The following is a 455,546-nucleotide window of genomic DNA, read 5'->3' as shown; positions in this document are numbered from 1 at the left end:
ACTGACCCTGCTGGGCCCGGCCGGCGTCCTCGCCGAGGGCGATCCGGACGCCGTCGCCCACGGCCGCTGGCAGGACGCCTACCTCTACGCCCGCGCCTACACCATCGCCGGCGGCAGCTCCGAGATCATGCGCAACATCATCGCCGAACGAGGCCTCGGCCTGCCCCGCTGAGCCCGCCCGCACGCCGCTGACCCCGCCCACACCACCGCCCCGGCCGACACGGGAGACCACCACCATGCAGCTGAGCACCACACTGCGCTACGCCGGGGACGTGCACAGCACCGTCGACCAGGCCGTCGCCCTGGAACGCGCCGGACTGGACACCGCCTGGGTCGCCGAGGCGTACGGATATGACGCCGTGTCGATCCTCGGCTACCTCGCCGCCAGGACCACCACCCTGGGCATCGGCGCCGGGATCCTCAACGTCTACTCCCGGACCCCCGCCACCATCGCGCAGACCATCGCCGGCCTGGACGCCGTCTCCGGCGGCCGGGCCCTGCTGGGCCTGGGCGCGTCGGGCCCCCAGGTCATCGAGGGCTGGCACGGCCTGCCCTACGCCAGACCGCTGGCCCGCACCCGCGACGTGGTCGAGTTCACCCGCCGGGCGCTGCGCCGCGAGGTCGTCTCCTACCAGGGCGCCACCGTGCAGGTCCCGCTGGACCCGGCGCTGGGCACCGGCCTGGGCAAGCCGCTGAAGCTGCTCACCCGACCGGTACGCCCCCGCGTACCGGTCTACCTGGCCGCCTTGGGCGACAAGAACGTCGAACTGGCCGCGGAGATCGCCGAGGGCTGGATACCGCTGTTCTTCCTGCCCGAACGCGCCGCCGAGACCTGGGACGGGGCGCTGGCGGCCGGCCGGGCCAAGCGTCCGGCCGAGCTCGGCGAACTCCAGATCGTGGCCGGCGGCGTGCTGGCCGTCGGCGAGGACCGCGCTGCCCTGCGCGACCTGGCCCGGCCCACCCTGGCCCTCTACATCGGCGGCATGGGGGCCCGCGGCAGGAACTTCTACAACGACCTGGTGCGCCGCTACGGCTACGAGAAGGAGGCCGAACTCATCCAGGACCTCTATCTCGCCGGCCGGAAGACCGAGGCCGAGGCGGCTGTGCCGGACGAGCTGATCGACCTGACCAACCTGGTCGGCCCGGAAGGCTTCGTGCGCGAGCGGCTGGCCGCCTACCGCGAGGCCGGTGTCACCATGCTCAACGTCGACCCGGCCGGCCCCGACGCCGCGGCGACGGTCGAGAAGGTCAGGAACTGGCTGTAGCCGGGCCGGTGCGGGACGGCTGCGATTTCCGCGTGCACCTGGCGTCGAAGAGACCCGCGCCACCAGTAGAATGAGTTCTATGAGTTCCACGAGTGCGGGGATGCAGGTCGGCCAGCCCGTCCGCGCGCCCAAGACCGGTGAGTTGATCGCGACCGAGCTGCGCCGTCAGATGGTGCACGGCATCCTCAAGCCGGGTGACTCGCTGCCCTCGGAGCTCCAGCTGATGGAGCAGTTCGGCGTGTCCCGGCCCACGCTGCGCGAGGCGTTCCGCATCCTGGAGGCGGAGACCCTGATCAGCGTGCGGCGCGGCGCCCGCGGCGGTGCCCAGGTCACCGCGCCCGACCCGGCCGTGGCCGCGCGCTACGTCGGCCTGCTGCTGCAGATCCAGGGCACCACCCTGGACGACGTCTACGAGGCCCGGATGATCGCCGAGCCCGCCTGCGCCCGGCTGCTGGCCAAGCGGCGCACCAAAAAGGACCTCCAGGACCTCAACGAGGTCATCGAGAAGCTGGAGGCGGCGGTCGCCGTCCGCGACGACTCGCTGCCCGACCCGGCCCAGTGGTCGGGGCTGACCTACCAGTTCCACGAGCTGGTCATGCAGCGCTCCGGCAACCGGACGCTGGCCGTGCAGGGAGCCGTGCTCCAGGACATCGTGGCCACGCACCTGATGATGCGGGTCTCCCGGCACTTCGACTCCACCGAGTCCCCGGAGCGCTTCAAGCGGGCCATCAAGGCGTACCGGAAGCTGGTCGCGCTGGTGGAGGCCAAGGACGCGGACGGGGCGGAGCGCCACTGGCGCAACCACATGGAGGCGGCGGCGAAGTACCTGCTGCGCGGCGAGCTCCACAACAAGCCCGTGGTCGACCTCTTCGACTAGGCTGCCCGCCGCCTGCGGCGGCCGCACTGTTCCTCTCGGGCCGGCATCGTGGTATTAAATAGTGAACTGATTTACCTCATGAATGCTGATTGAGGAGGTTCCGATGCCGGCGCAGCCACCCCTCGCCGACCTGCGGGTGATCGAGTTCCTCGGACTGGGCCCCGGGCCCTTCGCCGGGATGCTGCTCGCCGACCTGGGCGCCGACATCCTCAGCGTGGCCCGCCCGGGCACCACGATGCCGGCGATGGCCGAGAACCGGCCGGTCGTCGAGGCGGACCTGAAGAGCCCGGAGGGCCGCGAGCTGGTGCTCGGGCTGATCGACCGGGCCGACGTCCTCATCGAGGGGTTCCGACCGGGGGTCATGGAGCGGCTGGGGCTCGGCCCCGACGACACCGCGCCCAGGAACCCTGGACTGGTCTACGCCCGGATGACCGGATGGGGGCAGCACGGACCGCTCGCCGCGGAGGCCGGCCACGACCTCAACTACATCGGCCTGACCGGCGCGCTGCACCACGCGGCCCGGGCCGGAGCCGTACCGACCCCGACGGCCAACCTGCTCGGGGACTTCGGCGGCGGCGGGATGTACCTGGTGCTGTCCGTCCTGGCGGCCCTGCACCAGCGCCGGAGCACCGGCCTGGGCCAGGTTCTGGACGTGGCCATCGTGGACGGCACCGCCTACCTGACCGCGATGCTGCACGAGTACCGCTCCAGCGGCATGTGGTCGGACACCGCCGGCGCCAACCGCCTCGACACCGGAGCCCCGTTCTACGACGTCTACCGCTGCGCCGACGGCCGCCATGTCGCGATAGGCGCCCTGGAGCCGCAGTTCTTCGCCGCCCTGGTCGAACTGCTGGGCCTGGACCCGCAGTGGAGCCGGTGGAGGAACGACCAGTCCCGCTGGCCCGAACTGCGCCGGGCGATCGAGCAGGCGGTGGCGGGACGCACCCGCGACGCCTGGGCCGCGGCGGCCGCCGGGACCGACGCCTGCCTGACAGCGGTCCTCGACCTCGCCGAGGCCGCCGACCATCCGCACCTGCGGGCGCGCGAGGTGCTGGTACCGGCCCCCGCCGGACAGAGCGGCTGGCGGCCCGCGATCCCGGCCGGTCACCGCAAGGACGCGGGCAGCGCCCAGGAGGTCATGGACCGCTGGGCCGCCGACGCTCCCGCCCAGCAAGACCCCGCCCGTGCTGCTTCCCAGAAAGGCGAACGGATATGACGCAACGTCGAGCTGTGATCGTGGACGCGGTGCGCACCCCCATCGGCAAGCGGGACGGCTCGCTGAGCCAGGTGCACCCGGTGGACCTGTCCGCGGTGGTGCTGCGGGCGCTGGTGCAGCGCAACGGGGTGCCGCCGGAGGCCGTCGAGGACGTGATGTGGGGATGCGTCACCCAGCTGGGGGACCAGTCCAGCAACATCGCCCGGTTCGCCGCGCTCGCCGCGGGCTGGCCGGTGAGCGTGCCCGGGGTGACCTTCAACCGTGCCTGCGGCTCCAGCCAGCAGGCCGTCGAGTCGGCCGTGCACGCGGTGGTCGCGGGCGCCTACGACTGCGTGGTCGCCGGTGGCGTGGAGTCCATGTCCCGGGTCCCGCTGGGGGCCACTCGGCAGACCGGCGTCCCCTACGGGGCCACCGTGCTGGAACGCTTCCACACCGACCGGCTGGAGCAGGGGCCGGGCGCCGAGATGATCGCCGCCCGCTGGAACCTGAGCCGGACCGATCTCGACGAGTACGCCTCGCGCTCGCACCGGCTGGCGGCCGAGGCGATCGACGCCGGATGGTTCGACGACCACCTGGTGACGGTCGATCAGGCCCCCGGGCTGCGCCAGGACGAGGGGCTGCGCAGCGGCACCACCCCGCAGACCCTGGCCCGGCTCAAGCCCTCGTTCCGGGAGGACGGGGTGATCCACGCCGGCAACGCCTCGCAGATATCCGACGGCGCCGCCGCGCTGCTGATCACCACCGACGAGTTCGCCCGGCACCACGGACTGCGTCCGCTGGCCTCGATCCGGGCGGGCGCCGTGGTCGGCGACGACCCGGTGATGATGCTGACCGCCCCGATCCCGGCCACCCGGAAGGTGCTGGGGCGCACCGGGCTGGACATCGGCGACATCGGCGCCTTCGAGGTCAACGAGGCGTTCGCGTCGGTGCCGCTGGCCTGGCAGGCGGAGCTGAAGGCGGACCCGGACCGGGTCAACCCGCTCGGCGGCGCCATCGCCGTCGGCCACCCGCTGGGCGCCTCCGGCGCGGTGCTCGCGGCCAGGCTGCTGCACCACATGCGGCGCAACGGGATCGCCCTGGGCCTGCAGACCATGTGCGAGGGCGGCGGGACCGCCAACGCCACCGTCTTCGAACTGGCCGACTGAGGCCCCCAGTGTCCGATCACCCGTCGAGCATGGTGGAGCGGGTCGTCCTCATCCTGGGGATCCTCGAACGGTCCTCGGAGCCGCTGACGCTCGGGCAGATCAGCGCCCGCAGCGGACTGCCGCGCTCGTCCGCGCACCGCATCCTGCAGCAGCTGGTCAGCGCCCGCTGGCTCAGCCGCGACGACAACGAGTACGGGCTGGGCCTGCGGATGTTCGAGATCGGCAGCGTGGTCGTGCACCGCACCCGGATCCTCGGCGCGGCCGGGCCGATGCTGCGCGAGCTGAACGCGGCCACCGGCCAGGTGGTGCACTTCGCCGTCCTGGACCAGCAGGACGTGGTCTACCTGGAACGCATCGGCGGTCCCTTCGCGGACGCGCTGCCCTCGCGGGTCGGCGGGCGGTTCCCCGCGCACTGCACGGCGGTCGGCAAGGTCCTGCTGGCCAACGCCCCGCGACTGGTCGTCGAGGAGTACCTCAGGGCCGGGCTGCGCGCCCGCACCGGGCGCAGCATCGCCGATCCCGGGGCGCTGCGGGAGGCGCTCGCCCGGACCCTGGACGCCGGAGTCGCCGCCGAGTGCGGCGAGGCCGTGCCCGGTGCGGCCTGCATCGCCGCGCCGGTGTTCCAGGCCGGCACGGCGGTGGCGGCGGTGTCGCTTTGCGGCCCGCAGCGGCAGATCCTGGGCGGGGGCCTCAAGGTCCAGGTGCAGTGGGCCGCCGCGGAGATCTCGCGGCGGCTGTCGACTCCGGTGCTCAGCGCCCGTGCCAGACCGGTGGCCGTTTCTCGGTGAACGCGGCGGCGCCCTCCTTGGCGTCCGCGGAGGCGAACACCGGGTCGGTGATCTCGGCCTGCCGGGACCAACGGTCCGTCAGGGACCAGTCCGCGGCCGAGCGGACGACCTGCTTGGAGGCCGCGACGGCCAGCGGTCCGTTGGCCGCGATCAGCTCGGCCAGCTCCAGGGCCGCGGCCAGCGCGCCACCCTCCTCGGTGAGCCGGTTCACCAGCCCGACCAGGGCCGCGCGCTCGGCGCTGATCGGCTCGCCGGTCAGCAGCATCTCCAGGGCGACCGCCTGCGGGACGCGCTCGGCCAGTTGCAGTGCGCCGCCGCCCCTGGCCACCAGCGACCGCTTGACCTCGGGCAGTCCGAGCCTGGCGGTGCGGGCGGCCACGACCAGGTCGCAGGCCAGCAGCAGTTCGAAGCCGCCGCCCAGGGCCCAGCCCTCCACCGCGGCGATCAACGGCTTGCGCGGCGGCGTCACCGCGATGCCGCACAGTCCGCGCCCCTCGATCGAGGGCGACTCGCCGCGCTGGAAGGCCTTGAGGTCCATGCCCGCGGAGAACACGCCGCCCGCACCGGTGAGCACCCCCACCCGCAGCTCGGGCGAGGAGTCCAGCTCGTCCGCCGCGGCCGCGACCGCCGCCGCCACCTCGGCGTCCAGGGCGTTTCGTGCGGCGGGCCGGTTGACGGTGATCACCTGCACCGCGCCGTGCCGCTCGATCAGGACCTTCTCGCTCATGCCTGCCTCCTGGATCTTCCCGCGCTATGGACTAAATTAGTATACTCATTAAGAAGGGTTTGGAAGGGGAGGGCTGATGCGCAGGACTCTGTTCGACGAGGTCCATGAGGACTTCCGGCAGCTGGTACGGGACTTCATCGCCGGTGAGGTGCTGTCCCACTACGAGCAGTGGCGCGCGGCCGGCCTGGTGCCGCGCGAACTGTTCACGCAGCTGGGCAAGGTGGGGATCATCGGCACCGCCGTCCCGGAGCAGTACGGGGGAGGCGGGCAGGACGACTACCGGTTCAATGTGGTGATCCAGGAGGAGTGCGCCCGGGCCTGCGTCACCCTCGGCGGGCTGCGCACCCACCTGGACGTGGTGGTCCCCTACTTCCTCGCCTTCGCCGACGACGAGCAGCGGGCGCGCTGGTTCCCCGGACTGGCCAGCGGCGAGCTGTACACCGCGATCGCGATGAGCGAGCCCGGGGTCGGCTCGGACCTGGCCGGGATCACCACCAGGGCGGTGGCCGACGGCGACGACTACGTCCTCAACGGCGCCAAGACCTTCATCACCGGCGGCTACCACGCGGACCTGGTCGTGGTCGTCGCCCGCACCTCGGCCGAGCCGGACGACCGGCGGGGCGGGCTCTCACTGCTGGTGGTCGAGAAGGGGATGCCGGGGTACTCGGTCGGACGCCGGCTGGAGAAGATCGGCCTCACCACCCAGGACACCGTTGAGCTGTCCTTCGATGACGTACGGGTCCCGGCGGCCAATGTGCTGGGGGCGCCAGGGGAGGCCTTCTCCCTGTTGGGCCGGAACCTGGCCCAGGAGCGGCTGGCCATCGCGGTGGGAGCCGTCGCCCAGGCACGCACCGCACTGGACCTGACCGTCGGTTATGTGCGCGACCGGACCGTCTTCGGCCAGTCGCTGGCCCGCTTCCAGAACACCAAGTTCGAGCTCGCCGCGGTGTCGGCGGAACTGCAGGCGGCGCAGGCCCTGCTCGACGCGGCCGTGGCGGCCAGGGTCGCCGGCGAGCTGACCGGCGCGGACGCGGCGGCCACCAAGCTGTTCTGCACCGAGGTGCAGGGCCGGTCGATCGACCGGTGCCTGCAGCTGCACGGCGGCTACGGCTACATCCTGGAGTCGCCCATCGCCCGCCTGTACGCCGACGCCCGGGTCACCCGTATCTACGGTGGCACCAGCGAAGTCATGAAGACCATCATCAGCAAGTCCCTGGGACTGTGAGGAGCCGGAATGCAGATCGACGGAAGCAGTGCGTTCGTCACCGGAGGGGCCTCGGGCCTCGGGCTCGCCACCGCGCGCCGCATCGTCGGGCGCGGGGGCCACGTGGTCATCGCGGACATCTCCGAGGAGCAGGGCGCCGCGGCTGTCCGGGAGCTGGGTGAGGCGGCGCGGTTCGTCCGGGCCGACATCACCGACGAGGCCGAGGTGGCCAAGGCGCTGGACGCGGCGCAGGAGCAGGGGACGCTGCGTTTCGTGGTGCACTGCGCGGGCCGCGGCGGGGACCGGACCCGGATCCTGGACCGCGAGGGGAACCCGGGTGACCTGGGTACCTTCGCGGAGGTGGTGCGGGTCAACCTGGTCGGCACCTACAACGTGCTGCGGCTGGCCGCCGCCCGGATGGCGGCCAACGACGTGGTGGACGGGGACCGCGGGGCGGTGGTGCTCACCGCCTCGGTCGCGGCCTTCGACGGGCAGATCGGGCAGACCTCCTACACCGCCGCCAAGGCCGGGGTGCACGGGCTGACCCTGGTCGCCGCACGCGACCTGGCCGGCCGTCAGATCCGGGTCAACACCATCGCCCCGGGCATCATGGACACCCCGATGCTGGGACGGCTGCGCGCCGACATCCGCGAGGGCCTGGCGGCCACCGTCCCGCACCCCAAGCGGCTGGGGGACCCCGACGACTACGCCCGGCTGGCCGTCGAGATGCTGGAGAACCCCTACCTCAACGGCCAGACCATCCGGCTGGACGGCGGGATCCGGATGGCTCCGCGCTGAGGGACGTCGCCGACGGACGCCGAGGCCCTCACCCCCGCAGCGGGGTGAGGGCCTCGGTGCTCGCGCGGCGGCTCCGGTCAGGCCGCCGGCGCGGGCGGTGCGGGCGGCGGCGTGAACCGGTGCCCCCAGAATGCGCCCTCGGTGATCTCGTAGACCGGCACCGGCTCGGGGACCTGCAGTCCGTTCCAGCCGAACTCGACCGCGTAGTTCTCCGGCGACCAGACGTAGAAGGACACCATGTGGTCGTTGGTGTGCTTGCCCAGGGAGTGCATCATCGGCACCTCCAGGGCGTGGGCGCGGTCCAGCGCGAGTCCGACGTCGTCGATGGTGGCGGCCTCCACCATGACGTGCAGCAGCCGGCCGGGGCCGGGGTGCGGAGTGACGCCGAGGGTGTGGTGGCGCGGGTTGCAGCCCATGAAGTAGGTGGTGCCGCCCGGGGACCTCATGGTGTTGCGCTCGATGAAGCCGAGCACCCCCAGGTAGAAGTCGACCGTCTCCTTGGGGTTCTCCGCGGAGACGATGGCGTGCCCCAGGCCCATGCCGTCGGTGACGAACTTGGAGACCAGCGGGGTGCGGACCGGGACGTGGTCGAGCACGGTGCCGTAGAACAGCTCCACCGGGTTGCCGCCCGGGTCGCTGAACCGGACGAAGCCGGTGACCCGGCGCGCCGCGCTCTCGGCCTCCGTTCCCACCGTGACCTTGATGCCCGCCTGTTCGACCTTGGCGGCCAGCCTGTCCAGTTCGCGTTCGTCGAGGACCTCCAGCCCCAGGGCGGTCATGCCCGGCTGGGAGCCGGGGGCGACGGCTATGCGGGTGGGGAAGTCGTCCATGCGGAAGTACAGCGACTCCGGGTCGGCGCCCTGGACCGGCATGAGGCCGAGGAAGTCGGCCCCGAACCGCCTCCAGCCCTCGATGTCGGGCGTCTCCAACCGCAGATAGCCGAGTGAACGAACACTCATGGTCTCTCCAATCAGACGGTCAAGGCAGTGAACTAATTGAGATGAGTATACTGATTAAGCTCGTGTCACGCACCCAGACGGGTCAGCAGCGCATCGAGCCACCGCGCCGACTGCGCCGCGGCCTCGGCGTGGCCGATCGCGTCGATGTCGGGTCCGTTGAGCTCGCAGTCGAAGGTGCCCTGGTAGCCGGCCTCCAGCAGCTGCTCCACCAGCGCGGCGAGCGGGACGATGCCCTGCCCGGGCACGGTCCGGCACGGCAGCGCCCGCGCGCCGGGCGTCATGTCGCTCAGCTGCACGTGGGTGATGAGGTCGACGTTCTCCGCGATCTCCTCGCGCAGCCCGCCCTCGGTCCACACATGGAACAGGTCCAGGCACACCCCCAGGCCGGAGCGCCGGGCCACGGCGATCGCGTCGTGGAAGGAGTGCACGAAACCGAGGTCCGCGTAGAGCCAGTTGACCGGCTCCACGGCCAGGGTGACGCCCCGTCGGGCCGCGTGCGCGACCAGGGGAGCGGCCGCGTCGGCGAAGGCCTCGACGCGGTCCTTCCACTCCGCCGCACCGCGCGGTCCCGGGAGTCCGTAGACGGACCGGGCGCCGACCGCGGCGGCCAGGTCGACGTCCTCCCGGGCCCGGCTCAGCGAGGCGTCCAGGGCCGCCGCCGAGGAGGGGTCGAGCGCCAGGGAGCCGGTGGCGGTGGTGACCGCCACCGCGTGCCGCCGGCAGGCCGCCGCCACCGCGTCGGGGCCGGCCTCGCGCAGGACGCGGCCGGTGAGGGACATGGCGCCGACACCGAGCCGGCCGACCGCCTCGACCGCCTGGACGGCGCCGAGACCGGGGAAGCACAGGCTGCTGACCGAGACCCGTGGATGCACGGGTCAGTGTCCGAGGTAGTGCATGGCCTGGTCCAGCAGTACCGGCAGTCCCGGCCGCATCCGCGCCATCGCGCCGGTCAGCTGCCGGCCGCTCTTGTCGGCGCGCTTGATCAGCAGGCCGGTCAGGCCGGACTCCTTGTAGCGGGTCAGGGCGTGGAACCAGTCGAGGTCGGGCAGCGTGCGCCCGATCTCCGCCTGGTAGGCGCGCACCACGTCGGCGCCGGTCGGCGTCCCCGCCGCGGGCCCCGGATCGGCGGCGGGGTGACCGGCGTCGTCGGTGAAGAAGGCGAGCCAGGACACGTCCACCCGGGGATCGCCCACCGACCAGATCTCCCAGTCGATCACGGCGTTGATCCGGCCGTCCGCGCAGAAGGCGTTGCCGAGCCGGAAGTCGCCGTGGTTGATCACCGGGGTGAGCGCGGCCGGGACGGTGGCGTGCAGCGCCGCGGCGACGCGCCGGTAGTCGCCGCTCAGTTCGGCGGGCAGGGTGTCGAAGGCCCGGGTCCAGCGGTCGATCTCCTCGTCCAGCCCCACCACGGGCTCCGCGCCGAGTCCGACCGCCTCCGGTACCACCCGGTGCAGCGCGGCCAACAGCCGTGCGGCATCCAGGAACCGTGCGTGCACCTGCCCGGGCTCGGGGCGCTCGCCCTGCGGTTGCAGGACGGGCTCGACGCACTCGCCGGTCACCAGGTTCATCGCCATGAACGGCGGTACCTCCGGCGGTATGCCCGGATCGGAGAAGAAGACGTTCGGGGCCAGGGTGCGTTCGGCCGCCTGCAACGCCTTCTGCAACCGCGCCTGGCGCAGCACGTCGCGGTTGCGCACCGGCGGCAGGCCGGGCGGGGCGACCTTGAGCACCATCGGCGTCTCCGCGCGCGGGACGCCCTCCAGCTCGACGGTGAACGTCAGGCTGGAGGTGCCGCCGGTCAGCGGGCGCAGGTCGCGCACCCGCGACCCCCGGTGCCTCGCGGCCGTGTGCGCGTCGACCTGCTCACGCAGCGCTGCCAGCAGGTCGTCGTCGACCTGACGTACCGTCATCTTCGTCACCTCATGTCACAGCACTGCTTGTCGGGGTTAACATCTATCTTGTATTATTTAGTAAGACGATTCAAGTATGGCTGACGACGGGAGCTGCGGATGTGGGACTTCGCGACCGAGCCCGAGTTCCAGCGCAAGCTGGACTGGATGGCGGCATTCGTCCGTGACGAGTGCGAGCCGCTGGACCTGCTCTTCCCCCACGGTGGAGACCCCTACGACGTCACCAACAAGGCGTCCCGGGCCGTGCTCAGGCCGCTCCAGGAGAGGGTGCGGGAGCAGGGCCTGTGGGCCTGCCACCTCAGCCCCGACCTGGGCGGCCAGGGGTACGGCCAGTTGAAGCTGGCGCTGATGAACGAGATCCTGGGCCGCTCCTACTGGGCGCCGACGGTCTTCGGCACTGCCGCCCCGGACACCGGCAACGCCGAGATCCTGGCGATGTACGGCACCGAGGAGCAGCGGACCCGCTATCTGCAGCCGCTGCTGGACGGCGAGATCGTCTCCTGCTTCTCCATGACGGAGCCTCAGGGCGGCGCCGACCCCAAGGAGTTCGCCTGCCGGGCCACCCGCGACGGCGACACCTGGGTCATCGAGGGCGAGAAGTGGTTCTCCTCCAACGCCCGCTACGCGTCCTTCCTGATCGCCCTCGTGGTGACCGACCCGGACGCCGCGCCGCACCAGCGGATGTCGATGTTCATCATCCCGTCGGAGACCCCCGGCATCGAGATCATCCGCAATGTCGCCACCGTGAACGAGCGCGACGAGCTGGACGAGGGCATCCACGCCTACATCCGCTACAACCAGGTCCGGGTCCCGGCCGATGCCATGCTCGGGGCGCCGGGGGAGGGGTTCAAGGTCGCCCAGTCCCGGCTCGGCGGGGGCAGGGTGCACCACGCCATGCGGGTGGTCGGCAAGTGCCAGCGGGCCTTCGACATGATGTGCGAGCGTGCCCTGTCGCGGCGCACCCAGGGCAGGGTGCTCGCCGAGCACCAGTTCGTCCAGGGGTTCATCGCCGACTCCGCCATCCAGCTGCAGCAGTTCCGGCTGCTGGTGCTGCAGACGGCCTGGATCATCGACAACCAGCCGCACGGGGCGGCCCGCACCCACATCGCGATGTGCAAGGTCGCGCTCGCCCAGGTGCTGCACGACATCGTCCAGCGCTCCCTGCACCTGCACGGCTCCCTCGGCATCACCCATGAGACGCCGCTGGCCGAGTGGTGGGCGGCGCTGCCGCAGCTGGCCCTGGCCGACGGGCCGACCGAGGTGCACAAGGCCACCGTCGCCAAGCGGGTACTCCGCGGCTACCAGCCGGCCCCCGGCCTGTTCCCCACCGAGCACATCCCCGCGCGCCGGGCGGCGGCCCGGGAGCGGTACGCGTCGATCCTGGAAGAGTTCGGCGTGTGAGCGGCAGCGACCGAACTGACGGTACGTCCGGGCTCTTCGACCTGACCGGCAAGGTAGCCCTGGTCACCGGCGGCAGCCGCGGGCTGGGCCGGCAGATGGTGCTGGCGTTCGCCCGGGCCGGCGCGGACGTGGTCATCGCCAGCCGCAAGCTGGACAGCTGCAAGGCCGCCGCCGAGGAGGCGGAGGCCCTCGGCCGGCGGGCGCTGGCCGTCTCCTGCCACGTCGGGCACTGGGACGAGTGCGAGCAGCTGACGGACGCGGCGTACGGACACTTCGGACGGGTCGACGTGCTGGTCAACAACGCGGGGATGTCGCCGCTGGCGCCGTCCTCGGCGGAGACCTCCGAGGAGCTGTTCGACAAGGTGGTGGGGGTCAACTTCAAGGGCCCCTTCCGGCTCGGATCGCTGGTCGCCCGGCGCATGTGCGAGGGCGAGGGCGGCTCCGTCATCAATGTCTCCTCCAGCGGTGCGCTGTTCCCCAGCCCGCGGTTCGGCCCCTACGCCGGGGCGAAGGCCGCGCTCAACGCCCTCACCACGGTGCTCGCCCTGGAGTACGCCCCGAAGGTGCGGGTGAACACCCTGTCCGCCGGCCCGTTCCTGACCGACATCGCCAAGCACTGGCCCGACGAGGGCGAGCGGACCTGGAGGAACGCGGCCGGGCGGGCCGGCTCGCCCGAGGAGATCGTGACCGCCGCGCTCTACCTGGCCTCCCCGGCCTCCAGCTACACCACCGGCTCGCTGCTGCGGGTGGACGGCGGGCTGCACTGAAGGCTGCCGCCCCTCAGGGCGTGTTCGCGGCCCGGCCCCTGGCGGGGGCCGGGCCGCACGTACGGGGCCGACCGTGCTACTGCCGGTCCCAGACGACAGGCACGGTGTCCGGCCCCGAGCTGCGGCCGGTCTCCCGGGTGACCGCCCCCTCGGCCAGTCGGTACTCGGGGATGCGCCGGTGCCACTCGGTGAGCGCGATCTGCAGCTCGTGCCGGGCTAGGTGGGCGCCCAGGCACCGGTGCGGACCCGCGCCGAAGGCGATGTGGTTGTTGGGCGTGCGGTCGATCCGCACCTGCCCGGCGTCCTCGAAAGCGGCGGCGTCCCTGGTCGCCATCGTCAGCGGGAGCTGCACCATCGAGCCCGCCGGGATCGGGCACCCGGCCACCTCGACGTCGCGCTTCACCTTGCGGGCCGGGATGACGAAGGAGTAGGCCCGCAGGAACTCCTCGACCGCGACCGGGAGCAGCTCCGGCTCGTCGACGATCCTGCTCCGGTCCTCCGGGTGGGTGGCCAGGTGGTGCAGGATGTAGCCCAGCTGCGCGGCCACCGTGTCCAGTCCGGCCATGAACATGAAGACGCAGTAGGAGCGCAGCTCCTCGTCGGTGGCCGTCCGGCCCTCGAACCGGAACTGCAGGGCCTGGCTGACCAGGTCCTCGCCGGGGTCGGCGCGCCGCTCCCGGATCACCGAGGAGACGTAGTCGCCGACCGCGGTCAGGGCGGCGGTGCGCTGGCGCGCGATGGTGGCCGGATCCGGGCCGCGGGAGTGCAGGATGTCGGCCTCCCAGTCCATGAACCGCTCCAGCTCCCCGCTGGGCAGCCCCATCAGCTCCAGGAAGATGGAGGTGGGGAACCTGAAGGCGAAGTCGGTCATCACATCGCAGGAGCCGCGGTCGGCGAAGCTGTCGATCAGCTCGCCGGCCCGCTGCCGCACCCGGTCGTCCAAGCCGCTGACGGCGCGCGGGGAGAAGGCCGGGCCCAGGTTGCGGCGCCACTGGCGGTGCTCCTCGCCGCCGAGCATGTGCGGGATCCAGCGGTGCGCCGGGTCAGGGTCCATGACCGTGACCGCTTCGCTGGAGTAGGTGTCCGGGTCCTGGTAGGCGGCGAGGATGTCCTCGTAGCGGGTGAGCACGAAGTAGCCGCCCGCGAAGGTGTTGCGGACGACCGGTGCCTCCTCGCGCAACCGGTCGAAGAAGGCGTTCCACTCCCCGAGCGGCCGCGGCTCATGGGGGGAGTAGGTGTGGACGGGACACTGTTCGACGGCTTCCTGCTGCACGGTCTCCTCCTCAGTCCGTCAGGGTGATCGCGCGCTCCGGGCAGGAGGCGGCGGCCAGACGCGCCGCCTGCTCCGCGCCGCTGGGGACGTCGAACTCGGCGCGCAGCGCGTAGCCGACGTCGTCGAGCTGGAAGACCTCCTCGTCCGCCGCGGCGCACCGCGCGTGCCCGGAGCACCTGTTGAGGTCGATGTGTGCCTGCATCTCACTCACTGCCTTTCGTCGGGGGGCGAATGGAACTGACCGGCGCTCAGCGAGCGCTCCAGATGACGCTCTTGGAGTGCAGGAACTCCTCCAGGCCGTACTCGCCGCGCTCCAGGCCCAGCCCGCTCTGCTTGTAGCCGCCGAAGGCGGTGTGCGGGCTGGAGCCGGCGCCGCCGCCGTTGATGTAGACCATCCCGGCGCGGATCCGGGTGGCGATCCGGTACGCGTGGACCGGGTCGGCCGCCCAGACGCCGCCGCCGAGCCCGAACTCGCTCTCGTTGGCCAGCTGCACCGCGTGGTCCTCGTCCTTGTAGCCGATGACGACGCCGACCGGGCCGAAGAACTCCTTCTGAGCGATCGTCATGGAGTTGTCCACGTCCACGAAGAGCGTCGGCTCGACGAAGAACCCCCGGTCCAGCCCGGCCGGTCGGCCGCCGCCGTGCACGATCCGCGCGCCCTCCTGCTCGCCGACGCCGATCAGCGCCTCGACCTTGCCGCGCTGGGCCGCGCTGATCAGCGGGCCCATCGTGGTCGCCGGGTCGGCCGGGTCGCCGACCCGGACCTGTCCGAGCGCCTTGGTCACCCGCTCGACCAGTTCGTCCAGGCGCGACTCGTGGACCAGGGTCCGGGTCAGCAGGGAGCAGCCCTGGCCGGCGTGCGCGGTCATCCCGTTGACCACGTTGGGGACGACCCGGTCGAGGTCGGCGTCCGGGCAGATGATGTTGGCGGACTTGCCGCCCAGTTCCAGGACCACCTTCTTCAGCGTCGGTGCGGCCTGGGCGTAGATCAGCCGGCCGACGGCGTCCGAGCCGGTGAAGCTGACGATGTCGACGCCCGGGTGGGTGGTGAGCGCCTGTCCGGCGGCGATGTCCCCGGTCACGATGTTGAGCACCCCGGGCGGCAGCCCTGCCTCGTCGGCCGCCTCTCCCAGTACCAGTGCCGCCAGCGGAGTGGTCGGTGCCGGCTTGAGGACGGTGGTGCATCCGGCGGCCAGCGCGGGCGCCAGCTTCAGGATGTTCAGGTACAGCGGGAAGTTGTAGGCCGAGACCAGGGCGGCCACCCCGTAGGGCTCCCGGCGGACGACCCCCTGTGCGAGGGTGGGGCCGAGGGTGGGGTGCATCGGCTGTTCGAAGGGGAACTGGCCCAGAACCCGCTCGGCCATGTCGCGGAAGTGCTGCAGCGGGACGGTGACCTGCAGGGTGTCCGCCAGCGCCCGGGTCGAGCCGGCCTCGCGGACGGCCAGTTCCTTCAGTTCGTCCGAGCGCCGCTCCAGGGCGTCGGCCATCCGGAGCATCAGCCCGGAGCGCTCCCGGACGCTCATGGTCGGCCAGGGGCCCTCGTCGAAGGCCCGGCGGGCGGCGGCCACCGCCCGGTCGACGTCGCCGGCGGTCGCGTCGGGGACGGTGGCGATGGTCTCCTCGGTCGCGGGGTTCAGGACCGTGAGCACGCCGTCGGCCGCACTGTCCTGCCACTGCCCGTCGATGTAGAGCTTGCGGTGCGCCTGAGCGGCCACGTGCGGTACCACCTTCGTTGTAATTGGATTACTGATTAAGCGATTTCCATGGTGCCCTACGCTGACGCCTCGGTCGAGTGGCCGGGGAAGAGCGAGAGTGCGGGATCCAGGGCGACCGCGGCGTTGTTCACCGCGGTCGCCACCTCGCCGAAGCCCACCGACATCAACTTGACCTTGCCCGGGTACGCGGTGACGTCCCCGGCGGCGTAGACCCGGTCCACCGTGGTGCGCATCCGGGTGTCGACGACGATGGTGCGCCGGTCCAGTTCGACGCCCCACTCGGCGAGCGGGCCGAGGTTGCTGAGGAAGCCGAGTGCGGCCACCACCGCGTCCGCCTTCAGCACCCGGACCTGGTCCTCGCCGTCGACCCGCACCTGCGCCTCGCGCAGCCGGGAGTCGCCGGTCAGTGCCGTCACCTGGGCGTCGGTGATGATGGTGGCGCCGCACTCGTAGGCCTCGCGGATGCTCGCCGCGTGCGCGCGGAACCCGCTGCGGCGATGGACGAGCGTCACCGACCGGGCGATCGGATGCAGCGCCAGCAGCCAGTCCAGCGCGCTGTCGCCGCCGCCGACGATCACCACGTCGAGGTCGGTGTACTCCTCGGGGGCCGGCACGAAGTAGCTCAGCCCGCGGCCGAGGAACTCCTCGCCGGCCGGAAGGGTGCGCGGGCTGAAGGTGCCGATCCCGGCGGTCACCACCACCGCCCCGGTGTCGACCACCGCACCGTCGGCGAGCGTCACCCGCACCCGTCCGGCCGGGGTGTGCGCGAGCCCGACGGCCTGACGGCCCAGCAGGTAGGTCGGGCCGAAGGCGTCGGCCTGGTCCTTGAGTGCGGCCACCACGTCGCGGCCGCGCGCGGTGGGGACGGCGGCGATGTCGCGGATCTGCTTCTCCGGGTAGAGCGCGGTGATCTGGCCGCCGCACTCGGGCAGCGCGTCCACCAGCACGGTCCGCAGGCCGCGGAAGCCCGCGCAGTACGCGCCGTAGAGTCCGACCGGACCGGCGCCGACGATCAGGATGTCGGTGCTGATGCCGGCGCGGATGTCAGGTGCCACGGTCTCGGTCACGGACCGACCTCCAGGAAGTGGTGGGGCGGGGGGCTGGGTGGAAGCGTCGGCGAGTGTATGAGCCGCCGTGGCCCGCCCGTCACCCGTGATTCCGCTCGGTGGGACACGCGATGGACGCTCGCCGGCGCCGCGGGGAGAGTCGTCGCCGAGGCCGCCGCCGGGACGGCGAACGGCGCAGGCCGGGCGCCTCCCGCAGCGCTCCGCAGACCACGAGGGTAGGAGCCCATGAGCGATGACGTACGCGTGTGGATCGACCAGAAGCTGTGCACCGGTGACGGTCTGTGCATCCAGTACGCGCCGGAGGTGTTTGAGTTCGGCGGCGACGGGCTGGCCTACGTCAAGGAGCACGCCGACGGCGAGCGCCTGAGCGAGGCGGGCGCGCGGGCCGACGTGCCCGAGGCGCTGCGCCTCGAAGTGATCGACGCGGCCGACGGCTGCCCCGGCAACTGCATCCATGTGGTGCGCCGCGAGGACGGGGCCGAGATCGCCGGCCCCGATGCGAACTGACATCCGTTGGCAGAGACAGGACTTGGTGGAGGAGAGGTTCCGGTGTCCGTTTCGATTGAGTCCCAGCCCCGGCTGACCGGGCAGACCCCGTGGTTCGAGGGTGACGTCCCCGCCGAGGCGGTGCCGGAGAAGTACCGGCTGGACCGCGCGTACGTGCCCAAGGGGCGCTATCTCGACCCCGAGTTCCTCAAGCTCGAACTCGAGAAGGTGTTCACCCGGACCTGGCTGGTGGCCTGCCGGGAGGAGGAACTGCCCGGGGTCGGCAACTACGTCGAGTACGAGATCGGCTCGCACTCGGTCATCGTGGTGCGCGAGTCCAGGACCGCGATCAGCGCGTACTACAACGCCTGCCGGCACCGCGGGACCCGGCTGGCCAAGGGGCGCGGCAGGGTCGGTTCGCTGATCTGCCCGTTCCACGGCTGGCGCTGGAACCTCGACGGCTCGATCCGGCTGGTGCTGGACCGCGAGGAGTTCGTGCCGCGCACCGACGAGGACCTGGGCCTGGTCCGGGTGCGCGCGGAGACCTGGGGCGGGTTCGTGTTCATCACCATGGACCCGAACGCCATGCCGCTGCTGGAGTACCTGGACCCGATCCCCAGGATCTTCGAGCCGTTCCAGTACCAGAACATGCGCATCCGCTGGCAGAAGGGCGTCATCCTGCCCTGCAACTGGAAGACCGCGCTGGACGGGTTCCTGGAGGCCTACCACGTGGCCGGGACCCATCCGCAGCTGTTCCGGTTCGACAAGTCCAACACCAACATCGCCTCGCTGGCCGAGCTGGAGAACCGGGTCTGGTCGCCGACCACCACGTACGAGCGGCACGCGCACTACTCCAGCATCGGGCAGAAGAAGAACACCAGCGCCGACGCGGGCAAGGACCCGACCGCCCGCGGCACCAACGACGTGGTCGACCCGCGGCTGAGCGTCGCGCTGAGCGTCCAGTACATCGCCGACGACATGCGCGGGCTGGAGAACGACCGCAGCTGGCGCGCCGCCGAGGCGCTGAAGACCGCCGAGGTGCCCGAGGGCATGAACGCGGGCGAGTACATGCTGCAGCTCTACCGGGAGCTGTCGGTCGCCGAGGGCTACGACTGGCCGGAGATCCCGGCCGAGAAGTGGGCCGACGCCGGCACCGCGTGGAACGTCTTCCCGAACACCATCCTGCTGCCCAACCAGGGCTCCTCGTTCATGTACCGGGCCCGGCCCAACGGCGACGACCCGGACAGCTGCGTGTTCGAGATCTTCAGCCTGGACCAGGTCCCGGTCGCCGACTACGGCAGGAAGCGGGACCACCAGCCGGAGTTCTTCGAGGACTTCCGCGACGCGGACCTCGGCGAGGTCTTCACCCAGGACCTGATGAACGCCAAGGAGGTCACCGTCGGCATGCACTCCCCGAGCTTCGACGGCCACCGGCTGAGCGAGGACCAGGAGATGACCATCTACAACCACCACCGGGTGGCCGACCGCTACCTCTGGAGCGAGTGAACCGGACCCCCGACAGGACCCCGGCGGCAGCGCTCCAGCCTTGGAGCGCCGCCGCCGGGGTCCTGTGTGTCTGCTGGGCCTGCAAGGTTCTTGACAGCCCATCCGGTGGGGATGATCCTACTAACAGGATACTCATTTAGCTCATTGACCCGCGCGGACCGGCCCAGGGACAGGGCGGAATCGGTCGGCGGCGGGAGGCGCCGCAGCCGGACTCACTCCTGCGGTCTGAGGGCAAAGGTGCCCTGAATAGGAGGAAGCCATGTCTTTGAGCATGTCGACGAGAACACTCACCCAGCCGGCGGACACCCGGCACGAGGACGACGAGGACGGCGGCCTGCACGGCTCGGACCGCACCGTGCTGGGGCGGATCGCGGTCATCATGGCGGCCTTCAGCGACGGCCGGCAGGTGCTCAGCCTCGGTGACCTGCGTGAGCGGACCCGGCTGCCGAAGTCGACGCTGCACCGGCTGGCCGACCAGCTGTGCGGGGTCGGCTGGATCGAACGCGACCCGGGTGGTTACCGGGTGGGCCTGCGGATGTTCGAACTGGGCAGCCTGGCGGTGGCCGGGACCAGGCTGCAGGAGGCCGCGCTGCCGCACCTGCAGGCGCTGGCGGCGCGCACCGGGATGGCCGCCCAGCTCGGCGTCCTGGACCAGGCCGAGGTGGTCTACCTGGAACGCGTCACCTCGGGCCCGCTGCGGCTGCCTACCCGCCGCGGCGGCCGCAAGCCGGCCCACTGCACCGCACTGGGCAAGGCCCTGGCCGCCTTCGACGACGAGTCCGTGCAGGACGTGGTCAGCGCGCGGATGCCCAGGAGGACGGCGAACACCATCACCGAACCGCTCGCGCTGCACGCGGAGCTGATGCGGGTGCGCGAGGCCGGCGTGGCCTTCGACCGCGGTGAGGTGTACGAGGGGCTGGCCTGCGTCGCCGCGCCGATCCGCGGTGGGGACCGGGTGATCGCGGCGGTGTCGGTGACCGGGCCGGTGGGCAGGATGCGCTGGGCCGCGCTGGCCGAGGCGGTGTCCGGCACCGCCGAGGCGATCCGCAATGCGAACCTGAGCGCCGGAGGGGTCGCTGCCCGGCAGTGACCCCTCCGTGGCTCCGAGCGGGACCGGCGCCGGGTCAGCGCCGGACCCAGCCCTCGTCGTGCCAGTAGGTCAGCAGCTCGGCCATCGGCTCGGGCCAGGTCTCGGTGTAGGAGACCCCTTCGGGGCCCGCCGTCATCAGGTAGGGGGTGCCCGCCCGGCTGATCCAGAACTCGCCGGGGCCGACGGTGCGGCTGCCCTCCTCCCCGTCCCTGCCCCAGGTGACGTGGAACTGGCCGGCGAAGACGATGATCATCTCGTCGAGGTTGTGGTGGTGCCGGGGCACCGCGAAATCGGGGGAGCAGCGCAGGCCGTTGATGTTGAACTCCCGGTCCACTTGTGTGGAGACCCACATGTTGCCGCCGAAGGTCTTCTCGAAGTTCACCGGGGCATCGGCAAGTTGGCCGCCCTCGGCCCACAGGTAGCTGGGCAGGACATCGAGGGGCATGTCCATCCAGCCCTCGTCGTTCACCAGACTGAAGTTCTCGATTGGCATGCGGCGAGTGTGTCGAACCGGGCGGCGGGCGGCATTCCCCGGTCCCGATGGGCGGAACGCCGGCGCATCCCGTCAGGTGGAACCGCTCGGTGACACCGTGTCCGGGCCGCTCCTACGGTTGCCGGGTGACTATCACTTTCGGCAATCTCCTAGAGGATTCGGACTGGGTTCCGATGTCCCTCGACCAGCAGAACCACCCGAACTACTTCTGGAACGACGGTGGTTCGCTGGGCGATGCCCCGGTGGACTTCGCGGCGACCTTCGACGGTGCGATGTGGGTGACCACGAAGCCGATCGACGTCCCGCGCTTCAACCGCAATCCGCTGCGCGTGCGAGCGGACTTCACCGTGCCGCGCCATCACCACGACCTCGACGAGATGCTGTTCGTACTCGCCGGCGAGTACGTCATCGAGTACGAGGAGGGTGGGGCGAAGCAGGTCGTCCGGGTCGGGCCGGGCGAGGTGTTCCTCAGCCGGGCCGGCACCCCGTACACCATGACCGCCGGGCCCGAGGGCGTCACCTACATCGAGACCTGGCCCAGGCCGGTGGCCGAGCTGAAGACCTACTGGCACGACTTCGGCTGGGTGCGGGGAGGCCGGGGATGAGCGAACTGACGCACGACGCCACCAGCAGGACGGTCGACACGCCCCGGGGCCCCCTGCACTACCACGAGGCCGGTGACGGCCCCCCGCTGCTGCTGCTCCACGGCTCCGGCCCGGGGGTGAGCGGCTGGGCCAACTTCGGCGCCAACCTGCCGGTCTTCGCCGCCCACTTCCGCACGCTGGTGCTGGACTTCCCGGGGTTCGGCAAGAGCTACCCGAGCGAGGGCAACCCGATGTTCGCGGCGCTGCCCGCCGCGCTCGACTTCCTGGACGCACTCTCCCTCGACGCCGTTCCGGTCGTGGGCAACTCCATGGGCGGCAACGTCGCCGCACGGCTGGCCGCAGGCCAACCGGACCGGGTCAGCCGGCTGGTCACCATCGGCGGCGTGGGGCTGCCGCTGTTCAGCGCAGCCCCGCCCGAGGGCATCAAACTCCTGGTCCAGTTCGTCCAGGAGCCCACCCGCGAGCGGTTGCAGGCCTGGATGGAGTCCATGGTCTACGACACCGCCATCCTGACCGACGAGTTCGTCGAGATGCGCTGGAAGGCGGCGTCGGCCCCGGACGCGCTCGCCGACCTCGGCAGACTGTTCAACGCCGGGTCGCTGGCGGCCATGCGCGACGTCCGCACCGGCGCAGCCGACCAGGCCCGGATGCTCACCTCGATCCAGGCGCCGACGCTGCTCACCATCGGACGCGACGACCGGGTCACGCCGCTGGACAACGCACTGCTGCCGATGCGGCTGATCCCCAGGTGCGAGCTGCACGTCTTCCACGACTGCGGGCACTGGGCGATGATGGAGCGCAAGAACGAGTTTGAAGACGTGGTGCTGTCGTACCTGCTGCGCGACCGGAAGGCGTCGGGCGGCCGGTGAACCGGGGGAGACCGAGATCTGCGCTGCTGTGACCGCCACCGTTGCCGACGCCGGGACTCCTCGCAGCGCGCCGTCGTCCGACAGACGCGCGGTCCAGGTGGCGCGACGGATCGAGGACGAGATCCTCGCCCGCGGCTGGCCCGTGGGCGAGGTGCTCGGATCCGAGGCCGAGCTGCGCGAGCGGTTCGGGGTCAGCCGGTCGGTGCTGCGCGAGGCGGTGCGGCTGCTGGAGCACCACCAGGTGGCCCGGATGCGCCGGGGGCCCAACGGCGGACTGTTCGTGGCCGCGCCCGACATCGGGCCGGTGACCCGCGCGCTGGTGGTCTACCTCGAGTTCGTCGGCACCAGCGTCGACGACCTGATGCGGGCCAGGCTGCTGCTGGAACCGCTCAGCGTGCGGCTGGCGGCAGGCGCCGTCACCGAGGAGCTCCGCAGCCGGCTGCGGGAGGTCCTGGCGATCGAACGGGAGCGCTGGGACGAGTGGGACCTGCGCACCGACGACGACCTGCACGTGATCCTCAGCCGCTCCTCGGGGAACGCGGCGCTGCGCCTGCTGATCGAGGTCCTGGTGCGGCTGACCGCGCGCTACGCGCGGGCCTCGCAGAGCATCCCGGGGGAGGACCCGGACGCGGAGAAGGCCGGGGCGCACCAGCGCAACATCCGTATCGTCGAGGCCGTCAGCGCGGGCGACGCCAAGGCTGCCGAGGCCGTGATGGCCGAGCAGCTGGAGTGGTCGGCGCAGTGGATGAAGGACCATCAGGCGCGCCGCCCCGCCGGGCAGCTGCTGCTCGGCCCGTCGGACGCCCGGCGGAGCAACGGCCGCAAACTGGCCGAGCTGGTCGCCGACCGGATCCACGACGACATCGCCGCCGACGGCTGGCGCGTCGGCAGCGTCTTCGGCTCCGAGGCCGACCTGCTGGGCTGCTACGGGGTGTCGCGGTCGGTGCTGCGCGAGGCGGTGCGGCTGCTGGAGCACCACAGTGTGGCGCGGATGCGCCGCGGGGCCGGTGGCGGACTGGTGGTGCAGGCTCCGGATCCCACGGCGAGCATCCACACCACCGCCCTGTACCTCGACCGCGAGGGGATCGGCCCGGCTGACCTGTGCGAGGTGCGCGAGGCGATCGAGCTGGCCTGTGTGCAGGCCCTGGCGGGCGGGGCCGTCCCGCCCGGGGCCGCGGACCGGCTGCGCGCGGCCGTCGGACACGGCGACGCCTTCCACCGCGAGCTGGCCTCGGCGGCCGGGAACCCGGTGCTGGCGGTGTTCCTGCGCATCGTCACCGAGCTGTGGACCCGTCAGGGTGCCGGCGACCCGCCGTCCGCCTGTCTGGGTGACGAGGAGGACCGGCAGGCCCACGGCAGCATCCTGGAGGCGGTCGGCGCCGGGGACTGCGGACTCGCCCAGCAGCTGATGCGACGTCATCTGCAGGCGCTGGCCGATGAGGCCGGCCGGGCTCCCGCCCGGCCGGCCGTCGATCAGCCCTGCTCCGCCAGGTCGAGCGCGGCGATGTAGGAGAAGGCCATCGAGGAGCCCACCGGCACGCCGGCGCCGGCGTAGATCCGGCCCGACATCGGGGCCATGGTGTTGCCCGAGGCGTACAGCCCGGTGATCGCCGAGCCGTCGGTCCGCAGCACCCGGGCGTGCTCGTCGGTGCGCAGGCCGCCCTTGGTCCCGAGGTCGGAGAGGACGATGGTGGCCGCGTAGAACGGCCCCTTGTCGATCACGCCCAGGACCGGGTTGGGGCCGTCGGTGTGGGCTCCGGCCAGGTGGGTGACCATCAGGTCCCAGGGCGACTCGCCGCGGCCGAACTGCTCGTCCTTGCCCGCCCGCGCGTAGCCGTTGAACTGGTCGACGCTCTTGATCAGGGCCGCGGCGGGCACCCCGATCAGCTCGGCGAGCTCCTCCAGGGTGTCCGCCCGCCTGAGGACTCCGGCCTCGACGAACTTCTCCACGTCGAACCAGCCCGGCACCTCCGGTGCCACCGGCAGGGTGGCGAAGGCCCGCTCGTTGTCGAGCTGGCGCTGGTCGAACACCCAATGGGTGGAGAGCTGGCCCAGGCGCAGCATCTCGTGGCCGGCCCGATCGTAGGGCAGGCGCTCGTTCATGAAGCGCTCGCCCTCGCCGTTGACCCAGATGCCGCTCCACACCGAGGTGTAGAACACCGGCCGGGTGTCCGGCACCACCAGTCCGGGGGCGTACCAGGCCTCCTCCAGCAGGTCGGTGGCCGCGCCGACGGCGATTCCCGCGGTGAGCGCGTCGCCGGTGTTGCCCTCGCAGCCCTGGGTCCACTCGTCGCCCACCGCCGGCTGGAAGCTGCGGCGCAGTTCGCCGTTGCGCTCGTACCCGCCGGCCGCCAGGATCACGCCGCGGCGGGCGCGGAAGGTCACCTGCTCGCCGTCCTGCAGGGCCACCACGCCGGTGACCCGTCCGTCCTCCACCAGCAGGCTCTGCAGCGCGGTGTTCACCCGCAGCGAGCCGTTGCCGGTCTCCATGTAGGCCAGCAGCGCCCGGCCGATCAATGCCTGACCGCCGATCAACTGCAGGCCGGGGTGCACGCCCCAGCGCTCGGTCCACAGCGGCCGGCGCAGCAGCGGCTCCAGGCTGCCGAGCTCGGCGCGCGGGAAGTCGGGCGGGAAGACGGTGCGGCCCTGCGCCAGGCTTCCGGGGCGGCCCTCGAAGTAGTCCGGCACGCCCTTCCACTCGAACCACTGGAACAGCGGGTTCTGCTCCAGCTCATCGATCATGCGCGGGCCCGCCTGCAGGAACGCCTCGCGCAGCGCGACCGGTGCGTCGTCGCCGATGATCGCGTCCAGGTAGGGGCGGGCGGCCTCAGGGCTGTCCTCGACGCCGGCCCGCTGCTCGGCGGCGTTGCCGGGCAGCCAGATGCCCGCGCCCGAGTAGGAGGTCGTGCCGCCGACGTACGGGGTCTTCTCGATGACCAGCGTCCGCAGCCCGCGGGAGGCCGCGGTGTAGGCGCCGATCAGTCCGCCTCCCGAGCCGACGACGATGACGTCGTACTCGTCCCCGGTCGCACCTTGCTCGCTCATGCCCGTTCCCTTCGCCATGGTGGATGAAGAAGTCACTGCTTGACCGTGTCCGTGACCGCGTTCGACGCCGCTTCGAGCTGGGCGAAGCCCTCGGCGCTCTGCGGCCCGAGCTCCATCACCTCCACGAAGTGGCCCAGCTCGGCCGTCATGTCGAGGTATCCGAAGCGGATGTCGCCGCTGACGCCGAACTGCGCCCATTCCTTGCCGGCGGCCGCGACGACCGCGGATGCCTCGTCGAAGTCGTCGATCCGGAAGCCGAGGTGGTGCAGGGTGGCCGGCCGCCCGGGTCGTACCGCGCCGCGGTAGAGGTCGACCGCGCCGCTGACCGGGCGGATGATCTCCAGATTGGTGGCGCCCGCGTTGACCAGGGCGACGTCGATGACCCACTCCTCGGCCGGAACGCCGTCGACCACCACGAAGGAGGAGCCCGGTTCGCCGCCGAGGGCCGGGGGGCGTCCGCCGCCCAGCGAGGACTTGTAGTGCTTGACGCAGTCCACGGTCCCCAACGTGGACTCGAAGTACGCCGTCGCGGCGTCGATGTCGTCCGTCACGTATCCGAGCTGCATGACGTTGCGGAAGAGGTCACTCAAAGAGCGCACCGGACCCCCTGGTCCAAGGAAGGAAGTTGTCGGCCGACTTTCCAACGGGGGAGCGGGACGGGTCCATCGAGCATCCCGGCAGGTGGAACCGGGGCGTGCCGCGCGGCCTCCGGGCGGTGAGGATGGCCGGGTGACCCCACCCCTGAACGTGCCCGCGATCGAGCGCAGCCTGATGACCATGCGCACCTCGGTCGGCCAGCTGGAGGCCATCGGCCCGGTGGACGCCGCCCGGCTGGCGGGTGACCCCGCGGTCGGGGTGGTGGTGGAACGGGTCCTGGCGCTGCTCGCGGACCTCTCCGGTGTGATCAACCGTCAGATCTCGTCGGTGGTCCTGGATGAGGCGCCGGGGCCGTCGGCGGGCTCGTTCGCCTCGGTGGCCCGGGCCGGGGTGATCGACGGACGGCTGGCGACCGCGCTCACCCCGCCGGAGGGGCCGCACCACGTGCTGGTGCAACTGCTGATGGACGCCGAACCCGGGGCGGTCGCTCCGGTCGTGGCCGCCGCGCTGTGCGGCTACCGCGACTACGCAGACCTGGTCGCCGACTGGACCATGCGTCAAAAATAGGCATATGATTTAGCTGATAAGGAGTGATCATGGGACGCTTGGACGGCAAGGTCGTCTTCATCACCGGCGCCGCCCGCGGCCAGGGCCGCGCGCACGCGGTACGCGCCGCGGCGGAGGGGGCGGACATCATCGGCGTGGACATCTGCGCCGACATCGACTCCAACCAGTACCCGCTGGCCCGGCGCGAGGACCTGGAGGAGACGGAGCGTCAGGTTGCCAAGCAGGGCCGGCGGATGGTCGCCAGGGTCGCCGACGTGCGCGACCGGGGCGCCCTGGCCGGGGCCCTCGCCGACGGCGTGGCCGAGTTCGGCAGGCTCGACGGTGTCGTCGCCCAGGCGGCCATCTGCCCGCTGGGCACCACCGACGGAGACGCGTTCGTCGACGCCGTGGCTGTCGACTTCTGCGGAGTCTTCAACACCATCGAGGCCGCTCTGCCGCACCTGGGCGCGGGCGCCTCCATCGTCGCCACCGGCAGCCTCGCGGCGCTGGTCCCCGGCAGCCTCGACAACGTCGCCAAGGGCTCCGGTGGGCTCGGCTACTCCTGGGCCAAGCGCGCGGTCGCCTCGCTGGTGCACGACCTCGCAGCCGCCCTCGCCTCCCGGAACATCCGCGCCAACGCGGTACACCCCACCAACGTCAACACCGACATGCTCAACAGCGACGTCATGTACCAGGTGTTCCGTCCCGACCTGGCCGAACCCGGCCGCGCCGACGCCCTGGAGTCGTTCACCTCCCAGACGGCGATGGGGATCCCCTACGTCGAACCGGAGGACATCGCGGACGCCGTGCTGTTCCTGCTGTCCGACGAATCCCGCTACATCACTGGCCTGCAGATGAGGGTCGACGCGGGCGGCTACGTCAAGCTGCGCCCGCAGGCCCCGGCATTCTGACGGAGGAGTACACACACATGGACATCAAGGGTGCGGTAGCGCTGGTCGCCGGCGGCGGCGGTGGCTTCGGGGCCGCCTCGGCCCGCCGGCTGCACGCGGCCGGGGCCAGGGTCGTGGTCTGCGACCTGGACGAGGCCAAGGGCAAGGCGGTCGCCGAGGACCTGGGCGACGGCGCCGTGTTCGTCCGTACGGATGTCACCGACGAGGACAGCGTCCAGGCGGCGCTGGACCAGGCGGCGGAGCTGGGGCAGCTGCGCATCGTGGTCGTCGCGCACGGCGGCCGCGGCGGCTCGCGGACCCTTGACCGGGACAACCGGCCGGCCCCGCTGGAGTCGTTCACCCGGGTGGTCGAGGTCTTCCTCAACGCGACCTTCAACATCGGCCGCCTGGCCGCGGCGGCGATCGCGCGCAGCGAACCACTGGAGCACGGGGAGCGCGGCGTCATCATCAACACCGCGTCCATCGCCGCCTACGACGGAACGATCGGCCAGGCCGCCTACAGTGCGGCCAAGGGCGGCATCGTGGCGATGACCCTGCCGCTGGCCCGCGACCTCGCGCCGCTGGGCATCCGGGTGGTCACCGTCGCCCCGGGCACCTTCCTGACCCCGGCCTTCGGGGACGCCGACCCGGCACAGCTGGACGCCTACTGGGGCGCCGCGGTCCCGTTCCCCAAGCGGATGGGTCGCCCCGAGGAGTACGCCCAACTGATCCAGCAGATCGCCGAGAACGTCTACCTCAACGGCGAGACCATCCGCCTGGACGGAGCCCTGCGGTTCACCCCGAAGGGCGCCAAGTAGGCATTCGCCTCTTGACGTCCTCACCACGTTGCCACCGGAAGAGGGACCATGTCATCCGACGCCGCCACGGTCCGCAGCGAGCGGCGAGGCCGGGTCCTGGTGATCCGTATCGACCGCGAGGCCAAGCGCAACGCGATTGACCGGGTGACCACCGCAGGCATCGACGAGGCGCTCAACCTGCTCGACGACGACGGTGAGTTGTGGGCCGGCGTGATCACCGGAACGGCGTCGGTGTTCTGCGCCGGCTCCGACCTGAAGAACGGAACGGGCGGCGGCACCGAACGGGGCGGCGAGTACGGAGTCATCAGACGCCGCCGGACCAAGCCGCTGATCGCAGCCGTCGAGGGCCCGGCCTACGGGGGCGGGTTCGAGATCGCGCTCGCCTGCGACCTGGTGGTCGCCTCGGACACCGCGCGGTTCGCGCTCCCGGAGAGTCGCAGGGGAGTGGTGGCCTCCTCGGGCGCCCTCTTCCGCGCGATGCGCGCCCTGCCGCTCAATGTCGCCAAGGAACTGCTGATCACCGGCGCCGTCCTGGACGCCGAACGCGGCCACCAACTCGGCTTCGTCAACCGCCGGTGCGGCGCAGGCGAAGCCCTCGCGACCGCACTGACCCTGGCCGAGGACGTCTGCCTCTCCTCACCCGTCTCGGTCGCAGCGAGCCTGGCCGCCCTCGCCACACTTCACGAGGACGAGGATGCGGCGGGCTGGGAAGCCGGCGCCCAGGCCGTCGAGCGGGTCAAGGCCGGCGAGGACATCAAGGAAGGCGTCGCCGCCTTCTTCGAGAAGCGCCGCCCCCGGTGGCGAGGCCGCTGAGCGGCTTCGCCACCGGGGACGGGCGCTTCAGTCGGCGAGCTTGAGGGAGACCCGGATCGCGTCGCGGTCCGGCTGTTCGCGGGCGAGGAGGGACAGGCCCTCGCCGACGGTGTCGAGGGTGACGACCTCGCCGAGCAGGTCGGCGGTCGGGACCTTGCCCTGCCTGATCAGCTCGACCGAGGTCTTGACGTGGTCGCCGGGGAAGCCGGCGTGCAGGTGGAGTTGGCGCATGGGGATCAGGTCGCTGATGAAGCCCTCCACCGGCTTGCGGTCCTTGAGGCCGCCGATCACCACCGTGCCGCCGCGCTGGGCCATCTGCATGCCCTGCGTCACTGTCGCGGTCGAGGCCGAGGCGGCGTCGATGACCACGCTGACGCCGTCGCCGGTGAGCTCGCGGATCCGGTCCACGGGATCGGTGGTGCTGATGTCGATGGCCTCCTCGACGCCCAGCTTGCGTGCCGCGTCCAGCCGCAGGGAGTCCGAGGCGGTACCGGTGATGAAGATCCTCTCGGCACCCGCGGCGCGGGCCGCGACGATCGAGGCCAGCCCCAGGTGACCCGGCCCCAGGATGGCGACCGAGTCGCCGGGCCGTACGGCTGTCGCCCACCGGACCGCGATGGCCAGTGGCTCCCAGAGCGTCAGCTCCTCGGCCGGGATGTCGTCGGGGAGCGGTTCCAGCAGTGTCTCCGGCAGCAGTTCCATGTAGTCCGCGTAGCCGCCGGACAGGCCCGACCGCTCGTCGACGCCGAAGTCGTGGCCGTAGACCCGGATGCCGCCCGGCAGCGGGACGGACTCGCGCACGGCGACGCGCCGGCCTTCCTCAACGCCCCATCGGGCGCGGGCCTCGTCGGTGAGCGCGTGGATGCGTCCGACGATCTCGTGGCCGGGGATCGAGGGGTAGGCCCCGCCCCACGGGGTGTGCACGATGCCGTGCAGGTGGTCGATGTCGCTGTGGCACATGCCCACGGCCTCCACCCGCAGGACGGCACCGCCAGGAGGCGGGGAGGGCACCGGGAACTCCCGCAGCTCCCAGGTGCCGTCACCGGGCATCACTACGGCTCTACTGATCTGCGGCATGAATACGTCTCCCAGTCGTCACGGGTCGTCACGGGTCGTCAGGTGTCAGTCGGTCGGGCTGCCGGTGTGCAGCCGGGCCAGGCGCAGCCCCTCGCTCTGGCTGGGCGCCTGGATCCGCCACTCGCCGCAGGAGCACCAGCACAGGTAGTGGTCCCCGTCGGGGACGACCGCCTGTCCGTCGCACTGCCCGGCGGAGTTCGCGATGCCGGCGAGGAACTCGGACGGTGCGTCGTCGAGCGCGCTCTCGTGGTCGGCCACGGTCACTCCCCTCCCAGGGGCGGGTCAGCGATGTGGAAGACCGGCAGCAGCCAGCCGTCCGAGATGGGGTGGAAGTCGACGGTCAGTTCGGTGCCGATGCGGATGTCGGCGGGGGCGGCACCGACGACGTTGGTGACCAGCCGGGCCCCCGGGGCGTCCGGCAGGTCCACGACCACCGGGACCAGCGTGATGTCCGCCAGGCCTGGGAAGCCCTGGACCACCGTGTAGGTGTACACCGTCGCCCTTCCCGACAGCTCGACCCACTCCACCGAGGCGGACTGGCAGTGCGGGCAGAAGGGTGTGGGCGGCAGCCGGAAGGCGGCGCAGTCGGCGCACCGGGGTGCGACCAGCCGGCGCTCCCTGGCGGCCTGCCAGAACGGCTCGGTGCTCGGGTCAGTGGTGATCCGCACGAGTTCGGCGGGCAGGGCTGTGGCCTTCCCGGTTTCGCTCATCGGTCACGTCCCAGGATCAGGCCGCTGACCGGGAGGGCGGCCGGGCCGCCGGTCACCAGGGCCAGTTCGGCGTCGGTGACCTGGTTGATCGCGGTGCCGCGCATCTGCTCGACTCCCTCGACGATGTGGGTGGCCCCGATGATGTAGGCCTCGGAGAGCTGCCCGCCGTGCGGGTTGACCGAGACGCGGCCCGGCTTGCGTTCGGGGGAGTGCCTGATGGCACCGCTGAGCACGTACGCTCCGCCCTCGCCCTTGCCGCAGAAGCCGTAGTCCTCCAACTGCATCAGCACCATGGGGGTGAAGTGGTCGTAGATCAGCGCCACGTCGATGTCCTCCGCGGTGACCCCGGCGCGCTGGTAGAGCCGTTGGGCGATCGACTTGTGCCCGGAGGAGGCGAAGGTCTCGTCGTCGGGCATGCCGAACCAGGAGAACGCTCGGCCCCATTCGCGGGTGCCGCCGTGGGCGACCGAGACGACCGGCACCGGCTTCTGCCGCAGGTCGCGCGCCCGCTCGATCGAGGTGGTGACCACCGCGACCGCGCCCTCGCTCTCCATGCAGAAGTCGTACAGGCACAGCGGATCGGCCAGCATCCGGGCGCCGAAGTACTGATCGTGCGTCAGCGGCTCTCGGTAGCGGGCCTTGGGCCGGTTGAGGGCGTTGGCCCTGGTCGACATCGCGATCTCGGCGAAGGCGTCCCGGGTGGTGCCGTACTGGTGCATATGACGCCGGGTCAGCAGCGACATCAGGTGTCCGGGCCCGGCGAGTCCGGACGGCTGGACGAACGACGCGAGCGGCGTGGACGCCTTGGCGGCGAACACGGTCCCCAGCCGGGTACGCTGCTGGAGGGCCATTACGGTCACCACGATCGAGGCGTCGCCCGCGACGATCGCCGCCCGGGCCAGGCCGATGGCACCGGCCGAGCCGCCGCCGCCACCGGTCAGCGCGGCGGAGAACCTGAGCTCGCGGATGCCGAGGGTCTCCACGAACTCGCCGGCTTCCATCTGGTCGGCGTACCCGGCGCGGGCGAGGGAGTAGAAGGCCAGCCCGTCGACGTCCCTGACCGAGAGGCCGGCGTCCGCGCAGGCAGCCAGGATGGCCTCCCCGGCGAGCTGGTTGATGCTCTTGTCGGCGCTCTCGCCGCGCTTGTAGTAGGGGGTCGCGCCGACGCCGACGATGGCGGTGTCGCGGAGCCCTGAGTGCCTCAGCCTGACGTTCTTTGACATCGGGTCAGACCGTCTCGTCGACGGGAACCGGCGGCACGTGCGGGAAGAGCTCCAGGAACGCCCCCTGGGTGATCCGCAGCCGGGTCTCCTCGCTGACGCCGTCGAACAGCTGCTTGAGGGTGTCCTGGGTGTGGCCGTAGGTGCCCTCCATGTGCGGGTAGTCCGACCCGAACATGACGTTGCGGTAGCCCATCGCGTCGAAGGCCGCTACGGCGCTCTCGTCATGCTGGAAGGACGCGTAGACCTGGGTCATCAGGATGTCCTTGGGGTCCCGCTTCAGCTCCGGGCGCACCGCCATCCGGTGCTGCCGGTAGCCCTCGCGCATCCGGTCGCCCAGGAACGGGATCCAGGTGGCCCCGCCCTCGGAGATCAGCACCTTCAGGTCCGGGTGCCGGTCCAGCGCGCCGGAGGCCACCAGCTTCATGGCGGCGCGCTGGCCGGAGAAGGTGGTCTCGGTGTAGTTCATCACCGCGCCGCCGGGCCCGCGGTAGGCGACGCCGACGCGCTCGGAGGTGAAGTCGACCGGGTCGGTGCCGATGTGGATGGCGAGCACCATGTTGGCCCGCTCGGCTGCGGCCCAGAACGGCTCCCATTCGTTCCGGTGCCAGTCGGGGGCGCTGGGGTGCGGCCGGGTCGGCAGGAACACCGCCTTGAAGCCCTGCTCGGCCGCCCACTCCAGTTCGGACACGGCGTCCTCGACCGTGAGCGTGGAGACCTGGGCGGTGACCACGTAGCGGTCGGACACCGATGCGACCTCCTCCAGGGCCCACTCGTTGCTGGCCCGCATGCAGGCCTTCAGCAGTTCGGGGGTGCGGAAGGTGGAGGCCCACATGCCCAGCGAGGGGAAGATCACCTCGGCCCAGACCCCCTCCTGGTCCAGGTCGCCCAGCCGGAGCCTGGCGTCACGGATGCCGGCCGCCTTGCGGCTCTCCTCCAGGAAGGTCACCGCCGCCGAGGTGGGCAGCTTGCGGCGGAAGCTCTGACCGTCCACGTGCACGGTCTCGTACTCGCCGTCAGGATCCTTGGCGGCCTTCGGGGTCAAGGCCGCGAGCCGTCGGGGCAGTCGCGACTCCCACAGGTCCTCCGGTTCGAGGAAGTGCGAATCGCCGGAGTTCGTCCAGAGTTTGGGCATGCAGGGCCCTCCGCAGCGCAGGCGGCGCGAGGCCGCTCAGGTGTGTCGGTCGCATCGAGCATTCCACTCAATTATTTAACTGTCTACCTTTTCTAAGAGCAGTCCCTTATCTTTTGGTCATGTCCGACCACGATCACGACCACGACCGGGACGTGCGGCGCAGGCGCCGCCACTCCGCCGGAGACGCCACCCGCGAGCTGCTCATGGTGACCGCCGAGCGCCTCTTCGCCCTGAACGGCATCGAGGCCGTCACCCTGCAGCAGATCCGGTCCGAGGCGGGGCAGTCGAACTCGTCCGTGATCGCCTATCACTTCGGTTCGCAGGCCGGCCTGGTGCGCGCCCTGATCGCGTTCCGCTACGTGCGGATCAACGCCCGGCGGGCCGAACTGCTCAGCGAGGTCCGCGCCCAGGGGGTACCCGGCGACCCCTGGGCGGCGGTGTGGCTGATCGTGCGGCCGCTGGTCGAGAGCATCGAGGCGGGGGAGATGTTCGTTCCGTTCCTGGCCCGGGTGAGCGCCAACCCGCGGACCTTCGCGCAGTACCTTCCCGAGGGCGCCGACGACTCGTCCTTCGGCCTGCTCGGAGACCTGGTCCCCGACCTGATGGCCGCGCTGCCCGAGCGGGCCCGGCGGGGCCGCCAGGTGCAGCTGTACAACAGCGTGCTCAACCTCCTGGCCGAACTGGCACGCGGCCGGCACCACATCAGCGAGGCCCAGCTGAGCAACTACGTCGACGGCTGGGTGGGCATGCTCACGGCTCCGCTGTCGGCTGCGACAGCGGAGCTCATGGGGCAGGAGCCGGGTACCCCGGAGGGCCGCGGCTGAGCTGTGCCTGCCGGCGTCAGGCGGCGGGATCCGTCAGCCGCGCGGAGAGTGACGGAACGTCGGCGAGGGCACGCAGCATGTCGTTCAGGTGGGTGCAGCCCAGCGGGCCGGCCAGGCGCTTCAGCACGGCCTGGCGCAGCCCGCCGAGCGGCTGCCCGACCAGTGCCCCGACGTTGAGGACGGCCAGCGGGCACTCGTCGTAGGGCAGCACCCGGGCGACGGGGGCGACCGCGCGCAGGGTCTGCGAGTCCAGATCGGCCTGCGCCGTCAGGCTGTACTCGTGGATCGACTGGCGGCCGCCCTCGGGGAGGGTCGAGGAGTCCTGGAAGAAGGCGTCGACATGGACGGTGGAGCCGTCGATCCAGACGTCGATCCGGCGCGCGCGGCGCATGGCCACCCCGGTGTGGACCGGGTACTCGTGCCAGGCGAGGTCGTCGTCCACGGCACCGATGTCCACGGCTAGTGCCCGATTCTGACGCCAGATCAGGGTGCCGTCCTGGCGCAGGGCGCTGGAGCCGCGCTGGTATCCGGTGCAGACGTCGGTCATCACCCGCCGGCTCACGTCGGCCTTGAGCTCGCGGTACAGCTCGGGGTCGTACCAGCGCTGGAACGCGGAGCCGGAGACCAGGGTGGCGCCGGGGACGTCGTCGAGCAGCAGGTGCAGCGGGGTGCCGGCAGCGGCCTCGGCCGCCGCCGGCACGGACATCCGGGCCCGGAAGCCCGACATGGCCGACTCGCCCACCAGGTCCCGCAACAGCGGCAGCGGGGGCGTCGAGGTGATCGTCCGGACCACCCGTCGCGGATCGCTGACCATGCCGAGCCGGGCCTCGGCGACAGCTCCGGCCGAGCCATCGCTCAGGGTCAGCAGGTCGCGGGCACGGCCGTCCAGGACGGTGTCGCCGCCCAGGCCGTCCGGCCAGGTGAAGTCCATGGTGGAGGTGCGGCGGACGGATCCGGGCCGCCGCAGCGGTGCCGACAGAACGGATCCGGTCGGCCTCAGCTCTTCGGGTACGGGGAGGCTCATCGCACCACGTCCCTGCTGCGAAGGTCCGCTATGGACTCGGCACTGCGGCCCAGCTCGCGCAGCAGTGCGTCGGTGTGCTGGCCCAGGGTGCAGCCGGCGTCCGCCTTGACCGCCGAGCGCGAGAAGCGGCTGAGCGGAGCCAGCCGCCGGTGCTCGTCGAAGATGGGGCTCACCGCATCCACGGCGTAGCCGGCCCGGTAGAACTCGTCGGACTGCATCCGCCATTCGGCGTTCTCCTGGCAGACGGCGACGCAGCCGACGTCGCGGGCGGTCAGGTCCGCCTCCCAGGCGTCCTTGGTCCGGGTGGCGAAGATGCGGCTGAGCACGTCGGTGAGTGCGTCGCCGTTGGCCTCGCGTGCGTCAGCGGTGGAGAAGCGCTCGTCGCCAAGGTCGCTGTGGCTGCTCAGGGCGGTGGCCAGTGCGGACCAGTCCCGTTCGGCGGAGGCCGCGAGGAAGACCCAGCCGTCCGAAGCGCGGTAGAGGCGGTGCAGCGGACCGGTGCCCTGGAAGCCGTCGTCGACCCTGGTCAGCGGGGGCCGGTCGGCATAGCTGGTGTTGCGGCCGATGAGTGCCTGGGTGCAGCTGCCGAGCATGGTGGTCACCATGCCGGTCAGGGCGATGCCCCGCTGTCTGGCGTACAGGCCCAGCAGCAGGGCGGAACCCACGCTCAGCGCGGCGATCCCGTCGGCCTGGACGGCAGGTACGGCGCCGCCGGCCCACCGTTCGCGTGCCCCGCGCAGCAACTCCTCCTGGTTGGCCGGGCTGGCCCCGGCCGTGGCCGCGTCCGTCAGTGCGATTCCCGAGGCGGCGCCGATGGAGGGCGCGTAGGCCGGCTTGTGACCGTAGGGTCCGTCGATGCCGTAGCCGGGGGAGTTGAGGTAGACCAGGTCGGGGTTGACGGCCTTGAGCGAGGCCTCGTCGATGCCGAGGCGCTCGGTGACGCCGGCGCGGTAGCACTGCAGCACCAGGTCGCTGCGCCGGGCCAGGTCGAGGACGACGGCCAGGCCCTCGGGCGTGCGGAGGTCGAGCGCGATGCTCTCCTTGCCCTGGAGCACCTTGGCGCCGCCGGCCTCGGGGAAGGCCATGACCGAGCGGATGGTGTCGCCCTCCAGCGGCTCGACCTTGATGACGCGTGCGCCGAGATCCGTCAGCAGGGTCGCGCCGTAGGGTGCGGCGAACATCCCGCCCAGCTCCAGGATCGTGACCCCGGCCAGCGGAAGGCCGCCGGTTCCCGCAGCAGGGCCCTGTGCTGACGGTGTCTCAAGCTCGGGGACAGCCTGGGCGGCCAGCCGGCGCAGCTCCTCGCTGTGCTCGCCCGGTCTCGGTGCGCGGCGGATCTCGGTGAGCGGGCGCCCGGCCGCGTGCACCAGCGTCGAGGGCTGGCGCACGGGGCCCAGGTCGGGGTCGTCCACGGTGACCGCCCGGCCCTCGTGCAGGATCTGCGGATGGTCGAGGGCCTGGTCGGGTGTGCGGAACTGCTCACCGAAGACGTTGGAGTTGCGTGCGAAGGTCGCCTCCCACTCCGGCAGGGTCCGGGCGCCGACCTCGGCCAGCATCCTGGTCCACCACTCGAAGCGCAGCTCGGGGGTGGGCAGGTCGGGGAAGTCCGTCCACTTCGGATCCTTCAGCTCGTCCGCCAGGCCCAGCTCCTCCAGCCAGGCCTGCATCAGCCGCGGCGCGGTGTGGGCGAACTGCAGCCAGGTGCCGTCCTTGGTCGCGGCGACCAGCAGGGCGTACATCAGCCGTGTCTGCGGCCGTCCCTGCGCGTCGAAGGCCGCGATCTGCGGGGTGAAGGCATCGGGGTAGCGGTGCAGGATCATCTCGTAGAACCAGTTGTACGGGTCCAGCGCGCCCACGCTCGACACCAGGTCGGATTCGACCACCTGGCCGAGGCCGCTGCTCTCGCGCTCGAACAGCGCGGCGAGGATGCCCTGGACCGCCGTCTGCGCGGCGGCGTAGCAGGCGTACGGCGTGGAGACGTAGGCCGGATCGGGGCCCGGTGACAGCTGCCGCTTCGAGTGCATGACCCCGGTCTTGGCCATGACCAGGCTCTCGTAGCCCTTGTAGTCGGCCCACGGGCCGTGCGACCCCCAGCCGGTGATCTTCGCGGCCACCAGGCGGGGATAGGCCTCGGCGAGGCGCTGCGCGGTGAAACCGTGCCGCTCGGCTGCGGCCGGCCGCATCGTGGTGACCAGCACGTCGGCCTGGAGCAGCAGGCCGTCCAGGACGGGGCGGTCCTCGGAGTCCAGGCCGATGTCCAGGGTGATGCTGCGCTTGCCGCGCAGCAGCCCGGGCCAGCCGGGGTCGGCGCGCAGTGGGCTGCCGCCCGGCGGCTCGACCAGGACGACGTCCGCGCCCGCGTCGGCCAGGAACTGCGTGGCCTGTGCGCCCGGCAGGGTGGTCGAGAGGTCGACGACGAGCAGCCCGGCGAGGGGAGCGCTGGTGGCAGGCCGGGTCCCGGCGGTCACTCTGACGCTCCGTGAGCTCCGTGGACGCGGGACGTCGGATCGGGGCGGGTCGCCGCGACCAGGCCGCCGTCGACCAGCAGGTCGATGCCGGTGATGTAGGAGGCGCGGTCGGAGGCCAGGAACTCGATCGCGTCGGCTGTCTCCACCATGGTCCCCTCGCGGGCGATGGGCAGTCGCCGCATCAGCGCCAGCTTGACCTCCCTGTTGGGCCCGTCGAGTTCCCGGGCGCCCATCGGGGTGGCGATCGGTCCGGGGGAGACCGAGACGATCCGTGCGCCTTTGGCGCCCCAGGCCGACACCTGGCGGCGGCACATCCGGTTGAGGGCGAACTTGGAGAGCCGGTAGGCCTGCAGCGGCGTCTGCTCCTCCGGGGTGAAGAGCCGGTCGAGACGGCTGAAGAAGTCCGGCGCCAGCGGATCGTCCAGCACCTCGGTGACCTCCTGGGCCGGAGGGTCGGCGAGGTGGCCGGCGGAGGAGGAGACGAACACCGCCGCGCTGCCCGGGGCCGCCAGGCCCAGGCAGGCGCTCTCCATCAGCGCGGTGCCGATCAGGTTCACGCTGAAGATGCCGTGCCAGTCGTCCATCGACGGGGAGAGCCCGGCGACATGGGCCAGGGTGCGCAGCGGGCCGCGCTCGGCCACGAACTCCGCGAGCCCCGCGACCGAGGCCGGATCCGTCACGTCGCACTCGACGGCGACGGCGTCCACGCCGTCCTCGCGCAGTGCGGCCTCCCGCTCCTCGTTCGCCTTCGCGGACCGGCTGGCCAGCACGATCCGGTGGGACTGTCCCAGGCGGCGGGCGGTCGACATGCCCATCCCGCCGCCGCCGATGACCAGCGCGGTCGGCTGCCCCGGCCGTGCGTTGGGGTTCGTCGTCATGGTTGCTGTGCTCCCTGTGGTTGCAGTGCGAACTCCGCCGTTCCGTCCACGACCACCGATCCGTCGCCGGCCTTGCGGAGCCGGATCGCCAGTTCCACCCGTTGCTCGCGGTCGACCTCGAAGACCCGGACGACCTTCGCCGACGCCGTCAGCGTGTCGCCGCGGTGGACCACCTCGCGGAACCTGGTGCGGTAGCGGCGCACACCGGTCTCCCCCAGGTGCTCGGTGCAGTAGGCGGCGAGCCAGCCGGCGCTGAGCATCCCGGCGCTGAACGCGGCGGGGTAGCCGGCCGCGCGGGCGAAGTCGTCGTCGTGGTGGATCGGGTTCATGTCGCCGCTGGCGCCCTGGTAGCGGACGATGTCGGTCGCGGTGACCGGGCCGAAGCTGCGTTCCGGCAGGGTGGCGCCGGGTACCGGGTCGATCATGGGTGCTCCCGCTGGAGGTAGGCCGAGGTGTACCGGCACTCGGCGCGCAGTTCGCCCTGCCCGTCCTGGAGGACCGGCTCGTCGTGGAAGGAGACAGTGAACCGGACCACGACCATGGCCCGCCCGCTCCTGGTCTGCTTGACGCGCACGTCGCGCAGCTGCTCCGAGGCGTGCAGCCGGTCGCCGGCCCGGGGCAGTGCACCGTGGTAGACGTACTCCTGCTCCAGCGAGAGCAGGGAGTGCCTACCTGCCTCCACTCCGGCTTCCGCGCAGGCCTTCAGCACCTGCGGGGAGCGCAGGCTCTCGCCGATGGGCGTCCAGAACACCACCGTCGCCAGGAAGGTCGGCGGGACCGGGGCGTGCGGGTCGTCCAGGTACTCCGGCCGCGCCGCCCCCGTCGCCTGCGCGTACTCGCGTACCTTGCCCCATTCGATGGGCATCACTGCCATCATCTGCTCCTTGGTGATCAGTCAGGCGGCTCAGGTGACCGCGCCGGCGATCTTCAGCTCGATCAGCTGTTCGTCCGTCAGGCCGAGGTCGCGCAGGATCTCGTCGGTGTGCTCGGCGAACTGGGGTCCCCGGCGCAGCCGGGCCGGCGTCTCGTCGAACTGGACCGGGTTGGCCACCAGTTCGCGGTCGACGCCGTCGCTGTCCCGGACGGTGGCGATCATGCCGTTCTCGCGCAGCGACGTGTCGTTGGCGACTCCCCAGGCGTCCTGGACGATCGCCCACTGGCCCTCGATACCGTCGAACAGGGAGACCCACTCGTCGAAGGTCCGGCCGCTGATGATCTCCGCGATGATCTCGGCCGCCTGCGGGGCGTCAGCCATGAGCTTCTCGACGGTGTCGAAGCGCGGGTCGGTGATCAGGTCCGGACGGTCCACCACGGTGCAGAACTCGCCCCAGTAGCGGCCCGGTTGCAGCATGGAGAACAGCAGCCAGCGTCCGTCCGAGGTGCGGTAGCTGCCGACCAGCGGGTTCCTGGCCGAGCCGTGCCGGGGCACCGGGGGACGCGGCGGGGGGCCGCCGGCCATCAGGGCCAGGTTCACGGTGAACTGGGTGGCCCAGGCGCCGACCCCGAGCAGGGAGACGTCGACCACGGAGGTCTCGCCGGTGGTGGCGCGGGCGTAGAGGGCGGCGGCGATGCCGCCGGCGATGGTCATCCCGCCGAGGTTGTCGCCGTAGCCGCCGGCCGGCATCGGCGCCAGCCGAGCGGCCTCCTGCGGGGTGGCTCCGGCGCCGCTGCCGGACCTGGCCCAGAAGGCGGTCATGTCGTAGCCGCCCTTGGTCGCCTCCGCCCCGCGGGCCCCGAAGCCGGAGCCGCGGACGTAGATGATGTCCGGGTTGACCCTGCGGACGTCCTCCAGGTCGATGTGCAGCTTGGCGCGGGCGTCCGGGAGGAAGTTGGTCAGGAAGACGTCGCTCTGCTCGATCAGCCGGTCCAGGATCGCGCGGGCCTCGGGCTTCTCCAGTGCCAGGCCGATGCTGCGCTTGCCCCGGTTGGGGCCCTCGAAGATCGGGGAGAAGCTGCTGCCGTCGACGATCGCGTCCACGCCCAGGACGTTGACCAGGCCGCGTTGTCCGTCCCCGCGTTCGGCGTGCTCCACCTTGACCACCTCCGCCCCCCAGTCGGCGAGGACCGCGGCGGCCGCGGGGACGAAGGTGAACTGGGCCACTTCGAGGACCCGTATGCCCTGCATGGGTTGGTGCATGGTCGTTGCTCTCCTCGTTTGATCGTGCCGTCGCCGGGTGGCGCGACGGCTCAGGCGCGGCGCAGCAGCAGGGCGCTGCCCGGGGCTCCGCCGCCGGTGGTGACCACTGCGACGTCGGGGGAGGCGACCTGGCGGCCGTCGGCCTCGCCGCGCAGTTGCAGCATCGCCTCCCGCAGGAAGCCGAAGCCGTGCAGGCGTCCCGCTGAGAGCTGGCCGCCGTGGGGGTTGAGCGGGAGCCGTCCGTCCAGGGCGATGCCGCGGCCCTGGTCGATGAAGTCCTGGGCGCCGCCCGGTTCGCAGAAGCCCAGGGCCTCCAGCCAGGACACGGCGTTGAAGGTGAAGCCGTCGTAGAGCAGGGCGACGTCGATGTCGTCGGGGCGCAGCGAGGTGCGGCTCCACAGGTGGCGGGCGGGGCCCAGCACCAGCGGTTCGTGGGTGAGGGTGCCCTGGTCCCAGCTCGGGCGTTCCAGGATCTGGGTGCCGACCGCCTCGACCAGGACCGGGGGCTTGGGGCGGTCGGCCGCGGTCTCGACCGCGGACACCACGACCGCCACCGCCCCGTCCACCGGCAGGTCGCAGTCGTAGAGGCCGAAGGGCGTGGACACCATCCGGGCCGCGTAGTAGTCGTCCAGGGTCAGCGGTGTGCGCAGCACGGCCTCGGGGTTGCGGCCGGCGCCCTGGCGCTGGGTGACCGAGATCCAGCCCAGGGCCGAGCGGTCGCCGCCGTAGCGGTGGAAGTAGTGGGAGGCCTGCATGGCGATCCAGTTGGCGGCGGACATGGCGCCGAAGGGCGCCCGGTCCTCCAGCATTCCGGTGGCGCGGCCGCCCGGGGCGTCCCAGCGTCCGTCGCGCACCATCGCCGCGTGCGAGGACTCCCACACGGTCCGGTAGCAGAGCACATGGCGGCACAGCCCGGAGGCCACCGCCAGCATGCCGGCGATGACCGCACCGGCCTGGCCCGGCGTGTCCCCGGCGCCGTTGAACCAGGTCGGGCGCAGTTGCAGAGCCTCGACCAGCGGCGGGATGCCGCCCTCCGACATGCCGGGGGGACCGGACCTGCCCGGGTAGGTGGAGAGCCCGTCGATCTGGTCCAGCGTCAGCCCGGCGTCCTCGACGGCCTGCAGGCAGGCGTCGACGGTCAGGGACAGTGGGTCGACCATGAGCCTGCGCCCCACCCGCGACTGGCCCACGCCGGTCAGCGCGACCCGGTCCTCGAACTTGGCGGGCGAGGCCATCGGGCGCAGGTGGACCGAGAGGTCCTCCGGCTCGGGCAGCGGAGGCGTGGTCCCCTGCCGTTCCGGGTCGGGCTCGAACAGCGCCAGGGCGATGTCGTCGACCGTCTCGAACACGACCCGGACCGGCAGGCCCACGTGCACCTCGTCCGGGTCGCAGTTGACCAGGTTGGTGGTGAGGCGGACCCCGTCGTCCTCCTCCAGGGCGACGATCGCGACGACGTACGGCGGCGGGAACGCGGGCAGCCACTGCTGGTGGTTGACGGTGAATCCGACCACCACGGCGCGCCCCGACACCGGCGAGAGCTTCAGGGCGGCGCCGCGGCAGATCCGGCAGCGCGGCAGCGGCGGATGCGTGTAGCCGCCGCAGTGCGCGCAGCGCAGGACGTGCAGGGTCCCGTCGCTGCCCGCGGCCCAGAACTCCGAGCTGGCCAGGGTCGGTTGGGGCAGTGGACGGGTGTACTGCGGCCCGGGCCGACCGGCTGGCTCAGACACGCGGGAAGTTGAAGACGTCACGGGCGTTCAGCTCGACGATCCGGTGCGCCTCGTCGTCCGGCACCTGGAGCAGCGACTCGGCGATGATCTTGCGGCTGTTCGGCCACATCGAGTCGGAGTGCGGATAGTCGACCTCGACGCAGATGCGGTCGACGCCGATCTCGTGACGGTTCTTCAGGCCGAACTCGTCGCTGATGTAGCAGCCCCAGAAGTGCTTCCTGATCAGGTCGCTGGGGCGGGTGTCGAAGTCGATCGCCTGGTAGTGACGGTGCTGCTGCCAGACGTTGTCCACCCGCTCGCTGATGTAGGGGAGCCAGCCGATGCCGCCCTCGGCGAGCATGAACTTCAGCCCGGGGTGCTTCTGCAGCTGCCCGGACAGGGCCAGGTCGACCGTGGTCCACATCAGGTTGGTGGCGTAGACCGCGAAGGAGGCGGCGGTGGGTGCCTCGTCCTTGGGGCCCTTGGCCGCGGGATCGTAGCGTGCCGACACCGACTGGTACTCCTTGCCGGAGGCGTTCGGCGCGAGGGCGGCGGCCGAGGCGGAGAAGCCGGGGACGAAGCTGCCGGAGCCGAAGTGCAGGCTGACCGGGATACCGGTCTCCTCGAAGGCGTCCCACAGCGGACCCCAGTGGTCGCTGTGGAAGGACGGCAGGCCCAGCGGGACGGGGCTGTCGGGGAAGGAGACGGTACGGGAGCCCTTGGCCGCCACCCGCCGCAGCTCCGCCGCGGCCAGGTCCACGTCCCACAGCGGGAGTATCGACAGCGGTACGTAGCGGTCGGGCGCCGTCGCGCACCACTCGTCGATGTTGAAGTCGTTCCAGGCCTTGATGCAGGCGAGCCCCAGGTCCTTGTCGTTGGCGCGCAGGAAGACCCGGCCGCCGAACCCGGGGAAGGAGGGGAAGCAGCAGGCCGCCTGGACGCCGTCCAGGTCCATGTCCTTCACCCGGGCGGCGGGGTCGTAGCAGCCGGGGATCATGTCCTCGAAGCGCAGCGGCTCCAGCCCGAACTGCTCGGGGGACTTGCCGGCGACGGCGTTGAGCCCGATGTAGGGGAAGACCTTGTCCTCCATGTGCCAGACGTGGCAGCCCTGTTCGTCCTCGACGATCCTCGGGCCCTCCTGGAGGAACTTCTTGGGCAGGCGGTCGCTGAACACCCGCGGGTGCTCGATGAGGTGGTCGTCGACCGAGATGATCTGCATGTGGTCCTGAAGCGGCATCGCGCATCCTTGTCTCTCAGCTAGCTATATTATGTAACCTATTCAACTGTCTCGTAAAGGCTGGACCACCCAGGAGGACCACAGTGCTGGACGCCGGAGCCCGGGATGACGAGGACCACGACCTGTTGACCTTCAACGAGTCGGGCGCACGACTGCGGACCGAGATCGAGCAGGTGGAGGCGGACCTGCTGGCCGCCTCGCCGGGCGAGGAGGCCGTGCAGATCCAGGCCCGGCTGCGCGAACTGCGCAGGGCGCTTGAGCGCAACACGGGGTTCGCCTCGGCCAACCCCGGTGAGGCGGGATTCCTCAACTACCGCCCCGCACCGGCCCGGCAGCGCCGGGGCCGGGCGATCGCGATGACCCCGGCGGAGGTGGACGAGTTCCTGGGCGGCGAGCGCACCTGCCGGGTGGCGACCTGCGGCGCCGACGGCAGGCCCCATGTAGCCCCGCTGTGGTTCGTCTGGGACGGAACCTCGCTGTGGCTGAACTCCCTGGTGCGCAGCCAGCGTTGGACCGACCTCGCCCGGGACCCCCGGGTCGCCGTGGTGGTCGACGCGGGGGTCGGCTTCGCCGAGCTGCGCGGGGTGGAGCTGTCCGGCAGCGTCGAATCGGTCGGCGAGATCCCGCGACAGGCCGAGCCGCACCGTGAACTCGCCGCCGAACTGGCCGAGCCGGAACTGCTGTTCGCCCGCAAGTACACCGGCGGCGACACCTTCCACGCCGACGGACGGCACGGATGGCTGCGGCTGACCCCGGAGAAGCTGACCAGCTGGGACTTCCGCAAGATGCCACGCTGACCCGTGCCGCCAGGGCAACCGGCGCGCTTCACAGCGAGAGCGCGAAGCCGCCGGTCACCCGGACGGTCTCGCCGGTCACGAACGACGCCCGCGACGAGAGCAGATGCAGGACCGCCTCGACGACGTCCTCCTCCCGCCCCTCACGCTGCAGTATCTGCTGGCCCAGCACCCGCTGCGCCTCGGCGGCAGGCAGCTCCTTCCGGATGGTGTCGGTGAAGATCAGCCCGGGCGCGACCGCGTTGACCCGGATGCCGTCGGAGGCGAACTCGCGAGCCAGGGACGCGGTCAGGCCGCGCACGGCGAGCTTGGAGACCCCGTAGGCGGTCCGGTTGGCGTAGGCGGCGGAGGAGGAGATGTTGACGATCGCGCCGCCGGGCCGTCCGCGCATCGCCGCCTTCGCCGCGAGGGAGCAGATGAGCACGCCCATCACATTGACGTCGAACAGCCGGCGGATCCCGGCGACGCCGATCTCCTCGGACGGCTTGTTGAACGCGGCCGAGTGCAGGCCGGCGTTGTTGACGAGCAGGTCCAGGCCGCCGTGCGAGGCGGTGATCTGCCGGACCATCAAGTTCACCTGGTCCTCGTCGGCCACATCGCAGGCGAGTCCCTCGACGCTCGCGCCGTCGGCACGCAGTTCGGCCGCGGTCGCCGCTGCGGCGTCTGCGTCGATGTCGGCCAGGACCACCCGGGCGCCGCGCACGGCCAGCGCCGCACCGAAGGCCCGGCCGAAGCCGCGGGCGCCTCCGGTCACCAGGGCGACCTTGCCCCGGTGCTCCAATTCTTCGGACTTCCCGGTGCTCATCAACCGTCTCTCCTGTCCGGATCTTCCGGTCTCGCCATGGGGCAGGCTAATGTCTATAGTGCAATCATTCAACTGAACGACCTTACAGCCGAAGGGGGCCGCATGACTCAGGCCGTAGCAGAGGAACTGCCGCGCCCGCCCGACGGGGACTGGCTCGGCTCCCCGCACCTGCGCCTGGACCGCCACGGCCCGTTCGCCCACCTGGTCGTGGACCGCCCCGAGGCGCGCAACGCCCTCTCCCCGGCGATGTACTTCGGGGTGCGCTACGCGGTCCGCCGTGTCGACGCCGACCCCGGCATCGCCGGACTGCTGATCACCGGCACCGGCGACGTCTTCATCCCCGGCGGCGACCTGGGCAAGAACGCCGGCGACAACTGGCTGCAACTGGGCGGCGTCCCCGGCGCGATCGACGTGGTGCCCTTCGACGTGCTGCGACAGAGCGTCAAACCGGTGGTCTGCGCGGTGAACGGGATCTGCCAGGGCGGCGGTCTGATGATCGCGCTGTGCTCCGATGTCGCGGTGGTCAGCGAGCGCGCGACCTTCCGGGTGCCGGAACTGCTGCGCGGCATCTCGGACACCTACTTCGCGCAGGTACTGGCGCGCCTGGTCGGCCCGGTACGGACCCGCGACCTGATGATGACCGGCCGGACCCTGACCGCCCAGGAAGCCCTCGACTGGGGACTGGTCAGCCGGGTCGTCCCGCACACCGACCTCATGGACGCGGCCACCGAGGTGCTCGCCGAATGCTGCCGCACCGCGCCGCTGGCCCGACGCGACGTCAAGCGCGTCCTCGACCAGTACGTCGGACTGCACGACCGGATCGCCATGTTCGACAGCCTGCAGCGCCCCGAGTCCAGGGAGGGCTTCAGCGCCTTCATCGAGAGGCGCTCCCCGGAATGGGTCCCCGACGACCTGCGCCGCGGCGGCCGGGCATGAGCAAGGAGACAGGCATGAACGAGGCAGTCATCCTCAGCGCCGTACGCACGCCGATCGCCACGTCCTTCAAAGGCACCCTGCGCGACACCCCCGCGGAGGAACTCGCCACCGTGGTGCTGCGGGCCGCGCTGGAGCGCTCGGGGCTGTCCGCCCAGGACATCGACGACGTCATCCTGGCCGAGGAGTTGGCCGGAGGCGGCGACATCGCACGCTACGCCGCGGTCGCCGCGGGCCTCGCCCACGTCCCCGGGCAGGCGGTGAACCGGCACTGCGCCGCGAGCCTGGCCGCGGTCGGCAACGCGGCGGCGTCGGTCAGGGCCGGGATGGACCGCGCCGTCATCGCCGGCGGCACCCACTCCGCGTCTATGAACCCCGCCCTGTCCTGGCGCGTCCCCGGCAGCGACGAGCGGCGCACCGGATTCGCCCCGACCTTTCCGTACTACCAGGACGCCAACGACGACGTGGCCGTGGCCGTCGGCTGGAACACCGCCCAGGAGGCCGGCATCACCCGCGCCGAGATGGACGCCTGGGCCAAGCGGTCGCACGACCGGGCCGTGGCCGCCATCGACGCCGGGCTCTTCGCCGACGAGACCGTTCCGGTCGACGTGGTGCTCGACGGCAGCCCGGTACGGTTCTCGACCGACGAGCACCCACGCCGCGGGTCGACCCTGGACAAGCTGGCCGGCCTGAAGCCGCTGCGGCCCGGGATCGACGGGTTCAGCATCACCGCGGGCAACGCCAGCGGCGTCAACGACGCGGCCGCCGCCCTGGTCGTGGCCGGCTCGGACCTCGCCGCCGAACGTGGACTGCGGCCGCTGGCCCGGGTCAGGGCCTGGGCGGCCGTCGGCGTCGCCCCGCACCGGACCGGGATGGCCGCCGGCGAGGTGATCCCCAAGGTGCTGGACCGGGCCGGCTACCGCGTCGCCGACGTCGACCTGTGGGAGATCAACGAGGCCTTCGCCTCGGTCCCCATCGCTGCCTGCCGAAAGCTGGGGATCGACGAGGAGCGGGTCAACATCCACGGCAGCGGCTGCAGCCTGGGACACCCGGTCGCCGCGTCCGGGGCGCGGATGCTCACCACCCTCGTCCACGAACTGCGCCGCCGCGGCGGGGGAGTGGCGGTCGCGGCCATGTGCGCGGCGGGCGGGCAGGGCGGCGCGGTGGTGATCGAGGTGTGACACCCCGTCCGGGGCCCCGGCCCGTCAGGAGATCTGCAGTTCCCACCCTGGAGTCCCACCTTGGAGGATCCATGAGAGCCGCTCGCTGTGAGGTGTACGGCGGCCCCGCCGACATCGTCGTGCGGGACATCGAGGCACCGCGGGCCGGACCGGGCACGGTCCTGGTCGACGTTGCGGCCGCCGCCGTGAACTTTCCCGACCTGCTCTTCATCGCCGACCAGTACCAGGTCTCGGTGCCGCTCCCGTTCACCCCCGGAAGCGAGTTCGCCGGCCGGGTCGCGGCGCTGGGGGAGGGGGTCGACGGCTTCGAGATCGGTGACCTGGTCCACGGCTCCGTGGCCACCGGGGCGATGGCCGAGCAGGTGGTCGCACCGGTCGGATCGGTCTCCAAGATCCCCGAGGGACTGTCGATGGCCGAGGCGGCCTCCTTCCGGGTGGCCTATCTGACGGCCTATCACGGGCTGGTGACCGCCGGCGGGGTGCAGCCCGGACAGTGGGTGGTGGTGCTCGGGGCAGCCGGCGGCGTCGGCACGGCCTGCGTGGACCTCGCGGTACGGCTGGGGGCCCGGGTGATCGCGGCGGCCTCCTCCCCGGAACGCCTGGAGGTCTGCCGCAGGCTGGGCGCCGAGGCCGGCATCGACTACGCCGCCGAGGACCTCAAGAAGCGCATCAAGGAGATCACCGGTGAGGGCGCCGACCTGGTCCTGGACCCGGTCGGCGACCGCTGGACCGAGCCCGCGCTGCGCGCGATCCGCTGGGGCGGACGCCTGGTGACGATCGGTTTCGCCGGGGGTATCCCGAGCATCCCGCTCAACCTGGTGCTGTTGAAGAACGTCACCGTCCGCGGCCTGGAGCTGCGGACCTGGACCCAGCGGCTGCCCGAGGAGACCGCGCGGGCCCGCGAGCACCTGGCCGAGCTGGTCGCCCAGGGCATGCGGCCGCTGGTGTCCGAGGTCCACCCGCTGGAGAAGGTCGGCGACGCGCTCCAGCGGGTCGCCGACCGGGTGAACACCGGCAAGATCGTGATCCGGATCTCCGAGGAGGGCGAACGATGACGGACCCGGACCTGACCCCGGTACTGGTCGAACGGCGCGAGGGCATCCAGATCATCACCATCAACCGCCCCGGCTCCCGGAACGCCGTCGACGGCGCCACGGCCCGCGCCATCGCCGCGGCCGTCGACGAACTGGACGCGGACGAGGAGCTGCGGGTCGGCGTGCTGACCGGAGCGGGCGGGACCTTCTGCGCCGGTATGGACCTGAAGGCCTGGCTCAACGACGACAAGCCCTTCATCCCGGGCCGCGGCTTCGCCGGGGTGACCATGGCCCCGCCGCGCAAGCCGCTGATCGCCGCAGTCGAGGGATGGGCGCTGGCGGGCGGCTTCGAACTGATGCTGGCCTGCGACCTCGCCGTGGCCGGCGAGTCCAGCCGGTTCGGCGTCCCCGAGGTCAAGCGCGGACTGGTGGCCGGCGGCGGCGCGGCGATGCTGCTGCCGAGGCGCATCCCGCACGCGGTGGCCCTGGAACTGCTGCTGACGGGTGATCTGGTCACCGCCGACCGGGCGGCCGCCCTCGGCCTGGTCAACCGGGTCACCCCGGACGGCGAGGCACTCAAGGGCGCGCTGGAACTCGCCGCCGCGATCGCCGCGAACGGCCCGCTGGCGGTGGCCGTGACCAAGCAGATCGCCCAGCAGCAGGCCGACTGGAGCGTCGACGAGGGATGGTCCAAGCAGGAACAGCTCTACCGGCCGGTCTTCGACTCCGAGGACGCCCGCGAAGGGGCCGCGGCCTTCGCGCAGAAGCGGCGGCCGGTGTGGCGCGGGCGCTGAGCAGACAGGCCGACCGACCCACCCGTCCAGAGTTCACTTGAGGAGCGAACACCATGATTCTTCGGCCCGGTCTGATGCTGGTCAGCGCCACCGACACGACCGCAGTGGTCGTGATCCGGGCGCCCGACGGCGACACGGCGCTGAGCTGCGGCGGCGTCGAGATGGTGGCCTCGGGCGCGGCGGTGACCGCCGTGCCGGCCGATCCGGCCCTGCAGGGCGGAACGGTGCTGGGCAAGCGGTACGCCGACGAGGGCGGCAGGATCCAGGTCCTCTGCACCAAGCAGGGCAAGGGCACGCTGGCCCTGGACGGGATCCCGCTGCAGACCCAGCAGGCCAAGCCGCTGCCGGCCTCGGACTGAGGGGGCGTCCGATGCGCTTGTCGACACTGCTGGACATGGCCGCCGACGGGTTCGGTGACCGGGTCCTGATCGGGGGCAGGAAGGCCGGCATCACCGGCGCCGAGCTGGCCCGGCGGTCACACGCAGGAGCCCACGCGCTGCGCGAGCGCGGGGCCGACTCGCTGGTCTACCTGGGGGTGAACGGCCCGGCCTTCCCGGTCGCGCTGTTCGCGGCGGCCAGGGCCGGGGTCCCGCTGGTGCCGCTGAACTTCCGGCTGGGGGAGCAGCAGCTCGCAGCACTGCTGACGAAGCATCCGAACGCCCTGGGTGTGGCCGACCCCGGCGCCCGCATCCACCTGGAGCGCGCCGGGATCCCGTCGATCACCCCGCAGGAGTGGCTGGAGACGGCTGCGTCCGGCAGCGGTCGGGTCGAGGAGCCGGGCGACGACGGGGACGGGGACGGGGTCGCCGCGGTGATCTACACCAGCGGTACCACCTCGGAACCCAAGGGCGTGCTGCTGCGCCACAGCAACCTGGTCTCCTACGTCCTGGGCACAGTGGAGTTCGCCGCAGCCGGCGAGGAGGAGGCCGCACTCGTCAGCGTCCCGCCGTACCACATCGCCGCCGTGGCCAATGTGATCACCAATCTGTTCGCCGGCCGGCGCACCGTGGTGATCGAGGGCTTCACCCCCACCGAGTGGCTGCGCACGGTGCGCGAGGAGGCGGTCACCAACGCCATGGTGGTCCCCACCATGCTGGCCCGCCTCGTCGAGTCGGACCAGGACGTCTCGCTGCCCTCGCTGCGGTCGCTGTCCTACGGCGGCGCGCCGATGCCCGGCCCGGTGATCGAGAAGGCGCTGGCGACCTGGCCCGAGGTCGGCTTCGTGAACGCCTACGGGCTGACCGAGACCAGCTCCACCATCGCCCTGCTGGGTCCGGAGGACCATCGCCGCGCCCAGGCGGCGACCGACCCCGCCGGGCGGGCCCGGCTGCGCTCGGCCGGCAGGGCGCTGCCCGGCGTGGAGATCGAGATCCGGGACCCGGAGGGAAACCCGCTCGGCCCGCTGGAGCCCGGCCGCGTCTTCGTGCGCGGCGGCCAGATCTCCGCCGAGTACGCGGGCATCGGACAGGCTCTGGACGAGCAGGGGTTCTTCGACACCCGGGACGAGGGGTACCTGGACGCCGAGGGCTATCTCTTCCTCGGCGGCCGCACGGACGACACCATCATCCGGGGGGCGGAGAACGTGGCGCCCGCCGAGATCGAGGAGGTCCTGCTGCGCCATCCGCAGGTGCAGGACGCGGCGGTGTTCGGTGTCGCCGACCGGGAGTGGGGCCAGCGGATCGAGGCGGCCGTGGTGTCGCGTCCCGGGTCCCCGGTGGACGCGGGGGAGCTGCGGGACTTCACTAGGCTGACGCTGCGTTCGAGCAGGACGCCGGACCGCTTCTGGTTCGTCGAGGAACTGCCGCGCACCGAGACCGGCAAGCTGATCCGCCGCAGGGTGGCCGATGCGGTGGCGCGGGCGAACGGGGCCGACGGTGTCCCGGTCTGAGGAGGTCCGACTGATGGCGCGGGACGACGAGCGCGACTACACGACGGTGCTGTTCGAGGTCCAGGACCACATCGCGACGGTCACCCTGGACCGCGCGGACCGGCTGAACGCCTTCAACCAGGCCATGGTGGAGGAGTTCCGCGAGATCTGGGCGCGGGTGCGCACCGACGACGCGATCCACGTGGTGGTGCTGCGGGCGGCCGGTGACCGGGCCTTCAGCAGCGGAGTGGACGTCACCGACGGCATCGTCAAGGCCGAGAACGTGTGGAGCCAGGAGGACCCGGGCCGCGGGCTGGGCCCCAAGCAGAACAAGGTGTGGAAGCCGGTGGTCACCGCCGTGCACGGCATGGTGGCCGGCGGGGCCTTCTACTGGATCAACGAGTCGGACATCGTGATCAGCTCCGACGACGCCACCTTCTTCGACCCGCATGTCTCCTACGGGATGACCTCGGCCCTGGAACCGATCGGCCTGGCCCGCCGGATCCCGCTGGGGGAGGTGCTGCGCTGGGCGCTGATCGGGCTGGACGAGCGGATGTCGGCGGCCAGGGCGCGCGAGATCGGCCTGGTCTCCGAGCTGGTGCCGCAGGGCGAACTCTGGGCGCGCGCCGACGCCCTGGCCCGGATCATCGCCGCCAAGCCGCCGGCCGCCGTGCAGGGAACGGTGAAGGCGATCTGGGAGACGCTGGACCTGGACCGGGAGACCGCGCAGGCGGTCGGCTGGAACTACACCACGATCGGGAACCCGATCGGCATGCCCGCGGTGTCCCGCGAGGGATTCGTCAAGCCGGACTGGAAGCTCCGCTGAAGATCAAGAATGCTGTCGCGAGCCTTGCCCGGGGCAGGCAGCTCCATTAGTTTGAGGTCTCGATTGTTTGGACCGGTCGGTACACAGTCGAGACCCACGGCGTTGTGGAGCTGGAGCGTTCATGCACGGATGGACCGATTCAGGTGCGGCCGATGTCCTGGTGATCGGCGCGAGCGAGGTCGCCCTGTCCCAGGTGGTCCGGATGCGTTCCCGCGGCTTCCGCGCCTCGCTGCTCGACGAGGAGGTGCTCTCGGCGGTCTTCGACGAGCCGACCGGGAACTGGGACGTCGTCGCCGCCTGCGGCACCCGGTTCCGGGCCCGCTTCGTGGTGGCCGCCTGCGAGCCGGTCAGCCTGGGCGTGCACGGACGCCGGGGGCGGACGCTGGCCGACCACTGGTCCGACGGTCCGCGCAGCTATCTGGGGGTGATGGCGGCCGGATTCCCCAACTTCTTCTTCCCCGGCGGACACCGGCCCGGTCCGGCCTGCGACGCCGAGCAGCAGGTCGAGCTGGTCGCCGACGCCCTGGAGCAGGCCCGCGCCCGGGACCGCGAGGTGGTGGACGTGGACCCGGCGGCCGAGAGCACCTGGTCCGCGCTGGTCCGCTACGACGACTCGCTGGCGCTGCTGGCCGGCGGCGGCTGTCCTGACGTCGAGTCGGTTCCCGGCCCGATCGTCGGGCGGGCCGCGGATCTGATCCGGATGGTCGCCGCGACCGTGACCGACCCCTTCGCCGCCTTCACCTTCTCCAAGGCCGGCTGCGCCGCCTGACGCACCCTCGCTCTTCCCGCAGGCCCATGACGTCGTCATGGGCCTGTTCCGCATGCGCCGCCGCGGCCCTCGCAGCACCCTCTTGAATCGCTGAATCAGTTTACTAATTTACTTTGTTCTTTGCTACTATTCCGAGCACGGAGGGGCTGCTACTCGGATAGAGGCCATATGACGAACCTGGAACATCCACCGCCGGGGCCCGACCTGCCGGCGCTGTCGGCCCGGCTCCGCCGGGTGCTGACCGTCGACCCCGACGCGACCGCGCTGACCTTCGAGGACACCGACCACCCCTGGTCGTACTTCGAGGCCGCGGCCCGCGACCTGGACGCGATGCTGGCGGCGCATCCCGGCGCGCGACGGGTGGGCGTGGTGCTGCGCAACCGGCCCGGCCCGCTGGCCGCGCTGCTGGGCACGCTGGCCACCGGCCGACAGGTCGTCACCCTGAGCCCGCACAGTGGCGACACCGGCCTGGCCGACGAGGTCACCGCGCTGCGCCCGGACGTGGTCGTCGCCGCACCGCAGGACTGGGGACGGCCGGCCCTGCGCAGCGCCGCCGAACAGGTCCGCGCGGTGCCGGTGGTGTGCCGCGACGACGCTCCGCTGCTGCTGCTCCCCGACGCCTGGCGGCCCGCCCCCGCCACGCTGCCCGCCGAGGACACCGCCGTGCTGATGACCACCAGCGGCACCACCGGTCGGCCCAAGCGGGTGGCGCTCAGCTACCCCCAGGTGACCTCCTCGCTCACCGCCGCCGGGACCGTGCTCGCGGACGAGCCGCGGCTGCGGACCGGCCGGGTCATCCTGTGGTCCTCGCTCGCCCACATCAGCGGCCTGTACTTCGCCCTGGCGCACGCCGTCGAGGGCCGCGCCGTCGTGCTGATGGAGCGGTTCGAGGTCGAGCCGTGGGCCGAACTGGTCCGCCGCCACCGCCCCCGGCAGCTGCGGCTGCCGCCCACCGCCATCCGCATGGTGCTGAGCACCGGCATCCCGCCCGAGGTCTTCGAGGGCGTGCGCGCCATCGGCTCCGGCACCGCCCCGCTGCCGCCCGAGCTGTCCGAGGAGTTCGAGGCGCGCTACGGCGTTCCGCTGCTGACCACCTACGGTGCCACCGAGTTCGCCGGCGCCATCGCCGGCTGGTCGCTCGCCGACCACCGCGACTGGGCCCGCAGCAAGCGCGGCAGCGTGGGTCGCGCCCACCGCGGCATCGAACTGCGGATCGTGGACCCGGACTCGGGCGCGGTGCTGCCCTGCGACACGGTCGGCCTGCTCGAAGCGCGCGGTGCGCAGCTGCCCAGCGGCCCGGACTGGCTGCGCACCACCGACCTGGCCTCCCTGGACGCGGACCGCTTCCTCTTCATCCACGGCCGCGCGGACGACGCCATCAACCGGGGCGGCTTCAAGATCCCGCCCAGCGTCATCGAGGACGCGCTGCGCACCCATCCGGCGGTCAGCGACGCCGCAGCGGTCGGACTGCCCGAGGAACGACTCGGCGAGGTCCCCGCCGTCGCGGTGACGGTCAGCGGCCCCGCCACCGAGCAGGAACTGCTGGACCACCTGACCCGACGTCTGACGCGCTACCAGATGCCGGTGGCCCTGCGGATCGTCGAACAACTGCCGCGCACCGCGTCGCTGAAGGTCAGCCGTCCCGAGGTGCGCGACCTGTTCGCCACCGCACCCGGACTCGAATCCGCGAGGAGCACGCCATGAGCGCCGTGACCGACCACACCGGGGCCGGGCAGCTGACCGACGAGGCGGTGGCGCGGGCCCGGCGCCGCACCGGCCTGCCCAAGAAGCAGCTGGCCCCGCACAACCTGGAGGTCACCGCCGACGGGATCCGCCACTTCGCCCACGGCTACGGCGACGACAACCCGCTGTGGTGCGACCCGGGCCACGGCCCGGCCACCCGCTGGGGCAGCACCATCGCCCCGCCCAACTTCTTCTACACCATGGGCGAGAACGCCATCGAACAGGACGCCGAGGTCAAGGCGCAGCTGCGCGGCGACCCGCTGGCGGGCCTGGGCGCCTACCAGGCCGCGATGGAGTTCGAGTACTACCGCCCGCTGCGGCTGGGCGACCGCTGCACCAGCGTCCGCGCCCAGGTCGGCGTCCAGGTCAAGGAGAGCTCCTTCGGCGGCCGGGCCGCCCACGTCACCGACGGCCTGCTGTTCGCCGACGGCGACGGCGCGGTGGTGACCGTGCAGCGCGGCACCTGGATCCACGCCGAACGGGGCCGCTCCAAGGAGCGGTCGCAGAGCCGGCCACCCGTCACCTTCCCGCCGTACTCGGACGACGAGCTGGCCGCGATCGACGCAGCCTACGACAGCGAGACCCGCCGCGGTGCCGAACCCCGCTACTTCGAGGACGTGCGGATCGGCGAGGAGATCCAGCCCCGGGTCAAGGGGCCGCTGACGGTCACCGACGTGGTGGTGTGGCACCTGGGCTGGGGCATGCAGCTCACCCCGCCGGGCGCCTTCGCGCTGGCCCGCCAGGTGCGCCGGAAGGCTCCGGGGCTGTACCCGCGCAACGCCCGCAACATCCCGGACACCGTCCAGCGCCTGCACTGGGAGCCGGAGCGGGCACGGGAGCTGGGCATCCCGATGAGCTACGACTACGGCGGGATGCGGGAGACCTGGCTGACCCACGCGCTCACCGACTGGATGGGCGACGACGGCTGGCTGTTCCGGCTGCGCTGCGAGCACCGCCGCTTCAACTACATCGGCGACACCACCTGGGTGCACGGCACCGTGGTCGACAAGGTCCAGGCGCACGGCCGCAACGAGGTCCACCTGGAGCTGGACTGCCGCAACCAGCGCGGAGAGGTCACCACACCCGGCACCGCCGTGGTGCTGCTGCCCACCCGCGACGCCGCGGTGCAGCTCCCGCAGCCCCCGGCCGACAACCTGCTCGACCTGCTGCAGAGCGAGATCGCCCGGTTCGCGGACTGAACCGGAAGCGCCCCGTGGTCCCGCACCCTCAGGGCGTGGGACCACGGGGCGTTCGGCTGACCCGCAGTCACTCGAACAGGTCGACCACCGGCTTGTTGTGCAGTTCGCCGCGGAGCAGGTAGTCCGCCGCCGCCTTCATATGGCTGCGCCAGTGCCGCTCGGCCCCGTCCGCGTCCTTGGCGTCGAGCAGGGCCACCAGCTTCTTGTAGGCCCTGATGGCGCGTTGGAACCGCTCCGGCGACTCGGCCGCGTCGAAGTTGCGGGCCACCCGCACCGTGGTGTGCATCCCCACCACGTCCTGCAGTACCGCGCCCTGGATGGCCAGGGTCCTGTTGCCGGAGCGCTCCATCACCAGTTCGTGGAACCGGTAGGTCAGCCGCGACCACTCCGCCAGGTCCGGCACCGCGTCGTCACGGGACTCCACGGCGGCCTCCAACTGCCCCACCACCGCGCTGAGGTCCGCGAGGTCCGCACCGGTGCGCCGCTTCGCCAGCATCCGCGCGCAGGCCGGCTCGGCGATCATCCTGGCCTCGTAGACGTCGTCGAGGGTGGTGCCCTGGATCTGCAGCAGCAGGCCGACGTAGCGCGCGGCCACCGACAGGTCCGGGGCGGTGACCTGCGCGCCGCCCCGGCTGCCCCGACGGATGTTGATCAGCGCCTCCGCCTCCAGGATGCGGAACGCCTCGCGCAGGGTGGGCCGGGACACCCCGAACTGCTCCATCAGCTGGATCTCGGAGGGCAGGGTGTCGCCGGGCCGCAGGTCGCCCCGGACGATCTGCCGGCGCAGTCGGGCCGCGATCAGCTCGGCGGTCTTCGGCGCCCGCACCGGCCGACCTACCTGCAGGCCTGCATTCATAGCACTCATAGTATTCAATGTACTAGTTATGCGCAGGTGCGGTGTCCATGACCAGCTTTCCCGCCCTCCGCGGCCCCAGCACGGTCAGCGCCAGCACCGCGCCGACCACGGCCAGGCCGACCATCAGCAGCAGACTGCCCCGGATCCCGGGCTCGGCGTACAGCACGCCCGCCGGAGAGACGATCGCCGAGCGGGCCAGGATGGTGAACATCACCACCGGGATGATGCTGGAGAAACCGCTCATGCAGACCTGGATGCTGCCCGCGATCGACGCCTGCTCCTCGGGCGGTGTCTCCGCGATCACCATGTTCGGCACCGCGCCGTAGACCAGGCCCGCCCCCAGCCCGTCGACGACCGCCCCGACCAGGATGGTGTCCAGGTGGGCGTGGAAGGAGCGCAGGAAGAGCCCGGCCGCGGCGATCAGCACCAGGCCCGCGATGGCGAACCAGCGCGGTGAGATCCGCCGCGCCCCCCGGCCCACCGAGAACCCGCCGATCACCTGGGCCACCGCCTGGGGCGAGGCGATGGCCGCGTAGGCGAACGCCGTCATGCCCAGGCCGTAGGTGCGCCCCGCGGAGGCCGGGGTGAGCGCCAGCACCGGCAGGATGGTGGCCGGGACGATGGTGGCCCCGTAGGAGGACGCGCCCACCACCGCCGCCAGCAGGATCGGCCGGCGGGTGAACTGACGCACGTTCAGCACCGGCTCGGTGATCCGGCGGCTGCGCAGGGTGAACCCGGCCAGCAGCACCAGGCCGAGCGCGATCAGACCCAGGGTGCTCACCGAGGTCCAGCCCCAGCTGTCGCCCTGGCTGACCGCGACCAGCACCAGCGCTATCCCGCCGCCGAGCAGCAGCGCGCCGGGGAAGTCGGTGCGGGCAGGATGCCGCAGCGGGGTCTCCGGGGTGGACAGCAGGATCAGCGTGCCCAGGACCGCGATCACGATCGCGTCGAAGGCGTACATCCCGCGGAAGCCGAAGGTGTCCAGCAGCCAGCCGACCAGGAACGGCACCCCGACGCCGAACAGCCCGATGCCGGTGACCGACAGGCTGGCCGCCAGCGGCAGGGTGCGCGGCGGGTAGACGTCGCGCATCAGCGAGTAGGTCAGGAACATCCCGGAGATGGCGAAGCCCTCCAGGCAGCGCCCGGCCAGCAGCACCCCGTACGTCGGCGCCAGCGCGGTGAGCACCGCCCCGGCCGCGGACACGGTCAGGGCGCCGAGCAGGACCTTGCGCTTGCCGTGCAGATCCGCCAGCTTGCCCAGCAGCGGGCTGACCACCGCGCCGGTGAGCAGGTAGCAGGTGAGCAGCCAGCCGCCCTGGTCGGTGCGGAAGTGCCGGGTGATCGACGGCATGGCCGTGGAGGTCACCGTGTAGCTGAGCGCGACCAGCTCCACGATCAGCACCAGCGAGACCAGCGACAGCACCAGCCGCGGCGTCCAGCCCGACCGGTCGTCCGCCGCGACGTCCTGGACCGGGGTCTGCAGTTCGGTCATCGCCCTGCCCCCCGTCTACCGCCGTCGACCAGGCCCGGGAGCATCGCGCCGGCGGGGGTGGCCGCCTGTGATTCCGTGGTCATCACGGTCTCCTTCCATGGGTGGGGGGGGAAGCGTAACCACGGGAAAACGGAGCGCGACCGGGCTCTCCCGATGAGCGGAACACAAAATGGAACCGCCCCCGACGGTGCGGGCCCGTCCCATTCACCGGGCCGCGCGGTGGGCGCGCCGCGCGGACGCTTGGTAGACGTGGTCGCGCAGACCGCGACGGCGGCCCGACCGGGGCCACTCCGGACTGTTCGTCAGCCCGTCCCGGAAGGAAGGCCCGTGGCAGAACCCCGCGACCCCGCCCCGCCACCGGCGGCCGCCAAGGCCGCCGACGCACTGCTGCACGCCGAGCGGAGCGGGCAGCCCTGCCCCCCGGTGCGCGACTGGTTCGCCCCCGGCGACCTGGCGGCCGCCTACGCCGTGCAGCGCATCAACACCGAGCGCTCGCTGGCCCGGGGCCGGCGCATCGTCGGCCGCAAGACCGGCGCCACCTCGGCCGCCGTGCAACGGCAGCTCGGCGTCGACCAGCCCGACTTCGGCACCCTGTTCGCCGACATGGCCGTGCCGGACGCCGGCGAGATCCCGGCCGGACGGCTGCTGCAGCCCAAGGTCGAGGCGGAGGTCGCGCTGGTCCTGAACGCCGACCTGCCGCACCCGGACTGCACCGTGGTCGACCTGCTGCGGGCCGTCGACTTCGCGCTGCCAGCGCTGGAGATCGTCGACAGCCGCATCGCCGGCTGGGACATCGGCATCGTCGACACCATCGCCGACAACGCCTCCAGCGGCCTGTTCGTGCTCGGCGCCGCCCCGGTGCCGCTCAGCGCGATCGACCTACGCCAGGTACGCATGTCGCTGACCTGCAACGGCGAGCTGCGGTCCGAGGGACGCGGCTCGGACTGCCTGGAGGGCCCGGTCAACGCGGCGGTGTGGCTCGCCGCCACGCTCGCCGCCGCCGGCGCCCCGCTGCGGGCCGGCGACGTCGTGCTCACCGGAGCACTCGGACCCATGGTCGAAGCCGCCCCTGGCGACCTGTTCGAGACACGGATCAGCGGACTGGGCTCGGCCCGGGTCCGCTTCGGGACCGCGCCCGACCCCGATACGGAGGAGAAAGCATGACCGTTCCCAAGACCAGGGTCGCCGTGATCGGCTCGGGCAACATCGGCACCGACCTGATGATCAAGGTACTGCGGCTGTCCGACCGGCTGGAGATGGCCGCGCTGGTCGGCATCGACCCCGAGTCCGACGGCCTGGCCCGGGCCCGCCGCCTCGGCGTCGCCACCACCAGCGGCGGCGTGGACGCCCTGGTCGCCATGGACGAGTTCCAGGACGTCGGGATCGTCCTGGACGCCACCTCCGCCGGCGCCCACCGCCACAACGACCGGGTGCTGCGCGCCCTCGGACGCACCGTCATCGACCTGACCCCGGCCGCGATCGGCCCCTATGTCGTCCCCTCGGTCAACCTCGACGAGCACCTGGACGCGACCAACCTCAACATGGTCACCTGCGGCGGCCAGGCCACCATCCCGATCGTGGCGGCCGTGGCGCAGGCCACCCCGGTGCACTACGCCGAGATCGTCGCCTCCATCGCGTCCAAGTCCGCCGGCCCCGGCACCCGGGCCAACATCGACGAGTTCACCGAGACCACCTCGGCCGCGATCGAAAAAGTCGGCGGCGCCGCCCAGGGCAAGGCCATCATCGTGCTCAACCCGGCCGAACCCCCGCTGATCATGCGCGACACCGTCTACTGCATCACCGGTGACGCCGACGAGGCGGCCGTGGCCGCCAGCGTGGAGCGGATGATCGGCGAGGTCCAGGCCTACGTCCCGGGCTACCGGCTCAAGCAGAAGGTGCAGTTCGACGCGGTCGCCGCCGACGATCCGCTGCGCAGCCTGGCCCCCGGCGCCGAACACCCGGTCAAGGTGTCGGTCTTCCTGGAGGTCGAGGGCGCGGCCCACTACCTGCCGGCCTACGCCGGAAACCTGGACATCATGACCTCCGCCGCACTGCGCACGGCGGAACGGATCGCTACGCTGCGCGCCGAGGGCACCGCCGGCGCGCTGAAGGGCGGACAGCAGTGAAGCTCTACGTGCAGGACGTGACCCTGCGGGACGGCATGCACGCCATCCGCCACCGCTACACCGTCGAACAGGCCGGCGCCATCGCCGCCGCGCTGGACGCCGCCGGGGTGGGCGCCATCGAGATCGCCCACGGCGACGGACTGTCCGGTTCCAGCGTCAACTACGGCGTCGGCGCCCACACCGACTGGGAGTGGATCGAGGCCGTCGCCGCCAACTGCACCAGCGCGATCCCCACCACGCTGCTGCTGCCCGGCATCGGCACCCTGCACGACCTCAAACAGGCCGCCGCACTGGGCATCCGCTCGGTGCGCATCGCCACCCACTGCACCGAGGCCGACATCTCCGCCCAGCACATCGGCTTCGCCCGCGAACTCGGCCTGGACGTGGCGGGCTTCCTGATGATGTCGCACATGGCACCGCCGGAGGAACTGGCCCGCCAGGCCAAGCTGATGGAGTCCTACGGCGTCCAGTGCGTCTACGTCACCGACTCCGGCGGCCGACTGACCATGGACGACGTGCGCGAACGCTTCCTGGCCTACCGGCGGGTGCTGGAACCCGAGACCCAGATGGGCATCCACGCCCACCACAACCTGGCCCTCGGGGTGGCCAACACCGTCGTCGCCGTGGAGAGCGGCGCGCTGCGGGTGGACGCCTCGCTGGCCGGCCAGGGCGCCGGCGCGGGCAACTGCCCGCTGGAGGCCTTCGTCGCGGTGGCCGACCTGATGGGCTGGGACCACGGCTGCGACCTGTTCCCGCTGATGGACGCCGCCGAGGACCTGGTCCGACCGCTGCAGGACCGGCCGGTACGGGTGGACCGGGAGACCCTCACCCTCGGCTACGCGGGCGTGTACTCGTCCTTCCTGCGCCACGCCGAGGTCGCCGCCGCCCGCTACGGCCTGGACACCCGCTCCATCCTGGTCGAGGCCGGACGCCGCGGCATGGTCGGCGGCCAGGAGGACATGATCACCGACATCGCCCTGGACCTGACGGCCCAGCAGGACTGATCTCTTTCCCCGTCCGCGGTGCCTGTCCGTCCGGCACCGCGGACGGGTCAGTCCGTCAGTCCGTGATGTCGATGACCCGGGTCGCCGCCTGACCCGCCAGCACGATCTCGTCGGCCGCCGCCAGGTGCTTGCGCCAGAACGTCTCGGCCGCCTCGCCCCGCCCGGAGCGCACCAGCCGGATCAGCTTCTCGTAGGACTTCAGCGCCTGCTCGTCCATGCCCGGGCGGCCACTGCTGCGCACCGCGTTGCGGGTCTGCCGCAGGATGATCTCGTGCAGCATCCCGGCCATCAGCGCCAGGGTCTGATTGCCCGCCAGCTGCACCATCCGCAGGTGGAACCTGGCCGAGCCGACCGCGAAACCGGCCGGGGAGCCGAGATTGGCCCGCTCGCCCTCCAGCGCCGCCTCCAGGGCGGCATAGCGCTCCTCGTCCCCGGTCAGGGCCAGCAGCCGCGCGGCGGTCGGCTCGATCGCGCTGCGCGCGGTGTAGACGTCGGCGAGCGTGGCGCCACCGATCTGCAGTTGCAGCGCGGCCGGCAGCGCCACCGCCTCCGGCCCCGGGATGCGCACCCGCGCCCCGGTGCGCGAGCCGCGCCGCAGCTCGACCAGCCCCTCCGACTCCAGCACCCGCACCGCCTCGCGCAGGGTGGGCCGGGACACCCCGAAGTGCTCCAGCAGTTGCGCCTCGTGTGGGAGGAAGTCGCCGTTCTTCAGCTCACCGTCGGCGATCATGCGGCGCAGACGTCGGGCCACGAGCTCTCCGGTCTTCGGAGCCCGGACACTGGCGGCCAACGCGCTGTCGAGCGGTCCTTCGTCGAGCCGTCGGGCGTCGGCCTGCACCATGGGACCCGCCTTCCCTGAAAGTTGACTAGGGTCACCAGGATACCGAACACCGTCCCGCTCAGTGGGAACCGCACGGGGGTTGCCGGAGCCACGCCCCGACAATGGGCGAAGCGGAGAACGCCTGGAGAGCGGAGTGGCGATGAGTACGACCCTCGAACCCGACGGTACCCATGACGGTCTGCCCGCCTTCTACTTCGACAACCGGCTCGACGGCCCGGTCCTCAGCCATCTGCAGCGCTGGGACGAGCTGGCCGGCACCCACACCGGGTTCCGCAGCACGGTCGCCGGCGGCTACTGGGTGGCCACCGACGGCCCGGCCGTGCAGCGGGCGCTGCAGGACTGGCAGACCTTCTCCAACACCTCGGTGACGGCGCTCGAACCGGACCCGAAGTTCCTGTGGATCCCCGAGATGCTGGACCCGCCCGAGCACACCGCGTGGCGTCGCCTGCTCGGCCGTTACTTCTCCCCGGCCGCCGTCGCCGCCCGGGAACCGGAGATCCGCCGCACCGCGACGGAGCTGATCGACGCCCTCGCCGACCGGGGCGGTGCCGACGTGCTCGACGACTTCGCGCGCCGCTTCCCGACCCTGATCTTCATGCGTCTGATGGGCCTGCCCGAGGAGGACCTGCCCACCTTCCTCGCCTGGATCCACGACCTGCTGCACCTCTCCCACGCCGAGGACCCGCAGGGCAGCCGGCAGTTGAGCGCCATGCAGGCCGTCTCGGCCTACTTCGACGAACAGATCGCCCTGCGCCGCAGGGCCCCGCGCGACGACCTGCTGTCCCACGCCATGGCCTGGACGATCGACGACCAGCCGATCAGCGACCGGGACATGCACGCCTTCTGCATCCTGATGTTCCAGGCCGGCTTCGACACGGTCCCGATCTCGATCGGCTGGGCGCTGTACCACTTCGCCACGCATCCGGAACAGCGTGCCGAGATCGTCGCCGACCCCGCACTCATCGCCGGCGGGGTGGAGGAGATCCTGCGCGTCTACTCGTTCGTCGTCCCGGCGCGCAAGGCGACCAGGGACGTCGAGATCGCCGGCTGTCCGGTCAGGGCGGGCGAGATGGTGATGCTCCCGCTCGCGGTCACCAACCGCGACCCGCACCGCTACGAGAACCCGCTGGAGGTGGACCTGCACCGCAGCAGCACCAACCACATCGCGTTCGGCTCGGGCCCGCACCGCTGCCTGGGCTCGCACCTGGCCCGCCTCGAACTCACCACAGCGGTCAGGGAGTGGCACCGGCGCATCCCCGACTACCGCGTCGCACCCGGTCAGGAACTGCGGCAGCACGGCAACATGTACGGCCTCCAGTCGCTCCGGCTGGAGTGGTGAGGCTCTGACGATGAGTCACGACATGACGATCGGGTTCGTCGGCGCGGGCAGCATCGGCGAACCCATGCTGGAGCGCCTGCTGACGGCCGGTCACCGGGTGCGTGCCTACGCGCGACGGCCCGAGGTCCGGGCCCGGCTCGCCGCTGCCGGCGCTGAGCTCGTCGACAGGCCGCCCGACATCGCCGACTCCGACGCCGTGGTCAGCTGCCTGTTCAGCGACGCCCAGGTGCTCGACGTGCTGCCCGGGGTCGTCGCGGCCATGGACGCCCACGCGGTGCTGGTGTCGCACACCACCGGCCTGCCGGCGACGCTGCGCCGTCTGGACGAGGCGTCGCCCACCGGCAGGGCGGCGATCGTGGACGCCGCCTTCAGCGGAACGGCGCAGGCGGTCCGCGACGGGCGGCTGACCGTCTACCTCGGCGGCGAGCCCGAGCACGTAGCGACGGCGCGTCACATCGTCAGCGCCTACGCCGACCCCGTCCTCGCGACCGGGGCCCGGGGCTCGGCGCTGCAGGTGAAGCTGCTCAACAACCTGCTCTTCGCCGGGGTCACCCAGCTGACCCTGCGCGGGCTACAGGCGGGCCGCGCCATGGGCGTCGACGAGGACAGCCTGCTGGCGGCCCTCGCGGTCAGCAGCGGCGGGAGCACCGCAGCCCGCTACATCGCGGCCCGCGGCGGGCCGGAACGCTATGTCGCCGCGGTCGCTCCGTACCTGCGCAAGGACCTGGCGGCCTGTGCGGAGGCCGCGGCCGAGGCGGGCCTGGAGATGGCGGAGCTGCTGACGGCGGCCCGCGAAGGACCCATGGATCTCGGTGGCGGCGCCACCGGTTGAGGGGGAGCCCCACGGCGCACGGCCGTGGGGCTCCCCGGCGCCTACGCGACCCGCTCCGCCAGCGACGCGCCGGCGACCACCCGGTCGGCGATCAGCGCCGCGACCTCCGACTCCGGCAGTCCGAGCTCGTCGACCAGGATGCGGACGGTGTCCTCGCCCAGGGTCGGCGGGTAGCTGGGTTCGACCTCGGCGGTGTTGACGAAGCGGATCGGGGTGGCGACGTTCTCGAAGGCGGTCCCGTCCTTCTGCACCACCACCAGGCTCCCGTCCCCGGCGGCACGGGCGTCGGCCAGCGCCTCCAGGACGTTCCTGACCGGGGCGACCGGCACCGAGGCGGCGGCGAGCAGTTCGACCCACTCGGCCGCGGGCCGCTCGGCGAACCGGGCCTCCAGGATCGCCCAGAGCGCCTCCTTGTTGCGCAGCCGGCTGGCCGCGTCGACGAAGCGCTGGTCGCCGACCAGCTCGTCGACCCCGAGGACCCGGCACAGGCCCTCCCACATCCGCGGGGTGTTCGCGGTGACCACCAGCTCGCGGCCGTCGCCGCCCTTGAACGAGCGGTAGGTGGCGATGGAGTCGTGGCCTGCGCCCTGCGGCCCCGGGGCCACGCCCCTGAGGTAGGTGTAGAGGGCCTGGTAGGAGAGCATCGCCAGCTGGCCGCGGAGCATGGAGACGTCGACGATGCGGCCGCGGCCGGTCTCGTGGCGGGCCTGCACCGCGGACAGCACGCCGATCACCGCGTACAGTCCCGCCACCACGTCGCCGGCCGGGATGCCGAGCCGTGCGGCCGGGGCGCCCGGGTGGCCGTTCAGGCTCATCACTCCGCCCAGGGCCTGGACCACCATGTCGTAGGCCGGACGGTCCCGCAATGGTCCCTCCTGTCCGAACCCGCTGATGGAGGCCCAGATCAGTGCGGGGTGCTTCGCGGTGACCGTCTCTGGGTCCAGTCCCAGCCGGGCGGTGACGCCGGGCCGGAAGTTCTCGATCACGATGTCGGCGCCGGCGATCAGCCGCATCAGCACATCGAGCCCGCGCGGCGTCTTCAGGTCCACCGCGATGCCGCGCTTGTTTCGGTTGTTGGCCAGGAAGTAGGCGCTCTCGCCCTCGACCGTGGGCCCGACGATGGCGCGGCTGGAGTCGCCGTCGAGCGACTCGACCTTGATGATGTCCGCGCCCAGGTCCCCGAGCAGCTGGGTCGCCGAGGGCCCCGAGAGGAAGGTGGTCAGGTCGATGACCCGCAGCCCTTCCAGGGGCGGGCGCTCGTCGGTCGTCATGCGGCCTCGAAGATGTGAATGGTGCAGGCACCGTGGTCCAGGCCGGCGGTGCCGCCGCCGGTGACATGGGTCAGCGCCCAGCGGGCGTCCTCGATCTGGCGTGCGCCGGCCTGGTCGGTGAGCTGCCAGAAGGCCTCGGCGATCTGGGCGACGCCGCTGGCGCCGACCGGGTGGCCCTTGGCGAGCAGTCCGCCGCTGGGGTTGACCACTACGTCGCCGCCGAAGGTGGTCCGGCCGTCGCGCAGCAGCGCGACCGCGCTGTGCTTCTCGGTCAGGCCGAAGGCCTCGTAGTAGACCAATTCGGCGATCGAGAACGCGTCGTGGAGCTCGATCATGTCGAGGTCCTCGGGTCCGATGCCGGCCTGGGCGTAGGCGTCGCGGGCGGACTGGTAGCTGATCTCGGGCTTGGTCATGTCGCGGAACCCCTCCTCGACCTGGCCCGAGTGCAGCACCGAGGCGGCCACCCGCATCCCGTTGGGGGCGCCGAGGCGGGCCCGGGCCCGCTCCGAGGCGAGGACCACCACGGCCGCGCCGTCGCCGGTCGGGCAGCACATCAGCAGGGTGAGCGGGTCGGCGACCGGCCGGGCCGCGAGCACCTCCTCGACCGTCACCTCCTTGCGGAACTGCGCGAAGGGGTTGAGCGCGCCGTGCCTGCGGGCCTTGACGCTGACGCGGGCCAGGTCCTCGACGGTGGCCTCGCTCTCGTAGAGGTAGCGGGTGGCCCGCATGGCGTAGACGGCGGGCATGATCAGGCCCTGCTTGACCTCGCGGTCCTCGGGGGAGAGCGGAAGGGCGCCGCCGCCGAACTGGGTCAGCTTCTCCACGCCGATGACCACGGCGACGTCGATCAGGCCCTGGTTGATCGCGGTCCAGGCCTCGTGCATCGCGGTGGCGCCGCTGGAGCAGGCGTTGTCGACGTTGACGGTCGGCACGGTGCCCAGGCCGATCTCCTTGGTGATCCGCTGACCGGTCATCATGCCGCCGTAGGAGTGGCCCACGTAGACGGCGTCGACGTCGGACTTCTGGATGCCGGCGCCCTGCAGGGCGTCGATCAGCGGGGACACGGCGAGGCCGACGTAGGACGAGCTCCGGTGCTTGCCGAAGGGGATCATCGCCGCCGATATCACGAACACGTTCTCAGTCATGGGGTTGTCTCCTTCTCACTCGCCGGCGACCGGCGCGAAGAACCACTGGTCGCCCTCGACGCCGAGGGCGACCGGGATGCCCGGTTGCAGCGGCGTGTCGCCCTCGCGGAGGTCGGCGAGGGTGCGGACGTCGTCGTCGAGGTCGATGTAGCCGATGGGCCGGACGCCCTCGACGCCGACGTGCAGCCGGGTGAAGGAGTAGAGGACGCCGGTGCTGGGGAGCGCGACCCGGGAGACCTCGCGGCTGACGCAGGAGCTGCAGACCACCCGGGTGCCGATCATGGTCCGGCCGCACTGGCCGCACTCGGTGCCGACCAGGCGCGGGCCCTCGGGGAAGGTCCCCAGCAGGCTGTCGGTCTCCAGGTCCGCGATCGGTGCGGAGACCGGGACCTCGGTGCTGGGCGTCATGCCTGTCCTCCGTTGGCGCCGCTGCGGGCGATGGACCGGGTGGGGCAGACGTCGATCGCCATCTTGATCTCGTCCTCGCCGTCGCCGTGCTGGTCGATGACGACCGCGATGCTCAGGTCGTCGAGGTCGAAGGTGTTGGGTGCGTAGAAGGTGCACTGCCCGGACCCCATGCAGCGGTCGCGGTCCACGGTGAGCTCACCGGCCATCACTGGGCCTCCCGCTCGGTGTAGTCGAGGTACAGGTGGTTGTGGCCGCGGAACTTGTAGCTGGCCATCAGGTCCCAGCGGCGGTCCTCCGCCGGGCCGTGGTGCTGCTCCGAGATGGAGATCCGCTCGGTGCGTTCGAGCAGGCGCTGGATGGAGAAGACCGCCTCGGCGCGGGCCAGCGGGGCACCGGGGCAGGTGTGGATGCCGCGGCCGAAGGCGAGGTGCTGGCGGGCGTTGGCCCGCTTGACGTCGAACTCGGCCGGGTTGTCGAAGATCCGCGGGTCGCGGCCGGCCGCACCGTGCAGCAGCAGCACGACGGTTCCCGGCTCCAGGTCCAGGCCGCCGATGCTGGTGGCCACCTTGGTGAGCCGGAAGGAGCCCTTGATCGGCGCCTCGATCCGCAGCGCCTCCTCGATGAACTTGGGGACCAGCGCCGGCTCGCGGCGCAGCAGGTCCTGCAGCTCCTGGTCCCCTGCGATCCGGGCCAGGGCGACGCCGAGGAGCTGGACGGTGGTCTCGTTGCCGGCGGCGAAGAGGTTGGAGGCGATCCGGGCGACGTCGATCGGCTCGGGGAGGGTGCCGTCCGGGAAGGTGGCCAGGGACATCCCGGTGAGGATGTCGCCGGTCGGGTTCTCCCGGCGCTCTTCGATCTTCTCGATGAAGTAGTCGTAGAGCCGTTCGAGGCTGTTGTGGTGGGCCACCTGGAGGTTGAGGTTGCCCAGGATCGGGCCCTGCCGGGTGGCGAGGAGTTCGATCAGCATCGGGTGGTCCGACTCGGGGACCCCGAGCAGGTCGGCGACGGCCAGCACCGCGTAGCGCTTGCTGTAGTCCCAGATGAACTCGCAGTGCCCCTGGGGCAGCAGCTCGTCCAGGAAGCGGTCGGCGGTGCGCTTGAGGAACTCCTCGTTCTCCTTCAGCCGCTTGGGGGTGATCAGTCCCATCAGCAGGGCGCGGTGGTCGGTGTGCATCGGCGGGTCGAAGGTGACCATCTGGTCGTTCTGCGGGAAGTGCGCGCGGTGCTGTTCGAGGAGGTCGGTGAGGTCCTCGCCGACCAGTTCGAAGGGGAGGTCCAGGACGGGCCCGCCGGTCCGGTTGATCGAGGAGTAGACCTCGGGGTGGTGGTAGACCTGGAGGGCCTCCTCGTACCCGGTGACGATGACGACTCCGTACTTCTCCTCGCGCCAGACCGGGTGGTCGGCGAGCATGTGGTCGAAGTAAGGCACTGAGTCAGCCGCCACTGCGGCGTCGGTGAAGTAGTCGATCTCCGTCGGGTCGATCTTCACGGTGCTCATCCGTACCCCTTTCCTTGCGGCGTGCCTGCGGCTCCGCGTCTTCCGAGCCGATGCGCTGTGTTTCGCTGTACGGAACGCACGTACTGTTATGCGATGGCCATAGGATGGTCCGACCACGGATCCCATGTCAAGGAGCGACGTCGGATTTCACCGCTTCAGCGCGGAGCCCCGAACCATTGACAGCCGCTCGAATCCGGGGGCAGAATCCCGACCGTGTTCCGTTGTAGCGTATCGATGTTCTGTTCTACGTAATACACGACATGGAGTAACAGATGACTGACGACCTCGGTCCCGATCCGCTGGCCCCCTGGGAGCGCGCGATCGCCGACGCGCACGCCGCCGCCCGCCACACCGACGGCGAGCAGTGCCGCGGCTCGGTGGCGCTTATCGACGAGGCCGCCCGGCTGCGCGGCGTCGCCCAGGTGAAGCTCGGCAGGGCCGTCTCGCTCGAACGCGAGGTCGAGACCCGCCCGCACCGCCTGGCCGCCGGCCGCGCGCTGGCCGAGGCCGAGAAGCGCGACTGGCAGCGCCTGGGCGCGGCCGGACTGCCCGACGGCCACGGCGGCGTCGAACTCAATGTGCACGTCGGCATCCACGGCCGCAGCGCCCACGGCGGAGAGGTCATCAGCTACGACCCGCACGGCGTGCACAACACCCACCTCGACGGGCTCTCGCACATCGGCGCGGACGCCGGCTGGCACGGCCCCATCGCCGCCGACGCCTCGCAGACCGACGAGGACACCATGGTCAACTGGGCCCAGCACGGCATCGCCACCCGCGGCGTGCTGCTGGACGTCGCGGCGGCCCGCGGCGTGGACTGGATCGTCGCCGAGCAGCCGGTCACCGCCGCCGAACTGGACAAGGCCCTCGCGGCCACCGGCGTCACCCTGGAGCCCGGCGACGCGCTCATCGTCTACCAGGGCCGCGACCGCTACGAGGCCGCCGGGAACGTCTACCCCAGCGGCGCCGCCGCCGTGCGCCGCCCCGGCATCGGCGAGGACGGCGCCAAGTGGATCGCCGCCCAGGACCCCGGCCTGGTGGCCTGGGACTTCCACGACGCGCGCAACAACCCCGGCGGAAAGCTGGAGGTCCACGGCCTGATCTACTCGATCGGACTCTGCCTGGTCGACAACTGCCTGCTGGGTCCGGCCGTCGCCGCGCTGAAGGAGGCCGGCGCCTCGACCGGCCTGCTCGTCGCCGCACCCACCGCGATCCACCGGTCGACCGGTGTGATCATCAACCCGCTGCTGCTCTACTGATCCGCTACTGTTCGCGCCGAAGGAGGTCTGGCACCGGACCGGGACACCGGGCCGGCGCCAGACCTTTGCCATGTCCCCATCTGCGCACAGTGCTCCATGTCCAGAAGGAGTCCTTCCATGCTCATAGGAGTGACCCGCGAGCCGGCCGGTGAGACCCGCGTGGCCGCGACCCCCGCGACCGTCAGGCAGCTCATCGCCCTCGGCTACGACCTGGTGGTCGAGGCCGGAGCCGGTGAGCTCTCCGCCTTCACCGACACCAGCTACAAGGAGGCCGGGGCCACCGTCGGCACCGCCGACGACGCCTGGGGCGCCGACGTCGTGCTGCGCGTCAACGGCCCCACGACCGAGGACGTCGCCCGTCCCAAGGACGGCGCCTACCTGGTCTCCACGCTGGCCCCGGCGCTCAACCCCGAGCTGGTGGACGCCCTCGCCGAACGCGACATCACCGTGCTGGCCATGGACGCCGTCCCGCGCATCAGCCGGGCCCAGTCCCTGGACGTGCTCTCCAGCATGGCCAACATCGCCGGCTACCGCGCCGTGGTCGAGGCCGCCCACGAGTTCGGCCGCTTCTTCACCGGCCAGGTGACCGCCGCGGGCAAGGTGCCCCCGGCCAAGGTGCTGGTCGCCGGGACCGGCGTGGCCGGCCTGGCCGCCATCGGCGCCGCCTCCAGCCTGGGCGCGATCGTGCGCGCCACCGACCCGCGCCCCGAGGTCGCCGACCAGGTGAAGTCGCTGGGCGGGCAGTACCTGCCGGTCGTCGTCGAGGAGCAGGCCCAGCAGTCCGGCGACGGCTACGCCAAGGCCACCTCGGAGCGCTACAACGAGGCCGCCGCCAAGCTCTACTCCGACCAGGCCGCCGACGTCGACATCATCATCACCACCGCGCTGATCCCCGGCCGCCCTGCCCCCAGGCTGATCACCGCGGCCGACGTGGCCTCGATGAAGGCCGGCTCGGTGATCGTCGACATGGCCGCCGCCCAGGGCGGCAACGTCGAGGACAGCGTGGCCGGCCAGAAGGTGGTCACCGACAACGGCGTGACCGTCCTCGGCTACACCGACCTGGCCGGCCGACTGCCCACCCAGGCCAGCCAGTTGTACGGCACCAACCTGGTCAACCTGCTCAAGCTGCTCACCCCGGGCAAGGACGGCCAGGTCGTGCTGGACCTCGACGACGCCGTGCAGCGCGGCATCACCGTGGTGCGCGCCACCGGGACCGGCCGCGGCGAGAAGCTCTGGCCGCCACCGCCGGTCCAGGTCAGCGCGGCCCCCGCCGCGGCGCCGGCCGAGCAGGCACAGGCACCGGCGAAGCCGCAGCGCAAGCCGCTGTCGGCCGCCGGGCGGGTCGCCCTGGTGCTGACCGCGATCGCCCTGCTGTGGCTGGTGATCGCGCTCGCCCCGGCGCCGATCCCGCAGGACTTCACCGTGCTCACGCTGGCCGTGGTGATCGGCTACTACGTCATCGGCAAGGTCCACCACGCGCTGCACACGCCCCTGATGAGCGTCACCAACGCCATCTCCGGGGTCATCGTGGTCGGCGCGCTGGTCCAGATCGGACCGGGCGAGCACGTGATCCAGGTACTGGCCGGGATCGCCACGCTGCTCGCGTCCATCAACGTCTTCGGTGGCTTCGCGGTGACCCGCCGGATGCTCGCCATGTTCAGCAAGGAGAACTGACGTGTCCGCAGCCTCCATCGCCACGGCGGCCTACCTGGTCGCCGCACTGCTCTTCGTCCTGTCCCTGGCCGGCCTGAGCAAGCACGAGACGGCCCGTCAGGGCTGGACCTACGGCGTGGTCGGCATGGTCGTCGCGCTGGCCGCCACCGTCGGCCTGACCGTCCACGACAGCCCGGTGCGGACGACCACGGTGCTGATCGTGGTCGCCGCGATCGGGATCGGCGCCGTGGTCGGCCTGTGGCGCGCCCGCATCGTGCAGATGACCGGCATGCCCGAACTGATCGCGCTGCTGCACTCGTTCGTGGGTCTGGCCGCGGTACTGGTCGGCTGGGCCTCCTACATCGAGGTGGAACGCAACGGCCTGGGCGGCTTCACCGGCTCGCTGCTGCGCATCCACCACGCCGAGGTCTTCATCGGCATCTTCATCGGCGCGGTGACCTTCACCGGCTCGGTGGTCGCCAACCTGAAGCTCAGCGCGAGGATCAAGTCCGCCCCGCTGGTGCTGCCGGGCAAGAACCTGCTCAACCTGCTGGCGCTGCTCGCCTTCGCGGTGCTGACCGCGCTGTTCGTGATCCACCCCTCCTCCTGGGCGATCATCGCGGTGACCGCGATCGCGCTGCTGTTCGGCTGGCACCTGGTCGCCTCCATCGGCGGCGGCGACATGCCGGTGGTGGTCTCCATGCTGAACAGCTACTCCGGCTGGGCGGCCGCGGCCAGCGGCTTCCTGCTCAACAACGACCTGCTGATCGTCACCGGCGCGCTGGTCGGCTCCTCCGGCGCCTACCTGTCCTTCATCATGTGCAAGGCGATGAACCGCTCCTTCCTCTCCGTCATCGCCGGCGGCTTCGGCATCGAGGCGCCCAGCGGCGCGGACGACGGCGAGCAGGGCGAGCACCGGGAGACCTCCGCAGAGGAGACCGCCGACCTGCTGGCCAACGCCTCCCGGGTGGTCATCACCCCCGGCTACGGCATGGCCGTGGCCCAGGCCCAGCACCCGGTCGCCGAGCTGACCCGGCTGCTGCGGGACCGCGGCGTCGACGTGCGCTTCGCCATCCACCCGGTCGCCGGCCGGCTGCCTGGCCACATGAACGTGCTGCTGGCCGAGGCGAAGGTGCCCTACGACATCGTGCTGGAGATGGACGAGATCAACGACGAACTCGCCGACACCGACGTGGTCCTGGTGATCGGCGCCAACGACACCGTCAACCCGGCCGCCGCCGAGGACCCGACCAGCCCGATCGCCGGCATGCCGGTGCTGCGGGTGTGGGAGGCCGCGAACGTGGTCGTCTTCAAGCGCTCCATGGCCAGCGGCTACGCCGGGGTGCAGAACCCGCTGTTCTTCCGCGAGAACACGGCGATGCTCTTCGGCGACGCCAAGACCAGGGTCGACGAGATCGTCGGCGTCCTGGCCGCGGCCCGCGCGGTTCCCGCCCTCGTCTGACGGCTCTGCCCAGAGCAGCGACCGCCAGAGCAACGATCGCCAGGGCAACGACCGGTCGGCGCCGCACTCGGACCAACGGGTGCGGCGCCGACCGGTTCTGTCGTTCCCCGCAGACGGGGAACGGGACGAACAGGCAGTGGCCGCCGCGCGCCTGTGCGCACGGCGGCCACCGCCGACCTGGGGTTCTCGGGTGCGGCTACTACGCGGGCGCACCGGAGTTGGAGATGGGGAGCAGCTGGCCCCCGTCGAGCTTGAGCTGCTGCCCGGTGACCCAGCGGGACTCGTCCGAGGCGAAGTACAGGACGGCCGCCGAGATCTCCCGCGGCGTCAGCCAGGGGACGCCCATCGGGGACTTGGTGGCCAGCGAGGGGATCATGTCCTCGCGGGTCGGGTTCTCCAGGTCCGGCCGGAAGGCGTGGTACATGAAGTCGTTGTCCATCATGGCCGTGTCCACGTTGGTCGGGTGGATCACGTTGACCCGGATCTGCTGGTCGGCGTAGATGCGCGCCAGGTCGTGCCCCAGCCGGGCCACGTGCCGCTTGGCGTGGGCGTAGCCCAGGCCGCCGGCGCCGGTGATGTCGACGGAGCCGACCAGCAGGGCCGCGGTGGAGCCGGTGAGGATCACCGACGCGCCGGACTCCAGGTACTGCGCGGCGGCGGTGACCGTGTTGACCACGCCGACCAGGTTGACCTGCACGACGTCGAAGAAGGCCTGCGGGGTGTCGGTGCCCATGGTCAGGATGCCCGCCTGGGCGACCACCACGTCCAGCTTGCCCAGCTCGGCGACGCCCTGGTCCACGGCGGCCTGCAGCTGCGAGAGCACCCGCACGTCGGCCTGCCGGGCGACGATGCGCCGGCCCAGGGCCTGGACCTGACGGACCGTCTCGTCCAGGTCCTCCTTGGTGGCCATCGCGTAGGGCGCGGTGTCGATGTCCTCGAGGATGTCCACGGCGATGATGTCCGCGCCCTCCTCGGCCAGCCGAACGGCGTGGCTGCGGCCCTGTCCGCGGGCGGCACCCGTGATGAGGGCGACCTTGCCCTCGACGCGTCCCGACATGAGTCTCTCCTGGTGTGATCGGTGGAAGGTGGGTCTGCGGGTGGAGCGGGGAGCGGGGGGCGTCAGTCGAGCGGGTCGTACCCGGTCGGCAGGCCGTCCAGGATCAGGGTCTTGGACTCCAGGTAGGGGAGCAGGCCGTCGCGACCGCCCTCGCGCCCGATGCCGGACTGCTTGAAGCCGCCGAAGCCCATCGCGGGGTCGGTCCGGTAGCCGTTGTGGCCCACCGTGCCCGCGCGGAGCCGGCGGGCGACCCGGAGGGCGCGGTCGGCGTCGTCGGTGAAGACGCTGGCGTTGAGGCCGTAGGGGGTCTCGTTGGCCAGCTGGATCGCGTGCTCCTCGTCGTCGGCGGGGATGACGCTGAGGACCGGGCCGAAGATCTCCTCCTGGGCGATGGTCGACCCGTTGTCGACGCCGGCGAAGACGGTCGGCTGCAGGTAGTAGCCGCGCTCGAACCCCTCCGGGCGGCCGCCGCCGGTGACCAGGCGTGCGCCCTCGGCCAGGCCCTTGGCGACGAAGCCCTCCACGCGGTCGCGCTGGCGCTCCATGGCCAGCGGGCCGAGCTGCGCGTCGGGGTCGAACGGGTCGCCGATGCGCACCGCGCCGAAGAAGCTCCCGAGGGCCTCGGCGAAGGCGTCGTGGCGGTGCCGGCTGACGATGATGCGCGTCAGCGAGGAGCACACCTGGCCGTTGAGGGTGCACTCGGCGGCGGCCAGCGACCTGGCCGCGGTCTCCAGGTCGTAGTCGTCCAGGACGATGGCCGGGGACTTGCCGCCCAGCTCCAGGGTGAAGCGGGCCATCCGGTCGCCGCAGATGGCGGCGATCCGGCGGCCGGCGGCGCTGGAGCCGGTGAAGGCGATCTTGTCCACCCGCGGGTCGCGGACCAGCAGCTCGGACACCTCGCGGTCGGCGGTGAGCACGTTCAGGACGCCGGCCGGCAGGCCGATCTCCTCGGCCACCTCGGCCAGCACGTAGGCCTCGCCGGGTGCCTCCGGGGGCGCCTTGAGGACGACGGTGCAGCCGGCCAGCAGGGCGGGGCCGACCTTGTGGGCCGCCAGCGACATCGGGGTGTTCCAGGCGACGATGGCGCCGACGACGCCGATCGGCTCGCGGACCACGGCCCCGAAGGGGCCCTGGTTGGGCCGGTGCCGGACCTCGAAGGGGAAGTCGGCGGCCAGGTCGGCGTAGTAGTCGTAGCTGGCCCCGATCCGCTCGATGGAGCCCTTCGACATGGAGTGCAGCACGCCGACCTGACGCGTCCACAGCTGGCTGGCGTCGGCGGCCCGGCGGCGCAGGCCGTCGGCGATCCGGTGCAGCCACTGCGCCCGTTCCGCGAGTGCCAGCTGCGGCCATCCTGAGCTGTCGAAGGCGCGGCGCGCGGCGGCGACGGCCAGGGACATGTCCTCGGCGCCGGCCTCGGCGGCCCGGTAGTAGAGCTCCTCGGTCGCCGGATCGATGATCGCGAAGGTCGACGCCGTGGTCGGCGCCACCCATCGGCCGTCGATGAAGAGGCGGTCGGGGTGTCGCAGCGGTACCGGCTGTTCGCGCGCGGAGGGCGCCGCACCTGCAGATCCGTCAACGCTGACTTGGGTGGACATCAGAGCCTCCGTATCCGGGCCCCACTGTTCATGAGCCGGGGGCCGGGCGTTCGTTTAACCGAACGATCGTTGCTTTATACAGCTGAGTCAGCTTCGCCCACGTTCCCCTGCGTGTCAAGGACCAGATCAGGGCCGCTCCGGCGGCCGATTGCGAGTCGGACGGGTGGCGGTGACGGGGCCATGCCGAGCCCGGAACTACCGCGTGCAGACCCCTTGACTCGCCATGTCGGCGGGATCACACTCAGGGACGCTGTAGCGATCAGCTGTCCCGTTGAACGGAACACCGGGGAGGCACGGAAGCCTCACCCAGGTATGTGCATCGTGCAGCCAAAGACTAACGCCAAGATCCCCGGATGAAAGAGGCAACGATGCCCCCCATCACCGCAGAAGCAGAGCCCAGGCCTGCGCGCCCCACCCCGTTCATCATCGGGATCCTGATCCTCGCTGCCATCGTCAGCTCCTTCGAAGCCACGATGATGTACACGGCGCTGCCGGAGGTCATCCAGCACTTCAAGACCACCCCCGGCAACGCCGGCTGGGTGCTCACCGGATTCCTCCTGGTGGGGGCGGCGTCCGCGGCCATCAGCGGCCGCCTGGGCGACGCCTTCGGCCGCCGCAACGTGCTGGTCGTGGTGCTGGTGGCCTCGATCGTCGGATCCGTGGTCAGCCTGGCCAGCAACAGCCTCGCCGGGCTCATCATCGGCCGCTCGATCCAGGGTCTGGCCGGCGGTCTGGTCCCGCTCTGCATCGGGGTGCTGCGCGAGAACCTGCCGAAGAAGAAGCTGCCCGTGGGCGTGGCGGTGGTCGCGGGGGCGGCCATGTGGGGCGGGGCCGCGGGCAACGTCATCTCGGGCAACATCGTCGACTCCTGGGGCTGGCACTACATCTTCGTGGTCGCCGCGGTCCTGGCAGCGGTCACCGCGGTCGGCGCGTGCTTCCTACCGCGGCCGGTCGTGAAGTCGGGGCTGGACCGGATCGACTGGCTCGGCGGACTGCTCTTCGCCCCCGGCGTCGCCCTCGCCCTGTACGGCGTCAACGAGAGCAGCACCTGGGGCTGGTCCAGCGGCAAGACCATCGGCTTCATTCTGGGCGGCATCGTGGTCCTGGTGCTGTGGACCGTGTGGGAGCTGAACGTCGACAAGCCGCTCATCAACATCCGGTTCTTCTTCGACCGCAAGCTCGGCCTGACCCTGGTCGCCACCGCGCTGGTCTCCTTCGGCACGCTGGGCATCTCCGGCTTCGTCGGCCAGATCGTGATGCAGACCCCGAAGATGGCCCCGGTCGGTCTGGGCCTCAGCGCCGGAACCGCCGGCGACGTCTCCTTCGCCATCGGCCTCATCGGATTCGTGGCCGCGTCGCTCAGCGGGCGCATCTCCCGGGGCGGACGGGCCCGCAACTCCTTCATCATCGGAGCAGCCTTCGCTGTCGCGGCGGCCATCCTTTCGGCCCTGCTGCTGCACTCGCTCGCGGGCTGGATCTTCTCGCAGATCGTGCTGACCATCGCGACCGGCTTCCTGCTCAGCTCCCTGCCCAACCTGATCGTCGAGGGGGTGCCCGGCTCCAACACCAGCGAGGCGCAGGGCGTCTACATGGTCACCCAGACCGCCTTCTCGGGTGTCGGCACCTCCATCGGCACCGTGCTGATGTCCCACTACCTGGTGACCGGCACGCCGTTCACCACCCGCACCGGCTACAACGTGCTCTTCACCATGGTGGCCGTCGTCGCCGCCGTCGCGGTCGTGGTGGCCCTGTTCATCCGCCTGAACCCGCTGAAGGCCGGCGACAGCGACGAGCTCGCGGAGGCGCGGGCCGAGGGCCTGGCCGACGCGGTCGCCATCACCCCGGAAGCCATCTGAACCGGTCCGTCCGGCCGAAGTCGGCCGCCCGGCTCTGTCCGCGGCCCCCTCGGGGACCGCGGACAGAGCCACGGCACCCCGGCCCGACCAGCACCACCAGCACCGACGCAAGGAGATCGACAGTGAACGACGGTACCGACCGCCCCTACCGCGTGCGGATGCTGTACCACCCGAGGATCCACGTCCCGAGCCTGGACCAGGCGGAGGACTTCTTCGCCCGGGTCTTCGGCCGGCCGAGCACCAACTTCTCCGTCGTCATGCCCGAGCCGCCGGCGCCCGGACACTCCGTCGGGTACTCGACCTTCACCTCGGTCAGCGACGTGCTCATCGACAGCCTGGAACCGAAGCGCTACCTCACCGGCGGCACCCAGCGCTACCCGGACGTCGAGGTCCCGCACCTGGAGACGACCGGCTGGTACGTCGACGGAGTCAAGGCGCTGTACCGCGAACTCCGCGCTGGGGGCCTGCGGCTCGTCGACTCGCACGACTCCGTCCTCGACGGCGAGGAGTGGCCCGGCGGCCCGTCACCGTTCCACACCCTGCCGGACGACGCCGGGCTGCGGTACGCCTTCTTCGAGATGTTCCCCTTCCCGCTCGACCCCCGGGTGCGCGAGGGCTGGACGGTTCCGGAGGTCAGCGAGGACGACCCGCTCGGCATCCAACACGCCTCTCACCACACCGTCCTGACGTCCCGTCCGGAACGCGCACTGCGGCTCACCGTGAACGTCCTCGGCGGCGAGGTGGTGCGCACCGGCCGCGACGAACTGCGCGGCGTCGCGGGTCCGTTCGTCCGGCTCGCCGACACGGTGTTCCACTTCGCCGCACCGGACCCCGGCAGCCCGGCCGCCGCCGATGCGGCGGCCCACGCGCCGCTGGACACCTACCACGCGATCACCTGGAAGGTGGTCGACCTGGAGCGCACCGCCAAGCACCTCGATGCCGAGGGCGTGCGCATCGCACACCGCTCACGGACCGCCCTGGTGACCGACCCGGCCACCAGCCTCGGCGTCCCGTGGGGCTTCACCACCGATTCCATTTGAGGAGACATCTGATGACCGACAGTTCCCAGCCCGCGCACGAGATCCTGCTGGCGCTCACCAACCCGGTCGAGGGCCGGGAGGAGGAGTTCCGCACCTGGTACTGGGAGACCCACATCCCCGAGGTGCTCGCCCTCCCCGGCATCGTCTCGGCGCGCCGTTACCTGGCCCCCGAGTCCGCCACCGGCGTCTCGCACCGCTATGTGACGCTCTACGAGGTGGAGGGCTCCGCCGAGGCCGCCCGCGACAAGCTCTTCACCTCCGGCCTGAGCACGAGCGACGCCCTCGACGTCACCACGGTCGCCATGCTGCCGCTGCTGGCGAAGGACTAGCCGACCTGCGGTCCGGCAACCGCTGAGGCCCCGCCCGGAACGTTCCGGGCGGGGCCTCGATGCTGGGACAAGGGCCGCCGGCCTACGGCTTCTCGGCGCCGGTGAATCTGCGGGTGAGCACCTGTGCGGCCTGCTTGACCAGTTCGGTGAAGTCCGCGGTGGTCGTCGCGTTGAAGCGGGTCTCCGGGATGGTGATGCCGACGTCGCCGATGACGGCGTCCGCCGGGCCCATCACCGGCGCGGCGATGGCGATGGCCCCGTCGATCCGCTCGCCGTGCGATATGGCGTAGCCGTCCCGCCGGATCTGGGCCAGTCGCTCGGCGAGCTTGTCGGGATCGACCAGGGTCCGGTTGGTCAGCACGTCGAGGCTGCCGTGCACGATCGCGTCCTGCACCTCGGTGGGCAGGAAGGCGAGGATCGCCAGACCGCTGGCCCCCGCGTGCAGCGGGAGCCAGACGCCCTGCGGGACGGTGTAGCGCAGCGGGTGCGGGGACTCGACGGACAGCGCGAACATCATCTGCCGGCGCTGGTCGTTGTAGACCGCGAAGAACGCCGACTCGCCGCTGCGCTCGGTGACGTCGGCCAGGACGTCGTTGGCGGCCTCGCGGATCGGGAAACGGGTGTTGGTGGTCCAGGCCAGCCTCAGGAACTCCATCCCGAGCCGGTAGCTGCCGGTCGGGGTGCGGGCCACCATGCCCAACTCCTCCAGATCGCTGAGGAGTCGGTGGGCGGTGCTGGCGCTGACGCCGATGCGGGTGCCGAGGTCGCGCACCCCGTAGACCTGCTTGCCGCCGTCGACCATCAGGGTGAGGATCTCGACCCCCCGGGCGAGCGGATGCCGCTGGCGATCGGGGGCGCCTGCGGTCACCTCGGTTGCCTGCGACTCCACGCGCTGCTCCTTCTGGCCCGTTCAGTGGGATGGGAGTTCTCTTTAACCAAACACTAGCAGGGGCCGCCCTGGCAGGCGGTGACCTGTGTGAGGATTTCTCGCCTTGATCTGAGCACGTAGAGCATAGGGGTACGGGGGCGGATCCGACGGTGGGTCACCGGTCGATGCCGGCGGCCACCAGCATGTCGGCGCGGTGGTGGAACTTGGCGCGGTCCCGGCCCGAGGCCTGGCCGAGCCGCACCTCGGCCGCCTCGATGGCCAGCCAGCGGCTCCAGTTCACCACCGGCACGCCACGCGAGCGCAGCAGGTCGTCGATGGCCGTGCCGCCGGCGTCCGTGTCGGTGTCGCGTTCCAGTGCGGCCGCGGCGTCCGCCAGGACGGCGGTGGCGGTCTCGCTCGCGCACAGCCGGTTGGTGCCGATCACCCCGCTGGGGCCGCGCTTCGCCCAGCCGACCACGTACAGGCCCGGCACGGTCCGGTCGCCGTCCAGCACCCGGGAGTCGCGGTGCGGGACCGTGCCGGTCGCCTCGTCGAACGGCGCCCCGCCGAGCGGAACGCTGCGGTAGCCGATCGCCGGCAGCACCAGGCCCGTCTCCAGGACCTCGACCTGCGCGGGGTCCGCGGTGTGGGCCAGGGCGATGCCGGTGACCGAGGTGTCGCCGACGAACTCGACCGGCGTCCGGTTGAACAGGAAGCGGATGGCGCGCGACCGGCCCTGCGGTTGCCGGTCGGCTATCTTCCGCAGCGAGCCCAGCATCCGCGCGACCGCTGGCCTGCTCGGCGCGCCCGCGCCGGCCTGCTGCGCCTCCGCGAGCGCCAGCTCCTCGGCGGGGACGATCACGTCCGCGCCCTCGACCTCGGCCAGTTCCAGGAGTTCCTTGCCGGTGAACTTGGCGGCCTCGGGCCCGCGCCGCCCGACGATGCAGACCTCGCGGACCGCATGGCCGGCCAGGGCCTCGATGACGTGCTCGGGCACGTCGGTGCGGCGCAGTTCGTCGGGCGTGCGCACCAGCATCCGCGCCACGTCCAGGGCGACGTTGCCGACGCCGACGACGACCGCGCGCTCGGCGGACAGCAGCGAGGTGTCGAAGTCGGCGTCCGGGTGCCCGCTGTACCAGGAGACGAAGCGGCCGGCCGGGACCACGCCGCCGAGGTCCTCGCCGGGGACGCCCAGCCGGCGGTCCAGCGGCGCGCCGGAGGCCAGCACCACCGCGTCGTAGTGCTCGCGCAGCTCGCTGACGGTGATGTCCGAACCGACCGTCACATTGCCGAGGAAGCGGACGCCGGGCGTCTCGAAGATCTCGGCGAACGAGGCGACAATGGACTTGATCTTCTGGTGGTCGGGCGCGACGCCGTAGCGCACCAGGCCGAACGGCGTGGGGAGGCGCTCGAAGACGTCGACGGAGACCGGGTGGTCGGCCTCCTCGGCCAGGATCTGAGCACAGAACGCTCCGGCGGGGCCGGAGCCCACGACTGCGACTCGTAGCGCGCGCACGTCCACTCCCAGTGTGTCGTATAACGGAACAGGTGATTCTTTCAGCGAGTGTCGTTTGCGCCGAACGGCATGTCAAGCAGTTGACATGGCATTCTGCAGCGTGCCAACCTGAGCGCATTCTTGACAACGGAACGGTCGTTCCGTTTGCCGAAACAGTCTCCGAGGAAGGCTCCTATGACCAGCACGGATCGGGTCGCCGTCGTCACCGGGGGAGCCGCGGGCATCGGTCGGGCCATCGCCGAGCGCCTCGCGAAGAACGGACTCAGGGTCGCCATTCTCGACGTGGTCGACGGCGCGGCGGAAGAGGCGGCCACCTCCATCGAGAAGGCCGGCGGCGTCGCCCGCGGCTACCGCGCCGACGTCAGCGACCGCGAACAGGTGGACGCGGCCCTGACGGCAGCCCGGCTGGAGCTGGGGCCGCTGGCCGTCGTCGTGGCCAACGCGGCGATCGCCCGGCAGCAGCCGTTCCTGGACATGACGCTCCAGCAGTGGAACGAGACCCTGTCGATCAACCTGACCGGAACCTTCAACGTGGTCCAGTCGGCCCTGCCCGACCTGGTCGAGGCGGGCTGGGGCCGGGTGGTGCTGATCTCCTCCTCCAGCGCCCAGCGCGGCGCACCGAGGATGGCCCACTACGCGGCGTCCAAGGGCGGACAGCTCGCCCTGACCAAGGCCCTCGCGATGGAGTTCGGACGCTCCGGCATCACCGTCAACACGGTGGCGCCGTCGTCGATCGACACCCCGAGCGTGGAGAAGAAGCGCGCCACCGGCGCCATGCCCTCGGCCGAGGAGATGGCCAAGTTCATCCCGGTCGGCCGGACCGGCAGCGGCGACGACATCGCCGCGGCGGTCGCCTATCTCGTATCCGACGAGGCGTCGTACGTGACGGGTCAGACCGTCAGCGTCAACGGCGGCTCCTTCATAGGGTGATTCCATGAGCCAGCCACGTATCCCGGTCCGCCCCGTCGACGACTGGACCGACGAGGTCGACGAGGCCTTCTCCGCGCTCCGGGCCCATGTGCCGGGCGGTCAGGCCGCCGCGACCGACGGACCGGTCGCCCGTCCGCAGTCCCACATCCTCGGCATCTACGCCTGGCACCCGGCCCTGATCCGCGGCTGGATGCCCTTCTCCAACCACCTGCGCAACTCCACCCTCCCGGACCGGGTCCGCGAGATCGCGATCGTCCGCTCCACCTGGCTCGGCTACGGCGAGTACGAGTGGGCCCAGCACGTGCGGATGAGCCGGGCCGCCGGGTGGCTCACCGACGCCGAGGTCGAGGCGCTCTCCGAGGGCCCCGGCGCCGCCGAGTGGTCGAAGGGTGACAGCGCCGTGGTCAGGGCTGTGGACGAGCTGTGCGGCAGCAAGAACATCGCCGACGGCACCTGGAGCGAACTGGAGGCGCAGTTCTCCCGCCAGCAGCTCATCGACTTCGTCTTCACCGTGGGCACCTACGACATGCACTGCATGGCCTTCAACGCCCTGGGGCTGGAACTGGAGGACGGCATGACCGGCTTCCCCGATGAGCACCGCCCCGCCGACCACCGCCCCGCCGAGCACCGCCCCGCCGAGCAGCGGCGCGACCGTTGAGCGGCACGGTGCGCCCGGGGGCGCTGCGCTGGGCGGTGAAGGACTCCTTCGTCCACTATGTGCGCGTGATCGCGGGCGGCAGCTGCGAGGTCCTGGACGGCGCCGAGCCGGGCACCGGCGGGGCCTTCGTGTTCCCGCTGCTGGCGGCCGAGGAGGACGGCGAGGGCCGGACGCTCTCCTTCGGGGGAGCGGTCCGCTTCCAGGCGCACCACGGATTCCTCGACGTCGAACTGCGCGACCTGCAGCTGCGGCTGACGGAGGGTGGCGGCGCGCTCAGCATCCGCGGTGCGGACGGCGGCCGGGTCACCGTGGCCACCACGGCGCCCGCCGCTGCGGTCCAGGAGGCCGGGCTGCTCCGCTGGCCGGCCCTGGTCCCGTACCTGACCGAGGCCGGGGTCGCGGTCTTCGGTGACGTCTACGCGGCCGGCTCGGAGTTCGCCCCGATCGACGCCGCCGTACTGATAAATTGAGCGCCCATGTCACAGACCTCGCCTGAGCGGCCCGCGCGCCGCGGCGGCTCCCCGACCGGCGGACAGCGCGCCAACGTCCGAGGTCAGGTGACCCGGCAGCGGATCCTCACGGCCGCCGAGCGGCTCTTCGCCGAACACGGGATCTCAGCCGTTCCGCTGCGGGACATCGGCATCGCCGCCGGCCAGCGCAACCACGCGAGCGTGCAGTACCACTTCGGGGACCGCGACGAGGTGGTGAAGGCCATCATGGAGTTCCGCGGGGCCGAGAGCGAGGCCAGCCGCACCGGCATCGTCGCCGATCTGATGCTCGGCGGCCGGACCCCCACCGTCACCGACGTGGTCAGCGCGTTCGTCCGGCCGCTGGCGATCCACTTCCAGCCCGACAACCACTACCTGCCCTTCCTCTCCCTCTACATCACCGAGGAGGGCGGCTACGAGGGCCTGGTCGGCGTGCGCACCGGTTCGTCGGTGGTCACGCTGCGGACCCTGCTCGGGCGGCTGGTGCCGCAGGTCCCGGAGGCCGTGCTCGACGAGCGCTGGCTGGTGACGCTGACCAGCGCAGTGCACGCGCTGGCGCGCTACCAGTCCGCCCAGCGCAAGCGCGCGCACCTGCCTGCCAAGATCGACGTGCTGGTCGAGGACCTGATCACCTTCCTCAGCGCCGGGATCCTGGCCCCGCTGGCCCAGGGGGACCCGCGCGCGGTCCTGACGGACTGACAGCCCCGTTGGCGCAGCAGTGCCGTTGACCGGTCCTCGTTGACCGGTTAACGGCACTGCTGCGAGTCGTTCGTTCAGGCGTTCAGGTGGGCCATGAACGTCGACGCCCAGTCGTGCAGGTTCGCCGGGACGTAGTAGCCGGACTCGTCGTTGATCTCGTCCCAGTGCTCGGCGATCTCCTCGACGGTGGGCACCTCGGCGCCGGGGGAGCGGTAGCCGGGGGTGACCGCGAGCAGCCAGCGGGCGAACCGGTGCGCGCCGGCCACCAGGATCTCGCCGTTGACCTTGCAGTCCTCGTGCGCCAGGTAGGCCACCATCGGCGAGACCAGCCCGGTCTGCATCGCCTGGATGCGCGCCTCGTCCAGCTGCCGGGTGGTGATGTTCGGCTTCCCCGCAGCCGTGCTCGGCCGGGTGATCGCGTTCGGCGCGATGCAGTTGACCAGGATGCCGTGCGAGGCGGCCTCCACCGCCAGGCTGCGGGTGAAGCCGATGAGCGCGCCCTTCGCGGTGGCGTAGGCGAGGTTGTCGGCGAGCCCGAACATGCCGGTGGACGTCGTGGTGATCACCCGTCCGTAGCCCTGTTCGACCATGTACGGCCAGGCGGCGCGGGTGGTGTGCCAGGTGCCGCGCAGGTGCACGTCGAGGGTGCGCTCCAGGTTCTCCGCGTCGGCCTCCGGGAAGGTGGCGAATCGGGAGATGCCGGCGTTGTTCACCACGATGTCGATGCGCCCGAACGCGCCGACGGCGCCTTCGACCAGGGCGTGGCAGCCCGCCTCGGTGCCCACGTTGTTGGTGTCGGCGACGGCGACGCCGCCCGCTGCGGTGATCTCCTGGACGACGTCGTTGGCCGGCCCGGAGTCGCTGCCGTCGCCCTCCTTGGTGCCACCGAGGTCGTTCACGACGACCTTGGCACCGCGCTCGGCGAGCAGCAGCGCGTGTGCCCGGCCGAGGCCGCGGCCGGCGCCGGTCACGATGGCGACCCGTCCATCGAATCGGAAGTCAGGGGTGGCGTTCATCGGTCTCCTTCGACTGTGATCTCGCCGCATCTAATCACTCAGGCTCAGATAGTTCAATGCTTCTGGCAGGGCTAAGAGCTGCTTAAAGACTGGATTCGTTGTCATTTTTCATCACTCGTGCTTAGATCCAGAGAGCTGCTGTCAGGGCAGTCGGAACCGAGTGGGAGTGGGTCAGCATGGCAGGGCAGGTCGACAACGACGTTGACGTCGAGGTGCTGGTGATCGGTGCCGGAGTCGTCGGCATCTACGCGCTCTACCGGGCGCTGGAGGCAGGGTTCTCCGCGCAGACGCTGGAAGCCGGCGACGGCGTGGGCGGCGTCTGGTACTGGAACCGCTACCCCTCGGCGCGCTTCGACTCCGAGAGCTACACCTACGCCTACATCTTCTCCAAGGAGCTCTTCGACGAGTGGCGCTGGAAGGAGGAGTTCGCGACCCAGCCGGAGATCGAGGGCTACCTCAATTTCGTCGTCGACCGCTTCGACCTGCGCGAGTCCATCCGCACCGGGGAGAAGGTCGTCTCGGCGGTGCACGACGAGGCCAACAACGTGTGGACGGTGCGCACCGAGAAGGGCACCGTGCTGCGGGCCCGCTGGGTGATCTCGGCGACCGGCGGCCTCTCGGTCCCGCACTACCCGGAGATCGAGGGCCTGGAGGACTTCCGCGGCGAGGCCCACCACACCGGCGCCTGGCCGCACACCCCGCTCGACTTCGCCGGCAAGCGGGTCGCCATCATCGGCAACGGACCCAGCGGCGCCCAGCTGCTGCCGGCGATCGTGGACACCGTCGCCAGCGTGGACCTCTACCAGCGCACGCCGACCTGGACCACCCCGCTGAACAACGCCCCGATCTCGGACGAGCGCCAGGAGTGGCTCAGCGACAACTTCGACGAGATCGTCAAGATCCTCTGCACCTCCCCGTCGGGCTTCCTGCACACCCCGGCCGGCAAGTTCTCCACGGCCGACTCCCCGGAGCAGCGGCAGGCCTTCTACGAGACCATCTGGAAGAGCCCCGGGTTCGCCAAACTGACCTCCAACTACTACGACATGACGACCAATCGCGAGGTCAACCTGGAGTTCTGCGAGTTCCTCGCCAACAAGATCCGCTCCATCGTCACCGACCCGGTGACGGCCGAGCGACTGATCCCGACGGACCACCTCTTCGGCGCCAAGCGCCCGCCGTTCGTCGCGGACTACTACGAGTCCTTCAACAAGCCGAACGCCTCGCTGGTCTCGCTGCGGGAGACCCCGATCCTGAGGATCGACGCCACCGGCATCGAGACCACCGAGCGGCACCGCGACTACGACATCATCGTCTACGCGACCGGCTTCGACTTCGGCACCGGCGCGCTGACCCGGATGGGCGTTCGCGGCCGGCAGGGCCTGGACCTCGGCGTCGACTGGGAGGACGGCCCCTCCGACTTCGGCGGCTTCAGCGCGCACCTGCTGCCCAACTTCTTCTTCCCCGGCGGCCCGCACGGCGCCGGCGGGGGCAACTACCCGCGCTACTCCCAGGACCAGGTCGACTGGATCCTCGGCACGCTGATGTACGCCCGCGAGCACGGCTACGACGTCTTCGAGCCGACCGCGGCGCAGCAGGAGCTGTGGATGACGATGATCGAGGAGCTGGCCCCGCGGTCGATCTTCTCCGCCGAGCACAGCCACTACTACGGCGCCAACGTCCAGGGGAAGGTGCGCAAGTTCCTGCTCAACCCCGGCGGCCGCGGCAAGCTCCACGAGATCCTCAACGAGGTCTCCTCGACCGAGAACTACGGCGGAGCCTTCACCCGCGCGGCCGTGACCGCGGCTGCGGGCGCAGCCGTGGGCGCGGAGTAGCGAGGACGGCCCCGGGGCGCGGCGGACTCAGTTCTGCTCGCGGAAGATCTGCACGATCACCCGCAGCAGGAGCAGGGCGGAGAAGGAGAGCCCGATGCCGCCGATGACGTCGACCAGACCGATGTCGTGCCCCGGGGCGGACTGCACGGTGAGCAGCAGGGCCGAGGCCAGCGCCAGCCCGGTCCCGATCATGCCCAGGACCAGGCGGTTCAGCAGTCCGGTGGCGACCCGGACGTCCTCCGGTTCGGACAGCAGGCTGGTGCGGGTCCGGATCTCGCCCCGCACCAGGCCCCGGGCCAGGTCGTCGATGTCCTGGGGCAGGCGCTTGAGCAGCGGGGCCGCCGACAGTGCCTCCTGCTGGAGGAACTCGCGGATGCCTCCGGAGAACATCTGCTGGGCCACGACCTCGCCGCCCAGGCGCTGGATGCCCTGGATCAGGTTGTACCGGGGGTCGATGAGTTCGATGGTCCCGACCAGGGTGACCAGGGTGCGGAAGAGGGTCGTGGTCGAGCGGGGGAGCGCGATGCCGAAATCGCGGAACACGGTCAGGAAGTCGGTGAACAGGGCCGGGTTCAGGGTGCCGTCGGGCCGGGTGGCGCGGGACAGCAGCCCGGCCAGTTCGCGGTCCAGGGCGTCGGTGTCCAGCCGCGCGGACAGGGTCCCGATCCGCAGGGCCCCTTGCCGCAGCAGGGACGGGTCCTCGGTCTGCATGCCGCGCAGCAGGTCGATCAGGCCGGCGCGCTCGAAGCGGTTGAGCCGCCCCACCGCACCGAAGTCGATCAGCGCCAGCCGCCCGTCCGGGGTGAGGAACACATTGCCCGGGTGCGGGTCGGCGTGGAACCGCTCCCCGGCGGCCATCTGGCGGATCATCAGTCCCAGCAGGGCGTCGGCCAGCGGCCGTCGCCGGTCGCCGTCGAGCCGGTCCAGCACCCCCGGCGTGGCCAGGCTGCGGCCCTGCACCCGCTCCTCCACCAGGACCCGGCCGGTGGTGAACTCGTCCATCACCTGCGGCACTGAGATCAGCTCCACACCCTGCACGGCCTGTCGCGCGGCTGCGACGTTCGCCGCCTCGTAGCGGAAGTCCAGTTCCTCGCGGGTCGACTCGGCGAAGCCGGCGGCCAACTCCTTGAGGCCCAGCGACCGGGCCCAGGCCGCCCGTCGGTCCAGGCGGTCGACCAGGCGCTCCAGGATGTCGAGGTCGCGTTCGACCGACTCGCGCATTCCCGGCCGCTGCACCTTCACCACCACCGCCCGGCCGTCGTGCAGGGTGGCGAAGTGGGTTTGGGCGATCGAGGCGGCCCCGGCGGGGTCCGGGACGAAGTCCGCGAAGACGTCCTCCGGCGGCCCGAGCTCGTCCTGGATCACGGCGCGGATCGCGGCGAGGTCGGCCGGGACCACCTGGTCGTGCAGCCGGGACAGCTCGGCGGCGACCGCGGGAGTGGTCAGGTGCGGCTGCGCGGCCATCGCCTGACCGAGCTTCACGAACAGGCCGCCCGCGTCCTCGAAGGTCGCGGTGAGCGAACGCCCCAGCCGCGACCCCGGTGGCTGCAGCTCGTCCCCGCCGCCGCGCAGCAGGCCGTTGCGAAAGGCGATCATGCTGACCTGGAGATATCGGGTGGTCCGTGCGGCCAGCCGGCGCAGCGAGGCCAGCGGGTGGAGCAGGACTCGGGCACCCTGCCTGCTGCGCAGGCTCCCGACCAGCAGTTCCAGCAGTGCGAAGGTCAGCATCGACAGGCAGGTCACCATGGCCAGGCCGACCGGCACCCACCGCCACGAGAGGCTGGTCGCGTGCCCGGTGACGGCCTGAAGGATCCCGATCGTCGCGCCCTCGCCGACGACCACCGACACCAGGGTGGCCGCCCAGCGCCCGCGGTCGATGCCGAGCAGGCGCCGCACGATCCAGGCGGCGGCCACGACGATGCCCAGCGACACCAGTACCAGTCGTAGGACCACGGGGCCTCCTCCCGTCACAGGGGCGGGGGTGCCGGACCACCCTGACCACCAGTCATTCGACCACGGAGGGCCGGGTGCCCACCCGGACTGCGCCGCCATCCGGGTGTCGACGGTGGGCGTCTCAGCCCTTACTGCTCCCGGTCAGGAGCCGGCGCAGCTCGGGGAGCAGCGCGTCCAGGTCCTGGTCGCTGCGGAAGGCGAGGACGGTGGTGCCGTCAGTGCTGCGGTCGGTGGTGCCCTGTGGGGTGCCGGCCGGGGCGAAGAGGGCGATGACGTCGCGCATGGCCTCGTCGATCTCGGCGACGGGGTCGGCGCACTCGCCGCGGAGCCAGCGCCGCAGGACGTGGTTGTGGGCGGAGACCACGGCGGCGGCCATGATCTCGGCCCGCAGCGAGGCCCCGGGGGTGCGGTCGCCCATCCAGTCGGTGATGAACTCGCGGAACAGTCGCTGGTAGCGGCCGACGCTTGCGATCTCCCGGTCCCGCAGCGCGGCGACCTTGCTGGTCAGGGCGTAGCGGCGGCGGGCGAGGTCGCCCTCCTCCAGGTAGTGCAGCAGCACCAGTCGGACCGCGTCGGAGACGGCCACCAGCCCGGTGGCGTGGCTGGAGGTGGTGAGGCGGTCGCGGACGGCGTCGAGCAGCCGGTCGTGGTCGGGGAAGATCACCGCCTCCTTCGAGCCGTAGTGCCGGAAGAAGGTGGTGCGGCCCACCCCGGCGCGTTCGACGATGTCCTCCACCGTCGTCTGCTCGTAGCCGCGCTCGTCGAAGAGCGTCAGGGCGGCGTCGGTCAGCCGGTCACGCACGGAAGGCCTGCTCATAGCCGCCCATCCTTCCCTGTTCGATCCCCGGGGACTACTTGCCACCCCTGGTGGGACTCAGTACCGTAAGTATGGCACTGAGTCCCAAACGCTCGATCCCCTCGGCGGAAGGCGAAACGCCATGGACAGCACCCACCCCCTTGCCGCGGACGCGGACCCCGGCAGCCGCGAGCTCTGGTTCCAGCGCTGCGTCTGGTGCAACTCGGCGCAGCTGCGCCACGTCAACCTCTGCCGCGTGTGCGCGGGCGACGAGCTGACCTGGGAGCGCAGTTCGGGCAGCGGCAAGGTGACCTCGGTCCGATCCACCCCGAACAGGACGCACTACCCGCCCGCCTTCTCGCTGATCCAGCTCGACGAGGGCCCGCAGGTCGAGGGCTGGGTCGTCGGCGAGTCCTGGCACGAGCTGCAGTCGGGATCCCGCGTGCACTGCAGCGTCAACGCCGGCCCGGCGGAGCACCCGGTCTTCGAACTGGCCCTGCAGCCGGGCAGCGAGCGACCCCGCGCCGCCCACGAGTACTTCTGAGGCAGCCCGGTCAGGTCGTCGACGGCGCGCCGGAGGTTGTCCTGGTGGCGGTGCCCTTGAGGCGGCGTCCGTTGCCGGCCAGGATGTGCGCCCGCATGGCCCGGCCGGCGGCCTCGGCGTCGCCCATCAGCACGTGGTGGGCGACCATCGCGTGCTCCTCGGCGGCCTTGAGGAGGTCCTCCGGGGAGTGGTCGGCGGCCTGCATGGCGCCCTGGAACAGCTGCGAACTGGTGTCGATCACGTCCAGGAACAGCCGGTTGTGTGCGGCCTGGGACACGGCGCGGTGGAAGGCCACGTCGTGCTCGTAGACGGCCTCGTGCCGGCGCACCGCGTTCTGGTAGGCCGCCAGCCCCTCGCGGATCCGCTCCAGGTCCTCGGGCGTGGCCCGCTCGGCGGCCAACTGCGCCGCCTGGCCCTCGAGCAGCAGACGGAACTCGACCAGGTCCTCCAGCGCCGACTCGTCCATCGGCCGGTCGCCCACCGTGCGGGCCAGGGCCGTCCGGCCGTCGATCCGGGAGACCGTGGTCCCGGAGCCGGCCTTGACCTCCAGCATTCCCAGCGCGACCAGACCGCGCACCGCCTCCCGGACGGTGTTGCGGCCGACCGAGTAACGTGCCATCAGCTCCCGCTCCGGCGGCAGCTTCTCCCCGGGCTTGAAGGCCCCTTCGGCCAGGTCCCGGCGAAGCCGCTCGGCGACCTCCTGGCCCAGCGTCTGAACGCCCATCATTGCCTCCACAGGCGTGTGCGACGCCCGAAGTCCTCTAAGACATCCCAACCCGATGAGACATCCTACCGGTAGCACCTGGAGCCAGGGTCCTAGGGCGTGCGGGCCGGGATCAGTGCGGCGGCGAGGGACGGCGCCGTGCGCAGCCCTGGCAGCAGCGTCGCCTGGAAAGCGTGGTAGACGTCGGCCTTGCCCGTCTTCACGGTCGACGCGGGACGGCCGGCGACGTCCAGTTCGTGGTGCCAGCTGCCCGCGTCGCGGTCGACGAGATGATCCTCCGCCCACTGCCACCAGGTGTCGTAGCGCTGCCGGTAGTGCGGGTCGCCGGTGGCGCGGTGCAGTACGGCTGCCGCCCCCACCGCCTCGGCGAGCACCCAGTGCAGGCGCGCGCGCACCACGGGGGTGCCGGTCCAGTCGACCGTGTAGACGAAGCCCTGGTGTCCGTCGGCCGACCAGCCGTCGCGTTCGGCGCGCCCGAACAGCTCGAGGGCGGCCGGGAGCAGCCAGTCCGGTGCGTCGGGGAGGGCGGTGTGCAGCTGGACCAGGAGGCGCGACCATTCGATGCCGTGGCCGACCGTGGAACCGAACGGCCGGAACGGGTCGGCCGGACGTTCCTCGTGGTAGCGCCAGAGCGGTGACCAGTCCTGGTCGAAGTGTTCGACGATGCGCCACTCCGCCTGCCGTGCGGTGGAGTTCACCAGCTGGTCGGCGATCCTCAGTGCCTGGGCGGCCAGTTGTGGGTCGCCCGTCGCGTCGCCGGCGGCCAGCAGCGCCTCGATGGCGTGCATATTGCTGTTGCCGCCGCGGTAGCCGTCCAGCGAGCGCCAGGAGCGGTCCCACCTTTCGCGCAGCAGGCCGGACCCGGGTTCCCGGAACCGCTGCTCGACGACTTCCAGCGCGTGTGTCAGCAGTTCGGCGGCGCCCGGCCGCCCGGCCATGGCCGCGCCGGCCGCGGCCAGGACCACGAACACGTGCGGGTAGGCGGACTTCTCGTCCGCCAGCGGTCGGCCGCTGCGGTCGGTGGCGGTGTGCCAGCCGTCGTGGCGGTCGTCGTGCAGTGGACCGGTGAGTGCTGCGATGCCGTGGTCCGCGTAGTCGGCCGCCCACGGGTGGCCGAGCAGGGCGGCGAGTGCGAACACGTGCGTCATACGGGCGGTGACGTAGGTGTGGACGGTGTCGTCCGCCAGCGGCGTTCCCTGCGAGTCGAGCCAGCCGAAGCCCCAGTCGGGCAGGCGGGCGTTGCGGGCGAAGGCCAGTAGGCGGTCTCCTTCGGCTCGCAGATAGGCGGGGCTTCCGGGCCGGGGCAGTGCTGCCATGACGCTCCTTCAGGCCGTGGTCGTCTTCAGGCTGTCGTCGTCGCGGCGACGGGGAGGTCGACCGGGCGGCCGGCGAGCGCGGCCTCGTGGGCTGCGGCGAGGACCGCGTTGGCCGCTGCGCGCCAGTCCTGTGCGGGCCGCCAGTTCGGCAGCATCGAGGATCCGTGGATGTGCCCGCGCATGGTGCGGCTGACCGCCTGGACGCCGGCGTCCTGCAGCCGGGCCGCGTAGGCCTCGCACTCGTCGCGGCGGGGGTCGAACTCGGCGTTCATGAGGTACGCGGGAGCGAGGCCCGCAAGGTCCGGGGCGAAGAACGGGGAGACATACGGGTGGACCCGCTCGGCGGGCGAGGAGAGGTGCAGGTCGTTCCAGGCGACGTCGGCCTCGCGGGTGGTGTCGTGGCCGAGGTCGGGGTTGCGCCAGGCCCGGGACGAGTCGGTGAGGTCCAGGCCCGCGATCTCGATCAACTGCAGGCTGATCCGGGGGCCGTCCGTGTCCCGGGCCTTCAGCGCCACCGCTGCGGCCAGGTTGCCGCCGGCCGAGGCCCCGCCCATGGTGACGGCCTGCGGAGCGATGCCGTTGCGCTCGGCATCGGCGCACAGGCCGATGAGTGCCGCGTAGCAGTCGTTCACCCCGGCGGGGAACCGGTGCTCAGGGGCCAGGCGGTACTCGACCGACGCCACCAGGCAGTGGGCGTCCAGGGCACGGCGCGAGAGCAGACCGTCCAACTCCCCTGAGAGTGCGGACCCCAGCATGAAGCCGCCGCCGTGGAAGTAGACGTGCAGGGGGAGCGCGCCGCCGGCCGCGGGCCGGTACAGCCGGACCGGGACGTCGTCGATGACGACGTCGCTGATCTCCACGCCGTCGACTGGACCGTCCGACAGGTCGAGGTCCGTCTGGATCGCCATGGCGCGGATCTTCGACAGGTCCTCCGGGTCGTTCAGGTCCAGGCCGACCGCGGCCATTGAACGGTAGCCGTCGAGCAGTGCGCGGACGGGTGCTTCGAGCTCCATCGTCGTCCTCCATACATAGGATCTACATAATCTTGCTTGTCAGTAGTGGGATGTTAGGTCGACGGTCGACCGAGATCAAGGGGGTGTTGGCAAGTTTTCGCAGGCCCTTGACGACTAAACATCCTCTCTTTAGCATCACACAATCAAACATCCCATTAATGATGGAGGGCTGCTCATGAAGATCACGTCTGCTGAAGTCGTCGTCACCTGCCCCGGCCGCAACTTCGTGAGTCTGCGTCTGGAGACCGAGGACGGGGTGGTCGGCTGGGGCGACGCCACGCTCAACGGCCGCGAGCTCGCCGTCGCCAGCTACCTGCGCGACCACCTCAACCCGACCCTGATCGGCCGCGACGCGGGCGCGATCGAGGACACCTGGCAGTACCTGTACCGCGGCGGCTACTGGCGCCGCGGCCCGGTGACGATGGCGGCCATCGCCGCGGTGGACGTGGCGCTGTGGGACATCAAGGCGAAGTACGCCGAGATGCCGCTCTACCAGCTGCTCGGCGGCGCCAGCAGGCGGGGGCTGCTCGCCTACGGGCACGCCAGCGGAGGCGAGCTACCGGCCCTCTTCGACTCGATCGACCAGCACCTGGACGCCGGCTACCGGGCCGTGCGCATCCAGACCGGGGTGCCCGGGCTGGGCCAGGTCTACGGCGTGGCAGCAGCCGGCGGCGGACAGCGCTACGACTACGAGCCGGCACGTGCAGCCGCCCGCCCGACCGAGGAGCACTGGGACACCCGCGCCTACCTGCGCCATGTCCCCGGCGTCTTCGAAGCCGTCCGCGGCAAGTACGGTCCGGACCTGCCCCTGCTGCACGACGGCCACCACCGGATGACCCCGGTCGAGGCCGCCCGCCTCGGCAGGAGCCTCGAACCCTACGACCTGTTCTGGCTGGAGGACTGCACCCCGGCCGAGGACCCGGCAGCTCTGCGCCTGGTGCGCCAGCACACCACCACCCCGCTGGCCCTCGGCGAGACGTTCAACACCGTCTGGGACTACCAGACGCTGATCAGCGAGCGGCTGATCGACTACGTCCGCTCGGCGGTCACGCACACCGGCGGCATCACCGCGATGCGCAAACTGCTCGACTTCGCCGCGATGTACCAGATCAAGTCCGGCATGCACGGACCCACCGATGTCTCGCCCATCGGGATGGCCGCCGCACTGCACCTGGGCCTTGCGATCCACAACTTCGGGATCCAGGAGTACATGCGGCACAGCCCCGACACGCTGACCGTCTTCCGGACCGGCTACCGGTTCGAGGACGGCCTGCTGCACCCCGGCGACACCCCCGGCCTCGGCGTCGAGATGGATCTCGAAGCCGCCGCGGCCTTCCCGTACCAGGCGGCCTACCTGCCGGTGAACCGGCTCGCCGTCGACGGGACCGTGCACGACTGGTGAGGCCGGCGACGACTCCCGACTGACGCCGCATCACCAGCCACCACCGCCCACCAGCCGCACACCCCACCCGACGAGCCCTCACACCCCACCCCGATGAAGAGGTGCACAGTGACCGAGCAGACCATTCCACCCGCGCCGCAGGCCGACGGCCTCGGCAGCCGCGACCCCTCGGAGGACGCGGGCCGCCTCGACGGTGCCTCCACCGGCCGCCTCGTCCTCGTTCTGATCGCCCTCGTCACACTCTCCGAGATCATCCCGCTGCAGAACTTGATGATCGGTGTCGCGATCCCCAAGATCGCCACCGGCTTCCCGCAGGCCGGCGCCGCCATCACCTGGGCCGGCACCATCATGGGCGTCGTCGGCGGCGCCACCATCGCGCTGGTCGGCAAGCTCGGCGACGTCTGGGGCAAGAAGCGCGTGGTCGCGCTGGCCACCCTGCTGTTCCTGGTCGGCACACTGATCTGTGCGCTGACCGACAACTGGGCCCTGTTCCTGACCGGCCGCGGCATCGGCGCCCTCGCATCGGGCATCGCCGCCGTCGAGTACGGCCTGGTGCGCGACCTGATGCCGCGTCGGTGGATCCCGATCTGCGTCGCCGTCCTCGGCACCGGCTTCGGCCTGTCCGCCGTCGCCGGCCCCCTGATCGTGGGCGCCCTGACCGACCACTACAGCTGGCGCTCCATCTTCTGGTTCATGCTGGTGTACACCTGCGTCGCCCTGGCGCTGTTCCTCGCGGCCGTCCCGGAGAGCCCGTTGCGCCTGCGCAGCCGCCTGGACACCCCGGGCGCCCTGCTCTTCGGCGCCGGCATCGGCCTCTCCCTGATCTACCTCAGCGAGGGCTCCAGCTGGGGCTGGGGCACGATGAGCAACCTCGGCTACCTGATCGCCGGACTGGCCTGCCTGGCGGCCTTCCTGCTCTGGGAGAGACGCACCGAGCAGCCGATGATGGAACTGCGGCTGCTGCGCGCCCCCAAAGTGCTGTTCCTGATGCTGATCTCGCTGCTCGCCACCGGGGTCCTCAGCGTCATGAGCCTGGTCGTGCCCTACATGTTCGAGACGCCCAAGGCCGCGGTGCTCGACAACCAACTCCTGGCCGGCGTCGCGGCCCAGGCCCACACCACCGTCGCCGCCGTCGCCCCGCTGGTCCACTTCGAGGGCGACATCAGCTACGCCGCGGGCTTCTCCATCCTGCAACTGGCCGTCCACGTGTCGATCTGGACGTCCGTGTTCGGCATGGTCTTCGGTCCCATCGGCGGTTATCTGGCCCGACGGATCGGCACCCGCCTGCCGCTGATCATCAGCCTGGTCGCGTTCGTGGTCGCTGCCGCGCTGTGGGTCGAGTGGCACAAGACCTGGCAGCAGCAGATCTCCATCGGCCTGGCCTTCGGACTGGCCTTCGGCTTCTTCTTCGCCTCCGCGCCCAACCTGCTCATGGACACCGTGCCGGCCCAGCGGCAGGGCGTCAGCTCGGGCATGTTCGCCGTGTTCGGCAGCATCGGCACCGCCGTCACCACGGCCCTGTTCACCGCGATCGTCGCCGCCCACCCCTACCGGATGGTGATCACGCAGCCCACCGGCGCCACGACCACCACCGACATACCCCAGGTCTACGACAACTCCGCCTACAGCCTGGTCTACCTGCTCCTCGGCGTCGTTCCGGCCGCCCTCGCCCTGATCCTCGCCCTCGCCCTGCGTACCGGCCGGACCCCGGCCCGCGGAGGCACCGCCGTCGAACAGTGACACCGGCCGTCTCGCGCGGCGCGGCGGAGACCCTCCGACCGCGCCGCGCCACCGACCCGACCCGACCCGTAGGAGCGAGTACTGATGACAGATCAGATCCGGCCGGTGCGCATGCTGCACCTGGGGCTGGGCAGCTTCTTCCGGGCGCATCAGGCGTGGTACACCCACCACGCGCCGGACGCCGACGCATGGGGCATCGCCGCCTTCACCGGCCGCCGTCCCGACCTCGCCCGGACGCTCACCGCCCAGGGCTGCCGCTACATCCTGGTCGTCCGCGGCCCGGAGGCCGACCGCCGCGAAATCGTCCGCTCGCTGAGCGCGGCACATTCCGGCACGGACCACGCCGCCTGGCTGGACTACTGGCGCAGGCCCGGACTGGGCGTCGTCACCCTGACGGTCACCGAGGCCGGATACGCCAGGGCCCGGCCGGGCGATGCCGACAGCGGCCGCACCGGTGGTGGCGGGCTGGACACCGCGCGGCCCGATGTCTGCTCGGACATCGCCGCGCTCAGGGCCTCCCGCGTCGCGGAGGTCACCACAGCGCCCGCCAAGCTGCTGATCGGACTCGCGGCCCGCAGGGCAGCGGGCCTGCCACCGCCGACGATCGTGCCCTGCGACAACCTGCCCGGCAACGCCGAGGCGGCGCAGCGCGTCGTGCGGGACCTCGCTGAAGCGGTCGGAGACGCCGCCCTGATCGTCGCCGCGCAGCACGCCCCGTTCGCCAACACCATGGTCGACAGGATCACGCCCGCGACCACCGGGGCCGACCGCGACCGGGTCGGCGCGGCGAGCGGCTTCGAGGACGGTGCGCCGGTGGTGACCGAGCCCTTCTCCGAATGGGTCCTCTCCGGCGCCTTCCCCAGTGGCCGTCCCCGGTGGGAGGACGCCGGCGCCCGCTTCGTCCCGGACGTGCTGCCGTTCGAGCAGCGCAAGCTGTGGCTGCTCAACGGCGCCCACTCGCTGCTGGCCTACACGGCCCCGCTGCTGGGCCACACCACCGTCGCCCAGGCCGTGGCCGACCCGCGCTGCCGCGAGTGGCTGGCCCAGTGGTGGCAGGAGGCCGCACGCGGTCTGCCGCTGCCTGGGGCAGAGCTGACCGCCTACCAGGACGCACTGCTGGAACGCTTCGCCAACCCGCGCATCCGGCACTCGCTCGCGCAGATCGCGGCCGACGGCTCGCAGAAGCTCCCGGTCCGCCTCCTGCCGACGCTGCGCGCCGAGCGGGCCGCGGGCCGCCTGCCGCAGGGCGCGGCGCGGGCACTGGCGGGCTGGCTGCTTCATCTGCGTGGCCACGGCGCCCAGGTGCAGGACGCCGCCACGGACCCGGCCCTCGCCGCAGGACCGCTTCCGCAGGCGGCCCGCCGCGCGCTCGCCTTTCTTGACCCGTCACTGGCCGACGACGCGGAACTGACCACCGCCGTCACCGCGCACGCCCGCGCACTGGAGCGGTGCTTGACCCTGCACAGCGGCCAACTTACGATCCCACCAATAAGCTAGATCAGAATAAACATCCCATCTAATCTGAGCAGAGGAACGGCCACCATGGACCTCGAACCCCCCGTGCGCGCCCTGCTCGACCAGTACCGGGCGATGGCCGGTGCCGGGTTGAGCCTCGACGACATGCCGACGCTGCGCGGCATGGTCCGACTGCCGGATCTGTCCGACGGACCGGTCGACGGCGTCGCCATCAGCGACACCGAGATCGACGGTGTCCCGGTCCGGCTGTACCGCCCGGCGGGCCGCGGTGATCTGCCGCTGCACCTCTACTTCCACGGCGGCGGGTTCGTGGTCGGCTCGGCGCTGTCCGGAGACCTCGACGGCCTGCTCTCCCGGCGCGCCCTCGACGCCGCCTGCCTGGTCGCCTCCGTCGAGTACCGGCTGGCACCCGAACACCGCTTCCCCGCCGGGGTCAACGACTGCTACACCGCGCTCACCGGCCTGACCGCGGATCCCGGACGCCACGGCATCGCCCTCGACGCCGTCACCGTCGGCGGCTCCTCCTCCGGCGGGAACTTCGCCGCGGCCGTCTCCCTGATGACCCGTGACCTGGGCGGCCCCGCGCTCGCACTGCAACTGCTCGAGATCGCCGGCACGGACCTGACCAAGACCTCGAACGCCTGGCGCAACCCGCGCCCCGAGCACGACACCTCGCGAGAGACGGACCTCGCGATGGTCGACCTCTACCTCTCCTCGCTCGCCGAACGCGCCCACCCGTACGCGTCCCCGCTGTTCGCCCCCGACCTCGAAGGCCTCGCACCCGCGTACTTCATGAACGCGGAGTTCGACCCCCGCCGCGACGAGTGCGAGGCCTATGCGGCAAGGCTGCGCGACGCCGGCGTCCAGGCCGTCAGCCGGACCCTGCCCGGCCACGTCCACGGGTCGATGTCCCTGCCGGACTGGCAACCCGCCCGCGACTGGCGCGCCGAGGCCAACACCGTCCTGGCCGCCGTCAACAAGGCCGCACTCGCCGGAGAGGCCGTCGAGCTCCCCGCGTGAGCCGATGCCCCTGGGAGGCGGCCGGAGATCAGGTGGCGGGGTCCTCGGCGTCGGGGAGGCCGAGTTTCAGGTGCTCTACGTGGTAGATGGCCTGGTCCAGGAGTTCGGCGACGTGGTTGTCGTACAGGGCGTAGACCATGGACCGGCCGTGCCGTTCGGCGACGACCAGGCCGAGGTTCTTCAGCAGCCGTAGTTGGTGCGAGCAGGCGGAGCGCTCCATGCCCGCGGCGGTGGCCAGGTCGCTGGCCGAGCAGGGTCCCTCGACCAGGCGGGCGAGGATCAGCAGCCGGGACGGGGTGGCCAGGGCCTGGAGCATGGTGGCCACACCGGCGCTGCCGACGTGGTCCAGGCGCTCGCGTGCGCTGGCTCGCGCTCTCTCGTCGACTCCGTGTCCCATGACCGCATCCTACCGATGATGCGTGAATGACTGTTCAATCGTTCCGCTATGGTGGACGGGTCACCCCGTCCTGCCGCAGCGAAGGAACCACCCATGTCCACGACCCTCACCCGGCGGCCCGCACCGGTTGCGGACCTCCGGGACACGGTGGCCCCCGCCCGGCGCACCCAGGTGTTCGCGCTGGCCGAAGCCCGCTGGGCAGCGGTCGCCACGGGCGCGTTCCTGCTCGCCCTGCCGCTGCAACTGGCCGGCGCGGCCGCCTGGGTGTGGGGGCCGCTCTACGCGGTCGCCTACGTCACCGGCGGCTGGGAGCCGGGGTGGGCCGGACTGCAGGCGCTGCGCGAGCGGACCCTGGACGTGGACCTGCTGATGATCGTCGCCGCGATCGGCGCGGCCTCGATCGGGCAGGTCATGGACGGAGCGCTGCTGATCGTCATCTTCGCCACCTCGGGCGCGCTGGAGGCGCTGGCCACCGCGCGCACCCAGGACTCGGTGCGCGGCCTGCTGGACCTCGCGCCCGCCACCGCCACCCGACTGCTGGACGACGGCTCCGAGGAGTCGGTCGCCACCGGGGCCCTGGTGGTCGGCGACATCATCGTGATCCGCCCCGGCGAGCGGGTCGGTGTGGACGGCAGGGTCCTGGACGGTGCATCCGAGGTCGACCAGGCCACCATCACCGGTGAACCCCTGCCGGTCGCCAAGCGGGCCGGCGACGAGGTCTTCGCCGGCACCCTGAACGGCACCGGGGCGCTGCGGGTCCAGGTCGAGCGCGACGCCTCCGACTCGGTGATCGCCCGCATCGTGGCCATGGTCGAGGAAGCATCCCAGACCAAGGCCCCCACCCAGCTGTTCATCGAGAAGGTCGAACAGCGCTACTCGCTGGGCATGGTCGTCGCCACCCTCGCGGTCTTCCTGGTCCCGCTGGCGTTCGGCGCCGCCGTGACCGGCTCGCTGCTGCGCGCGATGACCTTCATGATCGTGGCCTCGCCCTGTGCGGTGGTGCTCGCCACCATGCCGCCGCTGCTCTCCGCCATCGCCAATGCCGGACGCCACGGCGTGCTGGTCAAGTCGGCCGTGGTGATGGAGCAGTTGGGCCAGGTCGATGCGGTCGCGCTGGACAAGACCGGCACGTTGACCGAGGGCACGCCCCGGGTCTCCGACATCCGCCCGCTGAGCGGATCCGGGCTGTCGGAGGGGGAGTTGCTGAGCCTGGCGGCGTCGGCGGAGCACCCCAGCGAGCATCCGCTGGCCCGTGCGGTGGTCGGCGCGGCCCGCGAGCGCGGGTTGGCCCTGCCGGTCGCCGAGGACTTCAGCTCGACCCCCGGGGTCGGGGTGAGGGCCACCGTGCGCGGTGTCGCCGTCGCGGTGGGCGCCCCGGCGCGGCTGCTGGACGGGTCCGGGAGCGGGGAGGTCCGGTCCACCGGGGCCGCCGCGCTGGCAGCGGAGTTGGAAGGCGAGGGGCGCACCGCCGTCGTGGTCGAGTGCGACGGGACCCCCGTCGGTGTGCTCGGCATCGCCGACCGGCTGCGTCCGGACGCCGCCGCCACCGTCGCGGCCCTGGCGGGGCTGACCGGCCGGGCTCCGCTGCTGGTGACCGGGGACAACCCGCGCGCGGCCGCGCGGCTGGCCGCCGAGGTCGGCATCACCGACGTGCGGGCCGGACTGCTGCCGCAGGACAAGGTCGCCGCGGTGCGGGAGCAGCAGCAGGCCGGGCGCAAGGTCCTGGTCGTCGGTGACGGTGTCAACGACGCCCCGGCGCTGGCCGCCGCCCACAGCGGCCTCGCCATGGGCCGGGCCGGTTCCGACCTCGCCCTGGAGACCGCGGACGCGGTGATCGTCCGCGACGAACTGTCCACCGTCCCCACCGTGGTCGCCCTGTCCCGCCGGGCCCGTCGGCTGGTGGTGCAGAACCTGGTGATCGCCGCGGTGTTCATCTCCGGCCTGGTCGTCTGGGACCTGGCCGGACGGCTGCCGCTGCCGCTCGGCGTGCTCGGGCACGAGGGCTCCACGGTGATCGTGGGCCTGAACGGTCTGCGGCTGCTGCGCGACACCGCGTGGAACCGTGCCGCGGCGCTCAGCGCACGCTGAACCGGGAGCGGCTCAGGACGGCCATCCCGCCGGTGGCGAGGAGTCCGAACAGGGCCGGGGCGAGGAAGACATGCGGCAGGCCGAGCACGCTGACACCCAGGCTGCCGGTCAGCCCACCGAGGGCGCTGGCGACGGCCGTTGAGCTCATGAAGACCGCCGACGCGGTCGCCACGGCCTGTGGCAGCAGCCGTTGGGCGACGATGATGCCCAGGCCGGCGAACACCCCCCACACCCCGCCCATCAGGATCTGCCCGGCGAACATCCCGGCCGCGTTGCCGGTCAGGGCGAAGCAGAGGTTCGCGCCGACGCCGAACGCCGCGCCGAGGACCATCAGCGGCATCATGCCGATGCGGCGGGCGACGACCACCGCCACCGGCATCAGCACCAGCTCGACCAGCGGCTGGATGCCGATGACCGCGCCGCTGACCGCCGTCGGCAGATGCATGCTGTCGCGCATGTAGATGGGCAGGTAGCCGTACTTGATCGGCTCGCCCGCGTAGACGAGGACGTAGAGCCCGGTGAACGCGAGCAGCGGAAGCATCGCCCGCAGCCCGGGGCGCGGCGCGTGACGCTCCGTCAGAGTCTCGGTCAGCTCCTCGGCGGGTGCGTCAGCCGCTGCGCCGGGCCGGTCGCCGCTGCTGCGGGCGAAGCCCATGGGGAGGATCTGCGCCAGGGCGCAGGCCCCGGTGGCCGCGAGCATCACCCGGGGCCCTGCGGCCGTCGCCAGCAGCGAGCCCAGGACGGGGCCGACGACCCATCCGGCCGTCAGCGCCATCCGTACGACCGAGACCACCCCGTCGGCCACCGGGCTCGCGGTCGCCTTCAGGTCGTCGTGGACCGCGGCGAACAGCTGTGAGCCGGCCGCGCCGGAGAAGGCCAGGACGAGGGCGCTGATCACGAAGGGTATCCAGGCCCGGTCGGCCACGGCCATGGCGGCCCAGCCGAGGGCTCCGGCGAGGGCGCACCAGCGGAACAGCCCGAGCCGTTTCCCGGAGCGGTCCGAGCGTGTGCCGATCAGATAGCCGGCGAGCGGGGCGGTGATGTTGGTGAGGTAGAACAGCCCGGCCGTGGTCAGCGACACATGCAGGTCGTTGACCAGGAACAGGGTGATCTGCGGCGCGGCGGCGGAGGTCCCGAGCCCGGAGAGGAACAGCGCGACGGTCGCGCCGCGGTAGAGCGGCGAGGCCCAGACCGAGCGCACGGCGGACGGGGCGGTCGCGACCTCGGCGGTGGCGAGTGCGGATGGCACGGAGGAGACCCCTCGGATCTAGGCGGTGCTGACGACGGTGCCGGTTGCTTCGAGCGCTGCTACTTCGTCGGGGGGTGCGGTGGTGTCGGTGACCAGGGTGTGCAGCAGGGAGGAGGGGCCGACGTAGGCGTGGGCGGTGCGGCCGAGCTTGCCGCCGTCGGCGGCGGCGATGACCCGGCGGGCGGAGGCGATGACCGCCTTCTTCACCGCCGCGTCGTCGAGGTCGTAGGCGGTCACGCCCTCGGCCGCGCTCAGTCCGCAGCAGCCGAGGACCGCCGTGTCGAACCGCAGCGCCGCCAGCGAGGCGAGGGTGAGCGGGCCGGTCAGGGCGCCCTCGGCGGCGCGGGGCCGGCCGCCCGGCACGATCAGCGTGGTCGCGGCGGGAGCGTCGCTGAGCACGTGAACGGCCTGCAGCGACAGGGGCATCACGGTGACGCGCCGTCCCCGGAGCAGGCGGGCCACCTCCAGGCAGGTGGTGCCGCTGTCGAGCAGGACGGTCTCGCCGTCGGCGATGAGCCGGGACACCTCGGCCGCGATCCGGCGCTTGGCGTCGGCCCCCTCGTGGGCGCGCAGCGCGAAGGGCGGTTCCTCGCCCCGGAGCAGCAGGGTGCGCGCCCCGCCGCGGACGCGTTCGAGGGCGCCCTGCTCGGCCAGGGTGTCCAGATCGCGCCGGATGGTCATCTCCGAGGCGCCGGTCAGCTCGGCGAGCTCCAGCACCGTGGCACTGCCCGAATCCCTGACGGCCTGGGCGATCTGCCGGTGCCGGTCCGCATTGCTCATGACGGGATTCAACACCACCCGCATCGAACATGCAAGGTGTGCTTAGTAGCGCTTTTCAAACACAATATATGTTCGTTATGGTGGTTTGCATGAACCGCTCCCTCCGCGCCGCCCGTGTCGCGACCTTCGTCTACTTCGTCCTCAACGGCACCCTGATGGGCATGTGGCTGGTGCAGATCCCGGCCATCGAGCAACGCGTGGGAATCAGCAACGCGACCCTGGGAAGCCTGCTGGTCCTGCTGGGCCTCGGCGCGTTCCTCGGCATGCAGGTCGCCGGCCGGCTGGCCGACCGCTTCGGCACTCGCCTCGTGGTCCCCGCCGCCGGCGTGCTGTGCGCCGCAGCCCTCGTGCTGCCCGGCCTGGCCCCCGATCCCTGGGCGCTGGCGGGCGCGCTGCTGCTCTTCGGCTTCGGCAACGGCTGCCTCGACGTCAGCATGAACACCCACGCCGTGCACGTGGAGAAGGCCTACGGACGACCCGTCATGTCCGCCTTCCACGCCACCTTCTCCGTCGGCGGAGTGATCGCCGCGCTGGTCGGGGCACGGGCCACCAGCGCGGGCATGAGTCCGACCGCCACCCTGGGCGCCGCAGGAGCGGTCGGCATCGTGATCGCCCTGCTGCCGGCCCGCAGCCTGCTGGGAACCGCACCGGCCTCCGCACCGGCCTCCCCGGAGGCCGAACCCGTCGCGAAGCGGCGTGCCGTACCCGGACGCATCTGGATCCTGGCCGCACTGGCGCTGATGTGCATGCTCTGCGAAGGGGTCGCCAACGACTGGAGCGCCCTGGAGGCGAAGAACATCCTCGGCGCCCCGGCCGCCACCGCCTCGTTCGCCTACGGCACCTACGCCGCCACCATGACCATCGGCCGGCTGCTGGCCGACCGCGTCTCCCGGCGGTTCGGACCGGCGGCCGTCCTGCGCTACGGCGCCGCCGCCGGCGCGGTCGGGCTCACCGTGGTGGCCTTCTCGCCGTGGATCTGGGCGACCCTGATCGGCTGGGCGGTCTTCGGCCTGGGCCTGTCCGGCTGCGTCCCGCAGCTGTTCAGCGCCGCCGGGCACACCGACCCCGCCGCCGCGGGCGCCAACGTCTCCCGGGTCGCCGGCCTGGGCTACCTCGGCATGCTCGCCGGACCGGCACTGATCGGCTGGATGACCCGGCTGACCGGGCTCAACCACACCTTCCTGCTCCCGGCACTGCTGCTGGTGGTCGCCGCCGTCGCCGCCGGGATCCTGCGCACCGGAGCCACCGGCGAACCCGCGGTCACGGCCGAGCCCGAACTGGCCCAGCGCCCCTGAACACGCCCGTCGCCACAGTCGGAAGGAATCCCATGACGATCAGTCAGCGGATCGTACTGTTCGACCTCTACGGGGTCATCGCCCTGCACCAGCGCCCCGGCTCCCTCGCGCGGATGGCAGCCGGCTGCGACGCGCCCGAGGACGCCTTCACCAAGGCCTACTGGGAGCTGCGCCCGCCCTACGACGCCGGGCGGCTGTCCGCCCAGGAGTACTGGGCCGAGGTGCTGCGGCTGCTGTCCCGTCCCGTCGGTTCCGCGACGGTCGAGGCGTTGCGGCTGGCCGACATCGACAGCTGGTCACGCGTCGACAGCCGGATGGTCGCCTTCGCGCAGTCCCTGCGCGCCCGTGCCAGGGTCGCTGTGCTGTCCAACATCCCCGCCGACCACGCCGACGCCCTGCTCGCGGCCCAGCCCTGGCTGCGGAGCCTGGACCAGCTCGCCTTCTCCGGAAAGATCAAAGCGGCCAAGCCGGACCCGGCCGCGTTCCAGCACTGCATCAGCACCATGGGCGCCGAGGCCGCCGACTTCCTCTTCGTCGACGACCGCGCGGAGAACGTCCGCGCCGCGCAGGCCGAGGGCATGGCCGGCCACCTGTTCAGCGGCCTCGGTGACCTGGAGCAGGTCATCGACGGCTGGCTCGCGACGGGCTCCGGGTCAGCCGTCTGACGGCAGCAGGACGATCTTGCCGTGGGTGTGGTTGCGCTCCAGTTCGCGGTAGGCGTCCTGCACGTCGGCGAGGGGATAGGTGCGGGCGATGGGGACCTCCAGCCGCCCGTCCGCGACCAGCTCCGCGAGTTCGGCCAGCACCGGCGCGCTGGCGCCGGCGCCGTTGCCGTCGGTGCGGACGCCGAACTCCTCGGCGGCGGCGAAGTCGATGACGGTGTCGATGCGTTCGGGCGCGACGCCCAGGTCGATCGCCAGCCGCACATAGCCGTCGCCGTAGGTGTCGATGAAAGCGTCGACCTGCCCGGCCGCGGCCTCCTTGATCCGGTCGCCGACTCCGGCGCCGTAGGCCACCGGGATCACCCCGTGCCCGCGCAGCCAGTCGTGGTTGGCCGGGCCGGCCAGGCCGATGACCGTGGCACCCGCGTTCTTCGCCAGCTGCACGGCGAGTGAGCCCACGCCTCCCGCCGCGCCGGAGACCACCACGACGTCGCCGGGCGACAGGGCCACGGCCCGTACCGCCGCGTAGGCGGTCGTGCCGGCGACGAACAGCGCCCCGGCCACCTCCACCGGCACCTTGGCGGGCCGGTGCACCAGGTGGTCCGCGGGGACGGCTACGAACTCGGCCTGGCTGGCGCGGTCGTCGGTGAAGCCGAAGACCTCGTCACCCACCGCGAAGCCGCTCACCCCGGCGCCCACCGCCTCGACGGTGCCGGCCAGGTCGCTGCCCTGGCCCGAGGGGAAGGTCGCCGGCCAGCGGGAGTGCAGCACACCGCTGCGGATCTTGGCCTCACCGGGGTTGATACCCGCTGCCCGCACCGCGACCAGTACCTCCCCGGCCCCCGGGACCGGCTTCTCCACCTCGACCACGTCGAGGACCTCGATGCCGCCGTACTCCTTGAAACGCACTGCTCGGGGCATGGCCCGGCTCCCTTCGAATCAGGTCGGCGACCCGGTGCTCGCCGAGCCCGTCTCCCAGAAGCAGCGGTGCGGCCCGTTCATTCCCTCCCTCGGGTTCACACGCTTCTCAGGGGATGCCCAGAGCCAGGTCATCACCGAGCAGGACCGTGGATCTACCAGGCAGGAAAAATGCATGATCGAAGCGAAAGGCGCGGTCATGAACAGTCAGGAATCAGCAGAAGACCCGCGGCCAGGCGGCGAGCAGACACCCCCGAGGAAGAAGACCAGGAAGAGGGCGCTGATCGCGGCCGCGGTGGTCGCGGCAGCCGCGATCGGGGGCGCCGGATACGCAGCGACCGCCTCGTCCCCCACCTCGGCCACAGCCTCCGCAGCCGCCGCGTCCTCGGCGTCCTCGGCGTCCGCCCCGGCCCAGGCAGGCTCCGGCGGGGGATCGGGCTCGGGCTCGAACGCGCGCTCAGGGCCGGCCGAAGGAGGGACGACCGGCACCGTGACAGCCGTGTCCGGGAGCGGCTTCACCGTCACCACGGCCACCGGCCAGACCGCGACCGTCACCGGGACGTCCACGACCAGCTACCTGAACGGCACGACCCCGGCCTCCTCGTCGGCCGTCACGGTGGGGCAGCCGGTGCTGGTCCTCGGCACGGTCAACAGCACCGCCATCACCGCCTCGCAGGTCGTCGTCCAGCCGCCCGGCAGCGGCTCGACGCCCTCGACGGCGTCCCAGGTGGTCCCCTTCCAGCAGGGCGCGCAGTCCGCGGCCAAGCAGTCCGGCCAGGTCCCGGCGGACTACACCGAGGGCTCCGGCACGATCGTCAGCGGCAGCACCGCGGACAAGGCGACCGAGGCCGCGCTGGCCGCGTACCCGGGCGCCGTGGTGGACCGGGTGGTCCAGCTCAGCGACGGCGAGTACGAGGTCCACTACATCGGCGTCAACTGGCCCCACCACGTCTTCGTGACCGCGGACTTCACGGTCGCCGGAGCCGATTAGGGCCCACTGCCAGGGCCTACTTCTCGGCCGACTCCTGCTTCGCCCGCCACTCCGCCCCCGCGCGCTGGATGCGGTCCCACAGGGCGGCGCGGTCGGCGTCGTCGACGGCCGACAGGTCCAGGTGGAACACGTCCGTTGCGAGCTTGAACAGCTCCTCCGCGGACTCGAGGAGCCGTGTGGTGCGCCGCCCGGCCCCCTCGTCGCGGGTGAACTCGTCGTCCAGCACGAACTCGGCGCCGCCCGCGTCGCGGCGGAAGAGCTCGAACCACATGACGTAGGGAGACTTGGGCGACGTCGAGAACTCGGTGTGGCAGCTGATGAAGTCCTCCCAGACGGCCGGCGCCAGGGTGAAGTCCATGCTGTGGAAGGTCGTCTGCGCCGGATCGGTGAGGAACCGCCAGGCGTCCGGGCCGATCTCCGGCAGCGGCCGCAGCTCGAAGCGGAAGGGGCCCTGGAGGTGGACGCCCTCCCGCAGCGGGATGGGCTCGTGGTGCGAGTTGGCCAGGCCCACGTCGACCGACCAGCGCTCGCCGTCGATGACGACGGTGAGGGCCATGTGCGTGGCGTACTCCTCGGCGGTCGCCTTGGCGCTCGCGGCGGAGCCGTTGATCTGGCCGCGGTGCAGGGTGACGTCGTACCCGAGGACGGTCAGCAGCTCGCTGAAGGCGTTGTTCAGGTTGAAGCAGTAGCCGCCCCGGCCGGCCAGGATCCGGGCTATGGACTCGGCCGGGTCGATGCCCTGCGGGCGTCCGAGCTGGATGTCGAAGTTCTCGAAGGCGATCAGCTCGACGTGTGCCCGGTGAAGCCTGCGCAGGGCGTCCAGCGACGGAGCGCCGAGGGACTCCGGGTCGTCGACGCCGAGCCTGGCCAGGTAGGGCGCGACCCAGGCGGGATGATCGTTCGTCTTCGAGGTCATGGCGCCGAACAGTAGTACAGCGCCGCGTGGATCCGCTCCAGGATTAATCTCCGGCTCACTCCTTCGTCGCACCGGCGAGCATGCCGGAGACCAGGGTCCGCTGCGAGAACAGGAACAGGACCAGGACCGGCAGGATGGCCACGATGATGGCCAGTGCCAGTTCCGGGATGGTGATGTTCAGGCCCGCGCCGGCGACGGGGTTGAACGAGGGCGTGGACGAGAGCAGTTGGTTCAGCCCGACCTGGATCGGGAACTCGTTGCTGTTGGGCAGGACCAGGTAGGGCAGGAAGAAGTTGTTCCAGTTGCCGACGAAGCTGAAGAAGGCGACCAGCCCGATGACCGGCTTGGCCAGCGGCAGCGCGATGTGGGTGAAGATCTGCCATTCCGAGCAGCCGTCGATCCGGGCCGCCGCGAGGATGTCCCGGGGGAGGCTGGTCGCGAAGTAGATGTAGACCAGGTAGACGCCGAAGGGGTAGAAGGAGAACGGCAGGATGATCGACCACACCGTTCCGATCAGGTGGAACTTGTTGAGTTCCAGGAAGATCGGCAGCACCAGGGTCGCCGACGGCATGATCATGGTCACCAGGGTGACCATCAGCAGCGTCCTGCGGCCGCGGAACCTCGTCAGCGCCAGGGCGTAGCCGGCCGGGACGCTGGTGGCCAGGGTCAGCAGCAGCGATGCGCCGGAGTAGATCGCTGAGTTCTTCAGCCACACCAGCAGCGCCCCGTTCTGGAACGCGGTGAGGTGGTCCCAGGCGGCGCCGATCTGGCTGAAGGAGCCGAACGACAGGGGCGGGTCGCTGACGATCTGTGCGGCGGTCTTCGACGGCGCCAGCAGCAGCCAGATCACCGGCAGCACGAAGAAGACCAGCAGCAGGCCGAGCAGGAGCACGACGACGAGCGTCGACACCACCCGCCCGGGGGAGCGGCGCGCGGTGGGGGGCTGCCGCAGCGCGCGGGGTCGGTCGAGGGCGGTGTCTGTCATCCTTCGTCCACCTTGAACATGTCCGAGCGGCGCACCAGCAGGCCGGCGCCGATGAGGCCGAGGGCGAGCAGGAAGACCGAGATGGCGGCGGCGCCGTTGAAGTCGCCCTGCTGGAAGGCGAAGACGTAGGCCAGCTGGTTGGGGGACCAGGTCGGGGTGACCCGGCCCAGGCTCGCGGTCTGCAGCAGCTGCGGTTCGACGAAGAGCTGGGTGCCGGCGGCGAAGGCGAGGATCGCCATGTAGGCGATCCACTGACGGATCATCGGGACCTGGATGTGCCAGGCGGTGCGCCAGGGCCCGGCCCCGTCCATCTTGGCGGCCTCCAGGACCTCGTCGGGGATGTTGTTGAGTGCTCCGTACATCACCACGATCCAGCCGCCGGCGCCGGTCCAGAAGGCGATCAGGACGAAGATCACCGGCAGGTTCCCGGGCGTCAGCACGGCTGCGAAGGTGTGCAGTCCGAGCGAGTCCAGCAGCCAGGAGACCGGGCTGACGGCCGGGTCGAGCATGAACAGCCACACCAGCACGCTGGCCACGCCGGCCAGCGCGCCGGGGATGTAGAACAGGAAGCGGAAGAGCGCGGACAGGCCGGGCCGCATGCGGCCGCGGAGCACCACGGCCACCAGCACGGTCAGCACCACCAGCACCACCAGCCACATGGCCAGGTAGAGCAGCATGTCGGTGAAGGCGGGGACGAACCGGTAGTCCTGGGCCACCTTGACGAACTGGTTGATGCCGGTGAACTGGCCGCGGTCGTTGGTCAGCGAGAGGTAGAACGCGTACACGGTGGGGAAGACGCCGAAGGCGAGCAGCAGGATCGCGTAGCCGCCGACGAAGAAGTAGCCCGCAAGACCGCCGCCGCCCCGCCGCCGCGGTGTCCCGCGGCGGCGGACGGGTGCTGTGACGCGCCGGGATTCCAGCAGCGTCATTGCGTGGTCACCTTGTATCCCACGGACTTCGCCTCGTCGGCGATGGCCGTCTGCCAGGCGGGCAGGGTCGCGGTGAGGGTCTTGCCCGCGGTCAGTGCGGGCAAGACCACGCTGGACCAGGCGGTGGCGTCGCTGAACCTGGTGTTGGACCATCCGGTCCACACCTCGTTCGCCGCCGTCTTGAAGGCGCTGCTGACGTCGGTGGCGAAGTACTTCTTGTTGTCGGGGTTGGCCAGCCAGGCGTCGGCCGCCGGTACGTAGGCCGGGTAGGTGGGCGCGCCGGCCTGGTTGGCGTCGGAGGTGGTCAGCCAGGTGGCCAGGTCGGTGGAGGCCTTGAGGTTGGTGCTGTGCGAGGAGACCATCCACACGCCGCCGCCGACGTTGCCGGTGGCCGCGGTGGTCTCGCCGTCCCAGGTCAGCGGCGCGGCTGCGGCGATCTGCCCGGCCGGGGTCTTGAACGCGGCGTTGAACAGGTACTGGCCGTACCAGGAGGGGCCGTTGGCCATCAGCACCTTGCTGCCGCTGTCCTTGGCGAAGCCCTGGCTGAAGAAGCCCTGGGTGCTGACGGACTTGTCGGCGATCAGGGTGTCCAGCAGGTTGGACATCCGGGTGCAGTCCGGGCTGGACAGGTCGGTGCGCAGGGTGTCCGGGTCGGTCAGCTGGAAGGCCGGGCACTGGCTGGACCAGAAGTAGGACTCCTGGGAGTTGGTGTCGCCGACCGAGCCGACCAGGTAGCCGGGATGCTCCTTGGCGACCTTCTCGCCCAGGGCCTGGTACTGCTCCCAGGTGGTGGGCACGGTGTAGCCGAACCTGTCCATGAGCGTCTTGTTGTACCAGAGCACCACCTGGGCGATGTCGTTGCGCAGGCAGTAGGTGTGACCGTCGTACTGGCACGGGGTGAGCGAGCCCTTGGCGAAGTTGTCCAGGGTGCTCTGCGGGACCAGGTTCTGGTCCAGCGGCGCGGCGAACGCGGTGGCACCGGGCTTGGTCGGCCGGGACGCCCAGGTGACGTCGGTGGGGGAGCCGAAGACCACGTCGGGCCAGCCGCTGCCGGTGCGGTCGAACAGCTGGACCTTGGTCTGGAGGTAGGTGGAGCCGTCCGCGCTGCCGTCGTAGGTGACGATGTTCAGCTTCACGTCGGGGTGCGACTTCTGGTACGCCTGCACGGAGGGGAGCCGGGTCGAGTCGGCCCAGACGGTGACCGTGGAGCTGGCGTCCTGGGTGACCGGCTTGAAGCTCGCGGCTCCCGACGCCGAGGTGGCGGTGGTGGATCCGGCGCTGGCGCAGCCGGCGAGTGCGGTGAGCGCGGTGGCCGACAGGACGGCGACGGCGGCGCGGACCGCGGTGCGGCGGGAGCCGGATCTCGGGAGGTTCGGGGTTCTCATGGTGGTGCCCTTCTGGTTCCTGTCCGGGTGGGTGGTGTCCGGTGGGGTGGGCGTGCGTCAGATCGCGGGTCGCTCGACGAACTGCTGCAGTTCCCTGCCGTAGTCGTTTTCGTAGGGCAGGGCGATCCCCGGGCCGACCGGTGCGTGCACCAGGCCCCGGTCGTCGACGTGCCGTTCCCGGGTGACGGTGGTGGAGGTCACCAGGGACTCGTAGTAGCTGGTGTTGGATATCGCCATGCAGAGGTGGTGGTTGGGGATGTCCGAGCCGTGCACCTCGGCCCGCAGCCGGTAGGCGTCGGCGAGGTGCGCGGTGCGCATGGCGCCGGTGATGCCGCCGCGCAGCGTGGTGCCGACCCGGACGCCGAAGGTGGCCGCGCCCGCGGCGATGAAGTCGGCGGAGTTCATGTGCGCGCCGTCGGAGGTCTCGGCGACCAGCAGCGGGACGGAGACCGACTCCGCCAGCCGCCGGTAGGCGCTGATGCTGAACTCGCGCATCGGCTCCTCGTACCAGAGGTAGTCCGCCTCGGACAGGGCCCGCCCCAGGTGGACGGCGTCCGGCAGGTCGAAGCCGGCCGAGCCGTCGTACATCAGCGGGACGTCGGGGCCGACGTGCTCGCGCAGGGCCAGGCACAGCGCCGCGTCGCGGCGGGCGTCGCCCCAGGCGTGCAGTTTGATGCCCTGGTAGCCCAGTGCCAGGCACTGGTCGGCGACGTCGAGGAACTCCTCGGTGGTGGCGAAGGTGGAGGTGGAGGCGTAGGCGGGGATGGACTCGCGGTAGCCGCCGAGCAGTTGCCAGACCGGCTGGTCGCCCACACGTGCAGCCAGGTCCCACAGCGCGACGTCGATCAGGCCCAGGGCCGGCAGCGGCAGTTCCTGGATGCGGTCGATCTCCCACACCCGGTCCCAGAGCCACTCGCGCCGGTACGGGTCCTGCCCGACCAGTTCGTCCCGGAAGACCCGTTCCACCAGGTCCTGGAGCATCACGCCGGCTCCGGGCCGGGCGAACAGCGCCACGCCCTCGGCGCCGTCGTCGGTGCCGATCCGCAGGACCGCGCCGTCGCCCACGGCCGGGCTGCCGCTCAGTCCGTTCCGCCACTGGAAGGGGGGATCGGCCGGGGGGACGCGGATCCGGTGGGCTTCGACATGGGTGATCTTCATGCTGGCTCTCTGTTCGTCGGAGCGGGGCAGGGCACGACGGTGTCCGGCGGGGGACCTGTTGGGTGCCGCGTCCCGGGCCGTGACCGTGACGGTGACTGCGAAGGTGCAGGCGCTCCGCGGGCTCGGGCCCTGCCGTGGGGTGGGAGCGGGACGCCCGCACGGGGGCGTCCCGCCGGAAAGGTGTGACAGCAGCGGTGGCGGCAGTGGCAGCGTCTAGGAGGCGGAGGTCTGCTGGGACGGCGGCTGCTGGGACTGCTGGGACGGGGCGGGCGCCGCCGGCCTGGTGCCGAGGTTGAACACGCGGTCGCGGATCCTGCGCTCGAACTGGTGCTGGGTGGTGTCGATGTGAGCGACCATCAGCTCGGCGGCCAGCTCCGTGTCGCCCGCCGCGATGGCCGCGGTGATGGCGACGTGCTGGTTGCCGGCGACTTCCAGCGAACCGGGTACGTCGCCGTGGAAGAGCAGCACGTCCGACTGCGACACCAGGCGCCGGATGTTGGCGACGCTCGCCTGCAGGAAGACGTTGTGGGCCGCGACGCTGACGGAGTTGTGGAACAGGGCGTCGGTGCGGGCGAACTCCTCGGCGTCGACCGCCCTGCCGGCGGCCAGCGACAGTTCGGCGCTCTCCCGCATCGCCCGGACCTCGATCGGGGTGGCCAGGGTGGCGGCCCGCCGTGCCGTCTCCGACTCGATCAGCCGGCGGTAGTCCAGCAGCATCAGCACATGCTCCATGCTGGTGGGCTGGAAGTGCGCGAGCTGGTCGTCGGCCAGGGTGCCGGGGGAGGCCGCGACGAAGATCCCGGCGCCCTTGCGGACGCTGAGCCTGCCGATCGCCGCCAGCACCTTGACCGCCTCGCGGGTGACGTTGCGGGTCGCGCCGAGGATCTGCGCGAGCCCCTGCTCGGTCGGCAACCGGTCGCCGGGCATCAGGTTCTGCTCGGCGATGTAGCCCAGCAGTTGCTCCGCCACCAGCTCGTACCCCGGACGGTAGCGCTCCGACGCGTCGTCCGCCTCGCCCGGCCCGGCCTTGGCTGTACCTGACACCAGATGACCCCCTCGCTCAAATGAACCAGATCTATTTTCGCCGCCACTATGGCACCGGCCCTTCCGGAAGGGAAGCTTCCCGGCGGATTTTCGTCGCGACCACGGGAATTCCAAGGATGAAGCCGTGCAAACCGGACTGTCGTGCTCAGCCCATTGCGCAGTGGCTCGCCGGATACATATGGTCCATCCACTCGGATGGAGCAGAAGCTTGCCGGAGTCGGCGCCGCGACGGGCCGCGGTGGACCTGCCGTCCGCACCTCGACCGACGACGTCTCGGGAGTGACGACCATGCACCGAACCGCGCCGCACCGAACCGCGCCACGGCGCCGCAGCCTGACAGCCGCACTGGCCGCCTGCGCCGGCCTGATCATCGGGGCCCTGACCGGAGCCGGGGCCACTTCGGCCGCGGCGGCCACGACCCTCTCCTACTACGTCTCGCCCACCGGCAGCGGCCAGGCGTGCACCACAGCCGCCCCCTGCACGCTGACCACCGCTCAGCAGCTGGTGCGCTCCGCCACCGCCACCGCCCAGGGCGACATCGACGTCGTCCTGGCCGGCGGCACCTACCGCCTGGCCAGCACGCTCTCCTTCAGCGCCGCCGCCGGGGACGGCGCCACGTCCGGTCACACGGTGACCTACCGGGCCGCGGCCGGCGCCACCCCCGTGCTCAGCGGAGGCTGGCAGCTCACCAGCTGGACCCAGGGCGCCAACGGCGTCTGGCAGACCGGCGTCCCCGCCGGGACCGACACCCGGCAGCTCTACGTCAACGGGGTGCGCGCCAACCGTGCCGCCGGCGCGGTCCCCACCACGCTCACCCGAACCGCCACCGGCTACACCGCCGCCAGCAATGTCTTCACCACCTGGTCGAACATCTCCGACGTCGAGTTCGTCTACAACGTCGCCTGGACCCAGGTCCGCTGCGGCATCGCCTCGGTCTCCGGCACCACCGTCACCATGGACCAGCCCTGCTTCGACAACTCCACCAAGAAGCAGTACGGCGTCAACGCCGACCTGCCCAGCTCCGTGGAGAACGCCAAGCCCCTGCTGACCCAGCCCGGCCAGTGGTACCTGGACCGCAGCACCAACACCGTCTACTACCTGCCCCGCGAGGGGCAGGACATGAGCACCGCGGACGTGGAGATCCCCCGACTGCAGACCCTGGTCTCCGGCACCGGCACCGAACAGCAGCCGCTCAACGGCCTGGCCTTCTCCGGAATCTCCTTCGAGTACGGGGGCTGGACCGCGCCCGACGGCAGCGACGGCTTCTCCGAGGTCCAGGCGAACATGCGCCTCACCGGCCAGAACGCCTGGCAGAACGAGGGCACCTGCACCCGCTACTCCACCACCAGCCCCGGCACCTGCCCCTACGGCGCCTGGACGATGACCCCCGGCAACGTCGTCTTCGACCACACCACCGGGCTGAGCATCACCGGAAGCACCTTCGAGCACCTGGGCGCCGCAGGCCTGCAACTGGGCCAGGACGCCGACGGATCCACCATCCAGGGCAACACCTTCACCGACATCTCCGGCAACGGCCTGGAGATCGGCAACGGCACCGACGCCGACCCGACCGACCTGGCGCTGCTGCCCGCCAACAACACGGTCGCCGACAACTGGATCCACAACATCGCCGTCGAGTACACCGGAGGCGTCGGCATCTTCCAGGGCTACACCCGCTACGACACCATCGAGCACAACCAGGTCAACGACGTCCCCTACAGCGGCATCAGCTCCAACTGGGGCTGGGGGCGCACGCCCACCGAGACCAAGGGCAACCAGATCCTGGACAACCTGGTCTACGACCAGATGCAGCAGCGCTCGGACGGCGGCGGCATCTACGTCCTGGGACAGGAAGGCGACTCGCTCGCCGACGGCCTGCTGATCAGCGGAAACGTGGTCCGCAACACCGACTCGGCCAACGGCGGCCACGCCATCTACACCGACGGCGGCAGCGAGTACATCACCATGACCGGCAACGCCATGTACGCCAACAACACGCCGTCGATGGGCGGCTGCGAGGAGGGGACCGGAACGCCCTACGGCGAGTTCTCGTTCACCGGCAACTACGTCGAGAACACCACCCCGGACTGGCCCTGCGGAACTCCGACCGACGCCACCATCAGCAACACCCAGGTGTCGCCGGACGGCACCGGCGTTCCCGCGTCACTGATCGCCAACGCCGGACTCGAACCGCAGTACGCGTCCCTCGCCCAGGCCCCCGCAGGACAGGCCCAGACCAACCTGGCGCTGGGCAAGCCGGTCCAGGCGCAGTTCCTGGACGGCTCCACCGCCGCACTGCAGTCCTACTCGCAGCTGTCCTATGCGACCGACGGCAACCCCGCCAGCTACGTCCAGGCCAGCGGCCAGTTCCGCTGGCAGCTGGTGGTCGACCTGCAGGCCCAGCAGAGCCTGGGCCGGGTGACCGTGACGATGCCTCAGGCCCACTTCGCCACCGCCTTCCACGTCGACGCCTCCACCGACGGCAGCAGCTGGACCACGGTCGGAACCGTCACCGACAGCGGCTGGGGAACCATCCCGGTCGTCTTCACCGGCGCGGTCTCCGCGAGGTACCTGCGCATCGTCGCCGACGCGCCCACCGACTGGAACCAGCGCGGGGACCAGATGGCCATCGCCGAGGTCGGAGCCTTCGCGCCGACCTCGGGCCAGCCCGACCTGGCACTCGGCCGGCCCGCCCAGGCGCTGTACATCGACGGCACCCAGGCCCAGATGCAGCCCAACTCCACACCGTCCCTGGCCGACGACGGAAACACCGCCACCTCGGCGCAGGCCACCGGACAGTACCGGTGGATCCAGCAGATCGACCTGACCCAGCCGCAGTCCGTCGACGTGGTCTCGCTGCAGCAGCCTGACACCGCATTCGCCACCAACTGGCACATCGACGTCTCCCTGGACGGCTCCACCTACTGGACCGTGGCCCGCCACGCCGACACGGCAGGTGGACGCTCCGGCGTCCAGCTGGCCGCCCCCGTGACGGCGCGTTACATCCGGCTGGTCGCCGACCTGCCCAACCAGGGCGGACAGACCGGCGGACAGATGGCGGTCAGCGAGCTCGGCGTCTACAGCGGCTGATCCGGCCGCGCCGACGGCTCCGGGGTGCGGTCGCCGCCGAGCAGCAGTGCGGCGACCGCCTCCGGGGCCTCGTGCATGGCGTCGTGCCCGGTCGGGAGGTCGTGGACCTGCCACCCGGGATCGGCCAGGAGCCGGGTGCGGAGGTCGGCGAACGGCGTCCGGTCCTCCCAGCCCGAGCAGTAGACGAACTCCCGACGGGGGACCCGGGCCAACGCGCCGGTGAGCCGGATCGACTGCAGGAAGGAGGCGAGCGGATGGGGACGGCGGCGCGGATCGCCGCCGTCCGGCGGTCGGACGGCGTAACCGGTGGCCGCGGCACCGGCGGCGAACACCCGGCGGAAGTGCTCATTGGTCGACGACCAGCACGAGTCGCCGTCGCGCGGTACGTAGGCGTCCAGGTGCACCAGCCGGGAGATCCGGCCGCCGGCCCGGTCGGCGGCGGCTGCGACCACCATCCCGGCGTAGCTGTGGCCCACCAGTGTCCCGTCGGTGATGTGGTGGGCGTCCAGGTGCCGCAGTACGTCGCCGGCGTGGGTGTCGAGGTTGGCGGTGGCGACCGTCGCGGCGTCGTCGTCCGGCCGCAGGCCGGTCAGGGTCAGCGCGTGAACGGTGTGACCGGCCCGCTCCAGCAGCGGAACCACCGTCTCGAACGACCAGGAGCCCTTCCAGGCGCCGGGCACCAGCACGAACGTGGTCATGGGTCTCTCCCTGTGGCTCAAGCAGCGGTATGCAGGAAGTCTCACGGGACCGGCGGGTGGCGTGCCACCGCTAGGATGCCAACTGATGCCCGTTCACCGCCAACCTGGTCCGACCGCCGGTGCGACGTCACAGCTGTGGCCCTCCGGCGGGCGCCACCTGTGGCCGTCCGGCGAGTCGAGTGAGGTGCAGTCGCACGCCCGGGGCCACCTCGTCTACGCGGCCAACGGGGTCCTGGCGGTCCACACCGAGCGCGGCACCTCGATCGTCCCGGCCAACCGGGTCGCCTGGACCCCGGCAGGGTTCAACCACCAGCACCGCGCCCACGGCGACACCGACATGCGGATCGTCTTCCTCGCGCCGTCCCTGGCCCGGCTGGTCCCGGACCGCCCGGTGGTGTTCCTGGCCTCCGGCCTGGTCCGCGAGGTCCTGCTCGCGCTGACCGGCCCCCGCAGCTACGACCCGGCCGTGCCCGACTACAGCCGCCCCGCGCGCTCGCGCCTGCTGCGAGTCCTGGTCGAGGAACTCAGCGAAGCCCCCGAACAGCCCCTGCACCTGCCCGAACCACAGGACGACCGACTGCGGGCCATCGCCCTGCTCCTGCACGAGACGCCCGCCGACAGCTCCACCCTGGCCGAACTCGGCAAGGCCGTCGGAGCCGGCTCACGCACCCTGAGCCGGCTCTTCCACGACGAACTCGGCATGACCTTCTACGAATGGCGCACCCAACTACGGGTCCACCACGCCCTGGTGCTCCTCGCCGAGGGCCACGACACCACCCGCGCCGCCACCGCCTGCGGCTGGTCCAACCCCAGCAGCTTCATCGCAGCCTTCACCGACATCATCGGAACGACCCCGGGCCGCTACCGGAACCGCGGTGCAGCAGCAGGTAGCCGTCCTGGTCGCTGACGGTGCGGAAGCCCTCCGCCTCGGCGGCGGCGACGTCCTGCTGCTGCTGTTCACCGGAGACGGGCCAGCCCTGCGGGTCCGCCGTGTCGACCACGATCCACTGGGCGTCCAGCGGCAGGCCCGGGAAGCCGAACTCGCTGACCGTGGCGCGCGAGGTGAGTTGCGGGACCAGCCGGTTGGAGGCCGAGACGGTGGCCCCGTCGGGGATCATCGCCAGGACACGGTGGGCGGCGGCGACCCGGGGACCGGTGTGCCAGGTCGAGGGGCGCAGCAGCGCCGCCAACGGGTACTGCGGCAGCAGCACCGCGGTGACCGCGGCTCCGGCGACCAGGTACGGCCACGCGGTCCGCACCGGTCCCGGCCACCTGCCGAGACCGTCGACCAGGGCGGCGAAGGCGATCGGCATCAGTACCGCGCTGTACTGGTAACCGGTGCCCCAGTAGGCAGGGTTGGTGGACACCATCCGCCACGCCAGGGTCGGTGCCGCGATCCACAGCAGCGGGGAGCGGACGGCCAGGAACGCGGTCGTCGCGAGCAGCAGAACCAGGGTGACCGCCTTGGTCTGCGGGGTGACCAGGCCGATGGTGGCCTGGTACAGCAGCCCCGCCACTCCCTGGCCCGCGTCGGAGCCGGTCGCCGGCATCCCACTCCAGTAGGCGTACTGCCCGCCGGGGTTGAAGGCCGGTATCACCACCAGCACCTCCAGCGCCGTTCCCAGCACGCCGGCGGCGAGGGTCGCCAGCCCGAGCAGACGGTGGTTGCGCCCCGCCCGCCAGGCGATCAGAGCACCGATCACCGCCACGGTCAGGCCCAGGTCCTCCTTGACCAGCAGCAGTGGCAGGGCCCAGGCCGCGGCCGCGCGCATCCGGCGACGGGCGAGCGCGGTCAGTGAGAAGGCCAGCAGCGGGACCGCGAAGACCACCTCGTGGAAGTCGAACCCGACGGCGGAGGCGATGCCCCAGGACCCGCCGTACCCGAAGGCCACCAGGACCGCGGCCCGCCGTCCCGCCACCTGCTGCGCCCAGCCGGCCAGCGGGACCACCGCCACCGCCAGCAGCGCCGCCTGTGCGATCAGCAGCGTCATCGGTGTGGGCCACAGCCGGTAGAAGGGCGCCAGCGTCGCCAGGACCGGCGAGAAGTGGTCGCCTAGCAGCGGGAACCCGGGCCCTTTCAGCGCGGAGACCGGTAGCTGCCCGTGGGCGTAGGAGCGCACCGCCTGCTCGAATATGCCCAGGTCGTAGCCGGTCGTCAGGATCCGCTGCTGGTCGCGGACCGACAGGGCGGCGTACAGCGCGAACAGCACCGCCGCCGCGCCCCAGACCCAGCGGGTGCCGCCGGAGCGGTCGGCTGTCGTACCGGTGGTCCGCGCGGGCAGGTGCGGGGACGCGGCCGAGCGCGCCGGGCCGGCCGACAGTACGGAGCGGAGGGTGGGCAGGGCCATGGCGGAGCCTTCCGTTGCAGGTCGTCGGCCTGCCACTGTGCCCAAGGGGTGCTGACGCCCTGCTGTCCCAACCTGACCGCGCGATCAGGAAGCCCGGAGCGCGCTGTGACAGGCTGGCCCGGTGAGGATCCTGGTGGTGGAGGACGAGCGGGAGCTGGCAGCGACGCTCAAGCGCGGACTGTCGGCCGAGGGCTACTCCGTCGACCTGGCCCACGACGGCCGTGAGGGCCTGTGGAAGGCCCGGACCGGCGACTACGCGGCGATCATCCTGGACCTGATGCTGCCGCTGCTGAACGGCTACCGGGTCTGCGCCGAGCTGAGACGTGAGCAGATCGGCACGCCGATCCTGGTGTTGAGCGCCAAGGACGGCGACTGGGACCAGGCCGAGGCCCTGGACACCGGAGCCGACGACTACCTGGCCAAGCCCTTCTCCTACCTGGTCCTGGTGGCCCGGCTGCGCGCACTGCTGCGCCGGGCACCGGGCCAGGCCGCGCCGCTGCTGACGGTGGGTGATCTGACGGTGGACCTGGCGGCCCGGACCTGCCGCAGGGCGGGGCGGCAGATCGCACTGACCCCGCGCGAGTTCGCGGTCGCCGAGGTCCTGGCCCGTCGCCCGGGCGAGGCGGTGTCCAAGTACGAGATCCTGCACCACGCCTGGCCGGACGAGGCGGAGGACCCCAACCTGGTCGAGGTCCGCATCAGCGCACTGCGCCGAAAGATCGACACCCCGTTCGGCCGCAGCTCCCTGCAGACGGTGCGCGGGGTGGGCTACCGCCTGGTGGACGACCGGGGGAGCAGCGGGGCCGTCGATGACTAGCCGTCTGCGACGGGTCCTGGCCCGGAGCCGCCCGCGCTCGATCCGGGCCCGATCGGCACTGGCCGCCGGACTGGCCGCAGCCGTCCTGTTCACCGTCGGTGCCCTGTGGATGCGCACGCAGCTGGTCGACACCCAGATGGCATCGGTGCGCTTCCAAGCCGAGGACGAGCTCGGCGCCCTGTCCCAGGCGATCGGTCGGGGCGACACCCTCGGCGGCGGCTGGGGCCCGTTCCCCTACCAGGTCATCGCCGACGACGGCAGCCTGTACACCACGGGCAGCTCCGACCTGGACGTCTTTGAGCCCGGTGACGGTACGTTCTTCCCCGCGCCGCGCCGCGGGAGCGTCCCGGACACGGACCCACCGACCACCATCCACTTCGGGACCCCGCCGGGGAGCGCCGGGAGCCCGCTGGCCGGTCGCACCTTCCCCGTCCTGAGCACCGACGTACCCGGCCGGCAGGCCGCCGACGCCTCTCCGCAGTCGGTGTACCGCGACCTACCGGCGGATGCGGTCATCCGGATCTTCGTGGTGGTCACCCCGTTCCAGGCCCAGGACACCGCGGCCGCAGCCGACCGGGTCCTGATCCCGGCCGTCCCGCTGGGGGTCCTGCTGGTCGCCGCGGTCGCCTACCTCGCCACCCGCCGCGCGCTGCGCCCGGTGGAGGCGATCCGCGCCCGCACCGCCGCCGTCAGCGCGAACGACCCCCGCGAACGCGTCGAGGTCCCCGACACCGGTGACGAGATCGCAGCGCTGGCGGTGACCATCAACTCCACCCTGCAGCGGCTGGACGAGGCCGCCGGCACCCAGCGGCGCTTCATCGCGGACGCCGCCCACGAGCTGCGCAGCCCGCTGACGGTACTGCTCGCCGACCTGGACGTGGCCCTGGCCTACCCCGACCGCGCCGACTGGCCGGCCGCCACGGCCGGCGCCGCCCGCCAGGCGAGACGCCTGCAGGCGCTCACCGAGGACCTGCTGCTGCTCGCCCGCCTGGACGCCGGTGCCCCGCCGACGCCCACCGACTTCGACCTGGCCGACCTCGCGGCCTCGCTGGTGCGCGGCTACACGAGCGCCGCCCGAGCCGGTGCCCCTCGGCTGACCTGCTCCGCAGCCGGTCCGGTCCCGGTGCTGGCCGACCCCCGGCAGATGGAGCGGCTGCTGCGCAACCTGCTGGACAACGCACTGCGGTACGCCGCCTCCCGGGTCGAGGTCACCGTCCGGCCCGGACAGGAGCCGGGTCAGGCGGTGCTGGAGGTCGCCGACGACGGTCCCGGAATCGCGGCGGCCGACCGCGACCGGGTCTTCGACCGCTTCACCCGGCTCGCGGACGCCCGGGACCGCGACAGCGGCGGCACCGGACTGGGCCTGGCCATCGCCCGGGACCTGGCCCACAGCCAGCACGGCAGGCTGGAGCTGGCTCCCGGAGACGGACCCGGTGCCCGATTCGTGCTGTACCTCGACCGGCCTGTCGCCTTCGATCAAATCACTGTCGCGCAGGATCAAGCAGAGGCGGCCGACCGTCCCTAGCGTGATGGTCATGGACTTCACCCCTTCTCCCCGCGCGGTCGAGCTCACCGAGGCCGTGCGGACGTTCATCCGGGACGAGATCGCCCCGATCGAGCACGCATTGCACCGGCGTCAGGGCGAGGCCCGCCGCACCGGCGGGGCGGATCCGTGGCAGGTGCCGGAGGAGCTGTACGAACTGCAGCGCCGGGCGCGGGCGCAGGGGCTGTGGAACCTGTTCCTGCCCGCAGGCCACGAGGGGCCCTACGCGCAACGGTTCGGTACCCGCGGCGGCACCGGTCTGACCAACCTGGACTACGCACCGATCGCCGAGGCCACCGGATGGTCGTTCCTGGCGCCGTACGTGTTCAACTGCAACGCACCGGATTCCGGCAACGCCGAGGTGCTGCTGCGCTACGGCTCCCCGGAGCAGCGGGACCGCTGGCTGGACCCGCTGCTCGACGGGTCGATCCGCTCGGCGTTCGCCATGACCGAGCCGGGGGTGGCGTCCTCGGACGCCACCAACATGCAGCTCACAGCCGTGGTCCAGGGCGACGAGGTGGTCCTGGACGGCCGCAAGTGGTGGACCACCGGCATCGGGCACCCGAACTGCGAGGTCCTGGTGGTGATGGGGCTCACCGATCCGGGCGCGCCCAAGCACGCCCGGCACTCGATGGTGCTGGTCCCCAGGGACACCCCGGGGGTGAAGGTCGAGCGGATGCTGGACACGATGGGCTTCTTCGACGAGCCCTTCGGCCACGGCGAGGTGTCCTTCACCGACGTCCGGGTCCCGCTCTCGCACATCGTCGCCGGCCCCGGGCGGGCCTTCGAGATCGCCCAGGGCCGCCTGGGCCCCGGCCGGGTGCACCACGCGATGCGCATGATCGGCCTGGCCGAGCGGGCCCTGCACCTGGCCTGTGAGCGCGGCCTGTCGCGTTCCGCGTTCGGCAGGCCGCTGGCGGACCTCGGCGGCAACCGCGAACGCATCGCCGAGGCACGGATCGCCATCGACTCCACCCGGCTGCTGATCCTGGACGCCGCCTGGAAGCTCGACACCGTCGGCGCCAGGGGCGCGCTCGCCGAGGTCAGCGCCATCAAGGTGGCGGCGCCGAACGTCGCCCAGCAGGTCATCGACTTCGCCATGCAGATCCACGGCGGCGCCGGACTCTCCAGCGACTTCCCGCTCTCCGGAGCCTGGACCGCCGCCAGGGCCGTCCGCCTGGCCGACGGCCCCGACGAGGTGCACAAGGACGTCGTCGCCCGGGTCGAGCTGGCCAAGTACAGCAGGCACAGCAGCCACAGCGAGCACCGGGCGGCGCGATGAGCCGCGTCCGGCGTGTGCTGATCACCGGCGGCGCCTCCGGCCTGGGCGCGGCCCTGGCCTCCCGCTACGCCGCCCGCGGAGATCGCGTGCTGGTCACCGACCTCGCCGCCGGGGCGCCGGTCCCGGCGGGGGCGCTCTACCAGTGGCTGGACATCACCTCGACGCAGCACTGGGCGGATGCGCTGCAACGCGTGCACGACGAGTTCGGCGGGCTCGACGTGCTGGTCAACAACGCCGGAATCGCCGCCGGCGGGCGCGTGGACCGGGTCGACGACGCGCACTGGCGGCGGGTGCTGGACGTCAACGTCCTCGGCGCGGTGAACGGCTGCCGCACCTTCGCCCCGCTGCTCAAGGCCCAGGGGCACGGCCACCTGGTCAATGTGGCGTCCCTGGCCGGGCTGGTGCATCCGGCCGCGATGAGCTCCTACGACGCGAGCAAGGCGGCCGTGGTCGCCCTCTCGGAGAGCCTGCGGCACGAACTCGGCCCCTGGGGCGTGGATGTGACGGTGGTCTGCCCCTCGTTCTTCCGCACCAACCTGGCCGCCTCCCTGGGCGGGGAGGACCCGCTGATGGACCAGGTCGCGACCAAGCTGATCGCGCGGGCCCCGCTGGGGGCCGAGGAGGTCGCCGCGCGGGTGCTGAAGAGCGTGGACGCGCGCCGGTTCCTGGTCCTGCCGGACCGGTCCGCGCGGATCGCGTACTGGACCAAGCGCCTGGCCCGGCCCCTGTACGACCGTCAGATGCTGGCTGCGGGCGCGCGAATCCGGCGCGCCGAGCTGCGGGAGGAGCAGGGATGACCAGGCAGAACCGCCGCGGCACCATCCTCATCACCGGGGCGAGCTCGGGGCTGGGAGCGGAGATGGCCCGTCAGTTCGCGGCGCTGGGCTACGACCTCGCCCTGTGCGCCCGCCGTACCGACCGGCTGGACGCCCTCGCCGACGAGATCCGCGTCTCCACCGGCCGCAGCGTCGAGACCGCCGCCCTCGACGTCACCGACAGCACCGCGGTCGCCTCGGTCTTCCACGACCTGGTGCAGCGCACCGGGACCGTCGACCGGGTCGTCGTCAACGCCGGTGTCGGCACCGGCGCCCCGCTGGGCACCGGGCGCGCCGAGGCCAACCTCGCCACGGCGATGACCAACTTCGTCGGGGCACTGGCCCAGACCGAGGCCGCGCTGGAGATCTTCCGCCGCCAGGGCCACGGCCACCTGGTGCTGATCTCGTCCATGTCCGCCCTGCGCGGCATGCGCAGATCCATGACCACCTACGCGGCGACCAAGGCCGGGATCGCCTCCCTCGCCGAGGGCCTGCGCTCGGAGTCCATTCAGGGCCTGGACGTCTCGGTCATCCACCCCGGGTACATCCGCTCGGAGATGAACGCCCACGTCGAACAGCGCACCCGGTTCATGGTCGACACCCCGACCGGGGTGCGCGCCATGGTCAGGGCCATCGAGCGGCGCCGGGCCAAGGCCTATGTGCCGACCTGGCCGTGGCTGCCGCTCGGCCTCGCCTTGAAGGTCCTGCCGCTGTCCGTGGTCCGGAGGATCACATGAACCACGAAACCATCGCCGGCCTGCGCCAGGTCCGCGACGACGACGCCTTCGACGTCGCCGCCATGGCCGACTGGCTCGCCGGGAACGCCGCGCCGGGCAGCACCGGGATCGACCTGGCCGCGCTGCCGCAGGTGCGGCAGTTCTCCGGGGGCGTCTCCAACCTGACCTACCTGCTGCGCTACCCGGACGGCGACCTGATCCTGCGCCGTCCCCCGAAGGGCACCCACCGCAACGGTGCGCACGACATGGGCCGCGAGCACCGCATCCAGACCCAGCTCGGACAGTTCCTGCCGTACGTGCCGCGCACCGTCGCCCTGTGCGAGGACCCGGCGGTGATCGGCTCGCCGTTCTACGTGATGCAGCGGCTCGCCGGTCCGATCCCGCGCAGGGACCTGCCGCGCGAGGTGGTGCTGGACCGCGAACAGACCGCCGCCCTGTGCCGCAACGTCATCGACCTGCTGGTGGACCTGCACGCGGTGGACCTGGCGACCACCGGCCTCGGCGACCTCGGCCGGGGCGACGGCTATGTGCGCCGTCAGGTCGAGGGCTGGTCGGAGCGCTACCGCAGGGCGCGCACCTGGAACGTCGGCAGCTTCGAGCGGGTCATGGGCTGGCTGGCCGCGAACCAGCCGGCCGACCGGCCGCACACGCTGGTGCACAACGACTTCCGCTTCGACAATGTCGTCCTGGACCCGGAGGACCCCACCCGGTCGGTCGGTCTGCTCGACTGGGAACTCGCCACCGTCGGCGACCCGCTGATGGACCTCGCGAACTGTCTGGGCTACTGGGTGCAGGCCGACGACGGCAGGCACCTGCAGGCCTTCCGCCGCCAGCCCACCCACCTGCCCGGGATGATGACCCGTGAGCAGGTGGTGAGCCACTACTGCGCACGCACCGGTATGAGGGTGACCAACCGTGAATGGGCCTGGTACCAGGTCTTCGGGCTGTTCCGGGTCGCCGTCATCGCCCAGCAGGTCTACCAGCGGTACCTGGCCAGGCAGACGACCAACAGGCAGTTCCGCTTCTTCGGCGTCGCGGTCGTGGTGCTCGAACTGCGCTGCCGCCGCCTGATCTCCGCGGCCGGGCGGATGGGCCCCGAGCTCGCCGAGGCCCAGGTCGGGAGCGCGCCGCCCGGTTAGGCACGGTGCCGGGCGCGGCTGCGTGCCTCCTGGCGCAGTGCGGACGGCGTCCGTCCCCACCACCGCTGGGCGCAGCGGCTGAGGACCCCCTGCTCGGCGAACCCGATCAGGTCGCTGACCTGGGAGAGCGGCATGTCCGTCGTGGTCAGGTAGGTGCGCGCCCTGGCCCGGCGCACCGAGTCCAGGACGGAGGCGAACGACTCGCCCTCCGCGGCGAGCTGCCGCTGCAGGGTGCGCGGGTGCACGGCCAGGGCCCGGGCCACGTCGACGAGTTCGGTGGAGCCGGTACCCAGGGACTGGTCCAGGACGGTCCGCACCTTCGCCGTCACCAGCGGCCTGGCCTCGGAGGACTGCTGGGAGAGGAAGGCCAGCGCGAGCCGGCGCAGGGTCTCGTCGACCCCGTCGAGCGGGCGTGACAGCAGGCTCGACGGAACCCGCAGCAGCGCGGCGTCGCGGCCGAAGCGGACCCGGGCACCGAAGGCGTCCTCGTACCGCGACCGCGGCGCCGCCGGCTGGTGCGGCAGGTCGACCGACCGCAGGCCGTAGCGGCCGCCCACCAGGAACTCCAGCGCGCGGTGGAGGAACAGCATGGTCATGTCGGTGGCCTGCGGCAGCGGCCGCTTGCCCGCGCTGAAGGAGTACCGCAGCCCGACCACGCCGCGGGATCCGTCGGGGTCCTCCACCAGTGCGACGCTGAGGTCGCGGGCATGGACGAACATGTACCGGGAGGTGCATGCGAGCGCGTCGGCGACCGAGGGGGAGTGCTGGATCGCCACCGCCAGCGGACCCAGCATGCCGAAGTCCTGGGTCCGGCCCACCCGCAGTCCCAGGTCCGGGCAGTCGAGGTCGGCTGCGGCGATCTCCAGCACCGCGGCCAGGGCGGAGTCCTCGACCAGCAGCTCGTCACTGTCCAGCGCGTCGACGGGCAGACCCGCCCTGCGGGCGTACACCTCCGGATCTCCGCCCAGAGCCTCGACGGACTGTCGGAACTTCTGCAGGCCTGCCGACCGCACCAGGGACATGCTCACAGGATGGCGCCGGTGTCGCCCAGGATCAAATCACGGGCGGCGCGGCGCTACCGCGGTCAGCCAGGTCGCGATCTCGTCCACGACCGCAGGATCGACGTGGCCCGGGTGTGCGTACTCGGCCGGGGTGGCGGGGCCGTTGCCGGGGAAGAAGAAGTGGTTGGCGTTCTGATGGATCCGGATCGTCACCTCGGGCCGGTCCGCGAGCGCGGCCTGCCAGCGCGTCAGGTCGTCGGCGACGGTCACCTGGTAGTCCCGCCCGCCCTGCAGGATCAGCATCGGGCAGGTGAGGCCGGCCGCCGTGGCCACCGGGTCGTACCCGCGCAGGTCGAGCCAGAAGGCGGCGGAGAGGCCGAGCGGTAGCAGTTCCGACGGGGTGTCAGGCGTGAGTTCGGAGCCGGCCACCAGTGCGGCCTGCCGGGTCAGCGCCGCCACCGCCTGGTCCGCGCCGGTACCGGGGGCGAGCTCCGCGAGATGGCGGGCCACCCGGACGGCGGCCTGGTGCATCGGCTGGGCGTCCGCGGCGAGCAGCACCAGCCCGGCGATCGACGGGTCGGCCGCGGCGATCCGGGGCGCCGCCTTGCCGCCCATGCTGTGGCCGAGCAGGTGGATCCGGTCCGGAGCCACCTCGGGCCGGTCCCGGAGCAGTCGGACGGCGGCGAGCGCAGGCGGCAGGTACTCGTCGGCCATGGTGAAGTCCGCCGGCAGACGCTCCGGGTGTGCGAAGGTCGCCTTGTCGAAGCGCAGGACCGCCACCTGTCGGGTGGCCAGTCCCCAGGCGAGGTCCTTGAGCGGCTTGTTGGGGCCGCTGCTCTCGTCCCGGTCGAACGCGCCGCCGCCGCTGAGCAGGACGACGGCGGGCCACGGTCCGGAGCCGGGTCCGACTGGCAGGCTGAGCGTGCCGGGCAAGGCGAGCGGGCCGCTGCCGATCAGGACCTCCTGCTCGCTGAACCGGGCCGGGTCCGCGTAGGGCGGTGACTGCCAGGCGGGGCTGTCGGCGCCGTCCTCGCCGTGAGCGATGCGCAGACCGTGCAGCAGGCCGTCAGCGCCGACCGAAGTGACCACGGTGAAGCCGCCGTTCGCGCAGGCCATCGGGATGCGGACGCGCACCAGGTCGGCCTCGCCCGGCTCGCTCGTCGGCTCCCCGATCGTGCCGACCCGGCCCTGTCCGGCGACCTCGGCGGCCCAGGCGAGCCGGAGCGCATCGGCCGACACCGCGGCGCGCAGCGGTGGCGCGAACAGTTCCACGGTCTCCGCGAAACGCTCCGCCACCAGGAGCGCGGCGAAGTCCCGTGCCACCTTCAGTGTTCCCGCCTCATCCATTCGCATAATTGAGAAAGGTAGCAGATATGAGAAGGTTGCGACATGGACTCCCTGGAACTGCTCGCCCACCCCATCCGGCTGCGGATCGTGCACGCGATGGGCGGCGGAAGGCTGCTGACCACCGCTCAGCTCTGCGCACGCATCCCGGAAGCCTCCAAGGCCACCGTCTACCGGCACATCGACCTGCTCGTCACCGGCGGGATCCTGGAGGTGGCCGAGGAACGCCGGGTCCGCGGCGCGGTGGAGCGGCACTACCGGCTTCGCCAGGACCGAGCCGTGATCGGCCCCGAGGCGGTCCGCTCACTCACCCCCGCCGACCACCGGCAGGCCTTCGCCACCGCGATGACCGCCCTGCTGGCCGAGTTCAACGCCTACCTGGACCGCGAGCAGGCCGACCCGGTGGCCGACCAGGTGGGCTACCGGCAACACGCCCTCTGGCTCAGCCCGGAGGAACTGGACCAGCTGATCGGTGAGATGCGCGCGGCGATCGTGCCCAAGCTGGCCAACCGCCCGGGCCCGGGCCGAGCGCAGTACCTGCTGAGCCCGATCCACTTCCCGGTGGAAGCCCCGCCGCAGTGAGCCGTTCCGCCTCCCTGTGTGATCAGCAAAAGGACTGACAACCGCCGTTCCGGGCTGGCAGCATCATGCGCAAGATCCGGGAGGTAGGAATTCGGTGCGGAAACTGACTGTGGCACGGCCGGTGGTCGATCCGTCGTTGGACCCGCGGGAGCGTGAACTGCTGGAGCAGGCGCGGCCGGAGGAGCTGGCACCGGCCTCCGGTCCGCCGCCCGGGCCGCCCCGCTGGGGCGGCCGGAACGGCGCGGACGTGCTGGCGATGCTCCCGCTGGCGATCCTGGGCGGCTTCCTGCCGGTGCTGGTCCATCCGTTCACGCTGGGCCGGGCCCGCGGTCTCCTGCTCGGCGGCATCGCCCAACTCCTGCTGGTCGCAGGCGCGCTGTGGTTCGGGGTGAACGGGTTCATGTCCGCCCTGCTGGTCCTCCAGGTGCTGACCTGGGCCGCGCTGCTGGTGTTCGGCTGCGGCGAGAGCGAGGCGGCTAGGGTCGGCCGGGAGTGCCACGGCCGCTACCGCACCGCCGAGGACTTCGGCCCGCCGGAACTGACCCGGCTGATCGGGGTGTCACCGCTGTCCCTGATGACCAGGGCCAGGGTCGCGGTCGCCCGGGTGCTGGAGTCCGAGGTCAACCGGGACGGGATGCTGGACGAGGTGGCCAACGCCGTCTCCCTGCCCGCCCAGGAGTGGGACACCGCCCGGGCACTGGGCGAACTCGCCCGGTTGGGCCGGGAGGTCGAGGACGCCGCGGAGGACGGCGCCGACAGCCCGCGCTTCCTGGAGGTCCTGCAGGTCAGGAAGGAGGCGCTGCGCGTCTCCGGCGAGGCGCTCGAGCGCCGGGTGGAGGCGCTGGAGCGCTACGCGGAGAGCACCCGCGCCGCGGATGCGGCGTACCAGGAGTGGCAGGCCGTCAGGGAGTTGGAGGAACTCGACGAGGGCATGCGCGACCTGGTCGCGCGCTCGGTCCAGGACGACCTGGCCGTCGCCGAGATCGAGGCCCTGACCGGCGGCAGCTCGCTGGCGGAACTGCGGCGCAGCCTCGGTGACGCGCTGAAGGCCGGTCAGGAGGTGCGGAGCGCATGAGCACCACGAAGGAGCATGCCGAGGCAGAGAGCGCGGACGCCACGGCACCCGCCGGGGGCATGTCGGCCCGGGGACGGCAGGTCTTCGAACGGGTGCCGGACGGGCTCTTCCTCCTGGCCGGCCTGCTGGCGCTGTTCGAGGTGATCCTGCTGATCGCCTGGGGCATCCAGCTCGGCCAGGGACCGGCCCCGGCCCGTACGGTGGTCATCGAGTACGTGGTGACCGGCACCGGCTCGACCGCGAACCTCAGTGTGGACACCCCCACCGGGTCGGCGCACCACGCGGACGCCGCGCTGCCGTTCCGGGCGTCGTTCACCTTCAAGCGTGGCGAGTCGGTCAGTGTGGACGCGACCGCCGGCGAGGACGGCGAGGCGACCGCCATCACCTGCACCCTGCTGGCCGACGGCGTGGTGGTCAAGCAGTCCACCGCGACCGGCGCCTACGCGGGCACCTACTGCCTCGGCACCGCGGGCGAGGAGAAGCCCCTCCCCGGCGCCACGGTCCCGGCCGGGGCCACGGCCCGAGCGTCCGGGAGCGCCCCGGCCTCACCCGCGCCCTCGGCCACGGGGAACACCGTGTCGCGGTTGAGCGGGGTGGTCCGGCTGCCCGCCCACCCGGGCAAGGGATCGCCGGTCAAGGGGCGGGTCACCGACTCCGACGCGCACCTCTCCTACGACGAGTTCGGGGGCCGGTGGAACGCGAGCGAGGCGTCGGACCCGTCCTGGGACGGGTTCGACCGGGAGCAGGACTTCGACACGGAGAAGGCCTGGTCCGCGCAGATCGCCTCCGGCCTGGTCGACTCCGACCTGCTGGACGACTACACGGCCACCGAGGCGGGGCTGCACGCTGCCGCCTCCGCCGTCCAGGACCAGTTCCAGAAGTACAACTTCGTCGACGACGCCACCGACGGCCGTGACGTCGCCTCGCAGCCGCTCACGGTCAGCGGGCACAAGGCCTGGCTGGTCGCCCGGGAGATGCGCTTCACCAAGAAGGGTGTGCAGGCCACCATGGACCTCTCCGTGGTCGTGGTCGTCGACACCGGCCGACCCCGCCCCTCCGTCCTCTGGATCGATCTGCCGGCCACCGTCAGGACCCTCTGGCCCGACACCAACACCCTGGTCTCCTCGCTCCGGGTCACCCCGTGACCTCTCCGTCGAGGAAGGTGAGCACCGCGGGGGAGGCGAGGGCGCGGAACTCCTCGAAGTAGGCGTGCCGGGCCCCGCTGATGAGGTGCAGCGCGGCCCCGCGGATGCGCTCGGCCAGCAGGGGCGCGTTGGCGGCGGGGTTGAACCGGTCGTCCGTGCCGTGGATGACCAGGGTGGGGGCGGTGATGCCGGGCAGCGCGTCCCAGGCGTCGTGTTCGGCGCTGGCCGCCAGGTGGCGCCGCCGGGCGAAGCCGGGCAGCTCGGGGTCGCCGAGGGTCTGCTGCGGGCCGGGATGCGCGGCGGTCCAGGCCGGCGTGTACATCAGGTCCAGCAGGGCCTGCCGCGCGGCCTCCCGGTCGGGTTGCGCGAGCGACCTGCGGACGGTGTTGTCGCGCTCGACGCCGTGCGCGCCGCCGGGCGAGGTGCAGCCGAGGACCAGCGCCCCGACCCGGTCGGGATGGTCGGCGGCCAGCCACTGGGCGACCCGGCCGCCCATCGAGGTGCCGTAGACATGGGCCCGCTCCACGCCCAGGTCGTCCAGCACCGCTACCGCGTCGGCGGCGAACCCCCGGGTGCTGTAGGGGCGGTCGGGCTTGTCGCTGGCGCCGGTGCCGAGCCAGTCGAGGGTGATGGTGCGGTAGCCGTCCTCGAAGTCCTCCCGCACCCCGTCCCACCAGTGGTGGGTGTTGGCCTGCCCGGCCAGCAGGAGGAGCGGCGTTCCGCGGCCGGCGGTCTGGTAGGCGACGGCGGCGCCGTCCCGGGTGATTGCTTTGCGCACACCGGAGACCCTATGCGCCGCTCGGCGACGGCGCACCGTACGCCCGAACGGCTACCGGCTAGGAGTCCTCCGCCTCTGCGCATTCGACCGTGTGCCGGCAGGGCACGGCCGACCGTGCGAGTTGAGTGGGCGTCATCGGCGAGGCGGCGCGCGGCGCGGCGAGTGCGCTGCGAAAGTCGGGCCAGGTCAGTCCGTTCCGTCCTGGACCGAGGAGCCCCCGTGCGCCGTGCCGCGAGACGTTGCGTCACCTTCGCCGTCTGCGTCGCGGCCGCCGCGGTGCCGCTGAGCGCGTGCAGTGCGCTGATTCCCGGGGCCGGCAGCCAGCTGGCCCCGGCGCCGTCCGGTCCGGTGTCGACGGCCGTTCCCACCGGCAGGGTCACGCTCACGGTGTCGAGCTCGGAGAACTCGGGCACGACCCGGGCCCTGGCCACGGCCTTCGAGAAGCTGCACCCCAACGTCACCATCGACTACAGGTACACGGCGGCGGGGGACTACAACACCAGCCTGAACCTCACCCTCTCCTCGGCCGACGCGCCCGACCTGGCACTGCTGAACATGATCGGGACCACGGTCAGGGCCAATCTGGTGCGCGACCTGGACCCCTACGTCGCCGCGTACCGGTGGGACCGGGCCTGTCCCAGCACCGAGCTGGACCAGTGGCGGGCGAGCAGTGACGGCAGGCAACTGGGCAGCGGGCACCTGTGGGCGGCGCCGGCCGGCTTCTCCCTGGTCGGGGTCTACTACGACAAGGCGCTGGCCGCGAGACTCGGCATCACCGCGCCCACCACCTTCGCCGACTTCCAGGCCGACCTGGCCAAGGCCAAGGCGGCCGGTGCGGTGCCGATCCAGCTGGGCAACCTGCAGGGCCACGCCAGCTTCGTGTTCCAGTCGATCGCCGACTCGGTCGACGGCGCGGCCAGGAGCACCGCCTGGGCCTACGGCGTGCCGCACGCCACCATCGCCTCGCCCGGCGGCACCACAGGCGCCGAGGACCTGGCCGACTGGGCGAGGCAGGGCTTCCTGCCCGCCGGTGCCAACGGCACCGACCTGCCGGGATCGGTGGCGGCATTCGCCAAGGGCCAGGGGCTGTTCCTCTTCGACGGAAGCTGGGACGGGGCCCTCATCGACAAGGCGATGCCGGGCAGGGCCGGGTTCTTCGCGCTGCCGGGGGCCACCGCGTCCGCACCGGTGACCGGGATCGGCACCTCGGTCGCCTACGCGATCCCGACCAGGGCCCGGCACCCTGACCTGGCCGCGGCGTTCCTGAACTTCATGGGCAGCGCCCGGGCCGCGCAGATCGAGTTCAGCACCGGCTTCATGCCGCTCGCCCACGCGGACGCGGTCATCGCACCGTCCGGCAGCGTGCTCGCCGACATCGCCGCCGCCTGGGCGAAGGTGAACCGGGGCAACGGCCTGGTGCCGTTCTTCAACAACACCACCGCGACCATGGCGGACACCCTGACCTCCGCGGGCCAGGAGTTGATCGGCGGCAGGTCCAGCGCGGCGCAGTACGTGGCCGCGCTGCAGGCGGACTGGCAGAAGGGGCACCGGTGAGCCTCCCGACGGCACGCGCCCTGCGGCGCCACCGCAGCGGGACCGCCCCGCGGCGGCGACCGATCGCCTACCTGTACCTGGCCCCCGCCCTGCTGGCGTACACGGCCTTCGTCGCACTGCCGTGGCTGCACACGATCTGGCTGTCGCTGTTCACCTGGGACGGCGTCACCCTCGGTACCTGGGCGGGCCTGGGCAACTACCGACAGGTCCTCAGCGATCCGAGCATGCTCGCGGCGCTGGAGCATGCGCTGGGCTTCGTCATCTTCTTCGCCCTGCTGCCGGTGGCCGTCGGCCTGCTGCTGGCCGCCGTGACCGGTGGCCGGGGCGGGCGCCGGTACCGGATCGCGCGCACCGTGCTGTTCCTGCCCCAGGTGGTGCCACTGGTCGCTGTCGGCGTGGTGTGGCGCTGGATGTACGCCGAGGACGGCACCGTCAACCAGGCGCTGCGCGCGGTCGGCCTGGGCTCGCTCACCCGGGCCTGGCTGGGCGACTTCACCTGGGCCTACGTGGCCGTCGGGGCGGTCGGGACCTGGGTGATGACGGGTCTGTGCCTGGTGGTCTTCCAGGCCGGCATCCAGAAGATCGACACCAGCCTCTACGAGGCGGCCCGCCTGGACGGCGCCGGACCGGTGCAGGAGTTCCGCGCCGTCACCCTCCCCGGGCTGCGCGCCGAGATCCGCGTCGCACTGACCGTCACCGTCATCGCCGCGCTGGCCGGCTTCGACGTGGTCTATGTGACCACCGGCGGCGGCCCCGGCAACTCCACCATCGTCCCCGGTGTGCTGATCTACCGTCTGGCGTTCACCGACGGCCAGGTCGGCGGGGCCTGCGCGCTGGCCGTGGCGCTGAGCACGCTCATCTGCCTGGTGGTCCTCGCCATCAGCCGGCTCACCCGGGAGAAGCCGTGACCACCACCCCCGTCCGACAACGCGGTGACAGCGCAGCACCCGGGACCGGCCTCCCCGCGCCGGATCCGGACCCGGTGGCGGAAACTGGGCTCCGGAACGGGAGCAGGCTGCGGGTGCGCGGCCCGGATCTGGCGGACCTGGCCGGACCGGTCGTGATGACGGTGTTCTCCCTCGCCGTGCTGATCCCCTTCGCCAGCCTCCTGCTGGCCGCCCTCAACCCGCCGGGCACCGTCGTGTCCGGACTGTCCTGGCCCGCCCACCCGACCCTGAGCACCTTCGGCGCCGCCTGGTCGGCAGCGGGATTCGGGACCCTGCTGCGCAACAGCGCCGTGGTCGTACTCGGTGTGGTGCCGCTCGCGCTGTTCTGCGCGACGCTGGCCGGCTTCGCCTTCGCGACCATGGAGTTCCGCGGACGCGGCGCGCTGTTCGCGTTCCTGCTGCTCGGGCTGACCCTGCCGTACGAGGCAGCGGTCGTACCGCTCTACTACGACCTGCGCGACCTGGGGCTGACCGACACCCCGCTCGCGCTGGTCCTGGCCCTGGTCGGCCTCTTCATGCCCTTCGGCGCATTCTGGATGCGCCAGCAGTTCCTGGCCCTGCCCGCCGAGTTGGTCGAGGCCGCGGCACTGGACGGCGCGGGCAGCTGGACCGTGCTGTGGCGGGTGCTGGTGCCCTGCTGCCGCCCCGCGCTGACCACGCTCGGGCTGCTGTACACGCTCTGGGGCTGGAACCAGTTCCTGCTCGCACTGGTCCTGATCCAGGACCCGGCCAAGCGCACCGCCCCGGCCGGCCTGGGGTTCTTCGTCGGCGCCCACAGCGTGGACGTGCCGATGCTCGCCGCCGCGACGCTCATCGTCATCACCCCGGTGCTGCTGCTCCACCTCTTCTTCCAGCGCCACTTCCTCAGCGGCATGCTCGCCGGCGCGGTCAAGGGCTGAGGTCCCGCTGACCCGGCCGACCCCGATTGTTGCGGCAAGGCTCTCCTCGCCGTGGCCGAGGACGCGGAGAGCTGACTGTCCGGCTATGCCGCAGTGCGGCTGAGGCGGATCCAGCGGAAGCCGTACCCGCCCAGTTCCAGCCCGCTCAGCTCCGGTTCGGGTTCCTGGTAGCGGCGGTCGCCGAAGACCTCGCCGAAGTCGGGGCCGGTGCCGTCGAGACGGCCCAGGTCCAAGGTGACCTGTTGGTCGGAGAGGTTGTGGACGAACAGCACGGCGCCGGTGGGGGAGTCCGCGCGGTGCGCGAGGACGGAGGCCGGCAGGTCGGCGTCGATGACCCGGCAGCTGCCCCGACCCACCTCCGGGCACTCGCGCAGCATCCGGATCGCCCGTTCCAGGAAGGAGAGCAGCGAGTCCGGATTGCGCCGCTGCTCGGTGACGTTGACGGAGTGGTAGCTGTAGGGACCGGTCCTGATCAGCTCGGGGGAGTGGCCGCGGCGCGGAGCTCCGCTGAAGCCGGCGCCCGGGTGCTGGGACCACTGCATCGGGGTTCGGATGGACTCGCGTCCGGGCAGCCGCAGGTCCTCGCCCATGCCGATCTCCTCGCCGTAGCGGATCACCGGAGTGCCGCGCAGCGACAGCATCAGCGCATAGGCCAGGCGCAGCCGCTGCTGGTCGCCGCCCAGCATCGGGGCCATCCGGCGGCGGATGCCGCGGCCGTACAACTGCATGGACTCGTCGGGGGCGAAGGCGGCGAAGACGGCCTTGCGCTGGGCGGGTTCGAGCCGGCTGAGGTCGGCCTCGTCGTGCAGCCGCAGGAAGGTCGCCCACTGCGCCGGTCCGGGCAGCTGGGGGCTGTTCCGGATCAGCTCGGTCACCGGCGCGGACTCCCCGGTCGCCAGGGCCAGCAGCAGGCGGCCGTTGAGCGGGAAGTCGAACAGCAGGTGCATCCGGTCGTCGGAGCCGCCCGCGTCGGCGAAGAAGTCGACGAGCCGGTCCGGCGGGACGTTGGCCTCGGCCAGCAGGACGGCGTCACCGCGGATCCAGGAGAGGTGCTCGCGCAGCTCGGTCAGGAAGGCCCAGTCCTCCTCCGGGTCGGGGACGTCGGGGCGGGTCAGCTCGATCACGAAGGGTGCCGCGTCCACCCGGAAGCCGGCCACCCCGAGCTGGGCCCAGAATCCGACGATCCGTTTGATCTCCTCGCGGACCTTCGGGTTGGCGATGTCGAGGTCGGGCTCGCAGTCGTAGAAGCGGTGGTAGTACCAGGCACCGGCCTCCTCCTGCCAGGTCCAGGTCTCGTCCTGCTCGCCGGGGAAGACGATGCCCTGCCTGCGGTCGGTGGGCTCGTCGGCGGACCAGACGTACCAGTCGCGGTAGGGCGACCCGGGGTCGGCCACGGCCGAACGGAACCAGGGGTGGCGGTCCGAGGTGTGGTTGACCACCAGGTCGATGATCACCCGGATACCCCGGTCGGCACAGGCGCGGAGCAGGTCGGCGAAGTCGCCGAGGGTGCCCAGCCGCGGGTGCACGTTGTAGAAGTCGGTGACGTCGTAGCCGCCGTCGCGCATCGGCGAGGGATGGATCGGGTTGAGCCACAGGCAGGTCGCGCCGAGCCGGGTGATGTGGTCCAGCCGGCTGATCAGGCCGCGCAGGTCGCCCACGCCGTCGTCGTCGGAGTCCTGGAAGGAGTCGACGTCCACGCAGTAGACCACTGCCTGCTTGTACCAGTGCCCGATCATGCTGCTCCTAGGGGTGGCCGGAGTCGACGTCGACCGGTGGCAGGTCGGCGAGTTCCTTCTTGCTCCCGTGTACCCGGACGGTGTCGCCGACGCTGGTCACCAGGGTGATCGGAACGGCCACGGTCTTCCTGCCCAGCAGGTGCCCCTCCTGCAGGAGCACATGGGTCGCGCACTGGTCCTGCGGGTCGACCACCAGTCCTTGGACGTGGCCGACCTCCCCGTCGGTGGCCTCGGCCCGCTGGCCGCGCCGGATCTGGACCTCACCGCTGGGGACCCGTTCGTGTGTCGTCGGCGCGGTTGTGCCGGCGCCCAGGACCGGAAGTAGCCCCGGTGCCCCGATGCCGGCGGTGCCCGCGCCCAGCCCGTAGTAGGGCCACAGGATCACCTGGTCGGCGCCGTACCCCAGGGTGTCCTCGTCAGCCGGTACGAATTCGGTCTCCTCGGCGGGTTCCAGCATCCGGAAGGCCCGGGTGTCGCACCGCAGCAGCACGCCGGCGCCCCCCGGTTCGCGGCTCTCGTCGACCAGGTCCACCGGCACCAGCCGGCTGACGTCGTGCCCGGGATCCACCACCAGATGGGTCAGCCTGAGCGCCACCGGGTCCAGCAGCACCCGGTCCAGTCGTCCGCACTCACCGTCGCTGCAGCTGACCGGCTCGCCGATCGCATAGGAGGCATCCATTTGGGCTTCCTTCTCTCCACGCCTCGATCCGTCGCGCCGCACCGGCGCGACGGATCGCCTTCCCGGTCGACGGAGTCGGACACCTGCGGCGACCGACCGGGTCCCTATTGCTCTTTCGTGGCCTCGAGTTCTCATCGACGTCGGCAAGGGCGTTTGTTTGGTGCGTCGATGCGGGGGCACACGCTGGCCAGGAGGATGATAAACAATGGGTGCACTTCTTTTGGTTCTGCTGCTGGCCCTGATTCTGGGTGGCGTGGGCTTCGCGGTTCATATTCTGTGGTGGATCGCCATCATCGTGCTGGTCGTGTGGGCGCTGGGCTTCGTGTTCCGCGGTGCGGGCTCCGGCGGTGGTCGCGGCCGCTGGTACCGCTGGTAGCTCGCTTCCTGGCCCCTCGCAATACCTGATGCGCCGCCCCTGTCGGGGCGGCGCATCGGCATGACCGGTACAAAGTTCGTGGCTGTCTGAATTTCCGGAAAGGAATCCGTCCGGACGGCCCAGGATCTGCTCGCGGCGATATTTCCTTCATTTGTCCGTGTGCCCCCGGAAGCGAGGGGTAGGCGCTGTGGAGAAGAGACGACCTACGAACGACGGGAGCGGCACATGGGCACCGAGGACAAGGCCGGCAACATGGCGGACAAGCTCAAGGGCAAGGTCAAGGAGGCGGCCGGCAAGGCCGTCGGCAACGAGCGTCTGCAGGCCGAAGGCAAGGGCGACCAGGTCAAGGGCGACGCCAAGCAGGCGGTCGAGAAGGCCAAGGAGGCACTCAAGGACTGAGCCCGTGCGTCTGGTTCCGTTCGCGGTTCCATCAGGTGGCCCCTCGGTAGACCGAGGGGCCACCCGTGCGTCCAGCGGCCCGTGCGCTCCGTCTTCCGGTCGTTCCGGTCGGCAGGGCTCCGACCGGAGGCGCGGCGTCCTACCCCGTCGTCAGTTCTGGTCCCCGGTCCCGCCGTTGGTGGGGGCCGAGGTCTGCTGGTGGCCGCCCCACGGACACCATGCCGCTGTCCACCCGCGCCAAGCTCCTGATGAGCGTGCAGAGCGTCGCCGCCCCGCTCACCTCGCTGCTGGTGATCGCACGGGCCGTCAGCATCCTGCACTGATCGTGCCTGCAAGGGGTAGCCGACCGGCATCGGCCCGGGACGACCGCTGTGACCGGGCCCGCTCAGCGACTATCCCAGGAGAGCCCATGAGTACACCGCAGTCCGGTCAGGTCGTCGTGGTCACCGGCGCGAGCGGCGGCATCGGCCGCGCCACCGCACAGGCTTTCGCGGCCCGGGGTGCGAAGGTCGCCCTGCTCGCCCGGGGCGAGGCCGGCCTGGCCGGCGCGACCGAGGACGTCGAGCGCCTGGGCGGCCGGCCGCTGGCCATCGCGACCGACATGGCCGACCCCGACCAGGTCGAAGCCGCCGCCGCACGCGTCGAGGAGGAACTCGGCCCGATCGACGTCTGGGTCAATGTCGCGTTCACCTCGGTGTTCTCGCCCTTCACCGAGATCACAGCCGCCGAGTACAAGCGCGTGACCGAGGTCAACTACCTCGGCTACGTCTACGGCACCATGGCCGCCCTGGCACGGATGAAGCCCCGGAACTCCGGGACGATCGTCCAGGTCGGCTCGGCGCTGGCCTACCGCGGCATCCCGCTGCAGACCGCCTACTGCGGCTCCAAGCACGCGATCCAGGGCTTCAACGAAGCCCTGCGCTGCGAACTGCTGCACGAGCGCAGCGCCGTGCGCACCACGATGGTGCAGATGCCCGCGGTCAACACCCCGCAGTTCGACTGGGTGCTCTCCCGGCTGCCCGAGCCCGCCCAGCCGGTCCCGCCGATCTACGAACCCGAGGTCGCCGCCCGCGCCGTCGTGTACGCCGCCGACCACCCCGGGCGCCGCGAGTACTGGGTGGGCGGCAGCACCATGGGCACCCTGATCGCCAACGCCCTGGCTCCGGGCCTGCTGGACCGCTACCTGGCCAGGACCGGCTTCTCCTCCCAACAGGACGACCGGCCGCAGAACCCCGACCACCCCACCAACCTCTGGCGGCCCGCCGACGGCAAGGACGGCCACGACTACACCGCACACGGCAGCTTCGACGGCCGGGCCACCTCCCGCAGCCCCCAATTGTGGGCCTCCCAGCACCACGGCGCCCTCGCTCTCGCCGCCGCGGGCCTCCTGGTCGCAGCCGCCGCAGGGCTCCGAGCGCGACGCTGAACCGACGCGTCGAGGGCCTGACGTCACCGAAAGGGGGAAGGCGCATGCCATGGGACGTGCCAAGGAACCTGAGGACTGGCTGCTGACCGCGGCCGAACGCGGCAATCCCGCGACCGGCATCGACGCCCGGCATGAGGACGGCGCCGCCTGGAGCCGGGGCAACCTGGTGCGCCCGCTGGTGCACGGCCGTAGCTACTTCGCCGCGCTGATCGACGCCGTCCAGGCCCAACGGCCCGGTGACCTGCTGCTGTTCACCGACTGGCGCGGGGACCCGGACGAACCCCTGGACGACAAGGACTCCGTGGGGGAGGTGCTGTGCCGGGCGGCCGAACGCGGGGTGGTGGTCAAGGGCCTGGTCTGGCGTTCGCACCTGGACCGGTTCCAGTTCAGCGAACGCGAGAACCGTCACCTGGGCGAGGAGATCGAGGCGGCCGGCGGCGAGTGCCTGCTCGACATGAGAGTGCGCCCCGGCGGCTCGCACCACCAGAAGTTCGTGGTGCTGCGCCACCCCGACCGCCCCGAGCACGACATCGCCTTCGTCGGCGGCATCGACCTGTGCCACAGCCGACGCGACGACGCCGACCACGACGGCGACCCGCACGCCCAGCCCATGGCCGCCGACTACGGTCCCCGGCCACCCTGGCACGACCTGCAGCTGGCGATCCGCGGTCCGGCCGTCGGCGACGTCGAGGCGGTCTTCCGCGAGCGCTGGCAGGACCCATCCCCGCTCAGCCGCAGCCTGCCGGGGCGCGTCCGCCAGGTGATGAACCATCAGGACACCGTGGCCGACCCGCTTCCGCCCCAACCGCCGGACCCGGCCCCGGTGGCGGGCGGACCCCACACGGTGCAGCTGCTGCGGACCTATCCGGCCATGCGCCACGGCTACCCCTTCGCGCCACGCGGCGAGCGCAGCATCGCCCGCGGCTACCGCAAGGCGCTGGACCGGGCACGGTCACTGGTCCACCTGGAGGACCAGTACCTGTGGTCGGCCCCGATCGTGGCGAGCTTCGCCGAGGCGCTGGCCCGCGAGCCACGACTGCGGATGATCGCCGTGATCCCGCTCCACCCCGACCAGGACGGCCGGATGACCGGGCCGATGAACCTGCTGGGCCGCGTCGAGGCCCTGCGACTGCTACGCAGCGCGGGCGGGGAGCGCTTCGCGGTGTACGGGGTGGAGAACCACGCCGGCACCCCCGTCTACGTCCACGCCAAGGTGTGCGTCATCGACGACGTGTGGGCCGCGGTGGGATCGGACAACGTCAACCGCCGCTCCTGGACCCACGACTCGGAGCTGAGCTGCGCCGTACTCGACAGCACCCCCGATCCCCGGGAGCCCACCGACCCCGGCGGCCTGGGCGACGGGGCCCGGGTCTACGCCCGTGACCTGCGGCTGACCCTGGCCCGCGAACACCTCGACCTGCCTCTCGGCGACCAGGGCTCCGACCTGCTGTGCGACCCCGAGCTGGCCTTCCGCGCCTTCGCCGACTCGGCCGCCGCCCTCGACGCCTGGCACGCCGGCGGCCGCACCGGCCCGCGCCCACCCGGACGGCTGCGCCGCTACCGCACCCCGCGACTCTCGCGGACCGCCACCCTGCTGAGCACCCCGCTGCAGCGACTCGTCGCCGACCCGGACGGCCGCCCACGCGCGCTGCGCCGCAACGACGCCTTCTGAGAACCGCTGTGCCCACGCCGGGCCGTGGTTGCGGAACGCCGGGACATGGGCCGCGGAGCGCGGGGTAGGCGTGGCACTCGAGCGGGACCGCCGCGGAGCGGCGCCTCCCGCTGACAACCGGACACGACGTCTTCGTGCGGATGAGGACCGAGGAGACCGCGATGACCCTGCCCGTCTGGGACGGCGACTTCCACCTCAGCGGGGCGAACCTGTTCGCCGGCCGTTACCGCCTCGGGCGCATCCTCGGCCGCGGCGGAGCAGCGACGGTGCACCAGGCACTGGACGAGCGGCTGGGACGGCAGGTCGCGATCAAGGTCTTCCGGTCCGACGCCGAGAGCGATCTGGTCCGCCGCTTCGAAGTCGAGGCACGCCTGCTGGCCCGGCTGGACCACCCGGGACTGGTGAGGATCTTCGACTACGGACACACCCCGCAGGGCCCCTACCTGGTCCTGGAACTCCTGCCGGGACCCTCCCTGTCCGCAGCCCTGGTCAGCGGAGGCCCACGAGGGACGGACGAGACCCTGCGCATCGGCTCGGACCTGGCCCGGACCCTGGAGTACGTGCACAGCCAGGGCGTCGTGCACCGCGACGTGAAGCCCGCCAACATCCTCTTCGACGAGGAGGGCCGACCACGGTTGGCCGACTTCGGGATCTCCCGCGTCGTGGACACCGCCGGCAGCACGCGGACCGGAACGGTGATGGGCACGGCTGCCTATCTGGCCCCGGAGCAGGTCCGCGGCCGCCGCGCCGGACCCACCGCGGACGTCTTCGCCCTGGGCCTGGTCCTGATCGAATGCCTGACCGGCAGACGCGAGTACGCGGGCACCCCGGTCGAGGCCGCCATCGCCCGCCTGCGCCGCCCGCCCACCATCCCCACCGGACTGCCCAGGGCGCTGACGCAGCTGCTGGAACTCATGACCCGCGTCAACCCCGACGAGCGCGTCACCGCCGAGGAATGCACCGCACTGCTGGCCGAGAGCCTGCGCCGCATCGGGCAGCCGGAGGCACCACCCGAGTCGTCGTCGGGCGCGCCGCCCGTGCCACCGACCGCGGTCGCGACTGCGCGTCCTACGGTTACTCCACACCACGGGTCCCGGCGGCGACGCGGCCCGCTCGCCGCCGCCGGCGCACTGGTGATCGGCGGCGTGCTCGCGGGCATCGTCGCCACCCATGGTGGAGCTCCGCAGCACCCTGCCGCCCACCAGTCCTCGGCCCCGGCCGGCGGAGTCACGGCAGGTCCCACAGGCGGGCATCCAGCGTCGGTGACGGGCCATTCCGCGGCCCGGCAGAGCACCTCGGCCGCGCCACCGTCCGCGACGGATCCGTCCCCGTCGGCCTCGGCCTCCGGCAGCGCCAGCGCCTCGTACGGCCAGAGCAAGAAACCCAAGTCCAAGGTGAAGGATCCAGGCCAAAGTGCCCAGAAGAAGGGCTGAAGGCGACGTCCGAGGACGGCTGACGGAGCGACTGGCGCGCTGACGGCCGCCGGGGCGCCGACGGACCGTCAGGACGGCCACTCCGGTTCGGAGACGGTCGCGATGAGGGCGTCCAGGAGCACCTGGGCGGGCTGGGGCGCGGGCGGCTTGCCGTACACGGCGGCCACCACCTGACGGCGCATCCCCGGGATCCGGTCCAGCCTGACCCCCGGGTGCCGGTTGGCGCGCAGGGTGAGCCCGGGCAGCAGGCTGACCCCCAGTCCGGCCGCGACCAGCGCCTGCACGGCGACGTAGTCGTCGGTCTCGAACTCGACGATCGGCGAGAAGCCGGCCCGCCCGCAGGCGGCGACCAGATGCTCACGGCAGCGCTCGCACCCGGCTATCCAGCGGGTCTCCGCATAGGTGGCCAGCTCCGCCCGGGGGCCGTCCCAGGACCGGTCGGCCGGGGTGACCATGTACAGCGGCTCCTCGAGCAGCGGCGTCATGGTGGTGTCGCGGCGATCACGCTGAGGCGGATCGCCGTGCTCGAAGATCAGCGCCACGTCGACGTCGTTGTTGCGCAGGGCGCTGAGCGCCTCCGGCGGTTCGGCCTCGACCAGGGTGAGTTCGATGCCGGGGTACTGGGCCGAGACCCGGGCCGCCGCCGGCGGCACCAGAGTGGCCAGCGCCGAGGGGAAGGCCGCCAGCCGGACCCGGCCGGTGCCCAGGCCGGCCAGCTCGTCCAACTCCGCGTGCACCGACTCGACCTGAGCGAGGATCGACTCGGCGCGCTCCACCAGCAGCCGGCCGGCCTCGGTGAGCCGGATGCCGCGACCCATCCGCTGCAGCAGCGGCACGCCGACCTCGGCCTCCAGTTTGGCGAGCTGGTGACTCACCGACGGCTGGGCGTAGTGCAGCGCCTCAGCGGCCGCGGTGACCGAACCTTCACGGGCGACGGCGACCAGGACCCGCAACCGACTCAAGTCGATCATTCGCGAATCATAGCCCGCTTCGATGACAGCCTCGAAAACACGCATTGGACCGCTACCGGGGTCACTGGGAGGGTGAGTGCGAAAGTTGGTGCGAGTGAGTTCGACCGCGCACCACCGTCGCACCGTCGACGAGCTCGCCCCCTCATTACGCGTGCCTGCCCCCTGGGCGCGGAAAAGGAGACGCTGCATGACCACGGCTGTGAATCCACCGTCGCAATCGATGTCGGTGAGCGACAGCGCGGCGCGGACCCTGGCGAACGCCACCAAGACCGTTCCGCAGATGGCCTCCATCACCCCCCGCTGGCTGGTGCACCTGATGTCCTGGGTGCCGGTCGAGGCAGGCATCTACCGGGTGAACAAGGTCGTCCATCCCGAGTCGGTGCGCATCGAGTGCGACACCAACGACGAGTCGCCGCTGCCCGACACCTTCGTCGACTACTCGCAGGAGCCCCGGGAGTACCGGCTCAAGGCCGTCCAGACGGTCCTGGACCTGCACACCCGGATCGCCGACCTCTACTCCAGCCCGCACAACCAGACGGCGCAGCAGCTGCGGCTGACCATCGAGGCGGTGAAGGAGCATCAGGAGGGCGAGCTGATCAACAGCCCCGAGTACGGGATGCTCAGCAGTGTGGCGGACACCCAGCGGATCTCCACCCTGGCCGGCCCGCCGACCCCCGACGACCTGGACGCCCTGATCACCAAGGTGTGGAAGCAGCCGGCCTTCTTCCTCACCCACCCGGAGGGGATCGCCGCGTTCGGCCGGGAGTGCACCCGGCGCGGCGTGCCGCCGGCGACGGTGAGCATGTTCGGCTCGCAGTTCATCACCTGGCGCGGCCTGCCGATCATCCCCTCGGACAAGGTCCCGCTGGTGAACGGCCGGACGAAGTTCCTGCTGCTGCGCACCGGCGAGTCGCGCCAGGGCGTGGTCGGACTGTTCCAGCCCGGGCTCTCGGGGGAGCAGGGGATGGGCCTGTCGGTGCGCTTCATGCAGATCGACCGCAGCGCCATCGCCTCCTACCTGATCTCCCTGTACTGCTCGCTCGCGGTGCTCACCGAGGACGCGCTGGCCGTGCTCGACGACGTCGAGGTGGACAAGATCCATGACTACGCCCCCACCTACCGCTGACGAAGCCGCGCCGGCGTGGCTGCCGGACGAGGCGACGCTGAGCCGGATGGCCGGGGAGTTCTTCCGGGCCCTGCCCGGACAGGCCGGCGGCCCTGAGGCTGCCGGCCCGGAGGTCGCCGGCGCGCAGGCTGCGGTTGCTGACGGACCGTCGGGGTGGCCGGCGCCGACCGGCCTTCCGGCCGCCGACCCGCCTCCTCCCGCGCCGACCGCGGGGATGAGCCCGCCGTCGGGACCGCCCCCGACCAGTGCCCCGGCCACCTACGCGGCGAACGCGCCGGGCCTGGCCGGACCCACCCCGGAGCTGCCGGCCCTGCCGGTGGTCCCCGGGCCCGCGCCGGCCGCGCCGGCCCAGCTCTCGGCCGGCCCCGGGCTCTACTACTTCCTCAACGAAGCACCCGGGTACCCCGCGGAGCCGCCGGAGCTCCCCGGCTTCGGTCACCTGGGGCTGCCACCCCTCTTCCAGCCCGAACCCGATCCCGAGCCGGCGCCGTCGGCCACGACCGCGCCGTACTACTTCGCCCAGGCAACCGCAGCACCCGCTGTGCCCGATGTCCCCGCCGGTGCACCTGCCGGACTGCCGCTCGACCCGCACCCCGCGTTCGACGTGCGTGCCGTCCGCCGGGACTTCCCGATCCTGTCCGAGCTGGTCAACGGCCGTCCGCTGATCTGGCTGGACAACGCCGCGACCACGCAGAAGCCGCGCGCGGTGATCGACCGGCTGGTCGAGTTCTACTCGCGGGAGAACTCCAACATCCACCGGGCGGCGCACGAGCTGGCGGCCCGGGCCACGGACGCCTACGAGGGCGCCAGGAAGACCGTCGCCCGGTTCGTCGGAGCGGGCTCCAGCGAGGAGATCGTCTTCGTCCGGGGCACCACCGAGGCGATCAACCTGGTGGCCAAGGCCTGGGGACCCCGGCACATCCGCGCGGGCGACGAGATCGTCATCTCGCACCTGGAGCACCACGCCAACATCGTGCCCTGGCAGATGCTCGCGCAGCAGACCGGTGCGGTGATCAAGGTGATCCCGGTCGACGACGACGGGCAGTTGCTGCTCGACGAGTACACCGCGCTGCTGTCCGACCGCACCAGGCTGGTCGCGGTGACCCAGATGTCCAACGCGCTCGGCACGGTCGTGCCGATCGAGCAGGTCATCGAGGCCGGGCACCGGGTCGGCGCCCGCGTCCTGGTCGACGCGGCGCAGTCGGTGCCGCACCTGCCGATCGACGTCACCGCGCTGGACGCGGACTTCCTGGTCTTCTCCGGCCACAAGCTGTTCGGGCCCACCGGGATCGGGGTGCTCTACGCCAAACGGGAGGTGCTGGAGTCGATGCCGCCGTGGGAGGGCGGCGGCAACATGATCGTCGACGTCACCTTCGAGCACTCCAGCTACCAGCCCCCGCCCGGCCGCTTCGAGGCCGGCACCGGCAACATCGCCGACGCGGTGGGACTGGCCGCAGCCATCCACTACGTAGAGCGCATCGGCCTGCCGAACATCGCCGGCTACGAACACACCCTGCTCGAACACGCCACCGAAGGCCTGCGCGGCGTTCCCGGACTCCGGCTGGTGGGCACGGCCGCGCACAAGGCGAGCATCGTCTCGTTCGTCCTGGACGGCTACCAGCCCAGCGAGGTCGGCACCGCTCTCAACGAGGAAGGCATCGCGGTGCGTTCGGGCCACCACTGCGCCCAGCCGATCCTGCGCCGCTACGGCCTGGAGGCCACCGTCCGCCCCTCGTTCGCCTTCTACAACACCCACGAGGAGGTGGACACCCTGATCGCCGCCGTACACCGACTCGCAGCCCGCCGCGGCCCGTCGTTCCGGCGCTAGATCCCGCCGGGGTGGTCGGCGTCCCAGCGCTCCCTGGAGGCGGCGATGCCCGCCTTGTGCTCGCGCGACCAGTCGGCCAGAGCGGTGATCGCCGCCGCGAGGCTGCGGCCGGTGGGGGTGAGGCGGTAGTCGGTCTGCGGCGGAATGGTCGGGTAGACGGTGCGCTCGACCAGGCCGTCGCGCACCAGCCGCTTGGTGGTCACCGTCAGCATCCGCTGGGAGATGCCCGGGATCGTCTGGTGCAGTTCGCCGAAGCGCCGGGTGCCCTTGGTCAGCACGACGATCACCAGGACCGACCACCGGTCGCCGAGCCGGTCCAGGACGTCGCGGATGCCGCAGTCGTCCTCGCACACGTCGGGAGCGAGCTCGTGTACCGGCGTTTCCGTGATGGTGGTCAACGTGTCCCTCCGGGGTTCGGCGATCCGTCGTGCCGTCAACGTCCGGTGCCGGAGCCTGATTCCCCGACGGTGGCTCGGGGGTCCGGGCTGCGAGACGCCGGTCACACCCGGGGCCGGGACGACCGCCCCGGGCTGCAGGGTTACCGCGGTGGGCGTGACGGACTGCGAAGTGCCTGCTTCCCGGGCCGGCGCCGCCGGCGGATGGTCGGTGCCGTCAGCACTGCGCATCCGTAGGGGAGTTGTTCTCAGTGATTCTAGTGACCGGTACCTCCGGCAGCCTCGGCGGCCTGATCCTGCAGGGCCTGCGCGGCGTCGCGGGGCGGGAGGTCGTGGCGGGCACCCGCACCGGCGACGGCGGGACCGCCCGACGCGTCGACTTCGACGACCCCGCATCGCTGCCCGCGGCATTCCGGGACGTGGACGTACTGGTGGCCGTCTCCGCCGGATACGCCGAGGACGACGTGGTGATCGCCCGTCACGGCGCCATGGCTGACGCGGCGGCGGCCGCGGGGGTGCGCCATGTGATCTACACCAGCCTGGGATCGTCCGGCGACTCGATGACCATCGCCCTGCCGCACCGCTGGACGGAGTCCCGCCTGGCCGCAGGGCCGTTCAGCACGACGATCCTGCGCAACGGCCTGTACTCGGAGGTCCCGGTCGGCCTGGCGGCAGCGGCCGCGGCACAGACCGCGACCACCGGGGTGTTCCGCGCCGCGCTCGGCGACGGCAGCGTCTCGGTCGTGGTCAAGGAGGACCTGGCCGACGCGGCCGTGCGGGTCGCCGACGAGGCGCAGCGCGACCTCGCCGCCGGGGGCGCCAACCGCCATGCGGGCCGGGTCTACGAACTGGAGGGCGACACCGCCGTCGGCGGGGCCGACATCGCCCGGATCCTGACCGGGGCCCTCGGCCGACCGGTCGACTACCAGCCCGCCTCACTGGCGCAGACCCGCGCGGCCCTGTCCGGCAGCGGCCTGGAGCCCTACCAGATCACCCACGCCCTCTCCCTGTTCGCCAATGTGATCGCCGGCCGCGCCCAGGCCCACTCCTCCGACCTGGCGACGCTGCTGCCGCGACCGCCGCGCCTGGTCGAACCCGCGATCACCGCCGCGGTGACCGCCGGCGCCTACCGAAGCCAGTCCGTCACGGTGACGGGGGGCTAGAGCGGGATACGTGGTGACGCGGCAGCGGAACTACGCGGCACGCGGGATGGCGACGCGGTTCGCCGATGCCGATGGTGGTCCTGACGACCGCACACGACGGGAACGGGAGAGCAGACCATGACCTCACCGACATCCGCACCTACCGTGGTCCTGGTCCACGGAGCCTTCGCCGACGCCTCCAGCTGGGCCGGCGTCATCGATCGGTCGCGCCGGGCGGGCGTGGCCGCGGTGGCGCCAAGCAACCCGCTGCGTTCGCTGACCGCCGACGGGGAGTACATCGCCGGCGTGGTGTCCCAGATCGAGGGCCCCGTCCTCCTGGTGGGGCACTCCTACGGGGGCCCGGTGATCACCTACGCCTCCTCGAAGGCCGACAACGTCAGGGGCCTGGTCTTCGTGGCCTCGTTCGGCCTCGACAAGGGCATGTCCACGCTCGGGTCCAATGCGGAGTTCGCCCCGGCCGAGCTGGACTCGTCCCTGCTGCCCAGGACCTTCCCGACGGGCGACGGAACAGGGACCGAGTTCTACATCAGGCCCGATCTCTTCCAGTCGGTGTTCTGCGCGGACCTGCCGCCCGAGCAGGCCGCCACCATGGCCGCGAGCCAGCGGCCGGCCACCGACACCGCCTTCGGGGAGCCGCTGGCCGTGGAGCCCGGCTGGAAGCGCGTCCCCAGCTGGTTCGTGATCGCCGGTTCCGACCACGCCATCAACCCGGACGCCGAGAGGGCCGCGGCACAGCGGATCGGGGCCACCGCGACCGTGATCGAGGGCGGCTCCCACGCCATCGCCCTCTCCCGCGCGGACGAGGTGACCGAGGTGATCCTCAGCGCCGTGCAGACCGTGGCGAAGTGAGCGGCCGGGGGCGGGGCGGTTGACCTGACAGCCGCTCAGCCCCCTGCTCAGGTCCCCGCTCGGCTCCCCGGGGTGCGAGTAGGTCCAAAGGGGGATCAGGCCTTGCCCAGGAGCTCCCGCACGTGCTGGACGATCTCCTCGTTGGTGTACGCGTGGCCGCCGATGCCCCAGCCGCCGGGGACCGCCTCGGTCAGCGCGACCCAGGTGCGCTCGGCCAGCGAGGGGTCGTCGGCAGCCGACGCGACCAGCTCCGAAACCTCCTTGACCAGGCCGATCTGCTGCTCCCGGTCGAGCGCGCCCGCGTTGGTGGTCACCGCCACGCGTACATGGTCGGTGCTGCCACCGGCGGTGGAGAAGCTGTCGGGGTCGAGTTCGTGGACGAAGGCGGCGGTGTTGTCCGAGAAGAATGGGATGACCGGAACCTTCTCCCAGCGCATGATCGCCTGGGCGAGCTGCTGGGCCAGGCCCTTGCGGTCCTTGATCAGCCCCTTGGGGGCGTACACGTCGATCATGGGCATGGGATCGCTCCTCGATCTGCGAAGTGATGTGGGATCTGTGCCGTGAACCGTCGCGTGCGGAGCGACCGACCGCTCCTCACCCGGCAAGCGTCCCCCGGACGGGGCGGCCAAGAGATCCCGTGGCGCACGTAGTCCCGCAGTCGACAGCGGTCAGTCGGTCCCGACGGCTGCCCCGGCCGGGAACGCGCGGCCAGGACTCGCCGGGGGCGTCGCCCGTCCGGCGTGTGCAGCGGCAGATGCAGCAGGAAGCACCAGGAGTTGGGCAAGATGGAGGACACCAGTCCTCGCCCCGGCTCGCTGGGCGGGGCATTCCTCCGGCATGAGGGCGACGCGCGTGGATGAACTGTTCGGGCGCAGCGACGAACGCACCGAGCTGCGGGCCGTGCTCGATCGCGCCCGACGCGGCATGGCCGCGGCGGTCGTGCTCCGCGGCGGACCCGGATCCGGCAAGACCGCGCTGCTGGACTACGTCCAGCACACCGCCGACCCGGAGTTCGAGGTGATGCGATTCGACGCCGTCCAGTCGGAGGCAGAACTCAGCTACGCCGCCCTGCACCAGCTGCTGCTGCCCCATCTGGACCGACTCTCCAAGATCCCCGAACCGCAGCGCAAGGCCCTCGGGCAGGTGTTCGGGATGGAGCGATCGAGTGCGCCCCCGGACCGCTTCCTGGTGGCCCTTTCGACACTCGCCCTGGTCGGCACCCGAAGCGACCCCCGTCCGCTGCTGATCATGGTGGACGACGCGCACTGGATCGACCGGGAGTCCGCCGAGGTCCTGGTGTTCGCCGCCCGCCGACTGTACGCGGACTCCGCCGCGATGATGTTCGCCGCCCGGGAGACGGCCGATCCGACCGATCCGCTGGCCGGCCTGCCCGCGCTCGCCGTGGACAGCCTCGACGTCACAGCGGCCGCACGGCTGCTGGAGACCGCCGTCGGGTCGGTCGTGCACCCCGATGTCAGCGCACGCATTGTCGCCGGCACCGGCGGCAACCCGCTGGCCCTCATCGAGGTGGCCCGGGAACTGCGACCCGAACAACTCACCGGCGAGGTCCCGCTGCCGGACCCGATCCCGGTCGGCCGCGCCCTGGAGCACGGCTACCTGCGCGAGGCGTCGGCACTGCCACCGCGCACCCGCACACTCCTGCTGACCGCAGCGGCCGACCCCACGAACACCCCCGCCCTGCTGTGGCGGGCCGGGGCAGATCTCGGCTTCGACCCGGACGATGTCGCGGCCGCCGAGGACAGCCGCCTGCTCGTCGTCCGAGACAGGGTCAAGTTCCGTCACCCGCTGATCCGTTCAGCGCTCTACTACGGCGCCGCGCTGGCCGCCCGGGTCCAGGTCCATGCCGCACTGGCCAAGGCAACCGGAGAGTTCGGCAACACGGAACAGCGCGCCTGGCACCTGGCCGCAGCGGCGACCGGGCCCGACGAACCGGTGGCAGCAGAGCTCGACCGCGCAGCCGCGCGCACCCGGGTACGCGGCGGATGGGCCGGAGCGTCGAGTCTGCTCGCCCGCGCGGCGACGCTGACCCCCGATCCCGCGACCCGGGCCCGACGCCTGCTGCAGGCGGCAGAGGCCGCAGTCGCCGCCGGAGCGGCGGGGGCCGCCCAGACACTGCTCGACGAGGCCACCGCGCTGAACGAGGACCCGAGCCACCGCGGGACGGCCCTGCGGGTGCAGGCCCGCATCCACCGACTCGCCGGAGCACCGGGCCAGGCGACCGCCGCCCTGCTGGCAGCCGCACGGGAGTTGGGGCCCATCGACATCCGCGCGGCGCGCGACATCCTGGTCGAGGCGCTCGTCCAGGCACAGATCAGCGACTCCCTGGCACCCCGAGGCGCGACCAGCCTCAGCGTGGCCGAGGCGTCCCGGTCCCTCCCGCTGGCGGCAGAGCTACCGGTCCAGGCAGGCGACTTGATGCTGGAGGCCGACAGCGCGCTGCGCCTGGAGGGGCTCGCCCAAGCCACCCAGCTGTTCCAGAAGGCGATCGCGGCCGCGACCGCCGAGCAGGCCGCGGCCCCGGAGTTCTTCCAACTGCTGGCCCCGGCCTGCTTCCACTCCGTCATGATCGGGGACGACGTCACCTTCCACCGACTCGCCCAACGCATGGAATCCGAGGCCACGCGCCAGAGTTCGGTGATGCCACTGGCCCTCGCCCTCAGCTACAGCGCGCTGTCCGAACTGATCGCCGGACACCTGGCGGAATCGGAGCGCCACTTCGACCAGCGTGCCGCCCTGGAGGAGGCACGCGGCGGCGAACTCCACCTGGGCAGCATGCTGATCGCCGCCTGGCGCGGCCAGGCCGAAGCGACCGCATCACTCGTCGAGGCGGTGACGGAACACGCCACCCGAACCGGCCAGGGCTACCAACTGATCTACCGGGACTACGCCCGCTGCGTCTCCGCACTGAGCCGGGGCCGGTACCGTGACGCCCTCCTCAGCCTCGACGGCCGCATGGACGACCTCTGCCCGCTCAAGTTCGCCATCGTGGACCTGGTCGAAGCGGCCACCCGCTGCGGCCAGGACCAGCGAGCAGCGGAGCTGTGCCAGCTCCTGGCCGGACTCGCCGAGCGGACCCCGGTACCGAGCCTGTTGGGGGACCTCGCCCGCGCCCGGGCCCTGACCAGCGGCTGCGGTACGGCACTTGAGGCGGAGCAGCACTACCTCACAGCCGTCGAGCACCACGAGAAAACACGCGGCCCCGCCCACCGCGCCCGCAGCCACCAGCTCTACGGGGAGTGGCTGCGACGGGAGAAACGCACGAAGGAGGCGAGGAAACAGCTGCGAACCGCCTACGACCTCTTCCAGACCATGGGCGCCCACGGCTACGCCGCCCGCACCGCACAGGAGTTGTCCGCCGCCGGCGACCCGGTCCAGCCACCGGACGCCCAGCACCGACGCTCGGCCGAGGAACTGACCGCCCAGGAAGCCCGCGTCGCCCGCCTGGCCGCCGGCGGCGCCACCAACGCCGAGATCGCCGGACAGCTCTTCCTCAGCGCCCACACCGTCGACTACCACCTACGCAAGGTCTTCCGAAAACTCGACGTCCACTCCCGCCGCTCCCTACGCGAGCACTACGACAGCTGAACAGCACCCGAGTCGATCTCTGGCAGGATCGGCTCCCATGAGTACCGACGGGTGGAGCACCCACGCGATCGAGCTGGGGCCGGACCGTGTGATCAAACGGTTCGGGGGCACGGGCCGGGAGCAGTTCGATCGCGAGTGGCGTGCTCTGACGCTTCTGCACACCCACCTGCCCGGACTGGCCGCCGCACCCCGGGAGTCGAACCCGGCGGCCTCAGCGCCCACCATCGTGATGTCCCGGCTGAACGGGACACCCCTACGTGGCCGCACGCTCGACGAGCAGCAGCTGAAGGCCCTCGCGGACGCCACCACAGCGCTGCACAACGCGCTGCCGCCGACCGTACTCGCTGAACTCCCGCTCAGGCCCGGCCATCAGGGCGAACTCCTCACCCACCTCCGCACCTGGTCCGCCGTCGAAGGCCGTCACGACAGCGGAAGGGTGTCCCGGAGCAAGGAGGCGGGCCTCGCCTGGCTGGCCCGGTCGGATTTGGAAACCAGCAAGCTTGCGGTTCCCATGGTCTTCGGCCCCGGAGATGGCAACCTCGCCAACTACCTCTGGGACGGCAATAGGGTCCAGGTCGTCGACTTCGAGGACTCCGGCCGCAGCGACCGAGCCTTCGAGCTCGCGGAGATCACCGAGCATGTGTCGAGCTGGGTCGGGCCGCCCCTTGACGTCTCCTCGTTCCTGGCGCACTTCGATCTGACCGCAGCCGAATCCTCCCGGCTTCGGGACTGCCGACGACTCCTCGCCCTGGTCTGGCTGTTCCTCCTGTCGTTCGACGATCCGGAGAACCCCAGGAACCCACCCGGCACCGCAGAACGTCAGGCGGACCGGCTACTGGACCTGCTGGACTGAGGGGAGACGTTCCGAGGCGCTCTACGGGCGGAGCGCCGAGATCAGACCGCCGGGCCGCTCCTCGCGCTGTGGCGGGGTGGGGATCGGGCGGCCGTAGGCGGCGGCGCGTTCGCGCAGGGTGTGGGTGCTGGCCTCCCAGCCGTGTCCGGCCAGCCAGCCCACCGGGTCGTCGGGCATCTCCGAGACCCACATGGACGCCGCCGATCCCGGCACGGCGTCCGCGCCGAAGCGCTCGATCACCCCGCGCGAGCCCAACGTCAGCCCCATCCGGCTGCCCGCCGCAGACTGCGCGCTGATCCGGGACAGCAGCAGCTCCACCGCGTCCTCGGGCAGATAGATCAGCAGCCCTTCGGCGATCCACACGGTCGGCACCGCCGGGTCGTGCCCCGCGGCGGCCAGCGCGGCCGGCCAGTCCTCCCGCAGATCCACCGCGACGGTGATCCGCTCGCAGCGTGCGACGGCCTGCTCCTGGCGCAGCACCCCAGCCTTGAAGTCCAGTGGCGCGGCGGTGTCGACCTCGAAGAGCCGGGTGCCCTCGGGCCAGTCCATCCGGAAGGCCCGGCTGTCCATGCCGGCGCCGAGCAGCACGACCTGCCGGACCCCGGACGCGGAGGCCTGCTGCAACAGGTCGTCGAGGAACTTCGTCCGGATGACGATGGAGAACGCCACGGCCAGCCGGCGGCGGCGTGCGGCCTCGTCATCGGGCAGCGGCGGCGAGGAGGGCCACAGGCCGCCGGCGGTGGCGAAGGCCCGTGCCAGCGGGTCGCGGAACAGCGCGTTCTCCCGCTGGGTCTCCAGCGCCCGAACCCTGGCCACCCCCACCGCCGTGGCCCATACCCCCGACGGCTGCACCCGCTCCTGCTCATCAGTCACCGCGCCAGCCTAGATGATCGACTCCAAGGAGCCTGATGAGTGGAGCCATCCTGGACGGCCACCTCCTGGACGCGTGAATTCAGCGGGGCGGGCGGATCGGTTCCGCCGGTGAGGCCTTCGGCGCTGTCCAACTGGCGAGGAGTTTGAGGCGGTCCTCGGAGGGGGTGCCCGGCTCCGCCGTGTAGATGATCAGGTCGTGGACGGCCCCTTGAGGCAGGGGCAGGACAAGGGAGCGGAAGGTCATCTCCAGACGGCCGACTTCGGGATGGACCAGCCGCTTGATGCCTTCGTGACGGATTCGGACGTCGTGACTGGCCCACATGGTGCGGAAGTCGGGGCTGAGCACGGACAGGTCGCCGACAATCTCACGCAGGGCCCGATCGTGGGGTGCGCGTCCGACTTCGGCGCGGAGCAGTGCGACCGTGGCCCGCGCGCCGTCCTCCCAGTCGACGAAGAAGTCGCGGGAGCCGGGGTCGAGGAAGAAGTAGCGGGGGAAACTGGCGCGGCCCCGGTCGCCGGTGATGTCGCTGTCGAACATCGGTGAGTACAAGGCCCTGCACAGCGCGTTGCTCGCGACGATGTCCAAACGGCCGCTGCGTACGAAGGCCGGGGCCATGGTCATGGAGTCCACCATCCACTGGACGGCAGACGGGATCGTGACGTCCTTGCGGCGGTGCAGCCTGCGGCGAGCGGGGCGAGCCGCTCTGGCCAGATCGAGCAGGTAGGTGCGCTCGTCCTCATTGAGGTGCAGTGCCTGCGCGACCGCTTCCAGCACGTCCTCGGAGACGCCGCTGATGTGGCCCTTCTCCAGCCGTGTGTACCACTCGGTGCTCACGCCGGCGAGGGCAGCGACCTCCTCGCGCCGTAGTCCCGGTACCCGGCGTCGTCGGCCGGTGGGCATTCCGACCCGCTCCGGGGCGAGTTTGGCGCGTCGACTGATGAGGAAGTCGCGGATCTCCGAGCGGTTGTCGGTCGGATCACCGGTGCGGTTCTCGGACGGATCTTCCATTCGCCCACGGTACCCATGGTCCGGCCGACAGAGGCAGGTTGTGTTTGTACCCCCCATAAACGCGACCTTGCCCGCCTTTGACGGCACCGGTTTCGTGGGGTCGGCAGATGGAAACGGCACTCCTTCAGCGCGGGCCGCCGTCCGCCGTCCCCCATCAACAATTCATCAGGAGCATGACCATGACCAGCAAGACCGTACTGATCACCGGCGCGACCAGCGGTATCGGCGCCCACACCGCGCGGTTGCTCGTCGACCGCGGCCACCGCGTGGCCGTCACGGGCCGCAACGAGAGCAAACTGAAGACCTTCCTCGACGAGGCCGGCCACCCCGACCGCCTGCTGGGCCTGGTCGCCGACGCGGCGGACTGGCAGGGCACCGAGTCGGCCGTGACCCGCACCGTGGAGCATTTCGGCGCCCTTGACGCGGCGGTGGCCAACGCCGGATTCATGTCCGGTGACGCCATCGGGGCCGGCGATCCGACGCTGTGGTCGCCCATGGTGCTCACCAACGTCCTCGGCCCCGCCCTGCTGGCCCATGCCACCCTGCCCCACCTTGAAGCCACTGGCGGACGGCTGGTGCTCATCGGCAGCGTCGCCGGACTGAAGAACTCTCCCGCCAATCTCTACTCGGCCACCAAGTGGGCTACCACCGGACTCGCCGAGAACCTGCGCCTGCACGCCACGACCCGCGGCATCGGTGTCACTCTTGTCAACCCCGGCATGATCGACACCCCCTTCTGGCAAGGCGTCAGCGTCCCACCCTTCGCCCTGCCTCCCCAGCCCATCGCCGAGGCCATCTGCTTCGCCCTCGACCAGCCGACAGGCGTCGACGTCAACACCCTGACCATCCGGCCGATGGGTCAGCCCGCATGACCAAGCACTACGGTGTCCGGCTATGAACACCGAAGGCTGGTTGGCAGACACCCGGAAGTCCTACGACACTGTCGCGGACAGCTATGCCGACCAGGTGCGCGATCTCCTCGATCAAACGCCCTATGAGCGGGCGGCCCTGGCACTCTTCGCCGATCTGGTGCGGGCCACCGGCGGGGGACCGGTCGCGGACCTCGGCTGCGGACCGGGGAGGATTGCCGCGCACCTGCGGGAGCTGGGCCTGGACACCCTGGGCATCGACCTGTCACCCGCGATGATCGCGGTAGCCCGGCGTGATCACCCCGGCCTACGGTTCGAGGTCGGTTCCATGACCGACCTCGACCTTGCCGACGCCTCGATGGCCGGCCTGGTCGCCTGGTACTCGCTGATCCACATCCCGGACGACGAGATCAGCTCGGTCCTCACGCACTTCCGGCGAGTGCTGCGGCCCGGTGGTCCGATGCTCCTGGGCTTCCATGTCGGCGACGAGTCGCAGCTGAAGACGCAGGGCTACGGCGGCCACCCGATGAAGGTCCACGTCCATCGTCGCCGACCCGACCGAGTGGCCGCCTGGCTGAACGACGCCGGCTTCACAGTCGAGGCCCAGACGACCCTCACCTCGGCCGAGAGCACGCTCGGGGGAATCCTCTTCGCGCGTCGCCGCCCCTGATCCTGGGCAGGTGCCCGCCTATTGGTCAGGTCTGGTCAATGGGTCGTCAACTGACTACCCTGCAAAGATCGTTGCGTATACAGAAGGGTGGGGGCTGTGCCGTTGCCGATCTCGCCGAAGCTCAAGCGTCAGCTCACGGAACTCGGTTTCGAAATCGTCGAGTCGGACTCCGGGGGCCAGGTCCAGGTAGGGCTGTACAACGCTCGCTACCTCAACGAGTCCTCCCCCGTGGGTTGGACGATTGGTGACCCGGGTGACCGCAGGGGCAAGTGGGAGGCGTTCGGTCAGAAGGAGCCGACGAAGCCGGGCGTGTACCTCAGTCCAAGGTGGCACGGAAGCATCGACGGCGCCCTGCTCTGCATCGTTGCGTGGGCGGATGCGCACCGGGACGAGTGGGCCCGCTACAGGCGCACCTGATGTCTCGGTGGGCCGGTCGGAGGTAGAGCGCGTTGCCGCGCTGCGTCCAGGGCTCCGTCCCATACGTGGGCATGGATCGTGTGCGTGAGCGCGGTGATGTCGCTGATCGAGACGATCCACGCCATCGAATTAGTGCCGTATCAGGCAACGTTCGGGGCTACGTCAGCCGGGTCGCGGTGATCAGGACGGTCTCGAAGTTCATGACGAACGAGCCGCCATGATCGTCGATGGCCGCGCCGATGGCTTCGAACAGGCGGTCTCGGACCGCTGGTTCGAGGGCGGCGTGGTCGCTGCGTGAGACAAGCTGGTCCAGCCACTCATCCCGCTGGTAGGCCCGCGTCCACGGGAACCACTTCTCTGTCGGCGCACCGAAGCCGGGCACCGCTGAGATGGCCTCGATCACCGAGCCGAGGCCGGTCTTCACGTCAGACGACCGATTGGCCGCATACCCCCGGAACAGATGATGGCCACCGCCCGGCACGACGCTTGTGTACACCTCCTCGAGAGCATCGGCCAGGTCATCGGGCTGACAACCCGCGTTCCAGATCAGACCAAGCCTCCCGCCCGGCCGCAGCACAGAAGCCGCCTTCGCGGTGGCGACAGGCAGGTCGAGCCAGTGCCAGGCCTGCGCCGAAGTTACCCGGTCGAAAGTGCGGCCAGCAGCGTCCCAGCCCTCGAAGGCCGCAATCTCCACGTCAATTCCATGGCCGCGGGCGATCTCCGCCATTCGTGGAGCGAGCTCCACTCCCAGTACCTCGGCGCCCCGCTGGGCCATCTGCCGTGAAGCAATCCCTGTGCCACAACCCACGTCGAGAACGTCCAGACCCGCAGGCACCGGACCGAGAAGCTCATCAATCACCGCATCGGGATAGGTCGGCCGGAACCGGTCATAAGCCTCAGCTTCCTGGTCGAACAACCTCGAACGTTCCCAGGCCAGAGGGCGGGCGACCCGACGGTCGCGTTCGTCGGTGGTATCCACAGACGCAAGCCTGCCATGGACCACCAGCCTGGAGTCACGCCGGCAACGGGGAAAGCGTTGCCGGCTACGGCATCAGTGAGCCGGATGAGCCTGGTTGGAGCGCGCTCTGAGCGAGCGTCATGTTGCAGAGGCCGTTCCGGCGTGCGGGCGATCGCGTTCGGTGAGTGATTCGATGTGGTCGAGCGAGGCGTCGAGTGCCACTTCGAGGGGCTTGACGCGGCGTTGCAACTGGGTGAGGAGCAGTCCTCCTTGGAGGGCGGCGAGGGTTGCCAGCGCGAGGTCCTCGGGGTCGCCGCGCAGCTCCCCGCGGGCGTGCATGGCTTGCAGTCCCTGGCGGATCGCGGCCTCCCAGCGGAGGAATCCGGAGGCGACGGCGAGTCGTGCTTCGGGGTTGTTCTCGGCGACCTCGCTCCCCAGTGACCCGATCGGGCAACCGCCTCGGCACTGGAGCCGGCGCTGGTACTCCACCAGGGAGTCGCGCCACTGGCGGAGCCCGGCCATGGTGTCGAGCTTGTCGAAGAGCGGCTGCTGCAGGTCCAGGACAGCCTCGGTCTGGTACTCGATCACGGCCAGCAGCAGGGCCTGCTTGTCGTCGAAGTAGTGGTAGACCTGCGACCCGCTGACCCCGGCGGCGGCCCGGACGTCCTCCAGCGTCGCCTCGGTGAGGCCGCGTTCGTACATCAGCTGGGCGGCCGCGGCCACGATGCGTCGCCGGGTCTCCTGGCCCTTGCGGGTGAGTCGTCGCGTCTCGCTCGTCATGCCTGCCACCCTACCATTTTCTGGATTGGACAACCCATTTTTGTTCGACCAGTCTGGGTCGTGCAACCCACTCCGGGCGCAGACTGCGGCCGGATCTCTGGAAGGACGAGCAGATGGAACTCACCGGCAAGATCGCTTTGGTGACCGGTTCGACCGCCGGTATCGGCGCTGAGGCGGCCCGGCTGCTGGCCGCCGCGGGCGCAGACGTGATCGTCTCGGGTCGCAACGCCGAGCGCGGAGCCGCGACCGTCCGGACGATCACGCAGGACGGCGGCAAGGCGCGCTTCGTGGCCGCCGATCTCACCGACCTGGACGCACTGCGGCGCCTGGCCGCCGAGGCCGGGGCGGTCGACATCCTGGTCAACAACGCCGCCATCTTCCCCGGGGCCCCCACCGTCGCCCAGGACGTCGAGACCTTCGACGCCTCCCTGGCGGCCAACATCAGGGCCCCGTACTTCCTGACCGCGGCCCTCGCCCCGGGCATGGTCGCCAGGGGATCGGGCAGCATCGTGAACGTCAGCACGATGGCGGCCCGGATCGGGATGCCGGGACTGTCCGTGTACAGCGCCACGAAGGCCGCACTCGAATCGCTGACCCGCACCTGGGCGGCCGAGTTCAGCCCGGCCGGGGTGCGGGTGAACACCGTCGCCCCCGGTCCGACCCGCACCGACATGGTGCTCGCCACCATGGGGGAGGAAGGCGCCCAGCAGATCGGGAAGACCACGCTGCTCGGCCGGGTCGCCGCCCCGCGCGAGATCGCCGAGGTGATCCTCTTCCTCGCCACCGACCGCGCCGCCTACGTCACCGGCGCCACCATCGCCGCCGACGCCGGCCGAACGGCCGCCTGACACATCGGTAGGTCCCGCGCGGAAGGAACGCGCCGGCCGCCGGCGCCCCCGGACAGTTCCACGGGGGTGCCGGCGACGGCGAGGATGTAGGTCCGCTCCGGTGTTGTGGCCGCACGGTAGCGTCAAGACATGCCGTCATTCCCTGCGCCGACCGTGCTCCAAGGGCACCATGTGCGCCTGGAACCGCTGGCGCTGCACCACGTCCCGGCCCTGTTCCAGGCAGGCGGCGACGACGACGAGGTCTGGCGGTGGTTGAGCAGGCCCACTCCACACAGTGAGGACGAACTGCGGGCCATCGTCTCCCAGCACATTGAGGAGGTCGACGCGGGAAAGCGCCTCTCCTTCGCCGTCACGAGCCGGGACCAGGACACGGCGATCGGCACGACGAACCTGCACAGCTGGAACCAACCCCATGACCGGGTGGAGATCGGCGGCACCTGGTTCGGACGCAGGTGGTGGCGCACCGCAGCGAACACCGAGACCAAACTACTCACGATGACCCACGCCTTCGAGACGCTCGGGTTCACGGCCGTCGTATGGCGCATCGACGTGGGCAACATCCGGTCACAGGAAGCGATCGTCCGCGTCGGCGCCCGACTCCAGGCACGCCTGCCGGCCGCTCTGGTCAGGCACGACGGAACCCCGCGTGATCTTCTGCTCTACGCCATGCACCAGGACGACTGGGCCGCCGCGAAGGCCAGGCTCGTCGACCGCCTAGCGCGGGGTTAGGAGGCGTCGAGCTCCTGGGCCAGGGTGGTCAGCGCCTCGCCCAGGGGCAGGTCCACCCGGATGCTCGCGTGTTCGTCGCCGCGGGTCGGGCCGTGGTTGACGATTGCCACCGGCAGGTCGGCCCTGGCCGCACGGCGGACGAAGCGCAGCCCGGACATGACCGTCAGCGAGGAGCCGAGCACCAACAGTGCACGGGCGGCGTCGATCAGGTCGAAGCAGTGGTCGACCCGGGCGCGGGGCACGTTCTCGCCGAAGAACACCACGTCCGGTTTCAGGACCCCGCCGCAGGTCAGGCAGGGGACCACCTGGAAAGCCTCAACCAGCTCCGGCGCCAGCTCGACGTCGCCGTCGGGATTGACCGCGGACGAAGCCGCGTCCAGTCGGCCGTTGGCCGCGTGCAGGCGCCGGTCCAGGTCCTCGCGGCGGGTGAGCTGTCCGCAGCCCAGGCAGATCACCCGGTCCAGGCCCCCGTGCAGTTCCACCGCGTCGGTGGTGCCGGCTGCGTGGTGCAGGCCGTCGACGTTCTGAGTGATCACCGCGCCGATGTGACCGCCCGCCCGCAGGGCCTGAACCGCGCGGTGGCCGGCGTTCGGCCGGGCCCGGGCGATGGTCTGCCAGCCGACGTGGCTGCGCGCCCAGTATCGGCGGCGGCCCGCCTCGTCGGACACGAACTCCTGGTACGTCATCGGTGTGTGCCGGCGCAGGCTGCCGGTCACCCCGCGGTAGTCGGGGATACCCGACTCAGTGGACAGCCCGGCGCCGCTCAGCACCGCCACGCCGCCCCCGGCCAGCAGGTCGCGGATCCGGGCCAGACCCTCGGCAGGCGCAACGGCGGGCTCAGGCCCGACGCCGACCGCACCGCCCGCCGCGGCTGCGGGCTGTCCGTCGCGGGGCCAGTCGATGATGGGACGGGTACGCATACCAGGCAGCTTACGACTGCGGCCACCCCATCCGCCGGGACCCCGATCGCTGCCCCGCCGGTCGGATTCGCCTCTGAGACACGCCCCGACCCGCCAAAGTCGAGGAACGACAAGCTCCTCCCGTCCGCGTCCAGGCAGGCTCTCGACGGTTCGGTGGGGACCTTGCCCGGTGTCCGTAGTGTCATGAGGAGCAGCATGCCCGTGGTCACTGACAGCGAAGGTCACGCTGGGGGCAGGAGCAACGCGAAGTCGGGGAGGCTGTGGAACGCGTCTACAGCTCCGACCGACCCGGCCGGGGGGCCCACCGGGGAGACGTCCTGGCGGGCTTCGAGATATTGGCGGTCAGGCTCTGGCGTGCGCTGGGGCGGGATGTGCGTCGGCGTAGTGTCGTGCCTGGAGGACCCGGAGGTCGGCCAGCCGGGACTGGTCTCCGGTCGGCAAGGCGGCACGGGCCTGCTCGCGCAGCCGGTTGCACTCGGGGCAGGCCGGGGGCGGCGCCGTCCGCCGCCCATTGACCCGCTGCGCGGCGTCGTACGCCTCGTTGAAGGATCCGAACGCCAGCGCCTGCCCCTGCTGACCGCGCGTCGGCTCACCACCGACGCGGACCCGCCAGCACGTCGACTCCCGGTCCCACGCGGTCTCCGCGAACCCTGTCGTGGCCTGGTCTGCGGCCGTACTCTCGGTCATGTCGTCGCCCCTTCCGGCGTCGGCCGTTCCCGGGGCCGTTCGCGCGGTCGCCGGGATCATCGATCTCAACGTTGGCCCGGTCAAGCTGTGTTGCGCGGCGTCCGTCTAGGCGTCCAAGGGGCGTCAAACCGGTGTCATTGGGCGTCGATTCGCCGTACCGTGATCCTCATGACGACGCCGAATGACACCCTGCGCGCGGTCCGGATCGGGCTGCGCATGTCCCAGGACGATTTCGCCAAGGCGCTCCGCACCACGGGGGAGGCCGCCGGCGAGCCCAACGACGCCAGCAAGCGGCTGGTCCAGCGCTGGGAGTCCGGTACCAGCCGCACGCCACGGCCGGTCTACGCCAGGGCACTTGAGGGTGTCACCGGTCTGCCGGTGGAGTCCCTGGGCTTCGCGCTCCCTATGCCGATGGCCCGGGTCAACGAGGACGGCCACGGCGGTCACGACCTGGAGCCGGAGGAGGGAGCGACCCCGGCGCCGGTGGGCCAGCCGCAGACGGGCGCTCAGCCCGGCTATTCGGGTGTCTGGCTCTCCCGGTACGAGTACGTCAGCAGCGGGCGCGGCGGCGCCGTGTTCGAGGGCAGGCACTATGTGGTCCTGGTCCAGCACGGCAACCGGCTGACCGCCCGGTCCATCCCCGGCGGCTCCTCCAACCCGGACTCCCCACTGACGCTGGACCTCACCGTGGACCGGAACGTGGCCACCGGGACCTGGACCGAGACGACCGCGACGGAGGGCTACTACGCCGGGGCCCGGTACCACGGTGCCATTCAGATGCTGATCGAGCCGACGGGCCGCCGGATGGCCGGGAAGTGGATCGGGTTCGGCAAGGAGTTCGACGTGAACACCGGGCCGTGGACGCTGTCCTTCGTGGACGCCGGGACGGGCAAGGCCGCGTTGGAGAGGTATGCCCGTCCTCCGGAGTAGCCGTGGAGCATCCAGGGGGCGACAGCGGTTTACGGATTTCCCAACCGAGTCCTTCAGGGCCGGGTCCAGTTGACGGTCCGACAGGAACGGTGAGTGGGTCGGGGCGGTGGGTGGGCTGACCGAACACACGTCTTCTTGTCAGCCGGCGGCAAGGGCGGTTCACTGGCGGCATGACGACCTGTGGCACCACGTTGACGCCGTTCTGGCCGTCGCGTCGTGACCATGTGTTCGACGGGCTCTGTTGCCGGGCTTTCTGAACGCCCGCAACCCCGAAATTCCGCGCGCCGTGCGCGCTGCTTTCGCCCGCCCCCGAGAACCGAGGTTCGACATGTCCGTGACCGATGAACTCCTGGCCAACAACGCCCGCTACGTCGAGACCTTCACCGGGCCGCTGCCGCTGCCGCCCGCCAAGCGGCTGGCCGTCGTGGCCTGCATGGATGCTCGCCTGAACGTGTACGCGATCCTCGGGCTGAACGAGGGCGAGGCGCACGTCATCCGCAACGCCGGCGGCGTGGTCACCCAGGACGAGATCCGCTCGCTCGCCATCAGCCAGCGCCTGCTGGGCACCGAGGAGATCATCCTCATCCACCACACCGACTGCGGCATGCTGACCTTCACCGACGACGCCTTCAAGGACTCCGTCCAGGAGGACACCGGCATCCGACCGCCCTGGGCGGCCGAGGCGTTTGCCGACCTCGACACCGACGTCCGGCAGTCCATCGCCCGTATCCAGGCCGACCCCTTCGTCGTCCACAAGGACCGCATCCGCGGATTCGTCTTCGACGTGGCCACCGGCAAGCTCAACGAGGTGCACTGACCCGGGCGCCGGGTCCGGCCGCACCGACCGTCCCGAGGGCCGCGCCGCACCGGCGCTGCCCTCGGGTGCGCTGCTAGTCCTCCGCTGCGGCGGTCAGCGCCGCCCGCAGGCGGAAGTTGCCGGGTACCAGCTCGCCCGCGCTGCGTGCCTTGGCCAGCGCCTCGGACCACCAGGCCAGGTCGTCGAGCAGGATGCCCAGGCTCACCTCGGCGATCGGGTCGAGCGGTCGGCCGTTCTTGTCGAACGCCTCGTTGACCTTGGGGATCAGCACGGTGTTGCGCAGCGGCACCGCCTCGGCCTCCACGGCTATCTGGGCCAGGTGCTCGACCGCGCGGATCCCGGCGCCGATGCCGGCGCTGTAGCCCACTGCCGCGATCGGCTTGTTGCGGAACCCGAAGGAGATCCACACGGAGTCGATGGCGTTCTTGAGGACGGCGGGGAGGCTGTGGTTGTACTCGCCGGTGACGACGATGAAGGCGTCGGCCTCCTTGATCTTGTTGTTCCAGGCCTTCACCAGCGGCTCGGAGTAGGTGGGGTCGTTGAAGTCCCCGATCGTGCCGAAGTGTTCGGCGAAGAACGGCAGCGGCCAGTCGCGCAGGTCCAGCACCTCCACCTCGAAGGCGCCGTGTGCGGTGGCGGCCTCCACGATCCAGGGGGACACCTGGTCCACGGCCCGGGTCGGGCGTGTGCTTCCGACGATGATGTGCAGCTTGGGCATGTGCCGACCTCCACGTGGTTGCGGTGGGCCGACCGTATCACTGCACAAATCGTTTGTGCTAGGAAATCATTTTGGCGACTTGTAGGGTTGGCGCATGTCCAGTACAGACGCCAGGGCCGCGCAGTCCATGCCGCTGATCGAGCACCTGGCGCGGGCCGGACGGCGGGCCGCCGAGGTGGTCCTGGTTCCGGCCGGCCTGCGGCCCCGGCAGGTCGTCACGCTCAAGCTGCTGAGCGAGCACGGCCCGGTGAGCCAGCAGGCCCTCGGGGAGCTGCTCTGCCTGGACCCGAGCAATGTCGTCGGACTCCTCAACGAACTGGAGGACCGCGGCCTCACCGTCCGCCGCCGCGACCCGGCCGACCGCCGCCGCCACATCGTGGAGCTGTCGGCCGGCGGCGAGGCGGAACTCGACGCCACTTACGCACTGCTCGACCGGATCGAGGACCAGGTGCTGGGGACCCTCACTGCCGAGGAGCGGGCCACGCTCCACCATTTGCTGGAACGGGCGGTCGGTGCCGACCGGCCCCCGAGCGGCGGGCTGCCGAGCTGCGCCGGAACGTCCCCCTGCGACGGGGAGCCGTTGGAGCGCTGAGCCGGCGGGCGGCGCACCCGCAAGGTCCGCCGCCGCACCGAGCCAGCCGCACCGAGTCGGCCCCGTCCGGCCGGACGGGGCCGCAGCCCCGACGCGTCGGTCAGTAGGCCACCGTGAAGCGGGAGCCGCGGTGGGCTGGCTTGTCGATCTCGTCCACGAAGGCGGTGGCGTAGTCGGCGCCCGAGATGAAGGACTTGCCCTCGGCGTCGGTGAGCAGCACGTCTCCGCCGAGACGGAAGGAACCGGTGCGCTCGCCCGCGGCCCAGGCGCCGAACTCGGCGGCCGGGCTGACGTAGTACCAGTCCACGTCGGTGCCGGAGTCGCGCAGTGCGTCCAGCACCTGGGCGTGGGCGGAGGCCTCGGCCTTGTAGGCGTCGGGGAACTCGGGGGTGTCGATCAGCCGCGGGCCGCCCTCGGCCACGTGCAGGCTGCCCGCGCCGCCGACCACGCCGATCCGCGCGCCGCCGTCGGCCGCCGCGGCCAGCAGTGAGGGGACCAGGGGCAGCAGGAACGGCTCGCCGTCCGCGCTGCCGTGCACGGCGACCACCAGCACGTCGGACTTGGCGGCCAGCTCCCGCAGCAGGCCCTCGTCGGCGATGGAGCCGGCCACCGGGGTCACGCCGGGACGGGCCTCGGCGGAGCCGGAGCGGTTGACCGCGATGACCTCGTGCCCGCGCTCCAGGGCCTCGGCGGTGATGTGGCCGCCGGCGTAGCCGGTGGCACCGAAGACGGTGATGACTGCCATGGGGATCTCCCTCGGTGAATTCGCAACTGCCGTAGTGACAGATTCGACTGTAACAGCTGTAGATACGAATTTCCGCAACCGGACGTAAGATGGGCGCATGGCCCAGCCCACGAACACCCAGTTCGCGGTTGGCGTCCACCTGCTCACCCTGCTGGCCGGCGCCCCCGGTGCTTGGCAGGACTCGCAGTCCCTGGCCGGCAGCCCCGCGACCAACGCCGCCCATGTGCGCCGCATCCTCGGCCGCCTGCGGGCGGCGGGGCTGGTGCGCTCGCAGCCGGGACCGCACGGCGGCTGGATGCTCGAACGCGAGCCCGCCGAAATAGACCTGTCCCTGATCTGGCTCGCCGTCAACGGCGAGGACCCGGTCCTGGGCGTGCACGCCCCCGCCCCCGACTGCGAGGTCGGCCAGCGCGTGCACCACAACCTGCACGCCCTGGACCGCCGCGCCCGCGAAGCCCTGCTGGACGAACTCGCCCGCACCACGGTCGCCGACGTCCTCGGCGCCGAAACCGCGCCCGCGGCAACCGCGGCCGTGGCAACCGCACCGGCGACCGCCGCCCGCTGACCGGCCGCACCGCCGCGAACGAGGCGCCGTGCCCCTGGGCGGCGTCTGATGTACTGGGCGCATGATTCACCCCGCTCTCGACCCGCTGGACCTGCGCGTCATCGCCGCCCTGCAGATCAACGGGCGCGCCTCCTGGCGGGCGGTGGCCCAGGCGTTGGGACAGAGCGAGCGAACCGTGGCGCGCCGCGGGACCCGCCTGCTGGAGACCGGGGTGGTGCGGGTCGTGGGGCTGGAGAACTTCGCGGAGACCGCGGTGGTGCGGCTGCGGTGCGCCCCCGGGGCCGCGCGACGGGCGGCGGCGGCGCTGGCCGGCCGCGAGGACGTGGTCTTCGCCTGCACAGTGGCGGGCGTGGCGGACTGCGTCGCCGAACTGCAGTGCCCCGCCGAGCGGCTGGAGGCGCTGGCGCTGGACGAACTGCCGCAGCTGCCCGGGGCGCTGGGGCACGAACTGGTGCCGGTGCTGCGCTACTACCGCACGGCTCGCGAGTGGCGGCCCTTCCCGCTCGCGGACGAGCAGGCCGCGCTGCTGGACACCGAGCCGGCCCCGGTGCAGGGGCCGACCCCGCCCGAGGGCGAGCAGTCCGCGGACGAGCTGGCGATCCTGCGGGCACTGGCCCGGGACGGCCGGTTGACGCACGAGGAGCTGGCCGCGATCGCCGGGGTGTCCAAGGCGACCGCACGACGCCGGGTCGAGCAGCTGATCGCGAGCGCGCGGGTGGCGATCCGGGCCGTGGTGGCGCCGGGCCCGCTGGGACTGCCGGTGGAGTCGCTGCTGTGGGTGCGGACCCGCCCGGGAGCGCAGGAGCGTACGGCCCGCCGGCTGCTGGGGGAGCCGATGGTGCGTTATGCGGCGGCGCTGATGGGGGAGTTCGACCTGCTGGTCAACACCACCCACCGCTCCCGGCGGGAGCTGCACGCCTTCCTGACCGAGAGCGCGTGGCTGCAGGAGGTGGACCGGGTGAGCCCCAGTCTCGTGCTGGGTTCGCTCAAGCGCGGCGGCCTGTCCAGATAGTTCATGCAGAACAGATCTTTGGCTACTTGGTTCTTGGGTTGATCTCAGATGGCGATATGTTTCACCCGCTGCGTTGACGTGCCGACGCGCGGGTTCGTAGCATCACCGGTGTGGAGAACCGTTCCGTGCTGACCGCCCGCCGCGAGGTCGACCTCTGTCGCGTCGCGAGCGCCTGCTGTCAGCCCCAGCTGTCAGCCCTGCGCTGAGCTGACCCCGGCTCCACCGGAACTCCTCCCGCCCCCGCGCGTCCGGCTCTCCGGCGCGGGCGCCGCCGACCCCCCGCGGTCACCCCTCCCTGCTTCGCCCTGCCCGGCCGCCCCCTGCCCGGTGCTGCCCGCTCCCGCCTCCGCCGGAGCGGGCGCCGCTGCTGCGGCTCATCCGAAAGGCATCCCCATGCCCGAGAACAGACCTGCCCGACACCCCTCCGCAGCGCCCTCCGGCTCCCTGGCCAAGGACGCGCTGTCCGCCCTGGAGACCTTCGGCCAGTCCCTGGCCGCGACCGGCCCCAGCATCGCCATCGGCGGCACCATCCCCGCCGTCTACCTCACGGCCGGCTCAGGGGCGCTGTGGTCGGTGCTGATCGGCACCGCGATAGCCCTGCTCGTCGCCTACGTGGTGGCCCAGTTCGCCCGGCGGGCCGTCGGCGCCGGCTCGCTCTACAGCTATGTCGCGCTCGGCCTGGGCCGCGGACCCGCCTTCGCCACCGGCTGGGGCATCGTCGTCGGATACGTCGGCATCGCCGCCGCCTGCCTGGTGGGCGCGGCCGTCTACCTCGGCGCACTGCTCGGATCGGCGGGCATCGCCGCCACCGGCACCGCCGCCCAGCTGGCGCTGCTGGTCGCGGTGACGGTGCCCGCCGCCGTACTGCCGGTCCGCGGCGTACGGCTGTCCGCGCGGGTCGGCATCCTGCTGGAGGCCGTCTCGCTGGCGGTCATCCTGATCGCCCTGATCGCCACCGTCACCCACTACGGCCTGCACTTCGACACGGACCAGCTCACCGCCAGGGGCGCGAGCCTCAACAGCATCATGCTCGGCGCGGTCCTGGCCGTGGCGATCTTCGTGGGCTTCGAGTCGGCGGGCTCCCTGGGCGCTGAGGCGCGCAACCCCCACCGCAGCATCCCGCGCGCCATCCTGGGCACCGTCCTGGGCGCCGGGGTCCTCTACCTGATCAGCACCTACATCCAGGTCCTCGGCTTCGACGCGACGGCCAAGCTGGCCTCCTCCGCCGCACCCCTGAACGAGCTGACCAAGGCCGCCGGGGTGGGCTGGCTGTCGCCCGTGCTCAACCTCGGCATCGTGGTCTCCGCCGTGGCCTGCGGCTCCGCCAGCATCAACGCCGCCGCGCGCAGCGTCTACAGCCTCAGCCGCGAAGGCGTGCTGCCCGGCTTCCTGGGCCGGGTGCACCCGCGCCACCGCACCCCGCACACCGGCATCTACCTGCTGGCCGCCGTCTCCGGGGCGCTGCCGATCGGGCTGATCGCGGCGGGCGGCGCGGAGCTGTCCGTCTACGCCTGGACCGCGGCCTTCGGCACCTTCGGCTACCTGCTCGCCTACCTGCTGGCGGCCCTCGCGCTGCCCCGCTACCTGCACCGGCGCGGCCTGCTGACGCCGGGACCGACACTGGCCGCCGCACTGGCGGTGCCCGTCATCCTCTACGTCACCTACAAGAACCTGGTGCCCGTCCCGGCCTGGCCGGTCAACCTGCTGCCCTACGTCTTCGCCGGGGTGGTCCTGGCCGGCCTGGCCGGGTACGGGCTGCTGCACCGCCGCGACCCGGCCCGCGCCCGGCAACTCGGCAGCCTGGTCGAGGACACTGCCGCGACCGCGACCGCCGCCGCTACCGAGGAGGTGCCGGCCCGATGACGGACCGTCAGCGCAGCGACCGCACACTGGCCGAAGCCCTCGCCGAGGGAACCGTCCACGAGATCGAGGTCGCCTGGGCCGACCCCTACGGGCGGGCCCAGGGCAAGCGGGTGCCGGCCGCCCGCTACCAGGGCCCGGCCGCCGGGCGCGGCTTCGCCTTCTGCGACGGGTCGCTGGCCTGGAACGCGGTCGGCGAGGTCCAGGAGGCCGCGTTGCTGGGCGACCCGGCCGGCGGCTACCCGGACGCCTACGCGGTGCCCGACCCGGCGACCTACCGACCGCTGCCCTGGCGCCCCGGGGCCGGACAGGTCATCGCGGACATCGTCGACCACCACGGCGAGCCCGCCCGGACCTCGCCGCGGGCCGTGCTGCGGCGCGTCCTGGACCGGCTGGCGGGTCTCGGCTACACCGCGCGCGCCGCCCTGGAGCTGGAGTTCTACCTGCTGCGGGCGGACGGTTCCCCGCTCCAGGACGGCCTGCACGCCTACTCGCTGGAGCTGGCCAACGAACTCGACCCGCTACTGGGCCGGTTCACCGGCGAGCTGACCGGCTTCGTCCCGGTGGAGGGGGTGCTCACCGAGTACGGCCCCGGCCAGGTCGAACTGAACCTCGCCCACCAGGAGGCGCTGACCGCGGCGGACGACGCCTTCCGGCTGCGCTACGCGGTCAAGGAACTGGCGCGCCGTCAGGGACTGCTGGCCACCTTCATGGCCAAGCCGTTCAACGGCCACTCCGGAAGCTCCGCGCACATCCACCTGTCGCTGTGGCGGGACGGCACCCCGGCCTTCGCCCCCGAGGAGGGGAGGGAGAGCAAGGCCGCCCGAGCGGCCATCGGCGGACTGGTGCGCCACCTGCCGGGCCTGACCCTGTTCGGCGCACCCACCGTCAACTCCTACAAGCGCTACGAGCCAGGCGGCTTCGCCCCGGTCCGCGCCGACTGGGGCGGCGACGACCGCCGGGTGGCCGTCCGCTCGCTGCTGGAGACGCCGGCCGCCTCCCGGATCGAACTGCGCACCCCGGCCGCCGACGCCAACCCCTACCTCGCCCTGGCCGCAGCGCTCGGCGCGGTGGCCGTCGGACTGGAGGACGGACTGGAACCACCCGACCCCCGGGATCCCACCGCGGCCCTGCCGGCCACCCTCGCCGAGGCGGTGACCGCCGCCCGCGCCGACGAGCGCCTGGCCGAGGTCCTCGGCCGTGACGCCGTCCACGACCACGCCGTGCTCGCGGCCTCGGAGTGGCAGGCCTACACCAGTCAGGTCACCGGCTGGGAGACCGACCGCTACCTCCGCCACGCCTGACCCGCCCTCAGTACCCCATCTGTGCACCGAACCGAGAGCCGACCGTGAACCACGCCGAGACCCCGCCCCAGCCCGCGCACGACAACGACCTGCTCGCCCAGGCCGCCCGCTACCCCGCCCTGCAGGCCCTCTTCGGCCGCCGCGCCCGCCGCTTCCCGCTCGGCGGCACCCTGACCGGACCCCTGGCCCACCAGTCCCGGCACCAGCCGGTGCCGCTCAGCCCGCAGGAGGAGGCCGTGCTCGTCGCCGCGGCCTCAGGGGTGACCGGAGTGGTCCGCGAGGAGTGGTCCTTCCTGGACGCCCAGGGAGCCGCCACCGGCGGCGACAAGCTGGCCAGCTTCACCGGCCGCACCTACCCGAGCCCACTGGCCAACCACTCCACCGAAGTGTTCTGGACCAACGACCAGGGCACCTTCTTCCTGCCCCGCCGCGACACCCGCCCGCACGCCTACGTGCAGGGCCAGACCCCGGACGAGCACCGGGCCGAGCACGGTGCCGCGGTCCGGCTGGCCCAGGGCCGGCTGGACATCCCGCGCCGCCGCCCCAACCTGTTCGCCTTCAACCGGCAGAACATCAACCTGCCGGGCACCACCGTGTTCATCCCGGTCTCCGACCTGACCCGCCAGTGCATCTCCGCCCTGCTGCTCTACTTCGACCGCCCGCACGGCTACTACCTGGTCGACGAGCGGCTGGGCAACGAACCGCTGCGCCCCTTCGTCCAGTCCGGGCTGCTGGACGACACCCACCCGGTGGACCTGGCCGACTTCGAACGCTGGCAGATGGTGGACGCCAACGGCGTAGAGTCCGGGCTGGTGATCGCCAACCTGATGACGGCCACTCAGACACTGGGCCTGGGCGGACACCCGTTCAACGGCGGCAAGGGCCGGGTCACCATGGGCGGCGAACGCCAGTGGCACGCCATCGGCGGCCAGGGCCCGGCCGGCGGCCTGGGCTTCCGCTTCCACCGGGTACCCGACTGGGCGCCGATCGGAGCGGGCGAGGAGATCCCCGTCGGCCTGGACGGGCTGTTCGAGGGAGCGGTGCCGCCCTACCACGACACCATCGAGGACGCCGTCGACTTCGTGGTGGACCTGCGCTGGGGCCCCCGGGGCACCTTCAGCGGGCAGGTCGCCACCCCGTGGACCGACCCGGGGCTGGTCTCACGCATCCCGCGCCCCTCCGAGGAGGCCGTGGCCGCGGTCAAGACCTGGGTCCGCTACGTCTGGGACCACTACGGCCGCTTCCCCGCGACCATCGACCCGTTCCTGACCACCGTCTGGTACCAGGCGCACCACCTGGACACCGACTTCTACGACCACTACTACCCGGCCCAGGCCCTGCCCGAGCACATCCGCACCCACCTGGACCGGTGGCACCGGTGACCGCCTCCGCCCGCCCCGACACCCCACCCGCCCCCGTGCCGGTGGTCGACCTGATCGACAACGACCGCTACGGACAGGCCGTCCCCTACGCCGACTTCGACCTGCTGCGCCGTCACGACCCGGTGCACCGGCACCCCGAACCGGACGGACCGGGCTTCTGGGCCGTCGTCAAGTACCACGACGTGGTGGCCGTCTCCCGCGACACCGCCACCTTCTCCTCGGAGACCGGGGCCACCGCCCTGGAGGACCTGGAACCGGACGCACTCGCCGCCCGCAAGTCCATGCTCGACACCGACCCGCCCCGGCACACCGCCCTGCGCCGGACCCTGGTCGCCGACTTCACCCGGCGTCAGGCCCAGCGCCACGAGCAGGAGATCCGCTCCCTGGTGCGCCCACTGCTGGACCGGGCACTGGCCCTGGGCGGCTTCGACGCGGTCGAGCACCTGGCCACCGCCGTGCCGATCCGGGTGCTGTGCCGGATGCTGGGCGTACCCGCCGCGGACGAGGCGCTGATGGTCGAGCTCAGCGACCGGCTCATCGCCAACACCGACCCGGAACTGACCGACGTCCTGCCCGACAGCGCCGACAGCGAGCGCTACCGCCTGCTGCCCTTCCGCAGCCCGGCCGCCCTGCAGATGCACGAGTACGCCTCCCGGCTGCGCGCCGCACGCCGCGACCGGCCCGCCGAGGACGTGCTCTCCCGCCTCGCCGCCGCCCGGATCGACGGACTCCCGCTGGACGAGCGGGAGTTCCAGGCCATGTTCCTGCTGCTGCTGGTGGCCGGGAACGAGACCACCCGCTCGGCGCTGTCCCTGGGCATCCAGGCCTTCGTCGAGCACCCCGACCAGTGGCAGCTGCTGCTCGACGGCGCCGACCTGGACCTGGCCGTGGAGGAAGTGCTGCGCTGGACCACCCCGCTGCACCACTTCCGACGCACCGCCACCCGCGACACCGAGCTGCGCGGACGCCGTATCCGGGCCGGCGACAAGGTGGTCGTCTGGTACACCTCGGCCAACCGCGACGAGGAGGTCTTCACCGACCCCTACCGCTTCGACGTCACCCGCGACCCCAACCCCCAGATCGCCTTCGGCCGCGGCGGACCGCACCGCTGCCTGGGCGAGCACCTGGCCCGCACCGAGATCCGCGTGGTCCTGGAGGAACTGGTGGCCCGGGGGGTGACGCTGCGCGGCAACGGCCCGGCCCGGCGGGTCCACTCCAACTTCACCAACGGCCTCAAGAGCCTCCCGGTGCTGGTGGAGTGATCACCGGTCTGAGGATCGAGCCCGTGCTCCGCCCGCTCGTCCGCCGCCTCAGCGGGAGGTCGGGTCGCCGGCCCGCTCGTTGCCGCGCATGCGGGGCAACGAGCGCAACTGCTGGACGTGCCGCTGCTGGAGCTCGGTGGCCCGCTGCAGGAAGTCGGCGATGGTGGCGATCTGGTCGGGGGTGAAGGCGTCGGCGATCATCCGGTGGCCTTCGTCGACCAGGGGCGCCATCACGGCGTAGGCGCTCTGCTGGAACGTGGGGGTGGCGCGGACGATGCTCTTGCGCCGGTCGGTGGGGTGGGGCCGGCGGGCGAGGTAGCCCGCCCTCTCCAGGCGGTCCAGCAGGGCCGTGGTGCTGCCGGTGGTCAGGCCGAGCCGGTCGGCGAGCTGACTGGGACTGGCCTCGGGCAGCTCCTGGAGCAGGATCTCCAGGCAGCGCAGATCGGTCTCGTTGACACCGAAGTGGTGGGCGAGCTCACGGTCGAAGTCGTCGACGGCCGCCTGGTAGGCGCGGGTGGCCTCGCCCAGTCGGTGCTGGGGCGGTTCCTGGCCGGCGGTGGTCATGACGCGCGTGGTCCCTTCACAGTCTCCTAGCTCGCTCATCAAGATAGCGCAGCGGTGGTGGGACCCCGCGGGCCCTGCCGGGCGGCGCGCCGGGCCGTGGCCCTGGTCCGCCCGGCAGGGCCGGGGTGCCGCGCAGGCGGCTTCAGCGGGTGTCGGTCACGCCCCGGGGGAGTGGCCCGCCGCGGCCCTTCGGGGCAGGGCGAAGCACAGGGCGGCGCACAGCAGGTAGGCGGCGATCGCCCACAGGCCGGCGTGGCCGATGGCGTCCGTCAGGCCGTGCCCGGCGCGGGAGAAGAAGACGTTGCCGATGACGGCCACGCCCAGGGCGCCGCCGAACTGCTGTGCGGTGGAGAAGATGCCCGAGGCGCCACCGGCCAGCTGCTCCGGGACGGCGGAGAGCACGATGTTGACCAGCGGGATGATCAGCAGGCCCAGGCCGATACCGGCGACGACCAGTCCGGGCACCAGCAGCCAGGCGCCGGTGTGGTGGGCCTGGGCGTGCTGGGTGGCGAAGTGGACCCCGGCGAAGCCTCCGGCCATCACCAGGCCGCCGAGCGCCAGGACGGTGCGGCCGAGCTTGGCCACCAGGCCGTCGACCATCGGCGCGGACAGGATGGTGCCGCCGGAGAAGGCGACCATCAGCACGCCGGCCTGGACCGGGGTGTAGCCCTGGCCGGTCTGCAGCCAGATGGTGAAGGCGAGCATGAAGCCGGACATGCCGCCGTAGAAGACCAGTTGGACCAGCAGGCCGGCACTGAAGGCGGGCTTGCGGAACAGGGCCGCGGGAAGCAGCGGGTGCTCGATGCCTCGCCGGGCCTCGACCGCGCTCAGGCCGACCAGGGCGAGGACGCCCGCGGCGAGCAGCAGCCAGCCCCACAGCGGCCAGCCGTTGTCGCGTCCCTGGACCAGTGGCAGCACGATGGCGACCAGCGAGGCGGCCAGGACCAGGTTGCCGAGCACGTCGATGCGTCCGCGCAGGCGCTCCTGGGTGTTGGGGATCCAGGAGGAGCCCAGCGCCAGGACGGCCAGGGCGACCGGGATGTTGACGGCGAAGATGGTGCGCCAGCCCCAGCCGAACAGGTTCCAGTCGGTCAGTACCCCGCCGAGCAGGACGCCGGCGGCGACTGCCAGGCCGGCCATCGCCCCGTAGATGGCGAAGACCTTGCCGCGCTCCTGCTCGTCGAACAGGGTCCGGAAGGAGGCCAGGACCTGCGGCATCAGGATCGCTGCGGCCACTCCCTGCACCGCGCGGGCGCCGATGAGCAGTCCGGCGCCGGATGCCGTCGCGCTGGCGAGGCTGGCCAGCGCGAACAGGGCGACCCCGCCCAGGAACAGGGGCTTGCGGCCGTACCGGTCGCCCAGGTGCCCGGCGATGATCAGTGCCGAGGCGAAGCCGAGCATGTAGGCCGAGACCGTCCACTGGAGCTGCGCGGCGTCGGCGTGCAGGCTGCGGCCGATCGAGGGCAGCGCGGTGTTGACGATCGATCCGTCGATCATGTCCATCAGCGCGGCGACGATCATGACGATCGCTGCAGCCCAGCGCTTCGGGTGCGCCGCGGATGTCGTTGCCGGGACGGGCGGGGCCCCGGCGGTCCTGCTGGCCATGAGGCCTCCCAAGTATCTTGTCTATAATGCTGCTCGATGACCATGTCTCTCGTTCATCAAGCTAAATTAAGACTGCAGGGAGGTATCTCGATTGTCAAACTGAATCGATGAGGCCCTCGTCGGACCGGGCGGGGATGCTCAGCCGCGGTAGGCCGCGGCGGCGATCCGGACGAAGGAGCGGAGCAGCGGGTTGCTGTCGCCCTCGTTCCAGGCGACCACCGCGTGGCTCGGCTCCATGTCGACCAGCGGCACCACGGTGAGCCCCTCGGCGGGCTCGTGGCCCAGCAGGGTCATGCCGACCGTGCCGTTCCACAGGACGGCCTGCTGGCACTCCTGCACCACGCGCACCACCGGGCCGGTGCGGTCCTGGCCGCCGTTCCAGTACGACTGCCAGGCGGGATCGGTGGCCGGCGGGAACCGGAACCAGTGCCGGTCGGCCAGGTCCGACAGCTTCAGCGCGTCCCGTCCGGCCAGCGGGTCGTCGGCGCGCAGCAGCGCCCCGACCGGGTCGGCGCGCAGCCGACGCACCGTCAGGCCGGTCTCGTCGAACGGCGCGCGGGTCAGTGCGACGTCGACCAGCCCGGCGTGCAGGCCGCAGGTGGGGTCGGCCAGGTCGGCCTCGCGGATGCGGACCTCCACCTCGGGGTGCTGTCGTCGGTAGGCGGCGGCGAGCCGGGTGGCACCCGGGTCGCTGCTGTCGCCCAGGATGCCGACGGTGATGACCGCGGCGCCCGCCTCCGCGGCCACCCGGGCGAGCAGTCTGTCGGCCTGGTCGAGCAGGGCGCGTGCCTCGTCGAGCAGTACCGCTCCCGCGGGGGTCAGGGTGACGCCGGCGGAGGAGCGGTCCAGCAGTTTGGCGCCGAGCCGGCTCTCCAGCTGCTGGATCGCCCGGCTCAGCGGCGGCTGGCTCATGTGCAGCCGGGAGGCGGCCCGGCCGAAGTGGAGTTCCTCGGCGACGGCCACGAAGTAGCGCAGCGTGCGTAGCTCCATGTGCTCACGATACCCGCAGGGTATTGAGGTCACAGAACAGGTCTTGGACGGCGGTGGTGCCCCGGCGGTGGAATCGGGGCATGACTGAGGAATGGAAGACCAGCGGGTCGACGCCGGGGCCGGGCGCGGCCGTGTCGGTGGTCGGTCCGGAGGACGGGGAGACGATCGTCCTGGGCGCCACGCGCCTGCGGATCCTGGAGGACGGCAGCAACACCGGCCACCGCCTCGGACTCGCCGAGTCCGTGCTCGCCCCGCACACGCCCGGACCACCGCAGCACCGGCACGCCCAGCACGACGAGGGCTTCTACGTCATCTCCGGCGCGGTGCGGTTCACCGTCGGCGACCAGGACCACGACGCGACGGCGGGAACGCTGGTGATGGTGCCGCCCGGAGCCCCGCACACCTTTGCCAACATCACCGACCAGCCGGCCGTCATGCTCAGCACCTTCACCCCGGACCGGTACGTGCAGTACTTCCGGGACCTGCAGGACATGATCGCCGGCGGTCAGGCGCTCACCCCGCAGGCGAACATCCAGGTGATGAGCCGTTACGCCACCGAGCCCGCCACCGAATTCAGCCCTCGAGGGGAATCGTGAACGTCGCCTACTGGATCGTCGCCGGCCTGCTGGCCCTCTTCTACCTCTACGCGGGCGGACTGAAGCTGGTGCGGAGCCGTGAACAACTCCTGCCGATGATGGCCTGGGTGGACACCGCCCCGATGCCGGCGGTACGGGCCATCGGGACGGTCGAGGTGCTCGGCGCGATCGGGCTGGTCCTGCCGCCGCTGACCGGAATCGCGCCCGTGCTGGCCCTGGCCGCGGCCGTCGGATTCGTCGTCCTGCAGATCGGCGCGACCAGGGTCCACCTGCGCCTGGGCGACCGCCAGGTGACCCTCAACCTCGTCCTGCTGCTGGTCGCGCTCGTGACCGTCTGGCTGTCCACGACATGGACGTGAACCCGACCACGGACGGCGTCCGCGGCGCGGTTCAGGCTCAGGAGAGCCAGTCGGTGTAGCGGGTGGGGGCGAGGTGGGCGTCCTTGTCGGTGAGGACGTCGCCCTTGACGACGGCGAACATGCCGGCGGTGGGGTCGGTGACGACGGTTCGGTTGTCGCCCTTGTGGGACAGGGTGATCCGGCCCAGCTCGTCCAGGGCGAAGACCTCGGGGCCGGCGATGTTGCGAATGCCGTTGAGCGGGGCGCCCGCGGCGACCTGCGCCACCGCGTCGGCCACGTCCTTGGAGGCGATCGGCTGGATGGGTGTCGCGGGCAGCCGGACGGTGTCGCCGTCGGCGGTCCAGGACAGGACGGCGTCGATGAACTCCATGAACTGCGTGGCCCTGACGATCGAGTAGGGGATCGGCCCGGCCGCGAGGACGGCCTCCTGCAGCGCCTTGGCCCGGTAGTAGTCGAGCTCGGGCACCTGGTCCGTGCCGACGATGGAGAGGATGACGACGTGGCCGACGCCGCCCTTGTGGGCCGCGGCGAGCAGGTTGTCCATCGAGGTCTGGAAGAAGGCCGGGGAGGCTTCGTCGAAGGTGGGGGAGTTGGTCAGGTTGACGACGACGTCGGCCCCGGTCACCGCCTGGTCCAGCCCCTTGCCGCTGATGACGTCGACCCCGGTGGACTGCGAGTGCGGTACCGCCTGGTGCCCGGCGGCATTCAGAATCCTGACGACCTGCGACCCGATCAGCCCGGTGCCGCCGATGACTGCGAACTTCATGGCATGTCCTCATCTCTCTTCAGAGTGCGTCCGCGCCTAACTCGGACACGTTCTATCCGAGAATATACACGGACAAGAGTTGTCCGAGTCAAGCGGGGTAGAGTGATCGTGTGAAGATGTCCGGCGGAGTCGAGTGGGCCCTGCACTGCTGCGTTGTGCTCACGTCGGTCGAAGAGCCCGTGCCCGCGACCAAGCTGGCGGAACTGCACGATGTGTCAGCGAGCTACCTGGCCAAGCAGCTTCAGGCGCTGTCCCGGGCCGGGCTGGTGCGGTCGGTCCAGGGCAAGGCGGGCGGTTACGTCCTCACCCGGGAGCCCGCCTCGATCACCGTCCTCGACGTGGTCGAGGCGGTCGACGGCCCCAGCCAGGCCTTCATCTGCACCGAGATCCGCCAGCGGGGCCCGCTGGCCACCCCGCCCGAGGCCTGCGACGCACCCTGCCCGATCTCCCGCGCGATGTCCGGGGCGGACGCGGCCTGGCGAGAGGCGCTCCGCGCCATCTCGATCGCTGATCTGGTCCAGGACGTCGCCTCCGCCTCCGGTCCCCTCGCGATGTCCCGCATCGGCGGGTGGCTGACCACGCCGGAGGCCTGAGGGCGTCGGGGCGAAAATCCGGTGCAGGCCGTCCCGGGCCCCTCTAGGGTGACCCCCGTGCTGACGACCGCCGCGACTCCCTCCGCCTATCCGCCGTTGAACGTGCAGGTGCACACACCCCGGCTGGCCCTGCTGGGAGCGACGGACGAGCTGCTGGAACACCTGATCCCGGCCGTCCGCAAGGGCATCGCCACGGAACCCCCGTGGCCCTTCGACGACCCGATGTCCCTCTACCAGGACGGGCCGGAACGCGAGTGGGCCTGGCTGCGGGGCGTGTGGGCCGGCCGGGGCCGTGTCGGCGCCGGCTTCTGGCGGCTCTACTTCGTCGTGGTCGTCGACGGCGAACCGGTGGGCATCCAGGATCTGATCGGCACCGACTTCGCCGCGTTCGGAACGGTCTGCACCTTCTCCTGGCTCGACCCCGACGTGCGGGGCGCCGGTCTGGGCAAGGAGATGCGGCAGGCGGTGCTGCACCTGGCCTTCGCGGGACTGGGAGCCCGTGAGGCCAATAGCGAGGCGTTCATCGACAACACGGCCTCCAACCGTGTCTCCGCAGCGGTGGGGTACACGCCGAACGGCGCCAACTGGGCCACCAGGCGCGGCGAGCCGGCGGAGCTGAACCGCTGGCGGCTGACCCGCGAGCAGTGGATCGAGCACCGCCGCGACGACATCGACCTCGTCGGCGTCGACGACTGCCTGCCCGTCCTTGGAATCGAGTCGGTGCGCTGACGGGGAGGGACTAGCCGCTGACGGACATCGCCGGGTCGATGCGTCGTCAGCAGTGGTCGCTGAGGCGGCCGGGCGGTTCGGCGGCGATCTGGGTGCGGGTGGGATGCGTCAGCGGCGCCAGGACCTGATAGACCGTGAAGTTCGAGTCGGTGTGGATCTGCCGGATCCGACCCTGCGTCAGATTGATCCGCACCAGGGCCCGGACCGACCGGTCGATCAGCTCACGGCACTCCGGGGCGCCGACGATGATGGTCCGGGCGCCGGAGAGGGGCTGCGACGTGCTGGTGATCACCTCGGTGCCGGGCAGGTAGGTGGACATCAGGCCGCTGTCGATGCCTGCGGCGATCACTGGACCGGTCAGGCCGTGGCTGCGTTCCAGTGACGGCAGGACCTGGACGCCCACCGGCCGCAGCTCGGCGACCTTGACGCTCTCCTGGACCGTCGCGCCGACCGGGACCGCCAGCACCAGGCAGACGGCGAGCACCTGGGGGAGCGCACCGCCGAGGCGGCGCGCCCGTACGACGATCTCGCGCATCCCCAGTGCCGCCAGCACGAAGACGGCCGGCATCCACATCACCCAGTAGAAGCCGAGCACGACCTTGGCGACGAAGCAGTGGAAGACGAACGGTCCCACCAGTGCTGCGAGGCACCAGACGGTGAGCCGGTCGCGGCGCAGCACGACCGCGGCCAGGACCGCGAGCAGGAGGGCGACGGTCAGCACCGGGCCCAGGCTGTGCCCGGCGAACCAGAGGTTCGCCCACCACGGCGGGTGCTGCGACACCCGGCCGGCGAACCCGATCAGATGGCCCTCCTCGGAGTGGGCGGTCTGGAAGTCGACGAGGTAGCGGACCCGTGCGATCGGCCGGCCCACCGGCAGGTAGAGCGCCACGAAGACGGCCGCGCAGCTCAGCGCCGCCAGCAGCGCCTGCAGACAGCGCACCAGCAGTCCGCGGCCGGAGCGGGCGGCGCCGGCGAGGACCAGGAGCAGCACGCACGGTCCGAGGACGCCGAGGAAGCCGTTCTCCTTCGCGCCGGCCGCGCAGCCGGTCGCCGCCCCGGTGGCGGCGGCCAGGAGCCAGGCGCTGCGTCCGGTCCGCCGGCTCCACTGCCAGGCGAGCGCGACGGACGCGACCGCGAAGAGCTCGGCCACCGGGTCGAGCATCCCGAACCTGCCGAAGTCGGCCGCCGAGCCGGAGGCGGTCTCGGGCAGCAGGCCGACCAGTCCGCCGGCCAGCAGGCCGGTCCAGCGGCCGGTGGCCCGGCCGATCCACACCGCCACCAGCAGGCCGGTCAGGATCAGGCAGAGCGCGGACACGGCCCGGTCCGCGGTGATCGACGGTCTGCCGGCCAGCAGTTGGGCGACGCCGAAGAGGTACTTCGCCAACGGGGGGTGCTGGAAGTTGACCCCGCCGACGGCCGCCGCCGGGGTCCCGTGCGCGGACAGCAGGTCCTGCCCGTGGACGTACGACCAGGCTGCCTTCTGGTAGGTCGGCTCGTCGGCCAGGATCTGCGGTGTCCCCAGCCGGAAGAAGTCCTGGAACAGCGCCCAGAGGAACACCGTGGCGGCTGTGCCGGCGAAGCACACGTTGGCTGCGGTCGACCGGCGGGCACCGGGCCGGGCCGTCCGGGCGGACTGGGCAGGGTCGACCGGTCCGGGTGCGGAGGCGGTGCCCGCGGATATGTACATGATCTCCAGGTCCGTGGTCGCTCGTCGGAGACATTCGCGCAGCTCTCCTCGATTGGTTCGCTGTGAATGCAGAGCAATGGACACCGGCCGGCGGATCGCGAAAAGGGCATGGCAAAGCCCATTCACGTGCGGTATTCCGAGAAAAAGGCGACGCGCGGATTCGGGATCGGAATTGTCTCTGCACCACGTACTTGGTTTCTCGGTCGGAGGACGTTACATCCCCAGGTCGGCCTGCCGGGAGTGCCACCTGAGTCCTCACCGTGCGCGATCCAGGCGAATGCCGCAGACTGCGCAAGGAGGCGTTGACCGCATTCCGAAGGCCGCCCCGCGGCCGACGCCGAACCCCCGAATGCTGCCGATCGGAGCGACGCATGAGCCACCTGCCCCCGTTCGAGGACACGACCGACTTCGAGAACGCGGACCGGGGCTTCCTCGGCGCGCTGGTACCCGCGGTGGTCAGGACCTCTGACGGGCGGGTGGTGTGGGACAACGACGCCTACGACTACCTCAAGGGCCCCTGCCCGGACACCGTCAACCCGAGCCTGTGGCGGCAGGCGCAACTGTGCGCCAAACAAGGCCTGTTCCACGTGGCGGAGGGCATCTACCAGGTCCGGGGGCTGGACCTGTCGAACATGACGCTGGTGGAGGGCGACCGCGGCGTGATCGTCATCGATCCGCTGATCTCCACCGAGTGCGCCGCCGCCGCGCTGGCGCTCTACCGCGAGCACCGCGGCGAGCGCCCGGTCACCGGACTGGTCTACACGCACTCGCACGGGGACCACTTCGGCGGCGCGCGCGGGGTGCTGCCCGAGGGGAGCGAGCAGGGGGTGCCGGTGATCGCACCGGCGGGGTTCCTGGAGCACGCGGTCAGCGAGAACGTCTACGCCGGCAACGCGATGACCCGGCGGGCGATGTTCATGTACGGCGACCGGCTGCCCAAGTCGCCCGAGGGGCAGGTCAGCGCCGGGCTGGGGATGACCACCTCCACCGGAACGGTCTCGCTGATCCCGCCGACGGTGGACGTCACCCGCACCGGCCAGGAGGAGACCGTGGACGGGGTGCGGATCGTCTTCCAGCTCACCCCGGGCACCGAGGCCCCCGCCGAGATGAACTTCTCCTTCCCGCAGCGGCGTGCGCTGTGCCTGGCCGAGAACGCCACCCACAACATGCACAACATCCTGACCCTGCGCGGGGCCGTGGTGCGCGACGCCCGGATCTGGTCGCGCTACCTGGACGAGGCCGTCGACTTCTTCGGCGACTCCTACGACGTGGCCTTCGCCTCGCACCACTGGCCCACCTGGGGCCGGGAGAACGTGGTCGAGATGCTGGCGCAGCAGCGCGACCTGTACGCCTACATGCACGACCAGACGCTGCGGATGCTCAACTCCGGTCTGACCGGCCCCGAGGTGGCCGAGGAGATGCAGCTGCCGCCCGCGCTGGAGCAGGCGTGGCACGCGCGCGGCTACTACGGATCGCTCAGCCACAACACCAAGGCGATCTACCAGCGCTACCTGGGCTGGTTCGACGGCAACCCGGCCCATCTGTGGGAGCACCCCCCGGTCGAGCTGGCCAAGCGCTACGTCGACCTGGCCGGTGGCCCCGAGGCAGCCCTGGTCAAGGGCCGCTCCCTGGTCGCGGACGGGGACCTGCGCTTCGCGGCCACGCTGCTCAACCACCTGGTCTTCGCCGACCCGCAGGACCGGGCCGCGAAGGAGGAGCTGGCGGGGGTCTACGAACGGCTGGGCCACGGCAGCGAGAACGGCACCTGGCGCAACTTCTACCTGATGGCCGCCCTGGAACTGCGGCAGGGCCCGGGCACCGTCGAACTGGACACCAGCGGCGGCATGGCGATGGCGTTGACCACCGACATGCTGCTGGACTCCGTCGCGGTGCGCATCGACGGCCCCCGCGCCTGGAACGACACCCTCACCGTCGACCTCGCCCTGACCGACGAGGGCCGGCGCCACCGGCTCACCCTGCGCAACGGCGCCCTGACCCACCGGGCCGCCCCCCTGGGCGTCCCTGCCACGGCAGCGGCGGACCTCACGCTGACCCTCACCAGGCCGCAGCTGCTCGGGCTGCTGGCCGGCAAGGGCCTGGACGGGGTCCAGCAGGAGGGCGACCCCGCCGTCCTCGGCCGCCTCTTCTCCTACGTCACCGAGTCCGACAAGTCCTTCGCCATCGTCACCCCCTGACCGGGCCGGAGGTGACCGACCTGGCCGGGCGGGTGCGCACGCTCACGGCCCGCGTGCGCCGGGGGCGGCCGACCGGTGCCGATGTGACCGCGGGGATGGTGACCGGGCTGTTCAGCATCCCCGAGGGGATGGCGTACGCGTCCATCGCCGGGCTCAACCCGGTGGCCGGTCTGTACGCGGGCGTGGTGCCGCCGATCCTGGGGTCGCTGGCCGCGCCGACGGTCCTCATGGTCACCACCCTGACCAGCGCCATCGCCCTGACCGGACAGAGCGTCATCTCCGACGCCGGCCTGGACCCGCACGCGGGCGGCACCGTCGCCGCGCTCACCGTCCTGGTGGGCGCGGTCATGCTGCTGATGGGCGCGCTGCGGCTGGGCGTCGTGCTCAGCTTCGTCTCCAACGCGGTGATGACCGGCTTCTCCACCGGCATCGCGCTGCAGATCATCACCGGCGTCCTGGGCGATGCGACCGGCTACAAGCCGCCCGGCCACAACAAGCTGCTGCAGCTGTGGAACTGGCTCACCGGCATCGGGCACTGGCAGCTGGCCCCGACCCTGGTCGCCGTCGCCACCATCGTGGTGTGGGCGCTGGCGCGCACCGTGCGCAGGCTGGAGCCGGTGGCCCTGCTGGTCGCCATGGTGCTGACCGGCGTCGCGGTCGCCGTCCTGGGTACGGACGTGGAACTGGTCCGCGGCATCGCCCGTATCCCCGCCTCCCTGCCCAGCCTGTCGCTGCCCGACTGGGGCGCGATGCCGCACCTGGTCGGCGGGGCGTTCTCGGTGGCCCTGGTCGCGCTGGCGCAGGCCGCCGGGGTGGCGCCGTCGATGCCCAACCCGGACGGCAGCCGCTCCAGCGTCAACGGCGACTTCGCCGCCCAGGGCCTGGCCAATCTCGGCGGCGGCCTGTTCCAGGCCCTGCCCGCCGGCGGCTCGCTCTCCCGCACCGGAGTGGCCGCCGGCGCCGGCGCGAGGACCCGCTGGGCCGGGGTGATCTCCGGGGTGTTCCTGGCCCTGGTCGTCCTGGTGGCGGGCGGACTGGCGGAGCGGATCCCGATGCCGGTCATCGGCGGCCTGATCCTGGTCGTCGGCGGCGAGCTGATCTGGGGCAAGCGCGCCGACATCGCCCTGGTGTGGCGCACCTCCAGGCTCTCCACGGCCGCCATGGTCGTCACCTTCGCGGCCACCACCCAACTCCCGCTGCAGCAGGCCATCGTCATCGGCGCGGTGTTGTCGCTGCTGCTGTACTGCGTCCAGGCCGCCCGCCAGTCCGAACTCGTCGCCCTGGAACGCGACCCGGAAGGCCGTTGGGCCACCACCGGCGCACCCCCGCCCGCCGTCCTGCCCCCGGGACGCGTCACCGTGCTGACCTACGAGGGCACCAACCTCTTCGCCGAGCTGCCCCGCCTGGAGACCCAACTGCCCCGCGTCGACGGCGCCCGCAGGGCGGTCCTCGTCCTGGTCATGCGCACCGCCCCTGACGTCCCCTCCTCGGCGATGCTCAAACTCGTCCGCCGCTACGCCGCCGGCCTGCACGCCCAGGGCGGGCGGCTGGTCCTCGCCGGCGTCCAACCACCCCTCGCCGCCCTGCTGGAGCGCACCGGGATCGCCGCACAACTCGGTGACGGCGCCGTCGTTCCGGCCCAGCCAGCGCTGCTCGCCCCGCTCGACCGTGCCGTGGACGAAGGCCTTGCCTGGATCGCCGCCGGCGGGCGGTGACCCTCTTGATCTCTTTCAGGTTGATAAAGGTAAAATTCCGGGCAAAGCTGTCTTCTGGGATGCATGCGATGCCGAGGGTGACCCCGCGACGCGCACGAGGCGACAGGGACGGCGAGCGATGACGCAGAGCGGTGCAGAGCCGGTCCGGCAGCCGGAGTACCCGTTCGACCAGGCCGTCACCGCCCGCGCCGCAGTGGACGCGTCCGGAGTCGTCACCGACTGGAACGAGGGCGCCCGCCGGCTGCTGGGGTACGCGTCCGAGGAGATCGTCGGGAAGTCCGCCGGCTGCCTGCTGGCGCGCGGGCAGGAGGCGGTGCGGCCGCCGGAGGGCGCCACCCGGTGGAACGGCAGCGTCGTCCTGCGCCACCGCGACGGCAGCGAGGTACCGGTTCGGCTGCTGGCCCACCGCACCGATCCCGACATGACCTCGCGCGGCGAGTGGCTGCTGTTCAGCCGCCTGCCGCGGGACGAACCGGAGGCGGCCGGGCCGCTGGACGAGGTCCCCCGGTGGGCGTTCGCGCGCTCGCCCTGCCCGGTGGCGATCTACGACACCGAACTGCGGCTGCTGGCGGTGAACGCGGCGATGGCCGGGGTCATCGGGCTGCCCGAGGACGAGATCATCGGCCTGCGGATCCCGGAGATCGGCGGCAAACCGCAGAGCGCGGAGCTCGAACAGCAGATGCTGCGGGTCCTGGCCACCGGTGAACGGCTCGACGTGGAGAGCTTCATGCGCACCGGGGGAGAGGCGCGCGAACACGCCTGGTCGGCGCACCTGACCCCGCTGGCCGACGACCACGGTGCCGTGCACGGGGTCTGCCTCACCGCCCACGACATCACCGAGACCTACCTCGGCCGGCGCCGGCTGCAACTGGTCAACGACGCGAGCGTGCGCATCGGCACCGCGCTGGACATCACCCGCACCGCCGAGGAACTCGCCGAGGTGTGCGTGCCCGATCTGGCGGACTTCGTCACCGTGGACCTGCTCGACCTGCAGGACCGCGACGACACCGGCGAGACGACGCCGGCGGCGTCGTCCTCGGCCGACGTGGCGCTGCGGCGGGTGGCCCAGCTGTCCGTCACGCCCGGCTCGCCGGAGGCCGCGATCGATCTGGGGACCATGGGCGTCTACCCGCCGTCCTCCCCGCACGCCCGCTGCCTGGCCTCCGGCCGGCCGCTGTTCCACCCGATCCGACCGCGGGACGCGCTCGGCTGGCCCGAGCCGCAGTCGGCGCAGGCCCGGGTGGTCGAGGAGCACGGACTGCACAGCGTGATGGCGGTGCCGATCCTGGCCCGCGGCGTCACCCTGGGCGTCGCCGTCTTCTACCGCCACCGGCACCCCGAACCCTTCGTCCCCGACGACGTCCTGCTCGCCGAGGAGATCACCGCGCGCGCCGCCGTGTGCATCGACAACGCCCGCCGGTTCACCCGCGAACGCGAGACCGCCCTGGCCCTGCAGCGCAGCCTGCTCCCGCAGTCGCTGCCGCGCCCCGCCGCCGTCGAGGTGGCCTCCCGCTACCTGCCGGCCGCGCCGCACACCGGCATCGGCGGCGACTGGTTCGACGTCATCCCGCTGTCCGGCCTGCGGGTCGCCCTGGTCGTCGGCGACGTGGTCGGGCACGGGATCCAGGCGTCGGCGACCATGGGGCGGCTGCGCACCGCGGTGCGCACCCTCGCCGACGTCGACCTGCCCCCGGACGAGCTGCTCACCCACCTGGACGACCTGGTCATCCGGCTGTCCCAGGAGTCCGACGTCGGCCAGCCCGCCGGCGACGTCGGAGCCACCTGCCTGTACGCGGTCTACGACCCGATCTCCCGCACCTGCGCGATGGCCGCGGCCGGCCACCCCACACCCGCGCTGGCGCTGCCCGACGGCACGGTCGAGTTCGTCGACATCCCGGTGGGCCCGCCGCTGGGCGTCGGGGGCCTGCCCTTCGAGGCCGTCGAGCGGGAGCTTCCCGAGGGCGCGCTGCTCGCCCTGTACACCGACGGGCTGATCGAGGACCGCCTGCGCGACATCGACGAGGGCCGCGCCGCGCTCGCCGACGCCCTCGGGCGCCCGGACGGCTCGCTGGACAGCATCTGCCGGCGGATCCTGGACAAGCTGGGCTCCGCCTCCGGCGCCCGCGACGACATCGCCCTGCTGCTGGCCAGGACCCGGGTCCTGGACGCCTCCCGGGTCGTCGACTGGGAGGTCGAGGCCGATCCGGCGGAGGTCTCCCGGATCCGCCACCTGGTCGCCGACCAGCTCGGCGCCTGGGGTCTGGACGAGCTGGTCTTCACCACCGAACTCGCCGTCAGCGAGCTGGTCACCAACGCGATCCGGCACGCCACCCCGCCGATCCGGCTGCGGCTGATCCACGACGCCACCCTGATCTGCGAGGTCTCCGACTCCAGCAGCACCGCTCCGCACCTGCGCCGGGCCCGCACCTACGACGAGGGCGGCCGCGGCCTGCTCCTGGTCGCCCAGCTCACCCAGCGCTGGGGCAGCCGCCACCACGCCACCGGCAAGACCATCTGGGCCGAACAACTCCTGCCGCCGGCAGCGGACTGACCGGCGCCGCCAGGCCGCCATCCGCCGGTCGCGGACCGGACGCCTGCCGTACCGCCGCATGATCCGGACACGGGGCGGATCGGCACGTACCTTGTCGAATGACAGGGACATGATATTCCGGCGCATCTCCCCGAAAGGATCCGTCCGTGACCCACTCCCACCGGCGGCGGTTCACCCCCACGCTGCTCCGCCGCGCGTCCATGGCCTGCGCCGCCGCGCTCGCCGCGGTGCTCGCTGCGGCCGGTCCGGCGCCCGCGCAGCCCAGCGGCTGGTCGAGCTCCTTCAACAACCTGACGGCACAGACGCGTTCGGACTGGATGGGCCAGGTCCCGGACGCGACCAGCCTGGGCAGCATGTCCATCCCCGGCACCCACGACACCCTCGCCATCCACGGCGGCAGCCTGCTGCCGGACTCCTACGAGGCGCAGGAGGACCACGGCGACAGCGCCGCCACCCTCACCGCGCAGCTGGACGCCGGGATCCGGTCGATCGACATCCGGGTCCGGGTCACCGGCGGCGCCTTCGCCATCCACCACACCACGATCTATCAGAACGCCAACTTCGACGACGTGCTGACCAAGGCTCAGGCCTTCCTGTCCGTGCACCCCAGCGAGACCGTCCTGATGGACCTGCACGGCGAGTGCGACGCGGACTCCACCGAGGGCGGCAGCGGCACCGCCTCCATCGGCCACTGCGCCGACGACCCGTCGAACACCACCGCAGCCCAGCGGATCAGCATCTTCGACGGCTACGTGGCCAGGTACCCCGGCCTGTTCTACGCACCCAGCGTCACCGGCAGCAGCACCGCGGACCTGCCCACGCTCGGCCAGGCGCGCGGCCACATCGTGCTCACCGACTTCACCGGCCCGCGCGGCGAGGTCTACGGCGGCTTCGGCCTCACCCAGCTGACCACCGGCAACTGGGGCTCGTACGTCGAGAACGACTACACGCAGTGCGACACCACCAGCAAGTGGAACGAGGTGCAGGCCAACCTGGTCGCGGCGAACAACGACGGCTCCGGCGCCCTCTACACCACCTACACCTCCTCCAACTGCGCGCCGTTCGGCTCCAACCCGGCCCAGGTCGCCGCGAACGAGAACCCGCTGCTGCTGAACTACCTCAACGCGGGCAACGCGGCGCGCACCGGCGTGGTGAAGATGGACTACCCCGGATACGCGCTGGTCACGGCCATCGTCAACCGCAACCCCGGGGTGAGCTTCAGCGGGGCGCTCGCCTCGGGCATCAGCGGCAAGTGCCTGGACGCCGCCTACGACGGCAGCAGCAACGGAACCGTCGTCGACCTCTACACCTGCAACGGCACCGCCGCCCAGACCTGGACCCCGCAGTCCGACGGCACGCTGCGCATCAACGGCCTCTGCCTGGACGTCATCGGCGGCGGCACCGGCAACGGCACCAAGGTCGACCTCTGGTCCTGCACCGGCGGCTCGAACCAGCAGTGGACCGCGACCGAGTCCGGCGCACTGGTCAGCGCCCAGTCCGGCCTCTGCCTGGACGACCCCGGCGCCACCAGCACCGACATGACCCAGCTGGAGATCTGGAGCTGCCACAGCACCAACGGCCAGGTCTGGACCCTGCCCTGATCCCGTTGCCCTGATCCGTCGCCTACCTGCTTGGGCAGTGGGTGTCGGGTGAGCGTTTGTAGCTGGTGCCAATGCTGACCGTGCCCGCTGCGGGCACGGTCAGCCGGGTCCAGGAGCCGCTGGGGGTCAGGCATCCGCTGCCCGGGCCGAGTACGGACAGCCAGGGTGACCAGGCGATCCGGACGAGCGCGGTTCCGGCCTTGGAGAAGTGCAGGGTCAGCTCGGCCTGGCCCGCCTCGACCACGGTCGCCGGCGCGCCGGCCATCGGTGTCGCGCCGACGACCCGGTACAGCTTCCAGTGGGCGTCGCTCCAGACCGGGTCGAGCCACGGCTGCCCGGCGGCGACGATGCGGCTCTCGGCGGCGGAGGCGTAGTCGAAGCGCGTCGCGGGCAGGAGGGGCAGGACGACGTAGCCGACGGCCCAGTTCCCCAGCCAGGCACGGTAGTCGGCGCTGTCGAGGGTGCCGTCGTAGAAGAGCGGATTGCGGGTGAGATCGGCCTGCCGGTTCCAGCCCCGGGCCAGTTCCACGGTGTTCGCCAGGCTCGACGCCTCGACGTGGGACGCGGTTCCGACGATTTCCACCCGGCCCCGGTCCGCGTCCAGCAGGGCCAGTTCGGCGGCCAGCGGCTTGGCGTACTGGGTCCAGCCGTCGGCGGGCACGGTGAGGGCCAGGTCGGTGATCGGCTGGACGGTCTGCCAGGACAGTGCCAGCGCGAAGGCGATCCACAGTGCGCGGGCCCGCCGTCCCGTGCTGGCCCGTGCCGCGGCCAGCAGCAGCGTGGCTGCGAACAGCAGGGCGAGCCGCTCCACGTTGCTGCCTATGGGCGAGGGGATCAGCAGGGTCAGCAGGTTGCCCAGGGCGTAGGTCCAGGCCCCGAGTCTGACGGCGCGCCAGGACCGCGGTGCGAGCAGCGCCAGCGGCAGGGTGGTCGCCAGTACCAGGGTGAGCTGGAACCAGAGGTAGGGCTGCACGCCGTAGAAGGGGAACAGGATGGCGGTGGTCGCCACCACCAGTGGTGGGCCGGCGGCCAGCGAGACGGCGGCCGTCCGTCTTCCGGTCAGGAACAGGGCCGGTGCGATGGCCAGCAGGAACAGTCCGTCCACGGGGCTGGCCAGGGTGGCCAGGACCGCGAGCAGGCCGGCGACGGCGGCTGTGCGTCGGGGCCTGGCGACCGTCTCGTGGACCAGCACGACCGCCGCGAGCGCCAGCACCGTGCCGACTGCGAAGGTGATGCGTCCGGACACCGTGTTGCAGGACAGCGCGAGCGCCCCGCACAGGGCCGGCAGCAGCGGTCGGCGGACGCCCGAGCGCATCAGCAGCCGGGCCAGGAGCGCCGCGGCGAGGGTCCCGGCTGCCACCCCGGTGCCGCGCACCCCGAGCACGTCCATCAGGTAGGGGGTGAGCACGCTGTAGGAGGCGGGGTGCATGCCCCCGTACCAGGAGAGGTCGTAGGCCGACCCGGGGTGGGCCGAGGCGAACTGCGCCCAGGCGTACTGGGCGGCCAGGTCGCCCCCGTTGGTCGCCAGGAACAGGGCCCAGAGCAGTTGGAGCACAGCGGCGAGGATCGTGGCTGCCACGATCGGATGGCGCAGCCAGGACCGTACCTGGGAGCGGGCCGGTCGACGGCGGCCCGGGTTCGGCTTCGGCGGGGTGGCCGGGAGCGCGCGCCCCGGCCGGTCGGCGGGCGCCGGGGGCGGACCCGGGTGGGGGAGGGGCAGGACGTGCAGGCTCTGCGGTGTCACCAGGACCAGCCCCGTCCGGCGGTGTTGTGCATCAGGGCCAGGAAGGTGGTGGCTGCCAGCAGCACCCACAGCAGCGGATTCCTGCGGGGGAGCAGGGCGGCGCAGAGCCAACTGGTCGCGGAGTACCAGGGCATGGCCCACGGGGCGGCCAGCACCCAGGCCAGGGTCAGTACGAACACCATCGCGACCAGCGGCGAGGCGGATGCGGGCGCCGGGAGCCGCAGATGCAGCCGCCAGGCTAGGGCGGCGGTCGCCGCCGGCCAGCCGAGGCTGATCGCGGCCCCGGTCGCGGCCGCGCCGACGAGGGGGTCGCCGAGGTGGCGCAGCGCCTGCCACAGCGAGGGGACGGAGACCAGGTGGGCGGCGGCGCCCAGCGGGGCGAGGGCGTGCATCCCGTAGCCGGAGTAGAGCAGCAGCACGGTGCACAGCGTGGCCGCGCACTGCCGGAGCACCCGGGCCCAGGCGCGCTCGCGCACCAGGACCAGCACCAGGCCGGCCCCGACCAGCCCGGCGCTGATCTTCAGTCCGCAGGCCAGCCCCAGCAGGATGCCGGTGGTGGCGTCCGCCCGCCAGGTGCCCGGTCCGCGGGCTCGCACCAGGGCCGCGAAGCAGAGACCGGCCACAAAGGTGTCCAGGTGGCCGCCGGCGACCAGTTGGCCGATCAGCAAGGGATTGGCCACCCACAGGACGGCGGCGCGGCTGCTGTCCTCGGCCGTGCGCACCAGCAGCAGTCCGGTGACCAGGAACGCGGCGGCGTTGGCGAGCATCAGCAGCCAGATCGTCAGCCAGGCCCGGTCGCCGCCGACGGTCGCGGCGGCCTGCTGGATCCAGGTCGCCAGCGGCCCGTAGACGGAGGAGGTGTGCAGCCAGCTGGGACTGACCAGGTCCGCGTAGCGGCCGCCGAGGGACGCCGGATCGGCACGGTAGGGGTCCGCGCCGAGGGCGGCCAGGCGTCCGTAGGCGGCGTAGCTGGCGACATCGCCCGAGCCGGTGGGCGCCAGGGAGCTGCAGAGCAGCACCGCGGCGGTGCCGGCTGCGAACAGGTGGGCCACCCGGGGGCGCCAACCGCGGCGCAGTCCCAGGAGCATGCCCAGCAGGCCCAGTGCCTGCGCGGCTATGGCGCCGCACATCACCCTGGTGGACAGGGCCGCCGACAGCGGAGGCAGGACGGACAGCGGCAGGCGCACCGCGACCGTGTGGTCGTTGGGCGCACCGGCTCCCGCCAGCGCCAGCAGCAGCACGCCCAGCACCGAGAGGGTGACCGCGACCACGGGCGTGGCCAGCACGCCCGCCAGGGCTGCTGCCGCGGCCCGGGCGGTGACGGGCGATGCGGTCGGTCGTACTGCGGTCAAGGCCTGCCGGAGCTGGATGGCTGTCCCCTTCGTCTGTCGGACGCGCTACCTTCGACGACCGCGTGAATCGATTGCCCCCGCCAGGAATCTAGGGGGCGAGCGTGAGAGAAGATCTTGGTTTCGGGTATGACGTCTACAAGAATGTAGACGGTCGCGGATGGGGTCGGCGACCCACCCCCCGGACCTGGTGGTGCGTCAGTTTCGGCAGATCGTGGTGCGGCCGCCAAGAGTGATCGAGGATGGACAGGAGAAGCGCTTCGACGATGCGGCCGACCGACGAGGAGACCACCCATGAAGTTCACCGACGGCTACTGGCTGATGCGGCCGGGGGTCACCGCGCGCTACGCCGCCGAGGTCGCCGAACTGCGTGCGGACGAGCACCGGTTGACGCTGTTCGCGCCGGTGAAGCGGACGGTCCGGCGGGCCGACACGCTGAACAGCCCGCTGCTCACGGTGGACTGCTGGTCGCCGGCCGAGGGCGTCATCGGCGTCCGGGTCACCCACCACGCCGGCGCGCTGCGTCCGGGCCCGGAGTTCGAGCTGCCGGGCGCCGACCCGCAGGTGAGCGTCGGCAAGGTGGTCCGGGACGGCTCGGTGGTCGAGCTCAGCTCGGGCGAGCTGGGCCTGCGGGTGGACACCGAGGGACCCTGGCAGCTCGAGTTCACCGCCGGCGGCCGGGTGCTGACCTCGATCGGGGCCCGCGGCACCGGGTTCGTCACCGACGCCGAGGGCCGGCACTTCATGCTCGGTCAGCTCTCGCTGGGCGTCGGCGAACTGGTCTACGGCCTGGGCGAGCGCTTCACCGCGTTCACCAGGAACGGCCAGAGCGTCGACATCTGGCAGGCCGACGGCGGGACCAACAGCGAGCAGGCCTACAAGAACATCCCGTTCCACCTGACCAACCACGGCTACGGGGTCTTCGTGAACCACCCCGGCCGGGTCGGCTACGAGGTCGGCTCCGAGACCGTGAGCCAGGTCCAGTTCAGCGTCGAGGACCAGCAGCTGGAGTTCTTCGTCGTCCACGGCCCGGACCCCAAGCAGATCCTGGCCCGCTACACCGCCCTGACCGGCCGTCCGGCGCTGCCCCCGGCCTGGGCGCTGGGCCTGTGGCTGTCCACCTCCTTCACCACCGACTACGACGAGGCGACGGTCAACCGCTTCCTCAGCGGCATGGCCGAGCGCGAGATACCGCTCAGCGTGTTCCACTTCGACTGCTTCTGGATGCGCGGCTACCAGTGGAGCGACTTCAGCTGGGACGCCGACACCTTCCCCGATCCGGTGGGGATGCTGGCCCGGCTGAAGCAGCAGGGACTGCGGGTCTGCGTCTGGATCAACCCCTACATCGCGCAGAAGTCCGTGCTGTTCGAGGAGGGCATGCGCGAGGGCTACCTGGTGCGGCGCGCCGACGGCAGCGTCTGGCAGTGGGACACCTGGCAGGCCGGCATGGCCCTGGTCGACTTCACCAACCCGGCCGCCGCCCGCTGGTTCACCGACAAGCTGCGGGTGCTGCTGGACCAGGGCGTGGACTGCTTCAAGACCGACTTCGGCGAGCGCATCCCCACCGACGTGGTCTGGCACGACGGCTCCGACCCGGAGCGGATGCACAACTACTACACCCAGCTCTACAACCGCACCGTCTTCGACCTGCTCACGGAGGAGCGCGGCGAGGGCGAGGCGGTCCTGTTCGCCCGCTCCGCCACCACCGGGGGCCAGCAGTTCCCGGTGCACTGGGGCGGCGACTGCGAGTCCACCTTCAGCGCCATGGCCGAGTCGCTGCGCGGCGGACTGTCCCTGGGCCTGTCCGGGTTCGGCTTCTGGAGCCATGACATCGGCGGCTTCGAGGGCACCCCCACCGAGGCGCTGTTCAAGCGCTGGGTGCAGTTCGGACTGCTGTCCTCGCACAGCCGGCTGCACGGCAGCAGGTCCTACCGGGTCCCGTGGGACTACGGCGACGAGGCCGTGGCGGTCACCCGTGACTTCACCCGGCTCAAGCACCGGCTCGCCCCCTATCTGCAGCGCGCCGCCCAGCAGGCGCACGCCTGCGGCACACCGGTGATGCGCGCGATGGTGCTGGAGTTCCCCGACGACCCGGCCGCCGCCACCCTGGACCGGCAGTACCTGCTGGGCGACGACCTGCTGGTCGCCCCGGTGTTCAGCGAGGACGGCACGGTGCAGTACTACGTGCCGCAGGGCACCTGGACCAACGTCCTGACCGGCGATCAGGTCACCGGCCCGCGCTGGGTGCGCGAGACCCACGGCTTCGCCACCCTCCCGCTGCTGGCCCGCCCCGACTCGGTGATCCCCTTCGCCGCCGACGACAGCCGTCCCGTCTCGGACTGGGCCGACGGGGTGACCCTGCGGGTGCACGCCTTCGCCGACGGCGCGGAACGCACCGTCTCCGTCCCCGACCCGGAGGGCACCGGCCAGGCCGCCGGCTTCCAGGTCCGCTGCCAGGGGGACGTGCTGACGATCGGCACCGACAGCCAGCTTGCCTGGAACGTCCAGCTCGGCGGCCCGACCGGCCCGCTGCACCGGGCCCCGGCCGGAACCCGGGAGCTCACCCTGCCCTGGCCCGACGGCGGCACCGCCGGGTAGGGCCGGGCGGCGCTAGCCGCTTCTGGAGCGCTCCAGTGCCAGCAGGGCCAGCCACAGTTCCCCGCGGTCGACCGTGGTGGCCAGTGAGAGCCCCGTCAACTCCTCGATCTGGGACAGCCGGTAGCGCACCGTGTTGCGGTGGACGAAGAGCTGCTCGGCGGTGGCCTGCACCGATCCGTCGGTGGCCAGATAGCGGCGCAGGGTGCCGACGAGGTCGGCCCGGTGCTCGGCGTCGAAGCGCAGCAGCGGCTGCAGGATCCGGTCGCTCAGCTGCCGCACCGCGGGGGACAGCGGTGAGAGCAGCAGGTCGGCGAGGCGTGGCCGGGTCCCGGTGTGGACGCCCACGCCCCTGCTGATCGCCGCCCGGGCCTCCAGGTAGCCCTCCTGGACCCCGCGCGCCCCGGCGCCCGGTGCGCTCAGGCCGACGGCAGCGGTGGCGCCGCGCACCGGGTCGCGGCGCAGGGCCTCCCACAGGGTCTTGGCGTGGATCTCGGCGGCCTGCTGGCTCTCGCCGTCCTCGGGGTGCTCGGGCAGGAGCACCAGCAGGTGGCCCTCGACCACCGCGGACAGCGGCTGGGCCGCGCGCCCGTCCGGGAGTTCGCCGAACTGCGGCATCGACCAGGCGAGATGGCTGAGTCGGCGGCGGCTCTCCGGCTCGTGTCCGGGTCTGCGGTCGGTCCACTGCCCCAGCAGGACGTGGTGGCGCCGGGCCGGATCGACGCCGTGCACCGCCAGCAGCCGGTCCGCGGCGCCGCCGTCCAGGGTGCCGTTGACCACCTCGCCCAGCAGCCGCCCCAGCAGGCCGCGGCGTCCGGCCACGAACGACAGCCGCCGGGCCAGTTCCAGGGCGACCAGCCGCGCGGCGTAGTGCAGCGGCTCCGGCTGCTCGCTGCGGCCGGCGAGCAGCCAGGCCACCACCACTCCGTCGACCTCCACCTGGAGCCGGTGTTCCGGTGCGGCGGGCAGCGATCCGGCCAGTGCGCCGCCGTCGGCCGCCAGCAGCGCGGTCGGTGCGCCGATCTCGCGGCTGAGCGTGCGTAGCAGCTGCTCCAGGGCGTCACCCGCGAGAACCGCCTGGGTGAGCCGGTCGTGCGCCTCGACCAGCCGGCCCTGTTCGGTGAGCCGTTCCGCGGCGATGCGCTCGGCGACATGGCGGCCGAGCGCGATGAACGGGGTCTGGTAGGGGACTTCGAGCACCGGGAGCCCGCACTCCCGGGCGGCGGCCAGCAGGGCGCGGGGGACGGCGGTGTGGCTCAGTCCGGTGCCGAAACCGATGCCGGATCCGCCGGCCCCGGCGATCCGCGCGGCGAAGGCGCTCTGGGTCGCGGCGGTGCGCAGCCGCAGCCCGGTGGTGAGCAGCAGCTCACCACCGTTCATCCACGGTGTCGGGTCGGCCAGCTCGGAGGCCGCGGCCCAGCTGACCTGCCGGTCCAGGCCGCCGTCCCCGGTACAGCAGCGCAGGGCCAGCCCCTCGATGTCGAGGAGGTCACGCAGACGCACGGGCATGGCGCGGACTGTATGCGTGCACAACGGCGGCCGGGAAGTCCGTGCGGCCATCCATAGCCGAATTGTCATCTGGGTTCATAGGTTTTGCCATCACCAGCCGCCACCCGACCCCGAGGACCAGCGTGACGGACAGCCCACCTCCCAGCACCGGCGCATCCGCAGCCGGTCCACCAGTCCCGTCCGCCGTCGCCCTGTCCGGGGTGACCAAGGCGTTCGGTGCCGTTCGCGCCGTCGACGGCATCGACCTGGAGATCAGGGCCGGCGAGTTCTTCTCGATGCTCGGCCCCTCGGGGTCGGGCAAGACCACCGTGCTGCGCATGATCGCCGGCTTCGAGGAGCCGACCGGCGGGCGGGTGCTGCTCGGCGGCACGGACGTCACCCGGCTCGCGCCCTTCGACCGCGACGTCAACACCGTCTTCCAGGACTACGCCCTGTTCCCGCACCTGTCGGTGCGTCAGAACGTGGAGTACGGACTGAAGGTGAAGCGCGTCCCCAGGGCCGAGCGCACCCGGCGGGCCGCCGAGGCACTGGCCGCCGTGCGGCTGGAGGACTTCGCCGCCCGACGGCCCGCCGAACTGTCCGGCGGCCAGCGCCAGCGCGTCGCCCTGGCCCGGGCGCTGGTAAACCGGCCCTCGGTGCTGCTGCTGGACGAGCCGCTGGGCGCGTTGGACCTCAAGCTGCGCCTGGAGATGCAGATCGAGCTCAAGCAGATCCAGCGCGAGGCCGGGATCACCTTCGTCTTCGTCACCCACGACCAGGACGAGGCGCTCACCATGAGCGACCGGATCGCGGTCTTCAACGCGGGACGCATCGAGCAGGTGGGCACCCCGGCCGAGGTGTACGAGCACCCGGCGACCGAGTTCGTCGCCGGTTTCGTGGGCACCTCCAACCTGCTCCAGGGCGACGCGGCGGCCCAGGTGTTCGGCGAGCCGGGCCTCTACTCCGTGCGCCCAGAGAAGGTCCGGATCACCCACCCCGACGACCCCGCCGGACCCGACGAGTGCTCGGCCCCGGGCACGATCGTCGAGGTCGTCTACGCCGGGGCGCTGACCCGCTTCGTGGTCGACCTCGAAGCCGGCGGCCGGCTGGTCGCCCTGCGGCAGAACGTCGAGGAGTCCAGCACGGACGTGGCCCGGCACCGCGGCTCCACGGTCCTGCTCGCCTGGCAGCGCCGGCACACCGTCCGTCTCAGCGCCCGCCCCGGCGACACCACGCCGAACGACAACCCACAGTGAGGGCATCCATGAACGCCTACCGTTCCCCCAGATCCCGGACCGTTCGCGGGCTGGTCGTCGCGTCGACCCTGCTGCTCGCCGCCGCCTGTTCGGCCACGCCGACCAGCAGCGGAGGGACGACCTCCACCGCCGGCTTCACACCGCCGAACATCCCGATGCAGAAGTCGCTGGGCCCCGGCGAGGGCGTGGTCAACATCGTGGCCTGGGCCGGCTACGTCGAGTACGGCCAGGACAGCAAGACCGTGGACTGGGTCTCCGCCTTCACCAAGCAGACCGGCTGCAAGGTCAACGTCAAGGTCGCGGGAACCTCCGACGAGATGGTCGCGCTGATGAAGACCGGCCAGTACGACACCGTCTCGGCCTCCGGCGACGCCACCCTGCGACTGATCGCCGGCGGCAATGTGGCCCCGGTGAACACCGCCCTGGTGCCCAACTACGCCGACATCTACCCGGCACTGAAGAACCAGCCGTGGAACTCGGTCAACGGCGTCGCCTACGGCATCCCGCACGGGCGCGGCGCCAACCTGCTGATGTACAACACCGCCAAGGTCACCCCAGCCCCCACCTCCTGGTCCGCGGTGTTCTCACCCAGCTCGCCCTACACCGGGCACATCACCGCCTACGACGACCCGATCTACATCGCCGACGCCGCGCTGTACCTGATGAAGACCAAGCCCGAACTGGGCATCAAGAACCCCTACGCACTCACCCAGGCCCAGCTGACCGCCGCCACCGACCTGCTCAAGGTCCAGAAGCAGCAGGTCGGTTCGTACTGGAGCGACTACACCAAGGAGCAGGCCGCCTTCGACTCCGGGGACGACCTGCTCGGCACCACCTGGGAGGTCATCCAGCAGGCCGTGGCCGCCGACGGCAAGGTGAAGACCAAGGCGATCCTGCCCAGCGAGGGCGCCACCGGCTGGTCCGACACCTGGATGATCGCCGCCAAGGCCGCGCACCCCAACTGCGCCTACCAGTGGATGAACTACATCGTCTCGCCCAAGGTCAACGCCGAGGTGGCCGAGTACTTCGGCGAGGCCCCGGCCAACTCCAAGGCCTGCGCGCAGATCACCGACAACCCCAACTTCTGCGCCGACTACCACGCCGCCGACGAGAGCTACTGGAAGAACGTCTACTACTGGAACACCCCGACCAAGCTCTGCCTGGACGGCAGCGGCAAGAACGACTGCACCACCTACGCCCAGTGGGTCACCGCGTGGAACGAGATCAAGGGCTGATGACCCCACCCGTCCGCAGGCTGGCGGGGGCGCTGCACCGCCGCCCCCGCCTGCGCCTGGCAGCGCTGATCTCCGCGCCCATGGCCTGGCTCGCGCTGGCCTACCTCGGCGCGCTCGTGGTGCTCCTGGTCTCCGCCTTCTGGACGACCAACGAGTTCACCTCCAACATCGACTACCTCTGGAACACCGACAACTTCCGTACGGTGCTCACCGATCCGCTCTACCGCAACGTCGCCCTGCGCACGCTGGGCATCGCCGCGGCGGTGACGCTGATCGACGCCGTGATCGCCTTCCCGATGGCCTTCTACATGGCCAGGGTGGCCAGGCCGCGCAGCCGGCGCCTGCTGCTGGTGGCGGTGCTGACCCCGCTCTGGGCCGGGTACCTGGTCAAGGCCTACGCCTGGTGGGTGATGCTCAGTCACGGCGGCGTCATCGACTGGATCGCCGCGCCGTTCGGCGGAGGCTCGCCCGGCTTCGGGATACCGGCAGTGGTGATCGTGCTGTCCTACCTGTGGCTTCCGTACATGATCCTTCCGTTGTACACGGCCTTCGAGCAGTTGCCGGACAGCCTGCTCGCCGCCTCGGGGGACCTGGGCGCCAGGCCCTGGCGGACCTTCGTGGGGGTGGTGCTGCCGCTGGTCAGGCCGGCGGTGATCGCCGGGTCGATCTTCACCTTCTCGCTGAGCCTGGGCGACTACCTCACGGTGCAGATCGTCGGCGGCACCACGCAGATGCTCGGCAACGTCATCGCCTCCAACGTCACGCTCAACCTGCCGCTGGCCGCGGCCGTGTCCTGCGTGCCGGTACTGATCATCGTCGGCTACCTGCTCGCCGTGCGCCGCACCGGCGCACTCGACAACCTGTGAGGGGAGAAACCGGATGGAACTGTCCCGTGGCGCCCGGGTCGCCCTGCGGCTGGCCATGGCGCTGGGGCTGGCCGTCATCTACGTGCCGCTGGCGCTGGTGCTGGTCAACTCCTTCAACGCCTCGCGCTCCTTCGCCTGGCCGCCCTCGGGGCTCAGCACCCGCTGGTGGACGGCGGCCTGGCAGGAGACCGGGCTGCGTGAGGCCCTCTACACCTCGCTCAAGGCCGGGCTGGGGGCGACCGCGATCGCCCTGGTGCTCGGCACCATGGCCGCCTTCGCGGTCACCCGGTACCGGTTCTTCGGCAAGCAGGCGGTCTCCTTCCTGCTGGTCCTGCCGCTCGCGCTGCCGGGGATCGTCACCGGGATCGCCCTGAACGCGGCCTTCCGCACCGTGCTCACCCCGCTGGGCATCGGCTTCGGGCTGTTCACCGTGGTCGTGGGCCACGCGACCTTCTGCATCGTGGTGGTGTTCAACAACGTGGCCGCCAGACTGCGGCGGACAGCGCCCACGGCCGAGGAGGCGTCGGCGGACCTGGGCGCGCACACCTTCCAGACCTTCTGGTACGTCACCCTGCCCGCCGTGCGCAGCGCGCTGTTCGCCGGCGCTCTGCTGGCGTTCGCGCTGTCCTTCGACGAGATCGTGGTCACCACCTTCACCGCGGGACCCGGGACGCAGACCCTGCCGCTGTGGATCTTCGACAATCTGGCCCGTCCCGACCAGGGCCCGATCGTGGACGTCGTCGCGGCGCTGCTGATCGTGCTGTCGATCGTTCCGGTCTACCTGGCGCAGCGGCTGTCGGGGGAGGTGCTGCGCTGACCGGCGCCGGGTTCCCGGCAGCGGTTCAGGGTCCGGTCACCGGCCGGGTCGCCAGGGACAGCGGGATCGCCCCGCAGGGGTGCAGCCGCAGTTCGCCGCGGGCCGCGGCGGCGACCGGGTCACGGACCAGCGAGCCGGCCAGCTGGGTGGCGCTGTTGGACGCGGCGACCCGGCCGCGCGGGTTGACCAGGAAGGCGGCACCCTCGATGCGACGCAGGGCCGGCCCGACCGCGTCCTCGAAGTGCCGGAGGTAGACGTCGGCGGCCGCCACGCCGGCGAAGACGCCGTTCACGAGCACCGGCGCGGCCAGGGTCAGGCTGTACTCGTCGGAGCACAGGTAGTCGACGTAGGGCCCGGAGACGGCGCGCTCGCCGGTGTCGCGGGGGAGGGCGTACCAGTCCCAGTGGGTGTAGTCGGAGTAGGCGGAGGTCCTCGGGTCCAGGTCCAGCAGCATCGGCCGGACACTGCCGTCCGCGTGCGTCTGCCACCACTCCAGCCAGGCCGGGACGTCGGTGAGCAGCCCGGGCGCGGCGACGAAGCCCGCCCCCGACACCAGCCCCCGGTCCCGGGCAAGCCGGGCGCGCAGCAGCGGCCGCAGCCCGGCCAGGTCGGCCGAGACCGGACGGCGGCCACGCCCGCCGATCCGCGCCACCAGCTCCTGCGACCTGCCGCGGATCTCCTCCACTGCCCCGAACACGGTCTCCAGCATGTCGCTGACCTGGGCGACGGCGTCGGTCACAGCACGGTCGACGACCTCCTGCGAACGGGTCTCGCTCACGATGCCCGTGCCCCCTTCAGCCTCAGTTCGATCAGCCGTCGCACTCCACCGTGGACGTGTTCCTCGGCCACGCCGCGGGCCCGCGCCGGGTCGGCGGCCCCGATGGCGTCGAGCAGTTGGCGGTGCTGCCGGTCGGCGGTCCCGTGCGCCTCGTCGTCGGCGAACGGGAGGCTGAGCAGCGGCCCGATCTCGGTCTGCAGCCGGATCTCCTCGCGGGTGAGCCTGGCCGACTGGGCGGCCGCGGCGAGCTCGACGTGCAGCCGGCCGTCGATGCGGGCGCGGGCGGTCGGGTCCTGGGCGTCGGCGAAGTCCTGGAGCGAGCGCCGGGGTGCGTCCAGGTCGGGGGAGTCGGCGCGCTCGGCGGCGAGCCGGGCGATGCCTCCGGCGACGGCCGCGTAGTGGTCGGCGAGGTCGCGCAACTCCTCGACGGTGTGCGCGAGCAGACGCTGGGTCAGGCGTTCGTTCAGGGTGTCGGCGGGGGCGCGGACGAAGGTCCCGCCGCCGCGGCCGCGCCGGGTCGCGACCAGGCCCTGCTGCCGCAGTGCCATCAGCGACTCGCGCAGGGTCACCGTGGCGACGCCCAGCTGTCCTGCGAGGTCGCTCTCGCCGGGCAGCTGCTCGCCGTCGACCAGCAGGCCGAGCACGATGGCGTCCCCCAGGCGTCGGGCCACCGCCTCGACCCGGGCCTCGGTGTCGAGCGGTGCGAAGACAGCGCGACGGGCCGCACTGGATAGACGGTTCACGGCTGCCTCGGTCGTCCCTTCGCCACGGATCCTGCCGACCAGCATTCCATCACGAAACAGATTCACAGCACAGAACCATTGCCATATGAACTATGGCTTCATAGGTTTTGCCCCGCGCTCCTCCCTGGTAGCGCTCTCCCCCTGAGAAGCACCCTGCGAAAGGCACGATCCGCCGATGTCACTCGCACCATCCGGCACCAAGGGCACGCAGCACGATGACCAGGACGCCGCCGATGCAGCCCAACTCGCCTCCCTCGGCTACACCCAGAAGCTGACCCGCGCGCTGGGGCTGTGGTCCAACTTCGCCGTCGGCTTCACCTACCTCTCCCCATTGGTCGGCGTCTACTCGGTCTTCGACTACGGACTCGCCACCGGCGGTCCCTCGTTCTTCTGGACCATCCCGCTCGTGCTGGTCGGACAGGGCCTGGTGCTGCTGGCCTTCGCCGAGGTCTCCTCGCAGTACCCGCTGGCCGGCGGCATCTACCAGTGGGCCAAGCGCCTGGTCGGACCCAAGTACGCCTGGATGTCCGGGTGGATGTACACCTGGGCGCTGCTGGTCACCATCACCTCGGTGGCCTACCCGATCACCACCTACGCGGGACCACTGCTCGGCTACGCCGTCACCGGCACCAACCGGATCATCACCACGGTCGTGGTGATCCTGCTCTGCGCGGTGGTGAACCTGCTCGGGGTCCGCCGACTGGCCTTCGTCGCCAACATCGGTGTTGCCGCCGAGGTGGTGGGAACCGTCGGCATAGGTCTCTACCTGCTGCTGTTCCACCACAAGCAGAGCATCACCGTCATCATGCACACCTCCGGCGCGGGCGCCACCGGCGGCTACACCGGCGCCTTCCTGGCCTCCTGCCTCTTCGCGGTGTGGATCTTCTACGGCTTCGAGGCCTGCGGCGACATCGCCGAGGAGGTCAAGGACCCCTCGCGCAAGGTCCCCCGTGCGATGGGCATGACGCTGGGCGTCGGCGCGGTCGCGACGGTGATCCTCACCCTCGGCCTGGTCCTGGCGGTCCCGGACTTCGGAGCGGTCGTCAGCGGCAAGGCCGCCACACCCCTGGAGGACGTGCTGGCGGCCTCGCTGGGCAGCGTCGGCAGCAAGTTCGCGCTCGCCATGATCGTGATCGGCTTCGTCTCCTGCACCCTGGCCATCCAGGCCGCAGCCACCCGCCTGGTCTACTCCTACGCCCGTGACGGCGTGATCGTCGGCCACCGGACCCTGTCCAGGCTGCATCCCACCTTCCACATGCCCCCGGCCGCCACCGCCGTGACCGCGATCATTCCGGCCGGGCTCGCCTTCCTGCCCTCCGCCACGGTCACCCGGGTCATCACCTTCTCGGTGGTCGGCATCTACGTCGGCTTCCAGTCGGTGGTCCTGGCCTCGATCATCGGCCGTGCCAAGGGCTGGAAGCCCGCAGGCTCGTTCACGCTGGGCCGCTGGGGCTGGCCGGTCAACATCGCAGGCCTGCTCTACGGCGTCACCGCGATCGTGGTCCTGTCCATCAAGACCCCGCCCAACGGCACCACCTTCTTCGAACGCTGGCTGGTCCCGCTCTCGGTCGGCATCGTCGCCGCCGTCGGCCTGCTGTACCTGGCGGTCTTCCGGCCGAAGGAACACATCGCCCAGGAGGACCGCGCGAACTGAACCAGGCGTGCCCGGCGGGGTTCCTGGAGACCCGCCGGTCGGACCCGGCGTCAGATGCTCATGCCGCCGTCCACGCGGAGGGCGGTCCCGGTGACGAAGCGGGAGTCGGGGCCGGCCAGGTAGAGCACCGAGGCGGCGATCTCCTCCGGGGAGGCGTGCCGGCGCAGCGGTATCAGCTGCTCGAACGCGGAGGCGGCGGCGGCCGGCGGCAGCCCGGTCGCCGCGGTCTCGATCGCGGCCTGGAACGGGGTCTCGGTGGGTCCGGGGTGGATGGTGTTGACCCGGATGCCGCGGGCGGCGGCCTCCTTGGCGGCCGTCCGCGCCAGGCCGACCTGGGCGTGCTTGGCGCTCGCGTAGCCGGCGATGCCCGGATCGGAGGTGAGGCCGACGACGCTGGAGTTGATGATGACGCTGCCGCCGTCGGCCAGCACCGGCAGGGTGTGCTTGAGCACCAGGAACGCGCCCAGCACATGCACGTCCAGGACCCGGCGGAACGCCTCGGTCGGGTACTCGGTGATCGGCGCGACCGGGCCGCTGACACCGGCGTTGCTGAACACCACGTCCAGGCCGCCGAAGCGCTCCAGCGCGGTGCGCACGGCGGCCCGCACGGCGCTCTCGTCGGTGACGTCGGCGACCGAGCAGGCCGCGCGCCCGGTGCCGAGCTCGGCCACGGCGGCGCGCAGCCGCTCCCGGTCCAGGCCGACCAGGTGGACCAGCGCGCCCTCGGCGCCGAACAGCCGGGCGGTCGCCAGGCCGATGCCGCTCTCGCCGCCGGTGATCAGTGCCACCTTGCCCCTGAGCCGGTCCATCCGGGTACCCCGCTCTCCGCTCTCGGCTCTCCGCTCGCGCCGCCGGTCAGCCGGCGAATCCGGCGTTCATGGACACGCTCAGCGCCTGCTGGGTCAGCCGCTCGCCGCTGAGCTCGTCGACGATCCGTCCGCGCTGGAGGACCAGCACACGGTCGCACAGCTCGACGAGTTCGGACAGGTCTGTCGAGGCGACCAGGACGGCTCTGCCCTCTCTGCCCTCGTCGGCGAGGGCGCGGATGACGGCGTGCATCTCGGCGCGGGCACGGATGTCGACGCCTCGGGTCGGATCGTCCAGCAGCATGACCGAGGGGTCGGTGTCGAGCCACTTGGCGAACACCACCTTCTGCTGATTGCCGCCCGACAGCTCGCCGGTCCTGCGGTGCACGCCGCCGTCCACGCGCAGGCTCCGGGCGCTGCGTGCGGCCCGGTCCACCAGTGCGCGGCGGTGCAGCAGCAGACCGCCGCGGTGCAGGCCGAGCCAGCTCACCGAGGTGATGTTCTCCCAGACCGGCCGGTCCAGCATCAGTCCGTAGCGCTTGCGGTCGCTGGGGACGAACGCGACCCCCTGCCCGGTCGCCTGCCGCAGCGAACGCGGCGCGACCCCGCCGGGCAGCCGCACGCTGCCGGACGCCGGTCGGGCCCGGCCGCCGGTGACCTCCAGGACCGCGAGGTGACCGGCGCCCTGAAGCCCCGCCAGACCGACCACCTCGCGGCGGCGCGCGGTCAGCGAGACGCGGTCCAGCCGGCCGGGGACGGTCACCGAGTCCAGGACCACGGCGACCGCGCCGGGTTCCCGGGCCGGGCCGGAAGCGGGTGCGGGTGAGGGCGCGGCACGGGGTTCGGGCGCGGCGTGTTCCTCGCCGAGCATCGCGGTCACCAGGGCGGCCAGGTCCACCGTGGCGATCTCCGCGCCGCCGAGGGTGACCCGGCCGTCGCGCAGCACGGTCACCCGCTGCGAGAACCGCAGCACCTCCTCCAGGTAGTGCGAGATGTAGAGGATCGCGATGCCCCGGCCGCGGGTGCGCAGCAGCACGGCCGCCAGCCGGTCCACCGCCTCCTTGGGGAGCGCCGAGGTGGGCTCGTCCAGGATGAGCACCCGCGGTTCGGTCAGCAGCGCCCGGCAGATCTCCAGCAGTTGACGGTCGGCCAGGTCGAGGTCCCCGGCCCTGGTGTCCAGCCGTAGCCGCAGGCCGAGCTCGTCCAGGACCGGCCGGGCGCGCTGTTCGGCCTCGGCGTTGCTGGTCAGCCCGGCGCGCCGGGGCAGGCCGTGCGGGAAGAGGTTCTCCGCGACGCTGAGGTCGCCGAAGATCGCGAGCTCCTGGGAGACCAGGGCGACGCCGGCGGCCGAGGCCTGCCGGGAGGTGGCGAAGGCGACCTCCCGGCTGTCGAGCAGCACCCGTCCGGCGTCCGGGCGCACCACCCCGGAGAGGATCTTGACCAGGGTCGACTTGCCGGCCCCGTTCTCGCCGACCAGGGCGTGCACCTCGCCGGCGCGCAGGGTGATCCCCGCCTCGGCCAGGACGGGGATCCCGTCGTAGCGCTTGCCGACGGCGGTGGCCGCCAGCACCGTCCGCGGCGGGTGCGGCGGCACCGGGGGAGGGCCGACGTGCTCAGCGGGCATCGGACAGGGGCTTCAGGTTGGCGGCGACATCGCCGAGCAGCGAGTCGATCTGGGACTTGTACCAGCTGTAGGCGGCCTGCGCGGAGGTCTCGCGCTGGATGATGGCGTCGACGTTGGACTGGTCCACCACCAGTCCCGGGGTCTCGAACCAGCCCTGGGGCAGGCTCTTGTGCTGTTTCACCGCGTCGATCAGCAGGGTGGTGGCGATGTACCCCTTGAGGAAGTGCTCCGGGTCGATGGTGACGAAGTCGAGTCCGGCCTTGACGTCTTCCAGTGTCTTGGCGTCCACGTCCATGCCGGCGACCAGGTAGCTGCCCTTCTCCTGCTGCTTGATCCTGGCGAGGTCGTAGGAGTCCGCGTCGCCGACGCCCAGGAAGGCCAGCGCGTGCGGCTGCGCGTGCACCTGGGAGAGCCAGGCGCTGTAGTTCTGCGCCGGGTCGCTGTAGGTCTGGAACGGGCCGAGCACGGTGATCCCGGGTGCCTTGGCGTTCAGGGTGTCCTTGATGCCCTTGGCCCGGGAGTCCAGCACCGGGGTGCCCGGGTTGGGTTCGCCGATGACCACGGTGCCGTGCGGGGCGGTGCCCAGCCGCTTGAGGGTCTCCTGGGCGAGCTCCACACCGAGCTGGTAGTTGTCGTTGCCGACGTAGAAGGTGACGCCGGAGCCCGGGGTGGGCGAGGTGTCCAGGGCCACGATCGGCACGCCCTTGGCGACCGCCTGCGCGGCGGGGCGGGTGAAGATCGGCGGGTCCAGGTTCTCCAGCACCACGCCGTCGTGGGCGGTGCTGGTCAGGCTGGTGAAGAGCTGCTGCTCGGCGGGGCCGTCGGTGTTCGGCGGGCCGACCGCGGTCCAGTCGACCCCTCCGGCGTGGTCGGCCGCCGACTGCGCACCGAGCACCATCTCGTGGGCGAAGTTGAGGCTGATGTTGGCGACCGCGATGCCCATCTTCAGCTTGGCGCCGGAGCTTGCGCCGGAGCCGGAGCCGGCGGAACTGCCGCCGCCGGCGCTGCCGCTGGAACACGCGCTCAGCACGAGCGCCGCCGCGGCGGCTGCGGCCAGGGCCGCGGACCTGCGGGTCGGGCGGCCCCGAAGGTGCGGGTCGGTGCGTCTCACGTCACTTCTCCTGTCCTGCGGTGAGTCGGATGGTGTCGGTGCGTCAGGCGGACCGGCGGAACAGCCGGGAGACCACCGCGGCCGCGCCCTGTTTCAGCCCCACTCCGCGCGAGCGGCGCAGCGCGCTGTCCAGCGCCACGGCCAGCAGGATCACCGCGCCGGTGGCGAAGGTGGTCCAGTTGATCGGGACCTGGAAGAAGACCAGGGCGGCGGCGACCACGGAGAGGATCAGCGAGCCGAACACCGCGCCGGGCACCGAGCCGCGCCCTCCCGCCAGCGAGGTCCCGCCGATGATGCAGGCGGCGATCGCGGTCAGCTCGTAGCCCTGACCCACGGTCGGGTCACCGGCGATGAAGAACGCCAGCGCCAGCGCCCCGGCGACGCCGGACATCAGACCGGTCAGCGCCAGCGCCTTGATCCGGGTCCGGGTGATCGGCAGGCCGCTGAACCGCGCCGCGTCCGGGTTCGAACCGATCGCCCTGACCTGGGCACCGAAGCGGGTCCGGGTCAGCACCACGGTGAACACGATCATGGCGACCAGCAGCACCCACACCGAGGTCGGCACCGAGAGCACGGTGCCGCCCAGGACCGTGAAGAACGAGTTGCCGGCCGGCAGATTGCTGATCTGCCGCCCGTCGGCCAGTGCCAGCGCCATCCCGCGGTAGAGCATCGCCGTCCCCAGCGTGACGATGAACGAGGGGATCTCCAGGACTGTGGTGACCAGTCCGTTGAACGCGCCGAGCAGGGCCGCCAGCGGCAGGGTGACCAGCAGCGAGAGCCAGGGATCGGTGCCGTCGCGGATCAGCACCGCACCGACCACCAGGCACAGCGTATAGGTGCCGCCCACGGACAGGTCGACCTCGCGCATGGCCAGCGCAAAGACCATCCCGACCGCCATCAGGCCCACATACGAGGAGTTCTGAGCGATCGACAGCAGGTTGTCCTTGTGCACGAAGGCGGGGTGCGCGATCCCCGCCGCGGCGACGAGCAGGACCAGCACCAGGCTCACACCGAGCTCGTCGCGCATCAGGCGGCGGCGCCAGGCCCGCCCCCGGGGCCCTGCGCCGTGCGAACGGTCCGCCGTGCTCTCCTCGGCGGTGACCGGCTGGGTCATGGCGACTGCTCCTGTCGGCGCGACGGCTGGCGGGACGGCTGATGGGATGTCAGCTGGGATGTCGGGTGGGCTGGCTGGAAGGCTGCGCCGGGTTCGGTGCGGGGGCAAGGAACACGTTCCACTGGACGGAATGCCGAGCTTGTGCACCCGCACCGGCGGGGCACAGGCTCGACGGCATGTCGCAATCGCAGCCGCAGCCCGCGAGGTTGGGCGGGACCGAAGCACGGGTGCTCGCGCGGTTCTGCGACCTCGTGGTCCCCGGTTCCGTGGAGGTCGGCGCGGTCGACTACATCGAGCGCGCGCTGGAGCGGATGTCGCTGTCCGAGGAGGACGCGGTGCATGCGGCGATCGGCGTCGCCGCCGGCGCGCCGACGCCGGAGCGCATGGTCGACACCGAGGCGTTCGAGACACTGCGCGCCCTGGCCATCGAGGCCTACTACGGCGACTACCTGGCGCCGGGCCGTCCCGGACCCGGCGGGCACGCCGCCATCGGCTTCGACCCGCCGGCGGCCCGGCGGCTGCGCAAGGACTGGGGGTTCCTGGACGCGTCCGCGCGGCCGCAGGTCGGCGGCAGCCGTGGCAGCGGGCTCGACGACGACGGCGACCGGGCTGCGGTGGTCGTCGTCGGATCGGGCGCGGGCGGTGGCCTGATCGCCGCCGAACTCGGCGCCCTGGGCCACGACGTGCTGCTGGTCGAGGCGGGCGGACTGCACCAGGCCGACTCGTACACCCGCTTCGAGCTGGAGGCGCGGGGCCGGCTGTGGTGGCCCGCGCGATTCGCGGTGGACCCGGACGATCCGGCCGGACAAGTCGCGCTGCTGGCCGGCCGGTGCGTCGGGGGCTCGACGGTGATCAACACCAAGGTCGCGATGCGGGCCCATCCCGAGGACATCGCCAAGTTCCACGCCCGCACCGGACTGCTGGGCCCGCACGGGCGCCCCTTCGCCCCGGCCGACCTCCAGCCCTGGTACGAGCGGGTCGAGTCCTGGCTCGGCGTCCGTCCCCGCTCCGACTGGACCCCCAGCGTGCACCGGGTCGGGCGCGGACTCGCCGCGCTCGGCGCGTCCTGGCAGCCGGTGGACTCGTACACCGACCACAACTGCACCCGCTGCGGCGCCTGCCTGACCGGCTGCCCCAGCAACGCGGGGAAGTCCGCGCTCAACACGTTCATCGCCCCGGCCCTGGGACGCGGCAGCATCCGGCTGCGGACCGGCACGCTGGTGGACCGGGTCCTCATCGACCGCTCCGGCGGCCGGGCCAGGGCCGTCGGCGTCGCCGTGACCGGCCCCGACGGCAGCAGCGGCACCATCGCGGCCGACACCGTCGTGCTCGCCGCGGGCGCCTTGAACACCCCTCAGATCCTGCTCCGCAGCCCGGAGTTCACCGAACTGGACAGCCCCTCCAGCAGACTGGCGGGCCGCACGCTGGGCCTGCACCCGGCCCGGCTGGTGTACGGGCTTTTCGACGAGGTCCAGGACTGCCACATGGTCTACCCGATCAGCGCGCACACCCTGGACCACCAGCGCGACTCCGACGGCGGCTTCGTGATCGAGGGCACCACCATCCAGGACCCGGTGTCCTTCGCCCAGTCCCTGGTGGACGACGGCGCCCGGCCGCTGTGGGGCGCCGAACTCACCGCGACCGTGGCGGCGTACCGACGCTGGGCCGGGCTGCTGGTGATGGCCACCGACGAGAACACCGGCACGGTGGATCTGGACCCGCGCGGCCACGCCGTGGTCACCAAGCGCTTCTCGGCGACCGAACGCCACCGGCTGGACCGGGCACTCGACTTCGCGGTCGCGGCGCTGCGGGCGGCCGGGGCCCGCGAGGTGGTCCGGAGCAGTCTCTCCAGCTCGCACGTCCAGGGCAGCGTGCCGATGGGCGACGACCCGGACCGCTCGGCCGTCGACGGCAACGGACAGGTGCGCGGCGTCACCGGACTCTACGTCGGCGACGCCTCGCTGATCCCGGCGTCGCTGTCGGTCAACCCCTCCCTGACCGTCATGGCGCTCGCCGCCAGGGTCGCCGACCACCTCGCGAAGGAGCTGCCACGGTGAACGCCCCGCCCCGCACGCCCCGAACGCTCCGCGCCAGGCCGGTGGAAGCGCTGCTCGCCATCCTCCGGGAGGAGGGCGTCGACCGGATCTTCGGCAATCCCGGCACCACCGAACTCCCGTTCACCGACGCCCTGGTCGACGCACCCGACCTGCGCTACGTACTGGCCCTGCAGGAGGCCTCGGCGGTCGCGATGGCCGACGGCTACGCCCGGGCCACCGGCCGGACCGCGTTCGTCAGCCTGCATGTCGCGGCCGGACTCGCCAACGGCCTGATCGGCATGATCAACGCCAGCCGATCGCGGACCCCGATGGTGGTCACCGCGGGTCAGCAGGACCGCCGCCACCTGGTGCAGGACCCGATGCTCAGCGGGGACCTGGTGGCCATGGCCGCACCGGTGGCCAAGTCCGCCGTCGAGGTGCACCGCGCCGCCGACCTGCCGATCGTGCTGCGGCGCGCCTTCGCGCTTGCCGCACAGCCCCCGGCCGGACCGGTCTTCGTGTCGATCCCGATGGACCTGCTGGCCGAGCAGGAACCCGTCGACCTGCCCGGGCGGTCGACCAGGACCCCGCAGGGCCCGGCCACCGGGCTCGCCGACGCCGCTGCGGTGCTGGCGGGCGCCCGGCATCCGGTGATCGTGGCAGGCGACGGGGTCGGGCGCGACGGCGCCGTGGCGGAACTGGTCCAGGTCGCCGAACGGCTCGGGGCCACCGTCTACCACCAGCCGATGAACGACGGCATCGACTTCCCCGGCCGCCATCCCCTCTACGCGGGCATGCTCCCGCCGCGCAACGCCGCCGTCCGCGAACTGCTGCGCCCGCACGACGCGCTGCTCATCGTGGGCTGCCGGGCCTTCATGCCGCACCACTACTCATCGGGGCCGGCCATCCCGGACGGGCTGACGGTCGTTCAACTCGACGCCGACCCACAGGAGATCGGCCGCAATTTCGCCGTCCGGCTGGGGCTTGCCGGGGCCCTCACACCCTCGCTGGCAGGACTCGCCGAGCAACTGCGGGCGCAACCGGTGGCCGACGCTGCGGACCGCACCGCCCGACTCGGCGCGGTGCACACCGCGCGACGCGACGCCCTCGACCGGGACGCCCTGGCCCGCTACGGATCCGCCCCGCTCGACCCGCTGGCCGCGGTGCACGCGCTCGCGGCCGGCCTGCCACCGGACACCGTCGTCGTCGAGGAGGCCATCACGGCCGGCCTGCAGCTGCGCACCGTGCTGCGCCAGGACCGGCCGCGGTCCTACGTCCACACCGTCGGCGGCGGCCTGGGCTGGGGCATCGGTGCGGCCGTCGGCACCCGCCTCGGCGCACCACGGCGACCAGTGGCCGCGGTGCTCGGGGACGGGTGCGCCATGTTCGGGGTGCAGGGCCTGTGGAGCGCGGCCCGCTACCGGGTCCCGGCGGCGTTCTTCGTCATGAACAACAGTGAGTACCGCACCCTGAAGGAGACCCTGGACGCCCAGCAGAGCCGCTCCACCGCCGCCCGCGCCTACGTGGGCCTGGATCTGGATCCGGGGCTGGGGGAGGGGCCGACCGTCGGTCGGCTCGACTGGTCCCACGCCGCCAGGTTCTTCGGCATCCAGGCCGTCCGGATCGACAGTGCCGAGCAGCTGCGCGAAGTCGCCGCGACCGTCGGCGAACTGGACGCACCGCTGCTGGTCGACGTCCCCGTCACCAGCCACTCCGAGGAGCACCGCTACCCCGGTGCGGACCGTTCCCTTTTCTCCCGGCGCGGGCGATGATCCTGACATGGACGAGCACCGTGCCGTCGACCCGCAGCCCCCGGAGCCCCGTGCCGCCGTACCGAAATCGGTGCTGGCCCGCGGGCTGCTGCTGCTCGACGCGTTCGGTCCGAGCGACGCCGAGCTCACCCTCGCCGAACTGTCCGCCCGCACCGGCCTGGCCAAACCGACCGCGCACCGGCTGCTGGCGCAACTGGTCGCCTGGGGCGGCGTCGAACGCGGCACCCGCGGCGGCTACCGGCTCAGCCTGAGCCTGTTCGTGCTCGGCCAGCGCGCCCCGCGCCAGCGCAGCCTGCGCGAAGCGGCCCTGCCGTACCTGGAGGACCTCTACGAGGCCACCCATGAGAACGTCCACCTCGCGGTCCAGGACGGCACGGACACCCTGTTCCTGGACAAGGTGTCCGGCCGGCGGTCGACGCCGATCGTCTCCCGGGTCGGCAGCCGACTGCCCGCGCACTGCACCGCGACCGGGAAGCTCTTCCTCGCGCTGGGTCCGCCCGAGCACCTGCGCCGCGCGGTGCAGGCGGGGCTGGCCCGGCTGACCCCGCGCACCATCATCACTCCGGGCATGCTCCGGGCCGACCTGGCCAGAACCCTCGACCGCGGCTACGGGCTCAACCGTGAGGAGTCGGAGGTCGGGGTGACCGCCGTGGCGGCACCGATCTTCGACCACCGGCGCCGGGTGATCGCAGCGGTGTCGATCACCGGCGGCTCGCACCGCCTCGACCTGGAACGCCTCGCCCCGGCCGTGCGCACCGCCGCGCTGTCGCTCTCGCGGGAGCTGGTCCGAGAGAGCACCCACGGCCGCCTCACCCGGGAGTGGGTGCCGGAGGAAAGCCTGCGTCTCCGGGGGTGATGTCCAGGCCGCGCAGGACCGTGTCGGTGTCGATGGTTCCGTCGACGACCTGGCGGGCGAGGTCGCTCATCCGGAGCCGGTTGCTGCGGGCGTGGTTGCGCAGGACGGTGAAGGCGTCGTCCATGCTGGTGCGCCAGCGTTCGGCGAGGATGCCCTTGGCCTGTTCGATGACGATGCGGGTGTCCAGGGCGGTCTGCAGTTGGACGCGTTCGAGCTGGCTCTGTTGCAGGGTGCGTTGCTGGAGGATGGCGATGGTGGCGATGTCGGCCAGGGCCTGCGCCAGCAGTTGGTCGGCGGCGGTGAAGGTGCCGGGCCGCTGGTCGAAGAGGTTGAGCGCGCCGACGACGCGTTGGCGCAGCCGCAGTGGGACGGCGTGGGTGCGGGCGAATCCGCTCCGACGGGCCCGGGCGGTGAAGCTCGGCCAGCGGTCGAGGGCGGCCGTAGTGGTCAGGTCGATGTCGGTGCGGGCCTGGCCGCTGCGGTGGCACTCGATGCAGGGGCCCTGGTCGTGCTGCAGGGCGAAGATCTCCAGCAACCGGGTGTTCTCGTCGGAGGCGGCCAGGATCTGCAGTTCGTCGTACTGGTCCACCAGCAGGATTCCGGCGGCGGAGACGTCCAGCAGTTCCACGCAGCGCTCCGAGAGCCGTTGGAGCAGGTCGATGATGTCGAAGTCGTCGGTCAGGGAGTCGGCGATCTCCACGAAGACCTCGGTGATGCGGTGTTGCGCGATGGCCATGGCAGGTCAGTCCTTGTCCTCGGTTGTCGCGTGTGTGCCGTCGGTGTCCGGGCCCAGGCGCAGGCGGCGGGTGACGATGTCGTGGGAGACGTCGTTGACGGGGCGTCCGCTCCGGTAGGCGTAGGCCCGCAGCCGCAGCAGGGCGTCGGCCATGGGGAGGGCGAGTTGGACGCTGAGCATGCCGACGGCCTGGTGGACCACGGCGCGGTAGAGGGTTCGCGGCGGTTCCCAGCGGTCCAGGTAGTGCGCGGTCAGGGCGATGGCCAGCCCCAGGGCGTCCTGGGCCTGCTGGTCGCCGAGTTCGCCCGGGGCGGCGCGGACGGCGGTCAACGTGCCCAGCTGGATCGCGCCGATCCCCAGGGGGAAGCAGAAGACGGCGCGTACGGGCAGGAGTTCGGCATCGGCCGGCAGGGTGAACCAGCGGTGCGGCTGGACCTGGCCCAGGTCCACCTCCAGGACCGGCCTGCCGCTGCGGGCGGTGTCGATGGCGGGTCCGCAGCCCAGGGTGAACTGGAGGTCGTCGAAGCGCCGGGCGAGCGCGGAGGACGACCACAGCACCTCCCCGGTCGGGCCGGCGCTCCGTGGGGCGAGGGTCACTGACAGGCCGTCCACACCGAGCACCTCGGCCCCGCGGCGGCCCACGTCGGACCAGTCGGCGTGGTGCAGTCGGGCCAGCACGGCCGCCATCGCATCACTGACCACGGTGGCCCGCGCCGGGGACACGGGGAACGTACGGGGTCGTCTCGGTGGGCATCGCGCCCCCTGGTTCGGGTGGCGCTCGGCGGGTGCCGGGTACCGCCCTCAGCGTAGTGCGAAACCCTCGGGGGTGGGGGTCGCCGGGCGGTCGGCGAGGGCGTCGGCGACGCTGGCGTGAGGGGGGAACCGCCCGCCCAGCCCGGCCGCCCTGAGCAGTCGGGTGATGCGGTCCTGGGTGTACACCAGCCGCAGCCAGCCCCCGCCGCGTTCGGCGCGGACCCGTGCCGCACACAGCACGCCCAGCGGCGCGCAGTCCATGAAGGTCACCTGGAGCAGGTCCACGACCAGGCACCACCCTCCTTCGACCGCCGCACCCGCAGGGGATGGGACGCTCCAGCCGAGCAGGTCGAACCGCAGACCTGGAGCGGTGACCAGGTCCAGCTCCCCCTGCAGGACGACAATCCGGTGACCTGGGCCGATCACCGTGACGCCATGAACGCAGCCGATGTCCATCGGGCCGTCTCCCTGCCTCAGTCCGCCTGCCGGTAGGCGAGACCGGGGTCCCGGGTATCGCATGGGCAAGAGTAGGGAAAATCGGTGGCGCACCGGCAGTCCGACGGTTTCTGCACCGATCCGCGCCCATCAGACGCCGCATTCCGACCGTATGGTGGTGTTCGGTTGTCGCAACTGTCTGGGAGCGTCATGACGAGTAGGTTCACCGAGTTGGTCGTCGACTGCCACGATCCGGAGCGGCTCGCGGCGTTCTGGTGCGAGGTCCTGGACTTCAAGGTGATCGACCGCAGCGGGGCTATGGTCGAGATCGGGTCCTGGGTGCCGACCGTGGAGGATGTGAGGGCCCGTCAGATGCCGCCCACCCTGCTGTTCATCCCGGTGCCCGAGGGCAGAACCGTGAAGAACCGGCTGCACCTCGACGTCAGCCCGATCGACGGCAGCACCGAGGCCGAGGTGACCAGGCTGATCGGTCTCGGCGCCACCAGGGCGGACGTGGGCCAGGGACCCGACCGCAGTTGGGTGGTCATGGCCGACCCCGAGGGCAACGAGTTCTGCGTCCTTCGCCCCCTGCCGCCGCAGGGCTAGTCGGCGTTCTTCGTGGCAGGCTTGAGCAGGGTGACGTCGCGTGTGTACTCCTGGAAGCCGATGCCTTCGTACAGCGGCAGCGCGCCGCTGTCCGGGGTGCCGACGCACACGACGGTCGCCTCGACGGCGCCGGCCTGCTTGGCGAGCAGCATTCCCTGCAGCATCGCGGCCTGGGCGAGCCCGAGCCGCCGGTGCTCCCGATGCGTCCCGACGGGCTCGAACTCGACCGCCCGGTTCAGCTCGTCGAGCCATCCGATCGCCGAGGCGGCCATCGTCCCGTCGGGTGCCTCGACCACGACATGCAGGTCCGGCCGGTAAGTGGCCGTCCCGTTCAGCCCCTGGTACATCTCGACCGTCGTCGACGACGGCCACCAGGCCTGGACGTGGGCCTGCGCCGCGGCGTCGTGCCCGACCTCCGCAGCGGTCCGCAGCCGGTACCCCTCGGGCAGCGTCGGCGCGTCGATGTCGTCGAGCTTGCGGATGTTCTGCCGGGTCCAGTAGTTCTCGGCCTCCGGATCCGGCGGGTACCCGTACGCCGCCCACCGCGCCAGGCCGAACGCGTCGTTGCTCTGCATGATCACCCGGCGGTCGACGTCGGTGGGCGTGATGCTCTCGAACCACGCGATGACCTCGTCGACCAGTTCCTGGTGGTCCGGGTGCACCTGGAAGGCCAGCGAGATGTCGGTGACGTCCTTCTCGGTCCCGTCCGCACGCACGACATGGAACGGCAGCTGCGCCCAGCCCCATGCCACCAGTCGGCCCTCGGCGTCGAACCACAGCCGCTTCGGCCAGGAGCTGCGCCAGGCCAGGTGGCCCTTGCCCCAGATCCACGCGAGCTCGCCGAAGGACGCGTCGGGGTTGATGAACTTCGGGTGGCTGGCGACGATGCGCTGGGCCAGGCCCTGCATGAGGACGACGTCCTCCGGGGTTACCAGATCGTGTGCGTCAGAGGTGGTCACGATCGGCCACCATGGCACCCACCCCCCGCTCGTGCAATGCATTTACAGCGGGGCGAGGCGGCCCTGGTGGACCCGGGTCCCTGCCTGCTTGAGGCGGTGCAGGACCGGGACGACGTCGACCTGGGTGATGGCGGGCAGGACGCCGACCTTGTCGGTGACGTAGGTGTAGAGGTCGTCCATGGTCCGGCAGGTGACGGTGACCAGGAGGTTCGCCGAACCGGTGACGGCGGCGGCGAACGTGGTCTCGGGATGGCGGGACAGTGCTTCCCCGGTGGCCCTGAGGCCGCCCGGGTTGACGGTGAGCCACAGGTAGGCGGTGGCGTGGAAGCCGAAGCGGGCGTAGGCGAGGTCGACGGCCAGACGTAGCGCCCGTCCGTCGAGCAGCTCCTCCAGACGCGATGAGACCCGGGTCTTGGACCAGCCGGTGGCGCGGGCCAGGTCGACCACGCCGGTGCGACCGTCCCGTGCCAGCTCCGCCAGCAGCGGGGCGTCGGCCTCGGCGAGCACTCCCGGGCGCGAACCGGGTTCGGGCGGTGCCGGGGCGTCGTCGCGTTGGTGCAGCAGAGCGGTCTCGGCGGGGGTGAGGGGTTCGTCGAAGGCGCGCCACTTGGCGTCGGCGCCCAGGTGCATGTGCAGCACGGCGTAGGCGTGGAAGCCCAGGACCTTGCTGGTGCGGGGGAGTCGGTGCAGGACCGAGCCCTGGGTGTGGGCGGGGTCGCTGCGGGTCTGGCAGACGATCTCGGAGCCGCCGGAGGTGACGCTGACGTAGGCGGTGTCCTCGCGGGCGGCCAGGGCGTCGGCCAGGGCATCGGCGGCGTCGGGCCGGCACTGGACCCGGACGAACCAGGTCTGCTCGCGCGAGCCGCCGGGCCCGGGCAGCGCGCGGACCCGGACCGCGCCGTCGGCGACCAGGGCGCGGTAGCGGCGTGCCGCGGTCTGTTCCGAGACGCCGGTGACCTGCGCGATACGGCGGAACGACGCCCGCCCGTCCTGCAGGAGGCACTGCACGATGCGCCGGTCGATCTGATCCATGGTGGAAGTATAGGCACGCTCATGGAACTCACCTGGATGTTCAGATCGGTTTTGCCCTGCTTCGCTGTCGGATTCTCCGGTGGGACAGCACAGTGGTGACACAAGGCCCGCCGGAGCCTCTGCCGAGGCGATCGGCACCCGGCATCCCATCTGTCTTCTGCAAGGAGTTCGCGATGAGCGACGCACTTCCCGGCGGCACCCTGCACCTGTCCGACACCCTGACCGTGACCCGTGTCGGCTACGGCGCGCTCCAGCTGGCCGGTCCGATGGCCTACGGTCCGCCGCGCGACCAGGACGAGGCACTGGCCGTACTGCGCGCGGTGGTGGAATCGGGGATCACCCACCTGGACACCAGTGACTACTACGGCCCGCACATGGTGAACGGGCTCATCCACGAGGCCCTGCACCCCTACCGCGAGAGCCTGCACATCGCCACCAAGGTCGGGGCGCGGCGCACCCCGGACCGGGGGTGGCCGGCGGCGCTGTCACGCCCGGAGCTGGTGCAGGCGGTGCACGACAACCTGGACCACCTCGGCCTGGAGGCGCTGGACCTGGTGAACCTGCGCATGACCGACACCCTGGCGGCAGCGGACATCGTCGAGCCCTTCGCCGTGCTGGCCGAACTGCGCGAGCAGGGCCTGATCCGCAATCTGGGCGTCAGCAACGTCAGCGCGGAGCAGGTCCGCACGGCCCAGCAGATCGCACCGGTGGCCGCGGTGCAGAACCACTACAACATCGCCTTCCGCAAGGACGACGCCCTGGTGGACTGGTGCGCCGAGCAGGGCATCGCGTTCGTGCCGTTCTGGCCGCTGGGCGGCTTCCGGCCGCTGCAGGCCGAGGCACTGGAACAGGTCGCGGCCGACCTCGGCGCCACCCCGCGGCAGATCGCGCTGGCGTGGCTGCTGCACCGATCCGCCACGATGCTGCTCATCCCGGGCACCGCCACCCGGGCCCATCTCGCGCAGAACATCGCCGCCGCCACGATCGAGCTGCCCGAGCAGGCGCTGCGCATTCTGGACGCCATCGCCGACACGGCCCACTGACCACCCCCTTTTCCCTCCCTCTTGCTCTCGTGGAGTTCGTTGCCATGTCGTATCCGCCCGCCCGTCACCGCACGCTGGTCCTGACCGGGAGCCTGCGCACGGGCTCCGTCACCAGCCAGATCGCCCAGGCTGCCCTGGCCCGGAGCCACCCCGGGCATGAGGTCGTCCTCGCCGCCGGCCTGGGCCTGTTGCCCCTGTTCAACGAGGACCTGGAGACCGAGCCCGCGCTGCCCGCCGTGGCCGCGCTGCGGGCTCAGGTCGCCGCCGCGGACAGCCTGCTGGCGCTGAGTCCGGTTTACAACGCCGGCATCTCGGCCGCGCTGAAGAACGCCCTGGACTGGCTCTCCCGTCCCCGCGACGCCAGCCCGCTGATCGGCAAACGGGCCACCGGCCTGGTGGTCGGCTACTCCTCCCACGGCGCCGAGGACCATCTGGAGGCCGTGCTGAAGGCCGTCGGCGCCCACACCGCCGTGGCCTCGACCGCGGTGCTCAACCTGCGCACCCTCGACCTGCACCGCGCCGCCCACGACCCACTGGTGGACGCCGCCGTGGGCCAGGCCCTGGACGCGCTGCACGCTCCCGATCCGGTCGTGGGTCGCCGCTGATGACGCGGCCGAACGTCGCGTACGCAACCCTGGCTGAATTCAGGATGCCGTGAACTATGGGCTCGCCTCCCGACCCTCACAGCGCTGCCTGGGCCGACGGCTCCGGGCTGGGCAGGTCGTGCTGAGGGGCGTGGGGTGCCGGGGCCGGGCGGGCGCCGGTGCGGGTGGCGCCGATGCCGGCGACCACGACGAGGGCGACACCGGCAGCGGACGCCGGGCCGGGGATCTGGCCGAGCACCACCAGGCCGACCAGGAGCGCGATGGCCGGCTCCAGGCTCATCAGCGTGCCGAAGGCGGAGGTGGCCAGGCGACGCAGGGCCAGGAATTCGAGGACGAAGGGCAGGACGGCGCTCAGGGCGGCCAGCCCCAGCATCACTGCCAGCAGCTGCCAGGTGAGGTGTCCCAGCGCGGAGGGCGCCGCGGCGAAGAGGCCGATGAGACCGGCCACGGGCAGGGAGACCGCCAGCCCGTTGAGGCCGGTGACCCGGTCGCCCACGTGCTGCGTCAGCACGATGTACGCCGCCCAGCAGGCCGCCGCGGCCAGGGCGAACCCGGCACCGGTCGCGTCGATGCCGCCGTGCCAGGGTTCGGTCAGCGCCACGACGCCGAACGCGGCCATGGCGGTCCAGCGCACACGGCCGCTCCCCGGGCCGAACAGGGAGACGGCCAACGGGCCGAGGAACTCCAGCGCGCTGGCGGTGCCGAGCGGCAGCCGGTCGATGGCCTGCATGAAGAACACCATCATGCCCGCACTCACCACACCGAGCAGCGCGCAGGCCCGCAGGTCGCGCGCGGTGAAGTCGCGCAGGCGGGGCCGGACCAGGACCCACACCAGAGCACCGGCCCACGCCAGCCGCAGGCCTGAGGTGCCCAGGGCTCCGAGCTGATCGACCACCGGCATCGACAGCGCCAGCCCGAGCTGGACGGTGGACATGGACGCCACCGCCATCAGCGCCCCGATGGTGGACGACGTGGGAAGACGCGGACGCGTGCGGTGCTCCAGCAGGCTCATGAACCCCAGTACACGACGCCGAACCGTTCGTGTCCACGTGCCGATCATGAACAATCCGTTCGGGAAAGCTGCACAATGGCCGGATGGAGACACGACGTCTGCGGATGCTGCTGGACCTGTCCCGGCTGGGATCGATGCGCGCGGTGGCCGACGTCCAGGGCACGACCACCTCGACGGTCTCGCAGCAGATCGCCGCTCTGGCGGACGACATGGGCACCGCGCTGGTCGAGCCGGATGGGCGCCGGGTCCGGCTGACCCCGGCGGGCCGTCGGCTGGCCGAGCACGCGGTGACGATCCTTGCCGCCGTCGAGGCGGCACGCCACGACCTCGCCCCCGAGGGCGAGCCCAACGGCACCCTGCGCGTCGCCGGCTACGCCACGGCCATCCGCGCCCACCTGCTGCCCGTCGTCACCGCACTGGCCGTCAGCCACCCCGGGGTCCACGTCCTGATCCGCGAACACGAGCCCGCGGAGGCGCTGCAGCTGCTGGCCGAGGACGGCACGGACCTGGCCCTGACCTACGACTACAACCTGGCGCCGGCGACCGAGAACCCCGCTGTGCACACCACCGCCCTGTGGACCGCACGTTGGGGCCTGGGCGTCCCCGCATCGGCCGACGCATCGACCGACGCAGCCGACGTCCGGCAGGGGACGACGCTGGAGGTCTTCGACCGGTTCGCCGGGGAGGACTGGATCGTCAACTCCCGCAACACCGCCGACGAGACCGTGATCCGCACCCTGGCCTCGATGGCGGGCTTCACCCCGCGCATCACCCATCAGGCCGACAGCCTCGACCTCGTTCAGGGCATGATCACCGCCGGGCTCGGCGTTGGGCTGCTGCCGTGCGGCACCCGCACGGTTCCCGCGGTGCGGTTCGTCCCGCTGGCCGGCCCCGACGTCGAACTGCGTGGCTACGCCGTCGCCCGACACGGCCACCGGGACTGGCCTCCCCTGGCCCTGGTCACCGACCTGCTGCGGCAGCGATCACTAGGATGACCGGATGAGCGCCGAACACCGCACCGTGCCCGCACGCGTCGCCACCCCCGCAGATGTCGAGAACATCGTCGAGACCATGACCACGGCGTTCTTCCACGACCCGCTGTGGGGCCCGGCCTTCCCCGACGAGGAGCACCGTGCCGTGCAGGCGGCCGAGATGTGGCGGCTCTACGTCACGTCCGCCCTGCGCTACCCGTGGACGCTGGTGACACCGGACGCGGGGGCAGCGGCCGTGTGGATCCCGCCGGGCGGGTCCGAGCTGACCCCGGCCGAGGAGAGCGGGCTGGACGACCTGCTGACCCGGGCCGCCGGCACCGAGGCGGCCCGGGCGATCCGGGTGATCTACGACCAGCTCGAAGCGGCACACCCGGAGGAGGAGTGCTTCTACCTCACCCTCCTGGGTGTCCACGACCGCGACCGCGGCAAGGGGCTGGGGATGGGCCTGCTGGCCGAGAGCCTGCACCGCATCGACGCGCTCGGCGCCCCCGCCTACCTGGAATCGTCCAACCCGGCCAACCTCGGCCGGTACGAGAGCGTCGGCTTCACCGCCCGGGACGAGATCACCGTCGCCACCGGTCATGTCGTCACCACCATGTGGCGCCCGGCGCGCTGACACGAGGTCGGGTTCCGGAGCCGCGTCCCCGGGTGCGGTCAGCGCAGGGAGCCGTCGAAGAGGTCGACCTTGATCCGGGCCTGCGGGGCGGCCGGCGCCGCGAGCTCCTGCTGCGGCCGTACCTCGGGGGCCAGTGCGACCACGATCACCGAGAGGGTGATGAACGCGACGATGCCCACGGCGACCGGGAAGACGAACTGGTCCACCGGCACCCCGCCGGCCGGTGTCGCACCCGTGCCGAAGCGCACGGAGACCGCCAGCATCGCGGTGTAGTGCATCGCGCACACCGCGACGCCCGCGACCAGCGCGGAGGCGAAGCTCGCCCAGGCCCGGCTGATGTTGAGGGTCATCCAGAGCGCGGCGGTGGCGGCGAACACGGCGATGGCCACCGAGGCGGCGACGATCCAGAGGTTGTACTCGACGGAGCCGCCGAGCTCCATCGCGGCCATGCCCATGTAGTGCATCGCGGCGACGCCGAGCCCGGTCAGGGTGCCACCCAGGTACAGGGCGAGGCTGGAGTCGGGCCAGTAGCCGACGCAGCAGACGCCGATGCCGACCACCACGATCGCCACCAGCAGGCTGAGCAGGGTCAGCCGCAGGTCGTAGGTGATCGACATGTTGGTGACGGTGAAGCCCATCATTGCGATGAAGTGCATGGCCCAGATCCCGCCGCCGATGCAGCCGGAGGCGAGCAGCAGCCAGCTGATCCGACGTCGCCGAGGCAGCGTCAGGGCCCGTGCGGTGCACCGGAGTCCGATCACCGCGCCGAGGCAGGCGACCAGGTACGCCAGTGCCGGGTTCAGCCAGCCGTAGGTGAATCCGTCCATGTGGGCCACGGGCTGTCGTCCGTTCGTCGGGGGTAGGGGGGTGGACCACGGCCTGAGGGATGGCTGTGCCACAGGTTCTGGACATGCGTCGTCTGAACACGCGTCTGCCGCAGGCGATTTGCCACCCGCGCAACGTTGATGAGCATAGATCATTAACCTTTCAACTTCTGACCGGGATTGTGAAGCATCTGGAAGGATGTCGGGAATGGGCGGAGCGGGCCGCCCCGGCGCTCGGGCCGGCCCGCTCCGGTGCGGGTCAGCTGGCCTTCACCAGCCAGGCGGTGGCGTTGAGGGCGAGTGCCGCGTTGGTGGCGGTGCTGTCGTCCCAGCCGTCGTAGAGGGTGTTGCCGGACTGGCCGGTGCCGTCGTCGACGTCCGAGCTGTCGCCCCAGATGGCGACCCGGCCGCTGCCGAAGGTGCTGGTGACGAAGAAGGCGCCGGTGTTGCCGCTGTAGCCGCTGCGGTAGAGCAGGCCCTTGACGGCGGAGTTGTCGGCGGGCTTGAGGGTGAAGGTGGTGCCGTTGTAGAAGTCGCTGCCGGTGACCGTGCCGAAGCTGCCGTGCAGGACGGTGTTGGTGCTGTCGGTGATGGCCTTCGGGGTGCCGGTGGCGATGTTCAGCAGGTCGACCGAGAAGCCGAACGGGTCGGTGCTGTCGACCGAGTTGGTGGTCATCAGGTCGTTGATGATGGCGGGGGAGTCGTAGCCGTCGTTGTTGCGGTCGCTGCCGGTGTGGTCGGAGATCAGGAACAGGCCGCCGCCGGCCTGGACGAACTTCATGATCGCGGTCTTCTCGGCGGTGGTGAACTTGGTGTTGGGCTCGTCGATCACCAGGGTGTCGAAGTTGGACAGGTCCAGGGTGGCGCTGGTGCCGTAGGTCAGCGCGCTGGTGTTGGTCTTGAGGCTGTAGGAGCCGGTCTTCTGCAGGGCGACACCCCAGGCGGAGAGAGCGCCGGTCCAGCTCTTCTCGGTGGTGGGGCTGGCGTTCTGGGCGAGCGGGTCGGGCATGCTGGTGCTGATGATCCAGTCCGCGTTGCCCGCGGTCTCGGCGTGGGCGTCGTCGAAGAGCACCCGGTGCGTGGTGGCCGCGTGGGCGGTGCCCTGGTGCGTCACCAGGGTGGCCAGCAGGGCCGCGCAGGCCGCCGCGACGGCGCACGTGGCCCGTCCGAACGTTCGCTGAGCTGCAGTCATGCTCGATCTCCTCCGGGGGAGTTGACTACGCGCGTAGTTTGACGCGCGTAGATGAGTATCCGGAGGTTGCGCGGCCGGAGGAAGTCCCCGCGTGTTACGGGAAGTTGTGCATTTCATGGACATGACCGAACAGCCTGTCCGCTCAGCGGAGCACCGGCGCCCCCTGCGACTGGGTCCTATCCGGCCAGTCCGTGCAGCAGCGCGTCGACCATCCGCTCGATGCGGCCTTCTTCGACGGGCTGCCGGATGAGCAGCGCCCGGAAATGCAGTGGCGCTACCAGGAGTTCGAGAACGAGCTGGTGATCGGTGTCGGCGGCCAGTTCGTCGCGGGCGATGGCGCGGTCGACGATGGTCCGGGTGGCGTCGTAGCGGGCCTGCCAGAACTGGGCGCGGCTCCCGGCCAGCGCGGGGTCCTCGTCGACGGCGGCCATCGCCTGGGCCAGTGCGGTGCCCAGTGGGGTGTCCAGGTAGGCCGTGATCAGTCGGGCCAGCGCGACCATGTCGTCGCGGAGGCTTCCGGTGTCGGGGACCGGAAGCTGTTCCTGACTGTAGGTCAGCAGCGCGTCCAGGATCAGGTTCTGCACCGTGCCCCAGCGCCGCTGGATCGAGGTGGCGTGGACGCCTGCCCGCCTGGCGATCTCACTCAGCGTCAGGCCGCCGCCCGGGCCGTGCTCGGCCAGCGCTTCCAGGGTCGCCCGCAGGACGTCGGCGCGGACCCGCGCGGATCGGCCGCCGGGGCGGCGGACTGCCTCAGCCTGGTCGTTCGTCTCGTTCCGAGTCACCACGCCACCTTAACGCACAGATATTGCGTTTGTGGTGGGGTGGGAGTAGCGTCCACTAACGCAGAATCTATGCGTTAGTGACACTGTCGTGGAAGGAGCCGTCATGGCCTACGAATGGCCGCTGGACGCATCCGAGCTGTTCGGCGAGCGGTATCCGCAGATGGTCAACACCGGACTTCCGGCGGACGACGTCGACACCGTGCGTGCCGCGATCACCGAGATGTGGGCCGATGCCCCGGGTGGTTGGGTCCATGAATGGTCGAAGCTGGCCGCGGCCTACGCGGACGCGGGATCGCATGAGCAGGCCGCACTGGCCTACGGGTGGGCGAAGTTCCCCACCCTGGCCAACGAGAGCAAGAGCACCGCCCTGTCCAGGCAGTTGGAGCAGTACCGGCTGGCCGCCCCGGGCTTCGGGGTGCGGTTCCAGCGGCACGTCCTGGAACTGCCGTACCGAGGCGGCACGACCGACGTGGCGGTGCACCTGCTCTCGCCCTTCGACCTCCCCGCCGCTCGGCCGGTGGTGCTCGCCAGCGGCGGCGTGGACAGCTGGAAGATGGACGTGCACCAGCTGATGGTGCTTCTTGCCACTCACCTCCGTGCCCAGGTGCTGGTCTTCGACATCGCCGGAACCGGCGAGTCGACGGTGCCGATGACCGGTGCCGGCGGAGCGGAGCTGGTCAGTGGGCTGATCCGTCACGCCCGGACACTGGGCAACGGCGTGGTGGCACACCTGGGCATCTCGATGGGCGGGTACTTCTCGGCCCGATCGGGTCTCGGCGGCGAGGTGGACGCCGCCGTGGTGCTGGGCGGGCCGGTCGAAGCGGCGTTCGGCGCAGCGCGGAAGGCCGCCTTCGGCATGGACGGCATCGTCGGCAATGCGATGGGATTCGATGCACCGCCCGGACCGGAGGAACTGGCGGCACGACGGCAGGAGTTCTCGCTGCGCCCGCTGCTCGACCAGGACCGCAACGGCCCGATGCTGGTCGTGAACGGCGCCGACGACGTCCATGTTCCGCAGCGTGACACCCTGGTGTTCCAGGGGCGCCGCGACACCGTCGTGGACCTCGTCCCCGGGACCGGGCACTGCGCGGTGAGCAAACTGCCCGAGGTCTTCCCGGCCATCATCGGCTGGCTCGACCGCACCCTGGCCGCCACCGGGGAGCCGGTCAGGTGAGCCCGGCGGGCTGCGCTCGAACCCCTGGCGGTGGCGGCTCGTGACGTGACGTTCCTCTACTGCGGTCGGAAGTCGAGGTTTCCCTGCCGCCAGATGACATCGAGCACAACCTTCTCGAACCGCCACCCCTGGGTCGTGCGAAGCACGGTGCCCGTCAGCGTTCCGCCGGCGAGGAAGTAGCTCCCCTTGTCGGTGCTCTGACTCTCGGCGGCAGCCAATACCGTGTGCGTGACATACGTATTGGTGCGAAAAGATGCCCGCTCACCTGCGGTGTCGACGAGCGTGTTCGTGAACAGGTGCTGAGTCGGGCCGAACGGGGTCATCACGTGTTCGTGGAACTTGTCCAAGCCGTCGAGCCCGCGATGCTCGCCGGAGGGAAGTTCGACGAAGGCATCGTCGGTGAACAGCGTGGGCAGTGTCTCGCTGAAGGTGCGGTCGTCGAACAGCTTGGAGTAGCGGTCGACGAGTTCGCTGATCGCGGCGCGGTCGATGAAATGCGCCAGGTCCGCGGGAGGATCAATATCCAGAGCCATTGCCATCCTTTTGCATGGATTTGTCGGATATCGTAATGCAGATTCAGGCTGGACACGGGATCTGCATCATGGCGTCGCGGGCGAAACCGGCTCCTGCTCAGGGCTCGTCCGGTCTGGCATGCCAGCTGTACGAACGCCCCTGAGGTGCGCTACGAGCAGGCGCTCTGCTCGGTGACGGGCGGTCAGTTCTCCTGCTGCTTGGCGTCGATCTCGGTGATCAGGCCTTCGATCAGGTTCCGGATCTCGTCGCGGATCGGGCGTACGGCCTCCACGCCCTGGCCGGCGGGGTCTTCGAGCTCCCAGTCGAGGTACTTCTTGCCGGGGAAGATCGGGCAGGCGTCGCCGCATCCCATGGTGATGACGTAGTCGGACGCCTGGACGGCTTCGGTGGTCAGGACCTTGGGGCTCTGGTGCGAGATGTCGACGCCGACCTCGGCCATGGCGGCGATGGCGGAGGGGTTGACCTGGTCGCCGGGGACGGAGCCGGCGGAGCGGACCTCGACGCGGTCGCCCGCGAGGTGGCTGAGGAATCCGGCGGCCATCTGGGAGCGGCCGGCGTTGTGGACGCAGACGAACAGGACCGATGCGGCGGGTGCGGCAGTCATCGCAGACGGGTGCTTTCCGATGGGGTGGTGACGGGAGTTCGGGAACCGGCGGGGGTGTGTTCGGTGACCAGGTCGGCGACGCGGTGGGCGATCTCGTCACGGAGATGGTGTCTCCAGCGCGGGAGGGCCGGCCACCGGCCAGGACCGGTGGCCGCCCGGGGTCGCGTGGCGTCCCCACGACCGGTAACGTATCAGCCCATGGTGACATCAGTCGATACTGAAGCGTTGAAGGTCCTCGCCGATCCGCTGCGGATGCAGATCGTGACGCTGTTGGCGGCCGAGTCCCTGTGCGTGTGCCACCTGGTCGAGGAGACCGGCGCCAAGCAGACCAACCTGTCCAACCACCTGCGGCTACTGCGGCAGGCCGGACTGGTGGAGACCGAGCCCTGCGGACGCTTCCTCTACTACAAGCTGCGCCCTGCGGCGCTGGAGGCAGTCGCCGCGCACCTGGGCACCCTGGCCGACACCGCCCGCGCCACCGCCGAGGCCGCCCGCAAGCGCCCCTGCGCCTGACCTGCCTACCTACACCGCCGCCCTTTCCTGGAGTGTTCTTCGTGAGTGCCATAGACGAGGCCAGACCCACCGATCTGGCCGAGCCGCTCGTCGCCGACCTGGGCCCCGACCCGCTGTTCCGCAAGGTCGCCGCCGAACTGGTGGGCACCGCCGCACTGGTCGCGGTCGTGGTCGGCTCCGGCATTCAGGCCACCGAGCTCACGAGGGACGTGGGCCTGCAGCTGCTGGCCAACTCCACCGCCACCGTCTTCGGTCTGGGCGTGCTGATCCTGCTGCTGGGACCGGTCTCCGGCGCGCACTTCAACCCGGTCGTCACCCTGGCCGACTGGTGGACCCGCCGTGGACGGCAGAACCACCTCCTCGCCCGCGAGGTCGCTGCCTATCTCATCGCGCAGACCGCCGGTGCGATCGGCGGCGCGGTGCTGGCGGACGCGATGTTCGGCAAGGCCCTGGTGCAGTGGTCCAGCCACGACCGCTCCGCCGGACACCTGCTGATCGGCGAGGTCGTGGCCACTGCCGGACTGGTCCTGCTGATCTTCGGTCTGGCGAAGAAGGACCAGCTCCGCTTCGCCCCCGTCGCCGTGGCCTCCTACATCGGCGCCGCCTACTGGTTCACCTCCTCCACCAGCTTCGCCAACCCCGCCGTCGCCATCGGCCGCACCTTCACCGACACCTTCGCCGGCATCAAGCCCTCCTCCCTGCCCGGCTTCATCGGCATGGAACTGATCGGCGGCATCGTCGGCCTGGCCCTGGTCGCCCTGGTCTTCGGCCGCGACCGGGACACGCGCGCCTGACCCTCTGTCAGCTTGTCAGCCCCGGGCGTGCAGAGGCTTCTCGGCGAATGCGACGGCCTGTCGGCGGTGCTGGAAGCCGCGGATGTCGACGACCAGGCCGCCGGCGAGGTGGAACACCTGGAAGACGGTGTCCGGGCGCTTCGCGTTCGGGCCGAGCGCGGGTCCGGACATGGCCAGGGCCAGCACCACTGCGCTGTCGAGCACGACGGTCTCGGTGACCTGGGCACTCATGCCCGCAGCCCGGGCCCGGCCGTACCAGGCGAGCACGTCACCGCGTGAGTGGCAGGTCTGCTCGGTCTCCTCCGGACCGCCCCAGCGGACCTTGGGGTCAAGCAGTGGTCCCAGCAGGGCCAGGTCCTTGGCCTCGAACGCTTCCCGTAGCTGCTCGGCGACGGCCTGAGTGGGCGATGGTGTCATGGTGTCCTCGATTCAGGAGGCGGAGCCGCCCAGTAGGAGGCTCATCGCCGCCAGCACCTGCGGCTCGACACGGTAGTAGACCCAGGTCCCGCGCCGCTCGGAGGACAGCAGTCCGGCCTCGCGCAGCTTCTTCAGGTGGTGGCTCACCGTGGGCTGGGACACCCCGACGTCCTGGATGTCGCACACGCAGGCCTCGCCGCCGGCGTGGGAGGCGACCTTGGAGAACAGCCGCAGCCGTACCGGGTCGCCGAGGGCCTTGAACATCGCGGCCATCCGCACCGCGTCCGTCTCGGACAACTCGGCGGAGGTCACCGGCGGACAGCAGGCCGCAACTTCGTCCTGCACGAGCGGCAGCTCCACGACACCCGGATTCGACATATGTCTATCTTGACATCCGTCGAAGCAGGCGACAAGCTTCTCTGTATCGACAAGTGTCGAATCAAGGAATGGAATGGCCATGAGTGAGAACAGCAGCCCGAGTGCCGCAGCCCTGCCGATCGCCGTGGTCGGGGCGGGCCCGATCGGACTGGCCGCCGCTGCCCACCTGCTGGAGCGCGGCCTGGAACCCCTGGTCCTGGAGGCCGGCCCCTCGGCGGCCTCGTCGGTTCGGGCCTGGGGTCATGTGCGGCTGTTCTCCGCCTGGTCCGAGCTGGTCGACCCGGCCGCCGCCCGCCTGCTGGAGCCCACCGGCTGGACCCGCCCCGAACCGAAGCGCTACCCCACCGGCGCCGAGTGGGCCGAGCGCTACCTGCAGCCGCTGGCCGACGCCCTTGGCGAGCGGGTCCGCTACAACACCACCGTCACCGGTGCCGCCCGCAGGGGCCGGGACCGCATCGTCGACTCCGGCCGCGAGGACCAGCCCTTCACCCTCCACACCCGGCACACCGACGGTGCTGAGAACCGCCTCCAGGTCCGGGCGATCATCGACGCCACCGGCACGTTCACCTCGCCCAACCCGCTGGGCAGCGACGGCCTCCCCGCCGCGGGCGAACACAGCCACCGCGACCGCATCACCTACCTCGCCCCCGACACCGCCGACCCGGCCGTCCGCACCCGCCACGCGGGCAGGCGCACCGCAGTCGTCGGCTCTGGCCACTCCGCGCTGACCGCCCTGCTGTCACTGGCCGATCTGGCCACTGATGCGCCCGGCACCCGCGCGGTGTGGGTGCTGCGGCGCGGAAGCGTCGGCAACGCCTTCGGCGGCGGCGAGTCCGACGAGCTGCCCGCCCGCGGAGCCCTCGGTCTGCGGGCGAAGGAGGCGGTGACGGCCGGTCACATCGACGTCGTCCAGGGCTTCCGCACCGAACGCGTCGAGGACGCCGACGGCCGGGTGGTGCTGGTGGCCGACGACGGCCGCCGGATCGAGGGGCTGGACCACGTGATCGGCCTGACCGGCTTCCGCCCCGACCACTCCTGGCAGAGCGAACTGCGGCTCACCCTGGACGAACGCCTCCAGGCCCCGGTCAAGCTCGCCCCGCTGATCGACCCCAACCAGCACTCCTGCGGCACCGTATACCCCCACGGCGCAGGCGAGTTGGGCCACCACGAGGAAGGCGTGTACCTGGTGGGCATGAAGAGCTACGGCCGCGCCCCCACCTTCCTGGCCATGACCGGGTACGAGCAGGTCCGCTCGGTAGCCGCAGCCCTGGCCGGCGACCACGAGGCCGCCGCCCGCGTGGAGCTGACGCTTCCTGACACCGGCGTGTGCGGCGGGGCAGGGCTCTTCGACAACCCCGACGCCGACGCTGCCCGGAGCGACGGCGGTGGCTGCTGCGCAGCCCCTGCACCGGCGCTGCTGGAGATCGGTCTCGGCGCCCCGGCGTCCGGCGGCTGCTGACACCCGGCGGTGACGACCCTTCGGGCCGGCGCGGCGACTCACCCGCCGTCGGCGGCCGCGGCGGGCTCGGTCCGCAGGGCCGACAGCCGGGCGGCGGCCTCCGCGGCGGCGGGGGAGTCGAGTCGCCCGTAGAGGGTGACGGCGTCGTCCATCCCGGCCAGCGCGGCGCTGCGGTCGCCGAGGGCCAGGGTGCAGCGGGCGGCTCCTTCCAGGGCGCGGGCCTGGTCCAGCGGGTTGTCGGTGGCGCGGGCGAGTGTCAGGGCCTGCTGGTGCAGCGTCAGAGCCGCACGGGGTCCGGCCGTCCGCTCGGTCAGGACCGCCAGGTCGAGCAGGGTACTGGTCTCACCGAGGCGGCTGCCGATCTCCTGGTAGAGGGCCAACGCCTGCCGGTAGAGTTCGGCAGCCTGGTGGCTGTCGCCCAGCGCCTCACGTGCCCGGCCCAGGCCGAGCAGCGAGTCGGCCTCGCCGTGGCTGCTGCCCGCCTCCCGGCAGGCATCCAGGGAGCGCTGGTGCAGCTCGGCCGCGCCCCGGTGGTCGCCGGCGGCGTGCCGGACCCGGCCCAGGCCGCGCAGGGTGTTGGCGATTCCCTGGACGCTGTTGAGGTCCTGGTAGATCGTCAGCGCCTGCTGGTAGAAGTGGCCGGCGCTGCTCCGGTCGCCCATCTCGTCCAGGATGAACGCGAGGTCGTGCAGGGCGGCGGCTTCGCCCCGGCGGTCGCCCATGGTCCGGTAGAGGTCGAGCACCTGCGAGGACAGCTCGACCGCGGCGGGGGAGTCGCCCGAGGAGTGCCGGGTCCGGCCCAGGTCGCACAGCGCGCGGGCCTCGCCGAGCCGGTCGCCGAGGGCCCGGAAGGCGTCCAGGGCCTGTTCGTGCAGCCACGCGGCCTCCCGGATCTCGCCGGTCAGCAGCCGGATGCGGCCGAGTTCGTGCAGGTCGTTGGCCTCGCCGTGGCGGTCGCCGAGCTCCTGGTGGATCGTCAGGGCCTGCTCGTAGAGCTCCGCGGCGGCCCGGTAGTCGCCGGTCGCGTGCCGGACCCGTCCCAGGTCGCACCGGGCGTCGGCCTCGCCGCGGCGGTCCCCGTCGGCCGCCGCCGCGGTCACCGCTGAGCCGTGCAGGTCGGCGGCCTGGGTCCAGCGTCCCTCCAGTAGCAGGAAGGCCGCCAGGTTGGCGGAGAGCGAGACGGTGAACCAGGGGAGGGAGGCCACGGTGGGGTGGTCCAGGAGCGCGAGCAGGTTCCGGTACTCGCCGCGCATCCAGGCGAGGGCCTCGGCCCCGTCGGTCAGGGCCGGGAGCGCCAGGGGCGCCGCCGGCTCGGAGTGTCGACCGGGGCGGGTGTGCCGGGCCAGGTGTTCGTTGGCCTGCGCGGCGGCGTACCGGTAGTACCCGGCCAGCCGGTGCAGCGGGGCGTCCTGGTCCGGCTCCGCCGTCTGCTGCTGTTCGACCGTCGACCGGACGTAGAGTCCGACCAGGTCGTGGAACTGGTAGCGCCCGGGGGTGCGCTGGACCATCAGGTTGTGGTCGAGCAGGCTCTCCAGCAGCCGCTCCGCCGTGCGGTGGTCGGTGTCGGCGAGAGCGGCGACGGCGAAGGTGTCGATGTCGTGGCCGGGGAAGCGGGCGAGCAGCCGCAGCAGGTCCTGTTCGGCGGGGGCCAGGGAGGCGAAGGAGGTGGCGAAGACGGCCGTCAGGCTCCGGTCCTCGTCGGTCAGTCGGGCCAGGCGGTGGTGCTCGTCGCGGAGCAGCTCCACCAGGCTCTCCAGCTGCAGGCCGCGCTGGTGGCGCAGCCGGGCGGCGGCGATGCGGATCGCGAGGGGCAGCCGGCCGCACAGTTCCACGAGCTCGTCGGCCGCCGGATGGTCGGCGGGGACGCGGTCGGGGCCTGCGGCCTCGCGCAGCAGCGCCACGGCGTCCGGGGCCGGGAGCGGGTCGACGGCGAGGCTGTGGGCGTCGTCGAGTCCGGTCAGCCTGCGGCGGCTGGTGATCAGGACCAGGCAGCTGGGCGTTCCCGGCAGCAGCGGGCGGACCTGCGCGCTGCTGGCGGCGTTGTCGAGGACGATCAGGGTGCGGGTGTCGGCGAGGCGTTCCCGGTACAGCGCGGCGCGGGTGCTCAGCTCCTCGGGGATCTGTCGCGGCGGCACGCCCAGCGAGCGCAGCAGCCAGTCGAGGGCGTCGGCGGGGGAGACCGGGGCGACGCCGGCCGTGTGGCCGTGGAGGTCGACGAAGAGCTGCCCGTCGGGGAACTGGGGCCGCGCCCGGTGCGCGGCACGGATGGCCAGGGCGGACTTGCCCACGCCGCCCATGCCGTCGATGGCCGAGATCACCACCATGCCGCAGGCGCTGCCTGTCGGCGCCGACCGGGCCAGCGACAGCAGTTCGTCGAGTTCCCGGGCACGGCCAGTGAACAGACGGGTGTCGTAGGGGAGTTGGCAGGGAGCGCTCGGGCGCGGACGCGGACGCACCGTGCCGGGGGCGGCGAGCGGGCGGGCCGGAGCCGAGTCGGTGCGCGCGGCGGCGAGCAGTTGTTCGCGGCGGCGCGGATCGAGCGCCAGGGCGTCGGCGAGCCGGGTCACCGAGGAGAGCCGCGGCTGTCGCCGCCCCGCTTCCAGCACGCTGATCGCATGCGTCGAGACACCCGACTTCCCGGCCAGCTCCTCCTGCGTCCAGCTGCACCGAAGCCGGAACTCGCGCAGCAACGAACCGAACTCCGCAGTCAAGCCCGCCCCCTTGATCCCTTGGACTCGAACCCTATGTTCCGCCTGTGCGAAACGCCATACGAACGCCAGATCAACGCCATGGCGCGGGCCGCGGTCGTTGACCAGGATGATCGCTGTCCAGGACACCCCACGCCAGCGACTGGGATGACCGGACGACCGGAGAACCGACGGGGAGACACCACCTGCGGTCGAACCGTCCGGTATCTCCGCCCGGACGGCTGCCAGGCCCCGGTCAGCTGTTCCGCTTGCCCAGGACGCAGAATTCGTTGCCTTCCGGGTCGAGGAGGGTCACCCAGTGCTGTGCGTCCTGCACCGTGTCGGCGCGCCGGGCACCGAGGGAGAGCAGCCGGGCGACCTCGGCCTCCTGGTCGTCGGGGCGGAAGTCGGGGTGGAGCCGGTTCTTCGACGCCTTGCCCTCGGGGACAGGCACGAAGAGCAGCCCCGGGATCTGATCCGGCTCAGGCCGGATCTCGATGATCTCCTCGGTTTCGTCGACCACTACCCAGCCGAGAGCCTCGGCCCACCAGCGCCCGAGGGCGATGGGGTCGCAGGAGTCGACGATGATCTGTTCCCATTCGAGTGCCATGGACGTGAGCATAAACAGAGTCGGCCGGCTGCCCGGAAGGTGTTGAGCATGGGGGTGGTCATTCGGTTGCCCAGGGCCCGAGTGGGACGGTGCCGGCGGTGCGGCCCTCGGGGTCGAGGAGGTGTCCCATCCGTTTGACGCTGCGCAGTATCACGGTGCGGTCGGCGACTGTCAGTTGAGGGTGTTTCAGGAGGAGTTCGGCTTCCAGTCGGTGGATCTCCTCCACACCTCTGAGCCAGACGGTGACCAGTAGGTTGTGGGTGCCGGCGATGGTGGCGATGAACCTGACCGGTGCCAGCGAGGTGAGCTGGCGGGCGATGCCGTCCCGGGCCGGTGCGGGTACGTCGATCCAGAGCATGGCGGTGACGGGTCGTCTGACCAGCGGACCGGCGACGTCGCAGCGCAGGGTCGCCTCACCGGTGGACAGTAGCCGTTCCAGTCGTCGGCGGGCCGTGGCCGGGCTGGTCCGGGCCTGCTCCGCGAGGTGCTGCCAGGAGCGTCTTCCGTCCTGGCTGAGGCCCAGGAGCAGGCGCTGGTCCAGCGGGGAGACGGGGCGGGCGCCGGCCTCCGCCTTCGTGTCGCGGGACATGCCCCGGAGCGCGGTGGACTGGCTGGGTTGCAGGGCGTCCAGCCGCCAGCGGCTGGCTTCGGTCACCACGTTGGTGGCCAGGAACACGGTCGAGCGGGTCATTCCGGGCAGCCGGTCCACGCGGTCCAGCAGGTAGCGGCTCAGTGCGGCCAGGTCAGGGGTGATCACCTCGATGATCAGGTCATGGCTGCCGGCGGCCAGTTCCACGGTGACGGCGGCCGGGTCCTGGGCGAGGGCCGCGGCTACCTCCCCTCGTCGCCCGGAGTCGCACAGCAGGCCGACGAAGGCGACGCAGGCCGAGGAGCCGGGTCCGGGCACGGCGGTGACCCAGGCGGATCCCGACTCGCTCAGGCGCTGCCACCGCCGTGCGGCTGTCGCCTCCGTGCAGCCGAGCACCTCCGCCAGTTCGGCCCACGTCGCCCGGGGACGCACCTGCAGAGCGTTGGTCAGGGCGAGATCGTCCTCGCTGAGCATGGTGGATTCCTACGGTTGGAGCCTTCCTGGTGACGGATTCATGCTATCCGGTCAAAAGAATTGGCGCTCTGGCCATCATCTAGCCATCCGACGAACCCTGCGGAGGGAACCCATGGACGTGCGGGACGACGCGCAGGCGATGCTGCCGGAACTCCTCGCGCTGCGGCGCGCTGTGCATCGCGAACCGGAGGTGGGACTGGCCCTGCCGCGGACCCAGGAGAAGGTGCTCGCGGCGCTGAGCGGTCTGCCGTTGGCGGTCACCCCGGGATCAGCCCTGTCCTCGGTCACCGCCGTGCTGCGCGGGGCCCACCCCGGTCCGGTCGTCCTGCTGCGGGCCGATCTGGACGCCCTGCCGGTGGACGAGGAGGTGGATCTGCCCTTCCGTTCCCGGTTCGAGGGGCGGATGCACGCCTGTGGCCACGACCTGCACACAGCCATGCTGGTCGGCGCGGCGCACCTGCTGGCGGCGCGGCGCGACCGGCTCGCCGGAAGCGTCGTGTTCATGTTCCAGCCCGGCGAGGAGGGGTACGACGGGGCCCGGCACATGATCGAGGAAGGCGTTCTGGACGCGGCCGACCAGCGACCGGCGGCGGCCTACGCCCTGCACGTCAGTTCGTCGCTGTGGGAGGCGGGGCGGTTCGCCACGCGGGCCGGCTGCCTGATGGCGGCCTGCGACCGGCTCGCGGTGACAGTCCACGGGGCCGGCGGGCACGGCTCCGCGCCGCACCGGGCCCGCAACCCGATTCCGGTCGCCTGCACGATGGTGAACGCGCTGCAGGGCTTTCTCACCGGTGCCGTGGACCCGGTGCGGGCGGCGGTGATCTCCGTCGGCTCGATCCACGCCGGGACCGGGGCCGCCATCATCCCGCCTACCGCTCACTTCGAAGCCACCGTGCGGACCTTCGACACCGAGACCCGGGAGGCGATCGCGCGCGGTGCGGTGCGCCTGTGCGAGGACATCGCGCGGGCCCACGGCATGACCGCCCAAGCCGTCCTCCACTCCCAGTACCCGGCCACCGTCGCGGCCGAGCGGGAGTCGGCCTTCGCGGCCGACGTCGCCCGCGACCTGTTCGGGGCCGACCGCTTCCAGGAGATGGCCCACCCCCTCACCGCGTCGGAGGACTTCTCACGGGTCCTGGACGTGGTCCCTGGAACCATCCTCCAACTGGGCGCGGCCCTGCCCGGACGCGACTGGCGGACTGCTCCGGCGAACCACTCCCCGCTGGCCGCCTTCGACGACTCGCTCCTGCCCGACGGCGCCGCTCTCTACGCCGAACTGGCGCTGCGACGGCTCGCCCGAGGGCCGGCCGACTGACGCACTGCCCCTTCACCCCCACAGCCCCGGCATCGATCGGCCGGTACGGACCCCCGGAGTACGCCATGACACAAGCCTCGACCAGAACCCGCGTGATGGAGCAAGGTGCGATCACCCGCATCCCCGCCCAGGACCGCCACGGCAGGCCCTGGCACCTGCTGACCCTGTGGTTCGCCAGCAACGTGCAGATCACCGGCCTGGTGACCGGAGCACTGAGCATCATCCTGGGCCTGGACCTGCCCTGGGCCGTCGCGTCCATCCTGATCGGCAACCTGGTCGGCGGCCTGTTCATGGCCTACCACTCGGTCCAGGGGTCCAAGCTGGGCATTCCTCAGATGATCCAGAGCCGGGCCCAGTTCGGATTCCTGGGCGCGATCCTCCCGGTCGCCGTCGTGGTCGCCATGTACCTGGGCTTCTCGGTGGAGGGGGGAGTCGTCAACGGGCAGGCCGTGCACGCCTGGCTGCACATCCCCTACAGCACTGCGATCATCGCCTGCAACCTCACCATGCTGGTGGTGGCAGCCGCCGGCTACAGGCTGATCCACGCCGCCGGCCGGGTCATCTCGGTGATCTCCGCGGTCCTGTTCCTCGCGCTGTTCGTCCAACTCTGGATGCACCTCCCGGCCCACTACACAGGCACGTCGGTGAACCCGGGGAACGTGCTGCTGGTGATCTCGATCTTCGCTTCCTGGCAGATCACCTGGGCCCCGTACGTCTCCGACTACTCGCGCTACCTGCCCGAGGAGACCCCGGCCAGGTCGACGTTCCTGTGGACCTACCTCGGGTCCGCAGCCGGAGCCTCCTGGGTCATGGTCATCGGCGCCTTCGCCGCGGTGGTCGGCGGCAACGCCCTGGACGCCGACTCCATCGGATTCCTCGCCCACCGCTTCCCTGCCGTCTCGGGCCTGATCATCGCCGCACTCCTGATCGGCGGGATCCCCGGCAGCGCCCAGGGCCCCTACGGGGCCTTCCTCACGACGCTGAGCGGCGTCTCCGCCAGCGGCAGGCTGCGCTCGGCGCCCCTGGCCCGCGCCCTCTTCGTGGGCGGCTTCACCCTGGTGTCCACCGTGCTGTCGATCCTGGCCAACACCCACGTCATGGCCCTGTTCCAGAACGTCACCCTCTTCACGCTCTACCTGCTGGCCCCGTGGACCGCGATCAACCTCACCGACTACTACCTGGTGCGCCGCGGTAGCTACGACATCGAGGCGCTGTTCGAGCGCGACGGGCGCTACGGGCTGTTCAACCGCGGCGCCGTACTGGTCTACCTCGTGTCGATCGCTGTCGAGATCCCCTTCATCAACACCACCGTGTACATCGGCCCGATCGCCCGGCACCTCGGCGCGGCCGACATTTCCTGGATCATCGGCCTGGTCTTCGGCGCCCTCACCTACCTGGCTCATACAAAACTGGGCAGCTCGGACCCGGCCCGACCGCAGCCCGCCGCCCCCGCGGTGCTGGTGGATGGCGGCACTTCAGCACGTCACCCAAAGTGACGAAAGGAGGGCCATGTTTCACGATCGGTGATCATGGGTCGCTTCCAGCGGCCCCACTGAGTGGGCGTAGCACCGACAGGCCGCCCTGAACCAACCCGCACGAGTGAGCCGGCGGATGCGCCTGCTGACGCCGGCCTCAGCCGCGCCGGGCGACGGTGCGGCGGTGTCGACCGGGTTCATCGGGGGGCCTTCGAGGGGGTGAAGAAGGCCGGGTAGCGGCGGCGGCAGACCAGGAGTGCGAGCAGGCCGACGAGGATGGACGCGACGCCGATGACGAAGGTCCCGCCGATGTGCAGGTCCGGGGCGAAGGACGGGGTCCAGCTGGTGTTGCTGTTGGCCGGGTCCCAGGCGTGGACCAGGCTCCATGCTCCGGCCGCGATGAGGACGGCGCCCCCGATGGCGGGCAGGACGGTGCGCAGCCACAGGTCCGCCGGACCGGTGCGCCACTGGGTGCGGTGGACCCACGCGGAGGTGAGTCCGGTGAGTCCGTAGTAGAAGGCGATCATGACGCCGCAGGCGGAGACCGCGTCGCCGATGACCAGTTCGTGGCCCAGGAGGTTCATCGCGACGTAGACCGCTCCGCCGGCGACGCCCACGGCGACCGTGCCCACATGCGGAATGCGGTACTTCGGGTGCACTCGGGCCAGGGCCCGGGGCAGCGCGCCCTGGGCGCCCATGGACAGCACCGTCCTGCTCAGGGTCAGCACGGTGGTCTCGGTGGAGGCCGCGGCCGAGGTGAGGACCATCAGGATGAGCAGGTGCCACAGCACGGAGCCGAAGCCGCTCGCGCCGAACACGGCCGTGCCGAGGGCGTAGAAGACGTCACCGGAGTTGCCGGGGTTGTTCAGCCCGATGCCGGTGTCCCCGATGCCCGCGAACGACACCACGGCGAAGGTGGCGGCGAGGTAGACCACCACGAGCAGCACCGTCGACCAGGTCGCGGCCCGGCCCGGGGTGCGGTGCCGGTCGGCGGTCTCCTCGTTCACGGTGATCGCGGTCTCCCAGCCCCAGTAGATGAAGAGCATGAGCACCAGGGCGCTGATGAAGTCCCCGACCGACCCCACGGCGAACGGGTTGAGCCAGGACAGCTGCGGCCGGTGCGCCCCGGCCGGCGCGGTGCCGCCGTACACCCGGACCAGCGCGACCACCGACAGCACCACCAGCATGCTGAACTCGAGGAAGAGCAGGGCCCGTTGGACGGCTGCGGCGATCTCGATGCCGCGGTAGCAGAGGACGGTCATCAGCGCGAGCCATCCCAGCCCGGCCAGCATCACCCAGGTGCTGCCCGGGTCGGAGCCGATGCCGGTGGCTCCCACCAGCAGGAACACATACTGTCCGGCCACCTGTGCGAGGCTGCCGACCACCAGGACGAAGGACGCGATGATGGCCCAGCCGCCCAGGAAGCCGAGGCTGGGGCTGAGATTCCGGGAGGCCCAGGTGAAGATGGTGCCGCAGTCCGGGTCGCGCCGGTTGAGCGCGGCGTATCCGAACGAGACGAAGAGGATCGGCACGAAGGCGAGCACGACCACGGCCGGGGCCTGGAAGCCGACGAACCCGACGATGAACGCCAGGGTGGCGGCGAGGCTGTAGGCCGGTGCCGCCGAGGCCACCGCGAGGATCAGGCTGGTCGCCATGGAGAGGGCGCCGGAGCGCAGCCCCTTGTCCGCGCCGGGGGAGTCCAGGTCGCCGGACCACGGTTCGGCTCCGGGCCCGGAGGCCAGGGTTTCGGCCAGTCCCGGCCCGGTCTTCTCGCTGTTTCCGGTCATGGCCACTCCCGATCCCGGCTTCCCGGGGCGGGGACGCCGACCGCAACATCTGATTGGCGAGTCAGCCTCATCCCGGCGGGTCGCGCTGTCAAGAGATCCATCGCAATTATTTCTGGACCTTGACTGATCAATCAATGTTGCGCAATGGTCGTCGGCATGGAACAACGTGAACGTCCCGTCGTGGAAGCCCGGGTGGCCGTCGTCGGTGCGGGGTACGCAGGCCTGACCGCCGCCCTGGAGCTGACCGACGCAGGCGTGGACACGGTCGTCCTGGAGGCCTCCGACCGCGTCGGCGGCCGGACGCTGAGCGAACTGCGCCCGTCCGGCGTGCGCGTCGACCACGGCGGCCAGTGGATCGGACCGACCCAGCACCGGCTGCGTGCGCTGGCCGCCCGGTTCGGCTGCGCGACCTTCCCCACCTGGGAGACGGGCCGGCACCTGGAGGTCTGGCACGACGGCACCCGCGTCGGCTACGCAGGCGCGGCGCCCGCCACCGGCCCCGGTATCCCGGAGTACGAGCGGATCACCGCGCTGCTGGACCGACTCGCCGACACCGTCGACGTGGACAGTCCGTGGCAGACCCCGCGGTTCGCGGAGTTCGACGGTCATTCCGCCGAGAGCTTCTTCCGCAGTGAGACCGGCGACGAGGACGCGCTCCGCCGCCTGGCGCTCGCGGTGCAGGGCGTGTGGTGCGCCGAGCCGAGTGAGATCTCGCTGTTCCACGTGCTGTTCTACATCGCCTCGGCCGGCGGGTACGAACAGCTGATGGAGACCCGCGACTGCGCTCAGGACAGCCGCTTCACCGAAGGGGCGGACGGTCCGGCGCGGGCGGTGGCGGCCGCGCTGGGGGACCGGGTCCGGCTCGGCGTTCCGGTGCGGTCGATCAGGCAGTGCGCCGCGGGCGTCGAGCTCAGCACGGACCGCGGCCTGGTCAGGGCGGAGCGGGCGGTGCTGGCGGTGCCGCCGACGGCGGTGCGCCGGATCGCCTTCGACCCGGTGCTGCCCGCTGCCCGCAGGGGCTGGATCGGCCACTCGCCGATGGGCCGGGTGGCCAAGGTGCACGCCGTCTACCGGCGACCCTTCTGGCGCGCGGCCGGGAGCTCCGGGATCGCGACGCTCTACGGCGACCACCCGGTCGGCGTGGTCTTCGACAACTCACCCGAGGACGGGCAGCACGGCGTCCTGGTGGCGTTCGTCTACGGCGACCGGCTCACCCGGTGGGCCGCACTGGACCCGGACGCGCGGCGCGCCTCGGTGCTCGCCGCCCTGGTCGCCGCCGCCGGCCCGGAGGCCGCGGAGCCTGACGACTACACCGAGAAGGTCTGGCCGCAGCAGGAGTGGACGACCGGCGGCTACGAGTGCTTCGTGACGCCCGGTGGCTGGACCGGCCACGGCAGGCAGGGCTGGCGGGAACCGGTCGGGCGGCTGCACTGGGCGGGGACCGAGACCGCGTCGGTGTGGAACGGCTACATCGACGGGGCCGTCTCGTCCGGGGAGCGGGCCGCTGCCGAGGTCGCCGAGGCCCTCGCGGCGCGGGCGGTAGCCGCCCCCGGGCCTGCGGCACCAGGCATAATGAGCTCTCGTCATGAGCAGCACCGATGAGCGGTCCCCGACCGCACCACCCGACGCCCCCGACCGCCCCGCCGCCTCGGACCTGACCGACCGGGTACGCGTCGTCCTGCGTTCCGCACGGCTGTCCCAGCGCGAGCTCGCGCGCCGGATCGGCATGGATCCCACGGCGCTGTCCAAGGCACTGCGGGGCACCCGGCGACTGCAGCAGCAGGAGATCGCCGCCATCGCCAAGGCCGGCGGGGTGTCGGTGCAGTACTTGGTGTCCGGGGTGGGCCGGACTCCGCCGCTCGGCCCCGGGGACGAGGCGGGCGCCAGAGCCCAGCCGCTGAGCACCCAGGAGCGGAGGAGCCAGATCCTGGAGGCCGCCACCGAGCTCATCGCCCGCCGGGGCTTCCACAACGTGCGGGTGTCGGACATCGCGGAGCGCTGCGGCACCAGCACCGGAACGGTGCACTACCACTTCCCGACCAAGGAAGCGGTGCTGCACGCCGCGCTGGACCACTACGCCGAGCGTTTGCACGAGCGCCTGCGCGCGGAGTTCGAGGGGGCCAGCTCCGCCCGGGACAAGGTGCTCCGGCTCATCGAGGTGCAGCTCACGCTCACCACTGCGGACGTCGACGAGTGGTCGGTGTGGATCCAGTTCTGGAGCCAGGCGATGCTCGAGCCGAGCCTGCGCCCGGCCCAGCGCCGGACCTACTCGGACTGGCGCAGGCTCGTGGTAGAGCTGCTCCGCGAGTGCCGGGACGAGGGGCTGGCGCCGGAGGCCGACATCGAGGCGCTCGCCGACCGGTTCACCGCGATGGTCGACGGTCTGGCGATCCAGATCCTGGCCGGGTCCACCGACATGACGCCGGACCGGATGCGCTCGCTGCTGCGGCGGGCCTTCGAACCGCACCTCGACCTCGGCTGAGCCGGGCACCGGCGGTGCCCGGTGCCGGTGCCTGACCGGTGCTCCGCCGGTGCCTCCCGCCAGTCGTAGGATGGTGCTCCGCTGAGGATGAGGGGAGGTCAGGTGCCGCGTCCCAACGTGGAGGCCGAGCGACGCGAGCAGATCCTCCGTGCGGCCTGCGACGAACTCAGCGAGGTCGGCATGCAGGACCTGAGGCTGTCCGACCTGGCCCGGCGGGCCGGCGTCAGCTCCGGGACGATCCACTACTACTTCGAGGGCAAGCACGCGGTCCTGGTCGCGGCCTTCGAGTTCAACTACCGGCGTTCGCTGGAGCGGCGCCGACGGCTGCTGGACGCCGGCGACGAGCCGCTGCCCACCCTGCGCGAGCTCGTCGACTCCTACCTGCCGCGCCGCCCTGAGGCACTGACCGCATGGCGGGTCTGGGCGCAGCTGTGGGCCGAGGCCACCAGGAACGACGAGTACCGGGCGATCAACGAATCGCTCTACGCCGAGTGGCGCGGCCTGGTCACCGAGCTGATCGCGAGGGGCCAGGACCGCGGCTCGATCCGTGACGGCGACCCCGGGGTACTGGCCGACATGCTGATCGGCATGATCGACGGCCTGGCGACGCAGGTACTGGCCGGCTCCAAGGACATGCCGGTCGAGCGGATGAGCAGCACCTTGCAGCAGTTCATCGACGACTTCCTCGCGCTCGCGCCCGCTCGCGCCCGGCACTGATCCAGGTCGGCCGGCGCGGGGCGCCGGCGGCAAAGGCTGGATGAGGAAGCACTGTTGACGGGGCGTCGGCCCGACAGCGCTGCCGTGCGGCCCCGTCCCCTCCGGCCGGCTGCCTGAAGGCCCTGCCTGAACACCCGCTATGCCGGATCACCGGCGTGCTCCGCGCATCCCGAGGTCTTGCCCGCACCGGAATCGAAATGTATAACTGACGCATCAGTCAACTATCCGAGCCTTGCCGGGCACACCTGTGCCGGGGAACCGGAGGACGCCCATGACCGTGCCCAACGCGTTCGTCGATCCAGCCTCGGTCGCCGTCGTCGGGGCCAGTGAGGACCGCGCGAAGTGGGGCTACTGGCTCGCCGACGGTGCGCTTCGGGGCGCCGGACGCCGAGACGTCTGGCTGGTGAACCGGAGCGCACGGCCGTTGTTCGGCGAGCGCGCCTTCGCCTCGCTCGGCGAACTGCCCGCCGCCCCCGAACTCGTGGTGCTCTGCGTGCCCGCCGATCAGGTGGAACCCACCGTCGGGGAGGCACTGGCCCTGGGATGCCGGGCGTTCCTGGCGATCACCGCCGGACTCACCGGCCGGCAGCAGCACAGGCTCGCACAGCTGCTCAAGGCCGCCGGTGCACACCTGCTCGGACCCAACAGCCTCGGCCTGTACGACTCCTCCACCGATCTGCAGCTGGCCTGGGGGACCTTCACGCCCGGTTCCCTCGCGATCGTCTCCCAGAGCGGCCAGCTCGGCATGGAGATCGCCACCCTCGCCGCGCAGGCGGGCCTCGGGGTCTCCCGGTTCTACTCGGTGGGCAACCAACTGACCGTCAGCGCAGCCGAGTTGCTGGAGTCACTGGCCGAGGACGAGCGGACCACGACGGCGGTGCTGTACCTGGAGGCCTTCACCGAGGGCCCACGGATCGTCGCCGCGTTGCGCGCCCTGCGCCGGGCCGGCAAGCACACCCTGGTGCTCAGCACCGGTGCGAGCGAGGCGAGCCGACGGCTGGCCCGCTCCCACACCGGTTCGCTGACCTCCGCCCTCGACGTGGTCGACGCCGCCTGCCGGGTGGCCGGCGCACTGCGGGTCGCCACCCCACAGGAGGCCGTCGCCATCGCGACGTACCTGTCCTCGGCCGCGGCGCCGCGGGGACGCCGAGTGGCAGTCGTCGGCGACAGCGGCGGACAGGGCGGTGTCGCCGCCGACGTGGCCGCCCGGACCGGTCTCGAAGTCCCGCAGTTCTCGCCCGAACTGCAGTTCAGACTACGGGAGTTGCTGCCCGAGGCCGCAGCCGTGGCCAACCCGGTCGACCTGGCCGGAGCCGGTGAGGCCGACCTCGGGGTCTACGCCGCAGTGGCGGAGGCGGTGGCCGCCTCCACCGAAGTCGATGCCGTCCTGCTCACCGGCTACCTCGGCTGCTACGGCGAGGACACCCCGTCGATCGCCGACGCCGAACTCGCCGTCGTCGACCGCCTCGGACGCCTGGCCGCGAGCGGACCGGTGCCCCTGGTGGTGCACAGCATGAGCGGGACCTCCGCGGCAGTGGCACGCATGGGGCAGCACCGCATCCCCACCTACCCGGAGATCACACCGGCCCTCGGCGCCCTCGCCGGAGCCGCCGCACTGGGGGCGGCGACCGGACGGGACCCGAAGGCCACGGCCGGCCCCGAACTGCGACCGGTCACCGGCTACTGGGGCGCACGGGAGGCACTGCGTGACCTCGGCATCCCGGTACCGGATGCGGTGCGGGTCCGCGACGGGGCCGAAGTCAGCGCGGCGTTCCGCACGCTGCACGCTCCGCTGGTGCTCAAAGCCGGCTGGCTGGAGCACAAGAGCGAGCACGGCGGCATCAGGACCGGGCTGACGGGGCCCGCGGAAGGCACCGCGGCCTTCGCCGAGATGTACCAACGGCTCGGCCCGGGGGAGTACGTCCTGGAGGAACAGGACACCCGCGCCGACGTGGTCGAGATGCTGATCGGCGCTCGGCACGACCCCTGCTTCGGACCGACGGTCGCCGTGGGCCTCGGCGGCGTCGAAGCCGAGCTGTGGCGTGACGTCCGGGTCGAACTGGCACCGGTGGACCGGCCGGTCGCCGCCGCCATGGTCGACGGGCTGCGATCACGCGCACTGCTGCGGGGCTGGCGCGGGAGACCGCCGGTGCACACCGACGCGCTCGTCGACGCCGTGGTCGCGGCGTCCGAAGCGATCGCGGCCAACCCGCACCTCACCGACCTGGAGATCAACCCGCTCCGGGTCGGCGTCGACGGAGTACTCGCCGTCGACGCACTGATCCTGCACGAGTCACCGAAGAACGACGAGTCGTCGAAGAATGAGGAGAACCATGCCTGAGACCACCGAACCGTGGCCGCTGACCGACGAGCAGCGCGACATCCTCGCGCTGTGCCGGCAGTTCGCCGAGCAGGAGATCCGGCCCCGCGGACGCGAGGTGGACGAGGCCGACATCGAGCCTCCGGTGGACATCTTCCGCTCCGCCGCGAAAGCGGGCATCACCGACTTCATGCTCCCCGAGGAGCACGGCGGCGGCGGGCTGACCGACGTGCTGACCCAGTGCCTGGTGCAGGAACAGCTGTGCTGGGGCGACCCGGGCATCGGCAACTTCCTGTGCTCCAACGGCTTCTTCGCCGACCCGGTCATCGAGTTGGGCACCGCGGAGCAGAAGGAGCGCTGGCTGCGCCCGCTCACTGGGCCGGCTCCGCTGCACACCGCGCTGGCCACCACCGAGCCCGGATCGGGCTCCGACGCCGCATCGATGTCCACCACCGCGGTCAGGACCGCGGGAGGATACGAACTCACCGGCCAGAAGGCGTGGATCTCCAACGCGGGCCTGGCCGACCAGTACGTCGTCTTCGCCAAGACCGACCCGTCCCGGCGCTCGGACGGCGTGACCGCGTTCCTGCTGGACCGGAACACGCCCGGGATGACCTTCGGCGAGCCGATGCGGAAGATGGGCCAGCGGGCCATCGTGTGCCGCGAGATCTTCTTCGACCACGCCTTCGTGCCGGAGGACCAGCGGCTCGGCGACGAGGGCCGCGGGTTCCACGGCCTGATGAAGACGTTCGACATCTCCCGCGTCGTACTCGCGGCCGCGGCCACCGGCGCCGCCCGCGCGGCGTACGAGTACGCGCGCGACTACGCCCGCCAGCGCAGCCAGTTCGGCAAGCCGATCATCGAGCACCAGGCGGTGGCCTTCCGGCTGGCCGACATGGCCACCCGGATCCAGTCCGCCTGGCTGCTCACGCTGCACGCCGCCCGGCAGATCGACGCCGGCGCCACCGTGACCGGCCTCGCGGCCATGGCCAAGCTGCAGGCCTCCGAGACGGCCATGTTCTGCACCTGGGGCGCGGTCCAGACCCTCGGCGGCTGGGGGTACTCCCGCGAGTACCCGGTCGAGCAGTGGATGCGCGACGCCAAACTCGAGGAGATCGAGGAAGGCACCTCGGACATCATGCGCCTGGTCATCTCACGCAGTCTCTAGAAGCCGGGAGGTCCCTCAACCATGCCGTTCCAGAACGACTTCACCCGGATGTTCGGCGTCCGGCACCCCGTGGTGTGCGGCGGCATGCTCGCCGTCGGCACCGCGGAACTCATCGCGGCGGTCGCGAACGCGGGAGCGCTCGGCTTCCTCAGCGCTCTGACCCAGCCCACCCCGGAGGCCCTCAGCCTGGAGATCAAGCGGTGCCGTGAGCTGACCGACCAACCCTTCGGGGTCAACCTCACGATCCTGCCGACCATCGACCCGGTTCCGTACCACGAGTACCGCGAAGCGATCATCGAGTCCGGAGTCCGGGTCGTCGAGACCGCGGGCAGTAACCCGGCCCCGCACCTGCCCGCCTTCCGGGCCGCGGGGGTCAAGGTCGTCCACAAGGCCGTCTCGGTGCGGCACGCCCTCAAGGCTGAGGCACTCGGCGTCGACGCAGTGAGCATCGACGGCTTCGAGTGCGCCGGCCACCCCGGCGCGGACGACGTGCCCGGCCTGGTCCTGATCCCCGCGGCGGCGCGGCGGCTCTCGATCCCGTTGATCGCCTCGGGCGGCTTCGCCACCGGCAGCGGCTTGGTCGCCGCGCTCGCGCTGGGCGCCTGCGCGGTCAACATGGGCACCCGGTTCGAGGCGACGACCGAGGCACCAGTGCACCCCCGGGTGAAGGCGCAGATCGTCGCCAACGACGAACGTGCGACGCAGATCGTGTTCCGCGAGTTCGGCAACACCGCACGGGTGGCACGCAACTCCGTCTCCGAGCAGATCGCCGAACTCGGCGCGCGGCCCGGCGCCACGTTCGCCGACGTCGCCCATCTCGCCTCCGGGGCGCGGGCCCGGAGCCGGGTGCTCGCAGACGGCGACGTCGAAGGCGGAATGTGGTGGGCCGGCCAGGCGCAGGGCCTGATCGACAGCGTCGGCAGCTGCGCCGACGTGGTGCACGACATCATCGCCGAGGCGGAAGCCATCGTCCGCGACCGGCTGCCCGGCCAGATGACGCCCGCCCCCTGAGGCCGGGGGCAGGGGCGGAAATTCGGTGTCCTGGCCGCGCTGTGAGGATGCAGGATGATGCGCATGACTCTGGCCACTCCCACCCTGCACACGGCTCGCCTGCGCCTGCGCCCCTTCACCGACACCGACGCGGATGCCCTCTACGCGCTGCACAGCAACACCGCTGTGATGCGTTACTGGGATTCTCCGCCGTGGAGCGAACGGTCCCGCGCCGATCGCTTCATTGCGACGTGCGGGAAGATGGCCGACGAAGGCACCGGGGCGCGGCTGGCGATCGACCGTGCTTCTGACGGGGCCTTCATCGGCTGGTGCTGTCTGACCGGATGGAACCCGGACTACCGCAGCGCGTCGTTGGGCTACGTCCTCGACGATGCGGTGTGGGGCCACGGCTACGCGACGGAGTCCGCACGCGCCTTGCTGCAGTGGGCCTTCGGCACCCTGGACCTGAACCGGGTTCAGGCCGAGGCCGATACCCGCAACGCGGCGTCAGGCCGGGTGCTGGAGAAGCTCGGATTCGTACGGGAAGGGACGCTGCGGGAGGACTGCATCGTGAACGGCGACGTATCCGATTCGTGGGTGTTCGGGTTGCTCAGGCGAGAGTGGCGGCCGGCGGTCGCGCCGATCCCAGCGGGCTGAGGGGCCGCTCCGTTCCCGGAGCGTCCGCTCTCGGGCTCAGTGGACGCCGAGCCGGTCGACGAGGAAGGCGATGATCTCGTCGCGGGCGCGGGTGGTCGGGTGGCCTTGCCGGTCGACCAGGTGTGCGGTGACGACGCTGTGGGCGGTGCCGACGACGTCGCGGAAGAACGGGGGAGGGTCGGTGTTCGCGGCGTCGGAGGGGAGCACGCGACCGTCGAACGCGTCCCCGAGCAGGGCCCGGTAGGCGGCGAAGCGTTGGCCGGTGCACCACCGGTCGTTCTCGAAACGGTAGGCGAGCACGGTCAGTCCGTCCCGGCGGACGCGTTCCGACACCGCTACCGCGTCGGCGTCGTCGAGTTCCAGGCCGCCGGGGTCGTCGAGCGGCAGCGAGGGGTGATTGACGACCGGGGCGACGACGGCGGGCTCCAGGGCCATGGTCAGTGCGAAGTTGCCGGTGAAGCAGAGCCCGACCGCGCCGACGCCGGCTCCACCGCACTCCGCGTGCGCGGTGCGGGCCAGACCGCGCAGCCAGGCCACGACCGGACTGGTGCCGCCGCCCGCGAACGCGCGGAACTCGGCGCTGACGCAGGCCCTTCGAACGATCTCCTGGCCCGCGGCGGTGGTGGGGTAGGCGCCGTCGACGCCGAAGAGCGACGGCAGGTAGACGGTGGTGCCGGCGTCCTGGATCCAGCGCGCCAGCCGGGCCACGTCCGGGCTGATGCCCGGCATCTCGGGCATCACGATGACGGCCGGTCCGGTGCCGGAGACGTACACGGTCTTGCTGACGTCGTCGACGCTGACGGTCCTGTGGAGGAAGTCGCCCAAAGGGTCGTCACGCTGCGGTGGTTCCGTTGTCATGGTCGCAGTCTCACGGGACACTGGTGCCACCGGAAGCGGCGGTATCGCCATGACTGCGGGTGATCTCGCCAGCGGCAGGAAGCAGGGAGTACCCGGTGGGGGAAGCGGAGCAGCCGCTGCGGCTGGGGGTGCTGGCCTACCCGGGATGCTTCGCCTCCGAGGTCTTCGGGGTCCCGGATCTGCTGGCGATGGCGGACCGTGTCTCCGCGGCCCGGGGCGCGGACCGGCCGCGGTACGAGGTGGACGTCATATCTCCCCGGCGGCGGGTGGTGGCATCCGGCGGCTGGGCCGTCGAGGTCCGGGCACCGCGCCGGGTCGATGTGCTGGTGGTGCCGGGTTTCGGGCTGTCACCCGAGACTGATCTGGAGGCGACACTCGCGGGCCTGGGTCCTGAAGTCGCGCTCATTCGGGCCCGGGCGGCGGCCGGAGTCGCCGTCGTGTCGATCTGCGTCGGCGCGTTCCTGGTAGCTGAGGCCGGTCTGCTCGACGGACGCCGGGCGACGACGTCCTGGCTCTTCGCGGACCGGCTGGCGGGGCGCTACCCGGCCGTCGACGTGCACGCCGAGCACCTGGTGGTCACCGATCGCGGGGTGACCACCACCGCCGGCTTCAGCGCCATGTACGACTTCGCGCTGCAGCTGATCCGTGACCACGACGGCCCCCGGACCGCCCGTGCCACGGCGCGCATCGCGCTGGTCGACGACGCACGTTCGACCCAGGGCCCTTATGTGGACCCGGAGTTGCTCCCCACGGTGGGCCACCGGTTCTCGGACGCGGTGAAGCGGCGGCTGGACCGTGACCTGGCGGCGCCCTACGACCTGCCCGCCCTGGCCGAGGCGTTCCGCATGAGTACACGGACCATGCTCCGGCGTTTCCGGAGCGAGGCGGACCAGACCCCGCTCGCCTATCTGCAGTCGGCCCGGATCCGCCGGGCCCGCCATCTGCTGGAGGTCGGCGACGCGACGGTGGCCCGCATCGCCGCCGACGTCGGCTACCGGGACGCGAGCACCTTCAGCACGCTCTTCACGCGGCACACCGGGCAGCGGCCGCGCGACTACCGTGCGCGCTTCCGCCGGCTCGATGGAGCCGGGGGCCGTCCCGAGGCCGTCCGCGCCTGACACCGGCTCAGGTGTCAGGCGCGGACGGGGACACGAAGCGGCCTCCACCGGGCCACCTACTGGGGCAGCCCCTGGAACTGGAGCAGCTGGACCTCAGCGATGTCGGTGTTGCCGCCGTGCTGGTCCAGGACCCGCAGCATGGGCACGGACTGGTGCTGCGGCAGCTTGAAGATGTACCACTGCTGGTCGCTGGTGATGCCCGAGATGGTCAGGAACGTCGTCCAGGTGGTCCCTCCGTCGGTCGAGCCCTGGAGGACGGTGCCGTTGGCGCGGGCCGGGTAGCCGGTGCGGGCGTGGATACGGACGGCGTCGATGCCCAGCGTCGAGCCGTCGGTCGGCTTGACCGTCACCCAGCCGTTGGCGGTCGTGGTGTCGGTTGACGTCGTGATGTCGCCGTCGAACATCCGCCAGCCGTTGGCCGCGGTGGTTCCCTTCCCCGGCCACAGCGGGGTGGACGCGTCCACCCAGGCCTGGGCGATGCTGTCGGCCAGCACGTGGGTGTTCCACAGCTGGAGCGCGGAGCCGTCGGTGGTCTGGAACACGGTGGTGCCGGTCTGGCCGGTGGCCGTCGTGTAGTCGGCCGTGAACTGCAGTGCGCGGCCGTAGTCGACGCTCTCGGGCAGTACGGCCGTGGCGTGCCAGTGCTCGCTGTCGGTGCTGGTGACGGTAGCGGTCGCGCCTTCGATCTGGACGTTCACGTCGGCGATGGGCTCGGTGGCGGTCAGGTCCAGGGTGACGGTGTCCCCGTTGACGGCCTGGCCGGCGACCGGGTCGTCGGACGACAGGGTCGCGACCGAGACGGCCTGGGCCGTCTCCTGGCGGACGCCGTGGATCCGCAGTTCGCCGAAGGACGACAGGCCGGGGTAGTTCGGGTCGGTGGGGACACCGGGGTCGTCGACCTGGATCTTGAAGAAGCGGAAGGACTTGTCCTTGACCTCGGCGCGTACCGGGATGGTCTCCATCTGGAAGTCGGGCGCCGTGTTGGTGGTCTCGTGCGCTGTCAGCAGGGTCCAGGTCCGGCCGTCGTTCGAGCCGTAGACGTTCGCCCCCTGCGAGCGGTTGGCGAAGTTGTACCGCGCCTGCAGGCCGAAGGCACTGGCCTTGACCCGGAATCCGGCACCGAAGTCCAGCGTGAACGGAGCCGTCAGGTCCCCGGAGGTGGTGTTGATGTCGCTGTCGACCAGGTTCCACATGGCTGTCGTCCCCAGCGAGGAGGTCACCAGGGTCTGGTAGGCGAGCGTGCCGTCGCCGAGGGTCGGGTTGAGCAGCTGCAGCCCCTGCACCGCCTTCTGCACCGACAGGAGGCCGTCCTGGAAGGTGCTGTCGTCAGCGGTGGTGATGGTGGCCCGTACTGCGGCCACGGCTGCGTCGTACGCGTCCAGCGTGCTGCGGACGTAGGTCGCCTTGGGGTGGAACCCGGCCTGCGCGGCCTTGAGCGCTGTGGTGCGGTTCGGCGCTGTCACCAGGGTGAGGTTCAGGACGGTGTCGGTCGTGCCGTCGGAGGCGACGACGGTGGCCCGGGCGGTCCCCACCTGCCTGCGGGTGGGTGTCCAGCTGAAGGCCCCGGTGCTGCTGTCGACCGTGGCTCCGGCCGGGAGCCCGGTGGCTTCGTAGGTCAGGGCTGCCCCCGCGGTGTCCGTTGCGGCGAGGGAGCGTTGCAGGGATTGGCCGGCGACGCCGATGAGGGTGACCTGCCGGCCCTGCGGGAAGGTGGGCGGGCTGAGGCTCGTGGCCTGAAGGTTGACGCTCTGGACGTCCACGTTGACCGCCGGTGAACCGGTGACGGTGTAGTAGGCGAGGTTCTCCCCACCGGTGCTGCCGGGAACGACCGCGTAGTCCATGTCGTAGCTGACGTAGCGCCACTGACCGTGCGTGTCGGGCAGACTGACGGTCTGGTAGGGGCGGAGCGCCAGGTTCTTGCGGATGGTCAGGGTCGCCGGTCCGTCAGTGCGGATCAGGACGCCGACGGGGCTGTAGCCGGTGCGGGAGGGGTACATCAGGGTGCGGACCGCGATCGAGGCGCCCTTGTCGGACGCCTGCATCCGGACGTAGCTCTGCCCAGTGTCGACGAGCACCTGCGAGCGGTGGTCCAGGGCGATGCTGCGCTGCGCCACCGGCACCAGTGCGTCGGCCTGCTGGGGCCGGACCTGGCCGGCCACCTGCTGCGGCAGTGACAGCCAGTAGTCCGGGTTGTAGTCGGGATTGCTGTTCCAGAAGTTGTAGGCGCTGGTCCCCCAGAAGAACTGCGGGCCGTCGGCCTGCTGCTGCATCTTGGCGACGTCGGGGGCGACCTTGGCGACGTTGACGCCCAGGTCGTACTCGTAGACGTTGTAGAGCTCGTCGATGGGGTCGAACTGCCGCCCACGGTAGGCCTCGGACAGCTTCCCGGGACCGCCGGTGGTGTCGATCCAGGGGATCGTCTTCCCCATCATGTAGGCGTAGTACGCGTCGGTCCCCGCCAGCAGCCGGTTGTCGCCGAAGGTGTAGGGGGACACGGCGTTGCTGCGGTCCGAGACGGTTCCGGCGACCGGGTCCAGCCTGGTGCCCTGGACGGTGAGCATGCGGGCGATCTCGGTGAGGGCGTTGATCCCGTCCCAGGCGTGCGCCTGGTCGCGGCCCATCTCCTGCTCCTGGACGAAGGAGTGGCCGTAGGGGTTCAGCGGGTCCTTGGCGCTGATGGTGCGGATCAGGGAGACCAGCGAGCCGTTGGCGTCGGGGTCCGGGTTGGAGGCGTTGACCGAGAACCACTCGACGTGCTTGTCGTAGGCCGCACGGTTGTCGGTGAACATGTCCGCGGCGAGCTCGCCGACCAGCGGGTACGACTGCTGGCTCATGAAGTAGGTGTTGCCGTCCAGCAGGACGCTGCTGACCGGGGTGATCAGATTGGTGGTCAGATTGCTGGTGTCCGCGTCGGTCCAGGAGGTGTCGTAGCCGTCGGAGGTGGCGTTGACACTGGAGTAGCGGAAGATCTCCGCCGCGGCGAGCATCCGCATCAGCGGGATGCCGGCGTGGATGTGCGCGTCCGCGTACGGCGCGACCTCGGCGGGGTCGATGTGGGACCAGGTGCGGATGATGTGCATCCCGTTCTCCCGGTAGGCGGGATCCCCGGTGATGAGGTACTGGATGGCTTGGGTGTAGGCGCCGAAGGCGTCGGCGATGAACTTCGATTCGACGCCCTGCGAGTTGAAGGCCACCGACCCGGGGGTGTCCACCTGGGTGCTGTGGTTGACGGGGGTGAGCGTCCTGGACGCGTAGCTGGTCTTGACCATGGCCGCGTAGTAGGAGGCCCAGGGTTCGACGCCGCCCTGCACCTCCTGGCGTGCCAGCAGCAGGTTCGGGGCGCTCACGTCGATGCCCGGGTGGACGAACCCGGCGCTACTGGTGACCTGGTTCAGGGTGACGGTGGGGAAGGCGCTCGCCACCGCGCCGGCCGTGCGTGGTGCGGCCGTGTCCGCAGCGGCGGTCGCCGGGACGGCGGGCAGCACCACGGCCAGGACGAGCGCCGCGGTGATCACCCGCCCACGTAGCCGTCTGACTCGCCCCATCAGGTTCTGCCACATGCAACGCTCCTTCGGATTGCGGTGCCAACAGGTGCGCGAGCCGGTGACGTCGGCGGACTGGTTTCCCGGTCACGCAGGGGTCAGCGGGTAGTCGATGGTGAGGTGGTCGATGTCGGCGCTGAAGCCGTCGCCGTCGTGGTCGTCGACCCGCAGCGCGGCGAAGGCTCCGGTGAACCGCAGCAGGCCCCGGTAGTCGTCGGAGAGCGGGCGGCTGGACAGCGTCGGGCCGGTCCAGGCGCCCAGATGCGGGTCGGGCCCGGCCGAGAAGGTGATCGAGGGCCCGTCCAGGGCGAAGCCCAGGTGCAGGTCCGACCAGTCGTGCACCGGCACCGGCTCGCCGAGATGGGAGGTTCCGGCGGGGGTGCACTGCTGCAGGAGCAGCACCCGCCGGCCGTCGTCGTCCAGGGTCAGGTACAGGCCGTAGTGGCTGCGCCGGTCGTACCAGGCGACCAGGCCGGCCCGGTGGCCCGTGGTGCGCGGCCGGGCCTCGATCCGGGTGGCCACCCGTGCCGTCGGCTCCTCGATCCGGGTGCCGATCAGGCTCTGCTCGAAGACGGAGGCGCGGGACTGTCCGCCGTGCAGCCTGAGCCGGCCGGGCCGCGCTTCCAGGTCGAGCCAGCCCGGGTGCACCCGGCGGCGCAGGGCCGACCAGCGGGTGCGGTCGAGCCGGGGCGCGCTGAAGTCGTCGTGGAAGCCGGGCGCCAGGGCGGGACCGTCCGTGGTTCCGGACGCAGCGGCGGTGGAGCGGACCCGGGTTCTGGCCCGGGTCCCGGTGACCGGGCGGCCCTGGTCGTCGGCCAGCCGCAGCCAGCCGTCCTCGGTCCAGGCCACCCGCTGCAGGCAGGTCTCCCGTCCGGTGACCGCGAACTGCCCCTGGTCGTCGCGGCTGGTCCGGGAGGCGAGGTGGGCCAGGTACCAGTCGCCGTCGGGGGTCTGCACCAGTTCGCCGTGGCCGGCCTTCTGCAGCTCCCACTCGGGGTCGTCCCGCGAGGTCAGCAGGGAGTACTGCGGATCGCGCTCGAACTCGCCGTCCAGGCTGCGGGAACGGAGCATGGAGATGCCGTGGTTGAAGCCGGTTCCGCCCTGAGCCAGCATCAGGTAGTAGTACCCGTCGTGCCAGTAGAGGTTGGGGCCCTCGATCAGGCCGGCGTCGCGGGCGACGATGCGGCTGTCGCCGACGAGCCGGCCGGCCTTGGCGTCGTACTCCTGCAGGCTGATGCCGGCGAACCGCGTGCGCCCGGGGCGCGGGTCCCACTGCACACCGACCAGCCAGTGCCGCCCGTCCCGGTCGTGGAACAGGGAGGCGTCGAACCCGCGTGAGTTCAGCCGGACCGGCTCCGACCAGGGGCCGGTGATGTCGGGGGCGGTGAGCAGGTAGTTGTCCAGGTCCTTGGCGTCGCCGTCCATGGTCCGCACGATGCTCAGGACCAGCCAGAACAGCCCGTCGTGGTGCGAGAGCGAGGGGGCCCAGACGCCACCGGAGTCGGGCACCCCCCGCAGGTCCAGCACACCGGCGCTGTCCACCGCGTGCCCGAGCGTGCGCCAGTGCACCAGGTCGCGCGAGTGGTGCAGCCGCACCAGCGGCGACCACTCGAAGGTGCTGGTCGCGATGTAGTAGTCGGCGCCGACACGCAGGATCGAGGGGTCCGGGTTGAAGCCCCGGAGCACGGGGTTGACCAGATGGGTCACCGGATCAGCTCTTCTGCGCCTTGAGGTGGGCGTCGGCCTGCTTGGCCATCTCCGCCTGGATCTTGGCCAGGCCCGCGCCGTCGGCGGCCGTCTTGAGCTTGCTGAGCTGGCTGGTGACGTCGCCGACGCCGTAGTACAGCGGGTTGGCGTACTGCGTCATGACATTGGTCATCTGCGCGATCTCCTGCTTGACCGGCGTGATGTCGGGGACGAAGGAGGCGAACGGGTCCAGGGTGAAGTTGTCGTAGGACTGGGCCCAGTCGAAGATCTTCTCCTCGGACGCGGTCATGTACAGGGAGCGCCGTTCCAGCTTGGAGCGCCACAGCAGGCCGTAGCCGGGGAAGGAGTACTGGCTGAGGATCTTGTACTTGTTGTCGGCGGCCGGCTCCCAGTCCGTCCCCTGGATGCCGTACTCCAGCAGGTCGTGGTTCTCCTGGATGGACAGCCAGTCCTGCAGGTGCATGGTGCGCTCCAGGTCGCCGCCGTTGGCGTTGACCACGACCACGTTGTCGGCCTGGAAGGTCTGCAGCGGCTTGGCGCCGGCCGGCAGCGGCATCACATTGGCCAGCTGGGCGCTCTTCACGGTCTTCTGCAGGGTGGGCAGTCCGTTGCTGGAGGTGCCGTCGCTCATGGCCCAGATGGAGGCGTAGCCGCCGGCGTTCCAGCGACTGTTGGCTGTGGCCTGGTCGGTGCTGATGGCGTTGGCGTCGATGATGCCGTCCTGGTTGTACTTGCGGATCCGGTTGAAGGCGTCCAGGCAGCCGGCGTCCTCCCAGAAGGGCTTGGGGTTGGAGGAGCCGGTGGTGGCCGCGGAGCGGTCGAAGAGGAAGTAGAGGTTGGAGCCGGTGAACTGGTGCGCGGAGGTGAGCGGGTCGCTCCAGGACTGGGCGTTGAACAGGCCGACCGGTCCGGGGACCACGTACAGGAAGGTCGAGTTGGAGGACGCGCCGAACGGGGTGATCCCGGCCTTCTGCTTGACCGCGTAGAAGTAGCGCTCCAGGGTGTCGTAGTCCTGGATGTCGGAGAAGCCGTACTTCTCGGCGAGGTCCTGACGAATGGTGAAGTGCTGGATCCGGCCGGCACTGTTGACCTGCGGGATGCCCCACAGCTTGCCGCCGCTCCAGGTGTTGGCGGCGATCAGCTGGGAGGACAGCTGGGCCTTGAGGTTGGGGTACTTGCCGATCTCGCCGGACAGGTCCACCAGCGACTGGGACTGCACCAGTTGCGACATGTTCAGCCACAGGGCCTCCAGCGCGGTGTCGAAGTGCGCGCCGGCGGTGAACTTCAGCAGGGCCTGCTGGCCGTAGTTGGTCCAGGCGGTGAACTGGGCGTCCAGGGTGAAGCCGAGGTCCTTCTTGAGCTTGGCGTTGGCCTGGGCGATCACCTTGCTCCAGCCGACCGGCGCGGTGCTCGGCAGCAGGGCGGTGGAGGCTCCGCTGAGCCCGCCGCCGGAGCTGCCGCCGGAGGAGGAGCAGGCGGCCAGGGCGAGAGCGGCGCCGAGGCCGCCGGTGGCGGCGAGGAACCCTCTGCGGGACAGCTGCTGGGACGGGCGCGGGGTGCTTGGCATGGCTGTACTCCTGGTGGTGGGCGGTATGGGGTAGGTACAGCTGGGGCGGGTCAGCCCTTGGTGGCCCCGAGGGTCAGGCCCTTGACGAAGTAGCGCTGGGCGAAGGGGTAGGCGAACATGATCGGCGCGACCGTCAGCACCGTCATCGCCAGCCGCAACTGGTAGATGGGGGCGGCGGCCTGGGCCGCGGTGCTGCCCGGCAGGGTGGCCGCGTTGGCGACGTTGGCGATCAGGTTCTGCAGCATCAGCTGGAGCGGGAACTTGTCCTGGTCGGAGAGGAACAGCAGGGCGTTGAACCACTCGTTCCAGTAGGTGACCCCGTAGAACAGGGCGATCACGGCCAGCACCGGCTTGGACAGCGGCAGCACGATCTGGAAGAAGATCCGCAGCTCGCCGGCGCCGTCCACCCGCGCCGAGTCGATGATCTCCTCGGGCAGTTGACGGAAGAAGCTCACCGCGATGAAGACCAGGAAGGGCGCCATCATCCCCGGCAGGATCACCGAGAACCAGTTGTTCTGGAGCCCCAGCACCTGGGTGACCAGCAGGTACAGCGGCACCAGGCCGCCGGTGAAGAGCATCGGGATGTAGGCGACGACCGTCAGCGGCCGGCTGATCCCGGGCATCCGGCGGGCGATCGCCCAGGCCAGCGACGCCGTGCAGGACAGCGAGAGCACGGTGCCGACGCCGGTGATGAACAGCGTGGCCAGGTAGCCGTCGAGCAGCGCGGTGCCGGAGAACAGCATCCGGTAGGCCGTCAGCGAGAACGGCTGCGGCCACAGCGAGTACCCGGTCAGGGCCAGCTTGGACTCGGCGGTGAACGAGCCCGCGATGATCATCCACATCGGCACCAGGCAGAACAGGCCGAACAGCGAGACCACGACGTAGCTGACGACGGTGAACGCCTCGGGCCTGTTCCGCACCCGTGCGCGCGCACCGGGCTGCTCCGCCCGGGCTCCGACGATCGGTTCGGTCAGCTGAGCGGTCACAGGATGCTGCCTTCCTTGTTGAGCCTGCGCTGGACGAACACCGCCGCGGTGACGAAGACGAAGCCGACCACCGACTGGAACAGGCCGACCGCCGCGGTGGTCCCGAAGTCGCCGACGGTGCGCAGCGAACGGAAGACGTAGGTGTCGATCACGTCGGTGGTCGGGAACAGCGTCCCGTTGTCGCCGACGATCGCGTAGATGGTCGCGAAGTCCCCGAAGAAGATCCGGCCCACGCTGAGCACGATCAGGATGGCCGCGGTCGGGGCCAGCAGCGGGGTGGTGATGGAGCGGGCCATCCGGGCTCGGCTCGCGCCGTCGATCACGCCCGCCTCGTACACCTCCTCAGGGATCGAGGTGATCGCGGCCAGGAAGATGATCGACATGTAGCCGCCGAGCTGCCATATCTTGACCACGGTGAGGATCCACGGCCAGGGGCCCGGGGTGGTGTACCAGCTGATCCGCGGCAGGTCGAAGACGCCCAGCATGCCGTTGAGCGCGCCGCTGCGCCCGCCCACCCCGGCCAGCACGACCTGCAGGATGATGCTGATCACGATGGGGGAGACGAAGTACGGGAAGAAGACCGCCGACTGCGCGAAGCGCTTGAAGTGCCTGGCCCTGATCTCGTTGAGCATCAGCGCCAGCAGCAGTCCGGTGCCCAGGGAGGCGGCCATGAACAGCACGTTGAGGAACAGCGTGTTGCGCACGATCGACCAGGCGTCGCCGCTCTCCAGGAAGTACCTGAAGTTCTGCACGCCGTTCCACGGGCTGCCGAAGATGCCCTGCCGGATGTTGAAGTCCTTGAAGGCGACCACGAGTCCGGCCATCGGCCCGTACGCGAAGACCGCGAACCAGGCGACGCCGGGGGCGGCGAGCAGCAGCAGCGTCCAACCTCCGCGGTCCGGTCCGCGACGGCGGCGGGCCGCCTGGCCCGGCTTCCCGCTCCCGGCGCTGCGGCCGCTGCCGACGGGCTGGGTGCGCACCCGCCGGGCGGAGCCCGCCGCGGAGCTGGCCGCGGAGCCCGCTGCGGTGGCCCCCTCGCCCTTCGCCTTGTCTGGAACTAGTTTCATGACCGGGACGCTAAAGCCGCGCGATCCGGGGCGTCAAGGGTCGTGCAGCGAGTTCTCCGGCGAATCGTACGCGGCCCGTTCCGGTGATCCGTGACCGTTGTCGCGGCTTGTAGCATCGGCCCTGTGAGCGACCCAGCAGACCCCAGCGCCGCCGGTCCCGCCGGCATCCCCGGCGGCAGCCCCGCGGCCGGGCCCACTGCCGGGCCCGCGGTCGGTCCTGCGGTCGGCCCCGCAGTCGGGCGGCGTGGCTCGCGAGGGCCCAAGAAGGTCGGCGCGGTCAACCTCCGCGACGTCGCAGCCCACGCCGGCGTCGCCCCGGCCACGGTCTCCCGCGTCCTCGGCGGATCCCAGCACGTCAACCCCGACACCCGGACCCGGGTGCTCGCCGCCGCCGCCGAACTCGGCTACGTGGTCAACGGCCTGGCCAGGGCCATGACCGGCCGCGGGACGCGCAGCATCGCCTTCCTGACCTCCGAGATGGCCGGCTTCACCTTCGGCGCCACCGCCGCCGGGGCGGAGAGCGTGGCCGCCGCCAACGGCCACCTGCTGCTGCTGTGCACCACCCACGGCATCCCCGAGCGCGAACGGCAGGTCATCGCGACCCTGTGCGAGCAACGCGCCGCCGCCGTGCTGCTGGTCGGCTCCTCGGGCACGGACCGCGCCTACACCGAACGTATCGGCGGCTACGTCCGCGACCTGGCCGCCGTCGGATCGAAGCTGCTGTTCTGCGGCCGACCCGGACTGCCGGGACTGCCGCAGGTGCGCAGCGTCGACTACGACCACGGTGGCGGGATCAGGTCCGCGGTGTCCCACCTGGCCGAGCTCGGGCACCGCTCGGTCGGATACGTGGGCGCGCCCCGCGGCGGCACCATGGCCGACCTGCGCCTGGACGGCTACCTGGCCGGAGTGCGGGAGAACGGTCTCGAAGCCAGCCCACGGCTGGTGGCGCAGGCGCAGAACACCATCGAGGAGGGCGAGCGGGCCACACCGCTGCTGCTCGACGCGGACCGGCCGCCCACCGCGCTGGTCTGCATGACCGACAACGTCGCCGTCGGCGCCTACCGCGCGGCGCGGGCGCGGGGGCTGCGGATCCCCGAGGACCTCTCGATCGTGGGCTTCGACGACGTCCCGGTGGTCGGCGACCTGACGCCGGGTCTGACCACGGTGCGTCCGCCGTTCCGTCAGATCGGGGTGGACGCCGCCGAGATCGCGCTCGGGCTGCGCGACGGCGACACCGACGTACGGCTGGGCACCTCGCTGATCGTCCGCGGCTCCACCGGGCGGGTCCGGGACTGAGCCGCCCGCCGGTCCGGCGGTCCGCCGTCCTACCGACCCTCCGTCCGTGCTGCGGATCAGTTCACCACTGCGGCCCTCTTGCTTTCGCACTGGGTCTGGAACTAGTTTCATGCCTCGCTGGCACCCAGCAGCGAAGAGGAGCGATGACCCGTACCCCGCAGACACCCACATCCCCAGGCATCGACCCCGAGCCACCGGCCGAGTCACCGGCCGAGACGCGCCGGGCCCGGGCCGAACCGGTGACCTTCGCCCTCGCGATGCGCCCGGCATCGCTCGCGCCCCGGCTCTTCGGCCCGGAACTGCAGGAACTGACCGCCGGCCACCGCACCCGCCAACTCGGTGGCGTCCTGGCCGAGTACGGCTCGCCCGCCGCCCGCAGCGCCCTGGCCGGGGCCGAGGTGCTGATCACCGGCTGGGGTGCGCCGGGCCTGACCGAGCAGGACCTGGCCGCCGCCCCCCGGCTGCGCTACCTGCTGCACACCGGCGGCGCGGCCGCCTCCCTGCTGCCGCCGGGCGCCCGGCGGCGCGGCATCCAGGCAGCCAACGCCGGACTGGCCAACGCTGTCCCGGTCGCCGAGTACACCATCGCCATGATCGTGCTCGCCAACAAGGCCGCCTTCCGTTCCCGCGACCTGTACCGACTGCGCCGCACCCGGATCGACCGCGAGGAGGAGTACCCGCTCGCCGGCAACATCGGCCGTACCGTCGGCGTCGTGGGCGCCTCACGGATCGGCCGCGCCGTCATCGAACGCCTCGCTGCCTTCGACCTCGACGTCGCCCTGTACGACCCCTACCTGACACCGGACCAGGCCACCGCGCTGGGCGCCCGGCTGCTCCCGCTGGACGAGCTGATGCGGGTCAGCGACGTGATCACGCTGCACCCGCCGCTCAACGGCGAGACCACCGGCATGATCGGCCGCGCCCAGCTGGCCCGGATCCGGGACGGCGCGATGCTGATCAACACCTCGCGCGGCGCGGTGGTCGACCAGGACGCGCTGGTGGACGAGCTGCGCAGCGGCCGGATCGACGCCGTCCTCGACGTCACCCAGCCCGACGTCCTCGCCCCGGACCACGTACTGTACGACCTGCCGAACGTCTTCCTCACCCCGCACATCGCCGGTTCGATGGGCCTTGAGCTGCGCCGGATGGGCCGTCAGGTGGGCGCGGAGCTGGCCCGTATCGTGCGCGGCGAACCGCTGGCACACCCTGAGGAACTCTGAGCCTGGAGGGATGGGACCGGTGGCCGGATCGAAGCGGGCCGGATCGACGCGGACCGGAGCGACGCGGACCGGAGCGACGCGGACCGGAGCGAGCGTCGCCCTGCACTGCCGCGACTCGGGCGCCGGCGAGGACCCCGTCCTGCTGGTCCACGGCTGGGGCGGCAGCGGCGCTGAGTGGCGGCCGCTGGTCACCGCACTCGGCCCCGGCCGCCGCACGATCGTGCCGGACCTGCGCGGCCACGGCGACTCACCGGGCCCCGCGCACGGATACGCACCGGCCGACTTCGCCGGCGACCTGGCCCGGCTGCTGCTCGGCCTGGGCACCGGACCGGTCACCGTGGCCGGACACTCGATGGGCGCGCAGATCGCGGTCGAGCTGGCCACCGCGCACCCGGAGTCGGTCAGCCGGCTGCTGCTGCTGGATCCGGCCTATGGGGCGGACCAGGCCGAGATGCGCCGGATCCCCGGCGAGCAGCGGCAGTTGCGGGCGGAGGGCACGCCGTGGGCGGTGCGCTTCGCCGGGACCGCCCACGGTCCGGACACCGCGCCGGCCATCCGCGAGCTGCACCGCCGGCTCATGTCCGCGATGGACCCGGCGGTGCTGGCCGAGGCCCGGGACGCCATGTACCTCGCCCCCTCCGCCTTCGGCTCCCGGCCGGCCGCCGAGGCACGGCTGCGGGCGCTCAGCTGCCCCGTCCTCACCGTGATGACCACCGAGGAGCGCGCCGCCTGGGCCCGCCGGGCCCTGCCGGAGGGGCGCGTCGAACTGCTGCCGGGCGGCCACTACCTGCACGAGGAACACCCAACCGAACTCGCGTCTCTGTTCGACTGAGGGCCTGGCCCACATGCCTCTGCTCAGACCGGGCCCGCGACGTCGGGAGGGTACGGCGGCGGTGCCGGCGCAGGGTCGGTGAGGGAGAAGAGTGCACGGGTCTCGGTGAGCTCGAGCAGGTGCTGCACTGCGTAGCCGGCTCGGGCCAAGGTCAGCCTCACGCCACGGTTCTCGGCGCATGCACGGATGTGCAGGAGGACGTTCAGCCCTGAGCAGTCGCAGAAGCGCACGGCTCCGAAGTCCAACTCCAGGCTGTCACTGCAGTCGTCCAGGGCTCGAGTGAGCGCGCCTTTGAGCAGCGCGGTGGAGTCACAGTCGATCTCGCCGGCCAACGTGACCCGCGTGAGTGGGCCGACCGGTTCGATCCGTATGTGGAGCAAGACCGAACCGACCGTCAGGGCCTCGCGGCTGTGTGAACTCGCGCCACACGTTCCGCCTGGCGCCGTTACACCGTCAGAGGGGGACATGGCCGTAGCTCCCTGGGCTGCCGAATGTACGCGTCCAGCTTGCACAGTCCGACAGTTCACGTCAACCTATACACGAATTTGTTTTCGTTAATTGATAGGCGTGAACCAGAGGTCCTATATTGGAGGGATGGATGCAGCTTCCGATGGCCGACCGGGTTGGACCTTCCTGACCAACCATGCCCGCGTGCTGGCTGCGATCGCCCGCGACCCGGGCACCCGAGTGCGTGACATCGCTGTTCACTGCCTGCTGACCGAGCGTGCGGTCCAGCGGATCATCGCGGACCTCGAAGCCGGCGGCTACCTCGCCCACACGCGCCAGGGCCGCTCGAACCACTACCAGGTGAGCGCCGACACCTCCCTGCGCCACCCCGCTGACACCGGATCAACCGTCGCCGAACTCCTGGCACTGCTCGCCGTCCACCAGAACCCCGGCCCCGAGGAAGCTCAGCACCAGAAAGGGGAGTGAAGCCGGTGACACGCCCGCCGGGAGCTTCAGGAACTGGGCCCTCGTTGCCGCGGCAGCCTGATCCGGCTGTGGGCAGGGTCCGGTGGCACGATGTCGGGACCGAGCCCCATACAGCTCAGGAGCCGCCGGTGCATCGGCGACAGGCAGACCACGAACACGCACACGCCGTGGTCAAGGCCGCGGCGCCGGGTGTCACGGATCAGGTGGACGGCCTCGGTGCCGAAGTAGGCCGTGCCGGTGAGGTCGAACACGATCTCACGCAGCTGCGGCAATGCCCCCCACACCTGGGTGCGCGCCACGACGCGGATGGCCTCGATATTGTTGATATCGACTTCTTCGGGCAGCGCGATCACCGCGCGGCCGGCACTGGTGTGAACGCGTAGGGGCATGAGTCAGCCCTCGCTTCCGGCGGCAGAACTGGACCAGCGGTCCGGACGGATCTCGTCCTCTTCCGGTCCGGCTGTCCTGTTCCGCACAAGCAATGCCTGCCCGCCGGCAATATCCTCCCAGAGGATGAAACGGTAGTGACCTGGCGGCTGCGCGCCCTCTGACCAGTCGACGACCTGCCGTCGGCCTCGGCCTACGCGCTGAGCTTGGGTGCGACCCTGGCCGACCACCAGCCCCAGGACGACGTCCTGGTACACCTGGACCCTGTCGGCAACCCGTTCTGCCTCTTCGTCGCCGCCCAGGTCCGCTCCCGGCTCCGGTCGGGCGGGGCTGCGGGGGGAGCCTCGTCGCCCGGAGCCGCCCATGACTTCGAGGATCCGGGGTAGGCGAGCGAGCCAGAGAATCCAGTCTCCCAGGAGAGCGGGTGGATGCAGTGCCTTCCGGATCGAGTCCCAAGCGGGAGCGTCAGTACGAGCACATCAAGGACAGCGCGAAGAAGCGCGGGGAGAGCGAGAAGCGGGCCAAGGAGATCGCGGCCCGCACGGTGAACAAGGAACGCGCCCGCAGCGGTGAGTCCAAGACCGCCAGCCGCAGCTCGACCCACGACATGTCCTCTGCCAAGCGCGGCGGACAGCGTTCGCACCGGGGCTCTGGCGGCCCGACCTACGACCAGCTCTACAACCAGGCCAAGCAGCGCAACATCAAGGGCCGCTCGTCCATGAACAAGGCGGAGTTGCAGCGGGCCCTCGGCGGAAGCTGAGCCGTAGAACCTTCACTGCCTCGACGAGCGTGGGCCGAGGGCACGCCGGCCCGATGGGCGGCCTGGACGTCCCAGGGGTGTCGCCCACGAACACCGCTCGCCCGGCCAACGCTCGCGCCTTGGCGAGGGCGTGGATCGCTGGACGGTGCTGGGACCGGTACTTGCTCGATGAATTGACCGCGTGTTAGATGGGCAGCGGTGTGATTCCAGGTGTGGCGGTGACAGTCCGCCAGTTCCGCCGGCTGCGGTGGGACGACTCGGTGCGATTCCGGGCCATACGGTGAGACCCCGTCACCTCTCGGGCCCGACGCGGGCTCCTGGGTTCTTTCTCAGTGCCGGCAGGGTCCCCCTGCCGCTGTCGGGAGGTGACACCGGGTGTTCAACGGGCACATTTGCGAGATCGGCGCCGTCGTGTCGGCCGATCAGGATCACATCGCGGTCAGCGCCCCACGGGCCGCTGCCGCCGGGTGCGGAACGTTCTGCTTGAACGGGGTGGGGCTCAGAGCGACGTCCTCGGGGCGGGCGGAGGGCGTGCTGGAGGCCGCGTTGTCCGCCGACACCCGGCGCAGGTCGACGCTCGGAGAGCTGCGGCCCGGGATGCGCGTCAATGTGGAGACACCGCTGCGGCTCGGGGACTTCAGCAGCGGGCACCTGGTGCAGGGCGATGTCGAAGCCGTGGGCAAGGTCGTCCGGATCGACGACGAGGGGATCGCCCGGCGCTTGTGGATCAAGCCTCCGGGCCGGTGCCAGGCACTGATGGTGCCCAAGTCCCAGATCGCTGTGGACGGTGTCAGCCTCACCGTCGCCGAAGTGGGCCGGGACCGCTTCGCCGTGGTGCTCGTCCCGCTGACCCTGCAGCAGACCACCCTGGCGGATCTGGCGGCCGGAGACCGGGTCAACCTGGAGATCGACCTGATGACCCGGTTGGCCCGGCGCTGGCCGTGCGACCCGCGTCGGGCCGTGGCCGAGGTGGTCGCCGCGCTGCCCTGGGCGGGGCGGGTCACCGGAGCCCGGGGCGTGCAGCAGGCGGCGGCGCAGCTCGCGGCCGGCGGCGGGGTCATGGTCTGGGATCCGGACCGGGAGGCCGAGGGCGACGTGGTGTTCGCGGGGGCGGGGCTGCGGCCGGAGGCGTTCACCTTCCTGCTGACCCAGGTCTGCGGCCACACCACCGTGCCGTGCGCGCCGGGCGTACTGGAGCGGCTGGAACTCGGGCCGATCCCGGGGCCGGGTGACCGGCATGGAACCCGGCCGCACATTCCGGTGGACCTGGCGTCCGGCACCGGCAGCGGAGTCTCGGCGGCCGAACGCGCCGCGACCGTGCGCCGCCTGGCGCATCCCGACGCCCGCCCGGACGACTTCCTGCGACCCGGGCATGTGTTCCCGCTGGCCGCCAGGCCCGGCGGTCTCGCCGAGCGTGCCGGCCACACCGAGGCGACCGTGGCCCTGTGCACCGCCGCGGGGCTGCCGCCGGTGGGGGTGTGCTGCGAGGTCATGAACGCCGACGGCACCATGGCCAGGGCGGCCGAACTGGAGGTCGCCGCCCTGCAGTGGGGCCTGCCCCTGCTCGACATCGCGGATCTGGTGGAGTACCTGTGACCCCGGTCGAGGGCCGGGACCTGTACGACGACCCGCGATTCCACGACGGCTACAGACGGCTGCGGGCCACCGGCGCCGGAATCAACGAGGCTCTGGAGATCCCCGCCATGGCCCGACACCTTCCCGCGGTGCAGGGCGCGTCGGTGGTCGACCTGGGGTGTGGGACCGGGGCGCTCGCCCGTCGGCTCGCCGACGCCGGCGCGGCGGAGGTGGTGGCCGTGGACGCGTCACGGCGGATGCTGGCGAACGCCGAACCGCATCCCAGGGTCCGTTTCATCCAGGCGGACCTGGAGTCGCTGAGCCTGCCGTCCGGGTCCGCCGACCTGGTCGTCAGCAGCATGGTGCTGCACTACGTGGCCGACTACCCGGCACTGGTGCGGCGCATCGCCGACTGGCTGCGTCCCGGGGGACGGCTGGTCTTCTCCCAGGAGCACCCGATCTGCACCGCCCACCGGGGCATGCCCGGCTGGCTGCGGACCGGCGAAGCCGAGGAAGGCTGCCACATCGGCGCAGGCTGGGTCTGGCCGGTCGACGACTACGCCTCCGAGGGCCCACGCACGCAGCACTGGATCCTCGAAGGCGTCGGGAAACACCACCGACGCACCTCCACGCTGATCGCCACGCTGCTGGGAGCCGGCTTGGACCTCACCGCCATTGAGGAACCCACCCCGGACGCCACAGCCCTGCACACCCGCCCCGAACTGGCCGAACACCTGCGACGGCCCCCGATCCTGCTACTCGCCGCCCGTAGAAGAGAGGAGCCCTGACGGTGTCTCCATCAGCGCAGCCAGGTCGACCAACGCTGCGCCGAGGTGCAGATCGAGCCGAGCGTGCGCAGGGACTTTCGCATGCCGTGGGCGCATCGAAGATGCCACGCGGCGTCACCTCCGCGATGGCCACAGGCGTTCCACAGCAGGAACGCCGCATACGACAGATCCGCCGCGAGCCTTCCGGTGAAGGCCTCCGGCTCGGCCGGTCCCGCTTCACCGCCGCCGTCGCGGTAGCTCGCAACGGCGGCGTCGATGCTCCGGCGGTCCGGTTCGATCCGGCCCAGGTCCGGACTGGCCAGGGCGAAGAAGTGCCCGACCGCCTCCCACCACGGCACCTGCGGGCCGGCAGAGTCGAAGTCCAGCAGCTGCGGGCCGTTTTCGGTCAACAGGACGTTGACGGGACTCACATCCCGGTGCAGCACCTTGAGCCCCGGGCACCTCGCGATGCCGCTCTCAACACGCTCGTTGAGATCGGCGATCAGATGCACAGCGTCGACGACCTGCGCCGAGGAGAGCACGCCGAGGGTGTGGGCCTCGTCCAGCCACTCGGCCCACTCCGGGGCCGAGTACGTCGGGTAGCCGGTCTCCTCCCATGCTCCGGGGACCGGTGGTGCGACGGCTTCGAGGGCGGCCAGCGTCGCTCCGACCCAGCGGGAGACTTCCGGGGCAAGCGGGACAGGCGGGTGGGATCCGTCGATGCGGATCAGCGCGCGAGCAAAGGAGCCGTCCCCGTTCGGAGTCCACATGCCGATCCGCTCTCCGGGAACGGTCGGTGCGACACCGGGCATCGCGACGCCCGCGGCCAGAGCTGCCTGTTCAAGGCTGGCCGCACGCCGTGCCCGGTCGAACCACCAGGTTCCGGCCGGTCGCACGGTCTTGATGACCCACGGCCCTCGCTCGGTGTCGACGGCGAACACCGGATTCGGATCACCCGGCTTCAGATTGGTCGCCGGCCCGGCGGCCGAACCGAGGCCGAGCAATTCGACGAGATGATCGACTTGCAGCACCATGTCCTCGACGATGAGATCCTTGCGCCCTGACAGTGACGCGGTCCGGCACGTTCGATCAGCATCGCAGAGTCGTGGGAAGCCGTCAGTCGGCGGGACGGCGCGCAGGCTTTCCCAGTAGCCGTCGGGCGGCTCTCTTCCTCGGGTGCCGCACGACGACGCGGCCGAAGCTCTTCTTGCCGACCAGTTCCACGCGGAGGGTGATCGGCATGTCCGGGTCCGGGGCGTGACGGATCTTGATCTTGCTGAATGCCAGGTTCAGGGCATCGGTGTCGACCACGATGCCCGGCTTGGTGATCAGGATCAGGTTCTTGCCCTGCATGTCCATATCGATCTGCAGGGTGTCCTGCGTGATCACTGCCTCTGTGAAGTCGAGCGTCACTTCGCTGAACTCCGTCGCCAGCTCCAGTCGTCGCGGCACCACCCAGCGGCCGACACGTTTGACCGGACTGAACCTCCGCTCGATCCGCAGGACGTCCTTGACCTCAGCCACAACCGCGCCGCCGGAGGCGGCCACGGGCGGCAGGTCGGTGGTGAGCGCCGTGAGTTCGCTGAGGGTCCGCGCGGACAGCGCGGTTTCCAATCGCTCGTCCAACTCGTCCGAGGTCAGCCGGCCGTCACCCGCCGCGACCCGCAGCACCTCGACCACCCGGTCCCGATCCGCATGCGAGGCCCGCAGGTCGGGTGACGTGGCACGATCGGAGCTCTTGCCGGCGGGCGAGATCTCGTCTGACATGTTTCCGTCCTGATCCTGGTCGAGGGCTTGCACGCGGTGGGGTCGGCGCAGCGGTCGGTGACCAACGCTATGCCGCAGCAATCATGCCCGCCAAGCTCTGGTACCACCTCGGGCCGGACAGATGGGAGCGCCGCAGGCACTGCAGCCCCGGCGAGATGCCCGGGCCGCAGTGAGCAGGGCCGTGCCTGCGGCCGCCGCTGGCCTTTTCCGCGCGTGGTCCTACGGAAGGGGGAGGCGCTTCTTGGCCTCTTCGTAGAGGTCGTCGGGCAACGGCCCCTTCTGTGCGACGGCGATGTTGCCGGCGAGGTGGGCCGGATTGGCGGTGCCGACGATCGTCGTCGACAGACCGGGGTGGCTGAGCGTGAAGCGCAGGACGAACTCCATGTTGCTCATGCCGGCCTCGCTGAGGAGTTCAGCGATGCCGGAGGTCTCCCAGTTCCGCTGAGCGGTGCCGGGGGTCTGGCTCAGCGGCCCGCTGCGCCACTTCTTGTCCTCCGCTGCGGCGCCGCGCGCCGCGCCGCCCCGGATCAGAGTGCCCGCGTCCGCGTCGGCAGCCCGGGTGATGAGCGCCTCGTGATCGCGCTGGACCGCCGAGTACGGGATCTGGAAGACGTCGAAGACACCCATCGCCAGGTGGTCGGGCAGGTTCGGCAGGATGCCCGACATACCGATGAAGCGGATCTTGCCCTCGGCCTGGAGGTCCTTGAGCGTCTCGACCGTACGGTCCTCCCGGAGCGTCGTCTCGCTCGGCGACATGTGCACCTGGACCAGGTCGAGGCGGTCGGTGCGCAGCCGCCGCAGTGAACGTTCGACGTTGGCGCGGACGTTCCCGGGGCTGAAGTCGTGCCGGTAGGGCGGCGGAGTGTCGGTCGGCAGGTCAAGCGGGCAGCCGCACTTGGAGGAGAGGAAGAACTCGTCCCTGCGTCCGCCGATGTGAGTGCCGATCAGTTCCTCACTGCGGCCGTAGTCGGGTGAGGTGTCGATCAGGTTGATGCCGCCGTCCAGGACGGCGTTCAGCAGACGGCCGGCGTCGTCGTCCGCAATCTCGGGGCCGCGCGGTGCGCCCCTCAGTTCCATGGCGCCGTAGCTGAGGATGGTCACATCCTCGCCGGTGTTCCCGAGGGACCGCTTCATGATCGTCATGGTTCCCCATGGTACGCCTGGCGATCCGCTGACTCCGCAGCTGTGACCGGTCGAGACGGGACCACCTCGGCGAATGTCGAGCCCTCGTGCCCACCGGCAGCCAAGCGTCCAGCCGAACCCACTGGTGCTGCGTCAGCTTCGAGGACGTGCCGCGCCGTCGAGTGCCGTCAGCCATTCCCACGCGTCTTCGTCCTGCACGCGTTCGGGGCCCTGTTGGAGCATCCAGGCGGTGACCTCGGCCGTGACATCGAAATCGTCGTGGAAACCCAGGAGCAGTTGGCCGGTGACCAGGTACGGAGCCCAGTTCTGGATCAGATCTTCGAGATGGAGGTCGGCCGACGGGGTGCGGGTAGCGGCCCACCTCTCCAGCCACGGGGTGATCGTGCCGGTTGCGCTGAGGAGTAGGTCCAGGACTTGGTCGACGGTCGGACAGGCGGCGGGGGATGCCAGAACTGTGCTCCACCAGGCGGTGAAGACAGCTTCCAGCGCGAGCGCCTGGCCATTGGGCCAGGAGCGCCAGTCGGCCCGGGCCAGGTTCAGCCCCACCAGTGACTCGTCGACGTGAAGTTCACCGCGCATCAGCAGGGTGAGGATCCGTGGCGTCAGCCGGCGGTACAGCGTGCTGAAGTCGCCCCACATCGAGGGGATGTCACCGGCGACATAGGCGACGAGGTCGTCGGGTACCGCTTCAGCCGGACCCGACAACGCGGCGAGTTCGTGCGCTGCAAGACAGTGGGTGCAGCCGTCCACGGCAGTCGTCGGCTCCACCTCGATGAGGGCCGTCAACCTCGCGAGCGCGGCATCGAGCAGCTCACGCGGATCACCCACGACAACTCCGCCCCTCGGACACCCTTGACGACGCCATTCTTTCGCACCGTGCACTCCTGCTGCATCGAGATTCTGCGGCCGCAACACCAACCGGGAAGGTGCTCCAGGAGCGGGCGGTACCTGAGACTGAGTCAGCGGGGGGCACTCGCCTCGGAGGCGGTGGCAGCGGTGTCGTAGAGTCCGGTCCATGACACTCTCCATCACTCCTATCGGTACTGTCGTCGGCGGTCGCGACGAGGCGTTCGACGACCACTGGGGCACGGTCACGGCCGCGATCGAGCTGGATTCTGACCAGTTCTCGCCTGAGGCTCTTGCGGGGCTTGCCGACTTCTCACACCTGGAGGTCGTCTACCACTTCCACCTCGTCCCTGAGGAGAAGGTGGAGACGGGAGCCCGGCACCCGCGGAACCGGCAGGACTGGCCATTGGTGGGGATCTTCGCCCAGCGCGGGAAGAACCGGCCCAACCGGATCGGTGTGTCCAGGTGCCGACTGCTGGAGGTGAGCGGCCTGACGGTCCGTGTCGCCGAACTCGATGCGATCGACGGGACCCCGGTACTAGACATCAAGCCGTACATGAGCGAGTTCGGCCCGCGCGGGGAGATCGTCCAGCCGCTCTGGTCCAAGGAACTGATGGGCGAGTACTACTGACCTACGGCGCGGTGACGGTTGTCTGTGGGTGCCTCGTTCGAGGTGGTGACCGCACCTGGACCGGTGGAACGTTGCGGTGCTGCGGAGCCTTCCGCGGGCTTGGACCTCGCCAGCCACAGGGCGGTGAACACGGCGGTGGCCAGTGTGCCGGCGCCGGCGGCGAGGAAGGCGCTGTTGAGGCTGGTCGCGTAGGAGGCGCCGCCGGACTGCCGGGTGCGGACGACGGCTCCGAGGACCGCCACGCCGAGCACCGCGCCGATCTGCCGGGTGGTGCTGCTGATGCCCGATGCGAGGCCGCCTTCCTGCGGGCTGACTGCCTGGATGGCGGCCCCCGTCAGCGGGGACAGGGTCAGGGCGAAGCCGATGCCTACGACTGCCAGCCGCCACCACACGTTCCCGTAACCGGTGTCGGCGTGTACCAGGCCGAGCGCCAGCAGTCCCAGTCCGGCCAGGGCCAGGCCGGTGGTGACCACGATCCGGAAGCCGTACCGGGCGGCGAGCCGGCCCGCGTACGGGCTGACGACCACCATGGCGAGGGATGTCGGCAGGGTCTGCAGGCCGGCGCGCAGGATCGAGCTGCCCTGGACGTAGACGAAGAACTGGGAGAAGAAGAACGACGAACCCATGAGCGCGAATCCCACCACGACCATGGCGGTGTTGGACACGGTGAACAGCCGCTGCCGGAACAGCCGTAGCGGCAGCATCGGAGCGGAACGACGCGCCTCAACGGCGACGAAGGCCGCGAGGAGGACCACCGCGGCGGCGAAGCTGCCCAGGATCACCGGTGACGTCCAACCGCGGGCCCCGCCTTCGATCAGCCCGTAGGTCATCGTCCCCACCCCCAGCACGGACAGCGCCGTCCCGGGGACGTCGATCGCGGGGGCGCTCGGATTGCGGGCCTCATCGAGGCTGCGCAGACCGACCAGCAGCAGCACCACACCGATGGGCAGATTGACCAGGAAGATGGCGGGCCAGCCGAAGGCGTCCGTCAGTACGCCGCCGGCGACCGGGCCCGCTGCCAGGCCGATTCCGCTGAATCCGGCCCACAGTCCGATCGCCTTGACCCGTTCCTGCGGCACGGGATGGGCGGCGACGAGCAGCGCCAGCGAGGCAGGGCTCAGTGCCGCGGCCCCGATGCCCTGCAGCACCCGGCCGGTGATCAGCCAGCCGAGCGAGGGCGCCAGACTGCACAACAGCGACGCGGCGGTGAAGACGGCCACACCGGTCAGGTACACCCGCTTGCGGCCGAACCGGTCGGCGAAGACGCCACCGGACAGCAGCAGCATGGCGACCAGCAGGACGTACGCGTCCACGATCCACTGAAGACCGGTCAGTTGGGTGTGCAGCCGGCGCTGCATGTCGGGCAGCGCCGCTCCGACGATCGTGTTGTCGAGCAGGATCATGAACTGGCCCAGGCAGGTCACCGTGAGCAGCACGGCCCGGTTCGATCGACTGCCTGCAGCTGCGGGCGATGCAGCCATGAGGATGCCCCCTCCATCGTCAGTTGTGCCGCTTTGCGGCCGACATGGTCAGCCCCCGGCCCACTAAAGCAGCCAATGACTGCGTTAACCGACTGTACGGAGGTGCACCTCGTAAACGCAAGTCACGGCTGCGTTAAAGTGATGGCATGAACGATGGACAGCGAGCCCGACGGCCCGGCGGGCGCAGCGCCCGCGTCGGCGCGGAGGTGCACCAGGCCGTCACCGACCTGATCAGCGAGCGCGGCTACGGCAACTTCACCGTCGGCGAGGTCGCAGCCCGCGCGGGTGTGGCCGACAGCAGCATCTACCGCCGGTGGGGCAGCCTGGAAACCCTGCTCACCGACGTGGCGCTGACCCGCCTCAACACGCGCTCGCCGATGCCCGACACCGGCAGCCTGGCCGGCGACCTGCGCACCTACGCGGCCCAGGTGGCCCGCGAGATCACCGGACCCGAGGGCCTGGCGGTGGTGCGCCTGGCCGTCGCCCTGTCCAGCACCGGTCAGCAGGGCCAGCAAGCGCGTGACGACCTCCTGGCCGAACGCACCCGGCAACTGCAGTCCATGCTCGATCGCGCCGGCGAACGCGGCGAGCGCGCACCCGACGCACTGGAGGTGCTGGACCACATCATGGCCCCGATGTACATCCGCGTCCTGCTCGGCGTGGGCCGGCTGACGCCGGAGTACGTCGACGGACTGGTCGACCGGTTGCTGTGACCCCAGCCGGAGCCTCTCCTCGGTTTCCGGCCTGACGGTGGATCAACAAGCTGTCGGTGGCGCATGATGGAGGCCGCCCGTCCCACCGGAAGCGAGGTGCCGTGCCCCGATGAAGCGCAGGACAAGAATCCTTCTGGCGGGCCTGGCCTCCGCCGGCGGTGCCGTCGCCGGTGCGGGTCTGCTGCACAACCGTCGGCCCGATCGCAGGGAACGCCTCCACGTCACGGTCTTCAGCGAGCCCGACTACACGGGCCGCAACGAGACGCTGACCTGGACCGGCGGCAGGCACGAGGTCATCCCGCTGACCCGGATTCAGCTGCCGCGCATCGGCTCGATCAGACTGGAGCGGCTCGTCTACCGCTTCCAGCCTGCGGTTCAGCTGCCGAATGTGTTCATCCTCTGGCACGCCCTCACGGAGCGCCCGGATCGTACGGACCCCGAGAGCGGCGTGACCAGCTTCATCGCCATGCACGAGCTCGCCGGCATGTGCTCGGTGGGCTTCTGGGAGCCGGTCCGCGAGTCCGAGGCGCGGTCGCGAGTGCGGCTCTGGGCCGGGCGCCCCGGCCATCCGCTGCCCGCGTACGACGAGGACGCCGCTCCCAAGGCCCAGCCCTGGCACGACATCCTGGCCGACACACCCGAACTCGGCACCTGGAGCACCCGCACCCGCTACCTGGAACTCGGCTACCACGACCGGAGCGGAACCGGCGGCCTGCCCGCTTGAGGATCTGCGGCCGGTCCGAGGCGTCCTGAACCGGAGTCAGGCCGGGCGGACCGCTCGCAGGGCGAACATCAGCGGTACCTTCGGCTCGTGTTCGGGCAGCCGCCACCAGCCGCCGTTGCCGGGCACCATGGACGCGAAGCGGGGCCACGGCAGCAGGTCCGTTTCGCGCAGTACGTCCAGCTGCAGGCCGGCACGTGCCACGGCTTCGACGACATCGCCGATGCCATGGCGCCACTCGTAGCTCACCGTGGCCCCTGCCAGCGGCGGTCCGTCGGTGTAGGTGCGGGCGTTGTCGATCCGCAGTGGTCCCCTGCCGCCCAGGTAGTCCCGGCGCAGCCGCAGGTGGCCCGGTTCCTCGTCCGGCTGGGGAGTGGGGCCGAGCGAGTTGAGCAGCGGGTGGAACTCCACCAGGTAGAGCATCCCGCCCGGCCGCAGCAGCGCGTGCACGATCTGCGCCCACCGGGGCAGGTCGGGCAGGTAGCACAGTGCGCCCTTGCCGGTGTAGACGACGTCGAAGCGTCGCCCGCCGAGCGCGGCGACGGCGTCGTGCACGTCGGCCTGGACGAACTCCAGGCTCGGTCCCGCCCCGGCTGCCAACTGCCGGGCCCGGGTGACGGACTCCCGGGAGAAGTCGAGCCCCACCGTGTGCACGGCACCGTGTTCGGCGAGAGCGCGCGTCTCGGTGCCCAGGTGGCACTGCAGATGCAGCACCGTGCGCCCGTGCAGGTCGCCGAGGTCCTCCCACTCGAACGGCGCGAACCAGTCGGCGCCCGAGCGGGAGCCGTCCAGTCCGTAGAAGTCGCTGGCCGCATGCACGGGTGTACGGGCGTCCCAGTTCCGCTCGTTGGCCGCCAGCATCTCCGGGACGGTCAGGTCACGATCTGTCTGCGTCATGCGGACATTACTACCCGAGTGCGACCCGCTGCGTGGCCGACGACGCACGCCGTCCGCACCACGAAGCGGGTCTTCGGTTGAGTTCACCGATCGGTTCGGACCTGCAGGATCCTCTCGAAGAAGAACTCGTGCTTGAGGAAGGAGACGTCGTACTCGTGGCCCGGGTGCGGCGGGACGAGCTGGGCGGCCTGGATCAGCCGCCAGCCGTCCTTGAGCGCGTCGAGCCCGGTCTCGTAGGGCGGCTCCGCGCTGTCTCCCGTGGTCGGTGAGGTGCGGCCGGTGCCGTCGTACTGCGACCAGCCGACCACGTACGAGTCCAGCGCGGAGTTGAGCAGGTACAGCACGAGCACCTGCTGGCGCAGCACGGGAGTGAGGGGCGTGGTGAGCGAATCAGCCGTCATGCCGTCGCCTCCTGGGGGCGGTTGGAGACCCTGGTCACCCAGTGGTCGAGGTCGAAGTCGGGATCGCCGGTCAGCGCCCGCCACAACAGGGTGCGGTTGTACCGCTCCAGGCGCCCGGTGGCCTGCTCGTACCAGGGGAACACGACGTCCAGCTCGGACCGCACCCGCGGGTCGTGCAGGTCCGAGGTGTCCCACAGGCGCTGCTGGCGGACCGTCGGATTGAAACGGATCTTGAACATGTAGCGGGTGGTGTCGCTGTCGTTGCGGCGGCCGCCGTGCCAGATGCCGTGGTGCACGAACACCACGGTCCCGGCCGGGCAGACCAGTCGGTCCTGGCCGCGCAGGTTCTGGTAGCGGCCGGTGTCCGACTCGTTGATCCGGCGCAGATGGCTGCCGGGGACGCTCAGGGTGCCGCCCATCTCCAGCGTCACCGTCTGCGGGTAGTACATCAGTTGCACGTCGAAGGCGTCCGGCCGGACGTCGATGATGGCGTCCGCGTGCAACGCCTGCGCGTCCCCGCCGTGGGGTTCGCGCACGTGGACGGCGTGGTGGTCCACCAGCGGTTCGGGGCCGACCAGACTGTGCAGCGCGCCTGCGACCTGCGGAACTGCCAGCAGTCTGGCGGTGAAGGAGTCCGGGGCGTAGGCCTTCGACAGGGGCGTCCCGTAGCGCACCGGCGGCACCCCGTCCGCCAGCACCGACAGTGCCTCGTCGTTCATGTCCGCAGGCACCACCGCGTCCAGCCGCAGCGAACCGTGGGCCACGAAACGGGCCATCCGGACCGAGTCGAGCAGGTTCCGTTCGTTGTCCATGACGACAGACGCTAGAGCCACCGGCCGGCTCTGCGAGTGGGCCGGGTTCCCCGTCCACTGGTCGGTTTTCACCCCGACCGGCGTGGTAGAACTCGGGCATGGACAGCGCCGTGGCCCACCTCGACGAGCCCCCCGGCGTCGCCGCGGTCGGCATCGGTGTGCACGGCGCCGCCAGCCGGGTGGATGTGTTCTCGCTGCCGCACCTGTGGCAGTTCCATCTCTACGGCTACGAGGCCGACCTGTCCGTGGACGACACCGCGCATGCGATCCGCCCCGGCCGGGTGAGCCTGGTTCCGCCCGGTACCACGGTGCGCTACCGCTATCGGGGCCGCTCCGAGCACCTCTATGTGCACCTGCGCCTCGGCTCGGCCGGCTCGCCGCTCAGCATCCCGGTGATCCAGGACGCCGGGACCGAACTCGCCCCACTCACCGCGCAGTTGCGCAGAGCCCTGGCGGCCTGGCCGCACGAGCCGGGCAGGGCGACGGCCGAGGTGTGGGCCGCGCTGTGGCGGGTGGCCCACCTGGCTCCGCCGCGCCCGGCGGTCGGCTCCGCCGCGGCCCATCCGGCGGTCGTGGCCGCCCTGGCGATGATCGAGTCCCGGCTGTCCGAGCCGCTGGGCGTGGCGGAGATCGCCAAGTCGGTCGGCGTCTCCCACAACCACCTGACCAGGCTCTTCCGCGCCGCCACCGGGCAGACCGTGGTCGGCTACCTCCGTGCTCGACGGATGGAGCGGGCCCGCCACTTCCTGCAGGCCACCACGCTGTCCATCCCCGCCATCGCGGCCTCGGTCGGCATCCCCGACCTCCAGGCGTTCAACAAGGCCTGCCGCCGCGAACTCGGTGCCTCCCCACGCGGCATCCGCAAGGACCTGAACTGACTCTGGCGCCAACCCTAGTGCTGTGCGAACTGCAGCTGGGTCGCTTGTACAGCGTCCGGTCGGATGGCAATGCCGGACGCGGTCAGTTGCTGGCCGTAGATGTCGCTGATTCTGATCTCGCCGCCGCAGCCGGTGCCGTTGGGGGAGAGGAAGTAGTTGTAGCTCATACGTGTCAACGCCGTCCATCCGCCGCTTGCGGTGCGGACGTCCAGTTCGGCGACGGGGTTGCGTTCGCCGATGACCTGGATGCCGCACCACCACTGGCTCGATCCCGTCTTGTACCGGAACGAGATGGTGCCGCTGTCGCTGGGGCTGACCAGGTGCCAGGTGATGGAGATGCGTCCGGCCGAGGGGTCGGCGAGCTTGGCGAAGGCCTGCTGGCTGAGGTCGAGTTGGCCCGGGGCACAGGGCAGTGGGCATTCGTTGGTGATCAGTACGGTGATGGTGGCGCCGTTGGACGCCCGGACGAGGATGTGGTCCCCGCAGGCCTTGGAGTTCTCGTAGTCGGTGTAGTTCATCGCCGCGATCATCATGGTGGCGGACGGGCCGAACAGGCACGCGCCGTTGCCGTCGTCGGCGGCGTACTCGGTCGCGACTCCCGTGTAGTTGACGCCGGGCCGGATCCGTCCGGCCTGCGCGGCCGTGGCGGAGGACGAGCCCTGCGAGGAGTTGGCGGCCGACGGGGTCGATCGGGCCGAGGGGGCTGCCGGAGTCGACGCCCTCGGCTTCGCACCGGCGGAGGCGCGTGCCGTGCTCGACTCCGTCGTCGTTGCCGCTGCACGGGTGGACGCGGCGCCGGCGGAGGCGGCAGGCGTACTCGGGCCCGCGCTGGTACTCACCACGGCGGTCCCGGTCGCCACATTCCGCTGCGGCGTCGAGCCCAGGGCCACGCTCGCGATCACACCGAGGGCGGCCAACGCCGCCACGGCCACCGAACCGAGCAGCCATCCTCGGTGGCGCCCGCGGTGTTCCGTGCTCCGATGGGTCGCAGTCACGCCTGATCCTCTCGCCGTGGTCCGTTCTTCCATGTAGTGGCTGAGAGGACGACGAAAGGTTGCCGCCCGTTGCCCGATCGTGACCTGCCGGGCTGCGTAGACCGTTCCGACCCTGCGGCGGATCCGGCAACCCCACGGTCGGCTTCGCGATCCTCAGCTGTATCGCGGGCTTCGTGGCCGGCGGCTGGCATGCCGCTTTCGGAGTGTTCGGGCTTTGCTGCGCGGACAACTCCTGATCATCCGTTGACAACGACCCAGTACCGGTCCTAACCGTGTCGGTACTGGGTATCGAACTCGACGCCCTGCAGCCAGGCGTCACTCAGCTGCGCGGCAGTTCGTCGCTCGGCTGCGGTGTCTGCTGGCAGGGGCAGGTGGAGTGCGGTGAGGAGGTCGAAGCGGTGGAGGTCGAAAGCGGACTCCACTGCGCGGCCGTAGGCGAGTGCCGCCTGGACGGCTCCGAGATAGGCGACGCGCGAGATCACCAGGGGGACTGCGGCGAGCAGCAGCCACCAGTGCGACCTGGCCAGGAGCGCGGCTGCGGCCAGCGCGGTCGCTGCCATGGTGGCCGACAGCCTGGCTGCGGCGTCCAGACTGTTGCGCTGGTCGTCGACGATGGCGCGCATCCGGTCGCCGAGCACCGGGTACAGCCGGGGCCAGGCTGTCACAGCGTCATATCCGTAGGCGTCGCCCGCGGTGGCCTCCATCGCTGCGAGCGCGTTGCCCAGCGCGGTGGGGAGTTCGAGACCTTCTGGCGGGAACCGGCGACGCAGGCGTGCGCCGGCCGCTCCGATGGCCTGCGTTCGGGCCGGTGAGATGTCCACGTTGGTGTCCGGCAGTGCGGCCGCTGCGGCAAGGCTCCTGCGGAGCTTCTGCTGCCGCGAACACGACAGCCGTCTGAGCGGGCGCAGCACACCGGGCCAGCGTCCTTCCAGCAGACGCACGACCGCGAGTTGCAGCGGGCGGCCGAGCATCGCGGCGAGGAGCAGCGCGGTGGCGGCGAGTGTCAGTTCACCGATGCCCAGGTCGGCGGCTGTGTGCCAGGCCCTGTCGAAGTCGAGGTGCGGACCCGGGGCGCCCGCCCAGACCAGGACGGTGAGGAGCAGACCGGCCGCGAACGTCGGCAGGTAGTCGACGAGGAAGAACCGGCTGCCGTCGATCGCCGGCCTGGCCAGCGCGCCGAAGCTCACGGGACCAGACGCATGCGGTCGTGGCCGTTGGGGCACTGCGGCATCGAACGCCGGTCCACATGGATGCGGCGGATGACGGCGTGACAGGTGTCGCACTCGAAGCGGAGGATCCGGTAGCGCAGCGACTCACCGGGCAGGGTCGCCCCGTCGGCATCGCCCAGGGTCCGCAGCCCCGGGGAGCCGATCGCCAGCAGGTGGTCCCGACTGGAGGTACCCAGGACGGCGTCCGCGACGGTCACCTCGACGGTCGTCGCCTCGGTGTCGTCCACGAAGAACGCCTCCAGCGCGTCGGCCGCGTCGACGGCGTCCGACTCGGGCGGCAGGTCCAGCACCGGGCGGTCGCCGCGCTCCGTATCGGCGCTGCGCGGATCCCACAGGATGTCGAACTCGTCTGGGTTCACACTCCTGGTTACCACCGCGGGATCACGCGGTCCACCAGTATCGTGAATCACCTAACCCGGGAGCTGCCATGGGGGTTGACTGGCCGTCAAGGCTACGGGCCCGCATCGGGTCCTTCGAGGCGAGCGGGTCCGGGGACGTCCTCTCCGCCGAGGCGACAGCCGAGATCGAGCAGGTCGCCCTCACCGGCGCCGGAGCAGCGGGGACCATGGGGCTGCTGGCGGCTGCGCACTGGTACCGCTACCTGGCCGGAGACGACCTCGGGGAACTTCGGCAGGCGCTCGCCCTCAGCCAGCGGCTTCACGAGGCTCAGGCGGACGAACTGCGGCCCGAGATGCTGGGCACCGCGCTGGACACGGTCGACGCCGTGGTCGCCGGAGACGAGGACGAACAGCGACCGGCCGGCGAGGCCGCGCTGACGTGGGCCCGGCTCTACTTCTCGATCGCCGGGCTCTGGCTCGAGGACGAGGACGAGGACGCGGATCCCGATGTGCTGGCGCGGGCCCTCGCCGCTGCTGTGATCAGCGCAAGCCTGGTGCCCGAGGACCATCCGCTGCTGGCCGGTTCCCTCGGCGTTCTGGGCCTGGCGATGTCGCGTGACGGCGCCGCCACGGGCAACAGCGCCGAGATCCGGTCCGCGGTGGCGGTGCTGGACGAGGCGCTGGATCTCGTTCCGACCGGCGACGAAAGACGGGTGCAGCTTCTCGGGGTCCGCATCGGGGCGTTGGTGGAACTCGCACGGCAGGCACCCACCCCGCAGGCCCGGACGGACCTGGCCGTGGCCCTGGTCGAGAGCATCTCGGAGCTCGGACCGGACCACCCTGGCGCGCACAGGATGGTCCGGCTGGGCAACTCCCTCGCCGCCGAGTTCGATGCCGTGGACCCGCAGAGCCATCCGGACCTCGCGGTCGCCCTGGCCAGGTTGATGGTCGTCACCAGGCCGGCCGGCGACCGGGCACGGATCGCCGGTCTCTACTGCCTCGGGTCCGCGCTCCACCTCCGTGCCGGATCGCAGCAGTCTCCCGACGACAACCGCGAGGCCCTCTCGGTCGCCCGTGATCTCGTCGCCGAGATCGACGACACGGAGCACGACCTGCGCGGCACCGCGATGCTGCTCCTGGCCACCTGTCTTCAGCAGAGGTACGAACTGGCGGGCGACAGCGCGGCGGTGAAGGAGAGCATTGCCGTCGCCCGTAGCGCTCTTGCCCCGCCTGCGGACGACCCCGTGATCCGCGCCGAGTGCGAGGTGGTCCTGGGGTTCTCGCTGCTCGTCGACCACCAGGCCGGCGGGCACCGGTCAGTGCTCGACGAGGCGATCGCAGTCCTCGAAGCGGTGCCCGGTCCCGAGGAGTCGGTCCCGGTGCAGCCCCGCCAGCTGTCGCTGCTGGGTGCTGCCTACACTTACCGCTTCCGTCTGGACGGCGGCGACGCGGACCTCGACCGCGCCGTCGACCTGGGCCGGGCCGCCGTGGCGGCGACACCGGCGGGACGCCCGGACCGTCCGGACTGGCTGGGAAATCTGGGACAGGCGCTGTGGCTGCGGTTCCTGCAGCACGGCGACCGCCAGGATCTGGAGCTGGCGCTCGACGCCTCCCACGCCGCCGTCGCGGCAACGCCGGCTGCGTACGCGGACCGGGCCAGGCACTGCATGAACCTGGGATCGGTACTGCAGCACCGGTTCCGGACGGGTGGCGACCCCGCCGACCTGGACCGTGCGATCGACGCGTTCAGCGAGGCGGATGCCCGGGTCAGCCCCGACACCCACGCAGCCACCCTCGCCCGGTCCTCGCTGTCCACCGCTCTGGGAGACCGGTTCGAACTACGGGGCGACACCCGGGACCTCGATGACAGCCTCGCGCTGATGCGTGCGGCGGTCTCCTCGCTCGACGAGGACAGCATCGACTACCCCGGGGTCCTGAACAACCTCGCCTCGGTCCTGCACCGGAGGTTCACCCAGAACAGCGCCGCCGCCGAACTCGACGAGTCCATCGAAGCCAGTCGGCGCGCACTGCGCTCGGCCACACCGGCCGGCCGGGACGCCACGCAGGCGCGGCTCCATCTCGGCAACTCCCTGCGAACCCGGTTCGAGGTCCTCGACCACCGGACCGACATCGACGAGGCCGTCGCTGTCCTCAGCACCGCCGGCCGAACGGCGAACAGTGCGGACCGACCCAGCGCGCTGATCAATCTGTCCATCGCCCTGTCGAGCAGGTTCGCCGTGTCGGCTGAGCAGTCCGACCTGGACGACGCTGTCACAGCGGTGAGAACTGCCGTGGCGGCCCTGCCGCCCGGCGACGTCCGCACCGCTCGATACCAGGCCACGCTCGGGATGACGCTGAACCTCCGCGCCGCGAACGGGGGTGCCGCCGACGACCTCGACCAGGCGGTCACCGCCTTGCGCTCGGCGGAACAGGCGACCCGACCGGGGGAGCCCGAACGAGCGGCCCGCATGCTGAGCCTGAGCCAGGCCCTGCTCAACCGCTCCCGGAACTCCGGCTCGCTGGCCGACCTCGCCGCGTCCCTGGACCTGGCACGCTCCGCAGCCCATGCCGTCGTGTCCCCGGTCAGCGTGCGGATCGAAGCCGCCCGGCTGTGGGCCTCGCTCGCCGCCGGATCAGGGACCCCCGCCGACGGGCTACCGGGCTGGCGACTGGCCATCGAGCTGCTCCCGCTGATCGCCTGGCAGGGCGTCCCACGATCCGACCAGGAACGCGCGCTCTCCGCGCTCAGCGGCCTGCCGAGCATCGCCGCCGCCGCCGCGCTCGGCGCCGACCAGCCGGAGCTCGCCGTCGAACTGCTGGAACAGGGACGAGCCCTGCTGTGGGCCCAACTCCTGGACACCCGTACCGACCTGACCGAGCTGAGCCTCGCTGACCCGGCGCTCGCCGTAAGGCTCGCCGAGCTGCGCGCGGCACTCGACCAGCACCGCGGCAACGACCTGCACACCGGCGCCGAACCCCTCAGAACCGACCGCACCCACCTGGCGCGCGAGTGGGACCGTGCGCTGGAGCAGGCTCGGGCCCTGCCTGGATTCGCCGACTTCCTGCGTCCGCCGCCTTTCGCCTCGCTCGCGCGTGCCGCCACCGAGGGGCCCGTCGTGCTGCTCAACGTCAGCGAGGACCGGTGTGACGCGCTGATCATCACCAGTGGTGGAGTCCGGGTGGTTCCGCTGCCCGGGCTGACCGACCAGGGACTCGTCACCCAGCTGAACGCGCTCTACGCCCCGTCGGTGCTGGCCCCCCGACGCCCCGCCGAGGTGATCGTCGCGCCTCGGGTGATCGCCGGCGTGCTGGGCTGGACCTGGGAGAACATCGTCGCTCCGGTGCTGCGGGAGATCGGCACGACCGAGCGGATCTGGTGGTGCCCGACCGGCTACCTGGCCACACTGCCGCTGCACGCCGCCACCGACCCGCAGACCGGTCGGTGCACCATGGACAGCGTCGTGTCCTCCTACACGCCGACATTGCGCGCGTTGCTCAACGCCCGTGCAGCGCCGCAGCTGCCGGACGGGGACGCAGACGTGCTGATCGTCGCGGTCCCGGACGTGGTGGGCGCTCCCAAACTGATCGTTCAGCCGGAGATCGACGCGATCACCGAACGCCTCGGCGACCGTTGCCGGATCCTGTCCGGGCCGGACGCGACCCACAGCAGGGTGTGCGCGGAGCTGGGCCCGAGCCGCTGGGTCCACTTCGCCTGCCACGGAGTCCAGGACCCGGCTGACCCCTCGGCCGGCTCGCTGCTGCTGTACGACCGGCCCTTGAGCGTCCTCGACGTCACCGGCCTGCACCTGTCCAACGCCGAACTGGCCTTCCTCTCGGCATGCCAGACCGCCAACTCCGGGGCCACGCTGGCGGACGAGTCGATCCACCTCGCGTCTGCGCTCCAGACGGCAGGTTTCCGTCAGGTCGTGGCAACCCTCTGGCCCCTCTACGACGCCCCGGCGCCGATCGTGACCAGGAGCGTCTACGCCGGCCTGGCCAGGTCCGGTGACGCGTCCGGCACGGCCCGACTGCTGCACGACGCGGTACTGCTGCTGCGCGACGATGGCCTACCCCCGGCGATCTGGGCTCCCTATCTCCATATCGGCCCCTGACGCTGCGCTGCCGGCCCGTCATCCGGCCATGTCGATGGCGCCTGATCGGCGCCTGCTACGGTCGACGGGCAATCAGAGCGGTATCGGGGCGAGGGCAGGAAGCAGCAGCGGTGGACGGCACGCGCAGGGACACGGGCCCGGCCCGGCTGCTCGCCGTGCTCGCGGTCCTGGTCGGCATGTTCCTGATGCACGGCGCCCCCACCACCGCGATGGGCGACTGCCACGACGCAATGTCGCTGACGCTGCCCAGCACCCATCCCATGGCCGCCACCGCACTCATGGCCGACACCGCGCCGATGGCCGGCAAGCCTGCCGCGCAGGTCCAGCGGCCGACCGGCGTGACCACGGGTTCGCAGGGCACCAGTTGCGTGTCCACCCTGACCCGCGACCACCTCACGCTTCCAGCCGCGCCGCTGATGGCACTCGCGGTCCTGGTCGCGCTGAGCGTGCTGGTCGGGGCTGGCCGGCTCGGCGGAATGCGATCCGCGCGGCGCAGAGGCCCGCCACCGACCGGCGGTCGGCAACTTCTCCTCCAGGTGTGCATCGCCCGGACCTGACCGGACCACCGGCCCCCTCGCCCGACGCGAGGGGTGCCGGGGCTGGTCCTGTCCTGTTCCCCGCGCCGCGCTCCGGCGCCCACCTGAGAGACCACCACATCCATGTCTTCTTCCTTCCTGCCCTCCTCCTCCCGTCGGCGAACCGCTGTCGCGGCCCTGGCCGCGTCCGCCCTGGCCGTGACTCTGGCCGCGTGCGGCTCCAGCTCCGGGGACGGCTCGGCCATGCCCGGCATGCCGGGGATGACGACCACCAGTGCCATGCCCTCCATGGACGGCATGGGCGCCATGGCGTCGGGCGACGGCCTGGCCGCGACCAGCGGCGGCTACACCCTCGCCTCCGCCACCGCCACGCTGCCCGCCGGTCAGGTGTCCGACTACCGGTTCACGATCACCGGCCCGGACGGCAAGCCGGTCACCGGCTTCACCGTCGACCAGACCAAGAAGCTGCACTTCTACGCGATCCGCTCCGACCTGACCGGGTTCCAGCACGTCCACCCGACCATGGCCGCCGACGGGACCTGGACCGCGCCGCTGGCCGCCCTCACCGCCGGCACCTGGCGGCTGTTCGCCACCTTCACCCCCGACTCCGGCTCGGGCCGGGGCACCGACTTCGTCCTCAGCCGCACGGTCACCGTCCCCGGCAGGCCCGTGGACACCGCGCTGCCGGCGGCGTCCACCAGCACCACTGTCGACGGCTACACCGTCACCCTGACCGGTGAGTTGATGGCCGGCATGGCCCACCCGTTGACCGTCACGATCACCAGGGACGGCAAGCCCGTCACTGACCTGGAGCCCTACCTGGACACCTACGCCCACCTGACCGCCTTCCACCAGGGCGACGGTGCGTTCGCGCACCTGCACCCCACCACCGCGGCGACCGGCGCCCACGGCGGCCCGGCCCTGTCCTTCCACGCCGAACTGGCCAAGTCCGGCGACTGGCGGCTGTTCCTGCAGTTCCAGACCGCGGGAACGCTGCACACGGCCGCGATCACCGTGCACGTGAGCTGACCCGCACAGCGGGCCGGGTCGCAGTGCCGGTGTGGGCACCCTCCGGGTCTGGACTCGGCCCGCATGATCGGCGAGAGTGGGCCCCGGCATCGACACGGGGGTAGCGGTGGAACTGCGCGACATCGAGATTTTCCTGACGCTGGCTGAGGAGCTGCACTTCGGGCGGACGGCGGAGCGGCTGTTCGTCTCGCCGGCCCGGGTCAGTCAGGCCATCAAGGCGCAGGAGCGGTTCATCGGCGCCCCGCTGTTCGAGCGCAGCAGCCGCACCGTGCGGCTGACCGCCATCGGGGAGCAGCTGCGGGCGGAGCTGGGGTCGGCCTACGCCGGGGTGCGCGGGTCGATCGAGCGGGCCCGGATGGCCGCGCGCGGTGTCACCGGGCAGCTGAGGGTGCAGATGATGCCGGTCAACTTCGTGGATCTGCACGTCTACTGGAAGACCTTCCGGGCCCGTAATCCGCAGTGCCGGCTGAGTGTGGGGCTGGCGGGTCTGGAGGACCCGTTCAGCAAGCTGCGCAACGGCGAGGCCGACGTCTTCGTCGCCTGGCTGCCGGTGGAGGAGCCGGATCTGACGGTCGGTCCGACGCTGCTCACCGATCCCCGGCTGCTGGCGGTGGCCGACGACCATCCGCTGGCCGGGCGCACCTCGGTCGGCGTCGAGGAGCTCGCGGACTTCCCGCACATCTCCGCGCCGCTGCAGCTGGACTACTGGGAGGACGCCTACTTTCCGTTCGCCACCCCCGGGGGACGGGCGTTGGAGCGGGTGCGGCCGGTGGTCCACACCTACGAGATGGTGGATCTGGTGACGATGGGGGAGATCGTGCAGATCTGGCCGACGCACGTCACCCGGCACTGGGTGCTGCCCAACGTCCGCTGGCTGGCGCTTCCGGACTTCTCGCCGCTGTCCTTCGCGCTGGTGTGGCGCACCGAGGCGGAGAACGACCTGATCCGTGCCCTGGCGGCGACCGTCCGTGACGTCGGGACCCTGGAACTCCCGGGCTGACCGACGGGGGATCATGAACACCGGGGTTAACACGCCTTGCGGATCTCGTCATTGTTCGGGCGCTGAGCTGCGACGACGCTGAGGGGCATGAGCAAACCTCTGCGTTTCACCACCCCCGCCCCCGTCTCCGTGCTCCTCGACATACCGGCCGGACAGCTCCGGCTGACCGCCGCCGACCTGGCCCAGACAATCGTCGCCGTCCTGCCCGCCGACGCCGCCGAGCCCCGTGACGTGAAGGCGGCCGAGCGGACCACCGTGGAGTTCGCCGAAGGCGTCCTGCGGGTCCAGGGCCCGAAGGAGAAGAAGAGCCAACTGCTGGGCCCCACCGGATCAGTGGTGGTCACGGTCCAGCTGCCGACCGGTTCCGGTGTCGAGGCGAAGGCCGCCAGCGCCGAGCTGCACAGCACCGGACAGCTGGACTTCGTCGCCTTCGACGGCGCGCTCGGCACGATCGAGCTCGACGCGTGCGCCACCCTGCGCGTCACCAGCGCCGCCGGTGACGTCACGGTCGGACGTCTGGGCGGCGACGCCCACATCAGCACCGGCGAGGGCGACATCCGCATCGGTGAGGCCGCCGCCGGGGCGCTGGTGCTGCGCACCCAGTCCGGCTCGATCGCGGTGAATGCCGCCCCCGGCGTCTCGGCGACCATGAACGCCGGCACCACCCTGGGCCGGATCGACAACGCGCTGCGCTTCGACGGCGTCGCCGCCCTCACCATCCACGCGACCACCCTGCACGGCGACATCACCGCCCGCAGCCTGGACCTGGAGGACTCCCTCTCGTGAACCCCCCGACGAACGGCATCGCCATCGCGGCACGCGAGCTGCGCAAGTCCTACGGCGACCAGGCCGTGCTGGACGGCGTCGACCTGACCGTGCCGAGCGGGACGGTCTTCGCCCTGCTGGGCCCGAACGGCGCGGGCAAGACCACCGCCGTGAAGATCCTCTCCACCCTGGTGGCCCCGGACCCGGGCAGCGGCCAGGTCGTCGTCGGCGGCCACGACCTGGCGACGGACGCGCAGGCGGCGCGCGCCGCGATCGGCGTCACCGGCCAGTTCTCCGCGGTGGACGGGCTGATCACCGGAACGGAGAACATGCTGCTGATGTCCGACCTGCACCACCTGCCCAAGGCCGAGGGACGGCGGACGGCGGCGCGGCTGCTGGAACGCTTCGACCTGACCGAGGCGGCCGGACGGCCGGCCTCGACCTACTCGGGCGGTATGAAGCGCCGCCTGGACATCGCGATGACCCTGGTCGGCAGCCCACGGGTGATCTTCCTGGACGAGCCCACCACCGGTCTGGACCCCCGCTCCCGCCACGACATGTGGCAGATCGTCAGGGAACTGGTCGCCGACGGCGTCACCGTCTTCCTGACCACCCAGTACCTGGAGGAGGCCGACGAGCTCGCCGACCGGATCGCGGTGCTCAACGGCGGACGGATCGTCGCCGAGGGAACCGCCGAGGAGCTCAAGCGCCTGGTCCCCGGCGGCCACGTCCGGCTCCGCTTCACCGACCCGGTCGCCTACCGGGCGGCCGCGGACGCGCTCGACGGCGCAGCCGGGGACGAGGAGGCGCTGACGCTGCAGGTCCCCGCCGACGGCAGTCAGCGCCGGTTGCGGGAGGTGCTGGACCGGCTGGACGCCGCCGGCGTCGAGGCGCACGAGCTGACCGTGCACACCCCCGACCTGGACGACGTGTTCTTCGCCCTGACCGGCGGCGCTCCCCAGGCCGCCCCGACCCGGTCCAATGCGGCCACCCAGCCCGAGGAGGCCCTGACATGAGCGCGATCGACCTGGCCGTGCGCGACTCCACGACGATGCTGCGCCGCAACCTGCTCCACGCCCGCCGCTACCCGTCGCTGACGCTGAACCTGCTGCTGACACCGGTCATGCTGCTGCTGCTCTTCGTCTTCGTCCTCGGCGACACCATGAGCGCCGGCATCCACGGCGGTGTGCCGGACCGGTCCGTCTACCTCGCCTACATCGTGCCGGGCCTGCTGCTGATGACCATCGGCAGCACCGTGATCGGGACCGCGGTCTCGGTGGCCACCGACATGAACGAGGGCATCATCGCCCGGTTCCGCACCATGGCGATCCACCGGCCCTCGGTACTGATCGGGCATGTGGCGGGCAGCGTGCTGCAGTCGGTCGCCAGCGTGGTGCTGGTCGGCGCGGTCGCCGTGGCCGTGGGCTTCCGCAGCGTCGGGGCGGGCGCCCTTGACTGGCTGGCGGCTTTCGGGCTGGTGGCCCTGGTCGCCCTGGCCTTCACCTGGATCGCGGTGGGCATGGGCCTGGTCAGCCCGAACGCCGAGGCGGCCGGCAACACCGCAATGCCGCTGATCCTGCTGCCGCTGCTGTCCAGCGCCTTCACCCCGGTGCACTCCATGCCCGGCTGGTTCCAGCCCTTCGCGCAGTACCAGCCGTTCACACCCGCCATCGAGACGCTGCGCGGGCTGCTGCTCGGCGGCCGGATCGGGGACAACGGCTGGCTGGCAGTGGGCTGGTGCCTGGGCCTGACACTCCTCGGCTACGCCTGGTCCACGTCCGCGTTCAACCGCGACGGACGCTGACGCGGTCAAGCCGAGTCGGGTTCGGTGCGCGGGGCGTAGCCGAGGACGGCGTCGCTCAGCAGCCCGCGCATCTGGACCAGCAGGTCGGCTGCGTCCCTGGCGACATGCGCGGGTGGGTGTCCGGCCACCATGTCGCGGCTGATGGACTCCAGCAGGGTGGAGTGCACCCAGTCGAGCTGGCCGGCGACCAGGCCGGGCAGGCGGGCGGCCCGGGCCCGGTCGTCCGTCGTGGCGGCGTCCGGCGCCGCCTCCTGCTCGGCGCGCAGGGTGGCTTCCAGATCTGCCACGGACTCCCGGCGCAGGTGGGCCAGGGCGGCCTTGAGGGTCGGGGAGGCGTCCACGACCCTGGCGAACCGGCCGTAGCCGCCGACCAGCCCCAGTTCGGGTGCGCCCGCGTTCACCGCCGCACCGAGCCCGCGCAGCACGGCCTCCGCTGCCGGCTCACCCACCCCGCGCTCGCGCACCATGCGCGAGAGCCGGGTGGTGGAGCGGCGGGTGCGTTCGAGGAAGAGGTCTTCCTTGGCCGGGAAGTAGTTGTACACGGTGTTGACCGAGACGTCGGCCGCCGCGGCGATCTCGGCCATGGTCACCGCGTCGAAGCCGCGCTCCAGGAAGAGGCCGGCGGCCGTCTCCGCGATGTGCTGCCTGGCCTGCCGCTTCTTGCGCTCCCTGAGACCCTCTTCCGCCATGCCCCCAGCATAGCTTTCTGGTGGGTCTCAAAGATTGACATGGTTGCAAAATTTAAGTGCCCCTGTTTTCCTGGGCATGTGAAACTCATCGAGACCACCGGCCTGACCCGGACCTTCCAGAGCAGACGCGGGCCCGTGCACGCGGTCCGCGGGATCGACCTGACCGTGCCCGAAGGCGAGATCCTCGGCTTCCTCGGCCCCAACGGCGCGGGCAAGACCACCACCCTGCGCATGCTCACCACACTGCTCCCGCCCACCGGCGGCACCGCCCGCGTCGCCGGCTGCGACCTGGCCGCCGACACCGCGGGCGTCCGCCGCCGCATCGGCTACGTCGCCCAGTCCAGCGGGGTGGACCCGCACATCTCCGTCCTCGAGGAACTGGTCACCCAGGCCCGGCTCTACCGGCTGAGCAAGGCACAGGCGGCGGGCCGGGCCGAGGAACTGCTGCACGACCTCGACCTGACCGCACTCGCGCACCGCCCCACCGGAGCCCTCTCCGGCGGCCAGCGCCGCCGCCTGGACATCGCCATGGCACTCACCCACCGCCCGCCCCTGCTGTTCCTGGACGAGCCCACCACCGGACTCGATCCGCGCAGCCGCGCCGACCTGTGGCAACTGGTCCGCCGTCTGCGCGACGAGCACGGCACCACCGTCTTCCTCACCACCCACTACCTTGACGAGGCCGACGCGCTCGCCGACCGCATCGTGGTGGTCGACCACGGCCTCATCAGCGCCGAGGGCACCCCGGCCGAGCTGAAGACCCGCTACGCCGGCTCCATCGACGCCACCCTCCAGGACGCCTTCCTGGCCATCACCGGCCACGACCTCACCACCGGAACCACCGGCACTACGGGCGACGGTCCCACCGCCGGCTCCGCCCGCCGACGGACCAGGAGCCACGCATGACCGCCGCGACCGCCCCCCTCACCCCGCTCGACCCCCTCGGGCCGTCGAGCCCCCGCCGGTGGTCCGCGCCGGCGGCCGACACCGCCCTGATCTTCGGCCGCTACGCCCGCCAGACACTGCGCTCCCGCTACCAGATGGCCTTCGGCATCCTCCAGCCACTGCTCTACCTGGTCTTCTTCGGGCCACTGCTGACCCATGTGCGCCTCGGATCGGCGGGCAGCTCCTGGCAGGTGCTGGTCCCCGGCCTGCTGCTGCAACTCAGCCTGTTCGGGTCGGCGTTCGCCGGATTCTCGATCATCATCGAGAAGAACCACGGCATCGTCGAACGCATGCGGTGCACCCCCGTCAGCCGCCTCGCCCTGCTGCTCGGCCGCGTCCTGCGGGACGCCTGTCTCTTCGTCGCGCAGGGCGTGCTGCTCGTGCTGGCCGCCCTGGCCATGGGCCTTCGCGCACCCGTCCCTGGCATCCTGATCGGCTTCGCCTTCGTCGGACTGCTGACGGTCTCGCTGGCCTCGCTCTCCTACGCGGTGGCCCTCAACGTGGACCGCCCGCAGGAGTACGGGCCGCTGGTCAACGCCTTCACCATGCCGTCCATGCTGCTCTCGGGCCTGATGCTGCCGATGACCCTGGCGCCGGGCTGGCTGAACGCGATCTCGCACCTGGTGCCGTTCCGCTACCTCGTTGACGCCATGCGCGATGCCTACCTCGGCCACTACGCCACCGGCGCCGTCCTCGAAGGCGTCGCCGTCGCCCTGGCCCTCGCCGCCTGCTCACTGACGGTCGGCACCCGGGTCTTCCGCAGAGCGGGTGCCTGACCGCCCGTCAGCGAGGGCCAGGGATACCGTCAGTCCGATTCGGGCAGTGTCCGGGGCAGCCCGAAGCGTGTCATGACGTCGGTGCTGAAGCTGGTGATGGCCGCGATGCGGTCGCCGGCGGTGGTGATGACCAGGAAGCAGTAGGCGCGGTGGACATCGGCGTGGGGGTCGGCCAGATACAGGCCGAAGGCGGGCTGGCCGTTGGCGCGGGTGGGTACCACGCGGTAGCTGCGGCCGGGGCGGAAGGCAGCGGCGGCGAGGACGTGCTGGGCCGATTCGATGCCGCGGTACTCCAGCATGGCCGGGGGCATGGAGAGCCTCACGTCGGTGACGAGCAGCTCGATCATGGCGTCCAGATCGGCGCGCTCCAGGGCGTCGGTGAACCGGGCGACGAGCCGGTGCTCGGCGCCGGAGTCGGTTTGGGGTGCCGGCCTGCGACTGCCGGTACCGGAGCCGCTGCTGTCGGCGCTGTCGGGACTGCTGGAGCCGGCGAGGTGGTTGTCGACGGTGGCGCGGGCGCGCTTGAGGGCGCTGCTCACGGCCTCCTGAGTGGTGTCGAGCATCCGGGCGACTTCGGCGGCGCGGTAGTCCAGGACGTCGCGCAGCACGAGCACCGCGCGTTGGCGCGGGGGCAGCAGTTGCAGGGCGGTGATGAAGGCCAGGGAGATGGCCTCGGAGGTCTCGTAACGAGCCTCCGGCCCCGGGCGCTGGTCGACGAGGTGGTCGAGCAGGACGTCCGGGTAGGGCTCCAGCCAGGGCGGGGCGTCACCGGCGCCGGTGGGTTCGGGCAGCGTGGCCTCGGGCGGCGGGGGAGCGGTACGGGGGCGCCGGCTGTCGGCGCGCAACATGCTCAGGCACCGGTTGGTCGCGATCTGGTACAGCCAGGTCCGCAGTGAGGACCGCTGGCCGAACTCGCCGAGGTTACGCCAGGCGGACACGAGCGTCTCCTGGAGTGCGTCCTCGGCGTCCTGCAGGGATCCCAGGATGCGGTAGCAGTGCACCTGCAGTTCGTGGGAGTGGCCCTGGACCAGGTCGCGGAACGCGTTGTGGTCGCCGGCCCGGGCTTGGGCGATCAGGTCCGTCGTGTCGGTCTCCATCGGCATGCATCCTCGCCTTTCTTCTCTCCGCAGGGCGCGTTCGGCTCGTCTACCGGTACCGACGCCGCCGGGCCCGCGAATTGGGCGGTGTCGCGTCGCCCAGTTTCGGGCCGGCGGTGGCGTCTACCCGATTGGAGGCGCTCCCGGTCCGGGACGCGCCCCGGAGACAGGACAGGACCACAGATCATGACCAAGTACGTCTTCTCCTTCCGTGTGCCCGCCGACTATGCGCCCGACGCCGGGACGCCGGCCGAATGGCGGGCCTGGTTCGGCACCCTGGGCCCGGCCCTGGTGGACGTCGGCAACGCGGTGACCGACTACGCCGCGCTCGGCGAGGTCGGCGGCAGCCGGTCCCGGGTGGTCGGCTACTCGGTGGTGTCCGCCGAGGACATGGACTCCGCGCTGGCGCTGGCCAAGGACTGCCCGGCGCTGCGGGTCGGCGGCGGGGTCGAGGTCGGCCCGGTGATGGAAGCCGCCGGATCGTGAGCGACGCCGTGACCGCATCGACTCCGCCGCCGCAGGGGTCGTTCCTGGCGACCGGACGCGGCCGGGTCACCCTGGCGCTGCTGTGCGCGGTGACGTTCCTGGACGTCATGGACGGCTCGATCGTGAACGTCGCGCTGCCGACCATCCGCACGCAGTTGGGGTTCTCGGTGCCGAACCTGCAGTGGGTGGTCAGCGGGTATCTGATCAGCTACGGCGGGTTCCTGCTGCTGGGAGGGCGGGCCGGGGACCTGTTGGGGCGACGGCGGCTGCTGGTCGCCGGGACCGCACTGTTCGCGGCCTCCTCGCTGGCCTGCGGGTTGGCGGACAGTCAGGCACTGCTGGTCGGCGCCAGGCTCGCGCAGGGCTTCGGGTCGGCGATGATGTCCCCGGCCGCACTGGCCATCCTGACCACCACCTTCCAGGGCTCCGACCGGCACAAGGCACTGGGCGTGTGGGCCGGGATCAGCGGGCTGGCCTCGGCGGTCGGGTTGTTCTTCGGCGGGCTGCTCACCCAGGACTTCGGCTGGCGGTGGGTGTTCTTCGTGAACCTCCCGATGGCCGCGCTGGTCCTGATCGGGGCGTTCCGGATGCTGACGGCCGATCACGGCCGGTCCGCGCCAGGCGGGTTCGACGCTTTCGGCGCGGTGCTGGTCACCGCCGGCATGCTGCTGCTGATCTTCACCCTGGTGAAGGCGCCGGACGAGGGCTGGGGCGCGGGACGCACCGTCGGCGGGCTGGTCGGCTCGGCGGTGCTGATGGCCGCGTTCCTGGTCAACGAGCAGCGGCGGGCCCGGCCGCTGGTGCCGTTGTCGATCTTCCGGATCAAGGGCCTGGCCGCGGCCGATGCCACCCAGGTGATCGCCTGGGCCGGGTTCTACTCCATGTTCTTCTTCGTCACGCTGTACATGCAGAACGTCCTGGGCTACTCCCAGCTGCAGGCCGGGCTCTCGTACCTGCCGGTGAGCGTCGGCATCGGGTTCGGCTCGACGCTGGCGACGAAGATGTTCGTACGGACCGGTACCCGTCCGATCATCGTCTCCGGTGCGCTGCTGGCCGCCGGTGGCATCGTGTGGCTGTCCCGCATCCCGGTGGACGGTACCTATCTCGGCAACCTGCTGGCCCCGCTGGTGGTCATGGGGGTCGGGCTGGGGCTGCTGTACGCCGGTGTGCAGACGGCCGCGAACGCGGGCGTACCGGAGGACCAGGCCGGACTGGCGGCGGCGCTGATCACCGCCTCCTTCCAACTGGGGTCGGCGCTGGGCCTGGCGGTGTTCACCGGGATCGCGACCAGCCGCACCAACCACCTGCTGGCCGCCCACATCCCAGCCCCGGAGGCGCTCACCTCCGGGTTCCAACGGGCCCTGCTCGTCAGCGCCCTGTGCCTGCTGGCGGCCGCAGCCATCGCCCTGCGCGCCGCCAACACCCGCGGCGAACCCGCCGCCGCGGCGGAGATCCGACCGGATCTGGAACCCTCCTACGACCCCGCGTGACACGACACGGCGCTACTACGCGAACCCGGGACGGCGTCCAGCGCCGTCCCGGGTTCGCTGCCAACCGCGCCGACGGCGCCCGACGGGCGCCGGCCCGCGTTGGAGCGGCGCGAGAGCAGGTATCCCGTCAGGGCGGTGGCCAGACCGGCCAACCCGGCCGCCGCGAAGCCGCTGGCCGGCGCGGACAGGTCGATCGCTGCCCCGACCACCGGGGAACCGACGGCGAAGCCCGCGCTCAGGGCCGAGGACTGCAGGCCGGTCGCCTCGCCCCGGACAGCGGCGGGTGCGAGCCCGCTCACCGCGTCGGCCACGGTGGACAGTGTCGGTGCGGTGAGCAGTCCGGCGCCGATGCCGGCCGCGCACAGCCCGGGCCAGCTGTGGGCGAGTGCGGCGGGAACGGTCGCCAGCCCGAGCCCTGCGAGCAGCAGCCAGGTGGGCAGCGGACGGGACAGCGTGCCGTACACGAGCCCGCCGACGACCGAGGACACCCCGTAGACCGCCACGACCAGGCCGGCCCAGGACACCTGGCCGGCTGCTCTGAGGGTGGCGACGACGGCCAGCTCGGTACCGCTGAGCAGCACCGTGGTGCCGAACGCCATCACCAGGACGGCGATCATGTGCGGGCCCAGCCACTCCCGGCGGCGGGGGCGGACGATCGGGCCGGCTTCCGCCTCGCCCTCGGCCCGCAGCGGGGGGTTGAGCAGGGCGATGCCCGCCCCGCCCAGCGCGATCGCGGCGCCGGCGCCCCACACCACCGCGCCGGGGGACGTCGCCGCAGCGCAGAGGATCACGATCGGCGGCCCGAGCACGTACGACAGCTCACCCTGTACCGATTCAAGCGCGAACGCGGCCCGGCGCTGCCCCGTGGTCGTCGTCGCGGAGATCGCCTGCCTGGTCACCAGTTGGGCCGGCACCATCAGCAGCCCCGCTGCGAAGGCAGCGCCCAGGAGAACCGGATACGGCAGGACCGGCACACTCAGCCAGAACACGACCTGTACCCCAGCGGTGGACATCAGCACGACGCGCGCGCCCCGTTTGTCGATCAGGCGGCCGAGCAGCGGCCCGCCCAGCGCCAGCCCCGTGGTCAGAGCCGCCGCGACAGCCCCGGCTGCCGCGTAGCTCCTGTGCAGGCCCAGTACGACGTACAGCGTCAGCGTCATCATGTCGGCCGCGAGCGCGGCGCGGGCGAGCAGGGAGACTCCGAGCAGCGCCGCCAGCCCCGGCACGGCGAGTACCTGTCGATATCTGATCACCTCTGTGACGCTAGAACGCTCGCACAGCCATAGGAAGCCCTTATTCTGTTGGATACGGCATAATGGCTGCTTATGGGGAGAGATCTTGAGACCGCACTCCTGAGGTCGTTCGTCACCGCCGTGCGGGTCGGCAGCATCAGCCGGGCCGCGACAGCCCTGGGACACACCCAACCCGCGCTCAGCCAGCAGCTGCGCAAGCTCGAGAACACCGTCGGCCGCCCCCTGCTGCACCGATCGCCGTCCGGGGTCCTGCCGACCAGGGCCGGTGAGGAACTCCTGCCGTACGCCGAACGCATCCTGTCACTGTCCGAACAGGCACTCAGCGAAGCCGGACGCGCGCTCACCGGCCACTGCGGCATCGGGCTGCTGGAGGATCTCGCCGCCTACCAGCTTCCACAGGCGTTCGCCGACCTGGCCGGACTGCACCCTGATGTGACGCTGGAAGTGCTCAGCCTCTCCACCGCCGAGATGCGGCAGGCCTACGACGCGCGCCGCGTCCAGCTCGTGCTCGACGCGGTGGGGGACCTTCCCGGGCCGCCGCGCTGGACGGTGCGTCGCCCCCTGGTGTGGGCGATCGGCCAAGGCGTGGACGTCACGGCGGATCCGCTGCCGGTGGTGCTGTTCTCGAACCCGTGCTTCTGGCGCACGTCGTTGCTGGAGTCGCTGGAGCGTGCCGACCGTCGCTGGCGGGTGGCGTTCGAAAGCAACAGCCTGGCCGGTGTGCTCGCGGCGCTGCGGGCCGGGCTGGGCGTCGCGGCGCTCATGCCGGCGAACCTGGAACCGGCGATGGCCGGCCACGACCCGGCGGCCCTGCCGCCTCTGCCGGACCTCGAACTCGGTCTCACACGGCATCCACGCAGTGAGGGTGACCTGTTGGTCGACGCCGTGGAGACCGCCTTGCGACGGACCATCTGAGGTGGATCGAGGGTGCGCTCGAACAGCGTGGTGACAGCCCGTCAGTCCGGGCAGGGGCCGTGTCGGGTGCGGTGGGCCCCTGCCCGGGACCGAGGTGCGGTCAGGGGCTGTCCTCACCGCCTCCTGAGGTGCCGCCGGCTGCCAGCCACTGGGCGTAGGCGATCGCGGCCAGGCGGGCCGAGGCCAGGTTCTGCCGGGTGGTGGCGGGTACGGCCGCCGCGGTGCCGGCCGCGGCGGTGAGTCCGGTGGCCGGGGTGTACATCGCCTCGTGGAAGACCGATCCGGTGGGGGCGGTGGCCACGGCGAAGACCGGGTGGGCGGTTCCGGCGGAGAAGGAGGTCGAGATGTAGTCGCCGACCATGGTCCCCTGGGTGGTGCTGGCCAGCCAGGAGTGGCTCATCGGCCCGGCCAGCTGGGTCGGCGTGCTCCAGGTGCTGCCGCCGTTGGTGGAGGAGAGGTATCCGACGTCCAACTGGCAGGTGGCGGCGGTGCAGTTGGCGACCGGATGGTAGTAGTAGGCCAGTGCCAGGTGCGCGGTGCTGCCCGAGGTGGTCGGGTCCACGGCCAGGCCGGGGATGAAGTGGTCGACGGTGCTGGTGGTCGCGTCGATGGGGATGCGGACCACGGTGGACCAGGTGGTGCCGTTGGTGCTGGTCGACATCACGATGTCGTTGGAGGTGCAGGCGCCGCCGCTGGTGCGGAAGCGGCAGTCCTGCCAGACCACGTAGACCTTGCCGGCCGCGTCGATCTCGGCCGAGGGCAGCGGTCCGCTGCGCAGGGAGCCGTGCACGGTGTAGGTGCTGACGGTGGTCACCGTGGTGGCGCTGGTCCAGCTGCTGCCGCCGTTGGTGGAGGTGAAGGCCCGGATGGAGGTCTCCGAGGCGCTGGCGATGGGGACCACCACGGTGCCGTTGGGCTGCACCACGGGCTGGCCGCCCAGGCCGGTGGCGTTGTTGGCGGTGGTCTTCGGGGCGCCCCAGGTGAGACCGCCGTCGGAGGAGGTGGTCATCTGGATGCGGTCGCCGTTGCCGTTGTTGTCGTACTCGGTGTAGCAGTTGCCGTAGAAGGCGCTGGTGGCGGTGTTGTCGCAGACGATCCAGTTCTTGTCCAGGCTGGAGCCGGTGGCGGTGGTCACCGGGTTGCCCCAGGTGTGTCCGCCGTCGGTGGAGCGGCTGGTGAAGACGGCGGGCACGGTCACCGACGCGGTGATCGGGATGGCGGAGACCAGCCAGACGTTGTGTTTGGCGTCGTAGGCCACCGAGGCGTCACTGACCCGGGCGTAGCTGCCGCCGGCCTGGGTGGTGATCCCGGGCAGGAACCCGTTGGTCCAGGTGGCGCCGCTGTCGGTGGAGGTGGCGAAGCCGACGTTGGAGCCGCCGCCGTCGGTGAACCGGCCGACCTGGAAGGCCGACACGATGGTGGAGCCGTAGGCGAAGGTGTCCGGCTCGACCTCGGTGGCGTGCTGGCTGGTGGTGTTGGTGTAGGGGTCGGTGCTCAGCTGGGTCAGTGCCGGAGCCGCGGTGGCGGTTCCGGCGGTGAAGAGCAGCCCGGCCGCGGACAGGGCCGCGGTCACCAGGCCGGGTCTGGCCAGACGCAGGAGTAATGATGCCAAGGACATGAACCGTTCCCCTTCCGAAAGCGGGCACGTCCGAAGCACGGTCCGCTGCGGGAGGGAGGCGACAGAGCAAGCCCCTTGCACGTCCGCCGTGTGGGCGGGCGAAGCCCGGCAGAACCGAACATCGTGCAGACGTGCGTGAGGACTGCGCCACTGTCCCGCTGCTGTGCGATTCATGTCAATGGGCCTGGCTGACCTGCCTTCAATTGCCGCGGCTGAAGCCGGGGACATCCACCAAGCGCCGGACTCCCGGCCCTTGGGCACCGGCGGTGTCCGGACGGAGGTCCACGGCTGATCGGCGAGGACATGGCAGGCTGGTCTCCACTGAAGGCGCGATCGAGGAGGACGAAGGCTCTCATGGCTGAATTCGCGTTCGAGACGGAGTGGACCGGCGGCAAGGGCGCGATCGACCGTTCCCAGCAGTTGAGCGCGGCGGTCGCGGCCGCCGCGAAGGTACTGGCCGCTTCCGTCGCCGACGGGGCCGGCGGCGCCGAGACACCGGGGGCGGTCCTCGAACACCTCGACTCGCTCCGCGACGCCAACCGGGATCTGGTCCAGGCCTTCGAGAACATGGCCGGCCAACTCGCCAGGATGCGCCAGCACAACATTCTGATCAGCGTGAAGGAGGAGGGGGCGCAGACGCAGCGTTCGGCCGATGCCGTCCTCGCGCTGAGCGCCGCCGCCGACGGAGCCCGGCAGTTGGACGGCCTGATCTCCGCAGCCCGAGAACCGCTGCTGGACCTGGCTCTGACCACCGAGGCGGGATCGGCGGTGTGGGACCTCTACCAGTGACGCAGCGCAGTCCGCAGGACCCCGCGGCCGCCGGTACCGCTGCCGTCAGTTGCCGGTCAGCAGCGAGCCGCCGTCGACGGTGAGCACGGTGCCGGTGACGAACTGGTTCTCCATCAGGTAGAGGTGAGCCGCGGCGATCTGCTGCGGCTCACCTATCGCACCGGTGAGAGCGCGGCGCGCGAGGCTGTCGAACACCGCTGCGCGCTGGGGCTCGGGAACGGCGTCCCACAGCGGGGTGCGGACGGCGCCGGAGCGAACGGCATTGACGCGGACCGGGGCGAGATCGACGGCCAGTCCGCGGGCGAGGCCCTCGGTGGCCGCGGATCCGGCGGAGGCGAGGGCGGCACCGGGGACCGGGCGGACGCCGACCGTCCCCGAGGTGAGGGTGATCGAGCCACCGGGGCGGATGCGCGGGGCCGCGTGCTTGGCGACGGCGACGGCTCCCCAGAACCGCACGTCGAAGGTGCGGCGGGCCTGGTCGAGCGGGAGTTCCCCGAGCGCACGGCGATCGGGCTGGTCGCCGGCGGTGAACACCACATGGTCGAGTGCGCCGACGCGGGCGAACAGGTCGGCGACGGCCGCCTCGTCGCGTACGTCCAGTGCGGCGCCGTCGCACGAGTCCGGCAGTTCGGCGAGCGCGGCGTCGATGCGCTCCTTGCTGCTCGAGGCGATGGTGACGACAGCGCCGGCTCCGGCGGCCGCGTGGGCCGTGGCCAGTCCCATGCCGGAACTGCCGCCGATGACGACGATGCGCTGACCGGTGAGTGCCATGGTGCTCCTCCTGGATACGCCGAGCTGATGACTCAGTGAGACATCACGATAGCACCCGATGACCCACTGAGTCATCACTGCTAGGATTCCGACCATGCCGCGTTGGGAGCAGGGAACGGAGGAACGGCTGCGCGAGGCCGCGCTGGAGCTGTTCCTGGAGCACGGGTACGAGAACGTCACGGTCGCGCAGATCACCGAGCGCGCCGGGCTGACCCGTCGCACCTTCTCCCGCTACTTCGCGGACAAGCGCGACGTGCTCTTCGCCGGTTCGGATCAGCTTCCGGCCGCGCTCGCCGACGCGGTGCTGAGGGCCGACGCGGGGCTCACACCGTTCGAAGCCCTGCTCAGCTCCCTCGAACGGGTCGGCGACACGGTGGCGGCCCGGGTCGCCCCGCACGCCGCGCAGCGACAGGCGATCGTCGACAGCAGCACCGAACTGAAGGAGCGCGGCCGCACCAAGTTCGCCGCCGTCTCCGACGCCCTGGACGCGGCCCTTCAACAGCGCGGGGCCGCCCCGCCGACGGCGGCCCTGCTGGCGAACGTCGGCGTCGCCATCTTCCGCACCGGCTTCGGACGCTGGGTCGACGAGCCGGACACCGCCACCTGCTCGACCCGAGTCCGCGAAGCCGCCGACGAACTCGCCCACGCCCTCGACCACCGCTGAGGGCCTGAACCGACCCTGGCAGCAAGCCCTGGTACCGAGGTAGCGGTACCAGGGCCCACACCGGCGGAGTTTCAGCCCGCTTTCACCAGGAACTGCTCGACGGACGGTCGCTGCGTGGCACGGCGTCAGTTCACTGTCGCGACTGGGGCGGAGGTGCTGCCGTCGCGACGGTGGGCACGGACAGGGCTCAGCGCACCGACTTCACGAGCACCACCAGCGACGCACCGCCCAACGCGATGCAGGCGCAGAGCGGGAACATCGCCGAGTAGCCCCACGAGGTGACGATCGCCGAGGCGATGAACGGGGCAGCGACCTGCGGGGCCGCGTTGGCGATGTTGATCAGGCCCATGTCCTTGCCGGCGTCCTCGCCGCGCGGTAGCACCTTGGTGATCAGGGCCATGTCGACGGCCATGTACATACCGAAGGCCAGGCCGTTGACGACATTGAACACGATCATGCCGTTGACCGTCGGGGACAGCATCGGGATGAACAGCGACAGCGCGGCCAGGACTCCGGAGCCGAGGACGAAGAGCTTGATCCGGCCGAAGCGGTCGGCGAGCTTGCCGATGGCCACCGCGGCGACGACCATCGACAGGGCGCTGACCACCATCAGGAAGCCCATGGTGGAGGCGGCGTCCGCGGGGGCGACCTTGATGTAGGCCAACAGGATGTAGAAGCTGTAGGTCTGGACGATGAAATAGCCGGTCACGACGCCGAATCGGGAGACGAACGCGATCGCGAAGTCCGGGTTGACCTACTTCAGCACCAGCGCGGACTCGGCCCCGCTGGTGCTGGGGTCGCTCTCGCAGAGCGGCGCGCTGCACCCGCGCACCTGGCTGGTGGTCAGTTGGGGTGTACTGATGGGTGCGGTTGCCGCCGTGCTCCTGGTGGCCGGCGGCCTGCAGGGTCTGCAACGGGCCACGATCCTGGTGGCACTGCCGTTCGTGCTGGTGATGCTGGCACTGTGCTGGGCACTGGTGAAGGACCTCCGTGCGGATCCGGCCGTGGCCCCGTCCCGGTTGCACGGCAACCCGCAGGGCCCTGGCCGCCGCCATCCGCGCTGCGGTCGGCGAGCCCCTGGCCGACCGCCGGGACTGACCGCCGACCGCCCGGCAGGGGACTGTTCGACTGCTCGGCCGCACGAGTGGCTCGGGATGCCGGTCCGTCAGGGAGGGGATAGCGTCCGAACAGGACCACGTCCTCGGCCTGCACGTGGGAGGACACCGAGGGAGGAAAGCGTGCATCAGATGCGTCCGGAGCTCGCGGTGGCGGCGGGCGAAGCAGGACTCAAAGCCCTCGTGTGGCACATAACAGCGGGGCAGGACGCCCCGATGCTGTGTGGACGACACCTGCCCCCTCCGGACACCGTACCGAGGGAACGAGAGTTTACAGAGCGTCAGTGCGCACCGTGCCTGCAGGCATACCGGCAGGTGCTGGCCGCAGCACCTTGCTGAGCTGCTGCTCCATCCATCCCGCCCCCAACGGGGCGCTCTCCCGGGAGGGCGGATGCCCACATCGTCCAAGCGCAAGCGGCGGCGGCGCTCGCGGGCAACGACCCCAGCAGTCGCAGCCGCGAGCACACGCGTCCCTGCCCGGCCGGTGGCAACGACCGGGTCCGCGCCGTCGGCGCCTGAACCGGAGCCGGCTACCGTGCCCGAGCTCGGACCGACGCCGGAATCGGATGACTGCCCGGTCGGCGGAGTGCCCCTTGCCCCGGGGAATCCGGTCGTTGCCCCGGCCGCCGGCGAGGAGGTGGCATCCGCACTCCCGCAGGACGACCAGCTGCGCCCTCTGGGTGTCCCCGCGGCCGCACTCCTGACGGCCTTCGCCGCGACCGCGCTGGCAGGGCGGCACCTGTCCCGGGCACATGGGATCACCGTGGGCGTGCATGCCCTGGCGGGCGTGGCCGGGCTGGTTCTCGCGCTGGTCGCGACATGGTGGGTGGTGCGTCCCACGACCCGGATCGCTTGCCGCGGCGCGGTGACGGCAGGGTGCGCACTGGCGAGCATGGGTATCGCGGCGGTGGACTTCGGCATGCTTGCCTGGCTCGCCCTGGCCCAAGGTGTCGCCGCGAAGTCGTAGGACGGAACACGGCCTGCGGCCGTCCGGCTCCCGGAGCAGCGGGGGAGAAGCATCCGGCTCCGCCGTGTCGGTTCCTGGCGCCAGGGATCTCCGTAGGACTTCGGTAACGTGGTGATGCGGCATTTGTCCGTCTGCTTCTCATAGCGTTTGCGCATGACAGATTTCCTTCCGGGACCGGCTGCGACGTGTGCGGATGTCGTCCTGCCCTGCCTGGACGAGGCAGCCGCCCTGCCGTGGGTGCTGCAGCGGATGCCGGACGGGTACCGCGCGATCGTGGTCGACAACGGCTCGACGGACGGTTCCGCTGCGCTGGCCCGTTCACTCGGCGCGCTGGTGATCACCGAGCCCAGGCGCGGATTCGGAGCCGCCTGCCACGCCGGGCTGATGGCGGCGACGGCCGACATCGTGTGCTTCTGCGACTGCGACGCTTCGCTGGACCCGGCCGAGCTCCCGGGCCTGGTCGCCACTGTCGGCGCGGGCACCGCTGACCTGGTTCTGGGGCGACGGCGGCCGACCCGGCCCGAGGCCTGGCCCGTGCATGCCCGGCTGGCCAACCGCGAACTGGCCCGCAGACTACGTGCTCGTCTCGGTGTGGACTTGCACGATCTCGGTCCCATGCGGGCCGCGCGCCGGGACCGGCTGCTGGACCTGGGGCTCAGCGACCGCCGCTCCGGCTACCCGCTGGAGATGGTGATCCACTCCGCCGCGGCCGGAATGCGCATCGCCGAGCAGGACGTCGGCTACCAGCCGCGCTCCGGAAGATCGAAGGTCACCGGTACCCTGCGCGGCACCCGGCAGGCGATCCATGACATGCGCGCGATCCTGGCCGCCCGGTTGCCCACACTGCTGGTCATCGCGAAATCCCCAGAGCCCGGACGGGTCAAGACCCGCCTGTCGCCGGCCTGCACACCCGAGCTGGCAGCGGGACTCGCCCAGGCAGCACTGGCAGACACCTTCGCCGCCCTGGCCCGGGTGCCGGCCGCGCGACGGGTGCTGGTCCTGGAGGGCCCGACGGGGCCCTGGATCCCGTCCGGATGGGAGGTCGTGCCGCAGAGCGGCGGTGGTCTGGACGTCCGGCTGGCCGACGCCTTCGGCGCCGTGTCCGATCCGGACGGTGGACCTGCGCTGCTGGTCGGCATGGACACCCCGCAGTTGCGGGCCCAGGTGCTCGCCGAAGCGCTGTCGCAGGGGTCGAGGGCGGGCGCCGACGCCTGGTTCGGGCCCGCCGCGGACGGGGGATTCTGGGCTTTCGGACTGGCCCGACCGGACGCGGAGCTGGCTCGTCGACTGCTGCTCGGCGTTCCGATGTCCTGTTCCTCTACGGGCGTGGCGCTGCAGGACCGGCTTGCTCAAGCGGGACTGCGGGTCGCCACCCTGCCCGTACTCAACGATGTCGACACGGTCGCAGACGCAGCTGAGGTCGCAGCTCTCGCGCCGGGAAGTCACTTCGCGCGCACCTGGCACACCGTCACCGCCGGTGCCGTCAGTGCCGTCAGTGCTGGGACAGTACCGCCCGCGCCGCAGGGAGCAGGCGGGTGAACTCTCTCGGGATCCTCGCTCATGGCCCCAACCCCTGCCCCCGTCCTTGGGCCGATGATCCCTACACCGAGGCGATGCGCACCGGCAGCGGCCCGTTGTGGCTGCGCCGCGAGGACGGCCACCGGCAGCGTCTGGACCTGGAACGCTGGTTCGCCCCACCCGATCAGGCCGACTGGACCCTGCTCTCCCGCTGCCTGCGACGCGGACTGCCGACGCTGGACATCGGCTGCGGGCCGGGTCGTCTGGTCGCCGAACTGCAGACCTGCGGCCTGCCCGCCCTGGGGGTGGACATCACGCACACGGCGGTGTCCCGGACCCGGGGAATGGGCGGCAACGCACTGTGCCGATCGGTCTTCGACCGGCTTCCGGGGGAGAACCGCTGGGGAACCGCCCTGCTGGCCGACGGCAACCTCGGCATCGGCGGGGACCCGTCGGCTCTGCTGCGGCGTGCCGCCGAACTCCTGTGCCACGACGGTGTGCTGCTGGTCGAAGTCGAACCCGGCGATCTGGACGAACGCGTCACCGTGGCCGTGGAGGACGCCTCGGGCCGCAGCGGGCCCACCTTTCCCTGGGCCCGGCTGGGCGCCCCCGCCACCGTCCGCTGCGCGCTCCTGGCCGGGTTCGCTCCGATCGACGCCTGGGACTGTCGGGACCGGCACTTCCTCGCGCTACGTCGCTAGCCCGACCGGCCGGATGCGCAGGAGTTATTGATCCACACCCGAATCCGTTCGGTCCTTGACCGGGCCCGAGCGTCACCAGCATGGGGAACCCATCGTCATGTTCGACATCACCCTGCCGTGCTCCAGGCCGCGGTCGGCCCGCTCGGGTGCCGGCATGTGGCCGTGTGTGCTCGCCCTGGCCGTCCTGGTGACGGCGCTGGGCGGGACCTTCACCTGCTCGGGCGACCTCGGGGACAGGACCCCGCTGTACGGCTGGTACTCCGTGGACGTCGTGGCGTTCGCGCTCGCGGTCGTTCTGGCACGGCGGGTTCCGACCCGCCGCATCACGGCCCTGGTGCTGCTGGGCAGCCTGGCGGTCGCCCTCACCGGGCTGCTCGCACCGCCGCGGACCAGCGACGACGCCTACCGCTACCTGTGGGACGGTCAGGTCCAGGCGGCGGGCCACTCGCCCTACGCGGACGCTCCCGTCGTCCCGGCGCTGGCCGCCCTGCGTGCCCGGAACCCGGCCCTGTTCCCGGTCGCCGGCGACTGCACCGGTTGGGACCTGCACCAGGCCGACGGGATCTGCACGCACATCAACCGGCCCACGGTGCACACCATCTACCCGCCCGTCGCGGAATCGTGGTTCCTCGCCCTGCACGAGGCAGGCCGGTTCACCGGCCGTCCGGGTGTCGGGGCGGCCCAGGCCGGCGGTGCGCTGCTGGCCGTGGCGACGACCGGCGTGCTGCTGCTGGTCCTGCGCCGTACCGGAGCCCCCGCGCACCGGGCCGCGCTGTGGGGCTGGTGCCCCGGTGTGGCGGCCTGGGCCGTGAACGACGCGCACGTGGACACCCTGGGAGCGCTGTTCATGGTCGGTGGCCTGGGGGTGGCCTGCAGCGGCCGACGAGGCCTCGGCGGGGTGCTGCTCGGCCTGGCCGCCGGGACCAAGCTGATCCCGGCACTGGCGCTGCCGGGCGCCATGTCGGGCTGCCTCTCCAGCGGTTCCCGGCTGAGTGTCCGCAGCCTGGTGCCGGCCGTCACTGCCGGGCTGACGTTCCTGTTCTGCTACACGCCCTATGCCATCGCCTCGGGCCCGGGCGTCATCGGGTTCCTGCCCGGCTACCTCCAGGAGCAGGGGTACGACCAGGGGACCGGCTTCGGCCTGCTCGCGCTGCTCGACATCCCCCAGCGCCTGCTGCTGCCGGCTGCCGCGGCCGTGCTGCTGGCAGCTGTTCTGCATGTGTTGCGGAGGGGGGATCCGGCCAAACCGTGGCGCGGCGCACTGACCGTCACCGGCACCGCCCTGTTCCTGACCACCCCCGGATACCCCTGGTACGCGCTGCTGGTGGTTGCACTGGTCGCACTCGACGGCGGCTGGGAGTGGCTCGCGCTACCGGTGGCCGGTGGGGCCGTGTACCTGTCCGACGGAGCCCTGCAGCAACAGGCCTACACCGCCGCACTCTGTCTGCTCCTGGCCGGTGCGGCGGTACGCCGGCTCGGGCGCACCGCCGCGTCACCGCTTGTGCACCGGGGGCTTTCGCCCACGGGCCCGGCGGACGGTGCCGGCCAGCAGGCACAGCCCCGAGCCGGCGAAGAGCGCGGCGGTGATCAGCAGCCAGTGCCCGAGGAAGCTGCCCGCCGATAGCCCGGTGGTGACCCGGTAGCCCGGGACCCGCCGCAGGATGAGCGGATACCAGACGACCAGCAGCAGCAAGGAGACCAGGGCCGGGATCCGCACGTAGTTGACCCGACCGGCGCCCGCCTGGGGGGTGCGGCTGTCCGGGGTCGGGAACAGGTGTTGCAGTGCGCGGTCGGCGAGCGTGTAGAGCGGGAGCAGGACCAGGTCGTGGATCAGTGCGGCACCGACGAACCAGAGCGCGACGGCGATCGGGTTGCCCTTCAGCAGCTTGAGTCCGGCGTACAGGGCCAGGGCGAAGGAGCACAGGACGAGCAGCAGGTGCAGCGGGGACGCGCCGTAGCGGTCGCGCAGGCGGGTCAGCGGCAGGCGCCTCACGAGGATGCTCCGAAGGTCAGCCGGGTCACCCATTTGGTGTTGTGCACCCCGGGGTTGGCCGGCACGATGATCCGGGCCGGGTATCCGTGGTCCGGCGACAGGTCGGCGCCGTTGACGCGCAGTGCCAGCAGCGAGCGCGGGTCCCGGACCTGATTGGCCCTCAGTACGGTGGACCCGAAGGATCCGCCGCGCTCCACCGACTCGACGAACACCTCCGGGGCCGGCCCGCGGAAGCCCGCCATCAGGGCCAGGTCCCGCAGCCTGACTCCGGCCCAGTGCTGGTCGTCGGTGGACCAGCCCTCCACGCAGGCGATGGGCAGCGCGGCCTCGTGCTGCGGCAGTGCCAGCACCTGAGCCCGCGTCAGGGTGTTCTCGTACCCGGGGCCGCGGACCACCAGCCGCCACTGCGGGCCGATGTCGGCCGGGCGGATGCCGACGGCAGCGGCGGTCTTGTTGATCTGGAAGCCGTTGGGTCCCTTGCCCGGCTCCTGGCCGTGCGGCGCCAGTAGGGCCGTGCGGCGCAGCGAACCACCGATGCTCTGCCCGGCCGTCACCGCGAACAGGACCAGCGAGCCCAGACCCACTGTGCCGAGCGCGGCGCGCCGGGACATGGTGGCCGGGGCCGGCCGTGGAGAGACCAGCCCGGTCCCGTCCAGCGGCTCGGGCCCGGTCGCCGCGGCAGGGACGCGCAACTCGGTACGCAGTCGGCGGCTGCGCAGGGCCCGGACCATCACCGGAACGCGGAACGCGATGTGCACCGCGAAGGCCCCGATGAAGACCCACGCACCGTAGAGGTGCAGGGTGTAGAACGAGCCGGGGAAGACGTAGTGCAGCTGTACGTTCAACAGCCCGGTGACGAACTCGAACAGTGCGCCACCGACCAGGAGCAGCAACGACGATCGCTCCAGGGCGTGGGCCACCGACCGGATCGGCGGCCAGGAGAACAGCTTGGGGATGACCGACCACAGCTTGGCCAGCAGCACCGGCACCAGCACCACGCCGAGGGTGACGTGCACGCCCTGGTCGAGCCGATAGAGCCAGGACGGGTCGGTCGGCCAGGAGAAGAGGTAGAAGCCGAGCCAGCCCTTGTCCGGGGTCTGGTCGTTGACCGCCGCCAGGTCCGGGTTGTACGCGGCGTAGGACAGCAGGCCGGTCACGAACATGACCGGGATGCCGAACAGCAGGACCAGCCCGAACACCGAGGTCAGCCAGGGCCCCCGGAGCGGACTGCGCCAGAACTCCGGCCGGGTGGGACCGGGCGGGGCCCCGGAACCGAACAGGGCCCGGAGCCGGTCGCGGCTCGACGCGGGGCGCTGCGACTTCACGCCCTGCCGGGTCCCGGAAGGACCAGGACGAGCGGGCGGCGGCTCTACGGGGCCGGGGCCCGCTCCCGCGTCAGCGTGCGGCCCGGTGGCAGGTCGGTTCTGCACAGATGGCGGACCATCGTGATGGCGGTCGTCCGTATCCATGGGGCGATTCCTTGACGGGTGAGGCTCCGGTGAGTCGTAGGACGGGCACGACCGTACGCCTTGAGCGGACATATCCGAAGAAGCGACTCATTACGCCACGCTGACGTTCCGTCGGTACAGGGCCCGCTGCAGATCCGCCCGAGAAGCCGCTACGACCGGTGCGCCTCCAGGGCGTCGAGGTCTCGTTCTGCGTAGAGCCGGTGCTCCCACTCCTCGTGGAACAGGTGCAGCAGTACGGTGCGCAGGCGGCGGCTGCGGGGCTCCGGCCAGCCCGGGGTCCGGGCCGGCTCGGTCTCGGAGTCCAGCGACTGGTCGGTGATGCCGGCGATGACGCTCCGAACGGTCGCCATTCGGTCGCGGCGCACCTGCAGCACGGTGTCGAGCGTCGGCCGTGCCTCGCGGTCGCGGGGGAGACCCTCGGGCAGGCTGCGCGTCTCGTCCGGGTCGTCCCAGGGCAGGCCCAGCGGATGCCATGGTGAGGGAACATCGAGGACGGTGCGGCGGATCCATCCGTCGGTGACCAGGACCAGGTGCCGCAACGTCTGGAGGAACGACCACTCGCCGTCTACCGACTCGTCCAGGAGGGTGGGATCCAGGCGACCGGCGCGTTCGACCGTGCCGCCCCACAGGTGTTCGAGGATGTCCCAGGCCTCGCGGAACCCGGCGGCGTCGGTCGGCCGCATCCTGGGCCGCTCGGGATACCGCCGGTCGAGCTCGGCCTCCACGAGCGGCCCGACCTCCACGCCGTTGATCTTCAGGTTGCCGATGTCTCCGGAGATCTCGACATTGTTCAGCTCCACGCCACGCATCGTGACGTCGTCCATCTCGACGATGCGGAATCGGGTGCTGCCGAATGCGCAGCCCCGGAACTCGACCCCGCCCAGCCGGGCGAGTTGGAAGCGCGAGCCGGTCAGGTCGACCCGCTGGAACCGGGAACCTGTGAGGTCTTCGTTGCTGAACTCCACCATGGACGGGGACTGTACCTCCCGGCACCGACAAGCACTCGATCCCGCGGGTCTCGACGCCCAGGAGTGCCATGGACGCGCTGCACCCACCGCCACAACGCGCTCAATGCCGTGTACAGGCGGACCTGACCGCACCGTAGGGCTGGACGAACCAAGGACCACCGGACACACTGGCGCAATGCCGTGCGTGTACAGGAACCCACGTGGTCAACGCGCGGTGCGGCAATGGTGTTCAGCAACCCTGGCGCGAGCGGACTTCCCGCTCGACCACTCGACTCTGGACACCGGTGTGGGCCGAGTGGGACTCACCTCTGCCGGAGCTGGACGACCGCGGGTCGTCCTGGTGCCCGGGACCGGCTTCAACGCCGCGGCGGCACTGCCGTGGCTGCAGGCGCTGTCGGTCCACTGGGCAACCACGGTGGTGGATCTGCCGGGTCAGCCCGGGCTCAGCGATCCCCGTCGGCCTCGCCGTGCCCGGCTGGCCTGGTACGGCCGAGTGCTGGATGAGATCTTGGCGGCCATGGACGCCGACGGGGTTGTGCTGCTGGGCAATTCGCTGGGCGCCGCCGTGGCGCTGGCCGCCGACTCGCCCCGAATCACGGCTCGGGCGCTGGTCTCACCCGCTGGCTTCATCCGTCTCGGAGTGGACCCGAAACTGACGCTGGCCGCGGCCGCGTGGCTGCTGCGTCCCACACCCGCACGCACCCGCCGCATGCTCCGGTTGTTCGTGGCGCCCGGCACGGAACCGCCCGAGTCCGAGGTGGAGTGGATGACTCTCATGGCAACGTGTTGCCGGACCACTCTGGCCCCTCCGTCCCTGCCCGCCGAACTGCTGGCCCGTCGCGCCGAGCGGCCGTGCGTGGTCGGGGTCGGAGAACACGACCGTTTCCTGCCGCCCCGTCGACTGGCACCGGCAGTGCGCCGAGCCATGAACCTCGACGTTCGGGTCTTCTCCGGGGTCGGCCACCTGACCACCCCGGCTGACCTCGACAAGGTGGTGTCCTTGGTGGCCGAGGTCGCCGATCCGCCGGACGACTGAGCTCAGAAGCGCTGCCACTGACGCTGTGCGGGCACGGGCATCAAGACGGCGTCAATGTTCCGCCGACCGGCGCAAGGGTGTCGTCAAGGAACACATCCACCCGCTCCTGGCCACGCTATTCCTGGGCGGAGCCGCGTCGCGGGCGACACATCCGTCCTGGTCACCGCCAGCACCCTCGCCGACCGCATCTCCCTGCCCGCCGACCAGGCACATGAGAACGGAGTGCAACAGCCGTGACCCGCATCCTGGTCGTGGACGACGAGCCACAGCTCCTGCGTGCCCTGCAGATCAACCTCCAGGCCCGCCAGTACGACGTCACCACCGCAGCCGACGGCACCCTCGCCCTGGACGAGACCGCACGCGCCCGCCCCGACGCCATCATCCTGGACCTGGGGCTTCCCGGGCTGGACGGGCTGCAGGTGATCGCGGCCCTGCGTGTGTGGAGCTCGGTGCCGGTGATCGTGCTCTCCGGCCGGTCCGGCGCCGACGAGAAGGTCGCCGCCCTGGACGCGGGAGCCGACGACTACCTCACCAAGCCGTTCGCCATGAACGAACTCCTGGCCCGGCTGCGCGCCGTACTGCGCCGCCCCTCGACCGAGGACCCCCTCACCGGGACCGCGGTCATCGGCGACTTCACCGTGGACCTGGTCGGCTGCACGGTCAGCGCGCACCGGGAAGGCACCGACCCGGTGCGGCTCACCCGCACCGAATGGCGCATCCTCACCCTCCTGGTCCAGCACCCCGGACGGCTGGTGACAGGGCCTCAGATCCTGCACAGCGTCTGGGGCCCGGGCCACGAGGACAAGAACAACTACCTGCGCGTCTACCTCGCAGGTCTGCGCCGCAAACTGGAACGCGACCCGGCACACCCGCGTCACCTGCGCACCGAGCCGGGCATGGGCTACCGCTTCGACCCGTGAACCTCACCCTTCCTGGATGCCGCGCCGGGAGCCGCCGACCGGCCGTAACGGATCCTTAGCGCAACCCTGCAAATCTTGACGCCTTCCTGACGCGCCCGGGCGCCCGATCCCACGTCAGCGCGGTCACCGGCCTCTACGCTCGCCTCTGTGCTTAACCTGCCCCAGGCGTTCAAACGCCTCGTCATCGGCCCGGCCATGCGCAGCGAGGAGCTGGGGGAGACCCTGCTCCCCAAGCGCCTGGCCCTGCCGATCTTCGCCTCGGACCCGCTGTCCTCGGTGGCCTACGCCACCGAGGAGATCCTGCTGGTGCTCACCGTGGGCGGCACCGCCTTCCTGTACCTGACCCCGTGGATCGCCGCCGGCGTGGTGCTCCTGATGGCGGTCGTGGTGACCTCCTACCGGCAGGTGGTACGGGCCTACCCCAGCGGCGGCGGCTCCTACGAGGTGGTCACCACCAACCTGGGGCCGAACGCGGGCCTGGTCGTGGCAGCCTCGCTGCTCGTCGACTACGTGATGACGGTCGCGGTCTCGGTGGCCTCCGGCGTGGACAACATCATCTCCGCGTTCCCCAGCATCTCCGCTGCGCGGGTGCCGATGGCGGTCGGGTTCGTGGTGCTGCTCAGCGCGATGAACCTGCGCGGGGTCCGCGAGGCGGGGCGGGCGTTCGCCGCGCCCACGTACCTGTTCATCTTCGGCATCGTCCTGATGATCGTCACCGGGTTCGTCAAAATGCTGTTCGGCCACACCCCGGTGGCCTCCAGCGCCCAGTACGCGGTCATCCCGGTGGACCACAAGGACACCCTGGCCGGGCTCGGGCTCCTCATGCTCTGCCTGCGCGCCTTCGCCTCCGGCTGCACCGCGCTGACCGGTGTCGAGTCCATCTCCAACGGCGTGCCCGCGTTCCGCAAGCCCAAGTCCAAGAACGCCGCCACAACCATGTCGGCCATGGGCATCACCGCCGTGCTGATGTTCGTCGGGATCACCGCACTGGCGCTGATCGCCAAGGTCCACAAGACCGACGACACCTGCCAACTGGCGAACTACCCCGGCGACTGCCACACCACCTCGCAGCCCACGGTGATCGCCCAGCTGGCGTCCTCCATCTTCGGCGGCGACCACAGCATCCTGTTCTACTTCATCCAGGCCGTGACCGCGCTGGTGCTGATCCTGGCCGCGAACACCGCCTTCAACGGCTTCCCGCTGCTGTCCTCGATCCTGGCCCAGCACCGCTACCTGCCCCGCCAGCTGCACACCCGTGGTGACCGCCTGGCCTTCTCCAACGGCATCATCGCCCTGGCCGTGGTCAACATCGCCCTGCTGGTGGCCTACAAGGCCGATGTCACCAACCTGATCCACCTCTACATCCTGGGCGTCTTCACCTCCTTCACGCTCAGTCAGATCGGCATGGTCAAGCACTGGAACCGGCTCCTGGCCACCGAGACGGACACCAAGGTCCGCGGCTCGGCCAAACGCTCACGGATCATCAACGGCTTCGGCGCCGGGTTCACCGGACTGGTCCTGGTGATCGTGATGATCACCAAGTTCACCGAGGGCGCCTGGCTGGCCGTGGTCGCCGCCGTGCTGCTGTTCGGGATGATGCGCGGCATCCGCAAGCACTACGACGCCGTCGCCGAGGAACTCGCCGTGGAAGACCTCAAGGCCGAGTCGGTGCGCCCGTCCAAGGTGCATGCCATCGTGCTGGTCTCCACCCTCCACAAGCCCACCCTGCGCGCCCTGGGCTACGCCCAGGCCTTCCGGCCCGACATACTGGAAGCGGTCACCGTCGCGGTGGAGAAGGACTCCACCCAGGACCTGCAGGAGAAGTGGGCCGAGTCCGAGATCCAGGTCCCGCTCAAGGTCCTGGACTCCCCGTTCCGCGAGATCACCAAACCGGTCGTCGGCTACGTCCGCTCGATCCGGCGCACCAGCCCGCGCGAGGCCGTGGCGGTGTTCATCCCCGAGTACGTGGTCGGCCACTGGTGGGAGCACCTGCTGCACAACCAGTCCGCCCTGTGGCTCAAGAGCCGCCTGCTGTTCACGCCGGGCGTGATGGTCATCAGCGTGCCCTGGCAGCTCACCTCCTCCACCCGCGCCGACCGCCCCGCCCGCCGGGCCCCGGGCTCGGTGCGTCGCGGCGAGCCCGCCGGAAACCTGGACCCGACCGAACCGGAGAAGGCGGTGCACTCAGGGTCGGCATGACCGCGAGAGGTCCCCGGCTGTGCACTCACCGCCCGCTGTTGATTCCGGACTCCTCCAGGTCGAGGTCGTACTGCAGCTGGCGCCGGGTGCTGTCGCTGATCTGGTGGCTGTCGTACATGCCCTGCAGCTCGGTGCCCTGCACCGCGATGACCTCGTGCCGCAGCTGCTGACAGACCTCCAGGAACGGTGCGTCGCCGTTGCCCTGGTCGGCGTCGTCCTGGGCCAGGCTGTGGCGCAGCCGCGCGTCCAGTGCCAGGCGCACGCGATCCAGCGCGGCTTCCGGGGCCGCGCCGAGGTCGGCGAGCTGGTCCAGGTAGTCCAGGCCGGCGCGGGCGATCTGTTGGCGTGCGTGCTCCTGTTCGCGGGCGGTGTCCTGCGGCTCCAGGGCCAGTCCGGAGCGGTTGACGAGCGGTGCCAGGCTCAGTCCCTGGACGACCAGGGTGAACACCACCACTGCGGTGGTCAGCACCAGCACCAGCGCACGCCCCGGCAGGGCGGTGCCGTCGTCGTCCAGCAGCGGGATGGACAGGGCGGCGGCCAGGGGCATCACTCCGCGGGTGCCGGCCCAGGTCACCACGGCGGCTACCCGCCAGGAGGCGGCCCCCTCCACCGGCTTGACCACCCTGGACAGCGGCCATACCCACAGCACCCGCAGCCCGATCAGCACCGCGGCCAGGGCGAGGGCCTGCAGTGGCCACGCTCCGGAACCGGTGGGCAGGTCGCGGACCATGGTGGGCAGCTCCAGGCCGATGATCGCGAAGACCACACTCTCCAGCAGGAACACCACCACCGAGTACACCGCCTGCAACTGCAGCCGGATCCGCGCGTCCGTCAGCCGGTAGCCCGAGCGGCCCAGCACCACCCCGGCGACCACCACGGCGGTCACCCCCGAGGTGTGCGCGCCCTCCGCCAGGACGTAGGCGGCGTAGGGGGTGACCAGGGCGATCACGGTCTCCAGCACCGGGTCGGTGGTCCGGGCCCGGATCAACGCCACCACACCGGCCACGGCTGCGCCGATGACGCTGCCGCCCCCGGCCAGCAGGAAGAACTCGCCGCCCGCCTTGGGCCAGCTGACCGCGCTGGAGGCGATCGCCAGCCCGATGGCGACCTTGAACAGCACCAGCGAGGTCGCGTCGTTGAACAGGCTCTCGGCCTGCACCATGGTCTGCACCCGCCCCGGCAGCGCGAGCCTGCGCCCCAGCGCGGTGACCGCGACCGGGTCGGTGCTGGCCAGCACCGCGCCCAGCACCAGCGCCATCGGCGCGGTCAGCGGCGTCAGCGCCACCGCCATGAACCCGACCGCGGCGGCCGACGCCAGCACGAGGCCCAGGGCCAGGACCGTGACCGGCCGCCACACGATCCTCAGGTCGCGCAGCGACATCTCCTCCGCCGAGGCGTACAGCAGCGGCGGCAGCACCACCAGCGCGATGGTCTGCGGGGCGATGTGCAGCGCGGGGGTGCCCGGTATCAGCGCCACCGCCAGGCCCGCGATCACCAGCAGCGAGGGCGCCGGGATCCGCCACCGGCGCGCACCGGTCGCCACCAGCGTGGCCAGGACCACAAGAACAAGAACGGTGCCGACAGCGCGCATTTCGGGATCCCCGGATCGTCACCGGGGTCCCTGCCGCACCAACGCCGCAGATCCATCCCCGGGCCGACCAGACTTCCCGGCACACCGTCAGAACACCTTATCCAATCCTTAACGCCCTGGGCCGCGGCGGTCCGCACGCCGGCTCGGGGCGTCGGAACGCGGGCTCTGAGGTCCTTCTGAGATGGGGCAACGATTATTCACCCCGGGATGGTGACGGCTGCGACTAGGGAGGCCGATGTGCTGGAACGCACTCTTGACTACCTGCTGATCGGTGCCGGCCCGGCGGGGCTGCAACTGGGCCACCTGCTCGGGGAGCAGGGACGCGACTACCTGATCCTCGAGCAGGGCAGCGCGCCGGGGAACTTCTTCGCAACGTATCCACGGCATCGCCGGCTCATTTCGATCAACAAGGTCCACACCGGCAGCACCGACCCGGAGTTCAACCTCCGGATGGACTGGAACTCGCTGCTGTCTCCAGACCCCGACCTGCGGTTCACCCGCTACAGCGAGCGCTACTTCCCCGAGGCCGGGGACCTGGTCCGCTATCTGGCCGACTTCGCCGAGGCGTTCGGCCTTCGGATCCGCTACGGCACCAGGGTCACCGAGGTCCGCCGTGAGGGGGACGGTGAGGCGGACTTCGCGGTCACCGACGACGCGGGCCGGGTGTACCGGGCCCGTCGCGTCGTGGTGGCCAGCGGCGTCAGCCTGCCCCACGTCCCGCCGATACCGGGAGTGGAGACGGCGGAGCACTACGCGTCGGTCTCGGTGGAGCCCAAGGACTTCACCGATCAGCGGGTTCTGATCATCGGCAAGGGAAACTCGGCGCTGGAGACCGCCGACAACCTGGTGGAGACCGCGGCAGTGATCCACGTCGCCGGACCGCACGCGCTGCGGCTGGCCTGGCAGAGCCACTTCGTCGGGCACCTGCGGGCCGTGAACAACAACTTCCTGGACACCTACCAACTGAAGTCGCAGAACGCGGTCCTGGACGGATCGGTCCTGGCCGTCGAACGGGGCGACGACGGCTACACCGTGCGTTTCGCCTTCTCCCGCGCGGACGAGACGGTCAAGGAACTGCGCTACGACCGGGTCATCGTCTGCACCGGCTTCCGTTTCGACGCCTCCGTCTTCGCCGAGCCGGACCGGCCGCGCACCGTGATCAACGACCGCTTCCCGGAGATGACCGCCGCATACGAGTCGGTGAACGTACCCGGCCTGTACTTCGCCGGAACGCTGACCCAGCAGCGCGACTTCAAGAAGTCCACCAGCGGTTTCATCCACGGGTTCCGCTACGGCACCCGGGCCCTGCACCGGATCCTCGAACAGCGCCACCACGGGCGGCCCTGGCCCCGGCGGGAGCTGATGCCGTCGGCCGAGGTGCTGGCAGCGGCCGTGGTCGAGCGGGTGAACCGGACCTCCGCGCTGTGGCAGCAGTTCGGCGTCCTGGCCGACCTCGTCACGGTCGGCCCCGACGGAACGGCCCACTACTACGAGGAGGTGCCGGTCGGCTTCGTCCATGACGCCGCGTTCGGCGGCGCCGACGGCGCTGTTGACGCCGGCGACGCGATCACGGTCACCCTGGAGTACGGGCCGGACCACGACAAGGTAGACCCCTTCGACATCACCGTCTCCCGGGTGGCCCAGGACCAGCCGGGGGTCGCCCACGACGCCGCGTATCTGCACCCGGTGGTCCGGCACTACCGGGCCGGCGTTCTCCAGGACACCCACCACATGGCGGAGAACCTGGAGAACGAGTGGAACCGGCCGGACGTCCACGTGCGGCCGCTGGTGGACTTCCTGGCCCGTTCGGTCCGCGCCCTCGGCGGGAGCCGGGCGGAGGCGCTCTGATGCGGGCGCGGATGATGCTGACCACCGCCGACTTCGAGGACGCCGCCCGTGAGGCTCTCGATCCGGTGTACTACGACTACGTCGCCGGCGGGGCCCGCGACGAGGTCACCCTGCGGGCCAACCGCGAGGCGTTCGGGCGGCTGAACCTGCTGCCCCGGATTCTGCGCGGCCGGGACAAACGGGACCTCGACCGCACCCTGTTCGACTGTCCGATGAGCATGCCGCTGCTGCTCTCCCCGACCGCCTTCCATCGACTCGCCCATCCGGAGGGGGAGTTGGCCACCGCGAGGGCCGCCGCGGCGGCCGGGGTGGTGATGATCGTGAGCATGGCCAGCACCGTGGCGGTGGAGGACATCGCAGCGGCCGCGCGCACGGTCACCACCGAACGCCCGCCCGCGCTCTGGTTCCAGCTGTACCTCCAGCCGGACCCCGACGTCACCGAGGCGCTGGTGGAGCGGGCCACCGCGGCCGGGTGCGCCGCGCTGGTGGTGACCGTCGACTCACCCGTACTCGGCCTGCACGAGCGGAACAAGCGCAACGGCTTCGACGACCTGCCGACGGGCATGGCCTGCGAGAACCTGCGCAATCTGCGCGGCGGCGAACCCGGGAGCGTGCGGCAGATCGCGATGTCCGCCGAGCTCTCCTGGGAACACCTGGACCGGCTCCGCCACAGCACGCGCCTGCCGGTCCTGCTCAAGGGAGTCCTGCACCCCGAGGATGCGCGGCTGGCCGTGGAGCACGGCGTCGACGGGCTGCTGCTGTCCAACCACGGCGGGCGCCAACTGGACACGGTTCCGGCGACGGTGGATCTGCTGCCCGAGATCCTGGACGCCGTCGCCGGACGCGTCCCGGTGCTGCTGGACGGCGGCGTGCGGCGCGGCACCGACATCGTCAAGGCGCTGGCCCTGGGCGCCGCGGCGGTGGGGATCGGCAGGCCGGTGGTCTGGGGCCTGGCCGCCGACGGGGAGGACGGGGTACGGGCGGTGCTGGAACTGCTCCGTGGCGAACTGGACCACACGCTCGCGCTGTGCGGGGCGACCGGGGTGGACGACCTGGTGCGCGACCTGGTCCGCCCGGGGTTCCCGGGGTTGCGATGACCGCGCTGTGGTGGGCGCTCGCCGTCCTGGCCGTCCTGGTCACCCTGCCGTACTGGCTGCCCACGGCCGTGGTCGCGCTCCGGGTGAAGGTCTTCGCCTGGGTCAACGGGGAGGAGGGCATCCCGGTCCCCGGCCCGCTGGTCGACACGGCGGCGTTCCGTCGCGTGTACGGACACCCCGCCGCGGACGGTCGCAGCCGCGGTGCGGCGCTGTCCGACCTGTTCTGGTACTGGCTCGCGCCCGGGCCCGAAGTCCACCAAGAGCACCTGGAGCCGGGACCGCGCTACGACGAGGTGGCCCGGTGCACCCGGCTGATCCTCACCGGCCTGGACCGTAAGGGCTGGGAGGACCTGGTCGGCCGCAGGGCCGGCGCCCTGTTCGACGACTGGAGCCGGCCGGGAGCGCGAGCGGGCACCCGCGCGGTGCGGCTGCGGGACCTGATGATGCCGCTGTGGGCCGAGGTCTACTACGAACTCGTCTTCGCCGAGGCCTGCCCGCCCGAGGTCAGGGACCTGATCGTGGCCAATGCCGACGACGTGGTCAGCGCGTTGAAGTGCACCCGGCTGCGCCATCTGGACCGCCGTGACGACCTCACCCGCTACCTGGAGCGCCGCGTCGCCGCGGGGTCGGTCCCGTGCGTGCTCCCGGCCTCGCTCACCACCCGGGAACAGGCCTACTACCTGCAGGGGACGTTCTTCAACACCGCGGTGGTGCAGATGTCCGAAGCCATGGCGCACCTGCTGCTGGCGATCGCCACCCACCCCGACGTCCAGCGGCGGCTGCGGTCCGAAGCCGACGACGACGCCTACCTCGGCCGCGTCATCGAGGAGGCCCTGCGGGTGTATCCGCTGTTCGGGGTCGCCCACCGGATCACCTCCGCCGAGATCGCGGTGGAGGGAGCGGCGGCCATCCCGGTGGGGTCGGTACTGCTGTTCAACTACAGCGAGTACCAGCATGCCGGACTGGCCGACGGCGAGGTGTTCGACCCGGACCGGTGGCTTCGGATCACGGCCCGGGAGATCAACCACATCCCGTTCGGGATCAGCGCCAACCGTGCCTGCCCGGCCCGCGGCATCGCCCCGGGGACCATGCGGGTAGCGGCCCGGGAGCTGCTGGACCGGTTCGACCTCGCCTCGACCGCCGCCCACACCCGATCGTTGCCCAATCGCGGACCGTGCCTGCTGACACCACGTCAGTCCGCACCCGCCGACGCGCCCGCGCCCCGCCTCCGGCTGGTCCTGATGAGGATCCGCGACCGTTGGGAGGGACTCGGCCGCAGCGTCGTGCAACTGCTGCTGGGCAGCTACATGGTCTGGGACGCCCGCCGCCAACGCCTGTGCCAACGCTACTTCGCCGCGCAGCCACTGGGAGGCGACTCGTGACCGTGACCGAACTCGCGCCCAGGTTCTTCCTTGCCGCCGTCGTCATCCTGCTGGTGTGCCGCACCGTCTCCTGGGGCCTGTCGCGGGCGGGTCAGCCGCCCGTGGTGGGGGAGATGATCGCAGGGGTGCTGCTGGGGCCCTCGTTGCTGGGCCTGCTGGCCCCCCGCGCCGAGGCGGCCCTGTTTCCGACGGCGCTGCTGCCGGTGCTCTACGTGGTCGGGCAGGTCGGCCTGGTCGCCTTCATGTACCAGGCCGGACACGAGTTCAAGTCGCACCTGGGGCGCGGGATCGCCGGCACGGCGCTCACGGTCTCGGCCGCGGGCATCGTGGTGCCGCTGACCCTCGGTGTCGGCCTCACCCTCGCCGCCCGGGGGCGGGTGGCGATCTTCGTCCCCGGCGTCTCCTCCGCCGTGTCCGCGGCGTTCGTCGGCGTGGCGCTGGCGATCACCGCGTTCCCGATGCTGGCCCGCATCATCACTGAACGCGGACTGGCCGGCAGCCGGCACGGGTCACTGGCCCTGGCCAGCGGTGCCCTGGACGACCTGGTCGCCTGGTGCCTGCTGGCGGCGGTGCTCAGCGTGCACACCGGACGCTCCTGGCCGGTGATCGAGGCTGTCGGGGGCGCGGTGCTGTTCGCCGCCGTGGTGTTGCTGGTGCTGCGACGCTTCCTGGACCGGGTGATGTCGCATCCGACGGTCGGCGACGAGACCAGGCTGGTGCTCACCGTCGCGGTGCTGTTCGCCGCCGCCTGGTTCACCGACGAGATCGGCCTGTACTCGGTGTTCGGAGCGTTCAGCATCGGCATGGCCATGCCCGCATCCGCGCAGGCCGAACGCGTGGTCCACACGGTCGGGTTCACCACCCGAGTCCTCTTCCTGCCGATGTTCTTCACCTACTCGGGACTCAACACCCGCTTCGGGCTGTTCGGCGACCCCGTCCTGCTGCTGTTCTCCCTGGCAGCCGTCCTCGTGGCGGTCGTCGGGAAGTTCGGGGCGTGCTGGGCCGCGGCCCGGATCCGGGGGGAGTCCCAGGTGACGGCGGCTCGACTAGGAACGTTGATGAACGCCCGCGGGCTGATGCAACTGATCGCCCTGAACGTCGGACTCCAGGCCGGAATCGTCAACCGTCGGCTGTTCACCGCCCTGGTCCTGGTCGCCCTGGTCACCACGGTGATGACCGCTCCGGTACTGGCCCTGCTGGACCGGCGTGCCGCGAGCCAGGCCCCCGAGGACGCCGAACACCCGCTTGAGGAGGCGCCTTTGAACGCCGGATGAGGCCTCCAATAGCTGAGCTGAGCCTGACATGGCTTCCATGCGCATGCCACAATCGGCACAGTGACCGCGTCCATTTCAACCCCAAGTGCACCGAAACTGCTGATAGTCGAGGACGACAGGGAACTCGGCCCGATGCTCAGCGGGCTGTTCGCCAGCGAAGGATATGCGGTCGACCTGGCCGCCGACGGGCAGCAGGGACTCCACCTCGGACTGAGCCGCCCGTACCAGGTGATGGTCGTCGACCGTCGACTGCCGGGCATCGACGGCCTCGAGCTGCTCGGGCGGCTGCGGCGGAGGGCCGTGACCGCCAGAGTCCTGATCCTCACCGCACTGGGCGACCACCACGAGCGGGTGCGGGGCCTGGACGGCGGAGCCGACGACTACCTGGTGAAGCCGTTCCACATCGACGAACTGGTGGCACGGGTAAGGGCGTTGACCCGAAGGTTCGCGGAGGAGGCCAAGCAGTTACCCATCGGCACCGGCCGCCTCGACGTCGAGCTGCACCAGGTCGAACTGGTCGACGGCAGCGCCGTGCAGCTCTCGCCGCGTGAGTTCGACCTGCTGCTGACCCTGGCACTCCGGCCCCGGAGCGTCCATTCAAGAGCCCACCTGCGGGCCCGGGTCTTCGCCGACACCAGCGCGGAGTCGCTGGTGGACACCTACGTGTACTACCTGCGCCGCAAGCTGGGCCGCGAGGCCGTGCTCACCGTCCACGGCTACGGCTACCAGATCGGCACGCTGTGAACATCCCGGCCCCGCACACCGACCAACAGGTGCTGCGACGCGTGCGGATCAAGCTCGGCGCCCAGGTGGCCGCAGTGATCACGGTCGTGGTGCTGATGCTCGGCTGCCTGAGCTACTGCCTCTTCCAGGACCGCCAGCAGGCCGACATCAGACGCGCGCTGGACTACTCCCTGGAGCACGGCAGCCCGGACCGCCCCGACCCGTGCATCTGGCTGTTCGTCCAACGGGCCGGACAGCTGGACCAACCAGCACAGCACCCGCCCGGATTTCCCCTGGCCACAGCCCTGCGTCGAGCCGCACAGGGCAGGCCGGCCCAGACCGACGACGTCGCCCGCAACGGGACGCACTACATCGTCGTCACCGAGGAGCGTTCCGGAGCAGTGCGGCAGGCCGTCTTCGACGAGCGCTACCAGAGCGCGGACCGACACCAGATGCTGACCGTCCTGCTCATCGCCGAACTGGTGGGCCTCGGGCTCGCCCTCGCCACCGGTGCGATCCTGGCCGAACGGGCCATCTCCCCGCTGAGCAGGGCTCTGGTCAAGCAACGGGAGTTCGTCGCCGATGCCAGCCACGAACTGCGCACCCCGCTCACCCGGATGCACACCCGGGCCCAACTCCTGCTGCGGGGAGAGCAGGACCGGTTCGGCGCCGGAACAGCGGAGGAGCTGCAGCGGCTCGTGGCCGGCTCGGCGCAATTGGCCGAGGTCCTGGACGATCTGCTGCTCTCCGCGAGCCTGACACCCCTGTCGACCGGCTACGAGCGCCTGGACCTGTCCGTGCTGGCGGCAGAGGTCGTCGAGGCCGAGCGGGCCCGCGCCGCACAGCAGCAGCTGACGCTCGAACTGAGGGCACCGGGCCAACCCGCCCTGGTCCACGGAATAGCTTCACCGCTGCGCCGGATGATCTCCAGCCTGGTGGACAATGCGCTCGGCCACACCCGCCCGGGCGGACTGGTGCAGGTGGTCGTCGAGGTCATCGACCGCGGCCACACCGTTGAACTCACCGTTGCGGACGACGGTGTCGGCTTCGACCCCGCGGACCGAGGCCGGATCTTCGAGCGCCTGGCGCGCGGCACGCAGGGCAGCGGACACCGGTTCGGCCTGGGCCTGGCCCTGGTCAGCACCATCGTGGAGAACCACGGCGGCACGATCTCCGCCACCAGCCGCCCTGGAAAGGGCTCCACCTTCACCGTGCTGCTCCCGTCCGCGACCCGCCACATTCGGCCGGCCGAGGCCCAGCCAGCTCCGTTCGAGGTTCAACGGCGACCGATCACGGGCACCGCCGGGCCTCGGCCGTCCCGTTGCCCGGGTTCCTCCCGGCGACGGGGTCGTCGGTGGGTCGGATGTCGCCGAGGGTGAGCACACTTGGTGATGTGAGCACGGGCGCAGGTCAGGTGAGGCGGCGACGGTTCGACGGCCCGTCTGTCAGGCGCCTGCGCCGCCGTCGACCGGCACCATCGCACCGGTCACCATCGAGGCCCGGTCGCTGAGCAGCCAGGCAGCCGCCTCGGCGATCTCGCGGGGCTCGGCCATCCGTCCGAGCGGGGTCGATGCCGTGATCCGGTCGACGACACCGGGGGTCGCCGCCTCCCATGCGTCGATCATCTCCGTGGCGGTGCCGCCGGGGGTGATGCCGTTCACCCGGATGCCGTCCCGGGCCCAGCTGACCGCGGCGGTCTCGGTGATGCTGTTGAGCGCGCGCTTCATGGCGGCGTATGCAGGGAGGGCCGGGTTCGCGCGGCGGCTGCCGATGCTGGAGGTGTTGACGATCGCGCCGCCCCCGTTCCGTCGCATGACTGCGGCCTCGGCGTTCATGGCGGTCCAGTGCGAGCGGAAGTTCACGGCGAACTGCTCGTCGATGTCCTCGTCGGTCGTCGTGTCGAGCGGTCCGGGTTGCTGCTGGCCGACCGCACCGTTGTTGAACGCGCCGTCGAGCCGTCCGTGCAGTTCCTCGACGCGGTCGACGGCGGCGCGGACGCTCGCACGGTCGGCGAGGTCCAGGGCGACGGCGTCGGCGACGCCTCCGTCGGCGCGGACCTCGGTGACGATGCGGGCGAGGGCGTCAGCGCTGCGGGCGGCGAGTACGACGGCGGCCCCCTCCCGTGCGAAGAGCCGGGCCGCAGCCGCGCCGATGCCGCGGCTGGCACCGGTGATGAGGACGACCTTGCCGGTGAGCAGGCCGATGGGTGCGGAGTCGATCGTGTTGTTGCTGTTCGTCATGCCGCCAGTCTGAGCCGGTCACCGGGCCGGAGGCAGGCACAGGCAGTACCAGGATCCGCCGCCACGCAGCGTGCACACTTGGGCTATGGACAGACAGGAACTCGGGGCTTTCCTCCGCAGCCGCCGCGAGCGGCTCCGGCCGGAGGACGCCGGCCTCCCCTCGGGCTCGCGGCGCCGGACGCCGGGTCTTCGACGTGAGGAGGTGGCGGTGCTCGCGCACATCTCCACGGAGTACTACGTCCGGCTGGAGCAGGGCCGGGCGCCGCGACCCTCGGGTGAGGTCCTTGCCGGGATCGCGGGCGCGCTGCGGCTCACGGACACCGAGTCCGACCACCTCCACGTCCTCGCGGGTACCGCGCCGAGTCGTACCGGACTGCACCGGCGCGACGTCCGCCCGAGCATCCTGGCGCTGCTGGAGCGGCTGCCGCAGACAGCCGCTTTCGTGACCTCCGCCGTGTTCGAGGTGCTCGCCTGGAACGACCTCGCGGCCGCGCTGATGGAGGACTTCGCCGGGCTCGCCGCGGAGGACCGCAATCTCGCACGCCGGGCATTCCTCCGGCCGGCCCGGGTGGACGGGACGCTGTACGGGATCTCCGACGTCAGGGAGTTCCGCCACCACGTCGTCATGAGCCTCCGATCCACTCTCGCCCGCTACCCGTCCGACCCCGCGGTGACCGGACTGGTCGACGAACTCCGGGACTCGAGCGCCGAGTTCGCCCGGCTCTGGCAGCAGCACGACGTACAGGCCGCGCCGATGCTCACCAAGACGTTCCGTCACCCGGTCGTCGGTGAGATCACCGTCGACTGCGACTCGCTCGCCCTCACCGACCGGGACCAGAACCTCGTGCTCTACAGCGCGCCGCAGGGTTCCCGCAGCGCGGAAGCGCTGGCCCTGCTGAACGTCCTCGGAGTCGAGGCCGGCGACTACCGGCGGTAGCGCCGGGGGAAACGCCTTCGGGCTGCGGGACCGGCGGCGGCTGTGGGCCGTGCCGCCGCCGGTCGTGACGGGTGGTGGCCGGCTCTCAGACGACGATGCGGTCGAGGTTGGGGGCGCCGGCGGTGGGGTTGGAGAACTCGATGGTGTTGCTGCCGGCCTTGAGCTGGACGGTGACGTTCTTGGTGACGACGGTGTTGTAGTCGGGCGTCTCGGGGAAGCTGACGGTCTGGTTCACGCCGTTGACGGTGACCACCGCCGACCGGGCCTGACCGACGCTCATGAAGGAGACGGTCATGGTGTAGCTGCCCGCGGTGGGCTCGGTGACCCCGGTGAAGGTGGCGGTGCCGCCGTTGCCCAGGTAGCTGAGCTTCTTGCCGCCCGAGCAGTGCGCGCAGTTGGTGACCGTCGTGCCGCCGGCCAGGGCCGCCGCCTCGGCCTCGTACGACTTGTTCCCACCGGTCGGCGGAGTCGTCGGCGGAGGGCTCGACGGCGGCGGGCTGCTGGGCGGCGTGCCTCCCGCCATGCTTGAGCCGAGGGTGTCCAGAGCCTTCTGGACCAGGGCCTGCGCGTTGTCGTTCAGGGTGGCGTTGGTGCCGTTGACGACCCAGGACGAGCCGGAGAACATCACCACGGTCACGCCGCTGTCGACGCCACCGGTGGTGCCGCTGCTGGGGATGCCCAGCAGCTGGGCGGCCTTGACGGATGCTTCGCCCAGTTCGCGGGAGTCGTTGTCCGAGGTGGTCTGGTTGTTCGCGGTCTGGGTGTCTCCGAAGATCGAGCCGATGACCTTGCCGTTGTAGAACATCAGCGCGAACTGACGGCCCGACATGCCGCGTTCCTTGTAGAAGAAGTGCGGGCAGGGGGAGGTACGGTCCCAGCAGTCGTCGCCCAGCACGTAGAAGGGGACGTGGTGGGCGCCCAGGGCCTGCCCGTTGCTGTCCTGCCAGGTGGTGTCGCCCTGGTGGTCGGGGTCCGGGTCGGAGTCGCTGCCGTCGGTGTCGATGGCCATGCTGGAGGTGTAGGCGTAGACGCCCGAGGCGACTTGGTACACGTTCACGTTCTGAGCCCGGGTCATCGTGTTGATGTGGGGCTTGGTGTTGACCTGCGTCGCGCTTGTCGAGTTCTTCTGGATGCCGGCCAGCACCTCGGCGGGGGTGTACGAGGTGGCGGCCGCCGGCGCCGCGGCCGAGGCAGCCCTGACGGTGGCGGGGGTCGTGGCGGCGTCGGCGTTCGCGAGGGCGAGCGGGGTGGCGAGCGCCAGAGCCGCGGCGATGCCTATGGCAAGGCGCGTACGGGTCGGTGACATAGCGGTGGAGACCTCCATCGGTGGGGTTGATTATTAGGAAACTTTCCTAACGAGATTTAGGGTCGTTTCGTTTACGCGTCCCTGTCAAGACATTTGAACTGGGAAGTTCTCTTGGTCGCGTCCGCACCATTTGTCGCACGGCGGCAGATCGGGGAGGGGGTGATCCATCGTCAGGAAGGGCTCGGGGAGGGTTAGTTAAGAAGCCTTCCTAGGTGATGGTTGAGAAGCCTGACCCCGGCTCTCCGGTGATGTCAAGACCTGGACCTGACAGCCCCGGCGTTCGGTTCGAGGCGACTGCTGAGACGGCGCAACCGCTTGACAGCACCCCGGTGCAAGGCCAGGATTCATGAAACATTTAGGAAAGCTTCCTAACGAGGTTCGCTCCTTGGATGAGACCCCTGACCCGGTGAGCCCGTCCGGCCCCGACCGGACAAGTGGGTCGGGGCGGGACGGCGACTGGTCACGGCATCACGGCTGGTGGAACAGGAAGCTGAAGTCCTGTGTGCAGCGACCGGTCAGCCTCTGGTCGGAGGTGATCCGTCCGGCGGCGATGTGCTTGGCGACCTCGGCGCGTGACAGCGCCAGGCCCGTCGCGATGAGCGCTGTCGTCCTGAGCGGGATGCACTGGGCGAAGCGGACGCCGACGTCGAGGATGTCGGCCTTCGGCAGCTCGTCGGGCTGCATCGTGATGGTCCAGGCGTCGGTCCAGTCGAGTGTGACGTCGTTGCGGTGCGCCAGCTGGGGATCGGCGAGCAGTTTCGCTGCGAGTTCGGGGGAGTCGTCGCGGAAGCCGCTGAGCATCGCGGGCTCGATGGCGCGGACGTGGACGCGTTCCAGCACCGTCAGTTTGACGGTCTGGTCGCACCGGACGCATCGCGCCAGCAGCCAGATGTCGAGGAGCTTGTGGTGTGCGTTGACGCGGAACCGTCCTTGGGTTCGGTAGGCCGTCGAGGGGCAGGTCCGGCATCGGCGCCGGATGGTCGGAAAGGTCGTCGGACGTACGAGCCACTGGCTGGTGGCGCGCAGGGGAGAGGTGATGTCGTGCACCTGGGAAGGCCGATCTGCTTCGAGATCCTCGTTGCGAGATGGGCGCGGCACGGACAGACGGCCGTGGCGCCGGATCGATCAGCGGGTGCCACGTGATGGGCAGCCGGACGATGACCTGCCGAGGGCACGCTGAAGCAGACCGTCAGCGCAACAGCGCTGCACGGCCCGGGGCCCGTCAGGGCGCGGCGTGCCTTCTCGGCGCGGTGAGCGTCTCAGCTGTTGTACAAAGGGGCCGTCCTCGACGGAGCGTGCGGAAGCGCCGGTCGGCGGTCCTGAAGTGACGGCGTGACGGTAACGTCGGCCGCCCGGGCCGCGCCACCGAATTTTTCCCTGCATCCGCGGACCGTCAGGCCGACTGCCCCAGCGTCAGCTCTGAGCCACCCACGGCCGCCATTGCTCAGCCGACGGGGTAGTCGTCGACGTCCATCGAGTTGTAGAGGCGGGCGGTCTTGGTGGTGAGGCGGAGGAGAGCGCGGCTGGGCCCGGCGGGCAGGGCGGAGATCAGGCGGGCGCCCTGGGCCAGCCCACGCACGCCGAGGGGTGAGGTGGGGATGAGGGTCTTCGCCGCGCTGAGCGCGGCCGCGCGGCTGCCCGGCACGTGCTGCGCCATGGCGCGCTGGTAGGCGGGGAAGGCGCGCTCGTGGTCACCGCCGGCCCGCGCCAACTCCCCGGCGAGGACGTACGCGCCGACGACGGCCAGGGTCGTGCTGCCGCCGACGGCCGGACCGGGGCAGTAGCCCGCGTCGCCGACGAGCGTCACCCGCCCCCGCGACCAGGTGTCCATGCGGAGCTGGGTGATCGAGTCGAAGTAGAACGCCGGGGTGCGGTCGAGCTCGTCCAGCCAGCGGTCCACATCGGGGTGCATGCCGGCGAACGCACCGCGCAGCAGCTCCTTCTGCCGGGGCACGTCGTGGTGGTGGCAGTCGAGCTCGTGCTCGCTCCGGAACAGGAACAACGCCCGCGCGTCGCCGAGGTGCCGCGCGCCGTACATGCCGGCCGTGCGGCCGACGCCGACGTGGATGAGGAGCTCGCGGTCGAGCCCCGATACGTTCGGCAGGGTCAGCACCCCGAGGTAGGCACCGATGAAGGCGCTGAAGCGGGACTCGTCGCCGAAGACGAGTCGGCGCACGTTGGAGTGCAGCCCGTCAGCGCCGACGACGAGGTCGAAGCGGCGCGGCGCGGCGTTCTCGAACCGCACCTCGCCTTCGGGTGAGATCGCGGTGATCGAGTCGTCGAAGATGTACTCGACGTCGTCGCGCGTGGCGTCGTAGTAGATCTCGCTCAGGTCGTCACGCATGATCTCGACGTGCCGGTCGGAGGTGGCACTGAAGATCTTGGAGAGGTCCACCCGGACGGGACGCCGCGCCCTCTCCTGGTGGACAGTCATCCGGTTGGTGCCGGTGGCCCGCTCCTCGACGCTCGGGAGCACACCCATCCTCTCCGAGATGTCCATCGCGGGCCGGAACAGATCGACCGCGTGGCCACCGGTCCTGCGCAGCGTCGGTGCGCGCTCGACGACGGTGGCGCAGAAGCCGTGCCGGGTGAGCCAGTACGCCAGCACCGGACCGGCGATGCTGGCGCCGGAGACGAGAACCCGCATGGCACTCCTTCGAGCAGGGGACAGTGCCCAACTGTCGCCGCCGGTACCCGCCGGTGGATTGGACGAATGTTCCCCGCACTGGGCCGTGTGTTCCCCACACCAGGCCGTGCAGTCGGGCGGGAGCGTCCGGCCCGGTCACGAGTTGCGGGGCGTCAGTCCTGGTGCGGTAGGTACACGGTGAGGGCGTGGGGTGCCTTGTCGAGGACGAGGGTGTCGGCGGCGGGGCTTATCTCGCCGTCGCGGGCGTAGTGCTCGGTCTCCTCGATGCCGTCGATGCGCAGCTGGGAGAGGTGAGCGGCCTGGTAGACGCGGGAGCGGGCCAGGGTGCCGGTGAGGAAGGCGGCGACCAGGCGGCTGCGGGCGAAGGGGTGGCTGCCGTCGACGGCGCGCACGTCGAGGGTGCCGTCGTTCAGGCTGCGACGGAAGCTGGGGGCGAAGCCGGGCGGGTCGTAGCGTCCGTTGCCGGCGAACAGCAGCCACAGGCGGCGCTCCGTGCCGTCGATGACGGCGCGGGTGGGCTGACCCTGGGCCAGCACCCGGACCAGTCCCACCCCGAGGGCTGGCCACTTGCCGAGGTACTTCTGCAGGGACTCGCGGGCGTGCACGAGCTCGGGGTAGACCCCGATGCTGAATGTGTTCAGGAAATAGGCCGTCGGCGGCTCGTCCTCCGCCTCGATGCGGGTGGTGCCTTTGGACGTCACCCGTCCCAGGTCCACTGATCCGCCGTGTCCTTCCTGGAGGGCGGCGACGGTGTCCTGCAGGGTGAAGATGCCCAGTTCGGCGGCGAAGTGGTTGAGGGTGCCGGCGGGGAAGACCGCCAGCGGCAGCCGGTGCTCGGCGGCCAGGAGGGCTGCGGCATTGACCGAGCCGTCCCCTCCGGCGATCCCCAGGGCGCTGTCCCCGTCGGCGGCCTCGACATCGGCGACGGCTTGGTCGAGCAGGGCGATCAGATCCTGGTCGCCCTCGCGCACGCGCAGGTCCGCGTCCGGCATCTGTGCACGCAGTTCCGCCTCCACACTGCCCGCACTGCCCGAGGAGCTGTTGACCACCAGCACCAGGCCGCGACCGTCCGGCAGGGCCGGCAGCTCGACCCGGGCCCGGGCCGCCTGCGCGGGGGCGTCGTCGCGCAGCGGCCACCACCGCAGCGTGAGCGCCGCCATGCCGACGCCCAACGTCACTCCGGCCAGCACGTCGCCGGGGTAGTGCGCCCCGGTGTAGACGCGCGAGCCCGCCACCGCTGCGGCCAGTGGAACGACGGCTGCGCCCAGCCAGGGTGATTCCAGAGTCACGGCGGTCGCGAACGCGGCCGCGGAGGCCGCGTGTCCGGACGGGAACGACGTGGTGATCGGGGGGCGCAGCAGGCGGCGGGCCATCGGCACGCCGGTGGTGACGGGGCGTCGGCGGCCGGCGAGTTTCTTGGCGACCACGTTCGCCGCGGTGGACGCCAGAGCGAGGGAGCCGACGCCCCGCATAGCGGCGCGACGGGCAGTGCGGTTGCGCGAGAGCCCGAGCGCGGCCGCTCCGGTCAGCCACAGCACTCCGTGGTTGGCGCTGCGCCCCAGCCTCGGCAGGACCGGGTCCAGGCCGCGTGGATGCGCGGCGGCCACGCGATCGAACAGGTGCACGTCGAGGTTCTGCAGTCGTCCCATGGACGCCGGTTACCCCGAACGGGTGCGAACACACGGTCGGTGACGCAGTGCGTGCATGTCCGTCGTCCGGGCAGACGCGTGTGCAGCGGTGCGAGCATGCCCGCACTATCAGGAGGTTCATCGTGGCGTCATCGCATGCGCACAACAGGAGCACCGGTCCAGGACACCGTTCTGATGCTCCGTCGATTCCTCGGCCCAGCGAGAAGGGCGCCCTGCGGACCGCGGGCCGGGCCGGCTTCGTGGCACGCGGGGTGGTCTATGTCCTGATCGGTGTACTCGCCTTGGAGATCGCGCTCGGCAAGGGCGGCGGTGAAGCCGACCGCCAGGGCGCGTTGCACCAGGTGGCCGCGCAGCCCTTCGGCCTGGCGATGCTCTGGATCCTGGTGGTCGGCTTCGCCTGCATGGCGCTGTGGCGTGCGTCACTGGCGGCGTACGGTGAGGCGGGTCGGAAGAAGACCGGCAGCCGCATCCTCAGCGCCGGGCGCGCCGTGTTCTACGCCTCGGTGTGCTGGGGAACAGCCGCCTACGCCGCGGGGAGCGGGGGCCAGACGGGCAGCAACGCCAAGTCGCAGGACTGGACCGCGTCCGCGCTCAAACTCCCTGGCGGCCAGGTGCTGGTGGCGATCGTCGGCGTGGTGCTGTTCGGTGTCGGCGTGGGCATCGCGGTCAGCGCGATCCGACGCACCTTCCTCAAGAAGCTGAACACAGCCGCCATGAGCGTGCGCGTCCGCAAGGTCGTCACCGCGCTGGGCATCGGCGGCAGCACCGCGCGCGGCACCGTCTTCGCCGGCGCCGGCGTGTTCATCGTGGTCGCAGCCGTCCGCTTCGATCCGAAACAGGCCAAGGGCATGGACGCCACCCTGCGCAGCTTCGCCCACACCCCGGCCGGTCCCTGGCTCCTCGTCCTGGTCGCGCTGGGACTCGTACTCTTCGGCGCCTTCTCCTTCGCTTCCGCCCGCTGGCGCAAGCTCTGACCCATGCCTCCTCCAAGCCCCGTCGGGTCCGCAGGAGACAGCCCGACGCTGCTTGGCGACGAAGCGTCAAGAGTTGTCCCTGGGGCGGTTTTCAGCCAGCGGGACGGGGCAGCCGGAGTGACAGGAGGCACACATGGACTGGACACTTTCCGGCAGACGACATTCCCCCAGCCGCCGTACCAGCAGTTCGCGCTACGGCCGCAGCCGCACCTACCGTGAGCGCCGATCCGGCACCCGTCGCCGTGGGGGCGCACGGAGGGTGGCCGGGGCGGGGGCGATCGACGGCCTGGCCCGAGCCGGCTTCGTGGCCCGGGGCGTGGTCTACATCGTGATCGGCATCCTGGCAGTTCTGGTCGCACTCGGCTTCGGGCGCCACGACCTGGACCGCGCCGGCGCCCTGACTGCGATCGCCGACGAGCCCTTCGGTGAACTGCTGCTGTGGCTCCTGGTCATCGGCTTCGTCGGCCTGACACTGTGGCGCGCGGTGCGGGCCGTCGACTCCGCCGAGAGCGGCGGCCACCGACTCCTGGACGCGGTCCGCGCCGTGGTCTACGCGATCGCGGCCTGGAGCACCTACCAGTTCCTCGCCCACGGTCGCACCCCCACCACCTCCGACGACAGCGCCCACGACGTCAGCGCCCGCCTGCTGCACACCGACGGCGGACGCGTCCTGATGATCGTCCTGTCCCTGGCCGTCATCGCCGTCGGCATCGCCATCGTGGTCCGGGCCATCGGCAAGCGCTTCGCCGAACGGCTGCGCACCGGCTGGATGACCTACCGCACCCGCGACCTCGTGCTGCGCCTCGGGCAGGCCGGGCACATCGCCCGTGGCGTGATCGTGGGCGCGTTCGGCGTCTTCGCCCTGCAGGCCGCACTGTCCGACACCCCGGGCAGGTCCAAGGGCCTGGACGCCACGCTGCGCTCCTTCGCCCAGACCTCCTTCGGCCCGCTGGTGCTGGTCCTGGTGGCGTTGGGCCTCATCGCGTTCGGCCTGTACTCCTTCGCCGAGGCCCGTTGGCGCCGCACCCTGGGCGGCGTCCCCCGCTGACCTGCTGCTCGCGTTGGATTACGGTCCGGCAGCAGCGCACCCACGGCGGCTTCCGAAGAGGTGCGCGTCGACTCACTGCGCACCTGCGACGTACACGGCATTGCGAAGGCCCCCTGCACCGAACTGGTGCAGGGGGCCCGGGCTCGTCCCGGCGGAGAGCGTCAGGATTGCAGCCACGAGTCGGTGTTGGCCGTGGCGTTGAGGCTGCCCGCGTACTGCGGGGCGTAGTTGTACCAGTGCAGGTTGACGTCCATGACTTCCACGAAGTGGTCGGTGTTGTTCACGATGGAGGCGGCGTTCTTGAAGATGTTCTGGCCCGAGCCGGAGCCGTTCCCCCAGTGGGTCAACTTGACCCGGCCGGTGAAGGGTCGGGCTTGGAGGTAGGGCGCGGCTGGCTGTCGCGTGGCCTCCTCCGTCTGAGCACCTATACAGGTGCTGGGACGCGTGACTCACGCCCCGCTGTCCACACGGTCTCGCCCTTGCGGGCGATGTTGTGGGACGCGTTGGTGTCCGCGTGCACCATGGTCCCGCAGGACCTGCAGACGAACGTTGCCTGGTCGACGCGGTTCTTCGGGTCGACGTGGTGGCACTGGGAGCATTCCTGGCTGGTGTACGCCGGATCGACGTGAACCAGCGGGACGCCGGCGCGTTTGGCCTTGTAGGCGAGGTACTGGCCGAGTTGGTGGAAGCCCCACGAGTGGAGTTGGGTCCGCTGTCCCTTTCGGAGCCGTACCCGGTCGCGGACGCCCGTCAGATCTTCGAGGGCGATGCCGTGGCCGGTGCGTTCAGCGGTGGCGACGATGGTCTTGGCGATGACGTGGTTGACGTTGGCAGCGTGCCGCTGTTCTTTGCGGGACCGCTTCTTGAGCAGGCGCTTGGTGGACTTGGTTCCCTTGGCCTGGAGCTTCTTGCGCAGGTCGATTTGCCGTTTGCGGTGCCGGTTCAGGCCTCGTCCGGCGGCCCGGTAGCCGGTGCTGGTGGTGGCGATGTTCACGATGCCCAGGTCCACCCCGACGAACCCGACAGGGTTCTCATTGACGGGGGTCTCGGGCACCTCGCAGGTGGCGATCAGGTAGAAGGCACCGTCTCGCTCCACCAGGTCCGACTCGCCCTTGCGATGCTCGCGCAGCCGTTTGAGTGCACCCTGGGAACCGGTGAAGCGCACGTTGCGCAGTCGTCCGGCGGTGCTCCAGATCGATACCGTCCCCGCGTCGTACTGCCAGGACAGACACCGGTCGTCGTAGGGTTGCGCTGCCTGGGGACGGAACGTGATCGGCTTGGACTGCGCCGTGACCCGGCGTTTGGACCCCGGTCTGCCGAGGTTCCCTGCGCGGATGTTCGCCTGCAAGGCGGTGTAGGCGTCGCGGACCTTCTTGATGGTGTGCTGTGCGGCCTGTGCTCCCAGCCCGCGCGCCTTCAGCTCGGCGTAGGTGTGCTTGCGCAGCTCGTACTCACGCGGGACCCCGCGCTCGAACGCCACGCCGGAGACCCAGCAGGCCGCCTCGTTGACCGCGCGCAGGGTGGCGTGCAGTGCGGCGGCCTGGTCGGCCTGCGGCAGCAGTTTCACCCGCACCACGAGCTTCACAACGCGACCGTAGCAATCGATGTCACCACGGTGGGAGTCAAATCCCGATATCCGCAGGGGTCGAACGGTTGTTCATACCCTGCATGCCCATGTGGTCTTCACCCCCACGTACCGGCGCGGACCGTTCACCGACGAGATCCCGCCGCGCCGCGAAGCGGTCATGCGTGCCGTCTGCGCCGACTTCCAGACCGAACTGGTCGCATTCAACGGCGAGAAGGACTATGTGCACCTGCTCGGGCACTACCCGCCCAAGGCCGTCCTGTCCCGGCTGGTCGGCTCGCTCAAGGGCGTTTCCGCCCGCCGCCTGCGCCAGGAGTTTCCCGCCCACATCCGCACGTACCTGTGGGGCGAGCACTTCTGGCCCCCAGCTACCTCGCGGCATCCTGCGGCGGATCACCCCTGGCCGTCATCAAGGAGTACATCGAGAACCAGAAGCGACCAGACTGACCGCTACTACCAAGGCGCAGACAACTCCGGCGCCTCGCGCCTCCGAATCAAGGATGCGATTCCTCCCGAGCCTGAAACCCAATACTGTTGGCATAGGTGACTTTGTGCAGTTCAACGGATACTGGAGGTGATCTGTGTAGGTCGAGTCTGGCGGACCGTGTGGTGCCGAGGCGTGCCCCTGTGCCCGGATGGCGGCGTGGACGGCCAGGTGCGCGTAGATTAAGGCGCGTACCGCTGGTCATGGCCGGTCCACGGGTCGAACCGCGGCGACGGGTGCGCGAGGCGTTGCCCGGAGCGGTTCTCGCGACGCGCATGGCGGTGTTCGCGCTGGTCGTCGGGGTAGCTGCGGACGTCGTCGAGCCGCTGGTCGTGCGTGGTGCTCGGTGCGTCCGGGCGTCCGCGTTCGAATGCGGTGGCCATGAACGTCCTGCCGTCCTTCTCGGGGGCGAACGGGATGCCGGACGACATGGCGCGCGGGACGATGACGGCGGCCTGCGCCAGCCGGTTGAGGCCCAGGGTGAACAGCAGGGTCGCGCTCGATGCGGCGACGTGGGCGTGCATGGCGGCGGCAGGCAGGTAGATGACGCCGCGCCAGGCCACCAGGGCGACCCACAACCACAGTCCGCGTACCGGCATCTTCGCCCACAGCGTGCCGTTGCGGGATTCCAGATGCATGATCGCGCCGAAGCCCAGGCCGATCACGATCGAGCCGGCGGCGCCGATGGTCAACCAGACGAGGTCGGCCGTCTGCAGGTGCCGGTCACCGCTGGTCAGGTTGGTGAACCCGACGACCGTCAGGATCGCCGGCAGCAGCACCACGCGTTTGCCGCGCAGAGACTGCCCGGCCAGCTGCTGGTAGATCACCAGTCCGATGACGCCGATGACGGCGAGGATTTCCACTGCGGACACGAGGGGCTCCCTGGTCTATGCGCTTGCGCTGACCGCGCACCGGCCTTGAAACCGGCAGGTCCGACGCTATGGATCAGCGCGGTACCAGTGCGTCGCCTCCAGGGCTGAGCCCTGGCATCAGACGTCGCCCGCGCCTGGTACCAGGCCGGACCCTGCCCTCATGCCAGGAATCAGCCCCAGCTCCGGGTCGGCGCAGCTGATAAACCACTTGAGCGCGCTGGGGCATGCCGTTACGGTCTGCCGCATGTTCTAGAGACGGCACAGGTAGAGACACCTCACCAGGCAGGCGACAGCGGTCGATTCCCCGACGCTGCGTGCTGAGTCCTGCCCATGTTTCCCATGCCGTCGACCACCGCCTCCGCAGCGGCACTTCTCCCTTCCCGATCGACATCGCGATGGGCGGTCGGCATGCCATCGCGAACTCTTCGAGGAGAATGCTGATGTCACAACGCTGCGACGTGTGCGGCAAGGAGCCGAGCTTCGGCAGAAAGGTCGCCAGGCTGGGGCGCAAGGCCCAGAGGCGGCGGGTGCTCGGGCGCTCGGCGCGGATGTTCCGCCCCAACATCCAGCCCGTGAAGGCGACTGTCGACGGCCGGCCGGTGAGGCTCAAGGTCTGCACAGCGTGCCTGAAGGCCGGGAAGGTCCAGCGCCGCGCTTCGTAGCACTCCGCCGGCAACGCGGACGGGGCCCGCGCCGGCGGGCCCCGTCCGGTGACGCTGCGGTTCTGATCATCGGTCGTCGTCGTCGTCGTCGTTGCTGCTGCTGCGCAGCGGCGGAGCTTAGACCGTGGTGACGACCAGGTTCTGTTCCAGGCGCGGGCCGCGGGGGAATGCGGGGTCCTCGTCCGGCTTGCCGATGGTGATCACGACGAGGGTCCTGTAGCCGGTCTCGGCGAAGAACTCCTTGTCGATGGCCTCGGCGTGCAGGCCGGTCATGGGCCCGGCGGCCAGGCCGACGGCCCGCACACCGAGGATGAAGTAGCCGATCTGCAGGCCGGCGCTGACGGAGGCTTCGACGAAGCGGTGGTCCTTGCCCTGGAACAGGCTCTGTGCGGCGGGGAAGTGCGGCAACTGGGTGGGCAGGTGCTCGTGGAACTCGGGGTCGTAGGCGAGCACCGCGACCAGCGGAGCGGCGGCGGCCTTCGCCTTGTTGCCGTCCCACAGGTGTTCGACGAGACGCTCGCGGGCCTCGGGGGAGCGCACCAGCAGGATGCGCAGCGGCTGGGAGTTGAACGCGGTCGGTGCGTACTTGACCAGGTCGTAGATCGCGGCGACCTGGTCCTCGCTGACCGGCTCGTCGGAGAAGGTGTTCGCGGTGCGGGCCTCGCGGAACAGGAGGTTCTGCGCGGTCCGGTCCAGGGCGAAGTGCTGGTGCAGCTCAGTCATCGTGGTTCGGTTCCGTTTCGTGGTCGGATGGCAGGGGTCGTCTGCGGCGGGTGGAGTTCACTCACCGTGCGGGCAGCGGTGCCTCGGCGCTGAGGCCGATCAGGGACTGGTAGGTGGCGTGGGTCAGCAGGCTCGAGTCGTAGATGGTGGTCAGGCGGCTGACCTTGCCGGTCCCGTCGAGTTCGAGGCAGGTGTGGCCGCGTCGTATCGGGGCGGCGTGCGGGGCGGCCGTCCACTCGTAGTCGCCGCCCTGGCGGCTGCCGCCGGTGTGGACCAGCGCGGCACCCGGGCCGTAGGGGAGCTGTGCGAGCGCTCGCGTGTAGTAGCGCTGGGCCTGGAGCGTGCCACGGACGCGGGTGTGCGCGGCCAGGTCTTCGTGGACCACGTCGTCGGACATCAGGGCGACGGCCCCGGCTGCGTCGCCCGCCGCGAATGCGGTCTGGAGCGCCCGGGCGGCCCGGGCGACGGCGGGGTGGGCGTTCTGCTGGGAATCGCTGAAGTCGGTGGGGTAGGTGTCGGCGATGGTGTTCTGGATGAGCGAGCTGCGGCCGTCCCAGTAGTCGACCCAGCGGGTGACCTTGTGGTTGTCGTTGAAGGTGACGGTGGAGAGGGTGCGGATCTCCTGGCCGAAGAAGGCGGGGGTGTCCACGAACTCGATCGCTGCGCTTCGCTCGTCGCCGACGATGCGCAGCGGATAGGAGATCGCGTCGGCGGGCACGCTCGCGAGGAAGGGGGTGAAGAAGTTGTTCAGCGCCTGCCAGCCGGTCATGGTGACACCCAGGCAGGCGTCGATGTAGACGGTGTTCGTCCTGGAGAAGTAGGACAGGAACCCGGCGGCGTCGTGCCTGCTCTTGGCCGTGAGGATGCCGCGGAAGACTGCGGCGATCTCCGGAGTGCAGTGCGAGGTGTCCGTGACGCCGGACGGGTACGGGAGTTGCTGCGTCCCGTTGGCTGCCGGGGTGGCCGCGCGTGCCGTTGCGGCCGTGAACATTCCGGTGGCGCCGAGAGCCGCAGCCGTCCCGGCCATGGCTCCGGTGCGGAGCATCGTCCGCCTGGTGGTTCCCTGTCGAGCCACGTGATCCATCATTGAGTTCCTTTTCGCGTGGGGTGATTAGGAGAAGCGGATAGCACGGGTGCGAGCGCCGCCGATCACTCGGCGGGCACGGGGCCCACCAGGTCGAACTCGTTGCCCTCCGGGTCGGCGAAGGTGGTCCAGCGGACCGCCGGCTTCTCGGCGTCGGCGACCGGTGTGGCGCCGAGGTCGGTCAGCCGCTTGCTTTCGGCCTCGAAGTCGTCGGTCCACAGGTCGAGGTGGAGGCGGTTCTTGACCGACTTGGGCTCAGGGACCCTCCAGAAGGCGAGCTTCGGGCCGCCGGCCCGGTCGACGGCGTCGATCGCGGCGCTCTCGGTGGTCGCGCCCGGGTTGACCGGGCGGTGGAGAACCTTCGACCAGAAGGCGGCGAGGGCGGCTGCGTCGGCGGTGTCGATGCTGAGGCCGATGACGGAGGTGGTCATGATGTCTCCTCTTTCTGCGTGATGCCGACGTCCCGCACTGCTGGGCGGTCGCGGCCTGCCTTGGGCGTCCATCAGTTAATGCTTTAAGTGAAGCTAGCTCAGATTGACTTCACCATGCAAGTGATCCGACTGCCGATTCACTTCAACTCTTAAGCTATGCTGGTGTCATGGACGTCTCGCAGGAGCCCCGTTGGCTCGACGCCGAGGAGGGCGCTGCATGGCTCGCCCTGGCCGGCACACTGATCAGGCTGCCGTCCGCGCTCGACGAGCAGTTGCGCCGCGATGCTGGGATCAGCCACTTCGAGTACCAGGTGCTGGCCAAGCTGTCCCAGGTATCCGACCGCACCCTGCGGATGAGCGTGCTGGCGGTGCAGACCGAGGGTTCGCTGCCACGCCTGTCCCAGGTGGTCGCCCGGCTCGAGCAGCGCGGTTGGGTGCGCCGCACGCCTGATCCGACGGACGGCCGCTACACCCTGGCGATCCTGACCGACGAGGGCGGGGCCAAGGTGGCGGAAGCCGCGCCCGGCCATGTCGAGGAGGTCCGCCGCCTGGTCTTCGACCCGCTGACCAAGGCCCAGACCCGGCAGCTACGCGAGATCAGCCGACGCATCATGCACGCCATCGACCCGGACGAGCGCTCCCTGGACGACTGAGGCGGGGTCAGGCCACCGGCGTGTGCGACGAAAGGGCGTCAGCTGCGTTCCGGGCCTCCCCGGCCGAACGGCACTGATCGCTTCAGGTGTGGAGGCCGTCGAGCAGGGTCTGGATGATCGGTTCGAGGTAGTCGCGATCGCCGTGGATCCTGGCGATGGCGACGATCGCGTCGAAGATCTGTACCAGGGTGATGTCGCCGCGGATCTCGTGGGACTCCTGCGCCGCGGTGAGCAGGGGCTGGCCGGCGGCGAGTGCCCGGTGGCGGTGGCTGGGAGGGGCGGCGTCCTGGGGGGCGTGTTCGAGCAGCTCGGCCACGATCAGGCGCTTGTTGGGGATGAAGTCGAAGTGCAGGCGCAGCCAGGCGGTCAGGGCCTGGCCCGGTGTCTGGCCGTCCTCGATGCGGGCGGCCCGGCAGATCGCGTCGACCTCGTCGACGTAGAGGGCTTCCAGCAGTTCCCGGCGTCCGGGGAAGTTGCGGTAGAGCGTGGCCATGCCGACGCCCGCGCGGCGTGCGACCTCGGCCATCGACACCTCCGCGTCGGGGTCGGCGAAGGCGTCGCGGGCGGCGTTGAGGATCTTGTCGCGGTTGCGCTCGGCGGCGGCCCGCCTGGTGGGGAACGAAGTCCCGCCCGAAGCCATCCCGTTCCTCCGATCCCGCGCGCCGGTCCGCCGGTGCGCCAGTCCACCGTGCGCCGGTGACCACTTTAGCGGATCGCCTGTCCGGCATTAGGTGGACAGCCTGTCCGGCATTGCCTAGGCTCGTTCCGGAGAGCCTATCCGGCAACTTGTCCAGGAGCATTCCATGCCGCACATGCGCACCCGCCCCACAGGCACGCCACCGCCCGTCGCACGGCGCTCACCGCAGGCGGTGGCCAAGCCGGGCGTAGGACTGGCCGTCGTCGCTGTGATCGCGTGCACCGCCCAGTTCATGGTGGTGCTCGACTCCAGCATCGTGAACGTCGCCCTGCCCTCGATGAGGTCGGGACTGGGCCTGTCGGCCGACGCGCAGCAGTGGGTGGTCGACGGATACCTGGTCTCCTTCGGCGGCCTGCTGCTGTTCGCGTCGCGTGCCGGGGACCTGTTCGGCCGCCGCCGGGTCTTCCAGATCGGGCTGTTCGTCTTCTCCGCCGCCAGCCTGTTCGGCGGTCTGGCCCAGACGGGCTGGATGCTGCTGGCGGCGCGCCTGGTCCAGGGCGCAGGAGCTGCCGCGCTCGCCCCCTCCAGCCTGAGCCTGATCACCGCCAGCCACACCGAACCCGCCCAGCGCACCCGGGCAATGACCTGGTGGGGCGTCGCGGCCTCCAGCGCCGCCGCAGCCGGCATCGTGCTCGGTGGTCTGCTGACCGCCTCCCTGGGCTGGCGCTGGGTGCTGTTGGTCAACGTGCCGATCGGCGTGGGCCTGCTCCTCGCCGGCCTGGTCTGCCTGGCACCCACCCCCGTCTCCCGCAGCCGCCCGGGTATCGACGTCCCCGGCGCCGTCACCATCACGGTCGCCACCGCTGCGATCGTCTACGGCGTCTCGGCCGCCCCGGACCACGGCTGGGGATCGGGCCAGATCCTCGCCGCCCTGATCGCCGGCGTCGTGCTGCTGGCCGCGTTCGTGGTCATCGAGCGGCGCGCGGACCAGTCCTTGATCCCGCTGGAGCTCCTCTCGGTCCACAACCTGCGGGCCGGTAACGTTCTGACGCTGTGCATGGGAGCCGTGATCACCGCACCGCTGTTCTTCCTCTCGCTCTACCTGCAGCAGGTGCTCGGTGAGAGCGCGGTGCGCACCGGCCTGTCCCTGCTGCCGATGGTCTCCGTGATCAGCGTCGGCGTCCTCGTCTCGCAGAGGCTGATCCCGACCGTGGGCCCGCGCCGTCTGGTGGTGATCGGCGGTCTCGTCGCCGCCGTCGGACTGGCGTGGCTGGGCCAGTTGCCGGCGCACTCCGACTACGTCGGTCATGTGCTGCTTCCCACCCTGGTCGTCGGTGCGGGAACGAGCGTGACGATGATGCCGGCGATCGTCGCCGCCACCACCGGTGTCGATCCGCGCAACGCCGGCGTCGCCTCCGGTCTGATCAACATGTGCCGTCAGCTCGGCGCAGCACTGGGGTTGGCCGCCCTGGTCACCGTCGCCGCCGGTGTGGCCAGCCACAGCCACGCCGGTGGTGCCGCGGCCGTCGTCGACGGCTACCGCATCGCCTTCTACGCGATGGCCGCCGTGAGCGCGGCTACAGCCGCCCTCGCCCTGACCCTGAAACCGGCAACAGTGCCGCGCCCGCGACAGTAGGAACAGCCAGGCCGCCGACGGCGCCTGAGGACGGGTCGGGGCCGGTCACGACGCCCCAGCGGGTTCCAGCAAGGCGGCGATCATCGTCGCAGCGTGCCAGCGCTCGAATGCGTGGTGGCTCCAGCCGCGCTCCTCGACCAGGTGCTGGTAGTTGGCGGGCTGGATCTGCAGCCAGAGCACGTCGGCGGCAGCCTCACGCGGGATGTCACGCCGCAACGATCCTGTCGCGGCTGTGGCCGCGATGATTCCGCGAGCGCATTCCAGCAGTTCCTGCTGGCTGGACTCCTGAAGCTGCGCCAGTTCGGGATCGGTCCCCGCGGCCTGCTCGAGTGCCAGTTGCAGCCGCCCGAGCCGCTGCGAGATGGCGGCGGTGAAGGCGGCGAACTCCCCGAGCAGCCGGTGCGCGTCGGGGATCGCCAGGAGCTGCTGGAATCCCTCGTCGTTGGCGCTGACGCTGCCGTCGGTGGCGGCGTACTGCCGGGCGAGGGCGAACAGTTGGGCCTTGGTGCCGATGCCGAAAACGGTCGGGCGCGAGACCCCGGCGCGGGCGGCGATCTGCTCGATCCTCGCGCCCGTGTAGCCCTCCTCAGTGAACACCTGCACGGCGGCAGCCACCACCGCCTCATGGGTGCGCCGGGCGGCCTGCTCGCGCAGCGGCGAGCGGTACGTGCGCTGAGTTCCTTTGACGTCGGCCATCAGATTTGGCTAGACTCCCAATCAAGTCATTTAACTCATGGTCAATCCAATTCTATGAGCAGGGGGAACAGTTGTCGACCTCGGAATTTCTCAAGCCGTGGCGGGTCCTGGGATTCGGCAAGCACGAGGAGATAGGCGCGGCCGTCCAGGCGCGCCTGCGGGCGGCCGGGCTGGCGGCCACCATCGTGGTCCTGACCGACGACGAGGACGGCGACGCCCGTCTGGTCCAGGAGTTGAGTGACGCCGAGTACGACGGCGTGGTGATCGGCAGTTTCGTCAGCGGCCAGGACCCTCAGCTTCCGCCGACCGAGGAGACCACGCTCTGGTTCAACCGCGTCCTGAACATCATCCACGCCCACGCGCCGTCCGCCAGGATCATCCTGGTCCGCAACCCCGGCGACGCGCTGTCCGCGATCAGCCGAGTGCTCGAGTAGGCCCCCGACCGGGAGCGCCGACCTGGACCGCCGCACAGCCATAGGCGGACACCTGCGCGGTGCGGCAACTAGGGTGTGGCGCATGAGTCAGACTCCCGTCGCCCCCATCGACCCCGTCGCGCACAACCGCCTCGCCTGGGACCGCGAGGTGGAGCAGGACAACGAGTGGTCGCGCCCGGTCGGCCCTGAGGTGATCGCGAAGGCGCGGGCCGGCCAGTGGTCCATCGTCCTGATCGGCCACGAGCCGGTGGACCCGGCCTGGTTCCCGCCGGAGATCGCCGGTTGCGACGTACTCTGCCTGGCCTCCGGCGGCGGGCAGCAGGGTCCGGTGCTGGCCGCGGCGGGCGCGCGGGTGACCGTCTTCGACAACTCGCCCCGCCAGCTGGCGCAGGACGAGATGGTCGCGGCGCGGGAAGGGCTCGACCTGCGCACGGTGCTCGGCGACGCGCGCGACCTGAGCGCGTTCCCGGACGCCTCGTTCGACCTGGTCGTCCACCCGGTCTCCAACCTGTTCATCCCGGAGCTGGCGCCGGTCTGGCGCGAGTGCCACCGCGTGCTGCGCCCCGGCGGGACGCTGCTGTCCGGCTTCCTCAACCCGGACGTCTACCTCTTCGACGCCGAGCCACTGGAGGCGCGCGGCGAGCTGGTGGTGCGCCACCGCCTGCCCTACAGCGACCTCACCCACCTGGAGCCCGCCGAGCGGGAACGGCTGTGGGGCCTGGACGCGCCGGTGGAGTACAGCCACACGCTCGCCGAGCAGCTCGGCGGCCAGATCGCGGCAGGCTTCGCCATCACCGGCTTCGCCGAGGCGCCGCACCACTCGGACGCCACCGCCGGCTGGCTCCCCGGCTACTTCGCCACGAGAGCGGTGAAGGCTGGCGCCGGTCGCTGAGCCTTCAACTGCCCGGTGCCTTCCGACGCTTGCCTTGAGCCGCTGATCTTGGCGTGGGAGACTTTCACCGGCCGTCGGCTGGCGGAGAGCGTGTCCCAGCGGCCGCGGTAGGGACGCGGATGGTGCTACAACTCCCTGGTAGCCCTTGTCCGCCCAGCAACGGACCCCGTCCGGGCCGTCAGTCCGCGGTGATGCTGTCCAGCACGTCAAGACGGGCGGCCCGGCGAGCCGGCCATTGGGCGGCGGCCAGGCCGACGAGAACGGCGGCCAGCAGCATCAGCAACAGCTTGGGGTAGGGCAAGACCGTGCGGAGCTCTGGCAGGGTCACGGTCATGGTCGTGCCGGCCGCCCAGGCCAGGAAGGCGCCGAAGGCCATGCCGATCGCCGCGCCGAAGACGGAGATCAACACCGATTCCAGCCGTATCATCCGCTTGACGCCGCCGCGGTCCAGGCCGATCGCCCGGAGCAGGCCGAGCTCACGCCTGCGCTCGAACACGGCCATTGCCAGTGTGTTGACCACTCCCAGGGCCGCGACCAGCAACGACATCCCGAGCAGTGCGTAGAGCAGGTTGAGGGCGAAGGTGATGGTGCGGTCGAACCCGTCCCTCAGGTTCTGCTTGTTCTCGACCTCGACCACCGGGCTTCTGCCGGTGGCGTCCTTGAGAGCCTGTTTGAAGGCCGGGGTCGCCCCGTTCGCGCCCTTGACCAGGATCTGCTGCGCCGGCGCGTACGGCTGGTGGGCGGCGACCACGCCGCCCGGCAGGAGCACGGGGGCGAGCATCCGGCTGGGTGCGAACACCCCGCCGACGGTGAGGCGGATGCCGGTCCCGTGCGGGGCGGCCACGGTCACGGTGGAGCCGACGGCCAGTCCGTGCCGGCTCGCGAAGCCGGAGTCCACCAGGATCTGACCTCGTTTCAGTGCCGTGGCCGCCCCCTGACTCATGTTCGGCCGGACCAGCTGATCGGCACTGTCGGCGTCCAGACCCTTCGCCTCGGTCCGCTCGCCGGCTATCAACCACTCCACGTCGGTGACCGGACTGGAGGCGACCACCCCGGGGGCCTGGGCGACCGATGTCGCGATGCTCGGGTCCAGGGTGCCGGTGAGCGTGGTGACGACGTAGTCCGCCGTCATCTCCTGGGTCACGGCACGGTCGATCGCATCCGAGACCGAGGCGCCGATCACGGTCATCGCGGTGACCAGGGTGAGTCCGATGGTCAGGGCGGCGGCTGTGCTCGCGGTGCGGCGCGGGTTGCGGATCGCGTTGAGTGCGGCGAGTGAGCCGGGGGTGCCGCAAAGGCGGGCGAGCGGTGGGCGGGCCAGGGCGATGACCGGGCGGGACAGCAGCGGCAGCAGTTGCACGATGCCGAGGACCGCGAGGAGCGCCCCCGCCATGAGCGGCAGACGCGCCGTGGCGCCCCTCTCGGTGCTGCCCAACAGGACCAGGCCGAGGCCCCCGGCGGTGGTCAGGGAGCCGAGGACGTTGCGAAGAAACAGGCTTCGGTGGGTGGCGGGTTGCTCGCTGCTGCTCAGCGCGGCGACCGGGGGGATCCGGCAGGCGCGCAGCGCGGGCAGCGCGGCGGACAGGACAGTGACCAGGGTGCCGACGAGCAGGGTGATCAGCACGGTTGTCGGGGTGATGACCACGCCGGCTCTGGGGAGGTCCGCGTCCAGGGACTTCACTCCCGCCGCGAGGGCGGCGCCGATGCCGATGCCGAGGAGCAGTCCGGCGGCGGAGCCGCTGAGACCGACAAGGAGCGCCTCGATCAGCACGGAGCGGGTGACCTGGCTGCGCCCGGCGCCGATGGCGCGGAGCAGTGCCAGTTGCCGGGTGCGCTGGGCCACCAGCATGGTGAAGGTGTTGGCGATGAGGAAGATGCCGATGAACAGCGAGATCCCGGCAGCGGTGGTCAGCATGGTGGCCAGGCTCCTGCCGCTCTGGGCCAGTCTCTCGGCCTGCTGCGCGGCCAGCTGCGCGCCGGTCTCGACTCGGAATTGGTTGCCGCCGGGGACCAGCGGGGTGACGGCGTGCAGCAGTGCGGTCTCGGAGGTGCCGGGGGCGGCGGTGACGTCGATGCTGCTGTACTGGTCCGGCGCCAGCGACAGCACCCGCCTGGCGCCCTGGGTGTCCAGCAGGGCCAGCGGGTTGCCGGACCGGACCGCAGGCGCGTCGGAGGAGAAGACGCCGGTCAGGGTGACGCTGATGGCAGGGCCGTTGGCGGCGATGCGGACGGTGTCACCGAGCCGGTAGCCTGCTTTCTCGACAGTGCCCCGGTCCAGGGCGACCTCGGTCGCGGTGTGCGGTCCTCGGCCCTGGAGCATCGGGTAGCGCGCATCGTTCCCGGCGGCATCCGGCACGAAGTTGGCGCCCGTGCTTCTCATGATGTCGCCGATCATGTTGCCGTTCTTGTCCGCGATGGCAGCGGTGCCGCTCACCTCCGCGCGGGTCCCGGCGACTCCCGGCAGCGCGGCAATCCGACGGACGGTCGCCTCCGTGAGCCGGGCGGAGCTCTTGGTGCTGTTCTGTCTGGCGCTGGAGGGAAGTCCGGCGGTGTCGTCGGCAACCTGGACCGAGATGCCGGTGAAGTCCTTGCTGCGGCTGTTGTTCGCGGCTTGGTGGATGCTGTCGGAGAAGATCATGGTGCCGGTCATGAAGCCGGTGCCGAGCAGCACGGCCAGGGTGGTCATCAGGAGTCGGCCGCGGTGGGCCAGGACATTGCGCAGTGCGGTACGGAACATGGTGACAGCCCCCGTCAGCCGACGCGGTCGAGCCGGCGCATGCGGTCCAGCACACTGTCGGCGGTGGGCGATCGTAGTTCGTCGACGATGCGGCCGTCGGCGAGGAAGACCACCCGGTCCGCGTGGGCGGCGGCCACCGGGTCGTGGGTGACCATGACGACGCTCTGGCCGAAGTCGCGCACGCAGGATCCGAGGAGCGCCAGGACCTCCGCGCCGGCGTGCGAGTCGAGGTTCCCGGTGGGCTCGTCGGCGAAGATGATCTCGGGCTTTCCTGCCAGGGCGCGGGCGCAGGCCACGCGTTGCTGCTGTCCGCCGGACAGTTGGCCGGGGCGGTGCTTCAGCCGGTCGGCCAGGCCCACCGCGTCGATGACCCGTGCCAGCCAGTCCCGGTCGGGCTTGCGCCCGGCGATGTCCCCGGGCAGCGTGATGTTCTCCATGGCGGTGAGCGTGGGCATCAGATTGAAGGCCTGGAAGATGAACCCGATCCTGTCCCGGCGCAGCCGGGTCAGCTGTTTGTCCTTCATGCCGACCAGCTCGACATCGCCGATCGTCGCGGAGCCGGAGGTCACGCTGTCGAGGCCGGCCATGCAGTGCATCAGCGTGGACTTGCCGGATCCCGAGGGACCCATGATCGCGGCGAACTCGCCGCGGGGAAATTCCACGCTGACGTCGTCCAGCGCCAGGACCCGGGTCTCCCCCTCCCCGTAGACCTTGTGCAGCCCACGGGCTCGGGCAGCCGCCGCGTACGTGGTCGTCGTCATCGTGTCCATCACCATGGGAGTCCTCTCGGTGGAGCTCGGAACGCCGTCCACACTCGCCCAAGCCGGGTCCTGGGGGCGTCCGGCCCTCAGCGGACCCGTTGGGTGGTCCGTCATGCCGCAGGCGTACGCCTGTAAGGCGACGCGGAGAGCCGGGTGCACGCCTAGGCTCGGCCTGTGGAAGAGATCAAGCCCCGGCCGCCCCTGCTCGGACGCATCCCGCCAGGCGCCTGGCCGGTCCTCACCTGGTGCGCGGCCCTGCTGTTCGCACTGGCGCTGTGGCTGCTCGAGCAACAGGGCGGCCCCGAGGCCGCCCCCTTCCTGCGGGGCCCCTGGGCCGGCCTGGCGCTCGCCGTCGGCCTGGCGTTGCCGCTTGTCGCGGCCCGACGCCGACCGCTGCCGGTCCTGGGCCTGGTCCTCACCGAATCCCTGGCGGCTGCGGCGCTCGTTCCCTGGGCGTGGGCTCTGCTGCTCCCGACGGCGGACGTGCTGCTGCTCTACATCGCCGCCACCTCCGACCGCAGCCGTCGCACCACTGCCATGGCGGCCGTCGCGGTCCTCACGGCGCAGATCAGCGGCTGGCGGATCACGAACGGAGGCTGGGCGCATGGTGTGACCGAGGCCGCGGTGCCGATCGCCTCGGTCGCCCTGGTCTCCTGGACGCTGGGCAGCTCGATCCGCCAGCGGCGCGAGTACGCCGAGCGGCTGCGTGAACAGGCCGCCGCCCAGGCGGTGCAGGCGGAGCGCCTGCGGATCGCCCGGGAGCTGCATGACACGGTCGCCCACAGCATCGGAGTGGTCGCCATCCAGGCCGGCGCGGCCAAGCGGGTCATCGAGACCCAGCCTGAGGGAGCCCGCAGAGCGCTCGACGCGATCGAGCTGACCAGCCGGGAGACCCTCGTGGGGCTCCGCCAAATGCTCGGCACGCTGCACCGGACCGAACCCGAACCGGTGACGGGCATGGCAGGCGTGGACCGGCTGACGCAGGGCACCGCCACGGCCGGACTCCACGTCAAGGTGCGCTGGCAGGGCACGAAACGTCCGCTGCCACCCGACACGGACCAATCGGCATTCCGCATCATCCAGGAGTCATTGACCAACGTGGTCCGCCACGCGAACGCCCGCCACTGCCAAGTGAACGTCGACTACCGCACCGCCGAGCTGGCCATCGAGGTCGTCGACGACGGCACCGGCGCGCAGCCCGATGCCGCGACCGACGGCACCGGCTACGGAATCACTGGAATGCGCGACCGGGCAGACCTGCTGGGCGGCGAGTTCAGCGCCGGGCCGCGCCCCGAGGGCGGCTTCCGGGTGACAGCCAGGCTGCCGGGATGACCGTACGCATCGTCCTCGCCGACGACCAGCCCCTCGTACGAGCCGGCCTTCGCATGGTCATCGCCGACGCCCCCGATCTGGAGATCGTGGGCGAGGCCGGAACCGGCACGGAGGCAGTCCGGGTAGTCAGGGAACTCCGGCCCGACGTCGTCGTGATGGACATCCAGATGCCCGGCATGGACGGCATCGAGGCCACCCGGATGATCACCACCGATACCCCGGCACCGCGCGTACTCATGCTCACCACCTTCGACGACGACAACAACGTCTACTCCGCGCTCCGGGCGGGGGCCAGCGGATTCCTGGTCAAGGACATGGCGCTGGACGACATCCTCGCCGCGACCCGTGTCGTGGCCGCCGGCGACGCCCTCATCGCGCCGAGCGTCACCCGACGCCTGATCGAGGAGTTCGCGAACCGTCCCGCGGCCGTTGCCCCTCCGCGGCGACTCGAGGGCATCACCGAGCGGGAACGCGAGGTGCTGACACTCGTCGGGCGCGGCCTGTCCAACAGTGAGATCGCCGCCGAGCTGTTCATCGGTCACGCCACCGCCAAGACCCATGTGGCGCGGCTGCTGACCAAACTCGACGCCCGCGACCGTGTCCAGCTCGTGATCATCGCTTACGGAGCGGGCCTGGTGTCGTCCTCACCATGACCCGGCAGCAAGCCGGTCACCCCCTGGTCTGCGATCTGGCCCACCGCCGCGCACGACAACGAGGACGTCTGCGGCGGGAGTCCACCGACTTGCCGCCGCGGCGATTCTGAGCGACCCGGCGCGGTGACGGGCTTCCGGTCGGTGGGATGACGGCGCTGGCGGCCTGTGCCAGGGCGCTCAGGGGCGTACCCGGATGACGGTCTTGCCCTTGCGTCGCTCGGTCGGGTTCAGCGCGGGGATGGCGTCGTCGAGGGTCGCGATGGTTCCGATGTGCGTGCGAAGGCGTCCGTCCCGCACCCGGTCGACGATCTCCACCAACTGACTCGGAACGGACTCGACGACGAAGTCGATCGCGAGGCCGTCGACGGGGCGGGCCTCGACAGGGCCGACCACCGACACCAGCGTCCCGCCGGGGCGGATGATGCTCGCCGAGCGCCTTTGGATGTCACCGCCGATGACGTCGAAGACCAGGTCGACGCCGCCGGTGTCGTTGAGATCGTCGAGGTCCAGGTCGAGGAACTCGTTGGCGCCGAAGTCGAGCGCTGCTTGGCGGTCGGCCGCCCGGCCGGTACCGATGACGTAGGCGCCGAACTCCCGGGCGAGCTGCGTCACCACGGACCCGACCGCGCCGGCGGCGCCGTGGGCGAGGACGCTCTGGCCGGCTTGGAGTCGACCGTGCTGGAACAGGCCCTGCCATGCGGTAAGGCCTGAGATCGGCAGGCTCGCGCCCACCGTGAAGTCGACGTCTCCGGGCAGTGGCGCGAGGTTGCGTGCCTCCACGGCCGCGTACTCGGCCAGGGTTCCGTCGCGGTGCCAGTCCGTGATCCCGAACACCCGCTGTCCCAGCGAGAATCCCGTCGTGCCGTAGCCGAGGGAGGAGACCACTCCGGCGAACTCGTGGCCGATGATCCCGAGGGCTCGATCGTGACCGGAGCGATCGACCCACGTCGAGGGCCACTCCCACTCCGCGGGGACGAAGCCCGACGCATGGACTTCAACGACGACGTCGTTGATGGCCGGTGTCGGCTCGGGCCGTTGTGCGAGGGTGATCCCGGCTGCTTCCGCGGCCTGATCCGTTGCGACGACTGCCTTCATTGTTGCCTCCGAATATCTCGTGTCCGACGCGTTCGGTGCGTTGCGGTCTCAGGCGGTGATGTGGCCGACGACTTGGGGGATTTCGAACAGGTTGCCGATGTCCCCGGTGTGCAGGAACGCGACGTTGCTGCCGGCGGGGATCCGTCCGCTGCGGGCGTGGTCGAGCAGTCCGGCCAGTCCCTTCCCGGTGTAGGCGGGGCCGACGAAGACGCCCTCTGCCCGGGCCAGCTCACGGATGGCTGCCGAGCTCTCGGGGGACGCGACGGCATAGTCCTCGCCGATGAAGCGCTGGTCGATGTCGATCTCGGCGCGGATCGTCGCGTCGTGGGGCACGGGTGCACCCAGGGTGCCCAGAACCGCCTTGGTCCGATCGACGATCACGCCGGGATTCATCCAGTCTCCGTCGTTGTACCTCAGGACGGAGATCGACCGGAACTTCACCGGATGGCCCAGGCTCAGCTTGGCTGCCAGCATCCCCGGCAGCGCGGTCCCGGTGCCGATCGTGTGGTAGGCGAAGTCGAGATCCACTCCCGCGGCATGGGACTGCTGCAACATCTCCCGGAACGTGAGGGCGTGCGCGATGAAGCCGTCGGGGTGCGCACCACCGGCTCCGACGACGAGAACCTTGTGCCCCTGCGCCTCGAGCTCGGCCTTGCGGTTCGCGATGGTGCCGGCGATCCGCGCGGCCTGCTCCGGAGCGTCCCAGGTGTTGCCGGTGACGTTGATGACGTGGGTCTCGACCCCCATCGTCTTGTTGAGCAGGTAGTTGCCGCGGAACTCGCCGAGCTCTCCGTGCCGGGTCACGTTCCGCGTCAGGACCAGGATCGGCGTGATCCGTGCGCTCAGGCAGGCGGCGGCGAACTGCAGCCCCGAGTTGGTCAGGTACGCACCCTGGGTGATCACGTGCGTCACCCCGTCCTCGACGGCTCGCCCCAGGATGAACTCGGCCAGACGCATCTTGCTTCCGCTGATCGCACTGGGGCCCGCCAGGTCCTCGCGTTTCATGAAGAGATTGATCCCGTACGCGGCCGACAGGTTGGGCAAGGCGTGGAACGGAGTCGGATAGAAGCCGACCCGACGTCGGGGGAGTTTGTCGATGGCGGTGTCGAAATCCGTGAAGTCCATGCGTCCAGCGTCATCCCCGCTGCACGATTAGCACAAGCGATGATCCCTTCTCGATCGATAAGCTACGCTTATCTTCATGCCTTGGCTGTTCGATCCCCGGCATCTGGTGACCCTGGCCGCCGTCGTGCGGCTCGGTTCGTTCGCCGCTGCTGCGGAGGCGCTGGGCTACACCCAGTCCGCGGTCTCGCAGCAGATTGCGGAACTGGAACGACGGGTCGGCGCGCGAGTCCTGATCCGGCGCCCCCTGCGCGCCACCGAGGCCGGGCGGGTCCTTCTCGACACCGAAGCCGCGATCAGCATGTCGATGAGTCGCGCCGCCACCGAGCTCGGGGCGCTCGCGGAGGGCACCGTCGGCGAGGTGCGGCTCGGCGCATTCATCTCTGCGGCAGCCTCCATCGTGCCTCCCGCGCTCGCACGCCTGCGTGCTTCCTGTCCGGCGGTTCACATCGCACTCCGTGAACTCGAGCAGCGCGAGACGGATGCACTGCTGTTCCGGGGAGACGTCGACCTGGCCATCACCTTCGACTACGAACACGCGCCTGGACCCGTGCCCGCCGGGCTCAGACAAGAGCACCTCATGGACGATCCGATCATGGTTGTCCTCCCCGTCGGTCATCCCCTGGCCGGAGCCGACAGTGTCACCCCCGCCGAGCTGCCGTCGGACGCGTGGATCAACACCCCGGTCGACTTCCGCGACCTGGCAACGTCACCCGTCGTCGGCCACCGCGGAGGCGAACATCGTCTGGATTTCGACGGCATGGACTTCCGCACCGCACTCAATCTCGTCGCGGCGGGCCTCGGCGTCGCGCTGCTGCCGAAGCTGTTGCTGCTGGATGCTCCCACGAGCGTGGTGGTTCTCCCGATGCGGCAGCCCACACTCGTCCGTCGCCTCTACACCTGCCGACTCGACACCAGAGGCGTGACCGCGCCGATCAGACGACTTGAGGCGTACCTGCGCGAAGCCGCAGCGGAGTTCTGAAACGTCCCGCTGGAACGCGGCCGAGTGGGCGCTGGTATGGACAAGGACATGGCCAGCGCCCGTGCCGCTGACCTGGTGGTACGGTCCACGGCTCGGGGCGGGATACTGATCGTCATGCGAACCGATTTCGACCCACGGGGCATGGACCCGCATGCCTTCTACAAGCTGCTGACGGCAGTAGTGGTACCCCGGCCGATCGCCTGGGTCTCCACGCTCACGGCCGACGGCGTCTCGGCGAACCTGGCACCTGCGAAGTTCGGTAGAAAGCAATATCGCGGAATGTGACGTTATCCCAGGTCAGAGGCTACGGCAACCGCTTCGTGGTGAATCCTTTTGACGTCGCGTCGGGGCCTCAGGTGAGACCCGGCGGCGGGCTGTTCTCCTGAACCCATGTCAATCGGGCGGTTGACGTGTGGAAGACCTGCATGACCTGCGATGATCCTGTTCTGTGCATGGGTAGTTGGGGTAGGGGCCATGGCGATCGAGGTCTTCGGGCCGGCTTGGGCGATGGAGGGGCTGGGGGTCAGGGCGGGGCGCTATCCGCTGTCTGTGGAGGGGCCGGTGATGCGCGCTGTGGACCACTTGGTCCCGGGGATGTCCACCGTGACGCGCTACATCCGCTACCACTCCCTGTACGCGGCGATTGCCGCGAACTCCTTGATGCAGGGCCTGGACGTGTCCGCCTGTCGACGGCTGGTCCGCCGTTGCGAGGTACTGATGGCGGCCTTGCAGTGTACGGAGGACATGGCCGACGACGCCTGGTCTGCCCACGGCGTCGACCGGGTGCGGGGCTTCTGCGGCGACGACGTCGTGCAACTGGCGCGGGCGGCCGACGAGGAGGGGCTATCCGGGTCGTACTCGCCTCGGCGCTGGGGGTTCTGGGATCAGTACGGTGGTCCCGCCACCGTGCTGGGCACGGTGGCGGTCAGGGACGGCGTTCTTGTACCTGGACGGCACCCCTTCCCGGACGAGCTGCAGAGGTCGTTCGCACCGCTGCTCGCCCTGGCGGAGCCGGACGAGGTGCCGCTCGGTGGGCTGGATGCCGCGCGTGCGGTGGCGCTGGGGATCACCATCCCTGCAGAACAGGAGTGGCTGATGTCCGCCCTCACCGCCACCCGTGAGGGCCGGCACGACCCCGGCGTCTGGGAACCGACCGACCTGACCCGGCGCGCCACTCTGCGGGTCCTGGGCCGGGCCATTGACCTCCACGGCTGGGAGGGTGACGGCTACCAGGAGACCCTGTGCTCGGCGGTCGTCTTCGGCGGCGGAATGTCCGGCGATCCGGTGCTCGCGGAGATCCCGGAGGCACTCGGGTGGCGTGGGCTGCTGCTCCGCAACTACTCGGTGGGGGCCTGGCGCAAGCTGTGGGCGGCACTGGTCGGGCAGGTCGGCTCGAAGGACGGCGAGGCCGACCGGACCGCAGCCGAACTGCGCGCCTGGCTGGCAGACCAGGCCCCGCGGGCGACGCTGCGCGGAACCATCGATGAGCTGCTCCCGCTCTGGGACGGTGACGGGGATCCACTGCCGGTCGAACGTGACCTCCTGGAGGCAGGTGGCGACCCGATGACCATGGTCCGGCTGCTCCTCGTCGGCGCGCTTCGCTCCAGGCCCGGAGGACTGTCCGACGACGTCCGTGCCGTGTATCTCGGTCGGCGTCGACACGGTGGTGAGTTCCTGGATCCGACCTGGGTCGACGGACTCGTGACCGACTATCTGGACCGTCCCACGAGCGACCTGGCGGAACGTCTGGTGGACGACATGCTCGCCCAGGCCCAGCGGGTCGCGCTGGCCAAGGTCAGGACCGACCTGGGGACAGGACACCTGCGGATCTTCTCGCGGCTCCATGTACGCAACGAGCGCTACTTCAAGACCGGCGACGAAGGAGCCACCGACATCGGGACGCGCGTCTATGAACTGGGTTTCTTCGGCGAACAGCTCGGCCTCTTCACCGTCCAGGACGACTGCTACGTCACCACCCCGGCAGGTCGGGCGATCCTGGACCTAGCGCTGTGACCGCCACTCGGCGCATGCGCTTCGCGTCACCGCTCTCGCTTCTGCACGAGTGGGACGACGACGAGCCCCTGCTTGAGTTCCTGCTCCTGGGCTTCACAGTCGACCTGCCGTTCCTGGAGCGAGTCGCTATCCCGCTGGCCCGCAGCCGCGGGTCACGAGTGTGCATCGTCGGGGACGCCGCTCACGGCCTCTACGATCCGGTCGACGTGCGGATGGCCGGCCGGGGCTACCTGCACGGCCTGGCCTCCTGTCATGGCGCGTTCCACCCCAAGGTGGCTCTGCTGCTGGGCGAGCGCACCTGCACGGTCGCCGTGGGCTCGGGCAATCCCACACTCTCGGGGTGGGGTGGCAACGACGAATTGTGGACCGTGGTGGAGGCCAGGGACGGAACCTCCCATGCCGTCATGGCGGACTTGGCTGATTGGCTCGGCGAGCTGTCAGCTCTTGCCTCCGTCCCCGGGAACCCGGGGAAGCGGCGGTCCGTCGACCTCGCACCCTGGACGGCCGCCCATCTCGCCGAGGTGGCCGACCTCCTGACCGAGCGGCACATCAGTGCGCCGCCGGGCTCCGATCCGGACACCAGGTTGCTCCATAACCTCCGGGAGGGCTTCGTCGATCAGTTGCCCCGCGAGGCGGTCGACGAACTGCATCTGTACGCGCCGTTCATCGACCCGGCCGGTCGGGCCCTGCGGGCGCTCGTGGAGCGACTCCGTCCGAGTAGCGTCACCCTCGCCGTCCAGCCACGCTGGACCAGTTACGACGCGGAGACCGTGAAGTCAGCCCTGGCCGGATGCGAAGACGTCCGGATCCGGTTGCTCGACGAACACCGTATGCGGCACGGCAAACTCGTCCAGTGGTCGCGCGGCGGCCGCTGGCACTCCCTCGTCGGCAGCCCCAACCTCACCCGGGCCGCACTGTGTGCCAGCACGGTCGGCGACGGGAACTGCGAACTCGCGGTACTCGCCGAAAGTGATGAGAGCCTGCTACCGGCTGAAGGGACGGTCACCTCGGTCACACGCCTCACGGGCAGCACTCTGCGTCCGTTCACAGCGGCGGCCCACACGCTGGTGCTGCTCGGCGCCAAGATCGACAGCGCCGGGTTGCACGTGTCGCTCCAGCGCGCGCAGGGCACACCTGTGGTCATCAGTACCTCACCTGACGGCTCGCCTGGATCCTGGACCGAGGTCGGAACCGTTCCCTCAGGTCAGGATGTTTGGACGCTCGCTGTCAGCGAGGCACCGGGCGCTGCTGTGCGCGCCACCCGCACTCTGCCGGATGGCGGCCTGGTGCACTCGTTGCCCGTCTTCGTCTTCAGCACGGTGCATTGTGCCCGGCGCGACGGTGCCGGCACCGGCGAGGCACCCAGGATGAGCTACGACTACACGCCGGAGACCTTGTTCGCCGATGCCCTGGCCGCGCGGCGGTTCGAGAGCGACCTGCGCCGCCTGCGGGAGCTCACCGAGCGCCCGGCCTCGCAGTCGCCCGCAGCGTCTCCGGACAGTTCGTCGTTGACCGTGGCAGTCAACGCGGTGGATCACTGGGACGCCTATCTCGCCGAATGCCGTCGCATGCTGGGCGCGCCCCTGGCTGGTCTCGCCTTCGGCACCTCGCTGGCAGGACTACCCCAGGTGCCGTCGGCCTCAAGCTGGACCGTCTCGGCTGTCAGTGGTTCGACCGGGTTCGAGGCAGACGACATGGTCGACGACAGCGACGGTGAGACCGCAGACGACACCCCCGCTGTCACCAGCCGATCGGCACCGTATGTCCCTCCCAACCTTAGGGCGCAGTGCCGTACCTGGGCCCGGCGCTGGGTCGCCGCTCTCGATGTCAAGGACGGGCGACCTGCCCCGTCCCTGCCGGTGGTCCTCGTTGTCGCCTCGCTTTACGTGCAACTTCTCGCCGCCGGCGCTTGGGACGAGTATGACGAAAGCTGGCGCAATGACCTTGGCCATCTCGTCCTGCGGTTGACCCAGACCGGCGAGCTGGACGAGGCGGAGGACGTGCGCCCCACCGAGACCTGGCAGCGTTGCAACGCGACCGTCACCGTTCTCGTGGCTCTGCTCAGCCAGGACTGTAGCTTCACCGGCGGATCCCCCTGGGACCTCGTCGCAGGCCGGGCGTGGTCAGTGGCCAAGGATGCCGTCCGGCGTGCTCGACTGGATGGGGCCGAGGACCTGCTGCTGCCTCCCGACCGTCCGCTGGCCCGGTTCGCCAGCTGGAGCGAGGCCGAGGGTCTCATCGCCCTGGCGAGTGACAGGGACCCCTATGCGGAGGTTCAGAAGGAGTTCGCCGACGTCGGCTGGACGGTCGAACGCCGGGGTGATCTCTGGGAGGTAACCGGATCGTTCGGCAACCCGGTGCCCGTTGCGGCCAAGGTCGCGGACCGACTCGGACGCTTGGACCCGGGATGTGTGCTCGTCCGGGCACGCCATGGTGGGCGCTGGACCTTCATCGCCTGGGACAGTCCCGGCCTGGTACTGCTGAACGCGCCCACGAAGGTGTGGCGCGCCTACACGGTCAAGGCACCGGCCACCGTGGCCTCACGCTTCAGCGGCGGTGCGGTGGCCGACATCCCCGGACGCGTCGGTCAACCGACGCCGACAAAGGCGGGACCTCCGCCCCTCCTCCAATCGATGCTCGCCCAGGTGGGCCTCGACTACCCGGACCTGATCCGGTACCTCATGGATGAGTAGGAGCCTTCAATCACGGCGTTCAGTCATCGGCACTCACCGGGCCCGGTCAGAGCAGTGCGGACCGGGTTGCCGGGTCACGCAGGAGCGCGAGGGTGTCCGGGGCGTCGGCGAAGACGTCCTCGGCGCCCGGGGTGACGGCCTGGTGGAACATGGCCTGCACCACATCGGCGGTGGGCTGCTCCCAGATGGTGTCGGCCCACTCCGCTGCATCCGCCGTGTCGCCCTTCCTGGTGGCCTCATGCCAGCGCTCCAGGAACAGTGGCGTGGCTCGGTAGGCGCGGCGGCGCCCCTTGACGAGGATGCCCCGGTTGAGGTCGAACACCTTGCGGGTGGCTTCGCCTCGGTCCGTGAGCGGCAAGTACACGCCGGCCGCGAGCGAGAGATGCAGATGCACCGCGGGGTCCTCGCTGCTCGGGTCCACCAGCATCGGCGTGCCGTCCGGAGCGATCGGGAAGAGGGCTCGTTTCAGGTGGCTGTTGCAGAGCGAGCACGCCAACAGATGGTTGTTCCAGTCGAACGTACGCAGTGGGTTCATCCGGACCGGTTCGAAGTGGTCGATGTCCGTGCCCTGGCTGTCGCCGCAGTACATGCAGCGTTCCAGGCCCGGGGCCATCTCCGCCAGGGTGTTCTTGACTACCGGGTGGACTTTCCTTCTGACCGTGGTGTGCTTCCAGAGTTCGTCCGCGCGCTGCTTGGGGACGGCGGCCACGGCGATCTCATCCGTGTAGCCGGACATGGCGGTCAGGGTCTTCTGGGGCAGCGGGGCCCGGGTGATCCGGATCATGACGTGGATCGGCGGCGCGGGGAGTCGAGCCGATCGGCGATCTCGTCCACCCGGGTTGCCGGCGAGCTCGTCAGCTTGCGCTTCAGGGCTCGGTACTGCGCCCGCTCGTCCTCGTTCGCCAGCCCTCGTACGACGTCGAGTTCGAGGGCAAGAAGCTCCTCGCGCTTCTGCTCGGCCTGCTCCGAGTAGGGGGTGTCCAGGCCGAAGAGGTCGGAGAGCACCGCGTCGTCACCGCTGCCGAAGATGATCCGGTCGTAGAGATCCTGTGGGACGGTCTCGACGGGACTGCCCTCGTCCGGGCCGGGCAGTCTGATCAGGCCGCCCGGGTCGGCTGCCTGACAGATATAGGGGCTGTGCGTGGTGACAATGAACTGGATGTTCGGGAAGTGTGCCTTCAGCCAGCCGCCAATGCGCTTCTGCCAGGAGACATGCAGATGGGCGTCGATCTCGTCGATGATCACGACTCCCGGGGCGGGGATCTTGGGTACGCCGTCCTCTGCGTCGAGGACCAGTTCTCCGTACGCGTCGTGGATCTGTTTGAGGATGTCGACGACCAGAGCGGCCACGGTGCGATAGCCGTCGCTCATCTCGCGCAGCGGGAAGCGGTGGTTCCCGTGCATCACCCACAGGCCCTCGGAGTCGACGTTGTCGATGTGGTAGTCGTCGGGCAGCAACTCGTCGCTCAGGATTGCCAGAGCCGCCGCCTTCAGGTCCCGTGCACCCTCCCGGTCCTCGAAAGCGCGTAGATGTTGCTCGATGAGCCAGCCGACGCCCTCGGCGAGCGAGGCGTCCTCGTGAAAAAGACTGGTGAGCCGGGCAACCGGACCGGAACTGAGCATGAGCCGTTGGACGTCCCCGGAGCCCCCGGCAAGCCTTCGGAAGGGCCCGTACCCCGCGCAGAACCAACCGATCGGGTTGTCTGCCCAAGGTCCTCGCTGGGCGACGGGGCGGTCCTTCTGATAACCGATGGCGCTGAGCGACGGCTGGCCGGCCCTGCTGGAGCCCTGACGGCCCGACAGCGACTCCTGGTCGGCGGCAGTCCACCGCATTCCTGCCCAGATGGGGAGTGCCGGCCGTCGCCCTACGGCGAATCGGTCGTAGCCGGAGTCGTGGACCAGGCACACCTCTGCCTTCGCCACTGCCTCGTCCCTGGCGACCCAGGTGTCGAACCCGGGCACCAGACTGCGAGCGACAGCGGGTCCGCTGACTGCCAGTGCCACGGCGCGCAGCAGTGTCGTCTTTCCCGAGCCGTTGCGGCCGGCCAGTACCGTCCAGCCTGCGTACGAGCCGTCGGGTCGGGTCAGATCCAGGTCGACCTTGCGGGCACCGTGGAACGACCTGATGTTCCGAAGCCGTACGTTTTTGAGGTACATGTCCCGTCCGTGTGGTTCCGGTGTGGAGTGTGGTCCGACCGCTGGGCCCTGTGGTGACTCTAGTACCGAAGGGTGCAGTGTCACCGCAGGTCAATGGTGTTTGCGCGCCCCTTCCAGGAACGGGCTGGCCTCTCCGGACCAGCTGATGGCGAGCTGCTCGCGGGCGCGGGTGGCAGAGACGAACAGCAGTGAGCGCTCCCGCTGGAGGTCGCGGTCGTGCTGGAGCGGGTCTTCCGCGGCGGATGTCACGGCACTGGGCATGGGCACAAAGCCCGCACCTACGCCGACGATGGCGACCGCGCGGTACTCAAGGCCCTTGATCCGGTGCATCGTCATGACGTGCACGCCACTGCCGGCCGGCGGAGTCTGCCGCGATCGCACCTGGACGGCCTTGAGGCCCTCTGCCCTCAGTGCCTCGACCGCTGCCTCCGCGACCTTGTTGGTGCGTGCCGCGACAACGATCTCCTCCTCTTTGAGGCCCTCGGCGAGCCAGCCTTCGACGCCGCCGGCGAGTCCGGTCAGCTCTGCGGCCGATGTCGGGTAGCCGGTCAGTTCGGGTGCCGCTCCACCCAGGACGGAGCGGTAACCGCCGAGGTCCTCCGTCGACTCGTCGAGGTCGTCGAAGGTCGCGTCGCCGAGGAGGCCGAGCGACGCCGCGAGGATCTGACGGGTCGTCCGATAGTTGAGCGTCAGCCGCTTGGAACGGCCCCGGATCTGGATGCCGTGTGCGCTCAGCGTCGTCTGGTTGTCGTAGATCCGCTGATGTGCGTCGCCGACAATGAACAGGTCATCCTGGCCGACCGGCACCAGGGCCCGCAGCAGCTTCCAGTGGGCTGCGTGGAGGTCCTGGCCCTCGTCCACGACGATGTGCCGGTACGGGCGGCTCTCGTCGGTCCAGCCTCGCGCGATCCGGGCGGCCTGTGCGGCCAGCTGTGTCACTCCGACCTCGCCGGCGGCGTCCAGGCGGTGCTCGAAGGTCTCGATCAGTGCCCAGACCTGTGCCCTCTCCGGGCGGTTGAGGCGCTTGCCCCGGCCACTTCGGGTGGCCGCGAAGTAGTCGTCGCGGCTGCGCAGGTCCTGGGCGAGCACAACCTGCTTCCACTCGGACTCCAGGAAGCGCGCGTCCCAGCGGTGCGGATGCTGTTCGTCGGCCAGGTCGTCCCAGCGCTTACGGATCTCAGTGTCGTCCAAGGTCTTCGGGAGTTCACTGCCGAAGATCTCCTTGGCGATGCCGTAGGAGACCTTGTCGATGTTGCGGACGTCGACTTTTGCTGTGAGCTGCGGGCCACCGAGGTCCTCCAGGAGCGAGCGCAGCAGTTCGGCCAGGGTGGTGGTGTAGGTGGTGAGCAGGATCGCCTGGCCAGGTGGCAGACGGTCGGCGAGTGCCTTGACCCGGTGCAGGGCGACGACGGTCTTGCCGGTGCCGGGGCCGCCGGTGACCCGTACCGGGCCGTTGTAGGGGGCCTTCCGTTCGGCGAGAGCACGCTGTGCCGGATGCAGGAAGATCCGCCACGCCGACAGGGGCTCGGACATGATCCGTCCGAACTCGGCGACATCGCCGGTGACGACGAAGGACTCCTTGGTGGCGGGACGCTCGTTCGCCGCCTCGTAGTCCTCCGGGTCCACGGTGTCGCTGGTCGCTGCGACGGAGCTGACGTGCTCCCACACCGCTTCGACGCTCATGCCGTCGGCGAGGCAGAGAATCACGTCACGGGCGAGCTTGGGCAGATGCTCCACGAAACCGAGGATCGCGTCGTCGCTGTGGATCTCGCGCAGCGCGGGGACGACCGAGGGGTGCACGCCCAGACGGTCGAAGTCGGCGTCGGAAACCGCCGCGAAGACGGACGGCTTCGCGGCGCCGTCGTCAGTGCCGCGTGGATCCGGCTGTCCGCTCAACGTCCCGGTGAGGCTCGCCAGGTTGATCAGCTCGACGCCGCCGGTGACCTTGTTGATGTCGAAGATGATGTGGGAGGCGAGGGTGTAGGCGTCGTCGTGCGGTTGCACGGCCACCAGGTAGTAGATCCGGTCGGAGTAGTGCATCAGCACCGCCCGGAAGTTGTCGTTGATCCTGGCGGTGCGGACCCGCTTGTCCTTGCCGCCCTTCGGCGGCTTGAGGTTGAGCCCGTTGGCGTCCGGGTCGCGCTGCATCTTCATGATGAACTGCAGCACCTGCGCCTGGACCGAACCGTCCAGGTCGTCGTAGTACTTTTGGAAGACATCCGCCATGACCACCTGGGCCTTGGGCATCACACACGCTCCAAACGCTCGGCCAACTCGGCCGCATCGACGGTCTCCGCGTAGGCCACCTGCCAGCCGGCGCTGACGAAGGCGGCGTCGCGGTGCTCGTCCGCGTCGACGAACACCGCCATTCGGGCGTCCGGCCAGGCAAGTTCCGCCTGCGGGATCCGGTCGTTCAGCTCGAACCCGACCTCGGGTGCGTCGAAGCCGCGGACGCGGGACTCCTGGGCCAGAGCGAACAGCAGTTCCTCGGTGCGGGAGGACGCGTACTCCACGGCTTGCGCCCAAGTCTCTGGGAGCTGGTCGGGGGTGCCGGGCGCGGTCGGCAGCGCCCCTGCGAGCAGCGCGACGCTGTGCGGATCGACCGTGTCGGCGGTGGACATCGCCACCTGATGGAACGACCTCGGCAGCGAACCTGCCTGACCGCCCGTCAGGAGTTGCAACAGGTTCGACCAGCGTAGCCAGTCCGCCCACCGCTCGCGGTGGCCCGGGTCGGTCAGGGCGGCCTCGCGGTCGTCCAGAAGCACGAACGCGGACCAGGCGGACATGCCGGGCACTCCAGTGTCCGGTTCCGGTCGCCGGTCCAGCAGACCGAGCAGGCGTGACCCGTGCAGACTCTGGACATCGAGCGCGAGCGCATCCGATCCCGCGGTGTCGGCCGTTGGAGGAACGGCTTCCCCCGCCAGTACGTCGCCCAGCCGCTCACCGACTACCTGACGGTCGATCAGTGTCCTGGGACTGCCGCTGCCAGCGAACCCGTTGAGCAGGGCAGCAGCGCGGCGGGACCACTTCGCCGGGTCCGGGTCCGCCAGGAGCTCCAGCAGCGTCTCGATCGGGTTGCGCAGGACCGGGTCCAGCGTGTCGTCCGCCCGCGGGGCGCCGACCATCTGCTGGTGCAGCTGACGTGCTGCGTTCAGGGCACCCTCGCTGAGCAGGTCCTCGGCCGGAGCACGGGCGGCCCGGCTCTCCGAGGCATCTTCCACGGCGGCCCTCCAGGCCATGACGTCCCTGTGCGTGAACTGCCAGACCTGCATGCCCTCGGCCCGCAGCGCCTCGCGCTTCACCGCGTCGTCCGCGATCCGGTTGATACTGGCGCTCGCGTGGTAGGCGTAGCCGTCCAGGAACACCGCGATCCGGGTCGACTGGCCGTCGATCCGGGTCAGCAGATAGTCGGGTTCGCTGGGTGCGGACGTCAACTGTCGTACGTGGTCCTGGAACAGCCAGCGCGTCGTGCCGCCGTCGGGGCGCGTGAAGCGCAGCTCGTACTCCATGCCGCGCTCCCCGGCGCGCGGCGTCACCGACCCGGCCTCCGCTGTGCGGCTGCCCCAGTCGACGAGTGTGCGGACGAACTGCGCCTCCAGCTCGCTGTCGGCGAGCTGGTCGATGCGGACGCCCGAGAGGGTGTCGATCTTCTCGGTGTCCCAGTCCTTCAGGATCTCGTCCAGCAGTTCCTTGGCCACACGCAGCGAGGCGTACGGGTGGTCGCTGCTGCTGACGTGCGGCAGCAGGCAGCGGTGGCAGGGGCTGCGCACGTCTTCCTTGGTGCACGGGCAGTCCCGCAGTGTGGTCTGGGCGAGCGTCAGCACCCGGTGCAGCACGGTGGGGTCCGCCAGGTGCTCCAGGTAGCCGGTGCCGCCCGGCATCGAGTCGTGCAGGACGAGGAACCGGCGGCGCAGCTCCTGCGAGCCGCCCGGCATGGTCGCTGTCACCACCCGCAGGTGGTCGGGGGCGCCACCGAAGTGCTTGGTGATGCCCAGCAGCAGCGCCGCCTGGAACGACACCAGCCGGGTCTGCAGCTCCATGGTGGAGAACGGCAGCAGGATGCGGAGCGCCTGCGTCGTCAGCTCGTGCGCCAGCAGCAGCTTCTGCACGGGCTCGGCGGTGACGCCGTCGTCCTTGTGGCTGCACCAGTACGAGTGACGCGTTCCGATCCGCTCGGCGACCGGATCCCAGGCCTGGGGGTGCGCGCCGCGTACGGCTCCGCACTCCAGACAGGTCTCGAAGCCCGGCACCTGGACCGGCGTGCCGGCGATCTGGTGCTCGGGTCCCGCGGCGGCGGAGGGGCCCAGATTGAGGGTGCGGATGGTGGCGACGCGCGCGAACTCGACCCCGAACGGCAGGTCCCCGACGCGCTTCCAGGCCCGCAGTCCCTGCGGCTGGTCCGGGTCGATGTCCACCAGGGTGATGCCGTTGAACCGCCGCCGCTCCCGGTCGTCACGTTCGTCAGTCAACCGCGCGTCCTCGCGCCGCTCACGCGCCGTGACCCGTTCGGGTACCAGGACGGTGTGCACTGCGCCGGGGTCGCCGATCTGCACGGCTTGGCAGCGCGGGCACGCCGCCACGTCGAGCCCCGCCTCGGCGGTTGCGACATAGCCGCACTCCGGGCAAAGTCGCCACTTCGCGTAGGCGGTGTCACCCTCGCCGGCACCCAGGTCCAGGCCGTTGACGATGTACTTGTAGCCGTCGGTGTGGAAGGTGTTGCCGGGCGCGAGCTCCACCAGCGCTGTGCGCGAGCCGCGCCCGTACTCGGTCAGCTGCTCCTCGAACTCGCCGTCGGGGGTCTTCCACCACAGCGTCGCATCCAGCAGGGTCGCGTCGTCGTAGAGGGTGTAGTTCGGCAGCAGGCCCAGGCGCACCATGGCGTTGACGGAGTTCTCGCCGACCAGGGCGTCCTGACGCTTCCGCACGGACTTTCGCTCCGCGTACAGCTGCCGGCGCTGCTCGTCACGCTCCCGGTCGCCTGAGGCCGTGGACAGCGCGTCGAAGGCGCGACCGATCTGCCGGGAGCGCGAACGCAGGGCTTCCAGGCGTTTGCGCCAAGCCGTCGCAGCCTGGCCAACGGTCTGCTCCAGCTCCAGTTCGGCGAAGACCCGCAACCCCTGCTTGGCCTGCTCCGACATTGCAGGGAAGAGTGCGATGAAGGCGTCGGCGAACTCGGCGTGCCGGACCTGCGCCACGTCCAGGAAGCGCCGGAACCAGCCGTCCTCGGCCAGGCCGCGGGTGAACAGCTCGCCGATCCGGTGTGGCATCGCCTGCTCGGGCATCATCGTGTCCCGCCACAGAGCGCGGTCGGCGGCCCGGTCCAGCAGGTAGGCCAGGTACTGGCGGCGCAGGATCTCCGACGCGTCCAGGTAGCAGTCCGGGGGGATGATCCGTCCGGCGATCATCTGCTCGGGGGCGTGCAGGTAGTACTGGTTCCGCGCCCCACGCGGCACGAAGGTGACGGTCAGTGAGTTGCCCGTGCGACGGCCCGCACGGCCGATGCGTTGGGCGTAGTTCGCCGGCGCGGGCGGGAGGGACGCGAGCAGTACGGCGGAGAGGTCGCCGATGTCGATGCCGAGCTCCAGCGTGGGCGTGCAGGTCAGCACGTTCGGGTCGAACGGCGACGGGCGCAGCTTGAAGGCCTGCTCGACCTCCTCTCGACGGGCGCGGCTGAGTGCCCCGGTGTGCTCGGCGGTCAGCACGTCGCCGGGGTGGTCGACGGTGTAGAGGTGGCGGTAGTAGTCGTTGCTGTAGTCGCGGTCGTCGGTGGTGAAGCGGCCGTCGCACTGGAAGCGCAGGCAGGGCGTGCCGAGCCAGGCCTCACGGACGTGCGGCGGGACCGTGTGCCGCCAGGTGCACGAGTCGCAGCGGACGCCCTGCTCGTTGACCTTGGTCTGCTGGTCGGACGGCAGCGAGGGATCCTCGGCCAGGCTGTGCACCATGATGTTGCGCGGCTTCAGGGCATAGACGGTCGCGCCGCCGTCCGCCGGATACGTCGCCAGCACCTCGCGCTGCGCGAGCAGCTTCATGGTGATCTCGGCGACGGCGCGGGCCTCGCGCCGCTCGCACCCCAGGGTCCGGTGCCCCCAGTCCGCGAACCAGGTGTTGTCGCCGTTGAGCGAGTCGAACTCGGACCGCCCGCTGCGACCCAGGATCGGGAACGTCGGCGCGGCCAGCCCGCGCGGGAACGCGGGCATGCCGGTCGGCCGTCCGCCCCAGATCGGCCAGCGTCGGGCTCCCGCCTGGGCGATGTACTCCTTGAGCCAGGGGTGGAACAGAGCGCCGCGCAGCCGCATCCGCTCCAGGAGGCCGCGCAGGTAGACGCGGTAGTCCGCGTCGTCGGCGGGGAGGGTGATCTGTCCGGGGATGCGCTGGTGTCGCTCGCGCAGTTCCTTTACCACCGCCTCCGAGGAGGGAAGGTGCACCTCGGCGGCAGCGGTGCGGGTCAGTTCCAGAGTACGGCCGAGGCGGGAGCGCAGCCCGAACTCCAGCAGGGTCTGGAACACCATCCGGTCCTGCAGCATGTACGCGCCCGCGTCGCTGAACCCCTCGCCGGAGAGCAGCGTGCGGATCTCCGGGTTGTCGCGGAGGTCGGGCGGGACGATCGAGGCGAGCTTGCTGCGCTCGTCCTTCTCAGCAGCCGTGACCACCGCCTCCGCCGCGTTTGTGGCCAGGTCGTGCACGGCGACTGGCTCGCCGGGCTTGAGGTTGTCGTGGAGCAGCCCGCGGAAGGTGAACCCGAAGGACCGGTTGGCGATGAACGCGGCCCGGTGGGTCGCGTCCTGCACGGAGTCGGTGAAGACTAGGAGCTTGCGCTCCAGGTCGGACAGTCCACGGTTGGAGAACAGCTGGGTCGCGGTGACGGACGCGAGCGTCGCCGTGCCCGCGCCGAGGAAGCGCATGCCGTCGGTCAGGTCGCAGGAAGGGCACTTGTCAGTATTGCCGGCCCCGCCGGGGAGCGGCCCTGCGGTCGTGATGACCGGCACGGTCTCGTCGCTGGAGACCGAGCGCAGCTCGGCCTCCTCGGCGTGCAGGAACACAGGTGTCGGCTCGCCGGGCCTGGCGCGGATCATCCAGCGCACAGCCCGGTTGCCCTGCGCGGAGGCGCGGTAGATGTCCAGCGGCTTGGTCTTGAGCTGCCGCCATTCGAGCTCGGTGGACAGTGCGGCCCAGCCGGACCGCCCGCAGTGTCGGCAGTACACGGCCGGGAGGTGGCAGCGATAGGCCGGGCCGACGGGGCGGACGAACGGGGCGACGTCTCCGTCCGACTCGCCGTCGGCGCTGCTGTCGATCTCGCCGGAGGGATACACGGCGAGGTTCGCCCGGTTGGGCTTGGAGTCGGCGGTCGGTCCGTCGTCGTCGAACCAGCGGAAGTGGGGTGTGGGCGTGGCCGCCCGGATGACGCGGCGGACCTCCCGGATCCAGAGCTGGGCCTCGACGCGGAGGAAGGGGCGCACGCGGGTTCCGGCCTCGGTGGTCTCCTCGATTCGAGCTGTGGAGACCAATGCAAGCAGCCGGGCGAGGGCGGTCTCGACCAGCCGCATATCCGTGCGCGCTGCCTCGTCCCAGGCCGCGCCGCCGCCGCGCTTCGCGAACTCGCGGGCGATGTCCGGGACGGTCACGGGTGTGTCGCCGGCGACGTCCAGCAGAGCCAGGATCAGCTTGTGCTGACGGAGCTTCAGGCCGAGGGCGACCGGGTCTGCGGTGTCCAGGCCGACGACGAGCTTCGCGAGCTCGTTCAGCGAGGTGGGGACGCCGGGGAGATCGTCGAGCGGGTCCGCGACGGTTGCGAGGGCGGTGGGGGAGGGATCGGGGAGGAGGAAGTTCAGCTCGGACACGAAGTCGGCGGGGGACTGGCGGTCCTCACCGATGAGGGAGTCGTCCGGGAAGGGCATGCCGAAGACCTTTTCGGCGAACTCGCGCAACAGCTCGCGGTCTGACTTCTGCGGTCCGTCGGCGGTGGCGTGGACGGCTGTGAGGCCGTCGTCGGCGGAGGGCGTGCCGCCGAGGGTCGCGGAGGTGGCGACCGGGGTGATGGTCCCCAGGGGCTTGCCGGGCTCGGCCTTGCCGGTCGCCGCGCCGAGGCGGCGCAGGAGCATTGCGACGTCGGTGCCCTGGGCGCCGTCGTAGGTGTGGAACTCGTCGAGGACGACGTAGGTCAGGCCACCGTCCTGCCACAGCGGCACGTCGGAGACGCGCTGGAGGAGCAGGTCCAGCATCTTGTAGTTGGTGAGGATGATGTCCGGGGGCGTCGCCCGGATCGCCTCACGGTCGGTCATGAGGCGTGAGGACGGGGACAGTTCGGTGGGCTTGATCGCCGTCGCGCCGGTCTCGCGGGCGTAGGAGCCGGGGGCGTTCTCGTCCTCGTCGGCGGGCGTACGGTTGCCCGCGGCACCGCCGATGTAGATACCGGCGGTGAGGGCGGACAGGGCCGGGTTCGTGGCGAGGAACTCGTCGATGCGGCGCGCCTGGTCGTCGGCCAGCGCGTTCATCGGGTAGAGGAGCAGCGCCTTGACGCCCTTGACGCCAGCGGCCTTTGCGCGGGCGCAGTGGTCCAGGATCGGGACCAGGAACGACTCGGTCTTGCCGGAGCCGGTGCCGGTCGTGACGATGGTCGGCTGGGGTGTGTGTCCCGATTTTGAGGACAATCGCTGCCAGGCGGTGGCCTGGTGGGTGTAGGGACGGAAGCCCTTGGGCCACCAGTCGAGCGACTTCTCCCAGCCGGCGCGCGCATCGCGGAAGGGCGTGCGGACGCGGAGGTAGGGGCCCCGGAAGAGCCGGCTCTCAGGCCGCTCAAGGAACGCCTCAAGCTCCTCGCGCACGTCGTCGTCGGCAAGCGCGAAGCTCGTCGTCAGGTACGTGGCGAGGGCCCGGCGGAGATCGTCGGCAGCCAGAGAGGGAAGCACGGCGGGGACTTACCTGCTTTCCGGGTTTGCGGGGGTGGCGGGCGTGGTGACGGGATGCTCAGCAAGGTAAGCGTCGTAGGCGCCGTACTCGCCGGCATGCAGGCGCGCGGTGAAGTCCGCGTGCGCACGGGTCATTTCGGCCTCGCGGTTCGGTTTCACCCAGCCCTTGGGGACGGTGGGCTTGGGGTCGCCCGCGCGGGCAGCCTTGGCCCACGCCTTGACGAAGGACCCCTCGTCTTCGGTCTGACGGATACCGACGTTGTGCGTTGCCGCGCCGATCTTGTGCCCATCGGGCGCGAAAAACATCTCCCACTCGTACTTCCGCAGCACGGCGAACTGCGACCGGTACATCGCGCAAAGCTGCTCAGCTGTGAGCCCGAGCATGACGGCGACGAGCGCGTCGATCTCGACGAGCGCCATGCGCCGGTCGTACTCCGTCCGGAGAGGCGTTGCCATGGACCATGTCGGCTCGACGTCCTGGATGGGGGGGCGCAGAGACGACGGATCGGTCCAGCGGTCGGTGAGCCAGGCGGGCTCGAAGAGCTCTTCCCAGAGGGGGGCGTAGTTGCCAGTCAGGCAGTTGAGGCGGAGGGTGCGGAAGAGAAGAGGGACGGTGAGAGGGTGAGCGAGCGGGGCAGGGAAGAGCCCTAGGAGATCGATGGAGACGTTGGCTTTTCCTGACACCTTGACAAGGTAGTCAAAGATCAGGCTGCTCCATAGTCCTGAATTTACTGCAGTGGCGCGCGTCGACGTGAGCGCCAGCGTCCCGACGCTATGGATATGCGTTGGACCCGGAGGGATTATTGCGGCATGCAGGCATCGCTCCAGCTGGACTGATGTCATCATCCGCCAGGCCACCCTGAATCGTCTATTAGCTGGCTCTCCTCCCCATGTTCGCTGTGCCTTGATGAACTCGCTGTGTGAGCAGGCGCGAGCATAGTTGGTCCGTGGAATAACTTTCTCCCCCATGACTTCCAGGTGCCAGGGTTCATAGTCGCTGTTCCCATTTACCATCGCGTTCGGCTGTTTAGCAAATGGGGTTGCAATAGTGAAATGCGGGCCTTGGAGAATGACCTCATCCCATGAATTTGGAGTGCGGGTTCGCCATTCGATGAAACCGCTCTCCTTGGCGCCCTTTTCGTGGAACCCAGAGGTCCACCAAAACGTATGATCCCCCAGGTGCTCACGATTACGCGACATGGTCAAGAGTGATTCATTGTCGCCCCTGGTTAGAGGCCGCAGCATCCTCGCTTGGGTTGCAGGGGTTCCTTTCTCGTCGAGTAGGGCGGCCCAATTGGAAAGAACTTCCTCATCGACGAGGATAATGCGATCACGATGCGAGCGAGCGTCCCAGCCGCCCGACTCATGCTGCATTCCTGGTGGGGTGTTCGATCCGGAGTGGGTCATTGACCCTTCAATCATCTCGGGATGGAAGAGGTTACTCATATGTACGAATCGTGGTCGGCGAATGGGGCCATAGATATGAATTCCATAAACCTCCGTGTGATTGACTTCGGAGAATAGCATCATTTCGTTTCGGAACTGAAAATGGCGATGCAATCGGCCGTAGGTCGTCTGTCGAAGCAATCCGCCTTTGGGGTCATTGAAGTGTGACTCGGGGTGGATCAATCCTGCCGTTCCGGTCGTACTGCTATTCCGCCAGACTCTCTCCATGAAGTTCAGGTAAAGGTTCGTCTGAAGGCCTGCCAAGGGAGGGTGGTCGACAGTTGAACCTAGGTGTGCGTTGAGTCCAGCCCATGAGCTCAGATCGGCGAGGTAGCCTTGAAGGTATTCTCTACCTTCGAGGAGAGAGGTGCGCCGATTAAGCCTGGTTTTCTCCGGAGATCTCTCGGTCAGCCCGAACCAGGGATCGTATTCAGCAAGTGCTAGTGAGTCGTCCCAAACTGGTTTGTGCCAAGGAGGGTTTCCGGCTTGCAGATCAAATCCACTTTGCTTAAATCTATGTGCGAACTCAAGCTCCCAATGGAAGAATCCTTCCCGCCGCGAGATTGCATCCGCTTCGCCCAGCCAGGGGAAGCGAACCGCCACGGACAGCATCTCCGCACATTGGTTAAGAACCCGATCGAACTCATCGTCCGTCGCCAGTTGCTCGAATTCGCCGCTGTCGCCGAACAGCCCGAGCAAATCGTCATGTCCTGCTCCGGTGTTGCGCTTACCCCCTGCCTTCGCCTTGGCAGCTGGCACACCGAGCACAGCCTCGCAGAACGACAGCCACTCCTCCGCGTCCGGCGGAGCAGGCGTGTCGAACTGACCCACCGGCCAGAACCAGAGGGCGCACCAGGCGTTCATGACCAGTCGCAGCCGACCCAGCGGCGACCCCGGCGCGTTGAGGGCCTGCTCGATCTGTTCGCGTGTTACGTCCCCCGACGCCGCCTCCAACGGCTGCTCGGGGTCGACCTGCCACACGTCGATTTGGCGGCGGATCTCTTTCTCGCTCACGACCAGGCGGCGCCGCGTCAACTCCCACAGGCGTTCGACTCGGGTCGCCAGCGCGAGCAGGCGCTTGCTCTGCGTGGCCGACGGGGTGGCCATTACCGCGGTGCGCCACTTTGCCAGAGCGTCGCGCTCGTCCTTAGCCAGCTCCTTCGCCTGCTTGGCGTCGGCGACCGCGCCCCACCCCTTCGCGGGCAGCAGGAAGTGGTGGATCTCCTCGCCTGCGTGGAACGTACCCTCCTCCGCGCCGGCCCGCAGCGGACGGTCTGTCGGGACGGTCGTCAGCCACACTTTGCGCTTCAGATCGGCTGCCGCATACACTGCCCGCCGCGCGCCGATGAGCGAGTTTCCGCGCCGCAGGTGGAGGCCAAACCACGGGGCCTTCAGGCCCTTGTGCATGGCGTTGAGCCACAGCGAGACCTCAGCCAGCTCAACAGCTGTCTGGTTCAGGTCGACGCCATAGCAGTTGTGTAGCGCCAGGTAGGCCTTGACCTTCTGCAACTCTGCCTCGTACCGATCCGGCGTCAGCTGTTCGCCGACCTCGGCCATTCGGCGCCGCAGGTACTCCGCCGCGAGCTGGTTGATGGCCTCGTTGAGGAACGCGCCCGAACCGAGCGCGGGCTCACACACCGTCAGATCCAAAATGGCCCGCGCCGGGGTCGCGACCCCGTCCTGGTCCAGCAGCTCCGCTAGCGCGTGCTTGACCGTGCTGCGCGTCAGGACTTCCGGCGTGTAGTACGAGGCCGACCTCTGGCGCTCGCGCCCCGAGAGCCGGTAGACGAATGACCCCTTGGGGTGCAGGATGCGCCGCTGCACGCCGGTCAGTTCGTCCCGACGCTTGACGAAGACATTGTCCTCGTAGTTGTCGGCGTCTCGTACCGGCACGACCCACGTACCGCTCAGGCCGTCCGAGTCCGGCTTGGCGACCTCGTACAGGTCCTCGGCCGCGAAGAAGCCGGTGTAGGACATCAGTCCCTCGTACACCGCGCCCAACTGGTTGATGCCGAGCTGGGCGTACGAGATGAAGCCCTTGCCCCGGCCGCCCTTGCCTCCCCCCTGACTCAGCATCAGCAGGTTGAGCACGCGCCACAGCACCTTGTTGCGCAGCCGCGTATCGATCCGCTCGCCGTCGATCGAGACGGTGCCAATCAGTGGTGTCGCGTTGGCCTTGAAGAGGTCACTCCGCAGGGCCTCGAAACGCAGGCCGTCCGCGTCGAGCACGGCAACACTGTCATCCCCCGCCGCTGGCTCCTCGCCCAGCGACCTGTGCCCTTGGTCGACCAGGCGGAACAGCAGGTCCAGAGATTCGGCGAAGTGGAAACCGTCCTGGGATTCCTCGGGCAGGTCGTAGGAGACGAGTTCGCCGAGCCGTGCAAGCCCGTAGCCGTCCTGATAGGCGTCGTCCTTGCCCGGCAGGATGCCGAGTTCCGGGCGGGCCTCCGCGTACAGCAGGAACAGCACCCGGTACAGGTAGCGCAGCGACTCGCGAGTGAGCCGGCTGGCCAGCTCGCTCGCGTCGCCCAGCTCGCCGGGGTCGGCGCCGCCCTCCTCGCCGTCCTTGGTGATCCGGTCCAGGATCTCCTGGGCGATCAGTTCGACCGACTGCCGCAGTCCCTCCCGCAGCTCCTTCGACACACCAACGGCGTGCTTACGACCCTTGTCGACCAGCCCGTCCAGGTAGCCGGCGACTCCGCCCTCTGTTAGCAGCGACTCCGCGCCGAACAGCGCCGCCACGGCCTCCAGCTCGCCGCCGTCCGCGCTGAGGTTGCGGTCCAGGGCCTCGTCCACGCTCACCGCGAGGAACCGGCCCTCGTGCCAGGCCGTCCGGTCGGCGAGCAGGACCGCCCCGCCGGCCAGCAGCAGGACATAGCGCGGGGCGTAGCCGTCCCCGCAGCCGAACAGGAACGTCACGGCGTCGGCCGCGCTCGTGATCCGATGCTTGCCGTCGAGCAGGATCGGATCGAGGAGAGTTGAGCCGCCGTCCTCGACGTCGGCGACTACGAGTTCGCCGTCGATCGCCCAGGTGACGTCCAGGGCGACCAGTTCCACCCCGCCAGGCCCGGTCACGGCGAGCGCCACCGGCACGGACCGCTCCTGCGTGCCCTGCATGACGCCGAACTCGCCCCGGACCACCCGGGTATGTGTCGCGGTGTCGGAGCCAGACGTGTCTGTCCCCACGTACGCCAGCGCCGCCAGCAGGCGGTCGTTGAGCTTCCGGACCTCGGGGCCGTCGAAGGCCTTGTTCTCGGTGATGCCGACCTTGGCCTTGAAGTACTCGCGTCCCAGTCCCCGCACCCCGGACCGGGAGGTCGGTGTGCCGGCCCGGTCGGCGGAGGTCCAGCGCTTGCGCAGGTCGGTGAGGTCGCGGGCGAAGAGCTCGGCGAGGTAGTGGGCGGAGATGTACTCACCGCGGTTGGTGATCGCTTCGAATGCCACGGTGCTACGCGCCCTTCTGCTGGGACCGGGCAGGGCAGAGGACCCCGATGACCCGGACCATCGATTCACCCTGCGTGGCCAGCTGTTCGATCAGCGCGCTGACCTCTATGGCCGTCTTCTCCACACGCTTGTGCTCGTGCTCCTTGCGCATTCCGCTGAAGCTGAGTTGTTCGACCGACGAAAGGCTGGCCTTGCGCCAGGCCTCCAGCCGCTCCTCGTACTCGGCCAACTGCCCCACCAGCGGCGTCTCCTGCTCGGTCCGCAGCTCGGCCAGGTGCCCACGGCTCGCTCGCACCGCCGCCGGGACCAGCGCCTGCAGCGCCGCCTTGTCGCCGGTGAAGGGCGGGTTGACCATCTTCGGCCGGACCCCGGCCCGCTGGAGCACGCCCACCAGGTTGTCGTCGAAGCGCGGCGTGCCGCCGGCCAGGCCCGTCACGCAGGTCCAGGCGAGGACGGTCGGATGGCCCTTGGCGTTGGAGTACATGCCCTGGGTGAGGAACACTGGCTCGCTCACGTCGGCGGTGATGATCGGCGCGGTGTTGCGGGCCAGCTTGACCAGGACCTTGTCGGTGAGCCACTCCACCACCGGGTGCTGGTCCGTCAGATAGCTGACGTCGGGCCAGCCGGAGGTCTCTGTCCGCTCCTGCTTGGTGATCGCACCCCTGCTGCGGTTACCGCTGCGCTCGCGCGCACGGTCAAGCCGTTCCTGGCCGAACTCCTTGTCGAAGGTCACCCGGAGCTGCTTGAGTACGCCACGCTCGTCCAGGTAGGTCTTCGGGAGTACCAGCAGCCGCCGCTGGAGTTCCCGGTCGGGGGTGAAGACCAGCATCTTGGGGTGGTCCTCGTCCCAGCGCTTGCCGATGCGCTGCTCCGGGTTGCCGTAGACCTCGTCCAGGGCCTCCTCGACGAAGGCACGGGTGGACGTGAAGAGCTGCGGCACCTGGTACCTGCTGGACCCGCCTGGCGGGGTGTGGTCGGCCATGAACGCCTCGAAGGGGTCCAGCGGCACGGCCGGGACGACGGTGTCGAACGGTGTGCCCGCCGCCAGGCCGGCCATGATGGCTTCTTCCTCCGCAGCCTCGTCGCGCAAACCGAGGATGGACGCTGCCTCGCCCAGCGTGCGGTGGACCTCGTCCTCCCGCTCCAGCAGGCGCTTGGAAACAGAGCGGTCGGCGGAAGGTCGGTCGGGGTCCTCGTCGTCGGTGAGCAACAGCAGCGCACGGATCTCGGGAGAGTGGATCTGGCCGTAGCGGTCGATGCGGCCGTTGCGCTGCTCGATGGTGATCAGCGACCAGGGCAGGTCGTAGTGGATCATCTGGTGGCACTGGCGGTGCAGGTTGACGCCCTCGGCGGCGATGTCGCCGGTGAGCAGGATCCGCAGGTCGCTGTCGCCGAGACCGAAGTCCTTGACGGTGCGCTGCTGTTCGTCGTCGGACAGGCCGCCGTGCAGCTGGCGGACGGCGCCCGCCGACGACTCGCGGCTCGGTCCGAAGCCGAGGGCGCTCGGCAGAGTGTCCTGCAGTATTTGCAGCGTGGCGCGGCGCTCGGAGAAGATGACCACGCGCGTGTCGGACTTCGGCCCGACGCCGATCGCCTTGAGTTCCTGGACCAGCCGCTGGTACTTCACCGCCTCGTCGATGTCGATGGCCTCGGCGAGGATGCCCAGCGTGACCAGGGCCGCGCGCTCGGCACTGCGGTCCTCCGGCTTCCCCTTCTGCTTGTCGTCATCGATCTTTGTGATCCGGTTGTTGACCGTCTCGGCCAGCGCGGCGTGCGAGGAGAGGAAGGCCTTGAGCAGGGTGAAGGGGAAGAGGCGTGCGCCCTTGCCTGTCACCGGCGGGGTCCGGCCGTCCTTCGGGTGGATCCACACGTCGTAGAGCTCGTCGAACACCTGCTGCTCGGCCGGGCTCGCGGTGCACTCGATGGAGATCGGCGGGTTCCGGGTGGCCCACTTGTGGCCGATCTCGGCGGACACGTCCGGGGACATCTTGTGCCGCCGGATGTAGAGGTGTTCGAGCTGCGTCTCGTCGTAGTCGCTGGTGTCGGGGATGGCGGTCGGGTCGAGCATGCTCAGCAGCTCGCCGAAGGACTCCCGCTGACCGTTGTGCGGAGTGGCACTGGCCAGGATCAGCGCGTCCGTCTTGGGCGCGAGCAGCTGCGCGAGCCGGTTGTTCTTGGTCCCGGCGTTGATGAGCTTGTGGGACTCGTCGATCACGACTGCGTCCCAGGTGACCTGCATCAAGTGGCTGCGCCAGCGGTCGGAGCGCAGCGTGTCGATCGAGATGATGGCCCGCTTGTAGTACGAGAATGGGTTGCGCCCGGCCGGGATGTCGTTCTTGATCCGCTCGATGCCGGCCGAGTCCAGCCGCACCAGCGGGATCGCGAACCGGGTCCACAGCTCGTGCTGGAACTGCTCCAGGATGTGTTTGGGCGTCACCACCAGGATGCGTTCGCCGCGCCCGCGCCGGATCAGCTCGGACAGCAGTAGCCCTACCTCCAGCGTCTTGCCGAGGCCGACCGCGTCCGCGATCAGCAGCCGGGGACGCAGCGCGCGCAGCGCGGCCTTGGCCGGCTCGCGCTGGTAGGCGAGGTCGTCGACGAGGTGCGTGCCGACGGTCGCGAGGCGCTGCTCGGACTGGGGGAGCGGCGTCTTGCGGATCAGCGCGTCGATGAACAGCCGCGAACGGCGGCACTCGGGGGAGTCGTCGGGGACGAGCTCGGTGTCCTCCGGGCGTAGCGGGGTGACCTGGTCCAGGTCGTCGTGGACGAAGAAGACCGCGCGCTGGTCGCGGACCAGTGCGGAGGTACCCTGAACGTCCAGCCGGGTTCCGTCGTGGACGGTCTCGGCGACCTCAACCACCAGCCAGTCCTCGCAGCGGGCACGGACCTGCATGCCGGGGGCGAACTTGGCTCCGCCCGGCATGCTGCCTGACGCACTGTCGGTGACGGTGGTCACGGGCGGGTCTCCTTCGATAGGTGCAGGTACATGTGCGGGTGATGCAGGGGCCGGGACGAGGGCGGGCGGGTCTGGTGCTCCTCAACCGCCGTAGTCACCGCGACGGTCCTCTATGCGGTCGCGCCATCGCGTCGCCCAGCGCGCGGGTTCGGGCTCCACCTGGGCCGCGGGTTCAGGCACGGGACGTGCTGCGGGCTGGGGCTCGGCGAGCTGAGGAGCCTTCGCTGAGGCTACCGCCTGAAGCGGCTCGGGCTCCTGGGCAGGCAAGATGTCGGCGGCATCGAGCGGCGTCGCCGCGCGCTCGCGGACCTCGGAGAGGAACGCCTCCGGCAGTGGTGGATAGGCCTGGCCGTCCGTCGGAATGCCGTAGTCGAGCAGCCGCCCCATGGCCTCCTCCAGGACGCTCTGTGCCGTGGGCCGGTCCTCGGCGTCGAACGCCAGGGTGTGGGTGACCAGGTCGGACAGCTCGGCCGGAAGGTCCGTCAGGTCGGGTGGGCTGTCGAGTGTCCGCTGCGCCGGCATCTGGGCGTAGAAAGCGACGTGGCCGGTCGCGGCGTGGACGAGCGTCGCGCCGAGGCTGTAGACGTCGGCCGCTTCGCTGGCCTGGCGGGAGTCCGCAGCCTGTTCGGGGGCCATGTAGGCGAGGGTGCCGAGCGCGGAGCTGGATGTGGTGAGGCCGGTACTACCGCTGACATGCGAGATGCCGAAGTCGATGACCCGCACGCCGTCCGCGGCCACCAGCACGTTCCCCGGCTTCAGGTCACGGTGGAGCAACCGCACCGAGTGGACGTGCATCAGTGCGTCGGCCAGCCCCGCCGCCAGCCACCACCCGCCCAGTTCGCTCACCGGGCCGTGCTGCTGGATCAGTTCCAGCAGCGAGGGAGCGTGGATGTACTGGGTGGCGATCCATGGCTGGGCGGCCTTGGGGTCCGCGTCGACCAGTGCGGCGGTGTGAAAGCCGCCGACGCGGCGGATCGCCTCGAGCTCCTGGGCGAAGCGCCGGCGGAAGTAGTCGTCCTCGGCGATGTGGGGCCGGACGACCTTGACCGCGACCGGGCGGGTCGCCCGGTAGCCCAGGTAGACGATGCCCATCGACCCCTGACCCAGTCGGCCGGCCAGCCGGAACGGCCCAACCGTCGTCGGATCGCCCGCTGTCAGCGGCTTCAGCACCCTTGCCCCCGTGGTCCTGCCCTGTCGTGTACGGACGGAGGCGAGGTTATCAGCGAAGTGCGTCATCTCTGGCGCGCCTTCCGGGACTTGGGATCCACGGGCGGAAGCAGGGCACCGTTCGTCAGCCCGTCGTGTGCCAGCGCACTCGCACGGCCGCCGAGAGCCGTGACCTGGCGAAGCCGATCCTCGAAGGCGGCCAGGTGACGGAAGGCCGCTCCGTATTCCTGCTGCCGTTGCAGCTCCATCTGCGGGAGTTGCGCGCTGCGGGCGTCCAGGCGGTAGCTGCCACTGGCGGTGGTGCTCCGGCGGGTGTTGGCCGTGCTGCGCAGGAATCCGCGCAGGTAGTCGGTGTCGAGCCGGTCCGTGAGCGAGGTCGGTTCGGATCCGTCGAGGTCGACCAGGCTTCCACGGACGAGGTCGCTGAGGCCGACCGGCGCACCGTCCAGGCGGCCCGGGCCGGCGGGGAGTTCGGGCAGCAGGTCGATGAGGTCGAGCGCCAGGCGGCGGACCTCGTCTCGGAGGGCCGCGTACTCGACGGGGTAGTCGCTGCTGTCGGCGATGACGTAGCGGCTGGGGGTGAGGTCGACATCGTCGTCCAGGATGTCGATGGGCGGGACGTCGGCGACCTGCTCCTGTGTCGGGGCAACGCCGTTGGCATCGAGGTCCTCGGGGTCGACGGCACTGAGGTCGACCATCCGGATGTGGGTGGGTTCCGGGTCCTCGGCGAGGGGCCGTCGCAGGATCCACAGGTGCACGGGCAGAGAGTGGTGGGAGGCCAGGCCGGATGGCAGAGCCACGACCGAGGACAGAAGACCCTGTCGGACGAGTTCGGCGCGAATGCGGCGACCTGTTCGGCGGTAGGCCACGGAGGCGGGTAGAAGCAGCATGGCCAAGCCGCCCGGGGCGGTGTGGGCGTAGCAGTGCTGCACCCAGGCGAGTTCGCTCTCCGAGCGCGGGGGGACACCCAGTTCCCAGCGCGGGTCCAGCAGGAGGGTGTCACGTCCCCAGTCGGCCACGCCCACGGGAGGCTCACAGACGACCAGGTCGGCGCACAGCTCGGGAAGGAGGTCCTGGCGCAGGGAGTCACCACAGGCGACCGTTGCGGACCCACCTGTGAGCCGCGCGCGGAGCACAGCGACAGCCGCAGTGTCGGAACTGGCATCCTGCCCGTAGCGATCGGCTGAGGATGGACCGGAAGCGAGCAGGAGCGTGCCCATGCCGCAGGCGGGGTCGTAGACGCTACGCGGGGAAGGGGTGTCTACCGTCTCGGTGACGGACCCGGCGAGCGTGGCGAATTCCGCGACGATCCGGGCGAGGCGCGCGGGCGTCATGGGCTCACCGCCGCTGCGGGCGGTCGAGGTGGTGACACGCTCGACGAGGCCCTCGAAAAGAGGTCGTGCCCCGCGGTCGCCCACCAGAGAGGTGACGACAGTTGTTGCAGAGTCAGCCAGGGGTTCGATGTCTGCTGCTCTGTCGTCCGGGAGTAGTCGCGCGCCGACTCCGCGGAGCGCCGCGGTGAGATCGTCGCCGTACTGGGCGCGGAGCTCGCGCCACAGGTCGACCTCACCCGAGGGTTCCTGGCCCTTGCCCTGTCGGTCCAGCCACTGCCGAACCTCGGCGAGGTCGAAGAGCGGGCTGGTGCCGGTGCCGGCTGTCGGGCGGGGGAAGTCCGGGTAGCGGCGACGCCAGTTGGATACGGCAGCTCGTGTCACTCCGGCGAATCGGGCTATCTCGGCAGCCGTGACGACCGCCGTCGCGGTGGACTCGTCAGCTGCCATGCCCAGACTGTACACAGGGGTAACGCTGAGGGCAAGATCTTCCGTTGACAGTGCTAACAGACGTTACTTCACCATACGAGCCCACTGAGACGGTATCCGGCCCAATGGTACGAGGCAGGCCTGGACCCGACCCCGGGATGCAGGTCGAGATCCTCCCTCCAGGTCACCTGTTCGGCGTCCAGCACCCGTTCGGCCTTCCAGGCGACGTCGTCCGGGCTTGCCGAGCGCCAGCGGGCGAAGCGGATATAGTCCACAGCCCGACGATGAGCGGCGGTCACCTGCTCCCCGGTCGCGATTCCGGAGTGCAGCAGGGTCATGAAAACACTGGCCACGAGGTCTGACACGGGCCAGAGCGTCGACAGAGTGGCACGTGCTCCTCCTGCAAGGAGTGCCGCATCCACGGCCCGGTAGTGCTGAAGGGCCAACTCGGTCTGGGGGTAGGCGCCGGATCCGCAGCTGGCAAGCACCACCAGCTCCACTCCCTGGAAGTGCCCCTGCTCCATCAGGTGGGCCACCGTGAGCCGCCCAGAGCCCCCGTCAGCAGGAGACAGAGCGAGCCCGGAGGCGAAGCGGTTCGACTCGTTGACGCAGTGCGAGGCGATATGGACGACGGACGCATGGCGGGCGTGGCGCAGGACTGCGCTGGGGGTGGCATGCCCGTCTGTCAGGACGGTCACGCCCCCGTGGAGGCGGTCAATGGTCCTGGCCTCCAACTGTCCACCGCTGAGATCCGCACCGTACGACACCAGCAGGACGCGGCCGTCCGGTAGCGGAGCCGGCAACCTGGCGAGCTTGCCGAGGACCTGTGCGGTGGGTGCGTAGGTCACGCTCTCGAAGCAGTCGAGCAGCAACGGCGCGTCGGAATCGCTTGAGACAGGTGCGGCGTGCAGTGGCAGCAGGTCGAGCAGCCAGGTCGGGCTGAGAACCAGATGGCGTACCCCCTCGGCGTCCAACGCGTCGTGCAGAGGGCCCGCGATCTCGGCCGACCAGCGGCGGAGATCCTCCGCACGCCTCGGGGAATACGCCGAAACCCCGTCGGACGGACTGACCCATTCCCTGATACTGCGGTGCAGCGCTTGCAGTTCGAGGTGAGGCAGCCGGATGAGGCCTGTCCGGGTCGATCCCCCGTCCGTGCGAGCCCAGGCCACGCACGGCCGGCTTGGCTCGTCCAGGATGACGTGCGCCATCGCGCGATCGTCCCCGCCGAGCACCTCCAGCCGAGAGCCCAGTATGCCGCTGGGTGTGGCAGCGCCGGACCGGGCTGCGGCGCGCTCCGGTCGCCGCTTTGCCCGGAGAACCGACTGCCTGACCCTGAGCGTTTCCTCGGCTTGCCGGACAGCCTGATCCCTTTTGGCCCCGGCACGGCCGTCCACAAGGTAGTCCTCGACGGCTGTGCGCCGTGCACGGGCGAGTGCGGTCGCAGCGCGCTGGACGGCGTTCCACGCAGCGCGGGCTTCTGCTGTTGGGACGATGTCGACGGTGAGGCGTCCGAGGGCGTCGTCAAGGTCCTCGGCCTTGGCGTACTCGGCCGCGGTGAAGGCGACGGCGGCTTGCACCTCGGTGTCTGCAGGCCAGAGTCCCGGGAGCACTGTCGCGGGGTCACCCCCGGTCAGCACACGCAATGCGTCCGTGGCACTCTCCGCAACGGCATCGGCGAGCTCTTCCTTGATGTGGATGGAGACCGTGGTCAGCACGCGGGGTGTACTGTCACCAGCTCCCTGTCGGAGGAAATCCACCCGGACTACGTGCGCTCGTGCCAGCAGCAGGAGTTCGCAGGCGCCGTCGATGTCCGACAGGCTGTAGGTGTACATGACGGATACGGCTCCGAGGCCGGAGGAGTCCGACGGAAGAAGGAGCTCGATAGTGCACAGGTTCCCGGTCGTCGGCAACAGCCGGAGGCCGTAGGCGGCACCGTCATGGATTCGTCGGACTGCCTCCACGGCGTACTCGTCCTCGACGGTGGCATACCACCAGGGGAGCGCTCCGAGCCGGGTGTGGAAGGACCAGAAGCCCTCCGAGATCAACCTTCGGGCCATCCACGCGGGTGCGGGAACCAGCCCGGCCAGTGCTGTCCCTGGAGGCGGATCATCGCGCAGCCGTGCCCCCACCTGCGGTACGGAGGCAGGGAAGGCTGTCTCCATGGTGTGTATTCGCAGGTAGTTGTCCAGGCATTCGTCCTGGAACCCGGTGTCCGCTCCGGGGCGGCCCTGCAGGAGTGAGACCTCGAATGCGGTCAGTTTCTCCAGGACCTCCACCAGAGCGTGCCGCTTCCCGAGGATCACCTGCTCGAGGGCCTCAGTGGCCTCGGTTCCGATGGCCGTCCGTAGGCCTTCGGCCTGCTTGCTGAAACTTCCCTCAGCTGCACGGAAGGCGTTGAGCTCCGCAAGGAATTCTATGAGGTGCGGCGGATCGTGTGCCTCCACCGGCAGGACCGAGGAGTGCTCTGCGAGGGTCCTGAGCGTCAGTTCCTTGACCCGATCCTGGTGGTAGAGGTGGGCGTACATGTACTCGGCGTGCCGCGAACCCGTCGACTGCGATCGCCCGACGTGGGAGAAGCCCACGAAGGCGTTCGTGGGAAGGCTGGTCAACTCGGCCAGTACTTCTGCGTCTTCACCGACGGACCAGCGCCTCTGTACTTCCAGGGCCGTCGCCGCCGAACCGATCTGCTGGGCGCGAAGCGCACACCACCAGCTGATGAGCCCTTCACGAAGGGCGGCGAGTTCCATGGGCAGCGTGTGGACTGCCGGATGGTGCCGCAGAGCTGTGAGTACCTCCTGCACAAGCGACTCAGCGAGTCCATTGTCCTGAAGCTCCGGGTGCGCACTGTTCCTGAGGTGGGCCACGATCTGCTGGTTCGACTTGGAGCCGACCTCCGCCACAGCGATCTGCAGGACGATCAGAGCCCTCGGGAGCGCCCCCGGAGACCGTGCCCACTCGCCCGTAGGGGTCTGTCGGGTCCCAGGGTGGAGGAAGTGCTTGAGAACGCCCTTGGCAAGATCCTCCCACCATGCCGACCGCAGGACATCAAGGGGAGTCATCCTGATGGCCTCTCGGGACACGGCCTCCCGACTCGTCATGAGCCAACCCTCCTCTGTCGATGCGGTGAAGACGCGGGAACGACCTGATTCTTCGCGGCGTCAGTTTCGCATGACAGGGCCGGTATCGCGGGGCCGTTCGACCGGAGCCGGTCCGGCCGCGGCGGTCCGTGATCACAGAACGGCATACTCCTGCCCGGATCCCACCGACCGTGCGCGAAGCTGCTCCCATGACTTCTCCGATTCGGACGACTCCGGTGACCAGCGCAGGAGCATCTCCCACCGGCGGCGATGCTCCCACGCTCTCGTCCGCCGCAGCACAAAGCTGGTTCTGCACGAGGCTCCCGGTGCTGCGTCGACGTGCGGATCGGGAGGGATGGCGTGAGCGGCTGGAAGCGGAGGTCCGCGCCAACCGGCAGGGCCAGCCTGCCCTGGAGTCCATGCGGAACCTCGCACTGGACCCCGTCGGAGCCCATCGCAACGGCAGTCCCTTGGCCTTCGACGACATGTGGGAGTCGTCCCCGGCTGAAGTCCACTACCGTTGCCCCCGGTTCATCTGTTCCGACCGTGGCCGCAACGAGGACGCCACTGAGCCGTGGTGCCACGTCGAGGACAACCCCCTGCTCCCTGCCTCGTCGGCGTCGGGGTCGTGATGGAAAGCATTCTTTCGGGGCTCAGTGAGAAGGTCACGGAGCGTTGGGCCGCACTGCTCGTGCTTCCGGGCATCGCCTTTGCCATGACGCTGCTTCTGGCTTGCTGGCTGCGCCCACTGGGCGCTACCCGGCAGGCTGACCCACACGCGGTCGTGGGAAGACTGGACATGTTGCCTCACGGTTGGCTCAGGGGTGAGACTCACCAGGTTGTGTTGGTGGGTGCGGGGGTGCTGGTTGCCTTGGTGTCGGCAGCGGCCGCGAACGAGCTGAGCCGGTTCATCGGCCGGTTCTGGCTGGGACGTCATCGCGGGATTGCTTGGCTGATGCGTCGGCCTCTAGCCCGTCGGCGTACCAGGGCACGGGCCGCGGTGACCGATGCGGCGAGGTACAGGGTTCCCGAGATCTACCTTCCGACAAGGGCCACGCGCATTGGTGACTGCTTCCTGCTTGTGCAGCGTCGCGTCCAGGTGCAGTACGCGGTCGATCTGGGGCGACTTTGGCCTCGCGTGTGGCAGCTATGCGGCGAAGGTGAGCGCGTGCTGACGCAACAGGCATGGGATCAGTACTCTGCTGCAGCAGTGCGTGCCGCTTGGTCGGTTGGGTACTTCGTGTTGGCCCTGTACTGGTGGCCGGCCGTGTTCATCGGCGTGCTCCTGGGTCCGACTGCGTGCGTGGTCGCACGGCGGTCGGCTGCGGGATTCGCCATGGCTGTCGAATCATTGGTGGACCTCAAGATCAGTGAGACTGCCACCGTTCTGGGTGTTCCCCTGCCTCAGGGCCGATTCACGCGAGCGGAGGGAGCAGTCCTTGAGAGCATCTTCGACAAGGGGAGCATGATTCCCGTCCCTCCCGTGCTCTGATTGTCTCGTCTCTACTTTCCTTCGCGACGCGGTTCGCCCTTGTGGCTCTGCATCAGTATGTCAGCGGTGGTATGCCGGGATTCTGGGGATGACCATGCTGGCTGCGCGCGAATCGACCTTGATCCACAAGCCCTGGACGCCATCGCGTTCTGCAACAGCGCTCGGCGCAGGTGACAGGCCCCTCCAGTGAAGAATCAATGACGTCATACGTTTGGAAGAAAGCAGCGCAGTCCGCGTTTCCTCCAGGGCTACAGTGGGCTCGGTCGCCATGGTGGCTCTGCTGTACTGGCTGGGCGGAGGGCCTTCCCTGTCAGGGGAGAAGCGTGTGAGTGAGGGCGTATCCGCAGCTCAGGGCGGTATGGCTGCCCATATAGGATGCAGCGCGGCGGCCCAGCATAATGACTGCATGCGTATCGACTTCGACCCCGAGGACCTCGGGACACCAGCGTTCTACAAGCTGCTCACCGCCGTCGTGGTACCTCGCCCGATCGCCTGGGTGTCCACTATGTCCGCAAATGGAACAGCTGCAAACTTGGCACCGCACTCGTTCTTCACCGTCGCCTGCACCGCGCCGCCCATCGTGCAGTTCACCTCGGTGGGGCGCAAGGACACGCTGCTGAACGTGGAGGCCACCGGCGAGTTCGTGGTCAACTTCGCGCCGGAGTGGATGTTCGAGCAGATCAATGAGACCGGGACGAACTTTCCGCACGGGATGGACGAGTTCGAGGCGGTCGGGGTCGAGCGGGAGGCGTCGCTGCGGGTGAAGCCGCCGCGGGTGGCCGGGTCGCCGGTGGCGCTGGAGTGCCGGCTGCACAGCACGCTGTGCCTGGGGAACTCCACGGTGGTTTTCGGCGAGGTGCTGCATGCGGCGGTGAGTGACGAGGTGCTGGTGGACGGGCACCCGGAGGTCACCAGGCTGCGGCCGTTGTCTCGGCTGGGGAAGAACGAGTGGGGGCTCACCGAGGGAATCCGGGAGCTGGCCCGGATCCCGTTCGGGGAGTGGGAGAAGAAGCATGAGCAGTGAGACGGGGAAGGGTCGAGCGCTGCGGGTCGGCGTCATCGGGCTGGGCGACATCGCGCAGAAGGCCTATCTGCCGGTCCTGACCGCCGGGCCCAGTCTGGATCTCAAGCTGATGACGCGCGACCAGGACAAGCTGGACCGGATCGGCGACCAGTACCGGCTGAGTGCACGCCACACCGACCTGCAGTCGCTGCTGGACGACGGCCTGGACGCGGCGTTCGTGCACGCCAGTACCACTGCGCATGTGCCGATCGTGACGCAGCTGCTCGACGCCGGCGTGGATGTCTATGTCGACAAACCGCTCGACTACACCGTCGAGGGCGCGCGGAAGCTGGTCGAGCTCGCCGAGTCCGCCGGCCGTTCGCTGATGGTGGGATTCAACCGGCGCCTGGCACCCGGCTACGCCCAGTGCCTGGAGCGGCCGCGTGACCTGGTGGTGCTTCAGAAGAACCGCGAGGCGCTGCCGGAGGCACCGCGCAGCTTCGTCTTCGACGACTTCGTGCACGTCGTGGACACCCTGCGGTTCCTGGTCCCCGGCGAGATCGAGCAGTCGTCGGTCCGCTTCCGGGTCCGCGAAGGGCTGCTGCAGCACCTGGTGCTGGAACTGTCCGGCGACGGGTTCACGGCGCTGGGCATCATGAACCGCGCCAGCGGTTCGACCGAGGAGGTCCTGGAGGTCTCCGGCCAGAACTCCAAGCGGCAGGTGGTCAACCTGGCCGAGGTCGTCGACCACCGCGGGCAGCCGACGGTGCGGCGCCGGGGCGACTGGGTGCCGGTGGCCCGGCAGCGCGGTATCGAGCAGGCCTGCCACGTGTTCCTGGACGCGCTGCGCCGGGGCCGGCGGCTGGACGCCTGGGACGCGCTGCGCACCCATGAGCTGTGCGAGTGGATCGTCCAGCAGGTGGAAGGTCGGGACGTCCCGGCGCGTTGACCTCGGGCTGCAACTGACGGACTGTCATCATCCTGGGATGATCATGGTCCGGCGTTCTCGGCGGGGCGGTGGCGGCGGGCTCAGGTTCGCAGCCACCTCGCTCGCCCTGGCGGTCGCGGCCGCCGCTGCCCCCACCGCCACCCTGCGGGCCGCCGCGGCGACAGCAGGCGCGGACTCCGCCGACCGCACCATCGCCCAGCGGCTCCAGCAGCGCTTCCCGCAGGCAGGCTTGGGCTCCGGACGGGTCGGCCAGGTGTTGGACGCCGGCTCGGGGCGGACAGTGTGGTCCTCTGGAGCGGGGCTCGGACGGATGCCGGCCTCCACGATGAAGCTTGCCACCGCCGTGACCGCGCTGACGGTGCTGGGCCCGGACCACACCGAGCGCACCCGCACCGTGTACGCCGACGGGACGCTCTACCTGGTGGGCGGCGGGGACCAGCGCCTGGACCGGGCCGGACTGGGCCGGCTCGCCGCGGACACCGCGCGGGAGCTCAAGAGCCGCAGGCTCGCTGTGCACGCGCTGCGGGTGGACGACTCGCTCTTCCCGGCCCCGACGCTCAGCCCGGGCTGGCAGCCCGGCTACCTCCCCTACGAGGTGGCGCCGGTGCGGGCGCTGGCCCTGTGCGGGGACCGCGTCGGCGACACCGCCCTGGCCGCCGGCGACGTGTTCGCCGGCGCGCTGGCCAAGGCCGGAGTCGCGGTGCCGCCCGGCCCACTGCGTCACGCTGTCGCACCGGCGGTGGACGGGGGAGGCGGGGGCGACGGGGGAGCGGTGCTGCTGGCCTCGCGGACCTCGGTGCCGCTGTGGAACGCGGTCGAGTACATGCTGAAGGTGAGTGACAACAACATCGCCGAGGGGCTGTTGCGGCTCGCCGCGCTGGGCCGGGGCCGTCCGGCGACCTGGCAGGGCGGTACCGCCGTGGTCCGCCAGGTGCTGGACGGGTACGGGGTGCCGCTCGGCGGGGTGCGCATCCTGGACGGCAGCGGCCTGTCCCGCCAGGACCGGATGACGGCCGCCGCGCTGGCCGACCTGGCCGCCCTCGCCGTGGACCCGGGCCGGCACCGGACGCTCTGGCCCCTGCTGGAGGGACTGCCGATCGCAGGCCGGGACGGCACCCTCGCCGCGCGTCTGCACCGCTTCGACTCCCCGCCGAGCAGCTGCGCCGCGGGCAGGGTCCACGCCAAGACCGGGACCCTGCACGACAGCACCGCGCTGGCCGGGGTGGCCCGGGGCAGTGACGGGCGCTGGAAGGCCTTCGCCTTCGTGGAGAACGGATCGGTCCACAAGAGCCAGGCACGCAGCGGGCTGGACCGGCTCGCGGCGACGGTCACCGGGTGCTGGTGACCTGCCAGCGGTAACCGGGTGCTGGTGACCGGCCCCGCCGGAGAGGCCGCCATCCCTGGCGATGTCGGTCCTGTTGGCTACGCTGGGCTTCTCGCCACCGGTCTGCACCGGTGCGGGCAGCACGAGGAGGATGCCGATGGACCGACCCCACGGCCTGATGGCCGTTCATGCGCATCCGGACGACGAGTCCTTGTGGACCGGCGGCGTACTGGCGCAGCATGCCGCCGAGGGCCGCCGCACCGCGGTCGTGACCTGCACCGACGGGGAGTTCGCCGACGGGACGTCGTTCGCCGGGCCCGGCACCCGGGCCAAGGAGCTGGCGCAGGCGCTGGCGGCGCTGGGGGTCGGCGAGTCGGGGATCCTTCCGTACGGCGACTCGGGGCACCTCGGGCGCGGGCGGGGGAGCCTGTGCGAGGCCCCCTTCGACGACCTGGTGGCCGATCTGGTGGCCCGGATCCGGTCCTTCCGTCCCTCGGCGGTGGCGACCTATGACGCCAACGGGATGTACGGGCATCCGGACCACGTCCGGGTGCACCGTGCGGTGCTGGTCGCGGTGGAGGCGGCGGCCTGCCCCTACCAGTGGCCCGACGCGGGCCCCGCCTGGGAGGTGGAGTCGCTGTGGTTGGCCACCGTCCCGGAGTCGCTGGTGCGCACCCTGACCGAGCTGGGTCTGGAGACGCCGCTGCCGTCCACCCCCGACTCCCGGATCGCCGCCGCCGTCGACGTGCGGCCCTGGCTGGACGTCAAGTGGGAGGCGGTGCGGGCGCATGTCTCGGAGTTCGCACGCGGTGCGCGGATCGCCGCCTTCGAGGAGCCGCAGCTGCGTGAGCTCTGCCTGGGCACAGAATGGTTTCTGCACCGACCCGGCCCCGGGGCGGCGCACCCCGGGGCCGGGGGCGCACGGGGGTCCCGGCGATTGCTCGCCGATCCCGTGCGCTGAGCCCCCGACGGTCCGTCAGGCTGCGTTGCGCAGGCGGGGGAGCGAGGCGTCGGCGTCGGTCCGGTCGGTCTGCGGGTCGGCTTCCGTGGCGTTGTCGGCCGACAGGTCCGCCGACCCGGCCCCGGCCGAGCGCGCACCGCGAAGCAGCATCCAGACCAGCACGGACGCCCCGACCAGCAGCAGCCCCGCGAGCACCGCAGCCAGGTTCATGCCGTGGACGAACGCCTGTCGGGCACTGTCCAGCAGCGCGTCGCCGGTCGCGGACGGCAGCGTCGCGGCGACGTGCACCGCCCCGCCGATCGAGTTCTCCGCCTCGGTCGCGTCCGGGCCGCTGAGCCCGGCGGGCAGTACCAGCCCGGACCGGTAGACGGCCGCCAGCACCGAGCCGACCAGAGCGATGCCCAGGGCGGTGCCCAACTCGTAGGCGGTCTCGGAGACCGCGCTGGCGGCGCCGGCCTTGTCCTCGGGCGCCGAACCCAGCACGATCGTGGTCGACAGCGCGTAGACGATGCCCTCGGCCAGTCCGGTGGCCAGGAAGGCCACCGCGATCAGCAGGTACGAGGTCTCCGCGTGCACCCAGCCCAGCGCGCCCAGGCCCAGGCCCATGGCCAGCAGACCGCCGGCGAGGGTGGCCCGGCTGCCGAACCTGCGGGCCAGGTAGGCGGCGGTCAGGCCGCCGACGACGGAGCCGGCGAAGGCGGGCAGGTCGGCCAGTCCGGCCTGCAGCGGCGAGTAGCCGCGCACCAGCTGGAAGTACTGGGAGAGGAAGAACACCACTCCGGCCAGGCCGATCAGCGCGATCAGCGCGCCCAGCGCCGCCGCGGTGAAGCGCCGGTCGGCGAACAGCCGCACGTCCAGCAGCGGCACCGGCAGGCGCAGCTGCCGGCGCACGAACCAGTACAGGCAGCCGACGCCCAGCACGGCCGCCGCGATCACCGCGGGCTGCAGCGCCTGGCCCACGGCCGCCTCCTTGACGGCGTAGACCACGGCGATGATCCCCACCAGGGACAGGCCCACGCTGGGCAGGTCCCAGGCGGCGGCGTTGCCGTCCTTGGACTCGGGCAGCACGCGCCAGCCCAGGAGCAGCAGCAGGACCACGATCGGGATGTTGATCATGAAGACCGAGCCCCACCAGAAGTGCTCCAGCAGCAGTCCGCCCAGCAGCGGCCCCACCGCCGCGCCCGCGGTCGCGGCGGCGCCCCAGATGCCGATGGCCCGGGCGCGTTCGCGGTCGTCGGGGAAGAGGTCGCGGATCAGGGCCAGGGTGGAGGGCATGATGGTGGCGCCGGCGACGCCGAGCAGGGCGCGGGCGGCGATCAGCCAGCCGGCGCCGGGTGCGTAGGCGGCCAGCAGCGAGGCGGCGCCGAATGCGGCGGTGCCGATCAGCAGCAGTCGCTTGCGGCCGATGCGGTCGCTGAGCGAGCCCATGCTGACCAGCAGTCCGGCCAGGACGAAGGAGTAGCTGTCGCCGATCCACAGCAGCTGGGTGGACGAGGGGTCCAGGCTCTGGCTGATGAAGGGGATGGCGAGGAACAGCACGGTGGCGTCGACGGCCACCAGGAGGACGGCCAGGACGAGGACGGACAGTGCGACCCAGCGCGCCCGGCCGGGTGTATGTCGGTAGGCGGACGTGGTCTGCGGTACGGCGGGAATGGTGGTCATGGCAGGGGTCCTTCGGGGTTCTGCTGCGTCTGTGGGGTGCTGAGTGGGTGCGCGCTGCGGGGCTGCGCGGGTGTGCGGCTGTGGGGGCCGGGTTACGGCTGCTGGTCCCGCCTGAGTGCGCCGCCGAGGAAGAGTTCGGTCAGCGCGGTGGTGCTGGCGCGGGGCGCCAGCCGGCCCTCCTGGACGGCCCAGCCGACACCGGCGAGCAGGTCGAAGAAGGCTTCGCTGAGCCAGGCCGCGGGCAGTTCGACCCGGAAGGCGCCGGACTGCTGGCCGCGCAGGAACAGGTCGGCCACCCGGGCGTCCATCCGCTCCCAGGACGCCCAGATCTCGCTGTCGTCGAACAGCCGGCTCTCACCGGTCAGGAAGGCCGCCTCGGCGGCGTGCGGGACGGCGGCGTCGGCCAGCCGGCGTACGGCCTGGACCGGGTCGCCGTCCTCGATGGCGGCGGCGTCCAGTGCTGCGGAGATGCGGCGCAGGGCCAGTCCGGCCGCCTCCCGGACGAGGGCGTCGCGTCCGGGGAAGAGCCGGTGCAGGGTGGCCCGGCTGATCCCGGCGGCGCGGGCGATGTCGTCCATGGCCGCAGTCGGCTGCCGGGACAGGATGCCCACGGCTGCCAGCAGTACGGAGTCACGGTCGGTTGCCATGAGGCAATGCTAGCGCAAGTGCGACAGTCATGTCTCATCAGATACAAGATTGTCTCCCCCGGGTGGGGTCGAGCCGGGCGAGCGGCCCTTCAGTCCATGAAGGCCTCGTAGGCGGGGAGCAGCAGCGTCTCCAGGGACTTTCCGCGGATCAGGATCCCGGAGGACCCCAACTGCTCGGGTGCCGCACCGGCGGTACCGTCCTGGTCGGCGGACAGGGCCCGGTGCTGCTCGCCCTCGGTCCAGAAGTCGTCGAGGCGCTGCTCCAGTGGGAGCTCCGGTATCGCCGGGGTGGTGGCCGCCACCGGGTCCTCGGCCGCCGCGCGGCGCTGGGCCAGGTGTCGCAGCAACCGCTGGTGGTCACGTCCGCGCCAGGCGGTGAGCAGGAACGGATCGGCGTCGAAGGCCGCCGCCAGGGCGCCGAGCACCGCCGCGAGATGCCGGCAGGCCGACCACTGCGGGCAGGAGCACTCCAGCGCGAGATCCGACGCGCGCACCGGGAGCAGCGACAGGCCGGCCCGGGCCAGTACGCCCTCCAGTCCCGCCGGGAACTCCCCGTCCAGCAGAGCCTCCCTGATCTGGCCGTCCTGGCTCAGGGCCTGCTCGGCCCTGGCCCACTGCCGGGCGTCGTACACCGGCAGCTCGACCCAGACGTCGAAACCGCGCCCGTCGGAGCCGGCCACCCGGGCCCCGACCAGGCCCGCGGACACCGTCAGCTCGGAGACCTGGGGCACCGGCGGGGCCAGCTGCTCCATCCGGAACACCCCCAGCGCCTCCAATCGGGCCAGGAACCGCCGTGACCAGGCACCACCCGCACCAGGAGTCGCGCCCGCGCCCCCGCCCGCGCCTGCACCCGCGCTGTCCGCGCTCATCTCTCGCTCACCGCGTCCTCCGTCAGCGCGAGCACCTCGCGCAGTGCGTCCGTCGACAGGTCGCCGAGGTCGCCCAGCCAGCTCTCGCCCGAGCCGACCACCGCGTCCGCCAGGGCCCGCTTCTCCTCGATCATGGCGTCCACCCGCTCCTCCACCGTGCCGACGCAGACGAAGCGGCGCACCTGTACGTCGCGCTGCTGGCCCAGGCGGAAGGCGCGGTCGGTGGCCTGGTCCTCGACCGCCGGGTTCCACCAGCGGTCCATGTGGATGACCTGGTTGGCTGCGGTCAGGTTCAGCCCCACGCCGCCGGCGCGCAGCGACAGCAGGAACACCGAGGGGCCGTCGGGGTCCTGGAAGCGGTCCACGGCGGCGTCGCGCTGACGTTTGGTCATCCCGCCGTGCAGGAACAGCACCTCGCTGTCCAGCCGCTCGGCCAGGTAGGGCTGCAGCAGCGCGCCGAACTCGGTGTACTGGGTGAAGCAGAGCGTGCGGTCGCCCTCGGCCAGCGCCTCCTCCAGGGTGTCCTCCAGCCGGGCCAGCTTTCCGGAGCGGCCGGAGAGCTGAGGGGGACGGCCCGGCGCCCCGCCCTCGCCGGAGTAGTGCGCCGGATGGTTGCAGATCTGCTTGAGCCGGGTGAGTGCCGCCAGGACCAGGCCGCGCCGCTGCACGGTGTGGCCCGGGTCGAGTCTGGCGCGTTCCATCCGGGCCAGCAGGTCCTCGACCACCGCCTGGTAGAGGGCGGCCTGTTCGGCCGTCAGATTGCACAGCACCGTCATCTCCTGCTTGCCGGGCAGGTCCGCCGCCACCAGCGGGTCGGTCTTGGAGCGGCGCAGCACGAAGGGGCGGGTGCGGCGCAGCAGGTCGGCGGTGGCCCGGCGGCTGGCGTTGCGTTCGATGGGCACCGAGTAGCGCTCCTTGAAGCCCTCGGCCGACCCGAACAGCCCCGGGTTGGCGAAGTCCAGCACCGAGTGCAGCTCGGCGAGCCGGTTCTCCACCGGGGTGCCGGTCAGGGCCAGCCGCTGCAGGGCCGGGAGTTCGCGGATCGCCCGCGACTGCTGGGTGGCTCCGTTCTTGATGTGGTGCGCCTCGTCGGCCACCACCCGGCGCCAGGCCACCGCCCGCAGGGCGGTGAAGTCCCGTTGGACCAGGCCGTAGGTGGTGACCACCACATCGGTCCCGGCCACGGCGCGGGCCAGTCCGGCGCCGTCGGCGCGACCGGAGCCGTGGTGGACGTGGACCTGCAGGGCCGGCGCGAAGCGGGCGCACTCCCGGGTCCAGTTGCCCACCAGCGACATGGGGCAGACCACCAGCGTCGGGCCGGGACGTCGGCCGCGCGCCGCCGCCTCGGCGTGCTCGACCGCCAGCAGCGCGAGGGTCTGCACGGTCTTACCGAGGCCCATGTCGTCGGCCAGCACCCCGCCCAGGCCCAGCCGTGACAGGAACACCAGCCAGGCCAGACCGCGCTCCTGGTAGGGGCGCAGCACCGCGCCGAAGTCGGCGGGCAGTGCCACCGGCTCGGGGGACAGGCCCTTCGCGGCGGCCCGGTCCGCCCCCGCCGGGGAGGCGTCCGAGGCGTCATCGGTGTCGTCCGCGGCGTCCAGGGCCGGGCGGACCTGGCGGAGCAGTTCGCCGAGGCGGCCCTCGGCGTCGGTGAACAGCACCGGCAGTCCGGTGCCCGGCTCCCTGCCGTCCAGTGCGATCCGCAGCAGCTCGCCCGGTGCCATCAGTCCCTCGGCGCGCCGGGCCAGGAAGGCGGCCGCGGCGGCGATCCTGGCCGGATCGGCCTCGAACCAGCGGCCCCGGATGCGGACCAGCGTGTGCTTGGCGGCGGCCAGTTCCTTGAGTTCCTCGTCGCTGATGGGCTCGCCGCCCAGGGCCGCGCTCCAGCGGAACTCGACCAGGTCCTCCCGGGCGAGCAGGCTCTCGCGTTCGACCACTCCGGCCTGGACGGCGCCGCCGGTCAGTGCCAGGCCGAGCGTGGGCGGCCGGGCCCACCAGACCGGCAGCAGCACCCCGAACCCGGCAGCGGCCAGTGCCGGGGCGGTGTCGCGCAGGAAGGCAAGCGCTCCGGCCCGGTCCAGGCCCAGTCGGCTGGGCCGGTGCTGCTCCAGCAGCGGATCGAGTTCCGGGCAGCACTGGACGGCCCGCTCCAGTTCGGCCTGGAAGGCCTGGTGCGGTCGGTCGACCAGGCGCAGCAGTGGTGCGGCGGCCGCTCCGCCCTCCCACAGCTGGGCGGCGTCGACCCGTACTGAGGGGTCGTCACGGCACTGAAGGGTCAGTTCCAGCAGCCAGTGGTCGTCCTCGGCCCGGTCGGTCTCACCGTCGACCTCAAGGTTGGGGTCAACCTCAGGCTTAGCTTGAGACATGGTCCGTCCGGCGCCTGCGACCAGGTCGGCAGCGGCCCCCGGATCCCAGCCGTCCTCGAACGGCTCCGCCAGCCGGAAGACCAGCCGCAGCGGCCCGCGCTCGGCGGTGGCTGATCGGTGCCAGGCCGTCAGCCGGGATTCCACCAGGGCCAGTTCGGCCCGGTCGGCGCCCAGTACCTGCCCGCTGGGGGAGGTGAGCGCGGCCAGCCAGTGTTCGGCGGCGGTCGCCGCGGGGCGGCTGCGGCCGCGGCTCTGCGGCAGCAGGCCGGAGCGCTCGGACAGCACCGCGCGCACCTCGCAGTCGACCAGCACCGCCAGCAGTTCCGTCACCAGGGCGGCGCCGGTGCGTCCGCCCCCGCTCCCGGAGGCGTCGCTCCCAGGACCCGCCGCCGGTGCCTCGGCGCGGCACACCGGCGGGCAGTCCGCCGCCAGCGCCGCGGCCTCGCGCCGGGCCGCCCCGTCGGCCGCAGGGACCCAGCGCGCCCAAGGACCCGGCTCGGTACTCGGCCCGTCGCCCGGTTCCCGGTCCGCGAGGCCCGGCAGCACCCGGCCGCGGCCGACCAGGCGCCAGGCCAGGTCGTGCACCCGGGTCAGCCAGCGCAGCGAGGCGCCGTAGGGGGCCTCGACCGGGCCGGCGCCCGGCAGGTCCGGCTGCAGCACCGCGTTCCCGGGGTCGTGGAGCTCGCCGAGCAGTTGCGCCGCCTGCGCGGGGGTGAACAGCAGGCAGGGGACCCGCCAGGGCAGCAGGCGGACCCCGGCCGGGGAGCCGCCGCGCAGCGGGCCGACCAGTTCGGGGGAGGGCAGCGGCACGCCCTCGCGGGTGGGCAGCAGGAGGGCGCACACGCCGGGCTCGGCCTGTTCGACCAGCCACTCCAGGCCCGGGCCGACCGCGGCCAGCAGGCCGCGGACCGCGACCGGGTCCACGCCGTAGCGGCCCTGGTGGGCGGTGCCGTCCTCGGCCCACAGGGCCAGCCGCCGGTCGGCCCGCCACAGTCCGTGCAGCACCCACATGGTCGCGATCACCCCTGCTCCGGATCAGAAAAAGGCTGGTGGCCCAGGGGGAAACCCTGGGCCACCAGCCTACGGAGCACCACTGACAACGGACGGCCGACGGTCATCGGCCCCGGTCGGGTCGCAGTGTTCTGGTCGTGGCGGTCAGCTCTGGTTGTAGAAGCCCGAGCTGTCGTCGGCGCCGTCGATCACCAGGACCTCGACCTCGGGCGGCGCGAGCAGGAACACCCGGCGGGCGATCCGCTCGATGCTGCCGCGGGTACCGAAGGTCAGCCCGGAGGCGAAGTCCACCAGGCGCTTGGCGTCGCCGTCGGTCATCTCGGTGAGGTCCATGATCACCGGTGTGCCGACCCGGACGTGCTCACCGATGATCCGTGCCGACTCGAAGCCGGTCGGGCGCACCGAGGTGATCTGCGGCGCGTGCGGTGCCGGGACCAGTTCGGGAGAGTCCCAGGGCTCTTCGTAGTCGGGCACCGCCACCGGATAGTTCCCGGAGGGCGCCAGCCACCCGCGGTAGTCGTCACGCAGTGCTGCTCCCATGCCGTACCTCCCCATCCGTCCTGCTGCCCCGTGTTATTTCCGTGCCCGGTGTTTCTGGACAGTCCCACCGTGCTGTCCGAGTATCGCATTGATCACCGACATAGCACCCGTACGGATGCTTCGGCGCGCCGTTTGTATCAACTGATCTGACGTTCTGTTCGGACGCGCGATCGAATCTGTTGGTTCCATTCGAACGGATGTACTAAAACCCGTTCACTGAAACTGCTGACTTCCCCAACGGTCCGGTTGTGCCACGTCAGACGCGGGCAGCATTCCCGAATCGCCTGCGGCAAAACGCGGTCCAAGTCGCTGTCTTTGTAGCCGTCTTCGCCACTGCCGATCCACCCCCGAGGATCCCCGCGCGCCCCCGCGCCGCGCTGTGCGCCCCATCATCGCGGCTGGGGTGATTGCGCTGCTACCGAGTTTCCGATATTTCTGACCGGTCCTGACGATTCGTGGAATCCGAAGCGGCGTCAGCGCCCAGTGTTCCGGCGGTTGCCGCCGCGCCGGCGCGGGCCGCGGGCGCGAGCACCCCGGCCCCGACGATCAGCCCCACCGCGAGCACGGTGACCACGCCGAAGGAGACCGGCAGCGAGGTCGCCTGGGCGATGGTGCCCACGGTCGCGGGTGCCACCAGGCCCGAGGTGTAGGTGACGGTGGCCACCCCGGCGATGGCGCGGCTGGGATTGGCGCCGCTGTGGCCGGCCGCGGCGAAGCACAGCGGGACCACCACCGCGATGCCGATCCCCAGCAGGGCGAACCCGGCGATGGCCGGCAGCGGCGTCCGCGAGACCACCACCAGTACCCCGCCGGCCACCGCGACGATCCCGCCGATCCGCACCGTGCGCACCGCGCCCAGCATCCGCACCACCGCGTCACCGGCCAGCCTGCTGGCCGCCATGGTGCAGGCGAAGGCCGTGTAACTGGCCGCCGCGACCCCGGCCGAGGCCCCGGCGGTGCCGTGCAGGTACACCCCGCTCCAGTCGCCGCTGGCCCCCTCGGCGAACACCGCGCAGAAACCCACCAGGCCGATGGCCAGCGCCGAGCGCGGCGGCAGCGCGAACCGCGGCGGGGCCTCCGCCTCCGGCTCGGGCCGCACGTCCAGCAGCCCCCGGCAGGCCAGCAGGCCGACGCCGATCAGCACGACCGCCATCACCGCGAGGTGGATCCGGGCGTCCCAGCCCTGCCCGGCCGCCAGCGCGCCCACCGCCGAGCCCAGCAGCCCGCCGACGCTCCACATCCCGTGCAGCCCCGACATGATCGAGCGGCCCATCCGCTCCTCGACCTCCACCCCCTGGGCGTTCATCGCCACGTCCGCGGTGCCGGCCGCGGCCCCGAACAGCAGCAGCGCCAGTGCCAGCACCGGCAGGTCGGGGGAGAGCGCCGGCAGCGCCAGCGTGGAGCAGAACAGGACGATCAGCAGCCGGACTGCGGAGCGGTGGCCGCGCGCGTGCACCAGCCGTCCGGCCAGCGGCATGGCCAGCGAGGAGCCGAGCGCGGGGGCGACCAGCGCCAGCCCCAGCGCTCCGGCGCTGAGGTGGAGGTCGTCCTTGATCCAGGGGATCCGGGTGGCGAAACTGCCGGCCACCGCCCCGTGCACGGCGAAGACCGCCGACACCGAGCGCCGGGCCCTGCGGACGGCCTGCTGTTCCATCACCGAGATCCCCCGTGTCACGTGTCAACAGAGACCAACCTAGCGTCGCGGGCACGCAGCCGTCACCCGTCGGTGATCATGGAGCCGAGCAGGTCCGCGGACCCGCCCCCGGCGACCCACCCGTCTGGGGGCTCGCACATGCGAGGAGGTTCGCAGCTCCGAACTGGCCTGTGCAATGCTACGAGTGACGAGGGGATAGCAGATGCGACAAGATGATCGTCATGTGAACAGCTACCGGATCGGAGAGGCCGCGGCCCTGCTCGGTGTCAGCTCCGACACCATGCGCCGCTGGGTCGACGCCGGCCGGCTCGCCGCCGAACGCGACGAGCACGGCCACCGCATCGTCCCGGGCGCCCAGCTCGCGGCCTTCGCCAGGGAACTGGCGCGCTCCGAGACCGCGGCCGCGGAAGGACTCCCTTCGTCCGCCCGCAACCGCTTCCGCGGCATCGTCACCGACGTACAGCTCGGTGACGTGGCCGCGCAGGTGGAGATCCAGGCAGGGCCCTTCCGGGTGGTCTCGCTCATCAGCCGCGAGTCGGCCGAGGAGCTGCGGCTGGAGCCCGGAGTCCCCGCCGTCGCTGTGATCAAGTCGACCAACGTGGTCGTCGAACGTTCCTGACCGACCTTCACCCCAGGGGGTACACCCGCCATGGCCAACACCCGTCTGCGCACTGCCACTCTCGGCGCCACAGCCGCCGCGGCCCTGCTCGCACTGACTGCCTGCTCCTCCAGTGGCAACACCACCGCGTCGTCCTCGGCCACGGCCTCTACCCCGGCCGCCGGATCGGCGAGCGCCTCGGCGTCGCCCGCGATCACCGGCAAGGTCATCGTCTTCGCCGCCGCCTCGCTGAAGAACACCTTCACCCAGTTCGGCAAGGAGTTCGAAGCGGCCCACCCCGGCACCACGGTCACCTTCAACTTCGGCGGCAGCGACACCCTCGCGGCGAGCATCGTCTCCGGTGCCCCCGCCGACGTCTTCGCCTCGGCCAGCACCGCCACCATGGCCACCGTCACCAAGGCCGGCGACAACGCGGCCGCGCCGGTGAACTTCGCCAAGAACAGCCTGGAGATCGCGGTCGTCCCCGGCAACCCCAAGGGGATCACCACGCTGCAGCAGCTCTCCTCCTCCTCGGTCAAGGTCGCGCTGTGCGCCAAGACCGTCCCTTGCGGCGCCGCCGCGGTCAAGGCCCTGGCCGCCGCCAAGGTCACGGTCACGCCGGTCACCTACGAGCAGGACGTCACCAGCGCCCTCACCAAGGTCGAGCTCAAGGAGGTCGACGCCGCGCTGGTCTACCGCACCGACGTCCAGGGCTCCAAGGGCAAGGTCGTCGGCGTCGACTTCCCGGCCGCCCAGCAGGCCGTCACCAGCTACCCGATCGCCCCGCTGACCCACGCCACCAACAGCGCCGCAGCCGCGGCCTTCACCGCCTTCGTGCTCTCCGCCCCCGCAGAGCAGGAACTCGCCGCCGCCGGCTTCCAGGCGCCGTGACCGGACCCCACCTGCCCGCGGACGACGTGATCAGCTCGGCGCCGACCCGCCGCGGCCGCCCCTGGCGGCGCCGGCGGGCCGGCGCCGTCCCGGTGGCGCTGCTGCTCCCGGCCGTCGTCGGGCTGGCGTTCCTGGTGCTGCCCCTGGTCGGTCTGCTGGTCAGGGCGCCCTGGAGCGGAATGGGCAGCGTCCTGGGCGACGGCACGGTCTGGCCCGCACTGCGGCTCTCGCTGATCACCGCCACCGCCGCCACCGCCGTCTCGCTGGTCCTCGGCGTGCCGATGGCCTGGCTGCTGGCCCGCACCGAGTTCCCCGGACGCTCCCTGCTGCGCACCCTGGTGACCGTCCCGCTGGTGATGCCGCCGGTGGTCGGCGGCGTCGCGCTGCTGCTGGTCTTCGGCCGCAACGGCCTGGTCGGCCGCTGGCTGGACTCCGCCTTCGGCATCACCCTGCCGTTCACCACGGCCGGGGTGGTGGTGGCCGAGGCGTTCGTCGCCATGCCCTTCCTGGTGCTCAGCGTCGAGGGAGCGCTGCGCGGCGCCGACTCGCGCTACGAGGAGGCCGCCGCGACCCTGGGCGCCTCGCGCTTCACCGCGTTCCGCCGGGTCACCCTGCCGCTGGTCGCCCCCGGCATCGCCGCCGGCAGCGTGCTGGCCTGGGCCAGGGCCCTGGGCGAGTTCGGCGCCACCATCACCTTCGCCGGGAACTTCCCCGGCACCACCCAGACCATGCCGCTGGCCGTCTACCTGGCCCTGCAGGACGACCCGGCCACCGCGATCGCCCTCAGCCTGGTCCTGCTCGTCGTCTCCGTGCTGGTCCTGGTCGGCCTGCGCGGACGCTGGACCGGAGGCCCGGCATGACCGACCCCGACGTCGCCCCCACCGCCGCTGACGCCGACGCGGACGGCCTGGACGCGCACCTGGTCGTGGAGCGCCCGCCCCGGGACGCTGCCGGCGCCGGTTTCCGACTGGACGTCACCCTGCGGGCCCGTCCCGGCGAAGTGCTCGCCCTGCTCGGACCCAACGGCGCCGGAAAGACCACCGCCCTGCGCGCGCTGGCCGGACTGACCCCGCTCGACGCCGGACGGCTGACCCTGGACGGACGCACCCTGGAGGAACCCACCGCCCGGCTGCGGGTCCCCACCGAGGAACGTCCGGTGGGCGTGGTGTTCCAGGACTACCTGCTCTTCCCGCACCTCAGCGCGCTCGACAACGTCGCCTTCGGGCTGCGCACCCGCAGTGGCCCCGGACACGGAGGCCCCTGGCGCGGCGCCAAGGCCGCCGCCCGAGCCGAGGCCGCCGCCTGGCTGGACCGGGTCGGCCTGGCCGAGCACGCCGCCGCCCGCCCCCGCTCGCTCTCCGGCGGCCAGGCCCAGCGGGTGGCCCTGGCCCGGGCCCTGGCCCCGCGCCCGCGGCTGCTGCTGCTGGACGAGCCGATGGCCGCCCTGGACGCCCGCACCCGGCTGGACGTGCGCACCCAGCTGCGCCGCCACCTGGCCGAGTTCGACGCCGTCGCGGTCCTGGTCACCCACGATCCGTTGGATGCGATGGTGCTGGCGGACCGGATCACCGTCATCGAGGACGGCGCGGTGGTCCAGGACGGGGCGCCCGCCGAGATCGCCCGCCACCCGCGCAGCGACTACATCGCCCGCCTGGTGGGCCTCAACCTGTTCCGGGGCACCGCCGACGGCCACGAGGTCCGGGTCGAGGCGGCCTCCGGGCCGGTGACGGTCACCACCGCCGACAGCGCGGACGGCGCGGTCTTCGTGGCCTTCCCGCCGTCCGCCGTCACCGTGCACCGCACCCGCCCCGACACCAGCGCCCGCAACCTGTGGCGCACCGTGGTCGCGGGGATGGAACTGCACGGCGACCAGGTCCGGCTGGACCTGGTCGGCGAGCTGCGGATCACCGCCGACCTCACCCAGGGCGCCGTCGCCGAACTGGGCCTGGCCGAGGGCAGCGAGGTCTGGGCCGCCGTGAAGGCCACCCAGACGCACGCCTACCAGGGGTGATCCGCGGCCACCCGGTCCACCATGGGAACAGTGCGCACATCCGGGCAGCGGATGTCCAGGCATCCCCCCCGGCAGGACAGGAGGCCGTCCATGGCAGCGAACACGGCCGTCGCGCTGGACGGGGTGCCCGAGACCATGCTGTGGACGCTCTACCAGCGCGCCGCCGAGGCCCGCCGCCCCGACACCGTGCTGCCGGACCCCGAGGCGGTGGCCCTGGTGGAGGCCGTGGCGGAGACCGGGGGATTCGCGTTCACCGAGCGCTTCGGCCATCCGCACCCGCTGGCTGCCCAGGCCCTGGCCCTGCGCGCCGCCTGCTTCGACTCCGTGGTGCGGCAGTTCCTGGACGCCTATCCGGACGGCACCGTGGTCTCCCTGGGCGAGGGGTTGGAGACCGCCTTCTGGCGCTGCGACAACGGCCGGGTCTCCTGGCTGACGGTGGACCTGCCCGAGCCGCTGGCGGTGCGCCACTCGCTGCTGCCGCACGGTTCGCGGCAGCACACCCTGGCCTGCGACGCCAGGGATCCGGCCTGGACCGCGGGGATCGACCCGGCCAGGGGCGTCCTGGTGCTGGCCCAGGGGCTGTTGATGTACTTCCGGCCGCCCGAGGTCAGGGACCTGATCGCGAGCTGCGCCGAGCACTTCCCCGGCGGCGGCCTGGTGTTCGACGCCGTCCCCAGGACGCCGGGACGGCCCGCCGACCCCGCGGCGCGGCGCGGCCCGCCGGTCGCCCGCGGCTACCGGCTTCCGCCGATGCCCTGGCGGATGAACGCGCGCCAGAGGCCCGCGCTGGCCACCGCGCATCCGGCGGTCGCCGAGATCAGGCCGGTCGAACTGCCGCCGGGGCGCGGCCTGCTGTGGGGGACGGCGGCTCCCCGGGTGGAGCGGCTGCCGGTGCTGCGCAACCGGCGGCCCACGGTCACCCTGCTGCGCTTCGCCAGCCGCTGAGCCTGCGCCGGCTGCTGACCGGCCGTCCCCGTCCTCCCGTACGCGGCCGGTGCGCTCACCCGTACGGGCGACCTGGGGCGCAACCGTCCGACCGGCCGGGCAGGATCGGGGAAAGCAGCAGCTCACAGGCCAGTGGAATGAGGTCGGACGCCATGCAGCGAATCACGACGGCGCGAAAGCGGCGGCCGGGCGGGGGCTCGGCGGCGGTCCTGGGCGGCGTCCTGGTGCTGCTGGCATCGGCCTGTTCGAGTTCGAGCTCCAGCGCGGGCTCCGGCTCCGCGTCGGTGACGCCGACGGTGATCGGGCAGGAGGTCAGCGGCAGCCCGTCGGCCTGGTCCCAGGAGCGGCTGCAGGAGGCGCTGGCCAAGCACGGCGGAACCTCGCACCCGGCCAAGTCCACCAGCGTCAACGCCAGGGTCGGGGCGATCTTCGACCACGATGTGAACGGTGACCACTTCTGCACCGCCAGCGTGGTCAACAGCGCCGGGAAGAACCTGCTGCTGACCGCGGCGCACTGCGTCCACAGCGGCAAGGGCGGCAGCTACGGCAGCGACCTGGTGTTCGTGCCCGAGTACCGGGACGGCAACGCCCTGCAGGGGGAGTGGCCGATCACGAAGATCTTCGTGGACCAGAGCTGGATCGACTCCTCCGACCCGGACATGGACGTCGCCTTCGTGGCCCTGGGCCCGCTGGACGGCAAGAAGATCCAGGACGTGCTGGGCGGCGACACGCTCGGGGTCAACAAGGGCTTCGGCCAGGTGGTCCGCATCACCGGCTACCCCTCCGACGCCAGCGCGCCGATCTCCTGCTTCAACACCACCACCAAGCAGAGCGACACCCAGATGAAGATCGCCTGCACCGGCTTCCCCGGGGGCACCAGCGGCAGCCCCTGGCTCTCCTCCTTCGACCAGAAGACCCGCACCGGTACGGTCATCGGCGTCATCGGCGGCTACCAGGAGGGCGGGGACACCGACGACGTCTCCTACAGCCCGTACTTCGGCGACAAGGTCCAGACCTTGTACGACCAGGCCGTCTCCCAGGACAACTGAGCGCCGCAGCGCACCGCCCGATCCCGACCGGACCAATCCGCAGCCGCCGCGGCGCCGAATCACCCGCGCAGGGGGAGAGGCCGCGGCCGGCGCACACGCCGTCCGCCCGGAGCGCAGGGATGTGCGGCATGACCGAGAACGTCGGAGTGGGCACACCGGTGGCGCGCCCCACGGGGTACGGATCGCGGCGGCGTCATGGCGGGGGAGCGGAGGGCCGCGGCGTCGCCGTGGTCGGCAGCGGGGTCGCCGGACTCACCGCGGCCTACGAGCTGACCCGGCGCGGCGCACGGGTCACCCTGTACGAGGCCGACACCCGGCTCGGCGGCCACGCCCACACCCAGGACGTGCGCGCCGCCGACGGCTCCGACCTGGCCCTGGACACCGCCTTCCTGGTGCACAACCGCCGTACCTACCCGCACCTGGTCCGCCTGTTCGACGAACTCGGGATCCCCACCCAGGAATCCGAGATGAGCATGTCGGTGCGCTGCCTGAGCTGCGGACTGGAGTACGCCGGCGCCCGGGGGCCGGCCGGGCTGCTGGCCCAGGCCGGCTCGCTGGCGCGGCCGCGCTACCTGCGGATGCTCACCGAGATCCCGCGCTTCCACCGGCTCGCCCGCGGACTGCTGGCCTCCGCGGACCCGGCCGCCGACGCGCTGACCCTGCGCCAGTTCCTGGCCCAGGGCGGCTTCTCGCCCTACTTCGCCGCGCACTTCCTGACCCCGCTGGTGTCCGCGGTCTGGTCCTGCGCCCCCGACCTGGCCCGCGAGTACCCGGCCCGCTACCTGTTCGCGTTCCTGGACAACCACGGCATGCTCGCCGTCACCGGCTCGCCCACCTGGCGCACCGTCAGCGGCGGCTCGCGCACCTACGTCGAGCGGATCGCCGCCAGGCTCGCCGCAGTCCACACCCGGGCGCCGGTGCGCGCCGTGCGCCGGTACAGCGACCGGGTGGTGATCAGCGCCGCGGACCGGGCGCCGGCCGAGTACGACGCGGTGGTCCTGGCCACCCATCCGGACCAGGCCCTGCGGCTCCTCGCCGACCCCAGCGACGAGGAGCACGCGGTACTGGGCGCCTTCGGCTACTCCTACAACCCCGCCGTGCTGCACCGCGACACCGCGCTGCTGCCGCGCGCGCACCGGGCCCGGGCCTCCTGGAACTACCAGATGACCTCCTGCGTGGACCGCTCCGACCAGGTCCGGGTCACCTACCACCTGAACCGGCTGCTGCGGCTGGACACCCCCGAGGACTACCTGGTCACCCTGAACGAGGACCCCGCGAACCCGATCGCCGAGGAGCATGTCGTCTCCCGCACGGTCTACGAGCACCCGGTGTACACCCGCGACTCGCGCGCCGCCCAGCAGCGCCTGCCCGCGCTGAGCACCGGCCGCACCGCCTACGCCGGCGCCTACCACGGCTGGGGCTTCCACGAGGACGGCTGCCGCTCCGGCGTCGAGGCGGCCCGCTCCCTGGCCGCGGTGGTGCGGGCATGAACAGACCCGGCGGCAACTCGCACAGCCCCTGGGGAGCCGCCCTCTACGACTGCCGGATCACCCATGTCCGTACCGTGCCGGTGCGCCGGTCCTTCCACCACAGCACCTACCTGTGGCTGGTCGACCTCGACGCGCTGCCGCGGATCCCGCGGCCGCTGCGCCCGCTGGCGCGCTTCGAGGCCCGGGACCACCTCGGCGACCCCCGCGGCACGCTGCGCGGCAACCTCGACGCCTACCTGGCCGCCAACGGGACCGACCTGGACGGCGGGCGGGTGCTGATGCTCACTCAGGCCCGCAGCCTCGGCCATGTGTTCAATCCGCTCACGCTCTACTGGTGCCACGACCGGCGCGGGACGCCGGTGTGCACCGTCGCCGAGGTCTGCAACACCTACGGCGAACGCCACTGCTACCTGCTGCGGCCCGACGCCGAGGGCCGGGCCGAGGTCCCCAAGGAGTTCTACGTCTCCCCGTTCTTCGGCACCGAGGGCCGCTACCGGATGGCGGTCCCGCTGCCGGACGAGCGGCTGACGGTGACCATGCACCTCGATCACCCGAACGGGCGCCCCTTCACCGCCACCGTGCGGGGTAGACGGCAGTCGGCCGCACCCGCGTCGCTGCTGCGCGCCGCCCTGCGCCACCCGCTGTCCACCCTTGCGGTCTCCGCCCACATCCGGATTCAGGGCATCCGGATGTACCTGCGCGGGCTGCCCGTCCAGCCCCGACCGCACCACCCGCACCAGCAAGGAGTCACCGCACCATGACCCAGCCGTCCACGGCCCAGCGCCAGGGCAGCGCGCCCCAGCAGCGCGACCACCGGGGCGCGGACCCCCGGCGCTGGCCCGACGTCGCCACCGTCCCGGCCTCCCCGCTGCGGGCCCGCGCCGCCGAACTGCTGCTGCGCCACGTCGCCCGCCGTCTGGGCCTGCGGGTCCAACTGCCCGGAGGAGCACTGCTCAACCGGACACCACCGCCCCCGGACGCCCCGGTACTGCGGCTGCGGGCGCCCGGCGACTTCTTCCAACGGGTCGGCGCCGGCGGGCTGATCGGCTTCGGTGAGTCCTACCAGGCCGGTGACTGGGACTCACCGGACCTGATCGCGCTGCTCACCGTACTGGCGGCCTCCCCGGGGACGCTGGTACCGCCGCGACTGCAGTGGCTGCGCCGCTGGTTCACCCCGCGCCGTCCGGCCGAGCAGCTCGGCACCCCGGAGAACGCCCGGCGCAACATCCAGGCGCACTACGACCTGTCCAACGAACTGTTCGCGCTGTTCCTCGATCCCACCCTGACCTACTCCTCGGCACTGTTCGCGACCGGCCCCGACGGGGCGCCCGCGGCCTCCTGGGACCTGCTGGCACCCGCTCAGCACCGGAAGATCGACCGCCTGCTGGACCTGGCCGGGGTCGGGCACGGCACCCGGGTGCTGGAGATCGGCACCGGCTGGGGCGAGCTCGCCCTGCGCGCGGCCGCGCGGGGCGCCGAGGTGGTCACCCTCACCCTGTCAGAGGAGCAGCAGCGCCTGGCCGAAGAGCGGATCGCCGCCGCAGGCCAGGCCGACCGGGTCGAGGTACGGCTGTGCGACTACCGCTCAGCGACCGGGCAGTTCGACGCCGTGCTCAGCGTGGAGATGGTCGAGGCGGTCGGCCGCGACTACTGGCCGGCCTACTTCGCCACCCTGGACCGGGTACTCGCCCCCGGCGGGCGGATCGCCCTGCAGGCCATCACCATGCCGCACGACCGGATGCTGGCCAGCCTGCGCACCTTCACCTGGATCCAGAAGTACATCTTCCCCGGTGGCCTGCTGCCCTCGGTGGAGGCGGTGCGCACCACCCTGGCCCGGCACACCAGCTTGAGCCTGACCGAGCGTCACGGCTACGGCGCCCACTACGCCGAAACCCTGCGGCTGTGGCGCGAGCGCTTCACCGCCCGCGCCGATGAGGTCGCCGCCCTCGGCTTCGACAGCGTGTTCCAACGCATGTGGACCCTCTACCTCGCCTACTCCGAGGCCGGATTCCGCAGCGGCTACCTGGATGTCCAACAACTGCTGCTGACCCGGGAGGGCGACGTCCCGGACGGCGGGCTCCGGTCGTGAACGGGATCGACGGCGGAGCCCTGCTGGTCTCCACGGCGGCCTGCCTCGCAGCGGCGCTCGCAGTGCTGTTGGCGGCCTTCGCCGTCGGGGTGCGCCGTGGTCTGCACCGGGTGGTGGACGTGGCCTGGGGACTGGCGTTCTGCGCGGTCGCACTGACCGGATACGCACTGTCCGCCGGACACGGCGACCCCGGCCGGCGGCTGCTCGCACTGCTGCTGGTCCTGGTCTGGGGCCTGCGGCTGGCCGGGCACATCTGGCGGCGCGGCCGGGGCCACCCCGAGGACCCGCGCTACCAACGGCTGCTCGCCAAGGCCGCGCCCGGGCGACGCACCTGGTACGCGCTGCGGATGGTCTACCTGCTGCAGGCAGCCCTGGTCTGGGTGGTCTCCCTGCCGGTCCAGGTCGCCCTGTTCGTGCCGCACCCGCCCGGGCCAGCGGCCTGGGCCGGCACCGCGCTGTGGGCGGTCGGCCTCGGCTTCGAGGCGGTCGGCGACCAGCAACTGACCCGGTTCCGGGCCGATCCGGCGCGCCGCGGACAGGTCCTGGACACCGGCCTGTGGCGCTACACCCGCCACCCCAACTACTTCGGCGACGCCTGCGTCTGGTGGGGCCTGTTCCTGCTCGCGGCCGACACGCCGCTCGGCCTGGCCACCGTGGTCGCACCCCTGCTCATGAGCTACCTGTTGGTCAACGGCAGCGGCAAACCCATGCTGGAACGGCAGCTGCAGTCCACCAAGCCCGGCTATGCCGACTACGCCGCTCGAACCAGCGGCTTCGTCCCGCTGCCGCCCAGAGGCGCGCGCGGTCACCACCGGAAGGACAGCTAGTGCACGACGGCGTCTCCATCGCCCTGCTCACCTGCGACCTGCGCATGCACGACAGTCCCGTGCTGCACGCCGCCGCGGCCCACCGAGGGACGGTGCCGCTGTTCGTCCTCGACGACGCCGTCCATGGAGCCGGCCTCGCCCCGCCCAACCGCTCCGCCTTCCTGGCCGACTGCCTGGTGGATGTGGACCGGTCGCTGCGCAAGCTCGGCAGCCGGCTGATCGTGCTGCGGGGCGACACCGCCACCGAGACCGCACGGCTCGCCGAAGCGGTCGGCGCGGCCCGGGTCCACGTCGCCGCGGACGCCAGCGCCTTCGCCCAGCGCCGGGAGGCGCAGCTGCGCAAGGCCCTCGGCGACCGTCTGGTGGTCCACGAGACCGTGGCCACCATCGTGGCGCCGGGCGCGGTGCTGCCCTTCGGCCGCGACCACTACGCCGTCTTCGGCGCCTACCACCGCCAGTGGGCCCTGGTCCCGCGCCGCGAACCGCTGCCCGCCCCGGGCATGCTGCATCTGCCCGACGGGGTGGCGGGCCTGTCGCTGGATCAGGTCGTCGGCCTGCTGACCGAGGACGGCGTCGCACCGGGCCTGCCCCTGGGCGGAGAGGGCAACGGCCGACGCCGACTCTGGAAATGGCTGGACTCCTGCTCGGCGCGGTACGACCAGCTCCACGACGACCTGCCCGGTGACGCCACCTCACGCCTGTCGCCCTACCTCCACTTCGGCTGCCTGTCCGCCACCGAGGTCGCCCACGCCGTAGGCGCCACCGGGACACCGGGCGCCGAGGCGTTCCTGCGCCAGCTCGCCTGGCGCGACTTCCACCACCAACTGCTCGCGGCCAGACCCGACGCGGCCACCCGCGACTACCGCCCGCGCGGCGACCGCTGGCGCACCGACGCCGCCGACCTGGCCGCCTGGTGCGCAGGCCGCACCGGATATCCGCTGGTCGACGCCGGAATGCGGCAGCTGCAGCACGAGGGGTGGATGCACAACCGGGCCAGGATGATCACCGCGAGTTTCCTCACCAAGACCCTCTACCTGGACTGGCGCGCCGGCGCGGCCCACTTCGCCCACCACCTGGTCGACGCCGACGTGGCCAACAACCAGCTCAACTGGCAGTGGGTGGCCGGTACCGGCACCGACACCCGCCCCAACCGGGTACTGAACCCGCTGCGCCAGGCACAGCGCTACGACCCGGACGGCGGCTACGTCCGGCGCTGGGTCCCGGAGCTGGCGAGTGTGCCAGGAGCAGCCGTGCACCGCCCCTGGCTGCTCCCCGCACCGACCCGGGCCAGGCTGGACTACCCCGAGCCGATCGTCGCCCTGGACGCGTCACTGTCCCGGTTCCGGCAGGCCAGGAGCCTTTAGACCGCTCGGGCTAGGAGAGCTCCCGGCGGTGCGGCAGCCGCAGGTCCAGGCCGCCGGGAGCCTCACCCCGCAGGACCAGCGCGGCCGCGACCTCCTCGGGGAACGGGCGCAGGCCCAGCATTCCCAGCACCATCCGGGTGCTGACGGCCTGCCAGTCACCGGCCCGCCGCAGCATGCCGTGGCCGCTGCCGTGCACCTGGTACTCGCACGCCTGGGCACCGGCGGCGCGTGCCGCGGCCGCGAAGGCGCGTGAGGCCGCGGGATCGGTGACCTTGTCGGAGACGTCATGCAGCACGACCAGGCACTTGCCCTGGAACTGCTGCCAGGGATCCCCGGGTACGCACCAGGGCGCGAGCGCCACCACGCCGGTGACCTGCGGCTCGGCCGCCGCGTACAGCGCCGCGCGCCCGCCCATCGAATGCCCGACCAGGACGACCGGGACCGGACCCAGTTCGGCCTTCACCTGATCCAGCGCCGCCACGGCGTCCACCGCCGCGTCGGCGCGCTCCCCGTTCCAACCGCGCACCCGGTAGACCACCTCGCCGACGGCCACCGGATGCGGGCGCACGGCCCGCTCCACCGCCGTGACGAACGGACGCATCCGCAGCCTCGCCGGGCTGCGCTCCCCGGGAGCCTGGAGCCCGTCGGCCCGGCCGCCGTGCAGCAGCAGCACCGCCGCCTGCGGCTGCCCCTCCATCGGCGCGCCGCGCCAGCGGACCGCGCCGTGCTCCGCCGCCTGCCGTGTGTCCGCCATCGCCGCTCCCCGGGGTCAACGGTGAGACCACCGCGCAGTACACGGTACGTCTCCCGGAATCAGTGCATGTCAGCACCCGTCCCAGCGAGCAGGTGCTCCGAACTCCTGAGTGCGAGACTCTTCAGGAATCTCGATTCGTAGGCGTCCGCTCGTGGTGATGGGATTCCCTTGTGCATGTGAGCCTTCTGCGTGGAGTCGGTGTGGCGACTGCTGTCTACGGTGCCCTGGTCGCCCTGCGGCCGGACCTGTTGGCCAAGCCGTCGGGTCTGGTCGACAGCGACGGCAGCACCGCTGATGCCACTGCCGTCTCGCTGCGGCCGCTGGGGTGGCGCGACGCCGCCAGCGGGCTGGCGATGGCGACCGCGCCGGCCGGTGCGCCGCTGGTGACCGCGGCGTTGTTGCGGGTGGCGGCGGACTTCGGCGACGCCGTGCTGCTGGGAGCGACCCTGCCGGACCGCTCCACCCGACTCAAAGCCGTAGCCGTGTCGGTGGGTTGGGGCACCCTGTCGGTGATCGGCCTGCTGGCCCCCAGCGGTGCCGATCGGCATCAGTGACCATCGCACTATTCACTCGTTGAGCCCAGAGCCGCGCTGCCGGGGATCTCCCGATGCGGTGACTCGACGCCGACGAGGAGCGCCATCCATGGGCCGTGCTACCCGCAAACCACGCAGCAGCCGTGCCGCCGGGAGCCCCAAGGCCCATCGCCCCACGCCGCAGGCGCCCGCGGCCCGGGTTCCGGCGACCCCGGCCGGCACGCCACCTGCCGCTCAGCTGCCACCTGACCCCGCCTCCGCCGAAGCCGTTCTGGTGCTGCACTACACCCGGCTCGCGCGCCTGGCCTACACCGTGCTGCCGAGCAGCCTGGACCGCCACCGCAGGGTCCTGGCGGCGCACGCGCTGGTGCAGCGCGCGCTGCCTAACCGCCTGCCGGATCTGCTGAGGACCCGTCAGCCCGGTGTCCCGGCGCCCAGAAGATCCTCCGAAGGCACGTCCGCGCCCATCGATCCTGCCTATGCGCATCTGCGCGCGACAGTGCTTTCTGCCGCCCTGCGCGAAGCTCCTCAACGCCCTGGTCTGCTCCCGCAGGTGTGGGGCCTGCGGCTGTTCCCGGCCAGCAGCGGAACCGAGGGACTCGCCCTCGAGCGGGAGCTCGCCGGACTGAGCCCGGCCGAGCGGGCGGCCTATGCTCTGCTCACGCTGGAGGAGCTGTCCCCGGCGTCCGCGGGAGAACTGCTGCGGGTCGCGGGGGTCGAGGACCCCGACGGCGCGCTGCGACGGGCCGAGGCACTGGGCGCGGCCCACTCCGCCCAGGCGCTGCTGGCACCCGACTTCGACCCGTGCACCGTGCACGCGCGCCCTACCGACCTGCTGCGCCGGCGCCGTCGACTGCGCGGGACCGCCGCTGCCGCGGTGCTGGCGGTCGCCGCCGTCGTGACCGCCACCCTCACCCTGCCGGGCGGCGGTGGGCCCACCGCTGCGCCGCTGCCCACGGTTCGACCCGGCTCCGAGGTGGCTCGCGCGGTGGCGGCCGTGGTTCGGGTGCCGGACGACACCTGGCGTCACACCGCCAGGATCGACTTCACGGCATGGCCCGCCCGTGGCGACCAGCTCCATGACCAGGCTCTGATCGCCCGTGCGCTGACGCTGTGGTCCTCGGCGGGACAGCTGCAGGCCCGACGCGGACTGGTCCACGCGGAACCCGGGACCACCAGCGCGCCGCCGGCGCAGTCACCCCGTCTGTTGTGGGCGGGACGGGTGGACGGCGCCTCGGTGGTGCTGCTGGACGACGGCTCACGGCTGGCCCGTTACACCCGGCCGGACCGGCCCACCGGGAGTGATGTCGAACAGCTCGACCTCTCCCGCAGCGACGAGTCGGACGTCACCACCGCAGGAGCCGTGCTGCTGCGCAGCACCGCCGCCGGGGACCGCTTCCTGATCGCGCCATGGGTCGACACCGTGCAACTGCGCGACCTGCGGGCCCCGAACACTGCGGCCAGGGATCTGAGTCCGGTGGACGGACTGACCCCGGATGTCGCCGCCCCGCCCGCCCAGGGCTGCGCCAGTTGGCCCGTGCTGCAGTTGCGCTCCTCCTCGGTGATCGCGGAGCACCACGCCTTCCTGCTGACCGACCTGGGCGGGATCACCGCGGCCCACCTCACCTTCACTCCGCCCCCGCAGAGCGGCCCGGCCAACTACCCGCGCGAGGCCACCGGTTCGGCCGCGCTGGTGGACTGGGGCAGGCTCGGCTGCTCACTGCCGGCGCTGCGCGGACAGGACGTCAAGTCCGTCAACGCATGGGAGTTCGCCGACCAGCAACTGCCGGAGAACCAGGGGACCGCCGCCTGGACCTGCACCCGTGCCGACCGCTGGGACGGCACCGGCTCCGCCGCGACCCAGTTCCTGCCGCCGACCAACGACCCCGCCGCGACGGCGACCACCACCGGCACACAGCCCCAGGGGCGCGCCTGCAGCCGCTATGAGCAGTACGTGGTCGCCGACACCTGGTGGCGGTCGGCTGCCGGGCGCAGCTACCTGCTGGCGGCCGGAAGCCGACACGTGGTCAGCATGGCCACCCAGGGCGGCCTGAGCACCCCGGCCAGCGCGGTGCCGAGCCGCACCATGGCCCTGCCCGTCCCAGCCCGTCCCCAGGCGGCCGTGACCGTCACCGGTGCACTCGACACCGGTCAGACCGCTCGCTCACTGGGATGAGCGGTCCGTCAGGACTGAGATGTCGTCAGGACCCCTGGAGGAAGCGCTCCAGGGCTTCGACGACCATCAGGTGGTCGGCTATCTGCGGAAGCCCCGACACCGCCACGGTGCCCACCACGCCGACGTCGACGATGCGCAGTGGGAAGGCGCCGCCGTGCGCCGCGAAGCGGTCAGGGTCGAGCCGGGACTTCTCCTCGAAGCTGCTGCCCTTGTCGCGGAACCGCTGGCCCACCAGGTAGGAACTCTCGCCGAAGCGGCGCACCACGCGGATCTTGCGCTCGATCCAGGCGTCGTTGTCGGCGCTGCTGCCGGGCAGGGCGCAGTGGAAGAGCTGCTGCTCGCCGCGGCGGATGTCCACCGCGACCGGGTGCCCTGCCTCCCGGCACAGGTCGACCAGCAGGCAGCCCAGCCGCCAGGCGTCGTCGTTGTCGAAGCGGGTCAGCTGCAGCCGGGACTCCTGGGCCTCCAGCTCGGCCGTGGTGGGGCCGGCCGCCGGGGTCGGTGTCGCCGGCGCTGTCACAGCGTCACCGTCCGGCGCTCGGTGGCCGAGAGACGGGCCGCCTCCAGCACGGTGAGGGCCGCGACCGCGTCCCTGGGCTCCACCGGCACGGGTGCCTGTCCGCGCAGCGCCGCCGCGATCCCCGCGTAGTAGCTCTGGTAGGTCCCGGGCAGGGTGGGATACGGCTCGGTGGTGTTGCCGGCGCCCAGTCGGCCGTACTCCTCGGGGGGAGTGACGCCCCAGTCGGCGTCGGCGGGGGTGCGGCCCTCGCGCAGTGCCGCCTCCTGGCCGTCCAGGCCGTCGACGACGTAGGCGCCCTCGCTGCCCAGGACGCGGAAGCGGGGGCCGAGGTCGGCGGCCACGGCGCTCATCCACAGGTGCGAGCGGGTGCCGCCGGAGTGCAGCAGTGCGACGAAGGCGTCGTCGTCGGCGTCGGAGCCCGGACGGCGGCTGTCCAGCTCGGCGTAGACCTCGACGGCCGGGCCGAACAGGGTCAGCGCCTGGTCCACCAGGTGGCTGCCCAGGTCGTAGAGCAGTCCGCCGCCCTCGGCCGGATCGCCCAGCTCCCGCCAGCCGCCCTTGAGCTGCGGGCGCCAGCGCTCGAAGCGCGACTCGAACCGGCCCACCGTGCCCAGCCGGCCCGAGCCGACCAGCTCGGAGACGGTGCGGAAGTCGCCGTCCCAGCGGCGGTTCTGGAAGACGCTGAGCAGGAGTCCGCGCTGCTCGGCGAGTGCGGCCAGCGCCTCGCCCTCGGCCGCGGTGACCGCCAGCGGTTTGTCCACGACCACGCCGACACCGGCCTGCAGCGCCGCGGTGGCGGTCGGGACGTGGGTCCGGTTGGGGGAGGCGACCACGACCAGGTCCAGGCCGAGCGGCCACAGCTCGTCGACGGTGGCGACGGTCGTGGCACCGGGGTGGTCCTTGCGGACCTGGGCCTGGCGCTCGGGGTTGCCGGTGACGACGGCGGTGAGCTCCATGCCGGGGGTGGTGCTGATCAGGGGTGCGTGGAAGACCGAGCCGGCCAGACCGTAGCCGACCAGTCCGACGCGCAGGACGGGGCCGGCGGGGACGGGGGAGAGCGAAGTGGAATCTGCCATGCCCCCAGTAAAGCAACAGTGTGGACTAAGTCGCAAGCCGCCTGCATAATGACGTCATGGCCAACCTCACCGCGCTGCGCGACCACAACACCGCCGCCGTCCTCGGGCGCATCCGCGCCGCGGACGAGATCAGCCGCGTCGAGCTGGCCCTGGCCACCGGGCTGACCGCCCAGGCCATCAGCAAGATCGTGCAACGGCTGGCCGCCGAGGGCCTGATCGCCCCGGCCGGCCGGGTCCCCTCCGCCGGGGGCAAGCCGCGCACCCTGCTGCGGCTGGTCCCGCAGGCCCGCTGGGTGGTCGGGGTCCAACTGCACCGGCACGGCAGCACCCTGGTGCTGGTCGACCTCGCCGGCCGGATCGTCGATGCCACCGCGACCCGCTTCGACCCCTCGGGGGCCACTCCCCAGCAGACCCTGGACCTGATCGCGGCGCAGGTCGAGGCGGTGATCGCGGAGCTCCCCCGGGAGCGCGTCCTGGGCGTCGGCGTCGCCTGCCCCGGGCCGCTGGACCAGCGCACCGGGGTGCTGCACCAGGTCACCGGGCTGCCCGGCTGGAACGGTATACCGCTGCGCGCCGAACTGGCCGCCAGGCTGGGGCTGCCGGTGTTCCTGGACAAGGACACCACCGCCGGCGTGCTCAGCCGCCCCGGAGCCCCCGACCGGGCCTTCGTCTATCTGGGTGACGGCCTCGGCGCCGGGCTGGTCCTCGGCGGCCGGGTGCAGCGCGGCGCCCGTACCAACGCGGGGGAGTTCGGCCACCAGGTGATCGACCCGCGCGGACCGCGCTGCGCCTGCGGGAACCACGGCTGCCTGGAGGCGCTGTGCCGGGCCGCGCTGGCGGACGGCGACCGCGGCCGGGCCGCCGACCTGCTCGGCGAGGGGATCGCCAACCTGGTCCGCCTGCTGGACCTGGCCCAGGTCGTCCTCGCCGGCGAGGCGGTCCTGGCCGACCCGGACCTGTTCCGCGCCGTCGTCCGCGAGCGGCTCCCGGACCCCGGCTGGCAGCAGGTCGGCGTCACCGTCACCGATGCCGGCGAGCAGGTGGTCGCCCTGGGCGCGGCCGGACTGGTGCTGGGAACGCTGTTCGGCGAGAGCGACGCGGACGGCCCCGACACCGCCGGGCTGGCGGCGCAGGCGCCGGCCGCGCAGTACCCGGAGTAGTTCCGGAGCAGTACTGCACCGAACCAGGACCCCACGCAGTACCGCCGGGGCGCCGGGATCGGTTGCCGGGTACCTCCGGGCGCGGCAGGGTGGGTGCCATGACTTCCGCGCTCCCACCTGCCACGACAGCCGGCTCAGAGAACAAGGAACGTGCAGAGCCCCAACCGGTGGTGAGCCCGCTGACGGTAGCGGCGATCATCCTCGTGCTGACCATCGACCCCGGCGGCGAGCAGGAGGTGCGCGACCTGCTGGGGGACCTGTCCGGGCTGCAGCGCTCGGTCGGTTTCCGGATCCCCGAGGGCGGCCTGGCCTGCGTGGCCGGGATCGGCTCGGACGCCTGGGACCGCCTGTTCGACGGTCCCCGCCCCGCCGAACTGCATCCGTTCCGCGACTTCGAGGGATCCCGGCACCGCACCGTGTCGACCCCTGGAGACCTGGTGCTGCACATCCGCGCGCCCCGACTGGACGCCTGCTTCGAGCTGGCCGGCCAGGTGGTGAGCCGGCTGTCCGGCGCCGCCACCGTCGTCGACGAGACCCAGGGCTTCCGCTACTTCGACCTGCGCGACCTGCTGGGCTTCGTCGACGGCACCGAGAACCCCAGCGGCCGCGACGCGGTCCGGGCAGTTCTGGTGGACCAGGAGGACCCGGACTTCTCCGGCGGCAGCTACCTGCTGGTGCAGAAGTACCTGCACGACATGACCGCCTGGAACGCCCTGTCCACCGAGGAGCAGGAGCGGGTGATCGGGCGCACCAAGGCCGACAACATCGAACTGGACGACGCCGTCAAGCCCGCCAACTCCCATGTCGCACTGAACACCATCACCGACCCGGACGGCACCGAGCGTCAGATCCTGCGCGAGAACATGCCGTTCGGATCGCTGGGCCGCGGCGAGTACGGCACCTACTTCATCGGCTACGCCAGGACCCCCGCGGTGACCGAGAAGATGCTGGAGAACATGTTCGTGGGAAGCCCGCCGGGCAACTACGACCGGATCCTGGACTTCTCCACCGCCGTCACCGGAACGCTGTTCTTCGCGCCGTCCGCCGACTTCCTGGACGACCTCCCCGACCCGCCCGCCCGGGCGGGGTCGACTGCGGCCGACCCCGCCGCGCCCGTCCCGGCGCCCGCCCCCGAGCCGCCCGCGTCCGAGCCGTCGGCACCCCCGTCACCTGCCGCGTCCCTGGGCATCGGCAGCCTTCGAAGGAGCACCCCGCAGTGAACAACCTCCACCGCTCACTCGCACCCGTCTCCGACGCCGCCTGGGCCGAGATCGAGGACGAGGCCCGACGCACCTTCAAACGCCATGTCGCCGGCCGCCGCGTGGTCGACCTCAACGGCCCGGCCGGCACCGAGCTCGCCGCGGTCGGCACCGGCCGGCAGACCGCCGTCGCTGCGCCCGCCGAGGGCGTCAGCGCCGCGCTGCGCGACGTCCAGCGCCTGGTGGAGCTGCGGATCCCGTTCACCGTGGACCGCACCGCCGTCGACAGCGTGGAACGCGGCGCCGCCGACGCCGACTGGCAGCCCGTCAAGGACGCCGCCCGCCAGGCCGCCTTCGCCGAGGACCGCGTCGTCTTCGAGGGCTACCCGGAGGCCGGCATGACCGGCATGCGGCCCGGATCCTCCAACCCCGAGCTGCCGCTGCCGTCGGACGTGCGCGACTATCCCGACGCGGTCAGCCGCGCCCTGAGCGCCCTGCGGCTGGCCGGGGTCGACGGCCCCTACTCGCTGCTGCTCAGCGCGGACGCCTACACCGCCGTCAGCGAGACCGCCGACCACGGCTTCCCGATCCTCACCCACCTGTCCCGGCTGCTGGTGGACGGCGAGATCGTCTGGGCACCCGCGATCCAGGGCGCGTTCCTGCTCTCCACCCGCGGCGGGGACTACGAGCTGCACCTGGGCCAGGACCTCTCCATCGGCTACCGGTCGCACAGCGAGACCGGGGTCGAGCTCTACCTCCAGGAGACGCTGACCTTCCAACTGCACACCAGCGAGGCCGTGGTGTCGCTGACCGCGGCGGGCTGAACCGGGTTCCGGCGCCGGACCGCCTCCGGCGCCGGTGGGTCCCTCGAACCGCCCACTCCGACGAGCGGCTTCGCTGATGCGCCGTTAGCTTGGACCGGGGGGAGCATCGAACCGGGGGGAACGCCCCGGCCGCACCGCGCCCGGGACCGCCGCCGGACCATGCCCGGCCCCCACCGCAGGGAGCAGAACCGCGTGCAGCCGTCGCCGATTCCCCAGACCGGTCAGGACGTCGCCGACGAACCGGACGCCCCCGCGCCGCCCCGCCGACGAGGGTGGATCCGCAGACTCCTCGCGCACCGCAGCGTCCAGGCGGTGCTGGCGCTGACGGCGGTGTTCCTCGGCTGGCTCGGCTGGTCGCTGGGCAGCGCGATGGCGGCCCCCGGCGACGACAGCATGGCCGCCCGAGTCGCCGAATGGGGGCGCGACCACAAGCTGGGACCGCTGGTCACCTTCCTGGAGAGCGCCCAGTACAAGGCGCATCCGCCCAAGGTCGGCGGCACCCCCACCGGCGCGCTGCAGCCCGCGGGCGCCGCGGCCGCGCAGGCGGGCTCCGGAACCTCGGCGCTGAAGGCCGTCGTGCCACCGCGGCTGGTCTCGCCCGCGGGCACCCCGCTGGCCGGGGAGGGCACCTGGGAGGTCCTGGGCAGCGTGCGCGGCACCCCCGCGCTGATGGGCGCCTACGTCCGCCCCGACGACGAGCACACCTCCTACGTCGCCGCGGCGGTCTCCATGGACCAGCGGCTGCTCAGGTTCGCCCTGCACCCCGGCGAGGTCGACCCGGGCCCGGACAACTGGGGCGTGCCGACCTCGGTCCCGGCCGGCCAGCGCACCGGCCTGATGGCCACCTTCAACGGCGGGTTCAAGGTCGGCGAGGCACGCGGCGGCTTCTACCTCAACGGCATCACCCACGGCACCCTGGCCGACGACGGCGCCTCGCTGGTCTACTACAAGGACGGCCATGTGGACATCGGCTCCTGGGGCACCGAGGAGCGGATGACCCCCCAGGTCGCCGGCGTGCGGCAGAACCTGAACCTGATCGTGGACCACGGCCGCGTCCCCGCCGGGGTGGACCAGAACGTGGAGAGCGGCTGGGGCCTGACCATCGCCGGCAAGTACTTCGTCTGGCGCTCGGGCGTCGGGATCACCCACGACGGCCGGGTGGTCTACGTCTACGGTCCGGCGCTGTCCGTGCGCACCCTGGCGGACCTGCTGCAGCGGGCCGGCTGCGTGCGGGCCATGCAGCTGGACATCAACCCCGCCTGGATGTCCTACATGTACTACAAGCCCACGCCGGACCCCAAGAACCCGACCCCGGTCAAGCTGCTCGACTCCCAGGAGCGCCCCGCCAACCGCTACTACGAGTCGACCAGCCGCGACTTCACCGCCGTGTACGCCAAATGAACCCGCGCCGCCGCGCGGCGGCCCTGGCCGCAGTCCTGTCACTGACGGGCTGCGGCGGTGGCGCCGACCCGGCACCGCCCTCCGCCTCGGCCGCGGCAGCGGTGCGCCACGCGATGGTCAGTCCGCCGCCGGCGCCGCTTCCGGTCGTGCCGCTGCACCCGGCGGTCCGTCCGCTGGTCTCCCCGGCCGAACCCGGCGAGGGCCGGTTCAGCGCGCTGGTGCAGGTCAAGGGCCGGCCGGTGGTCCAGAGCACGACCGTGCGCCCGGACGCCCAGGACACCCGGTTCCCGGTCGGCGTGGTGTGGATGAAGCAGGACGCGCTGCGCTTCGACCTGCACCCCGGCTCGCAGGAGCCCGGCGGCTCCTGGCGGATCCCGCCGACCGTCCCCGACCAGCAGCGCACCGGCCTGGTCGCCACCTGGAACGGCGGGTTCAAGGTCTCCAACGGCGACGCGCACGGAGGCTTCTACCTCGACGGGACGACCGTGGGCCGACTGCGCACCGGGGCCGCCTCCGAGGTCTTCCACCGCGACGGTTCGCTGACCGTGGGGGTGTGGAACCGCAGCGTCTCCATGCGGCCCGACGTGGTCGGCGTCCGCCAGTGCCTGGTACCGCTGGTGGCCGACGGACAGGTCACCGACGAGGTGTACCGGGGCGGGACCGAGACCTGGGGGCTCACCGACGGCGGGAACGCGATGGTGGCCCGCTCCGGGATCGGCGTGGACCGCAACGGCGACCTGGTCTACGTCGGCGGACGGCTGCTCTCGGTGCAGTCACTGGCCACCCTGCTGCAGCGGGCCGGAGCGGTCACCGCGATGATGCTGGACATCAACCTCAGCTGGCCCTCCTTCATGTCCTACGACGCCTCCCGCCGGCCGCACGACCCGGTGCCGCACAACCTGGTCAACTTCGTCCGCGGCCCGTACCGCTACTACGACGTCTCCAGCCGCGACTTCGTGGCCGTCCACGCCCGCTGACGGCACCTCACAGAGCCGGGCCGGCCCCGGCCGCCGCGCCCGGCACCTCGTCCAGCTCGAACCAGATGCACTTGCCCTCGCCGCGCGGCTCCATCCCCCAGCGGTCGGACAGCAGCTCCAGCAGGATCAGGCCGCGCCCCGAGGAGGCCATCTCGCCCGGCGAGCGCCGGTGCGCCAGCTCGTCGCTGCCGTCGGCCACCTCCAGCCGCAGCCGGCGCGAGCCCACCTGCCCGGTCATCGTCGCCACCAGTGCCGCCGTCTGGTCGGTGTGCACCAGCACATTGGTCAGCAGCTCGGTCGCCAGCAGCACCGTGGCGTCGGCCTGGTCCGGCACGGCCCAGTCGTGCATGATCGCGCGCAGTTCCTCGCGGGCCCCGGCGATCCGGTCGGCCTGGTCCTGAGCCACCGTCAGCACCAGGCGCCGGCCCGTCACGGCCTGGCTCTGGCCGACCACGTCGCGGCGCAGCAGCAGCAGGGCGATGTCGTCCTCGCGCCGGTCCGCCAGATGCCCGGCCCCGGTGTGCGAGGCGGGACCGTGCACCGCGTCGATCAGGCGGTCCGCCATGCCCTCCAGGTCGCCGGTGGGCCCCGGCGACAGGGCGTCCCGCACCCGGATCCAGCCGGTGTACATGTCGTGGCCGCCGGTCTCGATCAGCCCGTCGGTGCACAGCATCATCACCTCGCCGGGCTGCAGCTCCAGCGTGGTGACCGGGTAGTCCTCGCCCTCGGGTGCCAGCCCCAGCGGCAGCCCGCCGTCCACATGCCGGATCATGCAGGTGCCGTCGGGCATCCGCAGCACCGGATGCGGGTGGCCGGCCCGGGCGATGGACAGGGTGCCGCTCGCCGGATCGGCCTCGATGTAGATGCAGGTGGCGAAGCGGTCGTCGTCCAGCGCCGCCAGGAAGTGGGAGGTGCGGGCGAGCACCGCGTCCGGGCGGTGCCCCTCGGTGGCGTAGGCGTGCACGGCGGTGCGCAACTGCGCCATCAGCCCGGCCGCGTGCACGTCGTGGCCCTGCACGTCGCCGATGACCAGCGCCAGCCGGCCGTCGGGCAGGTTGATGATGTCGTACCAGTCGCCGCCGACCATCAGCCCGCCGCCGGTGGGCACGTAGCGGGTGGCCACGCTGATCCCCTCGGCGGCCGGCGATCCGGTGCCCATGCTGCGCCGCAGCCCGCGCGACAGCGCCCGTTCGGCCTCGTTGGTGTGGGCCCGCTCGAGCGCGTGGGCCAGCATCCGGGCGACCGTGGACAGCACCGCCCGCTCGTCGGGCGTGAACCGCACCGGAGTGCGGAAGGAGGCCATCCACGCCCCGGTGGTGCGCCCGGTGGCGACCAGCGGCAGGAACGCCCAGGCCTGCCGGCCGAAGCCCTGGACCAGCGGCCAGGCCGCGGGGAAGCGGGCCCGGTAGTCCTCGGGGGAGGACATGTAGATCGCGCGCCCGGTGCGCACCACCACGGCGGCCGGGTAGTCGGTCTCCACCGGCATGGTGAACGCCGAGTCGTCGTTCAGCTCGTAGCCGTGCTGGCCCACCATGGACAGGGTGCCGCCGTCCACGCCGAACACCGCCAGGCCGTCCGGCGAGAAGCCGGGCATCGACAGCGAAGCGACCACCCGCAGCACCTCGGCGGTGGTGCCGGCCTCGGCCAGCGCCCGTCCGGCGTCCAGCAGGAAGGCCTCGCGGGAGCGGCGCAGGTTGGTCGGGCCCGGCCCCGGGTCCAGGCCGCGGGCGGTGCCGTGGGAGGCGTGCGGGTCGGCGCCGAGCGGGTGGGGGAGCCGTTCGGTGCGCAACGAGGACGGTGCGCGGTTCAGCGTGTCGATCTGCCGCAGCTCCGCGTCCAGGCCCCCCGCCGACGCGGTGCCGGGTTCCGCGCCGTCCGCCGGGTCCGGGTCCCGGTTGACCCTCGGCACGGTCGCCGACAGGTCGCCCTCGCAGATGTCGGCCAGATGCCCGGCCACCGCGGTTCCCTGCACCGGCCACGGCTGGCCGGGCGCGGCGGGCACCACCTGCAGGTGCAGCACCCGGCGCACCTTGCCGGTGGCGGTGAGCACCCGGACCCGCACGTCGAAGGGGCGCTGCTCGGCGATGGCCAGCTCGGCGGTGGAGCGCAGCCGCACGTAGTCCTCGGCGTGCAGCAGCGAGCGCAGCTGCGGTACGCCGAGCCGCTCGGTCGCGGTGTCCACGCCGAGCAGTCCGGCCGCGATCGGGTCGACTTCCAGCAGGGCCTGCGGCCGGTTCCAGCGCCACACCCCGATCCCGGCGCTGCCCAGCACGGCGTCGCCACGCAGCGGCGGGGTCGCGCTGCCCAGCTCGTCAGCCATCGGGCCGTCCCTTCCGGGTCCGGGCGGACAGGACCGGTTGAACCACGTCACAACACCAGAGGCAGAACACCAAAGGAGGGCAAGTACGGACAAAGCATATTACGCAGCGATCAACCAACGGCTCAGCTCCCCGTGCGTGGCCGACTCGGAGCGCCCCGCGTTCCCCCGTCCGGACCGGCCGCGTGGCGGTCCCGCGGCCGCGGGGGTGTGATCGTTCCAGGTCCCGCGGACCCGGCACCGACGGCCTGCGGCGCGGGGCGACCAACCAGGGAGGAACGCTTGTCCACGCTTCGATCCTGTACTGCCATTGACCTGGGTGCCTCGTCCCTGCGCGTCCGCAGAGGCGCCGGCGCCCCGGTGGCGTCGATGCCGGCCAGGGTCGTGCTCGAGGGCCAGGACAGCATCTTCGCCATGGGCGAGGACGCCGTCGCCATGGAGGGCCGCACCTGGGGCGCCCTCAAGCTGTGCCGTCCAACCAGCGGGGGAACCGTCGCCGACCAGCGGGTCACCCAGATCATGGTGCGCACCCTGATGCGCGAGTCCGGACGGGCCAGGCTCACCTACGGCGGGCGGGTCGGGGTGTGCGTCTCCCCGGCCGTCACCGACCTGGGCGCCGCCGCGCTGCGCCAGCTCTGCCGGGAGGTCGGCTTCTCCGACGTCCGGCTGGTGCCGCAGGCGCTGGCGGCGGCGGTCGGCGCCGGCATCGCGGTGAACACCCCGTACGCCAGCGTCCTGGTCGACCTGGGGGCCGAGCACACCAGCGCGGCGCTGGTGGTCTACGGACGGGTGATCGCCTCCCGCTCCACGCGCACCGGCGGCGACGCGCTGGACGCGCTGCTGCTGCGGCACCTGCGCGAGGAGCACCAGGTGGTGATCGGGGCGGCCGCGGCGCAGACCGTGAAGACCACCCTGCGCGGAGCCCGGGACACCGTCTCGGTCCGCGGCCAGGACGCGGTGACCGCCCGCCCGCGCGGACTGATGCTGCCGGTGGGCGAGCTTCACGAGGTGCTGCTGCCCCGTGCCGTGGCGGCCGTCTGCGACCAGGTCACCGCGGTCCTGGCGGGCTGCCCGGTGGAGATGGCCGCCGACGTCTACGAGCGCGGCATCGTGCTCACCGGCGGCGGCGCCCGGCTGCACGGCCTGGTGGAGGCGGTGCGCAAGGAGTCCGACCTGCCGGTCCACGTCGTGGACGACTGCGAGCTGATCGCGGTCAAGGGGACCCAGATGCTGATGGACGCGGGCTGGGCCGGTGTGGACCGCTCCGCGCTGCGGGCCGCGGCGCTGGCAGCCGGCGAACTGGAACCGGAGCCGGCCGCCGCCCCCTGACAGCCGGAGCAGCCCGAGGTACAGAGATGACGGTGCAGACGTGACGGTGCAGATATGACCCGGAGTCATCAGCGTTCCCGCTCCCGGCTGGGCAAGGCGGGCCTGTGCATCCGCCTGCTCGGCGCCAGCGTCCTGGCCGGGGCCCTGGTCGCGGTGCTGGCCCTGCCGCTGGTCGGCGCCGTCGGCTACGGAGCCAAGTCGGCGGCCGGCTCGTTCGACCAGCTCCCGGACAGCCTGACCGCGCCGGTGCTCGCCCAGGCCTCCACCCTGTACGACGCCGGCGGCGGGGTGATCGCCCGGGTGTACGCACGCGACCGCACCGTGGTTCCGCTGGCCCGAATAGCACCGGTGATGCGGCACGCCATCGTCGACATCGAGGACAGCCGCTTCTACCAGCACGGCGCCGTCGACCTCAAGGGCACCCTGCGCGCGCTGGTGACCAACGCCGGATCGGGCGGCGTCGCCCAGGGCGGTTCGACGCTGACCCAGCAGTACGTCAAGAACGTCTTCGTCGAGGAGGCGGGGGACGACCAGGCCAAGGTGCTCACGGCGCAGCGGCAGACCCTGGGCCGCAAGATCCAGGAGATGAAGTACGCGATCGGCCTCGAGGAGCGGATGTCCAAGGACCAGATCCTCGAGGACTACCTGAACATCACCTTCTTCGGTGAGCAGGCCTACGGCATCGAGGCCGCGGCTGAGCGCTACTTCAGCGTCCAGGCCGCCGACCTCACCCTCCCGCAGGCGGCGCTGCTGGCCGGCCTGGTGCAGTCGCCCAGCCGCTACGACCCGCTGCGCGACCCGGACACCGCCAAGGAGCGCCGGGACACCGTGCTCGACACCATGGTCGAGAACCACAGCATCACCGCCGCCCAGGCCGCCGCGGCCAAGGCCGCCCCGCTGGGACTGGACGCCAGCCCGCCGCGGCAGGGCTGCATCACCGCCGGCACCGGCGAGGCCTTCTTCTGCGACTACGTCAAGCACGTCTTCCTGGCGAACAAGGCCTTCGGGGCCACCGCGGAGGCCAGGCAGGCGCTGTGGGACACCGGCGGCCTGCAGATCCACACCACGCTGGACCCGACCGCCCAGGCCTCCGCCCAGTCCGCGGTGACCAGCCACGTCTACGCCACCGACCAGGCCGCCGCGGCCATCACCCTGGTCCAGCCGGGCACCGGGAAGATCATCGCGATGGCGCAGAGCCGCCCCTACGGCCCCGGCGACCACGAGACCGAGCTCAACCTCAACGTCGACCGGCTGATGGGCGGCGGCAGCGGCTTCCAGACCGGTTCGACCTTCAAACCGGTCACCGCCGCCGCAGCCCTGGAGAACGGCATCGGCATGGACCAGGTCTACCCGGCGCCCTACCAGGACGACTACCCCGCCATGCAGACCTGCGACGGCAGCACCCTGCCGCAGGTGCCGGGGGACCAGAACGACAGCCCCGACCTGGTCGGCCCCTTCGACATGCCCACCGCGATGGCGCAGTCGGTCAACACCTACTTCGTCCCGCTGGAGGCCGACGCCGGGCTGTGCAACGTGGTCCGGATGGCCCGCAGGCTCGGCCTGGGATCGCAGGCCCTGCCCGACGCCTCGGGCCGGCTGAAGCCGGTGGACCAGGTCCAGTCGCTGACGCTGGGCACCAACAACTTCACCCCGCTGCAGATGGCCGACGTCTACGCGACCTTCGCCGCGCACGGCAACTACTGCGCCCCGGTCGCGCTGACCTCGGTCACCACGCCCGCCGGCGCGAGCCTGCCGGTGCCCGGAGCCTCCTGCACCTCCGCGATGTCCTCCGACACCGCGGACGCGATCACCACCATGCTGCACGGCGTGGTCCAGGACGGTACCGGCGCACCGGCCGGACTGTCCGACCGCGACGACGCCGGCAAGACCGGCACCACCGACGGGCACCGCCAGGTCTGGTTCACCGGCTTCACCGCGCAACTCGCCGGGGCTGCCGTGGTCAGCGACACCAAGGCTCCGCTGGAGAGCCTGAACAACCGCTCCTACGGCGGGGTGTACGTCACCGACGCGTTCGGCGGCACGCTGGCCGGCCCGATCTGGAAGCAGGCGATCAGCGGAGCCCTCTCCGGCCAGCCCGACATCGGCCTGGCCTCGGTGCCGCTGCCGACCCCGCCCGACCCCTCAGCCACCGACACGACCCCACCGGATCCGACCGCGACCACCCCCTAGCGTGGGTGTCCGAAGAGTGAACACGTGTGGACCGGAACCATTGGTTCCCTGGGTCTTCCCAGGTCGCCGGTGTATGGTCTGCCCGACTCGGCCGAAGGCTTGTCTGATCTCCGTATCGGTCCTGTCGTGCCACACGTACACATGTCAGCGCGGAATCGGATTGTCGAGGACCATGGCTGTCGCTGCTGTCGGGTCGAACCCCTCTGCCGTAGCCGAGCCCGGAGGGGCCAAGGAGCGGTGGACCCCGCTCCGGGTCTTCTGGTGGGCCTTCGTCGGCTTCCTGGTCCTCGGCATCGGCTGGGGCCTCGCGGTGCCCTACGACGGCTTCGCCGACGAGGCGCGCCATGTGGCCCGGGCCTACAGCGCCGCAGGGGGGCAGCTGGTCTTCCACGGCGACCTGGTGACCGTCGACACCCAGGCCACCGGCGGCCCGGCCGCCGGCACCCCGCTGATCAAGGTCCCCCGCAGCCTCGCCCCCAACGCCCCGTCCGGCTCGGCCTGCTTCCAGCAGGACCCGGGCCTGGCCGCCAGCTGCTCGCCGCCGGCCGGCCGCACCCAGGACGAGCACACCATCGTCGAGATACCGTCCGGAGCCGGGTACTACAACCCGATCTACTATGTGATCGTCGGTCAGCCGCTGCGGCTGTGGCCGAACTCCACCGGCATCTACCTCGCCAGGCTGCTGTCCGACGCCATGGTCAGCGCCCTGTTCGCGGCCGCCTTCGCGATCACGGCCATGGCCCGGCGCGGACGGCGGATGCTGGCCGGGCTCCTGGTCGCGCTCACCCCGGTGGCGATCAACCTGGCACCGGCCATCAACCCGGCCGGTCTGGAGATCGGCGGCGCCGCCGTGCTCTGGACCGCCCTGGTCCTGCTGGTCGACGGACGGCAGCGGTCGGCGAACCTGGTGCGGCTGGCCTCGCTGGGAGCGGCGATCGTGGCCACCGTGCGCTTCGGCGGCATCCTCTGGCTGGCCCTGATCGTCGGCGTCGCCGCGCTCGGCATGGACCGGGACCGGCTGCGCCGGCTGACCCGGCTGCGGCTGGTCCGCCGCTGGGGCACCTTCGTGGCGGTCGCCGTGGCGGCCGGCGCGCTGTGGACCCTGTGGCAGGACCCGGCCGGCGACGCGGTCTCCACCAGCGGCGACCGCTCACTGGCCTACAAGGTCTTCGCGGCCCTCAGCGTGGACACCTGGGACCGGGGCGAGTACCTGGTCAAGGGCATGGTCGGGCTGGTCGGATTCGGGGAGACCTCACCGCCGGCGATCGTCTTCCCGGTCTGGTTCTGCGCCTTCGGAGCCCTGCTGTTCACCGCCGTGGTGCTGACCCGCAGGCTCGACCGGATCCGGCTGGGCATCCTGGTGATCGGCACCTTCGGGGTGCTGATCGCCAGCGACGTCGGCCCGATCAGCCAGGGCTGGTACCTCTCCCAGGGCCGCTACGGGCTGCCGGCCATCCTGGGCGTGCCCATTCTGGGCGCGTACCTGCTGGTCGAGCGGGGCGTCTTCAGCGAGGCGCACCTGCGGACGCTGACCCGCGCCTACGTCCTGCTGCTGCTGCCACTGCAACTGCTGACCTTCTACACCGCGATGCTGCGCTACCAGCAGGGCCTCAAGGGCGGGAACCCGCTGCCGGTCCAGCCCTGGAACCCCTTCGTCGGCAGCTGGCTGCCGGCCTCCGGACCCGAGTTGCCGCTGGCGGCGGCCGTGATCGGGCTGGCGGTGCTGGGGTGGCTGGTGTGGCGGATGACCCCGCCCCAGCCGGAACCGGCTCTGGCGAACATGTAACGCTCGTGAGCGAGCGGTGAGAAGGAATCGTACGCGAGGGATTGAATTGTATGACGTGTACGTGCCACCCTTGAGGCGCCCGGACGGCGCTGGTCGCAACCCGCCGCCCGGGCACGTGGACCCCACGCCGCCCGGCAGAAGCGGCAGTGGGGTCCACGTGCGCGCGGCCGGTGGCGTCGGCGCGGTCCCGGCGGGGGAGTAGTGCTTCATGGAGAACCTGGTGACCCGCGCCGAGTGGGGCGCGCTGCCGCCGTCGCAGCAGTGGCGCGCCCTGCCGAGGGCCCTGGGCGTGAAGATCCACTACGAGGGCCGTGAGGTCCCCGCCGACCTGGTCCGCCCCGACCAGCACCACCGCTGCGCCGCCCGGGTCCGGGAGATCCAGGCGATGCACCTGGCCGATCCCGTGCAGGGCTGGATCGACATCGCCTACAACGCCCTGGTCTGCCCGCACGGGCGGGTCTTCGAGGGGCGCGGCGCCCGGCGCGAGAGCGGGGCCAACGGCGACCGCCGGCTGAACCGGGCCCACTACGCGGTCTGCGCCATGCTCGGCGACTCCGGTCTGACCGAGCCGGGCCCGGCACTGCTGCACGGGCTGTGCGACGCCGTCGACTGGCTGCGCGAGCGCGGCGCCGCCGGACCGCAGGTGGTCGGGCACCGGGACGGCCGCGACACCGACTGCCCCGGTGAGCCCCTCTACCGCTGGATCCTGGCCGGGGCGCCGCGCCCCTGACGGAGCAGCCGCCGACGGGCTACCCGCTGACGCTGGCCGCGCCGGTCTCGATGTGGCCGGTGAAGCGGCGGCTCCAGCCGGGGTCGCTGCTGACGGTGACGGTGAAGTCGTACCAGCCGCTGCTGTAGGCCACCGCGTTGAAGTAGTCCGAGACGCTGCCGCCGGCCGGGACCTGGTAGGTCCAGGGGCCGTCGGTGCGGTAGCCGGTGGCGGTGATGGTGAAGGTGACCTGGGCGGTGGAGCTGTTGGACAGGGCGAACCAGACGGCCTGCTTGCCGGTGTCCGGGGCGGGCGCGAAGGAGGGGACGGCCTCGGCCTTGCTGCCCGCGGCGGTGGTGTCGCCGGCGAAGTGGCGCAGGAAGCGGTTGGGGCCGACCAGGGTGAGGTCGTACTTGCCGTTGCCGTAGCCGGTGCCGAGGTTGAAGAAGTCGGAGGCGGTGCCGCCCGGGTCCACGGTGTACTGCCAGGGACCGCCGGTGCGGTAGGCGTTGGCGTGGACGGAGAAGTGGGCGGCGGAGGTGGCCGGGGCGCCCTGATTGGCCATCTTGATCCAGACCAGGGTCTGGCCGCCGGAGTCGTACTCGATGTGGTCCAGGTAGCCGTTGGGCTGGTAGGGCAGGGCGCGCGCGGGGCGGGTGCCGGCCTCCTGGGTGGGCATCGCATTGTTGCCGGGGCTCGGGTTGATCAGGATGTTGCAGTACGACTGGCCGATGGTGGCGCTGGTGGACGGCAGGGCGGGCAGGCCGGAGACCGGGTTGGCGAAGTCGAAGGCGCCGGTGAGGTCGCCGCAGACCTTGCGCCGCCAGGCGCTGATGCTCTGGCAGATCGCGGGGGTGCCCAGGGCGGTGGTCCAGGTCTCCAGGAAGCGGATCACCGAGGTGTGGTCGGAGACCTGGGAGTCCACCCAGCCACCGCGGGTCCACGGGGAGACGATGACCATCGGGACCCGGAAGCCCAGCCCGATCGGCGTGCCGCTGTAGCTCTCGTCGGCGGTCCCGGACGGCGCGACCGGCGGCGGGACGTGGTCGAAGAAGCCGTCGTTCTCGTCGTAGTTGAGGAACAGCACGGTGGAGTCCAGCACGTCGCTGTCTGCGGCCAGGGCCTGCAGCACCAGGTTGATGAAGTGCGCGCCGTCGTTCGGGGGCGCGTCCGGGTGCTCGGAGAAGGCCTGGTTGGCCACCACCCAGGAGACCTGGGGCAGGGTTCCGGCCAGCGCGTCGGCCTTGATCGCGGCGGCGATGTCGTCGGGGGTGGAGCCGGTGGACGGGACCGAGGCCATGCCGCGCTGGTAGAGCGTGCTGCCGCTGGCGGCGTTGGCGAACTGCTTGAAGTACGCCAGTCCGTTGTCGCCGAAGTTGTCGCTGGCGTTCTGGTAGACCTTCCAGCTGACCCCGGCGTTCTGCAGCGTCTCGGCGTAGGTCTGCCAGCTGAGCCCGGACTCCGAGCCGCCGTCGTAGGCCGGGCCGCCAGCGGTGCCGCCCGGGTCGATCATCCCGCCCCACAGGTAGGTGCGGTTGGGGCCGGTCGCACTGAGGATCGAGCAGTGGTAGGCGTCGCAGATGGTGTACGCGTCGGCCAGGGCGTAGTGGAACGGGATGTCCGTGCGGTTCAGGAAGCCCATGGTGCGGCTGGAGCCCTTGGCGGAGATCCAGTTGTCCATCTTCCCGCCGTTCCAGGCGCTGTGCTGGGTGGGCCAGCCGTGGTCCAGCGAGCCGTCGCACTGCGCCAGGGTCTCCGGGGCGGCGCCGAAGTACCAGGTGTTGGTGGCGCTGAGCTGCCACGGGTACTGGCGGCCGCTGCCGTTGGGCTGGTTGAAGACCGAGTAGCCGCCCGACAGCGGCACCGTGCTGCGGTCCGCGAAGCCGCGCACCCCCTTGAGGGTGCCGAAGTAGTGGTCGAAGCTGCGGTTCTCCTGCATCAGCACGACCACGTGCTTGACGTCCTTGATGGTGCCGGTGGCGGCGGCCGCGGCGCTGGACGCGGAGCCGGCCACCGCCTCCAGGCCGAGGGCCGCGCCGAGGGCGGCGGCGGAGCCGAGGAAGGTACGGCGGGTGACGGGGGCCACGGGGTCCTCCGGATCGGTGGGCAGGACACGACGGGCTGAACTCTGGGCCGGACAGATGGACTGACGCCCCGACAAAGGTGGCAGGGACATGAAAGATTGCCCACAACTGGACTGGACCCGTGATCAAAACGTGACCACGTTCAAGCCGCTGTGCGGCCCCCGCGCCCGCCGAGGCGGCGGCCTAGACGGTCCAGGCCTCCGCGCTGGTGGTCACGGCGTCCCCGGTCCGCAGCGACTCCAGCACGGCCAGGCTGATGGCGTGGTCCTGGCAGCCCTCGGCCAGCGGATAGGGGGCCGGACCCTCGCTCCGGCTCCAGGCCGTGGTGTCCAGCAGCAGGTCGACCACGGCCAGGTCGTCCTCGGACAGCCGCGCCCCGAAGACGCGGTTGCGCCACAGCACCTGCCCGTCGACGCTGATGTGGTCCAGGTCCACGCCCTCCAGGTTCAGGTCGGTCCCGGTGCGCCGGCGCACCAGCGGAGACTCCACCACGGTGCGCTCGTCCACCAGCCGGGTCATCCGGTCGTCGACGATCTCGCCCAGCGAGCCGCGGACGGTGATCCGGCGCGCCCGCAGCGGGTTCCACCACTGGTTGTCGGTGAAGTCGTACAGCCCCATCGAGCCGCCGAAGTCCAGGGTGGCCAGCGTGGTCGCCGCGGGCTTGGGGGCGGCGTCGCCGCTCCAGCCGTCCCGGCTCAGCGGGTCGGCCAGCGGCGCCGTGAAGGACTGCGCGCGCACCGTGGCCGGGGCCAGGCCGACGCCGAGCAGCCGGCGGATGATCGACACCGCGTGGTAGAGGTGGGTCGAGGAGACCTGCACCGAGCCCACCTGGCCGATGGCGCCGCGGGCGACCAGCTCGCCGCGGACCGCATGGGCCGGCATCCACATGTACTGCTCCGCCACCTGCACCGCGCCCGAGTCGCCGACCGCGGCCCAGAGCCGCCGCAGCCCGTCGAGGTCCGCCGCCGGCGGAGTCTCGGTCAGCACCTTGGCGCCACGCTCGACCAGCTCGACGGTGACCTCCGCCGCCACGTCCCAGGGCACGCAGGGGACCACGAAGTCCGGAGCGGTCGCCGCCAGCAGCTCCTTGACGGTGCGGAAGGTGGGCACGCCCCACTCGGCCTCGATCTCGGCGCCGCGCTCCGCGGCGCGGGTGACCACCCCGCAGACCCGCAGCCGCCCGGGCGCCTGCCGGGCCAGCCGCAGGAAGAACTCGGAGCGCCAGCCGCTTCCGACCAGGGCGAAGACGGACGGTATTGCGGCAACTGACTGCGTGTCGGTCACGGGTGCGCCTCTCCGGATGTACGGGCACCCTGCCGTGGGTGGGGGCAGGGCATCGTGATCATCCTGCCGAAGCGGGGCCGGTCTGACCAGACCGGCCCCGTACCCGGGGCGCTGCCCGGGTCAGCGGCGGACCTCGATGAAGCCCCTCTCGTGATGGGTCCCGCAGCGGTCGGTGGGCGCGTCCTGGTGCATGGTCACCTCGGCCAGCACCGGCGCGCCGGTTCCGTTGGTGTAGTAGCGGCCCGCGCCGCCGTTGCCCCACTGCTCGCCCCAGCCGATCTGGGTGCGGCCGGCGCCGCTGCCGGTGTAGACGGTGAACACGGTCGGGCCGTAGCCGTCGTCGATACCGATCCAGATGTAGCCGCCCGGTGGCACGGTCACCGGCGGGGCGCAGGCCAGCTCCCCCGAGTAGGGGATCTCGCAGGTCCAGTTCTCGTGGACCAGGACGCTCTCGGCGTGGGCGGGCGGGGCCAGCGCGAGGCCTGCGGTGACCAGCAGCCCGACGGCGATCCATCTCGATGATGCACTCATGCTGCTGTCATCCCACCGGCGGCCCACCTGCCCGGCGTCGGCCCGCGGAGTCCACCCGTACGGGCGAACGCCGATGCGGTGGCGAGACGTGCGAGGACCCCTGCGGCGGCGGCCGCAGGGGTCCTCACGATCAGGTGGCGATCAGTGGGCGATCACTGCGAGGTCTCCACCCACTGCTGGTTGGAGCCGCCGTTGCAGGTCCAGATCTCCAGTTGGGTGCCGTTGGCGGTGTTGGCCGCGGTGTCGTCCAGGCACTTGCCCGTCGCCGGGTTGACCAGGGCGTTGCCCTGCTGCTGCCACTGCTGGTTGGAGCCGCCGTTGCAGGTCCACAGCTCCACCAGGGTCCCGTCGGTGGTGCCGGCGCCGGTGATGTCCATGCAGGAGCCGTTGATGCGGATGGTGCCGTCGGTGCCGACCGTCCAGTTCTGGGCGGCGGTCCCGTTGCAGTCCCACATCTCCACCTTGGTGCCGTTGGCGCTGGAGTTGCTGTTGTCGTCCACGCACTTGGCGGAGTTGTCGACGGCCACGATCGGACGGGCGGCCGGCGTGGTGCCGATCGCGGTGACCGTCAGGTTGTCGAACTGGTCGCCCTGGTAGCCGCTGGTGCCCAGACCGACCATGCCGGCGACGAAGGTGCCGTCGGTGGCGCTGCCCACCGTGGTGCCGTCGATGGCCGCGCTGATGCTGCTCCCGTTGAGGGTCAGCGCCAGATGGTGCCAGGTGCCGAGCCCCGGTGCGGTCACCGTGCCGGAGGCCAGCGTGGTGAGCGTGCCGGCGGTGGTGTTGCGCACGATCGACCAGGCGCCGGTGTTGCTGAGCTGCAGGTAGTACTCGTTGATCCCGGCCGGCCCGAAGCTGTGCTGGGTGCCGACCCGTCCCAGCAGCTGCACCGATCCGGCCGTTTTGATCAGGGTGTCGGCGGCGACGGTGTAGTTGGTCCAGCCCAGGCTGCCGCCGATGGTGTAGGGGTTGGAGTCGCCGTCCCACTCGATCGGCTTGACCAGCGCCTGCTGGGTCACGCAGCTGCCGGTGCGGCCGGTGCAGGGCTCCACCTCGAAGGCGCCCTGCATCTGCGACAGGTAGCGCGGCTGCTGGTCGGTGGTGTCGCTGTCGAAGGTGTCGGAGTACGGCAGCGCCAGCGCGCCCTGCGCCGGGCTCGCCGCGGTGCCCTTGCCCTGCCCGGTGGTGGTGGTCAGGGTGTAGATGTAGCCGGGCTGCACGGTCAGCGAGTAGGAGCCGCCCGAGGGGGTGATGTCGCTCTGCTGCACCATGCCGCCGGAAGCGGCCGAGGCGTTCAGGTTGGTGGCCCAGACGTGGACGGTGCCGGTGGACAGGCCCCCGGTGACATTGACGTTGACGGTCTGCGCGGCGGTGGCCGTGGTGGTCTCGATGACCGTGGAGTAGTTGCCGCCGCTGGTCGACTTCAGCGACACGTAGCTGCCGTTGGACTCAGTGCCGCCGAGGTAGCCCGAGCCGGTGTTCAGGAACTGCCAGCCGGGTGCGGTGAACTGGGTGACCTGGGCGGTGGCCCACAGGCTCTTGCCGACGATGTAGGCGCCGGAGGACGGCTGCGAGGCCTGGACCAGCCCGTCCGTGTCATAGGGCAGGTTCGGGTAGACCGCGGCGACCACCGGCCAGTTGATGTAGGCGGTCAGGCCGCCGTCCAGATAGCCGCGGGTGATCGACCGGATCAGCGCTGCGGCACCCGAGTTGAGGTCCTGCGAGCCGTTCTCGCTGGCCCACAGCGGCTTGCCGGTGCCGGTCGCGGTGGAGTTGCCGGTGCAAGTGTTGGCGGACCCGCCGTCACCGCCGGCGCAGGGGTAGTGCACCCCGATGATGGAGACGGCGGCGGCGAAGGCCGAGTTGGAGGCGACGTCGGTGGCCACGCTCCAGTCGCTGTCGGCGCCGACGATCTGGATCGCCGAGTACCCGTCGGCGTTCAGGGTGGAGCGCAGCTGCTCGTACCAGGCGATGTTGTAGCCGCGTTCGTTCCAGCCGCCGAGGTAGTCGATGGTCAGGCCGTGCGACTTGGCGCAACCCAGCCAGTTCACGAGGTAGTTGATGGTGTCGGTGGACCAGAAGCTGCCGCCGCCGATCCAGCCCGGCGCGCCCCAGGCGAGACCGTAGAGCTTGATGGACGGATTGAGCGCCTTGGCCTGCTCCATCAGCCACCACTCGTAGCCGGTGCCGCAGTCGACGGCCGAGGCGGTGTGCATGTGGCTGGACTCGGAGCCGTCGGTGGAGTTGGTGTCGCCGCCGATCTCCACCTTGAGGATCTGCAGGTCGGCGCCGTAGCCCGGCTTGAACAGGTAGTTCAGGATCTGCTGCTGCTGGGCCGCGGGGTAGTCGGTGAGCAGGCGGGTGTTGCCCCCGCCGCCGCTGATCGCCCCGATCCCGTCGAAGGTCTTCCCCGCGCTGGTCCCGCTGACCGATATGGTGGTCGAGGTGGCGGCGTTCGCCTTTGGTGCAGTCGGCCCAAAACCCATCGCGATCAACAGCAGCGTCACCACCCCGAGTATGGTCGGAAGCCCTGGTCCCCAACGCCGCGCCTTGGTCACTGCGATCACCTCTCTGCAGGTGGGAGGCGACCAACACGGCCCCGAGGGCAGGACGGCACAGGCCCGGGGGGAGCCGGACCCACTGCGGACTGCTGATCGTATTGGGCGGAAAATGTTGGTCGCTGTTGGAATTGACGCATCGTCAACTGGACATGTCAAGGTCTCCGACCGACCTGCCGGTCCGGGTGTGCCGGGCGCTGCCAGACCCTGCAGAGCGCCGCCGGTTTCAGCGCCAGGTCCGGCGGGCGACCAGCTCGGCCCACTCCCGGTCCTGCAGCCCCGGCAGGGTCCGGCCGTTGCCGCGCCATTCGGCCGCGAGCTGCGAGTAGATCGGTTCGTCCTGTGGGCGGGAGGCCGGGCGTTCCTGCTCGGGCGGTGCCGCGGGCGCCGCCGCGGGTGCGGCCCACTGCTGAGGCAGCTCGGAGAGGGTCACTCGGGACCAGCGAGGCTCGGGCATGCCGGATCAACGACGAATCCGGTGCGCCGGTCACCCAGGATTGGGCCGAACGGGCGGTGGTCGGACCGCTGAGCTGGAGTTCTTCCCCGGCTCTGCGGTATGGCCCGGTGGCGGTCCCGACGGGCGGGCCGCGGGCGGATCGAGCAGCCTTGGCTCATGGAGAATCCCGATCCGCTGGTCATCGTCTGGGGCTACGAGCAGGGCCCGGACGGTTCCGGGCGCCGCGTACAGATCGGCCGCCATGTCATCGCCATCGCCGAGACCAGGTCCGATGTGGACCAGCTGCTGAAGATGGCCGGCCTGGCCGAGTGGTTCGAGCTGGACCCCACGATCGTGGAATGGCGCGGGGGCGACCCCGACGTCTGGTCGGCCCCGGGATGCAGCCCCGACTGAGCGGTCGGCGTCACCCGTCCGGCCCAGTGGCGTTGCGCAGCGCCACCGGCGGTCACACGCTGGAGTCTGAGCGGCATTCAGCTCAGTCACCTGCCGGGAACTCTTCTCCCCGGCAAACGGCGCCCCCGGGTTCAGCACCCGGGGGCGCCGGTGCGTACGGGCCGGCGAGCGGGGCGGGATTTCGGGCGGCGCACCGGGGGCGGTAGTTGAGTCTATAAATACGATTTGTCATGCTTCGTGGCATGGAGCTACCGCACGGGCCGACCGGGCTGCGAAGGGGTGTGCCGTGCGGCGAGGCCTGAACCGGTGCCTGGTCGGTGCCGGAGCGCTGGTGGTGGCCGGAGTCGCCGCCCTCGCCGTGCCCACGGCCGGACAGGGCGTGTCGGTCCGGGCCTTCCGGGTGCACCAGGTGGATCTGCGGTCCACCGCCCAACTGGCCGGGGTGCTCCGGGCGGCGGTCACCTGGCGGATGTACTTCGGCGCGGGCACCGCGGTACCCGCCGGCGGCGCGGCCGACGCCGGCGTCTGCACGACCGGACCGCTCCCGACGCCAGGGCTGGGCCCGGTTACCGAACTGCAGGCCGTCCCGGGCCAGGCGGTGACGAAGGGTCAGCTGCTGGCCCGCGCCGACACCACGGCCGTCCAGCAGGCCCTGGACGCCGCCCAGCAGGACCTCGCCGAGTCCCAGTCCCTGCTCCAGGACCACCGCAACGCCGCCACGGCCACTGGCGGCTCCGATGGCAGCGACCCCTCGGCAGTGGCTGCGGCCGCCGCAGCCGCTGCCGCGCAGGCGCAGCTCGGGCCGGACCTGGACCGGGTCGCCCAGGGCCAGCAGCGGGTGGCGGCGCTGCAACGCACCCTCGCCGACGCCACCATCACCGCGCCCGCGGACGGCGTGGTCGAGCAGGTCGGCACCGCGGTCGGCGGCAGCCCGGACTGCCACACCCCGGTCCTGGTGCTGCGGACCTGGGCGCTGGAGGTGCACACCCAGGTGGGCGGCGAGGTGCGCGGACGCCTGCGGCCCGGCCAGTCCGCCGAGGTCGCGGTGCAGGACACCACCACCCAGGTGACCACGGCGGTGGCCACCCTGCCGCTGAGCGCCACCGTCCCGGCGCCTACCGCCCCCGCCCAGCCGGTACCCGGGCCGTGGGCGTCCGGAATCGCGCAGTACCCGCTCGACCTGGTCGTCCCCGACCCGCCGCCCGGTGCCCTGCCCGGCATGCCGGCCACCGTCACCATCACCCTGGAGGCACGCCCGGGGGTGCTGGCGGTGCCCGCCGAGGCGGTGCACTCCGACGGCGCCGTCGCCCACGTCATGCTGCTGACCTGCCCGTCCGCGGGCCGCCCCGGCCACTGCCATTCCCGCCCGGCCCCGGTGGCCACCGGCATCACCGTGGACCAGCTGACGCAGATCACCGCAGGACTCCACGAGGGCGACACCGTCGCCGTGCCCTGAGCCCCGCGCCGCCGGGGAAGCCTGCGGGGGCGCAGTGTGGCGCGCGATGATTTCCCCGCATATGACCTAGCTTTGGCGAAATGAGTGTCTGGAACGGTCCCAAGCGCCTGCTGTTCGGGACCCCGCTGGACAGCGCCCGGCTGGGGGAGACCCTGCTCCCCAAACGGCTGGCACTGCCCATCTTCTGCAGCGACCCGCTCTCCTCGGTGGCCTACGCGACCGAGGAGATCCTGCTCATCCTGGCGCTCGGCGGGGTCGCCCTGCTGCACCTCGCCTGGTACGCCGCCGCGGCGATCGTGCTGCTGCTGGTGGTGGTGATCGCCTCCTACCGTCAGACCTGCCACGCCTATCCGGGCGGCGGCGGCGCCTACGTGGTCAGCGCGGAGAACCTGGGACCCACCGCGGCGCTGACCGCGGCCAGCGCGCTGCTGGTGGACTACGTGCTGACGGTGGCGGTCTCGGTGGTCTCCGGCGTGGCCGCGATCACCTCGGCCGTCCCGGCGCTGGACCGCTACCAGGTCCTGCTCTCGGTGGTCTTTGTGACCGTGCTGACCCTGCTCAACCTGCGCGGGGTACGCGAGTCCGGACGGCTGTTCGCCATCCCCACCTACGGCTTCATCGCCGCGATCTACCTGATGTTCGGCTACGCGGCGGTCCGACTCGCCTGGGGCGCCACCATCCGCGCCGAATCGGCGACGCTGCCGATCCACGCCACCGGCTCCTTCACCGGACTGGCCCTGGTGCTGCTGGCCATGCGCGCCTTCGCCTCCGGCTGCACCGCGCTGACCGGCGTCGAGGCCATCAGCAACGGGGTCCCGGCGTTCCAGGAGCCCAAGGCCCGCAACGCGGCCACCACCCTGGCGGTGATGGGCCTGTTCTCGGTCACCATGTTCGTCGGCATCACCGTGCTGGCCATGGCCTACCGGGTCCATGTCGCGGCGGACCCCACCGAGTTGGGCCTGGCGCCGGGCACCGCCATGCCCACCGCACTGGCCCAGATCGCCCGGGCCACCTTCGGCGGCGCGAACCTGCTGTTCTACCTGGTGCAGACGTTCACCGCCGGAGTGCTGATCCTGGCCGCCAACACCGCCTTCAACGGCTTCCCGATGCTCGCCTCGATCCTGGCCCGGGACCGCTACGCCCCGCGGCAACTGCACAACCGCGGCGACCGCCTGGTCTACTCCAACGGCGTGGTGCTGCTGGCACTGGCCGCCATCGGCCTGATCGTGGCCTTCGACGCCCAGCTCACCCGGATCATCCAGCTCTACATCATCGGTGTCTTCGTCTCCTTCACCCTCTCCCAGGCCGGCATGGTGCGGCACTGGCGCACCGCCCTGGCCACCGAGTCCGAACCGGCCCCGCGCCGCCGGATGCGCAGGTCCCAGGCGATCAACGCGGTGGGCGCGACCCTGACCGCGCTGGTGCTGGTGATCGTGCTGATCACCAAGTTCACCCACGGCGCCTGGCTGGTGATCATCGCCATGCCGCTGCTCTTCGCCGGGATGAAGGGGGTCCGCCGCCACTACGACCAGGTCGCGAAGATCGTCGCGGTCCCGGACGGGGCCCGGCCGCACGTCCCCCCGCGCAACCATGTGCTGGTCCTGGTCTCGTCCGTGCACGCGCCCACGCTGAAGGCTCTGGGCGTGGCCCAGGCGCTGCACCCCACCAGCGTCACCGCCATGAGCGTGGCCGCCGACGCCGCCGACGCCGAGGCCCTGCGCACGCAGTGGGACCAGCATGTGCCCGATGTGGCGCTGGAGATCCTGCACTCGCCCTACCGCGAGGTGGTCGGCCCGGTACTGGCACGGATCCGCCAGGAGACGGCGGCCGATCCGACCGCGATGGTCTCCGTGGTCATCCCGGAGTACGTGGTCGACCACTGGTGGGAACAGCCCCTGCACAACCAGAACGCGCTACGCCTCAAGGCCCGCCTGCTGTTCGCCCCCGAGGTCACCGTCATCGACGTCCCCTTCCGCCTGGCCGCCCCGGCACCCCCACAGGCCGACGCGCCGGTCTCCTGACGGTCCCGGCGCGGACGCAGCGGACCTGTCAGTGGCGGCTGCGAGGATGCGGACCATGACTGATCGACAGGCTGCCATCGCCAACTACTGGGACGCTGCCGCGTCCTCCTTCGACGAGGAGCCCGACCACGGGCTGAGAGCGGAGGGCACGCGCGCCGCGTGGGGCCGGCTGCTGGAGGCGTGGGTGCCGTCCAGCCCGCTGGACGTACTTGATGTCGGGTGCGGAACCGGCTCGCTGGCCCTGCTGCTGGCGCAGGCCGGGCATCGGGTGACCGGTGTGGACCTGGCGCCGAGGATGGTCGAGCAGGCCGGGCGGAAGCTGGCGGCCGCCGGTCTGCGCGGCCGGTTCCTGGTGGGTGACGCGGCTGTGCCGCCGACCGGTGACCAGTCGTTCGATGTCGTGCTGTCGCGTCACCTGGTGTGGACCCTGCCCGACCCCGAGGCCGCGCTGCGGCTGTGGGTGACCCGACTTCGCCCCGGTGGCCGGCTGGTGCTGGTCGAGGGCCGGTGGCGCGAGTCCGGGCAGAGCGGTGCGCCGTATGCGGCCGGGGCGGAGTCGTTGCCGTGGAACGGCGGGGTGGGCGCCGACGACCTGGCGGCCGTCGTGCGGCCGTTCGTCGCCGATCTGCGGGTCGAACCGTTGAGTGGGGACGCAGATCTGTGGGGAGGTCCGGTGCATGACGAACGGTATGCCCTGATCGCCCAGGTCTGACCGAAGAGGTGTCGGGTCGTCAGGCGGCTACGGCCTGGTGAGGGTCAGGTGGGTGACACCGCTGGGGGTGGTCACGGACTCGACCTTGTCGAACCGCTGTTCGAGGTCTTCGAGGCCGTCCCACAGTCGGACGCCCCGGCCCAGGACGATCGGGACGATGGTGACGTGGAGGTGGTCGACCAGGTCGGCGGCCAGGAAGTCGCGGACCGTGCTCGGTCCGCCGCCGATGCGCACGTCCAGGCCGCCCGCGGCCTCACGGGCCTGGCGCAGTGCCTCCTGCGGGGTGGCGTCGATGAAGTGGAAGACGGTGCCGCCCTCCATCTCGACGGACGGGCGCGGGTGGTGGGTCAGCACGAACACCGGGGTGTGGAACACCGGGTCGGGGCCCCACCAGCCGTTCCACTCGTGGTTCTCCCAGGGCCCGCGCTGCGGACCGAACTTGTTGCGCCCCATGATCTCCGCGCCGATGCCGTCACCCCAGGTACCGGCGATGGCGTTGTCGACTCCGGTGTCCCCGGAGCCCTGACCGTGCATCTGCTGGAACGTCTGGGTGGCGAAGAACCACTCGTGCAGCCGTTGGCCCGCGTGGCCGAACGGCGCCTCCAGGCTCTGCCCCTCGCCGGTGCCGAAGCCGTCGAGGGAGACGGAGAAGTTGTGGACCCGAACGCGGGACATGGAGCGACCTCCTGATGGGACGTTGTCTGTCGATGGTGATCACCCGCCGGGGTCAGCGACCGGAGTCAGTGACCGGGGTGGTCCACAGCGGCAGCGTACGCGGCGCCGGGACGCGCAGGCGGGCAGTTCCCTTCGTGTCGGCGCCGACAGACGTGACGCCGGAGGCCCCTGGCCGGTGACGTGGGGTCACCGGCCAGGGGCGGTCTTGGTTTACGGGTCAGGAGGCTCAGCTCTGGGGCAGCGTCCAGGACTGGTTGGCCGCTCCGGTGCAGGTCCAGATCTGCACCTGGGTGCCGGGCGTGGTGGAGGATCCGGTGTCGTCCAGGCACTTGCCGGAGTTCGGGTTGAGCAGTGAGCCGTTCGTCTGGGGCTGCCAGACCTGGGCCCCGGTCCCGTTGCAGGTGTAGAGGTCGACCAGGGTGCCGTTGGCGGTCCCGGCCGCGTTGACGTCCAGGCACTTGCCCAGCGCCTGCAGCGTTCCGCCCGACACGGTCCACTGCTGGGCGGCGGTGCCGTTGCAGGTGTAGACGTCCACCTTGGTCTTGTCCACGGTACTGGCCCCCGCCACGTCGAGGCAGAGCCCCGCGTAGCCGGTCACCTGGCCGGTGGAGCCGGAACCGCCGGAGGTGGCCGCCGGGGAGGTCCAGGACTGGTTCGCGGCGCCGGTGCAGGTGGAGATGGTGACCTGGGTGCCGTTGGTGGTGGAGGAGTTCGGGTCGGTCAGGCACTTGCCGGAGGCCGGGTTGAGCAGCGCGCCGTCGGTCTGCGGCTGCCAGACCTGGGCGCCGCTCCCGTTGCAGGTGTAGAGGTCGACCAGGGTGCCGTCGGCGGTGCCGGCCGACTGCACGTCCAGGCACTTGCCGGCCACCTGGACCGTGCCGTTGGAAGCCTCGCTCCATTCCTGGCCGTTGGTGCCGTTGCAGGTGTAGACCTCGACCTTGGAGCCGTCGGTGTTGCTGTCACCGGCCAGGTCGAGGCAGAGGCCGCCGACGCCGACCAGGGGAGTGGCCGCGGTCGCGTCGGACGGGACCACGGTCCACAGGAAGGTGGTCGACGCGAGTGCGCCGGCGCCGTCCTGGGCGGTGACGGTGACGGTGGAAGTGCCCGCGGCGGTCGGCGTGCCGCTGATGAGCCCGGCGGCGGAGATCGAGGTGCCCGCCGGCAGTCCGGTCGCGCTGAAGGAGGGGGTCTGCGCGGAGGTGGTGTCGTGCGCCGCCAGCTGGACCGACACCGGCGAGCCGGCCAGGCCCTCCTGGGCGCCGGGGCTGGTGACCGTCAGCGGCTGGCCCAGCTGGGCCGAGGCGACGGACAGCGTTCCGGTCAACGGCAGGTTGGCGTCCGAGTCGCCGACCGAGATGCCGTAGCTGCCGCTGCTGGTGGCCCAGGCGTTGGAGGTGGTGTTGTAGTACTGCAGGTTCTGCTGCGTCAGCGGGAAGCTGACGGTCTGACTGGCACCGGGCTGGAGGTCGACCCGGGCGAACCCCTGGAGCTGCTTCGGCGGTTCGCCGGACGCCGCGGGCTGGGTGACGTACAGCTGGGCGACGTCGGCGCCCTCCCGCGAGCCGGTGTTGGTGACGGTCGCGGTCACCGTGGCGGCGCCGCCCGCCGACAGCGTTCCCACGTGCAGGTTGCTGAAGCCGAAGCTGGTGTAGGACAGGCCGAAGCCGAAGGGGAACAGCGGGGTCAGGCCGTTGGCGTCGTAGTAGCGGTAGCCCACGTCCACGCCCTCGGAGTACTGCACGGTGCCGTTGCTGCCCGGCCACTGCGCCGTGGTGTGCGCCGGCACCTGGGACAGCGACGTCGGGAAGGTCACCGGCAGGTGGCCGGACGGGTTCGCGTCGCCGAACAGCAGCGCGGCGACGGCGGTGCCGTCGCCCTGGCCCGGGTACCAGCCCTCCAGTACACCCTTGACCGAGCCGATCCAGGGCATGGTCACCGCGGAGCCGGTGTTGAGCACCACGACGGTGTTGGGGTTGGCCGCGGCCACGGCGGAGATCAGCGAGTTCTCGGCGCTGGGCAGGTCGATGCCGCTCAGGTCGCTGCCCTCGCTCTCGAAGTCGCTGACGAAGACGACCGCGGCACCGGCGGAGGCGGCGAGCGAGGCGGCCGAGCTGCTGGAGGAGCCGTCGTTGTAGCTGACGGTGACGCCGCTGCCGGCGGCCCGCGAGGTGATCCCCTGGAGCGGGGTGACCGTGCCGCTGGAGTTCACCGCGGCGCTGCCGCCGCCGGCGCTCTGCACGGAGGTCGAGGCGTCGGCGCCGATCACCGCCAGCGACCTGGTGGCCGATCCCAGCGGCAGCAGGCTGCCGCTGTTCTTCAGCAGAACCGTGCCCTCCTCGGCGAGTTGGACGGCGGTGCTCTGGTTCGCGGTGCTGGTGGCGGTCTGCGCCGGTGAGCCGGTCGGGGCCTTGTCGAACTGGCCGAAGGCGAACATCTCGGTCAGGATGCTCGACGTCAGCGAGTTCAGCGTGGCCAGGCTGACCGAGCCGTTGGCCACCGCGCTCTGCAGGGCGCTGCCGTAGTAGCCGTCGTTGCCGGGCATGTCCTGGTTCAGGCCGGCGTTGGCGGAGGCGGCGGTGGCGTGGGTGGCGCCCCAGTCCGAGGTGACGAAGCCGGTGAAGCCGAACTGCTGGCGCAGCACGGTGCTGAGCAGGTACGGGTTCTGGCAGGCGTAGGTGCCGTTGATCGTGCTGTAGGAGCACATCACCGAGGAGGCCGCGCCCTGCTGCACCGAGTCCTGGAACGCGGGCAGGTAGATCTCCTGCATGGTGCGGTTGCTGATCACCGCGTTGTCGGAGGGCGTGTTGCGGTTGGTCTCCTGGTTGTACACGGCCAGGTGCTTGACCTGCGCCATCACTCCGGTGGACTGCACCCCGCGGATGTCGGCGGCGCCGAGCCGGCCGTTGAGGTACGGGTCCTCGCCCATCGCCTCGAAGGCCCGCCCCCAGCGCGGGTCGCGGGTGATGTTGATGGTCGGGCCGAGGTCGACGGTGGTGCCCTTGGCCGCCTCCTCCGAGCCGATGGCCCTGCCGTAGGTCTGCTCGGCCGCGGTGTCCCAGGTCGAGGCGACATTGACCGGGGCCGGGAGCTGGGTGACGCCGGTCATGCCGTCGGCGACCCCGGCCGGCCCGTCCTCCAGGTTCATCGCCGGTATGCACAGCGAGCCGATGGCCGGGGTGAAGCCGACGTAGCTGGAGCCGGTGGCCCCGGTGGCCAGGGTCACCTTCTGAGCGGTGGTCATCTTCGCCAGCAGCTGGCTGACCCGCTGCGGGATCGGCGCGCTGGAGTGCACCCAGGGACATGCGGCGGGGGCGGCCGCGGGGGTCGCCGACGGTGAGACGGTCCTGGCGTCGGCGGCCGGGGCGACCACCCCCAGGAGGCCGGAACCGCCGGCCACCAGGGCCAGGGTCACCAGGCAGGACGTCTGTTTTCTGGCTGGTCTCCGGAACGTGCGCACGATGCCTCCAAAGCGGGGTGGGTGAGCAGCGCCCGCGCGCGAGCGGGGTGAGTCGTCAGCCGGGTAGGGCCGGGTGGAGGGACAGGAGCTGTGGGCGACCCGGAAGACTTCGCAACGTGAACACAGCCCTTCCACAGGGGGACGTCGTCCCGGGGCGTGGGAGCCGGACGGATCGCCTGCGGAACAGCCGGCTGTAGGCTGAGATCCGCTCCTGACAGGCTCTCTGATGGCTGGTCAGATGCCTGCTCCCGTATGCGATTGAACCCGCCTGAGGTGGCCCGGTCAAGGTCTGGGCCGGTTTCCGCAACCTTCAGGTTCTGAACTCAAGGAACCGCGACGGGTCCCGGACTGACGACTTCTCAGATCCCCGGGTGGCGGTCAGATGGGCGTACAGCACCACGTTGCCCAGGTAGCCGGAGGCCCTGCTGTAGCCGCCGCCGCAGGTGATCACGCGCAGCTCGGGGTCGCGGGTGGGGCCGTAGACGCGCTTGGAGGGGAACGCGTCCTTGGGGTAGACCTCGATCGCGTCGACGGTGAAGACGGCCGCCCGCCGGTCCCTGAGGTCGACCTCCACGGTGGCGCCCTTGTGCAGAGAGCCCAGCAGGTAGAACACCGCGGGGCCCTGGAGGGTGTCGACATGGCCGTCGATGATCGCGTTGCCGACGGTGCCCGGGGCCGGCCCGTTGCGGTACCAGCCGGCCAGGTTGCGGTCGGTGTCGTCCGGCACCTGGAGGTGGCCGGCGGAGTCCAGGCCGAGCAGGGTCACCGGCGCGTCGACGCCGATCGCGGGGATCTTGACCCGGACCGGGACGGAGGCCGCCAGCGGATGCACCTTCGCCCGCGCGGGGACCTTGGGGCGTGCACCGGTGCCTTCGGTCGGTGAAGACGAGGGTATGGGCGCGTCGAAGGCGTCGGCCGCGGAGGGCTGCGGCGGGTGCTCGACGCTGGTGCTGCCGTCGTACAGCAGCCATGCCCCGGTGCCCAGGGCCGCTGCCGCAACCAGGGCCACGACCCGGTTGTTGCGCACACGCTTCGAGGTCATGCTGAGGCGCTCTCTTCGCAGGTGGGGCGACCGGTCGCGGGTCCGTCGGGGCAGGGGAGGCAGCCCTCCCCGATCGGGGTCGGCTGCCTCCCCGGCGCGCTCTGCGCTGTGCGTGCCGGGCCGGTGCCTCAGCCGCGCTGGGCGGCGGCGCGGCGGCGCAGGTACACGGCGCCGCCCAGGGCCACGGCGGCAAGTGCGGCGCCGCCGGCGATCTCGGCGGTGTTCCCGTCGCTGGAGCCGCCGCCCAGGCCGGTGCTGACCGAACCGGTGGGCACGGCGGTGCCGACGACGGTGAACTCACCGGCGACGATGAGGCCGCCGGTGGGGCAGCTGCCGACCACGGTGTAGGTGCCGGCCTTGGCGGTGGACGGGACCCTCAGGGTGCCCACCAGGGACATGGTGCCCTTGGTCAGGGTGGCCGACCAGCCCTTGTTCTGCTCGGAGACCCGGATGCTGCTGTCCTTGGGGCAGGTGGTCTCGGCGGTGCTCAGGGTCACCGTGCCGCCGGGCCTGACCCTGCTCGGGTTGGCCTCGATCTGGCCTTCGTTGCCCGCCGCGAAGGAGGCAGCGGTCGGAAGGGCGAGGGCGGCGGCGGTGAGGGCACAGACGGCCAGGGTGCGCGCAGTGCGCATGGAGTCCTCCAGGAACGGGGGGTGCGGGCCGTCCTCGTCGGCGGTCCGACGGGCCGTCGGAATCCGCGGCCCGCAGACACGACGAGACACTCCGCACCGGACCCCCGCATCTCGGGATCCGGGCACCGTTCACGCGGATGGTCGCCGCCCGTCCGGGATCCGGGCCGGTACCTGCGGGCTGACCGGCCGTCAGCAGTCCTGCCGCGGGACTTGCTCCGACCGTGGAGGGCGCCGCGGCCGGGCACTGGGGCCGCGCACCGCGGTCAGGGGTCAGGCGTCGGGGTCCGCTGCTCCGGGGACCAGGGCGAACCAGACCCACTTGCCTGTGGCGTCCACCTCGCACCCCCACTGCGCGCTGAGTTCTTCGATCAGCTGCAGGCCGCGGCCGCTCTCGGACAGGGCCGCCGTCGAGGCGTCGTTCCGCTCGCAGTCGCGGACGGCCGCGCGGTCGCGGTTGTCCCCGCCGTCGGCGCTCAGCGGGGCGCCGTTGTCGCGCACGGCGCAGACCAGCACGCCGGAGCGCTCGTCGTGCCGGATCAGGATGCGCACATCGTCGCCGTCGGTGTGCTCGACGGCGTTGGCCACCGCCTCGGTCATCAGCAGCCTGCCGTCGTCCACCAGCTCGTGCCCGGCCGCCACAGCGGTCAGCGCCATCCGCGCCTGCGACGCTGCGCGGGCGCGGCTGGGCAGGGACATGTCCGCGGCGCTGCTCATGGTGACGGCTCCCATCGGCGGGTCGGGCGGTCCGGGGGCGGTTGCTCCCGCCCTTCCACGGTAGGCAGGCACAGGGGTGCGGACATCGGTCGAACTGCCCGAGCCGACCGGGCCCAAAGGCCACAGTGGGGACTGCCGAAAGGGATTGGAAAGCGCTTTCCAATCCGGGTGCGGCACGCTACCGTCTTCCGGGGAGGCCGCTCGCGGTTCCCCTCCGCCCGCCCGTCGCCCCCCACATCCTGGTCCGGGGGTCGACGGGGAAGGGCCGGGTAGGGCCGGGTAGGGCCCCGCTGATCCGGCGTCAGCACCGGCACGACCGCTCACCCGCAGCCGGTCACCCGGATGCCGGTCCCCGTTGGTCGGGTACTCCGGACCAGGCCAGGATGCGGAGATATGACGAACCGTCTGTCGCCGCGATCCGGCCTGCTGTGGGCCGGCGTGGCACTGGCGCTGATGGTGTGGCACGCCTCGCCTGACGCGGTGTCGCAGAGCGCCGGACCCGGGCACCCGGCGGCGGCCGCACTGTCGGTGGGGATCCTCCCCGGCGCGGTGCCCGCCCTGCCGCCGAGCGCGGACGGCGCGGACGGCGCCGGCTCCACGGACAGCGCCGCTGCGCCGAGCGTCCGGCCGGCCAAGGTGGTTCCCCAGGTGGGAGCGGTCTTCGCGACCGTTGACGGCCGTCCCACCGAGCACTTCTGCACCGCGGCGGTGGTGGACAGCCCCGGCCGGAACGTCCTGGTCACCGCGGCCCACTGCGTGGTGGCCCCGGGCCGGGCCTCCGCGGAGGAGGCCGCCGGGTCGGGGGACTCGTTGCTGTTCGTGCCCGGCTACCACGACGGCCGGCGCCCGTTCGGGACCTGGGCGGTGACCCGGGTGGTGGCCGATCCGCGCTGGTGGCGCGGTGGGGATCCCGACTTCGACGTGGCCTTCCTGACGACCCGTCCGCTGAACGGCGGCAAGCCGGTGGAGCAGGCGGTGGGAGCCGAGGGGGTCGCCTTCGAACCGCACTGGCACGGCCCGGTCGAGGCGGTCGGCTACCCGCGCACCGGCGAACGCCCGGTGATCTGCGCGAACCGGCTGATCGGCTTCGGCCTGGACCAGGCGCAGTTCCCCTGCCGGGGGATGACCGGCGGCACCAGCGGCAGCCCGCTGCTGGCCGCGGTCGGCCCGGACGGCCGGGGCACCGTGGTCGGCGCCATCGGCGGCTACCAGGCAGGCGGCCTCACCGCCGACCTGTCCTACTCGCCGGGTTTCGGCCAGGACGTCGAGGCGCTCTACCGCGCCGCATCCCTCGGCTGAGCCGCTGGCGCCGCCCGACCCCACCTCGCACCGCCTGGCCGCGCCCCCGACCGCGCGCCGTGCAGTCTCAGACACTCCCGGTGACGTCCCGAGTTGCGGCCGGAGGCGGCGCGGTCCTCACTGGTCAGAGTCCCGGGAAACAGGTCCCGGGAGTCACCGGAGCGGTTCCGTATCGGCCATTCCCACCGCGAGCAGGCCCCCCAGGCGTACCGGGTCCGGCCCGGGGGTAGGGCGAGCGAGGACGAGAGGAGCGGAGTCATGGGACACCGCCTGGTGGAGAGCGAAGCCCGCGAGCACGTCTACGGGGTCTGTTTCAAGACCGGCCCGCCCAGGCGCACCGGCCTGGAGCTGGAATGGCTGGTGCACGACGGCGCGGACGGCCGGCGACCGGTCCGCCCGGAACGGTTGGAGGCGGCCCTGGCGCCGCTGGCGCAGCCGGGTGCGCTGCCGCACGGCAGCAGGCTCACCCGCGAGCCCGGAGGGCAGGTCGAGCTCAGCTCCCTCCCCGCCACCACCCTGGCCGCCTGCGTGCGGGCGCTGCGCACCGACGCCGAGGTCCTGGCCGCAGCCCTGGCCGCCGAGGGACTGGTCCTCGCCGGTGACGGCCTGGAACCGCACCTGGACCCGCCCCGGATCGCCCAGCACCCCCGGTACCGGGCCATGGAGGCCTACCTGGACCGGGTCGGACCCTCCGGCCGGATGATGATGCGCGCCACGGCCGCGGTGCAGGTCAATCTGGACGCCGGCGACGACACCGGCGGCCCCTCCGGATACCGCTTCCGCTGGGAACTGGTGCACCGGCTCGGCCCGGTGCTGGTCGCCGCCTTCGCCAACTCCCCGCTGTGGCGCGGACGGCCGACCGGCTGGCGGTCCACCCGGCGAGCCGTGTGGGAGCGGATGGACCCGCCCCGCACCGCACCGGTCACCCACAGCGAGGACGACGGCGACCCCCGGGCCGCCTGGGCCGACTACGCCCTGGACGCCCCGCTGCTGTGCCTGCGGCGCCCGGAACCCGACGACTGGAACGCCCCGCCCGGGCTGACCTTCCGCGACTGGACCCGCGGCGCGGACGGCGAGCGGCCGCCCGCCCTGGACGACCTCGACTACCACCTGACCACGCTGTTCCCGCCGGTGCGCCCGCGCGGCTGGCTGGAACTGCGCATGATCGACACCCAGCGCGGCGACGACTGGACGGTGGCCGCCGCCCTCGCCGCGACCCTGATCGACGACCCGGTGGCGGCCGCTGCCGCCTGGGAGGCCACCGAGCCGCTGTGCCCCAACGGCGCGGCGGTGCCCTCGGCGGAGCAGTGGAGCCTGGCCGCCCGGCTCGGACCGGCCGACCCGGTGATCGGCAAGGCCGTACGGGCCTGCTTCGGCGCGGCGGACGCCGCGATGGCCGACTCCGGGGTCCCCGCCGACCTGCGCGCCACGGTGACGCGGTTCGCCCAGCGCTACGCCGAGCGGGGCCGATGTCCCGCAGACGACCTCCTGGAAGGGATCCGCGGATGAACCAGCACGACACCTCCGACCAGCGAGCGTCCGACCAGCGAGCGTCCGACCAGCGAGCGTCCGGCCAGGCGGAGTCCGACCTGCGGGCCCGGATCGCGGCCACCCTGGAGACCGCGCGCCGCCGCACCCTGGGCCTGACCGACTGCCTGGACGAGGACGGCCTCAAGGCCCAGCACTCCCCGCTGATGTCGCCGCTGGTCTGGGACCTGGCCCACATCGGCAACCAGGAGGAGCTGTGGCTGGTGCGCGACGCCGGCGGCCGGCCCGCGATCCGCCCGGACCTGGACCCGCTCTACGACGCCTTCCAGCACCCGCGCGCCGACCGGCCCGCACTGCCGCTGCTCGCCCCCGAGCCCGCCCGCGCCTACCTGCGCCAGGTCCGCGCACAGGCCCTGGACGTCCTCGACGGCGCGGACCTCGATCCGGACGGGCCCCCGCTGCTGGCCGGCGGCTTCGTCTTCGGCATGATCGCCCAGCACGAGCAGCAGCACGACGAGACCATGCTCGCCACCCACCAGCTGCGCCAGGGCCCCGCCGTCCTGGACGCCCCCGCACCCCCTCCCGCCCCCGCCGACGCGGCCGCCCTGCCCGCCGAGGTCCTGATCCCGGCCGGTCCCTTCACCATGGGGACCAGCACCGAACCCTGGGCCCTGGACAACGAGCGCCCGGCGCACACCGTCGACCTGCCCGGCTACTGGCTGGACAGCGCGCCCGTCACCAACGCCGCCTACCAGGAGTTCATCGCCGACGGCGGCTACACCGACCCGCGCTGGTGGACCCCGGCCGGACTGCGCCACCGGGAGCAGGCCGGACTGACCGCACCGCTGTTCTGGCAGCGCGACGGCGACACCTGGCTGCGCCGCCGCTTCGGCCGCACCGAGCCGGTCCCCGCCGACGAGCCGGTGGTCCACGTCTGCTGGTACGAGGCCGACGCCTACGCCCGCTGGGCCGGGCGCCGACTGCCCACCGAGGCCGAGTGGGAGAAGGCGGCGCGGCTGGACCCGGCCACCGGCCGCTCCCGGCGCTACCCCTGGGGCGACCAGGACCCCACCGCCGACCACGCCAACCTCGGCCAGCGCCACCTGCAACCGGCCCCCGCCGGAAGCTACCCGCGCGGCAGCGCCCCCAGCGGCGCCCGGCAGCTGATCGGGGACGTCTGGGAGTGGACCGCCAGCGACTTCGAGCCCTACCCGGGCTTCACCGCCTTCCCCTACAAGGAGTACTCCGAGGTCTTCTTCGGCCCGGACTACAAGGTGCTGCGCGGCGGCTCGTTCGCGGTGGACCCGGTGGCCTGCCGGGGCACCTTCCGCAACTGGGACTACCCGATCCGGCGGCAGATCTTCTCCGGCTTCCGCACCGCCCGCGACGCCGACGCCCCGCACACCGACGCCGTGGAGCTGGGCTGATGTGCCGTCACCTGGCTTACCTGGGCGCCCGGACGGCGCTGGCCACGGTCCTGCTGGAGCCCGAGCACAGCCTGTACCGGCAGTCCTGGGCGCCACGGCTGCAACGGCACGGCACCGTCAACGCCGACGGCTACGGCATCGGCTGGTACCCGGGCCCGGGCGACCCGGGCGCCAGCGGGGAGGACGAGTGCTTCCGGCACCGGCGCGCGGTGCCGATCTGGGCCGACGCCAACCTGCCGGACCTGGCCCGCGCCGTCCGCAGCCACTGCTTCCTCGCCGCCGTCCGCTCGGCCACCGCCGGAACCACCCAGGACGAGTCCGCAGCGGCCCCCTTCCGTGAGGGCCGCTGGCTGTTCAGCCACAACGGCGCGGTCCCCGACTGGACCAGGCTGCCCACCGCCGGCACCGGCCTGGACAGCGCCGACCTGCTGTCCCTGGAGGCCCGCAGCGACTCGGCGCTGCTGTGGGCGATGGCGGCGCGACGGCTGCGCCAGGGCGAGCCCCCGGGACTGGCCCTGGCCGGCCTGGTCCGCCGGGTCGCCCAGGCCCGTCCGCAGGCCCGGCTGAACCTGCTGCTCACCGACGGCCGCACCGTCGCGGCCACCCGCTGGGGCGACACGCTCTGGTACCGGCGGACCGACGACCACGTCCTGGTCGCCTCCGAACCCCACGACGACCACTCCGGATGGAAGGAAGTCCCCGACCACACCCTCCTCCTGGCCTCCCCGCACGCGGTGCGCAGCTATCCGCTGCGCCCCGTGCGGCGCCACTCGGCACAGCGCCACCCTCACAGCAAGGACAAGCCCGTGAACGACCGCTTCAGCATCGAACAGCGACTGCCCTCGGACTACTTCGCCAGCACCCTGCGCGCCGACGCGCGGCAGGGCCTGTCCGCACAGCCGAAGACGCTTCCGCCGAAGTGGTTCTACGACGAGCCCGGCAGCAAGCTCTTCGAGCAGATAACCGAGCTGCCCGAGTACTACCCCACCCGGGCCGAGCAGGAGATCCTGGCCCAGCGGGCCCCCGAGATCGCCGCCACCACCCGGGCCGGCTCGCTGGTCGAACTGGGCTCGGGCTCCTCGCGCAAGACCCGGCTGCTGCTGGACGCGCTGACCGCGCAGGGCACCCTGCAGCGCTACACCCCGCTGGACGTCAGCGCCTCCGCCCTGCTGGAGGCGGGCGAGGCGCTGTGCCGGGACTACCCGGCGCTGCGGGTCACCGCGGCCGTCACCGACTTCGAACACGACCTGGCCCTGCACGACGAACCCGGACCGCGGCTGCTCGCCTTCCTCGGCAGCACCATCGGCAACCTCGACCCGGCCCAGCGCACCGACTTCTACGCACTGCTGCGCCGCGCCCTCAGCGCCGACGACGTGCTGCTGCTCGGAGCGGACCTGGTGAAGGACCCGGCGGTGCTGGTGGCCGCCTACGACGACAGCCAGGGCGTCACCGAGGCGTTCGACAAGAACGTGCTGCAGGTGCTTAACCGGGAACTGGACGCCGACTTCGACCCGGACGCCTTCGAGCACCGCGCGGTGTGGAACGCCGACGCGGAGCGGATCGAGATGCACCTGGTCTCCCGCAGCGAACAGCGCGTCAAGATCCCGGCGGTGGACCTGTCGGTGACCTTCGCGGCAGGGGAGAGCCTGCGCACCGAGATCTCGACCAAGTTCCGCCGGGAGACCCTCACCGCGGAACTGGCCGCCGCGGGCTTCACGGTCCGCCGCTGGTGGACCGACCGGGCCGCACGCTTCGCCCTGCTGCTGGCCGTTCCCAGCAGATGAGCGGTGCCTGTGGGCCGAACGGGCCCCGCCGCGGGTGCGCGGGGCCCGACCGGGGGACGCTGGTGTGACGGATTCCCGGCGAGGACCAAGGAGCGGGCCATGGCTGACTACGGCTGGGCGGGACCCCCGGTCCCCGGGGTGTCCGGCGAGGTCCTGCCGGAGCTGGACCTCCCCGGCCCGGGCCGGCAGCGCCGCTGGACCGTGCTGCTGCGTTTGCTGCTGCTGGTCCCGCAGTACGTGGTGCTGTTCCTCCTCGGCATCGCCGGCTTCGTCGCGATGGTGGTCGGCTGGTTCGCGGCCTTGCTGCTGGGTCGGCTGCCCCAGCCGATCGCCGCGTTCCTGTCCGGCTTCCTGGTCTACCAGACCCGGGTGTACGCGTACGGCATGCTGCTGGTGGACCGCTATCCGCCGTTCGCCTTCACCGCCCCGGAGCACCCGGTCCAGGTCGAGCTGCATCCGGGCGAGCTGAACCGGCTGGCGGTGCTGTTCCGGATCGTCCTGCTCATCCCCGGCGCCATCGTGAGCGGCCTGGTCACCTCCGGCTTCTACGCCGTCAGCATCCTGATCTGGCTGGTGACCCTGGTCCTGGGCCGGATGCCGGAGCCGGTCTTCGGCGCCACCGCGGCCACCGCGCGCTACGCCATGCGTTTCAGCGCCTATGTCACCATGCTCACCGCGGCCTATCCCAAGGGCCTGTTCGGGGACGACTCCCGGCTGATGCCGCAGTCCCGCTCGGCCACCCGGCCGCTGCTGCTGTCCGGCGGCGCCAAGCTGCTGGTGGCGGTGTTCCTGGTGCTCGGACTGGTCTCCGGGGCCTTCTCCGGGACCGGGACCAGCAGTGGGAACGACTCCGGCACGGTGAACGCGTCGGCGGGGTAGCGCCACCGGCTCAGTGCACCGACAGCCCGCCGTCCACGAAGACCGACTGGCCGGTGACATAGGCCGAGGCGCGGCTCGCCAGGAACACCGCCGCGCCCTCGAAGTCCTCGGCCAGACCGTTGCGCCCGGTCATGGTGCGGGCGGCCAGGGCCGCGACCTTCTCCGGATCGTCGGCCAGCCGTGCGTTCAGCGGGGTCATCACGAACCCCGGCACCAGGGTGTTGCAGGTGACCCCGGACGGCGACCAGGCCTCGGCCTGGGATCGGGCCAGCGACTCCAGGCCGCCCTTGGAGACGCCGTAGGCGCCGCTCTGCACGAAGGCCCGATGGGCCTGCTGCGAGGTGACGTGGATGATCCGGCCGAAGCCGCGCCGGGCCATCCCGGGCCCGAACCGCTGACCCAGCAGGAACGGCGCCTCCAGGTTCACCGCCATCGTGGTGGCCCACACGTCCTCGCCGAGCTCGTCCATCGGCGGGCGCAGGTTGACCCCGGCGCAGTTGACCAGGATGTCGGGCTCCCCGAACGCCCGGACCGCCTCCTCGGCCGCCGACCGCACGCCCTCGCGGGTGCCCAGGTCGGCACTGACCCAGGCCGCACGGCAGCCGTCCGCCACCAGTTCCTCGACGGTGGCCGCCAGCGCGGCCTCCCCGCGCGCGACGACCACCACGGACGCGCCGGCCCGCGCCAGCGCACCGGCCACGGCCCGGCCGATGCCGGAACTGCCACCGGTCACCAGGGCGGTGCTGCCCTCCAGCGAGAACAGCCGGGAGAGATAGTTCTGCGTGATCATGCCTGCACCCTAGAGGACCCGCTCGGAGGCAGGGGTTCCCGGCCCCCGTCCCGGGGCCGTCGACGGGCCGTCACCCGGGGCTGTGACCAGGCCGGATTGTCAGTGCCTCGCGCGACAATGGAGAGCGAAGAAGCCGCTTCAGCCATCACGGAGGCCACGTTGAAGACCGACATCGGCACCGCCCGTCACTTCCTGCCGCCCAACACCCCCAGCGAGGTGTGCCACGCGTTCAACCGGTCCGCGCTGACGGCAACCATAGCCGCCAGGGCCGTCGCCCTGGGCCTGACCGCGGACCTGTCGGACATCCAGATGGCCGGACTCGCGCAGCTGGTCCGGGACACCAAGCGGTCCCGCCCGCTGTCCGCGGAGACCAGGGCGGCGGTCCGGGCCGCGCTGCGCCCGGCGCTCAGCGCCCAGGACGACCCGGACCAGGTCGCCGCGGCGGTCTTCAGCTCCCTGCCGGGGACACCGCTGCGGGTACGTGACACCGGGGGCCGCGAGTACTTCCTGGTCGCGGTCCCGGCCTGAGATCAGGGGCCTCCGCCCGGGGCAGGCGGAGGCCCCTGCGGCCCGCGGTCCGGCCGGCAGCAGACGTCGTCACCGGAACCCGATTCCTTTGCCGGTCGCGGCGAGTCTCCATAGATGTGGACGGAACCCACCAGCCACAACCGACGGAGGCGACCCCATGAACCCTGACACCCACCGACTCGACCGGGCCTTTGCCAGCACCCGATCCGTGCTGGCCCAGATCCGCCCCGATCAGCTGGGCGACCCGACGCCATGCAGTTCATGGGACGTCCGCGCCGTGATCAACCATGTCATCGGCTCGGCCCACTGGGCGACGGCGTCCGTCGGCCTCGGGGTCGAGAGCGCCGACCTGGACTTCGCCGCCGGCGACTTCCTGGCGAGCTACGACGAGTGCGCCCGGGCCGCACTCGCCGCCTTCGGGACCGACGGAGTCCTCGACCTGACGGTACGTCTTGCGTTCGGCGAGTTCTCCGGCGCCGAGGTGCTGGGCATGGCCGAAACGGACCAGTTCACGCACGGATGGGACCTGGCCCGGGCGATCGGGCTGCCCACCGACCTGGATCCGGGACTCGCGGAGGAACTGCTCGCCACGACCCAGAAGACGATCACCGAGGCTTATCGTGGACCGGACGGCGCAGCCCCGTTCGGACCCGAGCGGACCGCTCCCGCCGATGCCGTCCCGGCCGACCGGCTGGCGGCGTTCCTGGGCCGCACGGTGTGAGGCCGGATCGCTGTTCGACCGTGGGACGCTGATGACCCATCGGATGCTGCTGAGAAGGGAGCCGCATTGCCGGGCGATGCGACATTCGTCAGGGAGACGGAGCCGTTCCGGCGCGAGCTGCTGGCGCACTGCTACCGCCTGCTCGGGTCGGTCCAGGACGCCGAGGACCTGGTGCAGGAGACCTACGTCCGTGCCTGGCGCGGCTATCCCGCGTTCGAGCACCGGTCCTCGGTGCGCACCTGGCTCTACCGCATCGCCACCAACGCCTGCCTGACGGCGTTGGAGCACCACAGCCGGCGGGTCCTGCCGTCCGGCCTCGGAGCTGCGGAGCCCGATCCGGACACCGTCCCGCAGCCGGGGGAGCCGGGGACCGCATGGCTGCAGCCGCTTCCCGACGGGCTGGTGGCGCCCGGTCCCGACGATCCCGAGAGCATCGTCATCGAGCGGGAGTCGCTACGGCTGGCACTGGTCGCCAGCTGGCAGTACCTGCCCGGCAGGCAGCGGGCGGTGCTGATCCTGCGGGACGTGCTGGCCTTCCCCGCGGCCGAGGTCGCCGAGATGCTCGGCACCACCACCGAGGCGGTCAAGAGCACGCTGCAACGCGCACGGGCCCGGCTGCGGCAGTCGGACGTGGCGGCCGAGTCGGTCGCCGAGGTCGCCGAACCGGCGGCCCGTGCGCTGCTCGACCAGTACATCGCGGCATTCGAGAATGCCGACACCCTGCTGCTGGAGAAGCTCCTCTGCCAGGAGGCCACGCTGGAGGCGACGCCGTTGCGGACCTGGTTCGCCGGACGCAGCACCTGCGTGCCCTTCCTCAGCAGGCAGATCCTGGGTGTCCCCGGCGACTGGCGGATGCTCCCGACCAGCGCCAACGGGCAGCCCGCCGCCGTCGGTTACCGCCGCGACGGGGACGGGGTGCAGCACCGGGCCTACGGAGTCGCGGTGCTCACGGTCCGAGCCGACGGCATCATCGGGGTGGTCTCCTTCGGGGATCCGGCGCTGGTCCCGGCCTTCGGCTTTCCGACGGACCTGGGGGAGTCCACCCGTACGACGTAAAGAGTCGCTCCACGGGAACAGGGACCGTGCGGGCAGCGGTTGTCGCCAGAAGCCGGACACCGGATCGGAACAGGCGACAGGAGCGGGACATGAGCACAGCGGCAGGCGTGGCACGGGGCACGGTCGGCGTGTGGCGGCACGCCAACGGGCTGACGCCGGAACGGGCCGTCGAGCTGGAACGCCTGGGCTACGGGCGCATCTGGATCGGTGGATCGCCCGACGGCAGCCTCGACTCGGCCGAACAGCTGCTGGACGCGACCACAACCATCGGCCTGGCCACCGGGATCGTCAACATCTGGCAGGACGACGCCCACAAGGTCGCCGCCTCCTTCCGGCGGCTGGAGGAGCGCCACCCCGGACGGTTCCTGCTCGGAATCGGCGCCGGCCACCGTGAGCACACCGACCGCTACACCCAGCCCTACGAGGCACTGGTCGCCTACCTGGACGAACTGGACGCCGAAGGGGTCCCGCAGGACCGACGGGTGCTGGCCGCGCTCGGCCCGCGGGTGCTGAAGCTGGCCGCGGACCGGGCCGGGGGCGCGCACCCCTACCTGGTCACCCCGGGACACACCCGGCAGGCACGGGAGATCATGGGCAAGGACGCACTGCTCGCCCCCGAGCAGAAGGTGGTGCTGGATTCTGACCCGGAGCGGGCCCGGGCGATCGGCCGCCCCCGGGTCGAGTCCCCCTACCTGCACCTGGTCAACTACACCGCGAGCCTGCGCCGCCTCGGCTGGAGCGACGCCGACCTGGCCGACGGCGGCAGCGACGCGCTGATCGACGCACTGGCCGTGCACGGCACCCCCGAGCAGGTGGCCCAGGGACTGCGCGCGCACCTGGACGCGGGCGCCGACGAGGTCGCCGTGCAACTGCTGACCGCGGAGGGGGAGTCGCCCGACCCCGGATTCCGGGACCTGGCCCAGGCACTCTGGGGCTGACGGCGCAGCGGTCGATGATTTCAGGGCCGCTGCTCGCCGTGCAGCCGCAGCGCCGGCGGTGCGGGCAGTCGCTGTTGCAGCTTCAGCAGCGCGGCGGCCTGGGTGACCCGCAGCCGCTGAACGCTCTCGCGGTAGCCGTCGTCGATCGCCTGGGCGTGCCCGAGCCACTTCGCCTCGATGGCGGCGAGGCCGTCCGCATGGACGGCCTCCAGCCGGCTGATCGTCTGCTGGAACAGCTCCCGCTCCTCGGCCGAGACCCGGCGCTCCTGCGCCGACACGGCCAGGGCCTGCTCCACCAGCGTCCGGTAGGCCCGCAGCCGGCGCCGGTGCAGCAGTGAGAACACCGGCCACTGCGACAGCGACAGCGCCAAGACCGCCATGACGACGACATCCATGCCGCCTCCCCTCCGGAGCAGGACACCAGCGTCCCACCCCGGAGGCGGATCCAGGTATCAGCCCTTGTCCTAGCCCTGGTCTTCCAGGAGGGCGTCGATGACGCGGGTGGTGGCTTTGCCGTCGTCCCAGGGGCTGTAGGCCTGTTGGTAGGCGGTGTAGGCCTCTTGGTGGGGTTGGGTGGCGGCGTGGATGTCCTGGAGGGCGTGGATGAGTTCGGTGGAGGTGCGCAGGATGGGGCCGGGGGCCTGGTTCTGGTAGTCGAAGCTGAAGCCGCGCAGGTTGTCGCGGTAGTGCTCCAGGTCGTAGTCGAACAGCAGGACGGGTTTGCCGGTGCCGACCCAGTCGGGCAGCAGCGCGCTGTAGTCGGTGACCAGGATGTCGGCGGCCAGGAGCAGGTCCTGGGCGTCGGGGTAGTCGGCGACGTCCCACAGGTAGCCGTCGCCGGCGCCGGGGGCGATCTGGCCCACGCGCGGGTGCGGGCGCACCAGCAGGACCTGGTCCTGGGACAGCGCCGCCTTGGCGGCGGCCAGGTCCAGTTGCAGGTTCAGGCGCAGGATGTTGTCGAACCCGAGCTGGTCCTCGCGCCAGGTCGGCGCGTACAGCACCACGGTCTTGCCCGGCGGCAGGCCCAGTTGCTCACGGACGGCCTGGGCGCGTTTGTCGCGGTCGGGGGCGTGGAGCTGGTCGGTGCGCGGCAGTCCGGTCTCCAGCACGGTGCCGGTGTAGCGCAGGGCGCGGCGCAGGACCGGGGTGCTGGGGGGGTTGGGGGAGA

404 protein-coding genes and 7 pseudogenes (2 of these 411 cut by a window edge) are annotated in these 455,546 nt (G+C 71.4%); 230 read left to right on the top strand and 181 right to left on the bottom strand.

The genetic code is table 11. The features are described from left to right. The 6 genes from ABUW04_RS03350 to ABUW04_RS03325 form a co-directional block, all read left to right on the top strand. Window positions 1–172, top strand: the 3' portion of a protein-coding gene (locus ABUW04_RS03350) for an acyl-CoA dehydrogenase family protein (protein ID WP_380562512.1). Its footprint begins 1,016 nt before the window's first position; 172 of the gene's 1,188 nt are visible here — the last part of the coding sequence; its start codon lies off the left edge, out of view; the stop codon is at window positions 170–172. A gap of 64 nt (window positions 173–236) precedes the next feature. Beyond that, window positions 237–1,265, top strand: a complete 1,029-nt coding sequence (locus tag ABUW04_RS03345) for an LLM class F420-dependent oxidoreductase (RefSeq protein ID WP_380562510.1) — start codon at window positions 237–239, stop codon at window positions 1,263–1,265. 79 nt (window positions 1,266–1,344) lie between these two features. Then, window positions 1,345–2,142 carry a FadR/GntR family transcriptional regulator gene (locus ABUW04_RS03340; protein WP_380562508.1) on the top strand — a complete coding sequence of 266 codons (798 nt, stop codon included), beginning with the start codon at window positions 1,345–1,347 and terminating at the stop codon, window positions 2,140–2,142. 103 nt (window positions 2,143–2,245) lie between these two features. Beyond that, window positions 2,246–3,358: a CaiB/BaiF CoA transferase family protein gene (locus ABUW04_RS03335; RefSeq protein WP_380562506.1), complete on the top strand. Its 1,113-nt coding sequence runs from the start codon at window positions 2,246–2,248 to the stop codon at window positions 3,356–3,358. Continuing rightward, complete coding sequence (locus ABUW04_RS03330; RefSeq protein ID WP_380562505.1) at window positions 3,355–4,503, top strand: thiolase family protein; 1,149 nt, start codon at window positions 3,355–3,357, stop codon at window positions 4,501–4,503. The genes ABUW04_RS03335 and ABUW04_RS03330 overlap by 4 nt, the downstream gene beginning before the upstream one ends. 8 nt (window positions 4,504–4,511) lie before the next feature. Continuing rightward, window positions 4,512–5,291, top strand: a complete 780-nt coding sequence (locus ABUW04_RS03325; RefSeq protein WP_030258527.1) for an IclR family transcriptional regulator — start codon at window positions 4,512–4,514, stop codon at window positions 5,289–5,291. Here ABUW04_RS03325 and ABUW04_RS03320 read toward each other — a convergent pair. After that, window positions 5,254–6,018 (bottom strand): crotonase/enoyl-CoA hydratase family protein, encoded by a 765-nt coding sequence (locus ABUW04_RS03320; protein WP_380562503.1) that lies wholly within the window; start codon window positions 6,016–6,018, stop codon window positions 5,254–5,256. The two genes, ABUW04_RS03325 and ABUW04_RS03320, sit on opposite strands and share 38 nt — an antisense overlap. A 76-nt stretch (window positions 6,019–6,094) precedes the next feature. On the opposite strand from ABUW04_RS03320, the gene ABUW04_RS03315 reads away from it, so the two are divergent. Both ABUW04_RS03315 and ABUW04_RS03310 read left to right on the top strand, forming a co-directional pair. Further along, window positions 6,095–7,243, top strand: coding sequence for an acyl-CoA dehydrogenase family protein (locus ABUW04_RS03315; RefSeq protein ID WP_380562501.1), 1,149 nt, complete (start codon window positions 6,095–6,097; stop codon window positions 7,241–7,243). A 9-nt stretch (window positions 7,244–7,252) separates the two neighbouring features. Further along, a complete protein-coding gene (locus ABUW04_RS03310; protein WP_380562499.1) occupies window positions 7,253–8,020 on the top strand; it encodes an SDR family NAD(P)-dependent oxidoreductase in 768 nt (255 codons plus the stop codon). Between the two features lie 77 nt (window positions 8,021–8,097). Here the strand turns inward: ABUW04_RS03310 and ABUW04_RS03305 are convergent, their stop codons facing one another. The 3 genes from ABUW04_RS03305 to ABUW04_RS03295 all read right to left on the bottom strand — a co-directional run bounded on the left by ABUW04_RS03305 (window position 8,098) and on the right by ABUW04_RS03295 (window position 10,889). Further along, on the bottom strand, window positions 8,098–8,979 hold the full coding sequence (locus ABUW04_RS03305) for a VOC family protein (RefSeq protein ID WP_380562497.1): 882 nt from the start codon (window positions 8,977–8,979) through the stop codon (window positions 8,098–8,100). Between the two features lie 65 nt (window positions 8,980–9,044). Beyond that, window positions 9,045–9,851, bottom strand: coding sequence for a sugar phosphate isomerase/epimerase family protein (locus tag ABUW04_RS03300; protein WP_380562495.1), 807 nt, complete (start codon window positions 9,849–9,851; stop codon window positions 9,045–9,047). Between the two features lie 3 nt (window positions 9,852–9,854). Continuing rightward, window positions 9,855–10,889: a phosphotransferase family protein gene (locus ABUW04_RS03295; RefSeq protein WP_380562493.1), complete on the bottom strand. Its 1,035-nt coding sequence runs from the start codon at window positions 10,887–10,889 to the stop codon at window positions 9,855–9,857. Window positions 10,890–10,988: 99 nt separating this feature from the next. Here ABUW04_RS03295 and ABUW04_RS03290 point away from each other — a divergent pair, with 99 nt between their 5' ends. Together ABUW04_RS03290 and ABUW04_RS03285 are read left to right on the top strand one after the other, a co-directional pair. Next, the gene (locus tag ABUW04_RS03290) at window positions 10,989–12,290 is read left to right on the top strand and encodes an acyl-CoA dehydrogenase family protein (RefSeq protein ID WP_030258510.1); all 1,302 of its coding nucleotides are present in this window, start codon (window positions 10,989–10,991) and stop codon (window positions 12,288–12,290) included. Continuing rightward, window positions 12,287–13,057, top strand: coding sequence for an SDR family NAD(P)-dependent oxidoreductase (locus ABUW04_RS03285; RefSeq protein ID WP_380562491.1), 771 nt, complete (start codon window positions 12,287–12,289; stop codon window positions 13,055–13,057). The genes ABUW04_RS03290 and ABUW04_RS03285 overlap by 4 nt, the downstream gene beginning before the upstream one ends. A gap of 76 nt (window positions 13,058–13,133) precedes the next feature. Here ABUW04_RS03285 and ABUW04_RS03280 read toward each other — a convergent pair whose 3' ends face one another. From ABUW04_RS03280 to ABUW04_RS03265, 4 genes are read right to left on the bottom strand one after another with little or no spacing between them, the layout of a single operon-like run. Then, complete coding sequence (locus ABUW04_RS03280; protein ID WP_380562489.1) at window positions 13,134–14,330, bottom strand: cytochrome P450; 1,197 nt, start codon at window positions 14,328–14,330, stop codon at window positions 13,134–13,136. Window positions 14,331–14,340: 10 nt separating this feature from the next. Then, window positions 14,341–14,532, bottom strand: coding sequence for a ferredoxin (locus ABUW04_RS03275; RefSeq protein ID WP_030258501.1), 192 nt, complete (start codon window positions 14,530–14,532; stop codon window positions 14,341–14,343). A gap of 46 nt (window positions 14,533–14,578) precedes the next feature. After that, window positions 14,579–16,045 (bottom strand): aldehyde dehydrogenase family protein, encoded by a 1,467-nt coding sequence (locus ABUW04_RS03270; protein WP_380562487.1) that lies wholly within the window; start codon window positions 16,043–16,045, stop codon window positions 14,579–14,581. A gap of 56 nt (window positions 16,046–16,101) precedes the next feature. Further along, window positions 16,102–17,112: an NAD(P)/FAD-dependent oxidoreductase gene (locus tag ABUW04_RS03265; RefSeq protein WP_380562485.1), complete on the bottom strand. Its 1,011-nt coding sequence runs from the start codon at window positions 17,110–17,112 to the stop codon at window positions 16,102–16,104. A gap of 225 nt (window positions 17,113–17,337) precedes the next feature. Between ABUW04_RS03265 and ABUW04_RS03260 the strand changes: the two genes are divergently transcribed. The 3 genes from ABUW04_RS03260 (at window position 17,338) to ABUW04_RS03250 (ending at window position 20,194) form a co-directional block, all read left to right on the top strand. Continuing rightward, complete coding sequence (locus tag ABUW04_RS03260) at window positions 17,338–17,619, top strand: ferredoxin (RefSeq protein WP_030258494.1); 282 nt, start codon at window positions 17,338–17,340, stop codon at window positions 17,617–17,619. A 42-nt stretch (window positions 17,620–17,661) separates the two neighbouring features. Further along, on the top strand, window positions 17,662–19,104 hold the full coding sequence (locus tag ABUW04_RS03255) for an aromatic ring-hydroxylating oxygenase subunit alpha (protein ID WP_380562483.1): 1,443 nt from the start codon (window positions 17,662–17,664) through the stop codon (window positions 19,102–19,104). Window positions 19,105–19,375: 271 nt separating this feature from the next. Then, window positions 19,376–20,194, top strand: coding sequence for an IclR family transcriptional regulator (locus tag ABUW04_RS03250; protein WP_051725835.1), 819 nt, complete (start codon window positions 19,376–19,378; stop codon window positions 20,192–20,194). Window positions 20,195–20,228: 34 nt separating this feature from the next. Here the strand turns inward: ABUW04_RS03250 and ABUW04_RS03245 are convergent, their stop codons facing one another. Further along, window positions 20,229–20,687: a hypothetical protein gene (locus ABUW04_RS03245; protein WP_380562481.1), complete on the bottom strand. Its 459-nt coding sequence runs from the start codon at window positions 20,685–20,687 to the stop codon at window positions 20,229–20,231. A 173-nt stretch (window positions 20,688–20,860) separates the two neighbouring features. On the opposite strand from ABUW04_RS03245, the gene ABUW04_RS03240 reads away from it, so the two are divergent. From ABUW04_RS03240 to ABUW04_RS03230, 3 genes are read left to right on the top strand one after another with little or no spacing between them, the layout of a single operon-like run. After that, window positions 20,861–21,292 (top strand): cupin domain-containing protein, encoded by a 432-nt coding sequence (locus ABUW04_RS03240; protein WP_380562479.1) that lies wholly within the window; start codon window positions 20,861–20,863, stop codon window positions 21,290–21,292. After that, window positions 21,289–22,161, top strand: coding sequence for an alpha/beta fold hydrolase (locus ABUW04_RS03235; RefSeq protein WP_380562477.1), 873 nt, complete (start codon window positions 21,289–21,291; stop codon window positions 22,159–22,161). Before ABUW04_RS03240 ends, ABUW04_RS03235 begins: the two co-directional genes overlap by 4 nt. 28 nt (window positions 22,162–22,189) lie before the next feature. Beyond that, window positions 22,190–23,671, top strand: a complete 1,482-nt coding sequence (locus ABUW04_RS03230) for a FadR/GntR family transcriptional regulator (protein ID WP_380562475.1) — start codon at window positions 22,190–22,192, stop codon at window positions 23,669–23,671. On the opposite strand, the gene ABUW04_RS03225 is transcribed toward ABUW04_RS03230, so the two are convergent. Both ABUW04_RS03225 and ABUW04_RS03220 read right to left on the bottom strand, forming a co-directional pair. Then, window positions 23,635–25,206: an FAD-dependent oxidoreductase gene (locus ABUW04_RS03225; protein ID WP_380562473.1), complete on the bottom strand. Its 1,572-nt coding sequence runs from the start codon at window positions 25,204–25,206 to the stop codon at window positions 23,635–23,637. The two genes, ABUW04_RS03230 and ABUW04_RS03225, sit on opposite strands and share 37 nt — an antisense overlap. A gap of 32 nt (window positions 25,207–25,238) precedes the next feature. Next, on the bottom strand, window positions 25,239–25,805 hold the full coding sequence (locus tag ABUW04_RS03220) for a VOC family protein (protein WP_380562471.1): 567 nt from the start codon (window positions 25,803–25,805) through the stop codon (window positions 25,239–25,241). Window positions 25,806–25,935: 130 nt separating this feature from the next. On the opposite strand from ABUW04_RS03220, the gene ABUW04_RS03215 reads away from it, so the two are divergent. Genes ABUW04_RS03215 through ABUW04_RS03200 form a run of 4 tightly spaced genes read left to right on the top strand, consistent with a single transcriptional unit; the run spans window position 25,936 to window position 28,870 of the window. Next, window positions 25,936–26,370, top strand: a complete 435-nt coding sequence (locus ABUW04_RS03215; RefSeq protein WP_380562469.1) for a hypothetical protein — start codon at window positions 25,936–25,938, stop codon at window positions 26,368–26,370. A gap of 29 nt (window positions 26,371–26,399) precedes the next feature. Further along, window positions 26,400–27,260, top strand: a complete 861-nt coding sequence (locus ABUW04_RS03210; protein WP_380562467.1) for a mycofactocin-coupled SDR family oxidoreductase — start codon at window positions 26,400–26,402, stop codon at window positions 27,258–27,260. A 17-nt stretch (window positions 27,261–27,277) separates the two neighbouring features. Further along, window positions 27,278–28,057, top strand: a complete 780-nt coding sequence (locus tag ABUW04_RS03205; protein ID WP_380562465.1) for an SDR family NAD(P)-dependent oxidoreductase — start codon at window positions 27,278–27,280, stop codon at window positions 28,055–28,057. Window positions 28,058–28,105: 48 nt separating this feature from the next. Then, on the top strand, window positions 28,106–28,870 hold the full coding sequence (locus ABUW04_RS03200) for an enoyl-CoA hydratase-related protein (RefSeq protein WP_380562464.1): 765 nt from the start codon (window positions 28,106–28,108) through the stop codon (window positions 28,868–28,870). A gap of 27 nt (window positions 28,871–28,897) precedes the next feature. Here ABUW04_RS03200 and ABUW04_RS03195 read toward each other — a convergent pair whose 3' ends face one another. Genes ABUW04_RS03195 through ABUW04_RS03175 form a run of 5 tightly spaced genes read right to left on the bottom strand, consistent with a single transcriptional unit; the run spans window position 28,898 to window position 33,012 of the window. After that, window positions 28,898–29,947: a zinc-dependent alcohol dehydrogenase gene (locus tag ABUW04_RS03195; RefSeq protein WP_380562462.1), complete on the bottom strand. Its 1,050-nt coding sequence runs from the start codon at window positions 29,945–29,947 to the stop codon at window positions 28,898–28,900. Between the two features lie 45 nt (window positions 29,948–29,992). Then, on the bottom strand, window positions 29,993–30,205 hold the full coding sequence (locus tag ABUW04_RS03190) for a hypothetical protein (protein WP_380562460.1): 213 nt from the start codon (window positions 30,203–30,205) through the stop codon (window positions 29,993–29,995). A 2-nt stretch (window positions 30,206–30,207) separates the two neighbouring features. Continuing rightward, the gene (locus tag ABUW04_RS03185) at window positions 30,208–30,657 is read right to left on the bottom strand and encodes a Zn-ribbon domain-containing OB-fold protein (protein WP_380562458.1); all 450 of its coding nucleotides are present in this window, start codon (window positions 30,655–30,657) and stop codon (window positions 30,208–30,210) included. Continuing rightward, window positions 30,654–31,880 (bottom strand): thiolase C-terminal domain-containing protein, encoded by a 1,227-nt coding sequence (locus ABUW04_RS03180; protein ID WP_380562456.1) that lies wholly within the window; start codon window positions 31,878–31,880, stop codon window positions 30,654–30,656. The genes ABUW04_RS03185 and ABUW04_RS03180 overlap by 4 nt, the downstream gene beginning before the upstream one ends. Before the next feature lie 4 nt (window positions 31,881–31,884). Beyond that, a complete protein-coding gene (locus ABUW04_RS03175; RefSeq protein WP_380562454.1) occupies window positions 31,885–33,012 on the bottom strand; it encodes an amidohydrolase family protein in 1,128 nt (375 codons plus the stop codon). 119 nt (window positions 33,013–33,131) lie between these two features. On the opposite strand from ABUW04_RS03175, the gene ABUW04_RS03170 reads away from it, so the two are divergent. Next, window positions 33,132–33,836, top strand: a complete 705-nt coding sequence (locus tag ABUW04_RS03170; RefSeq protein WP_380562452.1) for a TetR/AcrR family transcriptional regulator — start codon at window positions 33,132–33,134, stop codon at window positions 33,834–33,836. A 16-nt stretch (window positions 33,837–33,852) separates the two neighbouring features. On the opposite strand, the gene ABUW04_RS03165 is transcribed toward ABUW04_RS03170, so the two are convergent. From ABUW04_RS03165 to ABUW04_RS03130, 8 genes are read right to left on the bottom strand one after another with little or no spacing between them, the layout of a single operon-like run. Further along, window positions 33,853–34,860, bottom strand: a complete 1,008-nt coding sequence (locus ABUW04_RS03165; RefSeq protein ID WP_380562450.1) for a DUF2889 domain-containing protein — start codon at window positions 34,858–34,860, stop codon at window positions 33,853–33,855. Continuing rightward, window positions 34,857–37,328, bottom strand: a complete 2,472-nt coding sequence (locus ABUW04_RS03160; protein ID WP_380562448.1) for a CaiB/BaiF CoA transferase family protein — start codon at window positions 37,326–37,328, stop codon at window positions 34,857–34,859. Before ABUW04_RS03160 ends, ABUW04_RS03165 begins: the two co-directional genes overlap by 4 nt. Next, complete coding sequence (locus tag ABUW04_RS03155; RefSeq protein WP_380562446.1) at window positions 37,325–38,206, bottom strand: SDR family oxidoreductase; 882 nt, start codon at window positions 38,204–38,206, stop codon at window positions 37,325–37,327. Before ABUW04_RS03155 ends, ABUW04_RS03160 begins: the two co-directional genes overlap by 4 nt. Next, the gene (locus tag ABUW04_RS03150; RefSeq protein WP_380562444.1) at window positions 38,203–38,631 is read right to left on the bottom strand and encodes a MaoC/PaaZ C-terminal domain-containing protein; all 429 of its coding nucleotides are present in this window, start codon (window positions 38,629–38,631) and stop codon (window positions 38,203–38,205) included. Before ABUW04_RS03150 ends, ABUW04_RS03155 begins: the two co-directional genes overlap by 4 nt. Beyond that, complete coding sequence (locus tag ABUW04_RS03145) at window positions 38,628–39,071, bottom strand: FAS1-like dehydratase domain-containing protein (RefSeq protein WP_380562442.1); 444 nt, start codon at window positions 39,069–39,071, stop codon at window positions 38,628–38,630. Before ABUW04_RS03145 ends, ABUW04_RS03150 begins: the two co-directional genes overlap by 4 nt. Before the next feature lie 39 nt (window positions 39,072–39,110). Then, on the bottom strand, window positions 39,111–40,343 hold the full coding sequence (locus tag ABUW04_RS03140; RefSeq protein WP_380562440.1) for a CaiB/BaiF CoA transferase family protein: 1,233 nt from the start codon (window positions 40,341–40,343) through the stop codon (window positions 39,111–39,113). 50 nt (window positions 40,344–40,393) lie between these two features. Beyond that, window positions 40,394–42,070 (bottom strand): thiolase C-terminal domain-containing protein, encoded by a 1,677-nt coding sequence (locus ABUW04_RS03135; RefSeq protein ID WP_380562438.1) that lies wholly within the window; start codon window positions 42,068–42,070, stop codon window positions 40,394–40,396. Further along, window positions 42,063–43,286 (bottom strand): amidohydrolase family protein, encoded by a 1,224-nt coding sequence (locus tag ABUW04_RS03130; protein WP_380562436.1) that lies wholly within the window; start codon window positions 43,284–43,286, stop codon window positions 42,063–42,065. Before ABUW04_RS03130 ends, ABUW04_RS03135 begins: the two co-directional genes overlap by 8 nt. A 356-nt stretch (window positions 43,287–43,642) precedes the next feature. Here ABUW04_RS03130 and ABUW04_RS03125 point away from each other — a divergent pair, with 356 nt between their 5' ends. Beyond that, window positions 43,643–44,083: a pyridoxamine 5'-phosphate oxidase family protein gene (locus tag ABUW04_RS03125; RefSeq protein WP_380563430.1), complete on the top strand. Its 441-nt coding sequence runs from the start codon at window positions 43,643–43,645 to the stop codon at window positions 44,081–44,083. Window positions 44,084–44,111: 28 nt separating this feature from the next. Here the strand turns inward: ABUW04_RS03125 and ABUW04_RS03120 are convergent, their stop codons facing one another. Then, window positions 44,112–44,885, bottom strand: a complete 774-nt coding sequence (locus ABUW04_RS03120; RefSeq protein ID WP_380562434.1) for an SDR family NAD(P)-dependent oxidoreductase — start codon at window positions 44,883–44,885, stop codon at window positions 44,112–44,114. A 102-nt stretch (window positions 44,886–44,987) separates the two neighbouring features. On the opposite strand from ABUW04_RS03120, the gene ABUW04_RS03115 reads away from it, so the two are divergent. The 10 genes from ABUW04_RS03115 (at window position 44,988) to ABUW04_RS03070 (ending at window position 55,231) form a co-directional block, all read left to right on the top strand. Next, window positions 44,988–45,821: an enoyl-CoA hydratase/isomerase family protein gene (locus ABUW04_RS03115; RefSeq protein ID WP_380562432.1), complete on the top strand. Its 834-nt coding sequence runs from the start codon at window positions 44,988–44,990 to the stop codon at window positions 45,819–45,821. Between the two features lie 14 nt (window positions 45,822–45,835). Then, window positions 45,836–46,999 (top strand): thiolase family protein, encoded by a 1,164-nt coding sequence (locus ABUW04_RS03110; RefSeq protein WP_380562430.1) that lies wholly within the window; start codon window positions 45,836–45,838, stop codon window positions 46,997–46,999. A 71-nt stretch (window positions 47,000–47,070) separates the two neighbouring features. After that, window positions 47,071–48,054, top strand: a complete 984-nt coding sequence (locus tag ABUW04_RS03105; protein ID WP_380562428.1) for an NADPH:quinone oxidoreductase family protein — start codon at window positions 47,071–47,073, stop codon at window positions 48,052–48,054. Further along, window positions 48,051–48,827 carry a crotonase/enoyl-CoA hydratase family protein gene (locus tag ABUW04_RS03100; protein ID WP_380562426.1) on the top strand — a complete coding sequence of 259 codons (777 nt, stop codon included), beginning with the start codon at window positions 48,051–48,053 and terminating at the stop codon, window positions 48,825–48,827. The genes ABUW04_RS03105 and ABUW04_RS03100 overlap by 4 nt, the downstream gene beginning before the upstream one ends. 53 nt (window positions 48,828–48,880) lie before the next feature. After that, on the top strand, window positions 48,881–49,186 hold the full coding sequence (locus ABUW04_RS03095) for a hypothetical protein (RefSeq protein ID WP_030258421.1): 306 nt from the start codon (window positions 48,881–48,883) through the stop codon (window positions 49,184–49,186). A gap of 11 nt (window positions 49,187–49,197) precedes the next feature. Continuing rightward, window positions 49,198–50,715 carry a class I adenylate-forming enzyme family protein gene (locus ABUW04_RS03090; protein ID WP_380562424.1) on the top strand — a complete coding sequence of 506 codons (1,518 nt, stop codon included), beginning with the start codon at window positions 49,198–49,200 and terminating at the stop codon, window positions 50,713–50,715. Window positions 50,716–50,728: 13 nt separating this feature from the next. After that, window positions 50,729–51,520 carry an enoyl-CoA hydratase/isomerase family protein gene (locus tag ABUW04_RS03085; RefSeq protein WP_380562421.1) on the top strand — a complete coding sequence of 264 codons (792 nt, stop codon included), beginning with the start codon at window positions 50,729–50,731 and terminating at the stop codon, window positions 51,518–51,520. Window positions 51,521–51,641: 121 nt separating this feature from the next. Beyond that, window positions 51,642–52,289: a hypothetical protein gene (locus ABUW04_RS03080; RefSeq protein WP_030258415.1), complete on the top strand. Its 648-nt coding sequence runs from the start codon at window positions 51,642–51,644 to the stop codon at window positions 52,287–52,289. Window positions 52,290–52,457: 168 nt separating this feature from the next. Then, window positions 52,458–53,993: a class I adenylate-forming enzyme family protein gene (locus ABUW04_RS03075; RefSeq protein ID WP_380562419.1), complete on the top strand. Its 1,536-nt coding sequence runs from the start codon at window positions 52,458–52,460 to the stop codon at window positions 53,991–53,993. Then, on the top strand, window positions 53,990–55,231 hold the full coding sequence (locus ABUW04_RS03070) for a MaoC family dehydratase (RefSeq protein WP_380562417.1): 1,242 nt from the start codon (window positions 53,990–53,992) through the stop codon (window positions 55,229–55,231). Before ABUW04_RS03075 ends, ABUW04_RS03070 begins: the two co-directional genes overlap by 4 nt. Window positions 55,232–55,298: 67 nt before the next feature. On the opposite strand, the gene ABUW04_RS03065 is transcribed toward ABUW04_RS03070, so the two are convergent. Together ABUW04_RS03065 and ABUW04_RS03060 are read right to left on the bottom strand one after the other, a co-directional pair. After that, window positions 55,299–56,087, bottom strand: a complete 789-nt coding sequence (locus tag ABUW04_RS03065) for a FadR/GntR family transcriptional regulator (RefSeq protein WP_030258408.1) — start codon at window positions 56,085–56,087, stop codon at window positions 55,299–55,301. A 22-nt stretch (window positions 56,088–56,109) separates the two neighbouring features. Continuing rightward, complete coding sequence (locus tag ABUW04_RS03060; RefSeq protein WP_380562415.1) at window positions 56,110–57,579, bottom strand: MFS transporter; 1,470 nt, start codon at window positions 57,577–57,579, stop codon at window positions 56,110–56,112. A 327-nt stretch (window positions 57,580–57,906) separates the two neighbouring features. On the opposite strand from ABUW04_RS03060, the gene ABUW04_RS03055 reads away from it, so the two are divergent. The 3 genes from ABUW04_RS03055 to dmpG are packed head-to-tail and all read left to right on the top strand — an operon-like array spanning window position 57,907 to window position 60,709. Then, entirely contained in the window at window positions 57,907–58,743 is an 837-nt protein-coding gene (locus ABUW04_RS03055; protein WP_037596311.1) for a 2-keto-4-pentenoate hydratase, read from the top strand. Further along, window positions 58,740–59,705: an acetaldehyde dehydrogenase (acetylating) gene (locus tag ABUW04_RS03050; protein ID WP_380562413.1), complete on the top strand. Its 966-nt coding sequence runs from the start codon at window positions 58,740–58,742 to the stop codon at window positions 59,703–59,705. The genes ABUW04_RS03055 and ABUW04_RS03050 overlap by 4 nt, the downstream gene beginning before the upstream one ends. After that, entirely contained in the window at window positions 59,702–60,709 is a 1,008-nt protein-coding gene (gene dmpG, locus ABUW04_RS03045; RefSeq protein WP_380562411.1) for a 4-hydroxy-2-oxovalerate aldolase, read from the top strand. The genes ABUW04_RS03050 and dmpG overlap by 4 nt, the downstream gene beginning before the upstream one ends. A 55-nt stretch (window positions 60,710–60,764) precedes the next feature. Here the strand turns inward: dmpG and ABUW04_RS03040 are convergent, their stop codons facing one another. Beyond that, on the bottom strand, window positions 60,765–61,550 hold the full coding sequence (locus ABUW04_RS03040; protein WP_380562409.1) for a FadR/GntR family transcriptional regulator: 786 nt from the start codon (window positions 61,548–61,550) through the stop codon (window positions 60,765–60,767). 139 nt (window positions 61,551–61,689) lie between these two features. Between ABUW04_RS03040 and ABUW04_RS03035 the strand changes: the two genes are divergently transcribed. After that, window positions 61,690–62,889 carry a cytochrome P450 gene (locus ABUW04_RS03035; RefSeq protein ID WP_380562407.1) on the top strand — a complete coding sequence of 400 codons (1,200 nt, stop codon included), beginning with the start codon at window positions 61,690–61,692 and terminating at the stop codon, window positions 62,887–62,889. Window positions 62,890–62,911: 22 nt separating this feature from the next. Next, window positions 62,912–63,721 (top strand): NAD(P)-dependent oxidoreductase, encoded by an 810-nt coding sequence (locus ABUW04_RS03030; RefSeq protein ID WP_380562405.1) that lies wholly within the window; start codon window positions 62,912–62,914, stop codon window positions 63,719–63,721. Between the two features lie 41 nt (window positions 63,722–63,762). Here the strand turns inward: ABUW04_RS03030 and ABUW04_RS03025 are convergent, their stop codons facing one another. The 5 genes from ABUW04_RS03025 to ABUW04_RS03005 are packed head-to-tail and all read right to left on the bottom strand — an operon-like array spanning window position 63,763 to window position 68,043. Continuing rightward, window positions 63,763–64,992, bottom strand: coding sequence for a CaiB/BaiF CoA transferase family protein (locus tag ABUW04_RS03025; protein ID WP_380562403.1), 1,230 nt, complete (start codon window positions 64,990–64,992; stop codon window positions 63,763–63,765). Beyond that, window positions 64,989–66,137 (bottom strand): thiolase family protein, encoded by a 1,149-nt coding sequence (locus tag ABUW04_RS03020; protein WP_380562401.1) that lies wholly within the window; start codon window positions 66,135–66,137, stop codon window positions 64,989–64,991. Before ABUW04_RS03020 ends, ABUW04_RS03025 begins: the two co-directional genes overlap by 4 nt. A 15-nt stretch (window positions 66,138–66,152) precedes the next feature. After that, a complete protein-coding gene (locus tag ABUW04_RS03015) occupies window positions 66,153–66,545 on the bottom strand; it encodes a Zn-ribbon domain-containing OB-fold protein (RefSeq protein ID WP_380562399.1) in 393 nt (130 codons plus the stop codon). Continuing rightward, the gene (locus tag ABUW04_RS03010) at window positions 66,542–66,751 is read right to left on the bottom strand and encodes a ferredoxin (RefSeq protein ID WP_030258379.1); all 210 of its coding nucleotides are present in this window, start codon (window positions 66,749–66,751) and stop codon (window positions 66,542–66,544) included. The genes ABUW04_RS03015 and ABUW04_RS03010 overlap by 4 nt, the downstream gene beginning before the upstream one ends. Then, window positions 66,751–68,043, bottom strand: coding sequence for a cytochrome P450 (locus ABUW04_RS03005; RefSeq protein WP_030258377.1), 1,293 nt, complete (start codon window positions 68,041–68,043; stop codon window positions 66,751–66,753). Before ABUW04_RS03005 ends, ABUW04_RS03010 begins: the two co-directional genes overlap by 1 nt. A gap of 272 nt (window positions 68,044–68,315) precedes the next feature. Between ABUW04_RS03005 and ABUW04_RS03000 the strand changes: the two genes are divergently transcribed. From ABUW04_RS03000 to pntB, 3 genes are all read left to right on the top strand, one after another. Continuing rightward, window positions 68,316–69,302, top strand: a complete 987-nt coding sequence (locus tag ABUW04_RS03000; RefSeq protein ID WP_030258375.1) for a cyclase family protein — start codon at window positions 68,316–68,318, stop codon at window positions 69,300–69,302. Window positions 69,303–69,419: 117 nt separating this feature from the next. Next, the gene (locus ABUW04_RS02995) at window positions 69,420–70,976 is read left to right on the top strand and encodes a Re/Si-specific NAD(P)(+) transhydrogenase subunit alpha (protein ID WP_380562397.1); all 1,557 of its coding nucleotides are present in this window, start codon (window positions 69,420–69,422) and stop codon (window positions 70,974–70,976) included. 1 nt (window position 70,977) lies between these two features. After that, a complete protein-coding gene (gene pntB, locus ABUW04_RS02990) occupies window positions 70,978–72,417 on the top strand; it encodes a Re/Si-specific NAD(P)(+) transhydrogenase subunit beta (RefSeq protein WP_380562395.1) in 1,440 nt (479 codons plus the stop codon). A gap of 199 nt (window positions 72,418–72,616) precedes the next feature. On the opposite strand, the gene ABUW04_RS02985 is transcribed toward pntB, so the two are convergent. Both ABUW04_RS02985 and ABUW04_RS02980 read right to left on the bottom strand, forming a co-directional pair. Further along, window positions 72,617–73,474, bottom strand: coding sequence for a mycofactocin-coupled SDR family oxidoreductase (locus ABUW04_RS02985; RefSeq protein WP_380562393.1), 858 nt, complete (start codon window positions 73,472–73,474; stop codon window positions 72,617–72,619). 62 nt (window positions 73,475–73,536) lie between these two features. Then, on the bottom strand, window positions 73,537–75,069 hold the full coding sequence (locus ABUW04_RS02980; RefSeq protein ID WP_380562391.1) for an aldehyde dehydrogenase: 1,533 nt from the start codon (window positions 75,067–75,069) through the stop codon (window positions 73,537–73,539). A gap of 368 nt (window positions 75,070–75,437) precedes the next feature. On the opposite strand from ABUW04_RS02980, the gene ABUW04_RS02975 reads away from it, so the two are divergent. The 3 genes from ABUW04_RS02975 to ABUW04_RS02965 all read left to right on the top strand — a co-directional run bounded on the left by ABUW04_RS02975 (window position 75,438) and on the right by ABUW04_RS02965 (window position 78,294). After that, window positions 75,438–76,925, top strand: coding sequence for an MFS transporter (locus tag ABUW04_RS02975; protein ID WP_380562389.1), 1,488 nt, complete (start codon window positions 75,438–75,440; stop codon window positions 76,923–76,925). 122 nt (window positions 76,926–77,047) lie between these two features. Further along, complete coding sequence (locus ABUW04_RS02970) at window positions 77,048–77,965, top strand: VOC family protein (protein WP_380562387.1); 918 nt, start codon at window positions 77,048–77,050, stop codon at window positions 77,963–77,965. An 11-nt stretch (window positions 77,966–77,976) separates the two neighbouring features. Beyond that, window positions 77,977–78,294 carry a hypothetical protein gene (locus ABUW04_RS02965; protein ID WP_380562385.1) on the top strand — a complete coding sequence of 106 codons (318 nt, stop codon included), beginning with the start codon at window positions 77,977–77,979 and terminating at the stop codon, window positions 78,292–78,294. An 82-nt stretch (window positions 78,295–78,376) separates the two neighbouring features. On the opposite strand, the gene ABUW04_RS02960 is transcribed toward ABUW04_RS02965, so the two are convergent. After that, window positions 78,377–79,183, bottom strand: coding sequence for an IclR family transcriptional regulator (locus ABUW04_RS02960; protein ID WP_030258352.1), 807 nt, complete (start codon window positions 79,181–79,183; stop codon window positions 78,377–78,379). A 154-nt stretch (window positions 79,184–79,337) separates the two neighbouring features. Beyond that, on the bottom strand, window positions 79,338–80,678 hold the full coding sequence (locus ABUW04_RS02955; protein ID WP_380562383.1) for an FAD-dependent oxidoreductase: 1,341 nt from the start codon (window positions 80,676–80,678) through the stop codon (window positions 79,338–79,340). Window positions 80,679–80,852: 174 nt separating this feature from the next. On the opposite strand from ABUW04_RS02955, the gene ABUW04_RS02950 reads away from it, so the two are divergent. Genes ABUW04_RS02950 through ABUW04_RS02935 form a run of 4 tightly spaced genes read left to right on the top strand, consistent with a single transcriptional unit; the run spans window position 80,853 to window position 83,453 of the window. Beyond that, entirely contained in the window at window positions 80,853–81,608 is a 756-nt protein-coding gene (locus ABUW04_RS02950; RefSeq protein WP_380562381.1) for an SDR family oxidoreductase, read from the top strand. 4 nt (window positions 81,609–81,612) lie between these two features. Further along, window positions 81,613–82,266 carry a carboxymuconolactone decarboxylase family protein gene (locus ABUW04_RS02945; RefSeq protein WP_380562379.1) on the top strand — a complete coding sequence of 218 codons (654 nt, stop codon included), beginning with the start codon at window positions 81,613–81,615 and terminating at the stop codon, window positions 82,264–82,266. Further along, a complete protein-coding gene (locus ABUW04_RS02940; RefSeq protein WP_380562377.1) occupies window positions 82,263–82,736 on the top strand; it encodes an HtaA domain-containing protein in 474 nt (157 codons plus the stop codon). Before ABUW04_RS02945 ends, ABUW04_RS02940 begins: the two co-directional genes overlap by 4 nt. Before the next feature lie 6 nt (window positions 82,737–82,742). Further along, window positions 82,743–83,453 carry a TetR family transcriptional regulator gene (locus ABUW04_RS02935; RefSeq protein ID WP_380562375.1) on the top strand — a complete coding sequence of 237 codons (711 nt, stop codon included), beginning with the start codon at window positions 82,743–82,745 and terminating at the stop codon, window positions 83,451–83,453. 74 nt (window positions 83,454–83,527) lie between these two features. Here the strand turns inward: ABUW04_RS02935 and ABUW04_RS02930 are convergent, their stop codons facing one another. Further along, window positions 83,528–84,469: an SDR family NAD(P)-dependent oxidoreductase gene (locus ABUW04_RS02930; protein ID WP_380562373.1), complete on the bottom strand. Its 942-nt coding sequence runs from the start codon at window positions 84,467–84,469 to the stop codon at window positions 83,528–83,530. A gap of 176 nt (window positions 84,470–84,645) precedes the next feature. On the opposite strand from ABUW04_RS02930, the gene ABUW04_RS02925 reads away from it, so the two are divergent. Then, window positions 84,646–86,301 carry a flavin-containing monooxygenase gene (locus tag ABUW04_RS02925; RefSeq protein ID WP_380562371.1) on the top strand — a complete coding sequence of 552 codons (1,656 nt, stop codon included), beginning with the start codon at window positions 84,646–84,648 and terminating at the stop codon, window positions 86,299–86,301. 27 nt (window positions 86,302–86,328) lie between these two features. Here ABUW04_RS02925 and ABUW04_RS02920 read toward each other — a convergent pair whose 3' ends face one another. Continuing rightward, on the bottom strand, window positions 86,329–88,254 hold the full coding sequence (locus ABUW04_RS02920; protein WP_030258328.1) for an ABC1 kinase family protein: 1,926 nt from the start codon (window positions 88,252–88,254) through the stop codon (window positions 86,329–86,331). Between the two features lie 121 nt (window positions 88,255–88,375). Then, window positions 88,376–89,071 carry a TetR/AcrR family transcriptional regulator gene (locus tag ABUW04_RS02915; RefSeq protein WP_030258326.1) on the bottom strand — a complete coding sequence of 232 codons (696 nt, stop codon included), beginning with the start codon at window positions 89,069–89,071 and terminating at the stop codon, window positions 88,376–88,378. Window positions 89,072–89,192: 121 nt separating this feature from the next. On the opposite strand from ABUW04_RS02915, the gene ABUW04_RS02910 reads away from it, so the two are divergent. Then, entirely contained in the window at window positions 89,193–89,594 is a 402-nt protein-coding gene (locus tag ABUW04_RS02910) for a Zn-ribbon domain-containing OB-fold protein (protein ID WP_051725813.1), read from the top strand. A gap of 10 nt (window positions 89,595–89,604) precedes the next feature. On the opposite strand, the gene ABUW04_RS02905 is transcribed toward ABUW04_RS02910, so the two are convergent. From ABUW04_RS02905 to ABUW04_RS02895, 3 genes are all read right to left on the bottom strand, one after another. After that, a complete protein-coding gene (locus ABUW04_RS02905) occupies window positions 89,605–90,318 on the bottom strand; it encodes a FadR/GntR family transcriptional regulator (protein ID WP_380562369.1) in 714 nt (237 codons plus the stop codon). 92 nt (window positions 90,319–90,410) lie between these two features. Next, window positions 90,411–91,634 carry an AGE family epimerase/isomerase gene (locus tag ABUW04_RS02900; protein WP_380562367.1) on the bottom strand — a complete coding sequence of 408 codons (1,224 nt, stop codon included), beginning with the start codon at window positions 91,632–91,634 and terminating at the stop codon, window positions 90,411–90,413. A gap of 26 nt (window positions 91,635–91,660) precedes the next feature. Beyond that, window positions 91,661–92,647 carry an alpha/beta hydrolase gene (locus ABUW04_RS02895; protein WP_380562365.1) on the bottom strand — a complete coding sequence of 329 codons (987 nt, stop codon included), beginning with the start codon at window positions 92,645–92,647 and terminating at the stop codon, window positions 91,661–91,663. Window positions 92,648–92,822: 175 nt separating this feature from the next. Between ABUW04_RS02895 and manD the strand changes: the two genes are divergently transcribed. The 4 genes from manD to ABUW04_RS02875 all read left to right on the top strand — a co-directional run bounded on the left by manD (window position 92,823) and on the right by ABUW04_RS02875 (window position 98,285). Then, complete coding sequence (manD, locus tag ABUW04_RS02890) at window positions 92,823–94,049, top strand: D-mannonate dehydratase ManD (RefSeq protein ID WP_380562363.1); 1,227 nt, start codon at window positions 92,823–92,825, stop codon at window positions 94,047–94,049. Between the two features lie 108 nt (window positions 94,050–94,157). Next, window positions 94,158–95,789, top strand: coding sequence for an MFS transporter (locus ABUW04_RS02885; protein ID WP_380562360.1), 1,632 nt, complete (start codon window positions 94,158–94,160; stop codon window positions 95,787–95,789). 84 nt (window positions 95,790–95,873) lie between these two features. Continuing rightward, window positions 95,874–97,286 (top strand): mannitol dehydrogenase family protein, encoded by a 1,413-nt coding sequence (locus tag ABUW04_RS02880; protein ID WP_380562358.1) that lies wholly within the window; start codon window positions 95,874–95,876, stop codon window positions 97,284–97,286. Window positions 97,287–97,331: 45 nt separating this feature from the next. Further along, the gene (locus ABUW04_RS02875; RefSeq protein ID WP_380562356.1) at window positions 97,332–98,285 is read left to right on the top strand and encodes an alpha/beta hydrolase; all 954 of its coding nucleotides are present in this window, start codon (window positions 97,332–97,334) and stop codon (window positions 98,283–98,285) included. Window positions 98,286–98,313: 28 nt separating this feature from the next. Here the strand turns inward: ABUW04_RS02875 and ABUW04_RS02870 are convergent, their stop codons facing one another. Continuing rightward, window positions 98,314–98,682 carry an ArsR/SmtB family transcription factor gene (locus ABUW04_RS02870; RefSeq protein WP_380562354.1) on the bottom strand — a complete coding sequence of 123 codons (369 nt, stop codon included), beginning with the start codon at window positions 98,680–98,682 and terminating at the stop codon, window positions 98,314–98,316. Between the two features lie 93 nt (window positions 98,683–98,775). Here ABUW04_RS02870 and ABUW04_RS02865 point away from each other — a divergent pair, with 93 nt between their 5' ends. Further along, entirely contained in the window at window positions 98,776–100,770 is a 1,995-nt protein-coding gene (locus ABUW04_RS02865; protein ID WP_380562352.1) for a heavy metal translocating P-type ATPase, read from the top strand. On the opposite strand, the gene ABUW04_RS02860 is transcribed toward ABUW04_RS02865, so the two are convergent. Beyond that, entirely contained in the window at window positions 100,757–102,019 is a 1,263-nt protein-coding gene (locus ABUW04_RS02860; protein WP_380562350.1) for an MFS transporter, read from the bottom strand. The genes ABUW04_RS02865 and ABUW04_RS02860 overlap by 14 nt on opposite strands. A gap of 18 nt (window positions 102,020–102,037) precedes the next feature. Further along, window positions 102,038–102,799 (bottom strand): DeoR/GlpR family DNA-binding transcription regulator, encoded by a 762-nt coding sequence (locus tag ABUW04_RS02855; RefSeq protein ID WP_380562348.1) that lies wholly within the window; start codon window positions 102,797–102,799, stop codon window positions 102,038–102,040. An 89-nt stretch (window positions 102,800–102,888) separates the two neighbouring features. On the opposite strand from ABUW04_RS02855, the gene ABUW04_RS02850 reads away from it, so the two are divergent. Together ABUW04_RS02850 and ABUW04_RS02845 are read left to right on the top strand one after the other, a co-directional pair. Next, a complete protein-coding gene (locus ABUW04_RS02850; RefSeq protein WP_380562346.1) occupies window positions 102,889–104,094 on the top strand; it encodes an MFS transporter in 1,206 nt (401 codons plus the stop codon). 32 nt (window positions 104,095–104,126) lie between these two features. Beyond that, window positions 104,127–104,759: an HAD family hydrolase gene (locus tag ABUW04_RS02845; protein ID WP_380562344.1), complete on the top strand. Its 633-nt coding sequence runs from the start codon at window positions 104,127–104,129 to the stop codon at window positions 104,757–104,759. Here the strand turns inward: ABUW04_RS02845 and ABUW04_RS02840 are convergent. Beyond that, window positions 104,748–105,677 (bottom strand): NADP-dependent oxidoreductase, encoded by a 930-nt coding sequence (locus ABUW04_RS02840; RefSeq protein WP_380562342.1) that lies wholly within the window; start codon window positions 105,675–105,677, stop codon window positions 104,748–104,750. The genes ABUW04_RS02845 and ABUW04_RS02840 overlap by 12 nt on opposite strands. A 172-nt stretch (window positions 105,678–105,849) precedes the next feature. Between ABUW04_RS02840 and ABUW04_RS02835 the strand changes: the two genes are divergently transcribed. Further along, window positions 105,850–106,665, top strand: coding sequence for a hypothetical protein (locus tag ABUW04_RS02835; protein WP_380562340.1), 816 nt, complete (start codon window positions 105,850–105,852; stop codon window positions 106,663–106,665). A gap of 16 nt (window positions 106,666–106,681) precedes the next feature. On the opposite strand, the gene ABUW04_RS02830 is transcribed toward ABUW04_RS02835, so the two are convergent. The 6 genes from ABUW04_RS02830 to ABUW04_RS02805 all read right to left on the bottom strand — a co-directional run bounded on the left by ABUW04_RS02830 (window position 106,682) and on the right by ABUW04_RS02805 (window position 113,082). Continuing rightward, entirely contained in the window at window positions 106,682–107,581 is a 900-nt protein-coding gene (locus tag ABUW04_RS02830) for an arylamine N-acetyltransferase family protein (RefSeq protein WP_380562338.1), read from the bottom strand. Window positions 107,582–107,636: 55 nt separating this feature from the next. Then, on the bottom strand, window positions 107,637–108,566 hold the full coding sequence (locus tag ABUW04_RS02825) for a carbohydrate ABC transporter permease (RefSeq protein WP_380562336.1): 930 nt from the start codon (window positions 108,564–108,566) through the stop codon (window positions 107,637–107,639). Continuing rightward, window positions 108,563–109,495, bottom strand: coding sequence for a carbohydrate ABC transporter permease (locus ABUW04_RS02820; protein WP_030256795.1), 933 nt, complete (start codon window positions 109,493–109,495; stop codon window positions 108,563–108,565). The genes ABUW04_RS02825 and ABUW04_RS02820 overlap by 4 nt, the downstream gene beginning before the upstream one ends. Further along, window positions 109,492–110,880 carry an ABC transporter substrate-binding protein gene (locus ABUW04_RS02815; RefSeq protein WP_380562334.1) on the bottom strand — a complete coding sequence of 463 codons (1,389 nt, stop codon included), beginning with the start codon at window positions 110,878–110,880 and terminating at the stop codon, window positions 109,492–109,494. The genes ABUW04_RS02820 and ABUW04_RS02815 overlap by 4 nt, the downstream gene beginning before the upstream one ends. 57 nt (window positions 110,881–110,937) lie before the next feature. Further along, window positions 110,938–112,038, bottom strand: a complete 1,101-nt coding sequence (locus tag ABUW04_RS02810) for an enolase C-terminal domain-like protein (RefSeq protein ID WP_380562332.1) — start codon at window positions 112,036–112,038, stop codon at window positions 110,938–110,940. A gap of 213 nt (window positions 112,039–112,251) precedes the next feature. Beyond that, complete coding sequence (locus tag ABUW04_RS02805; RefSeq protein WP_051725554.1) at window positions 112,252–113,082, bottom strand: FadR/GntR family transcriptional regulator; 831 nt, start codon at window positions 113,080–113,082, stop codon at window positions 112,252–112,254. A 195-nt stretch (window positions 113,083–113,277) separates the two neighbouring features. Between ABUW04_RS02805 and ABUW04_RS02800 the strand changes: the two genes are divergently transcribed. Continuing rightward, on the top strand, window positions 113,278–116,172 hold the full coding sequence (locus ABUW04_RS02800) for a discoidin domain-containing protein (RefSeq protein WP_380562330.1): 2,895 nt from the start codon (window positions 113,278–113,280) through the stop codon (window positions 116,170–116,172). On the opposite strand, the gene ABUW04_RS02795 is transcribed toward ABUW04_RS02800, so the two are convergent. Further along, window positions 116,160–116,870, bottom strand: a complete 711-nt coding sequence (locus ABUW04_RS02795) for an alpha/beta fold hydrolase (RefSeq protein WP_380562328.1) — start codon at window positions 116,868–116,870, stop codon at window positions 116,160–116,162. The two genes, ABUW04_RS02800 and ABUW04_RS02795, sit on opposite strands and share 13 nt — an antisense overlap. 85 nt (window positions 116,871–116,955) lie before the next feature. Here ABUW04_RS02795 and ABUW04_RS02790 point away from each other — a divergent pair, with 85 nt between their 5' ends. After that, on the top strand, window positions 116,956–117,777 hold the full coding sequence (locus ABUW04_RS02790; RefSeq protein ID WP_380562326.1) for an AraC family transcriptional regulator: 822 nt from the start codon (window positions 116,956–116,958) through the stop codon (window positions 117,775–117,777). On the opposite strand, the gene ABUW04_RS02785 is transcribed toward ABUW04_RS02790, so the two are convergent. Then, window positions 117,710–119,218, bottom strand: coding sequence for a DUF2079 domain-containing protein (locus ABUW04_RS02785; protein WP_380562324.1), 1,509 nt, complete (start codon window positions 119,216–119,218; stop codon window positions 117,710–117,712). The genes ABUW04_RS02790 and ABUW04_RS02785 overlap by 68 nt on opposite strands. Before the next feature lie 121 nt (window positions 119,219–119,339). Between ABUW04_RS02785 and ABUW04_RS02780 the strand changes: the two genes are divergently transcribed. Genes ABUW04_RS02780 through ABUW04_RS02755 form a run of 6 tightly spaced genes read left to right on the top strand, consistent with a single transcriptional unit; the run spans window position 119,340 to window position 125,551 of the window. Then, complete coding sequence (locus tag ABUW04_RS02780) at window positions 119,340–120,035, top strand: response regulator transcription factor (RefSeq protein WP_380562322.1); 696 nt, start codon at window positions 119,340–119,342, stop codon at window positions 120,033–120,035. Next, a complete protein-coding gene (locus ABUW04_RS02775; RefSeq protein WP_380562320.1) occupies window positions 120,028–121,560 on the top strand; it encodes a sensor histidine kinase in 1,533 nt (510 codons plus the stop codon). Before ABUW04_RS02780 ends, ABUW04_RS02775 begins: the two co-directional genes overlap by 8 nt. Window positions 121,561–121,570: 10 nt before the next feature. After that, a complete protein-coding gene (locus tag ABUW04_RS02770; RefSeq protein WP_380562318.1) occupies window positions 121,571–122,860 on the top strand; it encodes an acyl-CoA dehydrogenase family protein in 1,290 nt (429 codons plus the stop codon). Continuing rightward, window positions 122,857–123,657, top strand: a complete 801-nt coding sequence (locus tag ABUW04_RS02765; RefSeq protein ID WP_380562316.1) for an SDR family NAD(P)-dependent oxidoreductase — start codon at window positions 122,857–122,859, stop codon at window positions 123,655–123,657. The genes ABUW04_RS02770 and ABUW04_RS02765 overlap by 4 nt, the downstream gene beginning before the upstream one ends. Then, the gene (locus tag ABUW04_RS02760; protein WP_380562314.1) at window positions 123,654–124,412 is read left to right on the top strand and encodes an SDR family oxidoreductase; all 759 of its coding nucleotides are present in this window, start codon (window positions 123,654–123,656) and stop codon (window positions 124,410–124,412) included. Before ABUW04_RS02765 ends, ABUW04_RS02760 begins: the two co-directional genes overlap by 4 nt. Next, on the top strand, window positions 124,409–125,551 hold the full coding sequence (locus tag ABUW04_RS02755; RefSeq protein WP_380562312.1) for a phosphotransferase family protein: 1,143 nt from the start codon (window positions 124,409–124,411) through the stop codon (window positions 125,549–125,551). The genes ABUW04_RS02760 and ABUW04_RS02755 overlap by 4 nt, the downstream gene beginning before the upstream one ends. On the opposite strand, the gene ABUW04_RS02750 is transcribed toward ABUW04_RS02755, so the two are convergent. Next, a complete protein-coding gene (locus ABUW04_RS02750; RefSeq protein WP_380562310.1) occupies window positions 125,548–126,573 on the bottom strand; it encodes an AraC family transcriptional regulator in 1,026 nt (341 codons plus the stop codon). The two genes, ABUW04_RS02755 and ABUW04_RS02750, sit on opposite strands and share 4 nt — an antisense overlap. 36 nt (window positions 126,574–126,609) lie before the next feature. Continuing rightward, complete coding sequence (locus ABUW04_RS02745) at window positions 126,610–127,905, bottom strand: alpha/beta hydrolase family protein (protein WP_380562308.1); 1,296 nt, start codon at window positions 127,903–127,905, stop codon at window positions 126,610–126,612. Between the two features lie 36 nt (window positions 127,906–127,941). Between ABUW04_RS02745 and ABUW04_RS02740 the strand changes: the two genes are divergently transcribed. The 3 genes from ABUW04_RS02740 to ABUW04_RS02730 all read left to right on the top strand — a co-directional run bounded on the left by ABUW04_RS02740 (window position 127,942) and on the right by ABUW04_RS02730 (window position 130,698). Continuing rightward, entirely contained in the window at window positions 127,942–128,478 is a 537-nt protein-coding gene (locus ABUW04_RS02740) for a helix-turn-helix domain-containing protein (RefSeq protein WP_380562306.1), read from the top strand. 94 nt (window positions 128,479–128,572) lie between these two features. After that, window positions 128,573–129,553: a hypothetical protein gene (locus ABUW04_RS02735; RefSeq protein WP_380562304.1), complete on the top strand. Its 981-nt coding sequence runs from the start codon at window positions 128,573–128,575 to the stop codon at window positions 129,551–129,553. Further along, window positions 129,550–130,698 carry an MmpS family transport accessory protein gene (locus ABUW04_RS02730; RefSeq protein ID WP_380562302.1) on the top strand — a complete coding sequence of 383 codons (1,149 nt, stop codon included), beginning with the start codon at window positions 129,550–129,552 and terminating at the stop codon, window positions 130,696–130,698. Before ABUW04_RS02735 ends, ABUW04_RS02730 begins: the two co-directional genes overlap by 4 nt. Here ABUW04_RS02730 and ABUW04_RS02725 read toward each other — a convergent pair. Beyond that, the gene (locus ABUW04_RS02725) at window positions 130,688–131,476 is read right to left on the bottom strand and encodes an alpha/beta fold hydrolase (RefSeq protein WP_380562300.1); all 789 of its coding nucleotides are present in this window, start codon (window positions 131,474–131,476) and stop codon (window positions 130,688–130,690) included. The genes ABUW04_RS02730 and ABUW04_RS02725 overlap by 11 nt on opposite strands. Window positions 131,477–131,695: 219 nt before the next feature. Between ABUW04_RS02725 and ABUW04_RS02720 the strand changes: the two genes are divergently transcribed. The 3 genes from ABUW04_RS02720 (at window position 131,696) to ABUW04_RS02710 (ending at window position 134,876) form a co-directional block, all read left to right on the top strand. Beyond that, entirely contained in the window at window positions 131,696–133,030 is a 1,335-nt protein-coding gene (locus ABUW04_RS02720) for an ABC transporter substrate-binding protein (protein ID WP_380562298.1), read from the top strand. Continuing rightward, window positions 133,027–133,938, top strand: a complete 912-nt coding sequence (locus ABUW04_RS02715) for a carbohydrate ABC transporter permease (RefSeq protein ID WP_380562296.1) — start codon at window positions 133,027–133,029, stop codon at window positions 133,936–133,938. Before ABUW04_RS02720 ends, ABUW04_RS02715 begins: the two co-directional genes overlap by 4 nt. A 113-nt stretch (window positions 133,939–134,051) precedes the next feature. Next, complete coding sequence (locus ABUW04_RS02710; protein WP_380562294.1) at window positions 134,052–134,876, top strand: carbohydrate ABC transporter permease; 825 nt, start codon at window positions 134,052–134,054, stop codon at window positions 134,874–134,876. 83 nt (window positions 134,877–134,959) lie between these two features. On the opposite strand, the gene ABUW04_RS02705 is transcribed toward ABUW04_RS02710, so the two are convergent. Together ABUW04_RS02705 and ABUW04_RS02700 are read right to left on the bottom strand one after the other, a co-directional pair. After that, entirely contained in the window at window positions 134,960–136,612 is a 1,653-nt protein-coding gene (locus ABUW04_RS02705; RefSeq protein WP_380562292.1) for an alpha-amylase family protein, read from the bottom strand. Between the two features lie 7 nt (window positions 136,613–136,619). Then, complete coding sequence (locus ABUW04_RS02700; RefSeq protein ID WP_380562290.1) at window positions 136,620–137,291, bottom strand: PRC-barrel domain-containing protein; 672 nt, start codon at window positions 137,289–137,291, stop codon at window positions 136,620–136,622. Window positions 137,292–137,496: 205 nt separating this feature from the next. Between ABUW04_RS02700 and ABUW04_RS02695 the strand changes: the two genes are divergently transcribed. The 5 genes from ABUW04_RS02695 (at window position 137,497) to ABUW04_RS02675 (ending at window position 142,597) form a co-directional block, all read left to right on the top strand. Further along, window positions 137,497–137,667, top strand: coding sequence for a hypothetical protein (locus tag ABUW04_RS02695; protein WP_030256732.1), 171 nt, complete (start codon window positions 137,497–137,499; stop codon window positions 137,665–137,667). Between the two features lie 225 nt (window positions 137,668–137,892). After that, window positions 137,893–138,066: a CsbD family protein gene (locus tag ABUW04_RS02690; RefSeq protein WP_380562288.1), complete on the top strand. Its 174-nt coding sequence runs from the start codon at window positions 137,893–137,895 to the stop codon at window positions 138,064–138,066. Window positions 138,067–138,475: 409 nt separating this feature from the next. Continuing rightward, on the top strand, window positions 138,476–139,492 hold the full coding sequence (locus ABUW04_RS02685) for an SDR family oxidoreductase (RefSeq protein WP_380562286.1): 1,017 nt from the start codon (window positions 138,476–138,478) through the stop codon (window positions 139,490–139,492). A 49-nt stretch (window positions 139,493–139,541) separates the two neighbouring features. After that, window positions 139,542–141,164, top strand: a complete 1,623-nt coding sequence (locus ABUW04_RS02680; protein WP_380562284.1) for a phospholipase D family protein — start codon at window positions 139,542–139,544, stop codon at window positions 141,162–141,164. A 161-nt stretch (window positions 141,165–141,325) separates the two neighbouring features. Beyond that, complete coding sequence (locus ABUW04_RS02675) at window positions 141,326–142,597, top strand: serine/threonine-protein kinase (RefSeq protein ID WP_380562282.1); 1,272 nt, start codon at window positions 141,326–141,328, stop codon at window positions 142,595–142,597. 68 nt (window positions 142,598–142,665) lie between these two features. Here ABUW04_RS02675 and ABUW04_RS02670 read toward each other — a convergent pair whose 3' ends face one another. After that, the gene (locus tag ABUW04_RS02670) at window positions 142,666–143,568 is read right to left on the bottom strand and encodes a LysR family transcriptional regulator (RefSeq protein WP_380562280.1); all 903 of its coding nucleotides are present in this window, start codon (window positions 143,566–143,568) and stop codon (window positions 142,666–142,668) included. 187 nt (window positions 143,569–143,755) lie between these two features. On the opposite strand from ABUW04_RS02670, the gene ABUW04_RS02665 reads away from it, so the two are divergent. Together ABUW04_RS02665 and ABUW04_RS02660 are read left to right on the top strand one after the other, a co-directional pair. Beyond that, window positions 143,756–144,694, top strand: a complete 939-nt coding sequence (locus ABUW04_RS02665) for a family 2A encapsulin nanocompartment shell protein (protein ID WP_030256721.1) — start codon at window positions 143,756–143,758, stop codon at window positions 144,692–144,694. Next, window positions 144,669–146,522, top strand: a complete 1,854-nt coding sequence (locus ABUW04_RS02660) for a family 2A encapsulin nanocompartment cargo protein cysteine desulfurase (protein WP_380562278.1) — start codon at window positions 144,669–144,671, stop codon at window positions 146,520–146,522. The genes ABUW04_RS02665 and ABUW04_RS02660 overlap by 26 nt, the downstream gene beginning before the upstream one ends. Here the strand turns inward: ABUW04_RS02660 and ABUW04_RS02655 are convergent. Continuing rightward, the gene (locus ABUW04_RS02655) at window positions 146,519–146,920 is read right to left on the bottom strand and encodes a winged helix-turn-helix transcriptional regulator (protein WP_380562276.1); all 402 of its coding nucleotides are present in this window, start codon (window positions 146,918–146,920) and stop codon (window positions 146,519–146,521) included. The genes ABUW04_RS02660 and ABUW04_RS02655 overlap by 4 nt on opposite strands. A gap of 257 nt (window positions 146,921–147,177) precedes the next feature. Here ABUW04_RS02655 and ABUW04_RS02650 point away from each other — a divergent pair, with 257 nt between their 5' ends. Then, window positions 147,178–148,080, top strand: coding sequence for an NmrA family NAD(P)-binding protein (locus ABUW04_RS02650; protein ID WP_380562274.1), 903 nt, complete (start codon window positions 147,178–147,180; stop codon window positions 148,078–148,080). 117 nt (window positions 148,081–148,197) lie between these two features. Next, entirely contained in the window at window positions 148,198–148,929 is a 732-nt protein-coding gene (locus tag ABUW04_RS02645; protein ID WP_380562272.1) for an alpha/beta fold hydrolase, read from the top strand. A 95-nt stretch (window positions 148,930–149,024) separates the two neighbouring features. On the opposite strand, the gene ABUW04_RS02640 is transcribed toward ABUW04_RS02645, so the two are convergent. Continuing rightward, complete coding sequence (locus ABUW04_RS02640; RefSeq protein ID WP_380562270.1) at window positions 149,025–149,447, bottom strand: tautomerase family protein; 423 nt, start codon at window positions 149,445–149,447, stop codon at window positions 149,025–149,027. Window positions 149,448–149,781: 334 nt separating this feature from the next. Here ABUW04_RS02640 and ABUW04_RS02635 point away from each other — a divergent pair, with 334 nt between their 5' ends. Continuing rightward, window positions 149,782–152,535: an AAA family ATPase gene (locus ABUW04_RS02635; protein WP_380562268.1), complete on the top strand. Its 2,754-nt coding sequence runs from the start codon at window positions 149,782–149,784 to the stop codon at window positions 152,533–152,535. Between the two features lie 37 nt (window positions 152,536–152,572). Further along, window positions 152,573–153,388, top strand: a complete 816-nt coding sequence (locus ABUW04_RS02630) for a phosphotransferase family protein (RefSeq protein ID WP_380562266.1) — start codon at window positions 152,573–152,575, stop codon at window positions 153,386–153,388. Between the two features lie 21 nt (window positions 153,389–153,409). Here the strand turns inward: ABUW04_RS02630 and ABUW04_RS02625 are convergent, their stop codons facing one another. Continuing rightward, a complete protein-coding gene (locus ABUW04_RS02625) occupies window positions 153,410–154,261 on the bottom strand; it encodes a class I SAM-dependent methyltransferase (RefSeq protein WP_380562264.1) in 852 nt (283 codons plus the stop codon). Window positions 154,262–154,340: 79 nt separating this feature from the next. Then, a complete protein-coding gene (locus ABUW04_RS02620) occupies window positions 154,341–155,270 on the bottom strand; it encodes a helix-turn-helix transcriptional regulator (RefSeq protein ID WP_380562262.1) in 930 nt (309 codons plus the stop codon). A gap of 179 nt (window positions 155,271–155,449) precedes the next feature. Here ABUW04_RS02620 and ABUW04_RS02615 point away from each other — a divergent pair, with 179 nt between their 5' ends. The 3 genes from ABUW04_RS02615 (at window position 155,450) to ABUW04_RS02605 (ending at window position 157,226) form a co-directional block, all read left to right on the top strand. Further along, complete coding sequence (locus ABUW04_RS02615) at window positions 155,450–156,142, top strand: SDR family oxidoreductase (RefSeq protein ID WP_380562260.1); 693 nt, start codon at window positions 155,450–155,452, stop codon at window positions 156,140–156,142. A gap of 22 nt (window positions 156,143–156,164) precedes the next feature. Further along, window positions 156,165–156,809: a class I SAM-dependent DNA methyltransferase gene (locus ABUW04_RS02610; protein ID WP_380562258.1), complete on the top strand. Its 645-nt coding sequence runs from the start codon at window positions 156,165–156,167 to the stop codon at window positions 156,807–156,809. Window positions 156,810–156,905: 96 nt separating this feature from the next. After that, window positions 156,906–157,226 (top strand): hypothetical protein, encoded by a 321-nt coding sequence (locus ABUW04_RS02605; RefSeq protein WP_380562256.1) that lies wholly within the window; start codon window positions 156,906–156,908, stop codon window positions 157,224–157,226. A 157-nt stretch (window positions 157,227–157,383) separates the two neighbouring features. Here ABUW04_RS02605 and ABUW04_RS02600 read toward each other — a convergent pair whose 3' ends face one another. Together ABUW04_RS02600 and ABUW04_RS02595 are read right to left on the bottom strand one after the other, a co-directional pair. Beyond that, window positions 157,384–158,205: a class I SAM-dependent methyltransferase gene (locus ABUW04_RS02600; protein ID WP_380562254.1), complete on the bottom strand. Its 822-nt coding sequence runs from the start codon at window positions 158,203–158,205 to the stop codon at window positions 157,384–157,386. Window positions 158,206–158,322: 117 nt separating this feature from the next. Further along, window positions 158,323–158,964 carry a TetR/AcrR family transcriptional regulator gene (locus ABUW04_RS02595; protein WP_051725544.1) on the bottom strand — a complete coding sequence of 214 codons (642 nt, stop codon included), beginning with the start codon at window positions 158,962–158,964 and terminating at the stop codon, window positions 158,323–158,325. Window positions 158,965–159,077: 113 nt separating this feature from the next. Between ABUW04_RS02595 and ABUW04_RS02590 the strand changes: the two genes are divergently transcribed. Beyond that, complete coding sequence (locus ABUW04_RS02590; protein WP_030256684.1) at window positions 159,078–159,812, top strand: SDR family NAD(P)-dependent oxidoreductase; 735 nt, start codon at window positions 159,078–159,080, stop codon at window positions 159,810–159,812. 129 nt (window positions 159,813–159,941) lie between these two features. After that, the gene (locus ABUW04_RS02585; RefSeq protein ID WP_380562252.1) at window positions 159,942–160,541 is read left to right on the top strand and encodes a GNAT family N-acetyltransferase; all 600 of its coding nucleotides are present in this window, start codon (window positions 159,942–159,944) and stop codon (window positions 160,539–160,541) included. Here ABUW04_RS02585 and ABUW04_RS02580 read toward each other — a convergent pair. Both ABUW04_RS02580 and ABUW04_RS02575 read right to left on the bottom strand, forming a co-directional pair. Then, a complete protein-coding gene (locus ABUW04_RS02580; RefSeq protein WP_380562249.1) occupies window positions 160,538–161,461 on the bottom strand; it encodes an NAD-dependent protein deacetylase in 924 nt (307 codons plus the stop codon). The genes ABUW04_RS02585 and ABUW04_RS02580 overlap by 4 nt on opposite strands. A gap of 342 nt (window positions 161,462–161,803) precedes the next feature. After that, window positions 161,804–162,148 (bottom strand): hypothetical protein, encoded by a 345-nt coding sequence (locus ABUW04_RS02575; protein WP_380562247.1) that lies wholly within the window; start codon window positions 162,146–162,148, stop codon window positions 161,804–161,806. Window positions 162,149–162,316: 168 nt separating this feature from the next. On the opposite strand from ABUW04_RS02575, the gene ABUW04_RS02570 reads away from it, so the two are divergent. Beyond that, on the top strand, window positions 162,317–163,078 hold the full coding sequence (locus ABUW04_RS02570; protein WP_380562245.1) for a helix-turn-helix domain-containing protein: 762 nt from the start codon (window positions 162,317–162,319) through the stop codon (window positions 163,076–163,078). Window positions 163,079–163,406: 328 nt separating this feature from the next. Further along, window positions 163,407–163,895: a beta-class carbonic anhydrase gene (locus ABUW04_RS02565; protein ID WP_380562243.1), complete on the top strand. Its 489-nt coding sequence runs from the start codon at window positions 163,407–163,409 to the stop codon at window positions 163,893–163,895. Between the two features lie 73 nt (window positions 163,896–163,968). Here ABUW04_RS02565 and ABUW04_RS02560 read toward each other — a convergent pair whose 3' ends face one another. Further along, window positions 163,969–164,613: an NADPH-dependent FMN reductase gene (locus ABUW04_RS02560; protein WP_380562241.1), complete on the bottom strand. Its 645-nt coding sequence runs from the start codon at window positions 164,611–164,613 to the stop codon at window positions 163,969–163,971. Between the two features lie 94 nt (window positions 164,614–164,707). Here ABUW04_RS02560 and ABUW04_RS02555 point away from each other — a divergent pair, with 94 nt between their 5' ends. Further along, window positions 164,708–165,205, top strand: a complete 498-nt coding sequence (locus ABUW04_RS02555) for a MarR family winged helix-turn-helix transcriptional regulator (RefSeq protein WP_380562239.1) — start codon at window positions 164,708–164,710, stop codon at window positions 165,203–165,205. A gap of 100 nt (window positions 165,206–165,305) precedes the next feature. Here ABUW04_RS02555 and ABUW04_RS02550 read toward each other — a convergent pair whose 3' ends face one another. Next, window positions 165,306–165,950 (bottom strand): NAD(P)-dependent oxidoreductase, encoded by a 645-nt coding sequence (locus ABUW04_RS02550; protein ID WP_030256659.1) that lies wholly within the window; start codon window positions 165,948–165,950, stop codon window positions 165,306–165,308. 97 nt (window positions 165,951–166,047) lie between these two features. Here ABUW04_RS02550 and ABUW04_RS02545 point away from each other — a divergent pair, with 97 nt between their 5' ends. The 7 genes from ABUW04_RS02545 to ABUW04_RS02515 all read left to right on the top strand — a co-directional run bounded on the left by ABUW04_RS02545 (window position 166,048) and on the right by ABUW04_RS02515 (window position 173,335). Further along, the gene (locus tag ABUW04_RS02545; protein WP_380562237.1) at window positions 166,048–166,515 is read left to right on the top strand and encodes an Rrf2 family transcriptional regulator; all 468 of its coding nucleotides are present in this window, start codon (window positions 166,048–166,050) and stop codon (window positions 166,513–166,515) included. Window positions 166,516–166,576: 61 nt separating this feature from the next. Beyond that, the gene (locus ABUW04_RS02540; protein ID WP_030256653.1) at window positions 166,577–167,527 is read left to right on the top strand and encodes an Lrp/AsnC family transcriptional regulator; all 951 of its coding nucleotides are present in this window, start codon (window positions 166,577–166,579) and stop codon (window positions 167,525–167,527) included. A gap of 110 nt (window positions 167,528–167,637) precedes the next feature. Further along, complete coding sequence (locus ABUW04_RS02535; protein WP_380562235.1) at window positions 167,638–167,733, top strand: putative leader peptide; 96 nt, start codon at window positions 167,638–167,640, stop codon at window positions 167,731–167,733. 187 nt (window positions 167,734–167,920) lie between these two features. Next, complete coding sequence (locus ABUW04_RS02530; RefSeq protein WP_380562233.1) at window positions 167,921–169,390, top strand: APC family permease; 1,470 nt, start codon at window positions 167,921–167,923, stop codon at window positions 169,388–169,390. Next, window positions 169,387–170,691, top strand: a complete 1,305-nt coding sequence (locus tag ABUW04_RS02525; protein WP_380562231.1) for a glutamine synthetase family protein — start codon at window positions 169,387–169,389, stop codon at window positions 170,689–170,691. The genes ABUW04_RS02530 and ABUW04_RS02525 overlap by 4 nt, the downstream gene beginning before the upstream one ends. Window positions 170,692–170,735: 44 nt before the next feature. Next, window positions 170,736–172,073 carry a hypothetical protein gene (locus ABUW04_RS02520; RefSeq protein ID WP_030256646.1) on the top strand — a complete coding sequence of 446 codons (1,338 nt, stop codon included), beginning with the start codon at window positions 170,736–170,738 and terminating at the stop codon, window positions 172,071–172,073. Beyond that, a complete protein-coding gene (locus tag ABUW04_RS02515; RefSeq protein ID WP_380562229.1) occupies window positions 172,070–173,335 on the top strand; it encodes a cytochrome P450 in 1,266 nt (421 codons plus the stop codon). Before ABUW04_RS02520 ends, ABUW04_RS02515 begins: the two co-directional genes overlap by 4 nt. Before the next feature lie 48 nt (window positions 173,336–173,383). On the opposite strand, the gene ABUW04_RS02510 is transcribed toward ABUW04_RS02515, so the two are convergent. From ABUW04_RS02510 to ABUW04_RS02500, 3 genes are all read right to left on the bottom strand, one after another. After that, window positions 173,384–173,899 (bottom strand): MarR family winged helix-turn-helix transcriptional regulator, encoded by a 516-nt coding sequence (locus tag ABUW04_RS02510; RefSeq protein WP_380562227.1) that lies wholly within the window; start codon window positions 173,897–173,899, stop codon window positions 173,384–173,386. 156 nt (window positions 173,900–174,055) lie between these two features. After that, the gene (locus ABUW04_RS02505) at window positions 174,056–175,504 is read right to left on the bottom strand and encodes an MFS transporter (protein ID WP_380562225.1); all 1,449 of its coding nucleotides are present in this window, start codon (window positions 175,502–175,504) and stop codon (window positions 174,056–174,058) included. Between the two features lie 138 nt (window positions 175,505–175,642). After that, window positions 175,643–176,494, bottom strand: a complete 852-nt coding sequence (locus tag ABUW04_RS02500) for a LysR family transcriptional regulator (protein ID WP_380562223.1) — start codon at window positions 176,492–176,494, stop codon at window positions 175,643–175,645. 80 nt (window positions 176,495–176,574) lie between these two features. Here ABUW04_RS02500 and ABUW04_RS02495 point away from each other — a divergent pair, with 80 nt between their 5' ends. Together ABUW04_RS02495 and ABUW04_RS02490 are read left to right on the top strand one after the other, a co-directional pair. After that, the gene (locus ABUW04_RS02495) at window positions 176,575–177,090 is read left to right on the top strand and encodes a cupin domain-containing protein (protein WP_380562221.1); all 516 of its coding nucleotides are present in this window, start codon (window positions 176,575–176,577) and stop codon (window positions 177,088–177,090) included. Continuing rightward, the gene (locus ABUW04_RS02490) at window positions 177,087–177,449 is read left to right on the top strand and encodes a DoxX family protein (RefSeq protein WP_380562219.1); all 363 of its coding nucleotides are present in this window, start codon (window positions 177,087–177,089) and stop codon (window positions 177,447–177,449) included. The genes ABUW04_RS02495 and ABUW04_RS02490 overlap by 4 nt, the downstream gene beginning before the upstream one ends. Window positions 177,450–177,486: 37 nt before the next feature. Here ABUW04_RS02490 and ABUW04_RS02485 read toward each other — a convergent pair whose 3' ends face one another. Further along, window positions 177,487–178,215, bottom strand: a complete 729-nt coding sequence (locus ABUW04_RS02485; protein WP_380562217.1) for an SDR family oxidoreductase — start codon at window positions 178,213–178,215, stop codon at window positions 177,487–177,489. Between the two features lie 116 nt (window positions 178,216–178,331). Between ABUW04_RS02485 and ABUW04_RS02480 the strand changes: the two genes are divergently transcribed. Beyond that, complete coding sequence (locus ABUW04_RS02480; RefSeq protein WP_030256626.1) at window positions 178,332–178,808, top strand: RrF2 family transcriptional regulator; 477 nt, start codon at window positions 178,332–178,334, stop codon at window positions 178,806–178,808. A 57-nt stretch (window positions 178,809–178,865) separates the two neighbouring features. Beyond that, complete coding sequence (locus ABUW04_RS02475; protein WP_380562215.1) at window positions 178,866–179,537, top strand: GNAT family N-acetyltransferase; 672 nt, start codon at window positions 178,866–178,868, stop codon at window positions 179,535–179,537. Between the two features lie 46 nt (window positions 179,538–179,583). Here ABUW04_RS02475 and ABUW04_RS02470 read toward each other — a convergent pair whose 3' ends face one another. Then, complete coding sequence (locus ABUW04_RS02470) at window positions 179,584–181,224, bottom strand: phospholipid carrier-dependent glycosyltransferase (protein WP_380562212.1); 1,641 nt, start codon at window positions 181,222–181,224, stop codon at window positions 179,584–179,586. Window positions 181,225–181,595: 371 nt separating this feature from the next. Between ABUW04_RS02470 and ABUW04_RS02465 the strand changes: the two genes are divergently transcribed. The 4 genes from ABUW04_RS02465 (at window position 181,596) to ABUW04_RS02450 (ending at window position 189,286) form a co-directional block, all read left to right on the top strand. After that, window positions 181,596–183,419 carry an alkyl/aryl-sulfatase gene (locus ABUW04_RS02465; protein WP_380562210.1) on the top strand — a complete coding sequence of 608 codons (1,824 nt, stop codon included), beginning with the start codon at window positions 181,596–181,598 and terminating at the stop codon, window positions 183,417–183,419. 11 nt (window positions 183,420–183,430) lie between these two features. Continuing rightward, window positions 183,431–185,134, top strand: a complete 1,704-nt coding sequence (locus tag ABUW04_RS02460; RefSeq protein ID WP_380562208.1) for a SulP family inorganic anion transporter — start codon at window positions 183,431–183,433, stop codon at window positions 185,132–185,134. Window positions 185,135–185,252: 118 nt separating this feature from the next. After that, entirely contained in the window at window positions 185,253–187,685 is a 2,433-nt protein-coding gene (locus tag ABUW04_RS02455; RefSeq protein ID WP_380562206.1) for a SpoIIE family protein phosphatase, read from the top strand. Window positions 187,686–187,831: 146 nt separating this feature from the next. Next, window positions 187,832–189,286 (top strand): phosphatidylinositol-specific phospholipase C domain-containing protein, encoded by a 1,455-nt coding sequence (locus ABUW04_RS02450; RefSeq protein ID WP_380562205.1) that lies wholly within the window; start codon window positions 187,832–187,834, stop codon window positions 189,284–189,286. Window positions 189,287–189,308: 22 nt separating this feature from the next. On the opposite strand, the gene ABUW04_RS02445 is transcribed toward ABUW04_RS02450, so the two are convergent. Next, window positions 189,309–190,865: an MFS transporter gene (locus tag ABUW04_RS02445; RefSeq protein ID WP_380562203.1), complete on the bottom strand. Its 1,557-nt coding sequence runs from the start codon at window positions 190,863–190,865 to the stop codon at window positions 189,309–189,311. 161 nt (window positions 190,866–191,026) lie between these two features. Beyond that, the gene (locus tag ABUW04_RS02440; RefSeq protein WP_380562201.1) at window positions 191,027–192,382 is read right to left on the bottom strand and encodes a hypothetical protein; all 1,356 of its coding nucleotides are present in this window, start codon (window positions 192,380–192,382) and stop codon (window positions 191,027–191,029) included. A gap of 291 nt (window positions 192,383–192,673) precedes the next feature. Between ABUW04_RS02440 and yicI the strand changes: the two genes are divergently transcribed. Next, complete coding sequence (gene yicI, locus ABUW04_RS02435) at window positions 192,674–194,977, top strand: alpha-xylosidase (RefSeq protein ID WP_380562199.1); 2,304 nt, start codon at window positions 192,674–192,676, stop codon at window positions 194,975–194,977. A 12-nt stretch (window positions 194,978–194,989) separates the two neighbouring features. Here the strand turns inward: yicI and ABUW04_RS02430 are convergent, their stop codons facing one another. Then, a complete protein-coding gene (locus tag ABUW04_RS02430) occupies window positions 194,990–196,483 on the bottom strand; it encodes a helix-turn-helix domain-containing protein (RefSeq protein WP_380562197.1) in 1,494 nt (497 codons plus the stop codon). 122 nt (window positions 196,484–196,605) lie between these two features. Here ABUW04_RS02430 and ABUW04_RS02425 point away from each other — a divergent pair, with 122 nt between their 5' ends. Genes ABUW04_RS02425 through ABUW04_RS02410 form a run of 4 tightly spaced genes read left to right on the top strand, consistent with a single transcriptional unit; the run spans window position 196,606 to window position 200,636 of the window. Continuing rightward, window positions 196,606–197,718 carry an ABC transporter ATP-binding protein gene (locus ABUW04_RS02425; protein ID WP_380562195.1) on the top strand — a complete coding sequence of 371 codons (1,113 nt, stop codon included), beginning with the start codon at window positions 196,606–196,608 and terminating at the stop codon, window positions 197,716–197,718. 8 nt (window positions 197,719–197,726) lie between these two features. Beyond that, the gene (locus ABUW04_RS02420; RefSeq protein WP_380562193.1) at window positions 197,727–198,953 is read left to right on the top strand and encodes an ABC transporter substrate-binding protein; all 1,227 of its coding nucleotides are present in this window, start codon (window positions 197,727–197,729) and stop codon (window positions 198,951–198,953) included. Continuing rightward, window positions 198,953–199,819: an ABC transporter permease gene (locus ABUW04_RS02415; protein ID WP_380562191.1), complete on the top strand. Its 867-nt coding sequence runs from the start codon at window positions 198,953–198,955 to the stop codon at window positions 199,817–199,819. Before ABUW04_RS02420 ends, ABUW04_RS02415 begins: the two co-directional genes overlap by 1 nt. 13 nt (window positions 199,820–199,832) lie before the next feature. Continuing rightward, complete coding sequence (locus tag ABUW04_RS02410; protein ID WP_380562189.1) at window positions 199,833–200,636, top strand: ABC transporter permease; 804 nt, start codon at window positions 199,833–199,835, stop codon at window positions 200,634–200,636. Between the two features lie 25 nt (window positions 200,637–200,661). Here the strand turns inward: ABUW04_RS02410 and ABUW04_RS02405 are convergent, their stop codons facing one another. Both ABUW04_RS02405 and ABUW04_RS02400 read right to left on the bottom strand, forming a co-directional pair. Next, window positions 200,662–201,345 carry a cache domain-containing protein gene (locus ABUW04_RS02405; RefSeq protein WP_380563428.1) on the bottom strand — a complete coding sequence of 228 codons (684 nt, stop codon included), beginning with the start codon at window positions 201,343–201,345 and terminating at the stop codon, window positions 200,662–200,664. 65 nt (window positions 201,346–201,410) lie between these two features. Next, window positions 201,411–202,157 carry a FadR/GntR family transcriptional regulator gene (locus ABUW04_RS02400; protein ID WP_380562187.1) on the bottom strand — a complete coding sequence of 249 codons (747 nt, stop codon included), beginning with the start codon at window positions 202,155–202,157 and terminating at the stop codon, window positions 201,411–201,413. Between the two features lie 175 nt (window positions 202,158–202,332). On the opposite strand from ABUW04_RS02400, the gene ABUW04_RS02395 reads away from it, so the two are divergent. Further along, a complete protein-coding gene (locus ABUW04_RS02395; RefSeq protein WP_380562185.1) occupies window positions 202,333–203,811 on the top strand; it encodes an amino acid permease in 1,479 nt (492 codons plus the stop codon). 50 nt (window positions 203,812–203,861) lie between these two features. Here the strand turns inward: ABUW04_RS02395 and ABUW04_RS02390 are convergent, their stop codons facing one another. From ABUW04_RS02390 to ABUW04_RS02375, 4 genes are read right to left on the bottom strand one after another with little or no spacing between them, the layout of a single operon-like run. Then, window positions 203,862–204,620, bottom strand: a complete 759-nt coding sequence (locus ABUW04_RS02390; protein WP_380562183.1) for an SDR family NAD(P)-dependent oxidoreductase — start codon at window positions 204,618–204,620, stop codon at window positions 203,862–203,864. A gap of 46 nt (window positions 204,621–204,666) precedes the next feature. Next, entirely contained in the window at window positions 204,667–206,241 is a 1,575-nt protein-coding gene (locus ABUW04_RS02385) for a sugar ABC transporter ATP-binding protein (RefSeq protein ID WP_380562181.1), read from the bottom strand. Next, window positions 206,231–207,352 (bottom strand): substrate-binding domain-containing protein, encoded by a 1,122-nt coding sequence (locus tag ABUW04_RS02380; protein ID WP_380562179.1) that lies wholly within the window; start codon window positions 207,350–207,352, stop codon window positions 206,231–206,233. Before ABUW04_RS02380 ends, ABUW04_RS02385 begins: the two co-directional genes overlap by 11 nt. A 43-nt stretch (window positions 207,353–207,395) precedes the next feature. Then, window positions 207,396–208,466, bottom strand: coding sequence for an ABC transporter permease (locus ABUW04_RS02375; protein ID WP_380562177.1), 1,071 nt, complete (start codon window positions 208,464–208,466; stop codon window positions 207,396–207,398). A 176-nt stretch (window positions 208,467–208,642) separates the two neighbouring features. Here ABUW04_RS02375 and ABUW04_RS02370 point away from each other — a divergent pair, with 176 nt between their 5' ends. The 3 genes from ABUW04_RS02370 to ABUW04_RS02360 are packed head-to-tail and all read left to right on the top strand — an operon-like array spanning window position 208,643 to window position 213,130. After that, complete coding sequence (locus tag ABUW04_RS02370; protein ID WP_380562175.1) at window positions 208,643–210,523, top strand: GMC family oxidoreductase N-terminal domain-containing protein; 1,881 nt, start codon at window positions 208,643–208,645, stop codon at window positions 210,521–210,523. Then, window positions 210,520–212,274 (top strand): thiamine pyrophosphate-binding protein, encoded by a 1,755-nt coding sequence (locus tag ABUW04_RS02365; protein ID WP_380562173.1) that lies wholly within the window; start codon window positions 210,520–210,522, stop codon window positions 212,272–212,274. Before ABUW04_RS02370 ends, ABUW04_RS02365 begins: the two co-directional genes overlap by 4 nt. Before the next feature lie 7 nt (window positions 212,275–212,281). Further along, entirely contained in the window at window positions 212,282–213,130 is an 849-nt protein-coding gene (locus ABUW04_RS02360; protein WP_380562171.1) for an IclR family transcriptional regulator, read from the top strand. On the opposite strand, the gene ABUW04_RS02355 is transcribed toward ABUW04_RS02360, so the two are convergent. The 3 genes from ABUW04_RS02355 to ABUW04_RS02345 all read right to left on the bottom strand — a co-directional run bounded on the left by ABUW04_RS02355 (window position 213,084) and on the right by ABUW04_RS02345 (window position 215,075). After that, complete coding sequence (locus ABUW04_RS02355) at window positions 213,084–213,866, bottom strand: ANTAR domain-containing protein (protein ID WP_380562169.1); 783 nt, start codon at window positions 213,864–213,866, stop codon at window positions 213,084–213,086. The two genes, ABUW04_RS02360 and ABUW04_RS02355, sit on opposite strands and share 47 nt — an antisense overlap. 6 nt (window positions 213,867–213,872) lie before the next feature. Continuing rightward, on the bottom strand, window positions 213,873–214,589 hold the full coding sequence (locus ABUW04_RS02350) for an ANTAR domain-containing protein (RefSeq protein WP_380562166.1): 717 nt from the start codon (window positions 214,587–214,589) through the stop codon (window positions 213,873–213,875). A 78-nt stretch (window positions 214,590–214,667) separates the two neighbouring features. Then, entirely contained in the window at window positions 214,668–215,075 is a 408-nt protein-coding gene (locus tag ABUW04_RS02345) for an STAS domain-containing protein (protein WP_380562164.1), read from the bottom strand. Between the two features lie 189 nt (window positions 215,076–215,264). Between ABUW04_RS02345 and ABUW04_RS02340 the strand changes: the two genes are divergently transcribed. Further along, on the top strand, window positions 215,265–215,660 hold the full coding sequence (locus tag ABUW04_RS02340) for a VOC family protein (RefSeq protein ID WP_380562162.1): 396 nt from the start codon (window positions 215,265–215,267) through the stop codon (window positions 215,658–215,660). On the opposite strand, the gene ABUW04_RS02335 is transcribed toward ABUW04_RS02340, so the two are convergent. Further along, a complete protein-coding gene (locus tag ABUW04_RS02335) occupies window positions 215,657–216,619 on the bottom strand; it encodes a GNAT family N-acetyltransferase (RefSeq protein WP_380562160.1) in 963 nt (320 codons plus the stop codon). The genes ABUW04_RS02340 and ABUW04_RS02335 overlap by 4 nt on opposite strands. 42 nt (window positions 216,620–216,661) lie before the next feature. Then, complete coding sequence (locus ABUW04_RS02330) at window positions 216,662–217,651, bottom strand: Lrp/AsnC family transcriptional regulator (protein WP_030256555.1); 990 nt, start codon at window positions 217,649–217,651, stop codon at window positions 216,662–216,664. Between the two features lie 173 nt (window positions 217,652–217,824). Between ABUW04_RS02330 and ABUW04_RS02325 the strand changes: the two genes are divergently transcribed. Further along, a complete protein-coding gene (locus ABUW04_RS02325; protein ID WP_380562157.1) occupies window positions 217,825–218,694 on the top strand; it encodes an oxidoreductase in 870 nt (289 codons plus the stop codon). Between the two features lie 44 nt (window positions 218,695–218,738). After that, window positions 218,739–219,299 (top strand): NADPH-dependent FMN reductase, encoded by a 561-nt coding sequence (locus ABUW04_RS02320; protein ID WP_380562155.1) that lies wholly within the window; start codon window positions 218,739–218,741, stop codon window positions 219,297–219,299. 76 nt (window positions 219,300–219,375) lie between these two features. Here ABUW04_RS02320 and ABUW04_RS02315 read toward each other — a convergent pair whose 3' ends face one another. Next, window positions 219,376–220,311, bottom strand: coding sequence for an EamA family transporter (locus tag ABUW04_RS02315; protein WP_380562153.1), 936 nt, complete (start codon window positions 220,309–220,311; stop codon window positions 219,376–219,378). 83 nt (window positions 220,312–220,394) lie between these two features. Here ABUW04_RS02315 and ABUW04_RS02310 point away from each other — a divergent pair, with 83 nt between their 5' ends. After that, window positions 220,395–221,306 carry a LysR family transcriptional regulator gene (locus tag ABUW04_RS02310; RefSeq protein ID WP_380562151.1) on the top strand — a complete coding sequence of 304 codons (912 nt, stop codon included), beginning with the start codon at window positions 220,395–220,397 and terminating at the stop codon, window positions 221,304–221,306. Between the two features lie 4 nt (window positions 221,307–221,310). Next, the gene (locus tag ABUW04_RS02305; protein ID WP_380562149.1) at window positions 221,311–221,919 is read left to right on the top strand and encodes a GNAT family N-acetyltransferase; all 609 of its coding nucleotides are present in this window, start codon (window positions 221,311–221,313) and stop codon (window positions 221,917–221,919) included. Window positions 221,920–221,957: 38 nt separating this feature from the next. Here ABUW04_RS02305 and ABUW04_RS02300 read toward each other — a convergent pair whose 3' ends face one another. The 3 genes from ABUW04_RS02300 to ABUW04_RS02290 form a co-directional block, all read right to left on the bottom strand. Continuing rightward, the gene (locus ABUW04_RS02300; protein ID WP_380563426.1) at window positions 221,958–222,746 is read right to left on the bottom strand and encodes an MHYT domain-containing protein; all 789 of its coding nucleotides are present in this window, start codon (window positions 222,744–222,746) and stop codon (window positions 221,958–221,960) included. 256 nt (window positions 222,747–223,002) lie between these two features. Next, window positions 223,003–223,935: a hydrolase gene (locus tag ABUW04_RS02295; protein ID WP_380562147.1), complete on the bottom strand. Its 933-nt coding sequence runs from the start codon at window positions 223,933–223,935 to the stop codon at window positions 223,003–223,005. A gap of 176 nt (window positions 223,936–224,111) precedes the next feature. After that, window positions 224,112–224,717, bottom strand: coding sequence for a TetR-like C-terminal domain-containing protein (locus ABUW04_RS02290; RefSeq protein ID WP_380562145.1), 606 nt, complete (start codon window positions 224,715–224,717; stop codon window positions 224,112–224,114). 103 nt (window positions 224,718–224,820) lie between these two features. On the opposite strand from ABUW04_RS02290, the gene ABUW04_RS02285 reads away from it, so the two are divergent. Further along, complete coding sequence (locus tag ABUW04_RS02285; protein WP_380562143.1) at window positions 224,821–225,891, top strand: alpha/beta hydrolase; 1,071 nt, start codon at window positions 224,821–224,823, stop codon at window positions 225,889–225,891. Window positions 225,892–225,947: 56 nt separating this feature from the next. On the opposite strand, the gene ABUW04_RS02280 is transcribed toward ABUW04_RS02285, so the two are convergent. Both ABUW04_RS02280 and ABUW04_RS02275 read right to left on the bottom strand, forming a co-directional pair. Next, complete coding sequence (locus ABUW04_RS02280; protein ID WP_380562140.1) at window positions 225,948–226,424, bottom strand: nuclear transport factor 2 family protein; 477 nt, start codon at window positions 226,422–226,424, stop codon at window positions 225,948–225,950. 182 nt (window positions 226,425–226,606) lie between these two features. Continuing rightward, on the bottom strand, window positions 226,607–227,029 hold the full coding sequence (locus tag ABUW04_RS02275; protein WP_380562138.1) for an arsenate reductase ArsC: 423 nt from the start codon (window positions 227,027–227,029) through the stop codon (window positions 226,607–226,609). A gap of 198 nt (window positions 227,030–227,227) precedes the next feature. On the opposite strand from ABUW04_RS02275, the gene ABUW04_RS02270 reads away from it, so the two are divergent. Both ABUW04_RS02270 and ABUW04_RS02265 read left to right on the top strand, forming a co-directional pair. After that, window positions 227,228–227,542, top strand: a complete 315-nt coding sequence (locus tag ABUW04_RS02270; RefSeq protein ID WP_030256519.1) for an ArsR/SmtB family transcription factor — start codon at window positions 227,228–227,230, stop codon at window positions 227,540–227,542. A 50-nt stretch (window positions 227,543–227,592) separates the two neighbouring features. Further along, window positions 227,593–228,336 carry an aquaporin gene (locus ABUW04_RS02265; protein ID WP_380563423.1) on the top strand — a complete coding sequence of 248 codons (744 nt, stop codon included), beginning with the start codon at window positions 227,593–227,595 and terminating at the stop codon, window positions 228,334–228,336. 15 nt (window positions 228,337–228,351) lie between these two features. Here the strand turns inward: ABUW04_RS02265 and ABUW04_RS02260 are convergent, their stop codons facing one another. Together ABUW04_RS02260 and ABUW04_RS02255 are read right to left on the bottom strand one after the other, a co-directional pair. After that, window positions 228,352–228,753: a nuclear transport factor 2 family protein gene (locus ABUW04_RS02260; protein ID WP_380562136.1), complete on the bottom strand. Its 402-nt coding sequence runs from the start codon at window positions 228,751–228,753 to the stop codon at window positions 228,352–228,354. A 12-nt stretch (window positions 228,754–228,765) separates the two neighbouring features. Further along, on the bottom strand, window positions 228,766–229,131 hold the full coding sequence (locus tag ABUW04_RS02255; protein WP_380562134.1) for an ArsR/SmtB family transcription factor: 366 nt from the start codon (window positions 229,129–229,131) through the stop codon (window positions 228,766–228,768). Window positions 229,132–229,210: 79 nt separating this feature from the next. Between ABUW04_RS02255 and ABUW04_RS02250 the strand changes: the two genes are divergently transcribed. After that, on the top strand, window positions 229,211–230,590 hold the full coding sequence (locus tag ABUW04_RS02250) for an FAD-dependent oxidoreductase (RefSeq protein ID WP_380562132.1): 1,380 nt from the start codon (window positions 229,211–229,213) through the stop codon (window positions 230,588–230,590). A 38-nt stretch (window positions 230,591–230,628) separates the two neighbouring features. Here the strand turns inward: ABUW04_RS02250 and ABUW04_RS02245 are convergent, their stop codons facing one another. From ABUW04_RS02245 to ABUW04_RS02235, 3 genes are all read right to left on the bottom strand, one after another. After that, window positions 230,629–233,301 carry a tetratricopeptide repeat protein gene (locus ABUW04_RS02245; protein ID WP_380562130.1) on the bottom strand — a complete coding sequence of 891 codons (2,673 nt, stop codon included), beginning with the start codon at window positions 233,299–233,301 and terminating at the stop codon, window positions 230,629–230,631. A 232-nt stretch (window positions 233,302–233,533) separates the two neighbouring features. Then, on the bottom strand, window positions 233,534–233,887 hold the full coding sequence (locus tag ABUW04_RS02240) for a VOC family protein (protein ID WP_380562128.1): 354 nt from the start codon (window positions 233,885–233,887) through the stop codon (window positions 233,534–233,536). A 58-nt stretch (window positions 233,888–233,945) separates the two neighbouring features. After that, window positions 233,946–234,950: an Lrp/AsnC family transcriptional regulator gene (locus tag ABUW04_RS02235; protein ID WP_380562126.1), complete on the bottom strand. Its 1,005-nt coding sequence runs from the start codon at window positions 234,948–234,950 to the stop codon at window positions 233,946–233,948. A gap of 112 nt (window positions 234,951–235,062) precedes the next feature. Here ABUW04_RS02235 and ABUW04_RS02230 point away from each other — a divergent pair, with 112 nt between their 5' ends. Then, a complete protein-coding gene (locus ABUW04_RS02230) occupies window positions 235,063–236,265 on the top strand; it encodes a M20 metallopeptidase family protein (RefSeq protein WP_380562124.1) in 1,203 nt (400 codons plus the stop codon). A gap of 95 nt (window positions 236,266–236,360) precedes the next feature. Continuing rightward, window positions 236,361–237,761, top strand: a complete 1,401-nt coding sequence (locus ABUW04_RS02225; protein ID WP_380562122.1) for a purine-cytosine permease family protein — start codon at window positions 236,361–236,363, stop codon at window positions 237,759–237,761. Window positions 237,762–237,937: 176 nt separating this feature from the next. On the opposite strand, the gene ABUW04_RS02220 is transcribed toward ABUW04_RS02225, so the two are convergent. Continuing rightward, window positions 237,938–239,527, bottom strand: coding sequence for an APC family permease (locus tag ABUW04_RS02220; RefSeq protein ID WP_380562120.1), 1,590 nt, complete (start codon window positions 239,525–239,527; stop codon window positions 237,938–237,940). A 156-nt stretch (window positions 239,528–239,683) separates the two neighbouring features. On the opposite strand from ABUW04_RS02220, the gene ABUW04_RS02215 reads away from it, so the two are divergent. The 7 genes from ABUW04_RS02215 (at window position 239,684) to ABUW04_RS02185 (ending at window position 247,861) form a co-directional block, all read left to right on the top strand. Next, a complete protein-coding gene (locus ABUW04_RS02215) occupies window positions 239,684–241,129 on the top strand; it encodes a flavin monoamine oxidase family protein (RefSeq protein WP_380562118.1) in 1,446 nt (481 codons plus the stop codon). Continuing rightward, the gene (locus ABUW04_RS02210) at window positions 241,113–242,009 is read left to right on the top strand and encodes a TetR family transcriptional regulator C-terminal domain-containing protein (RefSeq protein ID WP_380562116.1); all 897 of its coding nucleotides are present in this window, start codon (window positions 241,113–241,115) and stop codon (window positions 242,007–242,009) included. The genes ABUW04_RS02215 and ABUW04_RS02210 overlap by 17 nt, the downstream gene beginning before the upstream one ends. Window positions 242,010–242,111: 102 nt before the next feature. Then, entirely contained in the window at window positions 242,112–242,726 is a 615-nt protein-coding gene (locus ABUW04_RS02205) for a TetR/AcrR family transcriptional regulator (RefSeq protein WP_380562114.1), read from the top strand. A 271-nt stretch (window positions 242,727–242,997) separates the two neighbouring features. Continuing rightward, entirely contained in the window at window positions 242,998–245,067 is a 2,070-nt protein-coding gene (locus ABUW04_RS02200; protein WP_380562112.1) for an acetate--CoA ligase family protein, read from the top strand. Further along, window positions 245,060–246,214, top strand: a complete 1,155-nt coding sequence (locus ABUW04_RS02195) for an acyl-CoA dehydrogenase family protein (RefSeq protein ID WP_380562110.1) — start codon at window positions 245,060–245,062, stop codon at window positions 246,212–246,214. The genes ABUW04_RS02200 and ABUW04_RS02195 overlap by 8 nt, the downstream gene beginning before the upstream one ends. Before the next feature lie 21 nt (window positions 246,215–246,235). After that, window positions 246,236–247,225 (top strand): NAD(P)H-dependent flavin oxidoreductase, encoded by a 990-nt coding sequence (locus ABUW04_RS02190; RefSeq protein WP_380562108.1) that lies wholly within the window; start codon window positions 246,236–246,238, stop codon window positions 247,223–247,225. Window positions 247,226–247,288: 63 nt separating this feature from the next. After that, the gene (locus ABUW04_RS02185) at window positions 247,289–247,861 is read left to right on the top strand and encodes a GNAT family N-acetyltransferase (protein ID WP_380562106.1); all 573 of its coding nucleotides are present in this window, start codon (window positions 247,289–247,291) and stop codon (window positions 247,859–247,861) included. Between the two features lie 36 nt (window positions 247,862–247,897). Here the strand turns inward: ABUW04_RS02185 and ABUW04_RS02180 are convergent, their stop codons facing one another. Then, entirely contained in the window at window positions 247,898–248,719 is an 822-nt protein-coding gene (locus ABUW04_RS02180) for a dienelactone hydrolase family protein (protein ID WP_380562104.1), read from the bottom strand. A gap of 95 nt (window positions 248,720–248,814) precedes the next feature. Between ABUW04_RS02180 and ABUW04_RS02175 the strand changes: the two genes are divergently transcribed. Further along, entirely contained in the window at window positions 248,815–249,837 is a 1,023-nt protein-coding gene (locus ABUW04_RS02175) for a GlxA family transcriptional regulator (RefSeq protein ID WP_380562102.1), read from the top strand. A gap of 56 nt (window positions 249,838–249,893) precedes the next feature. Here ABUW04_RS02175 and ABUW04_RS02170 read toward each other — a convergent pair whose 3' ends face one another. The 5 genes from ABUW04_RS02170 to ABUW04_RS02150 all read right to left on the bottom strand — a co-directional run bounded on the left by ABUW04_RS02170 (window position 249,894) and on the right by ABUW04_RS02150 (window position 258,706). Then, on the bottom strand, window positions 249,894–253,397 hold the full coding sequence (locus ABUW04_RS02170; RefSeq protein ID WP_380562100.1) for a putative Ig domain-containing protein: 3,504 nt from the start codon (window positions 253,395–253,397) through the stop codon (window positions 249,894–249,896). Window positions 253,398–253,466: 69 nt separating this feature from the next. Continuing rightward, complete coding sequence (locus ABUW04_RS02165) at window positions 253,467–255,086, bottom strand: glycoside hydrolase family 43 protein (protein ID WP_380562098.1); 1,620 nt, start codon at window positions 255,084–255,086, stop codon at window positions 253,467–253,469. 4 nt (window positions 255,087–255,090) lie between these two features. Next, complete coding sequence (locus ABUW04_RS02160) at window positions 255,091–256,653, bottom strand: ABC transporter substrate-binding protein (protein ID WP_380562096.1); 1,563 nt, start codon at window positions 256,651–256,653, stop codon at window positions 255,091–255,093. A 50-nt stretch (window positions 256,654–256,703) separates the two neighbouring features. After that, complete coding sequence (locus ABUW04_RS02155; protein ID WP_051725523.1) at window positions 256,704–257,639, bottom strand: carbohydrate ABC transporter permease; 936 nt, start codon at window positions 257,637–257,639, stop codon at window positions 256,704–256,706. Next, the gene (locus ABUW04_RS02150; RefSeq protein WP_380562094.1) at window positions 257,636–258,706 is read right to left on the bottom strand and encodes an ABC transporter permease; all 1,071 of its coding nucleotides are present in this window, start codon (window positions 258,704–258,706) and stop codon (window positions 257,636–257,638) included. The genes ABUW04_RS02155 and ABUW04_RS02150 overlap by 4 nt, the downstream gene beginning before the upstream one ends. A 123-nt stretch (window positions 258,707–258,829) precedes the next feature. Here ABUW04_RS02150 and ABUW04_RS02145 point away from each other — a divergent pair, with 123 nt between their 5' ends. The 3 genes from ABUW04_RS02145 (at window position 258,830) to ABUW04_RS02135 (ending at window position 262,054) form a co-directional block, all read left to right on the top strand. Further along, window positions 258,830–260,002: a LacI family DNA-binding transcriptional regulator gene (locus tag ABUW04_RS02145; RefSeq protein ID WP_380562092.1), complete on the top strand. Its 1,173-nt coding sequence runs from the start codon at window positions 258,830–258,832 to the stop codon at window positions 260,000–260,002. 143 nt (window positions 260,003–260,145) lie between these two features. After that, entirely contained in the window at window positions 260,146–261,222 is a 1,077-nt protein-coding gene (locus ABUW04_RS02140) for a hydroxyacid dehydrogenase (RefSeq protein ID WP_380562090.1), read from the top strand. Between the two features lie 19 nt (window positions 261,223–261,241). Then, window positions 261,242–262,054: an alpha/beta fold hydrolase gene (locus ABUW04_RS02135; RefSeq protein ID WP_380562088.1), complete on the top strand. Its 813-nt coding sequence runs from the start codon at window positions 261,242–261,244 to the stop codon at window positions 262,052–262,054. A 23-nt stretch (window positions 262,055–262,077) separates the two neighbouring features. Here ABUW04_RS02135 and ABUW04_RS02130 read toward each other — a convergent pair whose 3' ends face one another. Next, window positions 262,078–262,386, bottom strand: a complete 309-nt coding sequence (locus tag ABUW04_RS02130) for an STAS domain-containing protein (RefSeq protein ID WP_380562086.1) — start codon at window positions 262,384–262,386, stop codon at window positions 262,078–262,080. Window positions 262,387–262,648: 262 nt separating this feature from the next. Between ABUW04_RS02130 and ABUW04_RS02125 the strand changes: the two genes are divergently transcribed. Continuing rightward, window positions 262,649–262,987 (top strand): helix-turn-helix transcriptional regulator, encoded by a 339-nt coding sequence (locus ABUW04_RS02125; RefSeq protein WP_030256421.1) that lies wholly within the window; start codon window positions 262,649–262,651, stop codon window positions 262,985–262,987. A gap of 26 nt (window positions 262,988–263,013) precedes the next feature. On the opposite strand, the gene ABUW04_RS02120 is transcribed toward ABUW04_RS02125, so the two are convergent. After that, entirely contained in the window at window positions 263,014–263,376 is a 363-nt protein-coding gene (locus tag ABUW04_RS02120) for an STAS domain-containing protein (RefSeq protein ID WP_380562084.1), read from the bottom strand. A gap of 174 nt (window positions 263,377–263,550) precedes the next feature. Here ABUW04_RS02120 and ABUW04_RS02115 point away from each other — a divergent pair, with 174 nt between their 5' ends. From ABUW04_RS02115 to ABUW04_RS02095, 5 genes and pseudogenes are all read left to right on the top strand, one after another. Then, complete coding sequence (locus ABUW04_RS02115; RefSeq protein ID WP_380563421.1) at window positions 263,551–263,760, top strand: VOC family protein; 210 nt, start codon at window positions 263,551–263,553, stop codon at window positions 263,758–263,760. A 47-nt stretch (window positions 263,761–263,807) separates the two neighbouring features. After that, on the top strand, window positions 263,808–264,134 hold the full coding sequence (locus tag ABUW04_RS02110; RefSeq protein ID WP_380563419.1) for a plasmid stabilization protein: 327 nt from the start codon (window positions 263,808–263,810) through the stop codon (window positions 264,132–264,134). A 375-nt stretch (window positions 264,135–264,509) separates the two neighbouring features. Continuing rightward, window positions 264,510–264,692 (top strand): annotated as a pseudogene (locus ABUW04_RS02105) (hypothetical protein); the annotation flags it as partial. Window positions 264,693–264,743: 51 nt separating this feature from the next. Then, window positions 264,744–265,730: a 3,4-dihydroxy-2-butanone-4-phosphate synthase gene (locus tag ABUW04_RS02100; RefSeq protein ID WP_380563417.1), complete on the top strand. Its 987-nt coding sequence runs from the start codon at window positions 264,744–264,746 to the stop codon at window positions 265,728–265,730. After that, window positions 265,727–266,497 (top strand): class I SAM-dependent methyltransferase, encoded by a 771-nt coding sequence (locus tag ABUW04_RS02095; protein ID WP_380562082.1) that lies wholly within the window; start codon window positions 265,727–265,729, stop codon window positions 266,495–266,497. Before ABUW04_RS02100 ends, ABUW04_RS02095 begins: the two co-directional genes overlap by 4 nt. An 11-nt stretch (window positions 266,498–266,508) precedes the next feature. Here ABUW04_RS02095 and ABUW04_RS02090 read toward each other — a convergent pair whose 3' ends face one another. The 4 genes from ABUW04_RS02090 to ABUW04_RS02075 form a co-directional block, all read right to left on the bottom strand. Next, the gene (locus ABUW04_RS02090) at window positions 266,509–267,510 is read right to left on the bottom strand and encodes a phosphotransferase (RefSeq protein ID WP_380562080.1); all 1,002 of its coding nucleotides are present in this window, start codon (window positions 267,508–267,510) and stop codon (window positions 266,509–266,511) included. An 82-nt stretch (window positions 267,511–267,592) separates the two neighbouring features. Beyond that, the gene (locus ABUW04_RS02085; protein WP_380562078.1) at window positions 267,593–268,243 is read right to left on the bottom strand and encodes a DUF1707 SHOCT-like domain-containing protein; all 651 of its coding nucleotides are present in this window, start codon (window positions 268,241–268,243) and stop codon (window positions 267,593–267,595) included. A 219-nt stretch (window positions 268,244–268,462) separates the two neighbouring features. After that, window positions 268,463–269,386 carry an aldo/keto reductase gene (locus ABUW04_RS02080; protein ID WP_380562076.1) on the bottom strand — a complete coding sequence of 308 codons (924 nt, stop codon included), beginning with the start codon at window positions 269,384–269,386 and terminating at the stop codon, window positions 268,463–268,465. Between the two features lie 132 nt (window positions 269,387–269,518). Beyond that, entirely contained in the window at window positions 269,519–270,214 is a 696-nt protein-coding gene (locus ABUW04_RS02075) for a hypothetical protein (RefSeq protein ID WP_380562074.1), read from the bottom strand. A gap of 187 nt (window positions 270,215–270,401) precedes the next feature. Between ABUW04_RS02075 and ABUW04_RS02070 the strand changes: the two genes are divergently transcribed. Next, a complete protein-coding gene (locus ABUW04_RS02070; RefSeq protein ID WP_380562072.1) occupies window positions 270,402–270,863 on the top strand; it encodes an SAM-dependent methyltransferase in 462 nt (153 codons plus the stop codon). Here ABUW04_RS02070 and ABUW04_RS02065 read toward each other — a convergent pair. Continuing rightward, entirely contained in the window at window positions 270,857–272,344 is a 1,488-nt protein-coding gene (locus ABUW04_RS02065; protein ID WP_380562070.1) for an MFS transporter, read from the bottom strand. The genes ABUW04_RS02070 and ABUW04_RS02065 overlap by 7 nt on opposite strands. A 146-nt stretch (window positions 272,345–272,490) precedes the next feature. On the opposite strand from ABUW04_RS02065, the gene ABUW04_RS02060 reads away from it, so the two are divergent. Together ABUW04_RS02060 and ABUW04_RS02055 are read left to right on the top strand one after the other, a co-directional pair. Continuing rightward, the gene (locus ABUW04_RS02060; protein ID WP_380562067.1) at window positions 272,491–273,057 is read left to right on the top strand and encodes a TetR/AcrR family transcriptional regulator; all 567 of its coding nucleotides are present in this window, start codon (window positions 272,491–272,493) and stop codon (window positions 273,055–273,057) included. A gap of 109 nt (window positions 273,058–273,166) precedes the next feature. Continuing rightward, window positions 273,167–273,781 carry a hypothetical protein gene (locus ABUW04_RS02055; RefSeq protein ID WP_380562065.1) on the top strand — a complete coding sequence of 205 codons (615 nt, stop codon included), beginning with the start codon at window positions 273,167–273,169 and terminating at the stop codon, window positions 273,779–273,781. A 36-nt stretch (window positions 273,782–273,817) separates the two neighbouring features. On the opposite strand, the gene ABUW04_RS02050 is transcribed toward ABUW04_RS02055, so the two are convergent. The 3 genes from ABUW04_RS02050 to ABUW04_RS02040 all read right to left on the bottom strand — a co-directional run bounded on the left by ABUW04_RS02050 (window position 273,818) and on the right by ABUW04_RS02040 (window position 275,888). Further along, a complete protein-coding gene (locus tag ABUW04_RS02050; RefSeq protein WP_380562063.1) occupies window positions 273,818–274,675 on the bottom strand; it encodes a class I SAM-dependent methyltransferase in 858 nt (285 codons plus the stop codon). Between the two features lie 83 nt (window positions 274,676–274,758). After that, entirely contained in the window at window positions 274,759–275,076 is a 318-nt protein-coding gene (locus ABUW04_RS02045; protein WP_380562061.1) for a hypothetical protein, read from the bottom strand. Then, window positions 275,073–275,888 carry a phytanoyl-CoA dioxygenase family protein gene (locus tag ABUW04_RS02040; protein ID WP_380562059.1) on the bottom strand — a complete coding sequence of 272 codons (816 nt, stop codon included), beginning with the start codon at window positions 275,886–275,888 and terminating at the stop codon, window positions 275,073–275,075. The genes ABUW04_RS02045 and ABUW04_RS02040 overlap by 4 nt, the downstream gene beginning before the upstream one ends. Window positions 275,889–275,986: 98 nt before the next feature. Between ABUW04_RS02040 and ABUW04_RS02035 the strand changes: the two genes are divergently transcribed. Continuing rightward, window positions 275,987–276,766 carry a helix-turn-helix transcriptional regulator gene (locus ABUW04_RS02035; RefSeq protein ID WP_380562057.1) on the top strand — a complete coding sequence of 260 codons (780 nt, stop codon included), beginning with the start codon at window positions 275,987–275,989 and terminating at the stop codon, window positions 276,764–276,766. Between the two features lie 14 nt (window positions 276,767–276,780). Here the strand turns inward: ABUW04_RS02035 and ABUW04_RS02030 are convergent, their stop codons facing one another. The 3 genes from ABUW04_RS02030 to ABUW04_RS02020 all read right to left on the bottom strand — a co-directional run bounded on the left by ABUW04_RS02030 (window position 276,781) and on the right by ABUW04_RS02020 (window position 279,349). Continuing rightward, a complete protein-coding gene (locus tag ABUW04_RS02030) occupies window positions 276,781–277,761 on the bottom strand; it encodes an expansin EXLX1 family cellulose-binding protein (RefSeq protein ID WP_380562055.1) in 981 nt (326 codons plus the stop codon). Between the two features lie 266 nt (window positions 277,762–278,027). After that, window positions 278,028–278,948: a hypothetical protein gene (locus ABUW04_RS02025; RefSeq protein ID WP_380562053.1), complete on the bottom strand. Its 921-nt coding sequence runs from the start codon at window positions 278,946–278,948 to the stop codon at window positions 278,028–278,030. Next, complete coding sequence (locus tag ABUW04_RS02020) at window positions 278,945–279,349, bottom strand: hypothetical protein (protein WP_030256363.1); 405 nt, start codon at window positions 279,347–279,349, stop codon at window positions 278,945–278,947. Before ABUW04_RS02020 ends, ABUW04_RS02025 begins: the two co-directional genes overlap by 4 nt. Window positions 279,350–279,417: 68 nt before the next feature. On the opposite strand from ABUW04_RS02020, the gene ABUW04_RS02015 reads away from it, so the two are divergent. From ABUW04_RS02015 to ABUW04_RS01985, 7 genes are all read left to right on the top strand, one after another. Continuing rightward, a complete protein-coding gene (locus ABUW04_RS02015; RefSeq protein WP_380562051.1) occupies window positions 279,418–283,440 on the top strand; it encodes a CHAT domain-containing protein in 4,023 nt (1,340 codons plus the stop codon). A 110-nt stretch (window positions 283,441–283,550) separates the two neighbouring features. Beyond that, window positions 283,551–283,997: a hypothetical protein gene (locus ABUW04_RS02010; protein WP_380562049.1), complete on the top strand. Its 447-nt coding sequence runs from the start codon at window positions 283,551–283,553 to the stop codon at window positions 283,995–283,997. 102 nt (window positions 283,998–284,099) lie between these two features. Beyond that, window positions 284,100–285,005, top strand: a complete 906-nt coding sequence (locus tag ABUW04_RS02005) for a hypothetical protein (RefSeq protein ID WP_380562047.1) — start codon at window positions 284,100–284,102, stop codon at window positions 285,003–285,005. Window positions 285,006–285,111: 106 nt separating this feature from the next. Continuing rightward, on the top strand, window positions 285,112–286,005 hold the full coding sequence (locus ABUW04_RS02000; protein WP_380562045.1) for a LysR family transcriptional regulator: 894 nt from the start codon (window positions 285,112–285,114) through the stop codon (window positions 286,003–286,005). A gap of 87 nt (window positions 286,006–286,092) precedes the next feature. Beyond that, window positions 286,093–286,791, top strand: coding sequence for a DUF4097 family beta strand repeat-containing protein (locus ABUW04_RS01995; RefSeq protein WP_380562043.1), 699 nt, complete (start codon window positions 286,093–286,095; stop codon window positions 286,789–286,791). After that, entirely contained in the window at window positions 286,788–287,786 is a 999-nt protein-coding gene (locus ABUW04_RS01990) for an ATP-binding cassette domain-containing protein (protein ID WP_380562040.1), read from the top strand. Before ABUW04_RS01995 ends, ABUW04_RS01990 begins: the two co-directional genes overlap by 4 nt. Further along, window positions 287,783–288,574: an ABC transporter permease gene (locus ABUW04_RS01985; protein ID WP_030256347.1), complete on the top strand. Its 792-nt coding sequence runs from the start codon at window positions 287,783–287,785 to the stop codon at window positions 288,572–288,574. The genes ABUW04_RS01990 and ABUW04_RS01985 overlap by 4 nt, the downstream gene beginning before the upstream one ends. A 5-nt stretch (window positions 288,575–288,579) precedes the next feature. Here the strand turns inward: ABUW04_RS01985 and ABUW04_RS01980 are convergent, their stop codons facing one another. After that, window positions 288,580–289,263 carry a TetR/AcrR family transcriptional regulator gene (locus ABUW04_RS01980; protein WP_380562038.1) on the bottom strand — a complete coding sequence of 228 codons (684 nt, stop codon included), beginning with the start codon at window positions 289,261–289,263 and terminating at the stop codon, window positions 288,580–288,582. 78 nt (window positions 289,264–289,341) lie between these two features. Between ABUW04_RS01980 and ABUW04_RS01975 the strand changes: the two genes are divergently transcribed. Beyond that, window positions 289,342–290,169 carry an ABC transporter ATP-binding protein gene (locus ABUW04_RS01975; RefSeq protein WP_380562036.1) on the top strand — a complete coding sequence of 276 codons (828 nt, stop codon included), beginning with the start codon at window positions 289,342–289,344 and terminating at the stop codon, window positions 290,167–290,169. Continuing rightward, complete coding sequence (locus ABUW04_RS01970; RefSeq protein WP_380562034.1) at window positions 290,166–290,984, top strand: ABC transporter permease; 819 nt, start codon at window positions 290,166–290,168, stop codon at window positions 290,982–290,984. The genes ABUW04_RS01975 and ABUW04_RS01970 overlap by 4 nt, the downstream gene beginning before the upstream one ends. A gap of 29 nt (window positions 290,985–291,013) precedes the next feature. On the opposite strand, the gene ABUW04_RS01965 is transcribed toward ABUW04_RS01970, so the two are convergent. Beyond that, the gene (locus ABUW04_RS01965) at window positions 291,014–292,081 is read right to left on the bottom strand and encodes an RNA polymerase subunit sigma-70 (protein WP_380562032.1); all 1,068 of its coding nucleotides are present in this window, start codon (window positions 292,079–292,081) and stop codon (window positions 291,014–291,016) included. Window positions 292,082–292,267: 186 nt separating this feature from the next. On the opposite strand from ABUW04_RS01965, the gene ABUW04_RS01960 reads away from it, so the two are divergent. Together ABUW04_RS01960 and ABUW04_RS01955 are read left to right on the top strand one after the other, a co-directional pair. Continuing rightward, a complete protein-coding gene (locus ABUW04_RS01960; RefSeq protein ID WP_380562030.1) occupies window positions 292,268–292,567 on the top strand; it encodes a hypothetical protein in 300 nt (99 codons plus the stop codon). Continuing rightward, the gene (locus ABUW04_RS01955) at window positions 292,564–294,057 is read left to right on the top strand and encodes an MFS transporter (protein ID WP_380562028.1); all 1,494 of its coding nucleotides are present in this window, start codon (window positions 292,564–292,566) and stop codon (window positions 294,055–294,057) included. The genes ABUW04_RS01960 and ABUW04_RS01955 overlap by 4 nt, the downstream gene beginning before the upstream one ends. Here the strand turns inward: ABUW04_RS01955 and ABUW04_RS01950 are convergent. After that, window positions 294,042–295,310, bottom strand: a complete 1,269-nt coding sequence (locus tag ABUW04_RS01950) for an MFS transporter (RefSeq protein WP_380562026.1) — start codon at window positions 295,308–295,310, stop codon at window positions 294,042–294,044. The two genes, ABUW04_RS01955 and ABUW04_RS01950, sit on opposite strands and share 16 nt — an antisense overlap. A 72-nt stretch (window positions 295,311–295,382) precedes the next feature. On the opposite strand from ABUW04_RS01950, the gene ABUW04_RS01945 reads away from it, so the two are divergent. Further along, window positions 295,383–296,225: a LysR family transcriptional regulator gene (locus ABUW04_RS01945; RefSeq protein ID WP_030256326.1), complete on the top strand. Its 843-nt coding sequence runs from the start codon at window positions 295,383–295,385 to the stop codon at window positions 296,223–296,225. A 100-nt stretch (window positions 296,226–296,325) separates the two neighbouring features. On the opposite strand, the gene ABUW04_RS01940 is transcribed toward ABUW04_RS01945, so the two are convergent. Next, complete coding sequence (locus ABUW04_RS01940) at window positions 296,326–297,843, bottom strand: sialidase family protein (RefSeq protein WP_380562024.1); 1,518 nt, start codon at window positions 297,841–297,843, stop codon at window positions 296,326–296,328. Between the two features lie 354 nt (window positions 297,844–298,197). Between ABUW04_RS01940 and ABUW04_RS01935 the strand changes: the two genes are divergently transcribed. Then, window positions 298,198–298,632 (top strand): hypothetical protein, encoded by a 435-nt coding sequence (locus tag ABUW04_RS01935; RefSeq protein WP_380562022.1) that lies wholly within the window; start codon window positions 298,198–298,200, stop codon window positions 298,630–298,632. 45 nt (window positions 298,633–298,677) lie between these two features. On the opposite strand, the gene ABUW04_RS01930 is transcribed toward ABUW04_RS01935, so the two are convergent. Next, the gene (locus ABUW04_RS01930; RefSeq protein WP_380562020.1) at window positions 298,678–299,403 is read right to left on the bottom strand and encodes an SDR family oxidoreductase; all 726 of its coding nucleotides are present in this window, start codon (window positions 299,401–299,403) and stop codon (window positions 298,678–298,680) included. A 94-nt stretch (window positions 299,404–299,497) separates the two neighbouring features. On the opposite strand from ABUW04_RS01930, the gene ABUW04_RS01925 reads away from it, so the two are divergent. Next, window positions 299,498–300,067 (top strand): TetR/AcrR family transcriptional regulator, encoded by a 570-nt coding sequence (locus ABUW04_RS01925; RefSeq protein WP_380562018.1) that lies wholly within the window; start codon window positions 299,498–299,500, stop codon window positions 300,065–300,067. Between the two features lie 187 nt (window positions 300,068–300,254). Here the strand turns inward: ABUW04_RS01925 and ABUW04_RS01920 are convergent, their stop codons facing one another. Next, window positions 300,255–300,776: an MFS transporter gene (locus tag ABUW04_RS01920; RefSeq protein WP_380562016.1), complete on the bottom strand. Its 522-nt coding sequence runs from the start codon at window positions 300,774–300,776 to the stop codon at window positions 300,255–300,257. A gap of 40 nt (window positions 300,777–300,816) precedes the next feature. Between ABUW04_RS01920 and ABUW04_RS01915 the strand changes: the two are divergent. The 5 genes and pseudogenes from ABUW04_RS01915 to ABUW04_RS01895 form a co-directional block, all read left to right on the top strand. Further along, window positions 300,817–301,095 (top strand): annotated as a pseudogene (locus ABUW04_RS01915) (BCCT family transporter); the annotation flags it as partial. A gap of 724 nt (window positions 301,096–301,819) precedes the next feature. Further along, window positions 301,820–302,149: a hypothetical protein gene (locus ABUW04_RS01910; RefSeq protein ID WP_380562014.1), complete on the top strand. Its 330-nt coding sequence runs from the start codon at window positions 301,820–301,822 to the stop codon at window positions 302,147–302,149. A 153-nt stretch (window positions 302,150–302,302) separates the two neighbouring features. Continuing rightward, window positions 302,303–302,977 (top strand): annotated as a pseudogene (locus ABUW04_RS01905) (glycosyltransferase family 2 protein); the annotation flags it as partial. Then, a complete protein-coding gene (locus tag ABUW04_RS01900) occupies window positions 302,960–303,688 on the top strand; it encodes a TIGR04282 family arsenosugar biosynthesis glycosyltransferase (RefSeq protein WP_449341749.1) in 729 nt (242 codons plus the stop codon). The pseudogene ABUW04_RS01905 and the gene ABUW04_RS01900, both read left to right, overlap by 18 nt. Next, entirely contained in the window at window positions 303,685–304,368 is a 684-nt protein-coding gene (locus ABUW04_RS01895) for an SAM-dependent methyltransferase (RefSeq protein WP_380562012.1), read from the top strand. The genes ABUW04_RS01900 and ABUW04_RS01895 overlap by 4 nt, the downstream gene beginning before the upstream one ends. Window positions 304,369–305,860: 1,492 nt before the next feature. Here ABUW04_RS01895 and ABUW04_RS01890 read toward each other — a convergent pair. The 3 genes from ABUW04_RS01890 to ABUW04_RS01880 form a co-directional block, all read right to left on the bottom strand. After that, window positions 305,861–306,394: a hypothetical protein gene (locus tag ABUW04_RS01890; protein ID WP_380562010.1), complete on the bottom strand. Its 534-nt coding sequence runs from the start codon at window positions 306,392–306,394 to the stop codon at window positions 305,861–305,863. Then, a complete protein-coding gene (locus tag ABUW04_RS01885) occupies window positions 306,358–307,686 on the bottom strand; it encodes a molybdopterin-dependent oxidoreductase (RefSeq protein WP_380562008.1) in 1,329 nt (442 codons plus the stop codon). Before ABUW04_RS01885 ends, ABUW04_RS01890 begins: the two co-directional genes overlap by 37 nt. Window positions 307,687–307,979: 293 nt before the next feature. Beyond that, window positions 307,980–308,798: a DinB family protein gene (locus ABUW04_RS01880; protein ID WP_380562006.1), complete on the bottom strand. Its 819-nt coding sequence runs from the start codon at window positions 308,796–308,798 to the stop codon at window positions 307,980–307,982. Window positions 308,799–309,138: 340 nt separating this feature from the next. Between ABUW04_RS01880 and ABUW04_RS01875 the strand changes: the two genes are divergently transcribed. The 3 genes from ABUW04_RS01875 to ABUW04_RS01865 all read left to right on the top strand — a co-directional run bounded on the left by ABUW04_RS01875 (window position 309,139) and on the right by ABUW04_RS01865 (window position 312,953). Then, window positions 309,139–309,834 (top strand): alpha/beta fold hydrolase, encoded by a 696-nt coding sequence (locus ABUW04_RS01875; protein WP_380562004.1) that lies wholly within the window; start codon window positions 309,139–309,141, stop codon window positions 309,832–309,834. A gap of 233 nt (window positions 309,835–310,067) precedes the next feature. Then, complete coding sequence (locus tag ABUW04_RS01870; RefSeq protein WP_380562002.1) at window positions 310,068–310,754, top strand: response regulator; 687 nt, start codon at window positions 310,068–310,070, stop codon at window positions 310,752–310,754. A gap of 147 nt (window positions 310,755–310,901) precedes the next feature. Further along, window positions 310,902–312,953 (top strand): APC family permease, encoded by a 2,052-nt coding sequence (locus tag ABUW04_RS01865; protein ID WP_380562000.1) that lies wholly within the window; start codon window positions 310,902–310,904, stop codon window positions 312,951–312,953. A 25-nt stretch (window positions 312,954–312,978) separates the two neighbouring features. On the opposite strand, the gene ABUW04_RS01860 is transcribed toward ABUW04_RS01865, so the two are convergent. Beyond that, window positions 312,979–314,544, bottom strand: a complete 1,566-nt coding sequence (locus ABUW04_RS01860; RefSeq protein WP_380561998.1) for a Na+/H+ antiporter — start codon at window positions 314,542–314,544, stop codon at window positions 312,979–312,981. Window positions 314,545–314,781: 237 nt separating this feature from the next. On the opposite strand from ABUW04_RS01860, the gene ABUW04_RS01855 reads away from it, so the two are divergent. From ABUW04_RS01855 to ABUW04_RS01830, 6 genes are read left to right on the top strand one after another with little or no spacing between them, the layout of a single operon-like run. Next, window positions 314,782–316,392: an FAD-dependent oxidoreductase gene (locus tag ABUW04_RS01855; RefSeq protein ID WP_380561996.1), complete on the top strand. Its 1,611-nt coding sequence runs from the start codon at window positions 314,782–314,784 to the stop codon at window positions 316,390–316,392. Beyond that, complete coding sequence (locus ABUW04_RS01850; protein ID WP_232242696.1) at window positions 316,392–317,489, top strand: alpha-hydroxy acid oxidase; 1,098 nt, start codon at window positions 316,392–316,394, stop codon at window positions 317,487–317,489. Before ABUW04_RS01855 ends, ABUW04_RS01850 begins: the two co-directional genes overlap by 1 nt. Beyond that, window positions 317,486–318,871 carry a cytochrome P450 gene (locus tag ABUW04_RS01845; RefSeq protein WP_380561994.1) on the top strand — a complete coding sequence of 462 codons (1,386 nt, stop codon included), beginning with the start codon at window positions 317,486–317,488 and terminating at the stop codon, window positions 318,869–318,871. The genes ABUW04_RS01850 and ABUW04_RS01845 overlap by 4 nt, the downstream gene beginning before the upstream one ends. Beyond that, entirely contained in the window at window positions 318,868–320,145 is a 1,278-nt protein-coding gene (locus ABUW04_RS01840) for a cation:proton antiporter (protein ID WP_380561992.1), read from the top strand. Before ABUW04_RS01845 ends, ABUW04_RS01840 begins: the two co-directional genes overlap by 4 nt. A gap of 60 nt (window positions 320,146–320,205) precedes the next feature. After that, window positions 320,206–320,889 carry a response regulator transcription factor gene (locus ABUW04_RS01835; RefSeq protein WP_269665063.1) on the top strand — a complete coding sequence of 228 codons (684 nt, stop codon included), beginning with the start codon at window positions 320,206–320,208 and terminating at the stop codon, window positions 320,887–320,889. Beyond that, on the top strand, window positions 320,886–322,247 hold the full coding sequence (locus ABUW04_RS01830; RefSeq protein ID WP_380561990.1) for a sensor histidine kinase: 1,362 nt from the start codon (window positions 320,886–320,888) through the stop codon (window positions 322,245–322,247). The genes ABUW04_RS01835 and ABUW04_RS01830 overlap by 4 nt, the downstream gene beginning before the upstream one ends. A 66-nt stretch (window positions 322,248–322,313) precedes the next feature. On the opposite strand, the gene ABUW04_RS01825 is transcribed toward ABUW04_RS01830, so the two are convergent. Beyond that, the gene (locus ABUW04_RS01825; protein ID WP_380561988.1) at window positions 322,314–323,108 is read right to left on the bottom strand and encodes an SDR family NAD(P)-dependent oxidoreductase; all 795 of its coding nucleotides are present in this window, start codon (window positions 323,106–323,108) and stop codon (window positions 322,314–322,316) included. Window positions 323,109–323,193: 85 nt separating this feature from the next. Between ABUW04_RS01825 and ABUW04_RS01820 the strand changes: the two genes are divergently transcribed. Continuing rightward, window positions 323,194–324,045, top strand: coding sequence for a helix-turn-helix transcriptional regulator (locus tag ABUW04_RS01820; protein ID WP_380561986.1), 852 nt, complete (start codon window positions 323,194–323,196; stop codon window positions 324,043–324,045). A gap of 85 nt (window positions 324,046–324,130) precedes the next feature. Here ABUW04_RS01820 and ABUW04_RS01815 read toward each other — a convergent pair whose 3' ends face one another. The 4 genes from ABUW04_RS01815 to ABUW04_RS01800 form a co-directional block, all read right to left on the bottom strand. Beyond that, window positions 324,131–325,351, bottom strand: coding sequence for a glycoside hydrolase family 75 protein (locus tag ABUW04_RS01815; RefSeq protein ID WP_380561984.1), 1,221 nt, complete (start codon window positions 325,349–325,351; stop codon window positions 324,131–324,133). A gap of 468 nt (window positions 325,352–325,819) precedes the next feature. Continuing rightward, window positions 325,820–326,398 carry a DUF1062 domain-containing protein gene (locus ABUW04_RS01810; protein WP_232242694.1) on the bottom strand — a complete coding sequence of 193 codons (579 nt, stop codon included), beginning with the start codon at window positions 326,396–326,398 and terminating at the stop codon, window positions 325,820–325,822. A gap of 397 nt (window positions 326,399–326,795) precedes the next feature. Then, a complete protein-coding gene (locus ABUW04_RS01805; RefSeq protein ID WP_380561982.1) occupies window positions 326,796–327,998 on the bottom strand; it encodes an FAD-dependent monooxygenase in 1,203 nt (400 codons plus the stop codon). Between the two features lie 152 nt (window positions 327,999–328,150). After that, complete coding sequence (locus ABUW04_RS01800; RefSeq protein WP_030262773.1) at window positions 328,151–329,647, bottom strand: bifunctional phosphatase PAP2/diacylglycerol kinase family protein; 1,497 nt, start codon at window positions 329,645–329,647, stop codon at window positions 328,151–328,153. A 122-nt stretch (window positions 329,648–329,769) separates the two neighbouring features. Here ABUW04_RS01800 and ABUW04_RS01795 point away from each other — a divergent pair, with 122 nt between their 5' ends. Both ABUW04_RS01795 and ABUW04_RS01790 read left to right on the top strand, forming a co-directional pair. Further along, window positions 329,770–330,621: a DUF1206 domain-containing protein gene (locus ABUW04_RS01795; RefSeq protein WP_380522304.1), complete on the top strand. Its 852-nt coding sequence runs from the start codon at window positions 329,770–329,772 to the stop codon at window positions 330,619–330,621. Between the two features lie 133 nt (window positions 330,622–330,754). Then, window positions 330,755–331,669, top strand: coding sequence for a DUF1206 domain-containing protein (locus ABUW04_RS01790; protein WP_198037620.1), 915 nt, complete (start codon window positions 330,755–330,757; stop codon window positions 331,667–331,669). Window positions 331,670–331,830: 161 nt separating this feature from the next. On the opposite strand, the gene ABUW04_RS01785 is transcribed toward ABUW04_RS01790, so the two are convergent. Beyond that, window positions 331,831–332,016, bottom strand: a complete 186-nt coding sequence (locus ABUW04_RS01785; RefSeq protein ID WP_030262762.1) for a hypothetical protein — start codon at window positions 332,014–332,016, stop codon at window positions 331,831–331,833. Between the two features lie 77 nt (window positions 332,017–332,093). Continuing rightward, window positions 332,094–333,254 carry an RNA-guided endonuclease InsQ/TnpB family protein gene (locus tag ABUW04_RS01780; protein WP_030262759.1) on the bottom strand — a complete coding sequence of 387 codons (1,161 nt, stop codon included), beginning with the start codon at window positions 333,252–333,254 and terminating at the stop codon, window positions 332,094–332,096. Between the two features lie 19 nt (window positions 333,255–333,273). On the opposite strand from ABUW04_RS01780, the pseudogene tnpA reads away from it, so the two are divergent. Beyond that, window positions 333,274–333,701 (top strand): annotated as a pseudogene (tnpA, locus tag ABUW04_RS01775) (IS200/IS605 family transposase). Window positions 333,702–333,920: 219 nt separating this feature from the next. Here tnpA and ABUW04_RS01770 read toward each other — a convergent pair. Beyond that, on the bottom strand, window positions 333,921–334,610 hold the full coding sequence (locus ABUW04_RS01770) for a hypothetical protein (RefSeq protein WP_380561980.1): 690 nt from the start codon (window positions 334,608–334,610) through the stop codon (window positions 333,921–333,923). A gap of 224 nt (window positions 334,611–334,834) precedes the next feature. Here ABUW04_RS01770 and rpmB point away from each other — a divergent pair, with 224 nt between their 5' ends. Then, a complete protein-coding gene (rpmB, locus tag ABUW04_RS01765) occupies window positions 334,835–335,272 on the top strand; it encodes a 50S ribosomal protein L28 (protein WP_380561978.1) in 438 nt (145 codons plus the stop codon). A gap of 117 nt (window positions 335,273–335,389) precedes the next feature. Here the strand turns inward: rpmB and ABUW04_RS01760 are convergent, their stop codons facing one another. The 3 genes from ABUW04_RS01760 to ABUW04_RS01750 all read right to left on the bottom strand — a co-directional run bounded on the left by ABUW04_RS01760 (window position 335,390) and on the right by ABUW04_RS01750 (window position 337,510). Beyond that, window positions 335,390–335,995, bottom strand: a complete 606-nt coding sequence (locus tag ABUW04_RS01760) for a malonic semialdehyde reductase (protein WP_380561976.1) — start codon at window positions 335,993–335,995, stop codon at window positions 335,390–335,392. Between the two features lie 61 nt (window positions 335,996–336,056). Further along, window positions 336,057–337,070 (bottom strand): hypothetical protein, encoded by a 1,014-nt coding sequence (locus ABUW04_RS01755; protein WP_380561974.1) that lies wholly within the window; start codon window positions 337,068–337,070, stop codon window positions 336,057–336,059. A 74-nt stretch (window positions 337,071–337,144) separates the two neighbouring features. Then, window positions 337,145–337,510 carry a VOC family protein gene (locus ABUW04_RS01750; RefSeq protein WP_380561972.1) on the bottom strand — a complete coding sequence of 122 codons (366 nt, stop codon included), beginning with the start codon at window positions 337,508–337,510 and terminating at the stop codon, window positions 337,145–337,147. A 167-nt stretch (window positions 337,511–337,677) separates the two neighbouring features. On the opposite strand from ABUW04_RS01750, the gene ABUW04_RS01745 reads away from it, so the two are divergent. Further along, window positions 337,678–338,163: a MarR family winged helix-turn-helix transcriptional regulator gene (locus ABUW04_RS01745; RefSeq protein WP_380561970.1), complete on the top strand. Its 486-nt coding sequence runs from the start codon at window positions 337,678–337,680 to the stop codon at window positions 338,161–338,163. Between the two features lie 82 nt (window positions 338,164–338,245). Here ABUW04_RS01745 and ABUW04_RS01740 read toward each other — a convergent pair whose 3' ends face one another. Beyond that, entirely contained in the window at window positions 338,246–338,803 is a 558-nt protein-coding gene (locus ABUW04_RS01740; RefSeq protein ID WP_380561968.1) for a TetR/AcrR family transcriptional regulator, read from the bottom strand. A 163-nt stretch (window positions 338,804–338,966) separates the two neighbouring features. On the opposite strand from ABUW04_RS01740, the gene ABUW04_RS01735 reads away from it, so the two are divergent. Next, window positions 338,967–340,436, top strand: a complete 1,470-nt coding sequence (locus ABUW04_RS01735) for an MFS transporter (protein ID WP_380561966.1) — start codon at window positions 338,967–338,969, stop codon at window positions 340,434–340,436. Window positions 340,437–340,481: 45 nt separating this feature from the next. Here the strand turns inward: ABUW04_RS01735 and ABUW04_RS01730 are convergent, their stop codons facing one another. Further along, window positions 340,482–341,132 (bottom strand): TetR/AcrR family transcriptional regulator, encoded by a 651-nt coding sequence (locus ABUW04_RS01730; protein ID WP_380561964.1) that lies wholly within the window; start codon window positions 341,130–341,132, stop codon window positions 340,482–340,484. 71 nt (window positions 341,133–341,203) lie between these two features. Between ABUW04_RS01730 and ABUW04_RS01725 the strand changes: the two genes are divergently transcribed. Continuing rightward, complete coding sequence (locus ABUW04_RS01725) at window positions 341,204–341,566, top strand: hypothetical protein (RefSeq protein ID WP_380561962.1); 363 nt, start codon at window positions 341,204–341,206, stop codon at window positions 341,564–341,566. Window positions 341,567–341,648: 82 nt separating this feature from the next. After that, complete coding sequence (locus tag ABUW04_RS01720) at window positions 341,649–342,458, top strand: class I SAM-dependent methyltransferase (RefSeq protein ID WP_380561960.1); 810 nt, start codon at window positions 341,649–341,651, stop codon at window positions 342,456–342,458. A 44-nt stretch (window positions 342,459–342,502) separates the two neighbouring features. Here the strand turns inward: ABUW04_RS01720 and ABUW04_RS01715 are convergent. The 3 genes and pseudogenes from ABUW04_RS01715 to ABUW04_RS01705 all read right to left on the bottom strand — a co-directional run. Next, window positions 342,503–342,626 (bottom strand): annotated as a pseudogene (locus ABUW04_RS01715) (IS5/IS1182 family transposase); the annotation flags it as partial. A 10-nt stretch (window positions 342,627–342,636) separates the two neighbouring features. Further along, on the bottom strand, window positions 342,637–345,195 hold the full coding sequence (locus tag ABUW04_RS01710; protein WP_380561958.1) for an ABC transporter permease: 2,559 nt from the start codon (window positions 345,193–345,195) through the stop codon (window positions 342,637–342,639). Between the two features lie 14 nt (window positions 345,196–345,209). After that, window positions 345,210–345,965 (bottom strand): ABC transporter ATP-binding protein, encoded by a 756-nt coding sequence (locus ABUW04_RS01705; protein WP_380561956.1) that lies wholly within the window; start codon window positions 345,963–345,965, stop codon window positions 345,210–345,212. A 165-nt stretch (window positions 345,966–346,130) separates the two neighbouring features. Here ABUW04_RS01705 and ABUW04_RS01700 point away from each other — a divergent pair, with 165 nt between their 5' ends. Then, on the top strand, window positions 346,131–347,288 hold the full coding sequence (locus ABUW04_RS01700) for a sensor histidine kinase (RefSeq protein ID WP_380561954.1): 1,158 nt from the start codon (window positions 346,131–346,133) through the stop codon (window positions 347,286–347,288). After that, window positions 347,285–347,941, top strand: coding sequence for a response regulator (locus ABUW04_RS01695; protein WP_380561951.1), 657 nt, complete (start codon window positions 347,285–347,287; stop codon window positions 347,939–347,941). Before ABUW04_RS01700 ends, ABUW04_RS01695 begins: the two co-directional genes overlap by 4 nt. A gap of 177 nt (window positions 347,942–348,118) precedes the next feature. On the opposite strand, the gene ABUW04_RS01690 is transcribed toward ABUW04_RS01695, so the two are convergent. Together ABUW04_RS01690 and ABUW04_RS01685 are read right to left on the bottom strand one after the other, a co-directional pair. Further along, on the bottom strand, window positions 348,119–349,036 hold the full coding sequence (locus ABUW04_RS01690; RefSeq protein WP_380561949.1) for an NADP-dependent oxidoreductase: 918 nt from the start codon (window positions 349,034–349,036) through the stop codon (window positions 348,119–348,121). Window positions 349,037–349,084: 48 nt separating this feature from the next. Then, window positions 349,085–350,161, bottom strand: coding sequence for a 1-aminocyclopropane-1-carboxylate deaminase/D-cysteine desulfhydrase (locus ABUW04_RS01685; RefSeq protein WP_380561947.1), 1,077 nt, complete (start codon window positions 350,159–350,161; stop codon window positions 349,085–349,087). A 76-nt stretch (window positions 350,162–350,237) separates the two neighbouring features. Here ABUW04_RS01685 and ABUW04_RS01680 point away from each other — a divergent pair, with 76 nt between their 5' ends. The 4 genes and pseudogenes from ABUW04_RS01680 to ABUW04_RS01665 all read left to right on the top strand — a co-directional run bounded on the left by ABUW04_RS01680 (window position 350,238) and on the right by ABUW04_RS01665 (window position 355,846). Beyond that, entirely contained in the window at window positions 350,238–351,140 is a 903-nt protein-coding gene (locus ABUW04_RS01680; protein ID WP_380561945.1) for a LysR family transcriptional regulator, read from the top strand. A 114-nt stretch (window positions 351,141–351,254) separates the two neighbouring features. Continuing rightward, window positions 351,255–351,398: pseudogene (locus tag ABUW04_RS01675) on the top strand (flavin reductase family protein); the annotation flags it as partial. Window positions 351,399–351,614: 216 nt separating this feature from the next. Continuing rightward, window positions 351,615–353,153 (top strand): hypothetical protein, encoded by a 1,539-nt coding sequence (locus ABUW04_RS01670; RefSeq protein WP_380561943.1) that lies wholly within the window; start codon window positions 351,615–351,617, stop codon window positions 353,151–353,153. A 14-nt stretch (window positions 353,154–353,167) separates the two neighbouring features. Continuing rightward, window positions 353,168–355,846: a hypothetical protein gene (locus ABUW04_RS01665; RefSeq protein WP_380561941.1), complete on the top strand. Its 2,679-nt coding sequence runs from the start codon at window positions 353,168–353,170 to the stop codon at window positions 355,844–355,846. Between the two features lie 46 nt (window positions 355,847–355,892). Here the strand turns inward: ABUW04_RS01665 and ABUW04_RS01660 are convergent, their stop codons facing one another. The 9 genes from ABUW04_RS01660 to ABUW04_RS01620 form a co-directional block, all read right to left on the bottom strand. After that, window positions 355,893–356,630 carry an HNH endonuclease gene (locus tag ABUW04_RS01660; RefSeq protein ID WP_380561939.1) on the bottom strand — a complete coding sequence of 246 codons (738 nt, stop codon included), beginning with the start codon at window positions 356,628–356,630 and terminating at the stop codon, window positions 355,893–355,895. Next, entirely contained in the window at window positions 356,627–358,003 is a 1,377-nt protein-coding gene (locus ABUW04_RS01655; protein WP_380561937.1) for an AAA family ATPase, read from the bottom strand. Before ABUW04_RS01655 ends, ABUW04_RS01660 begins: the two co-directional genes overlap by 4 nt. Window positions 358,004–358,093: 90 nt before the next feature. Next, a complete protein-coding gene (locus tag ABUW04_RS01650; protein ID WP_380561935.1) occupies window positions 358,094–360,250 on the bottom strand; it encodes a UvrD-helicase domain-containing protein in 2,157 nt (718 codons plus the stop codon). Continuing rightward, window positions 360,250–366,909 carry a DEAD/DEAH box helicase gene (locus tag ABUW04_RS01645; protein ID WP_380561933.1) on the bottom strand — a complete coding sequence of 2,220 codons (6,660 nt, stop codon included), beginning with the start codon at window positions 366,907–366,909 and terminating at the stop codon, window positions 360,250–360,252. The genes ABUW04_RS01650 and ABUW04_RS01645 overlap by 1 nt, the downstream gene beginning before the upstream one ends. Before the next feature lie 9 nt (window positions 366,910–366,918). Further along, complete coding sequence (locus ABUW04_RS01640) at window positions 366,919–371,799, bottom strand: Eco57I restriction-modification methylase domain-containing protein (RefSeq protein ID WP_380561931.1); 4,881 nt, start codon at window positions 371,797–371,799, stop codon at window positions 366,919–366,921. Between the two features lie 4 nt (window positions 371,800–371,803). Then, complete coding sequence (locus tag ABUW04_RS01635; protein WP_380561929.1) at window positions 371,804–374,755, bottom strand: DEAD/DEAH box helicase; 2,952 nt, start codon at window positions 374,753–374,755, stop codon at window positions 371,804–371,806. A gap of 81 nt (window positions 374,756–374,836) precedes the next feature. Beyond that, window positions 374,837–375,925 (bottom strand): protein kinase domain-containing protein, encoded by a 1,089-nt coding sequence (locus ABUW04_RS01630; RefSeq protein ID WP_380561927.1) that lies wholly within the window; start codon window positions 375,923–375,925, stop codon window positions 374,837–374,839. Between the two features lie 62 nt (window positions 375,926–375,987). Continuing rightward, window positions 375,988–377,703, bottom strand: coding sequence for an N-6 DNA methylase (locus tag ABUW04_RS01625; protein WP_380561925.1), 1,716 nt, complete (start codon window positions 377,701–377,703; stop codon window positions 375,988–375,990). 68 nt (window positions 377,704–377,771) lie between these two features. Continuing rightward, window positions 377,772–380,780, bottom strand: coding sequence for a CHAT domain-containing protein (locus tag ABUW04_RS01620; RefSeq protein ID WP_380561923.1), 3,009 nt, complete (start codon window positions 380,778–380,780; stop codon window positions 377,772–377,774). Between the two features lie 607 nt (window positions 380,781–381,387). Here ABUW04_RS01620 and ABUW04_RS01615 point away from each other — a divergent pair. The 5 genes from ABUW04_RS01615 (at window position 381,388) to ABUW04_RS01595 (ending at window position 386,488) form a co-directional block, all read left to right on the top strand. Next, the gene (locus ABUW04_RS01615; protein WP_380561921.1) at window positions 381,388–382,251 is read left to right on the top strand and encodes a hypothetical protein; all 864 of its coding nucleotides are present in this window, start codon (window positions 381,388–381,390) and stop codon (window positions 382,249–382,251) included. A 406-nt stretch (window positions 382,252–382,657) separates the two neighbouring features. Next, on the top strand, window positions 382,658–383,275 hold the full coding sequence (locus ABUW04_RS01610) for a flavin reductase family protein (protein WP_380561919.1): 618 nt from the start codon (window positions 382,658–382,660) through the stop codon (window positions 383,273–383,275). A 19-nt stretch (window positions 383,276–383,294) separates the two neighbouring features. Next, window positions 383,295–384,203: a Gfo/Idh/MocA family protein gene (locus ABUW04_RS01605; RefSeq protein ID WP_380563413.1), complete on the top strand. Its 909-nt coding sequence runs from the start codon at window positions 383,295–383,297 to the stop codon at window positions 384,201–384,203. A gap of 37 nt (window positions 384,204–384,240) precedes the next feature. Then, window positions 384,241–385,548, top strand: coding sequence for a D-alanyl-D-alanine carboxypeptidase/D-alanyl-D-alanine endopeptidase (gene dacB, locus ABUW04_RS01600; protein ID WP_380561917.1), 1,308 nt, complete (start codon window positions 384,241–384,243; stop codon window positions 385,546–385,548). A gap of 136 nt (window positions 385,549–385,684) precedes the next feature. Beyond that, window positions 385,685–386,488: a PIG-L deacetylase family protein gene (locus tag ABUW04_RS01595; RefSeq protein ID WP_380561915.1), complete on the top strand. Its 804-nt coding sequence runs from the start codon at window positions 385,685–385,687 to the stop codon at window positions 386,486–386,488. A 15-nt stretch (window positions 386,489–386,503) separates the two neighbouring features. Here the strand turns inward: ABUW04_RS01595 and ABUW04_RS01590 are convergent, their stop codons facing one another. The 6 genes from ABUW04_RS01590 to ABUW04_RS01565 all read right to left on the bottom strand — a co-directional run bounded on the left by ABUW04_RS01590 (window position 386,504) and on the right by ABUW04_RS01565 (window position 395,237). Next, window positions 386,504–388,150 carry an MFS transporter gene (locus ABUW04_RS01590; protein WP_380561913.1) on the bottom strand — a complete coding sequence of 549 codons (1,647 nt, stop codon included), beginning with the start codon at window positions 388,148–388,150 and terminating at the stop codon, window positions 386,504–386,506. A 92-nt stretch (window positions 388,151–388,242) separates the two neighbouring features. Further along, entirely contained in the window at window positions 388,243–388,797 is a 555-nt protein-coding gene (locus ABUW04_RS01585) for a TetR/AcrR family transcriptional regulator (RefSeq protein WP_380561911.1), read from the bottom strand. Between the two features lie 89 nt (window positions 388,798–388,886). After that, entirely contained in the window at window positions 388,887–389,666 is a 780-nt protein-coding gene (locus ABUW04_RS01580; RefSeq protein ID WP_380561909.1) for an SWIM zinc finger family protein, read from the bottom strand. Next, window positions 389,663–393,055 (bottom strand): DEAD/DEAH box helicase, encoded by a 3,393-nt coding sequence (locus ABUW04_RS01575; protein ID WP_380561907.1) that lies wholly within the window; start codon window positions 393,053–393,055, stop codon window positions 389,663–389,665. The genes ABUW04_RS01580 and ABUW04_RS01575 overlap by 4 nt, the downstream gene beginning before the upstream one ends. A 132-nt stretch (window positions 393,056–393,187) precedes the next feature. Then, complete coding sequence (locus ABUW04_RS01570; RefSeq protein WP_051726325.1) at window positions 393,188–393,583, bottom strand: cell division protein SepF; 396 nt, start codon at window positions 393,581–393,583, stop codon at window positions 393,188–393,190. A gap of 415 nt (window positions 393,584–393,998) precedes the next feature. Beyond that, complete coding sequence (locus ABUW04_RS01565; RefSeq protein ID WP_380561905.1) at window positions 393,999–395,237, bottom strand: MFS transporter; 1,239 nt, start codon at window positions 395,235–395,237, stop codon at window positions 393,999–394,001. Between the two features lie 202 nt (window positions 395,238–395,439). On the opposite strand from ABUW04_RS01565, the gene ABUW04_RS01560 reads away from it, so the two are divergent. From ABUW04_RS01560 to ABUW04_RS01510, 11 genes are all read left to right on the top strand, one after another. After that, the gene (locus ABUW04_RS01560; RefSeq protein WP_380561903.1) at window positions 395,440–395,856 is read left to right on the top strand and encodes a TOBE domain-containing protein; all 417 of its coding nucleotides are present in this window, start codon (window positions 395,440–395,442) and stop codon (window positions 395,854–395,856) included. A 30-nt stretch (window positions 395,857–395,886) separates the two neighbouring features. Further along, entirely contained in the window at window positions 395,887–396,726 is an 840-nt protein-coding gene (modA, locus tag ABUW04_RS01555; RefSeq protein ID WP_037597448.1) for a molybdate ABC transporter substrate-binding protein, read from the top strand. Window positions 396,727–396,737: 11 nt separating this feature from the next. After that, complete coding sequence (locus ABUW04_RS01550; protein WP_380563411.1) at window positions 396,738–397,586, top strand: ABC transporter permease; 849 nt, start codon at window positions 396,738–396,740, stop codon at window positions 397,584–397,586. Next, window positions 397,583–398,737: an ABC transporter ATP-binding protein gene (locus ABUW04_RS01545; protein ID WP_380561900.1), complete on the top strand. Its 1,155-nt coding sequence runs from the start codon at window positions 397,583–397,585 to the stop codon at window positions 398,735–398,737. The genes ABUW04_RS01550 and ABUW04_RS01545 overlap by 4 nt, the downstream gene beginning before the upstream one ends. Window positions 398,738–398,827: 90 nt before the next feature. After that, window positions 398,828–399,682: a class I SAM-dependent methyltransferase gene (locus ABUW04_RS01540; protein WP_030262668.1), complete on the top strand. Its 855-nt coding sequence runs from the start codon at window positions 398,828–398,830 to the stop codon at window positions 399,680–399,682. A gap of 152 nt (window positions 399,683–399,834) precedes the next feature. Further along, window positions 399,835–400,731: a trypsin-like serine peptidase gene (locus tag ABUW04_RS01535; RefSeq protein ID WP_051726337.1), complete on the top strand. Its 897-nt coding sequence runs from the start codon at window positions 399,835–399,837 to the stop codon at window positions 400,729–400,731. A gap of 128 nt (window positions 400,732–400,859) precedes the next feature. After that, the gene (locus ABUW04_RS01530; RefSeq protein WP_380561898.1) at window positions 400,860–402,221 is read left to right on the top strand and encodes an NAD(P)/FAD-dependent oxidoreductase; all 1,362 of its coding nucleotides are present in this window, start codon (window positions 400,860–400,862) and stop codon (window positions 402,219–402,221) included. Beyond that, window positions 402,218–402,982 carry a DUF1365 domain-containing protein gene (locus ABUW04_RS01525; protein WP_380561896.1) on the top strand — a complete coding sequence of 255 codons (765 nt, stop codon included), beginning with the start codon at window positions 402,218–402,220 and terminating at the stop codon, window positions 402,980–402,982. Before ABUW04_RS01530 ends, ABUW04_RS01525 begins: the two co-directional genes overlap by 4 nt. Continuing rightward, complete coding sequence (locus ABUW04_RS01520) at window positions 402,979–404,310, top strand: class I SAM-dependent methyltransferase (RefSeq protein ID WP_380561894.1); 1,332 nt, start codon at window positions 402,979–402,981, stop codon at window positions 404,308–404,310. The genes ABUW04_RS01525 and ABUW04_RS01520 overlap by 4 nt, the downstream gene beginning before the upstream one ends. Further along, complete coding sequence (locus tag ABUW04_RS01515; protein WP_380561892.1) at window positions 404,307–405,137, top strand: DUF1295 domain-containing protein; 831 nt, start codon at window positions 404,307–404,309, stop codon at window positions 405,135–405,137. Before ABUW04_RS01520 ends, ABUW04_RS01515 begins: the two co-directional genes overlap by 4 nt. After that, window positions 405,137–406,501 carry a cryptochrome/photolyase family protein gene (locus ABUW04_RS01510; protein ID WP_380561890.1) on the top strand — a complete coding sequence of 455 codons (1,365 nt, stop codon included), beginning with the start codon at window positions 405,137–405,139 and terminating at the stop codon, window positions 406,499–406,501. The genes ABUW04_RS01515 and ABUW04_RS01510 overlap by 1 nt, the downstream gene beginning before the upstream one ends. A 10-nt stretch (window positions 406,502–406,511) precedes the next feature. Here ABUW04_RS01510 and ABUW04_RS01505 read toward each other — a convergent pair whose 3' ends face one another. Beyond that, on the bottom strand, window positions 406,512–407,255 hold the full coding sequence (locus ABUW04_RS01505) for an alpha/beta fold hydrolase (RefSeq protein ID WP_380561888.1): 744 nt from the start codon (window positions 407,253–407,255) through the stop codon (window positions 406,512–406,514). 200 nt (window positions 407,256–407,455) lie between these two features. Between ABUW04_RS01505 and ABUW04_RS01500 the strand changes: the two genes are divergently transcribed. Next, window positions 407,456–407,809 carry a hypothetical protein gene (locus ABUW04_RS01500; protein WP_380561886.1) on the top strand — a complete coding sequence of 118 codons (354 nt, stop codon included), beginning with the start codon at window positions 407,456–407,458 and terminating at the stop codon, window positions 407,807–407,809. 88 nt (window positions 407,810–407,897) lie between these two features. Beyond that, complete coding sequence (locus tag ABUW04_RS01495) at window positions 407,898–409,964, top strand: hypothetical protein (protein ID WP_380561884.1); 2,067 nt, start codon at window positions 407,898–407,900, stop codon at window positions 409,962–409,964. Window positions 409,965–409,989: 25 nt separating this feature from the next. On the opposite strand, the gene ABUW04_RS01490 is transcribed toward ABUW04_RS01495, so the two are convergent. Beyond that, a complete protein-coding gene (locus ABUW04_RS01490; RefSeq protein ID WP_380561882.1) occupies window positions 409,990–410,484 on the bottom strand; it encodes a heme-degrading domain-containing protein in 495 nt (164 codons plus the stop codon). Next, window positions 410,481–411,560 carry a Gfo/Idh/MocA family oxidoreductase gene (locus ABUW04_RS01485; protein WP_380561880.1) on the bottom strand — a complete coding sequence of 360 codons (1,080 nt, stop codon included), beginning with the start codon at window positions 411,558–411,560 and terminating at the stop codon, window positions 410,481–410,483. Before ABUW04_RS01485 ends, ABUW04_RS01490 begins: the two co-directional genes overlap by 4 nt. A 56-nt stretch (window positions 411,561–411,616) precedes the next feature. Here ABUW04_RS01485 and ABUW04_RS01480 point away from each other — a divergent pair, with 56 nt between their 5' ends. From ABUW04_RS01480 to ABUW04_RS01460, 5 genes are all read left to right on the top strand, one after another. Then, entirely contained in the window at window positions 411,617–412,720 is a 1,104-nt protein-coding gene (locus tag ABUW04_RS01480) for an ROK family transcriptional regulator (RefSeq protein ID WP_380561877.1), read from the top strand. Window positions 412,721–412,818: 98 nt separating this feature from the next. Then, entirely contained in the window at window positions 412,819–413,940 is a 1,122-nt protein-coding gene (locus ABUW04_RS01475; RefSeq protein ID WP_380561875.1) for a Dyp-type peroxidase, read from the top strand. After that, window positions 413,937–414,743 (top strand): family 1 encapsulin nanocompartment shell protein, encoded by an 807-nt coding sequence (locus ABUW04_RS01470; protein ID WP_380561873.1) that lies wholly within the window; start codon window positions 413,937–413,939, stop codon window positions 414,741–414,743. Before ABUW04_RS01475 ends, ABUW04_RS01470 begins: the two co-directional genes overlap by 4 nt. Before the next feature lie 192 nt (window positions 414,744–414,935). Next, window positions 414,936–416,144, top strand: coding sequence for a phosphodiester glycosidase family protein (locus ABUW04_RS01465; protein WP_380561871.1), 1,209 nt, complete (start codon window positions 414,936–414,938; stop codon window positions 416,142–416,144). After that, complete coding sequence (locus ABUW04_RS01460; protein ID WP_380561869.1) at window positions 416,141–417,121, top strand: phosphodiester glycosidase family protein; 981 nt, start codon at window positions 416,141–416,143, stop codon at window positions 417,119–417,121. The genes ABUW04_RS01465 and ABUW04_RS01460 overlap by 4 nt, the downstream gene beginning before the upstream one ends. Before the next feature lie 7 nt (window positions 417,122–417,128). Here ABUW04_RS01460 and ABUW04_RS01455 read toward each other — a convergent pair whose 3' ends face one another. After that, window positions 417,129–419,441 carry a SpoIIE family protein phosphatase gene (locus tag ABUW04_RS01455; protein WP_380561867.1) on the bottom strand — a complete coding sequence of 771 codons (2,313 nt, stop codon included), beginning with the start codon at window positions 419,439–419,441 and terminating at the stop codon, window positions 417,129–417,131. Between the two features lie 132 nt (window positions 419,442–419,573). Here ABUW04_RS01455 and ABUW04_RS01450 point away from each other — a divergent pair, with 132 nt between their 5' ends. The 4 genes from ABUW04_RS01450 (at window position 419,574) to ABUW04_RS01435 (ending at window position 425,473) form a co-directional block, all read left to right on the top strand. Continuing rightward, a complete protein-coding gene (locus ABUW04_RS01450) occupies window positions 419,574–420,767 on the top strand; it encodes a rod shape-determining protein (protein WP_380561865.1) in 1,194 nt (397 codons plus the stop codon). A 54-nt stretch (window positions 420,768–420,821) separates the two neighbouring features. Continuing rightward, window positions 420,822–422,957 carry a transglycosylase domain-containing protein gene (locus ABUW04_RS01445; RefSeq protein ID WP_380561863.1) on the top strand — a complete coding sequence of 712 codons (2,136 nt, stop codon included), beginning with the start codon at window positions 420,822–420,824 and terminating at the stop codon, window positions 422,955–422,957. Window positions 422,958–423,129: 172 nt separating this feature from the next. Beyond that, window positions 423,130–424,743: a DUF2142 domain-containing protein gene (locus tag ABUW04_RS01440; protein ID WP_030262612.1), complete on the top strand. Its 1,614-nt coding sequence runs from the start codon at window positions 423,130–423,132 to the stop codon at window positions 424,741–424,743. A gap of 208 nt (window positions 424,744–424,951) precedes the next feature. After that, window positions 424,952–425,473, top strand: coding sequence for a peptidoglycan recognition protein family protein (locus ABUW04_RS01435; protein WP_380561860.1), 522 nt, complete (start codon window positions 424,952–424,954; stop codon window positions 425,471–425,473). A gap of 19 nt (window positions 425,474–425,492) precedes the next feature. On the opposite strand, the gene ABUW04_RS01430 is transcribed toward ABUW04_RS01435, so the two are convergent. The 5 genes from ABUW04_RS01430 to ABUW04_RS01410 form a co-directional block, all read right to left on the bottom strand. Continuing rightward, window positions 425,493–427,538 carry a phosphocholine-specific phospholipase C gene (locus tag ABUW04_RS01430; RefSeq protein WP_380561858.1) on the bottom strand — a complete coding sequence of 682 codons (2,046 nt, stop codon included), beginning with the start codon at window positions 427,536–427,538 and terminating at the stop codon, window positions 425,493–425,495. A gap of 181 nt (window positions 427,539–427,719) precedes the next feature. Further along, on the bottom strand, window positions 427,720–428,820 hold the full coding sequence (locus tag ABUW04_RS01425) for a Gfo/Idh/MocA family protein (protein ID WP_380561856.1): 1,101 nt from the start codon (window positions 428,818–428,820) through the stop codon (window positions 427,720–427,722). 120 nt (window positions 428,821–428,940) lie between these two features. Beyond that, the gene (locus tag ABUW04_RS01420; protein WP_380561853.1) at window positions 428,941–429,351 is read right to left on the bottom strand and encodes a hypothetical protein; all 411 of its coding nucleotides are present in this window, start codon (window positions 429,349–429,351) and stop codon (window positions 428,941–428,943) included. 152 nt (window positions 429,352–429,503) lie between these two features. Further along, window positions 429,504–431,858 (bottom strand): ricin-type beta-trefoil lectin domain protein, encoded by a 2,355-nt coding sequence (locus ABUW04_RS01415; protein WP_449341746.1) that lies wholly within the window; start codon window positions 431,856–431,858, stop codon window positions 429,504–429,506. Between the two features lie 277 nt (window positions 431,859–432,135). Further along, window positions 432,136–432,366, bottom strand: coding sequence for a hypothetical protein (locus ABUW04_RS01410; RefSeq protein WP_157624037.1), 231 nt, complete (start codon window positions 432,364–432,366; stop codon window positions 432,136–432,138). Between the two features lie 156 nt (window positions 432,367–432,522). Between ABUW04_RS01410 and ABUW04_RS01405 the strand changes: the two genes are divergently transcribed. The 4 genes from ABUW04_RS01405 to ABUW04_RS01390 all read left to right on the top strand — a co-directional run bounded on the left by ABUW04_RS01405 (window position 432,523) and on the right by ABUW04_RS01390 (window position 436,948). Beyond that, complete coding sequence (locus ABUW04_RS01405; RefSeq protein WP_380561851.1) at window positions 432,523–432,759, top strand: hypothetical protein; 237 nt, start codon at window positions 432,523–432,525, stop codon at window positions 432,757–432,759. 286 nt (window positions 432,760–433,045) lie between these two features. Then, entirely contained in the window at window positions 433,046–434,215 is a 1,170-nt protein-coding gene (locus tag ABUW04_RS01400; protein ID WP_380561849.1) for an efflux RND transporter periplasmic adaptor subunit, read from the top strand. Between the two features lie 80 nt (window positions 434,216–434,295). Further along, window positions 434,296–436,236, top strand: a complete 1,941-nt coding sequence (locus ABUW04_RS01395) for an APC family permease (protein WP_380561847.1) — start codon at window positions 434,296–434,298, stop codon at window positions 436,234–436,236. 55 nt (window positions 436,237–436,291) lie between these two features. Further along, entirely contained in the window at window positions 436,292–436,948 is a 657-nt protein-coding gene (locus tag ABUW04_RS01390; RefSeq protein WP_380561845.1) for a class I SAM-dependent methyltransferase, read from the top strand. Between the two features lie 27 nt (window positions 436,949–436,975). On the opposite strand, the gene ABUW04_RS01385 is transcribed toward ABUW04_RS01390, so the two are convergent. The 5 genes from ABUW04_RS01385 to ABUW04_RS01365 all read right to left on the bottom strand — a co-directional run bounded on the left by ABUW04_RS01385 (window position 436,976) and on the right by ABUW04_RS01365 (window position 443,468). Further along, on the bottom strand, window positions 436,976–437,623 hold the full coding sequence (locus ABUW04_RS01385) for a dihydrofolate reductase family protein (RefSeq protein ID WP_380561843.1): 648 nt from the start codon (window positions 437,621–437,623) through the stop codon (window positions 436,976–436,978). 226 nt (window positions 437,624–437,849) lie between these two features. Continuing rightward, a complete protein-coding gene (locus ABUW04_RS01380; protein ID WP_380561841.1) occupies window positions 437,850–441,080 on the bottom strand; it encodes a glycoside hydrolase family 3 C-terminal domain-containing protein in 3,231 nt (1,076 codons plus the stop codon). Window positions 441,081–441,390: 310 nt separating this feature from the next. Next, window positions 441,391–442,122 carry a class F sortase gene (locus ABUW04_RS01375; protein WP_380561839.1) on the bottom strand — a complete coding sequence of 244 codons (732 nt, stop codon included), beginning with the start codon at window positions 442,120–442,122 and terminating at the stop codon, window positions 441,391–441,393. Between the two features lie 128 nt (window positions 442,123–442,250). Continuing rightward, window positions 442,251–442,754 carry a hypothetical protein gene (locus tag ABUW04_RS01370; protein ID WP_380561837.1) on the bottom strand — a complete coding sequence of 168 codons (504 nt, stop codon included), beginning with the start codon at window positions 442,752–442,754 and terminating at the stop codon, window positions 442,251–442,253. A 270-nt stretch (window positions 442,755–443,024) separates the two neighbouring features. Continuing rightward, entirely contained in the window at window positions 443,025–443,468 is a 444-nt protein-coding gene (locus ABUW04_RS01365) for an ATP-binding protein (RefSeq protein ID WP_380561835.1), read from the bottom strand. Window positions 443,469–443,861: 393 nt separating this feature from the next. On the opposite strand from ABUW04_RS01365, the gene ABUW04_RS01360 reads away from it, so the two are divergent. From ABUW04_RS01360 to ABUW04_RS01335, 6 genes and pseudogenes are all read left to right on the top strand, one after another. Continuing rightward, window positions 443,862–444,767, top strand: a complete 906-nt coding sequence (locus ABUW04_RS01360; RefSeq protein ID WP_380561833.1) for a trypsin-like serine peptidase — start codon at window positions 443,862–443,864, stop codon at window positions 444,765–444,767. Between the two features lie 258 nt (window positions 444,768–445,025). Then, window positions 445,026–446,276 carry an ergothioneine biosynthesis glutamate--cysteine ligase EgtA gene (gene egtA, locus ABUW04_RS01355; RefSeq protein WP_380561831.1) on the top strand — a complete coding sequence of 417 codons (1,251 nt, stop codon included), beginning with the start codon at window positions 445,026–445,028 and terminating at the stop codon, window positions 446,274–446,276. Further along, complete coding sequence (gene egtB / locus ABUW04_RS01350) at window positions 446,273–447,682, top strand: ergothioneine biosynthesis protein EgtB (protein ID WP_380561829.1); 1,410 nt, start codon at window positions 446,273–446,275, stop codon at window positions 447,680–447,682. The genes egtA and egtB overlap by 4 nt, the downstream gene beginning before the upstream one ends. Beyond that, a pseudogene (gene egtC / locus ABUW04_RS01345) lies at window positions 447,682–448,371 on the top strand (ergothioneine biosynthesis protein EgtC); the annotation flags it as partial. The gene egtB and the pseudogene egtC, both read left to right, overlap by 1 nt. A 117-nt stretch (window positions 448,372–448,488) precedes the next feature. Continuing rightward, complete coding sequence (egtD, locus tag ABUW04_RS01340) at window positions 448,489–449,466, top strand: L-histidine N(alpha)-methyltransferase (RefSeq protein ID WP_030262561.1); 978 nt, start codon at window positions 448,489–448,491, stop codon at window positions 449,464–449,466. A gap of 99 nt (window positions 449,467–449,565) precedes the next feature. Then, entirely contained in the window at window positions 449,566–450,345 is a 780-nt protein-coding gene (locus ABUW04_RS01335) for a DUF4389 domain-containing protein (RefSeq protein ID WP_380561827.1), read from the top strand. A 10-nt stretch (window positions 450,346–450,355) separates the two neighbouring features. Here ABUW04_RS01335 and ABUW04_RS01330 read toward each other — a convergent pair whose 3' ends face one another. After that, window positions 450,356–451,135 carry an SDR family NAD(P)-dependent oxidoreductase gene (locus ABUW04_RS01330; protein WP_030262554.1) on the bottom strand — a complete coding sequence of 260 codons (780 nt, stop codon included), beginning with the start codon at window positions 451,133–451,135 and terminating at the stop codon, window positions 450,356–450,358. Between the two features lie 159 nt (window positions 451,136–451,294). Here ABUW04_RS01330 and ABUW04_RS01325 point away from each other — a divergent pair, with 159 nt between their 5' ends. The 4 genes from ABUW04_RS01325 to ABUW04_RS01310 all read left to right on the top strand — a co-directional run bounded on the left by ABUW04_RS01325 (window position 451,295) and on the right by ABUW04_RS01310 (window position 454,378). After that, entirely contained in the window at window positions 451,295–451,663 is a 369-nt protein-coding gene (locus tag ABUW04_RS01325) for a hypothetical protein (RefSeq protein WP_380561825.1), read from the top strand. Window positions 451,664–451,820: 157 nt separating this feature from the next. Beyond that, window positions 451,821–452,384 (top strand): TIGR03086 family metal-binding protein, encoded by a 564-nt coding sequence (locus ABUW04_RS01320; RefSeq protein ID WP_380561823.1) that lies wholly within the window; start codon window positions 451,821–451,823, stop codon window positions 452,382–452,384. Between the two features lie 6 nt (window positions 452,385–452,390). Beyond that, on the top strand, window positions 452,391–453,440 hold the full coding sequence (locus ABUW04_RS01315) for a sigma-70 family RNA polymerase sigma factor (protein ID WP_380563407.1): 1,050 nt from the start codon (window positions 452,391–452,393) through the stop codon (window positions 453,438–453,440). An 89-nt stretch (window positions 453,441–453,529) separates the two neighbouring features. Next, a complete protein-coding gene (locus ABUW04_RS01310; protein ID WP_380561821.1) occupies window positions 453,530–454,378 on the top strand; it encodes an LLM class F420-dependent oxidoreductase in 849 nt (282 codons plus the stop codon). A gap of 20 nt (window positions 454,379–454,398) precedes the next feature. Here ABUW04_RS01310 and ABUW04_RS01305 read toward each other — a convergent pair whose 3' ends face one another. Together ABUW04_RS01305 and ABUW04_RS01300 are read right to left on the bottom strand one after the other, a co-directional pair. Beyond that, on the bottom strand, window positions 454,399–454,773 hold the full coding sequence (locus tag ABUW04_RS01305; RefSeq protein ID WP_380561819.1) for a hypothetical protein: 375 nt from the start codon (window positions 454,771–454,773) through the stop codon (window positions 454,399–454,401). Between the two features lie 69 nt (window positions 454,774–454,842). Further along, a protein-coding gene (locus tag ABUW04_RS01300) for a bifunctional glycosyltransferase/CDP-glycerol:glycerophosphate glycerophosphotransferase (protein WP_380561817.1) crosses the window boundary here: on the bottom strand, window positions 454,843–455,546 show its 3' portion. 2,905 nt of this gene lie beyond the right edge of the window; 704 of the gene's 3,609 nt are visible here — the last part of the coding sequence; its start codon lies off the right edge, out of view — the gene reads right to left on this strand; the stop codon is at window positions 454,843–454,845.

This window comes from Streptacidiphilus jeojiensis, assembly GCF_042510965.1.
GTDB classification, from domain to species: Bacteria; Actinomycetota; Actinomycetes; order Streptomycetales; family Streptomycetaceae; genus Streptacidiphilus; species Streptacidiphilus jeojiensis.
The sequence above is the reverse complement of the archived record's forward strand: the minus strand, read 5'-3'. Positions and strand labels throughout refer to the sequence as shown.

Coding starts and splice junctions, on each gene's coding strand:
- ABUW04_RS03345 (WP_380562510.1), top strand. CDS start 237: ATGCAGCTGAGCACCACACTGCGCTACGCCGGGGACGTGCACAGCACC.
- ABUW04_RS03340 (WP_380562508.1), top strand. CDS start 1,345: ATGAGTTCCACGAGTGCGGGGATGCAGGTCGGCCAGCCCGTCCGCGCG.
- ABUW04_RS03335 (WP_380562506.1), top strand. CDS start 2,246: ATGCCGGCGCAGCCACCCCTCGCCGACCTGCGGGTGATCGAGTTCCTC.
- ABUW04_RS03330 (WP_380562505.1), top strand. CDS start 3,355: ATGACGCAACGTCGAGCTGTGATCGTGGACGCGGTGCGCACCCCCATC.
- ABUW04_RS03320 (WP_380562503.1), bottom strand. CDS start 6,018: ATGAGCGAGAAGGTCCTGATCGAGCGGCACGGCGCGGTGCAGGTGATC.
- ABUW04_RS03315 (WP_380562501.1), top strand. CDS start 6,095: ATGCGCAGGACTCTGTTCGACGAGGTCCATGAGGACTTCCGGCAGCTG.
- ABUW04_RS03310 (WP_380562499.1), top strand. CDS start 7,253: ATGCAGATCGACGGAAGCAGTGCGTTCGTCACCGGAGGGGCCTCGGGC.
- ABUW04_RS03305 (WP_380562497.1), bottom strand. CDS start 8,979: ATGAGTGTTCGTTCACTCGGCTATCTGCGGTTGGAGACGCCCGACATC.
- ABUW04_RS03295 (WP_380562493.1), bottom strand. CDS start 10,889: ATGACGGTACGTCAGGTCGACGACGACCTGCTGGCAGCGCTGCGTGAG.
- ABUW04_RS03290 (WP_030258510.1), top strand. CDS start 10,989: ATGTGGGACTTCGCGACCGAGCCCGAGTTCCAGCGCAAGCTGGACTGG.
- ABUW04_RS03275 (WP_030258501.1), bottom strand. CDS start 14,532: ATGCAGGCACACATCGACCTCAACAGGTGCTCCGGGCACGCGCGGTGC.
- ABUW04_RS03260 (WP_030258494.1), top strand. CDS start 17,338: ATGAGCGATGACGTACGCGTGTGGATCGACCAGAAGCTGTGCACCGGT.
- ABUW04_RS03250 (WP_051725835.1), top strand. CDS start 19,376: ATGTCGACGAGAACACTCACCCAGCCGGCGGACACCCGGCACGAGGAC.
- ABUW04_RS03245 (WP_380562481.1), bottom strand. CDS start 20,687: ATGCCAATCGAGAACTTCAGTCTGGTGAACGACGAGGGCTGGATGGAC.
- ABUW04_RS03240 (WP_380562479.1), top strand. CDS start 20,861: ATGTCCCTCGACCAGCAGAACCACCCGAACTACTTCTGGAACGACGGT.
- ABUW04_RS03235 (WP_380562477.1), top strand. CDS start 21,289: ATGAGCGAACTGACGCACGACGCCACCAGCAGGACGGTCGACACGCCC.
- ABUW04_RS03225 (WP_380562473.1), bottom strand. CDS start 25,206: ATGAGCGAGCAAGGTGCGACCGGGGACGAGTACGACGTCATCGTCGTC.
- ABUW04_RS03210 (WP_380562467.1), top strand. CDS start 26,400: ATGGGACGCTTGGACGGCAAGGTCGTCTTCATCACCGGCGCCGCCCGC.
- ABUW04_RS03205 (WP_380562465.1), top strand. CDS start 27,278: ATGGACATCAAGGGTGCGGTAGCGCTGGTCGCCGGCGGCGGCGGTGGC.
- ABUW04_RS03200 (WP_380562464.1), top strand. CDS start 28,106: ATGTCATCCGACGCCGCCACGGTCCGCAGCGAGCGGCGAGGCCGGGTC.
- ABUW04_RS03195 (WP_380562462.1), bottom strand. CDS start 29,947: ATGCCGCAGATCAGTAGAGCCGTAGTGATGCCCGGTGACGGCACCTGG.
- ABUW04_RS03185 (WP_380562458.1), bottom strand. CDS start 30,657: ATGAGCGAAACCGGGAAGGCCACAGCCCTGCCCGCCGAACTCGTGCGG.
- ABUW04_RS03180 (WP_380562456.1), bottom strand. CDS start 31,880: ATGTCAAAGAACGTCAGGCTGAGGCACTCAGGGCTCCGCGACACCGCC.
- ABUW04_RS03175 (WP_380562454.1), bottom strand. CDS start 33,012: ATGCCCAAACTCTGGACGAACTCCGGCGATTCGCACTTCCTCGAACCG.
- ABUW04_RS03170 (WP_380562452.1), top strand. CDS start 33,132: ATGTCCGACCACGATCACGACCACGACCGGGACGTGCGGCGCAGGCGC.
- ABUW04_RS03165 (WP_380562450.1), bottom strand. CDS start 34,860: ATGAGCCTCCCCGTACCCGAAGAGCTGAGGCCGACCGGATCCGTTCTG.
- ABUW04_RS03155 (WP_380562446.1), bottom strand. CDS start 38,206: ATGACGACGAACCCCAACGCACGGCCGGGGCAGCCGACCGCGCTGGTC.
- ABUW04_RS03150 (WP_380562444.1), bottom strand. CDS start 38,631: ATGATCGACCCGGTACCCGGCGCCACCCTGCCGGAACGCAGCTTCGGC.
- ABUW04_RS03145 (WP_380562442.1), bottom strand. CDS start 39,071: ATGCCCATCGAATGGGGCAAGGTACGCGAGTACGCGCAGGCGACGGGG.
- ABUW04_RS03140 (WP_380562440.1), bottom strand. CDS start 40,343: ATGCACCAACCCATGCAGGGCATACGGGTCCTCGAAGTGGCCCAGTTC.
- ABUW04_RS03130 (WP_380562436.1), bottom strand. CDS start 43,286: ATGCCGCTTCAGGACCACATGCAGATCATCTCGGTCGACGACCACCTC.
- ABUW04_RS03125 (WP_380563430.1), top strand. CDS start 43,643: ATGACCCCGGCGGAGGTGGACGAGTTCCTGGGCGGCGAGCGCACCTGC.
- ABUW04_RS03120 (WP_380562434.1), bottom strand. CDS start 44,885: ATGAGCACCGGGAAGTCCGAAGAATTGGAGCACCGGGGCAAGGTCGCC.
- ABUW04_RS03115 (WP_380562432.1), top strand. CDS start 44,988: ATGACTCAGGCCGTAGCAGAGGAACTGCCGCGCCCGCCCGACGGGGAC.
- ABUW04_RS03110 (WP_380562430.1), top strand. CDS start 45,836: ATGAACGAGGCAGTCATCCTCAGCGCCGTACGCACGCCGATCGCCACG.
- ABUW04_RS03105 (WP_380562428.1), top strand. CDS start 47,071: ATGAGAGCCGCTCGCTGTGAGGTGTACGGCGGCCCCGCCGACATCGTC.
- ABUW04_RS03100 (WP_380562426.1), top strand. CDS start 48,051: ATGACGGACCCGGACCTGACCCCGGTACTGGTCGAACGGCGCGAGGGC.
- ABUW04_RS03095 (WP_030258421.1), top strand. CDS start 48,881: ATGATTCTTCGGCCCGGTCTGATGCTGGTCAGCGCCACCGACACGACC.
- ABUW04_RS03090 (WP_380562424.1), top strand. CDS start 49,198: ATGCGCTTGTCGACACTGCTGGACATGGCCGCCGACGGGTTCGGTGAC.
- ABUW04_RS03085 (WP_380562421.1), top strand. CDS start 50,729: ATGGCGCGGGACGACGAGCGCGACTACACGACGGTGCTGTTCGAGGTC.
- ABUW04_RS03080 (WP_030258415.1), top strand. CDS start 51,642: ATGCACGGATGGACCGATTCAGGTGCGGCCGATGTCCTGGTGATCGGC.
- ABUW04_RS03075 (WP_380562419.1), top strand. CDS start 52,458: ATGACGAACCTGGAACATCCACCGCCGGGGCCCGACCTGCCGGCGCTG.
- ABUW04_RS03070 (WP_380562417.1), top strand. CDS start 53,990: ATGAGCGCCGTGACCGACCACACCGGGGCCGGGCAGCTGACCGACGAG.
- ABUW04_RS03065 (WP_030258408.1), bottom strand. CDS start 56,087: ATGAATGCAGGCCTGCAGGTAGGTCGGCCGGTGCGGGCGCCGAAGACC.
- ABUW04_RS03060 (WP_380562415.1), bottom strand. CDS start 57,579: ATGACCGAACTGCAGACCCCGGTCCAGGACGTCGCGGCGGACGACCGG.
- ABUW04_RS03050 (WP_380562413.1), top strand. CDS start 58,740: ATGACCGTTCCCAAGACCAGGGTCGCCGTGATCGGCTCGGGCAACATC.
- ABUW04_RS03040 (WP_380562409.1), bottom strand. CDS start 61,550: ATGGTGCAGGCCGACGCCCGACGGCTCGACGAAGGACCGCTCGACAGC.
- ABUW04_RS03035 (WP_380562407.1), top strand. CDS start 61,690: ATGAGTACGACCCTCGAACCCGACGGTACCCATGACGGTCTGCCCGCC.
- ABUW04_RS03030 (WP_380562405.1), top strand. CDS start 62,912: ATGACGATCGGGTTCGTCGGCGCGGGCAGCATCGGCGAACCCATGCTG.
- ABUW04_RS03025 (WP_380562403.1), bottom strand. CDS start 64,992: ATGACGACCGACGAGCGCCCGCCCCTGGAAGGGCTGCGGGTCATCGAC.
- ABUW04_RS03020 (WP_380562401.1), bottom strand. CDS start 66,137: ATGACTGAGAACGTGTTCGTGATATCGGCGGCGATGATCCCCTTCGGC.
- ABUW04_RS03015 (WP_380562399.1), bottom strand. CDS start 66,545: ATGACGCCCAGCACCGAGGTCCCGGTCTCCGCACCGATCGCGGACCTG.
- ABUW04_RS03010 (WP_030258379.1), bottom strand. CDS start 66,751: ATGGCCGGTGAGCTCACCGTGGACCGCGACCGCTGCATGGGGTCCGGG.
- ABUW04_RS03005 (WP_030258377.1), bottom strand. CDS start 68,043: ATGAGCACCGTGAAGATCGACCCGACGGAGATCGACTACTTCACCGAC.
- ABUW04_RS03000 (WP_030258375.1), top strand. CDS start 68,316: ATGACTGACGACCTCGGTCCCGATCCGCTGGCCCCCTGGGAGCGCGCG.
- ABUW04_RS02995 (WP_380562397.1), top strand. CDS start 69,420: ATGCTCATAGGAGTGACCCGCGAGCCGGCCGGTGAGACCCGCGTGGCC.
- ABUW04_RS02985 (WP_380562393.1), bottom strand. CDS start 73,474: ATGTCGGGACGCGTCGAGGGCAAGGTCGCCCTCATCACGGGTGCCGCC.
- ABUW04_RS02980 (WP_380562391.1), bottom strand. CDS start 75,069: ATGTCCACCCAAGTCAGCGTTGACGGATCTGCAGGTGCGGCGCCCTCC.
- ABUW04_RS02975 (WP_380562389.1), top strand. CDS start 75,438: ATGCCCCCCATCACCGCAGAAGCAGAGCCCAGGCCTGCGCGCCCCACC.
- ABUW04_RS02965 (WP_380562385.1), top strand. CDS start 77,977: ATGACCGACAGTTCCCAGCCCGCGCACGAGATCCTGCTGGCGCTCACC.
- ABUW04_RS02950 (WP_380562381.1), top strand. CDS start 80,853: ATGACCAGCACGGATCGGGTCGCCGTCGTCACCGGGGGAGCCGCGGGC.
- ABUW04_RS02945 (WP_380562379.1), top strand. CDS start 81,613: ATGAGCCAGCCACGTATCCCGGTCCGCCCCGTCGACGACTGGACCGAC.
- ABUW04_RS02935 (WP_380562375.1), top strand. CDS start 82,743: ATGTCACAGACCTCGCCTGAGCGGCCCGCGCGCCGCGGCGGCTCCCCG.
- ABUW04_RS02930 (WP_380562373.1), bottom strand. CDS start 84,469: ATGAACGCCACCCCTGACTTCCGATTCGATGGACGGGTCGCCATCGTG.
- ABUW04_RS02925 (WP_380562371.1), top strand. CDS start 84,646: ATGGCAGGGCAGGTCGACAACGACGTTGACGTCGAGGTGCTGGTGATC.
- ABUW04_RS02915 (WP_030258326.1), bottom strand. CDS start 89,071: ATGAGCAGGCCTTCCGTGCGTGACCGGCTGACCGACGCCGCCCTGACG.
- ABUW04_RS02910 (WP_051725813.1), top strand. CDS start 89,193: ATGGACAGCACCCACCCCCTTGCCGCGGACGCGGACCCCGGCAGCCGC.
- ABUW04_RS02905 (WP_380562369.1), bottom strand. CDS start 90,318: ATGGGCGTTCAGACGCTGGGCCAGGAGGTCGCCGAGCGGCTTCGCCGG.
- ABUW04_RS02900 (WP_380562367.1), bottom strand. CDS start 91,634: ATGGCAGCACTGCCCCGGCCCGGAAGCCCCGCCTATCTGCGAGCCGAA.
- ABUW04_RS02895 (WP_380562365.1), bottom strand. CDS start 92,647: ATGGAGCTCGAAGCACCCGTCCGCGCACTGCTCGACGGCTACCGTTCA.
- manD (WP_380562363.1), top strand. CDS start 92,823: ATGAAGATCACGTCTGCTGAAGTCGTCGTCACCTGCCCCGGCCGCAAC.
- ABUW04_RS02880 (WP_380562358.1), top strand. CDS start 95,874: ATGACAGATCAGATCCGGCCGGTGCGCATGCTGCACCTGGGGCTGGGC.
- ABUW04_RS02875 (WP_380562356.1), top strand. CDS start 97,332: ATGGACCTCGAACCCCCCGTGCGCGCCCTGCTCGACCAGTACCGGGCG.
- ABUW04_RS02870 (WP_380562354.1), bottom strand. CDS start 98,682: ATGGGACACGGAGTCGACGAGAGAGCGCGAGCCAGCGCACGCGAGCGC.
- ABUW04_RS02865 (WP_380562352.1), top strand. CDS start 98,776: ATGTCCACGACCCTCACCCGGCGGCCCGCACCGGTTGCGGACCTCCGG.
- ABUW04_RS02855 (WP_380562348.1), bottom strand. CDS start 102,799: ATGAGCAATGCGGACCGGCACCGGCAGATCGCCCAGGCCGTCAGGGAT.
- ABUW04_RS02850 (WP_380562346.1), top strand. CDS start 102,889: ATGAACCGCTCCCTCCGCGCCGCCCGTGTCGCGACCTTCGTCTACTTC.
- ABUW04_RS02845 (WP_380562344.1), top strand. CDS start 104,127: ATGACGATCAGTCAGCGGATCGTACTGTTCGACCTCTACGGGGTCATC.
- ABUW04_RS02840 (WP_380562342.1), bottom strand. CDS start 105,677: ATGCCCCGAGCAGTGCGTTTCAAGGAGTACGGCGGCATCGAGGTCCTC.
- ABUW04_RS02835 (WP_380562340.1), top strand. CDS start 105,850: ATGATCGAAGCGAAAGGCGCGGTCATGAACAGTCAGGAATCAGCAGAA.
- ABUW04_RS02830 (WP_380562338.1), bottom strand. CDS start 107,581: ATGACCTCGAAGACGAACGATCATCCCGCCTGGGTCGCGCCCTACCTG.
- ABUW04_RS02825 (WP_380562336.1), bottom strand. CDS start 108,566: ATGACAGACACCGCCCTCGACCGACCCCGCGCGCTGCGGCAGCCCCCC.
- ABUW04_RS02820 (WP_030256795.1), bottom strand. CDS start 109,495: ATGACGCTGCTGGAATCCCGGCGCGTCACAGCACCCGTCCGCCGCCGC.
- ABUW04_RS02815 (WP_380562334.1), bottom strand. CDS start 110,880: ATGAGAACCCCGAACCTCCCGAGATCCGGCTCCCGCCGCACCGCGGTC.
- ABUW04_RS02810 (WP_380562332.1), bottom strand. CDS start 112,038: ATGAAGATCACCCATGTCGAAGCCCACCGGATCCGCGTCCCCCCGGCC.
- ABUW04_RS02800 (WP_380562330.1), top strand. CDS start 113,278: ATGGAGCAGAAGCTTGCCGGAGTCGGCGCCGCGACGGGCCGCGGTGGA.
- ABUW04_RS02795 (WP_380562328.1), bottom strand. CDS start 116,870: ATGACCACGTTCGTGCTGGTGCCCGGCGCCTGGAAGGGCTCCTGGTCG.
- ABUW04_RS02790 (WP_380562326.1), top strand. CDS start 116,956: ATGCCCGTTCACCGCCAACCTGGTCCGACCGCCGGTGCGACGTCACAG.
- ABUW04_RS02785 (WP_380562324.1), bottom strand. CDS start 119,218: ATGGCCCTGCCCACCCTCCGCTCCGTACTGTCGGCCGGCCCGGCGCGC.
- ABUW04_RS02775 (WP_380562320.1), top strand. CDS start 120,028: ATGACTAGCCGTCTGCGACGGGTCCTGGCCCGGAGCCGCCCGCGCTCG.
- ABUW04_RS02770 (WP_380562318.1), top strand. CDS start 121,571: ATGGACTTCACCCCTTCTCCCCGCGCGGTCGAGCTCACCGAGGCCGTG.
- ABUW04_RS02765 (WP_380562316.1), top strand. CDS start 122,857: ATGAGCCGCGTCCGGCGTGTGCTGATCACCGGCGGCGCCTCCGGCCTG.
- ABUW04_RS02760 (WP_380562314.1), top strand. CDS start 123,654: ATGACCAGGCAGAACCGCCGCGGCACCATCCTCATCACCGGGGCGAGC.
- ABUW04_RS02755 (WP_380562312.1), top strand. CDS start 124,409: ATGAACCACGAAACCATCGCCGGCCTGCGCCAGGTCCGCGACGACGAC.
- ABUW04_RS02750 (WP_380562310.1), bottom strand. CDS start 126,573: ATGTCCCTGGTGCGGTCGGCAGGCCTGCAGAAGTTCCGACAGTCCGTC.
- ABUW04_RS02745 (WP_380562308.1), bottom strand. CDS start 127,905: ATGCGAATGGATGAGGCGGGAACACTGAAGGTGGCACGGGACTTCGCC.
- ABUW04_RS02740 (WP_380562306.1), top strand. CDS start 127,942: ATGGACTCCCTGGAACTGCTCGCCCACCCCATCCGGCTGCGGATCGTG.
- ABUW04_RS02730 (WP_380562302.1), top strand. CDS start 129,550: ATGAGCACCACGAAGGAGCATGCCGAGGCAGAGAGCGCGGACGCCACG.
- ABUW04_RS02705 (WP_380562292.1), bottom strand. CDS start 136,612: ATGATCGGGCACTGGTACAAGCAGGCAGTGGTCTACTGCGTGGACGTC.
- ABUW04_RS02700 (WP_380562290.1), bottom strand. CDS start 137,291: ATGGATGCCTCCTATGCGATCGGCGAGCCGGTCAGCTGCAGCGACGGT.
- ABUW04_RS02695 (WP_030256732.1), top strand. CDS start 137,497: ATGGGTGCACTTCTTTTGGTTCTGCTGCTGGCCCTGATTCTGGGTGGC.
- ABUW04_RS02690 (WP_380562288.1), top strand. CDS start 137,893: ATGGGCACCGAGGACAAGGCCGGCAACATGGCGGACAAGCTCAAGGGC.
- ABUW04_RS02685 (WP_380562286.1), top strand. CDS start 138,476: ATGAGTACACCGCAGTCCGGTCAGGTCGTCGTGGTCACCGGCGCGAGC.
- ABUW04_RS02680 (WP_380562284.1), top strand. CDS start 139,542: ATGGGACGTGCCAAGGAACCTGAGGACTGGCTGCTGACCGCGGCCGAA.
- ABUW04_RS02675 (WP_380562282.1), top strand. CDS start 141,326: ATGACCCTGCCCGTCTGGGACGGCGACTTCCACCTCAGCGGGGCGAAC.
- ABUW04_RS02670 (WP_380562280.1), bottom strand. CDS start 143,568: ATGATCGACTTGAGTCGGTTGCGGGTCCTGGTCGCCGTCGCCCGTGAA.
- ABUW04_RS02665 (WP_030256721.1), top strand. CDS start 143,756: ATGACCACGGCTGTGAATCCACCGTCGCAATCGATGTCGGTGAGCGAC.
- ABUW04_RS02660 (WP_380562278.1), top strand. CDS start 144,669: ATGACTACGCCCCCACCTACCGCTGACGAAGCCGCGCCGGCGTGGCTG.
- ABUW04_RS02645 (WP_380562272.1), top strand. CDS start 148,198: ATGACCTCACCGACATCCGCACCTACCGTGGTCCTGGTCCACGGAGCC.
- ABUW04_RS02640 (WP_380562270.1), bottom strand. CDS start 149,447: ATGCCCATGATCGACGTGTACGCCCCCAAGGGGCTGATCAAGGACCGC.
- ABUW04_RS02630 (WP_380562266.1), top strand. CDS start 152,573: ATGAGTACCGACGGGTGGAGCACCCACGCGATCGAGCTGGGGCCGGAC.
- ABUW04_RS02620 (WP_380562262.1), bottom strand. CDS start 155,270: ATGGAAGATCCGTCCGAGAACCGCACCGGTGATCCGACCGACAACCGC.
- ABUW04_RS02615 (WP_380562260.1), top strand. CDS start 155,450: ATGACCAGCAAGACCGTACTGATCACCGGCGCGACCAGCGGTATCGGC.
- ABUW04_RS02610 (WP_380562258.1), top strand. CDS start 156,165: ATGAACACCGAAGGCTGGTTGGCAGACACCCGGAAGTCCTACGACACT.
- ABUW04_RS02595 (WP_051725544.1), bottom strand. CDS start 158,964: ATGACGAGCGAGACGCGACGACTCACCCGCAAGGGCCAGGAGACCCGG.
- ABUW04_RS02590 (WP_030256684.1), top strand. CDS start 159,078: ATGGAACTCACCGGCAAGATCGCTTTGGTGACCGGTTCGACCGCCGGT.
- ABUW04_RS02585 (WP_380562252.1), top strand. CDS start 159,942: ATGCCGTCATTCCCTGCGCCGACCGTGCTCCAAGGGCACCATGTGCGC.
- ABUW04_RS02580 (WP_380562249.1), bottom strand. CDS start 161,461: ATGCGTACCCGTCCCATCATCGACTGGCCCCGCGACGGACAGCCCGCA.
- ABUW04_RS02575 (WP_380562247.1), bottom strand. CDS start 162,148: ATGACCGAGAGTACGGCCGCAGACCAGGCCACGACAGGGTTCGCGGAG.
- ABUW04_RS02570 (WP_380562245.1), top strand. CDS start 162,317: ATGACGACGCCGAATGACACCCTGCGCGCGGTCCGGATCGGGCTGCGC.
- ABUW04_RS02565 (WP_380562243.1), top strand. CDS start 163,407: ATGTCCGTGACCGATGAACTCCTGGCCAACAACGCCCGCTACGTCGAG.
- ABUW04_RS02560 (WP_380562241.1), bottom strand. CDS start 164,613: ATGCCCAAGCTGCACATCATCGTCGGAAGCACACGCCCGACCCGGGCC.
- ABUW04_RS02555 (WP_380562239.1), top strand. CDS start 164,708: ATGTCCAGTACAGACGCCAGGGCCGCGCAGTCCATGCCGCTGATCGAG.
- ABUW04_RS02550 (WP_030256659.1), bottom strand. CDS start 165,950: ATGGCAGTCATCACCGTCTTCGGTGCCACCGGCTACGCCGGCGGCCAC.
- ABUW04_RS02545 (WP_380562237.1), top strand. CDS start 166,048: ATGGCCCAGCCCACGAACACCCAGTTCGCGGTTGGCGTCCACCTGCTC.
- ABUW04_RS02540 (WP_030256653.1), top strand. CDS start 166,577: ATGATTCACCCCGCTCTCGACCCGCTGGACCTGCGCGTCATCGCCGCC.
- ABUW04_RS02530 (WP_380562233.1), top strand. CDS start 167,921: ATGCCCGAGAACAGACCTGCCCGACACCCCTCCGCAGCGCCCTCCGGC.
- ABUW04_RS02525 (WP_380562231.1), top strand. CDS start 169,387: ATGACGGACCGTCAGCGCAGCGACCGCACACTGGCCGAAGCCCTCGCC.
- ABUW04_RS02510 (WP_380562227.1), bottom strand. CDS start 173,899: ATGACCACCGCCGGCCAGGAACCGCCCCAGCACCGACTGGGCGAGGCC.
- ABUW04_RS02505 (WP_380562225.1), bottom strand. CDS start 175,504: ATGGCCAGCAGGACCGCCGGGGCCCCGCCCGTCCCGGCAACGACATCC.
- ABUW04_RS02500 (WP_380562223.1), bottom strand. CDS start 176,494: ATGGAGCTACGCACGCTGCGCTACTTCGTGGCCGTCGCCGAGGAACTC.
- ABUW04_RS02495 (WP_380562221.1), top strand. CDS start 176,575: ATGACTGAGGAATGGAAGACCAGCGGGTCGACGCCGGGGCCGGGCGCG.
- ABUW04_RS02485 (WP_380562217.1), bottom strand. CDS start 178,215: ATGAAGTTCGCAGTCATCGGCGGCACCGGGCTGATCGGGTCGCAGGTC.
- ABUW04_RS02480 (WP_030256626.1), top strand. CDS start 178,332: ATGTCCGGCGGAGTCGAGTGGGCCCTGCACTGCTGCGTTGTGCTCACG.
- ABUW04_RS02470 (WP_380562212.1), bottom strand. CDS start 181,224: ATGTACATATCCGCGGGCACCGCCTCCGCACCCGGACCGGTCGACCCT.
- ABUW04_RS02465 (WP_380562210.1), top strand. CDS start 181,596: ATGAGCCACCTGCCCCCGTTCGAGGACACGACCGACTTCGAGAACGCG.
- ABUW04_RS02455 (WP_380562206.1), top strand. CDS start 185,253: ATGACGCAGAGCGGTGCAGAGCCGGTCCGGCAGCCGGAGTACCCGTTC.
- yicI (WP_380562199.1), top strand. CDS start 192,674: ATGAAGTTCACCGACGGCTACTGGCTGATGCGGCCGGGGGTCACCGCG.
- ABUW04_RS02430 (WP_380562197.1), bottom strand. CDS start 196,483: ATGCCCGTGCGTCTGCGTGACCTCCTCGACATCGAGGGGCTGGCCCTG.
- ABUW04_RS02420 (WP_380562193.1), top strand. CDS start 197,727: ATGAACGCCTACCGTTCCCCCAGATCCCGGACCGTTCGCGGGCTGGTC.
- ABUW04_RS02415 (WP_380562191.1), top strand. CDS start 198,953: ATGACCCCACCCGTCCGCAGGCTGGCGGGGGCGCTGCACCGCCGCCCC.
- ABUW04_RS02410 (WP_380562189.1), top strand. CDS start 199,833: ATGGAACTGTCCCGTGGCGCCCGGGTCGCCCTGCGGCTGGCCATGGCG.
- ABUW04_RS02405 (WP_380563428.1), bottom strand. CDS start 201,345: ATGCTGGAGACCGTGTTCGGGGCAGTGGAGGAGATCCGCGGCAGGTCG.
- ABUW04_RS02395 (WP_380562185.1), top strand. CDS start 202,333: ATGTCACTCGCACCATCCGGCACCAAGGGCACGCAGCACGATGACCAG.
- ABUW04_RS02390 (WP_380562183.1), bottom strand. CDS start 204,620: ATGGACCGGCTCAGGGGCAAGGTGGCACTGATCACCGGCGGCGAGAGC.
- ABUW04_RS02385 (WP_380562181.1), bottom strand. CDS start 206,241: ATGCCCGCTGAGCACGTCGGCCCTCCCCCGGTGCCGCCGCACCCGCCG.
- ABUW04_RS02375 (WP_380562177.1), bottom strand. CDS start 208,466: ATGACCCAGCCGGTCACCGCCGAGGAGAGCACGGCGGACCGTTCGCAC.
- ABUW04_RS02370 (WP_380562175.1), top strand. CDS start 208,643: ATGTCGCAATCGCAGCCGCAGCCCGCGAGGTTGGGCGGGACCGAAGCA.
- ABUW04_RS02360 (WP_380562171.1), top strand. CDS start 212,282: ATGGACGAGCACCGTGCCGTCGACCCGCAGCCCCCGGAGCCCCGTGCC.
- ABUW04_RS02355 (WP_380562169.1), bottom strand. CDS start 213,866: ATGGCCATCGCGCAACACCGCATCACCGAGGTCTTCGTGGAGATCGCC.
- ABUW04_RS02345 (WP_380562164.1), bottom strand. CDS start 215,075: ATGGACATCGGCTGCGTTCATGGCGTCACGGTGATCGGCCCAGGTCAC.
- ABUW04_RS02340 (WP_380562162.1), top strand. CDS start 215,265: ATGACGAGTAGGTTCACCGAGTTGGTCGTCGACTGCCACGATCCGGAG.
- ABUW04_RS02330 (WP_030256555.1), bottom strand. CDS start 217,651: ATGGATCAGATCGACCGGCGCATCGTGCAGTGCCTCCTGCAGGACGGG.
- ABUW04_RS02325 (WP_380562157.1), top strand. CDS start 217,825: ATGAGCGACGCACTTCCCGGCGGCACCCTGCACCTGTCCGACACCCTG.
- ABUW04_RS02320 (WP_380562155.1), top strand. CDS start 218,739: ATGTCGTATCCGCCCGCCCGTCACCGCACGCTGGTCCTGACCGGGAGC.
- ABUW04_RS02315 (WP_380562153.1), bottom strand. CDS start 220,311: ATGAGCCTGCTGGAGCACCGCACGCGTCCGCGTCTTCCCACGTCGTCC.
- ABUW04_RS02310 (WP_380562151.1), top strand. CDS start 220,395: ATGGAGACACGACGTCTGCGGATGCTGCTGGACCTGTCCCGGCTGGGA.
- ABUW04_RS02305 (WP_380562149.1), top strand. CDS start 221,311: ATGAGCGCCGAACACCGCACCGTGCCCGCACGCGTCGCCACCCCCGCA.
- ABUW04_RS02300 (WP_380563426.1), bottom strand. CDS start 222,746: ATGGACGGATTCACCTACGGCTGGCTGAACCCGGCACTGGCGTACCTG.
- ABUW04_RS02295 (WP_380562147.1), bottom strand. CDS start 223,935: ATGACTGCAGCTCAGCGAACGTTCGGACGGGCCACGTGCGCCGTCGCG.
- ABUW04_RS02285 (WP_380562143.1), top strand. CDS start 224,821: ATGGCCTACGAATGGCCGCTGGACGCATCCGAGCTGTTCGGCGAGCGG.
- ABUW04_RS02280 (WP_380562140.1), bottom strand. CDS start 226,424: ATGGCTCTGGATATTGATCCTCCCGCGGACCTGGCGCATTTCATCGAC.
- ABUW04_RS02275 (WP_380562138.1), bottom strand. CDS start 227,029: ATGACTGCCGCACCCGCCGCATCGGTCCTGTTCGTCTGCGTCCACAAC.
- ABUW04_RS02270 (WP_030256519.1), top strand. CDS start 227,228: ATGGTGACATCAGTCGATACTGAAGCGTTGAAGGTCCTCGCCGATCCG.
- ABUW04_RS02260 (WP_380562136.1), bottom strand. CDS start 228,753: ATGACACCATCGCCCACTCAGGCCGTCGCCGAGCAGCTACGGGAAGCG.
- ABUW04_RS02255 (WP_380562134.1), bottom strand. CDS start 229,131: ATGTCGAATCCGGGTGTCGTGGAGCTGCCGCTCGTGCAGGACGAAGTT.
- ABUW04_RS02250 (WP_380562132.1), top strand. CDS start 229,211: ATGAGTGAGAACAGCAGCCCGAGTGCCGCAGCCCTGCCGATCGCCGTG.
- ABUW04_RS02240 (WP_380562128.1), bottom strand. CDS start 233,887: ATGGCACTCGAATGGGAACAGATCATCGTCGACTCCTGCGACCCCATC.
- ABUW04_RS02235 (WP_380562126.1), bottom strand. CDS start 234,950: ATGCTCAGCGAGGACGATCTCGCCCTGACCAACGCTCTGCAGGTGCGT.
- ABUW04_RS02230 (WP_380562124.1), top strand. CDS start 235,063: ATGGACGTGCGGGACGACGCGCAGGCGATGCTGCCGGAACTCCTCGCG.
- ABUW04_RS02225 (WP_380562122.1), top strand. CDS start 236,361: ATGGAGCAAGGTGCGATCACCCGCATCCCCGCCCAGGACCGCCACGGC.
- ABUW04_RS02220 (WP_380562120.1), bottom strand. CDS start 239,527: ATGACCGGAAACAGCGAGAAGACCGGGCCGGGACTGGCCGAAACCCTG.
- ABUW04_RS02215 (WP_380562118.1), top strand. CDS start 239,684: ATGGAACAACGTGAACGTCCCGTCGTGGAAGCCCGGGTGGCCGTCGTC.
- ABUW04_RS02210 (WP_380562116.1), top strand. CDS start 241,113: ATGAGCAGCACCGATGAGCGGTCCCCGACCGCACCACCCGACGCCCCC.
- ABUW04_RS02200 (WP_380562112.1), top strand. CDS start 242,998: ATGACCGTGCCCAACGCGTTCGTCGATCCAGCCTCGGTCGCCGTCGTC.
- ABUW04_RS02195 (WP_380562110.1), top strand. CDS start 245,060: ATGCCTGAGACCACCGAACCGTGGCCGCTGACCGACGAGCAGCGCGAC.
- ABUW04_RS02190 (WP_380562108.1), top strand. CDS start 246,236: ATGCCGTTCCAGAACGACTTCACCCGGATGTTCGGCGTCCGGCACCCC.
- ABUW04_RS02185 (WP_380562106.1), top strand. CDS start 247,289: ATGACTCTGGCCACTCCCACCCTGCACACGGCTCGCCTGCGCCTGCGC.
- ABUW04_RS02180 (WP_380562104.1), bottom strand. CDS start 248,719: ATGACAACGGAACCACCGCAGCGTGACGACCCTTTGGGCGACTTCCTC.
- ABUW04_RS02170 (WP_380562100.1), bottom strand. CDS start 253,397: ATGTGGCAGAACCTGATGGGGCGAGTCAGACGGCTACGTGGGCGGGTG.
- ABUW04_RS02160 (WP_380562096.1), bottom strand. CDS start 256,653: ATGCCAAGCACCCCGCGCCCGTCCCAGCAGCTGTCCCGCAGAGGGTTC.
- ABUW04_RS02150 (WP_380562094.1), bottom strand. CDS start 258,706: ATGAAACTAGTTCCAGACAAGGCGAAGGGCGAGGGGGCCACCGCAGCG.
- ABUW04_RS02140 (WP_380562090.1), top strand. CDS start 260,146: ATGACCCGTACCCCGCAGACACCCACATCCCCAGGCATCGACCCCGAG.
- ABUW04_RS02125 (WP_030256421.1), top strand. CDS start 262,649: ATGGATGCAGCTTCCGATGGCCGACCGGGTTGGACCTTCCTGACCAAC.
- ABUW04_RS02120 (WP_380562084.1), bottom strand. CDS start 263,376: ATGCCCCTACGCGTTCACACCAGTGCCGGCCGCGCGGTGATCGCGCTG.
- ABUW04_RS02090 (WP_380562080.1), bottom strand. CDS start 267,510: ATGGTGCTGCAAGTCGATCATCTCGTCGAATTGCTCGGCCTCGGTTCG.
- ABUW04_RS02085 (WP_380562078.1), bottom strand. CDS start 268,243: ATGTCAGACGAGATCTCGCCCGCCGGCAAGAGCTCCGATCGTGCCACG.
- ABUW04_RS02080 (WP_380562076.1), bottom strand. CDS start 269,386: ATGACGATCATGAAGCGGTCCCTCGGGAACACCGGCGAGGATGTGACC.
- ABUW04_RS02070 (WP_380562072.1), top strand. CDS start 270,402: ATGACACTCTCCATCACTCCTATCGGTACTGTCGTCGGCGGTCGCGAC.
- ABUW04_RS02065 (WP_380562070.1), bottom strand. CDS start 272,344: ATGGCTGCATCGCCCGCAGCTGCAGGCAGTCGATCGAACCGGGCCGTG.
- ABUW04_RS02060 (WP_380562067.1), top strand. CDS start 272,491: ATGAACGATGGACAGCGAGCCCGACGGCCCGGCGGGCGCAGCGCCCGC.
- ABUW04_RS02055 (WP_380562065.1), top strand. CDS start 273,167: ATGAAGCGCAGGACAAGAATCCTTCTGGCGGGCCTGGCCTCCGCCGGC.
- ABUW04_RS02050 (WP_380562063.1), bottom strand. CDS start 274,675: ATGACGCAGACAGATCGTGACCTGACCGTCCCGGAGATGCTGGCGGCC.
- ABUW04_RS02045 (WP_380562061.1), bottom strand. CDS start 275,076: ATGACGGCTGATTCGCTCACCACGCCCCTCACTCCCGTGCTGCGCCAG.
- ABUW04_RS02040 (WP_380562059.1), bottom strand. CDS start 275,888: ATGGACAACGAACGGAACCTGCTCGACTCGGTCCGGATGGCCCGTTTC.
- ABUW04_RS02035 (WP_380562057.1), top strand. CDS start 275,987: ATGGACAGCGCCGTGGCCCACCTCGACGAGCCCCCCGGCGTCGCCGCG.
- ABUW04_RS02015 (WP_380562051.1), top strand. CDS start 279,418: ATGGGGGTTGACTGGCCGTCAAGGCTACGGGCCCGCATCGGGTCCTTC.
- ABUW04_RS02005 (WP_380562047.1), top strand. CDS start 284,100: ATGTCTTCTTCCTTCCTGCCCTCCTCCTCCCGTCGGCGAACCGCTGTC.
- ABUW04_RS01995 (WP_380562043.1), top strand. CDS start 286,093: ATGAGCAAACCTCTGCGTTTCACCACCCCCGCCCCCGTCTCCGTGCTC.
- ABUW04_RS01985 (WP_030256347.1), top strand. CDS start 287,783: ATGAGCGCGATCGACCTGGCCGTGCGCGACTCCACGACGATGCTGCGC.
- ABUW04_RS01980 (WP_380562038.1), bottom strand. CDS start 289,263: ATGGCGGAAGAGGGTCTCAGGGAGCGCAAGAAGCGGCAGGCCAGGCAG.
- ABUW04_RS01970 (WP_380562034.1), top strand. CDS start 290,166: ATGACCGCCGCGACCGCCCCCCTCACCCCGCTCGACCCCCTCGGGCCG.
- ABUW04_RS01965 (WP_380562032.1), bottom strand. CDS start 292,081: ATGGAGACCGACACGACGGACCTGATCGCCCAAGCCCGGGCCGGCGAC.
- ABUW04_RS01960 (WP_380562030.1), top strand. CDS start 292,268: ATGACCAAGTACGTCTTCTCCTTCCGTGTGCCCGCCGACTATGCGCCC.
- ABUW04_RS01945 (WP_030256326.1), top strand. CDS start 295,383: ATGGGGAGAGATCTTGAGACCGCACTCCTGAGGTCGTTCGTCACCGCC.
- ABUW04_RS01940 (WP_380562024.1), bottom strand. CDS start 297,843: ATGTCCTTGGCATCATTACTCCTGCGTCTGGCCAGACCCGGCCTGGTG.
- ABUW04_RS01935 (WP_380562022.1), top strand. CDS start 298,198: ATGGCTGAATTCGCGTTCGAGACGGAGTGGACCGGCGGCAAGGGCGCG.
- ABUW04_RS01930 (WP_380562020.1), bottom strand. CDS start 299,403: ATGGCACTCACCGGTCAGCGCATCGTCGTCATCGGCGGCAGTTCCGGC.
- ABUW04_RS01925 (WP_380562018.1), top strand. CDS start 299,498: ATGCCGCGTTGGGAGCAGGGAACGGAGGAACGGCTGCGCGAGGCCGCG.
- ABUW04_RS01900 (WP_449341749.1), top strand. CDS start 302,960: ATGCGCGCGATCCTGGCCGCCCGGTTGCCCACACTGCTGGTCATCGCG.
- ABUW04_RS01890 (WP_380562010.1), bottom strand. CDS start 306,394: ATGGGTGACCCGGCTGACCTTCGGAGCATCCTCGTGAGGCGCCTGCCG.
- ABUW04_RS01880 (WP_380562006.1), bottom strand. CDS start 308,798: ATGGTGGAGTTCAGCAACGAAGACCTCACAGGTTCCCGGTTCCAGCGG.
- ABUW04_RS01860 (WP_380561998.1), bottom strand. CDS start 314,544: ATGCGCGCTGTCGGCACCGTTCTTGTTCTTGTGGTCCTGGCCACGCTG.
- ABUW04_RS01850 (WP_232242696.1), top strand. CDS start 316,392: ATGCGGGCGCGGATGATGCTGACCACCGCCGACTTCGAGGACGCCGCC.
- ABUW04_RS01845 (WP_380561994.1), top strand. CDS start 317,486: ATGACCGCGCTGTGGTGGGCGCTCGCCGTCCTGGCCGTCCTGGTCACC.
- ABUW04_RS01825 (WP_380561988.1), bottom strand. CDS start 323,108: ATGACGAACAGCAACAACACGATCGACTCCGCACCCATCGGCCTGCTC.
- ABUW04_RS01820 (WP_380561986.1), top strand. CDS start 323,194: ATGGACAGACAGGAACTCGGGGCTTTCCTCCGCAGCCGCCGCGAGCGG.
- ABUW04_RS01815 (WP_380561984.1), bottom strand. CDS start 325,351: ATGTCACCGACCCGTACGCGCCTTGCCATAGGCATCGCCGCGGCTCTG.
- ABUW04_RS01805 (WP_380561982.1), bottom strand. CDS start 327,998: ATGCGGGTTCTCGTCTCCGGCGCCAGCATCGCCGGTCCGGTGCTGGCG.
- ABUW04_RS01800 (WP_030262773.1), bottom strand. CDS start 329,647: ATGGGACGACTGCAGAACCTCGACGTGCACCTGTTCGATCGCGTGGCC.
- ABUW04_RS01790 (WP_198037620.1), top strand. CDS start 330,755: ATGGACTGGACACTTTCCGGCAGACGACATTCCCCCAGCCGCCGTACC.
- rpmB (WP_380561978.1), top strand. CDS start 334,835: ATGCCGTTACGGTCTGCCGCATGTTCTAGAGACGGCACAGGTAGAGAC.
- ABUW04_RS01760 (WP_380561976.1), bottom strand. CDS start 335,995: ATGACTGAGCTGCACCAGCACTTCGCCCTGGACCGGACCGCGCAGAAC.
- ABUW04_RS01750 (WP_380561972.1), bottom strand. CDS start 337,510: ATGACCACCTCCGTCATCGGCCTCAGCATCGACACCGCCGACGCAGCC.
- ABUW04_RS01745 (WP_380561970.1), top strand. CDS start 337,678: ATGGACGTCTCGCAGGAGCCCCGTTGGCTCGACGCCGAGGAGGGCGCT.
- ABUW04_RS01740 (WP_380561968.1), bottom strand. CDS start 338,803: ATGGCTTCGGGCGGGACTTCGTTCCCCACCAGGCGGGCCGCCGCCGAG.
- ABUW04_RS01735 (WP_380561966.1), top strand. CDS start 338,967: ATGCCGCACATGCGCACCCGCCCCACAGGCACGCCACCGCCCGTCGCA.
- ABUW04_RS01730 (WP_380561964.1), bottom strand. CDS start 341,132: ATGGCCGACGTCAAAGGAACTCAGCGCACGTACCGCTCGCCGCTGCGC.
- ABUW04_RS01720 (WP_380561960.1), top strand. CDS start 341,649: ATGAGTCAGACTCCCGTCGCCCCCATCGACCCCGTCGCGCACAACCGC.
- ABUW04_RS01710 (WP_380561958.1), bottom strand. CDS start 345,195: ATGTTCCGTACCGCACTGCGCAATGTCCTGGCCCACCGCGGCCGACTC.
- ABUW04_RS01705 (WP_380561956.1), bottom strand. CDS start 345,965: ATGGACACGATGACGACGACCACGTACGCGGCGGCTGCCCGAGCCCGT.
- ABUW04_RS01695 (WP_380561951.1), top strand. CDS start 347,285: ATGACCGTACGCATCGTCCTCGCCGACGACCAGCCCCTCGTACGAGCC.
- ABUW04_RS01690 (WP_380561949.1), bottom strand. CDS start 349,036: ATGAAGGCAGTCGTCGCAACGGATCAGGCCGCGGAAGCAGCCGGGATC.
- ABUW04_RS01685 (WP_380561947.1), bottom strand. CDS start 350,161: ATGGACTTCACGGATTTCGACACCGCCATCGACAAACTCCCCCGACGT.
- ABUW04_RS01680 (WP_380561945.1), top strand. CDS start 350,238: ATGCCTTGGCTGTTCGATCCCCGGCATCTGGTGACCCTGGCCGCCGTC.
- ABUW04_RS01670 (WP_380561943.1), top strand. CDS start 351,615: ATGGCGATCGAGGTCTTCGGGCCGGCTTGGGCGATGGAGGGGCTGGGG.
- ABUW04_RS01665 (WP_380561941.1), top strand. CDS start 353,168: ATGCGCTTCGCGTCACCGCTCTCGCTTCTGCACGAGTGGGACGACGAC.
- ABUW04_RS01660 (WP_380561939.1), bottom strand. CDS start 356,630: ATGATCCGGATCACCCGGGCCCCGCTGCCCCAGAAGACCCTGACCGCC.
- ABUW04_RS01655 (WP_380561937.1), bottom strand. CDS start 358,003: ATGTACCTCAAAAACGTACGGCTTCGGAACATCAGGTCGTTCCACGGT.
- ABUW04_RS01650 (WP_380561935.1), bottom strand. CDS start 360,250: ATGCCCAAGGCCCAGGTGGTCATGGCGGATGTCTTCCAAAAGTACTAC.
- ABUW04_RS01625 (WP_380561925.1), bottom strand. CDS start 377,703: ATGGCAGCTGACGAGTCCACCGCGACGGCGGTCGTCACGGCTGCCGAG.
- ABUW04_RS01620 (WP_380561923.1), bottom strand. CDS start 380,780: ATGACGAGTCGGGAGGCCGTGTCCCGAGAGGCCATCAGGATGACTCCC.
- ABUW04_RS01610 (WP_380561919.1), top strand. CDS start 382,658: ATGCGTATCGACTTCGACCCCGAGGACCTCGGGACACCAGCGTTCTAC.
- dacB (WP_380561917.1), top strand. CDS start 384,241: ATGATCATGGTCCGGCGTTCTCGGCGGGGCGGTGGCGGCGGGCTCAGG.
- ABUW04_RS01595 (WP_380561915.1), top strand. CDS start 385,685: ATGGACCGACCCCACGGCCTGATGGCCGTTCATGCGCATCCGGACGAC.
- ABUW04_RS01590 (WP_380561913.1), bottom strand. CDS start 388,150: ATGACCACCATTCCCGCCGTACCGCAGACCACGTCCGCCTACCGACAT.
- ABUW04_RS01585 (WP_380561911.1), bottom strand. CDS start 388,797: ATGGCAACCGACCGTGACTCCGTACTGCTGGCAGCCGTGGGCATCCTG.
- ABUW04_RS01580 (WP_380561909.1), bottom strand. CDS start 389,666: ATGAGCGCGGACAGCGCGGGTGCAGGCGCGGGCGGGGGCGCGGGCGCG.
- ABUW04_RS01570 (WP_051726325.1), bottom strand. CDS start 393,583: ATGGGAGCAGCACTGCGTGACGACTACCGCGGGTGGCTGGCGCCCTCC.
- ABUW04_RS01565 (WP_380561905.1), bottom strand. CDS start 395,237: ATGGAACAGCAGGCCGTCCGCAGGGCCCGGCGCTCGGTGTCGGCGGTC.
- ABUW04_RS01560 (WP_380561903.1), top strand. CDS start 395,440: ATGCGACAAGATGATCGTCATGTGAACAGCTACCGGATCGGAGAGGCC.
- modA (WP_037597448.1), top strand. CDS start 395,887: ATGGCCAACACCCGTCTGCGCACTGCCACTCTCGGCGCCACAGCCGCC.
- ABUW04_RS01545 (WP_380561900.1), top strand. CDS start 397,583: ATGACCGACCCCGACGTCGCCCCCACCGCCGCTGACGCCGACGCGGAC.
- ABUW04_RS01540 (WP_030262668.1), top strand. CDS start 398,828: ATGGCAGCGAACACGGCCGTCGCGCTGGACGGGGTGCCCGAGACCATG.
- ABUW04_RS01535 (WP_051726337.1), top strand. CDS start 399,835: ATGCAGCGAATCACGACGGCGCGAAAGCGGCGGCCGGGCGGGGGCTCG.
- ABUW04_RS01530 (WP_380561898.1), top strand. CDS start 400,860: ATGACCGAGAACGTCGGAGTGGGCACACCGGTGGCGCGCCCCACGGGG.
- ABUW04_RS01525 (WP_380561896.1), top strand. CDS start 402,218: ATGAACAGACCCGGCGGCAACTCGCACAGCCCCTGGGGAGCCGCCCTC.
- ABUW04_RS01520 (WP_380561894.1), top strand. CDS start 402,979: ATGACCCAGCCGTCCACGGCCCAGCGCCAGGGCAGCGCGCCCCAGCAG.
- ABUW04_RS01505 (WP_380561888.1), bottom strand. CDS start 407,255: ATGGCGGACACACGGCAGGCGGCGGAGCACGGCGCGGTCCGCTGGCGC.
- ABUW04_RS01495 (WP_380561884.1), top strand. CDS start 407,898: ATGGGCCGTGCTACCCGCAAACCACGCAGCAGCCGTGCCGCCGGGAGC.
- ABUW04_RS01485 (WP_380561880.1), bottom strand. CDS start 411,560: ATGGCAGATTCCACTTCGCTCTCCCCCGTCCCCGCCGGCCCCGTCCTG.
- ABUW04_RS01480 (WP_380561877.1), top strand. CDS start 411,617: ATGGCCAACCTCACCGCGCTGCGCGACCACAACACCGCCGCCGTCCTC.
- ABUW04_RS01475 (WP_380561875.1), top strand. CDS start 412,819: ATGACTTCCGCGCTCCCACCTGCCACGACAGCCGGCTCAGAGAACAAG.
- ABUW04_RS01460 (WP_380561869.1), top strand. CDS start 416,141: ATGAACCCGCGCCGCCGCGCGGCGGCCCTGGCCGCAGTCCTGTCACTG.
- ABUW04_RS01455 (WP_380561867.1), bottom strand. CDS start 419,441: ATGGCTGACGAGCTGGGCAGCGCGACCCCGCCGCTGCGTGGCGACGCC.
- ABUW04_RS01445 (WP_380561863.1), top strand. CDS start 420,822: ATGACCCGGAGTCATCAGCGTTCCCGCTCCCGGCTGGGCAAGGCGGGC.
- ABUW04_RS01440 (WP_030262612.1), top strand. CDS start 423,130: ATGGCTGTCGCTGCTGTCGGGTCGAACCCCTCTGCCGTAGCCGAGCCC.
- ABUW04_RS01435 (WP_380561860.1), top strand. CDS start 424,952: ATGGAGAACCTGGTGACCCGCGCCGAGTGGGGCGCGCTGCCGCCGTCG.
- ABUW04_RS01420 (WP_380561853.1), bottom strand. CDS start 429,351: ATGAGTGCATCATCGAGATGGATCGCCGTCGGGCTGCTGGTCACCGCA.
- ABUW04_RS01410 (WP_157624037.1), bottom strand. CDS start 432,366: ATGCCCGAGCCTCGCTGGTCCCGAGTGACCCTCTCCGAGCTGCCTCAG.
- ABUW04_RS01405 (WP_380561851.1), top strand. CDS start 432,523: ATGGAGAATCCCGATCCGCTGGTCATCGTCTGGGGCTACGAGCAGGGC.
- ABUW04_RS01395 (WP_380561847.1), top strand. CDS start 434,296: ATGAGTGTCTGGAACGGTCCCAAGCGCCTGCTGTTCGGGACCCCGCTG.
- ABUW04_RS01390 (WP_380561845.1), top strand. CDS start 436,292: ATGACTGATCGACAGGCTGCCATCGCCAACTACTGGGACGCTGCCGCG.
- ABUW04_RS01385 (WP_380561843.1), bottom strand. CDS start 437,623: ATGTCCCGCGTTCGGGTCCACAACTTCTCCGTCTCCCTCGACGGCTTC.
- ABUW04_RS01375 (WP_380561839.1), bottom strand. CDS start 442,122: ATGACCTCGAAGCGTGTGCGCAACAACCGGGTCGTGGCCCTGGTTGCG.
- ABUW04_RS01370 (WP_380561837.1), bottom strand. CDS start 442,754: ATGCGCACTGCGCGCACCCTGGCCGTCTGTGCCCTCACCGCCGCCGCC.
- ABUW04_RS01365 (WP_380561835.1), bottom strand. CDS start 443,468: ATGAGCAGCGCCGCGGACATGTCCCTGCCCAGCCGCGCCCGCGCAGCG.
- ABUW04_RS01360 (WP_380561833.1), top strand. CDS start 443,862: ATGACGAACCGTCTGTCGCCGCGATCCGGCCTGCTGTGGGCCGGCGTG.
- egtA (WP_380561831.1), top strand. CDS start 445,026: ATGGGACACCGCCTGGTGGAGAGCGAAGCCCGCGAGCACGTCTACGGG.
- egtB (WP_380561829.1), top strand. CDS start 446,273: ATGAACCAGCACGACACCTCCGACCAGCGAGCGTCCGACCAGCGAGCG.
- ABUW04_RS01335 (WP_380561827.1), top strand. CDS start 449,566: ATGGCTGACTACGGCTGGGCGGGACCCCCGGTCCCCGGGGTGTCCGGC.
- ABUW04_RS01330 (WP_030262554.1), bottom strand. CDS start 451,135: ATGATCACGCAGAACTATCTCTCCCGGCTGTTCTCGCTGGAGGGCAGC.
- ABUW04_RS01320 (WP_380561823.1), top strand. CDS start 451,821: ATGAACCCTGACACCCACCGACTCGACCGGGCCTTTGCCAGCACCCGA.
- ABUW04_RS01310 (WP_380561821.1), top strand. CDS start 453,530: ATGAGCACAGCGGCAGGCGTGGCACGGGGCACGGTCGGCGTGTGGCGG.
- ABUW04_RS01305 (WP_380561819.1), bottom strand. CDS start 454,773: ATGGATGTCGTCGTCATGGCGGTCTTGGCGCTGTCGCTGTCGCAGTGG.